Genomic DNA, 329482 nt, shown 5'->3' with positions numbered 1-329482 from the left:
AACGCTTCCTATGCTGAAAAGCAGATGGGGCAAACTAACACAGTAATGAATATAGCGATGCTTTTAATTGCGGCTATTATTCCACGACATAGAAGGGAATCGGCTCCAACTGTGGCTCGATTCGCTGCGAAATGCGTAATTTCTCAGGTGTCAACGAGCAACAGTTCCATTTCTTGTTAATTCATTCACTCCTTATTGTTCGCAAAATGTAAATTTAATGAATAAACCTAAGCACTTAGAAGGGGAAGAAAAGATCGACTTAAGCGCCTCTTCTTTTTTTTTCGTTCGTAAACGTTGTACTTTTACGAACGCTTTAAGAATAGTTTTTAGAATTCATTAAATCTCATAGAACATGATGGTAAAATAAGTGTGTAGAAATTGAAATAACTAGTGGAAGTTTCAGAAGTGAAACTTAATATGATAATCTCCAAAATAAAAAGTTTCAACTGAGTGCAATTGGCTAAAAGAGAAGTGCTTTCTATCACTGTTTTTTCCGTACTTGATAATATAGTAAGCTCAACACGCTAACGACTATTACTGACAAATATAATGAATTTGAAAAAACTTGTTCTAAAAATGAGCCGGAGTCCTTTTGAATAGAGGAACGGTTTTTCTCAGAATTTCTGTTAACCGGGAACTGATAAGAAGACAAAAGAGTGCCGTCCTGATCAGTAATCCTTAATTTGCCGTCTTCTTTTACTTCGATTGCTACTTGCTCACCTGCTGGGTGTGTGTAAACTATTTCTCGAGGGGTATTGTATTCTACATCTCCGACAAAAAAGCTGCTGTTCGTTGGAATGCTCGAAGTCTCGAAATTGTCGAATCCAAAATCCAATAGTTGAACAGTATCATTGTAAGCTTCTGCTTCTGAGCTGCTTTTCAAGGTAACGACAATTAAATTTAAGTTTTCTCTTTCGGCTGTAGTTACCAGCGTGACCCCTGATTCTGGAACAAATCCATTTTTACCACCTGTTACTCCGTCATAAGGTTTTTCTCTTAATAATTTATGGTGCGTATAAAGAGTAGTGTCCCAGGACTCACCATTCCAAGGCAGTTCTTTTGTTCCGAATATTTCCATGAATTTTTCATTCTTCATTGCATATTTGGTTAATTTAGCTAAGTCTTCGGCTGTAGTTACATGCTGAAGATTAAAAAGGCCATGAGGATTTTCAAAGTTAGTATTCCGTAGCCCAACTGCATCTTTCAAATACAAATTTAAGTCTGAAGCAAACAATTCAACACTGCCGCTTATGTGTTCAGCAATGGCAACTCCGGCATCATTCCCGGAGTTAACCAAGAGTCCCAGCAACAGTTTTTCTAAAGTCACTTGTTCTCCTTCTTCCAAGTAAACACGCGTTCCTTCAGTATTGCGTGCTTTTTGGCTGACTGTGACAATGTCAGTTAAATTCCCATTTTCTATCGCATAAATTGCTGTGGCGATTTTTGTTACACTGGCAGGATACATCTGCGACCGTGCGTTCTTTTCGTAGAGGACTTGTCCAGTAGTTGCCTCCATAACAATAGCTGCCTCACTGGATATGATTGGCAGGGAAGGGGCAACAGTTTTACTGAAAACGGCAGATACGAATAGTGTATTGATAATGACTAAAATTGTTGAAACAGCAACTAATTTTTTCATAATTACTCCTGGTTAATTTTTTGAATTCAACTTTGTTGAAAAATTGACAGTTTCACGATCTGAGTCAGTCGGTAATTGGAAATTTTGCTGATACATCTCGTGTCCTTTGCCTGTAATCACAACCCAGTCGCCTGACTGGCTGTCTTCTATCGCTTGTTTAATGGCCAAAGTGCGATCAGGAATAATTTTTCCCTTTTTACTTCCACAGGTCTCGTGTAAGTTGTTTAAAGCCGTTATCATTTCATCAGAAGGCACAGCGTTTAAGTCGTCTAATGTTAAAATGTCTTTGTCACTTAAATCGTTTGTTAACGATAGCATGGCTTTTCTTTTACTCGAATCTCTATTTCCACGAAACCCGAAAACATGCGTTATTTTGTTAGCACTCTGTTGTTTGGCTGTTGTTAAGCAATAAAAAATAGCATCAGGTGTATGCGCGTAGTCAATGATAACGGTGGCGCCGTTCAGAAGTTTATAGATTTCAAATCGTCCATCAATACCTTTGAATTCACCGATAGAGCTAAGAATGTCGTTTTGGTTAACACCTATTAATTTCACAGTCAGGTAATCCATTAACGTGTTATAGATATTGTGTACGCCGTTCGTAGGAGAATAGATAGTCCAGTATTCTTTCGGCTCCTCAACCAAAGCACGGGAGTTTTGTGAATGTAAACTCGAAATCCGAAGGTAGTTTTCATCTGATTTGCCCATCGTGTAAACGGTTTTTCCTCTACTCAGTAAAATCTTTGTTAGTTCTATACCCCAAGGGTTATCCTGATTCACAATAACTTTACCATTGGCTTTCAACTGGTTAAACAACAGCAATTTCGCTGAGAAGTATTCTTTCATTGTGGTATGGTAACCCAGGTGTTTAGGATGCAGATTGGAAAATAAACAGTAGTCAAACTCAATGCCTTCTGTCCGTCGCTGGGTTAACGCATGGGACGAAACCTCCATAATGATGACCTCGTCCTGGCTCATGGACAAAAGCTTATGTAAAACAAGGGGACTAGGAGTTGTATTGGAACTTTGAATTCTTTCGCCGTTCACAATATTTTGTAAAGTACCAATCACAGAACAGTATTTTCCATTGCTTTACAAAATATATTTTAACATATAGCATGTCGTTGTCTTGCCATAAAAATTTCCGGCACCTCGCTCTCTTGCTCTGTTGCCTCTTCTATTTTCCTGTCAAACACTTTCTTGTAAAAGAAACATTCTTTAGTCTCTACTATATCAATTAGTTCTTGCCAGTTAGTTTGCTCAAAATCGGTCTTCGTCAATATAATATCCGGCGGCATACGGATCTTTCTCCTTTCTGAGCATTTATTTTTCTGAGACGCTAGCATCAGTGATTGGATATTATAGGATAGAATTAACATAGACCCTCTCCAGCTATACATCGTTTCCTTTGTGAAGAGGCCTTATCTGTTAAAGGAATTCATTTAAAGTATTTTTAGACCACTGATTCACGGCATGCCGTTCCTTCGCAAAAACCTTCTCCAAGTAAATTTGCGTCGTATCCAGCTTTTCATGGCCAAGCGAACGCATGATATCGTATATACCAACCTTATTTAAGTGAGATGTAATGGCAAATGCATGGCGAAACACGTGTGGTGTGATATTTATTTCCAGTCCGTTTAATCGTTCCTGGATTTTGATCATTTCTTTTGTCATGTACTGGTTCAAATAGCTGGGAGAGAACCGGGTACCGCGGCTGGTCGTGAATAACGGGGAATCCGGATCTGCAGCTGACAGGGAAGGGATTCCCCGGGCTTTCCGGAAATTTTCCATGGCTTCGATCACTTGTGGCTTCAGTGGAATTTGCCGCCGTTTGTTCCCTTTACCGATAACACTCAGAAAAAAGCCCCCAAGAATCCGGTCGCGCTGCACATGCCGAACATCTAATTTACAATACTCCTCATTCCGAATGCCGGTAGCGGTCAAGGTCAGAATGATGCCGAACATGACCGGATGCTCGATGGCTTTGAATCCCCGCAACATCTCCACGACATCGCCTGGTCCCAAGTCCCGGTTCGGTCGATCATCATTCCGGACGGTTGCTTTCCGCAATCCGATATGAGTTTCTACTATTATATAGTCCACCCGATACAGGTACTGAAAGAAGGAGCGGATGATGGTCGTCTTCCGGGTAATCGTTGTCTGGCTGTATGGCCCTTTTTCCTTCACTCGTGGACTTTCTTTCATCAGCCATTCCTGCCATCGGCGAAGATGCCGGGGTTCAAGCGACTTGAAGAGGGAATGGTCTTTAATCGCTTCGATATCCAACCCAATCTCTGCGGCAAAGGTCATCAACTGGCCGATGAATTGGCGCAGTTCGTTTTCGTATTCCCGTTTGGTCCGTTCCGAGCGTTCATTCGCTTCATTCGTATGCCGGCGTTCGTGAATGTACCAGTTCAGCATCTCCACGTCATCAAAATCCGCGAATGGACTCCGTCCTTGTTTTTCCGCTTCATCTTTTTTCAGCTGCAGCGACGGAAGTGACAGCGGGGATAGGACCAGAAGCTGCTGGTCGTTTTTTGCTAAAAGTTCCATTTAATTTCCACTCCTTCTTATTTCTATTTTTTGGAATCGCTATATAAAACAAAAATAAAATTCATGTATCTTTCATCATTATAGCTTAAACCTAAACAAACGGTCCCTTTGTTTATGTTAATTCTTTATATAATTTTATCTTATTATTTATTTACTCGATATGATAGTTACAAGTCAATAAAAGTTATGTATACTTAAACTGTAAATGATTTAACAGGAAGTACTTGGCTGTTGCCGAATGGGACGACGGAGAGGAAAATCGAGGGAAGGATACATATTGAAGAACGGAAGCGAAGAAACGGGAAGGAGTGAATGATCTTAAAATTTGTTTACCTATTTGGCCCTCAAGCAGTTGGAAAAATGACAGTCGGACAAGAGCTGTCGAAAATTACGGATTTAAAGTTGTTCCACAATCATATGACGATTGATTTACTGGAACCCCTATTTGGATTTGGTTCTGGACTGTGGAGATTATCGAACTTATTCAGAGAAGAGATAGTTACGTCTTTCGCCAAAAGTAACGAGTATGGAATGGTATTTACTTTTGTCTGGGCATTTAATCAACAAGAGGATTGGAAGAACGTTGAGCGAATGTGCACTACCTTTCTTGCCCAAGGAGCTCAACTGTATTTTATGGAGTTGGAAGCCCCTGTAGAAGAAAGGCTCAAGCGGAATAAGACACCAAATCGATTAGAACAAAAGCCGACTAAGCGAAATATAAAGCAATCTGTAGAAAATCTGGTAGGTACTATGGAGAGCCTTCGACTAAATTCTGAAGAAGGGGAAATTAAACAGGAAAATCACTTAAGGATTGATCATACAAACCTGCATGCTGAAGAAGTCGCAAAAATGATTAAAAGGGAATTTGCGTTGTAGGTGGTTGCTGTTAGGGTTAGAAGGACACGAAGAGAGTGACGGTACGGAGGCAAATAAACTTTTTAAAAAAACAATTGAAAAAAATGTGGGGTTCCGTGGCAGCAAACAAGCCCAAAGGGAACCTGAACAACTGTCGCTAATTTATATAGTAGAAACTCATAAAGTTTACATGCCTACATTCGTTCTAAAAGGAGAGAAGCTGAATGACAATACCTTGTGAGCAACATTACTGGCTCATGACCCGCACGTATGAAGATTCTGAACACGGACTAATGATTGAAGAACAATGTGCCAAGTGCGGCACATTAAAATCAGTTCCCGGTCCAAAGAAATCCGTCGATAAAGATGGGTTACGGAAATGGGTAGAAACAAATATGGACCGGCACAACACACAAAAGGAGCCCGCAGCGGCCAATGTTCTGAGCAAGCTCCTCTATAAAATTGATAGGGGCGACTTCGATAGGCAGGACTGATCTTGTCAGAATCGGCCAGTACCACAGAATGAGCGGGGATTGTGTAGTGCAAAATAAAGATCAGGCTTGCAGGTTTGCCGTCAGTCGGGACGAAAGTATACAAACCAGAGAAGCAAAAGGGGAGACAAATCTCTACACAACCGATAAAAAAGCGTGAACCCATACATGAAAGATGTGAACGTCGAGATCCGAAACGAAGATTACGAAGAGCTCCTGTAGTTTATCGAACAAAAAGAGGCGATATATCCCTCTTGCGGGAGTGGCCATAAATTAGCGCGAGGAATTTGTATGAAGCTTTTTCTTTTAACCTAAAACCATAAATAGAATGGAGAATCGCAATGAAAAGCACAGGAGTTATAAGGAAAATGGATCCGCTCGGACGGATTGTGGTCCCGAAAGAACTCAGACGGACGCTGGATATTGAAAATGGAGATCCAATTGAAATTTTTGTTGAGGAGGACCTTATCATTCTGAAGAAGTATAATGCCCGCGGCGCTTGCGCCGTCACCGGGGAAGTTACGGCCGAAAACAAGGAGTACGCTCCTGGACTGATCCTCAGCCCAAAAGGCGCGGAATTGCTTCTGGAACAGCTGAGCAACAGCTCTGCCAATAGCTCACGCTGATCAAATCGATAGCCAATTTAGGAGGAACAAACATGTCCAAGGATTTCTATCGCATCGGGGAAGTGGCGGATCTCTTAGGTGTCCAGAATCCGACCGTCTATAAATATGCGAGCAAAGGGCTTATCGAACGGATGCCGGATCCGCATCGTTTATCGCGCGGCGGGAAATACAGCCGGGAAAGCGTGGACCGGCTCGTCCGCCAGAAACAGGAGACGGAAGCGGCCGGGCGTTCCATCAATGACGTAGCGGAAGGGATCGGTGTAAGCGCCGGAAAAGTCCGGAAGGCCATCGAAGAACTTGAACTGGATGTGAAGAAAGTGGAAGCGCCCTTTGAAAAAGCGGCTTATCGCTTCGCCATCACGCCGGAACAGGAGGATGCGATTGCCCGGCATCTGCAAAAACGAACCACTACCCGCCCGAAACGGAATCAACTGTATTTGCCCCAATTGGATGCTGTCCTGTATCAGTCGTTCCGGATTGCGGGTGACCAGTTCGTGCGACTCCGGGAACATTCGAACAAGGGGTGCGGGTTCTATCTGGAGCATGAACAGTTCATCTCCATACAGGAAGGATTGAAAACGTACAATCTTCAACCGCGTTATGCCATCCACTCCCAGCGCAAGAGAGATGGCGCCGGATTCACGGACATCACCGTCCGGTTCGGCACACCGGAATTCTATCAGATCCTTGATGTGCTACTCGCGACATGCGGTGTCGAGAACTTCAATCTGGAAATCCTGAACCGGCGTGTGCGGATCGCCATCCGCAATGGCCGCTATCCGCGGAATGAGTTTGCGACACTGGAAGCGGCGGCTGCCCTGCAAAAGCATATCACCGGCGGGTTGCTTACCACAGAAGAAGGCGAATGGACCTTTTACAAGGACGATAAACTCGTGACGCTGGACGTACCGATCGAACTCTATCAGCAGTTGGAAAGACAGGCAAAAGCGGCGCACATGTCTCCGAAAGAATACATGCTTCAAGTGCTCGCGAAACAAGGAAAACAGACATAACAGTAAAGGAACGGAGAGTTATCATGGCGGAAATCTATCACTTAACCATCTGCGCGATGTGCCGGCGGAAAATCCGGACGAACGAAACCTATACTAGGTGGGAAAGCGCATTCTACTGTGAGCCTTGCTTCGATGATTATTTGGACTTGCTGGAGCCGGCTGATTTCATCAGTGGCAGCAACAGCGAACGAAACGACTGCTGAGCAACATCGATCCAGTCAAAAGATGGACATGACGTATGGTCGCAAATTTTCAAGATAAAGTGAACCTCATCTGGTCGATCGCAGAGATTCTTCGCAGACCTTACAAGTCATAAAATTACGAAAATACTGTCCTTCCAATGGCAGTATTGCACCGCTTTATTTGGAGCTTGAACGGACGAAAGAAGCGCTGTTCCGGTTGACCATCTCCGAGATTGATGTGAATGAGCATAATACAAAAAGGAAGACGGGCAGTGCATCCTGGACCGATTTGCCGTGGGAAACCCCGGCGCATTGTAATCAAATCTATAACTTGTTGCAGGATTCGCCCAGTGGCTCTCTTCTCCGCTCCGCAATACTTTCATGTACCTGTTTTGCTTATTCGTAGATATCTTTTCGATGTCCGACGTCGATTATGGTAATAAGGATTTTTTCATCTTCGATTAAAGCCAGGATGCGGTAGTCACCGACATGGTAACGCCACTTGCCCTTGTGGTTCGCAACCACTGCTTTTCCAAGTGTTCGGGGATTGCTGGAATCCTGCAAGTTTTTTTCAATCCAGCCAATCAGGAGCGAAGCTTGGTACCGATCCATCTTTTTCAGTTTCTTCAAGGCGACATCTGAAAAACGAACAGCATACATTGTCTGTTATAAACCCAATTCTTTTTTGACGTCATCCAAGGAATGGGTTTTTTTCGTACTGGCAAGCACGCGGTCAAAATTTTCCACATCAATCTCATCTTCGATTTTTTCAATGGTGGCGTTTCGCATCAAATCGGAAACGGACGTCTTCTTCATTTTGGCGTAATCGCGGATGAGTTTGCTGTCGCGATCATCCACACGCAAGGAAATAGTGGCCATGGGTAAAACCTCCTTTGATTTTTTGTAATACATTGTATTACAAAGTTTCTTGTTTGTAAAATCAAAGATGCTGAACCTCTTCATGTAAATTGTTTCTTTACAGATTCTATGCATGCAAGTATCAGTATAAACAATGGCGTATTATCTATACTTATGTGCGGCTATACGGCAAAAACTTTCGAACGTAAGCGGATAAACGGAGCGGCATGGCGAGGCTCGGAACGGCTACTGAACACCTTTTACCCTTGGTATTACTGAGTTTGTTAGCGTTTAATAGCGGTAGCTCAGAACAGCAATGGAACAGCAAAAGAACACCTACAGAATACAATCATGTCGCTCATACGGCAAATGAAAAGGGGCTGAAGGCACTCTGGATTTTTGCATAAAAAAGAACGCCGGTTACGGCGCTCTCGATGTAATTTATTTTTTAGTAATCGTAATCCAAATCCCACATAGCTTCTATCTGTTTCTTTTTGTAATTGACGTTGTAGTGATAACCGAATCGACTTCGCATTTTAATTCGAAGCCATTCATTAAGAAGGTTTCTAACTTCGAAATTAATTGAACCAATTTCATAATTGTGAGGCCTTGCGGCTCTAAGGCGGTCAGAAGTTAAAAAAGGAGCACCTCCCCAAATCCTGTATAATGGTAGTCACCACAACACACCAAAACAGGAGGGAAAGCGCTCTATGCCTATTATAAGACAAGATAACCTGTTTGACATGCAGGAATTATTCGAAATGGCACCTACCCACCGGTTCAATGCCATTTTTTCGACATTGGAACTGGGTCCGCTTCTTCGCATTTTTGATAAAAAGACCCATCGAGGGGCTCCTCGGGAACTGAATACCGGCGCCATGATCTATTCGTTGATCGCTGCTCGTGTGGTGGAGCGAATTCCGACGATTAAACGATTGGTTAAACGCCTGGGACAGGACCCGTTCTTTCGATTCGACTGTGGGTTTCTGTTGTCTGATGACGTGCCCTCTGAATCTTCCTATTCCCGGATGATCTCAGCAATCAGCGAGACGGATGCATTGGCGGTCATTCAAGATGTCCTGGTCGCACAAGCCATCCAGGAAGGCTTCATTACGGAAGAATCGCTGGCGATTGATGCGACTCATTTTGAAGCGCGCGACAAAGCGATCGCGTCACCCAAAAAAGAGAAACCTGCCCCGAAGAAACCTGGACGCAAGTCCAAAGACGAACGAGAGAAATGGCTTACTGAACAGAAAGCAGCGGAAGAAGCCAAGACGCTTTATGAAAAAGAGATGATCCACCTGTTGGACGAATCGGCTGACACACTCGCGTGCGAGATGCCGACCGACCCGAAATGGGGCATCAAGAAAAACAGCGACGGCAAGAACACCTTCTGGTTCGGATATAAAGCTCATCTCGCTGTCAGTACGGAAAGCCAGTACATTGTCAGCGGACTCATGAGCTCCGGGAGTCTCAATGATGGGAAAGCCGCCATTCCACTGTTAAAGCAGGTTGATGCACGATGGCCCGACCGGTTCCAGGCAGGCATCATGGATAAGGGCTATGATTACAAGGCGGTCTATGAGCAGTTGCGCCGGATGAATCTCCAAGCCGTCATTGCCTATAATCGGCGCCAGGAAGGGGAAGTGCTTGGATTCAATGAACAGTTTGCGCCCACCTGCGTCCGAGAACACGCGTATCGCTATGACAGTTTCGATGCCAAATACGAAACCCTGAAATATACCCGGCCACACGAATGTGCCACTTGTCCATTACAGCATGATTCCCTTTGCCAGAAAGTCGTTAAGATCAAAAGGTCGATCGACCTTCGCAAGCATACTGTGCCAGCTAGAAGTTCCATAAAATGGGCGATTGCCTACAAGACACGGGGCGCTGTCGAACGGGTGAATGCCTATCTAAAAGAACTGTTCGACTTGAACAATGTACGTCACCGTACCGGCAAAAAAGCAAAAATTCATTTTCAGTTGGTCACCCTCGTGTACAACGCATGCCGAATGGCAGCCGATCGTTTAAAACGGGCCAATGACATGAATCAAGCCGCTGCCTAGAGAACCTGTTTCTTTCTATTATTTATACGGGCTGGGAACTTGCGAGACTCCGGCGGGATAACTGGCTGGCAAGATCCCGCCGCACGGAACGGGCGGTGAGGCTTGCCGGTCAGTCCGCGGAAAGCGAGCGGGTTCCTGCCCGTTCAATCATTCATTGGATTCGTACAACAATTTTTTAGCGAGAAAAAAGACAGGAAAGCCATCTGCACTTTTTTAAATAAGCCATTTATGAAATTGGCTCATTTATGTTGAGTTTCTTCTATATAAGGGGTTAACTATCTCTTCTTCAAATGCTTTTACCAATTTGTAAAAACTGGTCTTTTTCACTCCGGCCTCTTGCATAGCTTCCACTGCAGTTAACTCTCCAATTTTCCATTTTCTATAAACCTCTTTGAATTCTTCTGAAATATAAACAGCTGGTCTCCCAAATTGAACACCTTTTTGTAAGGCTAAATCGATTCCTTCACGCTGCCGTTTCCGGATCCGTTCCCGTTCCTCTTCAGCCATCCAGGAAAGGATCTGCAAAACCAAGTCCGCAATAAATGTCCCCATACTATCTTTGTACTGGGTCGTATTCAATAACGGCATATCCAAGACCACAATATCGGCTTCAATGTTTTTCGTGAGATCATTCCATTCCTGGAGAATCTCTTCTTTGTTCCGGCCAAACCGATCCAGTGAATGGATATACAAAATATCTCCTTTGCGGATAACCCGTTTGAGCAGCTGATAATTCGCCCGTTCGAAATTCTTGCCACTTTGCTTGTCCAGATAAATGTCCCGTTCAGTGATGCCCATTTTCCGCATGGCATCCAATTGACGGCCTTCGTTTTGATCTTTGCTGCTGACACGTATGTAACCAAATTTGCGATGTTCCATAATTCACCCCATAAATTGATTCTTTCTTCTGATTATACCCGAAAACCGTTCGTAAAAGTATGTGCAAATAGGCGAACGTTCGTAAAATGTTTAGATACGTTTACGAACGCTCTTTTCGGCTATCGTATATCCTTACAGATATACAAACAAAATGTTTTTGGCAAGCAGAAAATGGTTCTTACGTGAAGTTGGTGATGAAGTTTGCCTCCTTCTATTAGCTTCAGTCTTAATTTTTTCGCAATAAAAATTATAGACGGTAAAGAACTCGTTTCTCCAACAAATGAAGATGAGCTCTGCCATACGTCATCCGCTTAATCATCTTTAAACGATTGATCTGGCCTTCCAGCAATCCGTTGCTATAAGACAATAAGAGACCGTGCTTCACAGCCTGCAAGTCACTTCGCAGCCGGCGGGCATACTGATAGAATGGCTGGTCTCGAGAAGACAGTTGAGCCGTCAGCCACTTCAGGAAGCCATCATAATCTCTCGCCTGGATAACCCGACGGTACTCCTGGACAAGCTGATAAAGCGGTTCGATTGCCGGATATAGCTGAAAGATCTTTCTTAACAGACCTACTTCTTCAGCTGTCAGCTCTGCCGCAGGTCTCCAAAGATAAGCGCTCACTTGTCTTCTGGAAAACCGTACGGCTTCTTCCTCGGAGAACCGCAGATTCCGTTTCTTCCGTAACGTTTCCACGACAGTCCGGACAGCGGAATACGTACCGGCATACCCTTGTTCCTGGAGACACTGATAAATCTCTTTTACCGTCTTGCCTTCAGTTTCTAAACGCTGGATTAATGACTGGTACTTATCTGTCGGCCGCCTCCTTACACGGCTAGCGGAAGGGGGACTGGTCATCCGTATGTACTTCTGAACAGTCCGCCAATTTAGTTCATACTCCCTGGCCAGTCTTGAAATACGTTTACCTTTTTTATATGCTTCCTGGATTTCCAGAATTAACTCCCACTTTTGTTTCTGCCGGTCTTTCGCCCGTTTTTCTGATAGGTTCACCGGCACCTCTGCAGAGCTTTCACACGGCAACGACCAGGAAATCACTGACGGAATAAGCGGTAGTAACAACAAATCCAACTGTTTCTTGGCATTACAGATGAAGTGCCAGCGGTCGTAGACCTGGAGAATAGACCGGTTCGCTTCCGTGATTCCTTGCCGGAAAGCGGTAAAACCATCCCGGCTGACTAGCAGGACTTCGGGTCGGGTTTTGAGCCATGTTGTAATCGTCTCTGGGAGTCGATCGGGCAATAGCGCAATCGGTTGGCGAGACTCAAGATCGCAGATAAGTGTTCCGTACGTATGACCTTTTCGGAAAGCGAAATCATCAAGCCCTAAGAAAGGGAGACACCGTCGGTGTTACTTCTGTCCGATGAACCAGTTCAAGCAGGGCATCATGGCTGATCGGAATCTGCAGGGAATAGGCTACTTTTTCGGCCGTCAGGCAGCTGGGTGAAAAAGCGATTTTCCGCAAAGCCTGTTCGGTCCGGTCTGTCCGCCGGCGATTTATGGAGATTCCATCGAATCTCTCCGTGAAGATCCGAACAGGACAGTCCTCTTGGTCACAAAACCATTCTCTTGTCAAAATACAAAGTTCTACAGCCCGGCCACTGATTGGGAGGTCCTGGACTTTACGCGAATATCGGCTATGGGGCCGGGAACTGAGAGCGGAACAGGCAGGGCAGTGTGAAGAAGTTCATGTGCTTTTGACAAACAAGTTGTAAACGTCATCGTGCATCGAAACGCAGAAGAGCTTAAGGGAAGGATCTGGAGATGGCCAAGCGATGTTATGCATAGCTGCGCGCTCCTTTTTTCTTCATTATACTACCGTAAGGATTAAAAATTCCTTCACCAACTTCACGTAAGAACCATTTCTAGAATGCCATAGACAAACAAAACTGACTATGGCCACGATGTAGTCCTTGTCGAATACAACAAATAGAATTATATCATTAGCCGAAAACTAAGGAATGCACTAGTTCATCAGCCCATGCGTTAAGCATGAATGAATAGTGTAGTTCGTCGGATAGGCATAAGTAAAGCATCCAGTTGGACCGTGAAAGAAATCCTACATCTATTGGGATCTTGTACGCGACGGTTTCTTACAAAGCCTGTTTTTGATTAGCAGACAAATTTGGTGGTTTTCCGGTTGAATCCCCAACGAAACCCGGCAATACCGCTTTTTGATAGGCATCGACGTAGTTCGAGACCGTAAGCGAACTACGTCAGATGATTTTTGCAATCTCTGTTTCGGGATAGTCTTTTTTTAGAGAAGAAGCGCCTGGTATCACTCATAAGAGCGGCGGTCCTGAGCCGATTTTCTCACTTCCTCCAATTCACGGATAGGTTGGTCATCGTTCATCGCACTCGATTCTTTCGGGTAAACTTTATTTTCTATTTACCTGAAAGGATAATTTTTTAAAAATTTAGTTCAGCTTATTTAATCTTTTATTTTGAGTGGCAAGTTATAAGCGCCCCCAATGTCTTTTATTCGCCCCTTTATGTTTTATTTTCATATAAGCCCATAATTTCCAGTCACAAACTCTCCATATTTTCAGAGGCCAATCAAATTGACTTTGGTAATTAATAATTTTATGATTTAACGTATGACCAATAAGTCACCATTCGTGACCAACTAGTTGAAAGGAAGGGTTCGATGGACAAAAAACAGGAATTGATGAATGCGGCGGTACACCTTTTTTCCATTAAAGGTTTCCATCAGACATCGGTTCAGGAAATCGCCCATACTGTGGATATTTCAAAAGGTGCGTTCTATAAGCATTATGATTCCAAAGAGAGTTTGCTGGTGAGCATTCTCAAACGGTATCAGGCGGAGACGCTTGAAGGGTTGGAGCATTTGGAAATCTCAGAAGACCTTTCGCCGAAGGAAGCGTTTGCGAAGAAATTGGCGTTTGAGTTGGAAAGCATTTTAGGCGAACGGGATTTCTTCATCATGGTGTTCAAGGATATGCCGACCGATGGCAATGAGCAGCTGACGTCCTTGCTGCAGGAGATGCGAAGTTCTTCTTCGAAATTCCACAAAACGATGCTGCTGGAAGCATTTGGACAGGAAATCGAACCATTCCTAGAAGATTTGACCACTGTTGTCGAAGGGATTTTGAAAGAATATATGATTACGACCATTCTGGAAAACCGTCAGTTGTCCACCGATAAATTGAGCCGCTTCATCGCTTCTTCTGTAGAAGCGATTACGATGCAGCTCGAGTCGATGGAAGCCGTTTTTACGGAGAAGAGCGAGAATGGCTTTTCGATGGACAGCCTTTTCGCCGATATGGAAACGAAAATCAAGCTTTATTCAAAAAATACTGCCCAACGGCTGGCATCACTGGATTTATTGCGCCAGGAACTGCAGCAGGATGAGCCACGTGAGTTTCTAATCGATGCGCTGGCTGATTACCTGTCGCAGGAAAAACAAATTGAAAAAGAAGTTCTTCTATTGAAGAATCATCGCTGAGGAGTGTCCTAGTTGAAGAAGATTATCGATTTTTCATTAAAGAATAAGTTCGCCATCTGGATCTTGACCATCATGGTCGTCGTGGCCGGACTTTACGCAGGATTGACGATGAAACAAGAGTCAATTCCGAACATTACCGTGCCGGCAGCGACAGTTATCACCGTTTACCCGGGTGCTGCGCCGGATGAAGTGATGGACGAAATCACTGTTCCATTTGAACAGCGCATTCAGAACATGAATGGCGTTGAACTTACAACGTCGACATCGATGGCAAATGCTTCGATCATCCAGATTCAATATGATTTTGATGTGGATATGGATGAAGCCGTAAGGGAAGTGGAAGATGCCCTTTCACAAATTGAAATTCCCGATAGGGCAGAAGATCCAACCGTTGACCGCATCAGCATTGATGCGTTCCCGGTTCTGACGCTGAGCATCTCCGATCCGGACCGTTCACTGGAAGAATTGACGGACGTTGTTGAAGACGATGTGCTGCCGCAGCTTGAAGGCGTTGCTGGATTATCCGACGCGCAGATTTCCGGTCAGCGGATACAGAAAGTAACGATGAATTTCAATGAAGAACAGATGGCGCAGTACGGTCTGACTGAAGAAACAATCCAACAATTGATTCAAGGTTCGAACCTTACTTTCCCGATCGGCTTGACCGAGTTTGGCGGCGAAGTGAAAAACCTGGTCATTGACGGCAATATCACAACAGTCGATGATCTTCGCAATCTGCAGATTCCGGCGATTCCGCAACAGGCACAGGCGCCTGGCGCTGGAGCGCCTGGTGAAACACCAGTGGCTCCTGACCAGACACCGCAAGCTCCTCCGACGGAAGCGCCGGCTGCTCCACAGACACCTGCCGTTGCCGGCATACCGACAGTAGCTCTCAGCGAACTGGCTGAAATTGAAGTCGTCAGCGAAGCGGAATCGATTTCCCGCACAAACGGTGAAGAATCGATCGGCATTCAAATTATCAAGTCGCCTGATGCCAATACGGTGGATGTCGTCAATGATGTTAAGGATATCGCTTCAGAAATCGAAAACGCTTTGGCATTGACGGTGGATATCACATTTGACCAGGGCGAGCCAATCGAGAAATCGGTTGAGACGATGCTGAGCAAAGCCCTGTTCGGTATTTTATTCGCAGTGATCATTATTCTCCTGTTCCTGCGCAGCTTTAAAACAACGTTCATCTCGATCATTTCGATCCCGCTTTCCCTGCTGATTGCGATTTTCCTGTTGAACCAGATGGATATCACATTGAACATCATGACACTCGGTGCATTGACCGTCGCAATCGGGCGGGTCATCGATGATTCGATTGTCGTGATTGAAAATATTTATCGCCGCATGGCATTGCCGGGTGAAAAACTGCGCGGCAAGGAATTGATCCGTTCGGCAACAAGCGAAATGTTCCTGCCGATCTTCTCATCTACAATCGTTACGATTGCAGTATTCCTGCCGCTTGCATTAGTCAGCGGGCAAATTGGCGAATTATTCCTGCCATTTGCACTCGCAGTCGTATTCGCATTATCCGCTTCCCTGCTCGTCGCAATCACGATTGTTCCAATAATGGCGCATTCGATGTACGGCAAGCAATTGCAGAACCTTTCTGCCAATGAAACCAAGGAACACAAGCCAGGCAAATTGGCTGCCGGCTACAAGCGCGTGCTGGAATGGACGTTGAACCATAAAATCGTCACATTCGGCGGAGCTTCGATTTTATTGATTGCAAGTTTCTTCATTGTACCGATCATTGGCGTCAGCTTCCTTCCGGAAGAAGAACAGAAAATGGTCATTACGACGTATTCGCCGGGACCGGGCCAAACCCGTGAATCTGTCGAAGCCGTTGCATCTGATGCAGAGGCGTTAATCGACGGCCGCGAAGGTGTAACAACCTATCAATACTCACTCGGCGGAGAAAATCCGATGGCCGCAATGGGCATGGGCGGCGGAGACAATTCCGCGCTGTTCTTTGTTGCCTATGAGGATGATTTTGAAGGATTTGAAGATGAAACAACGAATCTGATCGATGAATTAAATGCACAGACTGAAGAAGGCGAATGGAACAACATGAATTTCGCAGCCATGGGTGCCAGCGGATTTGAGCTATTCGTCTACGGAGATAATTTAGAAGATATTCAGGCAGCCATTGATGATATCCAGCCTTTATTGGAAAATCATGAAGGTCTTGAAAACACTGAATCGAGCCTGTCAGAAGCATATGACCAATATACATTGGTTGCCGATCAGGAAACATTGGCGCAGAACGGACTGACCACTGTCCAAATCGGCATGGCACTCCGCAGCACTGGAGAAGCTCCGGTTCTGACGACCGTTAAAAATGACGGCCAGGATATCAATGTCTATATCGAAACAGAAGAAACCGAATACAGCGGAATCGACGATGTCACTGCCATCCAGCTTCCGACAGCGCTTGGCACAACCGTTGAAATCGGCGAGGTCATGGAAGTAGTGGAAGGAAAAGCGTCCGACACAATCAGCCGCCGCGACGGTCAGATGTACGCCTCGCTCAGCGCTGACGTGATCGGAAATAACGCTTCTGAAATTACGGCTGAAATTGACGGGCAAATCGACGAAATCGATTTTCCAAGCGGTGTTTCCATTGACCACGGGGGTGTGGCGGAACAAATCAACGAGTCCTTTACGCAGCTTGGCCTTGCAATGCTTGCAGCCATCGCGATTGTCTACTTCGTGCTTGTTCTAACATTCGGCGGCGCACTCGCACCGTTCTCCATCCTGTTCTCGTTGCCGTTCACAGTCATCGGTGTACTGGTAGCATTATGGATTGCCGGCGAACCGTTGAGCGTATCCGCATTGATCGGTGTCTTGATGCTGATCGGCATCGTGGTAACCAATGCAATCGTCCTGATCGACCGCGTCATCCACATGGAAAAAGCCGGCATGACAACACGTGAAGCCTTAATCGAAGGCGGTGTAACCCGATTGCGCCCAATCCTGATGACGGCACTTGCCACAATCGGCGCCTTGATCCCGCTGGCCATCGGTGCAGAAGGCGGCGGCCTGATTTCTAAAGGCCTCGGCATCACCGTAATTGGCGGCCTGACAAGCTCAACCCTTCTGACATTGGTCATCGTACCGATTGTTTATGAAGTGACAGCGAAGTTCAGACGGAAAGAATTTAAGTAAGAGAGAGTTTGGAAAGAGTTTAAGTAATGGTGGAGATTGAAAAAATTGATCAAAAATCGATAGGTAAAAGAGCTGAATTGACCAAGCGCCCATTAGAATACAGAATGCTGGTCAAAGCCGGGTTAGAGACTGCCCAAAAACGGACGATTAACGAAAATTTTCTATATAAGTTGAATTAAAGAAACATACTCAAAGGCGCACGCAAAGCCGATCAATCACTTCTTCCAATCGCTCGCTGATGTACTGGATGAATTCCCGCACTTTCAGCTTAATCTTACGAACATCCGGGAAGAAGACATTGTTAATGACGGATTCCTTCAGCCATTTCCAGAGGCCTTCCGTCAGGTTCAGTTGGGGGCTGTAGGGCGGCAGGAAGACAAGCCCCAATCGGTCCCGGTTCTCTTCCAGAAACGGCTGGATCAGCTTCGCGTGATGGATTCGGGCATTGTCCAGAACCACGGCGATCTTACCCGTTGGGTAAACAGATAGGAGTTTCCTGAGAAAGCGCAGGAACGTCACGGCATCATACCGTTCTTCTTCTGTGCAGAAGACTTCGCCCGTCGCGTAATTTAGCGTGGCGATGAGCTTCACGCCTTTGTGTTGGCCGTGAGTGGGGATGAACCGCTGTTCCCCTTTTCTGAACCACGTCCGCCCGATTGCCTGGTAATCTCGGATCATCGACTCATCCTCGAAGAGGAGATGGTCGATCTCTTCAGCCATCAGCTTTTTTTTAGCGCTGGAAACGTCTTTTCCTTGAATTCCCGCTGCTTTTCCGGATCGGCTTTCTCCAGCGTATACGTCGGCCGTGTATTGGAGAGCCCCTGCCTGCCCAACAGAATCGACATACCGCGCAGGGAATAAGAGACGCCCCATCTGTTTTTCGCGTATTCGGCAGCCAGTGCGAGTGTCCAGTTGTAGCGGGCGCTGAAGCCGACATCGGCCGGTGTCCGGGTGGCAATCGTCTCCGCCAGCTCTTCCTGCTGTTCTGCCGTCAGTTTCGGTTTCTTTCCAGTGGAATGGCCAAGGGCCAGTCCCTCGATGCCGCCTGCCAGATAAGCGGACAAGTAAGAACTGACGGCCTGGCGGCGCCGGCCGATGATCCGGCCGGCTTCCTCCATTGTCTCGCCCTCCAGGACAAGACGGACAGCCAGATATCGTTCGTAAAGCCGGCGGTCTTTCGCCTGGTTCATGGCTTCCTGCAGTTCGCTCAGCTGATCCTGTTTTTCCATATTCGATCATCCTTTCAGGTATTAACAGTATACACCTGATTGCTGGATGTTCGAAACATTAAATCAACTTATATAGATTGAAATTTTGAAAAAGATAAGCGTTATACAGTTTTTCTGTTAGAACCGAAGGAAATAGAGAAATAAGATAAATTAACCTAATTAGCGGTTATCCAATACTGTGAAATTTTTTCGTAAAAAAGGAAGAATCTTATTTTCGGTTAACATATGACCGCTTATCAGAAGCTATTTAAATACGAAGGGGGAAGATGCTGATCGAAGCGCGGTGGCCCGGCCGGTTCCAGTCCGGCATCATGGACAAGGGCTACGATTACAAGGCGATCTATGAGCAGCTGCGCCGGATGGAACTCCAGGCGGTGATCGCCTACAATCCGCGTCAGGAAGGAGAAGTGCTCGGTTTCGATGAGCACTTCGCGCCAACATGTGTCCGGGAACACGCGACAGTTACGATACGAAGTATGAAACCTTAAATACACCAGACCGCACGAGTGCGCCACCTGTCCGCCGCGGGATGATTCCCTATGTCAGAAAGTCTATAATAAGATCAAAAGGTCGATCGACCTTCGCAAACATACTGTGCCGGCCAGAAGTTCCGTGAAATGGGATGTCCTGTATAAAACACGTGGCGCTGTCGAACGGGTCAACGCTTACTTGAAGCAGAACTTCGATTTGAATAACGTCCGGCATCGCACCGGCAAGAAAGCAAAAATTCATTTTCAATTGATCACACTTGTCTACAATGCATGCCGGCTGGCAGCCGATCGGCTGAAACTGGCCGGTACGGTGAACAGGATCGCTGCCTGATTCGAATCCAGCTAAAGAAGCTGCTCCTTTTTCATCTGAACGGAACGGGAATTTGCGAGACTCCTGCGGAATAACTGGCAGGCAAGATTCCGCCGCACGGAATGGGCGGTGAGGCTTGCCGGCCAGTCCGCGGAAAGCGAGCGGGTTTCCGTCCAAGGAGTGAAGGATTCCTTAATTCAATCCTATTTTCAGAGGAAAAATGGACAGGAAAGCCGTCTGCGCTTTTTTAAATAGGCGATTTATGAAATTAGCTCGTCTAACTGGAATTTATTCCATTCAACGTTTAAAATCCGACAGTTGGGGAACAGATGGATAAGAAAAATAAATTGTATTTTATACCACGGGAAATTTTTCAGCGAAGGAGCGGACGATGTATATGAAGACACGCAGATTGGGGCAGGACGGTCCGGAAGTTTCGGCGATTGGGCTCGGGTGTATGGGGATGTCGGACTTTTATGTCGGTCGTGATGACCAGCAATCAATCGAGACCATCCATACGGCAATCGATTTGGGAATCACGTTTTTTGATACGGCGGATATGTATGGTCTCGGCGAGAACGAAAATCTCGTGGGTGAGGCATTGAAAGGCAAGCGAGATCAAGTGGTGCTGGCCACGAAGTTCGGGGTCGTGCGCGGTGCGGATCAGTCGTTCCAAGGCGTCAATGGCCGTCCGAAGTATGTGAAAGAGTCATGTGATAAAAGTCTGCAGCGCCTGGGCGTGGACCATATTGACGTGTACTACCAGCACCGGGTGGATCCGGAAGTGCCGATTGAAGAGACGGTCGGTGCGATGGGCGATTTGATGAAGGCAGGGAAAGTACGTTACCTAGGCTTGTCGGAAGCGGATTCAGAGACGATTCGACGTGCGCATAAGGAGCATACCATAACGGCACTGCAAACGGAATATTCGTTGTTCAGCCGCGACGTGGAGGATGATATTCTCGACACGGCGCGCGAGCTCGGCATCGGTTTTGTACCTTACAGCCCGCTCGGCCGTGGGTTTCTGACGGGCCGATTCCAAAAGATTGAAGACTTCCCGAAAGACGATTATCGGCGCCATTCGCCGCGCTTCCAAGGTGAGAATTTTAATAAAAACCTGAAGGTCGTCGAAAAAATTGAGCAATTGGCGAAGCAAAAAGAGGTAACGCCTGCACAACTCGCACTTGCCTGGCTTTTGGCGCAAGGCGAGGATATCATACCAATTCCAGGGACGAAGAAGGAAAAATATTTAAGGGAAAATATTGGAGCGCTCGATTTCACGTTGTCACAGAGCGAACTGGATGAAATTGATGAAGTGGCACCGCAAGGTATCGCTTCAGGTGATCGTTATTGAAGGCGTTTTATTGCCTAAACAAAAACCGGATTCGGGCATGTGCCTTTGATGGGCTAACCTAAACTAATGGGACACAATAAAACACCTTCGAGATGATACACTGGAAACAGGTATAGAAATCGGAGGTGTTTTTGCATGGGCAAAAACGTGTATTCAAGCGAAGTGAAACGGGCCGTCGTCAAGGACAAATTGAGCGGTCAATTGACGACAAAGGAAGTCATGGAGAAGCATGGCATCAAAAATGAATCCCAAATTAAGACGTGGATGAGATGGTATCGGGCAAATGAGCTGTATCGCTTTGACCAGCCGATCGGTAAGCGGTATACGTATGGACACGGACCTGAAAACACAGGCGAAGATGAAAAACGGAGCAGGCAGATCGCTAACTTGAAAATGGAGAACGAAATCCTAAAAGAGTATTTGGAGATGGAAAAGGAATAGAAAGGAGATTAGGTGCATGGAATGGATTTATTTAGTGGCCGGCATTGGCCTATTGCTGTTCGTGACGATAGATGTTTTCTGGACGACGCTTTGGGTCGACGGAGGAGCCGGGCCCATCTCCAGCCGATTATCGAGATTCTTATGGAAGATGACGAGAGGAATCAGCAGGGGTCATCCTTTGCTGCTCAGTCTGGCAGGACCGGCCGTTTTGGCCATCACACTCTTAATGTGGATTGGGTTACTATGGCTCGGATGGCTGCTGGTTTTTTCCGGGGATATCCATTCAGTGGTTGATACACGCGATGACAAGCCAATCAACTGGAGTGAGCGGGTTTATTTTACGGGATACGTCGTATTCACGCTTGGCGTTGGCGATTATGTTCCAAGAGAGGGTTTCTGGCAAGTGGCCACCGCAGCTGCATCAGGAAACGGCTTTTTGTTTCTGACGCTTGGTGCCACATACACACTATCCATTCTCAATTCGGTCATACAGCAACGTTCGTTTGCTTCCAGTATTACCGCAATTGGCAAATCGGGAAGTGAATTTGTGAGAAACACGTGGAATGGCAACGATTTTTCCGATATTAATTTGCTGTTAAGTTCCACTTCTTCACGACTCAGCACCCTGGCCGCACAGCACAAAGCCTATCCGGTTCTGTACTACTATCACTGTCCACAGGACGAACAAGCTGCATCAGTTGCAGTTACTGTCCTCGATGAAGCACTGACAATTCTTCGATTCGGCGTTCCCGAGCCGTATCAGCCGAATAGGGTATTGATTCAAGAAGCAAGATCAAGTATTGAAGGCTACTTGGATGCACTTTCACCCCGGCTCATTAAAACAGCTGGACAAGTTCCAGCCATCGCTAATTTAGACGATATTCGGATTTTCGGTTTGCCGACGATGACCGATAAAGAATTTAAAGCAGAAGTTGAACAACTTCAGGGACGCAGAAGAAAACTTCTCAGTGCCCTCGAATCCGACGCGCGACAATGGCCTTCTGTGCAAACAGTCGGTACGTGAATATAACGAGGCCTGTTTTGTTATCCTTTTCCTTATGTTTTGCTTTCTTCTACAGGTGTATTAAAGACGGAGCAGCAGTTCTTTAAGTGAGGTCTTTCTGTTTCGTTCTCTTCATCTGTACTCGCGATTAGAAGGACTATTTCGGATGAAACTTCGGTTGTTTCTTTGCTGATTATCAAGAATAATTGATTGAGGATTATCGTGTTCTCCCGCATAGAGAGATTCTCTTCATTCTGCAATTCTTTGGGATGACTAAAGAATCAGCGGATTTCGTCTATCTATTGAAAGGTTCGAATTCAAATCCTCTATCTATAGAGAGGAGAAAGTGCATTTCTGCAGGAGGATTCTAATGGAACAATTTTATGAAACGATGAAAGCGTTTATTGACAGTGCCGGCTGGTTCGCTCCCGTTCTTTTTATTCTGCTGCATCTCATCCGACCACTGCTGTTTCTGCCCGTCGTTGTCGTATGCATCACCGGGGGCGTGTTGTTCGGCTTTGTCAAAGGAGTGCTGCTGTCTTATATCGGGCTGTCTATCCTCGCCCTAAGTACGTATTGGATGGTTGATCAGTCTCCGAAATTCAAAGCGAAGATCGATCGCCTCAAGGAAAAATTTATGCACGATAAAACGATTTCCCTCGGTCAGGTCATGGTATTGCGAGTCATGCCGTTCGTCAGTTTCAATCTGCTTAGCGTGTATTTAATGGAAATGACGAAATCATATAAGGAGTATGCGCTGTATTCACTTCTCGGGCTGATTGCACCGGCCGTTTTATACACGGCGTTCGGTAATGCGATTTCTACTCTGTCGTGGCTTACCATGCTGCTTTTGCTCCTCGTTCTGGTTACCGTTTACTTCTTCGTCGGCAAAGTGCATAAATCACGTACAACTGCTGATTAACCAAGTACCGGTAGAAGTGATCGTTCTCTTGAGTTTGTTTCCCCTGCGTCTTCCTCTTCTTGACGGGAATCGAAAGGAGAATCTGCTGTATGTTGGTAAAATTTCTGCCAAGAGAAATAAGGAAATATTTTCGGATGTCCCGGCGGCAGCGGAAGCATGAAATACACCAGTCACTTTGGTTTAAACCACTGGCGTATGTCATGGCAGCTGCCGTCCTTGCAATTATCACGCTCTTTATCGATATGCAAGTTGATCTCTCCGTACGCGCCAGCTTCTTTGCCTTCAATCATGAAACGACCCGGACGCTGGTAAGTACACTGATCGCTTCGATTTTGCTGCTGAGCGCGTTTACGTTAAACATCCTGCTGGTATTTCTGACTACATTAAGCAGTCAGTTTTCACCGCGCATGCTGCAGGATTTTATTGCCACAAGAGAGACCCAGCATTTCGTCGGCCTATTCAACGGCAGTTTTATCTACGTGCTGCTCCTGTTTTTATTCATGAATAATTTCCGGCAGGATGAATTTGTCCTTGTTCCGCTGCTGACGGTGTTTATGACGTTTAGCACGGCCATTATCTTCCTTTTTTTCATTAATCACGCCATCTATTGGATGCAAGTGCATAATATCACGTGGAATATGCGGCTTATCTCCGAAGAGATTATCCAAAAAAACCTGACAGAAGATATGGAAAAACTGAAAGTAGTGAAAGCAGGAGATCTTAAAGAAGAGCTCCGGAAACACGCAAAGATAGTGAAAGCACCTGCGGCTGGCTACATTCAGCTTGTTGATTTTCAAGGCATGGTCAGCGCGGCACAGAAAGACGATATAATCCTTGCACTCCACGAACGGATAGGCGATTTCATGCTGGCCGGCAACCCATTGTTTTCCTACTGGGGACCAGGGGCTGACAAAGTGGATGAAGAAGCGTATACGAAATTCTTTGCATTCGGCAATAAAGAAACGGAAATCCAGGACAATTATGCGGCGATGAGCAAGTTGGCAGAAGTGGCTATCAAATCGATCAACAACGGGGATCCCCGTTCGGCTATCAATGCCATCTATCAGCTGGCTAACTTGATGCGGGCCATTGACGAGCACATTACATTTACACCATATCTTGCTGATTCAGACAAGCAGGTCCGGGTGATTACCCGAGAGCAGCATTTTGAAGGCGCGCTATATAGAGGTTTCGGAATGATCCGGCATTATGCGAAAGGTGATCTTCCGATTATCATTGAAATTGTATCTGCCCTTCGAATGTTGGCTCAGTCATCGAATCCGATTCGCCATACCGACATTTGGCGTTTCGCTGAGAACACAATCGAAAATGTATCACAGGAAATCATCTATGATATTGACCGCGATTTGTTACTGGAAAAACTAGATCTGCTTGCAAATGCAACAGGGAATGGAACAGAGTACGAGAAGCTGAAAAAAGCGATCGGGCAGAAAAAGGCGTGATAGGAAAACTTGTGAAGTTCCAGACCCGGAACTTCATTTTTTAATGCCGCTTGTTCTAATCTCCATCTCATTCACAAAAGGGTGCGAGAACAAGGACGAAGTCGCACGAGTGAAATTCTGTCAGGTTAGATGGCTGCGATTCCTGAAAGTTCATTAACATGCAGGCAAATCGGGTAAACAGTAAAGATGGAAAGACAAGGAATGGACTCACCAAATAATTCAGGAAACGAATCGATCAAAAGAGGTGACCGATAACATGAAATTGGACGAAATTTTTCAAAATCAAAAGGCAGATAAACGGGCAGCTTGGCAGGAAACTGCAATCGGAAGTTACGGTATGGCCGCCAGTGCCGTAAAAGAAGCGACCGAAGTTGGAGAACAGGTGTTGAAAGATGGCGGGAATGCGGTTGATGCCATCATCGCCATTCAATTCGCATTGGCGGCAGTCGAGGGGATGGACACGGGCATCGGCGCCAGCGGCTTTATCACCGTCTATGACAGTGAACGGAATGAAACAAAAGTGATTAACGGGCACAGCCAAGCACCAGCTGCCGTGGAGCCGGAACTGTTTCTTGATGAAGAAGGGAATGTGGTGCCTTTCCTGGAACGGTCCACGAAAGCCGCAGCGGTGGGCATACCGGGCATTATGAAAGCAATAGAGTTGGCGCATGAGCGTTATGGCACACTGCCGCTTGAACGGCTGATCAATCCGGCCATCAAGCTGGCAGAAGAAGAATACGAAGTGAAATTCCTCTGGGATCAGGCGATTAAGTTCAACCACTTCCGCTTGGGAGAGGAAGCCAAAAAAGTATTTATGCCAGATGGCGTTCCCCTTGTAGAAGGAGACACGGTGACACAGCCGGATCTCACAAACACGTTGAAAATCATTCGGGAAGAAGGATTTGCGTCCGTCTACGAAGGAAAAATCGCAGACGCCATCAGTGAGACCATCCAGGCGCTTGGCGGGCTGATGACAAAAAAAGATCTGGCGAATTACCGGGCTTCGATTGATGAACCGTTATGGAGCAGTTACAAAGAGTTCGATTTTGCATTTCCGGCTCCGCCGAACGCAGGCGGATTCACTGTGGCGCAGTTGCTGAAAATCCTTGAACCGGTTGATTTTAATCAGTACGGCCCCGACTCCTGGGAGAAGTATTATTTGATTGCTGAAGCGATGGAAATTGCCCTGTCGGATAAGAACGCCTATATTGGCGATCCGAATTTCGTGGATATTCCGATGGCCGGCCTGTTGCATCCCGATTATGTAGAGGAACGCCGAAAACTGATCAATTTCAAGGAACACAACGGGGCAATTGATTTTGGGGACCCGTGGAAGTACCAGGAAGGGGAGCCGGGTCGCTTGATTCAGCACGGGACTTCAGATGGCGGAACAGAGACGACTCACTTCACGGCTGTTGACCAATGGGGGAATGTCGCCGCCTGTACGTCCTCGATTGAACGAATGTTTGGATCAGGCATCATGGTGCCTGGGTATGGATTTCTATTAAACAATGATTTAACGGATTTCGATTCGAAACCAGGAACAGTCAATGAGCCGAGAGCCGGAAAGTACCCGGTGAGTTCGAAAGCACCAACGATCGGATTTCATAAGAGAGTCCCTTTTATCACGCTCGGTTCACCCGGGGGATACACGATTGTCGCTTCCGTTCTTCAAGTACTAGTGAATGTCCTTGAATATAAGATGGATTTGAAGGAGGCAATCCGGAAGCCAAGATTGTTCAATGGCCCGAACCAGATTGTACAGGCAGAGGTCGGAATAGGACAAGAAGTCTGGGGAAAACTGGAATCGATGGGATTCGAGGTGGAAAAGGCGGAATCACCTGATATCAGGATTGGTGATGTCCAGGCGATTCTAATTGATTCCTCAACCGGAAACCTTTACGGGGCAGCAGATTCATCACGGCCGGGAGCGGCAGCGGGGCTTTCAGAATCGCCCGATGATTGAATCCTGCTGACGCAGACAATTCACGTGAGGTTCAAAGTCAGACGCATTAATATTTAAAGAGGCTAATGGATGGATTTTAGCAGGATGACTCGACGAAAACTATCAACATTGTTCGGAATCGGAGGGCTATTCATGTATTAGAACAACGAAAGGGGACGAGAGAGGACAGGGGGTGTGTCCTCTCTCGTCCCCAATTGAGCAGCAGAAATAATCGATTCTTTTTGTTATTTTGCAGGAATAGGTGGCGATAGCGAAATCACCTGGTTTGCATTAGCTCCTGTTCCTGAAGAGAACGGATTTAATCTAAAATGGTCGATCGCTTCTCCTATTACCTGTGCTTGCTGTTTCAGTTGAGCATCAGAAAGATCCACAGAATTAATAGAAATATGAGAATCGGCCACCTCAATCACACGTACTGCTTGTTCGTCCAATACCGCCGCAAGCTGCAGGAAGTTCCAGTGGTCTCTCTCGGCAATGGAATTGAAGTGATTATGCCCGTTTACATAGAGTCCAAGCCCTTGTTTTTTACTTAACAATTCCCAGATTGGCACGTCTGGATGAATGCAAAGTTTTTCTTTTTCAAAATTAGTGGTTGTCCCGTGAACCGGATGATGGGCAAACAGAATGAGCGGCAGGTTCCCTGACTGTTCCATGACACTTTCCAGCCATTCCAGCTGCGTTAAATCCAGCGTGCCGCCCCAGTCATCAAAATCCTGTTCTTTTGCTGTATCAATAAAAACCAAAACGGCTGACTCAGTCGGCATGACATGAAATCGCTCTTGCTTCGTAATAGCCAGAACTTCGTCGCGAGCCAGCCCATAAATGTCATGATTACCTAGCACATGCACAAATGGTTTTTCATGGCGTCGGATATAAGAATAGATATCCTCAAGCTCATCCGGCAATCCATAGTTTGTCAAATCTCCAATGGATACATACAAATCAGCAGGAACTGAAAAAAACCGCTCAATAAATGTGTCATAAAATGCCTGCCGATCCTTTTGAATAAACGCATACGTGTCTTTCAACGAGGGATAATGCAAATCTCCTATTACTGCAATTCTCATCTTCATCTGCTCCTCTCTTCCGGCTCTTTATAGTATTGCAGAGGAATATTAACGCGCTATTAAGGGGTTGTAAAACTTTGTAAAAGCACCTCCAGCCAAATGACCTAGAGCTTATACTGAGAGCGTAAGCCATTGAATTCGGGAGGTGCTTCACATGAAGATGAAATGGAATAAAGCAGAACTGATTCGACGCTTGCACCTGCACAAGAAGATTGCAGCGGTGAAAACACCCAAGGGAATTGAAGATGCCTTAGCGAATAAAGAGAGAATCAGTGCGATTTTTTTGCTGACTGGTTCTATTACGACTATCAAAAGATATGTCGACGTTTTTCAAGAGTCTGATGTTCCGGTTTTCATCCACGCGGAGAAAATTGGGGGTCTTCTCTTAAATAATGAGGGATTGGATTTCATATCAGATTTCGTCAAACCATTTGGCATTGTGACAACAAAAGCAACAGTCATTAAAAAAGCCAAAGAACGAAACTTATGCGTCGTACAACGGGTTTTTATGATCGATTCCGAAGTTTACGATAATGTATTGGAAAATAAGAGCGGACTGAATCCGGATATCATTGAAATTATGCCATCGACGTTGCATAGTGTTGTGGCAGCCTACTCCACCCGCATGACAACCCCGATTATTACCGGCGGTTTGTTGTCAACTGTGGAACAGGCCGAGTCGGCCCTTAATTCGGGAGCAATTGCCATCAGCACATCCAACGAAAAACTCTGGACTAAAGATTTATCAGGTTTTTGAGTTGTAAAGCCATTCTTAACGTCCAATTCATACTGGCTTAACAATCGGTTCGTATACTCGAAAGTGAAAAGTAGATAGATTATTGGGTGCACACAGAGAGACCTCAAATAACTTCGCGCTTGCCGCAGGTTTATTTGAGGTCTTTTTCTGTTGCAGACAAAGATGTATCTCATTTTCAAATAAGGGAGGAAGAGAAATGAAAAAATTATGGTTATCGTCCACAGGGCTGGTAATGATGATGGATTTAGCAGCGTGCGGTGGAGGAGTAAGTGAAGGTGCGGCGGAAACAGAAAGATTAAAAGAAAATGCCGTGGAAGCGGCGACTGACAAAGTAGAACTGACATACTGGTATGCATGGGGCGATAAAATCGGAGAAAACAACGAGAACTTGGTCCAGCGGTTCAACGAATCGCAGGATGAAATTCATGTAACAGCGGAATTCCAAGGAACCTACGATGACGTGCATTCCAAAACCCAAGCTGCCTTTGCTGCCGGCAATGCACCGGAAGTAACCCAAAATGAAATTGCGTCAGTTCAGATTTTCGCAAAAAATGGAATGATTGAATCCTTAACGCCATTCATTGAAAATGATTCAGCATTTGATGTAGAAGATTTTGTTTCGGGATTGATGGAGAATTCATATGTCGATGGAGAGATATACGCATTACCTTATTTAAGAAGCACACCGCTTTTGTACATGAACGCAACAATGGCAGAAGAAGTTGGATTGGACCCGGCTGGTCCGGAGACATGGGAAGAGTTTAAAGCGTATGCGGAAGCTTTTACAAATGATGAAGGCAGAGTAGGGATATCGATGCCCGTAAACCTTTGGTTTTATGAAGCCTTCATTGCACAAGCGGGTGGCTCTATGCTAAATGAAGAGGGAACGGAAGTCGCTTTTAATAGCGAAGAAGGCGCAGCAGCCTATGATTTATGGAGAAACATGGCAAAAGCAGGGACTTTGACAGTCCCAACAGGCGATGAGGCGGGTGATAAATCAATTCAGGATTTTGTCAACGGACACGCGGGAATGTTGTTCGCTTCAACAGGGAACTTGTCATATCTGATGGACATTGCAGAGGAAAAAGGATTTGAGTTGAATACCTACTTCCTTCCAAAAGGAGAAGAAGCAAAAGTGCCAACCGGTGGCGCAAACCTGGTCATGACAAGTGGTTTGGATGAAGAGCATCAACAGGCAGCATGGGAATTCATCAAGTTTATGATGGCCAAGGAACAGACAGTATATGCATCCGAGTATACGGGATATCTGCCGGTTCGAAAATCAGCGATGAATTCTGAAGCGATGCAGGCATTGTACGAAGAGAAACCGCAGTTTAAAGTGGCTGTCGACCAGCTGAAAAATGCAACAGGTCGCCCGATGGTCGAGGGATATCCAGAAGTGGTGAAAATTCTCGCGGATGAAATGACGCGGGGAATCCTGGATGAAACTTTGACTACTGAAGATCTGTTGAATGTGGCCGCCGAAAAAGCAAATACAATAATCAAATAAAAAAATATTATGATAAAAGGGAGGGCCTCGGAAGGTACTTCCTTTTGTTAAAGGAGGCAGTTCAATGCAGTGGCTAAAAGAGATTAATGTAGTGATCTTCGATTTGGACGGAACGCTCTATCAGGATTATTCCTTCTTAGAACGCTACATTTCTAAGATGATGACCGACAGATATTCCAATATAGAGATTGCAGAAACTATTAGATGGGCATATGACGTCTTGGAAGGCAAAAAAGCGATTAAGTTGGGGTTCCTCTACGATTCAGAGAGCCTGCTATTTTATAGTCAGCAAAATCTGAAGCCTGTATCTTCCTTCAACTGGGAAGGATTGGAAACCGCAATGCAAGTGAATGAAAAATCCCGATTGGTCTATATTGGAGACCCTTGGGGAATCGCCCATCTTGTAGCGAAAAAAAAGGAAATTCCACCATCTGTCGGGGTGAAGGCATTTTATGATGTGCGGGCAGAAATGTTAACAGAAGCATATTGCATCAGTAAGCGAACGGATTTATTTGAAGAAATCCAGAAGCTGGAAAATAAGCATCTCATTTTGATGACGAATTCACCGTTACCGACCGGTCAAGAATTCGTTGACTTTCTGGAGATCAACGACACCTTTGATGAGTTTTTCTACAATGGAAAAAAGCCGAGGGGCATTGAAATGCTGCTGGAAAAGTTAACAGAACAAGGGTATCAGCCTCACGAAATATTATCCATCGGGGATCATCCCCGGAATGATTTGTATCCAGTCCATAGAGCAGGCGGGCATACTTGCCTAATCAGTCAATATGCGCATGAGGACACGACCGCGTGGTCTGCTTCGGTAAAATCCGTTGACGGGTTGGTGAGTTTAATCAAAAAAATGAATGAATCAGAGATTCAAAACAGAAAGGAAGAGGGCTATGGCTGAAATCAGGCTCGAAAACATCTCAAAAGTCTTTGGTGAAAATCTTGTCGTTGATGATGTTTCATTGACCATCCAAGATGGCGCATTTGCTGTTTTGGTCGGTCCATCGGGGTGCGGGAAATCAACCATACTGCGAATGCTTGCCGGCTTGGAACAACAGACCTCTGGCAATGTATGGATCGGCGATAAGATGGTTAATGACATTCCGCCAAGCAAACGCGATATTGCCATGGTGTTCCAGAATTATGCCCTATATCCAACGATGACCGTAAAAGGAAATATTGAATTTGGATTGATGAACCGCAAAGTACCAAAAAAAGAAAGGCAGCGGATAGTCGAGGAGATTGCTGCAATTGTCGGATTGACTGATCATTTGAATAAAAAACCGGATAAATTATCCGGCGGGCAAAGACAGCGTGTAGCATTGGCCCGGGCGATGGTCAAAAAACCGAAGGTCTTTATTTTCGATGAACCCTTGTCTAATCTCGACGCGAAGTTACGCACCCAGATGCGGACAGAATTGATAGAGCTGCATAAAAAACTGGGCACTACATTTGTCTATGTAACGCACGATCAAGTCGAGGCCATGTCCATGGGGGATGAAATCATCATCCTAAACCAAGGCGTCGTGCAACAGAAAGATACACCGAGCAATGTGTACGGCAATCCCCGTAATACGTTTGCGGCGGAATTCATCGGGCAGCCGCCTATGAACGTTTTTAAACAATCGGCATTTGATGAAATGCTTGGAGCGGTTTCTGACGACGTGCGCTTTATTGGCTTCCGACCTGAACACGCCGGCATTTCAGTGACAGCTGATTCATTACCGCACACCATCGTACTTGAGAGCGAAATTTTAACTGTGGAACCCTTGGGGGCGGAAACCATATACAAGGTGAAGAATGACATCGGCACCATGAATGTGAGAAGCTTCGATGCGCCGTTGCTCAACCAAAACCGGTGTTTTATCTCCATTCGGTTAGAAAAGTTATATTTTTTCGATGGACGAGGAACTGCGGTGATGGCTATGGAGATATCGAGGACAAAGGAGGCGGCACTTAATGGCATTGGTTAAAGTGGCGCTGGATACAGAAAAACGAACAGCAGGGAAGCAACGGATGTGGTCATGGGAGAAATTGCGACCCTACGCTATGATTTCTCCTGCAATCGTTATTTTCTCCTTATTTTTCCTTTATCCGATTGGTTATATGATTTTTTTAAGTTTCCATGATTGGAATTTCATCAGTCCAACAAAAGAATTTGTCGGGACGGCAAACTTCACGTATCTTGCAACAGATACTGAATTTCGGGAAGTGGTTAGAAACTCTTTTATCTACACTTTTTTCGTGGTGTTTCTGACAATTGGCCTTTCACTGCTTGTTGCGCTATGGCTAAATCGGAGTGGAGCCATCTATTCTTTCATGCAAGCTTCGATTTTTAGCCCACATATCATTTCCCTAGTCTCTATTTCGATGTTATGGATGTGGATCATGGATACGGATTACGGCTTGCTGAACTGGTTGCTGAGTTTATTCGGCATTGAGGCGGTCCCTTGGCTGACAAGCCCGGATTACGCGCTGGCGGCGTTAATACTGGTTGCCGTCTGGAAAGGACTCGGATTTAACACTTTAGTATTCATTGCGGGTCTGCAGAGCGTTCCAAGAGATTTATACGAGGCAGCCGAGCTCGACCAAACACCACCATGGAGAAGATTTTGGCGAATCACAGTACCGATGCTGTCTCCAACGTTGTTCTTCCTGACTATTATCGGGGTCATCAATTCATTTCAGGTATTCGAAACGATTAATTTGATGACATCCGGAGGTCCGATTAACTCAACCAATACCTTTGTCTATTACATTTATGAGTACGGTTTCCGATTCTTCAAAATCGGCTATGCTTCCGCAGCGGGCGTTGTATTGCTGGTTGTTCTTGCAATACTTACAGCCGTTTACTTTCAAGTGCTGAGCAAGCGTGTACATTACCGATAGGAAAGCGAGGGAAAACAGATGAAAGCTTCACCCATTACCCGAGTTATAAATGGGTTTGGTCTTGTCCTCTTATTCATCATTTTTGCCATGCCTTTTGTCTGGATGGCCAGCACCGCTTTTAAATCGCTCGGTGAAACACTGACTTTTCCGCCGGTATGGATTCCTGAAACGCTGCTGTGGGAGAACTTTGCGCAGGCCTGGAATTCCGGCCCTTTTCTTAAATACCTATCCAATAGCATTATAGTCACCTTGTTCATCACGCCTGTTGATTACCCAAAATCATCCAGTTTCCAATTTATGAAGTAGCCAGGATGGTTCAAACTGTTTCGTTATCCCGACCCGCCACTCGATCGGCAGGGCATCACAAAGAAGCAGGCGCTGAAAGCCGGCGAAGGACAGCGATTTGGCGTTCGGCTGCCGACCGCCTTGAATATGGAGCCACTTGAGGATGACATAAGCGATCAGTGCGGCGAATAACTGATTGAAGACGGCATTCTCTGTGGTGCCGAACAGGACAGGCACATTTAGATTTTGTTTGATCCAGCGGAAAAAGGTTTCGATGGCCCAGCGCGACTTGTACATGCCGGCGATCTCTTCCGCGGTCACATTCCGCAGCGATGTCGCCACGCTGATGACTTTTCCTTCATAGTCGGTGAACTGAACCACCCGGTGCCGCTTCTGGGTCTGGTGCTGGGGAGTTCCCAAGATACAGGTGAAATCTGCGGTCACGTTCGATTCCTTGTCGCGTATGCCTTTCAGCGATTTTTTTCGGTTCAGCTGAATATTGTCTTTCAGTCGGAAGACAAAATCCTGCTTGTTTCCTGCATACAGGTCCGCTTTCTCTATCGAGAAATATGCCCGGTCACCGACCAGGATAAACCGTTTGTCTTCCAACTCTTTGCCGATCGGTCCGTCGTGCTTGAGGCCGGTCGTCTCTACGACCCGGAGGGGCATGCCCGTCTCATTGGAGAATCCGACATGCAGTTTGATGCCGGCGCGTTCACCATGATAGAGCGCCCAGGGCAGGCGGGTCTTTCCGACCGTGATCGTCGTTGAATCAATGGACAGAAGTATTTTCGGCATGTTTAGGCTGCGGCGCGCCGCCCGGTTCAGTTTGCCGATGATGACATCAAGGATCCGTTTCATGATGGCATAGTCAAGCGCCTTTAGGTGCTTGGAAAGTGACGAATGGTCAACAGCGACAAGTCCGCTGCCCGGCCCGACATCCGCTGCGTGACGGAGGCTTTTCCATTCATTCGCAGCGGCGCCCGCCAAGTACGAGATCACCGTCCCCACCGTGCATTTCCGGGCTGTGTCCTGATAATCGAATTCGGTTAAAATGGCCTGCAGCTCAGTCGCTGGAAGAAAATTTTGAATCAGTTTTTGGAACGTGGTATTCTTGTTCATGAGAGATGCCTCTTTCCGTAAATGTTTGTGTGGTAACTTACATTTTACTGAAAGCATCTCTCTTTTTGTTGCTTTTTTGATGGAAAAAACTAGTTAATCAACACGCCTGCTTGTTCATCTTGATTTTACAGTTTGCGACCATCATTCCGGCAGCTTATGCGTTTGCTCGCTACCGTTTTCCTTTGCGGAACTTTTTCTTCGCTCTTACAATGATTTGTCTGATGATTCCCAGCCAGCTCATTTTTCTGCCGGTATACCTAAGTTTGAGTGCCTGGGGGCTCCTCGATACGATTTGGGGGCTGATTCTTCCTTTTGCGACAAGTGCATTCGGGATTTTCCTGTTGCGACAATCATTTATGCAAGTCCCGGAAGAGTTGCTGGAAGCTGCCCGTTTAGACGATGCCACGGAATGGCAGATTATTGTAAAGATCATGTTGCCGCTTGCCAAGCCCGTGTTGATTACAATCGCGCTATTTAGCTTCATCTTCCACTGGAATGATTATTTCTGGCCGCTGGTCATGACGACCACTGAAAATGCCCGTACCTTACCGCTTGGCATTGCGATGCTTCGCCAGGTTGAAAGTGGTGCAGCTTGGAATATTGTAATGGCAGGCAACTTGCTACTCGTTTTACCGATTCTCGTTATTTTCTTCTTTGCCCAGCGTCATATTATTCGAGCTTTTGTTTATACAGGCGTGAAATAAAAAGGAGGCGGTTGATATGGAAAAAGTGATTGCTCATAGGGGCTGGTCAGGGAAAGCACCTGAAAATACATTAAGTGCAATCAAGCTGGCGCTCGAAGAACCTAAAATCGACAGCATTGAAATTGATGTGCATCTTACAAAGGACGGTGTCCCTGTGGTGATTCATGACCATACGGTCGACCGAACAACAAACGGAACCGGTTATATAAAAGACCTAAGAATAGACGAACTAAAAGCACTGGATGCGGGCAGTTGGTTCAGCCCTTCTTTCGCCCAGGAAACGATTCCCACTCTGGAAGAAGTACTGAAGTTAATTAACCGCAAGAAAAAACTATTTATCGAATTAAAACAAACAGCCGGCCTCTATAAAGGATTGGAGGAGCAAGTAATCCATCTCATTAAAAAATATGGAGCCGAAGATCACTGCTATTTGATTTCGTTTGATCACAAAAGTCTTCAAATGTGCATGAAACTCCATCCGAACATCAAGCGTACTCTTGTCCTGTTGGGTTCGCCCCTGCTATTAGTCAATCAAGTAAATGAAATCAAGGCTTCAGCGGTCTCCAGACACTATCAATACGTGGATCAGGAACTTATTGAAAGCCTGAATAACAATGGGACGGAAATTCTGGTTTGGACAGTCGATCAGAAAACAGAGACAGAGAGACTGTTTACACTGGATAACAGGATCATCTTCACCTCAAATCATCCAAACCTTCTATGGGTATGAAAAGCGAAACGAGATAACTAACAGGAATGGAATCTCACACTAGGTATGGCAAGCGAGGCAGGAATTCCTATTTCTAAGTAAAGTTGGCGACCCCTTTTTCTTTTCCTTCGGCCAAAAAATGGAATGCTCGAAACTGCCAAGATGAAACTGAGCAGCGAACATTCTCTCATCTACCAAGTAAACGAAACAATGAACAGCTGGCTTATTTATCGTTCAAGAAAGAAAAGAGGTCAGACGTGTTGATTAACTAGTTTTTTCCATCAAAAAAGCAACAAAAAGAGAGATGCTTTCAGTAAAATGTAAGTTACCACACAAACATTTACGGAAAGAGGCATCTCTCATGAACAAGAATACCATGTTCCAAAAACTGATTCAAAATTTTCTTCCAGCGACTGAGCTGCAGGCCATTTTAACCGAATTCGATTATCAGGACACAGCCCGGAAATGCACGGTGGGGACGGTGATCTCGTACTTGGCGGGCGCCGCTGCGAATGAATGGAAAAGCCTCCGTCAAGCAGCGGATGTCGGGCCGGGCAGCGGACTTGTCGCTGTTGACCATTCGTCACTTTCCAAGCACCTGAAGGCGCTTGACTATGCCATCATGAAACGGATCCTTGATGTCATCATCGGCAAACTGAACCGGGCGGCGCGCCGCAGCCTGAACATGCCGAAAACACTTCTGTCCATTGACTCGACGACGATCACGGTCGGAAAGACCCGCCTGCCCTGGGCGCTCTATCACGGTGAACGCGCCGGCATCAAACTGCATGTCGGATTCTCCAATGAGACGGGCATGCCCCTCCGGGTCGTAGAGACGACCGGCCTCAAGCACGACGGACCGATCGGCAAAGAGTTGGAAGACAAACGGTTTATCCTGGTCGGTGACCGGGCATATTTCTCGATAGAGAAAGCGGACCTGTATGCAGGAAACAAGCAGGATTTTGTCTTCCGGCTGAAAGACAATATTCAGCTGAACCGAAAAAAATCGCTGAAAGGCATACGCGACAAGGAATCGAACGTGACCGCAGATTTCACCTGTATCTTGGGAACTCCCCGGCACCAGACCCAGAAGCGGCACCGGGTGGTTCAGTTCACCGACTATGAAGGAAAAGTCATCAGCGTGGCGACATCGCTGCGGAATGTGACCGCGGAAGAGATCGCCGGCATGTACAAGGCGCGCTGGGCCATCGAAACCTTTTTCCGCTGGATCAAACAAAATCTAAATGTGCCTGTCCTGTTCGGCGCCACAGAGAATGCCGTCTTCACTCAGTTATTCGCCGCACTGATCGCCTATGTCATCCTCAAGTGGCTCCATATTCGAGGCGGTCGGCAGCCGAACGCCAAATCGCTGTCCTTCGCCGGCTTTCAGCGCCTGCTTCTTTGTGATGCCCTGCCGATCGAGTGGCGGGTCGGGATAACGAAACAGTTTGAACCATCCTGGCTACTTCATAAATTGGAAACTGGATGATTTTGGGTAATCAACAGGCGTGAAAAGAGGTGTATCCTTTGATGCAAAGCCAACCGATCACCGAGAGAAGAAGGGATCCGTTTTTTGATAACGCACGCTTCATTCTTGTTGCCCTGGTAGTGCTTGGCCACCTAATCAGTCCTTTCCGTGACCAAAACGACCTGATCTTTTTTGCAAATAACTTTCTTGCTTCTTTTCGCATGCCTGCCCTTATTTTGCTTACTGGTTATTTTACGAAGCGGTTTTATCAGGACAAAAACAGATTTAAAAGACAGGCCTTTCTCACCATTTTAATTCCCTATCTACTATTCCAAACCTTCTATTCAGGGATGGATGCGATTGGCTCAGGAACGCTAGTCGTGGACTTGTTGTCTCCAAGTTATGGAATGTGGTTTCTGCTAAGCTTGTTTACTTGGAATGTTTTGCTTTTTTTCTTTACCAAGTTAAAGCGCCCTATCCTGGTCTCCTTCGTAATTGCGATAGGAATTGGGTGGATTGAACAAGCAGGGCACTTTTTAAGCATTTCTAGAACCTTTGTGTTCTTCCCGCTATTTTTGATGGGCCACTATTCGACGCCGGAAAACTTCGAGTGGCTCAAGAGAAGACGAGCTAAAATCGTGGCTCTGCTTAGTATGGCAGGCAGCTGGCTTCTTCTCTTCTCTTTTCCTTTCTATGATGCACGTAATGCCCTTCTGGCTAAGTATTCCTATATAGAAATCGGTGATTCTGCTATGGAAGGGGCGGTTGTCCGACTGGTCTTTTATGTCATTATGTTCTTAGGAATACTTTCTTTTTTGCCCTGGATGCCCAAGAATCAGACCTTTTTTACGCATCTAGGAAGACGCACTGCTTATATTTATATCCTTCATCTATTCGTTATGAAGATTTTTTATGCATTGGGCCTATTTTCTCATGAGTTGAACGCTTGGACGCTTTTTGCCATTCCTGTTATTTGGGTGGTCATTGTATTCCTTGTCAGTTCCAACCAAATTGTTTTTCTAACGAAGCCTTTCATTGAAGGAAAAATTGCAATCCCTCTTTTAAATAAAGCTATATTACCCATGAAGTCATTGAGCAAGCCGTTGCGTCCAGAACAAAAGAAATAGCAGAAACAAACAGGGAAGCCCTGATCTCTGGCCATGCTAAGTAGAAACTGATTAGCTTCTTAAACTAAAGAGCAATTCCAGCCAATTTCAAGTACGGAATTCATTAAGCTGTCGACGGCTCTGTCTACTTGAACATGGCTGCCAATTCAGCGCACGCGGAATGAAAGCCGCAGAGGCAGCTCGCGACCTACATCCGATTATCAGCGTTAAACTAGGACAACAGGAAGCAGTCCAGAGAACCCGTGTTCTGAAACTGCTCCTTGCGCCGGCTGTATTTCTTGATCTCTTGTTGAACGACTCAATGAGGGGGACGAACAAATGCTCGACCAGATGTTGCCGGGAAGCCGTGGAACATAAGCAGGTATCGGTTGCACCCAGAACGAATTAATTGTCGACTCTTGATGCCTGTTCTTGAAATGAACCTCGCATGAGTATATAAGTTGAGATAAACATTTTTCATTTTTTCATCTGCATTCACTAGTGTTGCATAAAAGCAGAAGAACAATCGATCGAAATATTTTGAATCATTTTCGCCAAAAAAGAAAATGCCTGAATAAAGGTAGCACTATCCATTTGGTAATTTTATGCAAATAACCAAGAGAAACGGGAACCGGCCATTCGTTTTACGGAACCGATGTTCCTTCAATCCGGCGAATCCAATCTCTGGCGTTCTTCCAGATCTTCGCCGTTAACAGGCGCGTGATGAGCAGAACCGACTTTTTGCTTTCTGTCTCCAATTGGATCAACACGTTTAGGCAGTAGGCGATCAAGGCCAGGTAGATCTGGTTTTTTACGGCATTTTCGCTTTGTCCGTAAAAATGCTTGATCTTCACGTGCTGCTTGAGCCATTTGAAGAACAATTCGATGGCCCACCGTGACCGATAGATGTCACTGATTTCCGCTGGAGATAAGTCGAAACGGTTGGTGACAAGGCGCAATTCCCCGCCTTTGCCATCCGGTATGACCACAATCCGAAAGACGTTTTCCGTACAATTTGTCGCGTTTCCGATAAAGGCCATCGTATCTGAAATGGTATCACAACAAACGCAAGTGCAAATCTTTCTACTGGACGTACGACGGAATTTCTCTTTAGCCGACTGACAAAAAAGAGGCCGGCGTCTGTGAACGCGTCAAAGCGGCCGTAATCCATATAGCCCCGGTCGAAGACATACATGGCTTCCTTGTCGTCAACGAGCACTTCCAGCTGGCTGCGGTCGGATTCCTTGGCGTTCGTGATGATTTCCTTGTCGGGATAATGAGCACCCTGCTCGTCGAATACCAGGCGCAGATGTAATTTGACGCCCGATTTGGTCTTCCGGAACTTCGCCCATTTAAAGTGGTTGACGTTTAGGGGAAGCGTGGAAGAGTCGATGACATCCCGTTGGGGGATGGCGTCTTCTTTCCGTTGATCAGGCTCACAAGCTGCAGGAAGAGATTCGAAAGAATCACAGGGTCCAGATTGTTGTTTTTTCTCGACAGCTGGGAAACACTGATGGATTTAACGCCGGCAGCCCGCTGGAGGTCGGTATTGGCCAAAGCAGCTTCCAGCGCATGAAGGCTATCCGCTTTCATCAATTGGGCGTGCAACATCAAAAGCGGATACGCCTGCGTCGTCAGTTTTTTTGTATAGCGATCCTGTCGATGATCCTTCACAATTTCGTTGAATTTCTCAAAATTTATGGGGGAAACCCATTTACCAAATGCGGTTTTTTTAGTATTCTTGTCCATGCGTGAGTCCTTTTTAGTGGATTTGGACAGGAACTACCTGTGCTTTCCATTATGAAGGACTTTTTCTTTTGGATTTGACCGATTTTCGAAGGTTTGATGAATTTCTAATGTTCCGGATAAATTAATGCAACACTAGTGATCTGCATTGTATACTGAAAAAAACGCCTGAAAGGAATGGTCCGCCATGAACCGGAAAGCGGAAATCCAGGAACTGCAGACAGCTATGAACACGGAAAAGGAACGCCGGATGTTTGAACGGTTCCAGGCGGTCAAGCTGGTCCTTGAAGGCAAAACCCGGAAAGAGGCCGATGACGACAGCGGCCGCACCTGGTTCTTGCGTGGAAAACAGCGGATCATTCCGACATTCGGCCAGCACAAGGGCGTCAAGCTGATTGGCACGCTGGACTACGAGACCGGTGAAATTTTCTGTATCGAAGAAGAACAGTATGATGCCAAAACGTTCCTGCATTTCCTCCAGAAACTTCTGACTGTCTACCCAACGGGTAAAATCGTCATGGTTCTGGATAACGCCCGGATCCACCATGCCAAGCTGATTCAGCCATTCCTGGACGAACACCGCAACCGCTTGGAACTCGTCTTCCTGCCGCCCTACAGTCCGCAATTGAATCTGATGGAGGGCGTGTGGAAGTGGCTGAAGGCAGCTGTCATCCACAACGTCTTTTTCGGCAGTGCCCGGAAGATTAAACTCGCTGTCCGCACTTTCCTCAAGGACGTGGATCAGCGCCGGGCAGAAGTGATTGACCGGCTGTGCGTCAGATTGTAAATTCTTTAACTCAACTTATATACATTCTCTAATTGGGATACCTTGAGCATCTTCTTCAACCGTTTTATAAGGACTGCCTCGATATCGTCACAAAAGCTTGAAGTTCCTTACTTGTTCCACTCCTTCCTTTCTCTTACACTGTGAAATAGATGGAGGATGAACAGAATGTTAAAAAACCTTTTTCGAAAAAAAGAAGTGTTTCTGGCGGACCAAGTGGAGTTTTGTATGACAAATCTTTCGCAGGGCAGCGAAGAAGTGTACGAGCAATTAAGTGAACGCGACGACATCGAACTGCTTCAGACCGGCTGTAACTCCCATTGTGAACTATGTGCATGTACATTATATGCTTTAGTTAACGAAGAAGTGGTGGAAGCTGACACTCCTGAAGAACTACTAGTGAAAATCAACGAAGAACTCGAATTGAACTCTATTCGATGACCCAAATGCTGGAGCGTCTTATTGCTTCAGTTTTTTTGACGGTTTGATAATTTCTATAACTGTACATGCCCTTTTCTCTAATTCCATATTTTTGGTTCTTTGGAGTGCTGGCGCTCGACTCCTGCGTGAATTCTTCCTGAATTTGACGAAATTTAAATTAAAGTACTATATAAGATGAGATAAATTATTTTCATTCCCTCCCTCTACGTGTACACTAAAAAAAACACGTGAAAGGAAGGATTGGCCATGAACCGGGAAGCGGAAATTCAAGAACTGCAGACAGTGATGAACAGTGAACAGGAGCGCCGGATGTTCGAGCGGTATCAGGCAGTCCGACTTGTCCTGGAAGGCAAGACCCAGAAAGAGGCCGCTGCCATCATCGGTCGCACTGAACATACAGTCGGGAGTTACATGGCCGCTTACAAGAAAGGTGGACTCGCCGGCCTCCAACGCGGCACATCCACCGGAAGACCGCCCAAACTGACAGCTGAACAGCGGCAGGAACTGCAGGACATCATCGCCCATCAGACACCGGCGGATGTCGGGTTTCCGGCACGCGCCAATTGGACACTCGGCCTCGCAGTCGAACTGATCGAGCGAAAATGGGGAGAGACCTACTCGCCGAAAGGGCTCTCCCAGCTATTCGACTCCCTCGGCCTCAGCTTCACCCGTCCGACGTATACGCTGAAGAAAGCAGATCCTGAAAAGCAGGCGGAGTTCCGGGACAAGACGTTCCCCGATCTTAAAAAAAACTGATGGATGGCAAAATCGACCGTCTGCTGTTTGAGGATGAATCCATGATCCGTGACTATCAGGCGATCGGGTCCACCTGGTTCCTGCGCGGACAACAGCGGATGATTCCGACATTCGGCCAGCACAAAGGCGTCAAGCTGATTGGCACGTTGGATTATGAGACCGGCGAGATTATCTGCACAGAAGAAGAGCGCTATGATGCCGGAACCTTCCTGCGCTTCCTCGAGAAGCTTCTGACCGCTTACCCAACGGGTAAACTTGTCATGATTCTGGATAACGCCCGGATTCATCATGCCAAGTTGATTCAGCCCTTCCTGGAAGAAAACCGTGATCGGTTGGAACTCGTCTTCCTGCCGCCTTACAGTCCGCAGCTCAATCTGATGGAAGGTGTATGGAAATGGCTGAAGGAAGCCGTCATCCATAATGTCTTTTTTGGCACGGTTCAGAAAATCACGCTCGCTGTCCGAGCCTTCCTCAAGGACGTGGATCAGCGCCGGGAAGAAGTAATTGACCGGTTGTGTGTCAGAATGTAAATTCTTTAACTCAACTTATATAACTGAAAAAACAATTCTTCCGTAAAGCTTTCCGTCCTCTCCTTCAATGCCCTTTCCGTTTTTGGTTTCCTTATCCCCGATACTATCAAAAAGCAGCGTCCCCAAACGAGCGTAAGAGTTATCTAAGTTAAGCGTTTACTGCTTCTAAATAACACGCTTCTATTTGTTATACAAGCCAATGTACCTACTAATAATCCCATGTTTAACAATGTTCCATAACGTCTATACAAGTAATGTGACAGTTATAACAAAAAAACAACAATTCGTGAAGAAGATGGATTTATTGTGAAAATAAATCTATGAAAATAATTCTTATGAAAATAATTCTAAAGGAGCTGAATACAAAATGAGTAAGCGAACGAACAAAATTCTACCGACAGCTTTGGCGACGACGCTGGCATTTGGAGCAGCTCCATTTGCTGTAAGTGCTGAAGTAGACCTTGAAGCCCTGGATGAAACGTACCCGGCGACAGCCGACTGGACCGAAGATGACTGGAACATGTACCTGGGTGATAATTTTGGAACCGACCTGACGGCTTATGGATCGAACGATGAGCTGTTCGAGGAACTCGGGGAGCCGATTGACATCAATGCCTGGATGACAGGTGACTCGGAAGATATGAATATCGTGGAAGCGATGGAACGCTATAACATCTCCGGCGATGAACTGGCAACGATTCTGCAGGAATATGACGGTCTGGAAAATATCCATTTCGTCGGTGACCTGGAAAACGTCCTGGAAGAGGAAGGTTTCACGGAAGTGACTACTGAAGAAGAAGCGATTGAAGACGAGCCAGTAGTGGATGAAGAGACCGCCATCGACGATGAAGTCGCCGACGCGGAAGTCTTCGATGACGATGTCGTCGAAAGTGAAGAGGAAGATGAAGTCGTGGACGATGAAGAAGTCGCGGCAACGAGCGAAGAAGACGCGTTCGACTACGGTGAAGTCGACCCGGTACTGCTCGAAGACACGTACCTGACACCGCTTGGCTGGACAGCAGCAGAATTCGATGACTACCTGATGGACGAATACGACATGGGCATCGCGGACTTTGAAAGCTTCGATGTGCTCGAAACGACCGTCGGCCCGTTCATTGATGTCAATGAACTGATCACGGATGTCGAAGATGGCACCGTTGATGACGCAGGCGTTGTTGGCCTCATGGACGAATATGGACTGGATGCAGCGGAGACGGAGGAATTCCTGAACGGCATTGAAGATCCGGACGCCATCAACTTCTATGCAGACCTTGAAGATGAACTTGTAGCCGCTGGCTACAGCGACATCAATGGGGAAGACGATGAAAACGGCACGGACGGAGAAGCCACCGATGAAGAAGTCGTCGAAGAAGAAACAACCAAAGACGGTGAAGTGATCGAAGAAGGTCTCGACATGGCGATAGTGGAAGAGATGTACCTGACACCGTTCGGCTGGACCGAAGATGACTTCAACACGTACTTGATGGATAATTACGACATGGAACTCGCGGACTTCACTGATTTTGCGGAACTTGAAGCCACCGTTGGCCCATTGCTTGACGATGAAACACTGTCAGCGACACTGTATGAATATGACCTGACAGAAGACGACTTCAATACATTCCTTGAAGATAATGGCTATACGGAAGACGATTTCGTATTCGTTGCCGATTTGGAATGGGCACTTGAAGATGCCGACTTCACGGTCGTGAATGAAGTGGAAGGCGAAGAAATGCCGGATACAGCCACAAACGCCGTTCAGAACGCCCTGATTGGTACTGGGATTGCACTTCTGGGTGCTGCCGCTTTCTTCGTATCAAGAAGACGTGAAGGTGAACAATAATGAGTAGGCACAGAAAAACCGGAAGAGCCATGCGGAAACGTATGGTTCTTTCCTCTTTATCTGTCCCGCTGATGGTGCTTGGTGTTGGTTTTGGCGGATATAATCTCCTGAATTTTTCGCAAGGTTATCATGCAGTCGACAACCGGGACATTGAGGCTTCGGAATTTGTAAGCACAGCAGGAGAGGAAACGGGTGAATTACCTGCCCAGAAAGTTGCGGCAGATCGAGATTTTGATCCTCTTTATTCCACTTTCCCTGAAGAAGGAGAAGAATTTGGCGAACTGATCATCCCGAAACTAAAGGCAGCTATGCCAGTATTCCATGGTGCGGATCCGGATGAACTGGCAAAAGGCGTCGGACACTATGCAGAAAGTGTTCTCCCAGGGATGGGGAATAACTCCGTGCTTTCCGGACACCGCGGTACCGTTTTCCGCGAACTCGGTAAGGTAGGAGAGGGTGACCTCCTCATTGTCCGGACAGAAGCGGGTGAGTTTACGTATAAAGTGCATACTGTTCGGATTGTAGATGACATGGATAAAACGGTAATCGTCCAAAAAGATGAAGCCACACTGACACTGACGACTTGTTATCCGTTTGGTTTCATTGGTGACGCTCCTAAACGTTATGTGCTGGTTGCCGAGTTGGTCAACTCCAACACGAACAAAGTAAATGAAGTATGAAGTTCCTGAGAGGGAACTTCATTTTTAATTTCCTGATTAGTGGAAAAAGATACCTAAAACCACGCCTGTTGATTACCCAAAATCATCCAGTTTCCAATTTATGAAGTAGCCAGGATGGTTCAAACTGTTTCGTTATCCCGACCCGCCACTCGATCGGCAGGGCATCACAAAGAAGCAGGCGCTGAAAGCCGGCGAAGGACAGCGATTTGGCGTTCGGCTGCCGACCGCCTTGAATATGGAGCCACTTGAGGATGACATAAGCGATCAGTGCGGCGAATAACTGATTGAAGACGGCATTCTCTGTGGTGCCGAACAGGACAGGCACATTTAGATTTTGTTTGATCCAGCGGAAAAAGGTTTCGATGGCCCAGCGCGCCTTGTACATGCCGGCGATTTCTTCCGCGGTCACATTCCGCAGCGATGTCGCCACGCTGATGACTTTTCCTTCATAGTCGGTGAACTGAACCACCCGGTGCCGCTTCTGGGTCTGGTGCCGGGGAGTTCCCAAGATACAGGTGAAATCTGCGGTCACGTTCGATTCCTTGTCGCGTATGCCTTTCAGCGATTTTTTTCGGTTCAGCTGAATATTGTCTTTCAGTCGGAAGACAAAATCCTGCTTGTTTCCTGCATACAGGTCCGCTTTCTCTATCGAGAAATATGCCCGGTCACCGACCAGGATAAACCGTTTGTCTTCCAACTCTTTGCCGATCGGTCCGTCGTGCTTGAGGCCGGTCGTCTCTACGACCCGGAGGGGCATGCCCGTCTCATTGGAGAATCCGACATGCAGTTTGATGCCGGCGCGTTCACCATGATAGAGCGCCCAGGGCAGGCGGGTCTTTCCGACCGTGATCGTCGTCGAATCAATGGACAGAAGTGTTTTCGGCATGTTCAGGCTGCGGCGCGCCGCCCGGTTCAGTTTGCCGATGATGACATCAAGGATCCGTTTCATGATGGCATAGTCAAGCGCCTTCAGGTGCTTGGAAAGTGACGAATGGTCAACAGCGACAAGTCCGCTGCCCGGCCCGACATCCGCTGCGTGACGGAGGCTTTTCCATTCATTCGCAGCGGCGCCCGCCAAGTACGAGATCACCGTCCCCACCGTACATTTCCGGGCTTTGTCCTGATAATCGAATTCGGTTAAAATGGCCTGCAGCTCAGTCGCTGGAAGAAAATTTTGAATCAGTTTTTGGAACGTGGTATTCTTGTTCATGAGAGATGCCTCTTTCCGTAAATGTTTGTGTGGTAACTTACATTTTACTGAAAGCATCTCTCTTTTTGTTGCTTTTTTGATGGAAAAAACTAGTTAATCAACACGCCTGACCTAAAACAATAAAATGGCGAAAAAAAGAAATCCGTTGCCTGTACTCTCAGTACAGGCAACGGATTTCTTCTCATGAAATGCAATCGCCTCTGAGGCGATATATCTTGTTACTGACCAACTGGTGTGTCTAGCACCGATCGGCCTCTTATGATGCAAGGTGTTGCTGTGGTTTCCATACCGAATATAACAATTTTTCGACAAGGTTGCAATCAGCGGAGCGTCTCTTTTTACTTTTCCGCTTTGGTGCACCCGGCGTTATCACTTACTTGTAAGTCATCAATTCATCGCTATTACAACAGTAGATAGAGGTGTCTTCAAACACCGGATCAGCTGCTGTTTACTGGCTTATACGCAGAAAAAAGCAATCCACCCTTTGAGGCCAATTAGCACCTATATAAGTTGAATTAAAGAAACATACTCAAAGGCGCACGCAAAGCCGATCAATCACTTCTTCCAATCGCTCGCTGATGTACTGGATGAATTCCCGCACTTTCAGCTTAATCTTACGAACATCCGGGAAGAAGACATTGTTAATGACGGATTCCTTCAGCCATTTCCAGAGGCCTTCCGTCAGGTTCAGTTGGGGGCTGTAGGGCGGCAGGAAGACAAGCCCCAATCGGTCCCGGTTCTCTTCCAGAAACGGCTGGATCAGCTTCGCGTGATGGATTCGGGCATTGTCCAGAACCACGGCGATCTTACCCGTTGGGTAAACAGATAGGAGTTTCCTGAGAAAGCGCAGGAACGTCACGGCATCATACCGTTCTTCTTCTGTGCAGAAGACTTCGCCCGTCGCGTAATTTAGCGTGGCGATGAGCTTCACGCCTTTGTGTTGGCCGTGAGTGGGGATGAACCGCTGTTCCCCTTTTCTGAACCACGTCCGCCCGATTGCCTGGTAATCTCGGATCATCGACTCATCCTCGAAGAGGAGATGGTCGATCTCTTCAGCCATCAGCTTTTTTTTAGCGCTGGAAACGTCTTTTCCTTGAATTCCCGCTGCTTTTCCGGATCGGCTTTCTCCAGCGTATACGTCGGCCGTGTATTGGAGAGCCCCTGCCTGCCCAACAGAATCGACATACCGCGCAGGGAATAAGAGACGCCCCATCTGTTTTTCGCGTATTCGGCAGCCAGTGCGAGTGTCCAGTTGTAGCGGGCGCTGAAGCCGACATCGGCCGGTGTCCGGGTGGCAATCGTCTCCGCCAGCTCTTCCTGCTGTTCTGCCGTCAGTTTCGGTTTCTTTCCAGTGGAATGGCCAAGGGCCAGTCCCTCGATGCCGCCTGCCAGATAAGCGGACAAGTAAGAACTGACGGCCTGGCGGCGCCGGCCGATGATCCGGCCGGCTTCCTCCATTGTCTCGCCCTCCAGGACAAGACGGACAGCCAGATATCGTTCGTAAAGCCGGCGGTCTTTCGCCTGGTTCATGGCTTCCTGCAGTTCGCTCAGCTGATCCTGTTTTTCCATATTCGATCATCCTTTCAGGTATTAACAGTATACACCTGATTGCTGGATGTTCGAAACATTAAATCAACTTATATAGATGGGTTACTTTCTCACTTGAACAGGCTATTACAAGCTCGTATGCCTCTATTATACTAAATTCACTCATAAGAGAAAGAGATAGATTCTTACAACCTCTCCGCCGGTAAGTTCTTTTATTCTTTTGCTTTAGCTCGTTAGGGCCGAACCAGCGCGTCTGCGTATTTATATACCAAGGCTTCACCGTCTTTCACGGATAACACAATCATGTAACCATCGTATTATTCAATGTGCCTTTAATCTTTACGCCTAAAATCAGATGAACTACCACAGACTTGTCCATATACTTATCAAGCAAGAGGTTTTGTTGCTTTTGTGCAGTTATGTTACATTCAACCCTCTATTGTTTTTTATCTCACATCATCCGGCGTTCTCTGTATGGGCTCGTTTTAACTTGCCGGGAAGTTTCACCTTTGCTTTTTGCCGTTCAGCAAATCGCCCAGCCACCCCTTTCTCTGAATATAGATATAGAGCAAGGCAATGTTTGAAAAGATAAACAGACCCGAAAATAAGTACCCGTATTTCTCATTCAGTTCCGGCATATGGATGAAATTCATGCCCCACCAAGCGCCCCATGCAGTAATCGGTGTGAACAGCAAGGTGATGACTGTCAGCGTTTTCACAACTTCATTGCCCGTGACAGACGCCATAATTTCTTCTGAGCTCACCATTGCCGAAACTTCTTTTGTGTATTCCTGAATCAGAAAGTGGCAGCGGTCCAATTGCACGCCTGCCTGTTCATAAAATTGCTTGCGCTGATTCTGTTCCTCAAAGATTTCTGTGATTGCCATATGGATTTCCTTTACGGGAATGGTCAAGTTTCTTATCACAAGAAGCTGATGCCGGAGAGCCGTCAGCCGGTCCAGCACATCCTGCCCGTTTGATTTCTTCAGGTCCCAACGCAAGTCCTGAATATCCATTGCCAAGGCATTAATTTGTTTCAGAAATCCGGTAATGAGCGTACCCGCGATGATCATCAGCCCTTCAATTGCAGTATCTGTCGTTTCCATTTTTCTGAGCATCGGTTCTTTGGCCATGTCCGCCCAGCTCGAAAAATCCCTGTTGCCGGTAATGAGCATGTCGCGGGATAAGAAAAAGTGGAAAATCTGCTGCGTCTCCCTGTCAGCCGGATCCAGTTTATAGACAAGAGACCCCCAGATTGCGTCCTCTTGCTGGGCATTCCGGTTCATCTGCAGCTTGTTGTGTTCGTCGTACCCTGCCAGTGCCAGCCATAAATCCGGCACGTTATAGCCGGCTGTCAGTTTGCGCAACTCATCATTTTCCGTGATGAAGTCGAGTTCATGCCATTTCCACTGCTCGTGACAAAAAGAATGTGTTTTCACGTACTCACTCCTTCTGGTCCATATTTCCATTCAGTTCCAATTATGACCATCCCATCTGCAGCTTCATTTTATACTTACCGTACATTTTTTTCGGGCTATTTACAATGAATAACTAAGGGACATCAAAGAATTCCTGTTTCTAATGATACTACTGAGAAAATCTTCATATTATTTGTATGGCTATACGTTTGTCACCTATTCCCGAACGGGGAGCGTCAAGAATTATGTGTAAATGGCTAATCCCCAATCCTGCAGATCCTATTAAGTTGTCGGCTGCTCTGTCTGGTTGAACATGGCCACCAATTCAGCGCGCGCTGAATTAAAGCCACGGTGGCAGCTGGTGGCGTGCTTCTGGTTATAAGTCTCAAACCGGGACACCAGGAAACGGTCCAGGGAATCCTCATTCGGAAACTGTTCCTTGCGCCGGCTGTACTTCTTGATTTCCTTGTTAAACGATTCAATGAGATTCGTCGAATAGATACTCGGCCGGATGGCAGCCGGGAAATCGTAAAATGTAAGCAGGTGCCCATTGTCAGCGAGCGATTTGGCGACCCGCGGATAGGCGGTTTTCCATTTGGCAATGAACGCAGCCAAGGCGTCGGCTGCCTTCTCCCGGTCTTCAGACCGGTATACCGCCTTGTAGTCCCCGCAGATTTCCGCCCGGTCCTGGACGCGCACTTTATGGGCGATGTTGCGGGAAACATGGCCGTGACATGCCTGGTACTTCGCATCCGGATAGACACTGGCGATACAGTCAGTGATCCCTTTCAGTCCGTCCGTGACGAACAGGAGGATTTCTTCCGTTCCCCTTTCTTTCAGGTCCTGGAGGACCTCTTTCCAGACGTAGGCTGATTCCGTCGGTGCGATCGTATAGGCGAGCACTTCCTTCGAGCCATCTTCCCGGATGCCGATGGCCAGATAGACCGCTTCCTTGGAGACCGTGTCGCGTTTGAGTGCGATATAGGTGGCGTCCAGGTAGACGCATACATAGCGCGACGCCAGCTGACGCGCCTTGAAGGCCTCCACCTGTTCGCCGACTGCGCGTGCCATATTGGAGACGGTCTGCGGTGTATAGTGATGGCCGTACATCCGCTCGATCAGATCGGCGATTTCAGACATCGTCACGCCTTTTTGGAACAGGTGGACGACGAAGGATTCGAGTGTATCGTTCGACCGCTTGTACGGCGCCACGGTCTGCTGGTCAAATTCGCCGTTCCGGTCCCGCGGAATCGTCAGCTGAAGCTCACCAAACTCCGTACGGAGTGTCCGGTTATAAGAACCGTTGCGTGAATCGCCGGAATTGAAGCCGGCGCGATCGTATTTGTCATAATCCAGAAACGCCGTCAGCTCGGTTGCGAGCAGGAGGTTCACCGCCGCTTCGAGATGGCTGCGGAACACATCTGTGATATCTTCTTTCTTTACTATATAAGATGAGATAAATTATTTTCATTCCCTCCCTCTACGTGTACACTAAAAAAAACACGTGAAAGGAAGGATTGGCCATGAACCGGGAAGCGGAAATTCAAGAACTGCAGACAGTGATGAACAGTGAACAGGAGCGCCGGATGTTCGAGCGGTATCAGGCAGTCCGACTTGTCCTGGAAGGCAAGACCCAGAAAGAGGCCGCTGCCATCATCGGTCGCACTGAACATACAGTCGGGAGTTACATGGCCGCTTACAAGAAAGGTGGACTCGCCGGCCTCCAACGCGGCACATCCACCGGAAGACCGCCCAAACTGACAGCTGAACAGCGGCAGGAACTGCGGGACATCATCGCCCATCAGACACCGGCGGATGTCGGGTTTCCGGCACGCGCCAATTGGACACTCGGCCTCGCAGTCGAACTGATCGAGCGAAAATGGGGAGAGACCTACTCGCCGAAAGGGCTCTCCCAGCTATTCGACTCCCTCGGCCTCAGCTTCACCCGTCCGACGTATACGCTGAAGAAAGCAGATCCTGAAAAGCAGGCGGAGTTCCGGGACAAGACGTTCCCCGATCTTAAAAAAAACTGATGGATGGCAAAATCGACCGTCTGCTGTTTGAGGATGAATCCATGATCCGTGACTATCAGGCGATCGGGTCCACCTGGTTCCTGCGCGGACAACAGCGGATGATTCCGACATTCGGCCAGCACAAAGGCGTCAAGCTGATTGGCACGTTGGATTATGAGACCGGAGAGATTATCTGCACAGAAGAAGAGCGCTATGGTGCCGGAACCTTCCTGCGCTTCCTCGAGAAGCTTCTGACCGCTTACCCAACGGGTAAACTTGTCATGATTCTGGATAACGCCCGGATTCATCATGCCAAGTTGATTCAGCCCTTCCTGGAAGAAAACCGTGATCGGTTGGAACTCGTCTTCCTGCCGCCTTACAGTCCGCAGCTCAATCTGATGGAAGGTGTATGGAAATGGCTGAAGGAAGCCGTCATCCATAATGTCTTTTTTGGCACGGTCCAGAAAATCACGCTCGCTGTCCGAGCCTTCCTCAAGGACGTGGATCAGCGTCGGGAAGAAGTAATTGACCGGTTGTGTGTCAGAATGTAAATTCTTTAACTCAACTTATATAGAGCTTGCGCAAGTTCTGTTGTAAACTGGTTCATAGGGAAGGCCTCATCTCTGTGAATTTTGTGTGGTAGCTCAATTCTACAGGATGGGGTCTTCCTTTTTCTATTCACTCATTTACACAAGATATTTTACGCTCCCCCAGAGATGAACAAATCGCTTGCCTTTAATCAAAGGTGAGATTAAAAGCGACGAACAAGAGGGAGAAGAATAGCTTTTCTAAACGAGGAATTGGCTGAAAATGAATTGAATATGTTTTCATGGAATACGCGGTCCGTTGAACGGGTATGACTGGTTTTTCAAAACAAAAATGGGGAGGAGACATAATTAAAAAAGGATGAATTTCCACCATAACCTGGAAATTCATCCTTGTCAGCTTAGATATTATTTTAGGAGCTGATTCACCAATTCCTGCTTTCCTCACGAATTCCATATTGATGCCTGCGTTTTTACAGCAATCGATCAATTTACCGTTGACCGCGATAGCGGGAACGGGTCCGAGGGGATTAGGAAATCAACGTGTAGTTCTCGTAATGACGGGACGTTGCAACATTCACACCGGCCACTCTGACTTTGGCTACTTCACCGGGTTTCATAATTAATTGTCAGAGCATCTGAGCAACTAACTGTCTTTCTAAAGCCGAAATTCAAAAAGAAATAGATGAAAGCTGGCTGCTTACTATTAATGATGAAAACTCTCAATAGATTCATTCTCGGAATAGGGAATCTTCTGATCCCCTATCACTTGATAGCCGCCGAATCCAAGACCGGTTAAGAGAACCAAGTCTCCCGGCTTGGCAAGTGACATGGCTGTATGGATAGCTTTTTTTCGCTCCGGTTCCTGGTGTAATTGGAGAGCTCCCGGGCGCCGGAACCCTTTAAATACGTCATTCAAGATCTTTTTCCGATCGAAGAAACCAGGATGGTCGACCGTGACGATAACTTCATCAGCCGCTGTTTCGGCCACTGCAGCCATTTGCGGCCGTTTTTCAGGGCTTCTTAAACCGATGCCGCTAATCATCAGAATAAGCCGCCGGTAGTCAAAGTGCTGCACTACGCTCAATACCTTTTCCAATCCGTCTGGCGTATGGGCATAATCCATGATGATTTTATATCCGTTTTGATGTTCAATCACTTCGAACCGCCCCTCGGGTCCTTTAATATGAGGAATGGCTTTTATAATATCGTTAGCGGGTATTCCAAAATGGAGGCAAACACAAATGGCAGCCAGCAAGTTGGAAACATTATAGTCACCGAAGATGGGCGCACGGATCTGGTAGCGATAAGGGCCGAGGTGGAGCTGAAATGCCGTTCCCCGTTCGTCCATTTCCAGTTTTGTTGCCATGACATCTGCGGGCTTATCGATTCCATATGTAAAAAGAGGGCCGCGGAAACGAGTCAGAATCACATCACTCATCCCGGCGTCATTCACATTGACCACCGCTTTTTTTACCTGATCGAACAGTTTTAGTTTCGCCTGTTTATAATTTTCAAAGGTCTTGTGGAATTCCAGGTGCTCCGGTGTTAAATTCGTATGAACACCGATGTCAAAGGTGGTGCCGGCTGCCCGCTGTTGTTCGATTGCGATCGAAGTGACTTCAAGCGCTGCTGCCTCTACACCTTGCCCAATAAAGCGATTGAATATAGCGTGAAGATCCGGTGATTCGGGTGTTGTATTCGTTGTTTGTTCGAAATCCAGTTTCTTCTCATGATTCCATACGCCGGCTGTCCCAATAGATCCCGTGGTAATACCGGCCTGATTCAGGAGCGATCGAACAAAAGCAGTAACGGTCGTTTTGCCGTTTGTGCCGGTGACCGCCACAGTTTTTAACTGGCGGTGGACTTGGTCGTAATAAGCAGCAGAAAATAACCCCATGGCCATTCTCGTATCATCCGTTACCATAAACGTACATTCCGGATAGGTAGAGTAAAACCTCCGTAATATTTCCCCTTTTGTTCCGATAATAACGTCGGCTCCATTTTGGATGGCTTGTTCAATAAATTGATGGCCATCATGGTTTTCGCCTGTCAGGCAAAAAAACATCCCACCCCTTTTGGTTTTTCTGGAATCATAAGTGATGGAAGAAATTGTTCTCTCGGAATTGCCGTATATTTGTTTAATGCCTAACGCATAATAATCTTTCGTACTCAATTTCATTTTGTTCACCCTATCTCTCTCAAATTAAAAAACCCAAACAAATCCGCTTCACTTATAGCCAAAAACCGGGCCGGCTGATTTACTCTTAAAGAATGCAAGGAAAATGACGTTTTCTGGAAGAAGTGATAATAGCAAGGTAGCACGCTGGAATATTTCAACTTTCCGTTCGATCAAAATAAAATAATCAACGGATTGGCACCGAATTTTTTGTATTCTATTCAATTACATATTCCCAGAGGTGAAAATTTAAAACCTCATAGCTTGGGTTATTATAATCGTTTTCTTTTCCTCAGGCTCTTTAGAAAAGGCTGTTCCTGAGAATCCTGAGAAAAGAGGGTTAAAAAAATAAAAGTAGGGTAAGGGAAAAACGCAGGAAGAAAACGTTCTCTCTATGTCTTTCCGACAGCAAGCAACAACCTACTCAAATTACATAGAAGAGAAACACGAATAAACAAGGAGGGAATAATATAGGATAAATTTTCCATATACAGCAGTTGATGTTTCGAATAAAAAACAGAAACTGAGGTAACGTAAGGTGGTGAATTAAGACAGTGCAAGGCCAATGGCAAGTGAAATCATTTAAATTGAGAGGGGAACCAAAATGGTGAATTATAATCAATCACGACCGAAACTCTTTGTCATGGATAATGGGACGATGCGGATGGACAAGAACTGGATGATTGCGATGCACAATCCAGCGACGATTGACAATCCAAACGCGCAGACGGAATTTGTAGAGTTTCCAGTGTATACCGTGCTGATTGATCATCCTGAGGGGAAAATTCTGTTTGATACTGCTTGTAATCCGAATTCCATGGGGCCAGAGGGTCGTTGGGGTCCTGTCACTCAAAAGATGTTTCCGATTAATATGCCGGAAGAGTGCTACCTGCCGAATCGGCTTGAACAGCTCGGTGTCCGTCCGGAAGAAGTGAAATATGTCGTGGCCTCACACCTCCACTTAGACCATGCCGGGTGTCTGGAAATTTTCACAAACGCAAAAATCATTGTACATGAAGATGAGTTGAATGGCACGCTACAGACGTATGCACGTAATACTGCTGAAGGCGCATACATATGGGCCGATATCGACGCTTGGATCAAAAACAATTTGCAATGGCAGACAATCAAGAGAACCGAAGATAATCTGCAGTTGGCAGAAGGTATCCGCCTCTTGAATTTCGGCAGTGGCCATGCTTGGGGCATGTTGGGCCTCCATATTGAGATGCCTGAAACCGGCAATATCATTCTTGCGTCGGATGCCATCTATACAGCGGAAAGCTTTGGACCGCCGATCAAACCACCCGGCATTCTGTACGATTCCGTGGGTTACTCAGCGGCAGTAGAGAAAATCCGCCGGATTGCCCGTGAAACGAACGCCGATGTCTGGTTTGGCCATGACGCTGACCAGTTCCGCAACTTTCGCAAATCAACCGAAGGTTATTATGAGTAAAGGAGTGACACCATGACTGTTTCTAAACTTGTCTTTGTTCCGCTAAGCTATACCGGCTGGGGAGCGCTTGAGCATCTGATTCCCGAGACAGAAAAGCATTCACCTCAGAAAATCCTTGTCGTGACAGACCCCATGCTGGAGAAAATTGGGCTGACCAAGCAAGTGACTGAGCCGTTAAGGGGTGCGGGTTACGACGTGACACTGTATACGGGCGTTGTTCCCGAACCTCCGATTGCTGTTGGGGAAAAGTTGGCGGAATACACCCGCAGTGGCGGATTCGACATGGTGATCGGCCTAGGCGGCGGCAGTGCACTCGACTTGGCAAAAGTTGCTTCTGCAATGGCTGTCCATGAAGGGGACGTAGCGGACTACCTGAACTTGAGTGGGACGAAGAAAATCACCAAAAAAGGACTGCCAATGATTCTCATTCCAACGACTTCCGGCACAGGATCTGAAGTGACGAATATCGCCGTGTTATCGCTCGAAACGACGAAAGATGTCGTCACGCATGACTACCTGCTCGCCGACGCAGCGATCGTCGATCCGGTGCTGACCGTCTCCGTTCCGGCAACAGTGACCGCCGCGACCGGCATCGATGCACTAACCCATGCAGTGGAAGCATATGTCTCCGTTAATGCCAGTCCAGCGACTGACGCGCTCGCCCTCCAAGCAATTCGACTGATTGCAGGCTCACTTAGACGGGCAGTAAAAAATGGTGAAGATGAGCTCGCCCGAACAGACATGAGCCTCGGCAGCTACATGGCTGGCTTGGCATTCTTCAATGCCGGGGTTGCTGGGGTGCATGCACTTGCCTATCCGCTCGGCGGCCAGTTCCACATTGCACACGGAGACTCGAATGCCGTGCTACTGCCTTACGTGATGGGTTATATCCGTAAAAGTTGCATGGCGCGCATGGCGGGTATTCTGGAGGCGCTCGGCGGTAATTCCGCTTACCTGTCGGACGAAGAAGCCTCGCTCCGTTGTGTGGAAGAACTCGTTCGGATTGTGAGTGACGTCGGTATCCCGCAGACACTAGAAGGATTTGATGTGCCGGAAAGTGCACTTGAATCACTGACAGCTGACGCCGTCAAACAAAAGCGGCTGCTAGCCCGGAGTCCAATGGAACTCACAGAAGACGACATTCGCAAAATTTATCAGTCCACATTCGACGGGATTGTAACAGAACCTCAGTGATTGAGACGCGATTGTCCTGGCTTGTCTAAAAATCCTCAGAAAAGCTTATCGTTCCAAGTCAGAGCATTGCTTCCTCTTTTCATAAAGGGAGCAGTGCTCTTTTGGTACAGTTCATTTTTTGAAGATAGGATTACGGGAAAAGCCCATGAATCTTTGTTTCCGGATATTTATATGCTGTTACGTATGAATAATCAAACATCGACCATTTAACTCAATCTCCAAAATCGACTACTGACTGTGAATCCATAGGGAGATACTTCAAATGAATGGGACGGAACTTGAAACTCACACTCTGTTTGTTGTTTTACTGTGGTGTAATAGAGGGTAAGGACAAACAGATGGAAGGCTAGAATGAATTCGGTCATTCTTCGTACTAAAAATTTGGCAACCTAGACTTTACGGATTTCACTAAGCTTTACAGGATGATGACAGTGCATGTAAAAGGAACCACCGGATTAAAATAGGCGGTTGAAGGTTTTTGCCTTGAATCAACCAAATTTATTGATTGCTTCACAATCACAGGAAAACGGAAAGCTGACTCAAAGCCCATCGAATTCTTTTACTAGGAGGAAGCAACATGCTTATCGGTTCAATCATTAACGGGATAGAGCGAAACGAACAGGACAGGAAAGCGCATGATGTTAAAAATCCATTCAACCAGGAGATATTAGGGACACTCGCCCTTGCAACAGCAGATGATTTGAATGATGCGGTCAACAGCAGTTATGAGGCCTATGAAAAGACGATGAAACAAATGCCCGCGTATAAACGCGGAGATATTTTACGGAAAGCCGCCCAGCTCGTAGAGGAACGGAAAGAAGAATTTGCCCAATCGATTATGGCCGAGTCTGGAAAACCGATTCAACAAAGCCGGACAGAAGTTCAGCGGTCAGTTCAGTTGTTGCGCTATGCAGCGGAAGAAGCCAAAAATATTACCGGGGAAGTTGTACCGATGGATGCTGCTATCGGTGGGGAAAACAGAATGGGTTTTGTGAAGAAGAAGTCGTTAGGAGTAGTCGGTGCAATTACTCCATTCAATTTCCCGCTGAATTTAACTTTGCATAAATTAGCCCCCGCCATTGCAGCTGGCAATACTGTCGTATTTAAACCGGCAGAGAAAACACCAATTACTGGCTATAAAATTGTCAAGCTTCTACATGAAGCCGGTCTACCCGAATCCGCTTTAAATCTCGTCCTTGGAACGGGAGAGGAAATCGGACAGCCGCTCGTCGAGCATGAAAAGGTGGCTAAAATTTCGTTTACAGGAAGCGTACCGGTAGGAAAAGGTATCCAACAATCAGCGGGCTTTAAAAAATTGACATTGGAACTGGGATCCAACTCCCCGATTATTGTGTTTGATGATGCAAATATTGAAGATGTAGCGGTCTCCCTTGTGAAAGGCGGATTCGGTTATTCCGGTCAGACGTGTATTTCAGTACAACGGATTTATGCCCATAAAGATATTTATGATCAGTTGCTTGAGGAACTGATTGCGACGACGAACAATTTAAAAATAGGTGACCCAGCCGACGAATCTGTTGACATTGGACCGATGATTACAGAAGAGGCAGCAAAACGAACAGATGAATGGATTCAAAAAGCGGTGGAAGAAGGGGCGAAAGCAGAAACAGGCGGAGAACGAAACGGCAACATTGTTCCTCCGACGATTCTGACAAACGTTAACAAAGGCATGCATGTCGTGAAAAAAGAAGTGTTTGCCCCGATTATTTCTGTTATTCCATTTGAACAGGAGGAGGACGCCATTGCACAGGCGAATGACACCATCTATGGCCTGCAAGGCGCTGTGTTCACAAAAAATATCGACCGGGCGCTGCGCGTAGCTGACCAAATTGAAAGCGGTGGTGTCTGGATCAATGAATCTTCGACTTATCGGCAAGATAACTACCCGTATGGCGGTGTCAAACAAAGTGGCATAGGCCGAGAAGGTGTTAAGTATGCGGTAGAAGAAATGCTGGAACTGAAATTTATTGGTATCAAACTAGAGAGGTGAAAATCAATATAGTTAAGAAGCCGCAGCAAATACGGCTTTTTGTACTTTAAAGTTTGAATACTAATATTTCATCGCACGCCTGTTGATTACCCAAAATCATCCAGTTTCCAATTTATGAAGTAGCCAGGATGGTTCAAACTGTTTCGTTATCCCGACCCGCCACTCGATCGGCAGGGCATCACAAAGAAGCAGGCGCTGAAAGCCGGCGAAGGACAGCGATTTGGCGTTCGGCTGCCGACCGCCTCGAATATGGAGCCACTTGAGGATGACATAAGCGATCAGTGCGGCGAATAACTGAGTGAAGACGGCATTCTCTGTGGCGCCGAACAGGACAGGCACATTTAGATTTTGTTTGATCCAGCGGAAAAAGGTTTCGATGGCCCAGCGCGCCTTGTACATGCCGGCGATCTCTTCCGCGGTCACATTCCGCAGCGATGTCGCCACGCTGATGACTTTTCCTTCATAGTCGGTGAACTGAACCACCCGGTGCCGCTTCTGGGTCTGGTGCCGGGGAGTTCCCAAGATACAGGTGAAATCTGCGGTCACGTTCGATTCCTTGTCGCGTATGCCTTTCAGCGATTTTTTTCGGTTCAGCTGAATATTGTCTTTCAGCCGGAAGACAAAATCCTGCTTGTTTCCTGCATACAGGTCCGCTTTCTCTATCGAGAAATATGCCCGGTCACCGACCAGGATAAACCGTTTGTCTTCCAACTCTTTGCCGATCGGTCCGTCGTGCTTGAGGCCGGTCGTCTCTACGACCCGGAGGGGCATGCCCGTCTCATTGGAGAATCCGACATGCAGTTTGATGCCGGCGCGTTCACCATGATAGAGCGCCCAGGGCAGGCGGGTCTTTCCGACCGTGATCGTCGTCGAATCAATGGACAGAAGTGTTTTCGGCATGTTCAGGCTGCGGCGCGCCGCCCGGTTCAGTTTGCCGATGATGACATCAAGGATCCGTTTCATGATGGCATAGTCAAGCGCCTTCAGGTGCTTGGAAAGTGACGAATGGTCAACAGCGACAAGTCCGCTGCCCGGCCCGACATCCGCTGCGTGACGGAGGCTTTTCCATTCATTCGCAGCGGCGCCCGCCAAGTACGAGATCACCGTCCCCACCGTGCATTTCCGGGCTGTGTCCTGATAATCGAATTCGGTTAAAATGGCCTGCAGCTCAGTCGCTGGAAGAAAATTTTGAATCAGTTTTTGGAACGTGGTATTCTTGTTCATGAGAGATGCCTCTTTCCGTAAATGTTTGTGTGGTAACTTACATTTTACTGAAAGCATCTCTCTTTTTGTTGCTTTTTTGATGGAAAAAACTAGTTAATCAACACGCCTGCTTGTTTATAATACTTACAACCATCCGGTGTTATCTCTTCTTTTTTTATCTTTACACACGGGGAAGTTTACATTACAAGAGTAAGCCACGGGGTTGTTGATTGGCGGTAGTTCACGTTGTCTCCTTGACTTAATAAGCTGATGCAGGTATTCTTTTAGAATACTCAAAACTTAATAATGAATTCTTATCGAGAGAAGTTGAGGGACTGGCCCTTTGATGCTTCAGCAACCAACCGTTTGGTCAGGTGCTAAATCCAGCAGGCTTTGTGTTGCCTGGCAGATGAAAAGGAACGAGTTAGCTATCGTAAAGCCTTCTTTTTCATGGGAAGGCTTTTTTGTATATACAGGAGGGTAAGCGGTATGGGGCTATTAGAGGAACTGAAAACTAAAATATTGACTGCAGACGGCGCCATGGGGACATTGCTGTATTCGAATGGAATCGAATACTGCAACGAAGAATTGAATTTGGAGCGTCCGGAGATCATTGAAAGAATCCACCGGGAATATATCCAAGCTGGAGCTGATATCATTCAGACCAACACCTACGGAGGAAATGCCTTGAAGCTGGCCCGTTATGGTCTGGAACATCAAGTGAAAGAGATTAACAGAGCCGCCATCCAAATTGCCAAGCGCGCTGCAGCTCCCGGCGGCCAGTACGTCTTCGGAACCATCGGTGGAATCCGCGGCATCCGGAAAAGCGATGCGAGTCTGCAGGAGATCATCGCCATGGTGAATCAGCAGGCGGGTTATCTATTGGGAGATGACCCGGATGCACTGCTGCTCGAAACTTATTACGATTTTGAAGAATTAGCGGCCACTGTCTCCTATCTGAAAAAGTTGACGGATACACCGATCATCGCACAAGTTTCCATGCACGAACCGGGAATCCTGCAAAACGGCATGTCCTTAAATGACGCGCTGCAGCAATTGGAGGCGTTGGGGGCCGATATCGTCGGTGTCAATTGCCGTTTGGGACCTCACCATTCGATACAGGCGCTTGAAGAAGTGGTCTTGCCATCCAAAGCATTTCTTTCCGCTTATCCCAATGCCAGTTTGCTCGATGTGGAAGATGGCCGTGTGGTGTATGAGCCCGAAGCCGATTATTTCGGGCGGACAGCTTTATTGCTCAGAGAAGAAGGCGTCCGGTTGATCGGTGGCTGTTGCGGAACGACGCCGAAACATATTGAAGCGGTGAAAAAGCGCATCGGCAATTTAGCGCCGGTCACTCAAAAAGAAGTAGTGGCAAAAAAACCGATTGTTATCCGGGAAGCAGAAGCCCTGGAAGTGAAACCGCTTCATGAAAAAGCGAAAACGGAACGGACGATCATCGTGGAATTGGATACACCCCGACATTTGGATATCTCTAAATTTATCGAAGGCTCGAAAGCGTTGGATAAGATGGGTGTAGATGCGGTTACAATGGCGGATAATTCATTGGCTTCGCCGCGCATCAGCAATATGGCAATGGGCTCTATTTTAAAGCATCAGGAAAATATCCGTCCGCTTGCTCACATTACATGCCGTGACCGAAATCTGATCGGATTGCAGTCACATTTGATGGGACTTGATGCGCTGGGCATCCACGATATCTTGGCTGTGACGGGAGACCCGACAAAAGTCGGTGATTTTCCGGGAGCAACGAGCGTCTATGATGTCTCGAGCATGGAATTGATCCAATTGATCAAAAAGCTCAATGAGGGCATTTCATTTTCGGGGAAGCCTTTGCGGAAAAAAGCGAATTTTTCAGTAGCTGCGGCGTTCAACCCGAATGTCCGCGTCTTGGACCGAGCTGTGAAAAGGCTGGAGAAGAAAATCGAAAGCGGGGCGGATTATTTTATTTCGCAGCCGGTTTACACGAAAGAAAAAATTATCGAAATCCATGAAGAGACCAAGCACCTGGAAACGCCGATTTTTATCGGGGTCATGCCGCTTACCAGCATCCGCAGCGCGGAATTCCTGCACAACGAAGTGCCCGGCATCAAATTATCGGAAGATGCGCTTGAACGGATGCGGGCTTGCGGCGAGGATAAAGATCGCGCGACAGCAGAAGGTATCCAGATAGCGAAAGAATTGATCGATACGGCAGCAGAGTTATTCCATGGTATTTACTTGATTACACCGTTTTTCCGTTATGATATGTCTGTAGAGTTAATTCGTTATATTCGCCAATTAGATTCACAGAAAGAGAGCGAGAGCAGCTATGTCCAAGCATCTTATTGAGCGGCAACTAGAAAAAAGAATCCTGATTATTGACGGCGCCATGGGAACAATGATTCAGAATGCCAACTTGTCTCCGGAAGATTTTGGCGGCGAGGAATTTGATGGCTGCAACGAATACTTGAACATCGTCCGTCCGGATGTAATCGAAGATGTCCATAACGCCTATCTTGAAGCAGGAGCTGATATTCTCTGCACCAATACATTCGGCGGGACACCGGTAGTCCTGGATGAATATGGACTGGGCGACCAGGCACCGGAAATTAACCGAAGTGCTGTCGAAATCGCTAAAAGAAGCGCTACGGCTTTTTCTACGCCGGAGTGGCCGCGTTTTGTTGCAGGAGCTATCGGGCCAACGACGAAAACGCTGTCGGTAACAGGCGGTATCACGTTTGATGAATTGTTGGATAATTTCCACGTACAGGCGAAAGCGTTAATCGAAGGCGGAGCTGATCTGATTTTACTGGAAACCAGCCAGGACATGCTGAACGTTAAAGCGGCGACAATCGGCATCAAAAGAGCCTTTGAAGAAACGGGGATAGAATTGCCGATCATGATATCGGGAACAATTGAACCGATGGGCACGACGCTTGCCGGCCAAAGCATTGAAGCATTTTATATCTCAATCGAACATGTCAAACCGCTTTCGGTCGGCTTGAATTGTGCAACGGGACCCGAGTTCATGACCGATCATATCCGTTCGTTATCCGAGCTGTCGGATAGTTATGTCAGCTGTTACCCGAATGCCGGATTGCCGGACGAAGAAGGGCATTATCACGAAACGCCGGAATCTCTGTCGAAAAAATTGCGCGGTTTTGCGGAAAAAGGCTGGCTGAATGTGGTCGGCGGCTGTTGTGGCACGACGCCGGCGCATATCCGGGCCGTAAGGGAAGCGATGGAAGGGTTTGAACCGCGAAAGGCGGATTCTGCAGAACGCGGCCACACAGTATCCGGTATTGAACCGCTCCAATACGATGAATCAATGCGACCTCTATTTATCGGCGAACGGACAAATGTGATTGGTTCACGAAAGTTCAAGCGGCTGATCGTGGATGGGAAATTCGAGGAAGCAGCTGAAATCGCCCGCGCGCAAGTAAAAGGCGGAGCGCATGTTATTGATATTTGCTTGGCTAATCCGGATCGGGATGAGTTGGAAGACATGACAAATTTCATGAAGGAAGTCGTTAAAAAAGTGAAAGTTCCGCTCGTAATCGATTCAACTGATGAAGAGGTTATCGAAGCAGCATTAAAATTTTCACAGGGAAAGGCGATCATCAATTCCATCAACTTGGAAGATGGGGAAGAACGTTTCGATGCTGTCATGCCGCTTGTGAAAAAATACGGCGCTTCTATTGTAATCGGTACAATTGATGAACAAGGCATGGCAGTGACCCGGAAACGCAAGTTGGAGATTGCCGAACACTCTTATGATTTGTTAGTGAACCAATGGAAAATCGCCCCGGAAGATATCATTTTTGACCCGCTCGTTTTTCCGGTGGGAACAGGCGATGAGCAATACATCGGTTCTGCTGAAGAAACGATTGAAGGAATTCGGCTTATCAAGGAGAAATTCCCCCGGTCGCTGACCGTCCTCGGGGTCAGCAATGTGTCATTCGGGTTACCGCCGGTCGGCCGGGAAGTCCTTAATGCCGTCTACTTATACCATTGTACGCAAGCTGGCTTAGATTACGCTATCGTCAACACCGAGAAGCTGGAGCGCTACGCATCAATTCCGGAAAAGGAAATTAATATGGCCAACGAATTGCTGTTTACTACGACCGACCAGACCTTAGCGGATTTCACTGCTTTTTATCGGGACAAAAAGAAGGAAAAGACCGAGGATGACATTCCGGAAACTGTTCCTGATCGATTGGCATACTACATTCTAGAAGGAACAAAAGAAGGACTCATTCCAGATTTGGAAAAAGCTTTGGATATGTATGAGACACCGCTCGACGTTATCAATGGACCGCTAATGGAAGGGATGGCTGAAGTAGGCCGCTTGTTCAATGACAATCAACTGATTGTTGCAGAAGTGCTGCAAAGCGCAGGTGTTATGAAAGCGGCTGTATCATTCCTGGAACAGTTTATGGAAAAGAAAGAAGACGATACGGGGAAAGGAAAAATTGTACTGGCTACTGTCAAAGGTGATGTCCACGACATCGGCAAAAATCTGGTGGAAATCATTTTGAGCAATAACGGATTTAAAGTAGTGGATATTGGCATCAAAGTGACACCGGCGACGCTGATTGACGTTGTCAAAAAAGAAAAACCGGATATTGTTGGTTTATCGGGCCTTCTCGTGAAATCAGCCAAGCAAATGGTCATTACTGCACAGGATTTCAAAGAAGCAGGGATCGATGTGCCAATACTGGTCGGGGGTGCCGCTTTATCTCGACGTTTTACAGAAACCAAAATTTCCGCTGAATATAATGGCCCGGTCATTTATGCGAAAGATGCTATGCAGGGATTGGACATTGCAAACCGGCTACAAAGCGGCAGCGGTAAAGCCGTTTTATTAGAAGAGTTAAATGCGCAACAAGAAAAGCGCAGAGCTTCAGAAGAAGCACGGGAATCCAGACAGGCCGTAGCAGTCATGGCTAGACCGGTTAAGACAGTGAGGGAAGATGTTCCGGTTTATGTACCGAGCGATTTGCGACGGCATGTACTGAAAGATTATTCAGTAAGTCATTTATATCCTTATGTTAATATGCGAACATTGATTGGTCATCATCTTGGCTTGAAAGGCTTCAGTGAAAAAATGTTAACGAAAGGTGATGCCCGTGCTGTTGAACTTCATGAGCTAGCTACCGGGTTTCTAAAATCAGGACTATTAAAACCATCAGGCATGTACCGATTTTTCCCGGCACACTCTGATGGAGATGATGTGGTGATTTATGATCCTGCCGATGCCAAAACGGAAATCGAGCGGTTCACTTTTCCCCGTCAATCAGTGGAGCCGTTCTTGTGCCTCGCCGATTATCTGAAATCTGTCGATAGCGGAGAAATTGATTACGTGGCCTTTATGCAGGTGACAGCAGGTCATGGCGTGCGCGAAGAAGCGATCCGTCTGAAAGAACGTGGCAAATTTCTGGAGAGCCACGCATTGCAAGCTACAGCACTTGAATTAGCTGAAGGATTTGCCGAAAGGATTCATCAGGAAATCCGAGATCAATGGGGATTCCCAGACGCTACGGACTTCTCGATGCGTGAGCGCTTTGCAGCGAAATACCAGGGGCAGCGCTTTTCGTTCGGTTACCCGGCCTGCCCGAACCTTGAAGATCAGTCAAAACTGTTCAAGCTCATCAAGCCGGAAGATATTGGCGTCCACTTGACAGAGGAATACATGATGGATCCTGAAGCGTCCGTCTCGGCGATTGTCTTTGCCCATCCGGACGCCCGATATTTCGTTGTTGAACAATGAGTTATCTTTCACTTTATCTTGTGATATAGACTCGAAGAGTAGACCTTTTCATGCCGCATCCTGATGAACAAAGACGGAAAGTGACGAGTATACTTTTTCTGGATCTGCATATACTACCCTGAACTGAGCCTGTATTTCGAGCAACTTAAGAAAAAAGGACCCTGCAGTTTACGAGGCCACTGAAAAACCCTCCCTTTACATCCCTGGGAGACAAAAAATGAGACGGAATGACAGAGAATCCTGTCTTCCGTCTTATTTTTCTGCCCTTTTCTCATTCAATAGCTTGCCTGCGCTCATCCAACAACCGAAGGATTCGTTTCAGGTTCACCACAAAAATCGCCATGGCTCCTTGGATTTCCATGCCGCTCAAATCACCTCCGGATGCCACCTGGCATCCATGGTTATTCTTCAATTCACTGTTCTTGGCTTCGATTTTGTATCGCTCTTTTGCCATTTCCTTAAAGTTGTCGCTTTCCTGGAAGGCGAACTGGTTTGCGTGTTCCGGTGATTTAATTGGAACCGAATAGGTTTTGCTTTTAGCACCTTCCTTATAACAACCTTCACGCAGCGGACAGTGCTTGCAGCGTTCAATATCGAAGTAGTAGGTATCCGCTTGATTCTTCCCGATTCCTTTTTTGCCTTGACGGGCTTTTCGGATTGCCAAATGGCCAGCTTTACAGACATACATCCCCGCATCTTTATTGAATTGGAATTCGTCTTCTTTTTTTCGGGTGCCATAAGCTGTAGTGGGATTGAGTTTGGCGATCAGACAGATTTTGTTCTTCTCCGCATACTCAAGGTTCTCTTTCTCTGAATAGGCACTGTGGATAGGTTACACTTTGTTGGACAATGAAAATAAGGGAGCGTAGAATACACCCCAATACGTGAGGAGAATCTGCCATGCCCCAAAAGAGACGGACGTTCACAGTTGAATTTAAAAAACAGGTGGTCGCCTTGCACGAAGGCGGCAAGAGCCGGACGGACATCGTTAGGGAATATAACCTGACCGCTTCCGCCCTGGACCGCTGGATCGCCCAGTATAAGCAATCCGGTTCCTTTCAGGAGAAGGATAACCGAAACCCGCTGGAGACGGAACTGCTGGCCTATAAGAAACGGAATAGACAGTTGGAGATGGAAGTCGATATTTTAAAGCAAGCCGCGCTGATCATGGGACGAAAATAGAGGTCATCCAACAGAACCGCCACCTCTATTCAGTATCAGCAATGTGCGACGTCCTGCAAATTGCCCGCAGCACTTTTTACTATGAAACGGAAGTTTCAGCGAAGAAAGCCCAAGAAAAAGCGAAAACGGAACGGGAGCTGAAGGAGAAGATCTCGACGATCTTCCATGAGAATCGGCGCGTATATGGCACCCGGAAGATCAAGCGGGAACTGAAGAAAATGGGCCTGACTGTCTCCAGGCGGCGGATCGGCCGGCAGATGGCTGAGCTCGGTCTCCAGTCGAAATATGCGCAGCCGTCCTATAAGCCGATAGTGACGCCTGTGAATGAAGCATCGTACCGGAACGTGCTGAACCGCCAATTCGGCGTGGGTGGAGAACGTTCAGTCCTGGTGAGTGATCTGACGTACGTGAAAGTCGGAGCCCAATGGAACTACATCTGTTTTCTGGTCAATTTAGAGAACCGGGAAATCGTTGGGTACAGCGTCGGGGAACACAAAGACGCGGCCTTGGTTCAACGTGCTTTCAATTCGGTCACACAGGACCTGGGCGCCGTGAAGATCTTTCACACGGATCGTGGGTCTGAATTTAAAAATGCCGGCATCGACGAATTATTGGAAACCCATCAGATCGAACGGTCACTGAGTCAAAGGGGCAACCCATATGACAACGCGGTAGCGGAAGCGACGTTCAAGATCCTGAAAACGGAACTGATCAATGACATGCAGTTTGACACCCTTAGACAATTGGCTCTTGAGCTCTTTGATTATGTGAACTGGTACAACAATATCCGGTCACACAGCGCCCTTGACTACATGAGTCCGGCCGCTTATCGAATTTTGGCCCTCAAAAAAGTTGTTTGATTTAGTGTTGACATACCACACATCTTCTTTGTCTTTATAAACAATGACCAGCTCTAGAAACCCCTGATTCTCTTTATTTTATCGTTGATGACCTAATCAAGATGGATTATGATCATTCATGTTCTGTAGCTGCTCTAGTAAAATCTGAGCTCCTTCCGGACTCAAAGTTAAACCGGGTGCATACTCTTTATTCGCCTTTGTAATTTCCCCGGTTATAAGACATTCTCCATATGCACTGTACTTTTTCAACAAAATATACTCGTCTTCTACATAAATCTCAAGTGGACTTCCAATATCAATCTCCATCGTCTTTCTCAATTCCTTGGGAATTACAATACGTCCTAACTGGTCTACTTTTCGTGTGACTCCAGTGCTTTTCATAATTTTCCTCCATTTTCTTATGATTTTCCATCTGTTCTGATTAATTAGTAAAGAACAAGAGATAGCTTTTTAGTTATCTTCTGATTATACCAAATAATGTATTTGTTTGCCGTTTGGATTTATCCATTTTCCTTAACATCAGCCGCTGTTCTTCTTGAGAGAGATTTGTATAAAGTGTCGTTGTCTCGATGGAATTGTGGCCAAGTAGATCTCACAGGGCGATGAGTAACCCACCTTCGTCGATAAAGCGCTTACCTAAGGAGTGTCGCAGCTTACGTGGACTCAATCGTTTTCCTTTCAAAAAAGCTTCAGTGAACTTGTTGACGATCTTTTGAACGCTCTCCACAGAAATCGGATTTGCTTTTCCGCCGTGTTTCGTCAGGAAGAAATGTCGGGCTTATAGACTTCTTCCCGGACTTCCAGGTAAGCCTGCAGATCATGAGTGATGAACGGACAAATTAGAGGAAGTTCCTGGTTAAAAGGGGGGTATGGTTGGCATGAGAAAACAACAGTCCTTGGAAGTCGTTGAACAACTCTGCCGGGGAGGAAAAGCGAGAGGTGTGATTACCTGGCGTTTCCCGTACCTGACTGGCCACGACTCCATTAAAGCAAACAGTAAAGAGACACAGAACGTATTTCACCCTGATATTGACGAAGTGGTTAAGATTGTAGATGTGTCCATTGACCGTGATACCAGCCTTCTGATCCCCAATTGGACAAAGAACAGCATCACTTCAGCCGGAACACCCTTGCCTGTCTGCATGTATACGGACATGAACTGATTTTTGATCATCCGGTCAATCGCATCCGAATCCCGCTTATGGAAATTACGCAAATCATCTGTATCGACTGACCGGCAACGTCTGTCCGTTTGTGAAAGGAGAGGATCTTATGAGACCGTCCGTAAGAATCGAAGACCGTCCGGGTATCAAACTGACTAATGCCGACGTCGAAAAAATCACCGAGACTTGGTTCGAACAATTGAAAGCAGACTCGCCGCATGTGGCGCATCGGGATAAAATCCTAATCCGTTATTTGCTGCACTCGATGGATTACTACGGGAATGTACTGGCCATGCTGGATAAAATGAGGGAACAGCTGGGATTGCCCATGTAGAAGATGAGCCGGACACTATCCGGTTTGGAGCGATTGAATCTAATCCACCGCCGAAGAGGAATCATAATCGTGAATACCCATAGAATTCCGAGTGCGTCTCCATCTACGGAAGGAGAAACCTTGTTTAGCAGACGGGGAATTTAAGGGATACGCAAAATGCTCGGGGAGAATCATTACCGAGTGGGTGGAATGGTGTTTTTTTCTATAGCCATAATGAAGCAAAACCGCCTGTTCAAATGCGAACTGGCGGTTTTGCTGGCTACAGAAGACCTGAATACGCTTATGCGGCAGTTTAAGTTTTACTGAAGTATCGAATGCCTTTTTCGAAAGCATTGCTTAAAAGAAGTTTGAATTTTACTGATATAATTTTTTGGCTGTTTCGGCAACTAGTTTTCCATATTCTCTTGCGATTTGCACTTCTGTATCGTTCGGTTTGTTCATCGGTGCATCCCGGGAAGCTTCGACAGGGATAACAGCTGTGGCACCGTATGGATTGCCGAATTTTGCCCGATCTTCATTGATTGGTCCAGCATTTGAAACAATAACCATGCCATGATGCTGCATAGGAGTTTGTAGAGCTCGGCAAATGTTTTCGACTCCACCGTGCTGAGTAGAGGTTGTCGCAAAAACCCCCCCCACTTTTCCTTGAAGAGCGCCTGTAAACCAAAGCTCTCCCAGTTTAGGAAGGAAAGAAGCCATTTTAGCATTGGGTTCGCCAAAAATTCCGGAAGAGCCCCAAATGATTCCGGCAGCTTCTTTTAATTCTTCCGGGTCTGCTTCATCCACTGACTTGTAGATCACGTCGGCACCGTCAACTTCTTTGGCACCTTCCGCGACTGCATTCCCTAATGCTTCTGTGTGACCAAAAAGACTGGCATGTAAAACAAAAATTTTCATAATTAATACCTTCCTTCTTTGAAGTTATAGAATTTTAAACAAAAAATAAAATAAGAGTTCGAGATTCCAAAAGTAACAATCTCGATATCCATATGGTTTTTGTATTTCCATCTTCGCATGTTATTAAACCTCTAATGATCCACCTACCGGATATGTGCTGTGTGAGGAGAAGGAGAGCGTAAAATATCTTGTGTAAATGAGTGAATAGAAAAAGGAAGACCTCATCCTGTAGAATTGAGCTACCACACCAAATTCACAGAGATGAGGCCTTCCCTATGAACCAGTTTACAACAGAACTTGCGCAAGCTCTAGTAAAGAAAGAAGATATCACAGATGTGTTCCGCAGCCATCTCGAAGCGGCGGTGAACCTCCTGCTCGCAACCGAGCTGACGGCGTTTCTGGATTATGACAAATACGATCGCGCCGGCTTCAATTCCGGCAATTCACGCAACGGTTCTTATAACCGGACACTCCGTACGGAGTTTGGTGAGCTTCAGCTGACGATTCCGCGGGACCGCAACGGCGAATTTGACCAGCAGACCGTGGCGCCGTACAAGCGGTCGAACGACACACTTGAATCCTTTGTCGTCCCCCTGTTCCAAAAGGCGTGACGATGTCTGAGATCGCCGATCTGATCGAGTGGATGTACGGCCATCACTATACACCGCAGACCGTCTCCAATATGGCGCGCGCAGTCGGTGAACAGGTGGAGGCCTTCAAGGCGCGTCAGCTGGCGTCGCGCTATGTATGCGTCTACCTGGACGCCACCTCTATCGCACTCAAACGCGACACGGTCTCCAAGGAAGCGGTTTATCTGGCCATCGGCATCCGGGAAGATGGCTCGAAGGAAGTTCTCGCCTATACGATCGCACCGACGGAATCGGCCTACGTCTGGAAAGAGGTCCTCCAGGACCTGAAAGAACGGGGAACGGAAGAAATCCTCCTGTTCGTCACGGACGGACTGAAAGGGATCACTGACTGTATCGCCAGTGTCTATCCGGATGCGAAGTACCAGGCATGCCACGTCCATGTCTCCCGCACTATCGCCCATAAAGTGCGCGTCCAGGACCGGGCAGAAATTTGCGAGGACTACAAGGCGGTATACCGGTCTGAAGACCGGGAGAAGGCAGCGGACGCGCTGGATGCCTTCATTGCCAAGTGGAAAACCGCTTATCCGCGTGTCACCAAATCGCTCGCCGACAATGGGCACCTGCTTACATTTTATGATTTCCCGGCCGCCATCTGGCCGAGCATCTATTCGACGAATCTCATTGAATCGTTTAACAAGGAAATCAAGAAGTACAGCCGGCGCAAGGAACAGTTTCCGAATGAGGATTCCCTGGACCGTTTCCTGGTGTCCCGGTTTGAGACTTATAACCAAAAGCACGCCACCAGCTGCCACCGTGGCTTTAACTCAGCGCGCGCTGAATTGGTGGCCATGTTTAAGCAGAAAGAGCAGCCGACAACTTAATAGGATCTGCAGGATTGGGGATTAGCCATTTACACATAATTCTTGACGCTCCCATTAAGACTGAAGTTAATAGAAGAAGACAAACTTCATCACCAACTTCACGTAAGAACCATTCTAATTTATCATTCACACCACTTGTTTCTTCGGCAAAACGGCAAACACCAGTCCACAGAAAAAATGTCATTTTACTTAAATTTGAAAACGTCTCCAAATAGAGTTTGGCTGCAACAAAACAACTTATCTAAACACGACAAATAAATGGTCGCAGTCGATTAACTATATTTCTTGTCGTAAATTCATGTTAAATTTGAAATTTACATCATCTTTACATAGTATTCACGATTCTTTAACATGGGGATGCTAAGATGGGTTTGCAGTTGGAAAATGAAAGATTATTAGATTCTAATTTATAGGGGGAAAAGAAATGAAAAGAATGAAATGGCTAAGTTTAGCAGTACCACTTACGCTGTCAGCCGGCGTTCTTGCTGGATGCGGAGAAACAGTGGAAGAAGAAGCAGTAGAACCCGTAGAAGAAGAAGTAGTAGAATCGACCGAAGAACCGAGTGAACAAGAAGAAGTCGCAGCAGTTTCAGGGGAAGTACTTCTGGATGGTTCCTCCACAGTTCAGCCGATCATGGAGGCACTCACTTATTTATACAATCAAACGCAGCCAGAAGTGGAAACGGTATTGAATACATCCGGTACCGGCGGCGGATTCGAACGGTTCACACTTGGTGAAACCGACTTCAGTAATGCGTCCCGGCCGATCGCGGAAGATGAAATCGCCCTCGCTGAAGAAAATGGAATTGAATATACAGAACTCGAACTCGCTTACGACGGACTATCCATCGTGGTCAGCCAGCAAAACGACTTCGTCGAGGAATTGACAGTCGAGCAGCTGAGAGAAATTTTCCTGGCGGACAGCGGGGCGACCATGTGGTCGGACATCAACCCGGAATGGCCGGATGAAGAGATTGTCATTTTCAGCCCGGGTCATGATTCCGGAACGTTCGATTACTTCAATGAAGTGATTCTGGAAGAACAGCCGATGCGGGAAGGCGAAAATGTCACGCTCAGTGAAAACGACAACACACTTGTCACAGGTATTCAAGGCAACCCGTACGCGATCGGATTCTTCGGTTATGCGTATTATGAAGCCAACCAGGATACGCTGAAAGTGCTCGGAATCGCTGAAGAGGGTGGAGAAGCCGTTGCACCGAGCCCGGAAACGATCCAGGACGGCTCTTACACACCGCTGTCCCGTCCGCTGTTCACGTATGTGAATAACGAAGCACTGAAAACGAAGCCGCAAGTGGCTGATTTCTCAATCTTCATCCTGGAAAATGCGGCTGAAGCTGCTACACAAGTCGGCTACGTAGCGCTGCCGGAAGAAATGTATCAGGAGCAGCTGGATGAAGTAACAAACCTCATCGGCGCAGAAGCCGAATAAACGAAGCACACAATAAGGGCAAGGGTCAGATCACGGTAACCAGTGATCTGACCCTGACCTTGTTTAGGGAAAGGGAGCTTGCTCCTTTAATATGTCTCAACAAAAAGAGGATAAAGATGGAATCTTCAACAAATCAAGCAAAATCTGTTCAACTGATGATCCAGCAGAACAAGCGGAAGAAAAATGTGCGGAAAACGACGGAATCTCTCATTCCGACATTCTTACTCATCAGTGCTGTCATCTCTGTCCTGACGACAGTCGGCATTTTCTTCACCCTGCTGCGGGAATCCATTGTATTTTTCACTGAAGTGTCGTTCGCCGAGTTTTTCCTGAGTGCCCACTGGTCGCCTTGGACCGGAAGCTTCGGAGTCCTGTCCTTGATTGCCGGTACACTGCTCATCACGCTGATCGCAATCGCTGTTGCCTTGCCGCTCGGTTTCGCTTCGGCTGTGTACTTGAGTGAATATGCGACACCGCGGACCCGGAGAGTGATCAAGCCGGTGCTGGAAGTGCTGGCCGGCATTCCGACTGTCGTCTATGGCTTTTTTGCCCTTACTTTCGTCACACCGATCCTGCAGAGCCTGATTCCAGGCCTGCTCGTGTTCAACGCGTTAAGCGCCGGCATCGTGGTCGGCATCATGATCGTCCCGATGATCGCATCCCTGTCGGAAGACGCCATGAACGCGGTTCCGAATTCACTGCGCGAAGGTGCTCTTGCCATGGGCGCGACGAAATTGGAGACCACGTTCAAAGTCGTGGTGCCTGCCGCGCTTTCCGGAATCGTGGCGTCTGTCGTCCTCGGTATATCCAGGGCGATCGGCGAAACCATGATCGTCACCATCGCGGCCGGGGCTTCCCCGAACCTGACATTCAATCCGCTGGAATCCATCCAGACGCTCACGTCATTCATTGTGCAGGGAGCTACCGGCGATACATCTTTCGGGTCGACCATCTACTACAGCATCTACGCTGTCGGCATGACGCTGTTCGTGTTCACATTCGCGATGAATCTCTTGTCGCAATACATTGTCCGGAAGTTTAAGGAGGATTACTAATGGCTTCGAAAGAAACGGCATCCACAGCCAAACGCATAAAAGGAAGAGTGACGCTCAATAAGGGGCTGAAGTACCTGTTCTTAGTGGCGACACTAGTGGGATTGGTCTTCCTGGCACTGCTGATCTACCGGGTTCTGACGCAAGGCATCGGCTACTTAGGCGTTGATTTCCTCACCAGCTTCCCGGCTCCGTTTCCAGAAGAAGCCGGATTTCTGGCCGGCATCATGGGCTCTGTCTTCCTGATGCTCCTGACTGCGCCAATCGCGGTCATCCTCGGTGTTTCCACGGCATTGTACTTGGAGGAATATGCAGCGAAGAACCGGTTCACCCGGTTCATTCAAGTGAACGTCCAGAACCTGGCGGGCGTTCCGTCAATCGTATTCGGCCTGCTCGGCCTGACGTTCTTCGTGTATTTGTTCGGCATGGGCTACACCTTGATTGCGGGGGCACTCACGATGAGCCTGCTGATCCTGCCGGTCATTGTCGTCGCATCCCAAGAGGCAATCCGGTCCGTGCCGAATGACTTGCGGGAAGCCTCTACCGGGATGGGCGCCAGCAAATGGCAGACCATCTGGACGATCGTGCTGCCGGCTTCGGTTCCCGGCATCCTGACAGGATCCATTCTTGCGCTGTCCCGGGCAATCGGGGAAACAGCTCCATTGATTGTCGTCGGCGCTGCCACGACGATTTATTCGATTCCTGATTCGCTGCTCGCCAATTACACAGCGATGCCGATCCAAATCTACAGCTGGATCATCCGGCCGCAGCCGGAATGGCAATTCGTCGCCGGTGCAGGAATCATCGTCCTGCTCGTCATCCTGTTGGCCATGAACGCCATTGCCGTCTGGGTCCGGAACAAGTTCCAGCACAGATACTAAGCACACAAGGGCTATCCAGAAAGTCGTATTTCCGACTTAAGGATGGTCTTTTTCGTGTTTCACACCCTTTTGCGAGACGATCACTAAATCGCAAACAAGAGCTCATCAACCGGTAAACGCCTCGAATTCTTTTCTAGGTTTCATGCTTTGAGTTTTTGAGAGGTAGTAGAGTAGTTATTAGAGACTGGCAGTGTTCTGTCTACTTATAAATCAGGTTATAAAATAGCCGAATAAAAGGGGAGGAGTATGTCATTCTGCCTCTATGTATACCGAACCAGTAAACTCTGAAGAATGATGAGAAAAAGAGAGGGGTGAAGGGATAGCTTGGCGACTGCGAGAACAGGATGAGAACTCCCGTTTATCCTCGGAAAAGAGCTGGGAATTAGTGAAGGAGCAGGCGAACACAAAGTTCGCCCGCTTTAAGTAGAATTGTTGAATTTTAAGTAATATCCTCTTCCTCGGACGGTCGCAATGTTGAAAGAAGTTGAGCAATCCAAGCCGAGCTTATTTCGAATATTTGAGATAAACATGTCAGTGATGCGTTTGTTATCGCTTGTTTTTCCGAATGTATTCTTAAGTTCGTTTATGATATCTTCTCTCGTGACAATTTTCCCCCTGTTTTCATACAAAAACAGCAACGTAAAGAATTCGCGTGGTGTCAGTTCGATGACTTCTTCATTTTTTTTGATTTCATAACTATTCGGATACAGTTTAAATTCATGGATATGGATACATTCTGCCTGCAATAATTGAGTCGCCCCAAAACTCGTCAACTGTTGAAAAATATTGAACTGTTTGACTACCCGGGCTTGTGCTTCCCGGGTGTTCATGCCCCTCGACAGCACTTCATCAGCCCCTGCTTCAATCATCAGGATGGTATTCAGTCCATCATCATCCGCCGAATAAATAATCAACGGTTTATCTGCGAAGGCGGTCTTGATCTTCCTAATGAAAGAAACGATGTCAAGTTTAATAAGGTCGAACGAGACCAGAACACCGGAGACACTTGACCGTACTGATTTCACCAGCGTCGGCTCAATTTCGGACAAGTATTCAAAATGATACCCTTTATTGATCAATGCATCTTTCCCGGGGAAGTTTGATTGACTATCAAATACTAGTACATTTTTCATTATACTCATCCTAAATTGAAATTTTGCTTCCTGCGGTCTTGGAAGCTTAAAGAAAGAGGTTCCATAAAAGTTAATCCATATGAATAAAACAAGATTTTCAGCCGAGGTGATATCATCTACTAGGAGGGATGATAGTTATAGCAAAATTGCAGGCGACAAGACAGCCGATTAGCTGTGGTCGATGAAAAGTGCCTCTCATAGCGATGAGAATAACAGACAAAAGCTTGTAGTTTAGGTTCTAGAAAAATAGGATTTACGTGTTTAAATCTGTTTTGATTCCCTTGACCATGTAAATCGTATTTTCCGAGATGTTGGTCACATGGTCGCCGGAACGCTCCAAGTAGCGGCAAATCATCGCCAATTGCATGATCTGTTCCATGTTCGTGTTGTCTTTCGTCGCAATGTCGATCAGTTCCGTGATGGATTCCTTATAGAGCGCATCCACTTCATCATCGATCTTGGATGAAGCAATTGCGAGCTTCGTGTCTTCGTATTTATACGCATCGATCGCCTGCGTCAGCATTTTGTTCACCAAATCGGCCATTTGCGGAATGTGAATGATCGGTTTGACCAATTCCGCTTTTCCGATTCTGATCGTCGATTTGGCCACGTTAACGGCGAAATCGGCAATTCGTTCAACATCGCTCGAAATTTTCAAGGAAACGATGATTTTGCGCAGATCAGTGGCCAGCGGCTGTTCTTTTGCAATTAGTAAAATTGCTTTTTCATTGATCTTCTCTTCTAACGCATTGATTGCTTTATCATTTTGGATGACTTCTTCAGCGAGCACCGTGTCCTGCTGCTTCAGGCTTGCAACTGACTGACTCAGCGCTTCACGCGTCATGCCGGCCATGTGTTTAATGTCTTCCCGTAATTCGCTTAAGCTTTTATCAAAACTGCTTCTGTTCGCCATGGTTTGTTTCCCCCGCTTCAGTTTATCCGAATCGTCCTGTGATATAGTCTTCTGTTCGTTTGTCCTCCGGATTTGAGAACAGTTTATCCGTTTCATCCATCTCGATGACTTCCCCGTTCAGGAAGAAGGCCGTTTTATCTGAAATCCGGGCCGCCTGCTGCATATTGTGTGTAACAATGATGATGGTATAGTCTTTTTTTAATTCTCTGATCAGTTCCTCTACTTTTAATGTGGAAATTGGATCCAGCGCGGAAGTAGGTTCGTCCATCAGAATGACGTCCGGCTCAACTGCCAGGCAACGGGCGATACAGATCCGCTGCTGCTGACCACCGGAAAGGCCATAGGCATTTTCGTGCAGCCGGTCTTTTACTTCCTCCCAGATGGCGGCGCCTTTTAAACTTTTCTCGACGATTTCATCCAGCACCTGCTTCTTTTTAATGCCATGGATTTTCGGCCCGTATGCCACGTTCTCGTAAATTGATTTCGGGAAAGGGTTCGGCTTTTGGAACACCATCCCGACATGCGTTCTTAGTTCTTCAACCAAATAATTCGAATCGAATATTCCTTGGTTCCGGTATTTAATGTCCCCGGAGGTACGTACGGAAGGAACCGTCTCAACCATTCTATTTAAGGTCTTAACAAACGTTGATTTACCACATCCAGAAGGACCGATTACCGCGGTCACCTGGTTTCGGGCAATTTCCATGCTGATATTCTTTAGCGCATGGGTATCGCCGTACCACAGATTCAAATCCTCCACTTTGAAGATTGCATTGCCATCCATTGTTGCGCTCATGATTTTTATCCTCCGAACTTATTTTGATCCTTTTTTCTAGTGTTTTTACTTTAACTATATCAGTTCAACTAACATTTAAACTGTTCTTTGTATTTACATAGAAAAAGGCGAGACGGAGTAGCCCACCTAACCTTTACTTATGCTGTCAAGAGGAAACTCTTTATGAACTTTTTGTTTTCTATAAGTTAAATTGTAACGAAAAACTATTAAGGACTCATTAACGTAATGTAAAGATAATGTAAAGAGGGCCGATTTTTATAAAAGTTACCATAACCGAGCTCCGCAACATAAGCAACAGGACTTCTTTTAGTTTCCTTCTTTAATGGGATAATGGGGAGCACAAAGACATACGGCATTCCTCATTCCTCGGAGAACCCAGTTGTCATATTACATCTTCTGCTTTGCTCAATACCATATTATATAAAGATTCACTATGTTTAAACTTACCAGGGCTCAGTTCAGTGCGTTGGGTGGTTTTCTTAAAAAAGCCCCACAATTTCGAAAAACGACGAATGCTCACTCACCCTCTCTTATGCACAACGCATATTTTGTTGGAGCAGCAATCTCTTCGGTTTTGGAAATTTGAACAGTGCGTATATTCAAATGATTTTACGAATTCTTTACGGTTAGTTAATAGGCCCTTAACAACCCTTCTCCATAATAAAAGGTGTACGAAAACTTTACGTAGGAGGGGAAGTAACGGTGAAAAAACATTTCACGAGAAAGTTCATGTCGACAGCTGCTTTATCGTCTTTAGCTCTAGGAAGCATTTCGCTTACACCAGTTTCTGTTGTTGCTGCTGAAGAGGAAAAAACGGATATCGAGCAGGCCAAAAATGTGATTATGATGATCGGGGACGGCATGGGACCTGCTTACATGACAGCCTACCGCTACTACACGGAAGATCCGGAAACACAAGTGATGGAAGATACGGTGTTTGACCCATACTTAACAGGAATGCAAAAAGTGTACAGTGCCGACCCTTTCCATGATGGAGGGGAGGGGGATACAAAAGAAAATATACCGGATTCAGCCGCAACTGCCACTGCGATGGCATCGGGAGTTAAAACATACAACGGAGCAATCGGCGTGGATCTCGACCAGCAGGAAACCAAAACAGTACTTGAAGCAGCAAAAGAAGCGGGTAAAGCTACAGGGCTCGTTGCCACTTCTCAAATCAACCATGCGACGCCTGCTGCCTATGGATCCCATGATGAATCCAGAAGAAACTATAACGAGATTGCAAATGACTATTTCGATAATACAGTCAACGGCGAACATGTCATTGATGTCCTGCTCGGTGGCGGTACGGATTACTTTGTCCGTGAAGATCGGGACCTTACTGAAGAATTCCAGAATGATGACTATAGCTATGTGACAAGTACAGAAGAGTTGCAGGCAGATAACAATGACCAAGTCCTGGGCTTGTTCGCGCCTGTAGGCCTTGATAAGGCAATCGATCGGCCAGAGGAACAGCCTTCACTCGCTCAGATGACAGAAGCGGCATTGGATCGTCTCAGCGAAGATGAGGATGGCTTCTTCTTGATGGTGGAAGGCAGCCAGATTGACTGGGCCGGACATGACAACGATGTGGTGGCTGCAATGAGCGAAATGGAAGACTTTGCTGGTGCTTTTGAAGAAGTAATGGAATTCGCGAAAGAAAACGAAGATACGCTTGTGGTAACAACTGCAGACCATTCAACGGGTGGACTATCGATTGGCCGTGGCAGTGCTTACGAGTGGCATCCGGAAGTGATTCACGCGGCGGAGAAGACACCGGATTATATGGCTGCATTGATTGCTGAAGGAGCCGACATTGAAGACGTGCTCCGGGACAATATTGGATTTGAACTAACCACTGAAGAAATTCAGTCGGTAATCGACGCGAAAGATAATGCGCCGGAAGAAGAGCTGCTGGCAGAAGTAGATAATGCCATTGAGCATATTTTCAATGTTCGTTCCGGAACTGGCTGGACAACGGATGGGCATACAGGGGAAGATGTTCCTGTTTACGCTTATGGGCCTGGGTCTGAACTTTTCAATGGAATGATTGATAACACAGATAATGCAGAAAACATCTTCAAAATTATGGAGTTGGCCACGGACGAAAATCTAAACGGAGTCAGTGTAGAAGGCGAGGAACTGGCAGATACGGCCACGAATTATCCTCTTGGGACTCTTGCTGGCATCATGGCTATTTTAATGGGAGGAGCTCTCCTCGCCACGCGCAAGCGTAAGCCGCTTCAGTAAAGGTAACCATTTGTTAAAGGCACTGTTTTTCTCGCAGATTCAAGTACCTGGTATGGAGGGTGGGCGTTGGTTGCCTGCCCTTTCTTTTTCGTCTAAGCTAAAAGTAAGGAGGTGCCCACGTGTTAAGACAAGCAGGTATTTTATTCGTTATCCTCGGTATCTGCCTCATCGGCTGGAATGGGTATGGATGGTGGGACCAGACGAGCGCCGTCACAATTGATAAAGAGCAGGCCCAGTCAATAGATGAAAAGTGGAATGACCGGACACAGGAAGCTACACTTCTACCCCCTATGGAAGAAGGTGATGATCCAGTAAAGCCAACGGAAACCGTAGAGCAAAAAGAAGTGGAACAGGAGGAGTACTTAAAGACACCCAGTTATGAGCAGGGAGACGAAATCGGTCAGCTGACCATCCCGAAAATGGGAAAAATCTTTCCGATTCACTGGGGCACGGATCAGCAAACACTGCAAAAAGGGGTCGGCGTGTATGATTCTTCTTTTACTACGCTGCCAAACGAGCGGCGCCATACAGCTCTTGCCGGACACCGGGATACCGTCTTTATCGGTCTGGACCAGCTGGCAGAGGGGGACCGGCTTTACCTGGAAGTAGAAGAGAAAAAATACGAATACCAAATCCGAGATATCTGGATTACCGACGCCGAAGACCGCACCGTAATCGTAGAGAAGGAAAAGCCCACATTGACGTTGACAACTTGTTACCCGTTTGATTTTATAGGTTCAGCCCCAGACCGTTATATTATTCAGGCAGAATTAATCAAAGTAGAAGAAGTTCACTAAAAGTTATTATTTTATTCGTTGTTGTTTCTGCCAAGGAGATATCTTGAAAGAAAACAGCTGCCGCTAAATGAATTAGCGGCAGCTGTTTTCAAGTCGTTCTTTCCTGACAATCGAGTTATCTTCCTCGCAACGGTCGCGATACTTTCTTTTAACCATTGCGGTCCCTCTGATTGCTTCAGGAGAAATCGTCTGATCAAAATCTTCGTTTAAATCAGTGTCTTTGGAGTGAAGTAATCAAGCCTGGAAGCAGTCGTTGGCTATTTTAAAGACATCTTAAATCATCAGAAGGCTTTTTTAAAAATCGATTTCGATGATTTCTCCTGGATTCAATACGTTCTTCTGTTCATCGAACACATCACTTGGGTGGATTTTTATTGACTTCAGGTGTTCAATGTCTTCCTGGTCCAGAACAAACGCAAGCTCACCCGTTTTCACTTCATGGGGCTGAAGCTGGCCATATAAATTCTGAAGGTAAAAATCGTCATCGAAGTCTTTTTTCTCCCCCTCGTTTGTTTCGAGAATGGAGACGGGCGCAAAATCCACCACCTGGTCAGAAGTGTTCTCTATCGTAACGTGTAACTTGAGATAGTTAAAGTTATCTTCACTATGCGTGAAGCCATGGAAGTAATCGATTAAATCATGAGAAGGGGAGTAGTTCACCACTTTTATATTGAAAACTGTCAGTTGGATGGGGCCAATCGTATGCGCCTTCTGGTAATCTGTGATGGCTTTCAAGGTGACTGTTCCGTCTTCGTCAGTGAAAACCTGTCCAATCTCATTTAAAGAACGGGTATCAGGTGCTTGGGGGTTATTGACGTAACCGGTGTCCGAATTATCAGGAATGTTTTTTTTCGCCACGTTATCCCTAGAGCTGCCGGCTACGGTTTTTGTCTCGGAAACTGTTTCGCTCCCTGAATCACTCTGTTCTACAGCATTTGAGCACCCGGTCATTAAAAGCAAGCTGCTCAATAGAAAAGCCGTAAATTTCATATCGCTTCCTCCGGACTGTTGGAATGTCTTATAAAATCCCGCTACTGGAAAAGCAGCGGGATTGGTTCTTCTTATTTTCCGTTTCTTGCGTTACCCAGTACGTCCATCACTTTTTGTCCAAGGATATGGTTATCATGCAGGCCGATGAATTTCGCCGCTTGCGGACCGTAAGCATAGACGTTCACGTCGACACCTGTGTGACCGCCGGTTGTCCAGCCTGTACCTGATCGGATATCGAAGATATGCTCAATGGCATTGTCGATTTTACGAACATCGTTAGTGGCAGCCGCGTCTTTGACGGTTTGGACTTCTTCAGCTGTCAATTCCAAGTCGATATACTCCGCCAGTACTTCCTCCACCGGATTGCCATCAGCAATTAGCGCAGCCATAAAATCCGGTGTGCGATCCGCCGCTTTTAGTGAGGCTGGATCCCACTTGTATTCACCATCCCGGCCAAGTGTGAATCCGCCCGTTGAATGGTCGGCAGTGGTAATAACCAGTGTGTGAGGATCCTGTTCAGCGAACGCAATTGCCCGTTCGAATGCCTGTTCGAAATCCTCCATCTCGCTCATGGCAGCTACAATATCGTTGTCATGTCCAGCCCAGTCGATCTGGCTGCCTTCCACCATCAAGAAGAAGCCGTCCTGGTCCTTGCTTAAGCGTTCCAGTGCTTCATCGGTCATATCGGAAAGGGAAGGTGTCTCCTCACTCCGGTCAATGGCTTTATCGAGTCCTTTCGGTGCAAAGAGGCCAAGAATCTGATCGTTCTCATCATTGAGCAGTTCATTTTTTGTCAGTACAACTCCGTACCCGTCTTCATCAAACTCGCTTGCCAGGTTTCGATCTGCACGGTCGAAGTAAGCGGTGCCGCCACCCAAGAGAACATCGACTTTATGTTCGCCATTGACCAAGTCATCAAAGTAATCATCGGCAATATCATTGTAATTATGACGCGACTCATCATGGGCACCAAATGAAGCGGGGGTTGCATGGTTGATCTGGGATGTTGCCACCAGGCCTGTCGCTTTCCCATCTTCTTTTGCCGCTTCCAGCACTGTTTTCACTGCATTCTGTTCCATATCAACGGCAATTGCGCCATTATAGGTTTTAATTCCGGCAGCCAGCGAAGTCGCTGCAGCAGCAGAGTCAGTTACACTCTGTTCTGGATCCCAAGAATATGTCTGTTGCATTCCAACCAGGTATTTATCGAACGCTGTTTTTTCCATATAAGGCGTTGCAGGGTTATCTTTGAAAGCACGGTAAGCCGTGTTGTATGCCGGTCCCATTCCGTCGCCGATTAGAAAAATCACATTTTTGATTTCCGCCTGGTTTTGGCTTTCTGCTTTCACTTTAGCAATAGTGTTTTGGCTCTTCTTATCTTCTTTTGCCTCCGCTCCAGGATAAGAGACGGCAACCCCTCCAACTAAAAGTGATGAGACAACCATTGCAGGTACTATCTTGTTACGCCATTTTTTGTGAACCAACGTTATGTTCCTCCTCAAAAAGTGATTTTCCTTACAAGAATGACTTTAACAGGAGATTGTTAAGCTCCTGTTTCAAAAATGTAATGGTTTTGTAAACTCCTTTTCAAATAAAAGGAGAGCCATTAATTTAGGTTTGCGCAGCTAAAGTGTATGGGGATAGAAATATCGTTTCTTTTCAGGATGAGAATACTTGATAAGAAGTAGTAGCAGTTTGTTATAAGGAGCATTCCTGTTAGGGGGTTTTAAGAGGCCTTGAAACAGAAAGAGCCCTCTTGGTATGATGCGGGGTGTCAATACGCTACGAATTGACCCCTAACTTAGCTGCCAAGGAGGACGCCACTTGCATTCTAAAACGAACGATAAAATTAATCAAGTCACAGAGCGTACGCTCGTGATTGGCATGGATATTGCGAAATACACCCATTACGCGGTATTCGTCGATGAGCGGGGACGGGAACTGGAAAAAGCGTTTCCCATCAAGCAATCCCAAGCGGGATTCCAACTGCTGTATGACCGGATCCTGGAAGCACTCGAAACGAGTGGGCGCACAGAAGTGGTTGTCGGCATCGAACCGACCGGCCACTACTGGCTCAATCTCGCCTACTTTCTGAAAGACCGGGGCATTCCGCTGGTCATGACCAATCCGATGCACGTCAAACGCTCAAAGGAACTGGATGATAATCTGCCGACCAAGAATGACCGCAAGGACGCGCTCGTCATCGCCCGCCTCGTGAAAGACGGCCGGTTCAGCTATCCGCGGATCCTGGAAGGCATCGAAGCCGACTTGCGCGTCGGTGCGACACTCCGTGCGAATCTGACGGAAGAGCAGGGCGCCGTGAAGAATAAGCTCATTCGCTGGCTCGACCGGTATTTTCCGGAATTCCGGCGCGTATTCCCGACATTCGGAAAGATGGCGCTGGCCATCCTGGAAACGGTCCCCTTTCCGGGTGACGTGGCCCGGATGAGCGACGATGAGCTTCTGGCTGTCTGCCGGACAGTGAAAGGCATGAAAGCGCCGCAGCGACCGAAAGCGAACGAACTGATCCGGGTTGCGGGCGATTCAATCGGCGTTACGGAAGGACGGAAGATGGCCCACACATGAAATCGCCACACTCGTCCGCCGGTACCGCCAGCTTGAAGAAGAGATCGATGATCTCTCACAGGAACTCAAAGCGCTGGTCCAGTCGACTGCGGAGTATGAATTCCTGGCCACTGTTCCGGGTCTCGGCGATCCCACGATCGTCGACCTGTTATCCGAGATCGGCAGCTTCACCCATTACCGAGATCCACGCCAGCTCATCAAACTTGCGGGACTCACACTGCGGGAGAATTCCTCCGGCATGCATAAGGGGCAGAAGCGGATTTCCAAACGCGGCAGACGGCGGCTCCGGGCGCTCCTCTTCCGTGTCATGATGCCGATGATCCGACACAATGAAGCGTTCCGGAAACTGCACGACTACTATACGAACCGCCCGCAGAACCCCTGGCGGAAAAAGCAGTCCATCGTGGTCCTGTGCGGCAAACTCTTGAAGATTCTACACGCACTGTGCACCAAAGGCATTCACTTTGATGCGGCGCGCATGATGCACGACCAGCCCTGCCTCCAAGAGGCAGTCTGAGATCACATCCGCCATTCGATACGCATAAGCATGACACGGAGAAGCCGGCACGATTTTTTCCATTCGACCTGTTGAGTCTCTAAAGGAGCTTCGCTGGCCTCTGCCTTATGATCAGACCGAACGAAGGAATGTGGGCACCAGATGCCATGAGACACGGGAGGGTACGTCGTCATAAGCAACGCAGAGATCCAAGGTGCATGACATACCGGATCAGAACCAATCATTTCCATTGGTTTCAGCGAAGCGTACCCAAGCTTTTACAGGATTTATCAAGGAAATAAATATCTGGCAGTATGGTGGTCGAAAAAATATTTTTGGCACCTTGAAAAACGGTGAGAATAATCCAACTCGTATTCAACCAAAACATCTCTTATTCTACCTTAAAAATGGATACGACAAAATGAGTTTCGACATATTGAAACTACTAACCCAAAGGACGTGTCAAACATGGGCAAACGGAAATCGCCGGAATACAAGGAATATGTGGTCAAACTTCTTCTGGACGACGACAGAAGGGCCACTGAAGTCGCTTGCGAACTGGAGCGCAAACCCAACAGGATCCGTCGTTGGGCAGTGACCCGAAAGCACAAGTGAAGATGAAAAGCGAGACCGTCAGGTGGCGAACTTGAAAATGGAGAATGAAATCTTAAAAAGTACTTGGACATGGAAAAGGAACTGGGAAAAACAGTCCTCCAGCTTGTGGAGAAAGTAAAAGGAAAGTATACCTACCGTGAAAGCGATCCTGCCGACCCTTGGCATGTCCTTGTTCCACCAATTATCGGTGGGCTGGCTGAAGGAACTGTAACAGTTGAGAAGGAAGCAATCATTCAACTATGACGCAACTGACTTAGTATAGCTAAATGAACCTCTTCACTCATTCACCAAGGGACAATCTTCGGGGTCGACCTTACCCATTTGTGATGCGTTGACCGAAGGCACAGTCTAATAGTCACCGGGAATAGGTGTTTCACCCCTGTTTTTTGAGAAGTTAAAGGATGTTTGGCATTTCAATTGCTTCCGGGAAGTATTGTAATGGAAGACGTAATCGTCAATCATCGCTTTTAGTTCTTCCAAATTCGCTACCTCCTGAACATTCACTTCATCCTTAAAATGGCTGAAGAAGGACTCCATTGGGCCTTATCCAGACAGTTGCCGCGACGTGACATGGACTGCCCGGGTCTCAGCTGTTTCATCTCGCTGCTGGTACTCTGGAAACGTGAAATGGAAGTCTTAGTCGGAGTAGATGGCGGCTTTCGGATGGACATTTCCGTCCAGCGCTACTGCCAGTTTATTCAGCGTCCGATGGACGATGCGTATACTGCGGCTGGTGGGTAGTTCATACGTAACGATTTCATAGTATTCATTCACTTTTTGATGAAGATCATGATCATTTACAGGAGCTTTTCAGCGGACAGACAAGACAATGAGTCATTTCCTTTTCTTTATCCAACTTATGGAAATAGCAGCATGTTTGTCGTTTATGTTGCTCAGTCAATATGGCGGAAGGAGTAAGATAGGGACGCATCGGATGAGTATTCCACTTGAAACAGTCACCGCTCAAGCTTTGTAATTCCTCTGCCACCTCTATGATTCGTTCATTATGCTCGGGATAGCGTTCTATCATTTTCCGTAGATAAGAATTCAGTCGCACAGCTACGTTTTCCCATAAAATCGGCAAATGGAGGTTCGTCGTCGAATTGAAGGCCATCAACACAAGTGTGAGATGATCAGCAAAGAGACTGTTCCAGGAATCAGACACAGATTCTGTTTCAAAAATCAGTGATTCATCAGTAACGAATTTCAAGTCTTCACTTAAGTGAACGGCAGAAATGGGAATTGCTTTCCCTCGTTTTTCAAAAATCAAAGGATCGAGAACCTGAGGGGGGAGGACTTGTGCATATTTCTTCATCATCATAGATGCCGTCACTTTTAAGTTTGGAGCATGAATCCGTTGCTGTTGGTGCTGTAAGAATGCCCGACATGAAGATTCATTCAATAAAGAAGAAGCTGCAATCATTTCTTCATTCCCTTCCGATTTTTATAAAGCAAATAAATAAAGAACGGCGCTCCGATTCCGGCTGTGAATACACCTGCGGGAATATCGGAAGGCAAAAAAGCTGTACGTGCGATAATGTCAGCGATCATGACGATTAAGGCGCCGATTAACGCAGTGCCGAATACAAGATTACCGAAAGAGCGTTCGAGCAGGAGTCTGGCAATATGTGGGGCGATCAGACCGACAAAAGCAATTCCTCCGGCAAACGAAACAGCACTGCCAGCAAGTCCCACACTTAAGGCAAGCAGAAGGAGGCGGAAGAACTGGAGACGAACTCCCATCCCGATTGCCACATCATCGCCGAGTTGCTTGATATTGACGATTCTTGTGAAAAATAAGGACGTGAAAATGAGCATTACTATGATCGGAACGAGGATAGTGACTTCCTGCCAGTTCGTTCCATACAAACTACCAGTCATCCATAAATAAATCCTAGTTGCGATTGTTGCCTCGCTTGATACCATGAAGAGGGTAATGACGGCGTTTGTTAATGCGGAGATGGCGATTCCGATTAAAATCAACCGCATGGGAGTTACTCCATTTTTCCAGGAAAGCAAATAAATGATGGCGGTGGTGCCAGCAGCTCCAATAATCGACGCTAATGGTAACCAGTGCACGCTCACCTCGCCAAGGAGATAGACGATAAAAAGGACGGCTCCTACTGAAGCACCCCCGGTCACCCCGATAATGTCTGGAGAGCCAAGTGGATTACGGATGATTCCCTGTAAAATCAAACCGGAAACGCCCAACCCAGCTCCGACGATAGCGGCCATTAAAACCCGTGGTGCACGTAATTCAGTAAGGACAAAGGCATGTTCACTCTCGGCAAACAGCTCCTTTATGACGGATGAAACAGGGATATAGCTACTTCCCGCTGACAAGCTGATAATGAGGACCCCAAAGGTCAACATGGCTAAAAAGGCCAAAAGGAAAAGGGAGCGTTTATGGAACTGCATAGAAAAGGAATCCGATTTACTTCTCAGCGTAAAATACTCAGTCACCTTTCTTCACTCCTTTTCTAGCCACGTAAATAAAGAACGGAACACCGAAAAAAGCGGTCATGACACCGATCGGCATTTCCTGAGGGGCGATGATCACCCTTGCGATGACATCGGAAAGCAAAAGAAGAATTGCCCCGAACAGACCGCTGAGGGGTAGTCCCCATTGATAATTCGGCCCGGTAATCCCTTTGGCAATATGCGGTACGACAAGACCGACGAAACCGATCGCTCCTGCAATCGCAACGGCGCCCCCTGCCAGAAAAATGATGATTAGGCCTGCGACTAGCTTGACGAAAACCGTATTCTGACCAAGACTTTTTGCCACATCTTCTCCTGACATCAAAATATTCAACGGCTTTCCCATCAAAAACGCGATAAGAGTGGCGATGATGACGAAAGGGAGGACAGGAAGAAGCATTTCCATATTCCTTCCGGCTACCGAACCGGACAGCCAGAATAACACGCTTTGCATCCGCTGTTCATCTAAAACGAGCATCCCTTGCGTGAAGGAAATGAACAGTGCGCTGATTGCGGTTCCCGCAAGGACCAGACGGATTGGAGATAAGCCGTCCTCCCCGATCGCACCGAGAAAATAAACGAGTACACCAGCTACTCCAGCGCCTAAAAATCCGATCCACATATATCCAGTCAAAGAATCGACTGATAAAAAAGTGGCGGAAAAAACAATAAAGAACAATGCGCCCGCGTTGACACCGAAAATATCGGGAGCGGCTAATGGATTCCGGGTGATGATCTGCATCAGCATACCCGCAATTGCAAGACTTGCCCCGATTGTGGTTGCGATCAATGTGCGTGTCAGACGTGACGAACGGACGATGATGTGATGGGTACTCGTTGGATCATAGTGGAACAGAGCATCCCAAACGGTAGAAAGGGGTATCGGAGTTTTTCCTAAAGCCATGCTTAACAGAACGGAAAGCACAAACAGGAGAACTATGCCTAGCATGAACAGCCATTGCCTATGGGGGATATCGCAATTGATTTCATGAAACTTCTCTCCAATAGCAATAAAGATAGGAGATTCCCTCCTATCTTTATATGTTATTTCTCTAGATTATAGTGTTCATATAGTTCGTCCAGCATGAGATTAGCGGCACGGATTCCGCCAGCCATATTCCAGACAACTTGATCGACACGGTAAACCCGGTCATTTTGAACGGCATCGAGTTTTCCCCAGAGGGGATGACTTGTCCAGTCGGCATAAGTATCCTGGACAGCTGGCTCATCGTCCATGAAGACGAAAAACACATCGGCATTCATTGCGGCGATACTTTCCTTGTCTGTCAGTTTGACGCCCCAGCCTTCTCCTTGCTGGCTTTCAGGACGAGTAAAACCGGCATCTTTTAAAATGGAACCTGCGAAACTATCATAATAAATGCGCGCATGATCACTACGGAAATTGATTAATGCAACGTTTTGCGGCCAATTGTCCCCAAGCCGTTCTTCTGCTTTTGTCTTGAAATCGTCAATGCGCTTCTCCCAATCGGATAAAATTTCATCTGCACGATCTTGTTTATTCATTGTTTCGCCCAGTAATTTGACGGTGCCTTTGAAGTCATAAACGGCATCAATGGCTACGGTCGGCGCAATTTGGCTTAACTTTTCATAGATATCCTCGTGACGCATTTTGGAAGCAAAGATGACATCCGGATTTTTTGCTGCGATTTCTTCCAAGTTTGGCTGAGTTTCTTGTCCAACGATTGGAGTTCCATCCAAATCTTCTTGAAGATATGTGTAAATCGGTTTCTGCACCCAAGACTCTACAATTCCGACTGGTTCTAGATCAAAGGCTGTCGCTGCATCAGTGGCCCCTTGATAAAGAGTGACGACTCTTTCTGGTGTCCCTTCAATTTCTGTCGTTCCCATCGCGTGTTCAATTGTACGGACTTCCTCATTCGTTCCTTCCATTGAAGAATCTCCGGAAGAAGAAACGGTATTTCCGCAAGCGGCAAGCAAAGCGGTCATCATCAAGACGAGTAGGAGCACGCCCCGTTTTGAAAAGAATTTAAACATATGTAGTCCTCCTGCTTTCTGTGATATTGAGAATCATTTTCAACATGGTCAATTCTACTTTTCTTGAAAGTCATTGTCAATATAGAACAAGTCACTAGTGTTGCATAAAAGCAGAAGAACAATCGATCGAAATATTTTGAATCATTTTCGCCAAAAAAGAAAATGCCTGAATAAAGGTAGCACTATCCATTTGGTAATTTTATGCAAATAACCAAGAGAAATGGGGACCGACCATTCGCTTTATGGAACCGATGTTCCTCCAATCCGGCGAATCCGGTCCCTGGCTTTCATCCAGAGCTTCGCCGTTAACAGGCGCGTGATGGCCAGAATCGACTTTTTGCTTTCTGTTTCCAGCTGGATCAGCACATTCAGGCGGTAGGCGATCAAGGCCAGGTAGATCTGGTTTTTTACGGCATTTGCGCTTTGTCCGTAAAAATGCTTGATCTTCACGTGCTGCTTGAGCCATTTGAAGAACAATTCGATGGCCCACCGTGACCGATAGATGTCACTGATTTCCGCTGGAGATAAGTCGAAACGGTTGGTGACAAGGCGCAATTCCCCGCCTTTGCCATCCGGTATGACCACAATCCGAAAGACGTTTTCCGTACAATTTGTCGCGTTTCCGATAAAGGCCATCGTATCTGAAATGGTATCACAACAAACGCAAGTGCGAATCTTTCTACCAGACGTACGACGGAATTTTTCTTCAGCCGGCTGACAAAAAAGAGGCCCTCGTCTGTGAACGCGTCAAAGCGGCCATAATCCATATAGCCCCGGTCAAAAACATACATGGCTTCCTTGTCATCAACGAGCACTTCCAGCTGGCTGCGGTCGGATTCCTTGGCGTTCGTGATGATTTCCTTGTCGGGATAATGGGTTCCCCTCTCATCGAATACCAGACGCAGATGCAGTTTGACGCCCGATTTGGTCTTCCGGAACTTCGCCCACTTAAAGTGGTTGACGTTTAGGGGAAGCGTGGAAGAGTCGATGACTTTCAATGGCATCCCGTTGGGGGATGGCATCTTCTTTCCGTTGATCAGGCTCACAAGCTGCAGGAAGATATTCGAAAGAATCACTGGGTCCAGATTGTTGTTTTTTCTCGACAGCTGGGAAACACTGATGGATTTAACGCCGGCAGTCCGCTGAACATCGGTATTTGCCAAAGCAGCTTCCAGCGCATGAAGGCTGTCTACTTTCATTAATTGGGCGTGCAACATCAAAAGCAGATACGCCTGCGTCGTCAGTTTTTTTGTATATATAAGTTGATTTAATGTTTCGAACATCCAGCAATCAGGTGTATACTGTTAATACCTGAAAGGATGATCGAATATGGAAAAACAGGATCAGCTGAGCGAACTGCAGGAAGCCATGAACCAGGCGAAAGACCGCCGGCTTTACGAACGATATCTGGCTGTCCGTCTTGTCCTGGAGGGCGAGACAATGGAGGAAGCCGGCCGGATCATCGGCCGGCGCCGCCAGGCCGTCAGTTCTTACTTGTCCGCTTATCTGGCAGGCGGCATCGAGGGACTGGCCCTTGGCCATTCCACTGGAAAGAAACCGAAACTGACGGCAGAACAGCAGGAAGAGCTGGCGGAGACGATTGCCACCCGGACACCGGCCGATGTCGGCTTCAGCGCCCGCTACAACTGGACACTCGCACTGGCTGCCGAATACGCGAAAAACAGATGGGGCGTCTCTTATTCCCTGCGCGGTATGTCGATTCTGTTGGGCAGGCAGGGGCTCTCCAATACACGGCCGACGTATACGCTGGAGAAAGCCGATCCGGAAAAGCAGCGGGAATTCAAGGAAAAGACGTTTCCAGCGCTAAAAAAAAGCTGATGGCTGAAGAGATCGACCATCTCCTCTTCGAGGATGAGTCGATGATCCGAGATTACCAGGCAATCGGGCGGACGTGGTTCAGAAAAGGGGAACAGCGGTTCATCCCCACTCACGGCCAACACAAAGGCGTGAAGCTCATCGCCACGCTAAATTACGCGACGGGCGAAGTCTTCTGCACAGAAGAAGAACGGTATGATGCCGTGACGTTCCTGCGCTTTCTCAGGAAACTCCTATCTGTTTACCCAACGGGTAAGATCGCCGTGGTTCTGGACAATGCCCGAATCCATCACGCGAAGCTGATCCAGCCGTTTCTGGAAGAGAACCGGGACCGATTGGGGCTTGTCTTCCTGCCGCCCTACAGCCCCCAACTGAACCTGACGGAAGGCCTCTGGAAATGGCTGAAGGAATCCGTCATTAACAATGTCTTCTTCCCGGATGTTCGTAAGATTAAGCTGAAAGTGCGGGAATTCATCCAGTACATCAGCGAGCGATTGGAAGAAGTGATTGATCGGCTTTGCGTGCGCCTTTGAGTATGTTTCTTTAATTCAACTTATATAGCAATCCTGTCGATGATCTTTCACAATTTCGTTGAATTTCTCAAAATTTATGGGGTAAACCCATTTACCAAATGCCGTTTTTTTAGTATTCTTGTCCATGCGTGAGTCCTTTTTAGTGGATTTGGACAGGAACTACCTGTGCTTTCCATTATGAAGGACTTTTTCTTTTGGATTTAACTGATTTTTGAAGATTTGATGAATTTCTAATGTTCCGGATAAATTAATGCAACACTAGTGAGTTTGGCTAGTGAGAAAAAGTCATATCGAAGGGGTGGAACCACTTCTGACGGGGCATGCTCAAAAATAAACTCGGTCGGGGAGGATTTCATTTAGCCGGCCGTTCTTAGTTAGCTGGTTGAAGACATAGATTGCATTCCTTTAGTTTCCGAAGGGGGTTCCCTGCTCCGTTTTTGCAAGCTCCCGCTGTTTTCCCATTCGCCGTTTCACTTGGATATAGGAAATCATGTCTGCCACTTCTTCTTCGTTCAATGGATGGTCATCAACCGTGAGCTTATAGCCGCTCATTCCTTGTTTATTCTGCAAATCGCACTCTATGTGATGTGCCGAGCGGCCAAGCAGTGAATCTGCGGAAACACCCAAAAACTCGGCGATCCGTATGAGGTGTGGAACCGTTAGAAGTTTCTTACCATCTTCATATGCCCACACGGTACTTTTGGCAATACCAAGTTCCTTTGCAAATTCCCCATCTGATAAATTACGTTGTTCACGTAGTATTCTTATTCTTTCACCAATTGACACTATTTCCATTTTATCCTCCTATGGTTCATCGAATTTTCGAAATCACAGCTTATTTCAATCAGTCTACCATAGGAATGGATAATCAGCAGAAAACAGCGATGTTTTGCCTGTTCTTCGAGCTCTGTCAGCGGGTATCAGAGGCAGTGAAATAAACAATATATTTCTTTCACTTTCTGAAGTTTTGGCCAAGATCAGCAAAAAGGAGTTATTAGAACGACTCAGGAAGACACTTCTGCCAGTGGACAAGACGAATGGTTGTACTGGAATCACTAAGACCGGTAAAATAAGAATTAATTAGAGATATCATTAATTTTTTATAATTAGTATGAAGCCAGGAAAGACGATGATGAAGTTAGCGGAGTTGTCTGCAAAGACGCGGAGAATCACTTGATTTTCTGCGTTTTTTTACAAATTCAGGCGAAATGAAATCAAGATCTTCTTGGATTTCAAAGGAGGGAACAGTATGAAGCCGCCAGAAACTACGGCAAGACAAGTAGGCCTTCTCCTGGATATGGAACAGAATTTGGATGAAGAAAAGTATGTGTTCAGCAAAACTAGAACTATTAACGGAGGGAAAGAGGAACTGGTCCGTGACTGTCTTTATGATCTCAAGGTCTCATTCAAATCCTGTCAGACGAATAGGGTAGCCTTAAATACAGCTGAGCTTTATTTTCAGCCAGAAGAGTATGAGCTGTTCTTGTTAATGCTGATCCAGCATCCACATCCGCTGCCAAGCGATTACCGGCAGTGGCTAGATGAGAGAGCGGATGTCGTCTGTATGCATCTGGAAGCCATTGAGCCACCAGAAGTCTTTGCAGCTCGACTTGGCGACACATTGCAATACATCGCCCAATAACTGCCGGAATCGATATTTAATGAGGGAAAACGTGCAAAGCTTCATCACTTTGTTCGCCCGCTTATCCGTCAATTGTCTAGGGCACAGTCGATATGTCCTGGCTGATTTATAGGAAAGTGCCTGGGATCAGGCAAGCTTAAAGCTTCAAATAGAGCCAAATGGAATCTATACATATCAAGGACCAGAAGGGGGGCTAAAAATTGCAACGTCATTTTTTGAAATGAGCAGGCCGGACTATGCATGCTAACGCCCCTGTATCGGACAGTCAAATTCAAGCGACTCGCATAGTATAGCGAAGCGGGTATTTAGTTTGCGCTCCAGGAGGACAGATAAACTGATCAGACAATGGAAATCTATCGGAAAAATTGTGGTGGGGAATTTTGAATTGGCAGATTTGCAGTTCATGTAGAAGGGGGCAAACCATTACTGATGATAAGCAATTGAACGCTGAAATGTACATTATCCATTGTCTTATGACGGATTTAATGAATTCTTTCAGGTTTCTAACCACTTTTTAAGGACAGGGGGAACAACAGTGAAATTAGAAGACATCAAAGTGCTCTTAAGAACCATTGTCCAATACGATACAGTAAACATCACGCAGACCTTTACGAAAACTGAGGAAGACCGCGTTATAGTAAGGTGCTTGCCGAATACGAAAACGATAGAGTTAACTTTTATTCCCACACAGACAGTCGAATACCATGAGTCAATAGATAAAGCGGCTCAAGTTATCGCTGAACAAATCAATTGAAGCCGTATGAAGTACATGAACATCTTTATCTTGGTGAAAATAACAGTTCTAAGAAGAAGTGGGGAGAGGCGTTGAATAAGAAGGTTTATCAAAGATAACGAAATCACGCTAAATCCTAGTTCGGATTGTAAAACCAATTGTTCGCAAAATGTCGATTTAACGAACAATTGAGGTGTGATATAATTAGAAAAGAGCCATCTCGCTAAGAGACCGCTCTTTTTGATAAAAAGTAAAACCTACAGGCTGCAGATTAAGGAGCAACCAATAGGTTTCAGTACGTAGCATCTACAAGCTGCGAATTAAGGAGCAACCAATAAAATGCTACAATGTTTATTCAACTTGGTTTGTTTCTTCTTTATTATTATCGCGTAAACGAAGTAATTTGTAAAGTTATATTAACCAGCTAACCAGTAGCTAAGGCGGTGTCCATGTGACAGAAAGAAAATCTTTTCCGGTTCGAATTTTCTTTGATGAGAGCGGTAAACATTCAGAGAAAATTCATTTAATGGGTGCTATTCTAATCCCATCGACTTTGTATGAATTGCCGGAATTACAGGAACTGAACGAAATTGTTCGCCAGTCAGATATCCATTGGGCCACTTTTCGTGGACATGGATCGACACGGAAAAAAATAGAAAAAATCATACTCACAGCCATGAATCATCAACGTCTAATGAAAATGAACGTCATTTCCTATAATCAGAATAAGATTCAACAAGACTCGCAAGAAATCAAAGAAAAATTTGCTGATGTGGTCGATCATACCATTTATACGAAGTTCCCTGAACGAGTTGTTTATGGATTGATCAGGAAGTACGGAAGTCATTCCTTTGTAGATGCACAGGTTGCTATTGAGCACGATAACACATATGAAGCCAAAAATTACGACTTAAGGCGGCAAATGTTTGAGCAACTCAATATCCAATCCATATATAGAGGTGAAAACTTCAAGCTCAGTGATGTTCAATACATGGCCAAACAAGAAGAATATGGGATAGAGTTAACGGATTTGCTACTTGGAATAGTCAGGACCATAATAGAAAATCCCAATGATAGTACATCGGGAAAAAGAGTCAAGAATAAACTGATCCTTGATTTGATAACTGAAAGTGATAGCTTTTACTCCTTTCTAAATCGCGTAAAGCTTTATGAATGGGGAAAATCTAATGATTTGATTGATGCCCCTTTCAAAAATTACTTGGATATATTTTTAAGTGACCATTTATAGAAGTTCGTCTCTAAAAGTAAATTGCGGGTATCAAACACACTTTCTCTATACGCTTATATCTCAAGTAAGGTTGGGTGTTAATTAGTGGAGAGTATTCTGAATGTCGATATGCTTAAGAGAAAATTAGATAAACATCTGCCACTCCAACGAGTGGCAGAAGCAAATCTTAAAGCGGTTGAACGAATCGAATGGATCTATAATTCTAATGCCATTGAAGGAAATACTTTATCCTTAATCGAGACAAAAGTAATTCTAGAAGATGGTCTTACCATTGGCGGCAAGCGTCTGCAGGAGCATTTGGAGGTTATTAATCACTCAGAAGCGATTGACTATGTAGAGGAACAAATCCAGCGACCTACAGTGTTAAATGAAGAAGTTATCAAAACAATTCACTACTTGGTTTTGAAAAGCATAGATAACGAAAATGCAGGTATATATCGTGCGACTAACATTAGAATTTCGGGCAGCAAACATAAGCCACCCCATTTTCTCCAAGTCCCGCATGAAATAAAGAACCTTTTTGAATGGTATGGCCAAGCACAAGAAGAATTGCATCCTGTAGAACTGGCTGCTGAATTCCACTTTAAATTTGTCTATATCCACCCATTTGCTGACGGGAATGGGCGCACTGCGCGCTTGTTAATGAACCTGATTTTGATGAGCAATGGGTTCCCCCCTGCCATTGTGAAAGCTGAGAATGAGCAGCGTCTGAAGTATTATGGAACGTTGGAAATCGCAAGTACACAACAGGATCTGCAGCCTTTTATAAACTTAATCGCAGGATGTGTGGAAGAAAGTCTGGTTAATTACTTAAAAGTTTTCACGTAAAGTTTCGTCATTGGAGTTATTATTTAGGTGGTTGTATAACAGTGCCTGAAACTGAAGTTTTACAGGAGGCCATGCAATGGATGCAAAACTGGAGCAAGTAAAGCATTTCCTGATCGATCGACTTTCTCCAATGCTGTTGATTGTGTTCGGTTCTACAGCGAATGGTACCGCACGTCAGGACAGCGATTTAGACATTGCTTTTCTGAGTAACCAGCAGTTTGACGAGTACCAAGTGTTCATCATCGCGCAAGAACTGGCAGCCATCCTGAATCAGGATGTGGATTTGATTGATTTAGCCAGAGCGTCAACCGTGTTTCAGATGCAGATTGTAAGCAGCGGAAAACTTTTGTTCGGGGAAGATGAACGGCAACGTATGGAGTTCGAAATGAAGACCTATAAAATGTATGCAAAACTGAACGAAGAACGGCAGCCGATTCTAGACAAGATTGATGAAAGTAAGTCGATTTATGGAAAGCAATAGGATCACCTATGGGTTACTTGTTCTCAAACTCTGTTTCTTGGAGATTCTTGTACCAAGAAAGGAGTATAGTCTGCTCCCCTCTCTTTGCTAAAGCAAAATTGAATCTCAAAAACTTGCATCTTTATATTGCTATGAGTAAGCCGCTTTTCAATATATAAGTAATTTGAATAAAAATAGAACATTTGTTCGTTAAAATTGTATTTTGCGAACAATTATACCGATATAACAAAACGAAAGGAAGCGTTCGATTTATGGCCATGACACCCGAAGAGCTGCAGGTTCTACAGCGCATTGAAACACAACTTACAACTATGCCCTTCTACGTTGTCGAATACATCCGTTCTAAAAAACGTGCAGGGCTATCAGCGAACACCTTGCTACAGTACCTCTACCGCTATCAGCACTTTTTCAAGTGGCTGCTCCGGGAAGGACTGACCGATGCGGCGGATGCTGCTTCCATCCCCTATTCCGTCCTGGAGAAACTGCGAAAACAGGACATCGAGCTCTACATCGAGTACCTTCAGGAAGAATCCATTCATTACGAACAGGAAACGACCAAAAAACGCGGGAAAGACGTCGTTAATCTCTCCGTCCATGCGTTGAAGTCCCTATTCAATTACCTGACGAAGGAAACCGAGAATGAAGAAGGAGAATCTTACTTCTACCGGAACGTCATGAGCAAAATCGTTTTGCATACAAAAAAAGAAACGGCGAGCAGACGCGCGCAGAAAATCAGTTCAGTTATCCTGAATGACCAAGAGATCCATGAGTTTCTGCATTTTGTGGAATTCGAGTACGAAGAATTGCTGGAAAGCGCCATAGCCAAACAGCGGTTTAAACGGGATAAGGAACGTGATTTAGCCATCCTCTCCCTTTTTCTTGGCAGCGGAATCCGGCTAGCTGAAACTGCAGGCATGTTGACGAAAAAAGTGAATCTGAAAAAGAAACTGATTGATATCAAACGGAAAGGCGCAAAAGAAGATACCGTGAATATCATGGATCAGGCAATCGAGCATTTGAAGGCTTATCTTTCCATTCGGGAGGCCCGCTATAAGGGGGCGAAGGATGTCCCCTTCCTGTTCGTCACACTCTATGGTGGCACTGCCCGCCCTCTTTCCCGTCGGGCCATTGAGAACCTGGTCGGCAAGTATACGGCTGCATTTGCTCAAGGAGAGGGTATCAGTCCTCATAAACTGCGCCATAGTTTTGCTGCAGATTTCATCCGTAATGGCGGGAATATTGTGCTTTTACGTGACCAGCTAGGACATAGCAATATTGAAACCACTTCTCTTTATACCAACTTGTCCAGCAAAGACCAAGAACAGGTGCTAACACGCATGGGAACCAATCGATCCAAGAAGAATATGCAAATTGAAGAAGACTGTTGAAGAAAGAACGATGGCTGCATTTCCTCTCTAGCTGTCGTTCTATCCTTCACTTGATTCAATAAGAATACCTTTTTCCTTGTTTATCCGAAGAGTCTTTTTCCCTACTTTGTATTCCTCTATAATTCGAAGATCTTCTACTTCATTTCTTAAAATTTCCAAACACTTGTAAGTAGATATAAGTTGGTTGTTACAAAGTTCAATAAAGTTTTCTCTTTGCATTCCTTTAATCGAATAGATTTTTGAATGTTCAACTCCGAAATAGTATCCCGTTAACTCTTGCATAAGTTCATTGGAAAAATATTGACTACATTGGCCACGTATTTCTCTCCAAGTATCCAACTTAGTATGGGCAATTATATGGCCTTTTGAGGTGCTATCTACAGAGATTCTACCATTACTCCAAAATTGCCTTAGTCTCTCTTTTAAGTTAACTTCTTTTTTGTTAAGCAAGTAATACTGAGAAAAAACATAAATGAAGGAATTTTGCAATATTTCACTGTTAATTAAGTAAATAAGGTTTTTCTTGATAGCTTCTTCTCTCTTTTTTTTATTAATTAAATCTATACGAGCATCTTGAACGGTTTGATTAGAATTTTTAGCAAGCTTATATGTCAAAAAAACGTATATTCCTGTGATGGAAACCAAAATTGCATTAAGAAGGACTGCCAAGGCCCCACTATTTATGTTCAAAAAACTAATAAAATCATTAACTAGATTCACTATTATAACTCCTTCCTTAAATAAGATTATACAGTAAATTATTTCTTTTTAGCTATCTTATGTATAAATAGAAGAGTATACATTTTCTGGTTTTTTAAAAACCCGGGTACAGGATCTCGAGCGGCAGCTTGGCACTGACAGCCGCAACAGCAGTAAACCACCATCTTCCGTAAGCGTCAAATAGGTTCTTTCCATACTTAGTTGAATAGTTTGTGTATTCTGTTATAATGAAACAAAAAATCATAGGAGAGATGGCTTTATGGAGGAACTCATCACATTACTCGATGAAAATTTAGTTTGCACAAGTACGGATATATCTGCCGATTTCATTCGTTTTTCTGTGGCATCTACTCGCAAAGAATGTGTATGTCCTTCCTGCCAACAGGTGTCTTCCCGCATCCACTCTCGCTATAGCCGAAACTTTCAAAATTTACCGATTCAAGATAAAAAAGTAGTCATCATACTATCAAACCGGAAAATGTTTTGTGATAATGCTTCCTGTCACCGGACGACATTTACCGAAACCTTCCCCTTTTTAGACAATAAAGCGAAGAAAACCAGGAGGTTAAAAGAAACTATCCTGGAAGTTTCATTAACCCAAAGTTCTGTCTCAGCTGCAGCCTATCTATCTCAGCACGTAGTCGACGTTAAAAAGAGTACCATCTGTAACTATCAAAAAAAAAAGTCTACTGTCCATAAATAAAGAATCGATTGAAGCGATCTGCATCGATGATTTCGCGATAAAAAAAAGAAAGAGCTACGGCACTCTCATGATCGATTTGACGGATGGCAAAGTCATTGACCCCATTGAATCAAGAGAGAAAAAAGATGTGGTTAGTTGGCTTTCACTCTTTCCAAATATCGAATTTGTTTCAAGAGACGGCTCTCCTACGTATGCCGCGGCGATTCGGGAAGCTCATCCTGAAGCCCATCACATCAGCGATCGCTTTCATTTAGTGAAAAACCTGACAGATGCGATTACACTCTATCTGTATAGTGTTTTATCCGGACGGATCATCATTCCATTAACGAAGGAACAGCACGCTATGAATCTACTACTAACCACTAAATCTTCACGACGCGATAAAATCCTATGGGTCAAAGCTTTGGCGTCCCAAGGACGCACCTTACAAGAAATTCGTTCTCAAACGAGATGCAGCTTTCAAATGATTCGAAAATATATGAGAATGCATGAAGAAGAAATCCCCAAAGAGTCAGTGGATCAACGTGGTCAGGAACACAAGAAAGCCGTTCAAAAAGTAATAGGAAGAGCCGAAGCAGTGATCGCTTTACGGGAAAAAGGATACAGTATCAGAAAAATTGCCGATGAAACTGGCTATACAATGAAGACGATAAACAATTATTTAGCTTCCGATTTCAATCCGGTCCACGGCCAATATGGTGTACAGCGCAACGGAAAATTAGCTCCTTTTCGAAATGAAGTGATCGCTTTACGTTCAAAAGGAACCACTTATAAAGAGATCTACACTTCCATTTGTAAGAAAGGTTACACAGGTTCAGAAGCTGCGATCAGACAATTCATAGCGAAAGAGAAAAGGCTGCGAAGCGATCTAAAAGATGAAGAAACCGCCGATGCCACGGAGATTGTAGAGAGAAAGTGGCTGGTAAAGCTACTTTACAAGCCACTGGATAAAGTAAAAGCCATTTCCTCCGAACAAGTAAAAAACGTTTTTCAGAAGTATCCGGTGATTGAAACCTTATTTCGCTTACTAGGGGAATTTAAAGGGATTCTTCAATCGGGTAAAAAAGAGGCGTTGCATAAATGGATTTCCGAAGCTGAAAGCCTTAAGTTAAAGGAATTGGTCAGTTTTCTCAATGGAATGAAGAAGGATATAGAGGCCGTTGAAAATGCATGTATCCTGTCTTACAATAACGGATTAGCCGAAAGAAGTATAAATAAGTTGAAAACCATTAAACGTATCATGTATGGAAGAAATAGTTTTGAGCTTCTGCGAAATAAACTATTATTGCTTGAAGCTCGTAAATTCAACTAAGTGTGGAAAGAACCTATTTGACGCTTACTTTTCTACTTCTTTGCTGAGTAAGTTTTTTACAAACATGATATTTGAGCTGAAGAATAATTCCTTATTTTCTACAATAATATAAGCGTCAAATAAAGCTTGCCTGTACTCTAGGCAATTTTTATTGACGCTCACTTTCAATAATCGTATTCAGCTGGAGTCCAATCTATCGTAGAAAAGTATTATCAAAAAGGAATGGAATAAACTTATTTCATCCCACCAGAGGAAAACTATATTTGCTTCTTTCTCTAAATGGAGATGATATTTTGTGATTTTCCTCTAGTGTTCATTATTTAATAGTTTTATCTTTTTTGAAAGAATAATAAAAATCACTAAAACTATTATTGATAAAAATATAGTAGCAGACATTTCTAATAAAGATACTTGATTAGTAAGAGCACTTCTTATCGAATTAGTTTGATAAGTTAAAGGATTAAAAAATGCTACTACTTTCATATAAGTAGGTACATTGTCTAAACTAAAAAAAGTAGGAGCAGTAAATATTAAGGGTAATACCATTAAACTTATAATTAAATCTCTTTGTTGATAGTTGTGAATGCTAGTTGTAATAATTACACCAAGAGTACTCCAAAATAAAATAGCAATAGCACCAAAAGCCAGAGCTAATATAAAACCTGACAAAGTTATTGTTATACCAAAAAACAATGATAATATTATTAGTAAAGTTGATTGAACTATAAACATTGCAATAGGATAAACTGAGAGTCCTAAAATATAACTTATTGGGGTTACTCCATTCAAAAACTTTAGAGCCATCAGGCCCCATCTTCTATCTATGGTCGATCTATAGATAGTATGAGACATTAAACGAATTACTAAAATTGCCATTATACCTGGTACAGAAAATAATATATAATCAACAGACTCTCCTTTAAATTGAATTAGATGATTAGAACTTCTAATTCCTACAACTAAAAATAAGAGGTAAATTATTGGCTCTAAAAATTTTGCATATACAGTATTTCTATTGTTCCAAAAAGCTTGTAGCTCAATTGTAATTACTGCTATTATTCCTTTGACTCCAAGAAAACTATTCTTTCCTAAGTCAATCGATTCAATTTTTTTTTCCACTTACTCTCCCTCCTTCAGTTTTAAGTATATATCCCTTAAGTTCGACTTCTCCTTTTTTACATCTTTCACACAAACATATCTTTCAACAAGCTGAATTAAATCACCCAAAGGTTCATTACTTTTTATTCTTACTTGGAGAGGATTTCTGCTTATTATTTCTATAGATTTTTGTAAAGTATTAAATTGCGCATCACTTAGTTCATGTTCAATTTCTAACGTCAGTACTTCAAAATTCTGAAACCGTGATAAAAAAGCTTCTTTTTTTTCAAAATATATCAACTTTCCTTTATCTATAAACATAATTGTGTCGCAATAATTTTCTACGGAATGTAAATCATGTGAAGACAGCAAAACGAAATTCCCCATATCTGCATGTTTTTTTAGGGATGCTAATAAGTTATCTGTGGATTCCGCATCCAATCCAGTTGTCGGTTCATCTAATATCATGATTTTTGGAGTATGAACGATAGCTCGAGCAATTTGTACTCGTTGTTGCTGTCCACCTGAAAGTGCATCGGGATGCTTTTTACTCATGTCTTCTAGACCAACTATTTTCAGTGCATTGTTTGTTTTAATCTTAGATTCTCTCTTAGAGTATCCTGCCAACATAGCACCCATATATACGTTATTATAAACGTTTAAATACCAATCTATTACTTGTCTTTGTGGACTCCAGCCTATTGATGAAAAAGCATGCTTGTTTAACAACTTCTTATTAAACTCCACCTTTCCCTCTTCCGGATGTATAGCTCCAGCAATAGTGTTCATTAACGTGGTTTTACCAGCCCCATTAGATCCAATAAGTGCTACCATTTGGCCTTGATAAAAATCGGTATTGAAATTTCTTATAACCCAATTATCTCCATATTTAATACCAACATTTTTAATTTTTATTACTTGTTCTTGTTCCAACTTTATTCACCAGCTTTCTTTCCAGCTTTTCAATTCTTTCTTTATCTCCTTAACAGAACAATATCTTTCTTTTTCACTATCATTTAAACCTTTCTCTAAAATCGAAGTTAACCTCGGGTAGTTTTCAATATTTTTTCTTCCTACCTCCCAAGCTCTTTTTATGTACTTTTTATTCATCCCCTCTTCAGAATGGTTATTTATATAATTGTTGTATTCGTCTTGAAACAGCATTACGTTTAATAAAGAAACTATTGAGTAAAGGTCATCTGTTATTGACGTCTGATTTTGTCTGGAAATTGACGGTTCTTTTTGTCCCCAACCTGACGGTTTCTTTGTCCGGAAAAATAGAGAAAAACGAGGGGGAACTAGGCCAGTTCTCCCTCGATCACTTTCTTCACCATCCGGTCGTCGATGATGCGATTTCCATTCTGCGCCGCAAACAACAGGCAATGCGTTGCCAGCTTGTTGATGAGGCGCGACGCACCACTCGAATAGCTGAACACCTCATCAATCGCGGATTCGCTGAAGATATCCCGTCCGACACCTGAGAAGGAAAGATGTTTGTTCATGTACTGTTCGGTCTCCGCCCGGTCAAGATGATGCAGCCGGAATTGGATATCAATCCGCTGGCGGATAGCTGCGAAGGATTGGAGCTGAAGGCGCTCCCACAGTTCGTTCTGCCCGACCATGATCAGCGCCATCGGACTCTGGGCATCCATGCGGAAGTTCAGGAGGAACCGCACCTCTTCCAACATCTCCCGGTCGAGTAAGTGGGCTTCATCCACCACACAGACGGGCGTCAGCTTATGGATGCCTTTCATCAGTTCGATTTCGCGATGCAGTTGCCGCTTGGCATCGCCCCGATAAAACTTGGACTCGAGTCCCAATTGTTCCAACAGCCCCTTATAGAAATGCCGGGGCGTCAACTTTGAGTCTGACAGATAAAGCAGCTTAAAGCGCGAAGGATCCAGTTGATCCGTAAACCGGCGGATGGCGGTGGTCTTTCCGAGTCCGCATTCACCGGTCATGACCGCGAAGAGCTGCCGTTCTGCGGCATAGTTCAGCCGGCCAAGGATTTCTTCCAGCTGATTCGATTCGTACAATTCGGCGGTCGGGATGTCCCGGGAGAACGGCGTGGCACGCATCTCAAAGAACGATTCAAACATGTTCCGCACCCCCTTTTCCGATGTGACGGAAGCTCACGGCCGGCACACTCGGTGTCACGGCAGCTGCCTTGCGGTCCGCGTTCACTTTTTTGGCCCCTTGCAGGAGGCGAGATGAACCGGCAGGTTCTTTCGTCATCTTTTCCGGTAGCGCTGGTCGCTTCCCAGTCTTCTCGGTGATGACCATTTCCCGCGCTTTCCAGCTATCATAACCTGGATAGTCGACGGTCAGTTCGCGGGTGTCCTGCGGATCAAACGTAATTTCCACCTTGCAGCCGACAAAGTTGAGACCGACTTCATATTTGCGGTCCTGGAAACTGATGCAGCCCGATTTATCGACTTTCCGCGTCTCCGCATGCAGGAAGGCATGGGCCAGCTCTTCGGCTGAGACCGAACGGAGCTGGGTCGATTCGTTGCGAAACGCTTCAAATGGCGTCTTGCCGTCCAGTGCGCTGTGTGGTTTGTGGGCGTAGCGCTCTTTCACCCAGACATCCAACCAGCCGTTCAGTTCATCGACGGTCTTCGGTTCTTCGAGTCGCACTTCCTGCAGGAACTCGTCAAAGGTTCGATTGAACCGCTCGACCTTGCCGGTCGATTCTGGTGAATAGGGGCGGGCATATAAAAGCCGTGTGCCGAGCTTGGAACAGGTTCGCGCCATCCATTTGGTGCGATATTGCTTGCCGTTGTCGAAGTAGACGCTCTCCGGTACCCCATGCTTCCGGATGGATTCACGAAATGCATCTTCCACGCAGCGCGCATCCAACATCGGATAGAATGCCACATGGAGCGGGAAGCGGGTCGCATCATCCAGGAACGCCACCATGTAGACCTGTTTCTTCGTCCCGTTTGGCCCGATCGGCAGGTAGGGTCCGTATTTGATATCCGAATGCCAGAGGGCATTCCGACGGCGTTTCTGAAATCGCCGCACGGCGCCCGATGTCTCATGATACATTTTCATCTGACGGGCGCTATACCCTTGTTTTGACAGGCGTTCCTGTAACGTGCTGCGCTTCAATTCGCCTTTTGCGACGACACCGTCCCACTCAAGAATCTGGATAATCGAGGCGATGCTCCGGCTCGGAACCTCTCGTCTCAGGAGGATTGCCTGCTCCACCACGTGATCTTGAAGCTCCCGGGGAACCGAACGGTATGGTTTCTGCTTCAGCCCTTCAAAGCCTTCCTTCTTGAACTGCGCGACGTAGCGTCGGATGGTGCGTTCGGAGAGGCCGTGCCGCTCACAGATTTGCCGGCGGAGCTTTTGCAGTTCCTGGGCATCCAACTTTTCATTCAATAGAGGCGCAATCATCTGAAACCGATGGGTTGCGAGTTCTTCCGCTTTTGTCCTTGCCACTTTCAACACTCCTTCTTGTTCGGATAGTTGAAGTGTAATTCACGGACTGTTGGACAAAAAGGCAGAACGGGTATGTATCCAAAAATGATGGTTGGCAACCGGGCGGACAATCTTTGCCAGCCATCCGCCTTCTGCACCAAACCATTGTCCAATTCGCTCATGCGCAGGCAGCTTCCGACTGGACAGGTCGATCGCTGAGGTCTCATTTTCCCGGAACTGGATGAAGAGAGATTGAAGGATAAAGAGCCAGTAATCGATCAGATCAAAGAACCAATACCGCCAACGATAAAGGGTCGATTCATCAGCTGCCACCGTCAGGTGGCCAGTGGGGCGGGTCGCCTCCTCGATGACATCCGCACCGTATCGTTTATAGGGCACAATCACATCCGGTAATTCATGATGGATCTTTTCACATCCCCTGCAGCGCAACCGTCTAATGATGAATGTACGGGATTCACCGCTGTCTTCTCTTACTTTCCGTTCTCTGGAGCCAATGACCTTGTACGCTGTATGACTGCAACAGGGACAAGGAACCTTTTCTGCACACCTAATAAAAAACGCCTTTCGAGGTGCATTCTTCTATGTTATAATGAGAGACGATTATCATATCATGTCAAGAGACGTCTCCCGTCGAGCTACTGGTAATAGCCGACACCAAGGGAGGCGTCTTTTCCTTTCTTCAGGATCGTTAAGGACATTATATCCGTCAATTCCTGGACAAACAATACCATCAACTTTTGGACATTATGAAATAGCATTAACAGTCATCTCTAAAAGAAGGTTGATATGATACATTAATACCGAACTTTTCTGGGGGACAAAAACCTGGTGTTCCCGCCGGGAAATAAGGTAGGTTATCCACACAAGAATCTTTAAAAGAATATTCTAAGTCTATTATGTAAATCTCTTTATTAGATGAAAATAGCACATTATCAGGAGATAAATCTCTTAAAACATACCCTTGAGAGTGAATTTCTTCAACTATTTCAGAGATCTTCAAAATTATTTCTAATGTCTCTTCCTTAGAAAATCTATTTTTCTGAATATAATCTTTTATAGATACCGCATCTAGATATTCATAAACCAAGAAATAGTTTTGATTTTCAGTAAAAGAGTCCAAAACTTTAGGTTGATAGTTTTTCAAACATTTCGTGGCGCTTTCTTGCCATTTTAATCTTTCAATGGCAGTGACTCCAGAAGGCTCTGTCTCTCCTTGAAACCGTCCTTCTTTAAGAATAACTTTGGGTATTCCCATTTTCTTTGTATCAAGTGCTAGATACACACCTCCTTTTCCTCGCAATCTTATTACTTTGATTAGAATATATCGATTGTTTAACAACTTCCCTTGTTTCTTTTTATTTTTGGATTGCATAAAGGGATCTCTAATCCAAAACGGAACAACTACTGATTTAGTATCTAAAATTAAATCTCCTTTTGAATCTTTTATGTAACTATATAAGTTGATTTAATGTTTCGAACATCCAGCAATCAGGTGTATACTGTTAATACCTGAAAGGATGATCGAATATGGAAAAACAGGATCAGCTGAGCGAACTGCAGGAAGCCATGAACCAGGCGAAAGACCGCCGGCTTTACGAACGATATCTGGCTGTCCGTCTTGTCCTGGAGGGCGAGACAATGGAGGAAGCCGGCCGGATCATCGGCCGGCGCCGCCAGGCCGTCAGTTCTTACTTGTCCGCTTATCTGGCAGGCGGCATCGAGGGACTGGCCCTTGGCCATTCCACTGGAAAGAAACCGAAACTGACGGCAGAACAGCAGGAAGAGCTGGCGGAGACGATTGCCACCCGGACACCGGCCGATGTCGGCTTCAGCGCCCGCTACAACTGGACACTCGCACTGGCTGCCGAATACGCGAAAAACAGATGGGGCGTCTCTTATTCCCTGCGCGGTATGTCGATTCTGTTGGGCAGGCAGGGGCTCTCCAATACACGGCCGACGTATACGCTGGAGAAAGCCGATCCGGAAAAGCAGCGGGAATTCAAGGAAAAGACGTTTCCAGCGCTAAAAAAAAGCTGATGGCTGAAGAGATCGACCATCTCCTCTTCGAGGATGAGTCGATGATCCGAGATTACCAGGCAATCGGGCGGACGTGGTTCAGAAAAGGGGAACAGCGGTTCATCCCCACTCACGGCCAACACAAAGGCGTGAAGCTCATCGCCACGCTAAATTACGCGACGGGCGAAGTCTTCTGCACAGAAGAAGAACGGTATGATGCCGTGACGTTCCTGCGCTTTCTCAGGAAACTCCTATCTGTTTACCCAACGGGTAAGATCGCCGTGGTTCTGGACAATGCCCGAATCCATCACGCGAAGCTGATCCAGCCGTTTCTGGAAGAGAACCGGGACCGATTGGGGCTTGTCTTCCTGCCGCCCTACAGCCCCCAACTGAACCTGACGGAAGGCCTCTGGAAATGGCTGAAGGAATCCGTCATTAACAATGTCTTCTTCCCGGATGTTCGTAAGATTAAGCTGAAAGTGCGGGAATTCATCCAGTACATCAGCGAGCGATTGGAAGAAGTGATTGATCGGCTTTGCGTGCGCCTTTGAGTATGTTTCTTTAATTCAACTTATATAGACCCGTTTTTGTCTATAAAAAAACTTCCATATCGATAGTGGACAATGGAATTGGTATGTAACCGATTATCGGTTGGGATTTTAGGAGAATGAAAATTTTTTGTAAGATTATCAATAGTAAAAGCTATTTTTATAGAATCCTCTTTATCAATGGGGTAAATTGTAATCGCTTTTCCAATCTGAGTATATCCGTACAAGCCTCTATTCAACATCATTAAATGATCTATGCTTTTAATTATCTTATAGTTAATCAAGTTAGAATCTAAATACGTTTTTATAGACTTTAATATATCTAAAACATTCTTTATTGTTGCAGAAATATGCAATTTAAATCCTTCTGAAGGTAAAGTATTTGGGGTGAAATTATTTGAAACTATCCATAAAGTGTCGGGAATAGAACTTAATTCTTCTGTAGTCACGAATTTTTGGAACTCCTCTTCTAACTTCTCATAGGTATCTTCAATATTCAATTTAAACAACCTCTCCTTAAGGATTAAATCCATTTTTGTAAATTCTTATATTGTTTGACATTGCCACCATATATAAACCATGGGCATAAATTGTTGCAATATAGCCTCTTTGCTCGTGAGGACGCAAAATTTCAGAAATATCAGAAACACTGTACCGATTTTTTCTTTCGCATTCATATGAAAGAAGTATAAATTGATAAAACTCATGCCATACTTCTGAATTCACATATTCTACTTCAAATAGTTTTTTTTTGAATTTTTCTATTTCAATTTTTAATTGCTTATCTACTTGCCGTTCCATAATATCATCACTCGCTATTTATGAATTTTATTATTTTTTCACTCATCAATCTTTTTATTGTAAAAGATGAAGTATAAAAATGACCGTATTCTTCTATTGGCCAATAAATAAACTTTTTATTTTTATCTCGCATTTTCTCGACGAAGAAATCGATCTGTTTCAAAGGGCAATGGGTATCTTTTTTTCCATGTATAATTAATAATTTAGACTCGATGTTCTCAACATAGTAAATGGGGCTTCTAACCTTATAAAAAATATTATTCTTATTTAGCGGCCCTAAAAAATCTTTCACTAATCTTCTTGAATTTGAAAATAAGTATTGATATGAGAGGTCAACAAACCCAGATATGCATATAAACCCACCACATGATATTTTGTATTTAGAGGCTAAGATATAGCATAAAAATGCTCCATAACTTTCTCCCATAATATAAATTTCATTTTCTTGTATTTTAAATTCTTTTTTAAAAAAGTTAATTAAATCTATAACGTCTCGTGCATCAATTCCGCCCCAATCATTCATTATTGACGACGCAAAAGATTTAGATTGATCAGTACTACCTCTAATGTTCGGCCTGATGACTGTCATGTCTTGAGCCAGTAAATCACATAATAAATAATGGAAGGATCTATCCCATTTTGCATTTGGTCCTCCATGCAGCCAAATAATAATTGGCTTTTTAATTTTCCCTTTAAAATTTATCAAGCAATTAAGTTTTTCTTTGTCTCTAACAGGAATTTTTGCTTCTATTGACTCAAATTCTTTTTGGGGATGAGTATTGTTTGGAAATATCAATTTCATTTTTTCTTCATTGAGCTGAAGAATGAAAATAGAGCGCGGGTTACCTTCTGAAGTATAAACACATACTAACTCATCAGAATTTATGTATTTAGAAAATTCCATAATTCCTTTTGGTTTATAAATTTTTTTAAGTCTGTCTTCTTCAAGAACGTAGAGGTTTTGCTGAAAACCAATATTTTCTTCAAACAAGACATTATCGTTATATACGTCAAGTACATTAAGATTTAAGTTTCTATCATTGCTAAGTAGTATAGAGTTCACTTGGGATTTTTTTAAATCTAATATTTTTAGTAAGAGTTTATTATTTTCTCTTATAACCCCGTATAACTTATCTTTCTCTTTATGTTTATAGTTTTTGTTTATTACTTCACTTTCATGGTCAAATTTATTTTTAGTTGTTTCGTCTTTGATATTTTCGCGTGTTATTTTTTCCTTATCAATATCACAGGTACTTAAGGAATTAACAGTAAATGTCTTATATAGTTTTACTTTATTTTTGTTAAATATGTATATGGCATTCTTGGTAATTCCATTTTCTAAAAACTTTAATGTAATAATGAAGTTAGATTTTATTTTTTCAAGAGATATTAAATGATGTTGATGATTGCTAGAAAGTTCTACTTTTGAAATTTCTAGATTTTCTTTAACTAAATAAAATAAGTTCTCTTGGTTACCTTGGTAAATCACATTTCCATCTTTATCCCAAACTGGAGCTTGAGTTGGATTACTTGAGCAAACAGAACTCTTATAAACAAGCTTCTTCAACCTTAAATCAAAAACATTAAAAGTAAAAAGACCCTTGTCATCTAAAAAAAAAGCAATACTACTTCTTCCCTGATTCATTCTAGCTAAAAAAACCTCCATATTGAACTCCTTTTAGAAAGGGAATGCAAAAGCATTCCCTCTTGTGATATCAATAATGCTGTTGACAAGTAGAACTATGTGCTCCTGACATAGCAGCAGCAACTACTTCTTCTTCAAATCCAAGTTTTTCAATACCTTCTCCATTCTTAGATAAAAGAACGTTTTTTTCAGTCTCTGTTAAGTTGAATTTTTGAATTGCTAGTTCTGGAAAACTTAAAAATTCACTTAAAAAAGCCCAATCATCTTGCAATCTTGTAATGATCTTTTCCATATCCTTTGACATATTAACACCTCCTTTTAATAATAATACAAAAATAGGATAAACCTGTAAACTATATTTTGCAATTTTATAAATTTTTTTTTTATTCAGTTCTCAAGGAACCTAGTGAGTTACCCAAGCACTTTACTGCCGCGCTGATTAGATTGGGTTATATCGGTGCGAAAGTTGAGTTAGTAATTGGTCCATTGCTTGAATTGCCGGTTCTCGCAATCATCACGCAATTATTACTTGCTCTGCGGAAAGATTCGATATAGCTTTACAAAACACAGAGGCACAATCAGCTGTTAACCAGTCGATTGTGCCTCTTTTCGTTTTATTTAAGAAAACTTCCGATAAACTCATGATATGTAAACTGGATGTTTGAAGGTATTTTCTTTTTATCCATTCACACATAATTCTAGATGCTACCCTCCCATGTTCTTTCTATCTAATTTTTTAAGCACGCTATATATGTCTAAAAATTGTCTGCTTATATTGATTTTTCGGTCTACAAACAGTTGAGGAATTTGTTTTAGTGTAAAATTAAATTATGTCCTGCTAAAAGTGGTTCTTCTCGAATAAACAATAATGATTTTGCCAATTTTTCAGTGGTGCAAACGATTATGATAGGAGAAGTGATAGGAATGTTGGAAAAAGTAACTGATCGAATTTATTACATGATGCCTAGCAATGAAACAGGAAGACCATTGATTGGACTTGTAATAGGAGATGACCATTGTTTAATCGTTGACTCGGGAAATTCACCCAAACATGCAAATGAGTTTCAATTTGAGATAGAAAAAATGGATTTGCCGCCAATAAAGTACTTGATTCTCACACATCATCACTGCGATCATTCTTTTGGAATGAGGGAGTGGGATTTAGTTTCAATTGCGAATTACAAAACAAGTGAGTACATAAAAGCGTATCAAGAAATTACATATGAAGATGAATCGCTAGAATTGGCAAAACAGAAAGACATTTTGAATGATTTCTTTATAACTAGCATCAAAAATGAAATCGAAGATCGAAATAATTTTCACCCTCTAAATGCAGATATATCTTTCGATGGCGAGATGACAATAAATTTAGGTGGAATTACATGCGAACTGCGTCACATCACAAGTCCCCATACGGATGACTCTACAATTTTATATATTCCTGAAGAAAAAACCTTGTTTTTAGGTGACAGCTTTTATGGAAAAAGAATAGATGGATTCAATTACTATGATGATAAACCCTTATTCCCGATGATGGATCTCGTTAAAAAATATGCTGTTGAACATTACATATCTTCCCATGAACCTGCTTTCGGAAAAAATGATTTTGAAACATTCCACGAGCACTTAGACCTCGGATTTTCTATTGCAAATAAATGCTCAAGTCTAGAAGACGGAGTAGTTGAGTATAAAAACCGATTTGATAAAGAGGCTCCAAATGATTTAGTATTTTTCATGAAAAGCTTTGGTCTCAGATAAGATCTCCATACAGATACAAACTCATAAGCTGATTTATTCCTAAATTAAAAGCAGTGGGCAAATATTAAATTTGCCCACTGCTTTTTTTATCTCACTTGATGATTCAAAGCGTTCGTAAAAATACACTTTTACGAGTGCAAATGAATATTAATTTGAAATTTGCACTCTTCTTCAGTCAGCGATAGCAGCGAGACTTATATTTCAAAAAATTCATAGACAAAAGACTTTTAAAAGTCTTTTAAAAGGTATATAATAGACTTAATTAAAGGAGTGGATGGAAATGGCGATGAGAATACTTGATATTCCAACAACTTCGATTTCGGATGTAAAACGTTCTCCTATGGATGCTTTTCAGAAGGCAGACCAAGAAGCTGCCGGCGTCTACGTCTTTAACCGTGAAAAGGTAGCCGGCGTCATGCTCACCCAAAAACAATACGAGTCACTGAACAGGGAAATAGAAGATCTTTACGATCAAGTGGCTGATTTGATGGCTGAAAAACGGTTATTGACTGAAAATGTCTCTACCTTTTCAGATGTAGAAGTTCGCGGAGCGATTGCAACTGAACACCCTGTCATTGATGATGAAGACGGGTGGGAATAATCATTGTATCAGTTGGAATGGACGCAGTATTCAAAGGAGGATTATGAACAGCTTGATGGCAGCCAAAAGATTTTTGTCAATAAAGCGTTGGACCGGATCAAGTTGAGGGGCATGGAAGCCGGACAAGCTCTTCATGGCAATTTGGCGAAATGCAACAAGTTGAAAAACAAAAAAATGGGACTGCGGATTATTTTCAGAGAAGCCGAAGAAACCATCCAAGTGATTCAGATTGTGGCCATCGGGAAACGAGATAAGGAAAAAATTTATAAGATGGCTGAAGATCGATTAAGCTAACTGAAAAGGAGAAATGGTCTCTCCGGCCAAAAAGAGCCCGGCATACCGGCACTACTAAAGTGCTCGATATGCCAGACTCTTTTTTATCAGCCTATTATTTTATTGTTTATCGGCCACAGCTTCTGATTAAGCGGTCACATGTAACCCAAGATCTTTGGAAACTCGAGCATCAATACCTTATAAAGCAGGATCCTGAATGTAAAAAAAAGTGGATTTTAAAAATTAATCTTTAGGTATTATAAAATTCATCTATTTAATTGGTTGTGGAGCTACAACATGTAGGTGATATCCGATGCAGCGGTCGGATACGCAAACAGCATCCTTTTAAGATCGCCTGTCGGGATATCGAATTGAATTGCGGTCGCAAAATGGTTGATTAATTCATCCGCCTCATGCCCCAGCAGATGCGCCCCGACAATCCGGTCCTTTTCCTGGTCGATTAGGATTTTGGCATAAGCCACCGGCTGTCTGGTCCGCTTATACGTAAACCAGTCGGTGAGTTCCATCGCATTCACTTTACAATCGATGCCTTTTTCGTCCGCTTCCGTCTCCGACAGGCCGACAGAAGCCATTTTCGGCAGGGTGAATACGCTGGTCGGCATTACCTGATCGCCCGCCGTGCGGTGGTTGCCTTTCAGCAGGTTGGAGCACACGATATGCGATTCCATGCCGGCCACAGGCGTCAGCGGCTTCCCTTGAGTAGCCGCTACGTCTCCGGCTGCGTAAACATTCGGGTTGCTCGTGCTCTGGAGGAATTCATTCACCTCAATCCCTTTCCGGCTGGCATTGACATTCGCTTGTTCAAGGTTCAAGGAAGAGATATTCGGGGTTCTTCCGGCTCCGTGGATTACCAAATCTGCTTTAAATGCCTTCGTTTCATTCCCCTGCTGCCCGATCACGTTATAACCGGCAGCTGTTTGCTGGATTTCCTTCACATCCGTCCCGAGCTGCAGGTCGATGCCGAGGTCTCGCGAATAATCGGCTAGCCGGCTCACCAGGTCGCTGTCGAATCCGTCCAGCGGCTGATCGCCCCGATGGAGAATCCGCACATCCGCGCCGGCTCTTCTCGCAATATGGGCGAATTCAAAGGAGATGTACCCGCCGCCGACGAATAGGATGTTCGCGGGCAAATCATCCAGCTCCAGAAAGTCGTCGCTGTAAGCGAAATATTTGCTCCCCTCAATCGGAAGTCGGGCTGGACTTGCGCCTGTCGCAATAAGAATTTTCTTTCCCTGAAGTGTCTCATCGTTCACCTGCACTTTGTCTTCAGCGATAAACGCGGCGTGACCATGGTACGTATCGATTCCCCGCTCGTGAAAACGTTTCACGCGCCTTTCCGGTACATCTTCGGTAAATGTACGCTTGAACTGCATCAGATCACGCCAACTGATGCGGGTGTCGCCCGCAAGGCCGAATCCCTTGAGCCGTTCCATTCCATCCAAGTATTCCGTGACACCCACCATGACCTTCTTCGGATCACAGCCTCTCAGCGCACAAGTACCGCCAAACGGCAGCTCATCGATCATCGCCACTGACCATCCCGCTTCCCGGCACTTGCCGGCTGTCACGGAACCCGCTGTTCCGCTCCCGATAACAATCAAATCGTATTCCTTTGCCAATTTGTTCGCTCCCTTCCTTATTCCGCTACAGTTCCTATTCCACTGTTAACTTCCGGACAAACTGTGTACCTTGTCCCCGGTTGATGGCAAGCTGAACTTCTGGTCAAAATAAAAAGGAACGCCTTGCTGTACCGCAAGACGTTCCTTTGAAGACCGGCTTTTTTTCACCCTGCGCAGCAGGACAGCTTGCTGACGTCTTTATCGAGGGTGATGGCGGCGAGCTTCAGCCCTTCGGCCATCGTCAGATACGGCGCCATGGAGTTCTTCAGATCATCCGCCGTCAGCCCGAACTGCACAGCGAGCGTCGCGCCGTAGATGACATCTCCGGCGTTCTCAGCCACCACATGGGCTCCGATGATTTTCTGCGACCCGTTGTCGACGACGAGCTTGAAGACACCGTTCGTTTCGTGGTTCACGAGCGCTCTCGGCACGTTTTCGAGCGGCAGGACCGACGTCTTCACATCAATTCCCCGGTCCCTCGCCTGCTGTTCCGTCAGTCCGACAGTTGCGATGGACGGATTGGTGAATGTCACACCCGGCACAAAACGCAAGTTCACTTTCTTAGCTGCCGAATCCAACGCATTCTCGACTACGATTCCGCCTTCATAGGCGGCGACATAAACGAACTGAGGACCCAATGTCACATCGCCGGCTGCATAGATATTTGCGTTAGTGGTCTGCAGGCAGTCATCAACCGTGACTTCCCCTTTTCTGCCGGTTTCCACGCCGGCTGCTTCCAAATTGAGAGATTCCGTGTTCGGCCGTCGGCCGGTCGCCACCAAAACCTGGTCGGCTTCAATGATCCGCTCTTCCCCGTTCACTTCAAGGAAGACTTTTTTCATCTCCCCGTCCTGTTCCACTTTCTTGTACGTGACGCCGGTCATGAAATTCAGCCCCTGCTTCGTCAGGGCTTTATCCACCGCTTCGGAAATTTCCGGGTCGTATTCCTTCAGGAGCCGGTCGCTGCGCTGCATCAGCGTCACGTCCGATCCCAGGTTACGGAACAGCTGGCCCAGTTCCATGGCGATGTAGCCGGAACCGATGACGGCGAGTTTCTTCGGCACTTCCGCCAATTCCAGAGCCGTGGTGCTGGTCAGGAAGTCCACATCTTTCAGTCCGGGAATAGCCGGAACAAATGGCGCGGCACCCGTTGAGACCAGAAACTTGCCAGCTGTGTAGTGCTGCCCATTCACTTCAACCGTCCGCTCATCCACGAAGGCGGCCTCTCCCCGGATCAGGTCAAAACCGTAGTCATCGATGAGATCGATGTATTTCTGCTGTCTCATCCCTTCGACGAGTTCGTCTTTCTGGCTGGTCAGCGCTGCCAGATCCACTTGCCCCGCTTCCGTATTCAGTCCGGCAAACGGGTGCTGGCCGGCCAGGTGATTGATTTCTCCGGCACGGAGCAATGTCTTAGACGGGACACAACCGATATTGACGCACGTTCCGCCGACGGTTCCCCGTTCGGCCATCGCCACGTTCGCCCCTTTTTCCACCGCTTTGATGGCCGCAGAAAAGGCAGCTCCGCCTGAACCGATGATGAACAGATCGTAGTCGTCGGATGGATTACCGGAAAACGATGTCCGTTCTCCGGATACGACCTCTGCTTCACCCGCGACATAGCCGGCTTTATCGACGGCCTGTTTTGCATCTTTCAAGCGGTCTTCCTCGATTGTAAATGTCGCCTGTCCGCGGCGGAAATTGGCTTGTGCGTTTTCCGCCCCCTTGCTTTCCAAAGCGTTCGTTACATGGTTCTCACAGTCTGTACAGGTCATCCCTTGAACTTCCAGCTTTATTTCTACTTCTTTTCTACTCATAAAACATCACCCTTCCTTTTCTATTTTATCAAGTGCACTACTAACCTATACCCAATTTATACCCTAGCTTAATGACAGCTCATCTAACTGATAACCAGCTGATAAAAGACCAGGTATACAGTAGCCGAAAGGATAATAATTCCGGCGATTTTCTCCATTTTTCCACTCCATTTTTTGGAAACATCTTTCAAAAAAGTCGCTGCTCCTAACGCAACCAGTGTCAGCACGATTCCTTTACCGGCCGTATATACGGTCAGTAACAACGCGCCATGGACCACGCTTCCCTGTGCTGCGACATACGTGATGATCATGACGAAAATCGGAATGGTGCACGGGGTGATGACGAGGCCGAAAGGAAGCCCCAACGTAAAAGCCCCTGCCATCGTGTCCGGCTTTTTCCCTTTTACAGCAAACATCTTGGGCAACTTCAGGTTGATCACACCCAAAAGCTGCAGGCCCATTAAGAGCCCGATTATGACCGGAATCCATAAATCGAGTCCGTATCCTGTAAACACTTCCATAATCGCCTTGCCGATAAACGCGGCGATAATTCCCATGACAGCTGACGTAATCATCATGCCAAGGGTAAAGCTCCACGTAATCCGCAATGCTTTCCCCTTTCCTTCACCCGAGTATTTCCCCATGTACCCGCCAAACATAATGAGGATAGGGATATAACAAACACTGATCGCACTTAACATTCCGCCAGCGAGGACAAGAAAGTAAACAAAAAAGCCAGCTGATTCGAGCCCCGCAAGCCCATCATATACAAACGTCATTATTCAGCCTCCGTGACCTCTTCTGCTTCGTATCCCACATCAGCAACCGCCTGCTCAATCTCATCAACCGTCACTTGACCGGGATCAAACACAACCGTCGCACTGTCTTCTGGTCCATTGATCGTAAAATCAGTAATCCCCTCGGTGTTCTTGAGCCCGGAGCTGACAGCGTATTCACAACTGGAGCAGGTCATTCCGAGGCCGGATAACACGATCTTTTCCTGATCAGCGGTTTCCTTTAACGCCGTCTCATCTTCCGGCAGTTCGATATTTTCCTCGGAAACCGCATTCACTTCTATCGGTTCTTCGTTTTGCTCAGCAAAAGGATTGCCGGCAGTCATGGTGTTGCTTGTTGTCATGTAGATGATAATACCGGCAAATAAAGCGATTCCAACCACCCCGACTAATTTCTTCATTCATCCCGCCCCCATTAACAAACTTGATTTCCTGTTCCGTCGCTTTTCAACGGCACAGTCTTCGTGAAGAAATACTCGGATTTTCGTTTTAATACAACGTCCCATCCTTTAACCCTCCAGAAGAACATCTAGTACGGGACACTCATACAGCTCTTTTTCATCAGGGCACCGTTTTTTCAAATCATCCAGCATTACTTCAATACGCTTTAAATCCTCAATCTGTTTCTGTACTTCTTCTTGTTTTTTAGAGACGAATTCAAACATATTCGCACAGCGAACGGCGTCTCTATCGGCAACTCCCAGTAGCCTATCAATCTCGCTCAAGGAAAATCCGAGTTCCTGAAGGTGCTTAATAAAACCTACACGTTTGACGGTTTCTTCTGAGTAAATTCGGTAGCCGGAATGGTTTTTCGCTGGTTTTTGCAGCAGATTTTTCCGTTCATAATACCGAATGGTTTCTCTATTCACCTCACAACGCTCTGCCAGTTCACTGATTTTATACTCCATTTTGTTCACCTCTCCTATAGCTTAAACCGCGTACCATAGTACACAGTCAAGAATTATGATTATAGTTTTAAGAATAATTTACTTTTGAATAGATATGCGTGGAGAAACGCTTTTGGGAGATAGAAAGGAAAAGCAGGCGTTTGGTGTGAATTGACCGTTCGTTAAAGTACACTTTTATGAACGCTTCAAAAGCAACTGAAAAAAGACAAAAAGAACGTTCGCAAAAGTGTCAAAGCACTTTACGAACGTCCTGATTTTTTCTCATACTTTTCTGAACAGAAATCAGATGCAATTAACTTAATCGAGAATATTTATAATTAATTTAGATAGATTCTTTTACTGGCTCATCCATTGTTCAAATGTTAGATCAGTCCATCCTCCGCTGGGACGTGAAGGTCTTGAGGGACGAGATGGCCTTGATGGGCGTGAAGGCTTTGATGGACGAGAAACTCTCGAAGCTCTTGATGGTCTTGAAGGTCTCGAAGTTCCATTCACTGATCCTTCAGGATTCCATAATACTGGACGCCCTTTTTGATCAAGGACTAACAGGTTTTGTATGGGTCCAAGCCAATTCCCAGTATTTGCAGACCATACATATCCTCTTGATATAAAAGCTATCCAATTCATATCAGTATCGAAAATGTGTTCCTCTTGCTTTATCCAAGCAACTAAATTTACATTTTGATCAAATAATGGTTTCAGCAATTAATAACACTCCTTAAGTTTTTGCATCTTCCCCAAACCGCATTATAAATAGATTTTAAATAAATCACTTAAAAAGGTAGATCGCTAATATTTTCCTTAAATTTCTTTATTTCTGGAGTGTCAATTATGCTAACAATATACGAAATCGCTTCTAATTTGCCTTGAGACCTAACACTCTTCTCATCGTCTTCAGATGAAGCATCTTTTTGGGCCTGTTTATAAAAGTCGCTTAAAAGTTCTACTGGCGAGCGTTTGAGACGATAACTATCAGGAACAAATAAAGCAATTGCCAGGGTTTTTACTGGGATGCCTTCTAATGAACTATATGGATTATTTACGCGCCATTCTTCATTAGGATTATTTGCTGTGTTTAATACATACATCTCTTTATCTTTATTTCTAGCGAGCTCAATAGCATTAATTTGGGACTGTGTCAGTTCTATTTTTTCAAATTCAAATGTATTAGACATGTATATACCCCCTCTTTCATCAAGGCAATAATTTAAATCAATTGTAACAATATTGTAGCATATTCTAAAATTCTCAAAGATTATATAGAAGGGACAGTATTAAACATAAGTTATAATCTGTTTAACACAACCCACTACCCTCTTTATAATGCAGACCACGGTGGGTCTTATTATGAAATTGTCATTTTGCTATGGAGATTTGGTCATGGACATTGACAAATTTAACGAAAATTTATTCGGATGATTACTAGTTGGATAAATAGGGCGAAAAGATCAAGGAGTTAAGAGGAATCTCCTTACTGTAGTGAATAAAAGGGTAAACGCTCGACAATGAAAACTAATTCATCCACCATCTACTCTTGATAAAGTAACCGAAAGTTCCAATTCAACTGGAAAAGCTATTCTTTCGTCGCACTTGCTGTCATCTCGTTCGACGCTCTTTTCATTTTGATATCCTTATACCCGAAAAGCAACGCCCCAAAAGAGTGTAAGAATCATCTCTGATTGCGTTTACAAGAGTTTATAATATAGGTGTCTAAACACGTTTTTTAGTTACTTTTTATCAAAGAAGAAGAGAATAACAAATAAAAAGAGCGGGTATAAAACAACCCACTCTTTACGTACTTACTTTTATTTTCGATTATTTATAATCTCGCGCGCAATCCAGGATGGCCCTTTATGAGCGAAGGCAGAGTTATTGATATCAACATTAGCCATAACTCGACGAGAAATATCAGCTGCTTCTTCTCTAGACAAAGACTTGCTCTGACGATGGGCAAAATATACCAGCGAATCTTCCAAATCTTTCGTTAAGCGTATTCGGTCAACAGTTGCGGTAGTCATCAATATCTAACTCCTTTCCTCCGTCTACTTCGTAGGCTTTAGTTAAATTCAGTGTATCACATATATCTTGCGTATGGATAGATAATTGTCTGGTACGTATGGTTTTCTCCAAAATACCCTGAATTACCTCTTTCTTAACTAATTCCCCATCTCTGAACTTTGAAACCAATTCAGCAGGGTTGTTGTCACTCATAATCCCATAGATAAGGGGATAATCATGTAATAGTCCTTCTCGAGCTCGTATTCGGTTATCAGTTACAAACGTGGCAAACTCGACATCATTTTTATCTAAAACTTTAACTTCACCTTTCTGCCAATAAGGAAACGGAGCAAACTCAAATTCCATAACAACAGGTTTAAATGCTTCCGGTGGAAGGAACATTTCTAAACCATCACCTTTTTTAAACTCCACTTGTCTTGTGACATAGCCTAGATTTAGACTTAAAAGTGGACACGACCAAATGAGTTTCGACATACTGAAACTACTAACCTAAAGGACGTGTCAAACATGGGTAAACGCAAATCGCCGGAGTACAAGGAATATGTGGCCAAACTTCTTGTGGACGATGGCCGAAGAGCCACCGAAGTCGCTTATGAACTGGAGCTTAAACCCAGCACGATCCGCCGCTGGGCAGCGGATTACCGGGAGAGACAGGAACGGCTGGCGAACCCGGCCAACGAGCAGCTGATGAGTACATCCGAACTGCAGAAACGGCTCACAGACGCTGATCGGCGCCTGAAGGAACGGGATGAGGAGGTTGAGATTTTAAAAAAGGCTATGCGTGTCTTCATGAAAGACCCCATGTGATTTACGCTTTCATCCAGGCACACCGGGATGACTATCACGTGGTGAAGATGTGCGATGTCCTCGGTGTCTCCAGAAGCGGTTTCTATAAATGGCGTGATCTCCTGACCGGTGGTCAGTTGTCTGCACAGCAGGAACGACGGGAGGAGATCAAGCAGAAAATTGCCCGTTCTTATCACGAGAGCCACGGCATCTATGGCAGCCCACGCGTCCACGAAGACTTGGAAGCATGGGGCTATTCCGTCTGCGAACGGACTGTCGGCCGCTATATGAAAGAGATGGGATTGCGCGCGATACCGGAAGAAAAATTCCAGGTGACAACCGATTCGGCCCATGATCAGTTCGTCTATCCCAACCTATTGGAGCGTAAGTTCCGGGTCGCTGAACCGAATAAGGCGTGGGTCGCCGATATCACCTATATCTGGACGATGGAAGGCTGGCTGTATCTGGCGAGCGTCATGGATCTCTTCTCCCGCAAGATCGTCGGCTGGAGTCTGGATGTTACCATGAAAACCGAACTGCCGCTTGAAGCGCTGCAGCAGGCGATTACCCTTCGGCGTCCTGATGCGACACTGATTCACCATTCCGACCGGGGATCCCAGTATTGTGCAGCCGACTATGTCGATGTCCTGAAGGCGAAGGAGATCCAGATCAGTATGAGCCGGAAAGGTGATCCATACGACAACGCCTGCATCGAATCCTTCCATGCCAGTCTAAAGAAAGAGCTCGTTTACCGGACTCGTTACAAGACGCGCGCAGAGGCCCGGGCAGCCATCGGCTGGTATATTGACAGCTTCTACAACACCCGACGCCGCCACTCCACGCTTAATTACCGGTCGCCGGATGAATATGAGAAAACGCAGAAACATGTCTTCATCGAAAGAGCTGTTTCGTGATCAATAAGACAGTTGGGGGCATCGGTTCGTTTATGAACCGATGACGCCGGCTGTCCGACCAAGCGAAGCGCGGTAGCCGGTCCACGAAAAAAGGTTCAAAAAGCAGTGTCCACTTTCTTGACGGAAGACCAAGCCTTCTGCCATTTCCTTATCAGGTGCTAAATAAAAACCTGGTCCGAAATCTAATTCAGATCCTACGGAAACATCAAATTTTACGCCTTGCTTCATTATGCTTTTGAAGCCGGATAACGTTGTGCCATGATACCACTTTGTCTTTTCAAGATTTCTCAAAGTTTTAGATCTTAGTGTCACTACTTACCACCCCTATTTATTTCCATTTCCCTCAATGAGCCATAGAGAAAATATATTGACCAACTAAATGACGAAAGGGCTGCTATTGAACGGGCCTTTCACCAAATTATATCCTTCATTCTATACCAGCTTTTTCACAATGTCTTGTGCCTTTATAATTTGTAAATTAAATTTCGCCATTTATGTAAGCCGAAATCTTGTCCATTTTTTCTTTGCTTATTCCTGCTTTCCCACTTTAACAATCTTGTTCGTGATTTTCCCTGTAATCGTATAAACTCATCACTTCTTATGGAGTTCGATGATAATCTAACGCAGTATTATGTGATACCTCCATAGTTGCCGTGCAATTTCTGACCGAATACCCGAATCTTGCATTGCTAAATCGGGAATCACAGTCGATATTACCACTACGATACTTTGAATTTGATTTGAATGTGTAATGAATTCTTTCGATTTTGCCTCTATCCCTCTTTATGACTACTTACCAAATCTATTGATTCAACGAGTTCCATATACATATACAGGTAAAAATAATCCGGGCACAGATGTGTTGTTCCCTTGCTATATAGGAACCATGCGACCGAACTTTCTTGTAGCACATTTTACAATGCATAACGGAATAATGATGGCCATATCTACTCCTCCTCATTTTTTGATGAATTATTCGTTACTTGTTCGATTACATGTTGTTGAATGTACCGGTTCACGGATACCCCTTCTCTGTCTGCTTGCTGCATCAGTTGCGTATGGAGGGTTTCGGGCAGTTGAATAGTGACATTCTTCTCGTTCCGGAGAAAACGCCAGTGGGTGCCGATGTCTTCCACTGCCCCTTGCTGGATATGCCGCTGCAGATCACTGAGTGCTTGATCGGTCGCAAACCCATTTTTTGCATATAGCCCATTCCGTACAACAAGCCGCAACTCCTCCCCCTGCTGTTCAGCGTTGAAGTTTTCCACCCCGCACACCGAAAGCAAGGCATCGACCGCCCGGTAGAAAGCGGGCTTTCCGATGGGGAGCACCACATCCGTAAACCCGTTCTGCCCTTTCTGTTTCGGCTGATGAATGGTATACTTCGGCTGCAGTTCGTACTGCTGCTGAGCAACAGCGAGCGGAATAACCTGTTCATCCGGCAGTCGGAACCCGAAGCTGTAGTCGGGCAGCTCAAATAGCCGTACATGTTGATCTCCTGACATCGTGAAGGCCTGGTAACGCGCCAAATCGAACAGGGGAATGTAGAGTCGGTTCCGTTTTGGCCTGGTCGGTTTCTCATACCGGAGATACTCCACGATTTGCCGTTCCTGTTCTGGCGTAATGGCATACCGTTGGCCGGTTCGCTGAAAACTGCTCTTTACCACCGGGATCTCAAGTGCCAATGCACTTATTGCTGCCTTGATCTGCTGGTCGTACATCCCGAGTTTTTTTGACAGCTCCACCATCGTCGGCCCGGTTGCCTCGAACCGCCGTTTTTCTTCCGCTAATTGATCGACACTCTCCTTTTCGTAAGTAGCGCTCCGGTACAGCCGGTGCGGGTCGGATCGGCGAACAATCAGCCCTCTCTTTTCATAGTTATAGATATTGGATTCCCGGACCCCCAACAGGTCGGCCACTTCTCCAATCGTATAAAAATCCCGCATGCCTGTTCTCTCCTTTTTTAGCAACTCTCCCAAATACATGTGAACTGCCGCTTCCGCTTCTTATTAGTTAAATTCCTATCTCTTGATTTCATTTATACTCTATTGATTACTTTAATTATACCTGATGTAAATAAAATAAATTCATTTCAATTGAAAATAATAAAATATTTTTTAAAATATAAAAAAATAACCTAAACAAAGGTACTCTTTGTTTAGGTAACGTGTATAATTAGGATGAAATAGCGCAGATTAACGGATGAAATAGAGAGGGAAACCAATTATTCTTAAAATAGAGAGGGATTGAAAGAAAATGCAGTTTCCGACAAAAATCAACAAAAACACACTTCTTCCGTTTTCGCCAGCTTCTCTTCCGTCGCTCCAGCTGAAAAAAGACGAAGCGGAGAAACGGAACGAAAATCCGTTTGCTGACTTCGACGACCTCGATATCTTGAATTGGTACATTCATGAACGGCAGCACACGAACGCAGCAAATGAACGGTCGGAACGGACGAAGAAGGAATACGAAAAAGAACTGAGGCAATTCATCTCGCAGCTGCTGACGTATCCGGACGAAATCGGCTTGGATTTAGGAGACGTGGTTGAGGGGTCACTCTTCAAGTCACTTTCTCCCCGCCACCTTCGCCGCTGGCAGGAATGGCTGATTGCGGAAAGTCCTTATGTGAAGAAGCGGGGCGCTTACAGCCAGACGGCCATCACCCGCAAAACGACCATCATCCGCTCCTTCTTCCAGTACCTCCATCGGGTCGGCTATATAATAGAAGAAACTCATACGGGACTCCGGAAAGCGACGGTCCGAAAAGATGACCGCCCGAACCGTGATTTGGGGCCGGGGGACGTGGTGATTATGCTGCGGGGGTTCAGGGAGATCGAGCATACGGTGATGTTCGGTATTTTGCTGACGATGACAGCAACCGGGTTGCGGAACGAGGAATTCTGCCGGCTGGATGTGTCCGATATTAAGCGGGACCGCATTCAAGGCGGCTATTTTCTCAATGTTCTCGGTAAAGGGAACAAACGACGTCAAATCCCATTGAAAGCGGAAGTATACGCAGCAATCCAGGAATACCGGAAAGTGCGCGGGCTCCCACTTTTGGAACAGTCAGCACCCGATGCACCTGTCTTTACGACAAGCCGCGGTACCCGGTTCTCGCCAAGCTACCTGAATCAGTACATGAAAAAAGAGATGCAGAAAATTTCACCGCGGCTGCAGGGAGTCGAAGTGGATCTTACGCCACACGTCTTCCGGCACGCTTTCGCCATCATCTCCCATTTAAACAAAGTGGATATTTACGACATCATGCGCTCGCTTGGTCATGAGAAGATTGAAACGACGATGATCTATCTGGAAAAGATCTTTGCGAAGGAGCGACATGCGGTGAATCAATGGACAGGCGATGCATTAGGAGAATTCCTTGGATAAACTTGGCCAAACTTTCCTTCTATCCTATGGTTAAAGACCAGACAGACAAGCTAATGATGAAAATTGAAAGCCGAAGAATTTAGAATAAAGAGAAGCGCCACTGGCGAATTCAGAAGAACGACATACTATTCAATGAACGCTACTCCAAAATACAATCTAGCGAAAATTGCGTATTTCCTGCTATGTAATCAATAGTAATCTTCAGCAAATTGAAAGACTAGTGTAGAAAATTGAAAATCCGCTTATATACGAGGAGGATTTGTATGGTTAACTTCACCGACGAGTCACTAAAGTCACTTTTAATTAAAATGTATTTCAACGAAAAGCATCTTTCTTCTGGAACGGGATTTCTTATTCGTTCTAATAGTGGCCCTGTCTTAATTACAAACAGACATAACGTAACCGGCAGACACAATGAAACGGGTGAATGTTTATCAAAGACAAAGGCTGTGCCCAATAGAATTGCAATTTCTCATCACAAAAAAAGAGAGCTAGGATCAGTCACAGTCAAAAGTGAAGAACTTTATCAGAACGAGGAGCCATTATGGATAGAACATCCTGGTTTGGGGTCTAAAGTAGACCTTGTCGCATTAAAGCTGACCAATCTTAAGGACGTGGAGATTCACGCATACTCGCTTGATGCAGGATCACATATGGATATCGGGGTATCTGATATTGTCAGCGTGATTGGCTTTCCATTTGGACTCCAAGTGGGGAGTAATGCTGCTATCTGGGCTACTGGATTTGTTGCTTCTGAACCGGCTATTAATTACAAGAATTTGCCACTGTTCTTAGTGGATTGCAGAACAAGAGAAGGCCAATCAGGTTCAGCAGTAGTTGCATATAGGAAAGCTGGGAGTCTAGTTGTGGGGAACGGTGGTGCAGGTATATACCCTGGTTCCTCTACTAAGCTATTAGGAATTTATAGCGGTAGGATAAATAGAGAATCCGACTTAGGAATGGTATGGAAAACATCTGCTATTATAGAATTAGTAGAAAGCATCCCTGTTTAGAAGACTTTACGGGGCCGAAACAGAAAGAGGCTTCTTGCTATGACACGAGTAACATAATTCATAAATTGATCTCTAAATCAGCTGCCAAGCGGGCTGCGAATTGGATTCTAAATTGAACGAAAAAATTCTCAAGTCGTAAATAAAATACTCATTGCCGGAATGGGCATTGCTAAGCGAATGTATTATGTCGCCTTCATCGATATGACCATGGCATTTCTTAAATCAGGGCGAGTCCGATACATGCCAAATGCTCAAAATAGCTGGACGAGAATTGCAGAGACGAAAAACGACTAGAAAGATGCGACGCTCGCGTGTGAGCAGCGAAGGATATTGAACTGTCTGGAATTGAATGAAATGATTTACTTGTAACGCTCATATATGAAATAGCCGTAGGAGTTTAAAAACTGGAAACCTTATGGCTGCTCTTCATTTCGCAGTCTTCACTTTTTGAAGATTTATAGAAGCCGTAATTAGGCTTAGAAAGGGAGCGAATAGATAAAAACAAGAGCAGTCCCACATCCGAGACTGCTCTTGTTTTATTTTACTTTCTATCCTGGGAAAAATGCTTTAAAAGTAACAGGGGAAGAAGCTAAAGAAATTTAATCCTATATTGTACAATGAAGTATTCATACTTCATTGTACTAGAAATACTTAATTCGTCAAGTAAAATGACTTATTATAAGTGAATAAAATGCCCTTTTACCTCTAAATTTTAAGTATCGAAAAATCAAAGAGACTTTCAGCACTTGACAAAACGTTAATTTAAGCTACAATAAAGTATGCATACTTTATTGTAGTAAACTCTTGCGGAGGGATGAAACATGGGGCGACCAAATAAGTTTCAAATCATGAGATTGTTTAAAGAAGAAATCGAAATCGCCCTTAATGAGGCAAACCACCCCATCCTTACTAATGAGGACATGCTGGGGATTTTGGAAGCCCACCGAAGTGAATGGAAACTCCCCTCCTCTGCAACACTGGAGGATTTTTTATATTTCTTGGAGCAGCACGGGAAAATTAAGGGGATTACATTGGATTTTCCGAAAAAAAAGATGGTCCGCTACACTCAGAACCCAGCCGATTTGAGCCTGCTTGAGCTTGCCTGCTCGCTCGGTAAGACCGCTTACCTATCTCACTATACCGCGGCCTTCTATCACGACTTAACGGATAACATCGTGAAGACGATATATGTCAACCAAGAACAGTCGGTAAAGGCTTCACAGCCATGGACACTAACCCAGGAAGCCATTGATCAAGCGTTCGCCCGACCAATGCGGGAATCAAACAATGTAGCTGTCCACGATGACCAAAAGATTGTCCTGTTGAACGGGAAAAACACGGGAAACCTAGGTGTCCAGCAGGAAGAGCATATTCGTTTTTCCAACATTGAACGCACACTCATCGACATAGCGGTTCGTCCAGAATACGCAGGTGGCGCGTTCGAAGTGCTGGAGATTTACAAGCGGGCAAAGGGTGAGGCCTCCGTTAACAAGCTATATTCGTATCTGAAGAAACTAGAGCATGCGTATCCCTATCACCAATCAATTGGGTTCTATCTTGAAAGAGCGGGATACAAGGAAAGTACTGTTCGCTTGATGGAAAAGTTTCCGATTAATTTGGACTTTCACCTGGCATACCAAATTCAGGATAGCCACTACTCTGAACGATGGAAATTGCATTATCCTGCTTCAATGGACAGCTAAGCCCAGAGCGACTCCATCTCTTCTATTTTATGAATGACATAATCATAATAGAAATCGAACGGTTGGACGTCGATATGTCCCTTGATTGTGTCTTTGACCGCGCTAAATCCGGAGGCATGGAAGTCTTTCACGGCAGATTCTTTTACCTTGCCAAGCAACGCCAACGGCACTTTTTTCACCTCAAAAAAATTACGGATCATTTCCAGGTTCTCGGGCGAGCCAAATTTAAGATTCGGTTCCAAATTCTCCGTGACCATATAAATGTCGTAGAAGTCTCGTGGTCGGGGACTGCTACTTGAATTCATCAACCGAGTATAGTCAGGCATCTGCTGGCAAATTGCCCGCAGCTTTTCGAAAATAATCATCCGCGGTGTGTAAACACGGATCAGGTAATCCTCAAAATCCGTCTCTTCACTTGGATCGGTGAATTCATATTTGCTGATATCAACCTTGATGATTTTCTTTCCGCCGGAGACAGGCAGCGACTCGCGCCGAAGTTTTTCTAAGTCATCGCCGATCCGCTTGACATCTGCCAACCGAATGACCTTGAACTCTGCGGCATACCCGCCCCAGTGCTTGTCGATTACTTGTTTACGCATTTTTGGGCGTTCTTTCAATGTCAAATCGAAAGCCAAGAATCCTTCTTCTTTGAAGGTACGCTGCAGGCTCCGTTCAATTTTCTCTCTTACTTCTTCAAGCGTAAGACCAAAATCCTGAAAATCTTTTTCCATGGAAACATCGATATCCATGGAAGCACGGGAATGCAATTTGTAGGCAAGTTCCAATGCGTTTCCACCTTTTAAGACGAGGATTTCCATCAAATCATCATCCGAGAAAAGTGCCAGTATGGTCAGTTTCCGGAGCTGTTCGAATATCGTTTCTGAAACGTTCATTTGCTGATTCACGTCCTAACTAATGATTCTATTCGGTTCATATACTGTACCTTCGGCTAATTAGTCGCAAGCTATTAGTGATAGAATACCACGCTCGTTTCCCTGTCCGCCATGGTTCTCAATCCTACTCGCATTAGACGAAGGTCAGGGCCAGCTACCAGCTCTCTTCAAAATCGTCATAGCCACAGACGCAAATAATTACGTCATCGTTATAAGAACAGTAAAATCTCTACTATGCGAATATGGTCGGATTTCCTTCTCAGCCCCGCCAACCGGTAAAATACAAGGGGTGGTAAGCGCCATCGCTGTTCTTGTATTTCAAAAGAAGTGAGTCTGTATTCTATTAAAATGACGATTATACTCATTGCACCGAAAGGGTTTTTGCTATGAATGCCATACTCCAATATGGAAATACAATTATCCCGTACACGATAAAGGAATCAACGAATCGAAAAACCGTGAATATCTCCGTCAGGGATGGCGAAGTGGCGATCACCGTCCCTGCTGGAATAGATGAAACCGTCTATCAGCCGGTCCTGCAGCAAAAAGCGCTATGGATTACCAAACAACTGCTCGACCATAAAGAGATGCAGCAGGAAAGCCGAAAGCTCGAATTCCGATCAGGGGAGAAACTCCCTTACCTCGGCCGTCAGTACCGGTTGAAAGTGGAGAGCGATACCGTCCTGAAAGCGTCACTGCAATTCAAGCAGGGGAAATTCCATGCCGCTATGCCGCCCTCACTAACCTTAGAAGAACAACGCAGCCATCTATATTCACTTTACACTGCCTAGGTGCAGAAGAAAGGTCAGCAGTTTGCGGAAAAGCGCTTGGAACGATTCACCCAGCGACTTGGACAGAAACCGAAAGAGGTTCAGGTTCGGAAATTAGACAAACGGTGAGGTAGCTGCACGCCGCAACAGCGAATTCTCTTGAACTGGCGCATCTTTCTTGGTCCGGTGTCCACAGTAGATTACGTGCTGGCTCACGAAGTCGCCCATCTCAAGGAAATGAACCACACACAAGCCTATTGGGAGACACTCGGGATGCTCATGCCGAATTACGAGGAGCGGAAGGAATGGCTCCGCCTGAATGGCAACCAGCAGGATGTATAAAAAAGAAGAGCCGCTTTGGCTCTTTTTGTTTTCTCTTTAACTATTTCGTTAGCTTAATACTTAGCGTTCCTTTTTTAGGAGGAGCAACTGGCCCGTTCGTATTTGGTTGATACCTGTCATTATGCTTGTTGGGTTGATGTCCTCTGTCATTCGTATTTTTGTTGCTTTTCGACACTTAAATTCCTTTCTTCTAGAACAAGAGTAAATCCATCGTGATATAAGCTACGCTCAAAACAGCCATTAAGCCAATTAACCTTTTCATTTTTCGTTTTTCCCCGGGTGAATCAACTCCAACAATGGTGATAACGATCAACCAAGCAATGACCAAAAGGGGAACGAATAGGACAATATAAGACATTCAGGTCACTCCTCATTTCTGGCGTATTTGCTTTTACTGGTGTGCAAACACAGATTATTGTTTCCTTAAGTGAACGTAAAACTCTGTCGCGGTCAACGCCATGGAGATTGTCTTCTCTCAGTCTGTGTCAGTTCCCAAAATCTTCGGATGACTGCGTCACAGTAAGATAAGGTTTCTTTTTTCCCAGTTTACTGATCTCCTGCAAATTTCCTTTGAAACTGTCACCCAAAGGAAAGAAATAACGGAGCGGCTTCCCCTCTTTTAAATCTTTGTATCGCTTCCGGAATGCTTGACGCTTTCGAAAGGCTTCCATGTCTTTAAGTACCTGTTCTTGTTCTGCAGATGTCATTGTCATTAAATTGAATTCATCAGCAAAAACGGACAGGTACTTTTGTTCATTCTTTTTCCGTTGCCGTTTCTTCATGGTCCGTCATCAACTCCTTCTACTTTAACATCGTACTCTATATTAATTTCCTTATGGATATTAACTTACCTTGATAAATTCAATTATAGCACCAGGCCAATTCCATTTAGCGTTTTCCATTGCATTTTTAATATCAGAACCGTCTATCCGATCCACAAAAACATCTTCACCTATCTTCACTCTCACTTGAATGGTTATCATTCAATTTCCCTCTCTTACTTTCAATTCACAGCTTTGGGTCTGTCTATATTTTTTAATCAGTTTTCGAGTCTCTTTCCAGGAAATTGCACCTGTTTCATATCCCTTTTCTTTAACCCATTCCTTAAAATGTTCCCAATTCATTGCTATTCCACCTGTCCGTTAAAGTGTAGTGAAGTAATAGGTCATTGATGAACCTACCAAGAACAAAAGAGTGACAATCGCGCTTACCAGTAATCTTTCTGCCCACTTTATTTTTGTATTGTATTCCTTCGCATAGGCGATTACAGAACCAGCCCATGTAACGGCCAAAATGATCAGCAACAAGGCATACAGGATAATTTGCATCTTATCAGTCCTTTTCCGATAGCCTATCTATCATTTTCACGAATGAGAGAATCGCTTATATCCCTTTTTCATTAAGATAACTGCCGCAATTAATGGGAACACGCCGATAATAACAGAAACGAGCGGCGTCAAATAAGTTAGACATAACACAGAGGTTAAAAGCAGCCCTTTTTCTTCGCCTTTGTTTCGCTGGTTAAGCCCGCTTATACCGACAATGAGACCATATGTAGCACCCAAGCAAATGGTAGGCAGGAAGACCATGAAGGAAATGACGCTGCCCATTCCGGGCTCTTGTAGAGCTTCCCAATGAAAGATTCGAAAGTAGACGAAAAAACCGACAAATATGATAAGCAATGGCAGGCACTGTGCGAGCACAGGATTTTCCTCGCCTTTGGTTTTGAAGAACTAGATGCCGCACAGAATGAAACAGATGATTGACGGCAGATGCAGCAAGAAAAGCTGAACAAATAGGTTTTCCATCGTTTAGTTCAGCACCGATTCGAAAAACGAATCAATCGCTTCATCTACAGTTTTATCGCCCACTTCTTCCGCTTTCTCCTTCACCAGCCCTTCAAGCTCGGTGTGCGTCTCACTGGATGTGATTTCGTTGAATCCTTCCTCAAGCTCCACATATTCCGGAATGGCCCAGATACCTGCCTCAGAATTACGTGCTTCTTCTTCAATTGCCCGCAGCTGGTCCAGGTACTTCGTGTTGGGTTCATATATGTAGCGGATCATGGCGTAACCTTCTTTAACCAGTTTGTCCTGCACTCGTTCCCCGTCCACATAGGCATAGGAGAGGAAGCGATCGTAATGGTCCTGAATCTCGCCTTCATCGAATTCAAGAGAGACGGTCTCACCTTCCAGCAGCTCTTTCGCAAAAGCACTGGCTTCTTCGCCTAATGGCATTCCAGCTTTATCACCGACACTTTCCGGCGTATCTACCAACAGCAGACGAACAATAATCTCTTGGCCGGCTGGCAAATGCATTCCGCGGAGGACGTAAGCGGTCGCAAGTTTTACAACAAATGTGTCGCCGTCTATGACCTCAGTGACAGTCCCGGTCAGCTGTTCAGCAGCCGTCTCTTCTATTTGAGTGCCTTCATAACGAAACATATGGCCCTGCAATGTGCAGGATGCGAGGAGAAGGAGTAAACATACTGGCGTAAGTAGTTTTCGAATCATGGCCATCCTCCTAATTTGGTTGAAGCTTTTCAAATTCATCAAGAATTTTCTCAAAGACACGCGGCGCTTCGATGCGGTCAGCTGCATCATAATGCCTCGAAAGGATCTGGTAGGTGAATGCTCCGAACCGGCGAATTTGTTCTTCAGCTGGCAGTTTTTTATTTTTGTCGATCTGCTCCTCGAGCGACGGTGTCTGAGCGGGCAGGGATATTTCATCCAGCCGTAAATTCCGGGCATATTGCTCCTTCAGCAAGGCATGCAGCTGTCGAATGACAGGCTCATCCGGACTGCAGCACGTTTCAGCGTGTGCCAGCATCAGCGTTGGAAAGCAACAGCCCCCATCCATTTTCAATTCAGCTTCGAGTTCATAAATCTTATGGAATTTATCTTTTTCGGCTGGCAGCATTTCACAGAGCCGCTCCAGCACATGCAATTTCAGTTCGATTTCGTTCATACCTTCCCTCTTCCTACAGGAACTCGATGTATTTATTAGATTTAATGATCATTTCAGAGGACTGCTGCCCTTCCTTGAAATCGTTCTTCCGGAGGTAGCCATACGCCAGGATTTCCTTCCCAATCAGGTCTTCGTCCTTGTAGGTGAAGTGAGGAAAATGCCGTTCGAAGATGACGAGTGAAAAATAGCCGTTATCGGTTTTGCTGAAATTGATGAACCAGACTTTTCCGCGGCGGGTGACTCGTTCCACTTTGCCGTGGATGAAATATGGAATGTCTTCTGTCTCGCCTTCCCATAAAGCGGTGTGCGCCTGTTCGTGATGGCGGATCATATCGGAGACTGGAATTTTCCGCCCTTTCACATGAAGCAGAATGCCGGCAAGGATATCCGGACCCACGGTAGTAAAGAGCTTTTTAATGGTTTTCAAGGAGCTAATGGAGGCAGGCGTGTCTGGCTTGTCCTTCAACATCTTTTCATCCAGCTCCTTCGGTTCTTCTTTCTCCTTTACGTCCCGTTCGATGACCTGTTTCTCGTAATCCGGATCAACATCATTTAGGTTGAGCCGAATGGCGATCTGGCGGACACCATTGTCTGCGATGCTCGCTTGATATTCACCCACTTTTGATACGGTTTCCTGGAAAGACAATTGCCGGGCGAAACCGCACTTTTCCTTATGGACAGAGTCACCATGACCACTGGTCTTGAAATGAGGAGCCATATCCGTCTTGCCCTTTATGAAAATGACGGGGGCACCGCAAGCAGAGTCCATGCAATTTATCTGCAGACCGTGGATCTGTTCATCGTAACTGGCTGCGCCTATCACTTTTCCATTCGGTAACACTGCTGAATGCATGAGGGATCACTCCTCTGTGGGAATTTGTTTTTCAGGCTTGAGCAATTCCGGGTTGAAAATCGAGTGTTCCGACTCACAGTCCGGTGTGCAGAATAACGAGGACATTTCATCACTCATACGAAGAAGCACGAATTCGTTCCCGTAGCCAATACAGATTTTTGCATCATACTTTATCATTTTTTTCCTCCTCCTGATTCTTTCAAGCAACGGATTTCAGGCGGTCCAGGGCAGCATTAACCGCTCCGCTCGCGCCAAATCCTTTTTGAAAGACGACTTCTATCTGATTTGCTTTACAAAGTTCTTTAATGGAATACATCGTTTCGTGGCCACAAGCTCCAGCCAGCACAACTACACAATCCGCTTTCTTGACCATCGGTTCGAACGCTTTCTTGACTCCGCCATTCCGGGCTTTGCCATTGTGGAACAAAATATCGCACCCTGCCTTCTTCCCGATTTTCTTGTACGTCTGTTCCTGGCTACCGCCAACGATAAAAATGGTGGTTTTCTTCATTCGAATCACTCCTGTCTATTTTGTATTTATAATAATATAACGTTATATTATAAATTGCAAATACTATTGGCGAATGGGACGCAAAGCTTGAACAGCCTTCTCCTTATTCCTTGATGGCATTGGAAATCCCATATCGATAAAATTCATCCGGTATTTCTCCGCTTTTTCTTCCGAGATATTCATCCGGCCTGCCACTTCTTTAATGGGATAGCCTTTCGAGAGCATGGCAAATACCCTAAACTCCAGTAAATCGACTTTCCGTTTCCCTCCCGTGTTCGGTTGGTGAGATGGGTCAAAGTAGCTGCCTCCTTCCAACACAAGTTTGATTGCAAAATTGAGAGTGTTTAGAGATGTATTCTTCTGGATATAACCTTTAACATTCCGTCTTTCGATATACCGGTCAATATATGGAATCGGTTTTTCCTCTATAAGAAAAATCGGCATTCCCGGCGGGAGCCAGTCGAGTTGTTTGGCCATTTCAGCATCGTTTGCCAAGAATAAGACAAGGTGTATTTCCTCCAGCTGATGAATTGTAGGCACACAGCTGTAAGCTGTTATTCTATGAGAAGGGAATGACAACATCAACGTATATAACAACTTCTCGCGCCGTTTGTCAGCATCACCGATTAGCATTAAATTCATTCAATCACTCCTAAAAAAAGCGCACCCCTCCAAAACAGCAAATGCTGCAAAAGGAGGGGTGCGCCCTGTTAGTTTAAGTTATGTGTTAATTATACCAAATGCGCGAAACCAGTGGGTAGACTTTTTACACTTTTAAATAGAAATACATGAATCCCTGACTCAACAGAATCATTAGGATGGCGATCCCCAACGCATTTTTAGCCCATCTTCGATATTTTGGGTGAGCAATTAGCTGATCTCCCCGACGGAAAAGGTCCGCAATCGGTTCTATTGCTAACAGCCCAATCAGGAACACACCTGTTGCAATAAGCTTTATACCGAACAATAAATATTCATTAACGTCTTCCCAAGAATGGATGGTAATTGCAAGTAACGGAATTAGACGGATCAGAAGCAGAGCGAGAAAGGACCATGCCATAGTTTGTGTCGCAAATTTCTGCCACTGGCCATTTCGGAGCAAGACAGAGAAGACCATCGCAAAGGTGCCGATCAAAAACAAACCGGTAAATAACACAATCGCTTCATTCAGCCCCTGACTAAAGAAACTCATTAAGCCCTGAGCGGCATCTGACCAAATTGTGCTATCAGATTGAGGGGCCACTTGATTTGGCGGTTTTTCTTTAGGCAGAAAATGGGTCGCTGCCGATACAGGAGTAGAAATCGTTCCTGTTAGAAGGATGATCAGCCAAATAAGGCTGCCCTTCAAATATGAAAGAACAGTCATTGGAACGTGTACCTCAAAACCTGTTCTTTTCGTTCCCAAAGCAGCTCACCGTCGAAACAAGGGATAAACGCATGATAGGCATACTCTTTTTCCGACTCCAGGATCATCCGTTCAAGGGTCAACATCCATTGCGTCGTGACTCGTGGAGGGAAAATCTTCTCCTCAAAGATGACGTAGTCTATATCTTCTATTGATAAATTAATGTTCGCATGCAAGGCAATCAATCGATGATGGTGCCCTTTTACTTCGACTCCCTGCAAAAACTCAAGAAAAGGGAAAATGTGATTAACACGTTTTTCGAATAGACGGGTAGCCGTAATTTTCTCCGGCATATCGGTATGTAGGGAAACATTAATATCATTGAAGTCCAGCGCCCCGTTGTTTTGCACTTGGACAATTACTTTTGTTGTGAAGCCGGTGAAATTCACAATTGGCTCTAGAACATTCGATACCATTCTTAATAAATCGCTCTCCATTTGCTTATAGTACCCGTTGGTCAACTTCATGTCAGAAGTGACTTCAAAACATTTTATTTTAAGACGTCCTTTGAACAATACTTCTATTTCAGTTAAAAATTTTCCGTGATTCTTTATGTCTGAAATCATTTTTCGAACGACATCTTGTGGTTTTTCTTCAAGTGTAAATGCATGACACATAGTGATATCCTCCTTCGAATGTCTTTTATAATTTTATAACTAGGTAAAAAGTTTATCAATTGTATATACCTTTTTACCTAAAAAAGGGGAGATAAGTTATATCTTTTTATGGGTTTCTCCTCCAAATTTCTGTAAACTGACAGAAACCAGGAGGAAAAACCCAATGAAAATGGGTTTTTCTGTGTAAATTTGAGTTAAATCACATATTCTTGTTCGACATTTCTCGACAAATTATAAAATTCTTCTTCGTTTTCCAGCTCTAAGGCGAAATCAAGGGACTTTTTCTGCAGAATATCGGCTTTTTTGACCTCGATTTTTCCGGTCATTGCCCGGTGTACGAGTACGGAAAGAATATCCCCTTTCCCAAGAGAGTCATTTGCCACATTGAGCCAAGTACGGCTGTCTCCGTCACTGACGTGGATGTATTCTTGCTCATGACCGATAATTTCAACCACCCATTCTTGCTCACCAATATGGTTTGAGCGGATTGAGTGAGTCGATTTAGCGGTAAGCTGCGGCCGGATGGCAACCGGTTTCTGCTGCACATGCCAATCCTCCATCAACAGGTATTCGGATTCTTCCGTTTCCTCGGCTGCCGCTGTGACCTCCGCTGCTTCCTTCGTTTCCAGTTCTGCAGCTTCCACTTCCGAATCTTCGGTGTAAACTGGTTCTTCTTCGGAATCCGCAGGGATTGGACCGAACTGCAAATCGAAATCTGACGGGGCAGTTGATGTTTCCGGCTCTGCCAGTTCTTCATAAAGCGATGCCAGGAAAGCTTCGTGCTCTTCGTCCAACTGGGATTCTACATATTCCGGTTCCTGTGGCTGACTACAATCCTTTGGGAGTGGAGAAAGAACGGCCGCAGCCATTCCTTCCGGCACTCCATACCGCAACCCCCATGCCGTTTCAATATCCACTTTATCCAAGGTTTTCTTGTGGAACGCATCTTCTGGAAGCGGGAACAACCGCATCCAGTTTGCGTGAGTGATCAAAACTTCTTCCAGCAGCAGTAATGAACTCAACCCTATTTGTATGAATAGTTCCATGCTGACGAGTGATTGTATAAACAGTGTCATGATAAGCCTCCTAGTTTTATTAGGCGAAGAGGTCGAAAGCGAGCTGGTCTTCAGCCACTTTCTTCTTCGTCAATTTTGTCTTTTGCTGTGTCACGGTGATCAGCGTCAATTTCTCTGAACCCGCGGTGTCTCTCTCAATTGTTTTGGCATCAGCTGTATCAAGCGGTTTGCTCATGTGATACAGGAGCGATCCGTCCGAAATGTATTCACGGTCGAAACCAAAGACTGTCGTATAATCGACGGTCAGGCCAGTGCCGTCAAAGGCAAAGCCAGGCAATCCGCCCGATTCCACAAGTGCCGTAAACTCTTTCGCTCGCCGGAAAAACGCGTTCCGTGTCACATCGCCGGTAATTTCTCCCTGCACCCATTTCCGGAATGCCTCAATCGGCGCCAGCTGTTTCTTCTTCCCGATGTTCGCCAGCAGCTGCCGCGCTCTGTCAGAGGTCTGGTGAATCCATTCTTCTGCAGAACCTTTCATCGCAGCCCCGCCGTTTTTCACCGATTCAATCAGCATGGACTGAAGGTCGCCTTCGTCACCGAGCATGGCTGACAGACCGTCCGAGGAAACTTCCCCGTTGATGGCCGCAGTCGCCCGGTTCTTCTTCGCAATGAGCTCAGCCATCTTTTCCTGAAAGCTGTTTTTATAAGCGAGATAGAACAGACGGCATTCCTTGTCCTGCCCGAGACGCCAAGCGCGTCGTGCAGACTGATTAATGGTGAACAGCGACCAGCTGAACTGATAGTAGATGAGCGTCGGCGTGCAGAGGAGGTCCAGACCGACTTTGACCAGCTCTTGGGAAACGATGCAGACATCGTAGTTCTCCTGCTCGATCTTGTTGGCCAGCCACTCACTCCGGTTATTCGTCTTTGTCGTGGACGTATCCAGGATGCAGACTTTGGCGCCGATCTCTTCCAGCTTCTCTTTCAGGCGCGGACGCAAGTCCCGTTCGGAAACCGATGTTCCAGTGTCCCGAACATACACAATCGCTTTTCGCCCTTCCGCCATTTCTGTCTGAATGATTTCCTGCAGCTTCGCTTCTTTCGGCAGCGTACAATCCGGATTCAGGTGATGCGCATCCCAGAAGACTTCCCGTTTCCCGTCTGCATTCTTGTGCGTGGCATCCGGAAACTTGAATGGGTTGTCCGGATAGGCAATCCCGTAATCCGTCATTTTCATGAACAGCTTGAACCCATCGTCATAGGAGTCGATGGCACGTTCGAAAGAATGAAGCATCTGATCATACGGCTTTCTCAATTCCTCGCTCATCGGAACAAAGATGGTCGGGGTATCGACCAGTTCAACTGGATCCGGCCATACATCCTTCAGTCGGACGTTGATGACGTTCTGAACCAGGTATTTGCCGAAGATGAAGGGAGAGATGCCGGGCATGACTTTCTTTGTTGTCCGACGATCGCCGCCCCGTGAATTGGTATTGGTATACTCACTCGCCTCAGAACGGGATTCGTAGGTCGTTTCTTCAATATTTCCGTATTCCTCATTGAAACGTGTGACTTCCTCGTAGCGATATCCGCTCTCCGCCATCATCTGCGGGAACAAGCGCCACAGTAAGTAGTAAACGTCCTCTGCTTTTCCGCCGAACAGTGTACCGGTACCGCCGATCACCTTTTTCGATGATTCCACTAAAGCGCCAAGGGCGTTCCCCTGAGCACTCATACCGGCTTTCAGCTCGTGGATCTCGTCAACAATCGCCATATCGAAGAAGTGTTTCATCTTCCGGCGAATGTATTCGATCGCAGCGACACGGCGCGGCATGCCTGTGATAGCGGCCGGTTTCGGCTGGCTGGACTGGATATGCTGAACGTGGTTCTTGCTCTCCTGACGAATGGCGTGAGCCAGCTTCTTTTCATGAGCGGTCCAGGCTTTGAATGAGCCGTAGCGTACCGGCACTCGCTTGGTCCAGAATGAATCACCACAGTAGAAGCAGAACGCGTTCGCTGGCAGAACGCCGGTATGGATTCGCCGGCTGGTGCCAAACTCGCTTGATTCCATATTGCGGGTTTCGAAAATCTCACGTTCGATGCCGTTCTCGTTCGTCTCCGTCTGTTTGTTCTCAATCACCTGGTGTGCCTTTCCGCAGGAATGACAATAGAAACCGCCGCGCTCAGCGCCTTCCTCTTTCGGAAGCATCACCTTGCGTCGGTAATCGATTGCCGGCATGGTTCGCGCATCCCCTCTCATTATCGTAAAGGAGATGATGAAGAACGTCGGCTTGACCGGTTTTGGTCGTCCTTTCTGCGTCCAGTCGCTGTGAAAGCGGATCAGCTGGTCGGTGTGTGAAATCACATGGACTTCGGCTTCCGGAATCAGCTGACGGATCTCCTGCGGCCACTTCTTCGTGAGGGAAGGAGGACACATCAGGCAGACATGATAGCCGTCTTTCTGCTTCATGGTATGGTAGCCATCCGCAATAGCGGTCATCATGGCCGATTATGGTGATAGGTAGGACTTTGAGGTTATCTCCATCTTTTCCCCCACCCCAAACCGTACGTGCGATTTTCACCGCATACGGCTTTCCATCAATAAGTCGCCAGTTATGCTGTTATCTCAGCATTAACTTTGCAGGCAGGTTATACCTTTACGGATATAACCGCCGTTTCTCTAAGCGTTTAAACGAATTTGAGTTTATTCAATGTCTCGTAGTCAGTTTCGCTAGTTCTTAGCCATTTGGTTCAGTTCGCGGAGTCTCAAAATCTTCTTGCTGCCCTTTTTGTAATCAACTGGATTGTCGTTGTGAATCAACTTATGACACGTCTTACATAGGGAGACCAAATTGCTGACTTTGTTCACTTTTACAAGCGGTAGGTTTCTTTGCTTATGGTGAATGTGTAAGTTGCCTGCATTTAATGCTGTAGAACAGCAGACACATTTCCCTCTGTCTCGGTTGAAGGTGTACTCCCTATTAAGGAAGTATTCGAAGTTATAGATCGGGTATCGGTTTTTAAGATAGTAGAAGTCCATTTCTTCATTGAAAAGATTTGGTCTGTCTAGCCCATCTCTTTTACCGGTAGTCCGCTTGTATATCCTTCGGCCTTCATTCGTGTACGGAGTAAGCTTCAAGTTCACTTTCATAGCATTCCGTTTTGGAGTATGTGCGAACTTTGTGATTCCTACTTTTACGCCAAGCTCTTCAACGTAGAACAGTCTGCAATTCCTGTCTTTATGTCTGTCTCTTCTATTCGCAAGGTTCTTAGCGGGAGTGGTTAGCGAGTGATATCGTCCTCGAAGGTTATTCATTCGTAACCACGTCCGCCATTGATTGTAGAAAATACGTTTATCCAACCCTCGAAAGATGGAGGAGACATTGGCAATTTTGTAGTAATTGGATACTCCAACGATTTTGGCATTTATTCTTTCGATGATTTCCACCTGAATCGGGACATTGCCGCGAAAAGTATAAAGCCGCCTGATTTCCTTGTTGATTTCGCGGATTTTTTCTTTCGCTCTATCCATATTGGGTATCGCCTTACCTTGCATCTTGCCTTTATTGAGACGGTCGTGTTCAGCATATATCCAGTAGCCTAAGAATGAGGCCCTATCCTCACGGATGTCTGTGATGACGGTCTTTTCCTTAGAGAGTTCAAGGCTGAGCTTATGCGAGAAATATTTTTCAATCTTCGTTAGAACCTTTTTGGCTTTTTCTTCCGTTTGGCAGAGTACAACCCAATCATCTGCGTACCGGACCAAGAAAATATCTTCATGACGCTGACGAACCCTTTGTAGTCCATTGCGAGATACATCTTTCACTTTGTATCTGGCAGGATGCTCCTGGAACATCTTTGCCACTTCCCAATCAAAATAGTTAAGGTAAATATTCGCCAAGAGCGGTGAAATGATGCCGCCTTGTGGAGTACCGGTCATGCTATCTCTAACATTACCTTCTTCCATGACCCCCGCTTTCAGCATCTTCTTAATCATCATCAGCACTCGTTTGTCCCGAATGCCCATTGTCCATAACATCTCTATCAGCTTGTTATGGTTGATGTTGTCGAAGAAACCTTTGATGTCTCCTTCAATTATCCAGTACGTCTTACTGCGCCGTATCCGCTCCAATATTTCTGCGATTGCTTGTTCAGCGGATCGCATAGGTCTGAAGCCAAAACTGTAATGATAGAATTTAGCTTCTGCTATTGGTTCGAGTACGACTTTCGTAATTTCTTGGATGATTCGGTCCATTATTGTGGGAATTCCCAGCGGTCGTTTACCCTTATTTGCTTTTGGGATGTATTTTCTTCTTACCGGGCTCGGATTGTAGTTATTGATGCTTCTTCTTATTAAAGAAAGAAGTTCTGCTCTGCTCAATTGCAAGTAGTCATCGATAGTCTTTCCATCTATCCCAGGCGTCTTGCTTCCCTTGTTGCCTTTGATATTGTGAACCGCCGTCATGATTGTCTGCTCATTTTTCATAAGCTCAATCAAATTGAAGAATGGCTTTTCAGTATCTTTGGCGATTTGATACATACTATCGAGAATTGTCTTTAACTCGTTTTCGTTTTTAGGATTTTGTTTTTTATCCTTCATCATTTAATTGGTTCGCCCCCCTTGATTAGAGGAAACGGACTAACCCAGATGAATTAACTCTTTAACTCCCACATGGTTCGTTTAAACAAATCCGCTCATCGAAACACTTACTGACTAACACCCTTCCCTAGAGCAGTTTTATCCTCTTCCGCATTTCGGTCGGTGACCTTATAGCTGGAATACAACCGGCTGCTCATCATTGGTACTATGGTGTCTCTGACTGTCAATACACATTATTGAGTCCAATCTCTCCATGTATCGACTCTCGCACGTTCCCTTTACATTAGCCCTTTATTTACATTCCTTAGATGCCCTTTATACTCCGGCGGTACTTGTCCATCAGGAGACTATTCCTAACTCTGATGGGTACTACACAAGCACAGGAAAGACTTGTGCAGTCGGGAATTTCCACAGGCAAGAGAAATTCCTCTTCGCGCGAGACCTAACCATATATCTCGTAATTAGGTTAGGGAATGAGTAACGGAGCGTACATACAAGGGTTCGCTTTCGCTCATCATAGAATGTTTTTAAAGCCTACCGCCCTAAATCCACGTTTTACGAGTCCGCTTCAAGGACGACTTCACCTAGCTTCACACCTCATCATTAATGGAATGAATCAGCATGTAGGAGTCTCATAGACCAGCCCGTTGGAATATTGGTCTGGATAGGGAGCTTCCCCCTATAAATCATGTAAAGAGTTGTAACTCTTCTTTGTTTTACAAGAAAAGCCCGCACACTTCGCCTTTTACTGGCTTATAGTGCAACGTGCCGCACTTCCAGTGCTCATCTCTCCCTGCAGGATCACCGCTTTCTGTTCCCGCAGCCGTTTGGCTACCGCAGTGGCAGCGTGGGACTGAACCGGGAACAGTTCACGGTTATAGTGATTGAACGGTTCAAGCGGTTCGTCTTCCATCGGGTTATGAGTAGGTGTCACGGTCTCTGACAGTTTCTCCACCATATCGGTATTGAAATTCAGAAGATAGGAGGTGAGATCCGCTGTTTCTTCCACTTGCTGCCCTTCCCCTGACTTCGGAAACTTCAGCTTCTCGCCTTTCACCATTTCTTCGATGAAGCGGTCCGCCTCTTCTTCGTCCAGGTCAATCGACAGTAGGGATAATCCATCCGTGAATAGCTTCTCGTCATAATAGAGGTCATGATTGACCAGGTAATTCTGGTTCATCAGTTCCTGCAGGACGGGACGCTGCCATTCCGGAAGAATATGAAGCCCGTACTGGCCACCGCCAAGGAGCTGTACGACTTCCTGTGCCGGATCGGCATTGAAGGAAAGCACAAATTCCGTATTGTTGAGGACGGATTCGTGTACGATGGCCAGCGCCTTCCGGTTCTGGCTCAGCGTCATGGGAAACTTCACATATTTGCCTTTCTCAGACATGAGCGTTCGTTCGCTTCGAAATTCATACCCGGTCAGCGACTTTTCGCCATAGCCAAAACGAAGGCCGCTTCTCGTACCGATATCAATGGCGGCTTTCAGGGATTGGAGCGCCGAGTCGCTGCCGCTCACGATGGTGAACAGCAGCATATCGTCGCGTCCCCGGTCTGCAAACGCCATTGCATAGCAAAACACCTGATGCCATGCCTGATTGATATAGATCTCCATGAATTTCGGATTGTCTTCTGTCTCTAATTTGTATGGTCTATTCATAATAGCCTCCTAATAGTAAAACCGACTGACCGCCCCGCTGCAGAAGCAGGGAGCAATCAATCGGTTCGGTCTCTCAGTCTGATTCAGACTGCTTGTTCTAATGGCGCAGGAGTCGGTAAGCCGCCTGCAATCCGTTCTACGTCCTGGATGATGGTATTGGCCGCTTTCTGCATGGAAGAAGCGTACTTCATCAATGTCTGCCCGCCATCGGATGACCAGCCCTTCACATACTCGAATGAGTATTCGGACGTATCAAGGCCGAAGTAGGAACAGACGATGAAGGCAACACCTTCCGCAACGCATTCCCTTTCTTCTGCTGACGATTTATCGTAGCGATGGAGCTGGGAGTGGACGTACTCGTGAACCATGGTCTTGGCGCGGTGATTGACGGACAATTTCGGGTCGATCACAATCTGATGGAGTGCCGGCGCATAATAGCCGTTTGCCCCATTTGCTGATGCGATCGACACACTACAATCATCCTCTTCCGCCAGCGTCTTAACCCAAGCGAAAATCTGTTCCGCTTCATCGGATTCACCGTCCAGTGCCAGTCGGTACTTTTCAATCGGCAGCGGTTCACCCTCTGTCTGTGATAGGTCAAAGACCGGACAGGTGACAAAGCCTACGACTTTCGATTTCTCTTCACCCGTCACCTCATCATCTTCTCGCTTAATTCGTGGAGCGAGGATACGAAGGGCTTTCTCGCCTTTTTTGACGCTCCGGTTCAGTTCTTTCCATCTTTTGAATGAAGCGATGTACGAAGCGTTTGGGTACTGCTTCATGACAAGCATGACGTTCCGGATGGAGTAGTTATAAAACATCGCCTGCATCTCAAGCAACGCCTTGAACTTTTCGGGATTTCCGACAAATTCCTTTACTCCTGCATCAAGCATCTGTAATAACTGCTCGACTTCCTGTTTTTTTTCTTCTACGGTTTTCTTTATAAACCCCTTCTTCTTCGCCGGTTTCGGCATGATGATGCACCCTTTCCCAAAAGTTTTTTCACCTTTCTCTTAGAGAACGCAAAAAAGCCCCTGGGCAGATTTTTCGGCATAGCAAAAATGCTATGTGTCAAATCAGCCCAGAGGCTTGAATTAGTCGCGTCCGTCGGAGCACATTACGCTCGACAAATAAATAAGAGAAAAGTTATACCTTCAGTATAACGGAAAGGTTTTCGAAATGCCATATGAAGCGTGAAAATCATTCGTACTTTGAACCTACAGGCGTTGGGCGTTTTGAGAAAACACCATAAAGCCTCTTGTCAATTCTTGTTCCAGGACTTGCTTTGCACCCAGGAGAGTATAAGCTTCTCCGATTTTCCTGACTGTACTTCTGTTCTGGTCGGCCGCAATCACTTCAATGACCAGTTCCCGGCCAATCCAGTTCGTAAAAAAACCGAATTCCAATGAACCGATCTCCCGCACCTTCACATAATCCAATTCCCTGTCCATGCTGGATCTTCTCCTTTCAACAAAAAAAGCTCATGAAACCAGACTTCCCCCTTGAGGGTCGTTGGCTCCAGAGAGCTCCATTTGTTCGATCCAGCGGACAACGAAAACGTCGCTACTAATTAGTAATTTCATTATAGCAGATTCCAAGGGTAATGGAAGGTTCCTGAGAATACCTTAATGTTAGGAAAGGGACTGGAAACAAGGAATCGGAGAAATAAAAAAGAGCAACCGACTTAGCTGGTTGCTCTTTGCTCTAATTCAAGTTCGAATCGTTATTGCGATGTACTTGGAAGATGATCTATAATCTGGCGTGCAAGCCAACGTGGGCCTTTATGAGCGAAGATTACATTATCAAGACCAATACGGTCCAAAACTTTTCTGGCCATATCTTTTGCTTCAGATTCCTTGATACGTCCATTTGACATGGAAACCAATGCTTGCTGTAGACTTTCGCACATGCGTTCAGCATCACGATCTGTAAGTGTAATCATGATAATTTCATCTCCCTTCCATCGATAGCCGAATAAACCTTTTCTAATATCAGTTTATCACAAATAGATTGTCGATAAATAGAGAGTTGTCTTGCTCCTACAGGACCAGCAAGAATCTCCTCTTTCGCTTGTTCCTTCGATATTTCGCCCTCTCGGTATTTCTCCATTAAGATAGATGGGCGGCTATCACATACGACTCCGTAGATTAGTGGACAAGGGTGATTCAATCCTTTGTCTGCTTCTGCTCGATTATTAAAAACAAATTCTGCAAATGCATCATTATATTTCTCATAGACTCTCAGTGGCGTTTTTGTTGCCAACAATTATTTCCTGACATCGAAATTATATTTAATGACGACTGGTAATCTCATTGCTGGGTTAGTTTCTATACCAACTGATTCTAGAGCATCCGCCCTGCTATTTAAAACTCGAATAATGAAATCAGCTGCCCATTTAAATTTGGGAGACAAATAAAATCCAGGACCGAAATCCAGTTCATTTCCCCTATTATAATCAACTGAAATACCGTATTTTTGTATCTCTCTTACTGCGTGTAAAGAAGTTCCATGAAACCAGTAAGGTTGTTCGATAAATTTTCTCGTTTTTGTCTTCAATTGCTGGTTCTCTCCCCATTAACAGTCTCTATTGCTCATACCCTATAATACGGTAGGTATCTGGCATGACGCAGAAAACGACTTCAAGCCCTCTATCGTAATGGGCATTGAATCTGGCCGTGATGCCACTCCGGGTCGCCACAATCAGACATTTTCCATCCCGTAACTCCTCCATTGTTTTCAGTGTCTTCCCGACATTTTCTGTCTGCATGCTTATTTCCCCTCTCATAGCAACGTCAGCTGCTCGTGTTTTTCGGTAGCGGACCTCACAAAATCAATTGGCACAATGATTGTCTTGAAGGTATAGGTAACGCCTTCGATTTTCAGGATGGTATCGCGAACCCATCTCTTTTTCGCGCGACGTTCCACCACATCACCTACCCGAAATCCCCAATCAATGGCATAGGCCAGTTCGGTAGTGCGATCGAGAAGTTGTTCCCGAGTATCCCAATCTTCAGCTTCCGAAGCCGCTTTCGCTTCTTTTTTTAAGGCTCGGTACTCCTGTATCATCTCTTCGTTAGACATCCGTCTCTCCCTTTCTACTGAAACAGGTCATTAAATGTCCGGATCAGTATGCGTAGTCGTTTCGCTTGTTCTTTCAAACTGAGTTCGCTTCGGACAGGAGGACTGAATTGAATATCAGTCGTCATGCAATTTTCAAAACGTTTTCCCCCAGCCGAATCTCTACACCTGCCTTTTTTCCGCAGAAGTAACATTTTTGGTCATTCATGGTCTTCTGGCTCCTCGCTTCATGCTTTTAGTAGAAAGCGGGCTTACAGTCCATACCGTGGATACTGCAAGCCCATTCTCTTACATCAGTTTCTTGACTATCCCTTTTGGCGTAATGACCTTTACGGACACCTCTCGCTTCGTACGGGATTTCGTAATGGTGGAATGCTCCGTTTTCTCTTCGGTTACCACTTGTGTCACCACTTCCATGCCCTGCACGACATGTAGCCGCTCACCTTCGCCCAGGACGCCATTTACAGCGCCTGAAGCAAGCAGCAAGGCCATCTGACCCTGTGCAATATTGATGATCGGATCTCCGCCGATGGACAAGCTTTTTGGCCGGGTGCGCTCTTTAAAAGCGGTAAAGCCTTTGTTGTTGTGAATGAGCGAATAAAACTCCTCTTTCTGCTCGATTCTTGTGTAGAACGTCGCAACCTCCGGCTTCACTGCTGGAACCGTCCACGTTTGCTCGCCGATCAGTTGGTCTGCCGGTTTCACTTCCGTTTCAATGAAGTGTTCACTGTTACAATCCAGGAATTTCTGATAGAGCAGTTCATCGAACCGCTTTGTTTTCGATTCCTTTTTCTTCCCGATGAAAATACACTGCCGGAAATCCGGATAATCCTCATCGGTGAATCGTGTCAGCGCCACGTCTTCAAAGTGGGTAGCAAGAAAGCGGGCAATCTGTCTGTCGCTGAAGCGGTAAGACGGAATGATGTACAACATGATGCCGCCCGGCGCCAGATAACGGGTGCCGCGGACCAGTTCCGTGTATTCCTTCCGCTCCGACTTCTCATCCCCGTAAGCCTTCATCGTGTGGTCATACGGTGGATTCAGAAAGACGAAACCAAACGCATCATTGGAGATAACCATGGATTCGATTGGCGCTTGCACCAGTCGATCCAGATTCTCGGCCGCTGTCAGCGCCCGTCGCTTATCCAGTTCCACCCCATAGGTCATGACGGTTTCAGTTTGATTTTCGGTCAGCTGCTTTAAAATGAGCCCTTCTCCGCAAGTGGGATCGAGCGCAGCTGTTTCTTCCGGAAACTGCAGCAACTGCCGTAAGTATTCTCCCTGGCGCGGCGGTGTGGCAAAAAAGCCGGCGCGCAATTTATTCCCAATTTGAGACATGAATGGTTTCCTCCCAAACCGCTCCCTGTTATTCGGGAGCGGCAGATTATTTTTGTTTACGCTGTCTGTTCCGCTTTATGGTCATCAAGCACAAGATGGTAGACGGTCAGCCCTCGGCCCACGTCATGTTCATCCGTTGAGTCGATGATCGACTGCTGCTGCTCGTTTGAAAGCGGAGTGAGTCTTCCCTGTCCGTCCACTCCAGCGACAATGATATTGCCACGAATGTGTTCCCGACCGAATTGTGTGTCGCATATCAGGTTCACGCTTTCATCGCGGTAAGGCATCTGTGCTTCCTTGTCATAGCAAAGGGCGATGCCGTCCGTCAGGCTGGAGCGGTCTGTATCTTTCCCTAGAATCTGCTGATAGTTCCGTTCATCGAGCAGGGGCAGTTTGCGCCATCCGGAATCACCAGCGGATCTGCAAAGGTACGCACCCATCAGGAAGCACCTCCTACAAGCGCTGTTCGGAAAAGGCGGCATTCAGGGACTAAAATAGAAGATGCCTGAATGAATTTCACCTGTTCCTCTGTGAGCGGTTGTATTCGGCCCTCTTCATCCTGAGCGGCAGCGGCGATGTTTCCGTACACGCCTGTCTCTCCCCATTTGAAGTGGAGATCCAGGTTGAACGGCAGGTCTTCCATTGGCGTCAGGAGCCCATCATTGAAAAACAGATGGACGCCCATTCCGACCGGTAGCGTATCCACTCGGCCATTGACGTATTCACTCAGGGCTTCCTCCGTTTGGAACGGAAGTTCATTCCATGCTTGTTCGTCTGTTCGACAACCCATGATTACTGCCATAACAGTTCCCCCACTTTCCGGAAGGACTGAATATCAGTAATCAGCAGAAATGGATCACTGAACAACTGCTTGATTTCTTTGAAGCGGAATGTAAACCACTTCATCTGGTCTTTCGACAGGGGAACGATATCTCCCTCATCATTGCTGGTGGCCACGAAGACGTTCCCGTAGACCGTTTGTAATTTTGCATCCTCTCGCTTGATCATCAGCGAAAGCGTATCGGAAGCAGCATGAGCAAGAAAGCTGTCATTTACCCAAAGGTCGATGCCGCACCCGATTTCAATGCGTTCGATGTACCCTTCAACAAATGCCTGCATATCGCTCAAATCTTTCAGTCCCACTTCTATCCAGCCGGATTCTCCGGGTTTGCGGCCCAAAAATGTATGTGTGTTTTCCTTTTCCATGAAAAAGCTCCTCTCGGTCCCTTTAAGGACGTGTGTTGGTAGTCGGTCAGAAACAAAAAAGGAGCGGCTGCTTTTATGCAGTCGCCCCATTTGCACTCGGTTCTCAGAATGGCAAATCATCATCAGAGACGGTGAACGGTTCTTGCTGTCCGCCGCCGCTGCTGTACCCGCCACCGGAATAAGCAGGAGTCGAATTCCCATTCTGCTGATTTCGGTTTATATTGCCCTGATTGTAACCAGAGTTTTGATTCTGTTGGCCACCTTGGTTCCCTTGCTGCTCACTTCGAGCACTTTTCGGTTCCAGGAACTGAACGCTGTCCGCAACAACTTCTGTCACATAGACGCGTTGGCCATCCTTCTCGTAAGAACGTGTCTGAATGCGGCCTTCCACACCGGCAAGGCTTCCTTTTTTCAGAAAGTTCGCCGTGTTTTCAGCCTGTTTCCGCCACGTTACACAATTGATGAAATCCGCTTCTTTTTCACCGCTGGCATTCGTAAATGTACGGTTAACAGCAAGTGTGAATGTACAGGCTGCCACGCCGTTCGATAGGAATAGGTAAACTTTTGAAGTAATCTCCAGCTTTTCCCCTCCTGAGTACCGTGCGTGCGATTTTCACCGCACACGGCACGCCATCGATTCTAATTAATCCTGTTTTATGGGATTCAATCCAAGGATTATCAATCCTTAGACGAGATAGTGCCATACTATACGTCTTAGCTAATGTCACCTATGAGTTTCGCTCTGTATTTCTCGACTTTCTTCGCTATTTTTGTGTCCTCCGGCACGGAAGTGCCATGTACTAGTTCATGACATTTCTTGTGGAGGCTAGCGAGATTAGTAATTTTGTTTACTTCGTCGAGTGGTAAGGTAGGGCTGATATGGTGGCATTGTAGCTCCACTGGTAAAATATCGCCGGCACATACTTTACATTTTCCTCTATCTCTGTTGAACGCATATTCCCTGTTCATATAGAATTCAAAGTTATACTTTCTAAGATTCTTTTTATCGGATTTCAGCATGTTTCGTTTGGCTATTCGGAATACGTCTTCGTTCTTGTCATAGAGTGGGAGTCTGTTAAGACTCTGATTCTTTTTCGCATTCTTGTAGTAAAGTTCTCGTCCTTCAACCGTATAAGGGGTTAAATTCTGATTAAAGCACTGTGGGTCTTCCGATTTCGTGTGTAGGAATTTTGTAATTCCAACCCATTCTCCTTCTACTTCCACTGCATGAGTTTCGGCGGTATAGCCTTCGTGTCTCTTGCGTCGGTTAGAAAGTTCGGAATATCTTTTCAGTTTAGCTTTATTTTTACCATTGTTCTGGTTGCGATAGAGTTTCTTCCACGTGTAGTGACTGGTAACGAAGACTTTATGGTCTAAGGAGTCAAAAATTTCTGTCCAGACCGCTGTCTTGTAATATTCAGATAAACCAACGATTTTAGAGTTCACTTTCTCGATTATCACAGCTTTCTGATAGTCGCATTGTGTTCTCCTAATCTGCTTAATGTCCTTTAGAATCTCTGCCGTTTTTGTTCTAACCTTTTTCATATCAGGTAGAATTCTGGCATATAACTCATGTTTCTTAGCATTTCCAGTTCTGCCTATGCTCTTTCGAGGTTTGGCCAATTCAACTTGGAAGCCGAGAAATTTCATTCTATTTTCTTTAAGGTCAGTGATGACAGTCTTTTCTTCCGAAAGTTCAAGATTCAATTTCGCCTTGAAGTATCTTTTCAGATACTCCAATTGCTTTTCGGCTTGTTCTTTCGTTTTCGTGAAGATCACCCAGTCATCTGCGTATCTAACTAGAAATACAGGTTGCCTACCTACCTTCCGAAATTTCCTACGAGCATTTTTGACGTTCGAGAATTCATCCGCAAAGTATGGATTTTCATACCTGCTGGAGACAGTCCAATCAAAATCGTTCAAATACACATTTGCGAGAATAGGGCTGATAATACCACCTTGCGGTGTACCTTTGTCGGTATCGTGGAATTTGAAATCTTCCTCGATAATCCCCGATTTCAGCATTTTCTTGATTAACGCGAGAACGCGTTTATCAATAATCCCAATTTTGTGCAATTTACGCATTAGCACAGCATGGTCAATATTATCGAAGTAGCCTTTTATATCTCCTTCAATGACGTATTCATATCTCCCAATGTTAATTAGATGAGCAACTCTTGCGATAGCATGGTGTGTAGACCTGTAAGGTCTAAATCCGTAACTATGCTCGTAGAGTTTTGCCTCTATTATGGGTTCTATAACAATTTTAATGCACTGTTGGATGATTCTATCCAACATAGTTGGAATACCGAGGGGTCTAGTTTTACCCGTATTTCCTTTCGGAATATGTTTTCTTCTGGCGGGTTGAGGATTATAGTTCTCCATCGCTCTCCGTACCGTCCGAATGAGTTTCTCTCTGGGCATTTGTAGAAAATGGTTGATGGTCTTATTATCAATGCCCGCTGTCATACTGCCCTTATTCGACTTTATGTCGTGTATTGCAGTTATGATAGTTTGGTCATTAATAATGACTTCATACAATCCATTTAGGGATTTTCCCTCTTTGGACTCTTGATACATGGAGTCCAGAGTCAGCTTCAAGTCCTTTTCGGACTTGATTTGGCAATTAACCTCCACCTTTGTACACACAACCTTCCTGAGAAATACGAGGCTAGGTTATAGGTGGATTAGCGATTATTATGAGTACTGTACAATACCCATAACGTTAACCAAATGACGTTTTGTATAGTCTTTATTTTTCTTTTAAGTGAAAAAGTCTATCTCTTAGAACCGACTTCCCCCCTTCGCTCCACAGACATTACATCTGCTTCAACACTACTATGAGGGACCTGACTTCCTATCAGTTATCATAAGGCTGACACCCTTCTTCTGACAGGCTCTCTCACGTTCCCTAACATCTATCCCTTTATTTACTTATCCTTAGACTCTCACCCTATCCCGGTAATCCTTAATACAGCTCTGAATCTTTAGTTAAGTGCTGTATTTCCCACCCTGTTTCAAGGAATGGGGCAGTAAGTTGAACACACAACAACAAACCGCTGATTACTTTCAAACTCGTTTCCGAATTAAATCTACGTAACGAGACTGCATGAGTTCCCACTAAAGTTGGTAGCCATAGACAAAGTTTTTAAGGAGTCCCGCACCACTTTCGCCATATCTTTTACGACTTAGGTTACTTGGGCTACGACCTCACCTAGCTTCACACGGTTTCAATTGTCAGATTGTCGCCGCATGTAGGGGTATTAGACTGCGCACACGTAAATTTTCTTAAACGTCCATAAGGAGGTAGGTTAATTAAATTTACGCAAGATTCTGTGCGATTCTCGGTTTTCACGAGAAAATTCAATGTTAGAGTTCTTGATTTCTTCTATAATACTTAGTAGGAGAAATCCGCTGCTGTTCCCACAAATTCGTGGTTAGGCAGAACGTGACGCACGCGTATAGCGGAGTTCCGGGTCTTTCGTAAGTCTACCGACAAGAATTGATCTGTTAATCATGATTAGTCTCCTCTCGGCGAGCCATTCCGAAGATATGGGCTTATCGCTCGCTTGTTCATTGGGTATCCGTGGTCATTCAGCAACAAAGAAGAAATCCAGGATCTTGTCGATGAATGTCTGACGCTTCTGCAAAGCCCCTTGGAATGTCCAGCGGTTATCGCAGTTCAGCTTCCATGCCGTCCGGTCATAACCGTAGGAATGGGCCAGCTCATCAACAAGATTCTCTGCTTGCTGCCGAGCTTTCTCTTCAATATCGCCAGTCAGCGTATAGTGAAGATTTCTGCCATCAGGCGTCTTGATCTCCACTCGAAAGTCGCTACAACTTGCGATGCGTTTCTTCAGAAAATAATCGTTCACTTTGTCTGCAGTGTTTCGGGCAGCGCGGTAAAGATGATCTCCTTCGTTTTGTTCAGCCAGTTTTGCATTTGAAAAACTGCTGATAGCCTCTTTTCTGATTTTGTTCGCGTCCATGTGGACAACACCCTTTCCCAAGTTTTTTTACCAACTCTTTTAAGAGAACGCAAAAAAGCCCCTGGGCAGATTTTTCGGCATAGTGAAAACACTATGTGTCAAATCAGCCCAGAGGCTTGAATTAGTCGCGTCCGTCAGAGCACATTACGCTCGACAAATAAAATAAAAAAGTGGTATGTCCTAATTGTAGCCTAAGCTTTGTTCTAGGTCAAAGGGATTTGCAAGGAATTTTCCTGTGTCCTTCGACTCTATCGTAATTCAGTTTGTGTAGCATGCTTTATCTGCGAGAAAGACAAGCGCCCGTTCAAGAACAGGGGAACCGTCTTTCACGTCAGTAAACTGCTCCGTGGTATACGGATTATAGTAAACCTTGTTCAATTGACTGCGCTCCCTTTCGATATCTGTAGCGTGAAAATCTCCTTCTACATAGGCATGTACCCGTTTCCGCTTTTCGTTGATGGTCTTTTGTCTTCCTGCCTGCTGCACTCTGAACCGACAATTGGTGATCAGCACAGTGTCAGCATACGCGACGACTAGTCCCGTTGCCTTATCCTTAATGGAATAGCCGCCTTGATGCAGATTATAGTAGACCTGCACCCGTTGTCCGGGCGCAAGTCTGCGGTTCTTTACAATTTCCATTGCATTCCTCTCCTTTTGTTGACGGCTTTCATTGCGCGATGCGCAACTGATTTCGTCTGTATTCCATGCCGCTCAGCATTTTCCTTTCCGATTCCAGGCTCATGACCACGAAAGAGAGCTGCAGGTCCACAAGTTCCTGGTTCGCCTTCAAAACCGACTTGCTCAGCCGGCCGCGCCCAATCCATTCTTTCAATTCGGTCATCTGCACTTTCCCATGCTCGATAATGAAATCGAATGGCAATTCCGCCAATAAACGCTCCATATCATATGCCGGCTTATGCTCCACATAGGAAAAACTGCACCAGTCCCGTTTGATCTTCTTTTCGCGCCGCAAGCTTAAATCATTTAGCAGAGCTTCTTTGATCTCTTCATAGCGTTTGCTGTAGCCTTCCTTCTGAAAGGTCACATTCCGAATTTCGGCGACAAGCTCTTCTTCACTCTGGCCGCCAAATAGAATATCCGGAATCTGGACATACGCTTTCCCCTTCTTATTGAGGGACGGTTTTGCATAGTATGTAGCAGGCAGGAGAAAGCCTGCCAGTTCCTCTTTCTGTGAATCGCTCAGCTTCTTCGGATCCAACTGAATCAGCGGATGAAGTTCTGTGGTCCAAAAATAATCTGACAGGTCTTCAATCAGCTGCTGCTGGTTGACTTGGCTGACAGGTTTGGGCACAAATTTTGCAACCATGCCTAGGTCACTGTATTCGATACGGCGTTCAGGCTGCCCTTCCAGGAGTTGGCGAAGTTCGGCCTTGGCAGCATCCAGGAAAGCGGCTGTCGCTTTCATACGTCCGTAGTGTCCGTCTAATAGGAAACATTCGAACTGCTCCATGCCGTTCATGCGAGCAGCCCCCAATCCAATTGGTTCTGCTGCGGCACTTCACGGACGAGCGGCTGGTACGTCTTGCTGATCAATCGAATGGTTTCATGGAGACGTCCAACAGAGAAATGACGGTTCCGAAGCTGGAAATTCACTTCGCCGTTCTTCAGAAGGACAATGCCTACCCCATCTTTCTCATAGAGCCCGTACATGGAACAGCGGTGGTACCCGGCTTTCTCGGCCATCCGTACCAGTTCTTGTTGCGGTTTACCAGTCTCGATCGTACATTCGATACCAGTGATGGTGGGTTGAAGATTGGCGGACAGGTTGTCAAACGCATACTGGAAGACTTCAGTATTGCCTTCAAAGTAGCAGCGGTATCCATTCGTCTCCCGTCCCCGGTGCGAGAACGCCACAATCTCCAATGTATTCTTCCGGTGTGTCCAGATCACCGTATCTTTATTGCGGCGCTGAAAATGCTTGGCCGACAGGATGGTGAACAGGCGCTCCGGTTCTTCTTTAAAGAAGCAGGTGACTTTAAAGCGTATGACGCTCACCCCGCTTCTTTCTACAACTTTCTCCACTGCCCACATTGCAGCGAACAGATTGCCCCTTCTTCTTAGTTACAAACATGTCTTACACCCTTTCTAAGTTTTTTTACGCTATTTTTGAACGCAAAAAAGCCCCTGGGCGATTTGTCTTCACAGCAAAAAAACTGTGTATCAAATCAGCCCAGAGGCTTGTGTTGGTCATGTCCGTCAGAGCACATTACGCTCGACAACTGAAATTCAAAAATAGGTATGTATTCATAGTAGCAAAAGGGCTTTCCCCCTGCAATAAAGGAAATGAATTATCATTTCCCTTGATAGAGAAAGAACTCCTTTTTCTCTTCAATTCTCAGCGTTTCCAACCTAAGATATTCGTCGTATGTAATTGGAATTTCTATTGTTTTGTCAGGTAGCGCTAAAAAATCAGGGTCAGCTTTCTCTACAAGTTTGCGGATGTAGGTTCCATCAAGCGGAACAAAGCGGGAAACCAGTTCTTCTCCTTCTCGTCGGTATTCTTTTTTACTTAGGCCAGCAAACAAAAACAATTTTTCATTACCATTTTTAAATACATCTTTTGACCGCGTATAAATATAGTCCTCTTCCTGCATACCCTCACTCCAATTCCTTTTAGAATACGCTCTATATATTTTTTTATACTACGTTTTATACCAAAAAATTGCAATGTGTAATAAAACTGGTTTTAAGGACTTTAGGCATTATTATTTCTAATAGTATAATACTTTAGGTCAATAAAGTATATTGAAAGGTTTACCAAATAACAGGGGATTTGTGGTCAGTGGAGTCTATCCGGTTTTTACTCCCCACCCAAAAACGGGAAGTATTCTATGTGAAACAAAAAAACACCCCGAGGGGTGCTTTTTTAGTTTGACCGGTAGAAATCGTAACTTCCGTACATGGTATCAACGATATTCACGCCGACTAGAACGTCTTTCGTCGCTCCATTCGACCATTTCGCTGTGAAGAGGAAGTAGACAAGCCCTTCCTGCAGATGCGTTTCCGGATCTCCCATTCGGTCATCATGGACGGTTGCAGTATATTTCGGATGAGCGGCAGCCATGTTCTGCCGCAGAATCAATTCCTGCCCATCGATCTGCTTTCCGCTGAAAGTGACGGTAACGGAATCGATCGGATAATCCGTGACCAGTGCTTCTGTCAGGAAAATTTCACCCGCGCAGAACTGATTTTTTTCGTGTCCTGCTTCATCATGGACGGCCTGCCATTCAGGTGTATGGTTTACAAAGCCTTTGATCTCCAACGCTGTTGGCGTGAAGGTCACTTGCTGAGTGGCCACTCCATTATCCGGGTCGATTGCCCGAACGCGGATGGTATACTGCCGGGGCGTTACGATGAACGAATGGGTGACGTTTTGACTGCTCGTCACACCTGTCTGTCGCTTCAGCTCGGTCCATATACCGTTTATGCTTTCTTCTAAGATGACCGTCATCGCATCCCCGTCAATATCGGTCGGAACTGCAGTCAACGTAACCGTATCGCCCTCATACAGAGTTGTCGGCGCATAAGTGAGTGTCACTTGCGGCGGCGTATTGAGGACGGTCAGCGGCTTTGTGGCTGTGTGTGTCGTTCGTCCATCTAACGTGGTGAGAAGAATTTGCCATGTGCCTTTTTCATCAAATATCGAGCTTGGATGCTGGCCAGTCGAGAAATCCGTCCAGGTTGTTGTTCCCGGCTTCTGATATGCCCACTGATACGTCAGTGGATCTCCATCTGCATCTGTTGTCCGGTTCGTGAAAGTGACGGTCATATCCGTGTAAATCGACGAAGGGCTCCAAGTGAAATCGGAGACCGGTGCTCGGTTGCTGATCACTAGCGTTTTGATTTCCGTATCCGTTGCAGTTCCATCAGAAGTGATTAGACGGATAGTCCAATTCCCCTGCTGATTAAAGATCCTAGCAGGATTCAAAGCAGTTGAGAAGTTGACCCACGTTGTCGAACCAGGGGCTTGATACGCCCACTGATAGGTGAGGCCGTCCCTGTCCGCATCACTCGAGCCGTTTGTAAATGTGACAGTTGTGTCATTGTAGACGGTAGATGGATTCCAAGTGAAGCTTGCGAGCGGTGCTCGGTTGACCACTGGAACCGCCTGTATATCCGTAATCGATGTAATGCCATCGGACACAACGAGTCGCACATTCCATGTGCCTTTCTGATTGAACACCCGTGTCGGATTCGCAGCAGTCGAGAAATTCACCCAAGACGTAGAACCCGGCGTCTGATACGCCCACTGATAGGTGAGGCCGTCTCCGTCCTGATCGCTCGAATTGCTGTAGAACTGAATCGTGGTATCGTTATAGACCGGCGTTGGACTGTAAGAAATATTTCCTGCTGGCGGCCGGTTCACTACATTGAAGGTGTGATAATCATAAACCGCTTCAAGTCCATCCGAAACCGTCAGGCGGAAATCCCACTGCCCTTTCTCATTAAATACTCTTGAAGGATTAGCAGCTGTCGAGAAGTTCACCCATGTTGTCGTCCCTGGAGCTTGATACGCCCACTGATAAGTCAGGGCATCTCCGTCCGGATCGCTCGCATTGCTGTAAAGCGTGACGTTCGTATTATTGTAAACTGTCGCAGGACTGTGCGTAATCCCCGCTGTCGGTGGCTGGTTCATGTAAGCGTAAAACGGACCCTGCTTCGTTGTCACGAGATTGTCCGTATTGTCATATGCTTGTACCCACAAATAATAGCCGCCCGGATTGTTCTGCTTTACGGTATAGTCCGCATCCGTTGTCCAGGCAGACCATGAAGTCGGGCCGGTTGTCGAGGAAGTTGACCAACCATAGCGAGAACGCTGATAGCCGGAATCCGCATCCGAGAATTTCAGTCGGACCGATACGTTCGTGGCGTTATCCGGACTGTTTGATGTGAAATTCGCTGTATCCGCTGTGTTTCGGTACGCGACAACCGGATTCACATCATCCACTCGGATGGCGCCGATATTGAAGTACGTCCCGGATTCATTATCCACATTGTCCCTGAAGTAAGTCTGGACATTAAAAATGCTGTCATGGGCGCGCGGTGTTACTTTCCACGACGTTGTTCCGTAAGCTGTGCTTTCTGTCCGGGTTACCGAATTTACAGTGAAGTTCGCATTACTGATTTCGGTTGAGAGCGCAGTGGATGCATTATGGAAATTGTGCGTGTTCCGGGTGACGATGCCAGAAGCCCAAGTCCGGTTATCCGTACTGTTGTTTAGAGTACGCAGCCATACGGCATTGTTTCCCGAATCCGAATCATGCTGCCGGATATTGACTGTCAGCAAGTCTTCTGATTGCGCCCAGTACGTACTGCCGGTCACATGACGAGCACCGGATATGGTGTCACTGATATTTGTTGGGGCGACTCCGTCAACTCGTAAGTTCATACCCGTATCCCCATAGCCGACCGTGTTTCCAAATGCGTCCGCGTAGTAATACAAGACACTGTAGTTATGGCCATGGGTATAAGGGGTTGCGTTCCATCTTACACTGCCATATTGCGTGTTCTCTAAACGATATGCCGAATTGATTGCAACGTTAGAAGTATTGGCAAAGACCTCGTAATGGTTGTATAAGGAGCTTTCATTGAAGCGATGCTGCCGTCTCACATCCTCACCGCTGCCGTAAAGCCTCAAATATTGCCTTGAATTGTCCCCTTCCAGGTCATACTGTTTCAAATATATGTTTACGTCTGTCCCTGGCTGGACCCAATAATCGTTGCCATTCAGGTAAGTAGCGGACATGCTATTCGCTTTATGAGTTGGCGGGGCATTGGGAGTAAAACTCAATACCGCCTGATCGCCACCAAAAGTCCAATAAGCCGAAGCTGCATAGCGAGTTGCTCCGCCGTCATGAGGACTGCTAACTCCAAACCAAACGACTGTTCCAGTTTCTTCAGAACTGACAGAGCGATATGAGCCCCCTTGCGAAAAATACCCCATTGTATAACCCGACTGAGAACTTCTCGCATAGGAACGACGAATTACTGGGTAAGAATTCATGACAAGGTTTTTTGCCTCAATACCGCTACTGAGATTGATTGTTCCGCCTTCCATCTTTAAATCACTAAATTCAAACGGAAGATTCAACTCAGTATAAACGATATGGGAATCTACTCGTTTCATAATGTACAATTTCCATTTTTTACTTACAGTTTGATCAGGGTAAAGTTCATTAATCGGCAACCACGCATCAAAACCGACATTCGAATATGTCATATTACAGTCTACGTTAGATCTGTTTGTGGCTGTATAATAACACTCGTTATAAACCGATGTTGATGTTGAGGCACTCTTATTGTATTCCAGGTCTTCACTGGCTGATAAGTTGCCGTAAGGCATTGTGCCGTATATTTTCACTTCTGCGGGATTAGCAGTATTCACAGCGGTAATATAGGTCTCATGATTGGTGGAGGTATGGCGTTTGTGACCAAATATTATGGACCATCCCTGGAACCGAACATATGGCTGATATCCATTCCCGAAATCTTTATAAGCGATGTTATAACCGCCCGACGTGTACTTATGGGAATAAATGTCGTAAATTAATTGCCTTCCGGATTCCATCAAGTAGCCTTTGCCGCCATAGGTGTTTTTCCAGCCGGATTTCACACTGCTTTCAACATCATAAGGCGAGCCGGCTGCTTCTACTTCTGTTGGATTTCGCCCCAATGTGAGAAAGATGATTAGCGCCAGCAGCAGGAGGAAAGGCAGTCGCATCCTATTCATGTGACGCCACCCCGCTTACTGTTTCTGATTTTTATAAAGTTTATATCCGCCAAATCCTAAACCTCCGATCAGCAAGAGTGTCAAGATTAGATAACCGATATCAGCATAATCAAATTCCTTTTCCGATGTTTTTGGGCTAACTTTAGCGGCCGTATCTATCACTTTGACTTCTGTGTCATCAGCTTTAGGCTCTTCTTCGAGCGGAGTTTCCGAGCCTTCTTTCGGCTCCGTCGCCGGCTCCTTATCGTCCTCGGCCTTCTCGCCTTCGATATCATCCACTTTATTTTCTTTATCAGTAACCGCTACTGTTGTGGTTTCTGTTTTCTTACTTTCTGCTGGGGTTGTCCCCTTCTTAGTATCATTCTTCACTTCAGGAGCCGGGACAGGAGCCGATTTCGGCTTCGGTGCTGGTGCAGGTGCTGACACTGGCGCCGGTTTTGGTTCTGGTGCAGGAGTCGGTTCCGGCTTCGGCGCTGGTGCTGGTGCAGGAGCCGGTTCTGGCTTCGGATCAGGTGTTGGTGCAGGAGCCGGTTCTGGCGCTGGTTCTGGCTTCGGATTAGGTGTTGGTGCAGGAGCCGGTTCTGGCGCTGGTGCAGGAGCGGGTTCCGGCTTCGGCGCTGGTGCTGCAGGTAGTACTGTGTAAACCGTCATGACTACTTCTCCTGCTACATCAGGCAAATAAAAAGTAAATACTTCACCGCTATAGGCAACATTTGCAGTTTTGGATCCAGTAAAATTAAACTGTTTCATATCAGGTACATAATAACCACCGACCCACCCGGCACAGACACCCGATGCAGGCGCCTTATTGCTGAAAGTGTGCTTATTGGCATCAATTGTCATTGCACAAGTTTCATTTGCCGAGACAGCAGGAGCAATCCCTAATCCTGCTAGTGTCAGAACCATTGCCGCCAATCCACTCTTAAATTTTTTACTCATTTTAACCCTCTCCCTTTCTTACCTCTTGGATTTGAAAACTCCCTTATAGAAATACATAGGTATTTATACCTATATTGTACAGGGTAAGTTGCAGGAAAGCGAGCTTTGAATGGAATATTTTAAAACATTTTACATAATTTATTTTACTGTCTGCTCGTTGGCTATGTTCAAGCTTAGTAGAATTGCATTGGATCATACGGTGTTCCTCCATATCGAATCTCAAAGTGCAGATGCGCACCTGTACTTCCGCCCGTGTTCCCCATTAGCCCTATGACTTGGCCCGCACTGACTGATGCTCCTACTGCCGTCTGAATCGCATTTAGATGGGCATATCGGGTCTCGATGCCGCTCCCGTGATCAATGACAACCAGATTGCCGTAGGAACCAAGCGCTCCTGTAAAAATGACCGTGCCAGATTTTGCCGCGACAATCGGGGTGTTTTCTGCTCCTGCCGCCGTTATGTCTGTTCCTGTATGGAGAGTATAGTCGCCAGTGATTGGGTGCGTCCGGTACCCAAAAGGAGAAGTCACATTTGTGGTGTAAGGAACCGGCCAGACGAATCCTTGAGAATTTGGCGTACCGATGATTTCACCGGGTATGATAGGCGCAGCTCTCGTATTCTCCCGATAACTGTAGCTGGCGACTTGCGTATAGGAATTCGCACTATTATCTGTAAAGTATGCATTTGAGGAGGTTTTGATAAGTGCCACGACAGTGGGCCCTGTAAAAACATCATCGAATGTCGTACCGGCAGCTGTGTATGTAACCGGAAACGCCGGTACCGTTGAATGATCGAAAAACTGAACATCAACGATTTCATATTCAGTCGAGGATAGACGGGAATTGGCTTCAAAGCTCGTGCGCAGGGTAGTCATCGCTCTTGCCTGGTCGAAGACTATCCGCTGATTTGAGAATTCAGATGCGTCTACTTCCAGCGCTGCATCGTGGACTGCTATCTCCAAATCTTCTTTCAGATAATGGAGTGTTTGAGCCCGCGTGGTCAGGTCTTGATTCATGACCATTCCAGTAACAGCGACAAAAGCGATCAGTACCATCCGCAATATGACTGCCATAAAAATCTCCTTCCTTAAGGAATGTATTCACTCTTGATGACTTGCTTGATGGTATAAGGCGTGTAGCTGTCAGGACGCGAGCAGCTGCTGACGGATACGGCATCCCACGGACTTAATACCGGTTTGGGTACGGTTACTTCCACTGCGAGTTCCCCACCGCGGTTCGTCAAAGTCTCCGTACCGGTGATTTGAATGCAATCGGGGTTATAACCATGATTCTGTACAAGCAGGTCTTTGAATTCGGCGTATAGATCGGTGTTAAATTGTCCTTGCATCGCCGCTTCTTTGCTGATTTCATAAATGGCGAATTTCACGGTTTCCTGTGTCATGGAAGCATTGTGGTACATGATTGGCTGAAAGACCGTCCATAAAATAAGCGGGAGGGTAAGAACTGTTGCGACTAGTTGAGCCATTGCATTTTTCCTTTCTACATAAAATCAGAAAGCGGGAAAGGCGTTTGACGCCCTCCCCCTTTCTGTCCGGAACACATAGAGTAGATTAGTTACCCGTGTAATTCGAGTTCGTCATTTGCGTCTGGAACGTGTCTGTCTTCGTATCCATTGCTGGCAGAAGACCGTTGAAGAGAATGACCGATGCGATTGCGACGACTGCTACGATTGAGACGACGATTGCCATTAATTTATCCATTTGATTGTTATCCCCCTGATTATTGAGTTTTTTGTTTCGACCGCGGCCAGTGCTAATTCAAAAGCAACTTAGTTACCTGTGTAGTTGGAGTTGGTCATTTGCGTCTGGAATGCGTCTGTTTTAGCATCCATTGCCGGCAGAAGGCCGTTGAAGAGAATGACCGATGCGATTGCGACGACAGCTACGATTGAAACGACGATTGCCATTAATTTATCCATTTGAAAGTTCCTCCAATGTGTTTTTTTATTTTTTATCAGAAGTTCATCGAACTCATGCTCATTGAGTACGCGAACCACATGAACCATAGAATGACGCCGAATCCAGCGAGGAAGAAGAAGATGAAGAAAAAGTTTCGCTGCATCTCTGCTTGCTGCATCGCAAGTTCCGAACGCTTGTACACAAAAACCTTACCTTGCTCGGATAGAAGCTGAATTGCTTTCTGTCGGGGAAGCTTATGTAGCTGTGCCAATGTATCACCGACGAATTGGGCGGTATCGCTCCCGAGCTCTTTTTCGAACACTTTTCCGGCTTCTTCCGGAGATTCCGACCATTTTTCCAGGAAAGCGAACAAAACCGGCTTAATCGATGAAAAGTACGGCAATGTCTCCCGGATCAGGTGATACACGTTAATCTGGTCCGACCGATTCGCCATCAGGTCTGTCTTGATCAGTGCAAACAGGCTGAACAGCTCGGATTCCTTCTTGCGTCTGACCGCTTCCGTCTGAAACTTCAATAGCAAACGGATCATGGAAAATTTGAGTACCGGTTCCGTTGCGATAAGCCAGACGCCCACAAAAAGCAAAGTTGTAGACATGGACTGCGTGGTCATCAGATAAGCAACACCGATCACCAGGACGCCCGTCCGAATTAACATCCACCGGATACTGGTCATCCAGCTGTACCCAGCTTGCTTGAAGAGAAGCGTCACTTCGGATTCTTTCGCCTTTACCTGAAGGGCTTTCGATTGATTGGTCCATGTGCGCATCATTCGGTTCCGCAGGAAAACACGTTCATCCGTCGTCCATAAGGCCGAATAAGCGAATCCCGTAGCGAGTGCCAAAATTACTGTGAAGACGCCATACTGGATGAGGAGCAAACCATACGCACTCATCGCACCACCTCCTTAAATGATTTGGTTTTAAAAGTCGGCTTTCGGTTTACTGAACAGGAATGCGAACAGCGCACTGAGCACCGACAGCACAAACGCTAGAACAAGCGTGGCAAGTGCATTGGAATTATCGAGCATGTAGCTCATGGAATACTGCATCGACATCCGGTAAGCCATCACCACAAAAATCGGAAGAATCACGATCGGGAGGAAACCGAGAACGATGGTTTCCATCCGTTTGGTTTTCATGGCGGCCATATCCTTCTCCCGTTTCTGCAGATCCATATGCAGATCGAACAAGGCTTCTGAAATGTCCACCTGCTCCCGGTACGACTTAATCAGCAGATTGGCGAGCCGAGCGGCGAAAGAAGAACCAACCGTAAAGGACAACAGCTGTACCGCTTCAACGAACGCTTCATCTGACCGGTCTTTCTGCATACTGGAAAGTAACCGCTGAAAGGCGTTCCGTAGCCATTTATCCCGCAGTTCAGGCGATACGGCCATCAGTGTGTGATATACGTCCTTGTTCTGCTGATAACTTTGCAGAATCAAGTGGAATTCCTTCATCAGTGCGATGGATGCCTCAATCCGCAGATTTGCCAATCGGAACCGGAGCAGGATATACGGTAAGGATGCGACCGTGACTGCGACAAGCAACGGCAGCATGAAGGACTTCAGCAACAGCACCAGTGTCGTCATCGTGACGATGAAGGAGCCGAGGGTCATGCCGTAAAAGTACGAGAGCCGCTGATCAGCGTCTTTTTTCGAAAGTGCGTAAACCAGTTTCCGGATATGAACGAACAGTGGCCGTTCTTTCCTCCGATAAACTTCCGCCTGGCCTTTCCGCTGTATTTTCCGGATGCGGTTCTTTCTTAGCCGAAAGCGTCGTGCGTCCCGTAGGAACGGCCATGCCGCTTTCCACAAACCGACAAAGACCAGCAGATAACCGATGACTTTGAACAGCACTTCCGCGAACAGAATCATTCGCCTTCCCCCGCATCTTTGAACAAAATGGGTTGGACCGCTTCGGTTGAAAGTGGGGAAGCGGCTGTGCGCTCACTTAACAGCTGGCAGAAGGAATCATGTTCTTCCTTTCCGATTTCCAGCAGCTGTTCCTGAAACTTCTCAGAAATGTGGTCATTGTATTCCCACTTCCCTACAATCGGGTTGAAGCGGATCAGATAGGAAATCCAGGCGCGATCGGTGTCATAATCATAGTTGACTTCAAAAACACTGGTTACCCGCTTCTTGTTGCCGGGGAATGTTTTCATCGTCACGCCGAGTTCCAGTGTCTGTGACACCCGCCGCACTTCATTGATATACCGGCGATTCGGATAGGCATCGAGCACATGCTGGGCGAGCTGTTCACATACCTTGCTTGGCTCGGTGACATGATAGGTCATCAGAAGACCATTTGCTCCACGGCTCGCACCGTCCATGGCTGCATCCGCTTCCACTCCCCGGACTTCCTGCATGATGACGTAATCGTGGTCAAATCGCAGAACCGTCCGCAATACCCGTTGAATGTCTCCGTCCTTGATGGAGAATTCATGTACGAGCCGATCCGGAAAGTCCCTTTTCAGGAAGGTTTCGGGATGCTCTTCAATCATCAATGCCACAAGACCACTCGGCCGCTCGGCATAGAAGGTTTTCAGCATGGTTGATTTCCCTGACTCCACTGCACCGGCGATTACCGTATTTCGTCTGACTTTTGCAAGTGTCTGAAAGAGCGGCACATCGTTCGGATGGATGGTTCCTCGGCTTGCCTGTTCCTCAAAGCTGAACTGGTTGACGATGAACCGTCTGAATACAATCGTCGGGTACAGCGTACGGGGCGGGATGGTCAGTGTGACCCGTGTCCCATCCTCCAAGTCCAGCTCCCCTTGCGGATGTTGTTCGTTAATGGTGAAATTCTTGTTGCTCTGCTGCAGTAGTCGGATCAGCTGCTCAACTTCTTTAACGCTCTCGAATTCCTCTTCCTGCTTCACGAATTGACCGTTAATCTTAAACCAGATTTCCTTCCCTGAAATCTTTGCGGATGGCGATTCCGGATGGAGCTGCCACTTATAAAAGTTCTTAAAACGGAAAATGTGTTCAAAAAGCGCATGTGCCAGTGAATCGAACATCGGATCGTACGGAATGTTCTGCAGTGAGGAATTGCGTAGATACGTCGTAATCTCATCTACCAGCATGTTCATCGCTTCTGCGTCACCGATTGTCGCGCTGTGCTGAATCCGCAGGCGTTCATCCCGTTCTTCCTCTGTGATGTTCTGGTCCTGGATCTTCTCATGGAAAAAGTTTTGGACACTTTCTTTCAGCCCCTGGAAATCATTGTGATTTGCCCGTGACTGTGAAGGTGATTCGTTCTGCAGCCGGAGCCGGTTTTTCTCGCCGCCTTTTTCCACAAGGAACTGATTCAGGTCAAATTCACCGGAGAGCCGTTCCTGAATACCAATAGGGAAGCGGCTTTGTTCCTCTTGTTCTTCTTCACGAATAATTGTGGTCATATCGTTTCACCTCGTTTCAGTTAACCTGTTTTCTTACCGAACAGTCGGCCGATACCCCGTTTGCCGGATTCCATATCCTTGAACACCAAGGCGACACTGCGAGCAATGGAATCTGCTAATTGATTCACGGCATCCTGGTATTTCGGTTGCTGATAGGCATAGAGGATTCGGTTCTCAATTTCGCTGATCACGCCATGGTCGGTATAAGGGAGGGTGAACATTTCCGGAACATCGACTTCTTTTGCGATTTGCTTTTCAGACATCAGGGTCGCTTTCTCCTGATATTGGTTCAGGATGAATGTGACGTGTTCTCTTTTGATTGATAGGGCAGATAGAATGTCGCCTTGCAATTGCAGGTAGCGTTTAATCGATTTTGGCTGCTGTGTCAGGACCGCGTAGCGGAAGTCTGCCGCATAGATGGCTTGGACGCTTTGTGCGTTATCCAGTTGGGAGCCGGCATCAATCAGTACGATATCGAAGACTTCCTTTGCCCGTTCAATCAGGTACCCAATTTCAGAAACGGTATAGACGCGATCAAGGCGCCGGCTGGAATTACCGGCAAGGATGAACAGTTGGCCATCCTCCACTTCCTTGAATCGACTGAGAAAATCAGCATCGTCGCCAAGCATTTTTCCCGCGAGACGAGGTTTCAGGGTGTCCAAGTAAGCGGGCGGGTCTGTGAAGTAGTCAGTGCTGTCATCCAGACCGCTCAGACAAAGGACACCTACTTTTGCGTGCGTCCGTTTGGCAATTGCCTGTCCCACGGAGAAAACGGTGTTCGTGAGCCCTGTGTTTCCGTTGGAGGAAAAGAAGGTCACGACAGTGTTATTCAGCATTTGATTCACCCGCCTTCGCTGTTTCGGTTTCGGCGGCCAGCTGCTCTGACCGCTCAAATTTGTAGACCACGTAGAGCTTGAAGCCCTTGCTGGTGTAATCTTTCATCGTATTCAGCATTTCCTCGGTTCCGATGAATTCCAGTGCCGCAACCGTCCCGGTCGCTTCATTCGTCTCTTCCGACTCTTTGACTTCCTGGTTACCGGAATCCTTAACCGATGTGATGCGCAGGTTTTTGAGAATCGGTTCACTTGTCGGAGTTGGTTCAACTACGACTTCCTCCGGATCTTTACCAGCTTCTTTGGCAGCATCTTCTTTCAGTTTGGAAATGATTTTTTGGTCTTCCGTACCGATGGCGTAGATATCAGCGACAAAGGTGCGCCGTAGGCTTCCCGGGACCGCGAAAAGCCAGTGGGTCGGTATTGGAGCCACAAACTCGCCCTTTGAAGCATCCGGCACAAGATCATAGGTGTCGATCAGTTCTGGATAGAGCTGGGCGCCTTTCTCGATTTTGACGGAAGCGTATTTCCCCATCAGGCTCTCAAAGTGTGTTTTGGGATAAGCATTTTCCACTTCCGTTCCCTGTCGAACATGAATGACCTCGATATTATTTGCGGTTATGCGTTCCTTAAAGTCGATAGTCTCTTTGGCGATGATCACTTCCGTGGTGCCGATTTCATCCTTTATGTAGAATTCAAACGCAAACACGAATCCGACGCCTGCCGCGACGAGCAAGACGACCATCAATAGTCGTAAAAATGTTTTCAATTCGTTTCCATCCTCTCTTCCTCTTGTTCGCTCTGTACTTCATGTTCACTCTCCGGCTTTATCGACAGCTGGAGTTTGGTCAGCCAACGTTTGTTCCGTTTCCGGTTTTTCCTGGCCAGTTTTCGGGTCTGTTCGTCAAGCACTAAATCAAGAAGGTCTGCTGCGGCTGCTTGCTGCTGTTCCCTTCCCGCCTTTGAGCTGAACTGGATTGTACCGTCCAGCTGAGCTTGAAATACCCACCCGGCTTCAAAGGGTGGAATCCCGATGTAGTTTTTTAGTTGAAACGGTTTTTCAGCGCCTTTTACATAGCGGTTGATGACAATGGCGGTCTTTTCTTGACGGATGATGTTATGGATCCAGCTGTACCGCCTTTCCAGCTTGTACTGCTCGAATATTTCATTCTTCGCCAAGTCATTGTCGAATACGACCAGAATCTGATTTGCGATTTCCGCCAGTTCGTCATAGACCGTCTTTGGTGTGTCCGAACCGATATCCAAGATGAGATAAGGCATGTCTCCGGAAGCCAAAAGCATCCGGAAGAAACGTGTCGCAGAGAATTCTTCTTCTGTCACCAGTTCCTCATGGTTCGGATTCAACACCTGCAGGCTTACCCCATCCACCTTCCAGTCCCGCTCATATGCTTTGCCATAGGCGGCATCATTCGGCAGTTCATTGTAGAAGCTGTGATAATTCGGTGCTTCCAAATGGCCGGCAAATCGGTCATAGGAGTACGGTTCCTTGAATGGATTTTCGAAATACCGGACGTTCGTGCCGGTTTCCGCTATTTGCTGGGCGAGCAAATGGGAGACGAACGTGCTTCCGGTTCGCTGGTGTGGACTCACCACCAATATGATGCGCCGCTGCATAAGGGCGAGTGACTCTTTTTCGATACTTGGCCGGTGAACATGAATCTGTAGTTTCGGCGGTGCTTTCGGCAACCGGTCAAAGACCTGTTTGAATTGGGAGCATTTCTCTTCCTTCTTCCGATCATCCGTTTCCGGTTCCGTCTCTTCCTCTTTCAGCACGTCCGCTTCAATTTCACCGATGCCGTATTTGGAGACGTTCTCATAAACAGGCGGCTGGCTCAGCTGCTCGATGAAGCGGATGATGGGAATCTGCCGATCGCTGAAAATATCAAAAACGCCATGGGCAACCAGTTTGCTGAGAAACGGATCATGCCGTTCACGTTCACACATGATACAGACACGAAGGTTCCGGTCGTATCGCCGACGCCAGGATTCAATCAACCGCAAAAGTCCTTCTTCCCGGGGTGACTGCGTTTCCGCTTCCCCCGGCAAATGACTTTCGTGAAGGATCAGCAAATCCGGTCGCTCAATTTCAATCGTTTCATCTAGGAATTGCCGGTGCAGCACTTCGTCTTTTAGCACTTGGAATGAAGCCTGCGTCAAATGCTGCCGCAACAATTCAGATAAGTGTTTCTCACCGATCGCCAAAAGAATGCGCAATGTCGATACCTCAACTTTCTGACAAAAAAAGAGCACCCTAATCCACGGGAAACGTTAGAAACGTTTCTGGTAGACTAGGGTGCTCCCTTTGGTGTCTCATATATGTAACTGTGTGTAGCAAATTCTAAATTAGGAAAGGAGTTGGAGTTTCCGCTCCAACCCCATTCTTCTCCAAGAGTGGTAAAAAAACTCTTAGAAAGGGTATCTCCAAATTACCATAGGGCGGATAAGTAGTCAAGCAGACCTATAATGAATTTTAAAAACTTTTATCAGCACAATTAAAACCCGCTGAAATTGATGCGAATGACACCCTCCGGCTGACTGGCAGCAACGGAAGTAGCAAGTTCCCTTGTTTCTTCGAACCATTCATCAATCATATAAATCACATCATAGGAATATTCATGTGGACGGAGCTGTTGTTGGATAAAGTCTGCCATGCTGACACTTGAAACGTGAATCAGGACGGCTTGCGCTACTTTCCTGCTGAATCCTTCGACTTTAATCTGACCGTATCGATTAAGCAGGTATTCATAGGTCTTCAGCCGTCTCCGGAGATAATCCAGGAAAGGCTGGCGCATCTGTACCCGCTCGATCAGCAATTGAAGAGCCGGTGTGACCTCATTTTCTTTCGTTTCCAGAACAGCAAGCGGTTTTTTGTAATTCGGATGGCCGCCCACTGCTGGATGCCATGCCCACTGCCGGATTTTTTTCGTTTCGACACCGGTACACCGGATTTCATTTGCGGCTACATATCGTTGGGCAGCTAGGCTGTTTTCCAGCCAGTAGTCAGGTTTCTGGAATTCTTGTCTGGGATACGATGATTTGATGAACAGGTGGCCGGCAGTTCCAAGCACAAACAGATTCGAAGGTTTCCGCTCTCCGGCGTCCTCCTTAAATATGAGCCAGCATTGGTGGCGCTGCACGAAATCATTTGTCCGTAGCTGTTCCAGCAGTTTGCTCGTTTGCGAGAATGACTGAAGTTTCCGCATGTATCGTCTAAGTTGCGCCTCGCTAACACAGAACGCATCTCCGATGACTTTGAGCAAAGTCACAATTTCCTCATATTGCCCCGATCGCTCTAACCATTCCCTTGCCTGCAACGAAGAACGGAATGGGCGATATTTTCCGTTCGGCAAGTGGTGAGCCGATTTAAAGCTGGGATGGTCCCAGTAGGAAATCGTGCCGTCCGCTTTCGGGAACACTTGGGTTGATTCTTCGATTGGCGGTGCGGTATTGACTCCTTTCGGTTCACCCATAACTTAATCCTCGAATAAGAACGAGCCCACGTCTTTTTTCTTTCGTTTCCCTTGTGGGTAATCGATGATGACGACTCGCCCCCGCCGTTTTTTGGCATCTACTTTCGACACACGGCAAGTGACGATATCGCCTTCTTCCGGGTCTTCTAATCTCCGTGGAAGAGTACCTTTCAATACGACGCCATTTTCAATTTCGACGAAGATGCCATGCAAAGAAGAAACACCAGTGACTCGGCCGGCAATAATATCGTTTTGCTTCAGCTGGTTCAAGAAATCCATTGGGTCCGTCAATGTGGCTTTCCGGGAAACCTTCACCAGTCGATTCGCTGTATCCACTTTGAGTATTTTCACATAAATGGTTTCCCCTACATCTGCATCTATCGCTTCCCGGTCATTCCATGACCATTCGGAACGGAACATGAACGCGTCCTGGCCTCTGAAACGAAGGTGAATAATACCTTTTGCTGCATTGATTCCATTCACAATCGCTGGGTAGTCCTTTTCTGCGAGCGTTCCAGCTGCTTCCCGTTCAGATAGTTCCTGCCAAAGCTCATCAGCAAGTTGCGAATCAGCCTCTAAGCCTGATAGGTAAGCCACTTTGTTCTCGAGATCCAGACGGGTAATGACAAATCTCTCTTTTGTACCGACAAATCGGGCATAGCTACGGAATTTATGCTCCCGGAACTCGAAGGACGGACAGTATCCTGTCACACCTCCTGGCAGCGCGACAACCAGCGTATCGGTCTTCTGTACTTTTACGCTGCCATCAGCGGCCGGTGCAGGAAGTTGCATTTCTTTAATACTCCGGATAACCCCCGTAATCAGTTGACGGGTACGGTGCGCCTTTGTCAGTTCCTCTAATGTGTGATCATTCGACCATGATTTTACGACCATGATTTCCTCTCCTTCTCTTTTTCGTTATTCTTTGAGTGCTGAGTCTCTTATACCTGTTAGTTATCTATCCAGCCTGCCCGCTTTGCCAAAAAAGAGCACCCCAATTCAAAAGCAGCTTTCGCTACTTCGGAAAAGGGGTGCTCCCTGTTTAGTATGAAATTCGTGGAAGTTCTGAATTGTTATTAGTTTAGACCTAATTCCGGAAATTTGGCAAGTCTTTTTTTAGTTTTTCTTACTTTTTATCCTGTTCTTTCCCGTTTACTTCCTGAATCATCTCATCGAATAGCTTCTTTTCCTCCAAAGAAGGACGGCTTTCCTCATAGTGAGCATCCTCTGCTCTAACCGCTTCGCTTTCCCCCGGTACATAGGGTTTACTGAAGGTCTCCATGAAGGATTTTTTTGCCGTTGGAAATTTTTCAGGATGCGCCTTTACAGGTTCCGCTTCTATTACCGCGGCAACTTCTTCATTTGCCAATTTGGGTTCTTGCGGCGGGAGCGGATCACCTTCAGCCCTTTGTGCAGGTGATGCCTGCTCTTTTTGATGCCGTTCCGACATTTCCTGCAACTCCACTTCTACAAATGATGCTGCAGGCGCTTGTTCCCCCACGCGTTGGTCGATGAAGAACTTGGACTCGTTTTCCTTACCCCGAGGATACGGATCACTCGGCGCATACAGGTGGGAAGTGTTTTCGACAGGCATAATCGGAAGCTGATTATTGGTATTGAGAAGTTCCTCTTCTTCCCGCTTTTTATCCTCTTCCATGTCCAATAGCTGATTTTCGCCATCAACTATCAGTGGCAAAGGCTTCGGAGCGTTAATTATGATTTCCCCAGCCTTACGGTCTTTCAGCAGAACATCCAATGCTTCCGGATCGACTTGTACCGTAGCAGTCTCAAACTCCTCTGCCGGTACAAAGTTAGCGGAAATCTGACGGACGGGTTGTGTCTCATTGTTAACAACAAGTTTGACGGCAGCGACGAATGCTTTCTGAAACATGATGTCTCCAGCCGTCATCGTCTGTTCCCGGACACGGGTGTACGAACTGCCGCCGCGGGCCACCGGATCTTGCTGAAGCGGAGAGACACTCATTTCGGACTGACCTTCTTCAAAACGCAAACTTTCACCGAATAGCTCGCTGAAATACTTAGCGTCATATGGTGGCACATCGGCATAGACCATGCGGTTTCGAAGACCGGCTATTAGTGTATTCATATAGAATTCACCATATTTGTCTGCCAGCTGAGAAATGGTCTGCATAATCGGTGTGAGCATAACTTTATATTTACGGGATTGCACAGGAAACTCCCTGAATCCTTCGTAGAAGTAGTCTGGTGATTCATCGACAATAATGGAATGGAATGGTGAAATGTCCGGTTCTCGGCGGAATGTCGCTGCCTGAAGATTCATCAGAACGATTTTACCGAGGACATTTGCCAGCTCGACCAGTTCCCCCTTTGCAGTATTGACTAACAGCACCCCGCCTTTAGCAAGATGCTCATCAAAATCGAAATGGCTGTCGCCAAACAATACCCGCCGCACAAGACGGTTGGCTCCGAGGTCATCAAGAATATTCCGTAGCCCTTGTACATATTCCGCCTTTGCATCATAGAACTGCTGCTCTCCGTTAGGCGTATACACATCCTTCATTCCAGGACCAGAGCGTTCTCGTTGCGGGAGAATCGTTAAATCAAACCATTCATCGACGCCTTTTATGATTTTCCAGTGAATCCGCTCTTCGTTATCTTCAATATCATCTATGTTGCTCGGAAGGGATTTCTTAAGTTGCACATGCATTTTATGTACCAGATTCGGATTCTTGTACATATCCAAAAGCATGTCGAGCGTTACATTTTTCTCCGGGTCATGAAGTTTCAGCAAATAAATGTGCTGCTTCAAATGGTTACGCTGAGATTGTTCGAAGAAGAAGTTCCCGGCCGCCTGTGAATTGTTGAGTCCAGCAATTACTTGGGTGAACACTTCCGCTACCTTATCAACCGGACCGCGCATTGGATTGATCTTATGCGTGTTTTGATCAAGCGGATTGATATAGGTGATGAGTTCGTCTGGAATGCCATGCGCTTTCGCAAGTTGTAGCACCTTTTGGCAAAGGTCATTGGACGGTTCAATAACAGATATCCCGTTCAGGTGTCTGCCAAATACGTTCTTGTTGCGGAAGTCAGGCCGTTCCCGGAGCTTTGGGTAGTTGTTGATGAAGTCTGCCATATGGTGCAGGTCCTGGTTTGTGATCGGAAGACCGAGTGCAGCGGTTTTACCCGTACCGATACCGCCGACGATTACCGTGTTCAGCGCCCGGTCGAATCCTGGCAGTGTCACCATTTCCTTTGTCTTCAGGTCCCGGCCTAGCTTGATGTCCGGCCATTTATCGCCAGTCTTTTGAAGGTCAGTAAATGGCTGGTGCCATCTCGACTTCATCTCCTGTTCAAAGAAGGCTTCTTTCAGTTCAAGTTCGTGGTTCATGTACTCGTTTTTCAGAAACAGCCCCAAAAAGGCAAAGGCAATGACCGGAATTCCCATCAGCGAAAAACTCAGCATGCCTGACTGCTCCGTTGCAAAAACTGCAATATAAGAAGTCGGTACGCCGATGCTCGCCACTTTCTCTTCCAAGAAAGGCACGACCATGTAGTAGACGGTGCCGACTGCGCTGTTGCATGCGGCTCCAACAATACCGATCATCACCATTTGAAAACTTAGTAACCGTGGCCATTTCTTTTTGTAGAAGTTTACTCTTGTAGCCACATCGAATATCCGGAAAGCGATGAAAGCGAAGATCAGCGTGAAAAATGGGGACAGGGAGTAATCTGATCCGAGTAGCTGATCAAGCAGCTCATTTCCTTTTCCGAAGCTTGCTGCACTGAATAACTGATAAAGATTCAGCCAGAACGTAATGGAAAATGCGAGTATAACCAAAAATCCGATGTTCACGCTTAGCAGCGGTAGCCGGTGTTTGTGGGCATTGGTAAACTCCTTCAGTTTCGCTATGAACTTTTTCATAAGAGGGTACTGACCTCCCTTGTATAAGGTGTTTTAACGTATTGAAGCGGCGGGTAGCCATCTTCGGGATTCTCTGCTGCAAACTCGGCGTATTCAAGATTCGTGAGATAGATCGGACAGTCATCGGCAATCCCCAGTACATCAAATGACATTTCGAGCGAATCCGAATAAATCAGGAGTAATGATATCGGTTCATCCCACGGGTTTGTCCGGTTCCATTCAGAAATCTGCGCCATTGCCTTACGGACTTTCTGATGGTCACGGACAGACCCCTCCATGACTGGAATCACCGCAAATGGAACTTTGTACGTTGCACTCTTTCTCACTTCCACGAGCATGGAAATATTCTGAGCGTGAAGAAGTACAGTTGGTTCCTGCTTATTTAAGGATTCGATCGGGTGATGATTCTTTGATGCCTTAGATGCAAGTTGAAGCCAATGATTCGCTACGGCGAGCGGATCTTCAAAAATGGCAAGTCTCTCTCTCGCTAACTCTTCGACAAGACGGTAAAGATTTTCGCCGCCCCGCTCACCGCCCGCTACGTTAATGTGTAGATTCTTCGGCCACTTTACGTCGAGGGCCATCAGTTCCTTGATGTTGCCAACCCGTCTTTCCCGATATCTCGGTCCTCCCCTCTCTGTGCGCTCATTGTCGCAAACGAAAAGAACGTGAATGGGTTTATCGCCCGCTTCCGCCACTTTCCGGTAACGGCTGAATTTACTGGTCAGTGTGTTGAGCGGCTGCGTCCCTGTATCCATTTCCACACAGACAATTCGTTCATCCGTTTCAATGACCCAATCAGGAACGATTTGTGTAGGGCTCCCTTTTCCAGTCTCAATTAGGAATAGGCGGTGCCGTTCCCCGCGTTTTGAAAATATCGGCTTACCAAACAAGTCCTTGTCAGTGAAATACAGTTTGATGGCCAACTCCGTAATTAGACTGGATAGCGCGATATTATGTGCTGACGGCAGCTTGTAAGTGGTGCTATAAAGTTTCCCTTTCTGATACTCCTTCTGCGAGATCCGTTTTTCGTCATAAAGAAGGTCAAAGCCCCGCATCCCCAAACGATAAAAATAGCGTTTGAATCCCTTGCCATGCCCTCTTCCTCCATCATCCATTTGCACGAGAACGCCTGCGTCCGTGAATTTTTTCAACCGCTTGGTAATCGATCGGCGTGTTCGTACCGGGTCGGATACTGCTTCGTAATACAGATGGATATTAGCAGAACTGAGCACCTTCGCTTCATGGATGAAGTAGAGCAACGAAAGTTCGCGCTCGGTTAAAACAATTCCTCGATACCGGCTATCGGCAGAGAGGTGTTTTGTTGCCACTCAAGATCACTCCTCTCAAACAAAAAAACACCCTGGACGAAGAAGAGTCGCAAATGGACTCTTTCCGAAACAGGGTGCTCCTGGTTTGCTTTTAGTTGTGTAGTTCTTGATTCGAAGTCTAACACAGTGATTAGGCTATAACAAATACAAATTTACAAAGCCGCTGCTGGCGTCTAACTTTCATGGATTTTAGCCTACGAAAACTCAAAAAAAGAACTCCGAAATAGCCAAAAATAGACACAGCAGTCAACAGGGGGAATTTTGGTCAATTAGGACTTCTTTATAGAGGATATTGTAGGGCTTCTATTTCAGCTGAAAACCCTTTACTACCAATGGATTCAGGGGGGTGTCAGAGGACCCCCCTCCCTAGGCGCCCCCCTTTTGCCGATGAATTTAGGGGGCGCGTAAGGGAGGGTCATTTCACTATAAGCTCCCAATTAAGCTGGCCATCACTCATATCCGGTAAAACTATTATATTAAAATACTAATGTAAATGTTTACTGGAGCATATCGTGTTAATGTGTATATAGAAACATATTTGTCAATCTATCCTTTCTTTCTCAATTTAGAGAAATTGAGCCAAACGTAAATGTCTCAGCAGGCTATGCATTGGAAGCTTTTACGCCTAAAAAGCATCCTCCAGTTATATGGCCAGAAAAAGTGCTGTGCATCTTGCTATGCATCTCTATAAGGTTTTCACATCCTCCCTTCGTTCTTGTCTTACTTTCAGTCCACAAGCACACCAGTTCTTTCAGTGATTGCCTATCCAGAAGTATGACTTGCCCTTTTATGCCGATAAATCCGCAATTAATTTTCAGATATTGCTCTACTTACTCGACAATTGATGTAGCCATGCAATTACCGTAGTAATTACCGTAATGATTATTGTAATAAACATTCACTTTATTACCGTAATTATTACCGTAATTATTACCGCAATAAAAAACCCTTGTATTTCAATGGATTAGAGGTTGCAAATCTTAGAAACTGTTAGTATAGTAGGGAACAACAGCAGTATTACCGTAATAACTACCGTAATTATTACCGTAATACTGTGAATATATCAAGGTCTCTACGAATTTTTGAATTACTTTTAGGTGAGGAGGTGTTACAAGTGAATCAAAAAGAAATGAGTTCTCCCTATCCAAAAGAGTTTATAGATATGCTGAACCGAAACCTGTCTGATGAAAGCCGGCTACTTCTATACACATTGTCTTTGTATGAGAAACCGCTAAATAAAGAAATGCTTTGGAAGTTAGCGAATGAGTATTATCTTGAACAGACCGGCAAGGAAAAGGAACTTCTTTCATCTCGCTATGTCCTGGACATCCATACAGCGCGCTGTGAAGGCGCCGGTCTTATTGAGCTCAGTACACATGGACGTACGCGGTTATACATGATGACGTCATTAGGAAAAGAAGTCCTTGAGCACGCTCGGACAATAAGCAAAAAAAATTCTTAACTCAATAGAAAGCGAGTGTTTACATACATGGAGAACCAGCGTTCAATTCTAAAAAACACAGACATTTCACTAAGCCTTCGATTTGGATTCCTAGGACTTGGCATGGGCGGCAGCTCTATCGCAGCTGCATGTGCTGACATTTCAACGAATGTCCAAAATAACCGATTTCCTTACTCAGCTCTTCTTGTTAATACAAACCGAATTGATCTTGATAAGATCGACACCATTAATCCAAACACACAGAAAATGATTATTGGCTCAGGTAAAGGAGCCGGCAGAAATATCAAATTAGGAGAACAAATGTATCAAGAAGATGCCGAAATAATCGGAGAAGCTGTCCAAAAGCAATTCTCTAACACTGATTTTGTATGGATAGTTGTGGGTCTTGGCGGCGGAACTGGAACCGGCTCCGTGATCGAAGCTATACGAACGATGATGGAAAACGGCTTCAAGAAACGATTTGGTTTGATTATGACACTGCCACGTTCCAGCGAAGGACAGACAGTGCTAAACAATGCACTGCAGCGCTTACAGAAGATCAACGGCGCTATGACCGCATTAGGTTCAATTATTCTTGTTGATAATCAGAAACTCTATTCTCATTTCAGTAAGAATCAACCAACTGCTACTGTTTCTGAATACCTGAGTTACTCAAACAATTTTATTGCGGAAACCTTACACGAGTTGAATATCGTGACTTCCAGCTTCAATCCGGTCGGCGAAAATCACTTTGACGTTTCGGAATTTGAGAATTTAATTAAAACGCCTGGCGTCCTCCACTTCGCTCGCTTTACTTCTAAAGCAAGTGAGCTCGATTCCGCACAAAGCATCTCTCATGCAGGTCGTTTGAAGGACCAAATTAACGAAGGAGTTCTGTCTGAAGGTTATGATCTATCAGACGCTACTCGCCTGGCCGTAAGTATTCTTGCAAATAAACCGACAGCAAACCGGCTATTCAATTTCGAATTCGTTAATGCAATAGAATCCGAAGTGAATGAGTTAGCTCCTTTTGCAAATGAAAAACCGGTCGCACACTATGTGTATCAAAACAAAGATATTTCAGAGGTATACTTTTATGCTGTTTTTGCGGGATTAAAGTTACCAAAACGTGTTGGTGAGCTCGTTCAAGAAGGCAAACGACTTGCACGGATGGTAGAAGAAAAACAGTCGAACGAAGTGGATCCATTTGCTGACATGGAGTCACTCTCTCCTTCCAATGAGCAGCAGGATGATGACGTAAGCTTTGATGATTTATTCGGAGATAAGAAAACGAAAACAGCAGATGATAAAAAACCTGCTAAAGACGATGATTTCGCAAGAATGTTTGGTAACTAAATCAAGATAAATAGGATCCACTAGTCATTTTCGTACTAGTGGATTCTAAATGCCTTGTCCTTTGAGCCTTTCATGTTCCGTTTGGTTGTCTACTAGTGGTCGTGGGTCTACTAGTAGAGTCATTTTAGTAATCTACTAGTACCCGTTACCCTACTAATATAACACTAGTGATTTAATAACAATTTATTAGTAATGAACTATTTATTTACTAATAGCGTTTGCATCGTTCTGTTATTCTCAATCGTGGCCTAATTTTTTAATCAGTCGAAACCTTGTAAAACAGCGATCCTTTTATAATTTAAGGGTCTACTAGTGGTCGTGGGTCTACTAGTATAATTTTAGTAGTCTACTATTAAATCATCAATGGTATACTTTTAGATGCCGACAGTTTACATATAGAGCATTCGGAAATACGAAAAAATGTTTTGTATCTTATTGAAATTTCCTTTATGTTTAATATAAATGTTTTCTGTAGATATTTTAGAAAAGGAGGGGGAGACAAATCGAAACTGAACAAAAACATTGGTTAATCAGCGAATTCGCGCGGCTGGTTAATGAAAAATATAATGATGGCAAAACTAAAAAATTCACGGTCCACCAAAATACGATTGATCGCTGGTTTACAGATTTAGAGAACCAAAGCGTGCATTATGTTCAAAGAGCTGCTGAGAAAAAGGTTTACGATGAACAAGATTTAACTGTTGCCATGCTATTGATGGAACTAAGGGAAAAAAAGTTCACACTGGAAGCAATCAAGAATGTGATGACGAAAAGTGAAATGACACGGCCATTTCCCGACGATTTTCCCTTACCTCAAGAATATAATGGCGGAAATGACCTAGAGCAGTTAAGACAGGAAATGCGTCAGCATTATCAGGAGCTTGAGAAAAAGCTTATCGAACGGTTTGATCAGCGATATGAAGAATTACAGCAGAATGTATTGAAACGGCTGCCAAGTCCTCCATCGTCTACGGAAACTTCGGCTCTCGATCAACAAAGCGTTCTTAAATCTTCTGCTTTCATGATTAAACTAGAAGATGAGGCATTGGCTGAGTGGAACAAGCTTCCGGAAGAGAAGAGATATCGTAAAGTTGGCGGGTTTCTCTTTAAGCGAAAGGAAGAAGATCTTGCTGGCCGAGATGCATTTATAAAAAAATATGTTAGAGAACACGTTAACGAAGGAATCAAGAAGGAGGGGAAGAGTGATGAGAGTACATAACGCATTCGTCAAACTAGAATACGCCCTTACTGCAGTCATCAGCAGCTGCGCGATTGCCGCCAGTGTCCTTTACTTCCTCTAATCCTGAATAAGACAAACAGAAAGCCCGGTGTCCGAAGACACCGGGCTTTCTTGGCTATTGGGGATACCAAGAGAACATCAGGTGAAAGGGTTCTCAAGATAATCCTTTTTAATTGTATGGAAAGCATATCATAGCAATTCGGAAAAGGCAACGAGATGTGCTTTTTCTTAACACAACTGTTATATTCAGGCGAAAATAGCCTAATTAATAATGGCCATTCAACCGATATAGAAAAGGCGAAGATCCGGAATTTCCCTCCTGGAACGTTCTTTTACAAAAATTAGTTTGCCGTAGTTAGATTTCTTTGCTAACATGGAAAGTGGCTATCGGGGGCGTATCAATGGGCATGTTCTGTCTTTTTTTAAAGGCTGAAAACTGCTGATTGAAACGTTTATTTTCGTGTACCCACTTACGAAAAGTAACTGCCAAGTAAATAATCAGCGGGAAATGGGTATTTTATTTGGTCGAAACTAACCGGTAGACAAAAGAAAAAGAACTTGCCTGGCAGCAAGTTCCTTGGATCGAGTCCCCACTCGATCGGCAATGCGATTCAGTTTCAATCCGTGTTCTGGAGATCAAGTTGTTGGCTGCAACTTAACTCCACTCATCAAGGCAAGGTGCACTCGCTAAGTTTCACTCACAAAGCTTCACTAATAAAGCTCCTAGCATTAAGTGCCGAGGGAAAACGCAACAGCTTGGAAACCTTTTTAAAAATGAGGTTTCACAGGCCCGGTTTCTTATTGCCAAAAAAGGCAATCCCACATATAAACTTATGTTATCAAATCCATTGGATGGTTGCAAGGTGAATAAGTGGGGCAAGAGGCTCAATTCAGTAGTTATTTTGATTGTTCCCTGACTTTTATTCGTATTTTGTCTTGTTGGGAATTTAGGTTTTATATTTGTTCCTCATACGTTTTGAAGTATAAGGATTTATAAATACCTCAAAAAAATACTACCAAGATGAAGAAATGCTCACCCGATTGGAGGATTACATAATGTCAGCATTAGCAACGAAACATAAAAAACCGATGGCGATTACAGCTCGATTGAAAAGTAAGGTAGTCCGTGAATTTGGATTGAATCATCGCAACATCCCAAAAGTGGCTTTCAATGTGTTTTTGATGATTAGCCCTTTTGTCGATTTGGACGGACGGATCCAAGCTGATTTTGAAGCTGTCCGCCGAAAGTTGGATATTCAGCGGTCGCAATTAAAATGTGCGCTTACACGGCTGGAAACAGAGGGTCTGATTGAGCGGAGAGGGGACCACTACTACAGTCTGGCGCATACCTTTGGAAAAAGTGGAGAGACTCAATTCATTCAGAACTATAAAAAAATCGTTGACGGTTCCATGAAGAAACACAGTCTTCGAGTGAATCGGCTAATCAGCTATTTTCTATCAGCAAAAATGCCTGGCAAAGTACATAGAGTGAAATTTGAAAACCTTTATCGCAATCAATTACATACCGGGCTGGCAGGAATCGATTACTTTTACGACGCGAAGGAAGCGGCAGCAGCCTTGCTGAAGCTTATACAAGACGACGTGATCTCCATTTGGCTTGGCCGCGGACAAGATGCTCTCTTACTTCCAAGAGGGAGCGGAGAGGAAGCAGAGAAGGCGCTATACAGCTATCTCGGGCTGACTGACTCTGAATCACCTAAACGTTCACGCACATCAAGCATTAAAGCGGAAAATCATGTACTATCCATCCGCCTGACCGATTTGTTCATTTCAGAAAAAGTAGCCGTATCTGCGAATACAGCGGAACTCGATATGATGTTAAATCGCTATGATCTCTATATCGAGGAACTTTCTGAGGAGACAATTCAGCAGCTAATCGGTGCCAAAAACACTTTATTCAACAAAGTGGGGGAAACCGGTCTGTCCATTTACAGAAAAGCCATGGAGTCCTATTGCCACGAAAATTGTTTTTTGGCTTCTTACCATGATGATCAGGAATATAAAGTTTATGATGTCATGCGGAACAACTACCTTTTGAAAGAAATACAATCGGTTTTGCTTGAAGTAGCTGAATGCAACAAAAGGTCGGGGTACGTTTCATCTGTTCAATACGAAACCTCTCATGGAACCATTACGCACAGGCATTTCGAAATACTTTTGGATTACTTTCTGGAGATTGGCACACCGGAATATGAGATGTTTCTTAGAGCTGCCTTAAGGGATGCCGGCATTCAAATTGAATTGCTTGTTTCAACTTCCGGACAGTGGCTCCGTATTCAAATAAGAGCAGAAAAACTAAAAGCAAATCTCCTAGCTTTATCTGGAGACGTTATGACGGACGAAGAATGTGAAGAATTCTTGTTATCAGCTGCAGAGAAACGTTTGCTCATCCAACAAGAGGAGTATAATCGACTCGTAGAGCGGCATCTGCGAATCCACTTTCTGACTAAGTGGGAACCGAAACTGGAAAACTCGAAACCCGAGCCGAAAGTTCCTTTTTACAACTGGCTTGAAGACCGCAATTAAATAAAACTGAGAATCTTGAAATTCTGGCTTTTTCCCCTACTGGAAAAGGTCTATTTGTCGTTGTTTAGGAAATACCGTTCCACCGGGGGATCAATTCGAGTATTGGACAATACCGAATTTAATAAGCTACCGTCCAGGCAGAAACTCAAAATCTCCACTTATTCGTCTCTTCAAGCCTCAAATTGGTAAAATATGTTTTTAAAGTTCTAATAATGGGGGAGAAGATTAAATTGTAGGATAAGTTGTCCGCTATCCAGGGAACGGATTGGATAACTAAAAAAAATCATTTTGGGCTTGTTGCTTAAAGTCCTTGATACTCCTGCGCTCGTTCGGTTCTTCATTTTTCCTTAGTTATTCTTTAAAGGTGTTTCTCTTAGGAATTCAAAAAGGTATACTTTTAGTAATTTTAGATAAATCACTAATAATCTCCGCTTCGCTATTTATTAATTGCTTTAAAACCTAAAAACTACGGTAGCATGGTAAAATGGAAAGAGATAAAGGAGGGGTGGATATGCTAAAGATTTATGAAAAGTACCGCTTGGATAAGGGGATTCATCCAAATACACTTGTTTTGGAACTGGATACACTAAAACACTTCCTTCACTTCCTGAACCTGCAATATGGCCGTAAACCGGAACCTTTCGAAATTCGTCCGAAAGACGTCCGTGCATACATGGAGCGGGAAATGGAAAAGGGATTGCATGGCAGTACCTTGAATCGGAAGCTGACCATCCTGCGCCAGTTCTTTCACTTCCTATGGGAAACCGGAAAACTCCCCGTGGATTTTATGCCCAAATTTCAGTTTGACGTTCCAGTAGATGAACGGGAAGCGACGCTGCTGTATGAAACGTTTCTCGCTGAGCAACCAGGGCTTCTGCGAAATGATTCCCTGCCTGTTAATTACCGGCTGTATTTCCTTTTTGCCATGCGTGGCTTGAAGATGCGGGATATCGAACAGCTCCGGACGGTCCATTTAAATGATTTGAGCGATCGGGTTGAACTCCGTTATGAAATGGAGAGCGGTGTCATATTCCGTACCGTATTCCAAGAGAGTGAGGAAGTCGCCCTGTTGCTTCAGGTTATCGAGCGGGCGCTGTTCCGGGAGCATGACTATATCATCTCCAGTACGAAAAAACACGGTCCTGCCTATGTAAAAATGAATTCCCAAGATCTATTCGGAAAGTTGAACAGCGTTCTTCCGCAAAAATTTCGGACAGAGGAAGTGCGGAATGCTTATATCTTCCACCTGTATAAAAAAGGGGAGCATACCGTTGAAGAAATGGCTGCGATTCTAGGGCTTACACCCGCTGGGTTTACCCGTTCTTTGCAAACAGTTCTTGAACTCTATAAAAACATCGACTATACTGTTGTTACTAACTAACAAAATACTAACTGGGAGCACCCCACTTATATGCCAGGCTTCGGCCTGTCTTATATGGGGTGCTCTTTTTTTGGAGTGGAAGGGGGGAACTTACATCGCCCATGTGATGTAAGAAACGATTGTCTACACTACAAATAAAAGGAATGGATGACTTAATCGTTGCGAGTTTCCTGAATTCGTATGAGCTAACTAAATTAAATAACCAATGGGGCATGCGTGTCCCGATAGTCGAAGACAAAATGCAATACTTAACAGATTATCTTGAACACCATGCACTAACTGGACTTGTTGAACTCAATGCAGAAGACAAAACTTTTTTAATCCGTCCGAATCTAATGCTTGAACAGAAGCTGAGAGAATGGACGGTAAATGGCAATGTCAACGCCCTCAATCCTGCTGATATCCGAATGAGTACATTGTTTGTCTGGACTGCGTTATTTGCGCAGAGGCGGGAGTTTGGAGTGGTGGTACCGACCGGCTTGTCACCAAAACTGCAGATTACATTTGAAGTGCTTTTCAGCAAATACATTGAATCAGCAAAGTTGGTCAGTAATGGGAAAGCCTTTCAGATTCAGCCATTTCTTGAAGTATTCCTGTTGTCGATCATTCATAAGCGTCCTGTCATGGAAACCGGGGAATTTTCATACATGCTTAGTGACAGCGACAAGAGAAGAGTTCGAAAAATCATGCTGAAATTGGAGGAAGAGGGAGAGATACGGAATGCGTAAATCCATGATGGCCATTCCGCTTTGTTCGATTCTGTTGTTGACTGGTTGCCTGCCGAAACCGATAGCCGAGGAAGTAGAAAAGGCGGAACAAGAAAATGAACAGCTTGTCGAACAACAGGAAGATACTGAAACAGATCCGGAAGATGTGGAACTAAGCGAAGAACAAAAAGAAGTCTTAACCGAGACAGAAGCTGTCACACCGGAAGAAGCCGCGGGGAAACTGTCGGAAACGAAAGAGGAAGTTGCAATTAAACTGCTAGCGCAGCAAGATACTTTTGATTCCAGTGAGAAATTGGCCCAATACGTTTCCCATCTCTTCTTTCTCTATCACAAAGGGGACTTAGGAGCCGATAAATTCTATGACCGGATCCGTCCTCACCTTCATGAGAATTTCCTCTCCATGCTGCCAGATGGGGAAGAGCTTCAACGTGAGACGTTTGAGAACCTGCAAGCGGTTTTCCGGCAGCATTTAAAAGAGCCGATAGAGTCGTATCAGCTAACTTCGAGTACATATTCGGAACGAGCTGGAGAAGCCATGTTCTATCGGAAATATGAACTGGCGAATGACCAGCAGCCGATCTATTATCAAACTGTTTTGATTCAGGAAGGTTCGCAATGGCTGCTCTTTGATGACAGCCCGGCTCCTCCTGTCGAAATCACGCCCGTTATAGAAGCGGACTTAGAGAAAGAGGATGATACAGCAAATGATTAAATCAAAATCGGATATAAACGCAGTCAGTAACGTCTTAGAAGAACGGTACCGGACCGATGAAGACTTTAAACAGGAAACAGATGAAATTATCCGCTACTACGCCCGGAAACTTCTGCCCCTAGCCGATAGCGATACCAAGAAGAAGTACATCGAGGACGAGCTTTCCAAAGCCGTCAGCAGCCAATTCACGCTCGGTTACTTTCTGATGACAGAAATACTCGCAGATCCCGAATTCGTGTTGGAGAGCGCAACGTGGACGCTCAGCAAGGGCGTCATCCGCAATGAAGTCTTTGACCTTCTTGAAAATGTGATGAGCGAAACGGAGAGTGAGTGGCAGCGGTCGGACGGAGAGAAAAAATTCACCCGACATATCCTGGATGAAATTTATCCGGCTTATGAAGCGACTGTCCAAATGCGGAAAGATACACTGGCCATCGGTGCGTATTACGCTTTTATCGGGGATAACCGCTATCAGCCGGCCGGCCTGAAAGAACCGACAGGCGGAATCGCCAGCTATACTGACTTCACCTTCTTGAATCCGCAAGTGTATATGCAGCCGATGACCGTCACGGAAAGTGTGCAGAAATGGACGCTGCAAGCTGTCAATACCGTTGCAGGACTGGATTGGTTGGGCGATGTGCAAGTAACGCAAGCTATTGATGGCAACCATACCTTATTCGATATCAAATTATCCGATCAGCTGATACAGGACGAACGGATCGAAATTGTTAATCACCTGATTGCGGCCATTCCTGAAGAAAAGCACGCAAATACAATTATTCATTTCTACGTCGTCTCATCGTTTGACCCGCTATTCATCGAATCGGCAGGCAGTTAAACCGAATCCGAAAACAAAAAAACCGCTCCGACTAAATTGTCGGCAGCGGTTTTTGCGGTTCATTTGATTGAAAGGACTTTTCCGATGGTCACCATGCTCCGTGGTATTTGCTGAAGATGGCAAAACTCGTGATGAGCGTCCTCTCTGGCTTGTTCTTCAGTTGCTCCGAAACCGTAAAGTACGGTTTCTTCTACTTTATTCCCGTGCTGAATCTTCGTCTGGAACTCGTATTCCTTCACGGGCGCTTCTTCCTGGATGGGCTTCATGCAAGTGCGGTAACTGTGCTCCATCGCACTGTCACCAAACACTTCACTGTTAAAAATGGCTTTCAACGCCCTCTCGTCCTTGCCCAAATCCTTGATCATCATCGCAATCAGTTTATCCTTCTTTGCCAATGCGATCATCCGGTTTGCTTCAAAAATTGCCATGTTAATCTCTCCTTTTTTAGTCCAGCTGTCTTTCGATTAACGGAAAGTGTCCATAATCCGCCAGCCCCGCGCCAGTTCAGCAGCTACATACATTTTCCCTCTGGAGATAAACTCGCCTTTATCGTTTATCAGCCTGACCGATTCGTATTTCTCGAAGCGGTTATCCAGGAGATGAAAATTCGTGCCGAACTCGCCGCAATTCGGGGCATGGTAGGTATACTTGATTTTCCCGCCATAGACGTTGATGTAATGCAGACTTTCACGCTCTCGGTCAAAAATCAATGCCGATTCGTCATGGGATTTGTTGATGGCGACCAGATCATACGGCAACCCGTTCTGTTCGATGAACTGCCGGAATTTCTGTTCCAGCTGTTTGAGCGGGGTAGGGGGCGCATCAAACAAGTCGAGCTGCGTCATGCCTCTACACCTGCCTCTGTCGAACGCATGTAGCCTTTCTTCGCATGGAAGAAGGTGACATGCCGGCTTACGGTATGGTCTTCCACAATCTCTGTCAGGACGCTCAGAATCGCCGTAGCCGCGAATTTATTCACGATAAGGCGTTGAGGTTCACTGGCGGTCAATTGCGTACAGGAGAGGGAGCTGGGACGTATGCTGCCGTTATCTTCGAGGATATCCGGATACACTTCGCCAACCGCCGGAAGTTTGGCCAGGTTCAGGTTAACGCCTGTGACTACCTGACCGCTCCATCCGCTTTCCTTGAATGTCTGCAATTCCGCTTCTGTCCATTCAGACTTAGCTCGTGTCTGCCAGTCGGCAGGCACTTCTGTCGCTTCGTTCCCTGCATCGATGTAGATGCCTGGATACTGCTGAAAGAATTCATGCATGATTTGCCGTGAGAAGTTATTATCCACGCAGCCGATCAAGATGGGGAGGAGTAGCTTATTGCTGAATCCGCCCTGGCCCACGTCCATATAGTCTTGATTGAACAGGGAACGAATATCCTCTACCGATTCAATGTACCGGTCTGTGAAGCTGCGGATGTCCAAGTTGTACGCATAGGAATAGCGCTGCGCAAGAACTTCCGCTTTCTTCATGCCGACTTCGGATTTCAGAAATAGTTGGTTCCCCAAATTCTTTTCCTCGATAACATCCGGGTCTGCCACGACATAGGTAGCCGGCTGTCCGGTCGTACCTAACAGTTGGGCGATATGCTGAACCAAGTAACCGCCTGTCCCGCCTGTTCCAATTTGAACGATGAAAGGAAAGATTTCCTCATAGTCGTTCCAACTCGTCTTATCCTTCTTCTTCAAGTCGATCAGCTTAAAACACCTCGACTTTCGACGTATCAAAATCAGGCAGTTGTTGAAAAGGACTTTCAAATATATCTGAAGGATCTAGTGATACATGGCGGTGTTCTGTCTTATGGAATGTCCGGACAGTAATGGAAGGCAGCCAGCGGGTTATTCGCCCGACGATTGCATAGACCATTCCTGGCATCCGTTCCGATTCATTATCCAATGAAGAAGGAAGGGGAGCCATACCATGATGGGAGTGAATCTCCATCAATTTGATAGCATCTTCCACCCGCTCTGCAATGGACCAAGCTTCTTCTTTGACTCTCACTTGATATCTGGAAAGCTCTTGACCAGGAATATCAAGGAAATGCCCTTTTTCGGGATGAAAGTAGACATCCGCATGGATTTCAAGGTCCTTCAATTGCGCAGCAAGTGTAATGAACTGCTCCATGACCGGGAAAGGGATAGGGAAAAAGGAAGCATTGCCATACGGCAGCGCTTCCTCTTTACAACCTTTCGCTTTTGCTTTCAGAATCGGGACAATCAGGTTCTTATTCTTGATGAAAACAAGGTCGGTGTGGGATTTGACGAGTTCGGGGAACTCTTTCTCCAACCGCTTCCGTACAATTTCCGCGGTGAGCGGTTCACGGACCGGATCTTCATCTTTCTTCTGAACCAATATGCCTTCGACGACTTCCTCCGGAGAAAAGAAATCCGTAATCGGGAATTGCTCACCGAGATACCGAATCACTGTTTCCTGGTCAGGGGTAAAGGCATCGGCTTTCTTATCTGCCGGCTTGCTTGCAGGCGCATTTTTAGCGGCCGCTGCCTTTTTCTCCATTTCTTCCCGCAGTTTCGCCTGTTTCGCTTCCTGCTCTGCTTTCTTAGCGACTTCTTCCGCTTTTCTCTTTTCTGCAGCCTCATCTACAAGATTGAACAGTAGCGATAGGTAAGCTTTTGATGCTATCTCCGGCTTTTCCCCCGCTTCACACCGTACGTGCGATTTTCACCGCATACGGCGTTCCATCTAATTTCAGTTAATCTTCCGCCTTATATCGCTTCTCTGTGTGCTTTTAATCTTAAATTATTGAACTTTAAGATTTGCTTATCGTTTAGAGAGAGTGTTTTCAGAAGTCCTTTTATTTTTTCCCTGTCTTTCATATGGATTAGTTTGTGAATGTCCTTGTGAACGATCACTAAATTGCTATATTCATCAGTTCCGCCAAATTCTTTGGGGGTAACATGATGACAATGAATTTCAGCAATTTCTAATTCTAATCCCGAGATGGCGCATTTACCGTATTGAGCAACATACTTAGAGATTCTATTGTCGTTATACTCAATACTTGCCTCTTTTATGAAGGACTTCATTAGCAGGTGTAGAGCTCTTTGGTTTACGCATTTTAACCCTGAATGAATTTTTTCTCGTCCTTTAATGGTGTAGTTAGAGGTGTTCTGAGAGAAATTCATTGCTGGTATATTTTTCTGTGCGTAGATAGGTACGAGTACCATCCTTTGTATTTTCCATAGCTTAGGATTGTATTTTCCATATCGTTTTTTTAGAGTTCTCGTCATATCTGCTGTTGAGGCTTCTGTCCAATTCTCTCTTAAACGGTTGTAAAGCACGGTTCTGAGTGACTGGTTTATCTCTACTAAATCGGTTGTGATTTGGGAGGCGACAGAGTAGTACTTGTGGATTCCCATTACTACGGAATTAAAATTCCATACACTTTCTGCTGTAGGGTCTTTCTGGATTTTCTTGATTTCTGTTTTGATTTTGGCTTTAGCATTTTTCTTCGCCTTCTCAGTCATTTTAGATTGAGCGACGTACTTTTTCTTCTTTGCTACTGCCTTAATTTTGATTCCAAGAAAATCGCTTCCTTGCTTCTTCAAATTTATCACTTTAGATTTTTGAGGATTAATTTCTAACCTTAATCTAACTTGAAGGAAATCTTTCGTAGCATGGAAGACCTTTTTAGCAGTGTGGTAGTCTCTACATAAGATTTTGAAATCGTCCGCATACCTGACGATAAAGCATTCTTTTAACCTCGTCTTTTTGAGTGGGGCAAACTTATTTTTATCAGTTTGGTATGAGAACTTTGTTTTGAAAGTTTCCCATTGGTTACTGATCCACCAATCAAATTCATTAAGCACAATATTAGAGAGCAGGGGACTAAGAATTCCCCCTTGAGGTGTCCCTTTAGTGGGTTTGCCTTCTCCTTCTATTTCTGCCTTTAGTAAACGAGATATTATTGAAATTAATGCTTTGTCTTTTATTCCAAGAGTCCAAATCTGTTTTAGTAGTTTCTCATGATTTACGTTGTCAAAGAAACCTTTGATATCAATATCCACGCAGTAATACTTGTTTCCTTTGTTTATAAGGGTATTCATACGTGCGATGGCATCATGGGTGCTACGGTTTGGCCTGAATCCATAATTATGTTTATGAAATTTGGCCTCACAGATGGGTTCAAGGATTTGTAGTATGCATTGTTGGAAGATTCTATCCCATATAGTCGGGATTCCTAATGGCCTTTTATCTCCATTCGGTTTAGGAATAAAAACTCTTCTTACTGATTGAGGTTTATACCATTCGAACATGGATTGTACTTGGCTTACTACTTCTTCCACGCTGAGATTTTTGATGTCTGTGATTGTCTGTCCATCTGTCCCAGCTGTCATACTCCCTTTGTTTTTCTTGATATTCCTGTACGCCAGTCTTATGTTTTCCTCGCTTTTCATTAGCTCTATAAGGTTGTAAAAGTTATTGCCGTTTTGACTGCGTGAGTACAATTCATCTAGTGTAGGCTGGAGTGAAAAGTATTCAACGTGTCTTAGTTTGGCTTTCTTTTCCTTAGTCATAAGTTGGTTCCTCCTTGTATTAAGGAGATAAACCTCTTTTAGTCTTACTCGAACCTTACAACTTAGTTGGAAACAAAAACTTTTTCGTTTTCAGATTAACCTGCGTTTAGACTAGTGGCTATCCCTCAGCGCTTATTAGACGCTTCGTTGGTACTGTGCCACCACCTTCATCTGCTTTAATTGGGTTATACATATGGCTATTATCACCATTGCTTTCCCTAAACCGTTTCATTGGGGGCAAACCCTCCACGTAGCAGATTTACCACGTTCCGTTATTCCTATCTGTCCATAAACCCTTAGATTTCTCCTTTGACCCTGCAACCTTGACTGCGCCTATAACGCTGTATGGGTTTTCATATCAACAATTTTTACTTACCCACAGTTGCCACTTGGTTTGAGTGCCTGAACATTTCTATCCAGTTATCTTATAGAGCCTTACATTCAGAGATTCGTCAGTTCAAGCCGAACATGAAGGCATTACGAACATTCTAATCATAGGTTTTTTATAGACCCCCGACCTATCAACTACACTCTCCACCTCCAGAGAGATTTCGTCACCGTTACTTGTTACGGTAGTCTTTGGCCGACTTCACCGAGCTTCATACAATCGGATTTTTGCCAATCTCCATGCATGTCGGAGTATTAGGGGAAGCCCTTTCTGGCGTTACCCAGTCATTTGACTTCTTGGAATAACAGTTCTACTAACGGTTTCGTTAGTGCCTGATCCTTTCAGTCAGGAACGTGTCGCACTGCTGAAGATATCTGTTTGCTTTGACATAAATATTCTCCCTTCTCGATGCTATCCGTAAGGTATAGGCTTATTCGAGTTGATTATTAGTACGAAAGGTCTCTCAGGCTCTCTTCCAGCGTCTGCTTTGAAGAGATCAGCCATTCATCATTGAAAGGCTGGTCTTGAATCTTGCCCATCAGCTGACGAAAGCTTTGTATTCCGTGTGTCGTGTGAACACCATGGTCTTCATTGAACGGTGATGAGAAGAACAGGAGGAAAGCGGAACGGACTTCCTGTATCGACTGAACCATCAGTCTGGAATTCTGTCCCCAACAAACCGAACCGGAACTTTTCATCACGTTGGGATAGGGAAACATATACAGCGGCGTATCAGCTGTAATCGGCTTTCCATCATTCTCAACTGCGAAAACCCGCATGGTGTCGATTTTTTTTTGATCGCCGATTGTATCCAATTCCACGATAACGACCATACGTGGAAACGGAAGGGCAATTGGTATCTTCTCGTCTTTGTAAAGAACATCGAATGTGGAACTTTGGATTTCGAAAACAAGTTGTTCCAATGTTCCTTCATCGTCACTTGCATACATGAGCGTGCCGGTGGGAAGAACTGGCGTATAAGAAAGTGACTTTCTACGAGTTTCTCTCCGTTCATCCGCTTGTGGATCTCGCTGTTCAAGCATTTCTATCAGCTGTTGGATAGATAACAGGTTCGGGCCGCTCCGGACTCCAGCATCGGAATATTGAAATCCCCTGACCGGATAGTTCGGATTTGTCGGCACGTCCTCCATTTCAAACACCAATTTCATGCGATTTCTCTCCTTTGCAACGCTTCCTTTTGGTAAGCGAGCAGTGTTTTTAAGGGTCCGTGAAACATTCGGGGATCATAAATATCTCCGACGATCACCACAAGCCCTTCATCTGTTCTCCCAAGAATGAAATTCTCGCCGTCCTCTTTGATTTCATCTGCGAGATGTTCTGGCATATCTCTCATGTACGAATTTTTTAAGAGGAGCATCGTACAATCGTAAAATCGTTCAAGCGTGTTTTTCCCTTCATCATGCGATGGATAGAGTTTGAGCTTGCCCATGAGCATCTCTTCATTTATGTCCATCGCTTTAGAGGCATTACAGTCTTCCAGGTCGAACGCCCAATTCAGAATATGAAGGAAGTTCTCAAATAGATTTGAGCTACCTTCATAAGCAGGGTAGAGGTCGATCTGGTTTAGTTTTTCTCTCGGCATTCCGTAATCAGCTGCAATTTTTGCCAAGTGCAGGCTTTCAAAGACTTCCAAGGCTTGATAAAACTGCTCAATGTGCATATCCATGAAAATCACCTCATATCAACGGAAACGGCGGTTGAACCCGTTTCATGTTTGGAAGTGATTTGTTGTAATTCCATGTGATATTCGCGATAAAGGAGACAGCAGCCCAAGAAGAATCTCTGTCAAAATGGACAAATTCATCTTCATCTTCGAAGCAGACAGAGTCGTTGAAACTTTCCTTGGCATTCTCGCAATCCGCATCGGTAAATCTGGAAAAGTCTATGCTTTCGCAATCAAGACGATGGAAGATGCTATAAAGCACATAAATCGCTCCCTCATCCTCCCTCGGCAGAACCGAGCTTTCCGGAATGCTCCTCGTATTGAATTCCTCTTGAAGTCGATTGAAATCAATCATATAAGGCTCCTTTCAAGAAAAAACGGAGCTTGCCAATTCAGGCAGTCTCCGTTTCTTTCTTGTTTATTAGTATGTGCGGACAGGCAGGATCAATTGCGTCTGATCCGTTCCGTCTAAGCCTTCCACAATGAATGGCCGCATCGGGTCAACGAATTTCAGTTTCACGGAATCGCTTTCGACACGCTTCAGCGCATCCAGCAGGAAAACCGTTGAATAGGAAATCGCAAACCCTTCCTCTCCTGTGTATTCGTGGTAGGCAATTTCCCGCTCCCCCTTGGATGTTTCACTTCGGGATTGGAATTTAACAAACATGCCGTCCACTTCCATTTTCACTACGCCTTCTTTGGACAGGGTAGCAAGCAGGGTCAATGTGTCTTTCAGTTCTTCTGTGCTCGCCGTCATCTCGTGTTTGAAATCGGTCGGAATCAGTCGGTCGGTTGCCGGGTACTGGCCATCAATGAGTCGTGATAAGTAGATGGTGTTGCCGTTAACCATGGCGATCTGGTTCTGTTCCGCGGTCAAGAAGACGTTTTGCGACAAGTCGAACGCTTTTAGCGCGTGCTCGAGCATTTTTCCAGGAACCGTGATGCAGATTTCCTCCATCTCGGTTTCAAGCGGAATGGTGACTTTCGACAGCCGGTGGCTATCCGTCGATACCGCCTGGAGCTCTTTGCCGAAGCTCAGGTTCACACCTGTCAGCACTGGGCGCACTTCGCTTTTTGATACCGCATAAACTGTACGGGCAATCAGGTCAGAAAACTGCTGGCCGGTAAGTGAAATCGGCTTGCTGTTCGTCGTCGGGATTTTCGGAAAGTCCGTTGCCGGCATCGTGGAGAAGTCCAACTTCGTCTTCGCCTGTGTCACATGAAGGGTGTCCTCTTCCAGTTCGTATGTAATATCACCACTGAGCTTGGACGCCACTTCAAGGGCTTCACGTTTGAAAACAGCTTCACCTTCCAATTCGATAACCGCCTTGCCCGGATCTGCAGGAATGCGGTGGATGATGCTTTCGGAAGCATCACTCGCCGTCAGTAGAATACAATCCGCTCTCGCTTCGACTTTCACACCACGCAATACCGGAATTGTGGTTTTGTTGCTAAGAACTTTTCCGATTTTGGCGAATGCGTCAACAAGGACTTCTTTTTTAACGGTGAATTTCATCGTTGGTTTCTCCCTTCGCAATGCTGCCCATTAGGTGCAGGCTTATATGCTGAAAAATAAAAACACATACGAAAGGGAAGGGGGTTTCCTTCCCGTGTATGTGTTCAGGTCTCTCTTAGGCTGGCTGTTGCTGCGCCATATCCTCTTTGATCATCTCGATTGTTCTGTCCGCTATGCTCTTGTTCATTTTGAAGAAAAGGTTATGCGGCTCATTGAGCGGCTCTCTCACGGTGATTTGGGCGAAATACAAAGCTTTTTCCATGCTCAATCCCGCCTGATGGCAGAAGTTGAGGTAGGTCCGTACTGGATAGAGGGCTTTGTATAACTCGCGGAGCTGTTCTGTGGTTGCCTGGCCGACTGTCATTTTTTGACCGATTGCTCGGTGGAACAGATGCTCCACGTGTTCCCGTTTCACTTGCAGGTCTGTCAGCAGTTGGGTCACGGCCAGTTTCGGATCAGTGCCTTGCGAAGCAGGCGGCTGATTCGACGCAGAAGGCTGCTGACCGGAAGGTTTACCCTGTGACGGTCGCTGCGGCGGTTGCTGTGACTGTTGTTGCTGTGAATTTCCCTGTGAATTGCTGTACTTGAAATCCGCCGGCAAAAACTCTTTCGGCAGTTGCGGGTCATCAAAGCCCCCTTTTAGGTACTCGTCTTTTCCGCTGATCTTAAATTTACCGTTGACGTAGTTATTTCCTCTGTCTTTCAGCGGAACCCAGAATTTCGGGAGGTCGTAAAGATAACGGCCGACTCCCCACTGAACAGCTGCACGCTTGAGCGCATTGCTGTGTCCGCCTTTGATGCTTTCGATATCCGATACTTCCGCGCCATCTGTCCGGGTAATCCATTCGTCCCCAATCTTGATGGACAGGCTACAACCGAACCCTTCTTTTCCGGCGATTTTCATCTGCTGGAAGGTTGAAGTCCATTGGGCGCCAAGTATGGCATCCAGACGGTCCATAATCCCTCTTGCAGTAATGTACGGGACCACCAGAAGCCTGACTCCGTTTTGATTCCTTGTAGCGGACTGCACGCGCCACTCGATCTCGCTAGGCTGAAATGGTGCTTTCAGTGTCTCCATAATTGTTCTTTCTTCCATGTTGCATACCCCTTCCTAAGACGTTTTTTATTCCCAATCTTCTGAGAACGCAAAAAAGCCCCTGGGCAGATTTTTCAGGCATAGCAAAAATGCTATGTGTCAAATCAGCCCAGAGGCTTGAATTAGTCGCGTCCGTCGGAGCACATTACGCTCGACAAATAAGAAAATTAAAGAATATACTGCCATTATACATGACTTATGATTAAATGAAAATAAGAAGATGAATCTTTTGCAGGACCATGTTATAGTAGGGACAATTACATACCAACAGCAAGCACTGCTCTTATCCACTCGTCCGGTATTCCGGAACGGGGATATGAGCATTTTTTATTTTATCAGAAGAAAGGAATTGGTGAGTGTGAGCAAGACAGCCTGCATTGCTGCTATCTATATGGAGCGGGACAAAGACCAACGATTAACGAATCTTTTAAAGAAATTCTTAAATAAACAGGAAAATATAAGAGTGGAAGTATTCACGGACGGAAAGAAATTTAATGATTTCCTCCTAACTCAAGAAGGGTCGCCTTTTATTCTTCTGGCTGACTCTGTGCTGAATAATGAAGCGTTTTGGCCGTCACTCCGGAAAACTGGCGATATTTTCGCATTTTTATTTGGTTCCAATGTTCAAAACCAAATTCCGAACCTGAAAACCCGCCTCCATATAGACTATTCCAGCAGTACCCCCTTAGAAGAGACCGCAAATAAAGTGAATATCTTTACAGTAAAACCGGCATTTCAAGTATTTGTTCAGAATGCGGTGAAGCGAAATCGATTGTTGCTTTCGGAAAAAAGGAAAGCAATCGAAGGTGCTGCCCAAGAAGAAGTCGATAAAGAGAAAGATTCTAAAGAACCGATAGTAGGAGAAGGGGATGGCTTGCCTGAAAATATACCGAAGACTCCTTCACTGGATAGCGATGTGGATTCTGACCTCAGAGAATCAAAGAAAGGAGAGGCGAATATAAACGCGGATGAAATAAGTGAAAACAACAAAAAACCTACCGACGAGCTGAATTATGATCTATCGGATGCGGAAAGAATCGCACTATACCGGAAGAACGAGCTACTTGCTCAAGAACTCTCCCTTTCCCACCGAAAACGGGAAGGGAAAAAGACAATTGGTGTCTGGTCATTGATTCCTCAATTCGGTGTCACTTCATTCGTTATGAATCTCGCTTTCTACCTAGGTGAAAAGGGCGTCCACACCGCTGTATTAGAAGGAGTCAAATCAGATTACCTCATTCTGGATCTCCTGAAAAAATACAGCGAGCCGCCAAAGGACTGGCAAAGTCTTGCAAGTTTCCTTCATGCCCCACAAACGGGAAAGACACCGGCATGGACATACCGAGATGTGAACTTCCTTCCGTTAGGCTACGGGGATCACCTGCTTGACTGGGATCCAAGCGCTTTAACTTCTTATATCCGTACTACTAATATTGCGGAAGTTACCCTTGTAGACCTGCCAAGCGGAGAAATGAACTTGATTACCCAACATACATTGAATCATCTCGACGAACTTTGGGTGCTGGTCGATGATTTCCTGGTTATGCGGGATGTTCATGAGAATTACTTCCGCCAACTGCAAAAAGAAGGAGGGTCTGCCGTTTATCTGATTGCAAATAAAGTCCGCCCTGTTTCAAAACCCGAACAGACAGCGGATCGCCTGAAGTTAAAATTATTAACTTCCTTGCCGGACTTAAGAGACGAAGCGAAAAAGAGCATTTATCGCGCTGAACCCTTTTACATCCAGCGTGGCGTACACGAACAGCTCAGTCAGCCCTTTGGTGTTCTGACGGGTCACTTATTCGGAAAAGCATTTGAAACGAAGGGAAGAAAACGCTCTTTCGTCCGCTGGCTTCTCCCCCGGTAACCCTTGTCCCGTCTTTCAGCTCGTGGTATAGTCTAAACATAACTTTTGTTTAGTATTATTTGTCGAGCGTAATGTGCTCTGACGGACACGACCAAAACAAGCCTCTGGGCTGATTTGACACACAGTTTTTACTGTGCCTATCAATCAGTCCGGGGGCTTTTTTTCATGTCGAAAATGAAAAGGGGTGAAGGACGATGGAGATGAAGATAATCAAAAAAAGACTCATGCAGGGCAAAATGATGATGTCCGACCATGTGGGCGAACGAATGGCGAAACGCGGCTATACCCGAAAAGATCTCATCAGCTGCATTCTCCAGGGCGAATTGACCGAAACGCAATACTATAACCGGCGATTTGGCTTCGTGATTGAAGGGTTTGATGCGGATGATTCACCGATGGTCGTCATTGTGGGCTTTGGCAAAATCAAAGGAACGATGAAAATCATCACGGCCATGCCGCCGATTGCTGACAAATTCAAACGGGTCATTTAAGACTGGAGGGAAGGACATGAGAGGGACACTCAGACGAACAAGATTGAAAGACTGGTATGAAGTGACAAAAGAAGCTTGTCCAATCTGCCACAAGTCGGGGGGCTGTATGATCCATGCAGACGGCAACCGTGTGGTCTGTATTCGGATAGAGAGCAAAAAAGTCTTCTCGAAGCAATTTACATCATGGCTCCATTTCCTGAAAGAGCCGGTTCGTGTGAACACCGAGGACATGGAAGACTATTTGCCGGCACAGCCAAAGGCGCCCATTACGCAGCTGAATGCGGTCTATTCCGCCCTGCTGGATAATATCAGGCTCGAAGAAAACCATTATGCTCAGTTAACAGGCGAAAGCCGGGGGCTGACAGATTCGGAAGTGGCGATTCGTGAATACAGGAGTTTTCCCAGGAAACCATGGGTAGTTACGAAACAGCTGGAACATTATGTGGATGCGGAAGCATTTCATGGGACTCCTGGGTTTTACACTAACCGCTATGGCTGGACGATCGCCGGTATGCAAGGGCTTCTGATTCCGTACCGAAATGAACGAAACCAAATTGGCGGCTTTCAGGTACGTGTGGATGAACCAGGCTTGAAAGCGGTACTGGCTGGGAGCTTTAAAGATAAAGTGACCGCCGAAATCATTGAACGTCCGAACCGGGTGCAGGTGAAGATCAACGGTGAGGTCTACAAAGAAACTTGCCTTGAAGAAGGTGAAAGGCTGGATATTCAGGAGCTTCGCAACTACGGCGTGGTTACATTGAAAAAAGGACAGCGGTACTTCTGGGTCTCCAGTGCAAATAAAGAGAACGGAACCGGCGCTGGCAATCCGATGCCCGTTCATGTGGCCGTTCCCGTTGCCAAACTGAAAGACTGGCAGGAGGGGACGCCGCACCGGGCAAAATCCGTCGGTATTACGGAAGGCGCGCTGAAAGCGGATATCGCGGTTGAGCATATGGCCCGCCTGCACCGTGCCGGTAAACTGGAACTGACGGAGGAATCACCGACCATGCTGGCACTGCCCGGCGTGAATACTTGGATGAATATACTTCCGATGCTTGAGACGATGGGGACGGAAGAAGTCACCATTTACTTCGATATGGATATGCTGTCGAATCCGGATGTGTTGAGGGCAACGAAGCAAATGCTTATCAAACTGAAGGAAGAGGGGTATAAAGTGAACTTGTCCATGTGGAGTGAGGAAGATGGAAAAGGCATTGATGATGTTTTTCTCCAAGGGAAATTCCCGCAGATCAAGCAAGTGTGATGAGAGAATCAATCAAGCAGTATGAAAAGAGGGGAGTCGAAATTACCGGCTCCCTTTTTCTATACATAATAAATAGAATTAGGGAGGAATTGAGCATGAATGCAATTCAAGAAACAATTCAAGGGTACAAAAAACGGGTCGGGGATTTCTTTTCTCCGGAAAGACGGTTATTCATCTCAGTGGTAACCGGCTGGTCTGTTCTATTCTTCACGGCACTCTTGCCGATGACGGTTGCCTTGAATTTCACAGGGCTGATCGCCGAGACGGCTGACAGTATAGCGGGACCGGGCATCTTCATTGTGCTTTTTTACTTTGCCGCTCGCTATTCATTGCTCGGTCCGGTTCTGCGGGTAGGCGCAGCAGGAGTTTCGGTAGCTGGGTTCGTTTCCATCTTCGACTACTTCTTCTCAAGCCGGGACACAAGAGGGTCACTGACGATGGGTGCTTTGTTCGGAGCAGCGGTGATTTTCGCTTTTATACTGACTTGGAACGCTCTTAAAGGTTTCTGGTACTTGTTGAAAGAAACGGTCGTCTTTATCCAGAATTATGATGTCGTAAGAGACGCTGTGCGAATTAGAAAAGCTGTTTAACTGAACCGTTCCGGAAGCTTTCTGCCAAGATGCAGAAAGCTTTTTTCTATGAGGGCATATAGGAGTAGAAATTATGAGAAAGTAAACGTGGATAGATAAGCATAGAAAACAGGAAAAAACTTTAAAAACTGTTGCAACAAATTTGTCCATTGTATAATATAAGGGTAACCGAATACTAAACTGGGAGCACCCCACTTTGATCACGACCTACACACAGTGTAGCGTTGTCGTGCTTGAAGTGGGGTTTTTCGCGTTTTAAAGCGGACTCCTCACTAAAAATGGAGGTGTAGATCGTGAAAGAAATGATTTCAAAGGCAAAATCAACAATCGCCTACAGCCTTGCAGCTGTGTCCATGTTCGCTATGGCATCGGCCGCATCTGCGAATGTGCAGGACGCGATGACAAATGCAGGCATCACTGGTACAGGACAAACGGATGGTCTCTTTGAAGATCTTACGAATGTCGTATATCTCCTCATGGGAGTCGGCGGGATTTGGGCGGTTGCCTTCGTTGTAATCGGCGGCATGCTTCTGGCAGGTAGCTCAGGGAATCCGCAAAAGCGCGGACAGGGGATTGCAGCACTCGCTACGGCATCTGCTGGAATCTTCGTTATTTACAAAGCCTACGATATCGCCGGCTGGGCAACAGGCATTGCTAACTAAGCACTCATATGTACTGACAGTGGAGCACACCTTCATTTTCCTTTAAATGAGGGTGTTCTTCATTCACTGCTGATTTCAGAAAGGAGTTCGCAATCTATGCGCGTCTCTAAAGTACCCATTGATATGTCCAGTGAGCAAAAAGAAATTATGGGCGTGGTTTCCAAACGGCAGCTGACGTACCTTCTTGTGAGCGGAATTTTGCTCTACACCTATATTCCTCCGGTATTTACCCTCTTTAATGTATTCGGCTGGATTGTTGGTGCGAGTGTCGCCCTCATCAGCGCATTGCCCGTCGTCTTCGCCGTCATCTTCTTCGCATTTTTCAAAGTAGAGAAGTACAACATGAACCGCGATTACTTCTATTGGATCAAGTTCCAGCGTAAGACTCAATATGGCAGCTGGCGAAAGGGGCGAGAATAAGAATGAAGGATTTGCTGTTTATTGCAGTTCTGGTAAGTGCAGTTTATGTCTTTTACCGCATCATGTTGAAAGAACCGATACTGCCATGGAAAGAGAAGAAACCGCAAACACCGAAAGTGAAAACGAAAACGAGCAAAACCAAGAAAACGACCAATACTGAGACAGAGGAAGAAGAAGCCCGACCTTTCCAGGAACTCTTTCCAAATGTCGTCGGTATTGAAAACCATATGATCCGCCACAGCAACAATACATTTTCGCTGATGGCTGAAGTGTATCCGGTGAATTACTTTCTTATGAATCCATCGGAACAAGATGCGGTCGATGCGATATTCGAAACATGGCTCGCCCAGGTTGAGGATGTCCGCTGGTACTTGCAGAATCGCTTCGTGGATTTAACGGAACCGATTAAAGAAATCCAAAGAACGATGGATTCCGAGGACGACCTTCATCCGAATGCCATTGAGTACGGGGTGAACCTGATCGAAGAGCTGAAAAACTGGCAATCGTCCACGCCACGGTATGAAACGAAACGGTTCATGGTATTCGACTATCGTGTCGATGAGAAGGAAATCCGGGCAGAAACGGACGAAGAATTGGAAGAAAAAATCATCGATAAGGCATTCAATGAACTGCACCGCCGCCTGACTGCTGCCAAGATGCAGTTGAAGAAAGCGGATATCGAAGTTCACATGCTGACAACAGATGGAATCTCTGAAACGCTTTACTACCAATTCAATCGACGCCGTGCTTTAAAGAGCCAGTACCGCGATTTTGAGGAGCAAGAGAAATTGGCCATGTTCGTCACCGCTGACCAGACGGCAGCGCAGATTCTGCGTGTGAAAGGGGAAATTGAGAGTGCTGAAAAAGAAAAGCCGCAAGAAACAGCAAGCTGATTCAGTTGTGGAGCTGCCGATAGACGAATCGAAACTCCCGATGAACATGGTGGCCGACATATGGGATATTATCTCTCCTGACGGTCTCCGGATCGACAAGGTATCGGATGATTACGGGGTCATGAAACAGTCACTCGGAACGAAGACGTTTTTCCGTCCTTACTATGTGACGCGAGAAGGGTTTCCCCGGAAAATGCAGACCAACTGGCTGTATTCCCTGACTTCGAGCGGTGAAATGGATCTCATGGTTCATGTAAATAAAATCAAGAAAAATGAAGCAATTCGAATGCTGCAGAAACAAAATACGATTCTCCACTCAAACCTGGCTTACCAGGCGAAACGGGGCAATCAGGATCAGATTCTCGATATCAAGACGAAAATCGCAGACACGGAAGTGCTTATGGAAGAAATCCAGTTCAGCGATAATGATGCCTTCAATGTCGGAATCAATTTTGCCCTGTATGCCGACTCGGAACGTGAACTGGACAAATACAGCGAGTACATCGAAGACGAGTTGGCTTCTAAATTTTTCACGGTCGCCTCCACTTGGGGTCGGGTGAAGCGAGGACTCCGGAGCGTCACACCTCTCAGTATGAATGAAATCAGTGACTCTCCGCGCAACTTGGACAGACGGTCACTTACCACATTCTCTCCATTCATCAGCGGCAGCGGGAAATTCAACGGCGGCATACCGCTCGGCAAGAATCTCATCACGGGCCAGAAGGAGTTTTATAACGCCTTTGGTACGGCTGAAAACCGCCCGGAAAACTATAACATGGCCATATTCGGCGTATCCGGTTCCGGTAAGTCCCTTGCCTTGAAACTTCTGCTCTCCCGGGAAACAACCGGTTTAGCCGTACACTCGCGGCTGATCGATGTAGAGGGAGAATTCACCCGAATCGTTAAACGGCTCGGCGGCACAGTCGTCACATTGGCAGAGGAAAGTTCGACTCGGATTAACCCGCTTGCCATGAACGTGACGAATATCCCGATCGATGACAGCACGGACGATGAAGAATTGGAAATGCTCGACAATGAAGACCAGCGCGAAATCGTTGAAAAAAACGGGAAACGCTACATATCCTTCGTGCCGATACGGGAGAAAATCAATGAAGTTCTAGGCTTCTTCGATATTATCTGCCGCGGGAAGAACCAGGAAGAAGAAGGACTGACCGTCTTTGAACGGAATTTTGTCGAGATTGCCTTAAAAGACATATTCGAGGAATTCGGATTTACGACACACCCATCTTCGCTCTTTGAAGACAAAGCAAAAGAAGTAAACGGAATGATCGTCCAGTCCCGCGCCCGGAAAGCAGAACCGACGTTGACGGACGTATACAACTACCTGAAAAAGCATTTCGGGGAAGAGACCAATTGCGAACGTCTCCTGGCTGCCATTCGTCCGTTCCTCCGGGACGGCTCGAAACCAATATTCGATGGTCAGACATATCTAGGGGAAGAAGATGTGGATCTTCATTCGGCAAGGCTGGTGAGTTTCAACATTTCACAGATGGAAGAAGGATTCCTTCGGCCGATCGCTTACCATGTCATTCTCAACTATGTATGGGAATACTTCATCAAGAACGTGGACAACGAGAAAAAGAAGAAAATCGTATATGCCGATGAATTCTGGACACTCGTGGACAATGAGCAGACCGTCTCCTTCGCGGAGAAAGTCGCACGACGGGCGCGGAAACGGAACGCCGGTCTCCGCATCGCTTCCCAGGACGTACAGCGCATACTGGAATCGAAAAAGGCACGGGCGGTTATCCAAAACGCGCATACGGTGTTCTTCTTGAAGCAAAACCGAATTGACCTGAAGCTCATTGAGGAAAACTTCGATTTGTCGCAGGGGGAACTCGATACCCTGTTCCAGAATCCGGATAAAGGGGAAGGCATACTCCGGGCTGGCCGTTCCTCTATTTGGCTGAAGACCGATCCTTCTAAAGAAGAACTGATCTTCATCGAAAGCAACACGGCGCATTTGGAAGAGCACCGGAAACGGCAGCGATTCCAAAACGATCGCTACTTAGAGTAAGGAGGCGGCCTGATTGTTTGGGAATGTGACAGAGAACTTACTCGAAATCTTCGAAAATATGTTTGTGTGGTTCATGGACAGTTTAATTACGCCTTTTACGGGGCTGCGCTCCCTGCAGACATTAATTTTCGGCACAGACGAGACGTTCAGCACCGTCTGGGGAACATTCAAACCCGAAGAACTGAGCGATGCTTTCAGTCCGCTGTACTACACCATGATGGGACTCGCTGGAGTCTTTCTGTTGGCGCTCATCGTCATTAACGGAATGCGGATCAGTTCTGCAGGCATCAATCCGAATAGCCGGTCTGTTTTGATGGAATTCTTGAAAGACTTGCTGATTGTCGGGATTGTCTTGGTGAATCTGCCGCTTTTATATGATTTGTTGTTCGCCATCAATATGGATATTGTCAGCATTTTTGCAACGGCTTATGATGATCAATCCATCATTCGCTTTGAGAGCACAGTTGAAAAATTCCAGTCTGCTCTTCCCGGGCCTGCCCAAACGATGGGCGTCATCGGGACGATTGCGATTTTGCTTGTCATCTTGGGGCTCACGCTTTGGGCGAATTTCTATTACCTCATGCGAAAGATAACCCTAATCATCCTAATGGCCATTGGCCCGTTAATGATGGTCCTCTGGCTGTTGCCGCAGTTCAAAAGTGTGACAGCTGCATGGTTTAGAGAATTGGTTGGTTCCATTTTTGTTCAGTGTATCCATGCCTTTGTCTTTTGGACAGTCGCTACGATTGCTGCAGCTGAATCCAGCTTCATTGCTTCTGTCATTCTCTACATGATTTTCATACCAATCAGTGAGTCGATTCGTCGGTTGCTGACCATGGGAGGGGACATGCAGGGCGGTCTGAATAAGGCAGGTTCTATGCTTGGCATGGCGGCACTTGCGGGTATGTATGGCTCAGTTAAGGGAGCTGTGAAAGATCAGTCGGTCATGGGTGCATTGCGAGAAGCTACCCATGGCGCAAGAGATTCCATGAAAGGCAAGAGTGGTGCAGGCGGTGAAGGCGGAGATGATATTAAATCCAAACTTGGGGCGAAAGCCGGAAGTGACGATGGAACATCACCAAAAGCTGAAAAAATGCTCCGTTCCGGAGATATTACCTCCAGAGCCGGAAAAGCCGTACTCGGTATGGCAGGTTCACTGGCTGGATCGCCACTTGGACCGGTCGGTGCAATGGCCGGTGCTGCAGGCGGTGCTGCGCTAGGTGAAAAGGCAGGCGGGTTAACAGGTCGCCTTGGCGCCGGCGTGGTTCAGGGTGTCGGCAACCGAGTCGGCAAAGGACTCGAAGCCGTGCGCGAGAAGAATAAAGAAACAGACACGGAAGGTTACGCCGCAGCAATGGCTGACGAAGAGACAACGAATTGGGCAAGCCAGAATAAGGACGCTGTCATGTCGGACCTGAAAGAACGTTTCCCGGATGCATCCAGTGGTGAACTGGAAAGTAAATACGATGCGCTCAAAGCGGAAAAACGCGCCGGGTATTACAAGCAAGCGAAGCTTGAATTGGCTAAAGCTCCGGAAGAAGCGAAGAAAATGGGATTGGCTCAAAACATGGCATCCGCTTCAGCGGACAGTGTGGCTGACCAATGGGCTGCCAACAATGAAGAATCCTTCAATAGAAGCTATGACGCTACAGAACCGCAACGGGAAAACGAATCTGACAAAGCTTTCCGAAGTCGGCGGGCGACCGCTTTCCAAGAAAAGAAATTGGGAATGCGGAATAAGGTCTATGATGAAGCACTTGCCACAATGAAAACGGATGACCTAAGCGCACCGATAAAGAAAGAAGGATTTGGTGAAAAGCTAGCAGTCCGCCTGAATAACATTGAGGGTCTTGGCGACGGTTCGGGCTATGCCGATTCAGTGGAAGCGGCAGTGAAAGGTGTTCCTGCCACCCCATTGCTTGGCAAGGACGGGAAAGTGAATGTCACTTACCTTTCAAACGCTATGGCCAATATGAAAACGGATAGACTGGGTCAAGAATTTATCGCCGATCAGGTGAAACAAGGGGTTCCGCAAGATGTAGCCACGAAAGATTGGGAAAAGAATCATCAGAAACCGGCCTATCAGCAATCACTTGATCAATACAACAATACCTTCAAAGGTGCCATTCCAGACAAACCGCTAACCGAGCATATGAGCAAATCATACAAACTCAAGCAAGCGGCTGGGAACGTCGGCACATTTATTGCCGGTGCATCCAATATCGGGTTTGTTGACGGCATTAAGGATTTAGGCAAGGGCGTACAAGCAGGACAGGTGAATTTCCTTTCATCCGTATACGGTTCCGATGAAGGCAACATGATTAGTCGGGGAGCAAAAGCGGTCGTTCCGTCCGTCCGTTTTGGAACGGAAACAGCGGCTGGTTCATTCGCTAATCGAAATGGCGGCGTGGTCGAAGGACAACAAGCGCTCGCAGGGCGGATTGGATATGCAGGCGGGCTTGTTGGCGGACTAAAAGGTTACCAGGTTAGCAAAAACCTAACGCAAAAACTTACGCCGCTCGGCACCCAGGTTCAAGAAGCAATCTCATCGCCTGGAGAGGTCTTGCAGATGGCTCAAACCACAATGGATGACCGTGGAAACGTTCAATTGGCGAAAGGGGCTGTCCGACAGGTCATTACGCCAACCGAATCCTATGTTGAAGTTATGACAAAGAGCGGGGAGAAACGCATCGTTTCCCGTAAAGGCGCAGGCCATTCCGGCTTGAAACAGGGCGAGACGGTTTATCAGGAACTCGAAATGCAAGACGATATGCTCGTGGTCTCGAAAGCTAAAAATTCCGGAACGACGACTTACCGAATGGATAGCGCAGGTGGGCGGATGCCATCAAATGTGGTGGTCGAACAAAATCCAAACGCCTTGCTCGGACAATCGAAAGCGAAATCCCCGCATCAGCAGATTGCACGACAACAGATGCCTGTTTTCAGCCAGTCAGTGAATCATGGCTCATTCTATGTTGAAGATCTGAACAGAGAAGGTATGCAAAATGTGCAAGTCGTGGTCGAGAAAGACCGTCAGTTTGTTACTGCCCAAAAAGAGGGTGTTACTTACCGGGTATCCCCTGTTTACTCAGGAGATTCGAGGCTCGGAAACGAACAGACCATCAATGTGCCGATGAATGTAAGAAATAACACCATTTCTCCTTCTGTGAAACAAGGTTCAGCTGTTGCGGTGGAGTCGCAGTTGAATGGAGAAGCACATGATCACTATTCAACGCAAAGCCTTAGCGGCATGATGCCCGACAAAAATTTCGAGAACTTGATGCCGACTAAACATACGCAACGTGTTAACCGCTCGCTTAACAAACGGGCGGATATTGATGCAGTAAGACGGAAACAAGGATTGCTGGGGTGACGTAAATGTTGCATGAAAAACAGCAAAACGAACAATCAGCCGGCGGTAAAGCAGTAAAGACCGCCGGTAAAAAACTGGCAAAACGTGCGGCTAAGAAAGCGTTGAAAAAAGCAGCGACAAAAGCAGGCGCTAAAGCGGCTGCAAAAGTAGCATTGAAAACGGGACTTTCCTTAATTGGAAAAGCGGTGGCAGGACTCGTCGGCTTTGTCGGCGGTCCTTTCATTATCGGTGCGCTAATTGTTCTTGCGGCTCTGATCCTAATATTTGTGGCCGTGGCTTTACTGTTTTCCATTGGCGTAGAAGAAGAGCTTAATGAAGAAGCGTATGAACTAAAACAATACATCGCTGCTGCTGCAGATAGCACAGTGGATATGAGTAAACCGGAACAAATTCCCTATAAGGTACCGCCTGCGTTAATTATTGTGGCAATGGAGCTTTATGACGTGGAAACCGGAGAGATGACAGAAAAAGAGACAGTGGATATCGTTGCCAATGCACTAAAGCCGGAATTTACTTACTCCACCCGGCAAGGGAGCATCGAAACAAAGCAAACAGTCTGTCGGGAAGATGAAGGCTGCAAGACCACTGAATCTACAACTCCATTTGAAATTGACGTATTCGAAAGTGTTCAGGCTTGGGATCGGTCGCTGGTAAATACCTATGAGCCTTACTTCACCGAGTGGGTAACTACTACTCGCGTTCATTACGAACAAGTCAAGGAACCGAAACGGGACGAATTCGGAAAAATAATTCCGGGTCAATTCGTGTATCGGGATATTAAGGTGACCACCAAAACGAAAACAAGAGCAGAAACTTTTGTTTCGGATACGATTGAAACGATGGATTATTCCCATTACGACATGGTGTTGTCCGGAGAGCCATTTAATTACGGCCAGCAGGATAAACTGTTTGTAGAAGCGCTTTATGCAGTCACTGGCGGCGAAATCCATTATAAGGAATGGCTGACCGGAAACTCGCTGATCGGCTTCAACGGAACCGTGACGCCAGGTTCGAGTGTCCCTTCGCAGTACATGGAAATCTATCTCGCCGCAGAAAAGGCGTACCGAGTGGACTGGTACTATATCGCCGCAATTCACTATGTAGAAACCGGATTCAGTACCCATCCGACGATGATCTCGTCAGTCGGAGCAGAGGGCCATACACAATTCATGCCCTGCACATGGATGGGCTGGAGTTACCTGGGCTGTAAGGGTTCAAATGGATATGTAAGTGTTTCTGAATCGGTTAAATATAACCCAATAACCATCGACAAATACGGCGGTTTCGGAATCGATGCCGATAAGAATGGAAAAGCTTCACCATGGGATATCAAGGATGCTATTTTTGCGACCGCTTCCTACTTGAATGCAAATGGCTTTTCCAAAAACATCGATAAGTCGATTCGAGCCTATAACCACTCCGATATCTATGTAAGAGATGTAAAAGCAGCTGCCGCTAGATTTAAGACAGAAGCGACCTATATGCCTGGCGGCGGCGATATTCCAGCATTGGCTCCGGGCTCGTTTATGCGGCCAGCTGTCGGACGAAATACTTCCGGATACGGCGGACGATACATAGATGGCGAGTACAGTTATCATTACGGGGTCGATATTGCCAGCGGACAAGGGACTCCGATTGTAGCGGTCGCTGATGGTGTCGTCTCGAGAGCAGTATCAGGCTGTCCGCCCAAAGGGTATTATGGCAGCAACTGCGGCGGCGGCTGGGGGAATCATGTGTGGGTCAAGCACACAGTCGGCGGTGCCAGCTTTGAAGCGGTATACGGTCACTTTGCAAGAATCGGAGTCGTTCAAGGCCAGATTATAAAGCAAGGCCAATTCCTGGGCGGCATGGGGACAAGCGGCAGTTCAACAGGAGTACACTTGCATTTTGAACTTCATTCCCCAGTGAGATCCGGTTATCGGAACGTTTTGAATCCGACACTATATATTCCGATGTAGAAGGGGGAACAAGCGATGAAACGGTCGAATAAATGGCTCCTGTTGGGTGTTCCTCTTATCGGAATTATTCTTACTGCCGGTGTGTTGCTTTCCTTGGGATTTGGCACTCAAACCGAATACAGTGAAGAGAAATCGAGCGAAGAACAGCCAGATGAAACAATCAACCGGTCGGTCGAGAATTACCATAAGATGCAGTCGTTCATTTTGGCGAAAGTCCCCGAAGAAGACGTATTTGTGAAGCATCTCCATAGCGAACACGGGACCGATCAATCTACTACCGATGATTTAAAAGCATCAGCGATCCATACCTTTTACGCAGCCATCGAAACAGGCAATCCGCATCTCTTGTCCGGATCACTGACTCCGGAAACCTACCAGGGAATTTGGGGGGATGAAACCGACTTCACCAAGCGAGAGCAGGCGGTGACGGATTACCTGGTTCGCTTAAACCCGTCAGATTCACTTCAACAGATAACCTATAAAATGGAACTGGATACTTATGGGAGTGAAACACTGCAAGGCGTCATTACCCTGACCTACGCAGGAACCTCAACTCTTGAAATCCCATTTGAATTCGTGCTGTATGGAGAAGATTTCGAGCCAATGTACCTTCTCGAATTAGAGACGGACCTAGCGGCATAGTCAACCGCTCCGATCAACGGACAAAGCATGAAAAAACCGCTCCCTCACTAAAAGAGGGCAACGGTTTTTGTATGAAGAATTTAATTAGCGTTCAGCTAGAAAACGCTTGAAAAAAGGGGGTTTTTATCAGAACTTACGGGAACGTATGTGCGGAATATGGTATAATAAAGGGGCAGGTAACTATGGCACTCAAGGGTGGTGGCCCACTCCCGAAAGAAAGGGGGTGAGGCGTATGTCAGTCTACGAAGCTCTGACATTTGCTGTTTCGTTCAGCACATTGATCGTTTTAATACTGACGACCAAGAACGAAAAAAAGTAATCCACCTGCGAGTTTGAGCGGCTCTGTGGGGGGATTACTTTTTCCTCTGTATTAACGGCCATCATGCATGCCTAGACCTGCAGCCGTCCGATGTTCGCGCATCGGGCGGTTTTTTCTGTTCTACAGTGATTATACCACTGAATAGCGAATAATTAAACAGGTTAGCCGCTTCCGCAGCAAACGAAAAAACTTGCCTCTCCTAAAGGACAGGAACAGACAAGTTTGATTCTCACTCATTCTACTTTTTTCGACTTGCATTTCGGTACAGCTGCCGCTTCATGGCACTCCACGAACCAAATTTATTAATGATGGTCGAGAAAGCAGGGAGTCCTTTATTGGCCGAAGCCGTCATCTGCCATTCCAGGGAAGAGGGTGGGGCATCCGGAAAGTGCCGGAGAATCACCTCTCCCAAATTTTCTTTCGTCCACTTCGTCCTTTTCCGGTAGCCGGTCAGCTCCGAAATTTCTTCATCGTCCAGTTTAGTGAAGAGCAGCTGGTAATTCGGAAGCCCGTTGTCATTGGCGTACTTGTTCCATTTGCTGGCTGATTGAAGAGCATGGCCATGCGTTTTCAAGATGGTCCGCACATCTTCCGCGCTGTAGACGGAAGGGCGGTGCTGTCCTTGCACTTCTGCGCCGAACACTTCCTTTACCGCATTCCAGGAACCGAAGTGCTGGATCAAGGTCTGAGAATGGGGAAGTCCTTCAGCTTTGCTGAATTCGTTCCAGTTCCGGACGGAAGTCATTTGCCCGACATGCGGTTTCAGCAGCTGGATCAATCGTTTACTCTTGGGCGAATGTTCTTGGAAATGATTCGATTCATTCTCTGTCATGCTGCTCACTCCACTGCTGTTTGATAGGTAAGTTCATCCCACGTATAGCCGATATTCTTGTAGTGGCGAATGACCGCGTTCGTATCCATGAGATAGGCGGTCACGTCTCCCATCCGTTCCACGAAGTTCCGGGACTCCTTAAGGTTTAAACCTGCTGAAGCCGCATGGAACAAAAGGGCATTGCGGTTCACTTGATGAAACGTATTGACCAATAGGTCGTTTTCCAAAAACCGTCTGAAAACGTTCCAGAAGTAGCCCGATTTTTTGAAATAGAATTCATAGCGTCTATCAGCCAGCGACAAGTTCTTAATCTGAGCATCATCGGCGAGGAATAGGTCAGAACCGTACTGCTCGTACTCAAATTTCAATTCGTAGGAAGGGACAACCAACGGCTGCTCCTGTCCTTTTCCAGCGCTCGCTGTTTTCAAGGCTTCAAGCAATGTCGCTTCGTCCGTCAGGTCAGCATCGTAGAAATGACTGACGGAAGCCGGCAGCAGATTGGATAGAAGGTAATGCAGTTTTCCTGTCTCTGTATCGAATGCCAGGACCGCTGATTCAACATTCATGTAATCGGTGAAGTCGTTTTTCGCATTCAGGAATGCCGTCACCTCCGCAACTGTAAATTTATTGAATTCGGAAACTTTGTACACTCTGTCTAGAAATTCAAGTTCTTCGATGGCTCGGCCTCTTGTCTCGCCCTCAACGGGAACCAACGGCGTCTTTAAGTATTTTTCCTCCCGGTTCTCAACGTATGGATAGGTTCGGTCAGAATTTGAAGTGTCCATGCCCCAAAGCGGGTGTTTCTTTATGAGCTCACTGTGGTAACGCTGTTGCCGGATAGAATCTTTTTCGTGTTTCGTCAGGAACAGCCAGCGGAGTTTGGAAACCTCGTAGTTCGGCTTCTTTTCCTTTCCTTTTCGCTCCGGCAAAAATGGTTCGATGCAGACCGTCCAGATTATTGCCACCGGAAAGGCGAGAAGAATCGGGATGAGGGGCAATAGCAGGATGGCCGCGCAAGTGATGATGAAAAACATGAAAGTGATATAGATAATCGTCCAGAACGTCTCAAAGCTGTTGTCCCGGATCAGTCCGACCCGCTCGGCAAATGCCCGCAATCCGGTCGTGTCCGCAAAGTTCAGCCAGAATTCCCAATTTAGAATAAAGATTGCAGCCACGATGAACGTGACCACCAGTCCCATGCACCCGGCCAGTCGGGATGAACGCTGGATTTCGTACTGCTGTTTCGCTTCGACAAACCATAGGAGATCGCGTAGCATTTTCCTCACCTCTCATTTTTTATAATTCATAATATAACGTTATATATTTATTATATCAATCCATTTTTCGCAAGTCAATGGTTCTTGATGTATTCAATCCGTTCCATTGAAAAAAGCACCGCTCCAAAAGGGAGAGTGCTCTTGCTTTCTATGTCGCCTAAGAAGGCTGTCTGAAGCGTTATCAGCTTTCCGGCTCTCTATATCCTTCCCGTTCATTTCGCCGGCTGGCGAGCCATTGCTGTCCATTCTACGAAGAATAGCCGTGTAGAGGGAAGAGGTCTCAATCGAGTTATGACCCAGCTGATCACGCAGGGCAACAAGAGAGCTGCCCTCTTCAGGGAACCGTTTGGCGAATGGTTGGTTTCTAAGTCGGAGCTGGCATTTCCATTCTACTTGAGACGTCTTCGCCCTTTCACTATACCGTTTCCGTTCATAAAAGTAGGTGAAAAATTGCGAACGTTCACAAACTATTTTTCCACGTTTACGAACTCTCTTATTAGTCATTTTCAGTCCTTTTCAACCCGTTCGTAAACGTGTACTTTTACGAACGGTTCTACTTTATAAAGTTTATTTATTTTAATTTGTAACTACTTAGGTATGCCTCAAGTTTAACTTTCTGTGCAGCGGGTATCGATTCCCAATTTCACTTATTGAAAGCGGGGTGCCAATCATGAAGCTCAGCCCGGAAGAGATCAAAGCAATCAGTCACAGTACGCCCGAGGAGATCGAGAAGGTCCTGACGGGTCTTTGTACATACATTGAAAAACTGGAGACGAAAATCGACCAACTGGAAACCCGGGTACAGGATCTCGAGCGGCAGCTTGGCACAAACAGCCGCAACAGCAGTAAACCGCCATCTTCCGATGGTTTCCGGAAACCGAAAAGCCTTCGGAAGCCGGGCGGCAAACATGGAGCCCCGAACGGACATAAAGGGCATACGCTGAAGATGAGTGCAACACCGGACGAAGTGATCGTCCATGAGCCGGAAATCTGTACACACTGCAGTTATCTGCTAGGAGAAGTCCCTGTCCATAGCTGCAAAAAGAGACAAGTATTGGACCTGCCGGTCCCCCGCTTAATCTATACCGAGCATCAGGCGGCTGCCAAGCGCTGTCCGAACTGCCGGCACGAGGAGTACGGATCGTTTCCGCAGGAAGTGAAAGCGCCTGTCCAGTATGGGGATGGCGTGCAGGCCTGGACCGCTTACCTGAATATGTACCAGCACCTCCCGCTGGAACGGATCTGCCAGCTGTTCAATGATCTCACGGGCCACCGCCCGAGCGAAGGCACTCTCCTTGCAAGCCTCGAAAAGCTCTCGGACCGGCTGGAACCGCATGAGCAGACAATCCGGGTTCGCCTGCTGGACAGTCCTGTCGTTCATGCGGACGAGACCGGGATGTCGTCCGACGGCCGCAGGAACTGGCTCCATCTCATTTCGAATGCATGCTGGACGCTTTATCACATCCATCCCAAAAGAGGGAAAGAAGCGTTCGATGATTTCGGTTTCCTCACCGCTTATAAGGGGACGGTGGTCCACGATTTCTGGGCCTCCTACTTCAATCCGGCCTACAAGGCAGCGCATGCCCTGTGCGGTTCCCATCTGATCCGGGAATGTGAAGGGATCACTGAATACGATGGGCATCGGTGGGCAGCTGAGATGCAGACTCTCCTGCGGGAAGCACTGGCGGTGAAGAAACAGGCCACAGAGGCCGGAAGGCCGGTCCCGGAAGAATCAGCCGGCGCGATTGAATTCAGGTATGATGAGATTCTGGAAAACGGAGCCGGTGAATGGCGGGTGCCGCCGCCTCCGAAAAACCCCGGTGAGCGCGGAAAGCACAAGAAGACCAAGTCAGCGAATCTTGCCGAGCGGTTCGTTCTGTACAAGGCCGATATCCTGCGGTTTCTTCGGGATGGGCAAGTTCCTTTCGACAACAACCAGGCTGAACGGGACGTGCGGATGATGAAGGTCAAATCAAAGGTTTCCGGCCCTTTCCGCACGGAAAAAGGGGCTATTCAATTCGCCCGGATACGCGGGTTCATTTCCACTGTCCGAAAACAAGGGAAGAACCTCCTTGAATCACTCATTTTGGTGAACCAGGGACGTTTCTCTTTTTAAGAACCTAAGTAGTTACTTTAATTTAATAAATGTAAGTTTTTGGTACAATCAATATAATACTGTGTAAGATAACTGAAACTGCTTGATGAAGGAGTGATAGTAGATTCAAAGAATTGAAGATAACAAAAATTCCAGAAAAGATTCAAGAATACAATGAACATAGTATAGAAGGAGAAAAATCATGAGCGTAAAATTTAAAGATCAGTTTCCAAACTATCAAAATTTCTCAAACAACGATTTTTTAATGAACAAGGCAAATTACAACTTATTGAAAGAATTGTCTCATAAGATGCCCAAACTTTTAAGAGAAACCGCCCAAGTTCGTAAGGGATTATATTTAGATGGAACGTTACGAAATATGGCAGATATAGTGTCTGGACATACAAACAATGATAAAACTAAACATTGGGGCTGGAATTTTATTATTAGAGATTTTGAAGAACAAATTCTTGATTTTGTGGATATCAAATTTCATAAATTTATGGATTGCATTTTAGACTTGGAAATTTTTTTTCTTAATCCTATGAAAGACCTCAATGATATTTTTGAAGAACACAACTTTGGTTATCGATTGACCAATGATCCAGAAAAACCCTGGAGATGTGTAAACCCTGCTATTGATATGTCTATAGACATTGAAGAAGTTATTTTAAGTACAACAGAATTATGCGAGCAAACAGCTCAACATATTAAGCAAGCAAAAGAACAGCTAAATAGAGCGCATGAATTAAGACCAAGAAAAGATGCTATTAGAGATTGTTTATCTGCAATGGAGGCTTTGATGAAGCATTTAACTAACGCTAAAGACGTTGAACAAGCAGATGAAAGAATGCGCGCTGATAATGAAAAATGGGGGCAGGGTTTTATTGTGAAAGATGGGTTAATCCTTTGGAAAATGTTTCATAACAAGTTCAAAGATATAAGGCACGGCAATTTTGATATTAGTGAAATTAGCTATGATGAAGCTATTTACTTTGTTGATAAGCTTTTGGCTTATGTGAAATACATTTCGGCACGCGCAGTTGCATCTGAAAAAGTAGATAAATTAATTTTCTAGTAAGGTCTTCCCCTGGCAGCAGACAAAGGGGGAATTAAATAAATCGAAAAAAAGGGGAGTTAAAGAAATGAGCTGGGAAGAAATGTCTCGTAGAGATTACCCTTGCAATTGCGGTGAAAGTACTTATACAGAAGTAAATGAAATGGATGACTGGAACAGATATAGAGAACATGTAATCATAAATTGTCCTACATGCGCTGAAAAAGAAAGGGTCGCTAGAGCTGCAAGGGAAAAGAAGCAAACTGAAGATACAGCACGTTTGAAAGAACTACTTTTAGAAATAAAGCCTTATTTTGAAGAGTATTACATGCAGAATTGGCTTGATTACTTTGTTTCTGCTAAAAATAAAAAAGCAGCTTGGACATTAGCAAAAGACATAGGTGTTGAACATCGTAGCTTATCTTCTTTTTATCAGTCACATAAAGGTTCAAGTGTAGATGATTATGTTAGAAGTCTTGCAAAACCTTATAATATGCTAAAAATTATCGATACTTTAAATATTAAAGACAGTTCGTTTAGAAATAAGGTTGAGAAAGCAATTGACTTAAATAACTCAGTACATTTATTTGGATTTTATTAAAACAGGGGTCGAAAATCTGGTTCTTAGGAATAGCAACGAATTTTTAGACCGTCACTCTTCTTCGCAAGTTTACATATAACAACTTTGGAATTTTTATTAAAATTAAATTGAACACTAGTATGTAGTAAAGCAGTCTGGGCTTAATACAAATAAATTCATTGGAAAAGGTGAGGATTTAGATGGCATACAACACCAACAATAGTAAGGAAATGATCTTAGTGGAAAGTTTTGAAGTTCTAAAAGAAAACATAGAAAACAATAGATCAAAATTAGCGGAAATAGTAGTTAAAATTGCAGCGAAGAACTTAGATTTGGCTGTCGAGATGTGGAGCTATCTTATAAATCATCCTGAATCAAATTTGAAGAGTAGAGGATTTCGTTTTACCAATGGCTTAATGTTTGATTTAGAAAAAAAAGTTGGAGTAGAAAAAGTCCATACTATTTTAAAAGATAATCAACACATTTTAGAAGCATGTTACGGTATATCGGATTCAATTTATTACTATGGAATTTTCGACATGATTAAATTCGGGGAAATTGAAATGGCAGATAAATCATTAGAATTACTGAATTTAAATCGATATAAAGAAAATAGTTTCGCCTCTTATCTTGAGGATATTTGTGAAGCATTTGTAGAAGAATTTAAAGATATTAATGATTTTGATGAAGACTGGGATGACCGTGATGAACATGACCAGAAAGTAGCACTAGCGAGTGATGGAAGTTCTGTATTATTAAAATGGGTTAAAACAATCACTAACAAAGAACAAAAAGCGCGCTTAAATGTGACGTTGATTGATTATGTATAATTCTTTGGAACAAGTAATTCATAAATTTAGTGATGAGTTTCTTCTAGAAGCAAAGAACTCACCACAACTTTTTTCGGATATGGCTGCAATGGAAACGTATATGGCTGAAAGTTACGGAGAGCGAGTCTTTATTGAAATGCTCCAAAATGCTGATGATGCAAGAGCGACAACCTTTTATATTACTGAAAGAAATGGGCATGTGTTTATAGCCAACAATGGAAAGCCTTTTGATGAAATTGACGTCAAAAGTATTTGTAGATCAGGAGCAAGTGAGAAAAAAAGAGGAGAAACGATAGGATATAGGGGTGTGGGGTTCAAAAGTACAACCCATTTATCGAATACTATTTATATTCATTCGAACGAATGTACTTTTTCATTCTCTAAATCTTTAGCTGCTATAAACTTAGAAGTTAAAGATGAAAAACAAGTCCCCACTATCCGAATACCTTTTCTTGTAGATTCCGTAGAAGATGAGATTCAAGAAACTCTTGTGGATCTCAAGAGAAAAGGATTTACTACAATCTTTGTCTTTTATAAAGCTAGAAAAGAGATTTTACTCCAAGAAGTAGATTTAATTGATGCAGACTACTTTCTGTTTTTGCGTAATATTAGAAATGTAAATATCGATGTAGCTAATTATAAGATGAACAGCGAAATAGAAAAGGTTAAAGAAAATGTATCGATTCAATTTAATGGGAAACGTTATTTATGGCAAGTAGTAGAGGGAGAAAATGCACAAATTGCCTTTGCTTTAAATTCCAATGGAGAGATCACCCCATGTCTAAAAGAGCAAGCAGTGTTTCATTGCTATTTGCCTACATATGAACCGAGTCCTTATTTGTTCAAGATAAATAGTGACTTCTCAACAGATCCGAGTAGAAAGCATATTACGCTAGATATTCGAACAGAAAATGCTATCAAAGATAGCGCATTTATATTGTTTGAAAAACTTAAGAAAGCAGTTAATTATCAGGATAGTAATTTAATTGATCTTTTAGAAATTTTAAGACAGAAAAATACATTTGCAAAAATTCCTCGTTACTTTGAGCAACAGTTTTTAGCTTTAATAAAATCTAACTGGATTATGATGAAGAATAGAAGTCTAATTGCGCCAAGTGACTACATTAAAAAAGCTAGTTTCCTTGATGATTCGGAATGGAATTGGATTCGCCAAAATACTCCATTAAAAGAGACACTACCAATAGTCGATGGAAACGCTTTAAGTGTGTTAGATACGTATCTCAAAGATTTTGCAAAAGAGACATATTCAATCGATGAATGGATAAAAATGTTATCAAATGAAGCTTTCGTGAGGGCATTGCCAGATCCACTTTTAGTGAAGACGTATGCAAATGTGTTAAAGCAAGTTAGAAACAAATCTTTGATTACGCATGAAAAGTTCGATTTAAACAACTGTATAGTACAGAGTGATGGTAAAGTGCTTCGAATGGTTGATAGTAACAAAAGTACTCTAGCTGAGTTTGTTAGAAAGTTAGAAAAGCATTTAGTTTCTGGGGAAGTTAAATGGCTTCAAGAGCTTTTTGGTGTAGAAAATAACGAATTACAAGAAGAAGGCATAAAATCTGTTTCAAGTGGTTTAATGAATGATTCGACTAGCCAATTTGATGCTTCGAAAAAAGGTTTAACCAGCGAACCTAAAAAACGAGTAGTTTCTCGCTGGAGAGCAGCGGAAAAACAATGCATAGAATTTGAAGAGATGCAGGGGAACGAAGCTAAAGATGTGAGTAAGCAAAATCTAGGATATGATGTATTAAGTGTGACTCCAGAGGGCATTGAGAGATATATCGAAGTTAAATTTGTGAAAGCTCGTGGCACAAAAATATCAATGACAAATAATGAATATACATCTGCACACATTCACGGCGAGAATTATTTTGTTTGCATTATATATGAAGACTCCGAGAACCTTGTGTTTGAATATATTCAGAATCCACTTGTTAATCTAGATCTGGAGAAAGTTGTAAGGCAATGGGAATGGATTTGTGAAGATTACAACGGACAGACTTTTAAAATTGGCTATGAATAAAATTATTATAGAAATTTAAATATATGAGGCTGGCCAGTTTGTTGGTCAAAAAGAAAGCAGAGAGCGTAAAATATCTTGAGCAAATAATATGAGAAGTGTTTGGGGTTAACTAGTTAACATATCAACACTTATCGGAAGTAAAAAATAATTTATCCTTGATATAGAGAGGGAGAGAAACGCTAACACGTTAGCATTTCTCTTGCTTTTTGTCTGTAAGAGTTATACTCTTACGAACGTTTAGTGTGAAGTAAGGTAGTAGAATCTTTTTATACTGCTTTACTTTACTTGCCCAAGATTTAACAAGATTTTAACCTAAAGGGTTTATGTTTAATTGAATAATACTCTTGCAAAAGGAGAGAAAGATTTTGCGAAAAAGGTTATTCATTTTAGGACTTTTACTCATAGGAATCTTCTTGTTTATCTGGATTAATAATAAATGGATTGTTGTCTCGGAATATACAATTAATTCTTCCGACATGCCGGCAGCGTTTGATGGTGTGCGTATCGTGCATCTTTCAGATTTGCAAAGGACGTCATTTGGTAAAAAACAGTTACCGGTTTTAGAAAAAGTAGCAGCGGCAGAGCCAGATGCGATTTTTATAACCGGTGATTTAGTGGACGCCGACCGGTTTAAATTAGAACCTGTTTTAACTTTATTAAACGGTCTTAGTGAAATTTCAGATGTCTACTTTGTGACTGGTAATCAAGAAATTTCCAAGGATCGTGCTGAAGAAGTCTTATCTGCACTTAAAAGAACTGAAATCACGATATTAGAGAATGAAAAAGCGAAATGGAATCGGGAGGGGGAGACAGTCTACATTGCTGGCATCCATGATCCACTAATGGATATTAGTACCTATGATCCTTTAATCGACGTCAATTTTCGGAATCAGGAGATAGAATATTCGAAAAGGGCAAGAGATTATACACGAGAATCCCTCGAAGAAGTCCCATTCACGGATGATTTCACATTCCTTCTCACGCATCGACCAGAAATGATTGAAGAATATGCTGAAACACCAGCGGATTTGGTATTTGCAGGTCACGCACATGGTGGGCAAATCCGTATTCCGGGCATCGGGGGACTATTTGCACCAGGCCAGGGCTTCTTTCCAGAACTTACAGAGGGTGTACATGAATTTGGTGATATCAGGCTTGTCATCACTCGAGGACTGGGCAACAGTAGCTTCCCGTTGCGAATCAATAATCGGCCGGAAGTAACGGTAGTTACACTGGAACATGAAGAGGTCACGGGACTGAATAAATAGTTTAAAGTAAAACTCCATGTGCATATGTCAGAGACAGAAACTAACTAGGGTTTTTTGAGAGCTGGCTTGCATTTTTAGATTTCCTTAGACTGAACCGGTGAGGTACCAGGTTCTACAGAAACAACCTATTAACATAGATACAGTCAAGAATCCAGTAGCTATGCTGGGTAGCTCAGAAGATTAGTATAAATACATGTTTTTCTGCACACTATGGCTTTCCATAGCTGTTCCGTTGTTCTAAAAGTCTATAAAAAAGAGAGTAAAGACCGAATCAATTTGAGTGCTGCAGAGTCGACATGTAACAACAAGGTGAAAATAAATGTAGTTGTGTTCTTAATTCATGTAACCGTAGATATAGCGGTCACATAAATTAAGTTAGTGATGTCCATCAGTCCCATTAATCTCCTTAGACTCTGTATCTTGCATAAAAGCAAAAAAGCAGGTGTAGGAAAGATACACCTGCTCCTTCTATTAACTGAAATACTTTTTATACCAGACAAGGAACATGAAGACTGTCCATATTTTTCGTGCATTGTTAGCTTTTTGTTCATAGTGGTCCTGGAGTAACTTCAGGATTTCCTTTTGATCAAAAAATTCCGCTGTTTCGGGGCGACTAAAAGTTTCTCGGATTTGTATATAGTATTTCTCATCCCGAATCCAGTGACGGATCGGCACAGGAAATCCAATTTTTTTCCGGTTCGCGGATTCTTCCGGCAGTGCCCGTCCTGCAGCCAGACGAAACGCGTACTTTGTATCAATATCATTCACTCTGTAGTTTGAAGGCACTTTCGCCGCTGCACCCATGACTTCCCGGTCCAGAAATGGAACCCGTAATTCAATGGAATGAGCCATGCTCATTTTATCCGCTTTTAATAAGATATCGTCCACAAGCCAAAGGTGCAGGTCGAGGTACTGCATTTTGGTGATGTCATCTTCGTGTTTGACTTCATCATAATACGGACGGACAATTTCTTTCACAGAAGGCCCTTTTTTATATGGCGCTTTCAGAAGCGATGCGGCTTCTCTTTCCTGGAAGATTTTTGCCTGGCCGATGAACCAGTCCTCTGCCGGGCGTCCGCCTTTGACCATAAAGTTTTTCCCGCGGACTTCCGGAAGTATACGTGCCACACTGCCAAGCGGTTTCCGGAAAATGGCCGGAAGCTGCTTGTATTTTTTAAGGGCAGGCGTTGTATCATATTCCGCATAACCGCCGAATAATTCATCTGCTCCTTCCCCGGACAGTACGACTGTTACATCTTTTCTCGCTAACTCAGCCAGAAAATACAATGGTACAATCGATGGATTAGAATGTGGCTCATCCATCATATACTGGATTTCATCCAGCTTTTCAAAGCAGGCATCCGGATCCAGCACTTCATTTACATTTTCGATCCCTAGTTCATCCGATAACGCTTTCGCATTGTCGATTTCCGAGAAATTCTGGTCACTGAATCCGACGGTGAAGGTTTTATTCGGACGAAGCACGGATGCGACATAACTGGAGTCGACACCACTTGATAAAAAGGAACCGACTTTTACATCACTGATCCGATGAGCCTGAATGGATTCACGGACGACTTGATCGATCTCTTCCACCAGCTCTTCCAATGGTTGTGCTTCCGGCTGGAATTCCGGCGACCAGTAGCGCTGAATCGACAGTTCACCGTTCTGATAAGTCATGGAATGAGCGGCCGGGAGCTTGAACACACCCTTAAAGAATGTCTCGTTCAGCACTGGGAACTGGAACGTCAAATAAGGCTTCAGGGCCTGTTCGTTTAGCTCTTTGATGAAATGAGGATGCGGCAAAAAGCTTTTGATCTCCGAGCCGAACAACAGAGTTCCATTCATCTGCGCATAATAGAACGGCTTGATGCCGAACATATCCCGGGCCGCGAACAGCTTCTTCTCTTTGCGGTCCCAGATCACGAAAGCAAACATTCCCCGCAGTTTCTTTACGAGCTCTTCACCATACTCCTCGTAGCCATGGATCAGCACTTCACTGTCTGTATGCGTAGTGAAAACATGGCCTTTCCCGATCAATTCTTCCCGCAACTGCATAAAATTGTAGATTTCTCCGTTGAAGATCAGGACGGAGGATTCGTCTTCATTATATAACGGTTGATGCCCTGCCTCGAGGTCAATGATACTCAGGCGGCGAAAACCGAGTGCTGCTTCATCTTCAATAAACGTGCCCGATGAATCCGGACCGCGGTGTATGATTCTGTCCATCATTTGCTCCAGTACAGCTGGCGTGTTTCCTGTATTCCCAATAAAACCTGTAAATCCGCACAAATTCTAAAACCCCATTCGCTTCTATAGTTAGTGAACCGTTACTGAACAATTCCCGCGGTTGCATTTCATCTTCTGTTGGCTTACTTGTTTTTGCATTTATCATGTTTCTTTTCTGGCTTACTCTTTAACTTACATTTTAAAGTCCAAGAGAATTATACGATTTCATCACTGTTTTTACTAGCTTTTGCTTAATTGAAGAGCTCACAACATTCCCCGTTAGTCCTGAATCTGCTGCTAGCCGCTAAAAAAAGATTCTCGTCTATTGTGCAAATAAAATTAATCCAAGTGATTGTAACCGCTCTGGTGCGTTCGCTTGGTATCATTTACAAGTTTCAGTCGTTGCCCATACGCCGTCTTGTACGGATATAAGCTGCTACATCTGCTATTTCATCTTCATTCATCGGCCGGTTATCGATGACGAATATATAACCACTCAACCCTTTCTTATTTTGTAGATCAAGCTTTACTTTACTCGTTGAACGGTTAAGCAGGAAGTCAGTGGAAACACCGAAAAAATCTGCTATCTTTGTGAGATGTGGTACTGTGATTAACTTTTTTCCGCCTTCGTATGCCCAAACAGCACTTTTTGCAATACCGATTTTTTCAGCAAATTCCTCATCAGATAAGTTCTGCTGTCCTCGGAGTGCTCTAATTTTTTTTCCGATAGCTTCCATTCTCTATCCCCCTTTAATTATTGGGTATGGAAGCGTGAGAGCCACCACTGTTAATTAAAGCCTGAAAACAAGTGATTAAATTTCTACCCATCCATTCTTGATAGCTGCTACGACTGCTTGGGTACGATCCCGCACATGTAATCCATCCAAGACGCGGGATACATGATTTTTGACTGTCTTTTCAGAGATAAACAGCTGATCTGCGATTGCTTGGTTACTGAGACCTTCAGCGAGTAACTGCAGAATTTCAATTTCCCGCTTAGTGAGCAGGTGATAGGGCCGTCTGATAAACGGTTGGTAAAACGAACTCTGTTGTTCAGTTGTACTTAATCGCCGATATTCTGCAAGCAAGCAGGGCAAAACGATTGGATGGATGTAAGAGTGGCCCTGAATGATGGCCCCCAATGCTTGGCGGATACTTCCTGCATTCATATCTTTTAGTAGATAACCAACTGCTCCAGCTTGTAGTGCTTTTTTAACTGCTTCAGGGTCTATGCGCGTGGTTAGCACAACAACTCGTGCATTTGGATACATCTTCAGCAAATCCTTGATTGGTGCAAAGCCACCCTCTTGGATTAAACCAGGTTCTATAATCGCTATATCAGGTTGATACTCTTCATATAGCTCAAGAATTTCATCTTCTGTCGCTCCTTCTGCTACTACTTTTATGAAGGAATCTGTTTGGAGGAGGTGTTTAAGGGCAGTTCTAAATACGGGATGACGATCGATCAAAATGGCAACTACAGACATATAATCTCCTCTCCTCTGTGACGCTTTATTATCCCTTTTTGCTTTAAGAGTCAAACACGTCATAGAGACTTTAGTAATCAAGAGTTCCAAGTGAATAATCCCGAGTAAACATCTAAGTAATAAACTGCTATAAATAAATGTGTCTTTTGGTTACAGAGATCGATATTTCACACAATTTGTATACGTTAATTACGGTTTAGCGAGACATCTTTTTATCAAGGGACGATAAAATCTAAAAGACAAGCAGCACTATGCTGTCATTCCTGCTTAAATCTACCACACGAGTACTTGCTTTATGTCCATTCTTTATCTGTAGTAGAAGTCGGAAGGAGAGAAGGAGAGGAGACCAGGTGGACACACTGGCTCTAACTCGTATTAGCAGTATATCAACGTTATTCACTTCCCTTGACCTAACTAATCGCCTCTTGAAAGGCACAGAACGCAGCTTTGGAAAAAATATGTGCTACCATAAACAATTTCACTTTTATCGGTTCTTTCTTTGTACTTTATTTGAAAGGACGGATGCTTGGGTGGCATCTTTTTTGACGACAGAAATTGAGCCATCCGGATCCAGCAAAATAGCCTGTACTTGCTCAAATGACTCCAGGCCTTGTAAGTACATAGCACGTCTAAGATCCTCTTTCTTTAACTGATTCTGGTTCAAAAGCAGTTCGTTGAATTCTCCCTCAAGATAAAGGAAAGAGGGATCAGCTTTGGCTAAGGACTGCAGTGGAACAGGGTGCCGTTTAAACTTTACACCTACAAACAGGAGTAAGGTTAATGCTAACAATAACAGGACTGTAGCAGCGATAGAGATATCAGGAGTAATAAACATTCTGGCTAGTACAATCCCATATATAGTCCCAGAGATAGCATTAACTATGTTCATCTTAGCAACTGAGGCTTTTCCGAGTTGCTTGACTATAAGAAGAAACGGAATAGAGAGCAGGGATATAAGAATAACTCGGCTTATGAATGACCAATCATCATAAAGCAATACTTCCAGCAAGATCACCACTCCTTTACTTCTATGTACGTTAAATTTTCGTGTTTCACTTATACATTTTTGCCTTACATTTTGAGAAAAGTAGCTACCCGGTCTAACGAAGCCTATGAATATTTAGATTATCACTTGTTCTGCTATTGTCCCCATTGTTGTCCTGCTCTTGCCTTGGGTCCTCCTTTTCACTAAAACAACGCTAATGCAGTAATAGCCCTACTTATGGGTCAAAAGGTTATAATGAGAGCTATTATTTCAAATAAGAGAAAAGGGAAGGCGTGTTGTATTTGTTTATCCCCAGTCTACTCGTAATCGTTGGGTTCATGATTGTCCATATAGTTACACGGCATGTCAGCTTTTTGGGTTCGCAGTCCCAAAATATTCTTAGGTCTGTTTTTTCCGGCGGATCAGTCGCTTATGTATTCCTGCATTTGGTTCCAGAACTGAATCATTATGAGGAAGTAATCAGAAAAGCCAGTTTGCCTTTTGGAATTGAAAGATTGGATTTTGCTGCATACTTGATTGCCCTCTTTGGCATCGCCATTTTCTATGGTATTGATAAATTAAACGTCAAATCTCAAGATAAAAACGAAAAGGAAGAGAACCGAACCCGGCCAAGCCACCGGGTATTCACCCTCCATATCCTAGCGTTTGCGTTATATAACGGACTGATCGGCTATCTCCTGCCGGAACTAAGTGGAGGGAATATCCCGGCCTACATCGTATATCTGATTGTGTTTTCGTTTCACTTCATTGCTAATAATCAAGTTTTGCACTTGACGCATGAAGAACTTTACACGAAAGCCGGCCGGTGGATCCTTGCCGTTTCTGTCTTCCTCGGCTGGCTGTTGACGCAACTTACGCAGTCAAACGAACTGATTATTGCTTTTGCCGCTTCTTTTTTAATAGGGGGAGTTATATTGAACATTATGAATAACGAATTGCCAGATCACAAAAACAATAACTTTCCATCTTTTATTGGAGGGCTTCTCATTATCGTCATTCTCCTGCAAACCATATTATGATTTAAAAGAATTCTGGATAACTGACTTAACTCAGACTGCAACTTAAGTAATGACACGCTATAACGTCCACATCGAAGGTTGTTTTATTTTGCTAGCTGTAGAGTGTTAAGAAAGATTTGCTGTCACTGTCATTGAAGCCGTGCTCTAACTTCTTTGCCGACTCTCTTAACTAAGGCTAAAGATAGAACACCAATATTGCGTCATAATCGAATAAGCAGAACCGGCTGGTTTAGAGAAATATCGCACAACACAACAAATGATGTATCAGTCGTCCCTAATTATTGAGAAGGGACTAGTAAGATTCTACATGGTGTTTGTGCAGATTCTATGGAGTTTTGTTGTTGCTGTTTGTAACGGCTGGAAGTAGGGAAACAAAAACACAACAACAGAACAACACAACAACAATTTACAGGAAGGGAGAGAGGATATGGATAAAGTGTATATTCGTTTTTTTCTAATGGTCTTAACGGCCACTTTAATTATGTTCGGTCTCATGTACTCTACCGTTTACCGTTGGGATCACATTTTCTTCAGTGAAAAACGAGCATATCAAGCTATTTATATGGGAGCCGTCATGGCTATTGTCATGTTGCTGTTCATGAAAAACATGTACAAAAATAAAAAGTTCAACATTGCTATTTTTGCAGTTAGTGCATTACTTATTATTGGGCCGCTTTGGCTGGCACGAAGCCAGGAAACGATTGATGATGTGGATTACATGCAGGCCATGATTCCCCACCATTCCATTGCCATTCTAACCAGTGAGCGGGCAGAAATTACAGACCCTCGTGTGGAACAGCTCGCCCAAGATATTATTAAAGCGCAGCGCAAGGAAATTGAGGAGATGAAAATGCTCATTGATGACCTTGAAGAAGAAGAGGATTAAGTAAAGATAAGCAGAAACAACAAGGGTAAGTAAAACAGCATCAGGAGAGGGGCTTGCATAAATCAGCAAAGCCCCTTTATGTTTATGGCTGTCGTAATTACCAACTTTAGGTGTTGTTAAACCACAGGTTTATAATACCCTAGATGGGTATGTGGATTGCAATTAAGTAGGCCGGTTAAATAAGTTGGTGGAAGAAAGGATGTATTTATGTGGCTAGCTTGGACACAGTAGAAAAGCCGCTGCACCCTAAAACAGACAGGGAAAGGCTGAAAATCATCCTTGTACTTGCGATTCCAGCAGTACTGGAAAATTTCTTTCAGACGTTGCTTGGGTTCGTAGATACATATTTCGTTTCTAAGATTAGTCTGGCTGCTGTCTCGGCAGTCGGTATTACGAACGCGGTACTTGCGATTTACTTTGCCTTATTCATGGCGATCGGGGTCGCTGCTAATGTGCGGATTGCTAATTTTTTAGGAGCAGAACAACCAGGAAAAGCAAGGCACATCTCCCAACAGTCGATTGTTCTTGCGGTGATCTTTGGCATCATTACGGGTATCGTTACCTGGCTGTTTGCTGAACAGTTACTCCGCTTAATGGGAATTGACGAGGAAGTACTGGAACTGGGCGTTCTTTACTTCCGGATTGTCGGTATTCCTTCCGTCGTCATGTCGCTGATGTTTGTGTTAAGCGCTATTTTACGTGGGGCGGGGGATACACGTACGCCCATGTATATCAGTCTTGTGATTAATGCAGTAAATGCTGTGCTCGATTACGTGTTGATTTTCGGATTCCTGTTTATCCCGGAGCTTGGCATTGTCGGCGCTGCCCTTGCTACCGTGTTCTCCCGGTTGGTTGGCAGTATTGCCCTCTTCTATTACATTAATAAGGAAAAAGTCTTGAAATTCAGACGGGACTACTGGAAGTTGGAGAAGGGACATGTCATGGAACTCACCACACTAGGTGCACCAGCAGCGGGGGAGCGGCTTGTCATGCGGGCCGGCCAGATTGTGTACTTCGGCTTTATTGTCGCACTAGGGACCCATGCATTTGCTGCACATCAGATTGCAGGCAATATTGAGATATTTTCCTATATGGTTGGGTATGGTTTTGCAACGGCGGCCACTATCTTAGTGGGTCAACAGATTGGAGCAGGCTCTTTGGAAGAAGCCCGAAAGTATGCAAAACTGTCTGCTCAATTCACAGTCGTCTCCATGACAGTTTTAGGAGCTATGCTCTTTTTCTTTGGGGACTGGGTCGCTACCTTCTTCACGGATGATCCGGATGTCATCGAAGCCATTGGGACAGCGTTGAAGATTTCAGGGGTATTCCAGCCATTCCTAGCCGTCCTGATGGTACTGACTGGGGCATACCAGGGAGCTAATAACACTCGATTCCCCATGTATCTTACAGCAATTGGTATGTGGGCCGTTCGGACGCTGTTGGTTTATGTGCTCGCTATTCAGTTGGACTGGGGGCTGGCCGGCGTATGGGTGGCAATTGGTATAGATATTGCTTTTCGTGCTGTAGTATTGGCAGTCAAGTTTTGGCGAGGTAACTGGATGGCCCTTGAAAAAGCACCGGAACCGCAATCTGAATGCCATCCACAAACGACAAAGGAAAATATGTCGACTAACGCTAACAATTATTAAAAGAGGAGGCGATATTCATGGAGAACCATAATCAGCATGGGCATGGCGTGCATCACCAGCCCGAAACCAGTTTGGAACAAGCAGATATTCGCGTGGGGATAACGTATGAATCTGGTACGTTGACTGCAACTGTACGAGATCGGCATGGGGATCTTGTCGAATTGGCGGATACACATGAAAAGCGAATGCATTTGATTGTCGTGAGTAAGGATTTAACTCAACTTTTTCATTTACATCCGATAGAAGAGGCACCAGGGGACTTTAAAGCGGCTGTAGATTTGCAATCGGGTCATTACTTGGCATTTGCAGATATCAATCCAACCGGTCAAATGTATACCATTACCCCCAACCATCTGACTGTTGGACAGCCACAGTCGGTACAATCAGCAAACCTAAGCCCCGCTGCCATAGAAGATAACACCCAACAGGTGGTAGCCGGGAAGGTCGTCAACTTTCATCACAGTGAATTAACAACTGAACATCCGGTCACACTTTCTTTCAACTTGCACGGTGAAACGCCTTTACCTTACCTTGGCGCGTTGGGGCACGTGGTGGTCATTGATGAACAGGGCCAGAAATTTATTCATGTCCACCCGTCATCTAAGGATGAATCAACGTTTGAAGCCCAATTTCCGTTCCCAGGATTTTATAAACTGTGGGCAGAATTCAAGTTTTCAGATCAGGGAGTTTTCGCCTTTCCGTTCGTCATCCATGTCCAGGGAGAAAGGTAGACTCAGCTTGAACATGGTATCTATAGTGTTATTGATCAAATACAAAAAACCGACCATCAGCGTTGACTGATGGTCGGTTTTCGTTACTGTGTGACTATTAGAGGGCTTGACGGCACTCAGCGATGCACTCCTCGAGGCTGCTTTTCGCTTTCTCGATTTTTGGCCGGGCATGCGTGTGACCGCTTTCCAGTGCATTGTTTAAGTGGGTTAAGGCATTTTCACACTCTTCCAAGCAAACCTGCAGTTCTGTTTTTGCGTCTGCCATTATAGTTCACTCCTTTCTGGGTTGTAAAATTCCATTGTTCCATTGCGGCTACAGTTATAATTTTTCCCTATAGCTCCACTGTAAAACATGAAACTGAAGGAAACTTATATTGGCCACTCCCTTTTATCCGATTCGACAACGCCGAGCAGTTTTTTTCGATGTTCCGTTTTAGCTTGCATTACATCAGCAAACATTTCGTCTGATACAACCGGTATGCCTTTTGTCCGTAACTTTTCAAAGGCAGGTGAAGGTGGAACGGTTGAAGCTGGTTTAACAACAGAAGGAACGACTGTGCTCAAGTAGCTTTTGACACTGGATTGCGCTTCTTCTACTAAAAAACGATTTGGACGGACCTGTTCTTCTACACCGTCTTCCAGGATGGTCAAAGCATCGTCCAGTACGGCAATCGCAAAAGGAGCTGCCTTCTCTTTGCTTTCTGTATGATAAAAATGGAGAACTGGATAGGCCTTATGTTGGGCTGTCAGCTGTCCAAGCATAGAAGAAGTCGTGTTTAAGAAAAAGTCGATTTCATGTAAGTCCTTTCCGTTCCACGCTTTCTGGACAAGGGCATCACTTGTCATGCCCATACCAGTGATGCTGTCTGCAAATGCTCGCTGCAGAGTGACCGCGTTTAACACGGATAGTACGTAAGTAGCGCCAAGTGTAAGAAACAGCATACCGTTGGCTGTAGCGATAGCTGTCATGATTTGCCAAAATCCACCGTGTGGACTGAAGTCGCCATTACCTAATGTGAAGATAAGGTATCCGGCATAATACGCCCGTTCCACCCATGAGATTGGAGCATTATTCCGGGTGTCAGTAAGCACAGTTTCCCCTCCGGCAAAGATGAATGTCCAGCCAATCCATAGCAGCAAAATCCACATCAGTAACGTAAGTGTCAGACTGAGTGGGCCGGAAATCCCGAGAATGGTGGGACGGGAACTTCCGATTGCGTTCAGTCCTTTCCATGTGCCTTGGACTACTCGCTTGGAAATGGGACCAGCACCGCCATTTACCCATAAAGTCGTCCACAGAAAATCGAGAATTGTCGCAATAAGGATTAGCAATCCAATAATAAAATACAGAACATACAAGTCGGTAACCTCCTAATCATTTGCTAATCAAGAAAAGTTGGCAGACAGTAAAAGTTGCGAGCTCAAAACTATCGCCATAAATACAAAATCTGCCATCCATTTTCTTTACCCGTTGTTTCAGAAAGTAAGCGAGGAAAGAGGGAAGTATAAAAAATTCATTTATATCTCTCTTTAACATTCCAGCTTTTCGTCACTTCGAAAGGAATCTTCATACAAAAGCAATGGCGAATTGATGGGAAACAGTCGAACCCGACTATTAGTCCGGTAAGGCACCCAAACATAGAAATGCCACTTCTGTTATAGAAGCGAAAGTCAAAACCATACTATCTCTTTTAACGAGCAAGCTGAGCGGGTAGCAGAAATATAAGTAATTTTTTTCTATTTCAGAAAAGATTCCTTTGTGGATAGTTGGGAATAGACAGTTAAAAAAATAGCAGATACTAACACTAGTCCTGTTTGGTTGCGTTGCATGTGTATTTTGCAAAATCAAAATACACAATGTTGCAACTTGACATGGAGCCTCTACAAGCATGACTATCATGCCAGGAAACCAGCCGTAGCAGGGGCTGGCTGGCCTGAACGAGGCTATCATGCTTGCCACTCCATGTAAAGTTGCAACGCGATATTTGATTGCAATACTATGTACTTTTATTTTGCACTACACAGCATGCTCGATCTCCGCCTTGGAGACAACTATACCGGGGAAGTGTGTAGATTTTACGAAGAGTTATAGCGGTAAATCTGTCGATACTGTGAATGATCTAAAATGCATTAGAATTGCTACTAGACTGTCTCCTTCTGAACTTTGGCTTTAAAAACGAGTAGTTACTTTTGGACTCCTCCTGCGGACAAGTGCAACACCGATAGGTTACGAATGACAGTGGTGATTAGTAGACTCAGTTAAATTGGTTTATGGCTTTGAACTTATTTTATAAAGCTTACATCTTAGAAAACAAAAAAACAGACCAAGGAATACATCCCGATCTGTTCGTTATTGTTAACTTACAGTCTTCCGAAACCAGTAAAGTAATCGCCCCAGTAAGGACCATAAATGCTGTCAATGCCTACGCCGCCACCATTAGCAGAAATCATCTTTCCGTTGCCGATGTAAACTCCCATGTGGGAGATTCCTGGCTTGTACGTGCCAGAGAAGAAGACAAGATCACCTGGTTGCGGGTTGCTTACTTTTGTTGCCATGTTGTAATATCCAGCTGCGTTCGTGCGTCCCACATCATATCCAGCTTTATTCAGGACATAGTAGATGTATCCGCTGCAGTCAAATCCTGCTGGTGAAGAGCCGCCCCATACGTATGGCACACCTGTATACTGCTTCGCTATAGAAACGAGTTCGGAAGAGGAATTACTTTCATATTGTGCTTTTACTTGTGGTGCTACTGTGTTGCTTGAAGCAGCAGATGAACTGCGGCTTGTTTCAATTGTCTGTCCCGGATAAATCAAGTGACCTGAAATACCGTTAATGCTCTGCAAGCTGGAAACCGATGTGCCATAGTCTTGAGCAATTTTCCAGAGGGTATCTCCAGAATGCACTTCGTAGGAAGCTGCACTTGCAGGTGCAGCAATGGCAGATGAAAGGGCAACAGTTACAGTAAAGGCTAATAATGCTTTCTTCGTTTTTCTCATTTTCTGCTCCTTGGTTATCTGGAATTCACTGTATTCATACTTGAATAGCGATTCTCGTATTTTAAGTTTCAAGTTTTAATATCTAGTTGGGTGTATCAATTATCTAACACTTAATATCAATTTCTTATGAAGCCTGGCTCAGTGTAGCATGGTTTTTTACGAAATAAACCGATGTAATGATTTTGTAAATACATTTAAATATATAGATATGTTATTGATACATTGTACTTTTTCTTTTACAGCTGCACTTTTTACTTTATATAGCTAATGTTTTTTGCCATCATCCTTTAAAACTTACTCAGAAATCCTACCACTAAAGGCTTCTAAGATTTAGGCAAGATAAAAAAGGATTTTTTATTATCAGAGCACTGATAATATTTTTTACAGAAAAATGGATAAAGTATTTCAGGTCTAAGAAGCTTTAATTTGATGGGATGAAGTTGAACAAGGGGGAGGAAACAGGAGGGATGCTTTAAAATTAGCTCTTATTTGGTTTAATGTAACTAGCTAAAAGAAATCATAGGTTGTTTAAAAAATACCTGTGTTACTACTGCGTTGTAAAAATGAAGTCGGTAATAGAAAGGAGCGTTAATATAGAAGTAGCAGGTAAGGAGATCTATTAATAAAGAAACTGGACTAAAGAAGGAATACATAACACTTCCGTCACTCAAGGAGTGCAAAGACGAGTACGCCTATCTTGTTTAATTTGCTCACTGGAAAACGTAGCTATTCAGCGAACTACTGGCAGTAAAAGATAATTAGTTCAACCTATATAAAGAAGAAGCTCTTAAAGAAGAATGTAGAGTAACCGTAAAAGTTATAGCAGTTATTAAGGAGAGGAAAGTCAATTCAAGATCACATCATAGATACTTACTTTAACATTTCCTAAAAGGAGTCTCCCTCTTCAAGCATATAACGAGCGAAGTCCAACGGCAAGGAGGCATGCAAAAACGTTAAGTGCCAGGTGGTTCACCGGGATAAGTATTTGCGATACACGAGTATAACAACAGCGACGATAGTAGCAACTGCAATTGTTAAAACAACTAAGTACTGTTGCAATGCCGGAAGAATTTCTTCATATGCTTCGGGGAATGCCCGGCCGAGGTTAAAGTAAATCATTAGCCAAGCAAAACCTGCCACACTGGCATATAGCAAGTAACGTGGAAATGGATATTGGCTCGCACCTGTCACATATGGCATGACCATTCGAATACCAGGAAAAAAGAAGCTGAGGACGATAGCCCACCCGCCGTATTGATCGAATGCCTGCTGAAAACGGCTAACGTTTTTGCTCATCTTGGATTTATGCAGCCGGTCCATCACTCTTCCGGTCAAGATGCGGCCGGACGCCATACGTAAATATATTACTCGTCATAAGGCCGCCATAGGCACTCAGGAAAAATAATAGGACCCTGCTTCTGTACCGACCCCTGATAACATGGCAACTGCTTCGTTTGGCAACGGAACACCTAGCAGTAGGATCCAGTTAAACAGAAACATGGCAAAATAGCCATAATCCTGCACAAGATTAATTAAGATGGAAAAGTCCACTTGTTTCACCTGCTTGCTTTCGTTTACTCCACACGAAGAAAAGACGTATGAAGACTAAGAACCTAAGACCTGTAAACATTAGCCTTAGGTTCTTGCCGAATAGAGACTGTTTCACTGAACTTTCGCGGTATATCAGTTATGGACGGTGATTATTCGTTTCTCATATGCGCAAAGTGATCAAGCACTTTCTGTTGCTCTTCTTGACTGCTAAAAGGCATGACTTCAGCTTTGTTTTCTTTGAGGAACTCAATCAAGGAATTCGTAAGTTTTACCTGTTGAAGCGCCATTTCTATATGCGTTTGTTTAACTTTCGGTGTTTTCATTTTTAAGGCGGAAAAAAAGTTATCTATGGACATTGATTGAGTGGATGTTTTAACCTCAAGTGCTAAATGGATTTCCAAGTCACTTTTTGTTTTAAGGTCCTTCTCCTTTAAGCTTTCATTCAATACCTTAACAGGAGGGACTTCCGTATAATCCGTCTTATTTGGATCGATTATTTCCATCATGACTTTGACATGGTTATGCAGCAGTTCCAGCTTTCCTTTTAGCAACTCTGTCAGAACGGGGTGTTCTACTTGTTCCAGTTGTTTTTCCACTTTTTTGATGAGTCCATCATGAGAAGACAAGTGAGAGTTAATCAATCCTAAATCTGTAGCTGGTAAAAGCATTATTCCTCATCCTTTCTACGCGTTTTAATTTATTAACTTTACTGACACTTTAACTTTTACCACTCGATAATCCTCGACAAACTCCATAAAAAATGCATATTTACACCTAACTGTTTGTGTGTAAGTAAGCCGGGTAACATGGTAATACGGTGACCAATCAAGCTTTTTATATTTCTTCCCTCCTTATTTGGTATTGCAGGTAAGGTAGTAACCACTTTTGTTCTTGTTCTAAGGGAAAGCAGATAGACATGGAGATTAAAACAATAGTTATAAGGAGGAGCTTCTATGAACAGAAACCGTATTGATAAGATGCCAAGTGTTTCAGAATCTTACTGGTTAAAATCCACTGAACTCCCTACCTTTACTTCCTTAGAAGGCAATCTGGAAACCGATGTTGTTATTATAGGCGGGGGCATTTCCGGCATTATGACCGCTTATCAGCTCACCAAGAAAGGCTATCGCATCATCCTTATGGAAGCAGGTCGACTCCTGAATGGAACGACAGGCTATACGACGGCAAAATTAACTGCTCAGCATGGCCTTATTTACGATCACCTTCTTCAACATAACGGGAAGGATACAGCTCGGCGTTACTATGAAGCCAATACTGAAGCGATTCAATGTGTTAAAACGCTCATTCATGAAAAAGGGATCGACTGCGACTTTTTCGAGGAACCATCATACGTTTTTGCAGAAAATGAAGAACAACAGAAAAAGGTTCTAAGGGAAGGGAAAGCATACGAGGAAGTTGGAATCGACGGGGGCTTTGTACATACGATTCCACTTGAAATTGAGCACTTAGGGGCCGTCATCATGAACCAACAGGTACAATTCAATCCGGTTAAATTCCTAAAGCCCTTAGTTGAAGAAATCGTCGCACAAGGGGGGCTGATTGTTGAAAATACAAGGGTGACCGATATTGAATCGAATCCACGGCCAGCTGCCGTTTCACAAGAAGGACATAAAGTGGAAGGGGACTGCTTGGTTGTCTGTTCCCACTATCCATTTTACGATAAGGAAGGCTATTACTATACACGCTTGAAACCGAGCCGATCATACAGCATTGCAGCAGAAACAACAAAGGACTATCCAGGTGGCATGTATGTGAATGCTGGCGAACCTGCCCATTCCCTCCGTTCTATCCATGTAGACGGAAAAAAGCTGGTATTGGCAGGCGGCTATGGCCATCCTGTAGGACATAAACAGGACACAGAGGAAAACTATAGTAAGTTGTATCAATTTACAGATAGAGTTTTCGGCGTTGAACAAGTACCATATCGCTGGTCAGCCCAAGATCCGTATACACTTGATCAAATTCCATATATCGGCAAGTATTCCACAGAAATGGATAACGTGTTCGTTGCAACCGGATACCGGAAGTGGGGGATGAGTTCTGGCGTGTTAGCTGGCTTATTACTGACGGACTTGATCAGCGGAAAACCGTCTAAGTACGAGGATATGTTCTCTCCTTTACGGCCGATTACAGAGCCGAATATGAAACAGCTTGCTGAAACTAGTTTCCATGCGGGAAAAATGTTTGCCAGAGACAAAGCAGAAATTCCAAAGGGGCAGTTTACAGACCTAAGACCAGACGAAGGAAAAGCAATGAAACTAAACGAACAACGGGCGGGTGCATATCGGGACCAGCAAAGCAATCTTCATGTCGTTGATACAACCTGCACACATATGGGGTGTGAAACGCATTGGAATGAAGCGGAACGAACATGGGATTGTCCGTGCCATGGCTCCCGGTTTTCCTACAGGGGAGATGTGTTGGAAGGACCTGCAACCCAACCGTTAAAAAAACTGGAAGAAGCTGAATAAACTGAGAAAAGGGAAAAGAACAAGAATCGAACATGTTAGCGGTGTCGGATGGCACCGCCTTATTTTTCGTGCTTGTTTAGCTTATTCTTCTGTACTAAGTTAGTTTTATGTGAAAGAGTCTGGAAAGGAAGTAACATGGTAACTGTTGGTGTAACAAATCGCTAAGTCAAACACCTAACTGAATGATCAGGAAAATTTATACAGGTTGTCTCAGTATATTGCCGTGTTTTCTGCACAGGAAATGCATAGGCATGGCATATACTAGTTTTAAGTTAAACAGAAAGAGGGATTAGCATGATTAAACGAAAAATTTTAGTTGGAACTGCATCACTGGCATTTGCCTTCACATTAGCCGCTTGTTCAGATAGTGCAGAGGAGACGGCAATACCAGAAGAAGAAGTAGTGGATGATAACCAAGAAGAAATGGAAATGGAAATGGATGATAGCACAGAGGATGAGATGGAAATGGAGGAAGGAATGGACCATTCCGGGTCAGGGGAAGTGCCTGAAGGATTAATGGCGGCTGAAAACCCGACATTTGAAGTGGGCAGCCAAGTGATCGTAGAGGCTGACCATATGGACGGAATGCAAGGGGCAGAAGCAACCGTCTCTGGTGCTTTTGATACTACTGTCTATTCAATTTCCTATACGCCAGAAAATGGGGAACTGGTAGAAGGTCATAAATGGGTCGTCCATGAAGAACTCGAGAATCCAGGGGATGAGCCGTTGGAGTCAGGCGAAGAAGCGATTGTGACTGCAGCCCATCTGACTGGCATGGCAGGGACGCCTATTACCATCGATACTGCCGAGGAAACAACCGTTTATATGATTGACTATACGACTCCAACCGGTGAAGAAGTGGTAAATCATATGTGGGTAACGGAAGATGAACTGGTTGCTGCTGAATAAGAGATAAGAAAGATTACTTGATAAAGCTAACAGACAAAGAGCTCACCCAATATCTGGTGAGCTCATTTACATAAAACAGAGTGATAAAATGAAAGACCCTGCCAACACACACTGTTAACAACGAGGTGTGAAACAGCAGATGGGATGCTGATAGATACAGCAGTGATCGTTCTAATCAAGCCAGCTAGTTTAGAGATTAGGTCTAAGTTCTTGGTGGTGAGTGATAAGCTGTACAGTTTCTTTGTCAGAATTCGTTTCTAATTGAACAACTTGCTTATAAGATTCAATTCCTTTGCCAGTAATGATAACCCAGTCACCAGAGCTGCTGGAATGGATGGCGTGCTGGATGGCCAGACTGCGATCAGGGACCACTATGCCCTTTTCATTGCCGAATGACTGATTCAGTTTTTCAAGTGTATGGGTCATCTCACTTGGGGAGACAGAATTTAAATCATCGTGCGTTAAAATATAGCGGTCACTGATTATTGAGGAAACCCGCAGCATATCAGTTCTTTTACTTTCATCCCGGTCACCCCTAAAGCCGAAGACATGGATTAGCTTAGTCGCACCTTGACTTCTAGCTGCCGTCAAGCAGTAGTAGAGGGCATCGGAGGTATGGGCATAGTCAATTACTACTGTTACCCCGTTTGGCAGCTTAGTCATTTCAAACCTTCCGCCGACACCTGCAAATAAAGGGAGGGTATGAGTGATCTGTTGTTTCGTGACACCAAACCGGTAGGCTGTTGCATATGCCATTACGGTGTTGTACAAATTATGAATCCCAACCATAGGGGAAGTGACCGTTGCTTCTTCTCCACTTTCTATAACTGTTACACTTGGATTCTGCGCTTGGAAATCTTTAAGACATAATACGTTTTCTTTATTAGACCCGACTGTGATCACTGTTGTGCCTTTATGTTTAAGATCCATTGCTAATTTCTCACCCCAGTCGTCTTCTGTGTTTATAATGGCTACTCCATTTTCCTTCAGTTGATTAAACAAAACCGCCTTTTTTTCAAAATACGCTTCCATGGTGCCATGGTAATCGAGATGCTCGTGGTGAAGGTTGGTAAACAGACAACAGTCAAATTCAATTCCTTCAATCCGGTACTGGTCAATGCCATGTGACGAGACTTCCATGACCACAACATCATCCTTGCTCTTGGCCAGCAACTTATAAAGTGTTAGCGCACTTGGCGTTGTGTTTCTGCTTGGGATGACTTCATCATTGATCACATTCTGAATTGTTCCGATTAACGAACAGGACTGGCCGTTTTCTTCAAACAAGTGCTTTAGCAGAAAGCTGGTTGTTGTTTTACCATTTGTTCCTGTAATGCCAATGACCGTTTTACGTTGCGAAGGATCGCCATAAAAATTCTTGGCAGCCCAAGCCAATGTTTTTCGGCTATTTTCGACTTGAATGTATGGGATGGACAGCAGGGGAGCGATTTGTTCGCCGATGATTGCAGCGGCGCCTTTTTGAATCGCTGTCTGAATGTGGTCATGCCCGTCCTGATTCACTCCTTTTATGGCAATAAATAAATCGCCATCTGTTACTTCTGAGGAGTTATCTGTTATACCACTAACGAAGAGATTGGCTTGTTCGCTCGTTAAGGGAAGTGTTGTAGCTACTTTATAGAGAATATCTGTTAAATTCATTGCCTGATTAACTCCTTTTAATTCATGCCTCATCTTGCCTATCTTACAAGTTCTATGTCGAGAAATTATGCATATTCTTCAAGCGATAATGACTTATTTTTCGTCAGCGAAGACACGGCAGCAATATTGATTGCTCAGCTGCATCATATTTAAGTTTCAGCGATTTTTCCTCTTCAAAGGGTTATTTTAAATTGCATCCTGATTTATGGATCCGACTGGTAAGCTCTTGATTCAATTACAACGATCTCTCGCAAGCAGAACCCATTAATTTTCGAAAATCACTTTATGATAGATGGCGAAAAAAGTACTTTTGACTGAAATGGAGTAGATGAATAGCATGTTGGATTACTTAAAAGATTTAAATCCAGTCACTCTCGCCATACTTGCAACCCTGTTTACATGGGGGATGACCGCGCTCGGAGCTGCGCTTGTATTTACACAGAAAAACGTGAATCAGAAATTTTTGGATGGCATGCTTGGTTTTGCGGGCGGTGTCATGATTGCCGCCAGTTTTTGGTCACTGCTTTCTCCGGCAATCGATATGGCGGAGAGCGGCTTCTTACCGAAATGGGTACCAGCAGCTGTTGGATTTATGCTGGGCGGGTTATTTCTATGGGGAGTAGATAAGATACTGCCACACCTGCACCCTGGTTCATCAATGGATACTGCGGAAGGAATCAACCCGAAAAAGAAAAAACGCAGTACTCTCTTGGTCCTCGCCATCACGCTGCATAACATTCCTGAAGGTCTGGCAGTTGGCGTTGCATTTGGTGCTGTCGCAGCCGGACTGGACTCATCGACGATTACCAGTGCCTTAGCATTGGCAATCGGGATCGGCATTCAAAATTTCCCGGAAGGTGTTGCAGTGGCCATGCCGCTTAGACGGGAGGGTATGTCCCGGAAGAAAAGTTTTATGTACGGCCAATTTTCAGGGATGGTTGAACCCATCGCGGCCATTATTGGTGTGCTTGCAGTTACACTGATACAACCAATACTTCCCTTTGCGTTAAGTTTTGCTGCAGGAGCGATGATTTTTGTAGTAGCGGAAGAAGTAATCCCGGGTTCTCAGGAAGAGGGTAATAAAGATTTGGCGTCTCTTACATTGATGACTGGATTTACGGTCATGATGATTTTGGATGTTGCCCTGGGTTAACGACAAAAAGAGACAGGACGAACAAATGCTTTTGTCCGACTCAAGCCTTCATGATCGAACACGGGCTTATTAATTATGCTTATGAAAAAATTGGTGCCATGGAAGAAAGCACTGCTTTACGATAAGTGGACGCCATTGATAGAAAAGACAGGTAGGGAAGGAGGTAGTCATCGCGGAAACATGGCTGGTGGAGCAATTAAGCGGTTCAGAATACACTGCTGTCATTTTGAGTATTTTTGTCGGCATTGTTGTTGCAATCTTGGCAGTTATTCCCTCGGTATTCGTCACTTCTGCTAACATTCTCGTTTTTGGATTTTGGGAAGGGGCGTTTCTATCCTTTTTAGGGGAAGCGATTGGGGCTGTGGTGGCCTTTCTTCTGTATCAATTTGGATTGAGAAACATTTCCCGCCACTATCTTCACCGTTTTTCATCTTTACAGAGGCTGGTTGATGTTCAGGGAAAGGAAGCCTTTTTCCTTATCTTCGCTCTTCGTTTGACCCCTTTTACCCCTTCCAGTATTGTGACGTATTTTGCATCAATTGGAAAAGTGTCATGGCAAACCTTTGCTGTCGCCAGTTCATTAGGGAAGATACCGGCTTTATTGCTTGAAGCCTACTCGATTTATCATCTGGTAAACTGGACGATAGAAGGAAAATTACTGTTACTCGTAATCGGGGGTGGCGGAATTATCTGGATTCTGACAAGAAGACTAAAAAATCGCTAAGATTCAGAGACCCCCGCCAACAATATCTTGCGAGTTATATAGATGGAGTCACTAACTACTCATTCTCGTGCCTATAAAAATTCCGGGCAAAGCAATTGTACTGATGGTCCGACTTTGCAACAGAGTTCCCAAAGCTAGATAGAAAAGTCTAATGATTCTTTCTTGTCCCTTTACTGCGTGAAGATAATGCAGTCGCTGTTTGTCAGGAAGCATAAAGTGTTGGGCATATAAAACGCTCATATTAAGTGATAAATCCGCCTCCTCACAGTATTATGAGGAGGCGGATTTTGGGGATCAATGGATCAAGTCAACTTACAGAGCAGATCGGCATTCAGCGATACATTCTTCTAAGCTGCTTTTTGCCTGTTCTAACTTTGGTTTTGCGTGCGAATGACCACTTTCTAGTGCGTTGTTTAGGTGGCGCAAGGCGGTTTCACATTCATCAATACAAACCTGGAGTTCAGTCTTCATGTCTGCCATTAGTGTTCACCTCCCAAGTTTAATGTCTGTTGCTTTTGCTTGCATTCCTACATTTTACTAATTCCCACTGTTGTTTCTGTTAAACGAAAAACAGAAAACTCCATAGAAACTGCATAATTTCACACCAATGATTCTTTTTTTATCACTCTGTGACTTCACATTGGTTTTACGGTGACTTGGCAAGAAAATGGGGGCATTTATTTGGAATTAGAATCGGACTGGTAAGGAGCACTACTCGCTGACTATACTTATTAACTGAGTAGTTTCTCTGCTTCTTCTGCACAAAAAGTAAACATTTTTGCTGTACACTATGCTCATGCTATCCAGCTTGTCTACAGGATAAGAGGCAGGACCAGTAAGGACTTTTTTGTTATACTGCCATAAACGCTATTTTCATTCACCCTTTCTGACACGATAACAAAAGGAAAAGCGTGGAAGGGACACATGGTTAGTTATAGGTAAAGCGTAGAAGAAGGAATTATCCAAACTAAAAGGCCATTTTAAAAAACTTCTTATAGCTATTTCTGTAGTCTGACCTACAAATCTGGTTAGCGAGATGCAGAACAAAAATTTAGAGCTTGTTCCATTACACTATAAAACTAAGTCCTTCCCAGATAGGTAACCGATGCTAAGCCTGACGTGTTAAAGGATGGACTGGTACCGGGATAGGTAGCAAGTAGAACCAGATCGAGTTTTCACAACGATAGCAGTATCATGCCAACAGTAAATTTAAGTATGAGTTATTTAAAGTTAAGCGCTTTAAAATCGCATCAGCAAGGAGTTCTTCACAGTGAATAAGCTTTCTCTGAAAATCGGGCTGCTGTTTTTTGTTTTCCTTTTGATTAGTGAAGCCCTTTTGTTCTTTGTGTTATACAATAATTTAGCCCATGAACGAGTGGATGAAATTATGGATAATTTACTGGCAAGAGGAAATACCCACAGCAGTGTTTTGGAAGATAATTTTAATGAATCCACATTGACGCACGTAGGTATGATGGAATCTGCTTCGGATTTCATCGTGATTATTACAGATACATCTGGTAACGTCATTGTGAATTCGGATCCCATCGAACCGGAGATGGCGCAACTAGTAGCACATACGGATTATCGCTCAGTGCCTGCAGAAGGGGGCATAATAGAAGACCGATGGGAAGAGATGCCTTACATTGCGACAGATAGCCCGATTACAATCGACGGGGCACATCAAGGACATGTCTTCATGTTTGCAAATACGAGTACTGTCAGAAACACCATCAACTATTTAAGCAGTCAGTTTTTCATCATGGGTCTCTTCACAGTTTTAGGTACTATCGTTACGGTACTTTTACTGTCCAGATTCATTACACTGCCACTCATCAAAATGAAAAAAGCAACCGAGCAACTTAGCACAGGAATAAACAATATAGAGCTGGATACTGAACGGAAGGATGAATTAGGCGATCTAGCAAAATCGATTACCCGACTATCTTTCGATCTCGAACGGCTAAAAAATGAGCGAAATGAATTTTTAGCAAGCATCTCACATGAGTTGAGAACACCACTCACATATATAAAAGGGTATACCGACATTTTAAGTCGGGAGGGTCTTGCTGACACAGCTAAAAACGAATATATCAGTATCATTCAGCAAGAGACTGAACAATTGACTGGTCTAATTAAGAACTTGTTTGAATTAGCAAAAGTAGACCGAAATCAGTTTGTAATCAACAAAAGGCCAGTAAATCTAACCAAGTTAATTCATTCTGTAATAGACATGACAAGGCCTGCCTTTACTGAGAAAAATGTGAACCTTCAGGTTACATGCGACAGCAGCATTACTCTCCATATTGATCCGGAGCGTTTTCAACAGGTCCTTTTAAATCTCGTGGATAATGCTAAAAAAACGTCTGCTTCAGGAGATTGTGTTCGCATAGAGGCAGTACAGACGGAGCAGGCAGTTACCATTACAGTTACAGACGAAGGAGAAGGAATCCCCGCGGAAGATCTTCCTTACATTTTTGACCGATTGTACCGTGTAGAGAAATCCCGATCAAGGAAAAATGGGGGCACTGGACTCGGACTATCCATTGCTAAAGAAATTGTGGAGTCCCATGGCGGAAATATAGAAATTCAAAGTAAAGTGCAGGAAGGAACTCGGATACAGATTCAATTAAAGCGAGGTGTACCGGATGACCAAAGCTCTATTAATTGACGACGAAAAAAGGATGCTTGATCTGCTGACTCTGTATCTGGAGCCGCACAGCTACACGTGCAGGAAAGCGCAAAGTCCCGGTGAGGCACTCACATATTTAGCTAAGGAGACATTTGATATTATACTGTTGGACATCATGATGCCAGAGATGAACGGCTTTGAATTGTGTGAAAAAATAAGAGAGGTTTCAAACGTGCCGATCATTATGCTGACAGCTAGGGATCAGCATCAGGATGTCGTAAAAGGGCTCAATGTAGGAGCGGACGATTATATCACAAAACCGTTTTACGAAAAGGAACTCATCGCTCGTATGACCGCATTACTGCGACGAGTGAGCCCGAAACAGACATTGGAACTGAACGGATTGTCTTGGGATAAGGACCAGTTTGAAGTGATATATGATAAAAACACAATCAAGTTAACCCCGAAGGAATTCGCTATTCTTGGATTGTTAATGCAACACCCTAATCGCGTCTTTAGCCGTGAGCAGTTGCTGGATTTAATTTGGGGGTATGATGCAGAAACAGATGGACGTACAATCGACTCCCACATTCGGAATATGAGGGAAAAAATCCGCCAAACCGGTTTTCCTATTGATGACTGTATCGTTACAGTTTGGAGCGTTGGTTATAAATGGCTTAACTTGGAACCTAATCAAAAAAACAGCACAAGAGCGAAGTAAGGGCTCTTGTGCTGTTTTTCTGTCGTTTTAAAAGACGGAATTGTTATTAAAAGTTACTTCCATCTATTAGTACACTCATGTCATTGCAGAATAGTTTTTAAAACATCACGATTTTTTTCCATTAACGTGAAGTAGGTTTCACCGTTTTCAATGTCCTCTTCTGTCAAAACTCCTAAGTTATGCATTTCAACTGCTTCAGCCCCAATTTCCTGCTGGACTATTTCTGCTAACTCAGAAGAAACATTCTGCTCAAAAACAATGTGGTTGATTCCTTTTTCTTTGGCTAGCTCAACGATTGCTGTTAGTTCTTTCTGAGAAGGTTCATCCTGGCTGTTTAGCCCAGCAACTGCGACTTGTTCGAAACCATAGGTTTCAGCAATATAACCAAATGCGGCATGGGAAACAAAGAACGTTTTATTTTCAATCTGGTTTGCCAAATCAATGAAAGATTGATCAAGTTGTTCTAGCTCGTTAATAAGTGAAGCGTAATTAGTTTCATATAACATAGCACCTTCTGGATCTATTTTTATAAGAGAATCTTTTATAGATTGAGCGAGCTTCTGGCTCAACACAGGAGAAATCCATACATGCGGGTCTACGGCGCTGGATGCATCACCACTCTGCTGTTCTGCTTCATGCTCCTCCTCATCCTGTCCATGATCGTCAGCTTCTCCTTCAGGAGTATCTTCTGTAACTAATTCTTGTTCTGAAATGGCACTAGCAGTGGAAACAAATTTCACATTTTCATTATTTAGCGATTGTTGTGCATCAGATATAAATCCCTCGAGACCAAGGCCGACATAAAAAAGCAGATCCGCTTCTGCCAGCGCAATCATATCTTGCTGTGTCGGTTCAAATGTATGCTCATTTGCTCCTGGCGGATAAATCGAGGCGACGTTCACCAGGTCCTGCCCAATCCGCTCTGTGAAATAAGCAAGAGGGTATGCAGTTGTAAAAATATCGAGAACAGATTCATTCGAGTTATCGTCTACACTAGCAGAATCTGGGTCTGTTAAACTATTGGTGCTTGACTGCCCACAAGCTCCTAAAAAGAGAACAAGAATGAGAAGAAGTGAAGGAATTTTCATTTGCCGCCTCCAAACCGTAATTATTACGTTTTATTAACAAATGTTAGTTTACAAGGGAAGAACAAAAACACAAGTGAAACTTTTTTAATTGATCTGAGAAGTACCTGATTACTGGAATAAAATCAATTTCATTGCGTCAATACCAAAAGTGAAAGCCCTAGCTTTACAATGAGAATTATATACTTACCGGGAATCCCATTCTTAAAGACAAGGCAATTTAAAATCACTGTAGTAACTATGAGCAGTCAGGACATATAAGCAAATACAATAAAAGTTTTTAAAAAAGATAAACAATCTGCACAAAAACTACACAGTTAAGGGGAAAGGAATAACTATTCACCCAAAAGATTGGGGAAATCTTGTCGACAGCGCCTCTGTTTACCCTAACTGAAGAGATTTAAAGTATGGATGAAGGAGGGATGGACCATGATTTGGGCAAGTCGATTAACAGCTGCTGTTAAAACAATGAAGAAACAATCTCGAGAATGAAGCGATAAAAGTGAAAACGATAAAAGGGTACTTTGTACGTTTACTAAAAGAGCAACAAGACGAAATGTTAGCTTTCCTATTCACAGGTTAAAAAAATAGACTAAAGAGGAAATCTCAAAAGAATTACAGATCACAAGGAAACTAATGAATTCCCTATTCCACTTTAGCTGCGTTTTCCCTATAAAGTGAGGAGGATGAAAGGAGTTAGGAAGATGAATCTACAAACTGGCGATACTGCACCCAATTTCACTTTGTCTTCTACCAGTGGAAAGAAAACTTCTCTTTCCGATTTCAAGGGCAAGAAAAATGTTTTGATTGCGTTCTTTCCACTTAATTTTACCCCTGGCTGAATACAGGAACTTCTCTCTTGGAAAGAGGATTATAAGAAAGTCACACAAACAGAGACCGAAATATTGGCGATAAGCGTTGATCAAATCCATTCACATAATGTATTTTCCGCTAGTCTTGGCACGCTGCCTTATCCATTACTGTCCGATTGGCATAAGACAACAGTGAAAGACTACGGGGTTTTTGACGAAGAAAATGAAATTGCCATCCGTTCCTGTTTTTTGATTGATAAACAAGGACAGATTGCTTATCAAAACACAAATTTCAGTGCCAGCAACCCGGAGGACTATAAGCGCCTATTAGAAGCATGCGAAAACCTATCCGAGAAGTAAGGAAACTCTTTTCTTTACTCTTGAATATCGGACAGAAGGAGAGGTGAAAACAAGTGGGAAGAAGACGAAAACCAACAGGGAGAATCGCACTTTCTTTGCTGTCCATTCTCCTTGTTTTTTTCGGAGTGGCATTCGCTGGCTATAACACGTTTGCTTTTGCCACAGGCTACTTCGCAGGGGAAGAAGTAGATATAGAAGTTAACACGCAAATCCCGCGATCTTCAGGCCCAAGCAGTACAGAACCGGTAGTAGCACAAAAAAGTCCCGAAACTAGAAGTGAAATCGATCTGGATCCGTTATATTCGTCATATCCAGAAGAAGGGGAGAAGTTTGGTGAATTGCTAATTCCTAAACTGGATACTGCTTATCCTGTCTATGCAGGGGCTGATCCAGAAGAGCTAGCGGAAGGAGTCGGCCACTACTCAAAAAGCGTTCTCCCCGGAATGAACAACAACAGTGTGTTGGCGGGCCACCGGGACACAGTATTTCGCAAGTTAGGTGAGGTTGGAGAAGGAGATTATCTAATTGTAAAGACAGCGGCAGGGAAGTTCACTTATCAAGTAAACAAGGTAAGGATCGTTGATGACATGGATAAAACGGTCATTGTGCCAACGGAAGAAGCGAGGCTGACACTCATCACCTGTTATCCTTTCAATTTTATTGGAGACGCTCCTAAACGATATGTATTGGTCGCTGAATTAATCGATTCGACAGCATGACAAATGAGTCTAACCCTCTACTTGCGCTGCTTCTCTTTTGTAACTTAGTTTTAAAACACAAGAAGAAGGTTGTCTCACTTCAGTGAAAACCACCATCTGATGAGGTAATCTTCTTCTATACTTCAACCATCCAACGACCTCTTTAACCCTCATCAAGGAAAAGAAAGCACCGTATTGGAGAACAGACCAATTATTTGATGATAACAGCTTGACTTCCAAGCGCTTTGTAGCTTTCGAAAAACACATCTTCCGGGTAACTGATTCGGCCTTTGAGCGGATCCATTACGTAAACCTTCCCATCTTCCCAGCCATCCAAGACTACGGTGTGCAGGTTGATAAACGAAGGGTGAAACTCATTCGTTTCTTTAATATACCAGCCCCCACGCGTAACAGGGGGCGATAAATCAAGCGTCACCCAAACAGCTACGGGAATATCCTGGTCAATATAGGACAGAATTTCCTCGCGCGTACTTTCACTTACGTTTTCCGCTCTCAGTCCTTTTCCTTTTACAGCAATGATACTATTAGCCGCTTTAACAATTGGATCGGCAAAAACATACCATCCATCTGAGTTGCGAGGGTTCCCCGCATAGGCTTGATAAGGGTTCGGACCGGTTTTAACATTCTTATGGTAGTCCAGTGATTCTTGAGGCAAGTAATCGTCAGCCATTGTTGTTTTTGAAACTTCTATTCCGTGATAGTTAAGAAGGGCTGTCAGGGCAGTGATTTCGCATCCATTCGGAAGCTCGGGCTTTTGGAAGACAGTCGGCACATTTAGATGGTTTGCTTTTCGTTCGATATCAATCTCTATCGGGAAAGACACAGATGTCGTTTCATGTATGTAGGTTATTTCCTTTTCAAACGCCGGTGAGATTGCATCAGGAGAAGTTATCTTTATTTGATACGCTTTGCCGTTTATCAGTCCCTTTGCTTTCATTTGGCCTGATTCACCGGATTTTGCTGATGCGACAAGGGAATCTTTACGTTTATCCAGTACTTGAATCGTATAATCCGATAAGGGGTGGCCATTTCGAGCATTTGTCACTATAAAAATCCGTGGAGATTCTGCTGTTTGTGACTGTCTCCATGTAAGAGTCTCAAGTGTAAAGTTATCACTTGTGACGTTTACATGTTTTGAAAAATAACCGATAGCAAAAAAGGAAATTGAAAACAAGAGGATGAAACGAATGAATCTATGGGACGTTTTCAAAACAGCACCTCAGTCAATAAACAAAATTCAATTAATTTTTGGGTGAATTGTAAAATAGCACTTCTCTTTTACACAAATGGCTGATGAAGTGGAACTTTCTGGTTGAAAACCAAGTTGTTCCGTTGTATGGTCTTGTTTATCCTGCCCCTGCTTTCAAACTGTAAACTTTTTGTGATCTGAATCCTGTTTTTTAAGTGGACTCCTTTTTGTCCTTACAGCTAGAAAAGTATACAGTAGCTAACGTGGCAGAAGTCAAGATTACATTTATCGGCTAGAAATATTCTAAGAAAAGTGTTCAAAGTTTAAAAAAGTTGAGTACTTGTCGACCTGCCTGCAAACTTAAATTAGTCTATTGTTATAAGTATCGGCATTTTTCTCAATAAAGTTTAGAACTAATTCAACAGTGAAAGGAGGTGAGACAAAGTGGAACAGACGACACTACAAATCAACGGAATGACATGTGGTCATTGTAAAGCAGCAGTAGATGGAGCTCTACGGAATCTGCAGGGCGTGCAGAATGTTCAGGTGGATGTAGCAAAAGGGGTGGCAGAAGTAACCTACAATAACTCTGAAGTTACTACGAAAAACATGAAAGAAGCTGTTGAAGAACAAGGATATGATGTCAGATAATACAGATGGCTATCCGTCAAATTGGTGTATGTGACCGGTTTGGGGATAGCCTTTTCCTTTTAAGTATATGGAGTTCTACTGTCTGCTTTATATGAAAATTTAGTGGACAATCGTAGTAAGAATCAAATGGAAATGGCTACTACTGTGGACCCTTCATTTGACGCCCCTTGATTCCGTTGCAGAATAAGCAGGAAAACTTCATAGTTTCTGCAAGATTTTTTACTACAATAGAAGCAGTTACACAGGAAGCAGAGGTTACAGTATGTATAGTCTATTAAGTCAAATGAGCAGTTGGATGTCAGAGCCGCTTCTAAACGTAACTGCTGGACTTGAAGGAGCCCCTGTGATATTCGCTTTGCTTCTAGGAATTATCGGTGCAATGACCCCTTGTCAGTTTACCGGTAATATCGGCGCCGTAACGTTTTATGGCAACAAGTCGCTTCAACAAGGAGTGGCATGGAAAGATATCCTGTTTTTCAATGCAGGAAAAGTAACGGTATTCACCGGACTTGGATTGCTCGTCTGGCTGCTGGGCACTGGAATTGAAAATGAACTCACCGCGTACTTCCCATGGATTCGGAAAATGATTGGTCCCCTGTTCATCATCGTTGGAATCTTCATGCTCGGTCTTATTAAAATCAGGTGGACGGTCCCCCTTCTGCAACTGCCAAGTCGGCTATTTAAAGACGGGGAAACTGGTTCCTTCCTGATGGGCGCAAGCTTTTCGCTCGGTTTCTGTCCGACTATGTTTATCCTGTTCTTTTTCACACTCATGCCAGTTGCAGTTAGCACTTCCTACGGCGTTGTTCTGCCAGGACTATTTGCACTTGGAACGTCACTTCCGCTGTTCATCGCCATTTTTTTAATTTGGTACTATGGTGCAGGTGGAGCTGTAATGAAAAGAGGCAAAAAGCTCGGCCTGTATGTCCAACGAACCGCTGGCATACTCCTTCTTATCCTTGGCATTTTTGATACATTAGTTTATTGGACGATTTGAAATCATAGACATATGCAGAGATGTAGTTTCTGTTAACAATCATCTAATTGAGTTCTTTTTCGGCACATTCATTACTGGGAAACTTTCTTCTGCGACTCTTGTAAAAGGTCTTGTAGAGAACAATTGTCACAGTAACACTATGGTTAAACTGATTACGCAAGATGAGGTGAAATTTGCTTTCTTTAAATAAAGCGCATGGCAACGGAAGTAGGTGTGAGCATGTTAACTTGGAAGTACATTAAAAAAGTGAGGATGTTTCATTCGGCTATACCGAAGACGGGCTTCCCTACTTACAAACGTTTATCCAGGGCTGGAATAATAACGAAGCGTTTACCGATCTTACCGATTTAGTCACTGTTAAAACTGTCTTTCATGATCCCTCGAATATCGAAGTCCAGAAAGAATATGTACATCCTGATGTGAGAAGCAATGTTACAGTATTGAAGTTTGCAAATGAGGCAGCTGACAAGTTAGTCGAATTGGCTTTACAAGATAGTTCCATAGCATTCTTCACCGATGAAGATGACCCGCATTACTAATTTGATGCAGTTAATGTAATTTATCAGTAATTGTGTTACATCCGATTCTGTATAAACCTAGGGTAGGGGGAAATGCTTGCTTTACAAAAATTTCAAAACTTGTATAATGGTAATTAACTTGGGACAATAGTAAGCGAACGTTTCTCATATAAATTCGGTAACATACTGCAGACAATAGAGCTGCCTGCAAAAAGCCACAAAGAATCCAAGGATTCTTTGTGGCTTTTTGCAGGATCTTCAACAGAAAAATAAAAATTTCTTGGAAAGACAGAGGGAGTGAACGACGTGAAGCCATCAGAAATCATGGCCCGGCACATCGCACCCTTCTGAATATGTAACAGGAACCAGGCAGCGAGAAACATCATTTCAGCCGACCGAGAATCATTAAGGTCAGAGAAGAGAATTTGATTTGTACGCGTCTGTTTAATTTGACCGTTACAGTTGAAAACTATCAGGATAACGGGATTGCCCAGAACCAAGCGGAATCGTACCTGCGGGCAGAAGAATGTAAGGTGTTTCTGACGGAATTGCTTCATCATAAATTCCCATTGCCGACGGATTACCGACAGTTGCAGGAAGAGAAAGCAGGGAGTGTCTGCATACACATTGAAGCCATCGAGCCACCGGAAATCTTTGCAACTCGGGAAATAAAGCTCTTAGGAGTTCTTAGGAGTAGTAAGTCTAATTATTTCTGCAATGGACAGGAGGAACCTACCGTGGATTTAAAGCATATAAAAGAGCTTTTGACGACTATCTCCCAATATCACACGGTTAATATCACACAGAACTTCACGAAGATGGGAACGGACTGGATTCAGGTCAAGTGCCTGCCGGATACTAGAGTTCTGGAACTGACATATATTCAAACGCAAGTCGTTGAATACTATGAATCGATAGATGATGCAGCGAACATCATAGCGAGTCAGCTCAATTCAACGACCGCTCTTTAGACTCCTGCAGACACAGGAGCTTTCTTTTTGTTTAATGTAACTTAATAACAAAAAAGATACTTCAGTTCTTTGATTCCGTTATATTCATAGGAAATTAAATACAGTTAGAGATTATGTCAAAAATAAGTTACATTAAAATGCAGTTAGGATGAGAGCAAAAAGGAAATTCGACAAATTACGGGTTTACCTATGAGGGACTATAGGTAGTCCTGTAAAACTAAAGCTAAACTACCGGAAAAAAGTGTTTTTTTAAAAAGTTCCTTCCTTTTTTAAATTAAAAAATAATTATCGATGAATGTTAGGAGGTATATCCCTTGTCGATTGTAGATACATTGTATATACTTATTCTATAAATAGCACTCTGAGGAGTTGATTCACATGGCGCAAATTAAACAAAAAGTTAGTCATCGAGAGGCTAGACTTCAGAATTGGGGTAATAGTAAAGCTGTTCGGCTTACGCGAGATGTTTTAGAGGAAGCCGGATTCAATGAAACTGAGGATGCTGTACTTGATGTAGAGATTGAACCCAATCGAATTTCGTTGGTTCGAAAAAGCAAGTTAACCCCCTTTCAAAAGCTATTTGTTGGATATAGTGGCGGAAAGCCTGAACCTGAACCTCTTTGGGATGAAGTAGAACCAGTCGGAAAAGAAGACTGGTAAGCAGTTAATAGGCTTAAAGATCGCTTGCCTGTACTTAGTCCTTTATGGAAAAGTACAGGCACTATTTAATTGGAGGAGTAATGATGACAAGATTTTTTAAAGTTGGTGACATTATAAAAGTCGATATGTCCCCGGCAAAAGGACACGAACAGAAAGGTTATCGTCCGGCGATTGTAGTTTCAGAAGAAAATGTACATAAAGAAACCGATTTAATTTGGGTCTTGCCAATCACTAATACGAATAAAGGTTATCCAACACATGTGCCAGTAAATGAAAGAACCAAGAATAGCAAGAAAAGCGGAGCAAACAATCAGACAACTGGGTATGTATTGTGTGAAAAAATAAAGGCAATTGATCCATTGGCCCGAGCAGCAAGATTAACGGACGAAGCTGATCAAGGCTTGATTGAAGATTGTAAGGCTATTATTGATGCCATTACTTATATAGGATGAATAAAGCGGGGACCAATCGAAATGATTGGTCTTTTTAAATACCTGAATTTCATTTTTGTTCGTAAAAGTTGTACTTTTACGAACGCTTTTTAACTCGATAGGATAAATAATTTTTATATGTAATTTTCTTGCAACTGGTAATATGATTGTAAGATTATATGAAAACAGAACATTAATATTGTGCATAGGAAAACTGTTTAAAATTAATTAGGGGGATCCAATGGAAAAAACGAATAGCTATACGTATTTTGGAATTACCAGTAATGGGGAAATGGGCGACCGCGGGTTCGAAGCTAATAAAAAAGGAATTTTCAATCCAAAAGAGATAACTGATTTGCTGGACATTCAGCCTTTTAGTAGTTGGGCCTATGGGGAAAATAGAACGAGTGGAACTAAATATGGTTTCTCTTCATGGAATGCGGAGAAATCCGATATTGATAGATTAGATGTAGAAGCCCAATGCAGGGATACTATTAAAAGGTTAAAAAGTAAAATTCCACTTCTCAATCAGATAAAGGAGCAATATGACGTAAACTTTGTCCTAATGATTGTCCCTAGCATATATGGTGATGAACAACCTTGGATCGCATTTAATGAAGAAGTAATAGAATTTTGTTACTTAACAGAAACTACAATTGAAGTAGATATGTATATGTAATCTTTAGTAGATGAAGACAAAAAATCATTGAATTAGTAATCACTATCGGTAAAAAGCTAATAAGAGACCCAAAAATTTTTAGTTTTTTGAAATATAGAGACGAAGCTTCATTAGAGAATAATACTAGTTCGAATTGAATGTAACTTAAGTGCAGTTAACAAGCGTAGATGGCCCAGCTATCTTAGAAATGGCGTTAGTTGATAACAATGTGCCGCCGATGGGAGACCGCGTGAAATTTTTATCGTCATTTGGCAAATAAGAAACAAATCCCCTTTTCAATTTACTGAGAAGGGGATTTTTTATGGAAGTAAAAATGCATATGGGAAAAGGTTCTTATATATCTAGGTGCAATTTATTGATCGCTTCCAGAACAGCGCTTAGTGTCTGCCCTTTAAACGTGTCCGGGACCGCCTGGTCATCGCCGGTGGCGATGAAATAGTAAGCACCTATTTTTTCGTCGTAACGGTATCCGAGATTGGATAGTGCTTTTTGTAAATCTTCCGGCAACCTGTCTGAACCGGTATGTTCAGAAAAATACTTTGTGGGTATTACTTTTACATCCCTGTCATCCGTTCCTGTATAGACGATTAACAAGTCACAGGCTTGCCGAAGCACCCACTGCCTTTTTGAATACAGCGAAATCCTTTGCCCTTCCAACCTCGAAATTCCATCCAAATTGATACTGAAAATCCGATTTATCATCTGACGGATTCCGTCACATGTCAATTCTGCTCTTTGCCGGGTTATGTACTCATCCATCGCTTTTTTAGATTGGGAAGTGTTGGATAGAGATACGGGCAGCAGCTCCTTCAACTCTTTGTCCATGATGGGCATAATGGTCAAATTAATGTTGAAAACCTGATGTACAACTCTGCAAATCTCAAGGGACGTGATTTCCCCTCGGACAGAGTTTAGGAAGGTATCCATAGCTTCAGTTTTTGTCATCGCTTGAATGGGATTAGGGGTTGGCATGTCATTGCTCCATTCATTTTTGTTTCCATTATAAAGGATTTCCCCTCTTAAATATCGCCTATTTTTTGTGGAACCGCGAAAACACATTATGATAAACGGCGCAAAAAATTTCCAGAGAACAATAACTGATTTAGAGAATGGGTAAAATCAGGTATCATGGAGAGTGTGAAGAAATTGACAAGAGAAAGCGAGTGCGCAGAAAGGGAGAGATGAAATGCTGGTGAAATATAGAAAACCGTATAAAAAAATCGCAATGGGCTTGTTATCGTTATTTCCTGAAGCGCGAGACCTGAAGAAACTCCAAGAAACGATGCATAGGTACGAGGAAAACGCGAATTGGCAATTATATTTATGGAAGGAAGCGGAAGATACAGTTGGGGTGATCGGTGTGGAAATTATGGAAGATACTTTTGTTATTCATCACCTTGCAATTGTCCCCTCGCATCGAAGCGAGGGAATAGGCCACAAAATGATCGAACAAATCCGAAAAGTGATGGGCGAACGACAGATGGAAAGCGCTGAACCGACTGGAAAATTCGTAAAAAAGTATTTAGAAGAAATACATTTAACTTAACTAAGCCTAAAAATGTTTAGGTGACCACAATAAGGGAGAGCTGTAGATTCGAAACGCCAGAAGAACTTATTCCCGTTCTTTTCAGTGAGGTATCTTTCAGCAGGGGAATTCAACATAACTTCATTCCCATTCTCGTTATGACTCAAGTATAAAGGGCGATTGTTCAGTTTCTTGATGAACTGAAATTTCGATTAAATTTTCACCCAGCCATTTTTGATTGCCGCAACCACCGCTTGGGTCCGATCTTCTGCGTACATCTTGTCCAATATCCTGGAAACATGACCCTTCACCGTTTTTTCAGAAATGAATAGGGTCGCCGCTATTTCCTGGTTACTGCTTCCGGCGGCCAGTAATTCCAAGACATCAACTTCACGCTTTGTGAGCAGGTAATAGGGAGGGCGTATATCCGACTGGTAAAAGGCCCTTTCTTCGGTCTCACTTAACCGGCAGAATTCAGCGATCAGCCAAGGCGTCATCTGCGGATGGATATAGGAGTCGCCATGGGCCACAGCTTCTACCGCTCGCACAATAGAATCCGCTCCCATATTTTTTAACAGATACCCTTCAGCACCTGCCTGCAATGCACGGCTTACATTAGTTTGATCACTTGAGGACGAAATAGCCGCCACTTTTGCTTGCGGGTACCTCGCAGTTAACCCGCTGACCGACCTCATCCCTTCTCCGTCTGACAAATTAAGATCTATGAGCAGCACATCCGGGCAGTGTTTTTCATACAGCCCTAGAATCGATTTTCCAGTATCGCCTTCTGCAATCACTTCTGCAGCGCCATCCGCCTCCAGAATTCGCTTAAGGCCTTCACGAAATTGAGTGTTCTGATCAACCAGCATAACAGTTAAGGTCATAATATCATTCTCCCGCTACCCCATCGGGCGGCCCCTTTTCATCTTCATTTATAAAATCTTCCTATATCGTCGTGTTGCCAGTCATGCTAACTTACTGTTCAATTACAAATTGTCGAGAGGCAAAAAATGGCGTCTTCTAGGAAAGGAGCCGAAATAAAAAACAACGCTGTCCTTAAAAGGAAGGACAGCGTCTTCCGTTACCTGGCAAAATGATGGTTGCCGATCTGCCGGATGACGTCGCGGCTGAAGATCCACGTGTCGGTGACCCCGCTCGGGTTATAGTAATAAGTGGCTCCATAAGAAGGATCCCAGCCGAAAAAAGCATCCTTCACTGCCCGGAACGCTGTGGTGCTGGGTGAAAGCCAGTACTGGCCATCATTTACCGCTGTAAATGCGTTGCGTTGAAAAACAACTTCATATGTAGTGTTTGGAAACGCAGAAGATTCGATGCGATTCAAAATGACAGCCGCCACAGCAACTTGTCCCTCATAGCTTTCGCCACGTGCCTCCCCGTGTACAACGTGAGCGATCATTTCGATTTGATCCATCATATTCCGCGTCAGAGGACCAGTGTAGCCGGTGGAAGTGATATTGAAATCCGCTTGAAACCGTTCGACTGCATTCTTGGTGATGGGGCCATAATAACCGGTTGTATCGGCATGGAAATAACCCAATGCCTGCAAGGATGCCTGTAATTCCTTGACCTCCTGTCCGGTGGAACCCACATACAAATCGGCAGAATTATGTGCTTCTGCTCCTGCTGGTGAAAAGTTTAGGACGATCAGTGTAAAAAGAACGCCTGCTATGATTTTTATCCGTTTCATCCTTCTCCCCTTTCCTTTTCGGAACCTCGTCAGCTCCACTAGGACTAGTGTAGAATTGGAAACGGAAGAATAAAATCCTACAGACTTCCTTAATTCCTATCAATTAAAAGTTCGAAAGATAGGCTTAGATTGATGTTGCTCTGACTACAATCGGTTACCTGATCATTCATCAAGTATTTATACCTAGAATGAACTGGTACTAAAATCCCCAAATAAGAAAAAGAAGTGGAAGGGATCGAGCGGGAGGAAGAAATCGCAAAAAGATCCGCTGAGTAAATATGCCGCTTTTGGAACAGGAACAACAGATACAGCCAAATCTTCTAGTGAATAAAAAGCAATGCTTGGTTTACATCGAGAAATAGTGTTTTTAATAATCGCAGAAAAACAGTAATAGAGGGATTTCATCAAGAATAGCAACTGCAGGTGCGGGATATTATCAAGCACTCTTTTAAGTTTAATCTGTAGAACGGTGGGAATTCAAAAAGAGAATAAAGTGTAACCGATCATGAGTCAGGCTTTATTCTATAGAGGTTGAGGTAAATGAAATCCGGAGACCTTCGTGAAAGGGCCATGCCCTTTTAAGATGACGGAGGATTCGAAAGGAAGGAAGCCAATGAAGGATGGAAAGTACAAAGTCGGCTCCGTCGAACAAGGAATCGTGAAAATTCTGTTGGTGGAAGATGAATCCATCGAAGAACAATTGCCCGCTTCTGCATTTCCTGCTGCCGCGCCAGAGGGATTGGTCCTGCAAGTCACTTCTGATAAAGAGACCGTTACGATCATGCCACTTTTTGAAGAAACGCAAGAACTGCCGAAACAGGCCGAAAAAGCGACGGATGAACTGGAAAAACACATATGAAAGAATCCCCTGCCATTTTAGATTAAAGTGCCAGGGGATTTTGTTTGTCCGCTCCAAAGACGGGATTTCCATTAGAAAGAACTCAAACAAAGACATTTATCCTCGAAGTAGCTTAATTAGTCGTTTTTAACTAATAAAGTTATAGAAAATTAATTAAGACATAAGAACCTACATTGGCTAATTATGTTTAGCTTCTCGATCTTTGTAGGAAAACAAAATAGAATACACTTTTTAGCAATTTAGAAGAAAGAAGGGCACCTGTGGAATAGCGTAAGCTGAAGAATAACCTCACTTGGGGTATTGCAGCGCAAGCTAACAAGTAAGCGGAAAGGAGTCTGTTCATGAATACCACAGAAGGAAAAGCAAGAGTCCATACGAAGCGGCGGCTGGAACCTGAAGACCAGATAAAAAGTGCGAGCTATCAGGAAGCGGAGCTGAAGCGCCTGATTCCGGAGCTGGATGAAAAAGAACAGCGGGCGGTAGAGGGTGCAATCCTGGAAATTCAGCAGCTGAACAAACAAATTTACAACCTCAAGCAGCAAGAAAGAGCATTGCGGGCAGAAATGCAGGAGCAGGCCGAAGACTTGAAAATGGAGAAATGGCGTGTGAAAGATACCGCCCTGTTTCTGGATTCGTTGGCGGAAGAATTCGTAAAGATACTTAAGACCCCCGTTAATTTCGAGAGCGAGCAGCAGCTGCGCATCCATTACTTCGAGCTGCGGAATACTGGTAAAAAATTAGCGGGTAATTGTAAAGAAAAATCCAAAACACTTAACTTTCTCTCCTGAAAATCCGAAATTAACTGTAAGAACGACAATAACTGTATCTGTAGGCATGGGAAAATTTAAAATCCCGCCCTGTTAATTAGATGCCCTGGGAAGAAAAATCGGATAAGAACCATAAAGGAGAAATCAATGGAACAGCTTGAAAAACAGGCAGCGGCACTGCTGACGTCACGAAAAGACCATATTGTCATCCTCGGAAAACAAGGGGAAATAGTTCACGCCAACGACAATTGGATTGAATACTGCTGCAGGAACGGGTTGCCTGAATCCCTATGGAAATGCGAATCGAATTATCTGACGGCACTCCAAGAAAGGGAAAGGCAGGCGGAAGCAGAAAACATCGAACGGGTCAGACGGGGACATGAACCTGAATATGTCCGGCTGATTCCGCTTCAAGTTTCGGGGGAAACCCATTGGTTTTCGCTTCAAGCCCGCCCATTCCCGCTCGCAAACAGCGAAACCGGCGTTGTTCTTTACAAGCAGCCCGTCGATTTGGCAATGGACGGGTACTTGGGTACACGGGAAGTGCTCGAAAGCATGACGGATGCTTTCATTTTGATTGACGGTGACCTCAATTTCCGTTATCTCAATGGCGCAGCAGAAAAATTGATTCAACTGAACCGAACAGAAGTGATCGGTAAAAACGTATGGGAGGTTTTCCCGGAAGCGAAGGACAGCGTCTTCCATACAAATTACAGAAAACTGAAGATGGGACAGGTTGACGTCCAATTCGACTTTTACGCACAGGCCTTTGCTAAATGGTTCGATGTAAGGGCATACCGGGTGGCCAATAAAGGACTGGCAATTTATTTCCGGGATGCAAGCGAACGGAAAGCGACGGAACAGCTGCTAGAGGAAAAGGCTTATTACGACTACCTGACGGGTCTGCCCAACCGCTGGAAAATTGAACAGACCATCCAGCAGCTGCTGCAAAATGGGAGCCGGTTTTCGCTTTTCTACATCAACTTGAATAAATTGAAATTCATCAATGATCTTCATAGCCACAGAACAGGCGACGAAGTGCTGAAGAAAGTGGCGGAGCGGTTAAAAGGCATTGCTCGGTCGGATAATGCAATCAGCCGTTTCGAAGGGGATGAATTTCTTCTGGTCCATGAACACGGAACAGGCCAAGGGTACCGAACATTCGAAGCGGAAGTTCTCCAGGCATTCGCCGAGCCATTCGTACTGGAGAATGCCCAGTGCATCCAGATGGGCGCCAGTATCGGCATCGCTTCTTACCCGGATCATGCGCGGGATGTGGAGGAATTGATAACGTGCGCTGGAACGGCGATGGCTGAGGCGAAGAAAGAAACCACCACATCCTGTTCTGTTTTCAGTCCTGATATGCGGTTCAAGCTGGCCAGACGCGTGAAAATCGAACAGGACTTAGCCGGAGACCTCGGCGAGGCGGGCATTTATCATGTCCTGCAGCCGCAGATTCATGGCGTGACCGGGGAACTGCGAGGGGTTGAGGTCCTGGCACGGTGGCAGCATCCGGAATTCGGCGCTATTTCTCCGACAGAATTTATCCAAATCGCTGAAGAGACAGGTACCATTGCCAGGCTGACCTACTATTTGATCGAAGACGTGTTCGACAGCATGAAAAAACGGGAAACTGCTTATAAGGGCCGGCTTCGAACGGCCATTAATATTACGCCGACCTTGCTTTCGAGCAAGCCATTTTTCGATGAATTTTTCCGGTTGATTGAGGAATACGGCATTCTGCCGGAATTGCTGGAAATTGAAGTGACAGAAAGCATGGATTTCACGTATTCAAGCTTGGCTTTTGGTCATTTGATGGAATGCCAGGCGAAAGGAATTTCCATTGCAATCGATGACTTTGGGACCGGTTTTTCCAGGCTGACGACGTTGATCGATTTCCCTGTCGATAAGATTAAGCTTGACCGGTTCTTTGTCCAGAAAATCGGGATGGACCGGAAAGCGGAAGTTGTGCTTGAGTCGCTGATCCGCTTCGTTAAAACCCTGGATTGTGAGATCCTGGCGGAAGGGGTGGAACATGAACGCGAAAGGGCATTCTTAAACCGTATGGGATGTACAATCCATCAAGGATATTACTACGCCAAACCGATGGGGATATGCGATTTCGAGAAAATGTATTTAGGGGAAAAGCCCACTGGAAGTTTCGGCTGATCCTGATGGAACCATCCGGTCTGCCAAAAGCCAATAGGATTACTGCAAAGAGGAAGAAGAAGTTCCATTTGTTACGAAATCAATCAAGAAAAGGAGGGAGCGGCATTCCGGTTCTGGGCACGTAAGAAAAAGCACTTCTGGCAGCGGGTACCGGCTCCGCGGCGGGGAGTGCTTTTGGCTATGGCCATTTACGCTACTAGTCGCCGGTGCGTAGCAAGCCCTTTTCGCGAACATTACTATTCGCCGAGAAATTGCTTAATCCGCCGCCTTGCTTGGATATACGAGACCATGTCCGCCATTTCCTCTTTCTCCACTCGCTGGTGATCGAGGTGAAATATATACCCGGCCAGCGAATAAGGATTTTGCAGATGGAATTCCATGTCCTCCTTCCGGCGGTCCAGAAGAAAATCGGTTGACACATTGAAATAATCGGCGATTCTCGCCAGGTCAGGTGCCACTAGCACTTTTTTGCCTCGTTCCCATGCTTCCAAGGTATCAAGCGGCACACCAAGGGCCTCTGCCATGTCTTTTACCGACTGGTTTTGCTGTTCCCTTAATTTCTTTATCTGTTTTCCTGCTGTTTCCATTTTCTCACCTCTTAGGACTCATCAGTAATTTAGTGAAAAAGAACCTTTTTGAATTTTATCATATTTTATCTTTTAGACCCACTTAACTGTAAAAATATTATAAAATGATTAGGTCAGTTACTTTTTACTCTTTCCATGATAACCGAGGAGAATTACTGAAGGAATAAAATGACAAGCGCCAACATAATAAACGGAAATATCTCTGAAAACCGAATTTTACTGTTAGGGTCTTCGTTAAGAAGGGGATAATCGCAAAAAATACTTCCGGTTTTTTTCTGCAGAAATGATCTGGAGACAACCAGAAAACTCCTAAATACCTTAATTTCGAGGCAACCAGAAGACAAAATCGAATATCAACGCAGGGCCCTTAAAAAGCAAGATTAAATGCCTGATAACAAAGGGAAATATTACATAAAGGCGGGATGGTATGATACTCGAAAAAAACACTGTCGACTCTTTTTTTACCAATCACTTTCTAACTGGACAGCGACAGTATACAAGCTTGGCTCCGCATCTTTCAAAGAAAAATGCGAGAATACCGCATCAATTAAAGGATTACTGCTTTTCGGAAACAACAATCGGTCTCCTTTTAACCGTTACTCTCATTAACTCAAGAACTTTTGAGGAATATACCCATAGTTTTATTGATACCGGCCGAAAAAATAAGTGAATGAAATGAAACAGCGTTCAACCCCCTTGATAAGGCGATCTTTAGTGGCATACATCCCATTTGCTAAAGATAGAAACCTGTGCCATTTTGAAGCGGAACCGTGGCTTTACCGCTTCCCATGCTGAAAAGCAGATGGGGCAAACTAACACAGTAATGAATATAGCGATGCTTTTAATTGCGGCTATTATTCCACGACATAGAAGGGAATCGGCTCCAACTGTGGCTCGATTCGCTGCGAAATGCGTAATTCCTCAGGTGTCAACGAGCAATAGCTCCATTTCTTGTTAATTCGTTCATTCCTTATTGTTCGCAAAATGTAAATTTTAACGAAAAATGAGGGAAAAGAGGACGAGACCATTATACTTCTAAAAAAATAAGATTACGCTAAATTCTAATTTAGTTTAAAGTTTTATAAAAATATGTATAATAAAATGAAAGAAGGAAAATGGGCAGGCATTCGCTCAGCACCACTTTCCTTCTCTCGATCACTTATATTATATTTGTATGATAACAGAATATAAGACTAATATCAAGGAGTATGATTATGAAAGCGAAACTTAACAACTCTATTTTAGAGGAAGTCTATAATATTTCAACTCCAGGAAAATGCCTTTTTGTACAGAAATGGAGTGAAATGTTTCATCACCAGACTATAAATACTTACACCTTTAGGCTTCGAAATACCCGTACGATGATCAAAGAGGCGAAAGACACCTTAGTGGAGGTAAAACAAGGAGTCGTCAAAGCAAGCAATCTCCATGATTTAATTCTTGAGTGTAGGAAGTATCTAGAAAAAGACATATGTTTCAAACAGCATTATCCACATTTACATACTGTTTTGTTGAAAGAACTGAAGTACAAATCAGATAACAAAAGTGAACTTGTACACTTAGAACATCGATTAAATAATGCTTTAAGCTCCATATCAACAAGCTACAAAGTCCATGTTATTGAAGATTTAGAAGTAGCAATTGAACAAAGCGACTTAAAAAAAGTGGAACAACTCTCGGAGTTATTAGCAAGTGAATTGATAAGCAGCGGGTGGTCTCCTCGGAGCTTGTCTAGATTGTTGCAAATCCATTTTTTGGGGATTAATCGTCTTCCTCCCTTTGAAGAGAAATGGTCTAACTTTATTGCTGAATTAAATAAAGAACCAAAAAATTTCAAGTGCTATTTCAAATTAAGTAGCAGCGAGTTAGAACACACTGGTAGCCTAGAAGCCTCTGAACTAAAAATCGTGTTGGGAAACAAAATAATAGAAGAGTTCTCCAATGCTAGGCGACATGTACAAGCTGACGCCTACTATTTACTAGAAGAAACAAAGGCTTTCTCAGAAGACATACATATGGCTGTAGAGGAAGCCAGGCATCAACTTGCAATTAAGCAGTCGGTCCTATCATACTTCGATATTCCTTTAGAAAATTTCGCATATGTTTTAGTAGGTTTCCCTAATCAAAGGATGACAAATTATGAACTAAGGAATGAACATGACTTACAAGAAGAATCTATTGACCAAGATATTAGAACAGTAATGACAGTGCTAAACAAAGGCTATTTCTCGTTGGAAGACAAGCAACGCCTTATCAATTTTTTTAGGCAGTACGACTTATCGATTCAAGCTACTTCTCTAGAGACTCGGTATACCAATCTTTGGAGCTCACTTGAATCGCTTCTAGTGAGTGGTCATCACAACTCTAAAATAGAGCACATCAAAAAAATTGTTCCTGCCATATTGTGTAGCAACTATGCTTATCGCCTTCTCGTTAACTTTTTGCAAGATTGTTCTCGTGCGGATGTAAGACCAAAATATAATGATAGAATCATAGAAACATCAGATCAAGACGCAGTGGAATTACTGCTTAAACTGGTAACAGAAAACGGACCTTCAAGGAATGCCTTTCAATCCAGCTTAAATGACTATACTCTTTTGGAGCAAAGATTTATCGAGCTTTCCAATGATTTTTCTAATAGTAAAACATATCATGACTTAATCTCGAACCACTTTGATACTGTTAGTTGGCATCTTCAAAGACTCTATAGAGCTCGGAATAAGCTTGTGCATGCAGCCATATCCGAAAAAGATACTGCCCTTCTAATAAATCACTTAAATTTTTATATAATGTCTACTGTCCATGAGTTCATTCATAGGTTGGAGAAAAATGAATTTCAAAATTTCGGGGATCTCTATCTTGCTATAGAAGACAATCACCTCGCTCTATCAGAAGCGTTACAGCAAAACATAAAGAATTCTCCTAGAGGTAAATTTATCTCTTATGATCCCGATTTAATTTTTCATGGTCCTATTTTTAAATATCTGTAACTATAAGCTAAAATTGGATTTAGCGTAATGTTTGACTAAAATTGACCAAGGAGGCTGAATGATGCCGGCTCCGACACAAAAAACCATCTTAGCAGAACAGCACATCGAGCGAGCCGTCCAGAACATGCCCTTCTATGTGGCAGATTATATCCGGGCAAAGAAGCGGTCTTCCCTGTCCCCACGTACGCTGAGCGGTTATTTATGGGACTACAAGCGCTTTTTCGATTGGCTGCGGGAAGAAGGATTCACCGAGGCTAAAACGAACAAAGACATCCCCTACACCGTTTTAGAGAATATGCGAAAAAGCGATATGGAGTACTTCTTTGAACGGTTGATGGAAGAGAAGATCGAGAAGCAGCAGAACGTCTTCGTCAAGCGCTCTTCCGACAGCACCACCCGCTTTATCCAATCTCTAAAGTCCTTGTTCAACTACCTCACCCGGGAAAGTGAACGGGAAGATGGTGAATGCTACTTCAACCGGAACGTCATGGCCAAGATCCAGGCGCCGAAGAAAGAGGAATCGATGGCCCGCCGTGCGAAACGGATCAATGCCAGCATGCTCGAAGCGGCGGAGATGGACGGCTTTCTTCACTTTGTCCGAAATGAGTACGTCACAACTCTTACGTCCCGGCAGTCTGCTTGGTTTAAGCGGAACCGGCTGCGGGATATCGCTATCCTATCCCTGTTCAGCGGCAGCGGCGCCCGGGTGAATGAAGTCGCGGGTCTCCTGATTACGGATATTGATTTCGTCCATGCTGATATAACCGCGCTCCGGAAGGGAAACAAGCTGGATACCATCAGCATCACTCAGTCTGCCCTCCAGGACATTCAGAACTACTTGGAAGTTCGGGAAGCTGTTTACCAGCCCGATAAGAAGAATCTGTTTCTTTTTTTAACCCGGCATGGCGGGACGGCAAAACCCATTTCAGTCGAGAGCATTGAAAAGATGGTGAACAAGTACACAGAAGCCTATTTAAAAGGCAAGCGACTGAGCCCTCATAAACTGCGGCACTCCTTCGCCAAACGCTTTATCGATGAAGGAGGGTCACTCGTTGCCCTGCGCGATCAGCTGGGCCATAATTCGATTGAGACCTCTTCCCTCTATACGAATCTGTCACAAGAGGAACAACGGGCCGTGCTGCGCCGGATGGATTCTTCAAAGGAATAGCGATTTCGACCATACTGAAAGGTAGAATTAAACGGAATCAAAATGGAACAGAGAAGAAATTCATCAATAATAAAAGGAAGAAGATGCCTAGTCTTCTTCCTTTTATTCTTGTTTTCGTTTTTCCGGATTTACGTATTCCTGTCTCAGGTGTTCAATCAAGGAAAAGACAATCTGTTCATCCAGCGACCCGAAATTGGAATCGAAGGACAAACGTTCGCCATCAAAATTGAAGGTGTCGAGCAGATACAGCACGCCCGGTGTTGCATATCCCCCTTTATACTGCATTATCCGGTTCAGGATATATGTCCGGAGCTCCCTGTTTTCAATCCGTCGGTGGTCCAGACAAGCGTTCACGAACGATTTTTTCAGCTGAAACCGGCCTTCCCAAATTTGCTTGGCAGCGAGTTGTTCCAATAATTCCTGACGAGTTTCCTCCCGAATTGCTTCCTTCTCTTCTTCCGTTAACACAACAGTTGTTGTGCTTTGATCCTCTCCTGGTAATTCAGGCGTTACATGTTCCGGCAGCCGTTCTTTCAGGAATGACAATAAATCGGCTTCTGTGACCAACCAGCCATTCTGTTTCGGACCTGCTCCTTTAGAACCGGTGATTTTCCCTTCGCGCAGCCAGTGTCTAACGCTTTCCTTATTGGTGGTGATTTTGTGCCGTTTCAGCACCTCAAAGAGCTCGTCCAATTCGTACTTTCTCAAGGTCCCACCTCCTGCCACAACAATTGTTGTTTTATTTAATATACAACAATTGTTGTATATTGGATAGGGCTGACTTTTCTTTAAACAGACCTGCCCAGCTCAAATTAACAAATGACACAAAACAAAAAGCCACTCATCCGAGTGACTAGAGGAAATACTTAGCCCAGTAATACAAACAGCCAAGCGCAGCAAACGTGATGACCGGCTGCATGATGATTCTTGGAAATCTCAGCCGGGACATGATACCAGCTAATACGGTCAATATGATGACTGTGCCAAACATGAAAATTGCCAATGTCACCGCCATGCTATCTATAACCGAGGTATCCACCTTCGATAAATCAAGCGCCATTCTTTCATCCCCCTTCGTTATCTATATCGGGAATTCGCGCAGGGATATTAACCCAAAAACGACAGGCAACTGTAAGTTGAAAAGGAGAAAGAACGTGTGTTAGGCGTCTATTCTCCTTTTACTTGCGATTCTATTTCCGCCATACTGAATTCCTTAACCTTGCTCCACCGATACAGATGCTGCTTCTTTTATTGATGCATTAGTTACCGGTTTCGCGACACAATAAATGACACAAGACATCCATTCCTATTGCCCTCAACTTATACGATATCCCTGCTCGCTTTTAATGAGATCAAGCTTAGATAATCGGCGATCTTCATCGTATCAAGTTCTCCTGGCTCGATATCCAGCGCAGGGAATTCTAAAATAACGTAATCATCGTCTGGTCTTAACTGGATGTATCCTGCAGCAGAAAGATCATCCATAAGATTCCGCCCCCTTACTTCAAACCACTGCCAGTGTGCAGGCATGATCCGCAGCAACATAGAATGACCAAACAAGTAGCCGCTGTTCTTTTCAGAATTTCCCTCTTCTAATAATTCGACGATATCCACTTTTTTCATCGTTGTTTCTTCCGCCATATCTTCCCCTCCAATGAATTTCTATTAAAGCAACAATTGATTTCCGTGAGCTACATGCAATTCCAGTAGGATGGATATCGTTTTCCTGCAGCTAGCAACTACTCAAGCATATGTACCGATGTAATCGTATTCAAGGAAAGTGGCCATTCCCCAAACGGATCCAAATAAATCAAGATCTCTTGCTCTTCATCAATTTGGCGGATGGTTCCGCGATGGTAGTGGAAATGCCGGTCCTGCCAAGACTGAATAAAAACAGGACATTTTCGTTCAAAAGCAATCGCCAACATTTCATGAATATCGCGGCGTTCACTGGCGCTGAGCAACGGCTGCGGGTCGATAATCGGTTCATCAGTAGCAGGTGATGGATGCTCTGATACAAAGAGACCATGCCAGCGTGTATAAGATTTCTGCATTTCTTCACTCCTCTCTCAGTAAGAACATATGTTCTTATTATACCCGTTCCTTTCAACGATTGAACACCATTTTGCAATAATGGTGACGATGCTTAAGGAAAACGTAAAAAAGAGCCTCAAATAGGCTCTCATGACGTTGTCCTTGGCTATTAGGGCAGACCCGTTCTCCTTGTCTTCATTGATCAGCCGTTATTCCATGACAGCAAGATTTCCTTTTAACCTTAAATCTGTTCTCGCTGCTTTTTTATAGACTCCCAGGAAGCTCTTCACTGGATAAGCAGCAAACTTCAACTGTTGCGAGTCCAATTCAATGCCTGACCTTCTCAGCAATTCAATCATCTCTTTCACAGAAACAGACCAATTCTCTTCTAAGTAGTTCATTTCCAACCAATCCATAATCACTTTTCTCCACACTCGATCGGATACAGGGATATAAATGGCGCCCTCCACTCGGATGGTCAGGAGGCGTTCTATAAATAACCGGTATTTTTTATCAGGTACAAAATCAGTAATTAATTTCAGCTGCTTCTTCTGCTTTTCTTGGAATCTTTTATGCCAGAATTCGTCTAATTCCTGTTCCCCCCGTGTTGTAGCATAAGGAGAACGAAAGCCTGACTGCAATCGACTAGAACGGTAATCATCAGCCGGGAATTGTCGCTGTGTCGTTAGACTTTCTGCTGTCGGATATTGTTTCTCTGCATTAGCCGCTTCCCTTTCTGCTCTTGCTTTCGCCCTTCTCTCTTCAAGTTCCCGCCGTTTGGTTTGCTGTTCTTCTTGCAACTGCAGAAACTGTTGCTTGAATTCCTCCCTCAGGTGCTGTTCTCTTTCTGGATCACGCAAACGAAAGGATTCATTTTCAATCTGCAGGGCCTGACCAAATGGAATCCGCGACGTCTCTCCGATCAGAAGCCCGCGGTACGGCCCTTGCACCTGGTCCTCGATATACCGGAACACCCGGATGTAGTTCTTGTCATCAATCGACGAGATGTAATAGATGCTCTTCAGCTTCAGTGCTTTATCGGTTTCCATCGTGGTATAGCCGAGAACTTCAAACAGTTCTTTTCTGCTTATGTAGCGACTGATTGCGTCTTTCCATTGAACGTCTTCTTTGTTTTCGAAGGAGCTCAGCCACTCGATCTCCCACATAACGATGCTTCTCTTATTCAGTTCTTCAGCGAAGTTGGCTTTATCAATCAGCCACAGCGGCTCTAGTCCTTCTTGAAGGAAATAGGTATGCCGATCTCTGAAGTTTTTGGCATGCAGTACACTCTCTGTCTCTGTCATGTCGGTCAAGACGGTCACGGCCCATTCCCTGCCTCCAATTTGGACATACAGATCCGGAAAGAATTTTGTAAATCTCCCCACACGATAACCTTCCAGAATTTCAATCTGTTCTCGACCTGCGGATGCTGTGTTTAACTCATCCTTGATCATACTCACTAGCACCGAATGCTTGTATGATTCTCGTTTTATTTGCTTCATATATTGTTTGTACGCCTGTTCAACTTGCTTTGATTCTACACAAGCTCGATTTGGTAGATGAGCGAAGAAAGTGCCGCGCTCATCTCCAGATCGAACTTTTAATGGTTCTCCACAGTAAGGGCAAGTATATATATTCTTCTGAGCTAATTTTTTCAGTTCACTAATTGTATGTATCCGTAGAATTTGGTCGATGAATTCCTCTGAGTTATCTCCTTTATTAATGGCGAACTTCAATTTTATTTATCACTCCCTATCACATTCTGGTCCTTCTACCTCGAAAGAATTTATACTATTAGTCTTTAGTTATCTGCTACTAGCTACTGGTTTCTTGGGAATATAATTCAAATAATTCCAGTAGAATTTCTTCTCCCATTCCTCCTGTTATTCTTTCGCCACCTACTTCATAAACAAAACCGATCTCTGAATCAGGAAGAAATTACCCCTCATAGAATGGAAATACAAATGAGATTCTGGCAGTTTCGTTCAATACATCCGATATTATTTCTTCATGTTTATATCCATCTGCTTCTTTGCTGAGTATATCTTCTTTTATTCCCCCTGTTACTTTCACGACATCAACGCCTTCAATTTCACCTGCTTCCCATTTCGGGTCTTCCAATACTGCATCGAAAAGTTCCTCTAAATTAAATTTTTCTTCGTTATAGTCATATTCCAACTCTTGTACTAGTTGGACTTTAACGCTAAACGAGGAAACTACATTGGTTACTTCTGCATCCACTTTTTGAACGTTGTCCATAACTTCCGTTCCAGTTCCCACTACGTTGTCAATTACTTCTGTTCCTTGATTTACTAACTCCTCTGTTTTTTCGGTACAACCAGTAAGCAACAGAATAGAGATTCCTAATAACGATAATTTCCATCCACTTCTCATATTTCTCATCCCTTTTTCATTTTTACAAACCAAATATACTAGTTTTATTTTACTATATCTTATTTTACTTATTTACATTTTCTACAAATATATTTCTCGTCAATTTCACTCCTTGTATGAATAATTTCTATAATATAGCTCTTTATCAGACTGGTGTTCATAAAAGTACATTTACATAAACGAAAAAGGAAGAGACTTTCTTCGAAGTCCCTTCCCTACCGATAAGTCGTAATATGTAACCCTATAATTCTTATACTTATCACTTTCATTATTATATACAGGGGAAGAGAAACAAAAATGAAATAAAAACAGAGACTAGTCACCCTTACTTTTTTAACGGGAGATTAAATTTAAAATTTTATGTTTATTTATTAAACATTAAAGGTAAATGACAATTGTAACAGATGATCCTCCACCTAAGAGACTACATACCTAACTAAAGAGGATGACAAAATAAGGAAAGGAGTTGTGATTGAACCGAAAACCGCATTAGCCTTTTCTTCCTGTCCATAGAAAAGATCGCTCATGCCCCAAAGATATCACGATAAAAAAGGAGTGCTTAGTTGATGAATGTAAAACGAATTTTTTCCCTCTTGATGGTGTTGGTGCTGATCATGCCGTCTTTCGCTTTCGCAGACGGGACGCCGAAGGAATCGGAAGAGAATCCGACCGTCTCCAGCCCTGCCGCTGACTTGCGTGCAACTCTCAGCCAATTGCTTTCCACCCACTTTGAATATCAGACATTGGTCGCCATCAAGGAATTCCAAAACGCACCGGATCTTGAAGCGGTCGAAATGCAGCTCGAACAGAATACCCAAAATATCGGGGATGCCATCGCTTCTGTTTACGGTGAGGAAGCAGCGGATCAGTTCCTGGAGATTTTCGCTGAGCAGTATGAGAATACGTCCGGCCTTGCCATGGCCGTGAAAAATGACAACCAGGAAAAAATTGAAGAGATCAAAAACGTTCTGTTGCAGGAATTCCCGAAAGAGCTCGGCACGTTCCTGAGCAATGCGACTGGCGGAGAACTTCCGGAGGAAGCCGCCATTAATGCCATTCAAGTCCATGAACAATTTGTGCTCGATACATTCTTTAACTATATCAATGAAGACTATACTGCAGCTTATGAATCTTTCAATGACGGTTTCAACCAGTTCTATGAAGTCGGCGCGATCCTTGCCCAGGCAATTGTCAGCCAAATGCCGGACAAATTCAATCACACGGAAGCCATCACCCCTGCTTCCGATTTGAGAGCGACCTTGAACCGGCTGCTCACCCTGCACCTTGACTACCAGGTCCTGACGGCGATCAAGCAGTATGAAAACGCGCCGGACCTCGAAGCGGTTGAGATGCAGCTTGAACAGAACGCACAGGATATCGCCAATGCCATCGCATCGGTCTATGGCGAGGAAGCGGCTGCCCAGTTCCTTGAGATCTTCCTGGAACAATATGAGAATACGTCCGGATTCGCAATGGCGGTAAAAGAGGACAATCAGGAAAAAATCGAAGAGCTCAAAAATATCCTTCTTGATGAATTCCCGACAGAACTTGGAACTTTCTTCAGCAATGCAACCGGCGGCATCATCCCTGCCGATGCAGCTGCAGACTTGATCCGCACACATGAACAGGATGTGCTGGATATCTTTTATGACTACATCAACGAAGACTACCAGGCAGCTTACGAGCGGTTTGATCTCGCGGAAGAACATATCACGACACTCGGCACAACGCTTGCAAGCGGAATCGTGACGCAGTTTCCGGATAAGTTCGACGGCGAAACAGTCCCTGCTGAAATGCCGGATACCGGTTTCGGCGGCACTGCACAGTCAACTCCATTCCTGGCATGGGCACTGTTTGCGGGCATTCTGACAATCGGTGGCGCTATTGCCATCCGCAGAAAAGTGCTGCAGTAAGCGATAAGAAAGATTACCAGAACAAAGAAGAGGGCGCGTCTCTCTTCTTTGTTTCGCTGTACATACTGATTGAAAAGGAGGAAACTGGATATGAAATGGACGATTTCCATCCTGTCCAGCGCACTCCTGACCTTGTTGCTGCTGGTTGCGGTGAATGCAGCGTTTTTCCAACACGACTTTTTCCCGGAACAACCGGTTGAAACAGATCAGGAGGAATTCGTCGCAAGCCCGGCCGCAGCGAAGCGTAGCAGCCCCGTAGCGACGGCACCGGTGTTCAGTCAGCCCGCCACGGTAAACAGTCCGGATATAGAGATGAGTGAGCTGAATTTGCCGACGGCGCTCTATCCGACAGCAATCGAAATTCCGGGCATCGCTGTCTCGGCTGAAGTGAAACCGGTCGGCGTCCTGGCGAACGGGCAGATGGGCGTGCCGGCCGATACGGTGAGTGTTGGCTGGTTTGAACCCGGGATCAGACCGGGCAACATCGGCAACGCGGTCATCGCCGGCCATGTGGACAGCAGGTCCGGTCCTGCGGTTTTCTTCCATCTGAAAGAACTGAAACCAGGAGACGAAATCACTGTATCCGACGGTGAGGGACAGAAGCTCGTCTTCGTCGTTCGGGAAATTGAAAGCTACAAGGCTAACGATGCGCCGCTCGATAAAATTTTCGGGGCAACCGACCGGCGAATGCTGAATCTGATCACATGTACTGGAACTTTTAACGGTACGACAGATGATTACTCCGAGAGATTGGTTGTCTACTCGGAACTCAAGTGATACAGCTAATTAAGTCCTCCATACCGAAAAAGCAATCCACCTCTTGTGAGCCTCCCGGGCACAGAGTGGATTGCTTTTTTATAGAGGTAATCTCTTTTCTTTCTTCCACTGTTCCCTCCCTGATACTTGCATCCCCTTTTTGCCACTATACTCATTTTCTCAATATAGAACCTTTTTTCTTATCCGAACTTTTGCAGTAGGTAAATAACGACTCCGAAACTCGCTTCAGTTATCGCTAAATGTAATGATGAACAGAGCGATAACTAGGAGTATGGTCTATCTTGGATTTGTCGATGGTCTAAACAGACATTTACGGACGGTTTTTTAACAGGTTTGCTACCTTCTGCCGTTGGATAAATGTTTGCCTGAAAGAATCCCCGGGAAGCAGTTAAGAGAACACAAACACGAGAGATGAAAAATGAAGGAGACAGGGTGACGAACGTATTCCGGAACATAGCGCTTTCCCTCGCCTTAGCTTTAGTGCTGCTGATTGTCTATGGATTGATCGAACCCCAATTGCTTGATGTGGAAGAAGAAGAAGCAGGGATTCCAAATCTGCCCGAAGAGTGGGAAGGCCAGGAAATTGCCGTGCTCGCTGACTTCCAAATTGGCATGTGGCTGGATAATAAAAGCACCGTCGAAGAAGCGATAACAGAAATTGTCGAACGGGATCCTTCTGCAGTATTACTGTTAGGCGATTATATTTACAAACCAGAAGACCAGTCAGAGCAGGAAGTGGCACAGGCCATTGAAGTACTGCAGCCACTCGGAGAAGCAGAGATTCCCGTATATGCCGTCTTAGGAAACCATGATTATGGATTGAAAAAGAAAGATGGAAACCCGGCACCCGAAGCTGCAGAAAGAATGCGTAACGCCCTGGAGGCGCTGGAGATCCAAATCCTCCATAATGAAGCAGTTACTCTTGATGCAGAAGGGGCCGTGTTGCCAGAAGGTGAATCGGGCCTGTTCATTGCCGGAATTGGATCAAGGTGGGCCGATGCTGACGAGCCGGCAGAAGCATTGGCGAATATCCCGGCAGAAGCACCACGTGTATTCATGATGCATAACCCGAACTCTTTTGAGGAGTTCCCGGCTGATGCAGCCCCGCTTGCAGTTGCCGGTCATACCCACGGTGGACAGATCAGTATCCCTGGGCTCCCGGAATGGTCTTGGGTTGCGCTGACCTCTGAGGAACCGGTTCACGTTGACGGCTGGATTGATGGTTACGGTGCACCAGGCAATCGGTTATATGTCAATCGCGGCATCGGCATGAGTGCAGTACCAATTCGCATTAACGCCAAACCCGAACTGACGATATTCACGTTAACTGCTTCGGAATAAATGATGGGGTAAAGAATATGTATGGCATGTCGGCTACTGTGCAAGCGTGGGCTTCCTTCACAGTAGCCATTGCTGTTCCTGCTTAGCAGTAATGGCTACTTTGGTGCTTTCGTAAATTGATGCCTCCAATCTGCTTTTCAATTACTGGAAGACGGAAAAACCAATTCACCTTAGCCGATTCCTCTAATTCATACGAGCCCTCGCTTTCCTAAGAAAACTAACCAACTAAACCAGAAAATTAGCCCCTAGTGAAAGGAGCAGAGAGAATGGAATCCATTGGCAAGAAAATAAAAATGCTTCGAGATCAATCTAATTTATCGGACGGGGAGTTCGCAAAAAAACTTGGCATTGCAAAAAGCACCTTATGGGGCTATGAGAGTGGGAAAAAAACAGTTTCAATTCCTCATCTTTCAGCTATTGCTGACTTTTTTGGTGTTTCGACAGATTTTTTGCTTGATCGCTCTGCGGGGCAAGTAGAGCTTGATTTGCAGAATAAGCAAAAGCTGGCCGGCTATACCTTACTCATCGACAACCATCCAATGAATGATGCAGAAATAGAAGAGGCAATTGCCTACATCCGCACCAGAAGACGAATGAAACGTCACGGCTAATTCTTTCAAAAAGAATGAAAGCTTGAACTCCCCCATTCCCACTTTTAAATGAAGTGGGAATGGGGGAGTTCCGCTTTGGTTTCGAATTGTGAAGATATCCTAAAACACTTATAGTTTGAGTATCTCGAAAGAAATGAGAAAATGTACTTAGCAAGGTTCCAGTACTTAGAAATCGTGCTTTATTTTTCAATTCATTTTTGCCTAGAGGAGCTGATAAAGTGTCAGAAAGATTTATTTTGGATACGCTTAAAGCAATTGGTCACCCCAATGCCTCAGAGATTACCCATACATTCAGCAATGCCCAACAGCCTGTTGCCAAAGTAACCGCGGTGCCCGGTTCTTCTACTTTACAGGTTATTTGGTTACCCACTCAATGCATTGAATATTTCTATGATGCTGAATCTACCGCTGCAGCCATCCTTGACCGGCTTGGTGATTCAGCATCTGTTTAAAATCTCGTTTGTTTCGAGCGATGTTTTTGCTTCAATTGATATTAAAATAGTACCTGAACTGACATGGACCCTATCCAGTTGAGGAAGCAATCCGCCTAAGCACTATAGGAATTCAATGGGCAAATTGCTTCCTTTTTATTCAAACAGCCAGTACTTAAAGAAAATGAAAGTGACTTAACTGTGTGTGATGCACCGTGATAAAAAAGAAAAACTCCCATGGATTCAGGAGTTTAAACGGAAGCAGGTGAATTGATTTGGGTTGCTATGAGACCGGCTGCCTCGTCGATGGATTCGTGGTACTCAAGCGTCTGCGTTTGAACGAAGGTCAGTTCAAGGATTTTGGTGTTTGGCAGACATCGGACGATGATCCAGTCGGTTTCATCTTTCGTAAAGGTTTGCATGATGTTGACAGTGTTATATTGGCAAACGGTTTCTAATAATTCTTTGATGTTTTCTAACTTCATCATCAGTTCCCCCTTTCCTTAACTTGGAAAGTGACTAAAAAAGTCGTAAAGAATCCAATAATTAAGTTGGTAACCATCCTGATATATCGCTGCTAGTTAATTCTCATCCCTGCGTAGGTGAGCGTTGGAATCATCCTAGCTTCCTGAATTTATTCATCTTGGCCAGAGGGGTCAAAAAATACATTTCCTTATGATGACTGCTTGAAAGCCGGAGCAGTTCTTCAAAAATCTCTTCTGAAATCAAGTACGTCTGAATGCCGTTCGGCATCATCTTCAGCTTTGGTGCTGCCTGTTCCCATTTCACTTCATCCAGTTCTACCCAGACGCTTTCGGTTTCCTGCCCATCCTCTTTGGTCAACCGGGCAAACAGCGTTATGAACGCTTGCCCGTTTTCTGCATGTAAATCTTTAACGCGGGTAAAGTAATAATTGGTCTTTTCCAGAGAATAGGGTTTTTTCTCTTGCATACCATTCCACCTTTTAACAATAACGGACAAACCGGCTATTGCTCGATTTTATATTACATAACAGCAAGCCGCACGGCGAAAACCTCTGGCGGTCCGGCCGGTTGCTTTCATGTGGATATAGGCGACTTACGGCTTCATCTCTTGCTTTTGATGATAAGCCGTTGGGAGCGGGTTTACTGGCTGAATCACTTTTTTGTTAATTCCAGGTACTCTCCCTATTTTCCTAACAGCGAACCAAAGAAATATTCTATCTCAAAAGTCTAGAGCTAAAAAGAATCCAGCGAATCTTTTCAACTCTAGATTAATTGACTAAAGTGTTAACCAAAACGTTTCATTTTCCCTCACTAATATATTAAGAAAATTATAACAATTTGTAAAGAAATTGATCTTATTGCATTTGCGACAGCAAAAAACAGGACTTTTGCCCTTAATGCTGCTACTTAGAACTTTATTGACATTATCCCCATGTCTCAATGGTTAAATCACATTCACGCTACTTAATAATTCTTCTTTTCGCATCTTGTTATATGATGTTTTAGTCGGACTGCTGATTTAATAAAAAGCTATTCAGAGGTCGGATTGCATTTCTTATCTTTTAAATCCTGTACGTGCTATGCTTAAGCTGCAAGCATATGCTTGTAACCTTCTCGCTGATCTGCACCTAAAACCTTTGCAATTTGATGTGCACAGGAACAGGACGCAGAGACGCAGAAAGGGATACCTGGCGCGGGTGCACCCTTGCCAGGTATTTTTCCGTTTTTCACCGCTATCTCTCAATCCCCATCAAAGTCATACTGTTGGTTAAGCTAAGGATTAGAACAAATGTAGTTTAGCCCCGCTCAAGTTGTATTTATTAACCTATCTTTTTCTAAAAGATAAAGATGGATGGGGTTTCCCTCCAGTTTCTGCAATAGGACGTTTCGGACATGGGATGTCAGCATGAGAAGATTAGGGGTAATTCAAATTTGAATTTCTTATTTTCTGGTCTTACGTCACCACTTTCTTCTTTATGTAAAAAACCTGTATAGAATAAATTCTATACAGGTTTTGAGAATCCCTTACTAACTGGCGAGAAGTTCTCTCATATGGATAATTTCTTTAAATGTTATTGCGTATGGCCTTGGTCTTCATGTGAATCATCTACGTCGGCAGGCACGCACTTTCCACAATAGACCTGAGCACCAAACTGCGTGAATACCCTTGAGGATTCAATTTCAGCAGAAAGAACTCTCTATAGCAGAGCATTTACCTTTCATCAAGGCTTCCCGTAAAGAATGGGTCATAAGAGCAGGACTTTTAACATCGAGACCTGTTCAATCATCAGGTGATTCTGAAAGCCCCATTGCCGCTCCCGGTCGGGACGAATCCGCTGTCCCGTAAAGGTTTCCGGTCGAAGGGTCAATCAAAATCGCCTGGACATCACCGATCCTGATATCAGGGGATTCCGCCTTTTCCACCTCGAATCCCATCGATTCAAGTTTTCCCCGGATTTCTTGGCCTATTTCCGTCTCCACCTGTACAGGGTGGCTTGGCCCATTGAATAATCGCGGCTTCCGGACCGCCTCCTTCAAATCCATCTTATATTCAAGGACATTCACTAGTACTTGAAGAACGGAAGCGACAATCGTGTACCCCCCGGGTGAACCGAGTGTGAAAAAAGGATTTCCTTTATGGAAACCAATTGTTGGTGTTTTCGAACTCACCGGGTACTTTCCGGCTCCCGGCTCATTGACTGTTCCTGGTTCCGGGTCGAAATCCGTTAAGTCATTGTTCAATAGAAACCCGTACTCCGGGACCATGATGCCCGATCCAAACATCCGTTCAATTGAGGACGTACAGGCGGCGACATTCCCCCATTGGTCTACAGCCGTAAAGTGAGTCGTCTCTGTTCCGCCATCCGAAGTCCCGTGCTGAATCAAGCGACCTGGCTCCCCTTCCTGGCACTTCCACGGGTCACCAAAACCAATTGCCTCGTTGTGTTCCTTGAAATTGATCAGTTTTCGGCGTTCCTCTACATAATCGGGATGCAACAGGCCGGCCATCGGAATATCCACGAAATTCGGATCGCCCATATAGGCGTTCTTATCCGACAGGGCAATCTCCATCGCTTCGGCAATCAAATAATACTTCTCCCAGGAGTCGGGGCCGTACTGATTAAAATCAACCGGTTCAAGGATTTTCAGCAACTGTGCCACAGCGAATCCGCCTCCGTTCGGCGGAGCCGGAAATGCAAAATCGAACTCTTTGTAACTGCTCCATAACGGTTCATCAATCGAAGCCCGGTAATTCGCCAGATCTCTTTTTGTCATCAGCCCGCCAAGCGCCTGAATGGTTTCACTGATGGCGTCTCCGATTGTTCCCTCATAGACGGACGCAAAAACCTTCTTCCCGGATAATCCGCAGCGTGTTTGCGAGATCCTGCTGTGTCACCGTGTCTCCTTCGACGAGAGGTACGCCATCTGGCATAAATACTTTCTTTGCTTCCTCTCCCAACCGGAAGTGGTTGAACTTTATCGCCTGATCCCAGAGAAACTTCACTTCGTACTCTCCGTCAGCCAGCTCAATCGCCGGATTGATCAGCCGTTCAAGCGGCATCGTGCCGTAACGCTCATGCGCCAGTTCCATCGCTTTCATAATGCCGGGTATTCCCACTGCCGCGGCTTTTGTTGACCGTTTCAGAAAAGGCACGACATTTCCTTCTTCATCGAGAAACAGTTCCGGATTCACGGCAGCTGGCGCTTGGCTGTGCCCGTTAATCACTTTTGTTTCATTCCGTTCACTGTCATAGATGGTGATGAATCCGCTGGCGCCGATGCCCGTGTCCATCCTCTCGACTGCTGCTAGCGCAAACTGGATGGCGATGATGGCATCAACTGCATTCCCGCCGTCTGCCAGCACCCGTTCTCCGACTTCGGTCGCTTCTTTTACGGCACTGGCGGCCATACCGTAACTTCCTATTGCAGTTTCCCGCCAAGCTGCCCGTTCATCTGCCTTTTGATTTCGAAAAATTTCGTCCAACTTCATGTTATCCATCACCTCTTTTGATCGATTCCTTTCCTGAATTTATTTGGTAAGTCCATTCATTGTCTTTCCATCTTTACTGTTTACCCGATTTGCCTGCATGTTAATAAGTTTTCAGGAATCGCACCCATCTAACCTGGCAGAATCTCACTTGTGCGACTTCATCCTTGTTCTCGCACCCTTTTCTGAATGAGATAGAGATTAGAACAAACGACAGTAAAAAATGAAGTTCCGAGTCTGGAACTTCACAAGTTTTCGTATTACGCCTTTTTCTGCTCGATCGTTTTTTTCAGCTTCTCGTACTCTGTTCCATTGCCTGTCGCATTTGCAAGCAGATCTAGTTTTTCCAGTAACAAATCGCGGTCAATATCATAAATGATTTCCTGTGATACATTTTCGATTGTATTCTCAGCGAAACGCCAAATGTGGGTATGGCGAATCGGGTTTGATGACTGAGCCAACATTCGAAGGGCAGACACAATTTCAATGATAATCGGAAGATCGCCTTTCGCATAATGCCGGATCATTCCGAAACCTCTATATAGTGCGCCTTCAAAATGCTGCTCTCGGGTAATCACCCGGACCTGCTTGTCTGAATCAGCAAGATAGGGTGTAAATGTAATGCGCTCGTCAAAGACCTGCATCAAGTTGGCCAGCTGATAAATCGCATTGACGGCCGAACGGGGATCCCCGTTGCTGATCGATTTGATGGCCACTTCTGCCAGCTTGCTCATCGCCGCATAATTGTCCTGGATTTCCGTTTCTTTATTGCCGAATGCAAAGCATTTTGTATACGCGTCTTCATCCACTTTGTATGCCCCTGGTCCCCAGTAGGAAAACAGTGGGTTGCCGGCCAGCATGAAATCGCCTATCCGTTCGTGGAGTGCAAGGATTATATCCTCTTTCTGTGCCTCGCTGACCATTCCTTGAAAATCAACAAGCTGAATATAGCCAGCCTCAGGTGCTTTCACTATCTTTGCGTGTTTCCGGAACTCTTCTTTAAGATCTCCTGCTTCCACTACTTTCAGTTTTTCCATATCTTCTGTCAGGGTTTTTTGGATAATCTCTTCGGAGATAAGCCGCATATTCCACGTGATATTATGCACTTGCATCCAATAGATGGCGTGATTAATGAAAAAAAGGAAGATGATGGCCGTACTAAACGTCATCAATACCGTCAGCAGCGGAACAAGGACAAATTCATCCTGCCGAAAATTATTCATGAATAAAAACAGGAGCAGCACGTAGATAAAACTGCCGTTGAATAGGCCGACGAAATGCTGGGTCTCTCTTGTGGCAATAAAATCCTGCAGCATGCGCGGTGAAAACTGACTGCTTAATGTAGTCAGAAATACCAGCAGGATATTTAATGTAAAAGCGCTCAGCAGCAAAATCGAAGCGATCAATGTACTTACCAGTGTCCGGGTCGCTTCATGATTGAAGGCAAAGAAGCTGGCGCGTACGGAGAGATCAACTTGCATGTCGATCAAGAGCGTGACAATTGCAAGGACGGCAGCTGCCATGACATACGCCAGTGGTTTAAACCAAAGTGACTGGTGTATTTCATGCTTCCGCTGCCGCCGGGACATCCGAAAATATTTCCTTATTTCTCTTGGCAGAAATTTTATCAACATACACCAGGTTCTCCTTTCGATTCCCGTAAAGAAGAGGCAGGGAAAACTAATTCAAGATACTAATCAAACCTACCGATATTTGGTTAATCAGCAGCTGCACGCGATTTATATATGTTGCCGATGAAGAAGCAAGCGGCAACCAGAACGAAGAGTAAGAGCGGCATGGTAAGTCACGACAGAGTGGAAATCGCATTGCCGAACGCCGTGTATAAAACGGCCAGCCCAAGAAGTGAATACAGCGCATACTCCTTATATGAACTCGTCACTTCCATTAAATACACGCTCAGCAGATTGAAACTGATGAACGGCATAATACGCAATATCAGGACCTGACCGAGGGAAATCGTTTTATCGTGCATAAGTTTCTCCCTGAGGTGATCGATCTTCCCTTTGAATTTCGGAAACTTGTCAACCATCCCATACGTAACGAGGGCGACGATTGACAGCCCGATATAAAACAGCAGCGCTCCTTTGACAAAGCCGAACACCACGCCCCGTGATGCATAATACCACAACGACGGGCAAAAACAGCAGCGGTCGGATGAATGCAGCAGAATAAAAAGAACGGGAGCGAACCAGCCGGCATTTTCAATAAACGCTTTCATTGGTTCATGAAACGGATCCATCAGAATCCTCCTGCTGAAATGCGATTTCTCCTTTCTATAGATAGCAGAATTGAAAATGAATGTTTCAATAAATAGACGAAATCCGCTGATTCATTAGGCATTCCAAAGAATTGCAGAAAAAAGATAATCTCTCTATGCAGGAGAACAGGATAACCCCCAATCAGTTATTCTTGCTAATCAGCAAGGAAACAACCGATGTTTCATCTGAAGGAGTTATAAATCTTCCTTCTAATCGCAAGTACAGATGAAGGGAACGAAACAGAAAGACCTCACGTAAAAAATTGCTGCTCGGTCTTCAATACACAGCAGAAGAAAGCAAAACATAAGGAAAAAGATAACAAAACAGGCCTCGTTATATTCACGTACCGCCTGTTTGTCCAGAAGGCCATTGCCGCGCATCGGATTCAAGGGCATTGAGGAGTTTTCTTCTGCGCCCCTGAAGTTGTTCAACTTCTGTTTTAAATTCTTTATCGGTCATCGTCGGCAAACCTAAAATCCGAATATCGTCTAAATTAGCTATGGACGGAACTTGTCCAGCTGTTTTAATGAGCCGGGGTGAAAGTGCATCCAAGTAGCCCTCAATACTTGATCTTGCTTCTTGAATCAATACCCTATTCGGCTGATACGGCTCAGGAACGCCGAATCGAAGAATTGTCAGTGCTTCATCGAGGACAGTGACTGCAACTGATGCAGCTTGTTCGTCCTGTGGACAGTGATAGTAGTACAGAACCGGATAGGCTTTGTGCTGTGCGGCCAGGGTGCTGAGTTGTGAAGAAGTGGAACTTAACAGCAAATTAATATCGGAAAAATCAGTGCCATTCCAAGAGTTTCTCACAAATTCACTTCCCGATTTGCCAATTGCGGTAATACTGGAAGCAAACGAACGTTGCTGTATGACCGAATTGAGAATGGATAGTGTGTATGTGGCACCAAGCGTCAGAAACAAAAAGCCGTTTCCTGATGCAGCTGCGGTGATCACTTGCCAGAAACCCTCTCTTGGAACATAATCGCCAACGCCAAGCGTGAACACGACATACCCCGTAAAATAAATCCGCTCACTCCAGTTGATCGGCTTGTCATCGCGTGTATCAACCACCGAATGGATATCCCCGGAAAAAACCAGCAGCCAGCCGAGCCACAATAACCCTATCCACGTTACGAGTGTAATGGCCAAAACAGCCGGTCCTGCCAGACTGAGCAGCCAAGGATGACCCCTGCCGATTCCCCTCGTCATCTTCCATAAGAATCTCGATAATCGGCTGGAGATGGGCCCGGCTCCTCCGTCCACCCAAAGCGTTGTCCAGAAAACATCTATCGTCACGAACAGCAATAGGCCAATGCCAGCCACTAAATAAATCCATTCCATGTACCTACTCTCCTTTCTATGAGACTCCTGCTACACTTTCTCTTTGGTTTTATCCGGCACTGCAGGTTGTGCTTCTGCAAAATCCGTTGCATGGCGTTCCAATTCAGTTTTATGCTCTATCGCTTCTTCAGGAGATGCCGGATTTTCCGGTGGTTATTGCGGCAGCTAGTCTGGCGGTACAGTTGACTAACTGCTTCTTCCTTGGCTGTCATTATTTCAACTATACCTTCGGTTAGCCACCGGTATAAGCAGACCGTGGCACACCAAGGGTCAACAAGGCCGTTTTTATAACCTATTTTCCTTTAAGTTTCTTCTTAAGCTGGAAGGCTTTTTCTCAGCTCCTTTTCCATCTCCACATACTTTTTTAGGATTTCGTTCACCATTTTTAAGTTAGCGATCTGCCTGTTCCGCTTTTCGTCTTCGCTTGTGTTTTCAGGGCCGTGGCCCTGCATATACTGCTTGCCGATCAGCTGATCAAAACGGTACAGCGCATTCGCTCGATACAATTCATCCACATTTTAATTTATGATTCATTTTTGATGCTATGCTTCTCGATGACTCCCTTGTCGTCAATTGATCGCTCAATTTTTCCTTAGCCACGTCCATGTCACTTCGCTTGAATAGGCGTTTTCGCCCATACAAAAACACCTCCGATTTCTAACCCTGTTCCCAGTGTATCATCTCGAAGGTGTTTTATTGTGTCTCATTAATTTAGAATAGCCCACTTTTATCTACTGCTTTCACGGGTTTTTAGTTTCTGGTATTTTCCTTTGACAGCCATTTCCGATCGTCCTAGCTGGTCTGCAATTTCCCTTAGCGTGAATCCCTTTCTTCGGAGGTTCAGCAGCGTCTCAACATCCTCTTCCTTCCATCGTCTAGGGGAAGCCTTCAATGGCCGGGCTGTAAACTTACAATCGTTCAATTTCTTCACGATCGTATTCTCCGGTCGATTCAGTAAACCCGCTAATTCCTTATAGGTATACTTACCTTGTTTCACAAGCAGCAGCAACCATTTTTCTTCTGTCTCTGTCCAGTTCGAATACCGCTTTTTCTTTCGTTTGTCATGGACATCCTGCTGCCTTTGTTCTCTAACCCATTCGGGCTCAACTCCCAAGGCATGGGGTGCTATACGCGAAAAGTCAATTCCGTTTCTGTTTTTCGCCGCCCACTCCCAGAAAGCGGAGAGACTGATAATCGGTTTGCGCCGTGTTTCTGTTGTTTTCACTGGCTGTGCCGGTAATCCATATAATCTTTCCCAACGTCTTAATGTACTGTAGTTAACATGAAGCGCTTTACCCAACGCAGTCAGGGTGATGCCATCCTGGGACAACAAAAAGCTTGAGTACCCCAAACCATACGCTTTCACTCTCACGGCTTCTGGTGTGCGCTCCAGTTTTTTTGCGATGGCATGATAATTCAGCACTCCCCACTGATCGTCCAGGTACGCCACTTCTTCGGCGGTCCACCTTTGATTATCGTTTCCCCCTTTATTGTATAGCCCTAACTTTTGTGCTTTATTCTGTACGGACGATACGGAGCGCCCCAGCGCCATGGCGATTTCAGACAGCGATGAATTTTCTGCATGAAATTCTTTCAAAAATTCAATTTCAGAAGCACTCCACGTCTTCTTTCTCTCGTGATTTCCTTCAGGCATACTCTCAACTCCTGTCTGCCAAAGTTGACAAATGAGAAACTATATTTATTATACTTAAAATTCCTGTTAGATGAATTTACATAATTGAATTTTTAAAATAAAAGCGTTCGTAAAAGTACACGTTTACGAACGGTTTGAAAATGACCAAAAAAGACCGAAAAGAGCGTTCGTAAACATATCAAATTACTTTACGAACGTTCGCGAAATTGCAAACACTTTTACGAACGCTTTTCAGGTATAATTAGAGAAAACAATCGTTCTTAGAGGTGAATTATGGAACATCGCAAATTTGGCTACATACGCGTCAGCAGCAAAGATCAAAATGAAGGCCGTCAATTGGAAGCCATGCGAAAAATGGGCATCAATGAGCGGGATATTTATTTGGACAAGCAAAGCGGGAAAAACTTTGAGCGTGCAAACTATCAATTACTGAAACGGGTTATTCGGAAAGGCGATATTTTGTATATCCACTCGCTGGATCGGTTCGGCCGAAACAAAGAAGAGATCCTCCAGGAATGGAATGACCTCACGAAAAATATCGAAGCAGATATTGTGGTGCTGGATATGCCACTGTTGGATACCACACAATATAAAGACAGCATGGGAACCTTTATCGCAGATTTGGTTTTGCAGATTCTTTCTTGGATGGCTGAAGAGGAACGAGAGCGCATCCGGAAACGGCAGCGCGAGGGCATTGATATTGCTCTAAAAAACGGTGTCACTTTCGGTCGTCCAAAAGCTACGACTACGGAAGAATTTATAGAAGTATATAGGCGTTGGAAAGCAGGAGAACTATCTGCAGTAAAGTCCATGGAAGAGTTAGGCATTAAAAAGACAACCTTTTATAAGCTGGTAAGAAAATTTGAAAACCAACATTCACAGAATTAAAAAATACATTAAAAGAAGTCCTCTAGTAATGAGGACTTCCTATTAATTCTTTCATTCAGTTTTTAAGTTATGACTTACTCCACTGAAGAAAATATATTTCTCTTAATCGTTTCCCACTCTGCAGTTACCTCTGAATTTAATTTGTGAAAAATCTTGCTAGATAAGTGTACTCCCATGCTTGCCACAGAGGATTCATAACGAAAAACCAAGCTTAAAATCAATGTTTTAACCTTATTATTTATATTTGATTCCGCCGTTAAGAATAATTGTCTAAACTCAACAAGTAACCGATCACTGGAGATTCTTAATAGTTCTAATTTAATCCAATTTGTTATTAAGCCTGTTGTGAATACTGTTTGAGCGACAATTGCAATTAAATCTAGATCAGTTTTCCGTATTAAAATTAGCACTAGCAATACAAAAAGATAAAGAATACTTTTGACTCTTTCTCTTTTTGCCATTTCCTCTGTTACCCTCAATGTGAAAAGTGTATTCTCGAAGACATTAACTCCTAAGCGGATAACAGAAGGACTTTGCGGGTTATTATAATACCTGTATGTCTCTTCATCATCCAGTTTTATGCCAAATGAATTGGATAACAAATGAACTCTTCTTTTACTTTGGGCATTTCTCAATAGAAAAAGACTTACCCAGTTACTTACAACAACATATAATACCGTAACGACAATAAAGACGATATTTAGAGTAGAGTTTAACCAGGTAATATCAGAAGAAAAAAATACGGCAAAGGAACAAACTATTGAAAGTACAAATAGCCAGTTACTTATTGTATTGATTGATGAAACTTTAGTAAAGTAACTATCTATTGTATCCACACGCTCATTTAGCATATGTAGATTACCCCTTAAAAGTTTGGAAAAAGTTTTTTTATTTCATTCTCTGCTGAGATTGGCAAGTTGTCTCTTTCCAATTCTTTCGTTTTTGCAATTATTCTTTTAGCCCGATTTACTTTGTCTTTGTAATTCTGGGAATCTGTGTAATCGTAATCGAGTTTTTCAAAGGTACTGTAGACAAATTCTTTAATATTAATACAGTTCCAATAATAGTTATCTACAACCCACTTTTCTAGTAAATACGGAGTGCGATGGCTTCCGTTCAATCTATTCCAATACTTTAATAGCCGGACTAGCGGCTTAATTTGATTATGATAAGTTGCATTGGCATCTGATAACTTACTATTAAACGTATTTGGTTGGGTAATCATCCATTCAGTATAAGAGGAGGACGGAGAAGGAATATATAGATTCCCCAAAAAATCCTTTTTGGCTGGAACTAACTCAAACTTAATATGATTTAACTCAAGCACTATCGTTGGGTGAGATTGATAGATTTCAGAGCTATAATAGTATTTATTCACAAATGCTTTTAAATGATTGAGTAGCGTTTGAGGTTTGTATTCGTAGGGATTTTTAAAGACAACCATGTAATCAACATCTGAGTTTTCGTCTGCTTTTCTCGGCAATACTGTTCTTCGAGTATAAGAGCCGAATTTAAAGTGACCATCTAAATCTCGACTAAAATAGGTATTTAATCTGCTCGATAAAGTATCTACCGATTTACTTACTTTATCCTTTTCTTCTTGCTGTAAATTCAATGCGCTAGATAAACTACTTAAATGGGATTGCACGCTCATTGATCTTCCCCCTTGTTAATTATGTCTTTCCTTACTATAACAGATAAACAAAACAGGGAACATACATTCCATTTGGTATTCCTTGCAAAGATTCTATCTATCTAGATATTTCTTTATAATTATAGAAGAAACTCAAAACAAAGCACTGAAACTTCAATTTTGAAGCTAAGCATTTATATTAAAAAGATGAAGCAATGCTCAGTGTCTTGATGCCGTTTTAAAACTCCTGCTGCACAGCTTTTTTATTTCTTATTAGAAGACTTGCTTGCTAGGGTTTTAACGCGCCACCTACTATGTCTCCTTTATGCTTGGCCATTAGTTGTCCTACTTGCTTTAAAACATAATTTTCATAATAAAAATAATAATTTTCAGCTTTTTATTATGATAGCTAATGCAGTTGTTTTAATCAGGGTAGTTCTCTAATCTATTTAATGCTTTTTCATATGCAGAAACTCGTTTCGATTCTGCTGCATCTATTTTTTGAAGAATTCGCTGCCAATATATATTCCCATCATTGCTATACGATTTTGCAGTTTCTCGCCATAGGAATTCTTCCGCTTCTTCCAGTACAATAAGTCTTCGACTGTTAATTTTTAAATGCGGCATACCGTCTTCTTTAATCAAGAGGTTAATCGTTCCATAACTGACGCGAAAATGTTCTGCAGCTTCCCGAAGTGTTAATACAGTGCGCCCCAAGTAGGAATCTCTTTCCTTTACCGACTTATGGCGAAGTTCTTCTCCGATTTTTTCTAACTCCTCTTGGATAATGGATCGGATAACTTCATCAATCATGAGTGGTGCCTCCTTTTTAATTTCATTATCCTTTAACTCTCGCAATACCGCTTTGACATCCCATACCCCTTCACTATCCGACCAGTGATTTTCCTTATAAGACTGAATCGCATCCTGTATCTCATTTAAATCAAATATCAATCGATTGCCAACTTTCCGATGAGGCATTGCTCTTTCGTAGGTGAGCCTTCTAAGTACATAGGAATCAATCCCTGTTTCTGCTGCTGTTTCTTTCATCGTTAAATACCGCTTCTTTTTCAATGTCTTATGTTCTTTTTTTGTCACGAGAAATATTTCAATTTCTTCTTTAAACAAGTTCTGAATAAGAGATTCAAAATTGGTCATCCTCTTCCTCCGCCCTATTTTAGAATCAGGATAATTAATATATTTTCAAGCTTACCAAAACTTCCGACAATATTGATAGATTCAAGTACAGCATAGATTTTGGAACAGGTTTTAATAGGAATATTTAAAAAGAGAAGTAGATCTAAGTCACCTTTTCTTTTCCTCTCAAAATCCTCATTTTATAAAAGCTATAAACTATAAAGAAGTCTACTTTTCCTTCTTCAAGTTTTGTATAATAGTAAATGGAAATATAAGGCAAGCATACTTTGCATATACCGAGGTGCTGACATTGTGGAAAGAAATTATAGTGACGGATTGGAAACAATTCAATCAACATATTGAACGATTCAGTGATAAACATTGGGTTTACCGTGGGCAAAATTCAGAGCAATGGCTTCTGGAATCTTCCCTACATCGAGAATGTAAAGCATTTAAAAGTGATATTGACAATAAAAAATGTGTAGAAATCGAACGAAAAATGGAAGAAGAATTTAAATCCTCTTATAAGTTGTATTCCAACTTTCAAATTTCAGAGCCCAAAAATGATGATGTTATGGAAGATTGGCTTGAAGAGAGATTGACCACTTTTTCCGTCATGCAACACTACGGAACACCCACACGCTTCCTGGATTGGACCCATTCTCCATTTATCGCCAGCTTTTTTGCGTTAGATGGAGCAACGAAGAGGTTTTGCATCTATGCATTAAATTTAAAGCAAATCAACCAGTTCAATGAATCCATTTCCGTTAATGCTTTTCAAAGAAATAGAATTTTTTATGACACGCGCAATCCCATCAAACCTTTTCTATACCCGTATCACGCAATCGAAAAGAATCACCGGTTAAGGGTTCAACAAGGATTATTTTTAGTCCCTAGTTTAATTAACATGACATTTGACGACATTCTTAAAGATTATGGCATTGAGAATGGGCTTTTAAACGGCGAAGAAACAGCTGTAAAACTAATATTCGATAACGATGACTTACAATACTGGTGGTTCAAACTGATTCAGATGAACATAACCCATGAAACGATTTACCCTGGACTTGAAGGGTTTTGCAAATCATTAAAGCTAAATATTTTTAAATAAAAAACAGCAATAAATGCCTTGGGTCAAGTTGCTATTCAATAAGAAAGGTGGAAAAGAAATGAAAGTTCAACAACTAGATCCGGAAGTACTCGGAAGAAATCTATTAGGCATTGTCCCGGCGTCCTTGAAAGGGAAACACTCTTGGCCACGTAGTACAGTGACTGATTACATAGCAGTTGAAACTCTCGAAGATGAATTTATAAAAGATTTATTTAAATTACCTACAATGGAACTCGTAGAAAAATGGTACGGGGGGCAAATGGAATTATTAACGTACATCGCCCGAAATTCGGTTTTTTTAAAAAAAGACCCGGATTGATGTGAATTAACCCCAAAACGGTTTCTTTTTTTAAAGTGTCTACTGTTTGGGGTTCAGTTCAACCACTTATAAATTCTTCTTTCTTTTTTAAAGGTTATATTTATACTTAAAATAGCTATATTTTTTATCGTTCGGCTAATTTAGGAGGATTGAAATGGATATTGATGTTACAGCTCGTGAGGGTATGCGTTCTTTCATAGATCTAATTAAAGAAATTGATATAGTTCCACATGCACAACGTGATCGAGGAACTTTGTTTGAATTACTTGTTGCTGCTTATTTTGAAAACGAGCCAATGTATGCTCGTTTATTTGATAAAGTCTGGAAATTGAGTGATGTTCCAGCTGAATATAAAATCCCTAAGAAAGATACCGGAGTAGATCTAGTAGCAAGAAAACACGAAACAGGTGAGTTAGTCGCTATTCAATGTAAATTTCACTCAGAAGATACGATTATTCAGAAAGCGCATATCGACTCATTTTTAAATGAAGTCGGAAAGCAATATTATGCGGAAGGGATTATTATTACAACGACAGACCGTTGGAGTAACAATGCCGATGATGCTCTGAAATTTAGAGATAAAACAATTGCTCGTATATCTCTAGCAGATTTAAGAGAAAGTAAGATTGATTGGTCTTCATTTTCTTTTAGCAATCCTACAGCTGTACAACTTCAAGAAAAGAAAAAGCCACGAGTCCATCAGATTCCAGCAATCGAAGCAGTAATGGAAGGATTTAAAACTACAGAACGTGGAAAGCTGATTATGGCTCCAGGTACAGGAAAAACCTATACTTCCATGGCGATTGCTGAAAAAATGGCTTTAGAGAAAAAGGATGTTTTTCGAGTTTTGTATCTTGTTCCAAGTATTCAACTTCTTTCTCAAACTTTAAGAAGCTGGACTGCAGATACAAACTTCAATATGGATGCTATTGCCGTATGTTCAGATAGAAAAGTAACTAAAGCAGAAAGCAATAATGAATTAGAGGACATCGCAGCGGCAGACTTAGGCTATCCTGCTACGACTAATCAAGAGAAGTTACTCTTCTACAAAGATCAGATTGAAAGCAGTGAGTTACCAGGCAATTTCTTGACAGTATTTTCGACGTACCAATCAATTGACGTTGTGATCGAAGCCCAGAAGAACGGTTTCTATGATTTTGACTTGGTTATTTGTGATGAAGCGCATCGCACGACTGGCGCAACTGAGAGCGGAAAAGAAGCTTCAGCTTTTACTAAAGTACATATTGACAGCAATATCAAAACGACCAAAAGACTATACCAAACAGCAACGCCTCGTGTTTATGGAGAGGATGCAAAAAAGAAGGCCGAAGAAATGTCAGTGCTGATCGCTGATATGAGCGATCCTTCCATTTACGGAAAGGAATTCTATCGTATCGGTTTTGGAGATGCAATTCGAAAAGACATTTTGACTGACTACAAAGTAATGGTGCTCGCTGTAGATGAAGAAGTCATAGCTCGTCGGTTCCAACAATTATTGGCTCGGGAATCCGAATTGGAATTTGATGATGTAACAAAAATTATTGGCTGCTGGAATGGTTTAGTAAAAAGAAAAAGCCAGTCAGATGAAACACTTGGAGCACCGATGAAACGTGCAATTGCGTTTACGGGAACAATCAAAGATTCGAAATTGATTACGAACATGTTTTCAACTGTGGTAGATGAATATATTAATGAGGTTAGTGATCAAACAGACCAGTTTTCAGTTGAAATAGATCATGCTGACGGCTCTATGAATGCTCTTCAAAAAAACGAAAAGATCTCTTGGTTAAAATCTGAAATTCCAAATCAAACCTGCCGAATCTTATCAAATGCTCGTTTCTTAACAGAAGGAGTCGATGTGCCTGATTTAGATGCTGTAATGTTCTTAAAACCCCGTAAATCAAAAATAGATATTGCTCAAGCAGTTGGACGTGTTATGCGTAAAGCAGAAGGAAAAGACTATGGTTATGTAATCCTTCCTATTGGTATTCCAGCTGGCCTAGATCCAAATACAGTCTTAGATAATCATGAAAAATATCGCGTCGTTTGGGAAGTTTTAAATGCTTTGCGTTCATTAGACGAGCGTTTTGACGCCACAATCAATCAGCTTGAATTAAATAAAAAGAAACCAGGGCAAATTCAAGTTATTGGAGTTGGTGATTCACCAGAGGATGGCCTTGTAACTCCGAAACCAGGAACAGAACAGTTATCCTTCTCTTTAACAGAGGAAGACTGGTCAGATTTAGAACGTGCAATATATGGAAAAATCGTAAAAAAAGGGCTCATCACCGAAACGTGGGGTTGTGTAAGTGAAAGTTGATTGAACGTAAAAATTAGAAAAAAAGCGAAAACCCCGTTATCGTAATTGTTGACTAGACAAACCACGATAGGAGTTTTCGCTTTGTGCACCCAGTTTATCAAATCCCTGATTCCATTGCCAGCCTTTTTTACCGTCTCTCCGCCATCCGATGAAGCGCCGGCTGTTTTCCCAGTCGATCCGCCGGCCCACTGTATCCGCTGTCCGATTTGTGGCGGAAGAACCCATCGCCATGATCGGAAAATCCGCCGCTTTCGCCATGGGTATGCCTGGCATATTGGTACCCTGTGGATTGAACTAGCCGTTCCCAGACAGCGCTGCTTGGGTTGTGCCTACACGTTCACCTACGATTACGGGCTTGGGCTCATCCGTTATTCCACCGCTGCCTACCGTCGCGAAATCGTCCGTCGCTGCCATGGCCGCGCCCTTTCGGACGTGGCCTCCGAGTATCAGCTGCCATATACCACGGTGGAACGGTGGTTTTACCGGTATGCGCCAGAACAGGCAAAAGAAGAAAAAGCGGAACGGATCTGTGTCGATGAGTTCGCTTTCCGTAAAGGCCATTCCTATGCGACCAGTGTGCTGAATGCCGATACCGGAAGCGTGCTGGCTGTCGCCCGCGGACGGGACGAGGAGGCGATCAAAACTGTCCTGGCAAAGGTGAAGGGATCTGTGAAAGTGGTGGTGAGCGATCTGGCACCCGCCATGGCCAAGGCAATCCAAGCCACCTTTCCGTCCGCCGGCCACATCCTGGACCGTTTCCATATCATTCAATTCTTTACGGAGGCGCTCAAAAGGAGGCGCCGGTATTTGATCGAGGCGAAAAAGCATCACACGGTCCGCTTTATCGACCGTTGCCTGGCGTGTGAGCCGGCGGCTCTTACTGAAGGAGAGCGTGCCTATGTATTCCGCTGGCTGGAGGAAGACAGCCACCTATGCCATCTCTATCAGGCTTTACAGCACATCCGGTATGTCTTCAAAGCGACAACACCTACACAGGCAGGGCGACGGCTTTCCGACTGGATGAAGCGCTATCAGTTCCATGGATGCCGGGCAGCAGCTAAAATCGCAAAGAGCCTGATCGTTAGGGAAACCGCATTACTGGAAACCATTCTGTCCCCTTTATCAAACGGCATTATGGAAGGAACGAACAATAAGATCAAACTTATCAAAAGACGGGGATACGGCTACCGGAACGATGCCCATCTTTTCCTGCGAATCCGCTTGGAGACCGGGTGAACGCCTGTCACCCCCGACTTTTGGTGATGAGCCACATTTTTTTAGTTATATATCAATTTAAGCGCTCGGACATTGATCTTTGTCTTTTCTCGTCCAACTCTTTCAGCAATGCTTGTTTCTCTGCTTCAAAGTTTCGCGGAGAAGAGGTTTGTTCTTCACTGTCCGCGGATGCCGTCTTTTTTTCTTTGTTGGCGTCTTCATGCCGGTATTCTTCGTACCAGTCCGGCAGTTTTTCCTGTCTGCCGGCTACTGGGGCTTGTACAGGCTGGGATTGCTGCTGCAGCCACTTTTTCTTGTCGGCTACCGCTTTTGTCAGGCGAGCCGTGATATTCTGGATACGGCCAGGTGTCTTTTCCAGTGAGAACTGGACCGCATTCGCATACTGATAATCAGTTAGCACGTCTTTATGGGCCCGGTAGTGAAGAATGATTTCGTCAACATTAATTTGATCATCCATCAATCGTTTTTGATTTTTAGACAGGACCTGTTGAAGAACCTCCGGGATATCTGTATCACTCGGGGATGGATGGATCTTATTTTCAGTTTCTTTAAAGTCAGTATCACTAAAGTCAGTATCATTAGGGTTAAAATCTTTAACTTCTTGAGGTAAAGATTTTTTACTTCTTGAAGTTAAATTTTTTAACTTCTGTTGCGCGCCAAGGGTTTCAGTGTCTTTTTTGGGTGAATGAATCTCTTCCACGTCCTCTTCCTCAGCCACTGGCTTCAGCAAATACAGCCGGTTTGACTGCGAGAGGCCCATCCGTTTTTCTTCGAGGAGTTCCGCTTTCTGGAGTTCTTTTTTGATTTTGATGACGGTGGGTTTGCTGCAGTTGAGGATCTCCCCTAAGTGCTCATTTCCGTACAGGAAGTAAATGTTCCCTTCTTCGTCATACCAGGAATTGCGGATGGACAGTTCCAGCCGATCCTGGAGGATCGCAAAGGCAATTTTTGCGTCATTGCTCATTTTTTTATAACGGGAGCTGGTAAAAAAGAGTTTGGGGAGCCGGTAAAAGCGTTCGGCGGTTTCTTCCTGGATATTGTATTTCTTGGTCATGGTGAATCTCCTTCCGTTCCGTTAATGGGTTCTTGGAAAGAGAAATTTCGAAGGAGTTGCGGGACTGCTGAACAGGTAGATATGCCTGTTCACGGCTGCGGAGATTATGCTATAATAAGCGTAATCAAGTTAACCTTGAAATTTCTCTACGTGGAAACTCTGCTGTTGACGGTCGGCCAAACTCACCAACAGCAGAGTTAGTAGGGATTTTTTTATATATACATAAAATTTTGTTTGAGTATAACATGGATTTCTAAAGACCGGAACCGAAAACCGAAAGGAATCGTTTTATGACTTCCAAAAATGAAAGCGATATTTACGAAAAAATCGGCAGCGCTCTAAAAGCGATCCGGAAAGAGAAAAAGCTGACCCTGCAGGACATCGAAGCGCACAGTGGATTAAATCGATCTACGGTTTCTCTCATCGAGCGGGGAATGCAAAATGTCTCGATCGGCTGGATCGTCCATTATTGCAATACGCTGGATATCGATCCGGCTGAGGTCTTTGTCCGGGCATTCCGTGAAGATTTCCAGAATCAGCAACTGAATAAAATCTTTGAACGCTTTGATGCATATGAAGCCAAAAAAGATGAAACGTAATGTTCTCCTGCCCTCTTAACTCAGAAGAGGGTTTTTTTATGTAATCAAGCTGGGTACATGGATTCCCCTATTGAACCTAATTGAAATCATGCTTAGGAATCCGTTGGGTTTATTTTAGGTGGTTGTTTTGGTAATTCTTAGTTGTGGGATTTTTGTTTTTATATTCCTTATGTAAAATTCTACAGAAGGATACTTATCTCCAAACAAATGCAACAACCAAGAAAAAGCGGTATTGGTCTGGATTTTACCCTCCATCTGCCCCGTTAGGTGGCCCTCACACCCTTATAAAGATCCTTGAGGTATAACAAGTCCTTTCTATCAGCAATTCCTACCAGCGGTCGCTAGCTGCTTATGAAAGTAAATGTGTATTGATATTAAGACCCCGTGACTTTCTTTTAGCTTTGAACAGTCGGTTCTTTTGCCTTTCGCCGACAGATCCCTCCCTGGCTTTATTGCTATAATATTAGCCCTCTAAATTTCATTTCTCTCCATTGCTATAAAGTATCCTGTAAGAGCCTTCTCGCTTCATCACAATTGAGGGGTAGTTCTGTTGTTGACAGATAACTTGGAGAACCGTTTTATTGCTGCTTCAACAGTGAAAAGCTTTTTTATAACTCCGTTGCGACTAAAGTATAAAAGAGAATAGTCCCTCAAACAATGGCGTTTCGCTTTCTCTTATTTGCCTGTAGATTAATCTACGAATCTATAAATCTACACATCTACATATCTACTAATCTATTTGTATATACGTTTACTTGTATACAAATCTACAAATCTATAAATTTACCTATCTACATATCTACTAAAATGAATCTATTGAAAATTTACCTATTATTCCTTGGAACGTTTGATACACAAGCACTTTAACTTTCCTCTAACATTTTTTATAAATCTATACATCTACTTGTAGATTAATCTATACATCTACTTGTAGATTAATCTATATATCTATATGTATATAAATCTACTTGTATATAAATCTACTTGTAGATGCATCTACCGATCTATATATCTACATGTAGACGGCTTTTCAAAATAGAGATTTAGAATGCATTAAGTTGACAAAAGACGGGGGAGTAGAATACCAATCATAATAAAAGAAAAGCTAAGGGAAGCAAAAGAAAAGCACAAAAATAAGAAGCACAAAGTGAAAGCAGGGCCTTCACTTTGTGCTTCTTACTTTAATTTACTTCGATAGAGCTCCAAGATAAGTTCCAGTTGTTTTTTCTCTTCTTTAGATAAGATGTTATTCACGTATTCATCAAACAATATATCTGTCACTTGATCAACCGAGTCAGCAACACCGAGAGTGACGAGAGCATTTAGCTTATGTTTCATTGCAACGCTCACTCGAACAGTAGTCGTCTTTTCAGCTGGCTTTTTTGTTTTAATGGAAGACTTTTCTTTTTCAGAAGGAACCTCAACTACCTTCTCTTGGTGCGCGACCGTAGTTTCTGGGAAAGAAAATGTACTTTTAGGAACGACTGATTCGCTTCGCTCTATTTTTTTGGGCTTTTTTCTTAATAGGTCAGACATTCATTCATTCCTCCCCTGAAACTGCTAGTTCTTCTGTTTGAGCTGCTTTTAGCCGCTCTAAAAATTCTTGAGATACGACTGTATAGTTAGAGATGACATTTCGATCATGCATATCTTCTTCAGTAATACCTGTCATATCAAACCGTTTGAGGCGTTCCATATTTTTTACAATTTGTTGAAATAGATTATGCTCTCCGAAAATCTCTTTGGCGTTTTCCAAAGTAACAATATCAACAGGAGCCTGGTTCTTCAAGAGAACCGGAAGTATTCCCAAGATATCAAGATCAGCATCATATTCGTCAATCAATCCTTGTAAGTAAGAAGTAAAAACTTCGGCGCCCTGCAAGCTTCTTTCCTGTGTCTGCAACACGACTACGACATACTGAGAGGCGAAGAGAGCAGAGTCAGTGATAATAGAGATGGTAGGCGGTACATCAATGAATATGAAATCAAAGTCCTTCTTGAGCGGTTCGAGAAGCGTGGAAAAAAACTGAACTCGATCGACTTCAGATGAAAACTTTTTTTCAAGAAACTTTGGATAAAATGCAAAATCGCTGAAGCTTGGCAATAGATACAGGTTTTCTTTTATAGGTGTAATAATGGAACTTAAATCTTCATCCTGAATAGCTGCCATTAGTGTCTTATCGAATGTAAAGACATCATCTTCGAGATGCGTTTTTGTTCTTAGGAAAAGACTAGTAGCATTTGCCTGTGGATCTTGATCGCTTAATAACACTTTATAACCCATCTTTGCTAAACAGTAAGCAATCATAGTGCTATTCGTCGTTTTTCCTGTTCCACCTTTAAAGTTTCCAAAAGTTACAACTTGGCATTGTCTTTCTTTCATCCTTATCGCCTCCAAATTATTAGGGTGGATTTATGTAATGTTTCATTATACTTAACGTATATAACGATACTATGTAGATTTGTAGACAAGTAGAAAAAACTCATAATTTAAAACTATCATTCTCGATGTTCGTTCGCAATAGATATTCCAATGTTTTTCTCACTTTTATATTTTTATCTACATGTAGATTGGTATACATGTATATTAATCTACATGTATATTTGTAGATTAATAATGTTCATATCTAAATGTGAGTTATATTATTAAAACAAGAGATAGGAGAGGAGTTGAAATGTTCAATTTGCTTCCATATCAAATTGGAAAAGAGGGATAAATCCAGAGGTTCTACAATGAAAATCACGTGCGTTATCATTGCATCGTCCTTTTCGTTAGGAATTGTATCTGGCTGTATCACAGGAGATGATAATCCTGAAGCTTTAGAGACGGAGTCTGGGACTTCAGTTGATGCAGAAACAAGGACACAAGAGAATAGATCCATAGAAATCGTACTTCCTAACTCATTCACAGACGAACAAGTGATGTTAAATTTTCCTGAAGACTTTGATACCGTACTAGATACCATATAGACAGGGACTGAAATCAGCGGTTTTATTACAGCAGAGGCGGAAAGCGCTAGACTCTGGATTAAACTATCAAAACGGTAACAGTTCATTCTACTACTTGTGGTTACGGGATAGTTGTGGTCGTTTTAGTCCAAGCGATGGAAGTGATAAAAGCTTCTCAATGACTCCTCAAGCAACGGAAGCATCACGAGGTCTTATCCCAAGTGATTAAGCAACCCTATTACGAATCTAGAGCGGGAGTTCTAGCTGTTAAGATATTAATTAACAGTTCGACCGTATTGTTAAATAACTACCGACAAAAAATGAAAAATAAGGGCGCGTGTCCGAGTACAAAAAAGTCGGGGACTGACTAAATGTTAAGAGATAGTGGAAAGACGGTTGTCTCGAATGTATCGCAATAACCATCTTATTGGGCAATAATGATTGAATAACAAAGCCGAGCTACTTCATTCATGAAGTGCTCGGCTTTTATTATTGCTTTTATTAAGTTAACGATTCGACCACATCTTCAATCGTCAATATAAAATCAACAAAGCCCCTTTTCTATTGTTCAACCAGTAGGTTACACTAAAAAGGAAACTATTACCAGAAAGAAGCGGGCCGTATTGGCAGTTTTGTAGCTAAGTTTTACGTGTTGTGCTTCCAGCATTATCCCTGATAATTGAATCAGACGCTCTTATCATTGGCGGCTTCTTTTTATGAAGGACTAACAGATGCAATCCAGACCGAAAAGACAGTAGGGGGAATGCAAATGAACAAAACGCCTGAAGTAAAAGCTCACGTATTGAAAAACCGACCCTTTGCCTTTTTGTGGATCGGGCAGAGCATCTCCCTTTTTGGGCTGGCCATTTATGCGACCTGTCTGCCATTTCTTGTGTTTCATGCTGGTGGAGGCGCCGTTGAATTAGGGTTCGCGCATAGTTTCTTTATCATTCCACAGCTTGTTTTCCTGTTAATAAGCGGTGTGTTCGTCGACCGCTGGCCAAGAAAAATCATCCTGCTGATTTGTGATGTGATAAGAGGAATGGCAGTGGCGGGGATTACATTACTGCTTGTGATGGGCTCCCTTAAGTTACCTCATGTTTATGCTTTAACAGGGTTGCTTGGACTCATCAGCACCTTCTACCGCCCTGCGGTTCGGGGCATCATTCCGCAGCTAGTGGCAAAGAATCAATTGATATCTGCCAATTCCCTGCGTTCCATTTCCCAGCAACTAAGCGAAATGATCGGTCCCGTCGTAGCAGGCGCACTTGTCGTGAATATCGGCTTGTATGCAGCGTACGGCATCAACACCGCCACGTTCTTATTATCTGCCTTGCTCGTTTCGGCAGTGGCGGTAAGCCAGGCCAGAAAGCGTATAGCGGTCGACGAGAACGATAAAACCTCTTTCTGGAACGATTTCCGAGATGGCTGGCTGGCACTGAAGAAACGGGAGTGGCTGGGGGCAAGCATCCTTATTGGCTCCTTATCCAATATTGGCATTGCTTCCTTTGATGTGATCATTCTTCCAGTCTTCGCAAACGAGTTCTATGCGGGCGTACTGACATACAGCTGGGTGTTGAGTTCGATGGCGGTGGGCGCGTTGGTCTGTGCTGTTATTATCGGGAAAATCGACAGAATGGCCCACCGAGGAATTCTTTATTATGCCTTCATGAGCTTATCAGGCATAGGGATTCTTTTGCTGTCTTTCAAACCCGAACTGTGGCTGCTTCTTCTGCTAACCGCAATGATCGGGTTTAGTTTAACCGCTTTTATCATCATTTGGGACAGCGCCAGTTTAACCGCTTTTATCATCATTTGGGACAGCGCCATCCAGGAGCTTGTGGAAGAAGATGTGCTGGGACGAATCACCAGTTTTCAAATGTTTGGCGGGTTGGTGTTGCTGCCCGTCAGTTATTGGATATTCGGATTGATTATTGAGAACTTCGGCACGACAAGCTCCATGGCGATTTCGGGAATCAGCATCGTATTGGTTTCAGTGGCAGGGTTAACAAATAGGAAAATCCGAAACTTGAATTAGGGATGTGATTAAAAAGCAGAAACAGGAAGTGAGAAGAAACGGAAGGGCTATTGCTTCATTTAGAAGTCGGCAGCCCTTTCGACCGTTGGATGATTACTTTCATCCAAAAAAACACAAAAAATCCATACAAGCATTTTTGGTCTGTAACACTTATACAAACTAACAGTTCGACCGTATTACCAAGCAATTTCCCAGTGAATAACGAATGTAAAGAAAGGAAATCATCTTCTGCTTTCAAAAGCTAATGCCTCAATCTGAAATTAATAAAATGTTCAAAATATTTACATAAATAAAAGGGGGAATTGGGTCTTTAATGGTAAACTGAAATTAAAAGGAGTGATTTCATTGATGAAAATGAAACTGTCACTGGCAACGGCGCTGTACTCCTTGTTGTTATTGGCTGGTTGCACTGATGGAGCTTCAGAACCTGGGGCTGAATCAGAGAGTGAAGTAGCTGCGAGCGAGGCGATTACAGACCTTGATACGGAACCTGTCGTTCCAATTGTGACAGATGTGACTGCTGACATGGTGGTTTACGATTACAGGTATGATTCGATGGATCGGGGTAATTATGATTACTATGAAAAAGAAGTGGTTATTGATCCGAGTTACTATGAGGAAAATGAGTTTGCTAGAGGAGATGTCATTGCATACAAGGATTCGATCGATGGCTCGTTCACATTGACAAGGATTGTCGGATTACCTGGCGAAAAAGTCAAAATCGAAAGCGGTCAGATTTATGTCAATGGAAAGCAGCTGGATACGTTCTATGGGCGCTACCATCGGAGAGGATCGGATTTGGAAGAACTCAAGAATATGCTAGCAGAAGGCGAGTATGGATTCATGCAATCCAAAGAGAATATAGAGGCTAATGTAAGTATTGCAGAGAAGACGGATGTAGAAGAGGTGACTGTACCTGAGGATCATTTCTATGTCATTGGAGATGACTGGTTTAGAACTCAGTTTAGGGGTCTCCTCTCGCCAGAGCAGATTGTTGGAAAAGTACTTGGATATGATTCTTGAACTTCCATGGAGAATGAGTTGCGTTTGCCGATGTGCACTGAAATCATCGACGTGAAAGAGTAAGAACAACAATTGTATTGAATAATCCTAATGGAGGCCGAATTGATGTCTTCCAAATAAGGGGTGAGTTTTTATTAAAGTAGTAGCTTACTTATTAATTGTTTTTGGGGGTCTATTGATTATCTATGGGATTTTTTCAGTTATCTTTATGTACAGCGAATACGATGATTTTGCAACAATAGCTTATTTATTGCTAGCATTGTTTGAGACAGATTATAGTTGGTTTTGGCTAATAGGAGTTATAGTGCTAGGACTAGGTATAATTCTACTCAAAAGAGCGAAAAATGAAACAACTTAGCAATAGGACGATAATTGAATTTTTAGGAGGGATGTTTTGAAGAAAGCATTGATAGCGATAGTAGTAACACTCGGGTTAATTTTATTCTTATCTTTCTACTTTAGCGGTAGCGAGGAGGAAAAACTGCAACAGGGAAGAGCAGATTTCCTTTCCACAGTAACAGCAGGACTGAATGAACAAGAAGTTTATGACATTTACGTATTTGGAGAAAACGGTGATGTCTCTTCTGATTATGAAAATCAGGTGAATGATATTTTTATGGAGTATGGTGGAAATATAAAAAATTTAACGATTATACCTTACAGTGAAACTGCAGAAACCCCTTACTCAGATTATTTTGAGATGATAGAGGACTATCCAACAATAATCGTTTTTTCAAAAACTGGTATTGCATTTCATAGTGAATCGCCAGAGCAGCTAGAACACTTTTTGTCTTCAGAACTGGGGAAAACGAAAAACGTTGAGTCAATAAATGAAAGTACCGAGGAACGTGTTGCTATGGTAGTGGAAATTGGTCCGACAGATACCGAGGAACTACGATTGATTGAGGATTATGATAAGGTCTCAGGTATTTTGGAAGCTCTAGATGGTTTTGTAGATTGGAAAGAGCAAGGGAAACCACCCGTTGCAGAACGTGAGGGGCTCCAATTGAATGTGATGAATTCTGAGGATAGAGAAACGGTCATCGATTCTTATCAAATCTATTTCAGTGATGAAGAAACTGAAGAAGGATATATCCATTATGTCGATATAGATGCTTATATTGCAATGGATGATGAACAAGAACAAGTGTTGCTAAGTTCCATAGAACAATGAGTTTAAGGATAATGAATCTGCCTTCTGGTAACGGGTTCCGTTTCCTATCGCAAAACGAGAAAATACAGCCTAAAACGACCATCAATTTGTAAGTGAATTGGTGGTCGTTTTTGCATCATATTTTGTACAAATAGTAGAAGCATGAGGAGCACTAATTCGAAATCTGTGCGCCTTTGCTCTTTATTTTGTTTTGTTAGTTGCTGTTCAACAATACGGTCGTATTGTTAATTAGCAAATACAACAAGAGCCTTCCGCTAGGAAGGCTTTTTCAATGTAAATCACAAATTTGGATAGCGCTAAAGTAATCTCGTTAGATTTGCTAGAATTACATGTGAATTTGTTCGTTAAATTTTTTGTTAAACACCTTGATTCCCCCTATTATTTGAAGCCATGCATCGTTCAATTTAATAGATTTAAAATTACTTATTAATTTATCAGTTTCGCTACCACCGTTCTTATGTAATTTATTTCTTGTAATTCATGAATACATGCATGGCGAAAACCAACGTATATTTTTTAACGGCAGCCGGATAAACAGCTTGGATTTTTTCATACAATAGATTCGCTGCCTGCTTTATCGGAAGCTGTTCAGAGTAGATGAGGTATACCTTTACAAGTTCCTCGTCCGAAATGTTCTGCACCAATTCAATATAGCAGTTCATCGACTCGACATGCTTTCGGAAATTGTTGATGGCGTACTGAAAAATTTCAAACATCTGTTGGTTCTTTTTTTTTGCGGACTGCTGTTCCAGCCGGTGATCGAGCCATCTCTCCTGGTCCGGTGTGATAAAGTAAGAGGTAGTGGGATATTTCGTCATCTGCTATCTCCTTTCTGCAGCGATCTGCAATAAGATTCCTGCGAAATCGTACTGCCAATGACCGGTTCATGTTTCAGTATAACGAAAAAGAAAGGGAGGGGAACCGCATGCCGTATATTATCCGTTCCGTAAATGGACTTGTCCTTAGTCAAGAGGACAAAGAGAAGGTGTTTCCAACCAAAGAGGCAGCCGAAGAGGAGCGTGCGTTCCTGCAACAAAATACATCCTTGGACTGGACGATCATTCCGCTCAACGAAACCTAAACCTCGGGATAGAGAAAGCCTGGAAGGTTTAGGTTAATCCATTCAGTTGATTGGTGCGACACTGCAATTAGCAAGCGAAATAGCATAGCAATTCGCAAGTGAATTAGCAGGCTATTCGCGAGCATTGTACCAATACAATTAGCATTGGTTTTAGCAAGCATCTACAGTCGAAATCGAACGGTCTAATTGTTGCTTCTCCCTCGCCTCTCATTCATGTAACGACCATTGAAATTCATCTTGCTTACATCACTTGCTCCTTTAATATGTTATGATAGATACAAAATACTGTGGATTCTATTTGACTTTTCTTAGTCACTTTCCATTTAGGAAAGGAGCTGGCGAAATGTCAGAGAACTTTATTCTTTCTATGTTGAAAACGATTAGCCAGTATAACACCACAGGTATCACTCAAACCTTCAGCAAAGAAAACATGGATTTTATTAGCGTTCGTTCTATATAAAATACACAAAAGTTGGAAGTGACTTTGTTGACTACGCAAGAAACTTTGTTTTTCGATAAGGCTGAAGAGGCAGCGGAAACCATCATCGCCCTTTTAAGCGTCCTTCACGTTCCAAACCGTCCGCTTGAATAAAGCGGGCATTTTCTTTTAATAGCAGCATACTCACTGCTGTCAGAGAGATTTGGAGTGTACTCTTTATCTTTTAAATTCAATCTGTGTTATCTTGAACCTGCAAGCATATGCTTGTATCCTTCTGGCTGATTGGAACCTAAAGCCCTTGCAACACGGAGTGCATAGGTACAGGGCGAAGAAAAGCGGAAAGGGATGTCTATTGAGGGTGCACCCTTTATAGGCATTTTTTATTTCATCCACTAATCTAACGCTCCTATCTTAAATCTATATCTACTCAATCAATATACATCTTCTATAGGAGAAGAACTATTAAGAAATTAAGTACTATCATAAGTGCTATTCAATGGAATTAGCGTCTGTTTCAACATTACTTTTAGCAGTGGTTTTAGCAACTTACATTTATAGTTGTAAGGCTGCTAATTTGCTTGTCAATATATACATTAAACCATATTGATTAGATAGTATTTAAAGGCCCGCGAACCCGGATAGGGATTCGCGGGTTAATTAGGTTATTGTTCTAGGTTTTGTACCACTCAACTGACCGGTTTAGGTTTTAGTTTTTCTTATCTATTTGGCGGCCGTTTACTCTTCACAAATTCCGAAAATGTCCGGAAGATGGTTTCCCGTTCTTCTATTGATAAGTCCTCTAAGGCAAAATACTTTTCGGCAAGAGCCCCGGTTTCAACCAGCCGCTTGGTCCGCGCCTTCCGTTTCTCCCAGTTCGCTCTTCGTTTCGTTTCATTTTCCAATCGTTTTTTCTTTCGTTTCAATTCCGTGATTTGCTGCTTCAGCTCATTCGATTTCGCCAGGTTATTCTGTTTGTTGTTCATGGTGATCCCACTCTGTAAGCTGCGCAGGTTCTTCATGATGTTCAGCCTTTTTAGGTTCTTCATTGACTTGATCGGCCAGCTGATGAATCCATTCGATCGCCTCTTGTTCGGAATCGATATTCCACGCCCTCAGCACTTCCTGGCCGATGTTCTGCTGCATCTGCTGCTCCAGCACTTTTTGTTTTTCCTTCAGTTTTTCGATTTGTTGTTCGATGGTTGAAATCTTTTCAAGATTGTTCCGCATGGTTTTCACTCCTTTTTTATTTATATATAAATATTTTAACATATAAGTAAATAAAGTCTACGAAAAATGGGAATAATATGGTATGATGGATCCGAGTCAAAAGACGAGTGCCCAGTTATACACCACTGTCGTGGTGCTGGGCTTTGGACCTGCCGGTCCTGATTTGTCGCCTTCGGATATTTTCAAACCCAATGAGCAGAAAGGAGAGAAGGGACGTGAGCTACTTCCGCCTGCAGGCCAACATCATCAGCAAGAAAAACCAATCCGCAGTAGCGAGTGCAAGCTACCGCAGCGGGGAAGATTTGTACTCGGAACGGGATGAAGAGCTGAAGTCGTTTAAAGAGCGGGAAGTAGCGCCTGTCTCTTTCATCCTGAAGCCCGATCATGCGCCGGAGTGGGCGCTCGATCGGGAACGGTTATGGAATGAAGTCGAACGAATCGAGAAAGCATGGAACGCGCAGCTGGCCCGTGAAGTGCTCGTGGCGCTGCCGGTCGATCTAGATGAAAAGCAGCAAAACGAACTCGTCCGTTCTTTCGTCCAGGACCAGTTCGTGGATGCCGGTATGGTAGCGGACGTCGCGATTCACCGGGACAAAGAACACAATCCGCACGCGCATATCTTGCTGACGGTCCGGCCATTTGAAGCGGATGGAACATGGGGCAATAAAAAAACACGTCAGTATGAATACGAACCGAACGGCGACATTAAACGGGATGACGAGGGCCGGAAAATCTTCCAGACCGTTTCGGCGACCGACTGGAACGAACGGGAAACCCTCGTGAAGTGGCGCATGCAATATGCGGAAGCGATCAACACGGCTTTTAAGGAAGCTGGCGTTGACAAGACGGTTTCTGCCTTGTCGTTCGAAGAGCGGGGGCTTGATAAAATTGCGCAAGTCCGGCTTGGCCGGAACGAGTACCAGTACGTCAAGCGGATGGAAGAGAAGGGGCTGGAAGCGAAGACCTTCTATCATGAACTGAATCAGGAAATCCGGAAAGCGAATGAACAGATTGCCCAGCTGAACCACAACATTTCCTTCCTCTCCTCAACAGAAAAAATGCAGAATCTGCAGCTCCTCCTTCACCGGCATACGAAAGAGATCACGATGCAGCTGGATGCCGATTATCAAAAGAGCCTGCGCTTTATGAGAGGGCGTTTAAAAGAAGAGCTATCCTTCAAGAACGTGAAAAACGAACTCGAAGGCTTGTACCGCTGGGAGGAACGATCGCTTGAACCAAAACAAGTGAAAGGGCAAGTGACGCACGCGATACTGGACGCATCCCATCAGGCGTATCTCGCAGGGGATAAAACGGCATTGACGAACCAGGGCTTTTCATCCGACCGGTTTCATGACCGGTTCACTGCCCGGCTTGATGCGTTCGAAGCACAGGAAGAAGCACTTAAAAAGAACAGCCAAACCAACGAAACAGTCACCGCACACACGGAGCGAACTTACCGGGTCTACAGCCTGATCACGCATAATACCTTCAATGATCTGTACCCGGATTTGGATGAGCGGCACCAGTTTAATGACCGGACGACTGCTTATAAAGCGGCGGTCATCGAAGCGGCTTTAAGCGGCGATTGGCACCGCGTTCCGGCTACGGAAGATGTAGAGACGGAACTTCACCTGAGCGAGCTGGAAAAGGCATGTACGCTCGCTGAGAAGGCGACCGAAAGCATCCGGATTCAGGCAAGAGTCCGGGATAAACTGGGCGCAGAAAAAGCGAAACTCGTCCGCGAGGGGCAGAAGCTGGACGCCATCTACCAAACTTCTTTAAAGTTAAATACGGCACAGCAGCTGATTGGGCGGTACGAAGAAAAAGCCCAGCTCCACGACCGGCAGCTGGGTGAACTGATCCGTGCAACATTCCCGCAGGCAAATGAGCGCGTCCTTCAAAAACTAGAAACGCTTCCGCTGGAGATGAAGACGGACTTGCTCAATCATTACCGCGAAAGTAAGCTGGCTGGAGACGAGCCTTCATTGCCGGATTGCTTGCAAGCAGCACGGAAGAGCCAGGAGCAGCGAGAAGCCCAACACGAACAGTACCGGCAGTCGCAGGACCATCCGTTCTATCGCGGACTCCCTGCCCGTGAACAGGAAAAAGGGCACTTGCCGGGCGGCACTGCCGGCATCGACTTGATGGACGAACTCGTCCGGCAATCCGCACAGCCGAATCCACGCACCAAAGAAACCGGGCGGATGGACAAATTAAACCGGAAGGGGAAAAACACACGGATGCGGCGCTACCTGGGACTTGAAATTGAACTGTAGAAAGGAGACAGCAACATGCGGAATAAAACGCTGAAAAAAGGCGCTGGCCTTAAAATCAGTATCGTTTTCCTTCTCTCGTTGGTGGTCGGCTATACCATTGCCGGACTCCTCCGCTTCCTGGAAGAGAAGGAGCGACTCGATACTTTACTTTTGGACGGGATCGGGACAATCGAGTTTCTGTTCGGGGAGAGCGGCCGTCAGTCACAGCTGCTGGTTGCGATGCTGGCCATCCTCTTCTTCGTGTGGTTCCTTTCCAAGATGAATTTATTCGAACCGAAGTATGAAGACGCCCACGGCTTTGGGGTACATGGTTCTGCCCGGTTCACGGCACCCCGCGAAGCGGCCAATGGGGTTCAGTTCTCCGAACAGAATACGTTCTATCCGAAGGATTCGGAGAAAACAATGGCAGCTTTAGAAAATGGGCTGATTGTCGGGCGCGTGCCGAACAAGAAACAGCTCCTGATCATCCCTAAATCAACCAAAATCGATAACCGGAACGTCTACATTGTCGGATCCAGCGGAAGCGGGAAAGGCCAGTCGTATGTGATCCCGAACCTTCTCAATAACAAAGAGGAGACGCTGATTGTGACGGATCCTAAGGGAGAGCTGTTCGATCAGACGGCGGCCATCAAGCGGAAGCAGGGGTACCGGGTCTATCAGATCGACTTCATCAAGTTCCAGCAGGACGGGTATAATCCACTGGATTACGTCTTCGATGATCAGGACGCCCAGCGCATTTCCCTCACCGTGGCCAAGAACTCGACGAAAGACGGGAAAGAAGATTTCTTCATGGAACGGGCCCAGAAGATGCTGGCCGGGCTGATTGTGTACTGCAAGACCGAGATTCCAGATGCGTCCATGCAGGATGTGCTGGATGTCTTCAATGAAAAAGTGGCGCCGGATGAAGAAACTTTCCAGCAGTGGGTGGATTCGGAGTTGGGTCAGCATCATCCAGCGTATCAGCTGCTAAAGGGGCTCACGACACTCGGCGGCAACACACGGGCCAGTGTCACATCTTCCTTTGCTTCTCAGATCAGCATCTTCACCTTGCAGAAAATCAGCCAGATGACCCGAGAAAGCGATTTTGATTTCCGGGAATTCCAGGAACATAAAAGCATCCTGTACGTGAAAATGCCGATGGACGAGAACCCGTTCACCGCCCTCACGTCGGTTTTCTTCGATCAGCTGATTGCCCAGTTTTACCGAATGGCCGACGAGAACAGAGGAAAACTCAAGATCCCGACGATCTTCCTGCTCGACGAGTTCGCGAATATCGGAAAGATCGAGAAATATGGACGCGTGCTGGCCACCTGCCGCGGCTTAGGCTTATCGATGAATACCATTGTGCAGGATAATGGCCAACTCGAAGCGATCTACGGGAAGGAAATGACCCGGTCCATTCTCTCGAACCACGACACGCTCCTGTACCTTCGCAGCAAGGACATGGAGACGATCAAGTACTTCTCACAGCTCGCAGGGGAGACAACGGCTAAGATTCAGACCGGTTCGATGAGCCAGAGCGGCGGGTTCATGAGCGGAAAATCGAGTGCCAGCCGAAGCCAGTCGGAACAGTACGTCAAACGCTCGCTTATTCCGGAAGGCGACCTGGCCAACATCGACCGGAATGACAGCTACCTGTTCATCAGCGGCCTTCACCCCATGAAGCTGCAGAAAGCCTGGCAATCCGCTATCTTCGGTGACTACGTTGAGCGTCACACAGAAACGCACGTGCCAGTGCCGGCTGCAGAAAGTTTCAGTTCCTTTAGAAAAGAACAGGAAGCGCAGCAGACAGAGCCTGAAACGGAACCCTTCGCTTCAGGCGGGACCGCTACTCGCGTCATTGAAGAAGAAATCGACCAGTCGGCCCTGTTCGACCTTGATTTTGATGAAGGGGAGGAAGAAGCGGAACAGTTCGTGACGGAAGAAAAACCGGAATCCGAACGGAGCATTTCCGAGCGGCTGCAGGAAAAGGAAGCGACCGATCTTCGGACGCTGCTATAAGACAGAAAGGGGAGAACAGCGGATGCTGGTGACGATCAGTGATATTCTCGCAAGTGATAAACGGATCCTGAGCTTTCGCGATCCGGTGCCATTCGAGGCACTTACATACGAAGGCATCCTCGATTTGGAGGAGGATGTGCTAGACTACGAAGTGGTCTGTTACGCCCCTGTCCGGATTGAAGGCCGGCAGGAGCCCCTATACGAGGCGTGGTACGTCAGAAAGGATGTGATCGATTATGTCTAAGAAGCTGGATCTGACGGATATCAATAAGCGGCTGGAAGAGAACCTGGAAGCCATGCTTCGTGATAACCGGTTCCAGGAAATGCTCGATGTGATGGCCAGCGGACACCAGTATTCGTTCAATAATGTGCTGATGATCGTCTCGCAGCATCCGGACGCCACTATGGTCCGCGGCTTTCGCCAGTGGCAGGAACTCGGCCGCCACGTGAACAAAGGGGAGAAGGGGCTCGATATTTTCGTGCCGCTCTTTAAGAAAATCGAAACGCAGAAGGTCAATCAGCAGACCGGGGAGATCCTGCGGGATGCCAATGGCGATCCACAGACGGAGATCCGGCAGAGCATCAACGGGTTCACGATTGGGAAAGTATTCGATATCTCGCAGACGGACGGAAAAGACATTCCGAATGTCCGGGAATTTGTCCAGAATGACCTCAAGTCTGCCGAATCCCTAACTGAACTGTATGAGCGGTTCATCGATTCAGTGAACCAGAATGAGACCGTTCCGCTTACGATTCAAGAGGAAATGCATGACGGCAAGGGCTACGGCGGCTACTACAATCGGATGACAGATGACATTGTCATCAATACCGCTGTCTCGCAGACCGTGGAGCAAAAGTTCCGGGTGTTGATCCATGAATACGCGCACAGCCAGCTGCATCATCAGGAAAGCGACTTGAACGAGCTGCCGCGCGGGCATAAGGAAGCACAGGCGGAATGCACAGCTTACATCGTCTCACAATATTACGGATTCGATACGTCGCTCTCTTCGACGGGCTATATCGCAACCTGGGCGCAGGATTTGGATTTGGCGAAACAGGCTATTCAGGAAGTGCAATCGACTTCCCGTGTCATGATCGAACAGCTCAATTCCCTGCAGCAGGAAAAGATCAATGAATTTTATCAATCCATCAATCCCGAGAAAGTGAAGGAAGACCTGGAATCGAAGCTCGGCTTCTCGTTTGAGGACAAACCGACCCTGCAGTTGGCGGATGCAAAGAATGGGCTCGTCATCTACGGAACCATCGAGCAAAGCGAGCGGGACCAGCATTACTTCCTCCGGACGAATACGAATCGGATTGTGCCGATTCAGGAAATCGAGGAACGGTACGGGGTCTTGAACGTGCTGGAGAACAACAACGAACTGGTGACGGACTACCGGAAAGTCGAAGATGTACTGGAAGTGACGAAGCTGGACGAAGGGAAGTACGCCGTGACGCTGGAAGGCGGGGACACTTCTCAGCGCACCTTCCAGAAGAAGGCGGAAGCAGACCAGTTCGTCCGGAAAATTGGACTGGCGCAATCACTGAACACCGATCGGTTCCTCTCCAAGTCATCACACCCGGAGAAAACGCGTCTTCACCAAGTGAACGCGCAGCACTTGAATCAGCGGCTGGGGAGTGTCTTGAACGAGAAAAACCTGAAAGCGGAGCACCGAGCAGGGGTTACACTCGGCTGGTATTTGGTGAAAAACCCGCGGATTCAGTCGAAAGCGGAGTTGGGTAAGCAGCTTGAACAGGCAAACGGCCAGTCTGCCCAAATGGCCCGCACAAAAGAGGCGTTCCAACAGATCGGTTCTGCAGTGAAGGATAAAGAGCAGGAATTGGAACGGGAATAACATATACAACACAAGCGGTTGAACGCCAAAGAGTTCAGCCGCTTGTTTTCTATTCATGAAAGCATACGAGTCTAAATTAGAAGTTTTGCCCTCATCCACCTGCCAGCATTCAAAAAGTCATTCGTTTTCTGCTTTGAAAATTTCCTTCATCACATTAGCTTCAGTTTTAGCAAACTGTCGGGCAACTGGACCAGATTCAGCAACTAGTCTTTCAACGGCTGAACCTATCTGCGCTCTGCGATTTTGAAACTTCAGCAGCAATTCCTCTCTCTGGTATAACCTTCTTCCACCAGATCTTCTTCATCGGAAGAATCGTTTCATGATCAATAGACGACTGGAGCATCGGTTCATTTACGAACCGGCGTCGCCGGCTGTCCGACCAAACGAAGCGTGGTAGCCGGTTCACGAAAGAAGATTCATAAAGCAGTATCGACTTTCTTGACGGAAGACCACTCCTAACCGAATTGAGCGGTCTTGTGGTGTAGTAAAGATCCAGGATCGTGAACTACTCGCCATTTAACACGCTTTCAGGCTGTTTGAAGGGAAACTTCTCGACTACTCGCCACTTTTGTTAAGCATCGAAAATGGACCGAGCTACCCCTTAACCAATCAATAATTATGTTAGCGAGCAAGAACGCAATGAAACGCCTTCGAGTTTCTTTCTAAGACAATAAACTGATCCGATCCCGATATTTTTCGATCAACCGCTTGTTGTGTTCATCGGCGCCGTCGAGATTCCCGCTGAGAAAAACAGGCGGTTGGAATCCCTGATCCGCCATTAGCTGAATCGCTTCGCTAAAAATGGCGTTCACGATCGCCGCACCGATTACCGTGGAAGTCGGACCGAATGGAACATCGACGTTTGCGGAATGCAGGACCGCATCCCCTGCCAAAGAATGGTTATCGATTACAAGGTCTGCTGAATCATACAAGTAACGGTCATCGATATGTCGGGACGCTTGGCTCTTCGCATAATTCATCGACGTCAGGGCGATGATAAACGCGCCTTTTTCACGGGCCTTCAGCGCCACGTCGACCGGCACCGGGTTACGGCCTGAAGTGGATACTACAAATACGACATCGCCGTCCCGAAAATCCTGTTCAGTGAGGAAATCTGCCGCATAACCGTTCTGCCGCTCCAACCGGGAAGATGTCAATGCGCCTTCATGGAGCATCAGCGGTTCGATCAATATGGGTTTGACCGGAACCAGTCCGCCTGCCCGGTAAAAAACTTCTTCGGTAAGGAGATGGGAATGTCCACAGCCGAATAATTGAATAATCCCGCCGTTTAGGATGGATGCTGCCACTTTCCCGGCTGCCTCTGCCATCTTTTCTGTTTCATGCTCCTCGACAGACTGGAGAATCTCTTTCACTTTATTGAAGTACACCTCGAGCATTTGCCAACAGCTCCTCCCGATCCAGCTTTCCCTGCTGATTCAAACACGCATTCTACTGCCCCTCACGTCCGATGCATACCCACAGTAAACGTGTACCGGTCTGCCCGGTAGATGCTGCGGACGACCTCGAACGGTTTATCATCCGACAGGAAACTAACGCGTTCGATTTTGAGCACTGCGGCAGCCGATTCGATCTGCAACAGCTTTGCGTCCTCTTTTTTCGCAAGTGCTGCCTCCATGCGCTGGACGGCACGATCAATCGATAATCCCGACTCCTGCTCAATCAAAGAGTACAAGGAATGCTGCAATTGATCTTCTGTCAGTCCCGGCAGCAGCTTGACCGGCAGATAGGACCGTTCGATCGCCATCGGAATACCATCGGCATAGCGGACCCGTTCAACCTGAAACACCTTCTCATCAGTTTTGATGTGCAACTCCTGTGCAATCTCCAGTTCCGGGAAGACAGAGCCAAAACCGACGAGCCGGCTGCTCGGCGTCAGTCCCCGGGCTTGCATGTCTTCTGTAAAACCGGTGAGTCCGGTGAGCGGCTGCTCAACCTTCAGTTTTGGCGCAGCTACAAATGTCCCTCGCCCTTTTTCCCGCTGCAGCAGGCCATCATTCACCAGCTTGGTGACAGCATGGCGGACCGTCATCCGGCTGACCCCGAAAAGTTCCGTCAGCTCCCATTCAGGCGGAATCGCGGTTCCGACCGAATACTTTTCCTCCTCAATCCATCGTTTCAATTCTTCTTGGATCTGAATGTACACCGGCACAGGAGACTCTTTATCCAACACATTGTTCACTTCCCTTCTGCTTTAGCGAGATGGAAGGCTTCCTGATCAGCAATCAGCGTCACATCCGGATGCTTCCGAAGAAATGATGCCGGGAACCCGGTATCAATCGTCCCTTCCAGTAATGTTTTCACAGCTTGGGCTTTCCGTGTTCCGGAAGCAAGCAGCACAATCTTGTCACTCTTTAAAATTGACGCGATCCCCATCGTAATGGCGTGCGTCGGCACTTGTTCAGGCGAATCAAAAAATCGGGCATTGTTCTTCCGGGTGGATTCCGCGAGAGAGACACAATGGGTAAGACTATCCTCCGGCGTCCCGGGTTCATTGAACCCGATGTGGCCATTCGTTCCTATCCCGAGGATCTGCAGATGGGCCGGGCCGATTTCGTCGATCAATGCCTCATATCGCCGACACTCCGCTTCAACCGGTCGCGCCAGGCCATCTGGGATGTATGTGTTTTCCTCCCGGATATCGAGATGATGGAACAAATTCTTATTCATAAATTGATAGTAGCTGTTCGGGTGGTTCTTGGCCAGCCCTCTGTATTCATCAAGATTGACCGTCCGCACATTCCGGTAGGAGATCCCGCGGCTGTTGAATCCTTCGATCAATTCCCGGTACAGCCCGAGCGGAGTGGATCCTGTCGCCAGTCCTAGCACGGGATTACTACGCCGCTGGATTTCTTGTTCAACGAGCCTTGCCGCTTCGCTGCTCATTTCCTCATAATTGGCGACGTTCAGAATCTTCATTTCGCAACCTCCCTGAAATAAGCGATTTCACCTCTGCAAACGGTCAGCTGGACATTGAACTGTTCATCCAGTAAGACAATATCCGCATCATTACCGGCCGCGAGACGCCCTTTGCGCTCAAGCCCGAGTTCCTTGGCGGCGTTCGCGGAAGTCATCGCAACGAGTTCCCTTACGGAACAGCCGGTGGCGGCCCGGACATTTTTCACGGCCTGCTCCATCGTCAGGATGCTGCCGGCCAATGTCCCATCCGCCAGACGCGCTTCGTTCCCGCTGACGTTCACTTTCTGTCCCCCCAGCTCATATGTGCCGGACGGCAGTCCTTTCGCGCGCATCGCATCTGTGATGAGAATCAGGTGCTCTGCCCCCTTCTGACGAAAAGCCAGTTCGACCGATTTTTGGTGACTGTGGACAAAATCCGCGATCAGTTCCGCATTCAATCCATCTTCCAAGAGAGCACCGCCCACCACGCCGGGATTCCGATGATGGAACGGGCTCATCTGGTTATACAAATGCGTGACGCGGCTGGCCCCAGCCTGTATGGCATGTTCCACGTCCTCAAAAGTCGCATCGGAATGACCGATGGAAGACAGGATGCCCCGGTTCGTCATCGTTTGTATAAAATCGAGGCCGCCTTCGGTTTCCGGCGCGATGGTAACGAGGCGGATGCGATCCCCGCTGAGTGTCTGCCATTCTTCGAACAGCGGAAGGGATGGCGGAATGATATGGCCGATGGGTTGCGCCCCGGCCCGTTTTGCAGAGATGAACGGGCCTTCCAGGTGGACACCGAGCAGTTCTGCTTGCCCGCTTGTCAGCTGGAATCGCCCAATGGCTTTCAGGGCCGCGGCAATGGCGTCGCCGCGTTGTGTCATCGTCGTCGCCAGAAAACTCGTTGTCCCCTCCTTCGGCAATGCCTGGGCAATCCCTCTGAGCGCTTCCTGCGTCGCATCCATCGTGTCATATCCGGCCGCTCCGTGGATATGCAAATCGATGAATCCCGGAACAGCTGCCCAATTTTTCCCTGTGGCGTCAATGTGTATATCCGCGTCATAGCTTCCGGATTCCATTACGTTCGTAATTTCGCTTCCCTCGATTAATAGATTGCCGGTGAAGCTCTCTTGTTCTGCGTCTCCTATCATTACATTTGAAATCAGCATTGTTTTTGTCATTCAAACCCCTCCTAAAGAAAAACCAGGATTCTCAAAAGAGTTTCCTGGTTCTGCTGCCATCTTATCGGACTTCCACAACGTCAACTGTTCCCTGTCGCACGTTCCCTTGTTTCAGCACATGCAATTGCTGTTCCCCTAGATTCGTGAAAATGACAGGGGTCACAGCGGACGGCGCATTCGCTTCGATGAATGCCCAGTCGATGCGGAGAAGTTCATCTCCCCGTTCCACGAGTTGGCCTTGCTCCACGAGCAGTTTAAATCCTTCACCGTTCAATTTGACCGTATCCAAACCGACATGGATCAAAATTTCGACACCGGTATCGGATTCGATGCCGATGGCGTGTTTCGTCGGAAAGACACTGACCACTCTGCCGTCAACCGGCGAATGAAGCGTTTCACCTTTTGGAATGATACCGAAACCCTGTCCCATCATACCTTTCGCAAAGACTTCATCCGGCACATCGGCTAGTGGAATGATCTCGCCGTCAATCGGCATGGCAAAATCCCCGGCTATGATTTCTTTCGACAGCACTGGTTCTTCCGGAGTGATCGCCACTTGGCCATCTGCATAAGCCGGTGGCTGGTTGCCGGAAGATAGGCGCTTTTTCATCGCATCCGCTAAAAATTCCACCGTCGTTCCGATAACGACTTGGACATTCGTTTTGCTGATTCTCATTACGCCCATGGCACCAGTCTGTTTCAGACCTTTTTCGTCCACTTGATCAGCGTCCTTCACTGACAGCCGGAGACGCGTCGTGCAATAGTCAACAGCTTTTATGTTCTCGCTGCCCCCGAGCGCTTCAATCGTATGATAAGCACGGACATCCAATCCCTGGTCTCCCACATCCGCGTTGCCATCTTCTGCATCTTCATCTTCGCGCCCTGGTGTTTTTAAATCCAGTTTGATGATCAAGAAGTAGAAAATGAAGAAATAGACAGCTCCGAAGCCCAGTCCCATGACGAGAAGAAGGAGCGGATTTTCCGCCAGTCCGTAATTCAGCACATAATCGATGGCGCCCGCTGAAAATCCGAAGCCATGACGGATATCCAATGCGTAAGCAATCATCATTGACACACCTGTCAACAATGCGTGGACCACATAAAGGATCGGCGATAAGAACATGAAAGAGAACTCAATGGGTTCTGTGATCCCGGTCAGAAATGACGTGAATCCGATACTGAAGAACATCCCGCCGACCACAGCTTTCCGTTCTTTTTTAGCTGTTGCGTACATCGCCAAAGCAGCTGCCGGAAGACCGAACATCATGATCGGGAAGAAACCGGAAAGGAAAGGGCCCGCTGTCGGATCCCCACTTAAGAACCGGTTGATCTCACCCCGTACAATTTCTCCGCTGGCAGTCGTAAACTCGCCGAAATCGAACCAAACAATCGTGTTGATCACATGATGCAGCCCTGTCGGCAGCAAAAGACGGTTCAAGAATCCATATGTACCTACACCCAGCATGCCTGCATTCAAAATCCATTCACCTGTCGCATCCAAACCCAATTGGACCGTAGGCCATACATAGCCGAGGACAGCCGCTACCAGTGTCATCACACCGGCCGTGATAATCGGCACAAAGCGCCGGCCGCCGAAAAACGCTAGCCACTGCGGAAACTTCACATCGTAGAATTTATTATACAGAAGTCCCCCAACAATCCCCGATATGATTCCGGCAAAGACACCCATATCGATGGTTTCATTGATTGTGACAATCGCTTCTGTCAAAACAAGATAGGCAATCGCCCCTGCAAGTGCGGCTCCCCCGTTGCTGTCATGGGCAAGCCCCATCGCAATCCCAATGGCAAAAATCAGTGCCAGGTTGCTGATAATCCCGCCGCCCGCTGCTGATAAGAACGGAATACCGAGCAAATCATCTTGACCGAGCCGTAAGAGCAACGCCGCTGCCGGTAAAGTTGCAATGGGGAACATCAACGATTTCCCGATTCGCTGCAAAAAGCTATACATTTTACTTCCACTCCTTTATGAACATTCTTACCCTTTACTATAGACATCATTTGTATATATGTATATACAAATATATGGATTTCAATAGAAAATGTATTCGCTTTCACGTCTGTGCTAACTAGCGAGGGCGGAAATCTACGAGGACTACAAAGTGGTATACCGGTCTGAAGACCGGGAAGAGACAGCGGAAGCACTGGTTGCCTTCATTGCCAAATGGAAAACTCCCTATCCGCGTGTCGCCCAGTCGCTCGCTGACAACCAATACTTGCTTACATTTTCTGATTTCTCGGCCTCCATCTGGCCAAGTATCTACTTGATGAATCTCATTGACTCGTTTAACAAGGAGATTAAGAAGTACAGCCGGTGCAAGGCACAGTTCTCGATAGAAGAAGCATCATGGATAAGAGACAAGTAACTAACACCATCACGCTCGCTTATTTCTTTGCCCGTTCAGTTTCTTAGCAATATTTTTATCGTTTCCAACAATGGAATAGGAAATGCACAGCTGGACATTGAACTAATAAGAGAACGAGTCATTTATCACTTACTAGTTGCTCGTAATAATGGGAGGCGCCGAATGAAACGATTACCGACAGTTGAGGAAGCAAAAAAGGAAATCCAGTTCTTGCAGCAGTTTGTCCAGCTGACAGAAGAACATGAAGAAGATACACTTGAGAAACGAGTCGTCAAGCTGTATGCCACACATGGCAGTATCAAAACCGTTGCAGATGTGCTCAATATGGAAAGGGAAAACCAGTTAGAACCAATTGAACCAAGTTTTATCCGTGACATCATACAATCAAAGCCGTCAGATTCTCTTCATCAACTGATTCGGGCGTATTACTTAAAAAAGACCCGGCATATGAGAAAAAAGACAACACGAAAATCCGCGTGGTAACGACGCATTACTAAAAAAAGAAAACAGGCGGGCGGCAGCACGACGGCTTCTACCAAAGCACAGACCGCTTTGCAAGAAGCCATAACGTGTCGCTTCCCTCTGAAAAACCCGATAACCACGGGCTGTAACTGAAAGAACAGCCCGTAGGTTCCTGGCTTTTTCTGACGAGGAAACGAGCCGGAAAGAGAAAAGATCAAGCGGAAGGCAGCCGAAACGGCTGCCTTTTTTCGTACTTTTTGCTTTTGTCCTCCGGAGCGTACACGTTCCGAGCCTGTCTAACCCCGAAACAGGGACAGATTCCTTGGCTTCGCCCTATCCCTGTTTCCGGCTAAGACAGGAGCCGACAGAAAACAAGCAGTCAAGGGGCGAAAAACTTTTTCAGACCGCGCTTCGCTGAAAACTTGTTCCGCTGAAACCCTTGACTGGTCGGCTATCGGATGTGTTCGTCCTCCATGCCAAAAGGCAAAAATCCTCCCCTTTGGGAAGATGAGCGTCCGGCGGACAAATCAAAAAGGAGAGAACCAAACATGAAATTCGAAAATCTGGTTGAAATCATCCGAATCAAACAAGAGGTGAGGGAGGTGGAAGAAGCGTATACGAGCCTTCTGCCTCAGCAAATCCGGTCATCCTATGATGCGACGGCTTTGATACAAGCGTTAATCGGGGATGAGGACCGGGAAGTGTTTCTCGTTTTATGTCTAAACATGAAGAACCACGTGACCGCTGTCCACCGCTGTCACGTCGGAAGCTTGAATGCGAGCATCGTCCATCCGAGGGAAGTGTTCAAACCGGCCATCCTGAACAACGCCGCTTCTATTTTAGTTGCACATAACCATCCGTCGGGCGATTGCCAGTATTCACCGGAAGATATCGACGTCAGCAAACGGTTGCAGGAGGCGGGCAGCCTGCTCGGCATCGATCTGCTCGATTCCATCATCGTCAGCCCATCCAATAGCCTGTCATTGAAGGAAAAAGGTGTCATATAACCACAGAAAGGGGAATCCCCCTTTCTGTAAAACCCAACCATAAGGAGTGATTCATCATGAATCAGGCATTAAATAAGAAGCAAATCAGCGCTCTCGGAAGCCTCCATTTTTGGCGACGCAACCTGCACATGGCAGCTTGCCACCGGGATATACCCGAAATCCTGAAAAGCCGGAACGCACTGTCTGCTCTGTTTGACCGCTGCGACCAATTGCAGATTCCCTTCAAAATCCAAAACCGGGTGCTGGCGGCCGCCGAAGAGAACACCGCCTTCAGCGACCTCACAATTTAAAAATGCAGCGAGCCATCAGAAAGCAAATCATCTGATGGCTTTTACTGCTGTCATGAATAAAGATCTTTTTGTTGAATTACTCAACAAAATCACGTTAAACTAGTAGTGGGTGTTGAGTAATTCAACAAAAAGGAGGATGAAACTCATGAAAACCGCCACAGAAAATCTACTGAAAAACTTCCCAAACCTTAAACCGTATGTCGAGAAAGAGGATATCCATCCTGAAGAGCTTGCAGTCAGCTCACACGAACAAACAATAATTGAACTGGCTCGTTTTTTTGAATATGAAGAGCCGTTTGAATTGAAAAAGCTGTTTTCAGACCTCGATCCATCTTGGATTCCACTTGCACTGGAAGAACTGCAAACATATTTTTTCGAAGACACGTACCTAGCGAAGACGCCGAAACCTTTGATCATTAAAGATCCGGCTGATTTGCTGAGCCAAAAAGGATTTGCAGAAAATTTGAGCGGTCGCGGATTGAATATGGATGTCAAAAAACTTCACGTGTATTGGAAGAGAGGGAAACTGCCTAAAGAAACCATCATGATTAATGGCAAACCGTACTGGTTAAAAACGATTGTTCAGGATTTCACTATGGATAAATAGGAGTGCTGCAACATAACTTTTCTCTTATAGATTGTGAGAACAGTGATGGACATTCTTAAGAGATGCTTTCTAAACCAGGATAGTTACACTTTTGCGTTTATATGACAGGCTTCGAGCAACGTATTTACCGCTGTGAAATTTATTCTGGAATATATTGTTACCGGTAACTGGATAGTGTTACGCTATGTTAAATGCTATGAATTTTAGAACAGTATTGAGATTGAACAGTAGGGAGTCCTGACATGAAAAAGAAAATGAACCTTTTCCTCTTACTTTCAACCGCTATCATGATGGTTGGCTGTACGGACGCAGAAGAATCAGCCGTTGCAGGCGAAGAGACCGTTTCACAAGAAGTGGCCGAAGCCGAAACAGAAGAAATTAGCGAACAAGCAGAAACGGATACTGCGGTTGCCGATGAAACGGAAACAGAGGCTTCGCCAGAAGAATCAAGTGAAGCAGAAGCGGCACCAAGTGATGTAGAATCAGCACCAGCACAGCCAGAGGAAGCACCGTTTCCGGGGTATGAACTTATCACGGTTGATGGCGGGGACTTATCTGGCTACCGTGAACCGAATGTCGTCGTTGATGTCGGCTACGGGGAACGCGAATATTGGGCGTTTACGAATGAATACGGGCAATTAGTCCGTGTCGTTGCAGATGAAATCATCCCGCAGGATGACAACAGCGAACCTGTGACAGCGGATGGCCGCTATTACCCGGATGAAGCAAAGGTTCCGGGCGTTGAAAGCGACGTTTTGGATGAAGGCCATGTAATTGCTGATTCGCTCGGAGGGGTAGCAAATGCATACAATATTACTCCGCAAGACAGCACGCTTAACCGGCATGGCGATCAGGCTTACATGGAAGATGTGATTCGGGACGCAGGCGGAGCTACTCATTTTGAAGCGATTATCACCTATCCGAATACGGAAACACAGATCCCTTCGAGGTATCAGTATACTTACACGGTGATGGGGAACGAAGTCGTGGATACATTCAATAATGTGAACCCGGATGAAGTCAACGAATCGCTGGGGTTAACAGAAAATGAGCCAGCTGAGCCAGCCGATACAGACACAGCCCATGACGTTTCCAGTGTTGATACAAACGGCAATGGCCAGGTAACAATCAAAGAAGCGAAAGCAGCGGGGTTCAGTATGCCGATCATGAGTGATCATTGGCTATATCCCTACATGCAGGATAATGATAAGGACGGTATGGTAGGTGAGTAAGTCCTGGAACTTTAAGGCGGAATAAACGAACAGTTTTTGCCAAGAATCGACGTCACTTACTCTCTGTTGAAGGGAATACAATATGAAAATTGAATTGTGGAATAAACCTGAAGAACTGTTCTTTTTAACACTTAAAAATGCATTAAAAGTGCCTGGAGTGAAAGTGGAAAGGGAGAAGTTTTTAACGAACCAGCTTAATAAACATTACTCAACTGAGGTCGTTAAGCTAGCGGTACAGACAAACCCCGCAAGTGCCGGTATCCCGATAGAAGCAATCGACAAATTAGCGAAATCCTGCATAAAGAATGAAACAAATCAAGTTACAGGCATTTCAGCTATTGCTGGATTTCCTGGCGGCGTTGCTGCTTATGGAACAATACCAGCCGATATTGCGCAGTATTATGCGCATGTCCTGCGGATTCTTCAAAAGCTTATCTATTTGTATGGTTGGAACGAACTGTTCGAGTTAGAAGATGACGCCGACGATGAGACAATGAATCAATTAACGCTTTTTATCGGCGTCATGTTCGGCGTACATACAGCAAATGCAACCATCACCAAACTTGCAAAATCAGCCGCTGTACAACTGCAGAAAGATCTTGCAAAGAAACCTTTAACGAAGGGAACTGTTTATCCAATCGTCAATAAAGTTGCGAGAACGGTTGGAATCAAGATGACGAAAGATACCTTTTCGAAGTCCGCCAGTAAAGTCATCCCTGTAGCGGGGGCCGTATTATCCGGAGGGTTAACTTTTGCTACTTATCGTCCGATGGCAAATCGGTTGAAAAAACATTTAAGGGAATTACCCATTGCAGACGTAGATTTTTATAAGTCGAATGCCGAAACGGGTACCATAATCATAGATTTCGAGGAAATTCTGGAGGCGGAATTCGAAGAAATAGAAGATGATGCAAAGGCAGAGAATAAGCGATAAGCTGTTCCATATTTTCTAACTACATATCTTAGGTCACTAACAGACAGCTCTTGACCTATTTAGCTTGGGCATGGCGGATGAGCCATTCACCAAGCTTTTTAATTCCAGTTGATTTCCGACGAGTAGAAGGGCAAAAAGGAAATCAGAGGGTTTTAATAATCCTACTTTACTAGTTCGCAATATGTAAATTACATTCTTATTCATCCAGTAATAAGAGAAAAAGGATATCCTTGTTGCGATTCTAATTAGAACCGAATACGGGTAGCTAAATGAGACGCGCTTGCTGACAACTCTACTTTAAGGTTTGGGTCAGAAGGATCAAGGGAATAGAAACAGAAGCATCCATCCTATGTCCCAAAAGAGGTGATCACAGTGATCCAGACGAAGTGGCTAAAGTTAGGAGCAGCAGCGATTCTATCGATGAGTGTCTTAGCTGCCTGTGCAGAAGAAGAGCCAGTGGAAGAACCATTGGAAGAGGAAGAAGTAGTTGAGTAACTAGTAACTGAACACCTGCAAAAATGAAAATCAAAATTCAACTCGATTCATACCATAGGCAGCCAATTGGGCTGCCTATTTTTTTGTGGAACCGCGAAAACGCATGATGATAAACGGCGCAAGAAATTTCCAGAGAACAATAACTGATTTAGAGAATGGGTAAAATCAGGTATTATGGAGAGTAGGAGAAACTGACAAGAGAAAGCGAATGCGCAGAAAGGGAGAGATGAAATGCTGGTGAAATATAAAAAACCGTATAAAAAAATCGCAATGGGCTTGTTATCCTTATTTCCTGAAGCGCGAGACCTGAAGAAACTCCAAGAAACGATGCATAGGTACGAGGAAAACGCGAATTGGCAATTATATTTATGGAAGGAAGCGGAAGATACAGTTGGGGTGATCGGTGTGGAAATTATGGAAGATACTTTTGTTATTCATCACCTTGCAATTGTCCCCTCGCATCGAAGCGAGGGAATAGTCCACAAAATGATCGAACAAATCCGAAAAGTGATGGGCGAACGGCAGATGGAAAGCGCTGAACCGACTGGAAAATTCGTAAAAAAGTATTTAGAAGAAATACATTTAACTTAACTAAGCCTAAAAATGTTTAGGTGACCACAATGAGGGAGAGCTGTAGATTCGAAACGCCAGAAGAACTTATTCCGGCTCTTTTCAGCGAGGTATCTTTCATCAGGGGAATTCAACATAACTTCATTCCCATTCTCGTTATGACTTAAGTATAAAGGGAGATTGTTCAGTTTCTTGATGAACTGAAATCTCGATTAAATTTTCACCCAGCCATTTTTGATTGCCGCAACCACCGCTTGGGTCCGGTCTTCAACATACATCTTATCCAATATTCTGGAAACATGGCCCTTCACCGTTTTTTCAGAAATGAAGAGGACCTCAGCAATTTCCTGGTTGCTGTTTCCCGCGGCCAGTAATTCCAAGACGTCGACTTCGCGCTTTGTGAGCAGATAGTAGGGGGCACGTATGTCCGACTGATAAAATGCCTTTTCTTCGGTCTCACTTAAACGGCAGAATTCGGCGACCAGCCAAGGCGTCACTTGTGGATGGATATAGGAATCGCCATGGGCCACAGCTTCTACCGCTCGCACAATAGAATCCGCTTTCATATTTTTTAACAGATACCCTTCAGCACCTGCCTGCAATGCACGGCTTACATTAGTTTGATCACTTAAGGACGAAATAGCCGCCACTTTTGCTTTCGGGTACCTCGCAGTTAACCCGCTGACCGACCTAATGCCTTCTCCGTCTGACAAATTAAGATCTATGAGCAGTACATCCGGGCAGTATTTTTCATACAGCCCTAGAATCGATTTTCCAGTATCGCCTTCTGCAATCACTTGTGCAGCGCCATCCGCCTCCAGAATTCGCTTAAGGCCTTCACGAAATTGAGTGTTCTGATCAACCAGCATAACAGTTAAGGTCATAATATCATTCTCCCGCTACCCCATCGGGCGGCCCCTTTTCATCTTCATTTATAAAATCTTCCTATATCGTCGTGTTGCCAGTCATGCTAACTTACTGTTCAATTACAAATTGTCGAGAGGCAAAAAATGGCGTCTTCTAGGAAAGGAGCCGAAATAAAAAACAACGCTGTCCTTAAAAGGAAGGACAGCGTCTTCCGTTACCTGGCAAAATGATGGTTGCCGATCTGCCGGATGACGTCGCGGCTGAAGATCCACGTGTCGGTGACCCCGCTCGGGTTATAGTAATAAGTGGCTCCATAAGAAGGATCCCAGCCGAAAAAAGCATCCTTCACTGCCCGGAACGCTGTGGTGCTGGGTGAAAGCCAGTACTGGCCATCATTTACCGCTGTAAATGCGTTGCGTTGAAAAACAACTTCATATGTAGTGTTTGGAAACGCAGAAGATTCGATGCGATTCAAAATGACAGCCGCCACAGCAACTTGTCCCTCATAGCTTTCGCCACGTGCCTCCCCGTGTACAACGTGAGCGATCATTTCGATTTGATCCATCATATTCCGCGTCAGAGGACCAGTGTAGCCGGTGGAAGTGATATTGAAATCCGCTTGAAACCGTTCGACTGCATTCTTGGTGATGGGGCCATAATAACCGGTTGTATCGGCATGGAAATAACCCAATGCCTGCAAGGATGCCTGTAATTCCTTGACCTCCTGTCCGGTGGAACCCACATACAAATCGGCAGAATTATGTGCTTCTGCTCCTGCTGGTGAAAAGTTTAGGACGATCAGTGTAAAAAGAACGCCTGCTATGATTTTTATCCGTTTCATCCTTCTCCCCTTTCCTTTTCGGAACCTCGTCAGCTCCACTAGGACTAGTGTAGAATTGGAAACGGAAGAATAAAATCCTACAGACTTCCTTAATTCCTATCAATTAAAAGTTCGAAAGATAGGCTTAGATTGATGTTGCTCTGACTACAATCGGTTACCTGATCATTCATCAAGTATTTATACCTAGAATGAACTGGTACTAAAATCCCCAAATAAGAAAAAGAAGTGGAAGGGATCGAGCGGGAGGAAGAAATCGCAAAAAGATCCGCTGAGTAAATATGCCGCTTTTGGAACAGGAACAACAGATACAGCCAAATCTTCTAGTGAATAAAAAGCAATGCTTGGTTTACATCGAGAAATAGTGTTTTTAATAATCGCAGAAAAACAGTAATAGAGGGATTTCATCAAGAATAGCAACTGCAGGTGCGGGATATTATCAAGCACTCTTTTAAGTTTAATCTGTAGAACGGTGGGAATTCAAAAAGAGAATAAAGTGTAACCGATCATGAGTCAGGCTTTATTCTATAGAGGTTGAGGTAAATGAAATCCGGAGACCTTCGTGAAAGGGCCATGCCCTTTTAAGATGACGGAGGATTCGAAAGGAAGGAAGCCAATGAAGGATGGAAAGTACAAAGTCGGCTCCGTCGAACAAGGAATCGTGAAAATTCTGTTGGTGGAAGATGAATCCATCGAAGAACAATTGCCCGCTTCTGCATTTCCTGCTGCCGCGCCAGAGGGATTGGTCCTGCAAGTCACTTCTGATAAAGAGACCGTTACGATCATGCCACTTTTTGAAGAAACGCAAGAACTGCCGAAACAGGCCGAAAAAGCGACGGATGAACTGGAAAAACACATATGAAAGAATCCCCTGCCATTTTAGATTAAAGTGCCAGGGGATTTTGTTTGTCCGCTCCAAAGACGGGATTTCCATTAGAAAGAACTCAAACAAAGACATTTATCCTCGAAGTAGCTTAATTAGTCGTTTTTAACTAATAAAGTTATAGAAAATTAATTAAGACATAAGAACCTACATTGGCTAATTATGTTTAGCTTCTCGATCTTTGTAGGAAAACAAAATAGAATACACTTTTTAGCAATTTAGAAGAAAGAAGGGCACCTGTGGAATAGCGTAAGCTGAAGAATAACCTCACTTGGGGTATTGCAGCGCAAGCTAACAAGTAAGCGGAAAGGAGTCTGTTCATGAATACCACAGAAGGAAAAGCAAGAGTCCATACGAAGCGGCGGCTGGAACCTGAAGACCAGATAAAAAGTGCGAGCTATCAGGAAGCGGAGCTGAAGCGCCTGATTCCGGAGCTGGATGAAAAAGAACAGCGGGCGGTAGAGGGTGCAATCCTGGAAATTCAGCAGCTGAACAAACAAATTTACAACCTCAAGCAGCAAGAAAGAGCATTGCGGGCAGAAATGCAGGAGCAGGCCGAAGACTTGAAAATGGAGAAATGGCGTGTGAAAGATACCGCCCTGTTTCTGGATTCGTTGGCGGAAGAATTCGTAAAGATACTTAAGACCCCCGTTAATTTCGAGAGCGAGCAGCAGCTGCGCATCCATTACTTCGAGCTGCGGAATACTGGTAAAAAATTAGCGGGTAATTGTAAAGAAAAATCCAAAACACTTAACTTTCTCTCCTGAAAATCCGAAATTAACTGTAAGAACGACAATAACTGTATCTGTAGGCATGGGAAAATTTAAAATCCCGCCCTGTTAATTAGATGCCCTGGGAAGAAAAATCGGATAAGAACCATAAAGGAGAAATCAATGGAACAGCTTGAAAAACAGGCAGCGGCACTGCTGACGTCACGAAAAGACCATATTGTCATCCTCGGAAAACAAGGGGAAATAGTTCACGCCAACGACAATTGGATTGAATACTGCTGCAGGAACGGGTTGCCTGAATCCCTATGGAAATGCGAATCGAATTATCTGACGGCACTCCAAGAAAGGGAAAGGCAGGCGGAAGCAGAAAACATCGAACGGGTCAGACGGGGACATGAACCTGAATATGTCCGGCTGATTCCGCTTCAAGTTTCGGGGGAAACCCATTGGTTTTCGCTTCAAGCCCGCCCATTCCCGCTCGCAAACAGCGAAACCGGCGTTGTTCTTTACAAGCAGCCCGTCGATTTGGCAATGGACGGGTACTTGGGTACACGGGAAGTGCTCGAAAGCATGACGGATGCTTTCATTTTGATTGACGGTGACCTCAATTTCCGTTATCTCAATGGCGCAGCAGAAAAATTGATTCAACTGAACCGAACAGAAGTGATCGGTAAAAACGTATGGGAGGTTTTCCCGGAAGCGAAGGACAGCGTCTTCCATACAAATTACAGAAAACTGAAGATGGGACAGGTTGACGTCCAATTCGACTTTTACGCACAGGCCTTTGCTAAATGGTTCGATGTAAGGGCATACCGGGTGGCCAATAAAGGACTGGCAATTTATTTCCGGGATGCAAGCGAACGGAAAGCGACGGAACAGCTGCTAGAGGAAAAGGCTTATTACGACTACCTGACGGGTCTGCCCAACCGCTGGAAAATTGAACAGACCATCCAGCAGCTGCTGCAAAATGGGAGCCGGTTTTCGCTTTTCTACATCAACTTGAATAAATTGAAATTCATCAATGATCTTCATAGCCACAGAACAGGCGACGAAGTGCTGAAGAAAGTGGCGGAGCGGTTAAAAGGCATTGCTCGGTCGGATAATGCAATCAGCCGTTTCGAAGGGGATGAATTTCTTCTGGTCCATGAACACGGAACAGGCCAAGGGTACCGAACATTCGAAGCGGAAGTTCTCCAGGCATTCGCCGAGCCATTCGTACTGGAGAATGCCCAGTGCATCCAGATGGGCGCCAGTATCGGCATCGCTTCTTACCCGGATCATGCGCGGGATGTGGAGGAATTGATAACGTGCGCTGGAACGGCGATGGCTGAGGCGAAGAAAGAAACCACCACATCCTGTTCTGTTTTCAGTCCTGATATGCGGTTCAAGCTGGCCAGACGCGTGAAAATCGAACAGGACTTAGCCGGAGACCTCGGCGAGGCGGGCATTTATCATGTCCTGCAGCCGCAGATTCATGGCGTGACCGGGGAACTGCGAGGGGTTGAGGTCCTGGCACGGTGGCAGCATCCGGAATTCGGCGCTATTTCTCCGACAGAATTTATCCAAATCGCTGAAGAGACAGGTACCATTGCCAGGCTGACCTACTATTTGATCGAAGACGTGTTCGACAGCATGAAAAAACGGGAAACTGCTTATAAGGGCCGGCTTCGAACGGCCATTAATATTACGCCGACCTTGCTTTCGAGCAAGCCATTTTTCGATGAATTTTTCCGGTTGATTGAGGAATACGGCATTCTGCCGGAATTGCTGGAAATTGAAGTGACAGAAAGCATGGATTTCACGTATTCAAGCTTGGCTTTTGGTCATTTGATGGAATGCCAGGCGAAAGGAATTTCCATTGCAATCGATGACTTTGGGACCGGTTTTTCCAGGCTGACGACGTTGATCGATTTCCCTGTCGATAAGATTAAGCTTGACCGGTTCTTTGTCCAGAAAATCGGGATGGACCGGAAAGCGGAAGTTGTGCTTGAGTCGCTGATCCGCTTCGTTAAAACCCTGGATTGTGAGATCCTGGCGGAAGGGGTGGAACATGAACGCGAAAGGGCATTCTTAAACCGTATGGGATGTACAATCCATCAAGGATATTACTACGCCAAACCGATGGGGATATGCGATTTCGAGAAAATGTATTTAGGGGAAAAGCCCACTGGAAGTTTCGGCTGATCCTGATGGAACCATCCGGTCTGCCAAAAGCCAATAGGATTACTGCAAAGAGGAAGAAGAAGTTCCATTTGTTACGAAATCAATCAAGAAAAGGAGGGAGCGGCATTCCGGTTCTGGGCACGTAAGAAAAAGCACTTCTGGCAGCGGGTACCGGCTCCGCGGCGGGGAGTGCTTTTGGCTATGGCCATTTACGCTACTAGTCGCCGGTGCGTAGCAAGCCCTTTTCGCGAACATTACTATTCGCCGAGAAATTGCTTAATCCGCCGCCTTGCTTGGATATACGAGACCATGTCCGCCATTTCCTCTTTCTCCACTCGCTGGTGATCGAGGTGAAATATATACCCGGCCAGCGAATAAGGATTTTGCAGATGGAATTCCATGTCCTCCTTCCGGCGGTCCAGAAGAAAATCGGTTGACACATTGAAATAATCGGCGATTCTCGCCAGGTCAGGTGCCACTAGCACTTTTTTGCCTCGTTCCCATGCTTCCAAGGTATCAAGCGGCACACCAAGGGCCTCTGCCATGTCTTTTACCGACTGGTTTTTGCTGTTCCCTTAATTTCTTTATCTGTTTTCCTGCTGTTTCCATTTTCTCACCTCTTAGGACTCATCAGTAATTTAGTGAAAAAGAACCTTTTTGAATTTTATCATATTTTATCTTTTAGACCCACTTAACTGTAAAAATATTATAAAATGATTAGGTCAGTTACTTTTTACTCTTTCCATGATAACCGAGGAGAATTACTGAAGGAATAAAATGACAAGCGCCAACATAATAAACGGAAATATCTCTGAAAACCGAATTTTACTGTTAGGGTCTTCGTTAAGAAGGGATAATCGCAAAAAATACTTCCGGTTTTTTTCTGCAGAAATGATCTGGAGACAACCAGAAAACTCCTAAATACCTTAATTTCGAGGCAACCAGAAGACAAAATCGAATATCAACGCAGGGCCCTTAAAAAGCAAGATTAAATGCCTGATAACAAAGGGAAATATTACATAAAGGCGGGATGGTATGATACTCGAAAAAAACACTGTCGACTCTTTTTTTACCAATCACTTTCTAACTGGACAGCGACAGTATACAAGCTTGGCTCCGCATCTTTCAAAGAAAAATGCGAGAATACCGCATCAATTAAAGGATTACTGCTTTTCGGAAACAACAATCGGTCTCCTTTTAACCGTTACTCTCATTAACTCAAGAACTTTTGAGGAATATACCCATAGTTTTATTGATTACCGGCCGAAAAAATAAGTGAATGAAATGAACAGCGTTCAACCCCCTTGATAAGGCGATCTTTAGTGGCATACATCCCATTTGCTAAAGATAGAAACCTGTGCCATTTTGAAGCGGAACCGTGGCTTT

316 protein-coding genes, 11 pseudogenes and 1 riboswitch are annotated in these 329482 nt (G+C 44.8%); of the genes and pseudogenes, 151 read left to right on the top strand and 176 right to left on the bottom strand.

Features of this window, described 5'->3' with window-relative positions:
- Window positions 1-481: 481 nt before the first annotated feature.
- From B0X71_RS20220 to B0X71_RS20205, 4 genes are all read right to left on the bottom strand, one after another.
- A complete protein-coding gene (locus B0X71_RS20220; protein ID WP_077591348.1) occupies window positions 482-1639 on the bottom strand; it encodes a D-alanyl-D-alanine carboxypeptidase family protein in 1158 nt (385 codons plus the stop codon).
- Window positions 1640-1651: 12 nt separating this feature from the next.
- Entirely contained in the window at window positions 1652-2710 is a 1059-nt protein-coding gene (locus B0X71_RS20215; protein WP_077591347.1) for a Mur ligase family protein, read from the bottom strand.
- 35 nt (window positions 2711-2745) lie between these two features.
- Window positions 2746-2937 (bottom strand): hypothetical protein, encoded by a 192-nt coding sequence (locus tag B0X71_RS20210; protein ID WP_077591346.1) that lies wholly within the window; start codon window positions 2935-2937, stop codon window positions 2746-2748.
- Between the two features lie 130 nt (window positions 2938-3067).
- Window positions 3068-4192 carry a tyrosine-type recombinase/integrase gene (locus B0X71_RS20205; protein WP_077591345.1) on the bottom strand — a complete coding sequence of 375 codons (1125 nt, stop codon included), beginning with the start codon at window positions 4190-4192 and terminating at the stop codon, window positions 3068-3070.
- A 312-nt stretch (window positions 4193-4504) separates the two neighbouring features.
- Here B0X71_RS20205 and B0X71_RS20200 point away from each other — a divergent pair, with 312 nt between their 5' ends.
- The 5 genes from B0X71_RS20200 to B0X71_RS20175 all read left to right on the top strand — a co-directional run bounded on the left by B0X71_RS20200 (window position 4505) and on the right by B0X71_RS20175 (window position 7380).
- Complete coding sequence (locus B0X71_RS20200) at window positions 4505-5068, top strand: DEAD/DEAH box helicase family protein (protein ID WP_198038766.1); 564 nt, start codon at window positions 4505-4507, stop codon at window positions 5066-5068.
- Window positions 5069-5271: 203 nt separating this feature from the next.
- Window positions 5272-5541 carry a hypothetical protein gene (locus tag B0X71_RS20190; protein WP_077591343.1) on the top strand — a complete coding sequence of 90 codons (270 nt, stop codon included), beginning with the start codon at window positions 5272-5274 and terminating at the stop codon, window positions 5539-5541.
- 338 nt (window positions 5542-5879) lie between these two features.
- Window positions 5880-6164 (top strand): AbrB/MazE/SpoVT family DNA-binding domain-containing protein, encoded by a 285-nt coding sequence (locus B0X71_RS20185; RefSeq protein WP_077591342.1) that lies wholly within the window; start codon window positions 5880-5882, stop codon window positions 6162-6164.
- 32 nt (window positions 6165-6196) lie between these two features.
- Complete coding sequence (locus B0X71_RS20180) at window positions 6197-7177, top strand: helix-turn-helix transcriptional regulator (RefSeq protein WP_077591341.1); 981 nt, start codon at window positions 6197-6199, stop codon at window positions 7175-7177.
- Between the two features lie 23 nt (window positions 7178-7200).
- Window positions 7201-7380 (top strand): hypothetical protein, encoded by a 180-nt coding sequence (locus B0X71_RS20175; RefSeq protein WP_077591340.1) that lies wholly within the window; start codon window positions 7201-7203, stop codon window positions 7378-7380.
- A 375-nt stretch (window positions 7381-7755) separates the two neighbouring features.
- Here the strand turns inward: B0X71_RS20175 and B0X71_RS20170 are convergent, their stop codons facing one another.
- On the bottom strand, window positions 7756-8019 hold the full coding sequence (locus B0X71_RS20170) for a type II toxin-antitoxin system RelE family toxin (RefSeq protein WP_077591339.1): 264 nt from the start codon (window positions 8017-8019) through the stop codon (window positions 7756-7758).
- Between the two features lie 6 nt (window positions 8020-8025).
- Window positions 8026-8238: a type II toxin-antitoxin system RelB family antitoxin gene (gene relB, locus B0X71_RS20165; protein ID WP_077591338.1), complete on the bottom strand. Its 213-nt coding sequence runs from the start codon at window positions 8236-8238 to the stop codon at window positions 8026-8028.
- Between the two features lie 689 nt (window positions 8239-8927).
- Here relB and B0X71_RS20160 point away from each other — a divergent pair.
- Window positions 8928-10286: a transposase gene (locus tag B0X71_RS20160; RefSeq protein WP_077591337.1), complete on the top strand. Its 1359-nt coding sequence runs from the start codon at window positions 8928-8930 to the stop codon at window positions 10284-10286.
- Between the two features lie 243 nt (window positions 10287-10529).
- Here the strand turns inward: B0X71_RS20160 and B0X71_RS20155 are convergent, their stop codons facing one another.
- The 3 genes and pseudogenes from B0X71_RS20155 to B0X71_RS21505 form a co-directional block, all read right to left on the bottom strand.
- Window positions 10530-11165: a recombinase family protein gene (locus tag B0X71_RS20155; RefSeq protein ID WP_077591336.1), complete on the bottom strand. Its 636-nt coding sequence runs from the start codon at window positions 11163-11165 to the stop codon at window positions 10530-10532.
- Window positions 11166-11412: 247 nt separating this feature from the next.
- Complete coding sequence (locus tag B0X71_RS20150; RefSeq protein WP_232336890.1) at window positions 11413-12462, bottom strand: transposase; 1050 nt, start codon at window positions 12460-12462, stop codon at window positions 11413-11415.
- Between the two features lie 40 nt (window positions 12463-12502).
- Window positions 12503-12850 (bottom strand): annotated as a pseudogene (locus B0X71_RS21505) (transposase family protein); the annotation flags it as partial.
- A gap of 981 nt (window positions 12851-13831) precedes the next feature.
- Here B0X71_RS21505 and B0X71_RS20140 point away from each other — a divergent pair.
- The 3 genes from B0X71_RS20140 to B0X71_RS21185 are packed head-to-tail and all read left to right on the top strand — an operon-like array spanning window position 13832 to window position 18006.
- Window positions 13832-14650, top strand: a complete 819-nt coding sequence (locus tag B0X71_RS20140) for a TetR/AcrR family transcriptional regulator (protein WP_077591335.1) — start codon at window positions 13832-13834, stop codon at window positions 14648-14650.
- A 12-nt stretch (window positions 14651-14662) separates the two neighbouring features.
- Window positions 14663-17827, top strand: coding sequence for an efflux RND transporter permease subunit (locus tag B0X71_RS20135; protein ID WP_077591334.1), 3165 nt, complete (start codon window positions 14663-14665; stop codon window positions 17825-17827).
- A gap of 26 nt (window positions 17828-17853) precedes the next feature.
- Window positions 17854-18006 (top strand): hypothetical protein, encoded by a 153-nt coding sequence (locus tag B0X71_RS21185; protein ID WP_156890008.1) that lies wholly within the window; start codon window positions 17854-17856, stop codon window positions 18004-18006.
- A gap of 10 nt (window positions 18007-18016) precedes the next feature.
- Here B0X71_RS21185 and B0X71_RS20130 read toward each other — a convergent pair.
- Window positions 18017-19056, bottom strand: a protein-coding gene (locus B0X71_RS20130; RefSeq protein ID WP_269750118.1) for an IS630 family transposase whose coding sequence is annotated in 2 segments (ribosomal slippage) — window positions 18017-18556 and window positions 18559-19056 — 1038 coding nt in all. Because the reading frame shifts where the segments join, the coding sequence is not laid out codon by codon here.
- A gap of 311 nt (window positions 19057-19367) precedes the next feature.
- Here B0X71_RS20130 and B0X71_RS21500 point away from each other — a divergent pair.
- The 7 genes and pseudogenes from B0X71_RS21500 to ggt all read left to right on the top strand — a co-directional run.
- Window positions 19368-19878: pseudogene (locus B0X71_RS21500) on the top strand (transposase); the annotation flags it as partial.
- Window positions 19879-20254: 376 nt separating this feature from the next.
- Window positions 20255-21211, top strand: a complete 957-nt coding sequence (locus B0X71_RS20115; protein WP_077591363.1) for an aldo/keto reductase — start codon at window positions 20255-20257, stop codon at window positions 21209-21211.
- Window positions 21212-21346: 135 nt separating this feature from the next.
- Window positions 21347-21560 (top strand): annotated as a pseudogene (locus tag B0X71_RS20110) (helix-turn-helix domain-containing protein); the annotation flags it as partial.
- 108 nt (window positions 21561-21668) lie between these two features.
- Complete coding sequence (locus tag B0X71_RS20105) at window positions 21669-22676, top strand: ion channel (RefSeq protein ID WP_077591330.1); 1008 nt, start codon at window positions 21669-21671, stop codon at window positions 22674-22676.
- Window positions 22677-23025: 349 nt separating this feature from the next.
- A complete protein-coding gene (locus tag B0X71_RS20095; RefSeq protein WP_077591328.1) occupies window positions 23026-23577 on the top strand; it encodes a TVP38/TMEM64 family protein in 552 nt (183 codons plus the stop codon).
- A 134-nt stretch (window positions 23578-23711) separates the two neighbouring features.
- The gene (locus B0X71_RS20090; protein WP_198038765.1) at window positions 23712-25040 is read left to right on the top strand and encodes a DUF2254 domain-containing protein; all 1329 of its coding nucleotides are present in this window, start codon (window positions 23712-23714) and stop codon (window positions 25038-25040) included.
- 256 nt (window positions 25041-25296) lie between these two features.
- A complete protein-coding gene (gene ggt / locus B0X71_RS20085) occupies window positions 25297-27006 on the top strand; it encodes a gamma-glutamyltransferase (RefSeq protein WP_077591326.1) in 1710 nt (569 codons plus the stop codon).
- A gap of 224 nt (window positions 27007-27230) precedes the next feature.
- Here ggt and B0X71_RS20080 read toward each other — a convergent pair whose 3' ends face one another.
- Window positions 27231-28073, bottom strand: a complete 843-nt coding sequence (locus tag B0X71_RS20080) for a metallophosphoesterase family protein (protein WP_198038764.1) — start codon at window positions 28071-28073, stop codon at window positions 27231-27233.
- Between the two features lie 154 nt (window positions 28074-28227).
- On the opposite strand from B0X71_RS20080, the gene B0X71_RS20075 reads away from it, so the two are divergent.
- The 6 genes from B0X71_RS20075 (at window position 28228) to B0X71_RS20050 (ending at window position 33544) form a co-directional block, all read left to right on the top strand.
- Window positions 28228-28830 carry a glycerol-3-phosphate responsive antiterminator gene (locus B0X71_RS20075; protein ID WP_077591324.1) on the top strand — a complete coding sequence of 201 codons (603 nt, stop codon included), beginning with the start codon at window positions 28228-28230 and terminating at the stop codon, window positions 28828-28830.
- 196 nt (window positions 28831-29026) lie between these two features.
- Complete coding sequence (locus tag B0X71_RS20070; protein ID WP_077591323.1) at window positions 29027-30340, top strand: ABC transporter substrate-binding protein; 1314 nt, start codon at window positions 29027-29029, stop codon at window positions 30338-30340.
- Between the two features lie 64 nt (window positions 30341-30404).
- A complete protein-coding gene (locus B0X71_RS20065; RefSeq protein ID WP_077591322.1) occupies window positions 30405-31250 on the top strand; it encodes an HAD family hydrolase in 846 nt (281 codons plus the stop codon).
- Window positions 31243-32322 carry an ABC transporter ATP-binding protein gene (locus B0X71_RS20060; RefSeq protein ID WP_077591321.1) on the top strand — a complete coding sequence of 360 codons (1080 nt, stop codon included), beginning with the start codon at window positions 31243-31245 and terminating at the stop codon, window positions 32320-32322. The genes B0X71_RS20065 and B0X71_RS20060 overlap by 8 nt, the downstream gene beginning before the upstream one ends.
- Complete coding sequence (locus B0X71_RS20055; RefSeq protein ID WP_077591362.1) at window positions 32315-33238, top strand: carbohydrate ABC transporter permease; 924 nt, start codon at window positions 32315-32317, stop codon at window positions 33236-33238. Before B0X71_RS20060 ends, B0X71_RS20055 begins: the two co-directional genes overlap by 8 nt.
- An 18-nt stretch (window positions 33239-33256) precedes the next feature.
- Window positions 33257-33544 (top strand): ABC transporter permease family protein, encoded by a 288-nt coding sequence (locus tag B0X71_RS20050; RefSeq protein ID WP_077591320.1) that lies wholly within the window; start codon window positions 33257-33259, stop codon window positions 33542-33544.
- Here B0X71_RS20050 and B0X71_RS20045 read toward each other — a convergent pair.
- Window positions 33518-34645: an IS4 family transposase gene (locus tag B0X71_RS20045; RefSeq protein ID WP_077591319.1), complete on the bottom strand. Its 1128-nt coding sequence runs from the start codon at window positions 34643-34645 to the stop codon at window positions 33518-33520. The two genes, B0X71_RS20050 and B0X71_RS20045, sit on opposite strands and share 27 nt — an antisense overlap.
- A 116-nt stretch (window positions 34646-34761) precedes the next feature.
- Here B0X71_RS20045 and B0X71_RS20040 point away from each other — a divergent pair.
- The 4 genes and pseudogenes from B0X71_RS20040 to B0X71_RS20025 form a co-directional block, all read left to right on the top strand.
- Window positions 34762-35349, top strand: a pseudogene (locus B0X71_RS20040) (carbohydrate ABC transporter permease); the annotation flags it as partial.
- Window positions 35350-35365: 16 nt separating this feature from the next.
- Window positions 35366-36079 carry a glycerophosphodiester phosphodiesterase gene (locus B0X71_RS20035; RefSeq protein ID WP_077591317.1) on the top strand — a complete coding sequence of 238 codons (714 nt, stop codon included), beginning with the start codon at window positions 35366-35368 and terminating at the stop codon, window positions 36077-36079.
- Between the two features lie 340 nt (window positions 36080-36419).
- Entirely contained in the window at window positions 36420-37547 is a 1128-nt protein-coding gene (locus tag B0X71_RS20030; RefSeq protein ID WP_077591316.1) for an IS4 family transposase, read from the top strand.
- Between the two features lie 41 nt (window positions 37548-37588).
- Window positions 37589-38653 carry an acyltransferase family protein gene (locus B0X71_RS20025; protein WP_077591315.1) on the top strand — a complete coding sequence of 355 codons (1065 nt, stop codon included), beginning with the start codon at window positions 37589-37591 and terminating at the stop codon, window positions 38651-38653.
- Window positions 38654-38867: 214 nt separating this feature from the next.
- On the opposite strand, the pseudogene B0X71_RS21835 reads toward B0X71_RS20025, so the two are convergent.
- Together B0X71_RS21835 and B0X71_RS21705 are read right to left on the bottom strand one after the other, a co-directional pair.
- Window positions 38868-39023, bottom strand: a pseudogene (locus B0X71_RS21835) (transposase); the annotation flags it as partial.
- Window positions 39024-39276: 253 nt separating this feature from the next.
- Window positions 39277-40381 (bottom strand): annotated as a pseudogene (locus tag B0X71_RS21705) (IS4 family transposase).
- A gap of 223 nt (window positions 40382-40604) precedes the next feature.
- On the opposite strand from B0X71_RS21705, the gene B0X71_RS20015 reads away from it, so the two are divergent.
- The 5 genes from B0X71_RS20015 to B0X71_RS19995 all read left to right on the top strand — a co-directional run bounded on the left by B0X71_RS20015 (window position 40605) and on the right by B0X71_RS19995 (window position 45412).
- A complete protein-coding gene (locus tag B0X71_RS20015; RefSeq protein WP_269750128.1) occupies window positions 40605-41165 on the top strand; it encodes an IS630 family transposase in 561 nt (186 codons plus the stop codon).
- A 156-nt stretch (window positions 41166-41321) separates the two neighbouring features.
- Entirely contained in the window at window positions 41322-41603 is a 282-nt protein-coding gene (locus tag B0X71_RS20010; protein ID WP_332309482.1) for a DUF1450 domain-containing protein, read from the top strand.
- Window positions 41604-41843: 240 nt separating this feature from the next.
- Window positions 41844-42889 (top strand): IS630 family transposase gene (locus B0X71_RS20005; protein WP_156890005.1). Its coding sequence is split into 2 segments (ribosomal slippage): window positions 41844-42347 and window positions 42350-42889, totalling 1044 coding nucleotides; the frame shifts between segments, so codons are not numbered across the junction.
- A gap of 367 nt (window positions 42890-43256) precedes the next feature.
- The gene (locus B0X71_RS20000) at window positions 43257-44732 is read left to right on the top strand and encodes a processed acidic surface protein (RefSeq protein ID WP_077591314.1); all 1476 of its coding nucleotides are present in this window, start codon (window positions 43257-43259) and stop codon (window positions 44730-44732) included.
- Window positions 44732-45412 (top strand): class D sortase, encoded by a 681-nt coding sequence (locus tag B0X71_RS19995; RefSeq protein ID WP_232336874.1) that lies wholly within the window; start codon window positions 44732-44734, stop codon window positions 45410-45412. Before B0X71_RS20000 ends, B0X71_RS19995 begins: the two co-directional genes overlap by 1 nt.
- Before the next feature lie 82 nt (window positions 45413-45494).
- Here the strand turns inward: B0X71_RS19995 and B0X71_RS19990 are convergent, their stop codons facing one another.
- The 4 genes from B0X71_RS19990 to B0X71_RS19975 all read right to left on the bottom strand — a co-directional run bounded on the left by B0X71_RS19990 (window position 45495) and on the right by B0X71_RS19975 (window position 51046).
- Entirely contained in the window at window positions 45495-46622 is a 1128-nt protein-coding gene (locus tag B0X71_RS19990; RefSeq protein ID WP_077591312.1) for an IS4 family transposase, read from the bottom strand.
- Between the two features lie 529 nt (window positions 46623-47151).
- Window positions 47152-48191, bottom strand: a protein-coding gene (locus B0X71_RS19985; RefSeq protein WP_269750118.1) for an IS630 family transposase whose coding sequence is annotated in 2 segments (ribosomal slippage) — window positions 47152-47691 and window positions 47694-48191 — 1038 coding nt in all. Because the reading frame shifts where the segments join, the coding sequence is not laid out codon by codon here.
- Window positions 48192-48673: 482 nt separating this feature from the next.
- Window positions 48674-49609, bottom strand: a complete 936-nt coding sequence (locus B0X71_RS19980; RefSeq protein ID WP_198038763.1) for a magnesium transporter CorA family protein — start codon at window positions 49607-49609, stop codon at window positions 48674-48676.
- 261 nt (window positions 49610-49870) lie between these two features.
- Window positions 49871-51046 (bottom strand): IS256 family transposase, encoded by a 1176-nt coding sequence (locus B0X71_RS19975; protein WP_077591310.1) that lies wholly within the window; start codon window positions 51044-51046, stop codon window positions 49871-49873.
- A gap of 59 nt (window positions 51047-51105) precedes the next feature.
- Here B0X71_RS19975 and B0X71_RS19970 point away from each other — a divergent pair.
- Window positions 51106-52151 (top strand): IS630 family transposase gene (locus B0X71_RS19970; protein WP_156890004.1). Its coding sequence is split into 2 segments (ribosomal slippage): window positions 51106-51609 and window positions 51612-52151, totalling 1044 coding nucleotides; the frame shifts between segments, so codons are not numbered across the junction.
- Between the two features lie 700 nt (window positions 52152-52851).
- Here the strand turns inward: B0X71_RS19970 and B0X71_RS19960 are convergent.
- Window positions 52852-54327 carry a UDP-N-acetylmuramoyl-L-alanyl-D-glutamate--2,6-diaminopimelate ligase gene (locus B0X71_RS19960; protein ID WP_156890003.1) on the bottom strand — a complete coding sequence of 492 codons (1476 nt, stop codon included), beginning with the start codon at window positions 54325-54327 and terminating at the stop codon, window positions 52852-52854.
- Window positions 54328-54928: 601 nt separating this feature from the next.
- Here B0X71_RS19960 and ahlS point away from each other — a divergent pair.
- The 3 genes from ahlS (at window position 54929) to B0X71_RS19945 (ending at window position 58982) form a co-directional block, all read left to right on the top strand.
- A complete protein-coding gene (ahlS, locus tag B0X71_RS19955; protein WP_077591308.1) occupies window positions 54929-55777 on the top strand; it encodes an AhlS family quorum-quenching N-acyl homoserine lactonase in 849 nt (282 codons plus the stop codon).
- Between the two features lie 12 nt (window positions 55778-55789).
- A complete protein-coding gene (locus B0X71_RS19950; RefSeq protein ID WP_077591307.1) occupies window positions 55790-56971 on the top strand; it encodes an iron-containing alcohol dehydrogenase in 1182 nt (393 codons plus the stop codon).
- Window positions 56972-57548: 577 nt separating this feature from the next.
- On the top strand, window positions 57549-58982 hold the full coding sequence (locus B0X71_RS19945) for an aldehyde dehydrogenase family protein (protein WP_077591306.1): 1434 nt from the start codon (window positions 57549-57551) through the stop codon (window positions 58980-58982).
- 96 nt (window positions 58983-59078) lie between these two features.
- Here B0X71_RS19945 and B0X71_RS19940 read toward each other — a convergent pair whose 3' ends face one another.
- Window positions 59079-60206 carry an IS4 family transposase gene (locus tag B0X71_RS19940; protein ID WP_077591305.1) on the bottom strand — a complete coding sequence of 376 codons (1128 nt, stop codon included), beginning with the start codon at window positions 60204-60206 and terminating at the stop codon, window positions 59079-59081.
- A gap of 290 nt (window positions 60207-60496) precedes the next feature.
- Window positions 60497-60601: riboswitch (SAM riboswitch) on the top strand.
- A gap of 73 nt (window positions 60602-60674) precedes the next feature.
- Here B0X71_RS19940 and B0X71_RS19935 point away from each other — a divergent pair.
- Together B0X71_RS19935 and metH are read left to right on the top strand one after the other, a co-directional pair.
- Entirely contained in the window at window positions 60675-62534 is a 1860-nt protein-coding gene (locus tag B0X71_RS19935) for a bifunctional homocysteine S-methyltransferase/methylenetetrahydrofolate reductase (RefSeq protein ID WP_077591304.1), read from the top strand.
- Entirely contained in the window at window positions 62515-65955 is a 3441-nt protein-coding gene (metH, locus tag B0X71_RS19930) for a methionine synthase (RefSeq protein WP_077591303.1), read from the top strand. The genes B0X71_RS19935 and metH overlap by 20 nt, the downstream gene beginning before the upstream one ends.
- Window positions 65956-66226: 271 nt before the next feature.
- Here metH and B0X71_RS19925 read toward each other — a convergent pair.
- Window positions 66227-66778 (bottom strand): annotated as a pseudogene (locus B0X71_RS19925) (transposase); the annotation flags it as partial.
- Window positions 66779-66855: 77 nt separating this feature from the next.
- Here B0X71_RS19925 and B0X71_RS19920 point away from each other — a divergent pair.
- Window positions 66856-67997 (top strand): IS3 family transposase gene (locus B0X71_RS19920; protein ID WP_156890002.1). Its coding sequence is split into 2 segments (ribosomal slippage): window positions 66856-67102 and window positions 67102-67997, totalling 1143 coding nucleotides; the frame shifts between segments, so codons are not numbered across the junction.
- A gap of 96 nt (window positions 67998-68093) precedes the next feature.
- Here the strand turns inward: B0X71_RS19920 and B0X71_RS19915 are convergent.
- Window positions 68094-68378, bottom strand: a complete 285-nt coding sequence (locus B0X71_RS19915) for an AbrB/MazE/SpoVT family DNA-binding domain-containing protein (protein WP_077591302.1) — start codon at window positions 68376-68378, stop codon at window positions 68094-68096.
- Window positions 68379-68875: 497 nt separating this feature from the next.
- Here B0X71_RS19915 and B0X71_RS19910 point away from each other — a divergent pair, with 497 nt between their 5' ends.
- Complete coding sequence (locus B0X71_RS19910; protein WP_077591301.1) at window positions 68876-69160, top strand: hypothetical protein; 285 nt, start codon at window positions 68876-68878, stop codon at window positions 69158-69160.
- Window positions 69161-69269: 109 nt separating this feature from the next.
- Window positions 69270-69494, top strand: a complete 225-nt coding sequence (locus B0X71_RS19905; RefSeq protein WP_077591300.1) for a hypothetical protein — start codon at window positions 69270-69272, stop codon at window positions 69492-69494.
- 354 nt (window positions 69495-69848) lie between these two features.
- Here B0X71_RS19905 and B0X71_RS19900 read toward each other — a convergent pair whose 3' ends face one another.
- Window positions 69849-70391 (bottom strand): NAD(P)H-dependent oxidoreductase, encoded by a 543-nt coding sequence (locus B0X71_RS19900; protein ID WP_077591299.1) that lies wholly within the window; start codon window positions 70389-70391, stop codon window positions 69849-69851.
- Window positions 70392-70666: 275 nt separating this feature from the next.
- Between B0X71_RS19900 and B0X71_RS19895 the strand changes: the two are divergent.
- The 4 genes and pseudogenes from B0X71_RS19895 to pstA all read left to right on the top strand — a co-directional run bounded on the left by B0X71_RS19895 (window position 70667) and on the right by pstA (window position 75245).
- Window positions 70667-71862 (top strand): annotated as a pseudogene (locus B0X71_RS19895) (IS256 family transposase).
- Between the two features lie 424 nt (window positions 71863-72286).
- Window positions 72287-73312 (top strand): PstS family phosphate ABC transporter substrate-binding protein, encoded by a 1026-nt coding sequence (locus tag B0X71_RS19890; protein WP_077591298.1) that lies wholly within the window; start codon window positions 72287-72289, stop codon window positions 73310-73312.
- Between the two features lie 116 nt (window positions 73313-73428).
- The gene (gene pstC, locus B0X71_RS19885; protein WP_077591297.1) at window positions 73429-74367 is read left to right on the top strand and encodes a phosphate ABC transporter permease subunit PstC; all 939 of its coding nucleotides are present in this window, start codon (window positions 73429-73431) and stop codon (window positions 74365-74367) included.
- Entirely contained in the window at window positions 74367-75245 is an 879-nt protein-coding gene (pstA, locus tag B0X71_RS19880; protein WP_077591296.1) for a phosphate ABC transporter permease PstA, read from the top strand. The genes pstC and pstA overlap by 1 nt, the downstream gene beginning before the upstream one ends.
- A gap of 419 nt (window positions 75246-75664) precedes the next feature.
- On the opposite strand, the gene B0X71_RS19875 is transcribed toward pstA, so the two are convergent.
- From B0X71_RS19875 to pstB, 3 genes are all read right to left on the bottom strand, one after another.
- Window positions 75665-76378 carry a response regulator transcription factor gene (locus tag B0X71_RS19875; RefSeq protein WP_198038762.1) on the bottom strand — a complete coding sequence of 238 codons (714 nt, stop codon included), beginning with the start codon at window positions 76376-76378 and terminating at the stop codon, window positions 75665-75667.
- A 253-nt stretch (window positions 76379-76631) separates the two neighbouring features.
- Window positions 76632-77291, bottom strand: a complete 660-nt coding sequence (phoU, locus tag B0X71_RS19870; RefSeq protein ID WP_077591294.1) for a phosphate signaling complex protein PhoU — start codon at window positions 77289-77291, stop codon at window positions 76632-76634.
- A 22-nt stretch (window positions 77292-77313) separates the two neighbouring features.
- On the bottom strand, window positions 77314-78087 hold the full coding sequence (gene pstB, locus B0X71_RS19865) for a phosphate ABC transporter ATP-binding protein PstB (RefSeq protein WP_077591293.1): 774 nt from the start codon (window positions 78085-78087) through the stop codon (window positions 77314-77316).
- Between the two features lie 729 nt (window positions 78088-78816).
- On the opposite strand from pstB, the gene B0X71_RS19860 reads away from it, so the two are divergent.
- Together B0X71_RS19860 and B0X71_RS19855 are read left to right on the top strand one after the other, a co-directional pair.
- Window positions 78817-80337, top strand: a complete 1521-nt coding sequence (locus B0X71_RS19860; RefSeq protein WP_077591358.1) for an alkaline phosphatase — start codon at window positions 78817-78819, stop codon at window positions 80335-80337.
- 119 nt (window positions 80338-80456) lie between these two features.
- Complete coding sequence (locus tag B0X71_RS19855; RefSeq protein WP_077591292.1) at window positions 80457-81134, top strand: class D sortase; 678 nt, start codon at window positions 80457-80459, stop codon at window positions 81132-81134.
- A gap of 294 nt (window positions 81135-81428) precedes the next feature.
- On the opposite strand, the gene B0X71_RS19850 is transcribed toward B0X71_RS19855, so the two are convergent.
- Entirely contained in the window at window positions 81429-82124 is a 696-nt protein-coding gene (locus tag B0X71_RS19850; RefSeq protein ID WP_077591291.1) for a DUF4352 domain-containing protein, read from the bottom strand.
- 71 nt (window positions 82125-82195) lie between these two features.
- Window positions 82196-83608 carry an alkaline phosphatase gene (locus B0X71_RS19845; RefSeq protein WP_269750121.1) on the bottom strand — a complete coding sequence of 471 codons (1413 nt, stop codon included), beginning with the start codon at window positions 83606-83608 and terminating at the stop codon, window positions 82196-82198.
- A 340-nt stretch (window positions 83609-83948) separates the two neighbouring features.
- On the opposite strand from B0X71_RS19845, the pseudogene B0X71_RS19840 reads away from it, so the two are divergent.
- The 3 genes and pseudogenes from B0X71_RS19840 (at window position 83949) to B0X71_RS21175 (ending at window position 86064) form a co-directional block, all read left to right on the top strand.
- Window positions 83949-85227: pseudogene (locus B0X71_RS19840) on the top strand (IS110 family RNA-guided transposase).
- A gap of 447 nt (window positions 85228-85674) precedes the next feature.
- Window positions 85675-85821, top strand: coding sequence for a hypothetical protein (locus B0X71_RS21180; protein ID WP_156890001.1), 147 nt, complete (start codon window positions 85675-85677; stop codon window positions 85819-85821).
- A gap of 69 nt (window positions 85822-85890) precedes the next feature.
- Window positions 85891-86064 carry a hypothetical protein gene (locus B0X71_RS21175; RefSeq protein WP_156890000.1) on the top strand — a complete coding sequence of 58 codons (174 nt, stop codon included), beginning with the start codon at window positions 85891-85893 and terminating at the stop codon, window positions 86062-86064.
- Between the two features lie 105 nt (window positions 86065-86169).
- Here the strand turns inward: B0X71_RS21175 and B0X71_RS19830 are convergent, their stop codons facing one another.
- From B0X71_RS19830 to B0X71_RS21825, 8 genes and pseudogenes are all read right to left on the bottom strand, one after another.
- On the bottom strand, window positions 86170-86358 hold the full coding sequence (locus tag B0X71_RS19830) for an IS3 family transposase (protein ID WP_077591289.1): 189 nt from the start codon (window positions 86356-86358) through the stop codon (window positions 86170-86172).
- A gap of 99 nt (window positions 86359-86457) precedes the next feature.
- The gene (locus B0X71_RS21170) at window positions 86458-86595 is read right to left on the bottom strand and encodes a hypothetical protein (protein ID WP_156889999.1); all 138 of its coding nucleotides are present in this window, start codon (window positions 86593-86595) and stop codon (window positions 86458-86460) included.
- 19 nt (window positions 86596-86614) lie between these two features.
- A complete protein-coding gene (locus tag B0X71_RS19825) occupies window positions 86615-87244 on the bottom strand; it encodes a hypothetical protein (protein WP_077591288.1) in 630 nt (209 codons plus the stop codon).
- On the bottom strand, window positions 87241-88284 hold the full coding sequence (locus tag B0X71_RS19820) for a FecCD family ABC transporter permease (protein ID WP_077591287.1): 1044 nt from the start codon (window positions 88282-88284) through the stop codon (window positions 87241-87243). Before B0X71_RS19820 ends, B0X71_RS19825 begins: the two co-directional genes overlap by 4 nt.
- On the bottom strand, window positions 88277-89251 hold the full coding sequence (locus B0X71_RS19815) for a FecCD family ABC transporter permease (protein WP_077591286.1): 975 nt from the start codon (window positions 89249-89251) through the stop codon (window positions 88277-88279). The genes B0X71_RS19820 and B0X71_RS19815 overlap by 8 nt, the downstream gene beginning before the upstream one ends.
- Before the next feature lie 95 nt (window positions 89252-89346).
- Entirely contained in the window at window positions 89347-90318 is a 972-nt protein-coding gene (locus B0X71_RS19810; protein ID WP_077591285.1) for an ABC transporter substrate-binding protein, read from the bottom strand.
- A gap of 240 nt (window positions 90319-90558) precedes the next feature.
- A complete protein-coding gene (locus B0X71_RS21830) occupies window positions 90559-90954 on the bottom strand; it encodes a transposase (RefSeq protein WP_408634156.1) in 396 nt (131 codons plus the stop codon).
- Between the two features lie 89 nt (window positions 90955-91043).
- A pseudogene (locus tag B0X71_RS21825) lies at window positions 91044-91517 on the bottom strand (transposase); the annotation flags it as partial.
- A 130-nt stretch (window positions 91518-91647) separates the two neighbouring features.
- Between B0X71_RS21825 and B0X71_RS19800 the strand changes: the two are divergent.
- Window positions 91648-92687, top strand: a protein-coding gene (locus tag B0X71_RS19800) for an IS630 family transposase (RefSeq protein WP_269750118.1) whose coding sequence is annotated in 2 segments (ribosomal slippage) — window positions 91648-92145 and window positions 92148-92687 — 1038 coding nt in all. Because the reading frame shifts where the segments join, the coding sequence is not laid out codon by codon here.
- Window positions 92688-93092: 405 nt separating this feature from the next.
- On the opposite strand, the gene B0X71_RS19795 is transcribed toward B0X71_RS19800, so the two are convergent.
- Window positions 93093-93482: a helix-turn-helix domain-containing protein gene (locus B0X71_RS19795; protein WP_077591284.1), complete on the bottom strand. Its 390-nt coding sequence runs from the start codon at window positions 93480-93482 to the stop codon at window positions 93093-93095.
- A 454-nt stretch (window positions 93483-93936) separates the two neighbouring features.
- On the opposite strand from B0X71_RS19795, the gene B0X71_RS19790 reads away from it, so the two are divergent.
- The 6 genes from B0X71_RS19790 (at window position 93937) to xerS (B0X71_RS19765) (ending at window position 99008) form a co-directional block, all read left to right on the top strand.
- A complete protein-coding gene (locus B0X71_RS19790) occupies window positions 93937-94329 on the top strand; it encodes a hypothetical protein (RefSeq protein WP_077591283.1) in 393 nt (130 codons plus the stop codon).
- A 535-nt stretch (window positions 94330-94864) separates the two neighbouring features.
- The gene (locus B0X71_RS19785) at window positions 94865-95083 is read left to right on the top strand and encodes a hypothetical protein (protein ID WP_077591282.1); all 219 of its coding nucleotides are present in this window, start codon (window positions 94865-94867) and stop codon (window positions 95081-95083) included.
- A 430-nt stretch (window positions 95084-95513) separates the two neighbouring features.
- Window positions 95514-96311, top strand: a complete 798-nt coding sequence (locus B0X71_RS19780) for a DUF3800 domain-containing protein (RefSeq protein ID WP_077591281.1) — start codon at window positions 95514-95516, stop codon at window positions 96309-96311.
- A gap of 108 nt (window positions 96312-96419) precedes the next feature.
- The gene (locus B0X71_RS19775) at window positions 96420-97139 is read left to right on the top strand and encodes a Fic family protein (RefSeq protein WP_077591280.1); all 720 of its coding nucleotides are present in this window, start codon (window positions 96420-96422) and stop codon (window positions 97137-97139) included.
- A 76-nt stretch (window positions 97140-97215) separates the two neighbouring features.
- The gene (gene mntA, locus B0X71_RS19770; RefSeq protein WP_077591279.1) at window positions 97216-97620 is read left to right on the top strand and encodes a type VII toxin-antitoxin system MntA family adenylyltransferase antitoxin; all 405 of its coding nucleotides are present in this window, start codon (window positions 97216-97218) and stop codon (window positions 97618-97620) included.
- Between the two features lie 251 nt (window positions 97621-97871).
- A complete protein-coding gene (gene xerS, locus B0X71_RS19765) occupies window positions 97872-99008 on the top strand; it encodes a tyrosine recombinase XerS (protein WP_077591278.1) in 1137 nt (378 codons plus the stop codon).
- A 39-nt stretch (window positions 99009-99047) separates the two neighbouring features.
- On the opposite strand, the gene B0X71_RS19760 is transcribed toward xerS (B0X71_RS19765), so the two are convergent.
- Window positions 99048-99728, bottom strand: coding sequence for a hypothetical protein (locus B0X71_RS19760; protein ID WP_077591277.1), 681 nt, complete (start codon window positions 99726-99728; stop codon window positions 99048-99050).
- 67 nt (window positions 99729-99795) lie between these two features.
- Here B0X71_RS19760 and B0X71_RS21820 point away from each other — a divergent pair, with 67 nt between their 5' ends.
- The 3 genes from B0X71_RS21820 to B0X71_RS19750 all read left to right on the top strand — a co-directional run bounded on the left by B0X71_RS21820 (window position 99796) and on the right by B0X71_RS19750 (window position 101743).
- Window positions 99796-99912, top strand: a complete 117-nt coding sequence (locus B0X71_RS21820) for a DUF6444 domain-containing protein (protein WP_408634160.1) — start codon at window positions 99796-99798, stop codon at window positions 99910-99912.
- Between the two features lie 75 nt (window positions 99913-99987).
- Window positions 99988-100431 (top strand): transposase family protein, encoded by a 444-nt coding sequence (locus B0X71_RS19755; RefSeq protein ID WP_077591276.1) that lies wholly within the window; start codon window positions 99988-99990, stop codon window positions 100429-100431.
- Window positions 100400-101743 carry an ISL3 family transposase gene (locus tag B0X71_RS19750; protein ID WP_156889998.1) on the top strand — a complete coding sequence of 448 codons (1344 nt, stop codon included), beginning with the start codon at window positions 100400-100402 and terminating at the stop codon, window positions 101741-101743. The genes B0X71_RS19755 and B0X71_RS19750 overlap by 32 nt, the downstream gene beginning before the upstream one ends.
- 306 nt (window positions 101744-102049) lie before the next feature.
- Here the strand turns inward: B0X71_RS19750 and B0X71_RS19745 are convergent, their stop codons facing one another.
- From B0X71_RS19745 to B0X71_RS19720, 8 genes are all read right to left on the bottom strand, one after another.
- Window positions 102050-102862: an ABC transporter permease gene (locus B0X71_RS19745; RefSeq protein ID WP_077591274.1), complete on the bottom strand. Its 813-nt coding sequence runs from the start codon at window positions 102860-102862 to the stop codon at window positions 102050-102052.
- Window positions 102863-103774, bottom strand: a complete 912-nt coding sequence (locus B0X71_RS19740) for a metal ABC transporter ATP-binding protein (RefSeq protein WP_198038761.1) — start codon at window positions 103772-103774, stop codon at window positions 102863-102865.
- 6 nt (window positions 103775-103780) lie between these two features.
- Complete coding sequence (locus B0X71_RS21165) at window positions 103781-103951, bottom strand: hypothetical protein (protein WP_156889997.1); 171 nt, start codon at window positions 103949-103951, stop codon at window positions 103781-103783.
- 188 nt (window positions 103952-104139) lie between these two features.
- The gene (locus B0X71_RS19735; protein WP_077588586.1) at window positions 104140-104940 is read right to left on the bottom strand and encodes an ExeA family protein; all 801 of its coding nucleotides are present in this window, start codon (window positions 104938-104940) and stop codon (window positions 104140-104142) included.
- The gene (locus B0X71_RS19730) at window positions 104933-106243 is read right to left on the bottom strand and encodes a DDE-type integrase/transposase/recombinase (protein ID WP_456299480.1); all 1311 of its coding nucleotides are present in this window, start codon (window positions 106241-106243) and stop codon (window positions 104933-104935) included. Before B0X71_RS19730 ends, B0X71_RS19735 begins: the two co-directional genes overlap by 8 nt.
- 84 nt (window positions 106244-106327) lie before the next feature.
- Window positions 106328-106840 carry a DUF6431 domain-containing protein gene (locus B0X71_RS19725; RefSeq protein ID WP_077588584.1) on the bottom strand — a complete coding sequence of 171 codons (513 nt, stop codon included), beginning with the start codon at window positions 106838-106840 and terminating at the stop codon, window positions 106328-106330.
- Window positions 106841-106923: 83 nt separating this feature from the next.
- Window positions 106924-107046, bottom strand: a complete 123-nt coding sequence (locus B0X71_RS21640; RefSeq protein ID WP_269750083.1) for a hypothetical protein — start codon at window positions 107044-107046, stop codon at window positions 106924-106926.
- The gene (locus B0X71_RS19720) at window positions 107046-107660 is read right to left on the bottom strand and encodes a protein kinase domain-containing protein (RefSeq protein ID WP_077591272.1); all 615 of its coding nucleotides are present in this window, start codon (window positions 107658-107660) and stop codon (window positions 107046-107048) included. The genes B0X71_RS21640 and B0X71_RS19720 overlap by 1 nt, the downstream gene beginning before the upstream one ends.
- 155 nt (window positions 107661-107815) lie before the next feature.
- Here B0X71_RS19720 and B0X71_RS19715 point away from each other — a divergent pair.
- Window positions 107816-108855, top strand: a protein-coding gene (locus tag B0X71_RS19715; protein WP_269750118.1) for an IS630 family transposase whose coding sequence is annotated in 2 segments (ribosomal slippage) — window positions 107816-108313 and window positions 108316-108855 — 1038 coding nt in all. Because the reading frame shifts where the segments join, the coding sequence is not laid out codon by codon here.
- 20 nt (window positions 108856-108875) lie between these two features.
- On the opposite strand, the gene B0X71_RS19710 is transcribed toward B0X71_RS19715, so the two are convergent.
- From B0X71_RS19710 to B0X71_RS19695, 4 genes are read right to left on the bottom strand one after another with little or no spacing between them, the layout of a single operon-like run.
- Window positions 108876-109352 carry a class III lanthionine synthetase LanKC N-terminal domain-containing protein gene (locus B0X71_RS19710; protein WP_156889996.1) on the bottom strand — a complete coding sequence of 159 codons (477 nt, stop codon included), beginning with the start codon at window positions 109350-109352 and terminating at the stop codon, window positions 108876-108878.
- Between the two features lie 16 nt (window positions 109353-109368).
- The gene (locus B0X71_RS19705) at window positions 109369-109653 is read right to left on the bottom strand and encodes a hypothetical protein (RefSeq protein WP_077591270.1); all 285 of its coding nucleotides are present in this window, start codon (window positions 109651-109653) and stop codon (window positions 109369-109371) included.
- 7 nt (window positions 109654-109660) lie between these two features.
- The gene (locus B0X71_RS19700) at window positions 109661-111319 is read right to left on the bottom strand and encodes an alpha/beta hydrolase family protein (protein WP_077591269.1); all 1659 of its coding nucleotides are present in this window, start codon (window positions 111317-111319) and stop codon (window positions 109661-109663) included.
- Window positions 111320-111368: 49 nt separating this feature from the next.
- Window positions 111369-111602: a hypothetical protein gene (locus B0X71_RS19695; RefSeq protein WP_077591268.1), complete on the bottom strand. Its 234-nt coding sequence runs from the start codon at window positions 111600-111602 to the stop codon at window positions 111369-111371.
- A 620-nt stretch (window positions 111603-112222) separates the two neighbouring features.
- On the opposite strand from B0X71_RS19695, the gene B0X71_RS19690 reads away from it, so the two are divergent.
- The 3 genes from B0X71_RS19690 to B0X71_RS19680 all read left to right on the top strand — a co-directional run bounded on the left by B0X71_RS19690 (window position 112223) and on the right by B0X71_RS19680 (window position 113951).
- Window positions 112223-113056 carry an MBL fold metallo-hydrolase gene (locus B0X71_RS19690; protein WP_198038760.1) on the top strand — a complete coding sequence of 278 codons (834 nt, stop codon included), beginning with the start codon at window positions 112223-112225 and terminating at the stop codon, window positions 113054-113056.
- A gap of 280 nt (window positions 113057-113336) precedes the next feature.
- Window positions 113337-113657, top strand: a complete 321-nt coding sequence (locus tag B0X71_RS19685; protein WP_077591266.1) for a hypothetical protein — start codon at window positions 113337-113339, stop codon at window positions 113655-113657.
- A 3-nt stretch (window positions 113658-113660) separates the two neighbouring features.
- Entirely contained in the window at window positions 113661-113951 is a 291-nt protein-coding gene (locus B0X71_RS19680; RefSeq protein WP_077591265.1) for a type II toxin-antitoxin system RelE family toxin, read from the top strand.
- A 269-nt stretch (window positions 113952-114220) separates the two neighbouring features.
- On the opposite strand, the gene B0X71_RS19675 is transcribed toward B0X71_RS19680, so the two are convergent.
- From B0X71_RS19675 to B0X71_RS19635, 9 genes are all read right to left on the bottom strand, one after another.
- Window positions 114221-115570, bottom strand: a complete 1350-nt coding sequence (locus tag B0X71_RS19675) for a dihydrolipoyl dehydrogenase family protein (RefSeq protein ID WP_077591264.1) — start codon at window positions 115568-115570, stop codon at window positions 114221-114223.
- Window positions 115571-115734: 164 nt separating this feature from the next.
- Window positions 115735-117387 carry a mercury(II) reductase gene (gene merA, locus B0X71_RS19670; RefSeq protein ID WP_077591263.1) on the bottom strand — a complete coding sequence of 551 codons (1653 nt, stop codon included), beginning with the start codon at window positions 117385-117387 and terminating at the stop codon, window positions 115735-115737.
- A gap of 83 nt (window positions 117388-117470) precedes the next feature.
- Complete coding sequence (locus tag B0X71_RS19665) at window positions 117471-118166, bottom strand: cytochrome c biogenesis CcdA family protein (RefSeq protein ID WP_077591262.1); 696 nt, start codon at window positions 118164-118166, stop codon at window positions 117471-117473.
- On the bottom strand, window positions 118166-118582 hold the full coding sequence (locus B0X71_RS19660; RefSeq protein WP_077591261.1) for a cation transporter: 417 nt from the start codon (window positions 118580-118582) through the stop codon (window positions 118166-118168). Before B0X71_RS19660 ends, B0X71_RS19665 begins: the two co-directional genes overlap by 1 nt.
- Before the next feature lie 108 nt (window positions 118583-118690).
- Window positions 118691-119089, bottom strand: coding sequence for a mercury resistance transcriptional regulator MerR (gene merR / locus B0X71_RS19655; RefSeq protein WP_077591260.1), 399 nt, complete (start codon window positions 119087-119089; stop codon window positions 118691-118693).
- Window positions 119090-119425: 336 nt separating this feature from the next.
- Window positions 119426-119794 (bottom strand): 4-fold beta flower protein, encoded by a 369-nt coding sequence (locus tag B0X71_RS21815; RefSeq protein WP_408634155.1) that lies wholly within the window; start codon window positions 119792-119794, stop codon window positions 119426-119428.
- Between the two features lie 68 nt (window positions 119795-119862).
- Window positions 119863-120264, bottom strand: coding sequence for a hypothetical protein (locus tag B0X71_RS19645; RefSeq protein ID WP_077591258.1), 402 nt, complete (start codon window positions 120262-120264; stop codon window positions 119863-119865).
- 630 nt (window positions 120265-120894) lie between these two features.
- A complete protein-coding gene (locus B0X71_RS19640; protein ID WP_077591257.1) occupies window positions 120895-121107 on the bottom strand; it encodes a hypothetical protein in 213 nt (70 codons plus the stop codon).
- Window positions 121088-121582 (bottom strand): DUF3990 domain-containing protein, encoded by a 495-nt coding sequence (locus B0X71_RS19635; protein WP_077591256.1) that lies wholly within the window; start codon window positions 121580-121582, stop codon window positions 121088-121090. The genes B0X71_RS19640 and B0X71_RS19635 overlap by 20 nt, the downstream gene beginning before the upstream one ends.
- A 33-nt stretch (window positions 121583-121615) precedes the next feature.
- On the opposite strand from B0X71_RS19635, the gene B0X71_RS19630 reads away from it, so the two are divergent.
- Window positions 121616-121915, top strand: coding sequence for a transposase (locus B0X71_RS19630; protein ID WP_077591255.1), 300 nt, complete (start codon window positions 121616-121618; stop codon window positions 121913-121915).
- Window positions 121912-122808 carry an IS3 family transposase gene (locus tag B0X71_RS19625; protein WP_077591254.1) on the top strand — a complete coding sequence of 299 codons (897 nt, stop codon included), beginning with the start codon at window positions 121912-121914 and terminating at the stop codon, window positions 122806-122808. The genes B0X71_RS19630 and B0X71_RS19625 overlap by 4 nt, the downstream gene beginning before the upstream one ends.
- 30 nt (window positions 122809-122838) lie before the next feature.
- On the opposite strand, the gene B0X71_RS19620 is transcribed toward B0X71_RS19625, so the two are convergent.
- Together B0X71_RS19620 and B0X71_RS19615 are read right to left on the bottom strand one after the other, a co-directional pair.
- Window positions 122839-123120, bottom strand: coding sequence for a hypothetical protein (locus tag B0X71_RS19620; protein ID WP_156889995.1), 282 nt, complete (start codon window positions 123118-123120; stop codon window positions 122839-122841).
- 635 nt (window positions 123121-123755) lie between these two features.
- Window positions 123756-124754, bottom strand: coding sequence for a MerR family DNA-binding transcriptional regulator (locus B0X71_RS19615; protein WP_077591252.1), 999 nt, complete (start codon window positions 124752-124754; stop codon window positions 123756-123758).
- Between the two features lie 310 nt (window positions 124755-125064).
- Here B0X71_RS19615 and B0X71_RS19610 point away from each other — a divergent pair, with 310 nt between their 5' ends.
- The 3 genes from B0X71_RS19610 to B0X71_RS19600 all read left to right on the top strand — a co-directional run bounded on the left by B0X71_RS19610 (window position 125065) and on the right by B0X71_RS19600 (window position 128911).
- Window positions 125065-126195, top strand: coding sequence for a tyrosine-type recombinase/integrase (locus tag B0X71_RS19610; RefSeq protein ID WP_077591251.1), 1131 nt, complete (start codon window positions 125065-125067; stop codon window positions 126193-126195).
- Between the two features lie 263 nt (window positions 126196-126458).
- Window positions 126459-127208, top strand: a complete 750-nt coding sequence (locus tag B0X71_RS19605) for a trypsin-like peptidase domain-containing protein (RefSeq protein WP_077591250.1) — start codon at window positions 126459-126461, stop codon at window positions 127206-127208.
- Between the two features lie 821 nt (window positions 127209-128029).
- Window positions 128030-128911 (top strand): type IV toxin-antitoxin system AbiEi family antitoxin domain-containing protein, encoded by an 882-nt coding sequence (locus B0X71_RS19600; protein WP_077591249.1) that lies wholly within the window; start codon window positions 128030-128032, stop codon window positions 128909-128911.
- On the opposite strand, the gene B0X71_RS19595 is transcribed toward B0X71_RS19600, so the two are convergent.
- A complete protein-coding gene (locus B0X71_RS19595; RefSeq protein ID WP_077591248.1) occupies window positions 128908-129804 on the bottom strand; it encodes a nucleotidyl transferase AbiEii/AbiGii toxin family protein in 897 nt (298 codons plus the stop codon). The two genes, B0X71_RS19600 and B0X71_RS19595, sit on opposite strands and share 4 nt — an antisense overlap.
- Window positions 129805-130190: 386 nt before the next feature.
- Here B0X71_RS19595 and B0X71_RS21490 point away from each other — a divergent pair.
- Window positions 130191-130916, top strand: a pseudogene (locus B0X71_RS21490) (M48 family metallopeptidase).
- A gap of 190 nt (window positions 130917-131106) precedes the next feature.
- Here the strand turns inward: B0X71_RS21490 and B0X71_RS21160 are convergent.
- From B0X71_RS21160 to B0X71_RS19570, 5 genes are all read right to left on the bottom strand, one after another.
- Window positions 131107-131274: a hypothetical protein gene (locus B0X71_RS21160; protein ID WP_156889993.1), complete on the bottom strand. Its 168-nt coding sequence runs from the start codon at window positions 131272-131274 to the stop codon at window positions 131107-131109.
- Window positions 131275-131401: 127 nt separating this feature from the next.
- A complete protein-coding gene (locus B0X71_RS19580) occupies window positions 131402-131698 on the bottom strand; it encodes a hypothetical protein (RefSeq protein WP_077591245.1) in 297 nt (98 codons plus the stop codon).
- A 60-nt stretch (window positions 131699-131758) separates the two neighbouring features.
- Window positions 131759-131899 carry a hypothetical protein gene (locus B0X71_RS21155; RefSeq protein WP_156889992.1) on the bottom strand — a complete coding sequence of 47 codons (141 nt, stop codon included), beginning with the start codon at window positions 131897-131899 and terminating at the stop codon, window positions 131759-131761.
- A complete protein-coding gene (locus tag B0X71_RS21150) occupies window positions 131900-132040 on the bottom strand; it encodes a hypothetical protein (RefSeq protein WP_156889991.1) in 141 nt (46 codons plus the stop codon). It abuts the gene before it with no gap.
- Between the two features lie 240 nt (window positions 132041-132280).
- On the bottom strand, window positions 132281-132526 hold the full coding sequence (locus B0X71_RS19570; protein ID WP_077591243.1) for a hypothetical protein: 246 nt from the start codon (window positions 132524-132526) through the stop codon (window positions 132281-132283).
- A gap of 24 nt (window positions 132527-132550) precedes the next feature.
- On the opposite strand from B0X71_RS19570, the gene B0X71_RS21635 reads away from it, so the two are divergent.
- Complete coding sequence (locus B0X71_RS21635) at window positions 132551-132682, top strand: hypothetical protein (protein ID WP_269750117.1); 132 nt, start codon at window positions 132551-132553, stop codon at window positions 132680-132682.
- 45 nt (window positions 132683-132727) lie between these two features.
- Here B0X71_RS21635 and B0X71_RS19565 read toward each other — a convergent pair whose 3' ends face one another.
- The 46 genes from B0X71_RS19565 to B0X71_RS19360 all read right to left on the bottom strand — a co-directional run bounded on the left by B0X71_RS19565 (window position 132728) and on the right by B0X71_RS19360 (window position 176747).
- Window positions 132728-133429 (bottom strand): thermonuclease family protein, encoded by a 702-nt coding sequence (locus B0X71_RS19565; protein ID WP_198038758.1) that lies wholly within the window; start codon window positions 133427-133429, stop codon window positions 132728-132730.
- 10 nt (window positions 133430-133439) lie between these two features.
- Window positions 133440-133883 carry a hypothetical protein gene (locus B0X71_RS21300; RefSeq protein WP_198038757.1) on the bottom strand — a complete coding sequence of 148 codons (444 nt, stop codon included), beginning with the start codon at window positions 133881-133883 and terminating at the stop codon, window positions 133440-133442.
- Between the two features lie 13 nt (window positions 133884-133896).
- Complete coding sequence (locus tag B0X71_RS19560) at window positions 133897-134736, bottom strand: hypothetical protein (RefSeq protein WP_077591241.1); 840 nt, start codon at window positions 134734-134736, stop codon at window positions 133897-133899.
- 6 nt (window positions 134737-134742) lie between these two features.
- Entirely contained in the window at window positions 134743-134913 is a 171-nt protein-coding gene (locus tag B0X71_RS21145; RefSeq protein WP_156889990.1) for a hypothetical protein, read from the bottom strand.
- A 22-nt stretch (window positions 134914-134935) separates the two neighbouring features.
- The gene (locus tag B0X71_RS19555) at window positions 134936-135247 is read right to left on the bottom strand and encodes a DUF2325 domain-containing protein (RefSeq protein WP_077591240.1); all 312 of its coding nucleotides are present in this window, start codon (window positions 135245-135247) and stop codon (window positions 134936-134938) included.
- Window positions 135248-135310: 63 nt separating this feature from the next.
- Window positions 135311-135889, bottom strand: coding sequence for a helix-turn-helix domain-containing protein (locus tag B0X71_RS19550; protein WP_077591239.1), 579 nt, complete (start codon window positions 135887-135889; stop codon window positions 135311-135313).
- A 124-nt stretch (window positions 135890-136013) separates the two neighbouring features.
- The gene (locus tag B0X71_RS19545; protein ID WP_077591238.1) at window positions 136014-136613 is read right to left on the bottom strand and encodes a hypothetical protein; all 600 of its coding nucleotides are present in this window, start codon (window positions 136611-136613) and stop codon (window positions 136014-136016) included.
- Window positions 136610-137269 carry a hypothetical protein gene (locus tag B0X71_RS19540; RefSeq protein WP_077591237.1) on the bottom strand — a complete coding sequence of 220 codons (660 nt, stop codon included), beginning with the start codon at window positions 137267-137269 and terminating at the stop codon, window positions 136610-136612. Before B0X71_RS19540 ends, B0X71_RS19545 begins: the two co-directional genes overlap by 4 nt.
- Before the next feature lie 194 nt (window positions 137270-137463).
- Complete coding sequence (locus tag B0X71_RS19535; RefSeq protein WP_077591236.1) at window positions 137464-138345, bottom strand: hypothetical protein; 882 nt, start codon at window positions 138343-138345, stop codon at window positions 137464-137466.
- A gap of 19 nt (window positions 138346-138364) precedes the next feature.
- On the bottom strand, window positions 138365-140755 hold the full coding sequence (locus B0X71_RS19530; RefSeq protein WP_232336873.1) for a helicase-related protein: 2391 nt from the start codon (window positions 140753-140755) through the stop codon (window positions 138365-138367).
- Between the two features lie 261 nt (window positions 140756-141016).
- The gene (ltrA, locus tag B0X71_RS19525) at window positions 141017-142888 is read right to left on the bottom strand and encodes a group II intron reverse transcriptase/maturase (protein WP_232336872.1); all 1872 of its coding nucleotides are present in this window, start codon (window positions 142886-142888) and stop codon (window positions 141017-141019) included.
- 742 nt (window positions 142889-143630) lie between these two features.
- Window positions 143631-144548: a hypothetical protein gene (locus B0X71_RS19520; RefSeq protein ID WP_077591234.1), complete on the bottom strand. Its 918-nt coding sequence runs from the start codon at window positions 144546-144548 to the stop codon at window positions 143631-143633.
- A gap of 83 nt (window positions 144549-144631) precedes the next feature.
- Complete coding sequence (locus B0X71_RS19515; protein WP_077591233.1) at window positions 144632-145522, bottom strand: ArdC-like ssDNA-binding domain-containing protein; 891 nt, start codon at window positions 145520-145522, stop codon at window positions 144632-144634.
- 243 nt (window positions 145523-145765) lie between these two features.
- Window positions 145766-145999, bottom strand: a complete 234-nt coding sequence (locus B0X71_RS19510; protein WP_077591232.1) for a hypothetical protein — start codon at window positions 145997-145999, stop codon at window positions 145766-145768.
- Window positions 146000-146271: 272 nt separating this feature from the next.
- Window positions 146272-146490 (bottom strand): hypothetical protein, encoded by a 219-nt coding sequence (locus B0X71_RS19505; RefSeq protein WP_077591231.1) that lies wholly within the window; start codon window positions 146488-146490, stop codon window positions 146272-146274.
- A complete protein-coding gene (locus B0X71_RS19500) occupies window positions 146487-146810 on the bottom strand; it encodes a DUF3990 domain-containing protein (protein WP_077591230.1) in 324 nt (107 codons plus the stop codon). Before B0X71_RS19500 ends, B0X71_RS19505 begins: the two co-directional genes overlap by 4 nt.
- 3 nt (window positions 146811-146813) lie before the next feature.
- Window positions 146814-147104, bottom strand: coding sequence for a hypothetical protein (locus B0X71_RS19495; protein ID WP_077591229.1), 291 nt, complete (start codon window positions 147102-147104; stop codon window positions 146814-146816).
- A gap of 28 nt (window positions 147105-147132) precedes the next feature.
- The gene (locus B0X71_RS19490) at window positions 147133-147315 is read right to left on the bottom strand and encodes a hypothetical protein (protein WP_077591228.1); all 183 of its coding nucleotides are present in this window, start codon (window positions 147313-147315) and stop codon (window positions 147133-147135) included.
- Between the two features lie 14 nt (window positions 147316-147329).
- Entirely contained in the window at window positions 147330-147629 is a 300-nt protein-coding gene (locus B0X71_RS19485) for a hypothetical protein (protein ID WP_077591227.1), read from the bottom strand.
- Between the two features lie 285 nt (window positions 147630-147914).
- Window positions 147915-148964, bottom strand: coding sequence for a DUF6094 domain-containing protein (locus B0X71_RS19480; RefSeq protein ID WP_232336871.1), 1050 nt, complete (start codon window positions 148962-148964; stop codon window positions 147915-147917).
- A gap of 56 nt (window positions 148965-149020) precedes the next feature.
- Entirely contained in the window at window positions 149021-149404 is a 384-nt protein-coding gene (locus B0X71_RS19475) for a DUF3846 domain-containing protein (protein ID WP_077591226.1), read from the bottom strand.
- Complete coding sequence (locus B0X71_RS19470; RefSeq protein WP_077591225.1) at window positions 149404-149766, bottom strand: hypothetical protein; 363 nt, start codon at window positions 149764-149766, stop codon at window positions 149404-149406. The genes B0X71_RS19475 and B0X71_RS19470 overlap by 1 nt, the downstream gene beginning before the upstream one ends.
- Window positions 149757-150170 (bottom strand): DUF3846 domain-containing protein, encoded by a 414-nt coding sequence (locus B0X71_RS19465; RefSeq protein ID WP_198038756.1) that lies wholly within the window; start codon window positions 150168-150170, stop codon window positions 149757-149759. Before B0X71_RS19465 ends, B0X71_RS19470 begins: the two co-directional genes overlap by 10 nt.
- Window positions 150171-150273: 103 nt before the next feature.
- A complete protein-coding gene (gene ssb, locus B0X71_RS19460) occupies window positions 150274-150750 on the bottom strand; it encodes a single-stranded DNA-binding protein (protein WP_077591223.1) in 477 nt (158 codons plus the stop codon).
- 134 nt (window positions 150751-150884) lie between these two features.
- A complete protein-coding gene (gene ltrA, locus B0X71_RS19455) occupies window positions 150885-152750 on the bottom strand; it encodes a group II intron reverse transcriptase/maturase (RefSeq protein WP_077591058.1) in 1866 nt (621 codons plus the stop codon).
- 1010 nt (window positions 152751-153760) lie between these two features.
- On the bottom strand, window positions 153761-154159 hold the full coding sequence (locus B0X71_RS19450) for a hypothetical protein (RefSeq protein ID WP_077591222.1): 399 nt from the start codon (window positions 154157-154159) through the stop codon (window positions 153761-153763).
- A 258-nt stretch (window positions 154160-154417) separates the two neighbouring features.
- Window positions 154418-154798: a hypothetical protein gene (locus tag B0X71_RS19445; protein WP_077591221.1), complete on the bottom strand. Its 381-nt coding sequence runs from the start codon at window positions 154796-154798 to the stop codon at window positions 154418-154420.
- A 28-nt stretch (window positions 154799-154826) separates the two neighbouring features.
- A complete protein-coding gene (locus B0X71_RS19440; protein ID WP_077591220.1) occupies window positions 154827-155639 on the bottom strand; it encodes a hypothetical protein in 813 nt (270 codons plus the stop codon).
- On the bottom strand, window positions 155636-156175 hold the full coding sequence (locus B0X71_RS19435) for a hypothetical protein (RefSeq protein ID WP_156889988.1): 540 nt from the start codon (window positions 156173-156175) through the stop codon (window positions 155636-155638). Before B0X71_RS19435 ends, B0X71_RS19440 begins: the two co-directional genes overlap by 4 nt.
- A gap of 296 nt (window positions 156176-156471) precedes the next feature.
- On the bottom strand, window positions 156472-156774 hold the full coding sequence (locus B0X71_RS19430; protein WP_077591218.1) for a hypothetical protein: 303 nt from the start codon (window positions 156772-156774) through the stop codon (window positions 156472-156474).
- Between the two features lie 272 nt (window positions 156775-157046).
- Window positions 157047-160910, bottom strand: a complete 3864-nt coding sequence (locus B0X71_RS19425) for a hypothetical protein (RefSeq protein WP_156889987.1) — start codon at window positions 160908-160910, stop codon at window positions 157047-157049.
- A gap of 15 nt (window positions 160911-160925) precedes the next feature.
- A complete protein-coding gene (locus B0X71_RS21295) occupies window positions 160926-161849 on the bottom strand; it encodes a hypothetical protein (protein WP_198038755.1) in 924 nt (307 codons plus the stop codon).
- Between the two features lie 173 nt (window positions 161850-162022).
- A complete protein-coding gene (locus tag B0X71_RS19415) occupies window positions 162023-162922 on the bottom strand; it encodes a M23 family metallopeptidase (protein WP_077591216.1) in 900 nt (299 codons plus the stop codon).
- 14 nt (window positions 162923-162936) lie between these two features.
- Window positions 162937-163335: a hypothetical protein gene (locus B0X71_RS19410; protein ID WP_077591215.1), complete on the bottom strand. Its 399-nt coding sequence runs from the start codon at window positions 163333-163335 to the stop codon at window positions 162937-162939.
- Between the two features lie 85 nt (window positions 163336-163420).
- Window positions 163421-163570 carry a hypothetical protein gene (locus B0X71_RS21140; RefSeq protein ID WP_156889986.1) on the bottom strand — a complete coding sequence of 50 codons (150 nt, stop codon included), beginning with the start codon at window positions 163568-163570 and terminating at the stop codon, window positions 163421-163423.
- Window positions 163571-163638: 68 nt separating this feature from the next.
- On the bottom strand, window positions 163639-163788 hold the full coding sequence (locus tag B0X71_RS21135; protein WP_156889985.1) for a hypothetical protein: 150 nt from the start codon (window positions 163786-163788) through the stop codon (window positions 163639-163641).
- Window positions 163789-163823: 35 nt separating this feature from the next.
- The gene (locus B0X71_RS19405; protein WP_077591214.1) at window positions 163824-164681 is read right to left on the bottom strand and encodes a hypothetical protein; all 858 of its coding nucleotides are present in this window, start codon (window positions 164679-164681) and stop codon (window positions 163824-163826) included.
- A 27-nt stretch (window positions 164682-164708) separates the two neighbouring features.
- A complete protein-coding gene (locus B0X71_RS19400; protein ID WP_077591213.1) occupies window positions 164709-165662 on the bottom strand; it encodes a type II secretion system F family protein in 954 nt (317 codons plus the stop codon).
- Window positions 165659-167185, bottom strand: coding sequence for an ATPase, T2SS/T4P/T4SS family (locus tag B0X71_RS19395; protein ID WP_077591212.1), 1527 nt, complete (start codon window positions 167183-167185; stop codon window positions 165659-165661). Before B0X71_RS19395 ends, B0X71_RS19400 begins: the two co-directional genes overlap by 4 nt.
- A gap of 20 nt (window positions 167186-167205) precedes the next feature.
- The gene (locus tag B0X71_RS19390; RefSeq protein WP_077591211.1) at window positions 167206-168021 is read right to left on the bottom strand and encodes a P-loop NTPase family protein; all 816 of its coding nucleotides are present in this window, start codon (window positions 168019-168021) and stop codon (window positions 167206-167208) included.
- Entirely contained in the window at window positions 168011-168787 is a 777-nt protein-coding gene (locus tag B0X71_RS19385; protein ID WP_077591210.1) for an SAF domain-containing protein, read from the bottom strand. The genes B0X71_RS19390 and B0X71_RS19385 overlap by 11 nt, the downstream gene beginning before the upstream one ends.
- Window positions 168784-170253 carry a hypothetical protein gene (locus B0X71_RS19380; protein ID WP_077591209.1) on the bottom strand — a complete coding sequence of 490 codons (1470 nt, stop codon included), beginning with the start codon at window positions 170251-170253 and terminating at the stop codon, window positions 168784-168786. Before B0X71_RS19380 ends, B0X71_RS19385 begins: the two co-directional genes overlap by 4 nt.
- 278 nt (window positions 170254-170531) lie before the next feature.
- Window positions 170532-171509: a hypothetical protein gene (locus B0X71_RS19375; RefSeq protein WP_077591208.1), complete on the bottom strand. Its 978-nt coding sequence runs from the start codon at window positions 171507-171509 to the stop codon at window positions 170532-170534.
- A 3-nt stretch (window positions 171510-171512) separates the two neighbouring features.
- Entirely contained in the window at window positions 171513-172403 is an 891-nt protein-coding gene (locus tag B0X71_RS19370; RefSeq protein WP_077591207.1) for a hypothetical protein, read from the bottom strand.
- Window positions 172404-172635: 232 nt separating this feature from the next.
- Window positions 172636-175416 (bottom strand): type IV secretory system conjugative DNA transfer family protein, encoded by a 2781-nt coding sequence (locus B0X71_RS19365; protein ID WP_077591206.1) that lies wholly within the window; start codon window positions 175414-175416, stop codon window positions 172636-172638.
- Window positions 175413-176747 (bottom strand): replication-relaxation family protein, encoded by a 1335-nt coding sequence (locus tag B0X71_RS19360; protein ID WP_077591205.1) that lies wholly within the window; start codon window positions 176745-176747, stop codon window positions 175413-175415. Before B0X71_RS19360 ends, B0X71_RS19365 begins: the two co-directional genes overlap by 4 nt.
- 1114 nt (window positions 176748-177861) lie before the next feature.
- Between B0X71_RS19360 and B0X71_RS19355 the strand changes: the two genes are divergently transcribed.
- From B0X71_RS19355 to B0X71_RS19320, 8 genes are all read left to right on the top strand, one after another.
- Window positions 177862-178209 (top strand): hypothetical protein, encoded by a 348-nt coding sequence (locus B0X71_RS19355; RefSeq protein WP_077591204.1) that lies wholly within the window; start codon window positions 177862-177864, stop codon window positions 178207-178209.
- Between the two features lie 27 nt (window positions 178210-178236).
- The gene (locus B0X71_RS19350; protein WP_077591203.1) at window positions 178237-179544 is read left to right on the top strand and encodes an FtsZ/tubulin family protein; all 1308 of its coding nucleotides are present in this window, start codon (window positions 178237-178239) and stop codon (window positions 179542-179544) included.
- Between the two features lie 643 nt (window positions 179545-180187).
- Window positions 180188-180763 (top strand): MerR family transcriptional regulator, encoded by a 576-nt coding sequence (locus B0X71_RS19345; RefSeq protein WP_077591202.1) that lies wholly within the window; start codon window positions 180188-180190, stop codon window positions 180761-180763.
- 1077 nt (window positions 180764-181840) lie between these two features.
- On the top strand, window positions 181841-183331 hold the full coding sequence (locus B0X71_RS19340) for a hypothetical protein (RefSeq protein WP_077591201.1): 1491 nt from the start codon (window positions 181841-181843) through the stop codon (window positions 183329-183331).
- 511 nt (window positions 183332-183842) lie between these two features.
- On the top strand, window positions 183843-184712 hold the full coding sequence (locus tag B0X71_RS19335; protein WP_198038779.1) for a site-specific integrase: 870 nt from the start codon (window positions 183843-183845) through the stop codon (window positions 184710-184712).
- Between the two features lie 119 nt (window positions 184713-184831).
- The gene (locus B0X71_RS19330; protein WP_077591199.1) at window positions 184832-185440 is read left to right on the top strand and encodes a hypothetical protein; all 609 of its coding nucleotides are present in this window, start codon (window positions 184832-184834) and stop codon (window positions 185438-185440) included.
- Window positions 185433-186152, top strand: coding sequence for a hypothetical protein (locus tag B0X71_RS19325; RefSeq protein ID WP_077591198.1), 720 nt, complete (start codon window positions 185433-185435; stop codon window positions 186150-186152). The genes B0X71_RS19330 and B0X71_RS19325 overlap by 8 nt, the downstream gene beginning before the upstream one ends.
- Entirely contained in the window at window positions 186145-186990 is an 846-nt protein-coding gene (locus B0X71_RS19320; RefSeq protein WP_077591197.1) for a hypothetical protein, read from the top strand. The genes B0X71_RS19325 and B0X71_RS19320 overlap by 8 nt, the downstream gene beginning before the upstream one ends.
- A 59-nt stretch (window positions 186991-187049) precedes the next feature.
- On the opposite strand, the gene B0X71_RS19315 is transcribed toward B0X71_RS19320, so the two are convergent.
- The 10 genes from B0X71_RS19315 to B0X71_RS19270 form a co-directional block, all read right to left on the bottom strand.
- Window positions 187050-187418, bottom strand: a complete 369-nt coding sequence (locus tag B0X71_RS19315) for a hypothetical protein (protein ID WP_077591196.1) — start codon at window positions 187416-187418, stop codon at window positions 187050-187052.
- A gap of 36 nt (window positions 187419-187454) precedes the next feature.
- Entirely contained in the window at window positions 187455-187835 is a 381-nt protein-coding gene (locus tag B0X71_RS19310) for a hypothetical protein (protein ID WP_077591195.1), read from the bottom strand.
- Window positions 187832-188689, bottom strand: a complete 858-nt coding sequence (locus tag B0X71_RS19305; RefSeq protein ID WP_077591194.1) for a ThiF family adenylyltransferase — start codon at window positions 188687-188689, stop codon at window positions 187832-187834. Before B0X71_RS19305 ends, B0X71_RS19310 begins: the two co-directional genes overlap by 4 nt.
- Window positions 188690-188699: 10 nt before the next feature.
- Window positions 188700-189515 (bottom strand): hypothetical protein, encoded by an 816-nt coding sequence (locus tag B0X71_RS19300; protein WP_077591193.1) that lies wholly within the window; start codon window positions 189513-189515, stop codon window positions 188700-188702.
- Between the two features lie 209 nt (window positions 189516-189724).
- A complete protein-coding gene (gene ltrA / locus B0X71_RS19295) occupies window positions 189725-191536 on the bottom strand; it encodes a group II intron reverse transcriptase/maturase (protein WP_077591192.1) in 1812 nt (603 codons plus the stop codon).
- An 834-nt stretch (window positions 191537-192370) separates the two neighbouring features.
- The gene (locus B0X71_RS19290; protein WP_077591191.1) at window positions 192371-193093 is read right to left on the bottom strand and encodes a hypothetical protein; all 723 of its coding nucleotides are present in this window, start codon (window positions 193091-193093) and stop codon (window positions 192371-192373) included.
- The gene (locus B0X71_RS19285) at window positions 193090-193611 is read right to left on the bottom strand and encodes a hypothetical protein (protein ID WP_077591190.1); all 522 of its coding nucleotides are present in this window, start codon (window positions 193609-193611) and stop codon (window positions 193090-193092) included. The genes B0X71_RS19290 and B0X71_RS19285 overlap by 4 nt, the downstream gene beginning before the upstream one ends.
- A 10-nt stretch (window positions 193612-193621) precedes the next feature.
- Window positions 193622-193963, bottom strand: a complete 342-nt coding sequence (locus B0X71_RS19280) for a hypothetical protein (protein ID WP_077591189.1) — start codon at window positions 193961-193963, stop codon at window positions 193622-193624.
- A 66-nt stretch (window positions 193964-194029) separates the two neighbouring features.
- On the bottom strand, window positions 194030-195124 hold the full coding sequence (gene dnaN / locus B0X71_RS19275; protein WP_077591188.1) for a DNA polymerase III subunit beta: 1095 nt from the start codon (window positions 195122-195124) through the stop codon (window positions 194030-194032).
- 115 nt (window positions 195125-195239) lie between these two features.
- Window positions 195240-196220, bottom strand: a complete 981-nt coding sequence (locus B0X71_RS19270; protein WP_077591187.1) for a Rad52/Rad22 family DNA repair protein — start codon at window positions 196218-196220, stop codon at window positions 195240-195242.
- Window positions 196221-196683: 463 nt separating this feature from the next.
- Between B0X71_RS19270 and B0X71_RS19265 the strand changes: the two genes are divergently transcribed.
- The 11 genes from B0X71_RS19265 (at window position 196684) to B0X71_RS19215 (ending at window position 210418) form a co-directional block, all read left to right on the top strand.
- On the top strand, window positions 196684-198087 hold the full coding sequence (locus tag B0X71_RS19265) for a hypothetical protein (protein ID WP_232336888.1): 1404 nt from the start codon (window positions 196684-196686) through the stop codon (window positions 198085-198087).
- Window positions 198088-198281: 194 nt separating this feature from the next.
- Window positions 198282-198578, top strand: a complete 297-nt coding sequence (locus B0X71_RS19260) for a DUF4258 domain-containing protein (RefSeq protein WP_077591185.1) — start codon at window positions 198282-198284, stop codon at window positions 198576-198578.
- Window positions 198579-198594: 16 nt separating this feature from the next.
- Complete coding sequence (locus tag B0X71_RS19255; protein WP_077591184.1) at window positions 198595-199842, top strand: DUF3854 domain-containing protein; 1248 nt, start codon at window positions 198595-198597, stop codon at window positions 199840-199842.
- Window positions 199843-199937: 95 nt separating this feature from the next.
- Window positions 199938-200432: a hypothetical protein gene (locus B0X71_RS19250; protein ID WP_077591183.1), complete on the top strand. Its 495-nt coding sequence runs from the start codon at window positions 199938-199940 to the stop codon at window positions 200430-200432.
- A 302-nt stretch (window positions 200433-200734) separates the two neighbouring features.
- Entirely contained in the window at window positions 200735-201094 is a 360-nt protein-coding gene (locus B0X71_RS19245; protein ID WP_232336893.1) for a pilin, read from the top strand.
- 96 nt (window positions 201095-201190) lie between these two features.
- Entirely contained in the window at window positions 201191-201514 is a 324-nt protein-coding gene (locus tag B0X71_RS19240; protein ID WP_077591181.1) for a PrgI family mobile element protein, read from the top strand.
- A 2-nt stretch (window positions 201515-201516) separates the two neighbouring features.
- Window positions 201517-202407 carry a hypothetical protein gene (locus B0X71_RS19235; RefSeq protein WP_077591180.1) on the top strand — a complete coding sequence of 297 codons (891 nt, stop codon included), beginning with the start codon at window positions 201517-201519 and terminating at the stop codon, window positions 202405-202407.
- On the top strand, window positions 202373-204445 hold the full coding sequence (locus B0X71_RS19230) for a VirB4 family type IV secretion system protein (RefSeq protein ID WP_408634159.1): 2073 nt from the start codon (window positions 202373-202375) through the stop codon (window positions 204443-204445). The genes B0X71_RS19235 and B0X71_RS19230 overlap by 35 nt, the downstream gene beginning before the upstream one ends.
- Window positions 204446-204458: 13 nt before the next feature.
- On the top strand, window positions 204459-207818 hold the full coding sequence (locus B0X71_RS19225) for a TrbL/VirB6 family protein (RefSeq protein ID WP_077591178.1): 3360 nt from the start codon (window positions 204459-204461) through the stop codon (window positions 207816-207818).
- Between the two features lie 5 nt (window positions 207819-207823).
- A complete protein-coding gene (locus B0X71_RS19220; protein WP_077591177.1) occupies window positions 207824-209776 on the top strand; it encodes a peptidoglycan DD-metalloendopeptidase family protein in 1953 nt (650 codons plus the stop codon).
- Window positions 209777-209791: 15 nt separating this feature from the next.
- Entirely contained in the window at window positions 209792-210418 is a 627-nt protein-coding gene (locus tag B0X71_RS19215) for a hypothetical protein (protein ID WP_077591176.1), read from the top strand.
- Window positions 210419-210975: 557 nt separating this feature from the next.
- On the opposite strand, the gene B0X71_RS19210 is transcribed toward B0X71_RS19215, so the two are convergent.
- Window positions 210976-211569 (bottom strand): hypothetical protein, encoded by a 594-nt coding sequence (locus B0X71_RS19210; protein WP_077591175.1) that lies wholly within the window; start codon window positions 211567-211569, stop codon window positions 210976-210978.
- Window positions 211570-211574: 5 nt separating this feature from the next.
- On the bottom strand, window positions 211575-212846 hold the full coding sequence (locus B0X71_RS19205; RefSeq protein ID WP_077591174.1) for a hypothetical protein: 1272 nt from the start codon (window positions 212844-212846) through the stop codon (window positions 211575-211577).
- A 670-nt stretch (window positions 212847-213516) separates the two neighbouring features.
- On the opposite strand from B0X71_RS19205, the gene tnpC reads away from it, so the two are divergent.
- From tnpC to B0X71_RS19170, 6 genes are all read left to right on the top strand, one after another.
- Window positions 213517-214962 carry an IS66 family transposase gene (gene tnpC, locus B0X71_RS19195; protein WP_077590740.1) on the top strand — a complete coding sequence of 482 codons (1446 nt, stop codon included), beginning with the start codon at window positions 213517-213519 and terminating at the stop codon, window positions 214960-214962.
- Between the two features lie 181 nt (window positions 214963-215143).
- Window positions 215144-216019 carry a hypothetical protein gene (locus B0X71_RS21290; RefSeq protein ID WP_198038777.1) on the top strand — a complete coding sequence of 292 codons (876 nt, stop codon included), beginning with the start codon at window positions 215144-215146 and terminating at the stop codon, window positions 216017-216019.
- 67 nt (window positions 216020-216086) lie between these two features.
- Window positions 216087-216599, top strand: a complete 513-nt coding sequence (locus B0X71_RS19185) for a hypothetical protein (protein ID WP_077591172.1) — start codon at window positions 216087-216089, stop codon at window positions 216597-216599.
- 179 nt (window positions 216600-216778) lie between these two features.
- Entirely contained in the window at window positions 216779-217408 is a 630-nt protein-coding gene (locus tag B0X71_RS19180) for a hypothetical protein (protein ID WP_077591171.1), read from the top strand.
- Window positions 217401-219455, top strand: coding sequence for a protein NO VEIN domain-containing protein (locus tag B0X71_RS19175; RefSeq protein WP_077591170.1), 2055 nt, complete (start codon window positions 217401-217403; stop codon window positions 219453-219455). The genes B0X71_RS19180 and B0X71_RS19175 overlap by 8 nt, the downstream gene beginning before the upstream one ends.
- A 365-nt stretch (window positions 219456-219820) precedes the next feature.
- Window positions 219821-220723: a metallophosphoesterase gene (locus B0X71_RS19170; RefSeq protein WP_077591169.1), complete on the top strand. Its 903-nt coding sequence runs from the start codon at window positions 219821-219823 to the stop codon at window positions 220721-220723.
- A gap of 471 nt (window positions 220724-221194) precedes the next feature.
- On the opposite strand, the gene asnB is transcribed toward B0X71_RS19170, so the two are convergent.
- The 4 genes from asnB to B0X71_RS19150 all read right to left on the bottom strand — a co-directional run bounded on the left by asnB (window position 221195) and on the right by B0X71_RS19150 (window position 225448).
- The gene (gene asnB / locus B0X71_RS19165; RefSeq protein ID WP_077591168.1) at window positions 221195-223015 is read right to left on the bottom strand and encodes an asparagine synthase (glutamine-hydrolyzing); all 1821 of its coding nucleotides are present in this window, start codon (window positions 223013-223015) and stop codon (window positions 221195-221197) included.
- Window positions 223016-223347: 332 nt separating this feature from the next.
- Window positions 223348-223689 carry a helix-turn-helix domain-containing protein gene (locus B0X71_RS19160; protein ID WP_077591167.1) on the bottom strand — a complete coding sequence of 114 codons (342 nt, stop codon included), beginning with the start codon at window positions 223687-223689 and terminating at the stop codon, window positions 223348-223350.
- Between the two features lie 75 nt (window positions 223690-223764).
- Window positions 223765-224439, bottom strand: a complete 675-nt coding sequence (locus tag B0X71_RS19155) for a LuxR C-terminal-related transcriptional regulator (protein WP_198038776.1) — start codon at window positions 224437-224439, stop codon at window positions 223765-223767.
- A gap of 484 nt (window positions 224440-224923) precedes the next feature.
- Window positions 224924-225448, bottom strand: a complete 525-nt coding sequence (locus B0X71_RS19150; RefSeq protein ID WP_077591165.1) for a YetF domain-containing protein — start codon at window positions 225446-225448, stop codon at window positions 224924-224926.
- A 491-nt stretch (window positions 225449-225939) separates the two neighbouring features.
- Here B0X71_RS19150 and B0X71_RS19145 point away from each other — a divergent pair, with 491 nt between their 5' ends.
- The 4 genes from B0X71_RS19145 to B0X71_RS19130 all read left to right on the top strand — a co-directional run bounded on the left by B0X71_RS19145 (window position 225940) and on the right by B0X71_RS19130 (window position 229730).
- A complete protein-coding gene (locus tag B0X71_RS19145) occupies window positions 225940-226464 on the top strand; it encodes a hypothetical protein (RefSeq protein WP_232336887.1) in 525 nt (174 codons plus the stop codon).
- Between the two features lie 427 nt (window positions 226465-226891).
- Entirely contained in the window at window positions 226892-227350 is a 459-nt protein-coding gene (locus B0X71_RS19140) for a DUF305 domain-containing protein (RefSeq protein ID WP_077591164.1), read from the top strand.
- Window positions 227351-227568: 218 nt separating this feature from the next.
- Window positions 227569-228999 carry an MATE family efflux transporter gene (locus B0X71_RS19135; protein WP_077591353.1) on the top strand — a complete coding sequence of 477 codons (1431 nt, stop codon included), beginning with the start codon at window positions 227569-227571 and terminating at the stop codon, window positions 228997-228999.
- Window positions 229000-229016: 17 nt separating this feature from the next.
- Window positions 229017-229730, top strand: a complete 714-nt coding sequence (locus B0X71_RS19130) for a DUF8832 domain-containing protein (protein WP_077591163.1) — start codon at window positions 229017-229019, stop codon at window positions 229728-229730.
- 97 nt (window positions 229731-229827) lie between these two features.
- Here the strand turns inward: B0X71_RS19130 and B0X71_RS21130 are convergent, their stop codons facing one another.
- The 5 genes from B0X71_RS21130 to B0X71_RS19110 all read right to left on the bottom strand — a co-directional run bounded on the left by B0X71_RS21130 (window position 229828) and on the right by B0X71_RS19110 (window position 234949).
- Window positions 229828-229995, bottom strand: coding sequence for a hypothetical protein (locus B0X71_RS21130; RefSeq protein WP_156889983.1), 168 nt, complete (start codon window positions 229993-229995; stop codon window positions 229828-229830).
- Window positions 229996-230099: 104 nt separating this feature from the next.
- Entirely contained in the window at window positions 230100-231089 is a 990-nt protein-coding gene (locus B0X71_RS19125; protein ID WP_077591162.1) for an ion channel, read from the bottom strand.
- Window positions 231090-232091: 1002 nt separating this feature from the next.
- Window positions 232092-232730 carry a C40 family peptidase gene (locus B0X71_RS19120; RefSeq protein WP_077591161.1) on the bottom strand — a complete coding sequence of 213 codons (639 nt, stop codon included), beginning with the start codon at window positions 232728-232730 and terminating at the stop codon, window positions 232092-232094.
- Window positions 232731-233699: 969 nt separating this feature from the next.
- On the bottom strand, window positions 233700-234065 hold the full coding sequence (locus tag B0X71_RS21485; RefSeq protein ID WP_232336885.1) for a DedA family protein: 366 nt from the start codon (window positions 234063-234065) through the stop codon (window positions 233700-233702).
- Window positions 234066-234430: 365 nt separating this feature from the next.
- Window positions 234431-234949 (bottom strand): hypothetical protein, encoded by a 519-nt coding sequence (locus B0X71_RS19110; RefSeq protein WP_077591160.1) that lies wholly within the window; start codon window positions 234947-234949, stop codon window positions 234431-234433.
- A gap of 285 nt (window positions 234950-235234) precedes the next feature.
- Between B0X71_RS19110 and B0X71_RS19105 the strand changes: the two genes are divergently transcribed.
- Window positions 235235-236773, top strand: a complete 1539-nt coding sequence (locus B0X71_RS19105) for an FAD-dependent oxidoreductase (protein WP_077591159.1) — start codon at window positions 235235-235237, stop codon at window positions 236771-236773.
- Window positions 236774-237067: 294 nt separating this feature from the next.
- Window positions 237068-237682 carry a YdhK family protein gene (locus B0X71_RS19100; protein WP_077591158.1) on the top strand — a complete coding sequence of 205 codons (615 nt, stop codon included), beginning with the start codon at window positions 237068-237070 and terminating at the stop codon, window positions 237680-237682.
- A 189-nt stretch (window positions 237683-237871) separates the two neighbouring features.
- On the opposite strand, the gene B0X71_RS19095 is transcribed toward B0X71_RS19100, so the two are convergent.
- A complete protein-coding gene (locus B0X71_RS19095; protein WP_077591157.1) occupies window positions 237872-239341 on the bottom strand; it encodes a UDP-N-acetylmuramoyl-L-alanyl-D-glutamate--2,6-diaminopimelate ligase in 1470 nt (489 codons plus the stop codon).
- 337 nt (window positions 239342-239678) lie between these two features.
- Here B0X71_RS19095 and B0X71_RS19090 point away from each other — a divergent pair, with 337 nt between their 5' ends.
- Together B0X71_RS19090 and B0X71_RS19085 are read left to right on the top strand one after the other, a co-directional pair.
- Window positions 239679-240494 carry a ZIP family metal transporter gene (locus B0X71_RS19090; RefSeq protein ID WP_077591156.1) on the top strand — a complete coding sequence of 272 codons (816 nt, stop codon included), beginning with the start codon at window positions 239679-239681 and terminating at the stop codon, window positions 240492-240494.
- A gap of 187 nt (window positions 240495-240681) precedes the next feature.
- Window positions 240682-241218: a TVP38/TMEM64 family protein gene (locus B0X71_RS19085; protein WP_232336884.1), complete on the top strand. Its 537-nt coding sequence runs from the start codon at window positions 240682-240684 to the stop codon at window positions 241216-241218.
- A 312-nt stretch (window positions 241219-241530) separates the two neighbouring features.
- Here B0X71_RS19085 and B0X71_RS21125 read toward each other — a convergent pair whose 3' ends face one another.
- Window positions 241531-241698, bottom strand: coding sequence for a hypothetical protein (locus B0X71_RS21125; protein WP_156889982.1), 168 nt, complete (start codon window positions 241696-241698; stop codon window positions 241531-241533).
- A gap of 790 nt (window positions 241699-242488) precedes the next feature.
- Between B0X71_RS21125 and B0X71_RS19075 the strand changes: the two genes are divergently transcribed.
- Both B0X71_RS19075 and B0X71_RS19070 read left to right on the top strand, forming a co-directional pair.
- A complete protein-coding gene (locus B0X71_RS19075; protein ID WP_077591153.1) occupies window positions 242489-243889 on the top strand; it encodes a sensor histidine kinase in 1401 nt (466 codons plus the stop codon).
- Entirely contained in the window at window positions 243867-244571 is a 705-nt protein-coding gene (locus tag B0X71_RS19070; protein ID WP_077591152.1) for a response regulator transcription factor, read from the top strand. The genes B0X71_RS19075 and B0X71_RS19070 overlap by 23 nt, the downstream gene beginning before the upstream one ends.
- Before the next feature lie 80 nt (window positions 244572-244651).
- Here the strand turns inward: B0X71_RS19070 and B0X71_RS19065 are convergent, their stop codons facing one another.
- Window positions 244652-245659: a metal ABC transporter solute-binding protein, Zn/Mn family gene (locus tag B0X71_RS19065; RefSeq protein WP_077591151.1), complete on the bottom strand. Its 1008-nt coding sequence runs from the start codon at window positions 245657-245659 to the stop codon at window positions 244652-244654.
- Between the two features lie 683 nt (window positions 245660-246342).
- Here B0X71_RS19065 and B0X71_RS19055 point away from each other — a divergent pair.
- Window positions 246343-246828, top strand: coding sequence for a redoxin domain-containing protein (locus B0X71_RS19055; protein ID WP_332309485.1), 486 nt, complete (start codon window positions 246343-246345; stop codon window positions 246826-246828).
- 53 nt (window positions 246829-246881) lie between these two features.
- Window positions 246882-247547, top strand: a complete 666-nt coding sequence (locus tag B0X71_RS19050; protein WP_232336882.1) for a class D sortase — start codon at window positions 246882-246884, stop codon at window positions 247545-247547.
- 190 nt (window positions 247548-247737) lie between these two features.
- Here B0X71_RS19050 and B0X71_RS19045 read toward each other — a convergent pair whose 3' ends face one another.
- Window positions 247738-248757 (bottom strand): C39 family peptidase, encoded by a 1020-nt coding sequence (locus tag B0X71_RS19045; RefSeq protein ID WP_077591148.1) that lies wholly within the window; start codon window positions 248755-248757, stop codon window positions 247738-247740.
- 423 nt (window positions 248758-249180) lie between these two features.
- Here B0X71_RS19045 and copZ point away from each other — a divergent pair, with 423 nt between their 5' ends.
- On the top strand, window positions 249181-249387 hold the full coding sequence (gene copZ, locus B0X71_RS19040) for a copper chaperone CopZ (RefSeq protein WP_077591147.1): 207 nt from the start codon (window positions 249181-249183) through the stop codon (window positions 249385-249387).
- Between the two features lie 262 nt (window positions 249388-249649).
- The gene (locus B0X71_RS19035; protein ID WP_077591146.1) at window positions 249650-250384 is read left to right on the top strand and encodes an urease accessory protein UreH domain-containing protein; all 735 of its coding nucleotides are present in this window, start codon (window positions 249650-249652) and stop codon (window positions 250382-250384) included.
- A gap of 652 nt (window positions 250385-251036) precedes the next feature.
- On the opposite strand, the gene B0X71_RS21120 is transcribed toward B0X71_RS19035, so the two are convergent.
- The gene (locus B0X71_RS21120; RefSeq protein WP_156889981.1) at window positions 251037-251459 is read right to left on the bottom strand and encodes a hypothetical protein; all 423 of its coding nucleotides are present in this window, start codon (window positions 251457-251459) and stop codon (window positions 251037-251039) included.
- Between the two features lie 180 nt (window positions 251460-251639).
- Between B0X71_RS21120 and B0X71_RS21115 the strand changes: the two genes are divergently transcribed.
- From B0X71_RS21115 to B0X71_RS19015, 4 genes are all read left to right on the top strand, one after another.
- Window positions 251640-251873: a hypothetical protein gene (locus tag B0X71_RS21115; protein WP_156889980.1), complete on the top strand. Its 234-nt coding sequence runs from the start codon at window positions 251640-251642 to the stop codon at window positions 251871-251873.
- Between the two features lie 378 nt (window positions 251874-252251).
- Window positions 252252-252533 carry an AbrB/MazE/SpoVT family DNA-binding domain-containing protein gene (locus B0X71_RS19025; RefSeq protein WP_077591144.1) on the top strand — a complete coding sequence of 94 codons (282 nt, stop codon included), beginning with the start codon at window positions 252252-252254 and terminating at the stop codon, window positions 252531-252533.
- Window positions 252534-252616: 83 nt separating this feature from the next.
- Window positions 252617-252985 carry a type II toxin-antitoxin system PemK/MazF family toxin gene (locus B0X71_RS19020; RefSeq protein WP_156889979.1) on the top strand — a complete coding sequence of 123 codons (369 nt, stop codon included), beginning with the start codon at window positions 252617-252619 and terminating at the stop codon, window positions 252983-252985.
- Window positions 252986-253205: 220 nt separating this feature from the next.
- Window positions 253206-253643, top strand: a complete 438-nt coding sequence (locus B0X71_RS19015) for a DUF4279 domain-containing protein (protein ID WP_077591142.1) — start codon at window positions 253206-253208, stop codon at window positions 253641-253643.
- A 333-nt stretch (window positions 253644-253976) separates the two neighbouring features.
- Here B0X71_RS19015 and B0X71_RS19010 read toward each other — a convergent pair whose 3' ends face one another.
- A complete protein-coding gene (locus tag B0X71_RS19010) occupies window positions 253977-254486 on the bottom strand; it encodes a hypothetical protein (protein WP_156889978.1) in 510 nt (169 codons plus the stop codon).
- 343 nt (window positions 254487-254829) lie between these two features.
- Between B0X71_RS19010 and B0X71_RS19005 the strand changes: the two genes are divergently transcribed.
- Entirely contained in the window at window positions 254830-255189 is a 360-nt protein-coding gene (locus B0X71_RS19005; RefSeq protein ID WP_077591140.1) for a GNAT family N-acetyltransferase, read from the top strand.
- A 191-nt stretch (window positions 255190-255380) separates the two neighbouring features.
- Here the strand turns inward: B0X71_RS19005 and B0X71_RS19000 are convergent, their stop codons facing one another.
- On the bottom strand, window positions 255381-256052 hold the full coding sequence (locus tag B0X71_RS19000) for a LuxR C-terminal-related transcriptional regulator (RefSeq protein WP_077591139.1): 672 nt from the start codon (window positions 256050-256052) through the stop codon (window positions 255381-255383).
- Between the two features lie 197 nt (window positions 256053-256249).
- A complete protein-coding gene (locus tag B0X71_RS18995; protein ID WP_077591086.1) occupies window positions 256250-256876 on the bottom strand; it encodes a cell wall hydrolase in 627 nt (208 codons plus the stop codon).
- 613 nt (window positions 256877-257489) lie between these two features.
- On the opposite strand from B0X71_RS18995, the gene B0X71_RS18990 reads away from it, so the two are divergent.
- From B0X71_RS18990 to B0X71_RS18980, 3 genes are all read left to right on the top strand, one after another.
- Window positions 257490-257735, top strand: a complete 246-nt coding sequence (locus B0X71_RS18990; RefSeq protein ID WP_077591085.1) for a hypothetical protein — start codon at window positions 257490-257492, stop codon at window positions 257733-257735.
- A 341-nt stretch (window positions 257736-258076) separates the two neighbouring features.
- The gene (locus tag B0X71_RS18985; protein ID WP_077591084.1) at window positions 258077-258523 is read left to right on the top strand and encodes a hypothetical protein; all 447 of its coding nucleotides are present in this window, start codon (window positions 258077-258079) and stop codon (window positions 258521-258523) included.
- A gap of 126 nt (window positions 258524-258649) precedes the next feature.
- Entirely contained in the window at window positions 258650-260671 is a 2022-nt protein-coding gene (locus B0X71_RS18980; RefSeq protein WP_077591083.1) for a bifunctional diguanylate cyclase/phosphodiesterase, read from the top strand.
- Between the two features lie 236 nt (window positions 260672-260907).
- On the opposite strand, the gene B0X71_RS18975 is transcribed toward B0X71_RS18980, so the two are convergent.
- On the bottom strand, window positions 260908-261258 hold the full coding sequence (locus B0X71_RS18975) for a helix-turn-helix domain-containing protein (protein WP_077591138.1): 351 nt from the start codon (window positions 261256-261258) through the stop codon (window positions 260908-260910).
- A 1214-nt stretch (window positions 261259-262472) separates the two neighbouring features.
- Between B0X71_RS18975 and B0X71_RS18970 the strand changes: the two genes are divergently transcribed.
- Both B0X71_RS18970 and xerS (B0X71_RS18965) read left to right on the top strand, forming a co-directional pair.
- Window positions 262473-264248 (top strand): hypothetical protein, encoded by a 1776-nt coding sequence (locus B0X71_RS18970; protein WP_077591137.1) that lies wholly within the window; start codon window positions 262473-262475, stop codon window positions 264246-264248.
- A gap of 61 nt (window positions 264249-264309) precedes the next feature.
- Window positions 264310-265416: a tyrosine recombinase XerS gene (gene xerS, locus B0X71_RS18965; RefSeq protein WP_198038773.1), complete on the top strand. Its 1107-nt coding sequence runs from the start codon at window positions 264310-264312 to the stop codon at window positions 265414-265416.
- A 102-nt stretch (window positions 265417-265518) separates the two neighbouring features.
- On the opposite strand, the gene B0X71_RS18960 is transcribed toward xerS (B0X71_RS18965), so the two are convergent.
- From B0X71_RS18960 to B0X71_RS18935, 6 genes are all read right to left on the bottom strand, one after another.
- Window positions 265519-266124 (bottom strand): hypothetical protein, encoded by a 606-nt coding sequence (locus tag B0X71_RS18960; RefSeq protein WP_077591135.1) that lies wholly within the window; start codon window positions 266122-266124, stop codon window positions 265519-265521.
- Window positions 266125-266269: 145 nt separating this feature from the next.
- Window positions 266270-266476 (bottom strand): hypothetical protein, encoded by a 207-nt coding sequence (locus B0X71_RS18955; RefSeq protein ID WP_077591134.1) that lies wholly within the window; start codon window positions 266474-266476, stop codon window positions 266270-266272.
- Between the two features lie 260 nt (window positions 266477-266736).
- Window positions 266737-267057: a hypothetical protein gene (locus tag B0X71_RS18950; RefSeq protein WP_077591133.1), complete on the bottom strand. Its 321-nt coding sequence runs from the start codon at window positions 267055-267057 to the stop codon at window positions 266737-266739.
- Window positions 267058-267155: 98 nt separating this feature from the next.
- A complete protein-coding gene (locus B0X71_RS18945; RefSeq protein ID WP_077591132.1) occupies window positions 267156-267470 on the bottom strand; it encodes a YolD-like family protein in 315 nt (104 codons plus the stop codon).
- A gap of 189 nt (window positions 267471-267659) precedes the next feature.
- Window positions 267660-269186: a competence protein CoiA family protein gene (locus B0X71_RS18940; RefSeq protein ID WP_198038772.1), complete on the bottom strand. Its 1527-nt coding sequence runs from the start codon at window positions 269184-269186 to the stop codon at window positions 267660-267662.
- Between the two features lie 202 nt (window positions 269187-269388).
- Window positions 269389-269844 (bottom strand): hypothetical protein, encoded by a 456-nt coding sequence (locus B0X71_RS18935; protein WP_077591130.1) that lies wholly within the window; start codon window positions 269842-269844, stop codon window positions 269389-269391.
- 566 nt (window positions 269845-270410) lie between these two features.
- Between B0X71_RS18935 and B0X71_RS18930 the strand changes: the two genes are divergently transcribed.
- The 5 genes from B0X71_RS18930 (at window position 270411) to B0X71_RS18910 (ending at window position 274938) form a co-directional block, all read left to right on the top strand.
- Entirely contained in the window at window positions 270411-271757 is a 1347-nt protein-coding gene (locus tag B0X71_RS18930; protein ID WP_077591129.1) for a hypothetical protein, read from the top strand.
- A 90-nt stretch (window positions 271758-271847) separates the two neighbouring features.
- Window positions 271848-272534 (top strand): class F sortase, encoded by a 687-nt coding sequence (locus B0X71_RS18925; RefSeq protein ID WP_077591128.1) that lies wholly within the window; start codon window positions 271848-271850, stop codon window positions 272532-272534.
- Window positions 272535-272966: 432 nt separating this feature from the next.
- A complete protein-coding gene (locus tag B0X71_RS18920) occupies window positions 272967-273875 on the top strand; it encodes a metallophosphoesterase (protein ID WP_232336881.1) in 909 nt (302 codons plus the stop codon).
- 266 nt (window positions 273876-274141) lie between these two features.
- Entirely contained in the window at window positions 274142-274486 is a 345-nt protein-coding gene (locus tag B0X71_RS18915) for a helix-turn-helix domain-containing protein (RefSeq protein WP_077591126.1), read from the top strand.
- A gap of 218 nt (window positions 274487-274704) precedes the next feature.
- On the top strand, window positions 274705-274938 hold the full coding sequence (locus B0X71_RS18910) for a hypothetical protein (protein WP_077591125.1): 234 nt from the start codon (window positions 274705-274707) through the stop codon (window positions 274936-274938).
- Between the two features lie 230 nt (window positions 274939-275168).
- Here the strand turns inward: B0X71_RS18910 and B0X71_RS18905 are convergent, their stop codons facing one another.
- From B0X71_RS18905 to B0X71_RS18870, 9 genes are all read right to left on the bottom strand, one after another.
- The gene (locus tag B0X71_RS18905) at window positions 275169-275405 is read right to left on the bottom strand and encodes a hypothetical protein (protein WP_156889976.1); all 237 of its coding nucleotides are present in this window, start codon (window positions 275403-275405) and stop codon (window positions 275169-275171) included.
- 127 nt (window positions 275406-275532) lie between these two features.
- Entirely contained in the window at window positions 275533-275868 is a 336-nt protein-coding gene (locus B0X71_RS18900; RefSeq protein ID WP_077591123.1) for a hypothetical protein, read from the bottom strand.
- 1313 nt (window positions 275869-277181) lie between these two features.
- On the bottom strand, window positions 277182-278198 hold the full coding sequence (locus B0X71_RS21630; RefSeq protein WP_269750129.1) for a gamma-glutamyltransferase family protein: 1017 nt from the start codon (window positions 278196-278198) through the stop codon (window positions 277182-277184).
- 31 nt (window positions 278199-278229) lie between these two features.
- On the bottom strand, window positions 278230-278892 hold the full coding sequence (locus tag B0X71_RS21625) for a gamma-glutamyltransferase (RefSeq protein ID WP_269750125.1): 663 nt from the start codon (window positions 278890-278892) through the stop codon (window positions 278230-278232).
- Window positions 278893-279149: 257 nt separating this feature from the next.
- Window positions 279150-280478, bottom strand: coding sequence for a DUF2254 domain-containing protein (locus B0X71_RS18890; protein WP_198038771.1), 1329 nt, complete (start codon window positions 280476-280478; stop codon window positions 279150-279152).
- Window positions 280479-280693: 215 nt separating this feature from the next.
- Window positions 280694-281149, bottom strand: coding sequence for a TVP38/TMEM64 family protein (locus tag B0X71_RS18885; protein ID WP_077591121.1), 456 nt, complete (start codon window positions 281147-281149; stop codon window positions 280694-280696).
- A 358-nt stretch (window positions 281150-281507) separates the two neighbouring features.
- Complete coding sequence (locus tag B0X71_RS18880; RefSeq protein ID WP_077591120.1) at window positions 281508-282515, bottom strand: ion channel; 1008 nt, start codon at window positions 282513-282515, stop codon at window positions 281508-281510.
- 314 nt (window positions 282516-282829) lie between these two features.
- On the bottom strand, window positions 282830-283021 hold the full coding sequence (locus B0X71_RS21110; RefSeq protein WP_156889975.1) for a hypothetical protein: 192 nt from the start codon (window positions 283019-283021) through the stop codon (window positions 282830-282832).
- A 221-nt stretch (window positions 283022-283242) separates the two neighbouring features.
- The gene (locus B0X71_RS18870) at window positions 283243-284169 is read right to left on the bottom strand and encodes a helix-turn-helix domain-containing protein (protein ID WP_077591119.1); all 927 of its coding nucleotides are present in this window, start codon (window positions 284167-284169) and stop codon (window positions 283243-283245) included.
- Window positions 284170-284442: 273 nt separating this feature from the next.
- Here B0X71_RS18870 and B0X71_RS18865 point away from each other — a divergent pair, with 273 nt between their 5' ends.
- Window positions 284443-285057, top strand: a complete 615-nt coding sequence (locus B0X71_RS18865) for a recombinase family protein (protein ID WP_077591118.1) — start codon at window positions 284443-284445, stop codon at window positions 285055-285057.
- A gap of 74 nt (window positions 285058-285131) precedes the next feature.
- On the opposite strand, the gene B0X71_RS18860 is transcribed toward B0X71_RS18865, so the two are convergent.
- The 3 genes from B0X71_RS18860 to B0X71_RS18850 all read right to left on the bottom strand — a co-directional run bounded on the left by B0X71_RS18860 (window position 285132) and on the right by B0X71_RS18850 (window position 287848).
- A complete protein-coding gene (locus tag B0X71_RS18860; protein ID WP_077591117.1) occupies window positions 285132-285908 on the bottom strand; it encodes a hypothetical protein in 777 nt (258 codons plus the stop codon).
- Window positions 285909-285922: 14 nt separating this feature from the next.
- Window positions 285923-286711 (bottom strand): SMODS domain-containing nucleotidyltransferase, encoded by a 789-nt coding sequence (locus B0X71_RS18855; RefSeq protein ID WP_077591116.1) that lies wholly within the window; start codon window positions 286709-286711, stop codon window positions 285923-285925.
- 402 nt (window positions 286712-287113) lie between these two features.
- Window positions 287114-287848, bottom strand: coding sequence for a helix-turn-helix domain-containing protein (locus tag B0X71_RS18850; protein WP_077591115.1), 735 nt, complete (start codon window positions 287846-287848; stop codon window positions 287114-287116).
- Between the two features lie 289 nt (window positions 287849-288137).
- Here B0X71_RS18850 and B0X71_RS18845 point away from each other — a divergent pair, with 289 nt between their 5' ends.
- The 3 genes from B0X71_RS18845 to B0X71_RS18835 all read left to right on the top strand — a co-directional run bounded on the left by B0X71_RS18845 (window position 288138) and on the right by B0X71_RS18835 (window position 291577).
- Complete coding sequence (locus tag B0X71_RS18845) at window positions 288138-288938, top strand: FRG domain-containing protein (RefSeq protein WP_198038770.1); 801 nt, start codon at window positions 288138-288140, stop codon at window positions 288936-288938.
- A gap of 58 nt (window positions 288939-288996) precedes the next feature.
- Window positions 288997-289257, top strand: a complete 261-nt coding sequence (locus B0X71_RS18840; protein WP_077591113.1) for a hypothetical protein — start codon at window positions 288997-288999, stop codon at window positions 289255-289257.
- A gap of 154 nt (window positions 289258-289411) precedes the next feature.
- A complete protein-coding gene (locus B0X71_RS18835; RefSeq protein ID WP_077591112.1) occupies window positions 289412-291577 on the top strand; it encodes a restriction endonuclease in 2166 nt (721 codons plus the stop codon).
- Window positions 291578-291613: 36 nt separating this feature from the next.
- Here B0X71_RS18835 and B0X71_RS21480 read toward each other — a convergent pair whose 3' ends face one another.
- Entirely contained in the window at window positions 291614-291850 is a 237-nt protein-coding gene (locus B0X71_RS21480) for a hypothetical protein (RefSeq protein ID WP_232336870.1), read from the bottom strand.
- On the opposite strand from B0X71_RS21480, the gene B0X71_RS18830 reads away from it, so the two are divergent.
- On the top strand, window positions 291770-292813 hold the full coding sequence (locus tag B0X71_RS18830) for an ISL3 family transposase (RefSeq protein ID WP_232336891.1): 1044 nt from the start codon (window positions 291770-291772) through the stop codon (window positions 292811-292813). The two genes, B0X71_RS21480 and B0X71_RS18830, sit on opposite strands and share 81 nt — an antisense overlap.
- Window positions 292814-292865: 52 nt before the next feature.
- Here B0X71_RS18830 and B0X71_RS21475 read toward each other — a convergent pair whose 3' ends face one another.
- Entirely contained in the window at window positions 292866-293777 is a 912-nt protein-coding gene (locus tag B0X71_RS21475; RefSeq protein WP_408634158.1) for a replication initiator protein A, read from the bottom strand.
- Here B0X71_RS21475 and B0X71_RS21470 point away from each other — a divergent pair.
- Together B0X71_RS21470 and B0X71_RS18820 are read left to right on the top strand one after the other, a co-directional pair.
- Complete coding sequence (locus B0X71_RS21470; RefSeq protein ID WP_232336879.1) at window positions 293661-294068, top strand: hypothetical protein; 408 nt, start codon at window positions 293661-293663, stop codon at window positions 294066-294068. The genes B0X71_RS21475 and B0X71_RS21470 overlap by 117 nt on opposite strands.
- A gap of 89 nt (window positions 294069-294157) precedes the next feature.
- Entirely contained in the window at window positions 294158-294466 is a 309-nt protein-coding gene (locus B0X71_RS18820) for a helix-turn-helix domain-containing protein (RefSeq protein WP_077591110.1), read from the top strand.
- Window positions 294467-295642: 1176 nt separating this feature from the next.
- On the opposite strand, the gene B0X71_RS18815 is transcribed toward B0X71_RS18820, so the two are convergent.
- On the bottom strand, window positions 295643-296002 hold the full coding sequence (locus tag B0X71_RS18815) for a DUF5388 domain-containing protein (protein WP_077591109.1): 360 nt from the start codon (window positions 296000-296002) through the stop codon (window positions 295643-295645).
- 4 nt (window positions 296003-296006) lie between these two features.
- A complete protein-coding gene (locus B0X71_RS18810; RefSeq protein WP_077591108.1) occupies window positions 296007-296849 on the bottom strand; it encodes a ParA family protein in 843 nt (280 codons plus the stop codon).
- Window positions 296850-298184: 1335 nt separating this feature from the next.
- On the opposite strand from B0X71_RS18810, the gene B0X71_RS18800 reads away from it, so the two are divergent.
- The 3 genes from B0X71_RS18800 (at window position 298185) to B0X71_RS18790 (ending at window position 301650) form a co-directional block, all read left to right on the top strand.
- The gene (locus tag B0X71_RS18800; protein WP_198038769.1) at window positions 298185-299453 is read left to right on the top strand and encodes an MFS transporter; all 1269 of its coding nucleotides are present in this window, start codon (window positions 298185-298187) and stop codon (window positions 299451-299453) included.
- A gap of 348 nt (window positions 299454-299801) precedes the next feature.
- Window positions 299802-300476: a signal peptidase I gene (gene lepB, locus B0X71_RS18795; RefSeq protein ID WP_077591105.1), complete on the top strand. Its 675-nt coding sequence runs from the start codon at window positions 299802-299804 to the stop codon at window positions 300474-300476.
- Window positions 300477-300870: 394 nt separating this feature from the next.
- Window positions 300871-301650, top strand: coding sequence for a hypothetical protein (locus B0X71_RS18790; protein ID WP_077591104.1), 780 nt, complete (start codon window positions 300871-300873; stop codon window positions 301648-301650).
- A 464-nt stretch (window positions 301651-302114) separates the two neighbouring features.
- Here the strand turns inward: B0X71_RS18790 and B0X71_RS18785 are convergent, their stop codons facing one another.
- Window positions 302115-302468, bottom strand: a complete 354-nt coding sequence (locus B0X71_RS18785; RefSeq protein ID WP_077591103.1) for a hypothetical protein — start codon at window positions 302466-302468, stop codon at window positions 302115-302117.
- 107 nt (window positions 302469-302575) lie between these two features.
- Between B0X71_RS18785 and B0X71_RS21105 the strand changes: the two genes are divergently transcribed.
- The gene (locus tag B0X71_RS21105; RefSeq protein ID WP_156889973.1) at window positions 302576-302731 is read left to right on the top strand and encodes a hypothetical protein; all 156 of its coding nucleotides are present in this window, start codon (window positions 302576-302578) and stop codon (window positions 302729-302731) included.
- Between the two features lie 1155 nt (window positions 302732-303886).
- On the opposite strand, the gene B0X71_RS18780 is transcribed toward B0X71_RS21105, so the two are convergent.
- Both B0X71_RS18780 and B0X71_RS18775 read right to left on the bottom strand, forming a co-directional pair.
- Window positions 303887-304153: a hypothetical protein gene (locus tag B0X71_RS18780; RefSeq protein WP_232336878.1), complete on the bottom strand. Its 267-nt coding sequence runs from the start codon at window positions 304151-304153 to the stop codon at window positions 303887-303889.
- A complete protein-coding gene (locus tag B0X71_RS18775; RefSeq protein ID WP_077591102.1) occupies window positions 304134-304397 on the bottom strand; it encodes a hypothetical protein in 264 nt (87 codons plus the stop codon). Before B0X71_RS18775 ends, B0X71_RS18780 begins: the two co-directional genes overlap by 20 nt.
- A gap of 215 nt (window positions 304398-304612) precedes the next feature.
- Here B0X71_RS18775 and mobQ point away from each other — a divergent pair, with 215 nt between their 5' ends.
- The 4 genes from mobQ to B0X71_RS18755 are packed head-to-tail and all read left to right on the top strand — an operon-like array spanning window position 304613 to window position 310530.
- The gene (mobQ, locus tag B0X71_RS18770; protein ID WP_198038768.1) at window positions 304613-306673 is read left to right on the top strand and encodes a MobQ family relaxase; all 2061 of its coding nucleotides are present in this window, start codon (window positions 304613-304615) and stop codon (window positions 306671-306673) included.
- 15 nt (window positions 306674-306688) lie between these two features.
- Entirely contained in the window at window positions 306689-308674 is a 1986-nt protein-coding gene (locus B0X71_RS18765) for a VirD4-like conjugal transfer protein, CD1115 family (protein ID WP_232336877.1), read from the top strand.
- A gap of 22 nt (window positions 308675-308696) precedes the next feature.
- Entirely contained in the window at window positions 308697-308918 is a 222-nt protein-coding gene (locus tag B0X71_RS18760; RefSeq protein ID WP_077591100.1) for a hypothetical protein, read from the top strand.
- Window positions 308911-310530 (top strand): ArdC-like ssDNA-binding domain-containing protein, encoded by a 1620-nt coding sequence (locus B0X71_RS18755; protein WP_232336876.1) that lies wholly within the window; start codon window positions 308911-308913, stop codon window positions 310528-310530. The genes B0X71_RS18760 and B0X71_RS18755 overlap by 8 nt, the downstream gene beginning before the upstream one ends.
- Before the next feature lie 662 nt (window positions 310531-311192).
- Here the strand turns inward: B0X71_RS18755 and B0X71_RS18750 are convergent.
- The 5 genes from B0X71_RS18750 to nagE all read right to left on the bottom strand — a co-directional run bounded on the left by B0X71_RS18750 (window position 311193) and on the right by nagE (window position 316602).
- Entirely contained in the window at window positions 311193-311927 is a 735-nt protein-coding gene (locus B0X71_RS18750; protein WP_077591099.1) for an SIS domain-containing protein, read from the bottom strand.
- Window positions 311928-311989: 62 nt separating this feature from the next.
- Window positions 311990-312721 (bottom strand): GntR family transcriptional regulator, encoded by a 732-nt coding sequence (locus B0X71_RS18745; protein ID WP_077591349.1) that lies wholly within the window; start codon window positions 312719-312721, stop codon window positions 311990-311992.
- 5 nt (window positions 312722-312726) lie between these two features.
- Window positions 312727-313467, bottom strand: coding sequence for a glucosamine-6-phosphate deaminase (nagB, locus tag B0X71_RS18740; protein WP_077591098.1), 741 nt, complete (start codon window positions 313465-313467; stop codon window positions 312727-312729).
- Window positions 313464-314633, bottom strand: coding sequence for an N-acetylglucosamine-6-phosphate deacetylase (nagA, locus tag B0X71_RS18735; protein WP_077591097.1), 1170 nt, complete (start codon window positions 314631-314633; stop codon window positions 313464-313466). Before nagA ends, nagB begins: the two co-directional genes overlap by 4 nt.
- Before the next feature lie 61 nt (window positions 314634-314694).
- Window positions 314695-316602 carry an N-acetylglucosamine-specific PTS transporter subunit IIBC gene (gene nagE / locus B0X71_RS18730; RefSeq protein WP_077591096.1) on the bottom strand — a complete coding sequence of 636 codons (1908 nt, stop codon included), beginning with the start codon at window positions 316600-316602 and terminating at the stop codon, window positions 314695-314697.
- A 133-nt stretch (window positions 316603-316735) separates the two neighbouring features.
- Here nagE and B0X71_RS18725 point away from each other — a divergent pair, with 133 nt between their 5' ends.
- From B0X71_RS18725 to B0X71_RS18690, 9 genes are all read left to right on the top strand, one after another.
- Window positions 316736-317017 (top strand): transposase, encoded by a 282-nt coding sequence (locus tag B0X71_RS18725; RefSeq protein ID WP_077591095.1) that lies wholly within the window; start codon window positions 316736-316738, stop codon window positions 317015-317017.
- 162 nt (window positions 317018-317179) lie between these two features.
- Complete coding sequence (locus B0X71_RS18720) at window positions 317180-317500, top strand: hypothetical protein (protein ID WP_077591094.1); 321 nt, start codon at window positions 317180-317182, stop codon at window positions 317498-317500.
- Window positions 317501-318027: 527 nt separating this feature from the next.
- Window positions 318028-318486, top strand: a complete 459-nt coding sequence (locus B0X71_RS18715) for a JAB domain-containing protein (protein ID WP_077591093.1) — start codon at window positions 318028-318030, stop codon at window positions 318484-318486.
- A gap of 56 nt (window positions 318487-318542) precedes the next feature.
- On the top strand, window positions 318543-318776 hold the full coding sequence (locus tag B0X71_RS18710; protein ID WP_077591092.1) for a hypothetical protein: 234 nt from the start codon (window positions 318543-318545) through the stop codon (window positions 318774-318776).
- Between the two features lie 145 nt (window positions 318777-318921).
- A complete protein-coding gene (locus tag B0X71_RS18705; RefSeq protein ID WP_077591091.1) occupies window positions 318922-319383 on the top strand; it encodes a hypothetical protein in 462 nt (153 codons plus the stop codon).
- Between the two features lie 242 nt (window positions 319384-319625).
- Entirely contained in the window at window positions 319626-320615 is a 990-nt protein-coding gene (locus tag B0X71_RS18700) for a DNA/RNA non-specific endonuclease (RefSeq protein ID WP_077591090.1), read from the top strand.
- Window positions 320616-320697: 82 nt separating this feature from the next.
- Complete coding sequence (locus B0X71_RS18695) at window positions 320698-321549, top strand: hypothetical protein (protein WP_077591089.1); 852 nt, start codon at window positions 320698-320700, stop codon at window positions 321547-321549.
- Between the two features lie 372 nt (window positions 321550-321921).
- Window positions 321922-322044 carry a hypothetical protein gene (locus B0X71_RS21620; RefSeq protein ID WP_269750124.1) on the top strand — a complete coding sequence of 41 codons (123 nt, stop codon included), beginning with the start codon at window positions 321922-321924 and terminating at the stop codon, window positions 322042-322044.
- A gap of 231 nt (window positions 322045-322275) precedes the next feature.
- A complete protein-coding gene (locus B0X71_RS18690; RefSeq protein ID WP_077591088.1) occupies window positions 322276-322635 on the top strand; it encodes a GNAT family N-acetyltransferase in 360 nt (119 codons plus the stop codon).
- A gap of 191 nt (window positions 322636-322826) precedes the next feature.
- Here the strand turns inward: B0X71_RS18690 and B0X71_RS18685 are convergent, their stop codons facing one another.
- Together B0X71_RS18685 and B0X71_RS18680 are read right to left on the bottom strand one after the other, a co-directional pair.
- A complete protein-coding gene (locus B0X71_RS18685) occupies window positions 322827-323498 on the bottom strand; it encodes a LuxR C-terminal-related transcriptional regulator (RefSeq protein ID WP_077591087.1) in 672 nt (223 codons plus the stop codon).
- 197 nt (window positions 323499-323695) lie between these two features.
- Window positions 323696-324322, bottom strand: coding sequence for a cell wall hydrolase (locus B0X71_RS18680; protein WP_077591086.1), 627 nt, complete (start codon window positions 324320-324322; stop codon window positions 323696-323698).
- A gap of 613 nt (window positions 324323-324935) precedes the next feature.
- Between B0X71_RS18680 and B0X71_RS18675 the strand changes: the two genes are divergently transcribed.
- The 3 genes from B0X71_RS18675 to B0X71_RS18665 all read left to right on the top strand — a co-directional run bounded on the left by B0X71_RS18675 (window position 324936) and on the right by B0X71_RS18665 (window position 328117).
- Window positions 324936-325181, top strand: a complete 246-nt coding sequence (locus B0X71_RS18675; protein ID WP_077591085.1) for a hypothetical protein — start codon at window positions 324936-324938, stop codon at window positions 325179-325181.
- A 341-nt stretch (window positions 325182-325522) separates the two neighbouring features.
- Window positions 325523-325969, top strand: coding sequence for a hypothetical protein (locus tag B0X71_RS18670; protein ID WP_077591084.1), 447 nt, complete (start codon window positions 325523-325525; stop codon window positions 325967-325969).
- A gap of 126 nt (window positions 325970-326095) precedes the next feature.
- On the top strand, window positions 326096-328117 hold the full coding sequence (locus B0X71_RS18665) for a bifunctional diguanylate cyclase/phosphodiesterase (protein ID WP_077591083.1): 2022 nt from the start codon (window positions 326096-326098) through the stop codon (window positions 328115-328117).
- A gap of 236 nt (window positions 328118-328353) precedes the next feature.
- Here B0X71_RS18665 and B0X71_RS18660 read toward each other — a convergent pair whose 3' ends face one another.
- Entirely contained in the window at window positions 328354-328641 is a 288-nt protein-coding gene (locus B0X71_RS18660; protein WP_077591082.1) for a helix-turn-helix domain-containing protein, read from the bottom strand.
- Between the last annotated feature and the right edge of the window lie 841 nt (window positions 328642-329482).

This window comes from Planococcus lenghuensis (assembly GCF_001999905.1).
Classification (GTDB): Bacteria; Bacillota; Bacilli; order Bacillales_A; family Planococcaceae; genus Indiicoccus; species Indiicoccus lenghuensis.
The sequence above is the reverse complement of the archived record's forward strand: the minus strand, read 5'-3'. Positions and strand labels throughout refer to the sequence as shown.

Coding starts and splice junctions, on each gene's coding strand:
- B0X71_RS20220 (WP_077591348.1), bottom strand. CDS start 1,639: ATGAAAAAATTAGTTGCTGTTTCAACAATTTTAGTCATTATCAATACA.
- B0X71_RS20210 (WP_077591346.1), bottom strand. CDS start 2,937: ATGCCGCCGGATATTATATTGACGAAGACCGATTTTGAGCAAACTAAC.
- B0X71_RS20205 (WP_077591345.1), bottom strand. CDS start 4,192: ATGGAACTTTTAGCAAAAAACGACCAGCAGCTTCTGGTCCTATCCCCG.
- B0X71_RS20200 (WP_198038766.1), top strand. CDS start 4,505: ATGATCTTAAAATTTGTTTACCTATTTGGCCCTCAAGCAGTTGGAAAA.
- B0X71_RS20190 (WP_077591343.1), top strand. CDS start 5,272: ATGACAATACCTTGTGAGCAACATTACTGGCTCATGACCCGCACGTAT.
- B0X71_RS20185 (WP_077591342.1), top strand. CDS start 5,880: ATGAAAAGCACAGGAGTTATAAGGAAAATGGATCCGCTCGGACGGATT.
- B0X71_RS20180 (WP_077591341.1), top strand. CDS start 6,197: ATGTCCAAGGATTTCTATCGCATCGGGGAAGTGGCGGATCTCTTAGGT.
- B0X71_RS20175 (WP_077591340.1), top strand. CDS start 7,201: ATGGCGGAAATCTATCACTTAACCATCTGCGCGATGTGCCGGCGGAAA.
- B0X71_RS20170 (WP_077591339.1), bottom strand. CDS start 8,019: ATGTATGCTGTTCGTTTTTCAGATGTCGCCTTGAAGAAACTGAAAAAG.
- relB (WP_077591338.1), bottom strand. CDS start 8,238: ATGGCCACTATTTCCTTGCGTGTGGATGATCGCGACAGCAAACTCATC.
- B0X71_RS20160 (WP_077591337.1), top strand. CDS start 8,928: ATGCCTATTATAAGACAAGATAACCTGTTTGACATGCAGGAATTATTC.
- B0X71_RS20155 (WP_077591336.1), bottom strand. CDS start 11,165: ATGGAACATCGCAAATTTGGTTACATACGTGTCAGCAGCAAAGATCAA.
- B0X71_RS20140 (WP_077591335.1), top strand. CDS start 13,832: ATGGACAAAAAACAGGAATTGATGAATGCGGCGGTACACCTTTTTTCC.
- B0X71_RS21185 (WP_156890008.1), top strand. CDS start 17,854: ATGGTGGAGATTGAAAAAATTGATCAAAAATCGATAGGTAAAAGAGCT.
- B0X71_RS20115 (WP_077591363.1), top strand. CDS start 20,255: ATGAAGACACGCAGATTGGGGCAGGACGGTCCGGAAGTTTCGGCGATT.
- B0X71_RS20105 (WP_077591330.1), top strand. CDS start 21,669: ATGGAATGGATTTATTTAGTGGCCGGCATTGGCCTATTGCTGTTCGTG.
- B0X71_RS20095 (WP_077591328.1), top strand. CDS start 23,026: ATGGAACAATTTTATGAAACGATGAAAGCGTTTATTGACAGTGCCGGC.
- B0X71_RS20090 (WP_198038765.1), top strand. CDS start 23,712: ATGTCCCGGCGGCAGCGGAAGCATGAAATACACCAGTCACTTTGGTTT.
- ggt (WP_077591326.1), top strand. CDS start 25,297: ATGAAATTGGACGAAATTTTTCAAAATCAAAAGGCAGATAAACGGGCA.
- B0X71_RS20080 (WP_198038764.1), bottom strand. CDS start 28,073: ATGAGAATTGCAGTAATAGGAGATTTGCATTATCCCTCGTTGAAAGAC.
- B0X71_RS20075 (WP_077591324.1), top strand. CDS start 28,228: ATGAAGATGAAATGGAATAAAGCAGAACTGATTCGACGCTTGCACCTG.
- B0X71_RS20070 (WP_077591323.1), top strand. CDS start 29,027: ATGAAAAAATTATGGTTATCGTCCACAGGGCTGGTAATGATGATGGAT.
- B0X71_RS20065 (WP_077591322.1), top strand. CDS start 30,405: ATGCAGTGGCTAAAAGAGATTAATGTAGTGATCTTCGATTTGGACGGA.
- B0X71_RS20060 (WP_077591321.1), top strand. CDS start 31,243: ATGGCTGAAATCAGGCTCGAAAACATCTCAAAAGTCTTTGGTGAAAAT.
- B0X71_RS20050 (WP_077591320.1), top strand. CDS start 33,257: ATGAAAGCTTCACCCATTACCCGAGTTATAAATGGGTTTGGTCTTGTC.
- B0X71_RS20045 (WP_077591319.1), bottom strand. CDS start 34,645: ATGAACAAGAATACCACGTTCCAAAAACTGATTCAAAATTTTCTTCCA.
- B0X71_RS20035 (WP_077591317.1), top strand. CDS start 35,366: ATGGAAAAAGTGATTGCTCATAGGGGCTGGTCAGGGAAAGCACCTGAA.
- B0X71_RS20030 (WP_077591316.1), top strand. CDS start 36,420: ATGAACAAGAATACCATGTTCCAAAAACTGATTCAAAATTTTCTTCCA.
- B0X71_RS20025 (WP_077591315.1), top strand. CDS start 37,589: ATGCAAAGCCAACCGATCACCGAGAGAAGAAGGGATCCGTTTTTTGAT.
- B0X71_RS20015 (WP_269750128.1), top strand. CDS start 40,605: ATGAACACGGAAAAGGAACGCCGGATGTTTGAACGGTTCCAGGCGGTC.
- B0X71_RS20010 (WP_332309482.1), top strand. CDS start 41,322: ATGAACAGAATGTTAAAAAACCTTTTTCGAAAAAAAGAAGTGTTTCTG.
- B0X71_RS20000 (WP_077591314.1), top strand. CDS start 43,257: ATGAGTAAGCGAACGAACAAAATTCTACCGACAGCTTTGGCGACGACG.
- B0X71_RS19995 (WP_232336874.1), top strand. CDS start 44,732: ATGAGTAGGCACAGAAAAACCGGAAGAGCCATGCGGAAACGTATGGTT.
- B0X71_RS19990 (WP_077591312.1), bottom strand. CDS start 46,622: ATGAACAAGAATACCACGTTCCAAAAACTGATTCAAAATTTTCTTCCA.
- B0X71_RS19960 (WP_156890003.1), bottom strand. CDS start 54,327: ATGAAATTGAGTACGAAAGATTATTATGCGTTAGGCATTAAACAAATA.
- ahlS (WP_077591308.1), top strand. CDS start 54,929: ATGGTGAATTATAATCAATCACGACCGAAACTCTTTGTCATGGATAAT.
- B0X71_RS19950 (WP_077591307.1), top strand. CDS start 55,790: ATGACTGTTTCTAAACTTGTCTTTGTTCCGCTAAGCTATACCGGCTGG.
- B0X71_RS19945 (WP_077591306.1), top strand. CDS start 57,549: ATGCTTATCGGTTCAATCATTAACGGGATAGAGCGAAACGAACAGGAC.
- B0X71_RS19940 (WP_077591305.1), bottom strand. CDS start 60,206: ATGAACAAGAATACCACGTTCCAAAAACTGATTCAAAATTTTCTTCCA.
- B0X71_RS19935 (WP_077591304.1), top strand. CDS start 60,675: ATGGGGCTATTAGAGGAACTGAAAACTAAAATATTGACTGCAGACGGC.
- metH (WP_077591303.1), top strand. CDS start 62,515: ATGTCCAAGCATCTTATTGAGCGGCAACTAGAAAAAAGAATCCTGATT.
- B0X71_RS19915 (WP_077591302.1), bottom strand. CDS start 68,378: ATGAAAAGCACTGGAGTCACACGAAAAGTAGACCAGTTAGGACGTATT.
- B0X71_RS19910 (WP_077591301.1), top strand. CDS start 68,876: ATGAGAAAACAACAGTCCTTGGAAGTCGTTGAACAACTCTGCCGGGGA.
- B0X71_RS19905 (WP_077591300.1), top strand. CDS start 69,270: ATGAGACCGTCCGTAAGAATCGAAGACCGTCCGGGTATCAAACTGACT.
- B0X71_RS19900 (WP_077591299.1), bottom strand. CDS start 70,391: ATGAAAATTTTTGTTTTACATGCCAGTCTTTTTGGTCACACAGAAGCA.
- B0X71_RS19890 (WP_077591298.1), top strand. CDS start 72,287: ATGAAAAGAATGAAATGGCTAAGTTTAGCAGTACCACTTACGCTGTCA.
- pstC (WP_077591297.1), top strand. CDS start 73,429: ATGGAATCTTCAACAAATCAAGCAAAATCTGTTCAACTGATGATCCAG.
- pstA (WP_077591296.1), top strand. CDS start 74,367: ATGGCTTCGAAAGAAACGGCATCCACAGCCAAACGCATAAAAGGAAGA.
- B0X71_RS19875 (WP_198038762.1), bottom strand. CDS start 76,378: ATGAAAAATGTACTAGTATTTGATAGTCAATCAAACTTCCCCGGGAAA.
- phoU (WP_077591294.1), bottom strand. CDS start 77,291: ATGGCGAACAGAAGCAGTTTTGATAAAAGCTTAAGCGAATTACGGGAA.
- pstB (WP_077591293.1), bottom strand. CDS start 78,087: ATGAGCGCAACAATGGATGGCAATGCAATCTTCAAAGTGGAGGATTTG.
- B0X71_RS19860 (WP_077591358.1), top strand. CDS start 78,817: ATGTCGACAGCTGCTTTATCGTCTTTAGCTCTAGGAAGCATTTCGCTT.
- B0X71_RS19850 (WP_077591291.1), bottom strand. CDS start 82,124: ATGAAATTTACGGCTTTTCTATTGAGCAGCTTGCTTTTAATGACCGGG.
- B0X71_RS21180 (WP_156890001.1), top strand. CDS start 85,675: ATGGGCAAACGGAAATCGCCGGAATACAAGGAATATGTGGTCAAACTT.
- B0X71_RS21175 (WP_156890000.1), top strand. CDS start 85,891: ATGGAAAAGGAACTGGGAAAAACAGTCCTCCAGCTTGTGGAGAAAGTA.
- B0X71_RS19830 (WP_077591289.1), bottom strand. CDS start 86,358: ATGGAGTCCTTCTTCAGCCATTTTAAGGATGAAGTGAATGTTCAGGAG.
- B0X71_RS19825 (WP_077591288.1), bottom strand. CDS start 87,244: ATGATTGCAGCTTCTTCTTTATTGAATGAATCTTCATGTCGGGCATTC.
- B0X71_RS19815 (WP_077591286.1), bottom strand. CDS start 89,251: ATGCTAGGCATAGTTCTCCTGTTTGTGCTTTCCGTTCTGTTAAGCATG.
- B0X71_RS19810 (WP_077591285.1), bottom strand. CDS start 90,318: ATGTTTAAATTCTTTTCAAAACGGGGCGTGCTCCTACTCGTCTTGATG.
- B0X71_RS21830 (WP_408634156.1), bottom strand. CDS start 90,954: ATGGCCTTTATCGGAAACGCGACAAATTGTACGGAAAACGTCTTTCGG.
- B0X71_RS19795 (WP_077591284.1), bottom strand. CDS start 93,482: ATGGAAATAGTGTCAATTGGTGAAAGAATAAGAATACTACGTGAACAA.
- B0X71_RS19790 (WP_077591283.1), top strand. CDS start 93,937: ATGAAGCCGCCAGAAACTACGGCAAGACAAGTAGGCCTTCTCCTGGAT.
- B0X71_RS19775 (WP_077591280.1), top strand. CDS start 96,420: ATGCTTAAGAGAAAATTAGATAAACATCTGCCACTCCAACGAGTGGCA.
- mntA (WP_077591279.1), top strand. CDS start 97,216: ATGGATGCAAAACTGGAGCAAGTAAAGCATTTCCTGATCGATCGACTT.
- xerS (WP_077591278.1), top strand. CDS start 97,872: ATGGCCATGACACCCGAAGAGCTGCAGGTTCTACAGCGCATTGAAACA.
- B0X71_RS19755 (WP_077591276.1), top strand. CDS start 99,988: ATGGAGGAACTCATCACATTACTCGATGAAAATTTAGTTTGCACAAGT.
- B0X71_RS21165 (WP_156889997.1), bottom strand. CDS start 103,951: ATGAATAAAAAGTACATAAAAAGAGCTTGGGAGGTAGGAAGAAAAAAT.
- B0X71_RS19735 (WP_077588586.1), bottom strand. CDS start 104,940: ATGTTTGAATCGTTCTTTGAGATGCGTGCCACGCCGTTCTCCCGGGAC.
- B0X71_RS19730 (WP_456299480.1), bottom strand. CDS start 106,243: ATGATTGCGCCTCTATTGAATGAAAAGTTGGATGCCCAGGAACTGCAA.
- B0X71_RS21640 (WP_269750083.1), bottom strand. CDS start 107,046: ATGCTATTTCATAATGTCCAAAAGTTGATGGTATTGTTTGTCCAGGAA.
- B0X71_RS19720 (WP_077591272.1), bottom strand. CDS start 107,660: ATGCAATCCAAAAATAAAAAGAAACAAGGGAAGTTGTTAAACAATCGA.
- B0X71_RS19705 (WP_077591270.1), bottom strand. CDS start 109,653: ATGGAACGGCAAGTAGATAAGCAATTAAAAATTGAAATAGAAAAATTC.
- B0X71_RS19700 (WP_077591269.1), bottom strand. CDS start 111,319: ATGGAGGTTTTTTTAGCTAGAATGAATCAGGGAAGAAGTAGTATTGCT.
- B0X71_RS19695 (WP_077591268.1), bottom strand. CDS start 111,602: ATGTCAAAGGATATGGAAAAGATCATTACAAGATTGCAAGATGATTGG.
- B0X71_RS19690 (WP_198038760.1), top strand. CDS start 112,223: ATGTTGGAAAAAGTAACTGATCGAATTTATTACATGATGCCTAGCAAT.
- B0X71_RS19685 (WP_077591266.1), top strand. CDS start 113,337: ATGGCGATGAGAATACTTGATATTCCAACAACTTCGATTTCGGATGTA.
- merA (WP_077591263.1), bottom strand. CDS start 117,387: ATGAGTAGAAAAGAAGTAGAAATAAAGCTGGAAGTTCAAGGGATGACC.
- B0X71_RS19665 (WP_077591262.1), bottom strand. CDS start 118,166: ATGACGTTTGTATATGATGGGCTTGCGGGGCTCGAATCAGCTGGCTTT.
- B0X71_RS19660 (WP_077591261.1), bottom strand. CDS start 118,582: ATGAAGAAATTAGTCGGGGTGGTTGGAATCGCTTTATTTGCCGGTATT.
- merR (WP_077591260.1), bottom strand. CDS start 119,089: ATGGAGTATAAAATCAGTGAACTGGCAGAGCGTTGTGAGGTGAATAGA.
- B0X71_RS19645 (WP_077591258.1), bottom strand. CDS start 120,264: ATGTCTAATACATTTGAATTTGAAAAAATAGAACTGACACAGTCCCAA.
- B0X71_RS19640 (WP_077591257.1), bottom strand. CDS start 121,107: ATGACTACCGCAACTGTTGACCGAATACGCTTAACGAAAGATTTGGAA.
- B0X71_RS19635 (WP_077591256.1), bottom strand. CDS start 121,582: ATGTCGAAACTCATTTGGTCGTGTCCACTTTTAAGTCTAAATCTAGGC.
- B0X71_RS19630 (WP_077591255.1), top strand. CDS start 121,616: ATGGGTAAACGCAAATCGCCGGAGTACAAGGAATATGTGGCCAAACTT.
- B0X71_RS19615 (WP_077591252.1), bottom strand. CDS start 124,754: ATGCGGGATTTTTATACGATTGGAGAAGTGGCCGACCTGTTGGGGGTC.
- B0X71_RS19610 (WP_077591251.1), top strand. CDS start 125,065: ATGCAGTTTCCGACAAAAATCAACAAAAACACACTTCTTCCGTTTTCG.
- B0X71_RS19605 (WP_077591250.1), top strand. CDS start 126,459: ATGGTTAACTTCACCGACGAGTCACTAAAGTCACTTTTAATTAAAATG.
- B0X71_RS19600 (WP_077591249.1), top strand. CDS start 128,030: ATGGGGCGACCAAATAAGTTTCAAATCATGAGATTGTTTAAAGAAGAA.
- B0X71_RS19595 (WP_077591248.1), bottom strand. CDS start 129,804: ATGAACGTTTCAGAAACGATATTCGAACAGCTCCGGAAACTGACCATA.
- B0X71_RS21160 (WP_156889993.1), bottom strand. CDS start 131,274: ATGTCTTATATTGTCCTATTCGTTCCCCTTTTGGTCATTGCTTGGTTG.
- B0X71_RS19580 (WP_077591245.1), bottom strand. CDS start 131,698: ATGAAGAAACGGCAACGGAAAAAGAATGAACAAAAGTACCTGTCCGTT.
- B0X71_RS21155 (WP_156889992.1), bottom strand. CDS start 131,899: ATGATAACCATTCAAGTGAGAGTGAAGATAGGTGAAGATGTTTTTGTG.
- B0X71_RS21150 (WP_156889991.1), bottom strand. CDS start 132,040: ATGAATTGGGAACATTTTAAGGAATGGGTTAAAGAAAAGGGATATGAA.
- B0X71_RS19570 (WP_077591243.1), bottom strand. CDS start 132,526: ATGGGCAGCGTCATTTCCTTCATGGTCTTCCTGCCTACCATTTGCTTG.
- B0X71_RS21635 (WP_269750117.1), top strand. CDS start 132,551: ATGAAAGATTCGAAAGTAGACGAAAAAACCGACAAATATGATAAGCAA.
- B0X71_RS19565 (WP_198038758.1), bottom strand. CDS start 133,429: ATGATTCGAAAACTACTTACGCCAGTATGTTTACTCCTTCTCCTCGCA.
- B0X71_RS21300 (WP_198038757.1), bottom strand. CDS start 133,883: ATGAACGAAATCGAACTGAAATTGCATGTGCTGGAGCGGCTCTGTGAA.
- B0X71_RS19560 (WP_077591241.1), bottom strand. CDS start 134,736: ATGCATTCAGCAGTGTTACCGAATGGAAAAGTGATAGGCGCAGCCAGT.
- B0X71_RS21145 (WP_156889990.1), bottom strand. CDS start 134,913: ATGATAAAGTATGATGCAAAAATCTGTATTGGCTACGGGAACGAATTC.
- B0X71_RS19555 (WP_077591240.1), bottom strand. CDS start 135,247: ATGAAGAAAACCACCATTTTTATCGTTGGCGGTAGCCAGGAACAGACG.
- B0X71_RS19550 (WP_077591239.1), bottom strand. CDS start 135,889: ATGAATTTAATGCTAATCGGTGATGCTGACAAACGGCGCGAGAAGTTG.
- B0X71_RS19545 (WP_077591238.1), bottom strand. CDS start 136,613: ATGACTGTTCTTTCATATTTGAAGGGCAGCCTTATTTGGCTGATCATC.
- B0X71_RS19540 (WP_077591237.1), bottom strand. CDS start 137,269: ATGTGTCATGCATTTACACTTGAAGAAAAACCACAAGATGTCGTTCGA.
- B0X71_RS19535 (WP_077591236.1), bottom strand. CDS start 138,345: ATGACACTGTTTATACAATCACTCGTCAGCATGGAACTATTCATACAA.
- B0X71_RS19530 (WP_232336873.1), bottom strand. CDS start 140,755: ATGAAGCAGAAAGACGGCTATCATGTCTGCCTGATGTGTCCTCCTTCC.
- ltrA (WP_232336872.1), bottom strand. CDS start 142,888: ATGATGAAGGATAAAAAACAAAATCCTAAAAACGAAAACGAGTTAAAG.
- B0X71_RS19520 (WP_077591234.1), bottom strand. CDS start 144,548: ATGAATAGACCATACAAATTAGAGACAGAAGACAATCCGAAATTCATG.
- B0X71_RS19515 (WP_077591233.1), bottom strand. CDS start 145,522: ATGCCGAAACCGGCGAAGAAGAAGGGGTTTATAAAGAAAACCGTAGAA.
- B0X71_RS19510 (WP_077591232.1), bottom strand. CDS start 145,999: ATGGACAGGGAATTGGATTATGTGAAGGTGCGGGAGATCGGTTCATTG.
- B0X71_RS19505 (WP_077591231.1), bottom strand. CDS start 146,490: ATGATTACACTTACAGATCGTGATGCTGAACGCATGTGCGAAAGTCTA.
- B0X71_RS19490 (WP_077591228.1), bottom strand. CDS start 147,315: ATGCAGACAGAAAATGTCGGGAAGACACTGAAAACAATGGAGGAGTTA.
- B0X71_RS19485 (WP_077591227.1), bottom strand. CDS start 147,629: ATGTCTAACGAAGAGATGATACAGGAGTACCGAGCCTTAAAAAAAGAA.
- B0X71_RS19480 (WP_232336871.1), bottom strand. CDS start 148,964: ATGTCTCAAATTGGGAATAAATTGCGCGCCGGCTTTTTTGCCACACCG.
- B0X71_RS19475 (WP_077591226.1), bottom strand. CDS start 149,404: ATGGGTGCGTACCTTTGCAGATCCGCTGGTGATTCCGGATGGCGCAAA.
- B0X71_RS19470 (WP_077591225.1), bottom strand. CDS start 149,766: ATGGCAGTAATCATGGGTTGTCGAACAGACGAACAAGCATGGAATGAA.
- B0X71_RS19465 (WP_198038756.1), bottom strand. CDS start 150,170: ATGGAAAAGGAAAACACACATACATTTTTGGGCCGCAAACCCGGAGAA.
- ltrA (WP_077591058.1), bottom strand. CDS start 152,750: ATGTATCAAGAGTCCAAAGAGGGAAAATCCCTAAATGGATTGTATGAA.
- B0X71_RS19450 (WP_077591222.1), bottom strand. CDS start 154,159: ATGGACGCGAACAAAATCAGAAAAGAGGCTATCAGCAGTTTTTCAAAT.
- B0X71_RS19445 (WP_077591221.1), bottom strand. CDS start 154,798: ATGGAAATTGTAAAGAACCGCAGACTTGCGCCCGGACAACGGGTGCAG.
- B0X71_RS19440 (WP_077591220.1), bottom strand. CDS start 155,639: ATGAACGGCATGGAGCAGTTCGAATGTTTCCTATTAGACGGACACTAC.
- B0X71_RS19430 (WP_077591218.1), bottom strand. CDS start 156,774: ATGCAGGAAGAGGACTATATTTATACGCGGTCAAAAGATGTATTTAAA.
- B0X71_RS19425 (WP_156889987.1), bottom strand. CDS start 160,910: ATGAATAGGATGCGACTGCCTTTCCTCCTGCTGCTGGCGCTAATCATC.
- B0X71_RS21295 (WP_198038755.1), bottom strand. CDS start 161,849: ATGAGTAAAAAATTTAAGAGTGGATTGGCGGCAATGGTTCTGACACTA.
- B0X71_RS19415 (WP_077591216.1), bottom strand. CDS start 162,922: ATGGCAGTCATATTGCGGATGGTACTGATCGCTTTTGTCGCTGTTACT.
- B0X71_RS19410 (WP_077591215.1), bottom strand. CDS start 163,335: ATGGCTCAACTAGTCGCAACAGTTCTTACCCTCCCGCTTATTTTATGG.
- B0X71_RS21140 (WP_156889986.1), bottom strand. CDS start 163,570: ATGGATAAATTAATGGCAATCGTCGTCTCAATCGTAGCAGTCGTCGCA.
- B0X71_RS21135 (WP_156889985.1), bottom strand. CDS start 163,788: ATGGATAAATTAATGGCAATCGTCGTTTCAATCGTAGCTGTCGTCGCA.
- B0X71_RS19405 (WP_077591214.1), bottom strand. CDS start 164,681: ATGAGTGCGTATGGTTTGCTCCTCATCCAGTATGGCGTCTTCACAGTA.
- B0X71_RS19400 (WP_077591213.1), bottom strand. CDS start 165,662: ATGATTCTGTTCGCGGAAGTGCTGTTCAAAGTCATCGGTTATCTGCTG.
- B0X71_RS19395 (WP_077591212.1), bottom strand. CDS start 167,185: ATGACCACAATTATTCGTGAAGAAGAACAAGAGGAACAAAGCCGCTTC.
- B0X71_RS19390 (WP_077591211.1), bottom strand. CDS start 168,021: ATGCTGAATAACACTGTCGTGACCTTCTTTTCCTCCAACGGAAACACA.
- B0X71_RS19375 (WP_077591208.1), bottom strand. CDS start 171,509: ATGGGTGAACCGAAAGGAGTCAATACCGCACCGCCAATCGAAGAATCA.
- B0X71_RS19370 (WP_077591207.1), bottom strand. CDS start 172,403: ATGGTCGTAAAATCATGGTCGAATGATCACACATTAGAGGAACTGACA.
- B0X71_RS19365 (WP_077591206.1), bottom strand. CDS start 175,416: ATGAAAAAGTTCATAGCGAAACTGAAGGAGTTTACCAATGCCCACAAA.
- B0X71_RS19350 (WP_077591203.1), top strand. CDS start 178,237: ATGGAGAACCAGCGTTCAATTCTAAAAAACACAGACATTTCACTAAGC.
- B0X71_RS19340 (WP_077591201.1), top strand. CDS start 181,841: ATGTCAGCATTAGCAACGAAACATAAAAAACCGATGGCGATTACAGCT.
- B0X71_RS19335 (WP_198038779.1), top strand. CDS start 183,843: ATGCTAAAGATTTATGAAAAGTACCGCTTGGATAAGGGGATTCATCCA.
- B0X71_RS19325 (WP_077591198.1), top strand. CDS start 185,433: ATGCGTAAATCCATGATGGCCATTCCGCTTTGTTCGATTCTGTTGTTG.
- B0X71_RS19320 (WP_077591197.1), top strand. CDS start 186,145: ATGATTAAATCAAAATCGGATATAAACGCAGTCAGTAACGTCTTAGAA.
- B0X71_RS19315 (WP_077591196.1), bottom strand. CDS start 187,418: ATGGCAATTTTTGAAGCAAACCGGATGATCGCATTGGCAAAGAAGGAT.
- B0X71_RS19310 (WP_077591195.1), bottom strand. CDS start 187,835: ATGACGCAGCTCGACTTGTTTGATGCGCCCCCTACCCCGCTCAAACAG.
- B0X71_RS19300 (WP_077591193.1), bottom strand. CDS start 189,515: ATGGAGAAAAAGGCAGCGGCCGCTAAAAATGCGCCTGCAAGCAAGCCG.
- ltrA (WP_077591192.1), bottom strand. CDS start 191,536: ATGACTAAGGAAAAGAAAGCCAAACTAAGACACGTTGAATACTTTTCA.
- B0X71_RS19290 (WP_077591191.1), bottom strand. CDS start 193,093: ATGAAATTGGTGTTTGAAATGGAGGACGTGCCGACAAATCCGAACTAT.
- B0X71_RS19285 (WP_077591190.1), bottom strand. CDS start 193,611: ATGGATATGCACATTGAGCAGTTTTATCAAGCCTTGGAAGTCTTTGAA.
- B0X71_RS19280 (WP_077591189.1), bottom strand. CDS start 193,963: ATGATTGATTTCAATCGACTTCAAGAGGAATTCAATACGAGGAGCATT.
- dnaN (WP_077591188.1), bottom strand. CDS start 195,124: ATGAAATTCACCGTTAAAAAAGAAGTCCTTGTTGACGCATTCGCCAAA.
- B0X71_RS19270 (WP_077591187.1), bottom strand. CDS start 196,220: ATGGAAGAAAGAACAATTATGGAGACACTGAAAGCACCATTTCAGCCT.
- B0X71_RS19260 (WP_077591185.1), top strand. CDS start 198,282: ATGGAGATGAAGATAATCAAAAAAAGACTCATGCAGGGCAAAATGATG.
- B0X71_RS19255 (WP_077591184.1), top strand. CDS start 198,595: ATGAGAGGGACACTCAGACGAACAAGATTGAAAGACTGGTATGAAGTG.
- B0X71_RS19250 (WP_077591183.1), top strand. CDS start 199,938: ATGAATGCAATTCAAGAAACAATTCAAGGGTACAAAAAACGGGTCGGG.
- B0X71_RS19245 (WP_232336893.1), top strand. CDS start 200,735: ATGATTTCAAAGGCAAAATCAACAATCGCCTACAGCCTTGCAGCTGTG.
- B0X71_RS19240 (WP_077591181.1), top strand. CDS start 201,191: ATGCGCGTCTCTAAAGTACCCATTGATATGTCCAGTGAGCAAAAAGAA.
- B0X71_RS19235 (WP_077591180.1), top strand. CDS start 201,517: ATGAAGGATTTGCTGTTTATTGCAGTTCTGGTAAGTGCAGTTTATGTC.
- B0X71_RS19220 (WP_077591177.1), top strand. CDS start 207,824: ATGTTGCATGAAAAACAGCAAAACGAACAATCAGCCGGCGGTAAAGCA.
- B0X71_RS19215 (WP_077591176.1), top strand. CDS start 209,792: ATGAAACGGTCGAATAAATGGCTCCTGTTGGGTGTTCCTCTTATCGGA.
- B0X71_RS19210 (WP_077591175.1), bottom strand. CDS start 211,569: ATGACAGAGAATGAATCGAATCATTTCCAAGAACATTCGCCCAAGAGT.
- B0X71_RS19205 (WP_077591174.1), bottom strand. CDS start 212,846: ATGCTACGCGATCTCCTATGGTTTGTCGAAGCGAAACAGCAGTACGAA.
- tnpC (WP_077590740.1), top strand. CDS start 213,517: ATGAAGCTCAGCCCGGAAGAGATCAAAGCAATCAGTCACAGTACGCCC.
- B0X71_RS21290 (WP_198038777.1), top strand. CDS start 215,144: ATGAGCGTAAAATTTAAAGATCAGTTTCCAAACTATCAAAATTTCTCA.
- B0X71_RS19185 (WP_077591172.1), top strand. CDS start 216,087: ATGAGCTGGGAAGAAATGTCTCGTAGAGATTACCCTTGCAATTGCGGT.
- B0X71_RS19180 (WP_077591171.1), top strand. CDS start 216,779: ATGGCATACAACACCAACAATAGTAAGGAAATGATCTTAGTGGAAAGT.
- B0X71_RS19175 (WP_077591170.1), top strand. CDS start 217,401: ATGTATAATTCTTTGGAACAAGTAATTCATAAATTTAGTGATGAGTTT.
- B0X71_RS19160 (WP_077591167.1), bottom strand. CDS start 223,689: ATGGAAGCTATCGGAAAAAAAATTAGAGCACTCCGAGGACAGCAGAAC.
- B0X71_RS19155 (WP_198038776.1), bottom strand. CDS start 224,439: ATGTCTGTAGTTGCCATTTTGATCGATCGTCATCCCGTATTTAGAACT.
- B0X71_RS19140 (WP_077591164.1), top strand. CDS start 226,892: ATGGATAAAGTGTATATTCGTTTTTTTCTAATGGTCTTAACGGCCACT.
- B0X71_RS19130 (WP_077591163.1), top strand. CDS start 229,017: ATGGAGAACCATAATCAGCATGGGCATGGCGTGCATCACCAGCCCGAA.
- B0X71_RS21130 (WP_156889983.1), bottom strand. CDS start 229,995: ATGGCAGACGCAAAAACAGAACTGCAGGTTTGCTTGGAAGAGTGTGAA.
- B0X71_RS19120 (WP_077591161.1), bottom strand. CDS start 232,730: ATGAGAAAAACGAAGAAAGCATTATTAGCCTTTACTGTAACTGTTGCC.
- B0X71_RS19110 (WP_077591160.1), bottom strand. CDS start 234,949: ATGCTTTTACCAGCTACAGATTTAGGATTGATTAACTCTCACTTGTCT.
- B0X71_RS19105 (WP_077591159.1), top strand. CDS start 235,235: ATGAACAGAAACCGTATTGATAAGATGCCAAGTGTTTCAGAATCTTAC.
- B0X71_RS19100 (WP_077591158.1), top strand. CDS start 237,068: ATGATTAAACGAAAAATTTTAGTTGGAACTGCATCACTGGCATTTGCC.
- B0X71_RS19095 (WP_077591157.1), bottom strand. CDS start 239,341: ATGAATTTAACAGATATTCTCTATAAAGTAGCTACAACACTTCCCTTA.
- B0X71_RS19090 (WP_077591156.1), top strand. CDS start 239,679: ATGTTGGATTACTTAAAAGATTTAAATCCAGTCACTCTCGCCATACTT.
- B0X71_RS21125 (WP_156889982.1), bottom strand. CDS start 241,698: ATGGCAGACATGAAGACTGAACTCCAGGTTTGTATTGATGAATGTGAA.
- B0X71_RS19070 (WP_077591152.1), top strand. CDS start 243,867: ATGACCAAAGCTCTATTAATTGACGACGAAAAAAGGATGCTTGATCTG.
- B0X71_RS19065 (WP_077591151.1), bottom strand. CDS start 245,659: ATGAAAATTCCTTCACTTCTTCTCATTCTTGTTCTCTTTTTAGGAGCT.
- B0X71_RS19035 (WP_077591146.1), top strand. CDS start 249,650: ATGTATAGTCTATTAAGTCAAATGAGCAGTTGGATGTCAGAGCCGCTT.
- B0X71_RS21120 (WP_156889981.1), bottom strand. CDS start 251,459: ATGAAGCAATTCCGTCAGAAACACCTTACATTCTTCTGCCCGCAGGTA.
- B0X71_RS19025 (WP_077591144.1), top strand. CDS start 252,252: ATGGCGCAAATTAAACAAAAAGTTAGTCATCGAGAGGCTAGACTTCAG.
- B0X71_RS19020 (WP_156889979.1), top strand. CDS start 252,617: ATGACAAGATTTTTTAAAGTTGGTGACATTATAAAAGTCGATATGTCC.
- B0X71_RS19015 (WP_077591142.1), top strand. CDS start 253,206: ATGGAAAAAACGAATAGCTATACGTATTTTGGAATTACCAGTAATGGG.
- B0X71_RS19005 (WP_077591140.1), top strand. CDS start 254,830: ATGCTGGTGAAATATAGAAAACCGTATAAAAAAATCGCAATGGGCTTG.
- B0X71_RS19000 (WP_077591139.1), bottom strand. CDS start 256,052: ATGACCTTAACTGTTATGCTGGTTGATCAGAACACTCAATTTCGTGAA.
- B0X71_RS18995 (WP_077591086.1), bottom strand. CDS start 256,876: ATGAAACGGATAAAAATCATAGCAGGCGTTCTTTTTACACTGATCGTC.
- B0X71_RS18990 (WP_077591085.1), top strand. CDS start 257,490: ATGAAGGATGGAAAGTACAAAGTCGGCTCCGTCGAACAAGGAATCGTG.
- B0X71_RS18985 (WP_077591084.1), top strand. CDS start 258,077: ATGAATACCACAGAAGGAAAAGCAAGAGTCCATACGAAGCGGCGGCTG.
- B0X71_RS18980 (WP_077591083.1), top strand. CDS start 258,650: ATGGAACAGCTTGAAAAACAGGCAGCGGCACTGCTGACGTCACGAAAA.
- B0X71_RS18975 (WP_077591138.1), bottom strand. CDS start 261,258: ATGGAAACAGCAGGAAAACAGATAAAGAAATTAAGGGAACAGCAAAAC.
- B0X71_RS18970 (WP_077591137.1), top strand. CDS start 262,473: ATGAAAGCGAAACTTAACAACTCTATTTTAGAGGAAGTCTATAATATT.
- xerS (WP_198038773.1), top strand. CDS start 264,310: ATGCCGGCTCCGACACAAAAAACCATCTTAGCAGAACAGCACATCGAG.
- B0X71_RS18955 (WP_077591134.1), bottom strand. CDS start 266,476: ATGGCGCTTGATTTATCGAAGGTGGATACCTCGGTTATAGATAGCATG.
- B0X71_RS18950 (WP_077591133.1), bottom strand. CDS start 267,057: ATGGCGGAAGAAACAACGATGAAAAAAGTGGATATCGTCGAATTATTA.
- B0X71_RS18945 (WP_077591132.1), bottom strand. CDS start 267,470: ATGCAGAAATCTTATACACGCTGGCATGGTCTCTTTGTATCAGAGCAT.
- B0X71_RS18935 (WP_077591130.1), bottom strand. CDS start 269,844: ATGAGAAGTGGATGGAAATTATCGTTATTAGGAATCTCTATTCTGTTG.
- B0X71_RS18930 (WP_077591129.1), top strand. CDS start 270,411: ATGAATGTAAAACGAATTTTTTCCCTCTTGATGGTGTTGGTGCTGATC.
- B0X71_RS18925 (WP_077591128.1), top strand. CDS start 271,848: ATGAAATGGACGATTTCCATCCTGTCCAGCGCACTCCTGACCTTGTTG.
- B0X71_RS18915 (WP_077591126.1), top strand. CDS start 274,142: ATGGAATCCATTGGCAAGAAAATAAAAATGCTTCGAGATCAATCTAAT.
- B0X71_RS18905 (WP_156889976.1), bottom strand. CDS start 275,405: ATGATGAAGTTAGAAAACATCAAAGAATTATTAGAAACCGTTTGCCAA.
- B0X71_RS18900 (WP_077591123.1), bottom strand. CDS start 275,868: ATGCAAGAGAAAAAACCCTATTCTCTGGAAAAGACCAATTATTACTTT.
- B0X71_RS21625 (WP_269750125.1), bottom strand. CDS start 278,892: ATGAAGTTGGACGAAATTTTTCGAAATCAAAAGGCAGATGAACGGGCA.
- B0X71_RS18890 (WP_198038771.1), bottom strand. CDS start 280,478: ATGTCCCGGCGGCAGCGGAAGCATGAAATACACCAGTCACTTTGGTTT.
- B0X71_RS18885 (WP_077591121.1), bottom strand. CDS start 281,149: ATGGATCCGTTTCATGAACCAATGAAAGCGTTTATTGAAAATGCCGGC.
- B0X71_RS18880 (WP_077591120.1), bottom strand. CDS start 282,515: ATGGAATGGATTTATTTAGTGGCTGGCATTGGCCTATTGCTGTTCGTG.
- B0X71_RS18870 (WP_077591119.1), bottom strand. CDS start 284,169: ATGCCTGAAGGAAATCACGAGAGAAAGAAGACGTGGAGTGCTTCTGAA.
- B0X71_RS18865 (WP_077591118.1), top strand. CDS start 284,443: ATGGAACATCGCAAATTTGGCTACATACGCGTCAGCAGCAAAGATCAA.
- B0X71_RS18860 (WP_077591117.1), bottom strand. CDS start 285,908: ATGCTAAATGAGCGTGTGGATACAATAGATAGTTACTTTACTAAAGTT.
- B0X71_RS18855 (WP_077591116.1), bottom strand. CDS start 286,711: ATGAGCGTGCAATCCCATTTAAGTAGTTTATCTAGCGCATTGAATTTA.
- B0X71_RS18850 (WP_077591115.1), bottom strand. CDS start 287,848: ATGACCAATTTTGAATCTCTTATTCAGAACTTGTTTAAAGAAGAAATT.
- B0X71_RS18840 (WP_077591113.1), top strand. CDS start 288,997: ATGAAAGTTCAACAACTAGATCCGGAAGTACTCGGAAGAAATCTATTA.
- B0X71_RS18835 (WP_077591112.1), top strand. CDS start 289,412: ATGGATATTGATGTTACAGCTCGTGAGGGTATGCGTTCTTTCATAGAT.
- B0X71_RS21480 (WP_232336870.1), bottom strand. CDS start 291,850: ATGCCAGGCATACCCATGGCGAAAGCGGCGGATTTTCCGATCATGGCG.
- B0X71_RS21475 (WP_408634158.1), bottom strand. CDS start 293,777: ATGAGCAATGACGCAAAAATTGCCTTTGCGATCCTCCAGGATCGGCTG.
- B0X71_RS18820 (WP_077591110.1), top strand. CDS start 294,158: ATGACTTCCAAAAATGAAAGCGATATTTACGAAAAAATCGGCAGCGCT.
- B0X71_RS18815 (WP_077591109.1), bottom strand. CDS start 296,002: ATGTCTGACCTATTAAGAAAAAAGCCCAAAAAAATAGAGCGAAGCGAA.
- B0X71_RS18810 (WP_077591108.1), bottom strand. CDS start 296,849: ATGAAAGAAAGACAATGCCAAGTTGTAACTTTTGGAAACTTTAAAGGT.
- B0X71_RS18800 (WP_198038769.1), top strand. CDS start 298,185: ATGAACAAAACGCCTGAAGTAAAAGCTCACGTATTGAAAAACCGACCC.
- lepB (WP_077591105.1), top strand. CDS start 299,802: ATGAAAATGAAACTGTCACTGGCAACGGCGCTGTACTCCTTGTTGTTA.
- B0X71_RS18785 (WP_077591103.1), bottom strand. CDS start 302,468: ATGACGAAATATCCCACTACCTCTTACTTTATCACACCGGACCAGGAG.
- B0X71_RS21105 (WP_156889973.1), top strand. CDS start 302,576: ATGCCGTATATTATCCGTTCCGTAAATGGACTTGTCCTTAGTCAAGAG.
- B0X71_RS18780 (WP_232336878.1), bottom strand. CDS start 304,153: ATGAACAACAAACAGAATAACCTGGCGAAATCGAATGAGCTGAAGCAG.
- B0X71_RS18775 (WP_077591102.1), bottom strand. CDS start 304,397: ATGCGGAACAATCTTGAAAAGATTTCAACCATCGAACAACAAATCGAA.
- B0X71_RS18765 (WP_232336877.1), top strand. CDS start 306,689: ATGCGGAATAAAACGCTGAAAAAAGGCGCTGGCCTTAAAATCAGTATC.
- B0X71_RS18760 (WP_077591100.1), top strand. CDS start 308,697: ATGCTGGTGACGATCAGTGATATTCTCGCAAGTGATAAACGGATCCTG.
- B0X71_RS18755 (WP_232336876.1), top strand. CDS start 308,911: ATGTCTAAGAAGCTGGATCTGACGGATATCAATAAGCGGCTGGAAGAG.
- B0X71_RS18750 (WP_077591099.1), bottom strand. CDS start 311,927: ATGCTCGAGGTGTACTTCAATAAAGTGAAAGAGATTCTCCAGTCTGTC.
- nagB (WP_077591098.1), bottom strand. CDS start 313,467: ATGAAGATTCTGAACGTCGCCAATTATGAGGAAATGAGCAGCGAAGCG.
- nagA (WP_077591097.1), bottom strand. CDS start 314,633: ATGACAAAAACAATGCTGATTTCAAATGTAATGATAGGAGACGCAGAA.
- nagE (WP_077591096.1), bottom strand. CDS start 316,602: ATGTATAGCTTTTTGCAGCGAATCGGGAAATCGTTGATGTTCCCCATT.
- B0X71_RS18720 (WP_077591094.1), top strand. CDS start 317,180: ATGAAACGATTACCGACAGTTGAGGAAGCAAAAAAGGAAATCCAGTTC.
- B0X71_RS18715 (WP_077591093.1), top strand. CDS start 318,028: ATGAAATTCGAAAATCTGGTTGAAATCATCCGAATCAAACAAGAGGTG.
- B0X71_RS18710 (WP_077591092.1), top strand. CDS start 318,543: ATGAATCAGGCATTAAATAAGAAGCAAATCAGCGCTCTCGGAAGCCTC.
- B0X71_RS18705 (WP_077591091.1), top strand. CDS start 318,922: ATGAAAACCGCCACAGAAAATCTACTGAAAAACTTCCCAAACCTTAAA.
- B0X71_RS18700 (WP_077591090.1), top strand. CDS start 319,626: ATGAAAAAGAAAATGAACCTTTTCCTCTTACTTTCAACCGCTATCATG.
- B0X71_RS18695 (WP_077591089.1), top strand. CDS start 320,698: ATGAAAATTGAATTGTGGAATAAACCTGAAGAACTGTTCTTTTTAACA.
- B0X71_RS18690 (WP_077591088.1), top strand. CDS start 322,276: ATGCTGGTGAAATATAAAAAACCGTATAAAAAAATCGCAATGGGCTTG.
- B0X71_RS18685 (WP_077591087.1), bottom strand. CDS start 323,498: ATGACCTTAACTGTTATGCTGGTTGATCAGAACACTCAATTTCGTGAA.
- B0X71_RS18680 (WP_077591086.1), bottom strand. CDS start 324,322: ATGAAACGGATAAAAATCATAGCAGGCGTTCTTTTTACACTGATCGTC.
- B0X71_RS18675 (WP_077591085.1), top strand. CDS start 324,936: ATGAAGGATGGAAAGTACAAAGTCGGCTCCGTCGAACAAGGAATCGTG.
- B0X71_RS18670 (WP_077591084.1), top strand. CDS start 325,523: ATGAATACCACAGAAGGAAAAGCAAGAGTCCATACGAAGCGGCGGCTG.
- B0X71_RS18665 (WP_077591083.1), top strand. CDS start 326,096: ATGGAACAGCTTGAAAAACAGGCAGCGGCACTGCTGACGTCACGAAAA.
- B0X71_RS18660 (WP_077591082.1), bottom strand. CDS start 328,641: ATGGCAGAGGCCCTTGGTGTGCCGCTTGATACCTTGGAAGCATGGGAA.